Source organism: Streptomyces sp. 3214.6 (genome assembly GCF_900129855.1).
GTDB lineage: Bacteria > Actinomycetota > Actinomycetes > Streptomycetales > Streptomycetaceae > Streptomyces > Streptomyces soliscabiei.
On record NZ_LT670819.1, the window covers coordinates 7,596,646 to 8,058,018 of the forward strand.

A 461,373-nucleotide genomic window follows, 5' to 3' on the forward strand; every position below is an offset into this window, starting at 1 on the left:
GCCGAGTCGGCGACCCGCGAGGCCTACCTCGGCGACTGGGAGCCCTGGAAGGGGGAGTGCTGACATGCTGCGCAGACGCACCCTTCTCGCGGGCCTCACCGGCGCCGCCCTCATGGCCACGACTCCTGCCTTCGCCCACACCCGCCGTGTCCTGCAGGTCCGCCCAGGCGACTCGCTGCAGGCGGCCGTGGACGCGGTCGACGGACCCGGCTGGACGATCGTCGTGCAGCCGGGCACTTACCGTCAGGTCGTCAACATCCCAGCCGAAAAGGGGGAGCTGACCCTACGAGGTGCGAGCCGGGATCCACGCGCCGTCGTGATCGTCTACAACAACGCCAACGGCACACCGAAGCCCGACGGCTCGGGCACCTACGGCACCGCGGGCTCCGCCACCTTCACCTCCGCCGCCCCCGGCCTCACCGTCCGCGACCTCACCCTCGCCAACGACTGGCTGCGCGCCGACCACCCGGAGATCACCGGAACCCAGGCGGTGGCCGCCTACGTCGCCGGCGACCGCACGCACTTCGAGAACGTCCGGCTCCTCGCCCACCAGGACACCCTGTTCGCGGACACCACCGCGCTGGACGCCTTCGACCTGCAGTACTTCCACCGCTGCTACATCGAGGGCGACGTCGACTTCGTCTTCGGGCGGGGCCGGGCCGTCTTCGACGCCTGCCACTTCCACACCCTCCAACGGGACGTGAGCTTCACCCCCAAGGGCATGGTCTTCGCCCCCGCCACCGCCCGCGCCAACCCCTACGGCTTCCTCGCCCTCCGGGGCCGGATCACCTCAGACGCCGAGGACGCGGCGTACAAGATCGCGCGGCCCTGGGTGCCGTCGTACGAGACGACCGCCTGGCCCTCGCTGGTCGTGCGGGACACGTGGATCGGCCCCGGGATCGACGCCGTCACCCCCTACACCAACATGCGGGACGCCTACCCCTGGCAGACCATGCGCTTCCGCGAGTACGCCAACTCAGGCCCCGGTGCCGCGATCTCCGTACCGGAGAACCGTCCGCAACTGACCGCCGAGGAGGCGGCGACGCACACCCGGCGGACCTATCTCGGGGACTGGAGGCCGTATGAGCGGCGTCCATGACCCGGTGGGTCGGCGGGCGTTCGTGGTCGGGACAGGGGCCGCGCTGCTGACCGGGGGAGTGGCCACCGGCGCGGCCGAGGCGGCCGTCGTGCACGGACCGCTCCCCGACTTCCACCCCGCCCTCAAGGCCGCGCTGACCTTCCCGCTCGCCTGGGGACGGTCCCCGGTCCGGGACTTTTGGGAGTTGGTCACCCTCTCCCTCACCCGGTACGAACACGTCCGCGCGGCCCTGCTCACCCCGCACGGCAAGGGCCCCTTCCCGGCCGTGCTGCTGCTGCACGACCACGGGGCGAAGTTCGACATCGGCAAGGAGAAGCTGGTCCGGCCCTGGTACGACGACGTCCGGCTGGCCTCCGCGCAGGGCTGGGCCCAGAAGTACTTCAGCGGGCGGTTCGTCGGCGACGAACTGGCCCGCCGCGGGTATGTGGTCCTCGCCGTGGACGTCCTGGGCTGGGGCGACCGGGGGCCGCTCGGCTACGACCAACAGCAGGCCCTGGCCGGTAACTTCTTCAACCTCGGGTCCTCCCTGGATGATGGTGCCCGGCAACAACACCCTGCGCGGGCAGTCCTCCTACTACATGCTCCACCCGGGCCTTCCCCGGTTCCTCGACTTCCCCGACGTGGCGAGCATCGCCGCACCCAGGCCGATGCTGTTCCTCGGCGGCGAGCAGGATCCGCTGTTCCCCGTCGACGGCGTCCGGGTGGCCTACGCCAGGATGCGCGCCGTCTGGCGCTCCCGCCACGCCGAGGAGCGGCTCCGTACCGAGATCTGGCCGGGGCTCGGCCATGTCTTCACGGACCGTATGCAGGACGAGGTCTTCGCCTGGCTCGACGCCGTCCTGTGATCCGTTCCCACCCGAATGACGAGAGGATCCCCACCTCATGAGCCGCATCAGGAGTTCCCTCACCGCTCTCGCCGTCGTCACCGCCGGCGCGGGTCTCGCCGTCCTCCCCACCCACGCACAGGCCGCGACCGTGGTCGTCAGCAACTCCACGGACCTGTCCAACGCCATCAAGACCGCCACGGCCGGCACGGTCATCCAGGTGCGCGGTGGCACTTATCACCCGACGGCCACCCTCCAGTCCACGGCCAACGGCACCTCCTCCTCACCGGTCACCCTCACGGCGTACGGCTCGGAGACCGTGAAGATCGACGGCTCCTCGCTCCCCGACGGCGACTGGATCTTCAAACTGACCGCCGACTACTGGAACGTCTCCAACATCACCTTCCAGAACTCCCCGGACAGTGCCGTCGTCTGCCAGTCCTGCACCGGCACCAACTGGAACAACATCAAGACCATCAACGGCGGCGACTCCGGCTTCACCCTCACCGGAGACGGGACGGTCAACAACACGGTCAAGAACATCGACTCCTACGGCAACTACGACGCCGCGAACCACGGGGAGAACGCCGACGGGATCGCCGTGAAGTTCGGCTCCGGCACCGGGAACCTCATCACCGGCGCCCGCCTCTACAACAACTCGGACGACGGGATCGACTTCTGGTCCTTCTCCTCGCCCGTCACCGTCGAGCACACCTGGTCCATGGGCAACGGCGTCAACCGCTGGTCCGACTCGGCCTTCGCGGGCGACGGCAACGGCTACAAGCTGGGCGGCGACGACGAGGTCGTCGCGCATGTCATCAACAACTCGGCCGCCTGGGGAAACGCCGGAAACGGTTTCACCGAGAACTCCAACACCGGGGCGATCGTCATCAACCGCACCACGGCCTACGCCAACAGCAAGTGGGGCTACTACTTCGCCACCAGCTCCGCCAAGCTCGGCAAGAACCTCGCGGTCGGCAACGGCGGCGGCGCGGTCAACAAGGGCTCGAAGGTCACCTCGGCGGGCAACAACTGGGACTCCGGCGTCTCCACCCCCGCCTTCAGGTCGACGGACGCGAGCAGCACGTACAACGCACGCAGCTCCAGCGGCACCCTGCCCGCCACCACGTTCCTGACGACCGGCTCGACGACCATCGGAGCGACGATGAACTGACCGGCCCTTGGGCCGGCTGGGCGCCGGACCCGACCGCTTGACCCGTTTTTTGCCCGGCGAACGGGTATCGATCGGGCAACGGCTCTCGCGCCCAGCCGCGTGACGCGCGTAGAAAACGTGTCATGCATAAGTCACTACGTATCGCGGCCCTCGCCGCGGCCTGCGCCGTCGCCGGCGCCGCCCTGTACGGCGCCGGCGCGGCGACGGCCGGCCAGTCCACGGCCAACTCCACCCACGAGCCCTACAACATCGGGCTCCTGGTGAAGGACATCGACACCTACTACGGCACCGCGCCGGACGCGAACGGCGTGTACCAGGCGTCGCCGGCCAGTCCCTACGCCAAGGACCTCGCGAGCATCGACAAGGCCGCCAGGAAGTACATCGACAAGGCCGCCCGCAAGGCGCTCAAGAAGGGCGAGAAGCCCGCGGTCGTCTTCGACATCGACGACACGCTGCTGCTCAGCCTCGACTACGAGAAGAAGACCAACTACACGTACAACTCGACCACTTGGGCCGAGTACGTGGCGCAGGCCAACCGTCCGGCCGTCTTCGGCAGCCCCGAGCTGGTGCGGTACGCCAAGGCCAAGGGCGTCGAGGTCTTCTACAACTCGGGCCTGAAGGAGTCGCAGCGCGCCTCGGCCGTCGAGAACCTGAAGAAGGTCGGCGCCGACGTGAACCTCGACGCCGCCCACATCTTCCTCAAGGACGCGGCCAACCCGCCGTCCTACCTCAGTGCCTGCGCGACGCCGGGCACCTGGAACTGCACGACCGTGCAGTACAAATCCGGCACGCGCAAGCACATCGAGGACGACCTCGGGTACGAGATCATCGCCAACTTCGGCGACCAGTACTCGGACCTCGACGGCGGCTACGCCGACAGGAAGTACAAGCTCCCGAACCCGACGTACTTCGTCGGCTGACGCACCGTCACCGGCGGTCGGCCTCCACGGTCCAGATGCGGCGCGTTCCGTCGGGGGCCGTGACGGTGTACGTCTGCGGCGTGCGGAAGTCGCGACGCGTGCCGGAGCGCGGGGTGACCGAGGCGCCCTCGGTCACCCACAGCTTCGGGGCGAGGCCGCGCAGATCAGCCCCCGCCTCCATCGGCAGGACGACCTTCGAGGCCGACTCGGTGACGACGGCGTACCCCTTCTGGTGCTTCGCCGTCGCGTCCACGATCGAGGTGGGGGTGCTCGGGTACGCGGTCAGCAGCCGGTCGTACTCCTGCTGCGTCACCGGCAGGACCGTGCCGTGCCGGGGGCTCGCCGGGAGCTGGTAGTCCTTCGACATGGTCCAGCGGCCCGAGTCGAGGTCGGTCGTCTCGAAGGGGACATAGCCGCGGGCGCCGTACTCGTCGATGAACAGGTACCACTTGTTCTCGGTGTTGGACTTGAAGACCGTCGGCCCCTCGCCCCGGCTGATCGAGCCGCTGCCGATGCAGTCGGCGACGAAGTCGTACCTGGTCGAGGTGAGACTCGTCGACTTCTCGCCGGTGATGAACTTCGAGCAGGGCGAGCTGGAGGACGGGTCGCGCTCATCCTTCGTGTAGCGGTAGTAGGTGTCCTTGTGCTTCACGACCGTGGAGTCGATGACCGAGTAACCCGGGTCGTCCCACACCTTCGGCGCGCTGAAGGCACGGAAGTCCTTCGTCGTCGCGTACAGCATCTTGTTGTACGTCGATCCGGTGTGCTGGGGGTCGTCGTCGGCGTACAGCTTGGACGCCCAGAAGACGACGTACTCGCCGAGGCTGTCGTCCCAGTAGGCCTCCGGTGCCCAGGTGTTGCCCGCGTTGTCGGGGGCCACCTTCACCAGCCGCTGGTCGGTCCAGTGAACCAGGTCGGTCGAGTCCCAGATCATGATCGACTTGCTGCCGTGGCGCTGGACGTCGTCCCAACTGCCGCTGCTGTTCTGGTACATGCGCAGGTCGGTGGCGATGAGGAAGAACCTGTCACCCTTGGGGGAGCGGATCACGAACGGGTCGCGCAGGCCCTTCTCCCCGATGGTCGAGGTGAGGACCGGGCTTGCGCCGTTCAACTCCCGCCAGTGCAACGGGTCGTTGCCCCGGCTGAGGGCGTAGCGGATCTGTTCGCCGTCGGCCGTTCCCTCGCCGGTGAAGTAGGCGAAGAGGTAGCCGGCGTACTTCGGGTGGTGCACGGGTGGGGCTCCGGGAGTGGTGGCCGCCGCCGTGCCGGGCGGGGCGGTCAGCAAGGTGAGGAAGAGGGCCAGCAGCAGTGTGCGGACGATACCCAGGCGGCGCATGACACTTCCTGTGTGAGTGTGGGGGTTTCCTTTGGGCGTTTCTGTGGGGTGCGGTGCCTTCGGAGTGTCACCAGCGGGGATCGGGCCGTCAATCGGTGAGGCCGGGGTGGGAGCGAGCGAAAGTTTCGATCCTTTTCGCGGGCGAGTGGCAACCCTTTCCGGCCGTGGCGGCGACTGGTGGGCAGAAACGGGCCGGGGCGGCCCCTCCGGCCCCTTTCGTCCCATCGGCCTCAGCGAAAGGAACGCCCCGTGCGTTTGAGCACCGGACGTCACCGCAGGACGCGCACCCTCTCGATCGCCGCCGCGGTGGCCGTTTCCGCCGGGGCGGGCGGCGTGTACCTCGGTCTGTCGAAAGGCGGCGCCGAGGCCGCCTCGTCGACGGTCACCGTGTCCACCACCGCACAGCTCGAGTCGGCGGTGAGGAACGCGGTCGCCGGCGCCGTCATCCAGGTCCGGGCCGGTGCGTACTATCCGACGGCCACGCTCAAGTCGACGGCCAACGGCACGAGTTCGGCCCGCATCACGTTGCGCGCGTACGGCAGCGAGAAGGTGAGGATCGACGGCTCGAAGCTGCCCGCGGGGTCCTGGCTCGCCGGGATCTACGGCAGCTACTGGACCGTGCAGGACCTCACCTTCCAGTCCTCGCCCGCCCAGGGCTTCGTCGTCACCTCGTCGACCGGCGGCATCTTCAAGAACCTGGTCACCGCGAACAACGGCGACTCCGGATTCACCCTGCGCGGCGACGGCACGGTGAACAACCTCGTGCAGAACCTGGACAGTTACGGCAACTACGATGCCGCGGGGCACGGGCAGAACGCGGACGGCATCGCCATCAAGTTCGGCTCGGGAACGGGCAACAGGATCACCGGGGCGCGGTTGTACAACAACTCGGACGACGGCGTCGACCTGTGGCAGTTCTCCACCCCGGTCACCATCGAGCACTCGTGGGCCTTCGGCAACGGCAGGAACCGCTGGGGCGACTCCGCCTTCGAGGGCAACGGAAACGGTTTCAAGCTGGGTGGCGGGGGCGTCGCGGTGGCGCACCTCGTCGACAACAACGCCGCCTGGGACAACACGCTGAACGGTTTCACCGAGAACTCCAACACCGGCGCGATCGTGCTGAACCGCAACACCGCCTACGCCAACGCGAAAACGGGTTTCTACTTCGCCACCGGCAAGGCCCGGCTCGCCCGCAACCTCGCAGTGAGCGACAGGGGCGGGCCGGACAAGCTGGGGTCTTCGGCCGTCTCCGCGGCCAACAACTGGGACGCCGGCGTTGCCACACCGGCCTTCGGGTCGACGGACGCGACGACGGCGTACGGCCCCCGAAGGCCGGACGGCGCCCTGCCGACGACGACGTTCCTGACCACGGGGTCGACGACCATCGGCACGACGATGAACTAGTGCCTGTCCCGTCCCGCGGGGACGGCGAGGAGACGCCCCCCACCGGGTTCCAGCGGTGGGGGGCGTCCCTGTTGCCGTCCCGAGAGGGGCTCGGGCCGGCAAGTTCTCAGGCGAGCAGGTCGATGCAGTCGAACGATGTGCCCGGGCTCAGGAACCTCGTGCCGCTCGAACCGCTCACGATGCCGAGCTTCAGCACGTTGTACTGCGTCACGTCCTTCTTCCAGGCGCTCGCCGGGACGTGGTACGTGAACGTGTGGTTGTTGCCCCGGTAGGACCCTGTCGTCAGGGAGCGGGTCGAGGGCTGGGCGACGGCCGCCGGAACGGGCGACTCCCAGTCGTTCACCGACACCCGCGGGCGGCCGTTCGCGAACGCGTCCGTGACGCCGATCCGGAGGGTGTGCGCGGCCGCCGCCTGCTCCCCGGTCAGCTTGAAGTAGACAAGGACGCCGTCGTTGACGTCCTTCCACACGTACGCAGGGAAGGACACGGCCGCGTCGGCGCCGCCGATCGTGACGTTCCCCGTCCACTTCGCGGCGCGGGCGTCGGACGGGTGGGCGTACGTCATGAGCTTGGCGTTCTTGAACTCGCCGGGGGTGCCGTCCCAGTCGCCGAGCCGCCAGAGCGTCTTCGCGGCGGACGGGTCGCCGGTGATCGAGAGAGTGTGCAAGGTCGTCGTCGCGCCCGCCGTCACCTTCACCGTCTCGGTGTGGACGGCCAGTTCGCCCTTGTGCACGGTCAGGGTGTAGGTGCCCGGGAGTATGCCCGTGCAGGAGAACGCGCCCGTTCCGGCGGTGGCCTTCGCCCAGTACTGCGCGGCCGGGTTGGCGAAGCCGACCGTGTAGGGGTGGCTCGCGTCCATGCCCTTCAGGCCCACGCCCGCGACCTTGCCACGGCCCGCCCTGCCGACCCAGCCGGTGATGCCGAGGCCGTCCACCCAGGAGGTGTCCAGCTTGTCCTGGAACAACGACGGGGACGGCGCGGCGCCGTCGGTGAAGGCCAGGACGTACGGACCCTGTAGGCCGAAACGTTCCGCCTCGGTCTGGGCCTCGTTGTAGTGCAGGATCTCGTAGAGGCCCGCGCCCTTGTCGTTGGAGTGGCGCAGCAGGGACCGGTAGAAGGGCCCGCCGGAGGCCTTCTCGTGGTTGGAGCGGACCAGGTACAGGCCGACCGAACCCGTCGTGAAGCCGACGTGGTCGTAGTCGATGGTGCGTCTGCCCGAGTAGTGCTTGGAGTGGGTGGTGCCGTCCGCGCGCCTCCACACGTCACCGGCCTCGATGATCGTGTCGGAGGCCTCGATCCAGGAGTCGGAGCCGGTGTTGGGGAACATTCCGGGCTTGAGCCGGACGATGTACCGGGTCGCGGTGAAGGAGGCGTCGGCCTTGTTCGTCCAGAGGTAGATGTTGTTCTGGCCGCTGCGGGCCGCGTACCACTGGGTGATCGGGCCGTGTACGACCTTGATCAGGATCGTCGGGCCGGAGTGCTCGACGGTGACGGCGGAGGCGCCGAGGCCGGACTCGACGTGGGAGTGCTTGCCGCCGTAGCCCTCGTACTCCTTGCCCTTGTAGAGAAGCGAGGTGAGGTCGCCGGTGGTCTTCGACACCTTGAAGACCAGCGAGGATCCCGTGTCGACGACGTAGTTCCTGCCGTCGTCCCGATAGCCGAAGGCGGCGGCGGACGCGGACGACAGGAGGCCGGCGCCGCCCGCGACGGCCGCGCCGGTGGCGGCGACACCGATCGCGGAGGCCCCGAGCACCCGTCGGCGCGTGAGGGGTCGTCTCTTGTGCGTGCTCATGGACCGAGTCCTCGAGTGTGTGGTGACTCTTGCGCCTGGTGGTCGTCACCGGTGAGGAAAGGGTTGCCGCTGTTTCAGAAGTTTTTTTACGAGTCCTGCTCGACCCGTCCTACGAGTCGCCCTCGCCGTCCACGTGGGAGGCGAAGTCGCCGCCCACGGAACCCTGCTGCTTGTCCGACTTGCCCTTGATCGCATAGGTGTCGCCCTTGGCGTCCCGGCCGCCGCGGTCGTGGTTGTACTGCCCGGCGAACACCCAGTTGCCCTTGGCGACCGTACGGCCCTCCTTGAGCACCCAGGTGTAGACCAGGAAGCCGTTCTGCTCGGCGACCGTGAAGGTGAAGTCGTCCTCGGGCAGGGAGCGCCAGGCGCCCGTCGAGGAGACCCCGCCGGTCTGCGCGACCTTCAGCTGCACGGTGAGCTCGGTGAGCACCTCGGACGTCTTCAGGGTGACGTCGCTCTGTGCCCAGAAGTCGTTGCTGTGCGGGTCGATCGAGCCGTCCGACCACAGCGGGCCGTCCTGCTCGTCGTTCTTCGCCGGCAGTTCGGCCGCGGGCGGGGTGGGCGTCGCCCGCGAGGTCTGTGTCGGGGAGGGGCTCGGCTTCGCCGGGCCCTTCGCGCCGCCGCCGGAACCCGGCGTGGCCTTCGGCGAGGCCGGCGGGCGGCTCGTCGCGTCCGGGGACTCGATCGGGGGCGGTGACACGGAGACCGTCTGCTGGGGCGGGGTGTCGTCCTTCACCGCGGACGCGACCGCGTAGCCGCCGACCGCGAGCATGCTCGCGACCGCGGCCGTGGCCCCCACGATCCGCACCCAGCCCCACAGGGGCGGGCGGGTCGCCCGATGGCCGGACCGGTCCGGCGACTGCCCCGCCATACCGCGCTCGACCCGGGCCAGGATGCGCGCCCGGTCGGGCTCATGTGCCTCGGCCGCCCCGTGCAGCCGGGCGCGCAGCTCGTCGTGCACGTCCCGCTGCATCGTCATCGGTCCCTTCCCGAGGCCGTGGCCTCACCGGTGCGCACCATCGCGGGCACCTTGAGCGGAGTTCCCCTGGCGCCGAGCAGCTTCTGCAGCTCGGCCATTCCCTTGGAGGTCTGGCTCTTCACCGTACCCACCGAGACCCCGAGGGCGAGCGCGGTGTCCTTCTCCGAGAGGTCGAAGGCGTGCCGCAGCACCACACAGGCCCGTTTGCGGAACGGCAGTCTACGCAACGCCGACTGGACGTCCACCACGCCCGCGATGTCGGGGTTCTCCGTCTTCTCCTCGCGCTGCGACCAGAACAGGGCGATCCGGCGGCGCTCACGGACGGCGCTGCGGATACGGGTGCGGGCCAGGTTGGCGACGACGCCACGGGCGTACGCCACCGGATGGTCGGCCGCGCGCACCCGGTCCCAGCGGTTCCACAGCGCGAGGAGCGCGTCCGCCGCCAGGTCGTCGGCGGCGTCCGCCTCACCGGTCAACAGATGGGCGAGGCGGGACAGTTCCGCGTAGTGACGGTCGAAGAAGGCATGGAATTCCACGGAGGCGGCGTCGTCGACGACTGTGCCCACGGGTGACCTCTTCTCGATGCGACTTCTGGCACCCGTCGGGGTGCGGCCTGTGCGTGTCAGGTGAATGACATGGGGATCCCGAGGAGGTTGTCGGGACGAGATCGGGAAGCGTAGCAGTGATCGACCACTTGGTTTGGTACGGGGGTTCGAACATCATGTGGCAGGCCGAACAAGAGCGGAACCCGATTCCGTAACACGGCGAAAACCTGAAGAGGGTTCAACGACGGAACAATCCAGCCAGCATCCGCACCCAGATCGTTCAGGCACCTAGGAGTACCAGTCATGTCCGAGACGAAGAAGGCGGCCGACCGGCCAACTGCCCCGCCGACTGCGGCGAGCAGCGTCGACCGGTTCTTCAAGATCTCCGAACGGGGATCCACCTTCGGCCGGGAGATACGCGGCGGCTTCGCCACGTTCTTCACCATGGCCTACATCCTTGTCCTGAATCCGATCATTCTGGGCAGCGCCAAGGACAAGTTCGGGCACCAGCTCGACACTGTCCAACTCACCACCGCGACCGCCCTGGTGGCGGCCGTCATGACGATCGTGATGGGCGTCGGCGGCAACCTGCCCCTGGCGCTCGCCGCGGGCCTCGGCCTGAACGCGGTCGTCGCCTTCCAGATCGCCCCGCTGATGAGCTGGGACGACGCGATGGGCCTCATCGTCCTGGAAGGCCTGCTGATCTGCGTCCTGGTGGTGACCGGTCTGCGCGAGGCCGTCATGCACGCCATCCCGCAGCCGCTCAAGCAGGCGATCAGCGTCGGCATCGGTCTGTTCATCGCCTTCATCGGCTTCGTCGACGCCGGTTTCGTCAGCCGGATCCCCGACGCCGCGAACACCACCGTCCCCGTGCAGCTCGGCGGCACCGGCACGCTCAGCGGCTGGCCCATCCTCGTCTTCTGCCTCGGCGTGCTGCTGACGATCGGGCTGCTCGCACGCAAGGTCAAGGGAGCGATCCTGATCAGCATCGTGACCATGACGGTGCTCGCGATCGTCATCAACTCGATCGCCGACATCAAGTCCTGGGGCCTGACCACGCCCTCATGGCCCGACAAGCTGGTCGGCACCCCCGACTTCGGGCTGATCGGCCACTTCAGCCTGTTCGGCGCGTTCGGCGAGACCGGCGCCATCACGGTCGTCCTGCTGGTCTTCACGCTCATCCTGTCCGACTTCTTCGACACCATGGGCACGGTCGTCGGCATCAGCGCGGAGGCGGGACTGCTGAACGAGAAGGGCGAGGTGCCCAACCTGGGCCGCGTGCTGCTCATCGACGGCGCGGCGGCGGTCGCGGGCGGCGCGGCTTCGTCGTCCTCCGCGACCTCCTACATCGAGTCGGCGGCCGGCGTCGGCGAGGGTTCGCGCACCGGCTTCTCCAACCTGGTCACCGGCGGCCTCTTCGCCCTCGCCCTGTTCCTGACGCCGGTCCTCACCATCGTCCCCCTCCAGGCAGCGGCCCCCGCCCTGGTCGCCGTCGGCTTCCTGATGATGACGCAGGTCAAGAGCATCGACTGGGACAAGTACGAGATCGCCATCCCGGCGTTCCTCACCATCGCCGTGATGCCGTTCACGTACTCGATCACCAACGGGATCGGCGCGGGCTTCCTGGCGTACGTCCTCATCAAGACGGTCCTCGGCAAGGCGAAGGACGTGCACTGGCTGCTGTGGGGGGCGTCGGCGCTGTTCGTGGTGTACTTCGCGATCGACCCGATCGAGCAGATCCTGGGCGTGAAGTGACCTGTCCGACGGCCTAGTTCTTCAGTGCCGCCTCCATCATCGCCTTCGCGACGGGGGCGGCCAGCCCGTTGCCGCTGACCTCGGAACGCGCCGCGTCCGACTGCTCGACCACGACCGCCACGGCGACCTCCTTGCCCGACGAGTCGGACTTGCCGTACGACGTGAACCAGGCGTACGGCGCCTTGCTGTTGTTCTCGCCGTTCTGTGCGGTGCCCGTCTTGCCGCCGACGGTGACGCCGTCGATGAGCGCGTTCGTGCCCGTGCCCTTCTCGACGACCGTCTGCATCGCCGACTGCAACTGCTCGGCGGTGTCGGAGCTGACGATCTCCTTCGTCGACGCCTTGTCGTCGTAGTCCTCCAGGACGTCGCCGCCGCCGTTGGTGATCTGCGAGACCATGTGCGGCGAGACCAGCTTGCCGCCGTTGGCGATGGCGGCCGACACCATGGCCATCTGCAACGGGGTCGCGGTCACGTCGAACTGGCCGATGCCGGTCAGCGCCGTGGACGACTCGTCCATGTCGGACGGATACACGCTCGGGTACGCCCGAACCGGCACGTCCTGGCTGTCGTCGTCGAAGCCGAACTTCTCCGCCATCGCCCTCAGCTTGTCCTGCCCGAGCTGCACGGCCATGTGCGCGAACACGTTGTTGCAGGAGTACTGCAGCGCGACCCGGATCGTGGCGTTCTCACAGGGCGCGGAGGGGTTCTCGTTGCTCAGGTCAGTCCGCGTGCCCGGCAGCCTGTACGGGTCCACGCTGTCGGTCTTCTCGTCCACCGACGAGTACAGCCCGTCCTCCAGCGCGGCCGCCGCAACTACCAGCTTGAACGTGGAGCCCGGCGCGAGCGGCTGGCGCAGCGCCCGGTTGGTGAGCGGCTTGTCGGGGTCCGCGTTCAGCTGCTTCCAGGCGGCCTGGGCGGTGTTGGCGTCGGTCAGCGACGACGGGTCGTACGACGGGGTCGACACGACCGCGAGGATCTGGCCGGTCTTCGGGTCGATCGCGACGGCGGCGCCCTTCTTGTCGCCGAGCGCGTCGTACGCCGCCTTCTGCACGTCCGGGGCGATCGTGGTGATCACGTCGCCCGGGTCGGCCCGCTTGTTCGTGACCGTGTCCAGCGCCGTCTTCAGACGGGTGTCGGTGCCGTTGAGCAGGCTCGTGTAGATGCCTTCGAGCTGCGTCGGGGCGTAACTCTGCGAGGCGTAGCCCGTCACCGCCGCGTACAGCTTGCCGTTCGTGTACGTGCGCTTGAATCTGAGATCGCCGCCCGAGGTGACGGCCGAGCCGGTGATCGCCTTTCCGGCCACGATGATGTTCCCGAGCGGCTCCGCATACGTCTCGATCGCGTTGCGCCGGTTGTACTTGTCGTCCGCGAGTGCCTGGCCCTCGTAGAACTGCACCCAGGTCGCCCGGATCAGTAGGGCCAACACCAGCAGCAGCGCGAAGACCGAGGCGCGCCTGATCGTCTTGTTCATTGCGATGAGAAAGACGAACGGGAAGAGATCGATCGTTCCCGTCCGCCTGGATTCTCATCGTCCGTTCATGTAGTCGGCCGGCCTCAGAGGCGACGGGTCGCCAGCGTGAGGCGGTCGCGCGCGTCGAACAGGGCGTCCTTCACCAACTGCTCGTGCGCGGGCGTGAGTCTCGCCACCGGCACCGAGCAGCTGATCGCGTCCCGGGCCGGCGTGCGGTACGGGATCGCCACGCCGAAGCAGCGCAGGCCCAGCGTGTTCTCCTCGCGGTCCACCGCGATGCCCTGCTCGCGGACCTGGTGCAGCTCCTCGATGAGCTTCTCGCGGTCGGTGATGGTGTGCTCGGTCAGCGCCGGGAGCGTCTCCGGCAGCATCTTGCGGACCTGCTCGTCGGTGTAGGTGCTCAGCAGCGCCTTGCCGAGGGACGTGGAGTGGGCGGGCAGCCGGCGGCCGACGCGGGTGAAGGGGCGCAGGTAGTGCTGGGACTGGCGGGTCGCGAGGTAGACGACGTTCGTGCCGTCGAGGCGGGCGAGGTGGATGGTCTCGGTGGTGTCGTCGGAGAGCCGGTCCAGGGTCGGCCGGGCCGCCGCGACGACCTCGTCGCCGTCGATGTAGGAGGTGCCGACGAGCAGCGCCCGCACGCCGATGCCGTACCGTGTGCCCGTCGCGTCGGTCTCCACCCAGCCCAGCTCCACCAGGGTGCGCAGCAACATGTAGAGACTGGACTTGGGATATCCGACGGCTTCCTGGACCGATGCCAGGGAGTGCATTCCTGGGCGGCCGGCGAAGTATTCCAGCAGCTCAACCGTCCGCACCGCGGACTTGACCTGCGCCCCGCCCCCCGTCTCGCCAGCCGACATCGCCTTGACCCCTTCGTTCGACGACAAGCTGAAGATATAGTCTCGAACAGCATATTCACCATCAGAGACGGCGTTCAGCATATCGAACATCCCTGGTGGGTGAGCCAGTACCAGAGCCTGTACCGAACATGGTCAGTACCAAGCGTGGAGGGACCCGCGGTGGCAGCAGCACCAGTCTGGAGTGTCGACCCCCGAACCGGGAAGCAGCGTGAACAGGTTGCGGTGGAGGCCACGGCCCAGGAGGTCGACACCGTCGTCCGCGCCGCCCACGACGCGCGCGGCTCACTCGCCGACCGCACCGTCCGCGCCGCCTTCCTGCGCTCCGCCGCCGACCGGCTCCAGGCGGCCAAGGACACGCTCGTCGAGGTGGCCGACGCCGAGACCGCGCTCGGCCCGGTCCGGCTGAACGGCGAGCTCGCCCGCACCTGCTACCAGCTGCGGGCCTTCGCCGACATCGTCGACGAGGGCGCCTTCCTGGACGTCGTCATCAACCACCCCGACGACACCGCCACCCCGCCCATCCCCGACCTGCGCCGCTACAAGGTGCCGCTCGGTGTGGTCGCCGTGTACTCGGCGTCCAACTTCCCGTTCGCCTTCTCCGTCGCGGGCGGCGACACCGCGAGCGCGCTCGCGGCCGGCAACCCGGTCGTCGTCAAGTCCCACCCCGACCACCCGGCGCTGTCCGAACTGGTCGCCAAGGTGCTGCGGCACGCCGCCGCCGAGCACAAGATCCCGGAGGGCGTGCTCGGTCTCGTGCACGGCTTCGAGGCCGGCGTCGAGCTGATCAAGCACCCGCTGGTCACCGCCGCGGGCTTCACGGGCTCCATCCGGGGCGGGCGGGCGCTGTTCGACGCGGCCGCCGCGCGGCCGGCGCCGATCCCGTTCCACGGTGAGCTGGGCTCGCTCAACCCCGTCGTGGTGACGGAGGAGGCCGCCGCCGAGCGCGCCGAGACCATCGGCGCCGGGCTCGCCGGGTCCATGACGCTGGGCGTCGGGCAGTTCTGCGTCAAGCCCGGGCTGGTGCTGGTGCCGTCCGGCGCGGCCGGCGACGGCCTGGTCAAGTCGCTGACGGACGCGGTGAGCGACACCGACGCGGGCGTCCTGCTCGACCACCGGATGCGGGACAACTTCATCGCCGGGGTCGCCGAGCGCGCGGAGCTGGCCGACGTGGAGTCGCCGGTGACGCCCGGCGCGGGCGGGGAGCACACCGTCAGCGCGGGCTTCCTGACCGTGCCCGCTGCTCGGCTCGCCGCCGAGGGGGAGCACGATCTGCTGCTGGAGGAGTGCTTCGGGCCGGTCACCGTCGTGGCCCGCTACGACGACGAGGGCGAGGTCAAGGCGGTTCTGTCGCGGCTGCCGGGGAACCTGACGGCGACGGTTCAGCTGTCCGAGGCGGAGGCCGCCGGCCAGGGGCGTGGGGCGGAGATGCTCGCCGAGCTGACGCCGCTCGCCGGACGCGTGCTGGTGAACGGGTGGCCTACGGGCGTTGCCGTCGCGCCCGCTCAGCATCACGGGGGGCCGTACCCGGCCACCACGTCCACGTCCACGTCTGTCGGCGGGACCGCCATCGAGCGGTGGCTGCGGCCCGTCGCCTATCAGAACGCTCCGGCCGCGCTGCTGCCGGTGGAGCTGCGGGACGAGAACGAGCTGGGGCTGCCCCGGCGGTTCAACGGCCACTTGGAGCGATAGCGCTCCGCGCGGGTGCCGTGGGGGTGCGGTCGATCGTCGACCGCGGGTTCGGTCATGGTGACCGCTCGCGCCCCCGCGGCGGAGCCGCGTGCCGACAGGCCCCGCGCCCCCGGACAGCTCCACCCACCCTGGATAATCGGGCCATGGATGTCTCCCTTCCCGAACTGCCCTTCCCCCTTCGTACTTACGGCCCCGACGGGCACTGGTTGTATGAGGACGGGGTGTTGATCGGGTGGGCCGGGGCTCGGCAGGACCGCTTCGTGCCGCCCACCGGGGAGGCGCTGGACCCCGCTGCCGACGCGCCCCGGCTGCTCGGGGCGCCCGAAGGGGACTTCCAGCTCATCGCCCGCGTCACCGTCGGGTTCAACTGGGCCTTCGACGCGGGGGCGTTGTACGTCCATGTCGGTGAACGGGCCTGGGCCAAGCTCTGTCTGGAGTACTCTCCGGATGTGGCGACCGTCTGCACGGTGGTCACCCGGGGGCACTCCGACGACGCCAACTCCTTCACCGTGGAGGGGAGTTCGGTCTGGCTGCGGGTGAGCAGGACCGGTCGTGCCTTCGCCTTCCACGCCTCCCGGGACGGCAAGCGCTGGACCTTCGTCCGGCTGTTCACGCTGGGCGAGGAGAAGGAGACCGGCGCGGCCCTCATCGGGTTCATGACGCAGTCGCCGATGGGCGACGGGTGCGTCGTGACGTACGACCACCTCGAGTTCAGGACCGAGTGGCCGGACGACCTGAGAGACGGCAGCTGAGCGCACCCGTCACCGCGCACAGCGCCCCCCCGCCCCCGGTTCGGCCGGGGCCGGAACCGGGGAACGGGCCGGCACGTCCTCGGTTGCATGATCGAAGAACGCGTCACGGGAGGCCGGGTGATCCGCACCGCCGTGCCCGCCGAGGCGGAGACCGTCGCCGCCCTGCACGCCCGAGCCCGGGCGACCTACTACCCCGACGGGATCCCGCAGGACGGCACCGACTGGCTCGCGAACTGGCGCACCGCCATCGAGCGGCCCGACGGCCAGGTGCTCTGCGTCGTCGAGCGGGGGCGGATCGTCGGCCTCGCCTCGTTCCGTACGCCGCAGGGGGCGGGGGCGGACACCGTCAAGCTGTTCCAGTTCCATGTCGACCCCGACCACTGGCGCGGCGGTATCGGCACGGCTCTGCACACGGCCTGCGCGGAGCAGTGGCGGGCGGACGGCCGACGCACGGCGGTGCTCGACGTGCATGTCGACAACCGGCGGGCCCAGGCGTTCTACGCACGTCAGGGCTGGTTCCCGGACCCGCAGAACCCGCCCGCCCAGGGCGATCACCATCTCTTTCTGCGCTACTGCGTGCCCGGGAATGATCCACGCTGATTGAACGTTCACGTACCCGGCGGGGGGAGCCTCCGTACCCGTACGAGCTGGAGAGAACATGAAGGTCGAGATCTGGTCGGACATCGCGTGCCCCTGGTGCTACGTGGGCAAGGCCCGCTTCGAGAAGGCGCTCGAGGCCTTCCCGCACCGCGACCAGGTCGAGGTGGTGCACCGTTCCTTCGAGCTGGACCCCGGCCGCGCCAAGGGCGACGTCCAGCCCGTGCTGGCCATGCTCACCAAGAAGTACGGCATGAGCGAGGCGCAGGCGCAGGCCGGCGAGGAGAACCTGGGCGCCCAGGCCGCCGCCGAGGGCCTCGACTACCGCACCCGCGACCGCGACCACGGCAACACCTTCGACATGCACCGCCTGCTGCACTTCGCCAAGGAGCACGGCCGGCAGGACGAGCTGATCCAGATCCTCTACCGGGCCAACTTCGCCGAGGAGCGGTCGCTGTTCACCGAGGGCGAGGAGCGGCTCGTGGAACTGGCCGTCGAGGCCGGTCTCGACGCCGACGCCGCCCGCACGGTCCTCGCCGACCCGGCCCGCTACGCCGACGAGGTCCGCGCCGACGAGCGCGAGGCCGCCCAGCTCGGCGCGAACGGCGTGCCCTTCTTCGTCCTCGACCGCGCCTACGGCGTCTCCGGCGCCCAGCCCGCCGAGGTGTTCGCCCAGGCCCTCACCCAGGCCTGGGGCGACCGCTCTCCGCTGAAGCTGATCGACGACGGCGGCGCGCAGGCCTGCGGTCCGGACGGGTGCGCGGTGCCGCAGCACTGAAAAACCGCAGGTGAGAGGCGATCCATAAGCCGTCCTAAGCGGAATCACATAAAAATCGGCAATGGACGAGGCGTTCTGGGGGTCCCACAGTGGACCCATGGAGACCTTCGAGAGCCTCGTCCGCACCGAGTTCACCCCGAAGACCACATACCTGAACACGGCGAGCAACGGCCTGCTGCCCGCCCGCACCGTCGCCGCCCTGCACGAGGCGGCGCTGCTGCGGGCCGAGGGCAGGCCGCTGACTCCGCTGCACGAGGACGTGGAGGCCTGCCGGGCCGCGTACGCCCGGCTGGCCGGCGTACCGGTCACCCGGGTGGCGCTGGGCGCATCGGTCGCCGCGCACACCGGCGTGATCGCCGCCTCGCTTCCCGCGGGCGCCGAAGTGCTCACCGCCGAGGACGACTTCACCTCCGTGCTCAACCCGTTCCACGTCCGCGGCGACCTCAAGGTGCGCGCCGTGCCGCTGGAGCGGATCGCCGAGTCCGTCCGCCCCGGCACGGCGCTGGTCGCGGTCAGCGCCGCGCAGTCCGCCGACGGCCGGATCGCCGACCTGCCCGCCCTGCGCGAGGCCGCCCGCGCGCACGGGGCGCGCACCTACGTCGACTTCTCGCAGGCCGCCGGCTGGCTGCCGGCCGACGCCGACGCCCACGACTTCTCGGCCGCCGTCTCCTTCAAGTGGTTGCTCGGCCCGCACGGCGCGGCCTTCCTCGTGGTCCCGGAGGACTTCGGCGGGCTGTCGCCGATCCTCGCGGGCTGGGTCGCGGGCGAGGCACCCTGGGACAGCTGTTACGGCCCGGTGGCCGAACCCGCCCACTCGGCACGGCGGTTCGACCTGACGCACGCCCTGTTCACCTACGCAGGACTGCGCCGCTCCCTCGAACTGGTCGAGGAACTCGGCGTGACGGCGATCGGCGCCCACGACCGCGCCCTCGCCGACCGCTTCCGCACGGGACTCGCCGCCCTCGGTCACGAGCCGCTTCCCGCGCCCGGCTCCGCGATCGTCTCCGTGCCCGAACTGGGCTATCGGCAGCCCGAGTTGGACGCCGCCGGTATCCAGGTCTCCGACCGCTCCGGCAACCTGCGCGCCTCCTTCCACCTCTACAACACACCCGCCGACGTCGACCGCCTGCTGGACGCGCTGTCGCGCTGACACCCCGGCCTGCACTGCCGGCCCGCAACTGCCCGGGTCGGCAGCCGCCGGGGTGTCGGCGGGTCGTCAGCGGACCGGAGTGAAATCCCTTGCTCCGATGAACTCCGGCCGCCGTATCGGAGCCGCGAACGGCTCCACGGCCGTGTTCTCCACGCTGTTGAACACGACGAACACGTTGCTGCGCGGGAACGGCGTGATGTTGTCGCCGGACCCGTGCATGGCGTTGCAGTCGAACCAGGTCGCCGAACCGGCCTTCCCGGTGAACAGCTTGATGCCGTAGTCGCTCGCCATCGCGGTCAGCGCCTCGTCGGACGGCGTGCCCGCGTCCTGCATCTGCAGCGACTTCTTGTAGTTGTCCTCGGGCGTGGCCCCGGCACAGCCGAGGAACGTCCGGTGCGAGCCCGGCATGATCATGAGCCCGCCGTTGGTGGCGTAGTTCTCGGTCAGCGCGATCGAGACGGACACCGTCCGCATGTTCGGCAGACCGTCCTCGGCGTGCCAGGTCTCGAAGTCCGAGTGCCAGTAGAAGCCCCCGGCCCCGAAGCCCGGCTTGACGTTGATCCGCGACTGGTGGACGTACACGTCCGAGCCGAGGATCTGCCGCGCCCGCCCGACGACCCGCTCGTCGCGCACCAGGGCGGCGAACACCGGGCTCAGCCTGTGCACCTCGAAGACGGACCGGATCTCCTTGGACCGCGGCTCGACGATCGAGCGCTCGTCGGCGCGGATCTCCGGGTCGGCGACGAGCCGCTCCAGCTCCCGCCGGCAGACGGCCGCCTCGTCGTCGCTGATCAGCTGGTCGACGGAGAGGAAGCCGTCGCGCTCGTACGCCTGGAGGTCGGCCGTCGCGATCGGGCCGGGGGCGTCGGGGGAGCCCCAGACGACGGGGTCCTGGCGGGGCACGGACACCTCGGTGGTGCCACGGGTGGGATACAGATCGGTGAGCGTGGTCACGGTGCTCACACCTCCTCGGGCTCGGTCAGCAGGGGGTAGACGCCGTTCTCGTCGTGGTCCTCCCGTCCGGTCACGGGCGGGTTGAACACGCAGAGGCAGCGGAAGTCCTCCTTGACGCGCAGCGTGTGCCGCTCATGTCCGTCGAGGAGGTACATGGTTCCGGGCGTGATGCTGTGCGTCCGCCCGGTCTCGTGGTCGGTCAGCTCGGCCTCGCCCTCGACGCAGACGACGGCCTCGATGTGGTTCGCGTACCACATCGACGTCTCGGTGCCCGCGTACAGAATCGTTTCGTGCAGCGAGAACCCGACTCGTTCCCGGGCGAGGACGATGCGTTTGCTCTCCCAGGTGCCGGACGCCGCCCGTACATGCCGGTCGGTGCCTTCGATGTCCTTGAACGAACGGACGATCACGGTGGTGCGATGCCTCCTAGGTAGGGGGGAACGGGGAGATCGTGGGTGTGCGGGGTTGGTGGGTTTCCGCGGGTGTCAGACGGTTTCCCGGACGGCGCGGGCGACGACGCTCATGCCCTCGTCCAGCTCCTCGGGGGTGATGGTCAGGGCCGGCAGCAGCTTGACGACCTCGCTCTCCGGGCCCGACGTCTCGATCAGCAGCCCGAGCTCGAAGGCGCGTCGCGCGACCCGCCCGGCCCTCGCCTTCTCGTGGAACTCCAGGCCCCACACGAGTCCACGACCCCGGTACTCCCTGACGTCGGCGAGGTTCTCCTCGGTGATCGAGATGAGTGCCTGCTCGATCTGCTCGCCCCGCGCCCGGGTCTGCTTCTCCATCGCGGACCCGTCGGCCCAGTACGTCTCCAGGGCGGCCGTGGCGGTGACGAACGCCGGGTTGTTGCCGCGGAAGGTGCCGTTGTGCTCGCCCGGCTCCCAGATGTCCAGTTCGGGCCTGAACAGGCACAGCGACATCGGCAGCCCGTATCCGCTGATGGACTTGGACAGGGTGACGATGTCGGGGGTGACCCCGGCCTCCTCGAAGGAGAAGAAGGCCCCGGTGCGCCCGCATCCCATCTGGATGTCGTCGACGATCAGCAGCATGTCCTGCCGTTCGCACAGTTCCTTGAGCGCCCGCAGCCACTCCGGACGTGCGACGTTGATGCCGCCCTCGCCCTGCACGGTCTCGACGATCACGGCGGCGGGCTTGTTCAGCCCGGACCCCTGGTCCTCCAGGAGCCGCTCGAACCAGAGGAAGTCCGGGACGGTCCCCTCGAAGTAGTTGTCGAACGGCATGGGCGTGCCGTGCACCAGCGGGATCCCGGCCCCGGCCCGCTTGAAGGCGTTGCCGGTGACGGCGAGCGAGCCGAGCGACATTCCGTGGAAGGCGTTGGTGAACGACACGATGGCCTCGCGCCCCTTCACCTTCCGCGCCAGTTTCAGCGCGGACTCCACGGCGTTGGTGCCGGTCGGGCCCGGGAACATCACCTTGTAGTGCAGGTCGCGCGGGCGCAGCACCAGATCCTGGAAGGTCTGCAGGAAGGTCCGCTTGGCGACGGTGGACATGTCGAGCCCGTGCGTGACGCCGTCCCGCATCAGATAGTCGACCAACGCCCGTTTCAGTACGGGGTTGTTATGGCCGTAGTTCAGTGACCCGGCGCCGGCGAAGAAGTCCAGGTACCGGTGGCCGTCCTCGTCGTACATGCAGCTGCCCTGCGCACGGTCGAAGACGGCGGGCCAGCCGCGGCAGTAGCTGCGTACCTCGGACTCGAGGGTCTCGAAGACACTGAGGTCGGGCTGGGTGATGGTCACGACGAAACACTCCTTGGTGTGGGGGTGGGAAGGAGAGAGGGCGTGGGGGGAAAGCGGTGGGGGAAGGCCGTGAGGGGAGTGGGGAGGGGGCCGGTCACAGGGTGCTGGGGGAGAGGGGCCCGATGCGGTAGAGCACTTCGGGGTCGTGCGGGCCGTCGGGGAACAGCCCGGCGCCGAACAGCACCTCGCGGGTGACGGCCGCACCGTGCCGGTCGGCGAACGAGGTGAACAGCCGCTCGGACGCGGTGTTGCCGGGCGTGATCGTGGTCTCGACGGTGGTGAGCGGCCGTTCGGCCGCGACCCGCGCGGTCAGTCCGTCCAGCAGCGCGGCGGCGAGGCCGTGACCGCGGTACGCGGCGTCGACCGCAACCTGCCAGACCAGCAGGGTCCCCGGGTTCTCGGGCCGTACGTACCCGGTGACGAACCCGACCGGTTCGCCGCCGTTCCCGCCCTCCGCCCGCACCACCGCCGAGGTGGCGGCGAAGTCGCGGCACCACAGCAGATAGCTGTAGGAGGAGTTCAGATCGAGCGTTCCGGATTCCTTTGCGATACGCCAGAGCGCGGCCCCGTCCGCCACCGACGGACGGTCGATACGTAGGTCTGCTTGTGCGGCAGTCATGCGGATTGAACTTACCCAGGGAAATTCAATAACGCATGGAGGGGCCGTGGTGATTCCGTGATGCTGCATGGGCGGTTGACCGATATGCCCCTTATCCACCCACGCAAACTGCGCATATCACCCCTGTTGTGCAATGCGTCACGCGATCGTAACCGGCCGGAAATTCCCTGCGTTTAGCCGCATGGAATCCGGGCAGAAGACTCAGGCAAGCTATCCTCGCAAAGAAACTCCGGCAAAATTCGGGGAGAATTCCCGAATCGCCGCTTCGCCGCTGTTGGATTCAGGCTCCGGTAACCCCGTCGATACGCTCCCGGAGAATGTCCGCGTGCCCGTTGTGCCGGGCGTACTCCTCGATCATGTGGATGATCGCCCAGCGCAGGCTGATCTCGAGGCCGGCCATCGGGCCGTCGGGGATCCGCCCGGTGTCCTCCAGCGACCGTCCGGCGATCAGCTCGCGCCCCCGCGCGATCTCCCGCCGCCAGACCGCCAGCGCCTCGTCGAGCCCCCGCGAGGCATCCAGGGCGTACCCGCTCTCCTCCTCGAAGACCGGCGGCACGTCCAGCCCGGCGAACGCCCGCTGGAACCAGTTGCGTTCGACTTCGGCGAGATGCTGAACCAGTCCGAGCAAGGTCAACTCGGACGGTGCGGCGGCCTGCTGCCGCACCTGCGCGTCGTCCAGCCCCGCGCACTTCAACTCGAGCGTGGCCCGGTGAAACGCCAGCCAGCTCTCCAGCATGGGGAGTTCATCACCGGTCAGGAGCGGGACGGGGCGGCCGTCGGGGAGGGTCCGGGGCGTGTCGGCAGTCATGCGGCGAGTCTGCCAGGGGCCACTGACAACGCCCGGCCGACGAACGGGGCGTTGGGCCGGCCCGCGCGGGCCGGAACCCGCGCCTACCGCCAGGCGGCCTCGACGCCCCGCCGGGCCGCTTCCGGATCCACGGTCAGCCCCTTCTCCGCCAGCGCGGTGCCCAGTGCCGTCAGGCACGCCCGCACCACGTCCACGGTCGCGTCGCCCCCGTAGTGGTTGACCCGGATCATCTCCTTGGCCAGGGCGCCGCCGCCCGCGGCCAGCGGGAGCGCCGGGTCGCTCTCCAGGGCCCGGGTCACCAGCTCCGACGCCACCACGCCCGGCGGGACGCGCAGCGTCGTGGCGACCGGGGCCGCCTCCGTCGCGTCGTACACGTACGGCTCAAGGCCGCCGCCCAGTGCCAGCACGCCCGCGCGGGTGGCCGACGCGGCGAAGGCGTGGCGGGCCATCACCGTCGTCAGGCCCTCCGTCTCGATCCGTTCGACGCAGGCCTCCAGGGCCAGCATCTCCAGCTGGGCCGGGGCGTGCAGCAGGGTCTTGCGGCCGCCGTCGATCCAGCGCTGCTTCCAGTCCAACAGGGACAGATAGGAGCGGCGCGGGGCCTTCGGGTTCGCGGACATCCGGGCCCACGCCCGCTCGCTCACCGACACCGCCGACACGCCCGCCGGGCCGCCCATCGCCTTCTGCGCGCCGATCACGCACAGGTCCACGCCCCACGCGTCCGGCAGCACCGGCTCCGCGCCGATCGAGGCAACCGCGTCCAGGTAGAACAGCGCGCCGTGCTCCCGCACCACCTCGCCGATCTCCGCGACCGGGTTGGTGTTGCCGGTCGCCGCCTCCGCGTGCACCAGGGAGACGAAGTCGATCTCCGGGTGCTCGGCGAACGCCTCCCGGATCTGCGCGGCCGTCACCGCCGTGTGGAAGGGCACCGCCAGGTCGATCACCCTCGCGCCGCAGTCCCGCAGCCAGTCGCCGAAGGTCTGCCCGTACGGGCCGGTGATCACGTTGAGGGCCGTGGTGCCCGGTCCGGCCGTGGCGCGGATCGCGCCCTCCAACGGCAGCAGCGCCTCGCCCTGCATGATCACGACGTCCTGCCGGGTGTCCAGCAGCCGGGCCACCCGGTCCTCGATCGAGGCGAAGTGCGCGGCGCTCAGCGGGGCGAGATCCAGGAACGGGTGGGTCACGGGGGTGCTCTCTTCACTCACGGGGTAGAGGTGACGAGGGTAACCGGCGCCCGCCTTGCCCTCTCTACTGCCGAGTTCTTAGGTCGGGCGGCCCTGTAGCCATCGGTTTGGTTTGAGATACCCAAACTTCTCCTTATAATCGGAACCCATAGTTCTCTTACAGGAAGGCCCGCCGTGATCACCCTCCCCCGGCGCCGGATCCGTCTCCAGGCCGCCGTCACCGCGACGGCCGGGCTGATGCTCGTGGCTGCCTGCACCTCCACGGACGACGGTGGCAGCGGCTCCAAGACCGCCGCCGGCGGGGTCGAGCTCGTCAAGGCGGGCCAGCTCACCACCTGCACCCACCTGCCCTACCCGCCCTTCCAGTCGGAGATCGACGGCAAGGTGCAGGGCTTCGACGTGTCCCTGATCGACCTGGTCGCCAAGGACCTGGGCGTGAAGCAGGAGATCGTCGACACGCCGTTCGAGAACTTCAAGACCGGCGCCTTCCTGAACTCCGGCCAGTGCGACCTGGCCGCGGCCGGCATGACCATCACCGAGGAGCGCAAGAAGAACGTCGACTTCTCCGACCCCTACTTCGACGCCACCCAGGCCGTCCTGGTCGACAAGGGCGTGGGCGTCACCTCGCTCGCCGACGTCAAGTCCAAGGGCCTCAAGCTCGGCGCCCAGGCGCAGACCACCGGCGAGGACTACGCCCAGAAGCAGGGCTTCGACCCGGTCTCCTTCGAGTCCTCCGACGCCGTCCTCAACGGTCTGCGCACCGGCCAGGTGAAGGCCGTCATCATCGACTACCCGGTCGTCCAGGGCTGGCTGAAGGACAAGGCCAACGCCGACGCCTTCAAGGTCGTCGACAACCTCAACACCGGTGAGCAGTACGGCTTCACGGTGAAGAAGGGCAACGCCAAGCTGCTGGCCGCCGTCAACAAGGCGCTGGCGGACGCGAAGGCCGACGGGACCTACAAGAAGCTGTACGAGCAGTGGATCGGCCCCTACGACGCGTCGGCCGCGTCCCCCGCCGCTTCGGCCTCCCCTTCGGCCTCCCCTTCGGCCTCGGCCTCCTGACCCATGGCTGATACGGACGTACGACTCCAGCCGAGGAAAAAGGGCCTGACCCGGCGCCAGAAGCGCAGCCTGTCGCGTGGCGTGCAGTACGCGGTGTTCGTCGCGGCGGTGATCGTCTTCGCGGTCACCGCCGACTGGGGCCGGCTGAAGAACCAGTTCGCCCAGTGGGACATCGCCAAGGAGATGTTCCCCGACGTCATCACGCTCGCGCTGAAGAACACCGTGCTGTACACGCTGTCCGGGTTCGCGCTCGGGCTGGTGCTCGGTCTCGTCATCGCGCTGATGCGGCTGTCGTCGGTCGGCCCGTACCGCTGGGTCGCCGCCGTCTACATCGAGATCTTCCGGGGTCTGCCCGCCCTGCTGATCTTCGTCTTCATCGGCGTGGCCGTCCCGCTGGCCTTCCCCGGCACGGAGATCATCGGCGGCACCTACGGCAAGGCGGCCCTCGGGCTCGGCGTGATCGGCGCCGCCTACATGGCGGAGACGTTCCGGGCCGGCATCCAGGCCGTGCCCAAGGGGCAGATGGAGGCCGCCCGCTCGCTGGGCTTCTCGCCCGCGCGCGCGATGGTCTCGATCATCATCCCGCAGGCGTTCCGGATCATCCTTCCGCCGCTCACCAACGAGCTGATCATGCTCTTCAAGGACTCCTCCCTGGTCCTGATCCTCGGCGTGACGCTGGAGGAGCGCGAACTGTCCAAGTTCGGCCGCGACCTGGCCAGCACGACCGCCAACTCCACGCCGATCCTGGTCGCCGGCCTCTGCTATCTGCTGGTGACCATCCCGCTCGGCTTCGTCGTGCGCCGTATGGAGGCGAAGGCCCAGGAGGCCGTGAAATGAGCCGACCCGAGATCGACGTACGCGGGCTGCACAAGTCCTTCGGCGACAACGAGGTGCTGCGCGGCATCGACCTGGAGATCGGCCAGGGCGAGGTCGTCTGCGTGATCGGCCCGTCCGGCTCGGGCAAGTCGACGCTGCTGCGCTGCGTGAACCTGCTGGAGGAGCCGACCAAGGGCCAGGTCTTCGTCGGCGGCACCGAGCTCACCGACCCCGATGTCGACATCGACGCCGTACGCCGTCGTATCGGCATGGTCTTCCAGCAGTTCAACCTCTTCCCGCACCTGTCGGTGACCGAGAACCTCACGCTGCCGCAGCGCCGCGTGCTCGGGCGCGGCAAGGCGGAGGCGGCGAAGGTGGCCGCCGAGAACCTGGAGCGGGTGGGGCTGTCGGAGAAGGCGACGGCCTACCCCGCCTCCCTCTCCGGCGGCCAGCAGCAGCGCGTCGCGATCGCCCGCGCCCTCGCCATGGGGCCCGAGGTGATGCTCTTCGACGAGCCGACGTCGGCGCTCGACCCGGAGCTCGTGGGGGACGTCCTCGCCGTCATGCGCATGCTCGCGAACGAGGGCATGACGATGATGGTGGTGACCCACGAGATGACCTTCGCCCGGGAGGTCGCCGACCGGGTCGTCTTCATGGACGGCGGTGTGATCGTCGAGGACGGCGCCCCGGCCGATGTCATCGGCAACCCGAGCCACGAGCGCACCCGCCACTTCCTCTCCCGCCTCCTCGACCCGGCGATGGCGCAGGTGGAGGAGGAGACCTCGGACCAGGTGGGCGGCCCGGAGAAGTAGTTCACCTGGTTCTTGCGAGGAGGCCCAGGCGTTCACGCCGGGGAGGAATCGCATCCGGGTATTGCGACGCGGAGCGTCGCCGCATCCGGTTCAGGGCGCGGAGCGCCCGTGCCGCTGTCGGTGTCGCCGGGGTGATGCGAACGCGTGTGCCGGTGATCGCTGGTCGGGGTGGTGGCTGCGGGATCGAGGGACGTGTGTGCGGCGGTCGTACGTATGGTCCTTCGAAGGGTTCGGGACGGCACAGTGTCCTGGCCGGGCTGTGAGGGGGCGAGATGGCACGCGTGGGGGTGGCTGCGGAAGGCGGGCATGCCCGGTACACGTACCGGCTGCGCGTGTCGTCCACCGCTTGCTCTGTCCTGGCGGCGGAGTGGGACCGGTGCCGCTGGGTGTGGAACGAATGTGTCGCGAAGTCCAGGGCCGTGCATCTGCACAACCAGGCGACCGGCGGGCAGGCCACGTGCGGGCCGGCGCAGCTCGACAGGATGCTGACCGAAGCCCGGAAGATGACGCCGTGGCTTCGTGAGGGCTCGTCGGTTGTCCAACAGCAGGTCATCCGTGACTTCGGCCGCTCCCGTGCCAAGGCGCGCAAGGACGTCCGCGAACGCCTGCCCATGACGCGCCGGGCGGGGATGCCGAAGTGGAAGACCAAACGGGAGGCACTGCCGTCCCTCGACTACACCCGGCGCGGGTTTGTCTGAAGGAGGGCCGTCTGCACCTGGCCGGGGGCGTCGTGGTGAGGGTGGTGTGGTCGCGGGAGCTGGCGGCTGAGCCGTCCTCGGTGAGTGTCTACCAGGACAGCCTGGGGCACTGGTACTGCTCCTTCGTCGTGCCCGCCCAGCTCCGGCCCCTGCCGGGGACCGGCCGGGTACTGGGTGTCGACTGGGGTGTGAAGGAGACCGCGACCACCACATCCGACGCGCACGACCTGCCGCACAGCGGGCACGGCAGGAAGGCTGAGGCGAAGCTGGCCCGGTACGACCGGATGATGGCCCGCCGCAAGCCGAAGAAGGGACAGCCCGGATCGAAGGGCTATCGCGAGGCGAAGAAACTGCGGGCGAAGGTGTACAAAAAGATTGCGAGGCAGCGTGCGGACACCGGCCGCAAGTGGGCCAAGAAGGTGGTCCGCGACCACGACGCCATCGCGGTGGAGGACTTCCGCCCGAAGTTCCTCGCCAAGACCACCATGGCCCGCAAGGCCGCTGACGCCGCCATCGGCGCCACCAAAGCAGCCCTGATCGAGATGGGCCGCAAGCGCGGGCGGGACATCCGCCTCGTCCATCCCGCGCACACCACGATGGACTGCGCGCACTGCGATGCGAGAGCCAAGCATCGCCTGCCGCTCGGTGAGCGCACCTACATCTGCACCGCGTGCGGAAACGTGTCCCCACGGGACAAGAACTCCGCATGCGTGATGCTCGTCCGGGCTGGTCTCAACCCGGCTGGTGCCGATGGCGGAAGACCTCCTGGAGCGCTGCTCCAGGAGGCAGCCTGAGCCAGGAATCCCCTCCCTTCAGGGAGGGGAGGATTCAATAGGGTGCTGTACATGAGCGATCGCGCGGTGCTGCACGTGAAGGGCCGAGTCCTCGTCGGCCGGGACGAGGACCAGGTCCGGGACGAGGTGTGGGTGGTCGGCGGCCGGATCTCATACGACCGTCCCGCCGGCGCCCGCGACATCCGCACCGTCGAGGGCTGGGCGCTGCCCGGTCTCGTCGACGCGCACTGCCATGTGGGCCTGGGCTCGCACGGGCCGGTCGAGCCGGACGTCGCCGAGAAGCAGGCGCTGACCGACCGCGAGGCGGGCACCCTGCTGATCCGTGACGCCGGCTCGCCCTCCGACACCCGCTGGGTCGACGACCGCGAGGACCTCCCGAAGATCGTCCGGGCGGGCCGGCACATCGCCCGCACCCGCCGCTACATCCGCGGCTACGCCCACGAGATCGAGCCCGACGACCTGGTCGCGTACGTCGCCCAGGAGGCCCGGCGCGGCGACGGCTGGGTCAAACTGGTCGGCGACTGGATCGACCGTGAGGTGGGCGACCTCGCCCCCAGCTGGCCCCGGGACGCGGTCGGGGCGGCCATCGCCGAGGCCCATCGGCTGGGCGCGCGGGTCACGGCGCACTGCTTCGCCGAGAGCTCGCTGCGCGACCTGGTCGAGTCGGGCATCGACTGCATCGAGCACGCGACGGGCCTCACACAGGAGCTGATCCCGCTGTTCGTGGAGCGCGGCGTGGCGATCGTCCCCACGCTCGTGAACATCGCGACGTTCCCGCAGCTCGCGGCCGGCGGCGAGGCCAAGTTCCCGCGTTGGGCGGCCCATCTGCGCGGCCTCCACGAACGCCGCTACGACACCGTGCGCGACGCCTACGACGCCGGCATCCCGGTCTTCGTCGGCACGGACGCCGGCGGCACCCTGCCGCACGGTCTGGTGGCCGCGGAGGTCGCCGAACTGGTCACGGCGGGCATCCCGCCGATCCAGGCGCTCTCGGCGACGACCTGGGGCGCACGCGCGTGGCTCGGACGCCCCGGCCTGGACGAGGGCGCCCCCGCGGACCTCGTCGTCTACGACACGGACCCGCGCGCGGACGTACGGGTGCTGGCGGCGCCGCGCCGGGTGGTGCTGAACGGGACGGTGGTGAGCTGAGCGCGGCGCGTGGCACGACAGGGACGTGAGGGGGAGTGCGCGGGGCGAGGGGAGTGAGGGGGGCGTCGCGCGAGGGGTTGTGGAGAACGTACGTGCCGATGGATTCGAAGATGTGCACGGAAAACTCACGTTGGAGTGAACTCGCGTCAGCCCGCTGACCGTTCACCCTTCGTACGTAATTCTTGCGGGGTCCCGAAGCGTCTCTTCTGGGGGTCCCACCCTTGAACGGCAACACCTTCCGCATGCCCGCACGCGCCCGTCGCGTCGCCACCGTCGTGGCGGCCACGGCCCTGGCCGCAGGTCCCGCGGCCCTGACCGGCGCGGGCCCCGCCCACGCGAGGGGCGACCAGGGCCGGGCGAGCGCGACCGTCCTGCGCACCGGCCTCGACGTGGCCCTGCTCGACAAGACCGTCGACGTCCCCCTCGCCGTCTCCCTCAACGAGGTGCGGGCCCCGCAGAGCGCCGAGAAGACCGCGCTCACCGCCGAGTTGAACGGCGTCGACGGCGGAAAGCCCTTCAGCGTCCTGCGCGCGGACGTCGCCGAGGCCAAGGCGACGGTCGACGGCGCGTCGGCCGAGGCCTCCACCCGCCTCGCGCACGCCAAGCTGCACATCCCCGGGCTCCCGCTGCTCTCCCTCATCGAGGTCGGCGCGGTCACCTCGAAGGCGACCTGCGAGGCCGGCAAGGCCCCGGTCGCCGCCGCCAACCTGCTCGGCTCGGTGACGGTCCTGGGCAAGAAGGTGTCGGTGAGCACGGGCGGCACGACGGACGTGAAGGTGCCGGGCGTGGGCGAGGTCCGCCTGGACCTGTCCAAGCGCGAGACGACGTCCCGCACGGCAGCCGCCACCGCCCTCGAACTCACCGTCTCCATCAACCCGTTGAACCTCAACGTCGCCCACGTCACCGGCACCCTGAGCCTCGCCGAGGCCACCTGCGAGACACCCGCCGCGCCGCAACAGGAAGAGGGGCAGGAGCAGGGACAGGGTCAGCAAGAGGGACAGGGACAGGGACAGGGACAGGGACAGGGACAGGAGCAGGGGCAGGGACAGGACCGGTCCGCCGAGTCGAGCCGTGCCCCGGCCGGTGACGTGAAGGCGCAGAGCGCGCCCGCACAGGCGGACCTTGCGCAGACCGGGGGCAGTTCGACGACCCCGTACCTCGCGGGCGGCGCTGTGGCGCTGCTGCTCGCGGGCGGGGGAGCGGTGGCGCTGGCCCGCCGCCGCGGCTGACCGGACGGGCGGGGGCACGGACACGGACGTCCCCCCGGTGCCCGCGCCCCGCCCTCATTCCCGGGTCAGTGCCAGCGCCTGGTCCAGTGCCTGGAGGAAACGGTTCACCGTCGCCCGGTCCCGTACCGCGAGACGCAGCCACCGCGCGTCCAGCCCCGGGAAGGTGTCCCCGCGCCGGACCGCGAACCCCAGGGTGCGCAGCCGCCCGCGGACGGCGGCGGCCCGGGGCAGTCGTACGAGGACGAAGGGACCGTCTGCGGGCCCCACGACGCTCACCCCGTCGGCGGCGAACTCCTCCAGTCCGGCGACGAGATGGGCGCGGTCCGCGGCGATGCGATGCGCGGCGTGCGCGGCCTCCGCGAGTGCCTGGGCGCCCATGCACGCCTGCGCCGCCGCCAGCGCCGGCGTGGACACCGGCCACAGCGGCTGCGCCCGCTCCAGGTCGGCGATCGTCTCGGGGGCGGCGAGGACGTAGCCGATCCGGAGTCCGGCCAGCCCCCACGTCTTCGTCAGGCTGCGCAGCACCACCAGGCCGGGCACGTCCGTGCGCCCGGCGAGCGCCTCCCGCTCGCCGGGCACCGCGTCCATGAACGCCTCGTCGACCACCAGCGTCCGTCCGGCCCGCGCCAGCCCGGCGAGCGTCTTTGCCGGGTGCAGCACCGACGTCGGGTTCGTCGGATTGCCGATCACCACCAGGTCGGCGTCCTCGGGGACGGCCGCCGGATCCAGCCGGAAGCCGTCCCGCTCGCGCAGCACCACCCGGTGCACGCCGTGCCCGGCGTCCCGCAGCGCCGCCTCCGGCTCCGTGAACTGCGGGTGCACGACGACGGCGTGACGGACCTTCAGGGCCCGTGCGAGGAGGACGAACGCCTCCGCAGCGCCCGCCGTCAGCAGCACCCGCTCCACCGGCAGCTCGTGCCGGGCCGCCACCGCCGCCCGGGCGGCCCGCCCGTCCGGGTAGGCCGCGAGGCCCGTCAAAGACGCGGCGATGCGCTCCCGCAGCCAGCGCGGCGGCGTGTCCGCGCGGACGTTCACGGCGAGGTCGACGAGCGCCGAGCCGTCGTCGCGTACTTCCGCGTCCCCGTGGTGGCGCAGATCGTGCCCGTGCCCGTCAGTGTGCATGGGAGTGCGTGTGCCCTCCGTGATGAGGGTGCCCGTGCCCGTCGTGGTGGTGGTCGTCGTCGTCCGGGTGGAAGTGCGGCTGCTGCGGCAGCCCCACCTTGTCCTCGAACCCCGGCAGCGCGATCCGGTACACGCACGAGTCGCAGTTCATCCGCAGATCGCCCTTGACGGCCTCCTCGTACCGCTCCATCACCAGGTCGAGCAGCTCCGGCTCGGGACCGATGACGTCCGCCGCGCGCACGTCGACCTCGGGGTGCGCGGCCGCCCAGCCCTCGCTCTGGTGCCGCACCCGGTCCGGCAGGATCCCGGTGAACAGGAAGTACGGCAGGACGACGATCCGCTTGGCGCCGAGCTTCACGCACCGGTCGAGGCCGCTGGGCACGTCCGGCGCGGCCAGCGACACGAACGCCGTCTCCACGCCCGCGTACCCGCGGCCCTCCCACAGCAGCCGGGCCGCCTTGTACACCTCGGCGTTGGCGTCCGGGTCCGTCGAGCCGCGGCCGACCAGCAGCACGGTGACGTCGGCCAGGTCCTCGGGGGTACGCCCCGTGGTGCCGAGGGCCTCGTCCAGTCGCCGCTCCAGCACGTTCAGCAGCGCCGGGTGCGGGCCCAGCGGCCGCCCGTACGTGTAGGAGATCCCCGGGTGGCGTTCCTTCTCGCGGGACAGGGCCGCCGGGATGTCGCCCTTGGCGTGCCCGGCGGACACCAGCATCAGCGGCACGGCGGCGAACCGGCGTACGCCGCGCTCCACCAGTTCCGTGACCGCGTCGCCCAACGGCGGCGGGGACAGCTCGATGAAGCCGCCCGCGACGGGCAGTTCGGCGTGGCGGCGCCCCAACTCCCGTACGAAGTCGCGGAACGCCTCGGCCCCGGCATCGTCCCGGGTGCCATGGCCGGCGATGAGCAGGGCGGGCGGCGCGGTGGTCACGATGTCTCCTCGGACTGCGGAACGGACGGTGAAACGTGGTGTGCAAGGGGCTGCGAAACAGATTGTGGAAGCGGTTGTGAGGCAGGGTGGTACAGCAGGGCGTTGAGCGCGGCCGAGGCGACCGCCGACCCGCCCTTCTCGGACACATTGCTGACCGCGGGCAGCCCGCTCTCGCGGAGCGCGGCCTTGGACTCGACCGCGCCGACGAAGCCCACGGGCAGGCCGATGACGAGCACCGGGTCGGCGTCCAGGGTCAGCAGCTCCTCCAGCGCGGTCGGCGCGTTGCCGATCACCCAGAGGGCGCCCGGGCCGACCTGCTCGTACGCGAGCCGTATCGCGTGCGCCGAACGGGTCAGCCCCGGCCCGGACTCGGCGTCCCCGAGCCGGCAGACGGTGTCGCGGCGGGTGATCCCGGCCGCGACCATCGCCACGTCCACGACGACGGGCGCCCCGGCGTGCAGCGCTGCGTGCGCCGTCGCCAACTCGCCCTCGTCCATGACGAGATCGCTCGCGTAGTCGAGATCGGCGGCGGAGTGGATGACCCGCTCCACCACCGCCCGCGTCAGCGGCGGGAAGTGCGAGGTGTCCAGGCGGGCGCGCAGCCGCCGGTAGGACTCCTGCTCGATGGGGTGGACCACACGGGCCGCGGGGTTCACCGCGCCACCCCCTGCTCCTGCTGCTCCTGCTGCTCCTGCGTGTTTCGCGGGCTCTCCTGCCAGCGATAGCCGCGCGGCGTCACCATGCGTCCCGCGATGTCCCGGGTCGCCGTGTTGCCGACGGTCACGACCGTCATCATGTCGACCCACGCCGGGTCGAGCTCCGCGAGCGTGGTCAGCCGGCTGCTGCCGTCCGGCCGCGAGGCGTTGCGGACGACGCCCACCGGCGTCGTCGGCTCCCGGTGCCCGGCGAGGATCGACAGCGCCTTGGGCAGCTGCCAGTCGCGGCCCCGGGAACGCGGGTTGTAGAACGTGACGACGAGGTCCGCCTCGGCCGCCGCCCGTACCCGCCGCTCGATGACCTCCCACGGAGTGTGCAGGTCGGACAGGCTGATCGACACGTGGTCGTGGCCGAGCGGCGCACCGAGGATCGCTCCGGCCGCGAGCGCGGCGGTCACACCGGGCACCCCGACCACGTCGATGTCGTCGGACGCCTCGGCGAGCGCGGGGGAGGCCATGGCGTACACGCCCGCGTCCCCGCTGCCGATCAGCGCGACGGCCTGCCCGCGCCGGGCCTCGGCGACGGCCGTGCGGGCCCGCTCCTCCTCGGCCCCGAGCCCCGACGCGAGGATCCGGGTGCCGGGCAGCAGCAGGTCGCGGATCTGGTCGACGTACTGGTCGAGCCCCACGAGCACGGCGGCCCGCCGCAGCTCCGCCTTCGCGCGCGGGGTGAGCAGGTCCCGCGCACCGGGCCCGAGCCCCACCACCGCGAGCCGCCCGCGTCCCGGCCGCCGTACGACGGCGCAGGTCGCCATCGCGGGCTGCCCGTCCGGACGCTCCGACTTCCGCTTGGGCACGAGGAGTTCACCCCCGTCGGCCAGCGCGGCCGCCTCCGCGACGGAGGGCGTGCCGACGGCGGCGAGCGGCGCGTCGGAGGGGTTCGGGACCTCGACGGCGGCCAACTCCTCGGCGGAGTACGTCACCACGGGCACCCCGAGCCGCGCGGCGGCCTCGACGATGCCGGGTTCCTCGCGCTTGGCGTCCACCGTGGCGAGCGCGACGACGCTACGAGGGGACAGCCCGGCGTCCCGCAACGCGCCCTCGACCAGAGCGAGCACCTCCTCGACCGGGGCGCCCTTGGAGGCGCCGACGCCGACGACGAGGGACGGCGGCCGCAACAGCACCTCGCCGTCGGCGGGTTCGAGCGCACGGTCCGTCAGCCGGACGGTGCGCGTGCCCCGCTCGGCGAACGGCAGCGGCGGCAGCGGCCACGCCACCTCGGCGTCCAGCGCGACCGGCTCCCCGTCGAGCAGGGCCCGTGTCACGCCGGCCACATCGCCCTCCACGGGCAGGCCGAGGGTGTCCAGACCCGGGATGCCGACGGCGTCCGTGGCCGTGGTCACCACTGGCTCGGCACCCAGCAACTCACCCACCTCGCGGGCGAGTTCGTTGGCGCCGCCGCCGTGCCCGCCGACCAGCGACACGGCGAACCGCGCGGCCTCGTCGACGCACACCACACCCGGGTCGGAGGCCTTGTCGCCGAGCAGCGGCGCGACGAGCCGGACGACGGCTCCCGTCGCCAGGAAGCACACGAGCTGCTCGCACTCCGCGAACGCCCGCCGTACGGCGTCCCCGACGGGTCCGTCGTAGGCGCGCGTGCGCTCCGGCCATGCCGCGGCCAGCCGGTCGCGTGCCGTCGCCCCCGCCGCGGTGGCGGAAATGAGGCCGATCACAGAGCAACTCCTTCTCGATCAAGGGGGTTTGAGCCGACGGGGGTTCGGGTCCCCCACAGCAGGAAGACGGGGTTGGTCGCCGCGAGCCGGGTGACGTCCCCCGGCAGCGGCGCCAGCCGCGAGGACTGCAGCAGCACCCCGTCGACGTCGAACCCGGCGTCCGTCAGCGCGCTCCGCACCGCCGGCACCCGGTCCAGGGCGGCCATCGCGACGACCACGGCCCGCCGGGCCCGCCGCGCGCACACGCCGACGATGTCCGGCAGCTCGCGCCCGCCCCCGCCGACGAACACGGCGTCGGGGGTGTCGAGTCCGGCCAGCGCGTCGGGCGCGCTGCCGTGCACGACGTGCACGTCGACGCCGTGCGCACCGGCGTTGGCGCGGATGCGTTCCACCCCGTCCGCCGCCTTCTCGACCGCGCTGACGGCGGCCCCGAGCCGCGCGCACTCCACGGCCACGGACCCCGACCCGGAGCCCACGTCCCAGACCAGGTCGCCGGGGCGCGGACCGAGCCGGGCCAGGGCCAGCGCCCGCACCTCGAACTTGGTGATCATCGAGTCGCGGTGCGTGAAATCGCCCTCGGCCAGCGCCCATCCCACCGGACGCCCGCCGCCCGCGAGCGTCCGCACGGGACCGAGGACCCGGGTCTCGTCCAGACACAGGACGACGCTCACCGCCGTCCCCCAGTCCCGTCGCGCGGCCTCGGCGGGGGAGACCCGCTCCACGCGCTCGCGCCCGGGGTCGCCGAGCGCGGAGGCGACGACGAGCACGCGGCCGGGCGCGCTGCGCGCGAGCGCGGCCCCCAGCTCGGCGGGCCCGGCGCCGGGCCCGGTCAGGACCGCGGCCTTCGGATGCGCCCGGCAGACGTTGACGGCCGTCCGCGGATCCCGCCCGTGGGCGCTGACGACGACGGCGTCGTCCCAGGTCAGCCCGAGGCGGGCGAAGGCTGCGGCGACCGAGGACACCCCGGGCCGCACGTCCAGCCGGGCCGGCCCGAACCGCTCGGCCAGCGCCCGCACGATCCCGAAGAACCCCGGATCGCCGGAGGCCAGCACGACCACCCGCCGGCCCTTTCCGACGTACTCCTCGATGGCGTCCAGGGCCGGCGCGAGCGGTCCGAGGACGATCCGGTCGGCGGTCGCGGGCAGCGGCACGGCGTCGAGGTGCCGCCGCCCGCCGACGACGAGCTCGGCGCCGGACACCACGTCGGAGGCGACCGGCGCACCCGTCCCCGTCCCCTGGCCCGTCCCGGTACCGACCACCGTGATCAGGCGACCCGAGGGACTCATGTACGGGCACCCCGCTCGCGCAGGGCCCGGCGGGCCTCCGGGTCGGCCTTGCGGTGACCGTGGAAGTGACCCGGGTGGTACAGGTGCGAGCGGGTGCCGTGCGCGTCGAGGGCCGGGCCGACCAGGAACAGGGTGTGCTTCCAGAGCTTGTGCTCCTTGACCGTCTCCTCCAGCGTCTCGATCGTGCACTTCACGACGAGCTCCTCCGGCCAGGTCGCCTGGTGGGCGATGACGACCGGGGTGCCCGTCGGATAGCCGCCCTCCAGCAGCTCCCGCACCAGCTGCCCGCTGCGGGCCGCCGACAGGAAGATCGCCATCGTGGTGCCGTGCTTGGCGAACTCGCGCACCTCCTCGCCGGGCGGCATCGGCGTCTTGCCGCCGCCGAGCCGGGTCAGCACCACGGACTGCGCGACCTCGGGGATCGTCAGCTCACGCCGGGCGAGCGCGGCGACGGCGGAGAAGGAGGAGACGCCGGGCACGATCTCGGTGTCGATGCCGATCTCGTCGCACCGGTCGAGCTGCTCCTGCGTACCGCCCCACAGGGCGGGATCGCCGGAGTGGATACGGGCCACGCGCAGACCCTCGGCCCGGGCCCGCTCGTAGACGGCGACCACGTCCTCCAGGGACATCGTCGCCGAGTCGAGGATCTCCGCACCCTCGCGCGCGTGCTCGAGAACCTCCGCCTGGACCAGGCTCGCGGCCCAGATCACGACGTCGGCCTCGGCGATGGCGCGTGCGGCACGGAACGTCAGCAGATCGGCGGCGCCGGGGCCGGCACCGACGAAGGTCACCTTGCCGGTGGGGGCATCGGCCATGGGTTCGATTCCTCTCAAAGCGGGTCGTAACGGGGCGTGACGGAGGTCAGGGCAGTGGCCGGATGTGCGCGGCCGGGGGTCGATCGGATACCAAGGGCCTATGGCGGTCTTCGTCGCGCTCGGCGCGTTCCTCATGACGCTGGCCGGCGGCTGGACGGCGCAACGCGTGACCGACCGCCGTCACCTGGTGCTGGGCCTGGCCGGCGGCCTGATGCTGGGCGTGGTCGGTCTGGACCTGCTGCCGGAGGCCCTTCAGGCGGCCGGCACGGAGGTCTTCGGCGTCCCCGCCGCACTCCTGCTGTTCGTGGCGGGCTTCCTGCTGGCCCATCTGGTGGAACGCCTGCTCGCGGTGCGCCAGGCCGCGCACGGCGCCGAGGAACACAACGGCAGAGCCCCCGAGGTCGGTCTGACGGCGGCCGCGGCGATGGTCGGCCACAGCGCCATGGACGGCGTGGCGATCGGCGCGGCCTTCCAGGTCGGCGGCGGCATGGGCGTCGCCGTGGCGCTGGCGGTGATCGCCCACGACTTCGCGGACGGCTTCAACACGTACACGATCACCAGCCTGTACGGGAACGCCCGCCGCAGGGCCCTGTTCATGCTGTTCGCGGACGCGGCGGCACCGATGGCGGGCGCGGCCTCGACGTCCTTCGTCACCATCCCGGAGCAAGCGCTCGGCGGCTATCTCGGCTTCTTCGGCGGCGCGCTGCTCTACCTGGCGGCCGCCGAGATCCTGCCCGAGGCCCACCACGAACACCCCGCCCGCTCGACCGTGCTGTGCACGATCGCCGGCGCGGCCTTCATCTGGCTGGTCGTGGGCCTCGCGAGCTGACCCGGGGCCCGTCCCGGCGGGTCTCACAGCTTGCCGCCCCGGCCGTTCTCGCGTCGCGCGGGAGCGATGAGCGTCGACAGGTAGGGCAGCGGCTCGCCGTCCAGCTCGGCGGCGGGCCGGATGGACTCCTCCGCCAGCCCGAGCGCCGACCCCCACACGGCGTCCCCGATCCGCCCGGTCTCCCTGAGCGCCTCGGCGACCTCGGCGGCCTGCCGCCCGAACTTGTATGCGACGACCGTCCCGGGCCCGGCGAGCGCGTCCTTCAGCACGGCGGAACCGGCGGTCACCGGCACCAGGGTCAGGGGTTCGGTGCCCTCGGTCAGCACCGCCCCCGACCGGGCGGCGAGATCCTGCATCGCGGTGATGCCCGGCACGGTCTCGACCCGGGTCCCCGGCACCAGCTCCGCGACGGTCTGCGCGAGGTAGGTGAAGGTGGAGTACACGTTGGGATCGCCGATGGTCGCGAAGGCGACCCCGCCGTGCTCCCGCAGCAGCGCGGCGACCCGCTCCCCGGCGGCATCCCAGGCGGCCTCCCGCCGCGCCCGGTCGGTCCGCTCGTTCAACGCGAACACGACCCGTACCACCTTGTCCTCGGGCACGTAGTGCAGCACGGTGGCTTCGGCCCGCCCCCGCTCACCGCTGTCCATCACGGGCACGACGACGACGTCGGCGGCCCGGAGCGCGTTGACGCCCTTGACGGTCACCAGCTCCGGATCCCCGGGCCCCACCCCGACTCCGACCAGCTTGCTGCTCATGACGTCCGGCACCTCTCCACGAACCGACGGGCCACACCGGGCTCGGACGCCCAGTGCGTGTGCAGATAACTCGCGTGCACACCTTGTTGTACGAAGCCTTCGACGCGCCGCTCGGGGGTCCGCACACCCCACGCGGGGACCGCCCCCGACCCCGGCTCCACGACCGTGCGATGGAACTCGTGCCCCCGCATCCGCGTCCCGGCCGGCGCCAGCACACTGTCGCTCACCGCGACGGCGTCCCGGTAGCCGAGGGTGAGCCGGTCGGACATCCGGGCGGTGGCGTCGAGCACGCCGCACATGGGCTGCCCGTCCAGCTCCCGGCACAGGTACAGCAGCCCGGCGCACTCGGCGGCGACCGGCGCACCTCGCTCCGCGAGGGCGGCGACCTCCTTGCGCAGCCGCTCGTTGGCGGACAGCTCGGCGGCGTACACCTCGGGGAAACCGCCCCCGATGACCAGCCCGGCGGTCCCCTCCGGGAGGGACTCGTCCCGCAACGGGTCGAAGGCGACCACGTCGGCCCCGGCGGCGGCGAGCAGTTCGGTGTGCTCGGCATAGGAGAAGGTGAAAGCGGACCCACCGGCAACGGCGATCACGGGCGTCGGCTTCTTGCCCCGAGTCGGGTGGTCGTGGGTGGGCGAGACGGGGGTCCAGGGGGCGGAGCCCCCCGGGACGGCACCGGCGGTACGGGCCAGCGCTTCCAGAGCGGCGAGGTCACATCCGTCGGAGACCTGCGCCGCCATCGCCCTGACGGAGTCGACCGCGGCGGCCTGCCGTTCGGCGACAGGAACCAGCCCGAGATGCCGGGAAGGCGTGTCCACCTGCGGCGCCCGCCGCAAGACGCCCAGCACGGGCACCCCGGCCGACTCCAACGCCTCCCGCAACAACTCCTCGTGCCGATCCGAGGCGACCTTGTTGAGGATCACGCCCCCGACCCGCACCTGCGGATCCCAGGAGGCGAACCCGTGCACCAACGCCGCCACCGACCGTGACTGCGACGAGGCGTCCACCACCAGCACCACCGGCGCCCTCAGCAACTTCGCCACCTGCGCGGTGGACGCCAGTTCGCCCTCCCCCGCGGCCCCGTCGTACAACCCCATCACGCCCTCGACGATCGCCAGATCGCACCCGCGCGCACCGTGCGCGAACAGCGGCCCGACCAACTCCGGCCCGCACAGATACGCGTCGAGGTTGCGCCCCACCCGCCCGGTGGCGAGTGAGTGGTACCCGGGATCGATGTAGTCCGGCCCGACCTTGTGCGCGGACACGGCGAGCCCCCGCGCGGCGAACGCGGCCATCAGCCCCGTGGCAACGGTGGTCTTGCCGCTGCCCGAGGAGGGCGCGGCGATGACCAACCGGGGAACAGCACTCACCACTCGATGCCCTTCTGCCCCTTCTGCCCCGCGTCCATCGGGTGCTTGACCTTGGACATGTCGGTGACGAGATCGGCGAAGCCGACCAGCTTCTCGGGCGCGTTCCGCCCGGTGATCACGACATGCTGGGTCCCGGGCCGGTCGCGCAGCACCTCGATCACCTCATCGGTGTCGACCCACCCCCAGTGCATGGGGTACGCGAACTCGTCGAGCACGTACAGCCGGTACGTCTCGGCGGCGAGGTCCCGCTTGACCTGCTCCCAGCCCTCGCGCGCCTTCTCCTCGTTGCTGAGGTTGTCCCCCTGAAGATCCCGCTGGACCCAGGACCATCCCTCGCCCATCTTGTGCCAGTCGACGGTCCCGCCCTCACCACTGGCGCCCAGCACCCGCAGTGCGTTCTCCTCGCCGACCTTCCACTTCGCGGACTTGACGAACTGGAACACCCCGATCGGCCACCCCTGGTTCCAGGCGCGCAGCGCGAGCCCGAACGCGGCGGTCGACTTCCCCTTCCCGATCCCCGTGTGCACGACGACCAGCGGCCGGTTCCGTCGCTGACGAGTCGTCAGACCGTCGTCCGGCACCACACTCGGCTGTCCCTGCGGCATTACGCGGCCCTCCTGGAAGTCCCCTGCACGTTCCTCACCAGCCCTGCGATGGAGTCCGCCCGCAACGCGTCCAGCGTCACTGCGGTACCTGCCAGCTCACCCGCGAGCTGCCCCGCGAGCCCCAGCCGCACCGGCCCGGACTCGCAGTCCACGACCACCGACGCGACCTGCTCGGCGGCGAACAGCCGGGCCGCCCGCCCCGCGAGCGCGACAGGCTCCGGCCCACCGGTGGCCCGTCCGTCCGTCACCACGACGACCAGGGCGCGCCGCGCCGGATCCCGCAGCCGCTCCACCCGCAGCACGTCGTGCGCCTTGAGCAGCCCGGCGGCGAGCGGTGTCCGCCCACCCGTGGGCAGCGACTCCAGCCGGACCGCCGCCGCGTCCACCGAGGACGTCGGCGGCAACGCCACCTCGGCCGCCGCCCCCCGGAACGTCACGAGCCCCACCTTGTCCCGCCGCTGGTAGGCGTCCAGCAGCAGCGACAGCACGGCGCCCTTCACCGCGCTCATCCGCTGCCGGGCGGCCATGGACCCCGAGGCGTCGACCACGAACAGCACGAGGTTGCCCTCACGCCCCTCCCGGGTCGCCTGCCGCAGATCGTCACGCCGCACCACGAGCCCCCGCCCGGAGCGCCCCCGCGCCCGCTGGTGCGGCGCGGCGGCCTGCACGGTAGCCGCCAGGTGCAGCTTGGTCAGGGCGCCTCGAGGCCGTCGCGCACCCGTGGTTCGTCCCTGCTCGGTCCGCGCCCGCGAACGCCGCCCGGCTGCGCCCTCACCGATCCCGGGCACGCTCAGCACCTTCGTCCGGAACGGCTCGGAGGAGCGTACGGCGGACTGCTCCGAGGCCCCCGACGCCCGCGGCTCGCCGTCCTCCCCGGCCTCGGGCCGCGCACCGGAGCCGCCGTCGGCCTGCGGCCCGTCGGACGGCGGCTGCCCGCCACCCCCGCCGGGCCCGTCCGGATCAGGATCCTCGTCGCCCTCGCTCTCGCCCTCGCCCTCGCTCTCGCCGGAGAACTCCTCCAGCGTCTCGTCGAGCTTGTCCTCGTCGAGTCCGGGCGCGTCAAAGGGATTACGGCGCCGGCGGTGCGGCAGCGCGAGCAGCGCCGCCTGGCGTACGTCCTCCGCGAGCACGTCCGTCCGCCCGGCCCAGGCGGCCAGCGCCGTGGCGGTGCGCGCCATGACGATGTCGGCCCGCATGCCGTCCACCTCGAAGGCGGCGCAGGTGGCCGCGATCTGCCGCAGCGCCCCGTCGCCCAGCCGCACCGACGGCAACAGCGCACGCGCCGCCGCGATCCGGCCGCGTACGGCGGCCTCCTCGTCCGCCCACCGCGCGGCGAACCCCTGCGGATCGTCGTCGTAGGCGAGCCGCCGCCGTACGACCTCCACCCGCTGGTCGGGCTCGCGCGAGGCGGCCACCTCCACGGTCAGCCCGAACCGGTCGAGCAACTGCGGCCGCAGTTCGCCCTCTTCGGGGTTCATCGTCCCGACGAGCAGGAACTTCGAGGCGTGCCGCACGGAGACGCCCTCGCGCTCGACGTACGAGGCGCCCATCGCCGCCGCGTCCAGCAGCAGGTCGACGAGGTGGTCGTGGAGGAGGTTGACCTCGTCGACGTAGAGGATGCCGCGGTGCGCGTCGGCGAGGAGCCCCGGCTCGAAGGCCTTGACGCCCTCGGCGAGCGCCCGCTCGATGTCCAGCGCGCCGACGAGCCGGTCCTCGGAGGCGCCCACCGGCAGCTCGACCATCCGCGCGGGCCGGGTCGCGAACGCCCCCGGCTCGTGCGGACCGTCCGGGCAGGCCGGGTCGGGGGAGCCGGGGTCGCAGGAGAACCGGCAGCCGGAGACGACGTCCAGCTCGGGCAGCAGCGCCGAAAGCGCCCGCACCGCCGTCGACTTGGCGGTGCCCTTCTCACCCCGGACCAGCACACCGCCCACCGCCGGCGACACGGCGTTCAGCAGCAGCGCGAGCCGCAGGTCGTCCTGGCCGACGACGGCCGTGAACGGGAAAGGAGTACTCACTTCTCGTCGCCCTCCAAGTCGCCTTCGAGCTCCAGATAGGTGGCGCGCAGCCGCTCGATCGTGTCGGCGTCCGGCTCGGCCCACAGCCCGCGGTCGGCGGCCTCCAGGAGCCGCTCGGTGATCCCGCGCAGCGCCCAGGGGTTGGACTTCTTCATGAAGTCCCGGTTCTCCGCGTCGAAGACGTACTCCGCGCTGAGCTTCTCGTACATCCAGTCGTCGACGACGCCCGCCGTGGCGTCGTAGCCGAAGAGGTAGTCGACCGTCGCCGCCATCTCGAAGGCGCCCTTGTAGCCGTGCCGCCGCATGGCCGCCATCCAGCGCGGGTTGACCACCCGGGCGCGGAACACCCGGTGCGTCTCCTCGCCCAGCGTGCGCGTCCTCACCTGGTCCGGGACGGCCGAATCGCCCACGTACGCCTCGGGGTTGGCGCCGGTCAGGTGCCGCACCATGGCGACCATGCCGCCGTGGTACTGGAAGTAGTCGTCGGCGTCGACGAGGTCGTGCTCGCGGGTGTCGACGTTCTTCGCGGCGACGGCGATCCGCTTGAACGCCGTCTCCATGTCGCCGCGCGCCGCCCGCCCGTCGAGTCCGCGCCCGTAGGCGTAGCCGCCCCAGACGGCGTACACCTCGGCGAGGTCCGCGTCGGAGCGCCAGTTGCGGGCGTCGATCAGCGGCAGCAGCCCCGCCCCGTACGCCCCCGGCTTGGAGCCGAAGACCCGGGCGCTCGCCCGCCGTCGGTCGCCGTGCTCGGCGGCGTCCTCGTCGACGTGGGCGCGCACGAAGTTGGACTCGGCGGGCTCCGCCAGCTCCGCCACCGCCCGCACCGCGTCGTCGATCAGCCCGATCACGTGCGGGAACGCGTCCCGGAAGAACCCGGAGATGCGGACGGTCACGTCGATGCGCGGCCGGCCCAGTTCCTCCAGCGGGACCACCTCGAACCCGGTCACGCGGCGCGAGGCGTCGTCCCACACCGGACGGCAGCCCAGCAGCGCCAGGATCTCGGCGATGTCGTCGCCCTGGGTGCGCATCGCGGACGTGCCCCAGACCGTCAGGCCGACGGACTTCGGGTATTCACCGGTGTCCTGGAGGTAGCGCTGCACGAGCGAGTCCGCGAGGGCCTGCCCGACCTCCCAACTCAGCCGGGACGGAATGGCCTTGGGGTCGACCGAGTAGAAGTTGCGGCCGGTCGGCAGGACGTTGACCAGTCCGCGCGTCGGCGAACCGGACGGACCGGCGGGGACGTAACCGCCGTCGAGCGCCTTGAGGATGTGGTCGATCTCGTCGGTGGTCTTCTCCAGCCGGGGCACGACCTCGGTGCACGCGAACTCCAACACCGCGACGGCGTCCGGGAGTTCGGTGCCCAGCACCGCACGCACCAGGGCACGGCTCTCGGCGACCGCCCATCCGCGCTCCTCCATGCCCTCCGCGACCCGCCGGCACAGCTGCTCCAGCAGGTCGATGGCGTCGGCGGCCGAACGCGACGGACCCTCGACCAGGTCCGTCAGCTCGACCGGCGCCTTCACGGGTGCGCCCGGCTCGGCCAGCAAGTCCTTCTCGCTGAGCCCGAAATGGGCCGCGAACGACGCCCTCAGGCCGGGCAGCGCGTTGGCCTGTCCGCCCCACACCTGCGAGGCGCGCAGCACGGCGAGCACGAGGTTCACACGCGCCTCGCCGACCGGCCCGCCGCCGAGGATGTGCAGACCGTCGCGGATCTGCACATCCTTGATCTCGCACAGATAGCCGTCGATGTGCATGACGAACTCGTCGAACGCGTCGTCGTCCGGCTGGTCGTCGACGTGCAGGTCGTGGTGCAGCTCGGCCGCCTTCACCAGCGTCCAGATCTGCGCGCGCACCGCCGGCGCCTTCGTCGGGTCCAGGTCGGAGACGAGCGCGTACTCGTCGAGGAGCTGCTCCAGCTTGGCCAGGTCGCCGTAGGTGTCGGCGCGGGCCATCGGCGGGACGAGATGGTCGACGACGGTGGCGTGCCCGCGCCGCTTGGCCTGCGTGCCCTCGCCGGGGTCGTTGACGATGAAGGGGTAGATCAGCGGCAGTTCGCCGAGGACGGCGTCCGGCGCACAGCCTCCGCTCAGCCCGAGCCCCTTGCCCGGCAGCCACTCCATCGTGCCGTGCTTGCCCATGTGCACGACTGCGTCGGCGCCGAAGCCTCCCTCCGATGCCGCGGCCTCCAGCCACCTGTACGCGGCCATGTAGTGGTGGGAGGGCGGCATGTCGGGGTCGTGGTAGATCGCGATCGGGTTCTCGCCGAAGCCGCGCGGCGGCTGGATCATCACGACGACGTTCCCGAACTGCAGGGAGGCGAGCACGACGTCGTCGCCGTCGACGTACAGCGAGCCCGGCGGCTCGCCCCACGCCTCAACCATGGCGTCCCGAAGCTTCGGGTCGAGCTTGTCGAACCAGGCCCGGTAGTCGGCCAGCGGTACCCGGGCGGGTGCGGCGGCCAGCTGCTCCTCGGTGAGCCATTCGACGTCGTGGCCGCCGGCGTTGATGAGCCGGTGGATCAACTCGTCGCCGTTGTCGGGGTGTTCGGTGACGCCGTACCCGGCGTCCCGCAGCGCGTCCAGCACCTTCACCGCCGAGGCGGGGGTGTCCAGGCCGACCGCGTTGCCGACCCGGGAGTGCTTCGTCGGGTAGGCGGTGAAGACGAGCGCGAGCTTTTTGTCGGCGTTCGCCTTGTGCTTCAACCGGGCGTGCCGGACGGCGATTCCGGCGACGCGTGCGGCCCGCTCGGGGTCGGCGACGTACACCGGGACGTCGTCGGGGCCCTGCTCCTTGAAGGAGAAGGGGACGGTGATGATCCGCCCGTCGAACTCCGGGATGGCGACCTGCATCGCCGCGTCCATGGGGGACAGGGCGGCGTCGGACGCGTCCCACGTGCTCTTCGACGACGTCAGGCAAAGCCCTTGCAGGACCGGCACGTCGAGGTCGGCGAGCGCCCCGATGTCCCAGGCCTCCTCGTCCCCGCCCGCCGAGGCCTGCGAGGCGTGCGTGCCGCCGGCGGCGAGGACGGTGGCGACAAGCGTGTCGGTCCGCCCCAGGATCTCGTACAGCCCGGCGTCCGCCCCGCGCAGCGAACCGCAGTACACGGCAAGGGCGTTGGCGCCGCGGGCCTCGATCGCGTCGCACAGGGTGTCCACGAACGCGGTGTTGCCGCTCAGCTCGTGGGCCCGGTAGAAGAGCACGCCGACGGTCGGCCGCCCCTCGACGAACGCCCGCTCGCCGTGGACGCCGTACTCGGGCATCTTCCGCGGCTCGAGGAACCCCTCGCCGGTCAACAGCACGGTGTCGGAGAGGAACCGGGCGAGTTCGGTGAGGTTGGCGGGCCCGCCCTCGACGAGGTACTTGAGGGCCTCGGCCACCACACCGGCCGGCACCGACGACTCGGCCATCAGCTCGGCGTCCGGCACGGTCTCGCCGCCCAGCAGCACGGTCGGCACACCGGACGCCTTCAGCGCGGCGAGCCCGTCCTCCCAGGCCCGCTTCCCGCCGAGCAGCCGGACGACGGCGAGGTCGGCGCCGTCCAGCAGAGCGGGCAGCTCCCGCGCCACGTCCACGCGGGTCGGGTTGCCGATCCGGTAGTCGGCGCCGGAAGCGGCCCGGGCCGCCAGCAGATCGGTGTCGGCGGTCGACAACAACAACACTGTGCTCATGCGGGCGCTCCCGGTGGAATGAAAGGCAGTCCTTGCGGCGCGCCCGACTCGATGAGCCGCCAGAGCGCGTCGGTGTCCGCGTGCTGTTCGATCAGGTCGCCGAGCCGGTCGAGCTGCTCCTCGCGCAGCCCGGCGAACGAGGTGTCGGCGGCGGGCACGAAACGCCGGCCCGTGGCGGCCGCCACCTCGCGCAGGAACGCCCGCCGGAACCCGTCCGACTCCAGCGAGCCGTGCCAGTGCGTGCCCCAGGTCTGGCCGACCCGGCAGCCGTCGAGGCTGTGTCCTTCGCCATCGGAGATGAACGGCTCACCGCCCGTGACGTCGGCGACCCCGTGATGGATCTCGTACCCCTCGACCGGCTCGCCGAGGGCTTGACCGGCGGGCCGGGTGAGGGTCTTCTCGCGGGCGAACCGCACCCGCACCGGCAGGACGCCGAGCCCGTCGACCTGCCCGCGCCGGCTCTCGACGTCGTCCTCGATGCGCTCGCCGAGGATCTGGAAGCCCCCGCAGATGCCGAGGACGGGCCGCTGCTCGGCGGCCCGCCGCCGCAGGGCGTCGGCGAGGCCGCGCTCGCGCAGCCACTCAAGGGCGCGCACGGTCCCCCGCGTCCCCGGGACGACGACCAGGTCGGCGTCGGCCAGCTCCTCGGGCCGGTCCACGAACCGCACGACGACGCCCGGTTCGGCGGCCAGCGCGTCCACGTCCGTGAAGTTCGACATCAGCGGGATCGCGCAGACGGCGACCCGCAGCACGTCCTGTCCGACGGGCGGGGCGGTGTTCGACTCCCGGATCGTCCCGCGCAGGGAGACCCGGAGCCCGTCCTCCTCGTCGATCCCGAGCCCGTGCCGGAACGGCAGCACGCCGTACGTCCGCCGCCCGGTGAGCCCGTGCAGCATGTCGAGGCCCGGCTCCAGCAGGGAGACGTCCCCGCGGAACTTGTTGACGACAAACCCGGAAACGAGTTTCTGGTCCTCGGGGGAGAGCAGCGCGACGGTCCCGAAGAAGGAGGCGAAGACCCCGCCCCGGTCGATGTCGCCGACGACGAGGACCGGGAGCCCGGCGTTGCGGGCGATCCCCATGTTCACGATGTCGGTCCGCCGAAGATTGATCTCGGCAGGAGAGCCGGCCCCCTCACAGATCACCGCGTCATACGTGCCCCGCAACTCGGCGAGACAGTCGAGAACGGTTCCCAGGAGTTCCTGCTGCCGCCCCCCGTGATAGCCACGCGCGCTGAGCTCCCCGACGGGCTTCCCGAGCAGCACGACCTGACTGCTCTGCTCGCCGCCGGGCTTGAGCAGCACGGGATTCATCAGGGCGGTCGGCTCGACCCGGCACGCCTGCGCCTGCATGGCCTGCGCCCGCCCGATCTCGGCGCCCTCACGCGTCACGAACGAGTTGAGGGACATGTTCTGCGCCTTGAACGGCGCGACCTTGACGCCCTGCCGCACCAGCCACCGGCAGATCCCGGCCGTGACGACGCTCTTGCCGGCGTCGGAGGTGGTGCCCGCGACGAGGAGTCCCCCGCTCATTTCGTCCGCCCCTTCCCTGTCGTGACGATGGCGCGCGCGGCGACGGTGACGCCGAGCGCCAGCAGGCCGACGCGGCGCGAGAGCCGTGCGGCGCGTTCGATGTCGTGGGCGACGACGGGCCGCCCGGCCGCCCCGTTCAGGACCGGCCGGTGCTCGACCCGGCCGCCGTACGACAGCGTCCCGCCCAGCCGCACGCCGAGCGCGCCCGCGAAGGAGGCCTCGACGGGCCCGGCGTTGGGGCTGGGATGCCGGCCGGCGTCCGCCCGCCAGGCCCGCAGCGCGGCCCGCGGATCATCCCCCGCGACGGCGGCCAGTACGGCGGTCAGCCGCGCCCCCGGCCACCCGGCGAGGTCGTCGAGCCGCGCGGAGGCCCACCCGAACCGCCGGTACCGGGCCGACCTGTGCCCGACCATGGCGTCGAGTGTGTTGACGGCCCGGAACCCGAGCAGCCCCGGCACCCCGCCGACGGCCCCCCACACGAGCGCCCCCACGACGGCGTCGGAGGTGTTCTCGGCGACGGACTCCACGACGGCCCGGGCCAACCCGTCCGCGTCCAGCGCCTGCGGATCCCGCCCGCACAGATGCGGCAGCCGTTCCCGGGCGGCCTCGACGTCCCCCGCTTCGAGGGCCCGACCGATGGCGCGGGCCTCCCGGACGAGAGAGGTCCCGCCGACCACCGCCCAGGTGGCGGCGGCGGTGAGGCCGAGAGAAGCGGCCGAAGAGGGACGTACGGCCTTGCGGGCGACGGCTCCCAGGGTCACGGCCCCACCGGCGCAGACGACGGTGTGGACGGCCCCCCAGCCGCGGTGGTCGCGCCAGAGCACCCGCTCCACGGCTGCGGCCGCCCGCCCGAACACGGCGACCGGATGCCCCCGGCGGGGATCGCCGAGGAGCAGGTCACCGAGGAGGCCGGCGGCGGCGCCGTACGCGTGAACGCGATCGGCCTGCACGGGCTCAGCCGGCCGTGGGGTCGGGCAGCGACCTGGTGCTGTGCCTCAACGGCCAAGCGGGCATGGCGATATGTCCTCACTCAGGGTGTCCACGCCCTGGTTCGACGAGACCGGCGGCGAGAGTTCCTGGCTCCCGGGGCTTACTACCCCGGTGACAGTGGCGGGACCGCGCCGGATTCGCACCGGCTTCCTCTTCTGCCGCCGTACATGGCTCGGGCAGTCCACCACGGGCCCGGAAGGGCCGTCAACTTGCTGTTGACCTGCGCGGGGAGAGTGTGCAGAACCCCACATCGGCCTGGTCCCACGGCGCGCGGAGCATGACTCGGCCCTGCCTGCGGCCGCCCGAGAGGGCGACCGCAGGCAGGGCCGGGTGAGAAACCTGTACGGCTCAGGCCACGATCAGGGAGATCCCGTAGGCCACCGCCGCCGCGCACGCCGCGAAGCAGGCGTACGCGCCCGTCACCGCGAGAGTGGCCGACCCGCCCTCTGCCGTGGCGCGTTCCTGGCGGGACAGGCCCATGATGCCCAGGGTGAACAGGGTGACGAGGCCCACGGTGACCGCGAGGCTGACACCGAAGACGGAGCCCAGGGCTGTCCAGTCGATCTTCATGCTGGTTCTCTTCCTTCGTACCGGGTGCGCGGGCTCAGACGGCCGCGGCCGGGGGAGCGGCGGGCTCGGTGGGCGCGATCGCGGTCGCCGGGGACGGGATCGTGGCCGTCAGGTCCTCGGTCACCGTGCCCGTCGGGGGCGGGGTCACCGCCGCGATCGCCGTGGTGATCACGCCCGGGGATTCCTCGGGCTCGTTGACGTTGGACGCGTCGACGACCTCACGTCGCGAGATCTTCCAGATCGCCGCGCTGGAGGCCACCAGGAAGACGGCCACGACCGCCGTGCCCCAGTCGCCGAGGTCCGTGACCGACTCGGCCAGCGCGCCCACCAGCGCCGCCGCCGGCAGCGTCAGGCCCCACGCCACGAACATGCGGGTCGCCGTCGACCAGCGGACCACGCCGCCCTTGCGGCCCAGGCCCGCGCCCATCACCGCGCCGGAGACCGAGTGGGTGGTGGAGAGGGAGAAGCCGAGGTGGGAGGAGGCCAGGATGACCGTGGCCGCGCTGGTCTGGGCGGCGAAGCCCTGCTGCGGCTGAAGGTCGGTCAGGCCCTTGCCCATGGTGCGGATGATGCGCCAGCCGCCGAGGTAGGTGCCGAGCGCGATGGCCAGGCCGGCGGAGAGGATGACCCAGACCGGCGGGTCGGAGTCGGGGGCCACGGCGCCGCCGGCGACCAGGGCGAGGGTGATGATGCCCATCGTCTTCTGCGCGTCGTTGGTGCCGTGGGCGAGGGAGACCAGGCCGGCCGAGGCGATCTGGCCGGCCCGGTAGCCCTTCTCGGCGGCCTTGCCGTCGGCCTTCTTGCCGAGGGTGTAGGAGAGGCGGGTCGCGAGCATCGCGGCGACGCCCGCGACGATGGGCGCCGCGATCGCCGGGATGAGGACCTTGGTGACCAGCGCGTCGCCGTGCACCGCGTCGAAGCCGGCCGAGGCGATGGTGGCGCCGATCAGACCGCCCATGAGGGCGTGGGAGGAGCTGGAGGGCAGGCCCACCAGCCAGGTCAGCAGGTTCCAGAGGATCGCGCCGACCAACGCGGCGAAGATGACCTCGGGACGGATGCCGGTCTCGTCGACGAGACCCTTGGAGATCGTGTTGGCGACCTCCACGGAGAGGAAAGCGCCCACCAGGTTGAGCGCGGCGGACATGGCCACCGCGACCTTGGGCTTGAGTGCACCGGTCGAGATGGTCGTGGCCATCGCGTTGGCGGTGTCATGAAAACCGTTCGTGAAATCAAACGCGAGTGCGGTTACCACCACAATCGCGAGGATCAGCGAGAAGTTTTCCATTTACCCAGGCAATCGTTCGAAGTCATCGGTCGGTTGACCGTAGGAAACCTGAGTGAACGGAAGATGAACTGAGGGGGGCTTCAGGGTGTCCGATGTCGGGGTGACTGTGCGGTCCGTACGGCTGCTCGCCGCCCGCGAGCCGCTCCGGCCGGGTCGCGCAGCCGTTGAAGAGATTCTGGTCACCCGGCAGGATCGGGGCATGGCTGAGCAGCGGCGCGACGGGCGGGGGTCCCGGGACGCGCGGGGCGGCATGTGGAGTGCGGCCCAGGCGCGGGCCTGGGAGGCGCTCGTGACGACGGCCCGCCGCACGGTGAGCGACGGCCTGGTCGTCGGCACCTCCGGCAACGTCTCCGTGCGCGTCGGCGACACCGTGCTGGTCACCCCGTCGGGCGTGCCCTACGACCGGCTCACCCCGGACGACGTCACGGGCGTCGACCTCACCGGCCGGCAGGTGCTCGGCGCCCTGGTCCCGACGAGCGAGCTGCCCATGCACCTCGCCGTCTACCGGGCCACCGACGCCGGTGCGGTCGTCCACACCCACGCCGTGCACGCCACGGCCGTCTCCACCCTCGTCGGCGAGCTTCCCCTCGTCCACTACATGGCGGGCGCGCTCGGCGGCGCCGTCCGGGTCGCCCCCTATGCGACCTACGGCACCGAGGCGTTGGCCGCCAACATGCTCGCGGCCCTCGCCGACCGCACCGGCTGCCTCCTGCAGAACCACGGCACCCTCACCTACGGCAGCACCCTCGACCAGGCCTACGACCGCACGGCCCAGCTGGAGTGGATGTGCCGGCTGTGGCTGACGGCCTCGTCGCTGCCCGGCCGCAGTCCCACCCTCCTGACGGAGGAACAGGTCGCGGAGGCGGGGGAGCGGCTGCGGGCGTACGGGCAGCGGCCTCCGTCCCGTCGGTGATGAGCTCCACTGGCCGGTCGCGACGATGGCCAGGACACTGGACGGGTGCGCACTGTCAAAGCGACGGCCGCCGCCGTCACCGCAGCCCTGGCCGCCGGCGCCGCCAGTGTCGCCGTCGGCCGGTTCGCCAGCGACGCCGCGCTGAAGGCGCCGCCCGGCCGGCCCCTGCCCACCGAACCCCGGCTCACGGTGCACCGCACGGCCGCCGGCCAGATCACCCTCACCCGCGACCTGGCCGCCCTGCGCCCCGGCACCCACGGCCTCTCCGGCAACGGCTCCCACGCGGTCGTCGGCGCCGTCCTGCCCACCGCCGCGCACTCCGCCGACACCGTCGTACGCCGCCTGGAACGCGTCACCCACGGCACGCTGAACCCCGGCGACGCGGTCTGGCTCACCCCGAATCTGTACGTCGGCGACCCCGGCAGCGCCCTCGGCCTCGACCACGCCGACATCGACGTCCCCGGCGAACTGGGAAGCCTGCCCGCCTGGTTCGTCCCCGGCGCCCGGCGCACCTGGGTGATCGCCGTGCACGGCCTGGGCACCACCCGGGAACACGCCCTGAACATCATGGGTTTCCTGCACCGCCGCCGCTTCCCCGTGCTCGCCCTCGCCTACCGCGGCGACCTCGGGGCACCCCGCTCCCCGGACAGGCTGAACCACCTCGGCGCGACCGAGTGGCGCGACCTGGACGCGGCGATGCGGTACGCCGTGCGCTACGGCGCCGAACGCGTCGTCCTGCTCGGCTGGTCCACCGGCGCCACCATGGCCCTGCGCGCCGCCGCCGACTCGGGGCTGCGCGACCTCGTCTCGGGGCTCGTGCTGGACTCCCCGGTCCTGGACTGGCGGACGACCCTGCGCGCCCTCGCCGCTGCCCGGCACACCCCCGGCCCGCTGCTGCCGCTCGCCGTCCGCGCCGCCGAGGGCCGCACCGGTCCGCACGGCGGTCCCGGCGACGGCGACGCGGCCGCCGACCCGGCCCGGCTGACGGTCCCGACCCTGATCCTGCACGGTCCCGACGACACCGTCGCGCCCTGGGGAGCCTCTCGCCGCCTCGCCGCGCGCCGGCCCGACCTCGTGGCCCTGCACACCGTCCCGCAGGCCCCGCACGGCGCCATGTGGAATGTCGACCCCGCGGCCTACGAGGAGGCCCTGCGCCGCTTCCTCACCCCCCTCATGTGAGCCTGTGGCAGAGCCGCCCGTACCGGTCGCGACCGTTCCGTTTAAGCCCGTACCACTGGCCTGAACACGTCTTCCCACCCTTCGCGGAACCCCGTGCGTTGGCCAGTCCCGTAGCCCGCCGTGACATTCCGTTTGGGTTTTCGGACCGTCAACCGGAAGACTGCACCCGTGACGTCCCGTATCCCGCGCGACTCCAGGCTTCGACTCGTCCGCCCGCGACCCCTGGCCGCCGCCCCCTCAGCTGTGAACGAGCGGCGCCCGCGCCGCCCCGCACCCCGCCCGCCGGAGGGCACCCCGGCCCCCGCGGAACTGGCCAGAATGGCGCGCTCCGGACTGGCCGCCGCGGCCCGCGTCGCCCGCTGGGCCGACAACGCCCTCGGACCCGGCCGAGACGCCGCGACCACCGACGGCAAGGCCACCCTCTCCGCCGCGACCGCCGAACGGGCGGCCAGTGATCTGGGCCTGACCACGGACCGGATCCGCGCCGACTGGGACACCGCCCGCCTCGCCGGCCTCGTCGAGGTGCATGGCGACAGCGCCCGCCCCGGCTGGCGGCTGCGCGCCTGGGACCGCGACGACAGCGCCGTCCTGCGCGGCTGGGTCGCCCTGTTCGACGCCTGGTCGCTCGCCTCCCCGGAACCCGGGGAGCAGGAGGCCGCCGCCGTCGCCGAGGTCGTCTCGGCCATGCCGCAGGTGCTCTCCTTCCTCCAGCTGTCCGCCGGGCCCGTCCCCGTGGAACAGCTCCTGGACCTGCTGCGCCAGCGCGTCACCGAACTGCGCACCGAGCGCTGCGAGGTCCCCTACGGCGCCGGCTCCGAACCCGCCACGCCCCTCGCCCCGGTCCCCTCCGCCGAGGCCGACCCGGCGGAGCCCGCGCAGGACGCCGAACTCGCCCCCCTCCTCGACTGGGCCCTGCACGCCCTCGCCTCCGTCGGCGCCCTCACCTACGGCGCCGGACAGGCCACGCTCACCCCGCTGGGCAGCTGGGCGGTCTGGGTCAAGCTGGAGCAGATCTGCGTCGCCGCGCAGAGCCCCGCCGGGAACATCGAGCAGTCGGCCGAGGGCATGCTCCGCGGCTGCGCCCAGCTCCGCCCGAACGCGGCCCGCGCCGAGTACCGAGCCTGGCTCGCCGCCCGGACCGTCAGCAGCGCCGTCACCGAGCTGCTGCTCGCCGCCCGCGGGGACGACGCCCTGCTGCGCGGCCTCGCCTTCGAGGCGCTGCGCGTCGTCGGCGCCCCCGCCGAGCCCGACGTCCGCGCGGTCGTCGACGAGCCGGCCCTGCGGCCGTACGCGCTGCTGTGGCTCGCCGAGCACGACGGCATCGACCCGGAGGACGCCCACGAGGTGCTCACCCGCGAGGAGGCCACCTGGCTGTGGGTCGACACCGCCGCCGCCGTCGCCGACCACGGCGAGGCGCCGATGCTCGTACGCCACCTGGAGTCCGCGCTGCAGCCGACCGTGCCCGCCCTGCTGACCGAGGTGCGGGCCGTGGGACACCCGCGCACCGTGCAGGTACTGGTCGCGCTCGCCGCCGCGCACCCCGACCCGGCGCTGGCCAAGGCCGTCCGCCGGGCCGCCTTCCAGGTGCACACCGGGGGCAGTTGAGCCCCCGGCCCCGGCCCCGAAGCGCCTCTCAGCCCTGTATGTCGGGCGCGTACGTGCCGAAGCTCCAGAGGTTGCCCTCGATGTCCCGGGCCAGGTAGTCCCGGGAGCCGTAGTCCTGGTCCGTCGGGGGCATCAGGATCTCCGCACCGTGCTCCACGGCCCGCCGGTGGTGTGCGTCCACGTCGTCCACCACGACGTACACCCCGGCCGGGCCCGCGCCCTTCATCGCCGTGTCGAAGACGCCGCCGCGGCCCTTCGAGCCGAGCATCACCGCGCCGTTGCCCTGCACCAGCTCGGCGTGCATCACCGTGCCGTCCTCCCCCTCGTACACGGACAGTTCGGTGAACCCCAGGGCCTCCGTGAGCTGGCGGATCGCCGCCTTCGCGTCGGCGTACAACACCGTCGGGCAGATGCTCGGACGCCCGCTGTTCGTGCCTGCCATACCGATCACTCCCTTGCGATCACTGCCGGAGATGCCATGCGCGGTCAAGTCTCGCAGCGACCACTGACAACGGCCCTCGGCAAGGGTCCGGGCACGGATCGAACACCCGAACACAGAAAAAGTGCTTGCCCCATCCCGTTAGACTGGCCCCATGGCCATTCTCCTCGCGCATTAGACGGCGGGAACGTCCTCAGCCGCCCATCCCGCCAACGACCCCGCACTGGAGTCTGTCCGTGATCTCCGCCTCCGGCATCGAGCTGCGCGCCGGTGCCCGCATCCTCATCGAGAACGCCTCCTTCCGCGTAGCCAAGGGCGACCGCATCGGCCTGGTCGGGCGCAACGGCGCCGGCAAGACCACGCTGACCAAGGTCCTGGCCGGTGAGGGCATCCCGGCCGGCGGCCAGGTCACCCGCTCCGGCGAGGTCGGCTACCTCCCGCAGGACCCCCGCACCGGCGACCTCGACGTCCTCGCCCGCGACCGCATCCTCTCCGCGCGCGGCCTGGACACGCTGATCCGCAAGATGCGCGAGAACGAACAGCGGATCGCCAATGGCTCCGGCGCCACCCGCGACAAGGCGATGCGCCAGTACGAGCGCCAGGAGACGGAGTTCCTCACCAAGGGCGGGTACGCCGCCGAGGCCGAGGCCGCCACCATCGCCGCCGCGCTCAACCTGCCCGACCGGGTGCTCGGCCAGCCCCTGCACACGCTCTCCGGCGGTCAGCGCCGCCGTGTCGAACTGGCCCGCATCCTGTTCTCCGACGCGGACACCCTGCTGCTCGACGAGCCGACGAACCACCTCGACGCCGACTCGATCGTCTGGCTGCGGGACTACCTCAAGACCTACCGCGGCGGCTTCATCGTCATCAGCCACGACGTCGACCTGGTCGAGACGGTCGTCAACAAGGTGTTCTACCTGGACGCCAACCGCTCCCAGATCGACGTCTACAACATGGGCTGGAAGCTGTACCAGCAGCAGCGCGAGGCCGATGAGAAGCGCCGCAAGCGCGAGCGGCAGAACGCCGAGAAGAAGGCCCAGGCGCTGCACTCGCAGGCCGACAAGATGCGCGCCAAGGCCACCAAGACGGTCGCCGCGCAGAACATGGCCAAGCGCGCCGACCGGCTGCTCGCCGGCCTGGAGGCGGTCCGGGTCTCCGACAAGGTCGCCAAGCTCCGTTTCCCGGAGCCGGCGCCCTGCGGCAAGACCCCGCTGATGGCCGAGGGCCTGTCGAAGTCGTACGGCTCGCTGGAGATCTTCACCGACGTCGACCTGGCCATCGACAAGGGCTCCCGGGTCGTCATCCTGGGCCTCAACGGCGCCGGCAAGACGACCCTGCTGCGGCTGCTGGGCGGGGTGGAGACGCCCGACACCGGCGAGGTCGTCCCCGGGCACGGACTCAAGCTCGGCTACTACGCCCAGGAGCACGAGACCCTCGACCCCGAGCGTTCGGTCCTGGAGAACATGCGCTCCGCGGCCCCCGACCTGGACCTCGTCGAGGTCCGCAAGGTGCTGGGCTCGTTCCTGTTCTCCGGTGACGACGTCGACAAGCCGGCCGGTGTCCTGTCCGGCGGCGAGAAGACCCGGCTGGCCCTGGCCACCCTCGTGGTCTCCTCGGCCAACGTGCTGCTGCTCGACGAGCCCACCAACAACCTCGACCCGGCCAGCCGCGAGGAGATCCTCGGCGCGCTGCGTACCTACAAGGGCGCGGTCGTCCTCGTCACGCACGACGAGGGCGCAGTGGAGGCGCTGCAGCCCGAGCGGATCATCCTGCTGCCCGACGGCGTCGAGGACCTGTGGGGCTCCGACTACGCGGATCTGGTCGCTCTGGCCTGATCGAGAGCGTGATCCACGCAACCGGACGGTGCCTCTGGATCATTCTTCTGGATCATTCGGCCTACCGGTGATCCATCATCTGTGTGAGATCTCCTCGTATCGAGGTGTGTCCTACACGGATTTCGCGGCCGATCCCTTTGTCGACAAGGGGTCGGCCGTCGCGCGTCCCTGACCTGCTGCTTCGCACGACAACTCGTTCGGCCCCACGAACATCATCGGGTGGAATCACAGATTCCACTTGTGGGGACGCGCTCCTGTCGTCAAAACCCTCATCCACGGACCTTGCCGAATGGGTGGCCATCGCGCCTCGGAGGGGTGATCATGAGGAGACCAGAGCGCACTTCCCATGAGGAGGCACGGGTGGCCGAGACTCTGAAGAAGGGCAGCCGGGTGACCGGCGCCGCGCGCGACAAGCTCGCGGCAGACCTGAAGAAGAAGTACGACTCCGGTGCGAGCATCCGGGCGCTGGCCGAGGAGACCGGCCGCTCGTATGGCTTCGTGCACCGGATGCTCAGCGAGTCGGGCGTCACGCTGCGTGGGCGTGGCGGGGCGACACGAGGCAAGAAGGCCGCCTCGTCCTGACCCCGGGCGGCCCACCGGCTTCGATGGTGGCCACCCGGTCGGTCCTTCGATCGGCCGGGTGGTTACTGTGCAGTCACTTAGCTGACCGCTAGCTGACCGCACTCATCGGAGGCGCCCCATGGCCACGCCCGACCAGGAACTCGTTCCCCTGCTCGACAAGGACGGCGTACGGCTCACCGTCGACGACGCGCTCGCCACGGTGACGCTGGTCAATCCGGCCAAGCGCAATGCGCAGAGCCCCGCGATGTGGCGGGCGCTCGCCGAGGCCGGGCGACTGGTGCCGGGCTCCGTCCGCGTGGTCGTGCTGCGCGGCGAGGGCAAGTCCTTCTCCGCGGGGCTCGACCGGCAGATGTTCACGCCCGAGGGGATCGAGGGCGAGCGGTCCTTCATCGATCTCGCGCGCAGTGGCGACGCCGAACTCGACGCCGCCATCGCCGGGTTCCAGGAGGGCTTCACCTGGTGGCGACGCAACGACCTCGTGTCCATCGCCGCCGTCCAGGGCCACGCCATCGGCGCGGGCTTCCAGCTGGCCCTCGCCTGTGACCTGCGCGTCGTCGCCGACGACGTGCAGTTCGCCATGCGGGAGACCAGCCTGGGCCTGGTACCTGACCTGACGGGCACGCATCCCCTCGTCTCGCTGGTCGGCTACGGCCGCGCGGCCGAGATCTGCCTGACGGGCCGGTTCGTGCACGCCGACGAAGCGGTGAGCTCCGGGCTCGCCAACCTCGCCGTGCCCGCCGGGGAACTCGACACGGCGACCCGTGAGCTGGCCGCGGCGATCCTGGCCGCCCCCCGCGAGGCCGTCATCGAGACCAAGGCGCTGCTGCGCGGCGCCGGCGAACGCACCTACGACGAACAACGCGCCGCCGAGCGCGCAGCCCAGTCCCGCCGTCTGCGGGACATGGCCGGCCTGGGTGAATGAGCCGCGCCGCGGCAGGCGTCCGTCACTCCACCGCCGTGACCACGACGGTCACCGTCGGGTGATCCCGTAGGGCCCGCGCCACCGCCCCGCGCACCTCCCGGGCCACTTCCAGGACCTGGTGGTTCGCGCTCACCGCGATCTCCACGCGCGCGTGGCGGTGCGGCAGGGCGGTGGCGTGCGGCAGTTCCTCGACGCGTACCGCCCGGCCGAGGACGTCGGTCATCCGGGTCACCCCTGCCACGGCCAGGGCGGCGACGGTCGCGCGTGCCTCGTCGCCGTGCTGGGTCCTCCCGACGGGCGGCGGCTCGGGAGCGGGCCGTACCGCCTCCGGACCCGGGGCCTCGTCCAGCAGGGCCGTCACCCGCAGGTCCACCTCCGCCACCACCAGGCCGAGACGATCCGTCGCGGCCGCCGCCAGGGCCGTGCGCAGGCGGGTTGCCTGTGCCGGCAGCGGCTCGGTCGAGGAGGCGGCGAACTCCGCCGTCACCCGCAGCGGTCCGGGCGGCAGCGCGCTCGGCGGTGGCGGTACGGCGGGCTCGTACAACCCCGCCGGGTCCACCGCCGCGATCCGCAGCGCGCCCAACCGCACCCCCGCCACGCCCCCCACCGCCCGGCGCAGCACCGTGCGGGCCGCGTCCTCCGCGATCCACGCCCCGTCGCGCGGCCCACCCAGGGGGAGCAGTCTTCCGAGGCCCAGCTGGTGCCGCACGGCACTCGTCCACCCGTCCGTCATTCCTCCAGCCTGCCGCATTCCCGGCGCGCTGTCGGGCAACCGCGCTTACGGTGGTCGAGGGGACGACAGAACCGGACGTAAGGACGTACGGCGATGACCGAGACAACGGAGCAGAACCGGACGCAGACCCCTGACAGCGGCGCCGACCCGCTGCAGACCCGCAAGGCCTCCGCCAGGCGTGGCGGCGGGGACCCGGCGACCCGCGGGCGGACCACCATCGCCGACGGAGTCGTGGAGAAGATCGCAGGCCTGGCGACACGGGACGTCGTCGGCGTGCACGCGATGGGCAGCGGCCTGAGCCGCACCTTCGGCGCCGTACGGGACCGCGTGCCCGGCGGGGCGAAGTCCGTGACGCGCGGCGTCAAGGCCGAGGTCGGCGAGGTGCAGACCGCTCTCGACCTGGAGATCGTCGTCGACTACGGCGTGTCGATCACCGAGGTCTCGCGGGACGTGCGCGAGAACGTGATCGCGGCCGTGGAGCGGATGACAGGACTGGAGGTCGTCGAGGTCAACATCGCGGTGAGCGATGTCAAACTGCCCGAAGAAGAGGAAGAGGAGCCGGAGCCCCGGATCCAGTGAGGTGGCAGTGAGGACTGCCGAGGGGAGCGCACCTTGAGCATGGCCGTGGTTGGCATGATCGCCGGCATGGCGCTGGGCTTCGCCGGATACTTCGGCGGGTTCGGAGCCTTCCTGCTGGTGGCGGCACTGGGCGCCATCGGCTTCGTCGTCGGCCGGTTCCTGGAAGGGGACCTGGAACTCGGCGACTTCTTCCGCACCCGCACCCGTGACGACCGACGCCGGTGACGGCGGCGATGGCGACGGCGGCGGCGAAGGCGAACGAGGGGAGCGACGCCCCGGACAGACGCTCGGCGGCCGTTCCCCCCGGCCGACGCGGCGCGACCCGGATCGCCGACCGGGTCGTGGCGAAGATCGCCGCCCAGGCCGCCCGCGAGGCGCTGGGCCCCCTGCCCGCGGACGCCGGTCGCCCGCACGCCACCGTCCTCGTCCGCCATGACGCCGCGCACGTCAGAGTCCACCTGGAGCTCGACTACCCGACCGACATCGGGGCCCGCTGTCATGAGGTGCGTCGTCATGTCACCGAGCGGGTAGGCGCGTTGGTGGGAATGGAGGTTCCGGAGGTCGCCGTCCAGGTGGAACGGCTGCACCTGACATCGGCCCCCGGCGTGGCACACGGGAGGACGCGATGAGCGAGCCCGCAGGCTTGCAGGGCACTGCGCCCGTTCTGGAGAAGCCCCCGCAGGACACCGACTCGGGACAGGGAGGTGACACAGGCCCCGCCAACCACCGGTTCTGGTCGGCGCGCCGCGTCCCCGCCGCCGTGGTCGCGGTGCTGCTGCTGGTCGTCTCGGGCGCCTTCCTCTACGACGTCGCCGCCGTCCGCGCCCACCGGCCCGTCATGGCCTGGCGGCGCGAGCTCGCCCGGCAGCTCGCCGAACGCCCCCTCGACGACGTCTGGGTGCTGATCGGCGCCGGGGTCGCGGCGGCCCTCGGCCTGTGGCTGGTCGTCCTGGCCGTCACCCCGGGCCTGAGGGACGTCCTGCCGATGACCCGCCCCCACGCCGACGTCCGCGCCGGCCTCCACCGGGGCGCGGCCGCCCTGGTGCTGCGCGACCGGGCCATGGAGATCGCCGGCGTGCAGTCGGCCCGGGTGCGCGTCGGCCGCCGCAGGGCCGACGTCCGCGTGGTCTCCCACTTCCGCGACCTGGACGATGTGCACGCCGACCTGGAGGCCGTCCTCACCGACGCGGTCCGTGGACTGGGCCTGACCCGGCCGCCCGCGCTCTCGGTCCATGCACGGCGGCCCGGGAAGAAGGGGTGAAGGCGATGCTCGGCACCGTCAACCGGGTGCTCCTCGGCGTCGTCGGGCTGGTGCTGCTTGCCGTCGGCGGCGCGGTCCTGGCCGTCGGCCTGGGCGCCCCGTCGCCGTCCTGGTGGCTGCACCAAGGCCCCCACGACAGCCTCCTCACCACTACCGAACGCACCCGCTGGCGCGACGAGACCTGGTGGTGGCCGACGGTCATCGCGAGCCTCGCCCTCCTCGTGCTGCTCGCCCTGTGGTGGCTGACCGCGGTCCTGCGCCGGCGCCGGCTCGGCGAGCTCCTCGTCGACACGGGCGACGGCGCGGGCGCCCTGTTGCGGGGCCGCGCCCTGGAGGGCGTACTCGCGGGCGAGGCGGGCCGGATGGACGGCGTCGCCCACGCCCACGTCCAGCTCACGGGCCGGAGGGAGGCTCCCGAGGCACATGTACGGCTGCTCCTGGAGCCGCATGTCGACCCGGCGACGACCCTGGACCGTCTGACGACTCAGGCCCTCACCCACGCCAAGGATTCCGCGGCCCTGAAGGCGCTGCCGGCCGAGGTGCGGATGAAGGCGGCCAAGCACAAGGCGGAAAGGGTGAGTTGAGGCTGTGCGACGAGACTCTCAGAACCCGTGCCGCATTCCGCCGTCGACCGGCAGCATGATTCCCGTCAGATAGGAAGCCGCCGGCGAGAGCAGGAACGCGGCCGCGCGGCCGAACTCCTCCGGCCTCCCGTACCGCCGCAACGGGATCCGGGACTCGTTGGCGGCCCGAGTGGCCTCGGGGTCGGCCGACAGGCCGTCCAGCTCGCGCACGCGATCCGTGTCGATCCGCGCCGGCAGCAGCCCGACCACGCGGATCCCCCGAGGCCCCAGCTCGTCGGCGAGCGACTTCGCGAACCCGGCCAGCCCCGGCCGCAGCCCGTTGGAGATCGTCAGCCCGGGAATCGGCTCGTGCACCGACCCCGACAGCACGAACCCGATGACACCGCCCGCCTCCAGCTCGGCGGCAGCCGTCCGCGCGAGCCGGACCGCCCCCAGGAACACCGACTCGAACGCGGCCTGCCACTGCTCGTCGGTGTTGTCCGCGACGAACCCGGGCGGCGGACCGCCCACGCTCACCAGCACCCCGTCGAACCCGCCGAAGGCCTCCCGCGCCGCGGCGATCAGCCGGGCCGCCGCCCCGGCGTCGGCGTTGTCCACGGCGACACCGACGGCGTTCGCCCCCAGCTCGGCCGCGGCGTCGGCGACACGCTTGTCGTCCCGCCCGGTCAGCACGACCTTCGCGCCGTCCGCGACGAGCTCACGCGCGGCGGCGTTGCCCAGGCCCCGCGTGGCCCCGGTGACGACGTACACCCGGTCCTTCAGTCCAAGATCCATGGCCCCTATCCTGCCCCCTCGCCGTCGTACAGGGCGAGGGCGGTGTTCACCAGGCCGATGTGACTGAACGCCTGCGGGAAGTTGCCCAGGTGCCGGCCGGCCACCGGGTCGTACTCCTCCGCCAGCAGCCCCACGTCGTTGGTCAGGCCGACGAGCCGTTCGAACAGCTCCCGCGCCTCCTGCGTACGGCCCGTCATGTGCAGGGCGTCCGCGAGCCAGAACGAGCAGGCCAGGAAGGTGCCCTCGTCACCCGGCAGACCGTCGACGGGCGCGCCGTCGGTGCTGTAGCGGCGCACCAGGCCGCCGTGCCCGAGTTCGTCGCGGATCGCGTCGACGGTGCCGACCACCCGCGGGTCGTCCGGCGGCAGGAAGCCGACGCGCGGGATGAGCAGCAGCGAGGCGTCCAGGTCTGCCGAGCCGTAGAACTGGGTGAAGGTGTTGCGCCGCGGGTCGTAGCCCTTCTCGCACACCTCGCGGTGCACTTCGTCGCGCAGGGCCCGCCAGCCCTCCAGGTCGCCGCGCAGCTTCGGGTACTCCTCCAGCGTGCGGACGGCGCGGTCGGCGGCCACCCACACCATCACCTTGGAGTGCACGAACTGGCGTCGGCCGCCGCGCACCTCCCACAGGCCCTCGTCCGGCTGCCGCCAGTTCTCGGCCAGCCACTTCATCAGCGCGCTCTGCAACGACCACATGTGCGGCTTGGGTGACATGCCGGAGGTGCGGGCCAGCGACAGCGAGTCCATCACCTCGCCGTAGACGTCCAGTTGCAGCTGGTCGACGGCTCCGTTGCCGATGCGTACGGGCGTGGAGCCGCCGTAGCCGGACAGCCACGGCAGCTCGCACTCGGGCAGCCGGCGCTCGCCCGCGAGCCCGTACATGATCTGCAGGTCCGCCGGGTCGCCCGCGACGGCGCGCAGCAGCCAGTTGCGCCAGTTCTCGGCCTCCTCCTGGTAGCCGGCCGCCAGCAGGGCGCCGAGGGTGAGGGTGGAGTCGCGCAGCCAGCAGTAGCGGTAGTCCCAGTTGCGCACCCCGCCCAACTCCTCCGGCAGGGAGGTGGTGAGCGCGGCGACGATGCCGCCGGTGGGGGCGTAGGTGAGGGCCTTCAGGGTGATCAGGGAGCGGACGACGGCGTCCCGGTGGGGTCCCTCGTAGCGGCAGCGGGCGGCCCACTCCTGCCAGTCCTCGACGCTGGTGCGCAGCGCCTCCCACGGGTCGACGAGCGACGGCCGGGACTCGTGCGAGGGGTGCCAGGTCAGCACGAACGCCACCGACTCGCCCTCGGCGACGGTGAACTCCGAATACGTGCGGAAGTCCTCGCCCCAGGTGCGCACGGCCGGCTCGCTGCGGAACCAGACCGCGTCGGGACCGGCGATCGCCACCCGGTGCCCGTCGACCCGGCGCATCCAGGGCACGACCCAGCCGTAGTCGAAACGCAGCCGCAGCGTGCTGCGGACGGTGACCCGGCCGCGCAGTCCCTCGACGATGCGGACGACGTCGGGGGCCCGGTCGCGTTGGGGCATCAGGTCGGTGACCCGGATCGCGCCCTCGGCGGTCTCCCACTCGGTGTCCAGGACGAGGGTGTCGGGCCGGTAGGCGCGCCGGGTGCAGGCACCCTTCACTCCCTTGGGGGCGATGCGCCAGTGGCCGTTCTCGTCGCCTCCGAGGAGGCGGGCGAAGCAGGCGCCGGAGTCGAACCGGGGCAGGCAGAGCCAGTCGACGGAACCGTCGACGCCGACCAGAGCCGCGGTCTGTTCGTCGCCGATGAGCGCGTAGTCCTCGATACGGGGGTGCACGGGGTGCGGGTTCCCAGCAGACCCGGGGGGCAATCAGGGGTGCGGCCGGGAGGGTGACCCCAGGCTCACCGCGGCGCGCTCCCTTCCACCGCTACACCGCTGCCGGTTCGGCCTGTTCTTCCGTTTCCTTCGCCGCCGCCTGGGCGCGGTCGCGGGCCTCGCGGCGGGCCTGGACCACCCAGCCGAAGGGGACGCCCGCCGCGAACAGCCACCACTGAATGGCGTACGCGTAGTTCAGGGCCGCGTCCTCCTTGCCGGGCGCCCCGACCAGTTCGGGGCTGTCGCCCTTCGGCTCGGGTGCGGTCTGCGCGATATAGCCGCCGAGTACCTGGGCGCCGAGCCGCTGGGCCTGCTGCGCGCTGTTGATCAGCATGATCTGCCGGTCCGGCAGCCCCTTGAGGTTCTTGATGCCGCTCGCCGCGGTCGTCTCGTCGGGCATCAGCCGCCCGGTGACGGTGGTCCGGCCGCTCGGCGGCGCGGGGACCTTGGGGAACACGGTCTGGCTCGGACCGTCCGCGGGGATCCAGCCCCGGTTGACCAGCAGCACCTTGCCGTCCGTCAGGACGAGCGGCGTGAGGACGTGGAAGCCGACCGTCTCGTCGGCGTTGACCCGGCGCCTGACGACGACCTCGTGCGCGGTGTCGAAGGTGCCGGTGGCGGTCACGCTCCGATACCGCTCGCCGCGGGTGACGGTGTGCCCCGGGGTGGTCAGCCGCTCCACGGGCACCGGATCGGCGCCCAGCGCGTCGGAGACCAACTGGTTGCGCGCGGTGCGCTCGTCGTAGCGGTGCATCTGCCAGAAGCCCAGCCTGATCATCGTGGGGATGAGGAGGAGAGCGACCAGCGTGAGGATCACCCACTGCCGGGACAACAGGAAGCGGTACACCCCACGACCGTACAACTCGGTCGTGGGGCGCATTCGGGCGGGTACCGGAAGGGAGGCCTCCGGGGTCGGCTCACACCTTGTCGACGATCCCCACCCTGCCCTCCGCGCGGGCGCAGTGCGCGCCGCAGAACCAGTGCCCCTCGACCTCGACGCCCTGGCCGATGATCTGGACCCGGCAGTGCTCGCAGATGGGGGCCATGCGGTGGATCGCACAGGAGAAGCAGTCGAAGACGTGCACCGCGCCCTGGGCATGGACCTCGAAGGTCATTCCGTAGTCATTGCCGCAAACTTCGCATCTCGCCATGCGCCACAGGGTGGGCGCTCGCCCCCGGGCGGGCGAGCGGACGGCGGGCGAGTCGCGCGTCAATCACCCGTACGTACGGTCACCCGTCGGCCGGCTCCACGTCCCGCAGGAGTTGCCCGAAGGCGGCCTCGTCCACGACGGGCGTCCCGAACTGCCGGGCCTTGACCACCTTCGACGTGCCGGATTCGGGGTCGTTGGTGACCAGCAGGCTGGTCACCCGGGACAGACTCGTGGCGACGTGCAGCCCCGCCTCCGTGGCGCGGTCCTCCAGCAGCTCACGCTCGACCGACGTGTCCCCCGAGAAGGCGACCCGCATGCCCTGCTTGAGCCTTTTGCCGTCCTCGTACCGCCCGGGGTTGGGGTACGGACAGGCGGGCCTCTTGCGGGACGGCCGCCAACTGCCGGGCCGGTAACCGCCGTAGCCGCCGCCATAGCCGCCGCCCGGGCCGCTCGCCTGCTGTCCGATCCGGGGCGCGGGCCGGTCGGACCACTCCGTCAGCGGCCGGCACTCCAGCAGCGGCAGCCGGACTCCGCCCGCCGCCGCGGCCCGCAGACTCGGCCGGAACGCCTCCGCGAGCACACGCGCGTCGTCGAGCGCATGATGTGCCCGCTGCTGGACGACGCCGAAGTGGGCCGCCAGCGACTCCAGCTTGTGGTTGGGCAGCGGCAGCCCCAGCTCCTTGGAGAGCGCGATGGTGCACAGCCGCTGCCGCACCGGCGCCTCGCGCTCCGCGCGCGCGTACTCCCGCGCGATCATCTGCCAGTCGAAGACCGCGTTGTGGGCGACGAGCACCCGCCCGTCGAGCCGGGCCGCGAACTCCTCGGCGACGTCCTGGAAAAGAGGCGCGCCCTGAAGTACCTCGCTCGTCAGACCGTGTATCCACACCGGCCCCGGATCGCGCTCCGGGTTGACCAGCGTGTACCAGTGGTCCTCGACCTCACCGCGCGCGTCCAGCCGGTAGACGGCGGCGGAGATGATCCGGTCGTCCCGGGCCAGGCCCGTGGTCTCCACGTCAACGACCGCATACCCCTGGGGATACGCGGTCGGCCACTCCGTGGGGGACGGCGCTGTTGTCGTGTGGTCTTCGAGCATGGTCACTGAGGATACGGGCCACCACTGACACCTCGTCGCACCTGCCCCGGGACCAGGGCGCGGGAAGCCCTTCGGCTCGTACGGAAGTTCGCCCCCCACGCGCGCGTGCGTGCGACCGCCGGCTGACGGGCGCACAAGTGTGGGGCGCCGGAGCGCGGTTGACCGGCGACGGCGGGCGGTCGACCGGTCGAGGCGCACGAGCGTCGGTACGAGGCCCATGACGCCCGGGGTGCCATCCTCCCTCCTGTGACGGAACCCACCCACGCCGAGGCCCACGACGCCTCCCTCGGATCCCGGTTGAACTGGCTGCGCGCCGCCGTCCTCGGCGCCAACGACGGCATCGTCTCCACCGCGGGCCTCGTCGTCGGCGTGGCCGGCGCGACGGACGACCGCTCGGCGCTGTTGACGGCCGGCCTCGCCGGTCTGCTCGCCGGGTCGATGTCCATGGCGGCGGGGGAATACGTCTCCGTGTCCACGCAACGGGACTCCGAGAAGGCCGCCCTCGCACTGGAGCGGCGGGAACTGCGCGAGCAGCCAGAGGCCGAACTGGAGGAGCTGACCGAGCTGCTGGAGGAACGCGGTCTGTCCCGGGAGGTGGCCCGGGAGGCCGCCGTCCAGCTCACGGAACGGGACGCCCTGAAGGCCCACGCGCGCGTGGAGCTCGGCATCGACCCCGACGACCTCACCAACCCCTGGCACGCGGCCTGGGCGAGTTTCCTCTCCTTCACCGCCGGCGCCCTGCTTCCCCTCCTGGCCATCGTCCTGCCCCCGCCGGTCTGGCGCCTCCCGGTGACGGTCGTGTCGGTCCTGGTGGCGCTCACCGTCACGGGCTGGGCCAGCGCCCGCCTGGGCTCGGCTCCGCCGGGGCGCGCGGTGCTGCGCAACGTGGGGGGCGGGGCACTGGCGATGGGGGTGACGTACGCGGTGGGGGCCCTGCTGGGGGCGGCGGGGGTGTGAGGTGCTGTTGGCGGAGATCGCCAAGAAGCAAGCGCGTACCGTGGGCAATACTTGTGGGTAACAACGTCTAGCCGGGGCCCACCAGTGGTTCTACGGTCCTTGCATGCCGAACCTGCCCGATGTCGTGCTGTGGTCGATCCCCGCCTTCGTGCTGCTCACCGTGGCCGAGATGATCAGCGTCCGCATCCATCCCGACGAGGCCGCGGCCGGGTACGAGGCGAAGGACGCCGTGACGAGCGTCGGCATGGGGCTGGGAAGTTTCCTCTTCGACTTCCTCTGGAAGATCCCGATCGTCGCCATCTACACCGCGATCCACGAACTCACACCCCTGCGTGTCCCCGTCCTGTGGTGGACGCTCCCGCTGATGCTGCTCGCGCAGGACTTCTTCTACTACTGGTCCCACCGCGGCCACCACGTCATCCGCGTCCTGTGGGCCTGTCACGTCGTCCACCACTCCAGCGAGAAGTTCAACCTCACCACCGCGCTGCGCCAGCCCTGGACCACGCTGACCGTCTGGCCGTTCTACGTCCCCCTGATCGCCCTCGGCGTCCACCCGGCCGCGCTCGCGTTCTGCTCCTCGGCCAACCTCGTCTACCAGTTCTGGATCCACACCGAGCGGATCGGCAAGCTGCCCCGATGGTTCGAGTTCGTGTTCAACACGCCCTCCCACCACCGCGTCCACCACGCCTCCCAGGGCGGCTACCTGGACCGCAACTTCGGCGGCATCCTCATCGTCTGGGACCGGCTCTTCGGCTCCTTCGTGCCCGAGGTGGACCGGCCCGTCTACGGGTTGACCAAGAACATCGGCACGTTCAACCCGGTGAGGGTGGCCACGCACGAGTACGTCGCGATCGCCGGGGATCTGAAGGCGGCGAGCGGCTGGCGCGAGCGGGCGGGGCGGGTGTTCCGCGGGCCCGGCTGGCAGCCGTCGTCGACCGCCGCCCCAGCCCCAGCCCCAGCCCCCGCCCCCGCCCCCGCCCCCGCCTCAGTCTCCGCTTCCGCCCCGTCATCGGTCGAGGAGAACGCGGCCGCGTGAACCCCCGCCTCCCGCTCGCCGCGTTCGGCCTCGCCACGGCCGTCGACCTGATCTCCCTCGCGGCCGGCTTCGATACGGGGCACGTCCTCGCCAAGCCGCTGCTCATGCCCCTCCTCGCCGCCTGGGCCGCCCTGCGCGGCGCACCCCGGCCGCTGATCGCCGCCCTCCTGTGCGGCTGGGGCGGCGACGTCCTGCTGCTTACCGACGCCGACCCCGCCTTCCTCGCCGGCATGGCCTCCTTCGCCGCCGGGCACGTCTGCTACCTGACGCTCTTCCTGCGCGGCGGCCGCCCACGCGCGCGCGGCACCCTCCTCGCCTGCTGCTACGCCGTCGTCCTGATCGCCACCGTCGCCCTGCTGTGGCCCGGCCTCCCCGCGGACCTGCGCCTCCCCGTCGCCGTCTACAGCACGCTGCTCACGGCCATGGCCTGCGTCGCCGCCACCCGGCTCGGCCCGGTCGCCGGCGCGGGCGGCGTGCTGTTCCTGCTCTCCGACACCCTCATCGCGACCGGCGTCGCCGACCGGCCGCAGCCCCCGCGCCCCGACCTGTGGATCATGCTCACCTACGTCGCCGCACAGTTCCTGCTGGTCCGCGGCGCCCTCGGCGCCCTCGGCGGGCGACGCTCGGCGGCGTCGTCGTACGGCGAAGTGCGCTCGACCACCCCCTGAGCGCAGAGGCGGCCCGCGACGACCGCCTGCCGGCCGCGCCGCTCACCCTGACCGTCATCCCTTGATCGGCAGCGGCAACGCCGTCAGCAACCCCGACACCGCGACCACCACACCCAGCGTGACGATCTCCACGCGCGCGGGGGAGCAGGCGGTCAGCGGGTCGGCGGCCCGGCGCAGCCGGGTCCGCGCCCACAGGGCGAGCAGGGCGACCGCGCCGACGAGGAGCACCTTGGCGAGCAGCACGCGCCCGTACGCCGTCGTCGTGAGCTGGTCGAGCACGCTCTGCGACGGCATCCGGCGCAGCGAACTGCACAGCCCGGTCGCGGTCACCCCGGCGAACAGGACGGCCGCCACACGCGCGTAGAGCCCGAGCAGCGCTGTCCCCGCCTCGCCGCCGCCCCATCGGCGCAGTGTACGGAGCACGTTCAGCAGTCCGCCCGCCCACAGGGCCGAGCACGTCAGGTGCACGACCGTCAGCCCGGAGCCGATCAGCGGCGTGTGCTCGGTCGGCGGGTGTGCGCGCAGCGCCTCCGCCAGGACGACCGCCGCGAGCGGCCACAGCTGACGGTCCGGCCGGCGCGAGAGCGCGCACAGCCCGGCCACCGCGAACGCGATCGCCTCCAGCAGCGCGAGGACCCCGCTCCGCGAGCCGTGCCCGTGCGGCGCCAGCTCTCCGGCCGTCGCGGCGGCGGCGAACCCCACGACGGCCGCGTACGGCGCCCACTCGCCGGGCCGCCCGGCCGGGGCGTCGGGCAGCCGCCGGGCCAGTCCGCTCCCGAACACCTCGCCCAGCTGCACGGACAGCGCCGCGAACAGCGCCGCCCGCAGCAGCGCGACCACGCCGGAGTCGGGGGTCGTGGCCTCCCCGGTGCTGTGCGCGGCGACCGACGGCCCGAGCAGGGGGACCAGCGCCCCGAGCCCCACCAGGACGAGCAGCGCAACGGCCCGGCCGGGGCCGAGGCCGGTACGGCGCGCGGTGTCGATTGCTTCGGTCGGTCGTATGAGGGCCATGGCAGGATCTTCACCATGTACGACAAAACCGGGCAAGTCGGCCTGAAACGACCGGGGGGCATGGCGCCCACCCTCGGGTGAATCGTCGGCGGCTCAGGGCCAGCGCGCCGGATCGGCCCCCCAGACGCCGGGCGGCCGCGTCCAGTCGCCCGGGCCGCCGTCGAACGACACCGCCGGAAGGGCGTACCGCAGCCGCCCGATACGGCTGTCGGTCTCCGCGAGCCAGGGCCCCGGGCCCCCGTACGCCTCGCCGCTCACCTCGCCGTTCGCTTCCCGCCGCTCCTCCTTGGCCATCCCTTTGCCCTCGGCTTCGCCCATCCGGACGCCGTCCGCTCCGTCCGCCCCGATGCCGCCGTCCCGGCCGACACCCTCGGTCAGCCATGCCGCCGTCCGCGCCAGCGCCAGCCGCACGAACCGACTGCCGCCGTCGTACGACTGTTCGGTCAGCGCCCGCAGTACGGCCGCCGCCAGCAGATAGCCGGTGCCGTGGTCGAGGGCCTGCGCGGGCAGCGCGCCGGGCCGCTCGGCCGAGCCCTCGACGGTCGCGATGCCGGTGGCCGTCTGCACCAGGCTGTCGAAGCCGCGCCGCCCGCTCCACGGCCCGTACGCGCCCCACGCCGACACCTGCGCCACGACCAGCCCGGGCCGGCGCTCGGCCAGCGCCTCGGGGGAGAGCCCGAACCGGTCCAGGGCACCCGGCCGGTACCCCGTGACCACGACGTCCGCCGCCGCGAGCAACTCCTCGAAGGCGCGCCGGTCCGCGGTCAGGTCCAGCAGCGCGGAGCGCTTGCCGAAGTCCGTGTCGGCGTGCTGGTCGGCAAGCTCGGGCAGGTGGGGCGCGTCGAGACGCAGGACGTCCGCGCCCAGCAGGGCGAGGGTGCGGGTGGCGACCGGCCCGGCGAGCACCCGGGTCAGGTCCAGGACGCGCAGCCCGGCGGCGGGCAGCAGCGGGGCGCCCTCCAGCGGAGCGAACGCACGCGCGCGTGCCCCGTCCAGTCGGCCCCGCTCGACCAGGGGGCGGGCGGCGACGGCGGCCGCCTGCTCGTGCGCGGCCCACTGTCCGGGCGTGCGCAACGCGACGGCCAGACCCCCGGCCGCGTACACCGTGTTCTCCACGTCCAGGGCGCAACGCTCGGCGAGCGCCGCTTCCACGGCGGCCGGGGCGGTGTCCTCGGGGTGCGCGGTGAGGTCGAGCGCCTTCAGCAACCGCGCGCGGTGGTGGGGGTAGTTGGCGTGGGTGCGCACCCATCCGTCGGCCGTGCGCCAGAACCGCGACAGCGGGGCGAACAGGACCGGCGGCCGCCCGTCGAGAAGCACCTGGCGCTCGCTGGTGAACGCGGTGGCCACCGCCCCGTCGTCCACCCGGACCTGGGGCGCCTTCGCGAGGCCGGCCCGCCGCGCCCCCAGTTCGGCGGCGGCCAGCGCGCACGCGCCCGTACAGGCCCGCGCCAGCTCCCGGACGGGAAGGCGCCCCTGGAGAGCACCTTCCCGCACCACGGTCGACACCCGCGGCAGCAGAGCGGGGTCGCCGCCCACCGCGGACCAGGCAATCTCGATACCAGTCATGACCGCACTATGCAGCAGTGACCGATCACCGTGAGGAATCCACATGGGTCCTACACGGACCTACTTCTTCACGGCCTTCAGCGCGTTGACGACACCGAAGCCGAAGAAGCCGTTGACGCGCTTGCCGCCGACGCACGTGGCGTCCACGACGCCGTCACCGTTGCCGTCGTACGGCCCGACCGGGCACGCCGTGCTGTCGGCCTGCACCTTGAGCAGCGCCTGCAGCTGGGCCGGCGTCGCCCACGGGTGTGTCGACTTCAGCAGCGCGGCCACACCGGACACGTGCGGGGACGCCATCGAGGTGCCCTGCAGGAACCCGTAGGCGTTGTTCGGCATGGTCGACAGGACGCGCCCGTTGGCCGACGGGGTGTCCGGGATCTGGTACTTGTCGCCGCCCGGAGCCGCCACGTCGACGACGCCCAGACCGTAGCTGGAGTAGTACGACTTGGTGCCCTTGACGCCCGTCGCGCTCACCGTGACGACGCCCGGCAGCTGGGTCGGGACGTCGAAGCACTCGTGCGGGTCGACCGTCCGCGTCACCGGCGTGGAGTCGTCGGGGCTGGAGGAGTCGACGAGAGCGTCGGAGTCCAGGTCGTGGTTGGAGTTGCCCGCCGAGGCGACGTTGAGCGTGCCCTTCTTCTGGGCGTACAGCTGGGCCCGGTTGACTGCGTCGACGATGGCCTTCTGGTCGGGGTCGTCCATGCAGTTGTACAGCCACGGGTCGACGTAGTAGCTGTTGTTCGTGACCTCGACGCCGTGGTCGGCGGCGAACACGAAGGCGCAGACGACGTTCTCCGGGTAGAAGAGGCCGTCCTTGGGGTCGCTCACCTTGATGCCGGCGACCTTCACGCCGGGCGCGACCCCCGCCACGCCGATGCCGTTGCGGGCCGCCGCGATCTCACCGGCGACATGCGTGCCGTGGTAATCCTCGGCCGGGTTGTACGGGCGCCAGGCGCCGGGGGTGGTGTCCGCGACGCCGCCGACGCAGTTCGCCGACTGGGACGCGGAGAAGTTCGGCGCGAGATCGGGGTGGGTGTCGTCGACACCGGTGTCGATCACGGCGACCGTCACCTTCTTGCTGCCCGGGTTGATCTCGGCGGCCTTGTCGGCGCCGATCGCCCGCAGGTCCCACTGGTCGGCCTCGAGCGGCTCGCTCTGACCCGCCGCGTCGGACGCCTTCTCGATCTTCGCGGCCTCCGCCTTCGACAGGACCTGCGCCGCGCCCTCGTCGGTGGTCCCGGCGGCGCTCAGCGGCGCGGTACGGGTCGCGCCCGCCGACTGCACACCGCGCACCGCGCGTATCTGCGCGCCGAAGTCGGGGTTCGCCGAGTGCACGACGAGCACGCCGATCTTGTCGTACGCCGCGACGACGGTGCCGCCGGCCGCGGCGATCGCCTTCTTCACCGACGCGATCGTGCGGTGGTCCACCTTCGTGTTGACGACGTACGCCAGGGTGCCGGCGTCCGCGGTCTGGGTGGTGGAGGTCGTGACCGGGGCCGCGGAGGCCGCCGTCGGCAGGAAGCCGAGGGAGGCGGTCAGCGACAGCACGACGGGCACCGCGAGCGCGAGGCGGCGTCTGGAAGGCAGATGAGCCATGGGGTCTCCACATCATCCGGAAACGGGACCTGCCCAAGCACAGGTGCTGCCTGGACAGGTACATGACGGGTGGTGCTCGCTCGAAGCTATCTCCCTGACTCACCGGCCAGCAATGATTTCCAGGCGCCGAGTTTGCCGACCCATGACCTGACGCGGCCCACGCTCGTTGGTCATGACCTGCCGAAGGCCACTTCGACAAAGCCGCCCGATGCGTTGAACCCGCCCCCGTGCGGCGCCGTGACCTTGGGCAGGGAGCGAGAGGAAACTCGTCTCCTTTCGCCGTCCGACCCGCATCCGCAACGAGGAGACTCCGTGGCCACCGAGACACCGCCCCCCTCGAAAACCCCAGCCCGACTCCCCTCCGCCGAGGAGTTCGTCGCGGTGCAGGAGAGCGCGGAGTTCGGTGAACTGCGCAGCTCCTACCGCGGCTTCGCCTTCCCGCTGACCGTCGCCTTCATCGCCTGGTACCTGCTGTACGTCCTGCTGTCCAACTACGCGGGCGACTTCATGGGCACCAAGCTCTTCGGCAACATCAACGTCGCCCTCGCCCTGGGCCTCGCCCAGTTCCTCACCACGTTCCTCATCGCCTGGTGGTACGCGCGCACCGCCGCCGCCCGGTTCGACCCCAAGGCCGAGGCCATCAAGTCCCGGATGGAGGGCGGAGAGTGATCCCCGCACAGCACACCACCCTGCTCGCCGCAGGCGAGGCCAGCGAGCACCGCACGCTGATCATCACCCTGTTCGCGGTGTTCGTCGTCGCGACCCTTGTCATCACCGTCTGGGCCGGCCGCCAGACCAAGGACGCCGCCGACTTCTACGCCGGCGGCCGCCAGTTCACCGGCTTCCAGAACGGCCTCGCCGTCTCCGGCGACTACATGTCCGCCGCGTCCTTCCTCGGCATCGCGGGCGCCATCGCCCTCTTCGGCTACGACGGCTTCCTGTACTCCATCGGCTTCCTGGTCGCCTGGCTGGTCGCCCTGCTCCTGGTCGCCGAGCCGCTGCGCAACTCCGGCCGCTACACGATGGGCGACGTCCTGGCGTACCGCATGCGCCAGCGCCCCGTCCGCACAGCCGCCGGCACCTCCACCATCGTCGTCTCGATCTTCTACCTGCTGGCCCAGATGGCGGGCGCGGGCGTCCTGGTCTCGCTGCTCCTCGGCATCACCAGCGACGGCGGCAAGATCGGCATCGTCGCCCTGGTCGGCGTCCTGATGATCGTCTACGTGACGATCGGCGGTATGAAAGGCACCACCTGGGTCCAGATGGTCAAGGCGGTCCTGCTGATCGCGGGCGCCCTCCTGCTCACCTTCCTGGTGCTGCTGAAGTTCGACTTCAACGTCTCGGACCTGCTGGGCTCGGCTGCCGACAACAGCGGCAAGGGCACGGCCTTCCTGGAACCCGGCCTGAAGTACGGCGCCACCGGCACCACCAAGCTGGACTTCATCTCCCTCGGCATCGCCCTGGTCCTGGGCACCGCGGGCCTGCCGCACATCCTGATCCGCTTCTACACGGTGCCCACCGCCAAGGCCGCCCGTAAGTCGGTCATCTGGGCCATCGGCCTGATCGGCGCCTTCTACCTGATGACCCTCGCCCTCGGCTTCGGCGCCGCCGCGCTGATCAAACCGGACGAGATCATCGCGTCCAACAAGGCCGGCAACACGGCCGCCCCGCTGCTCGCCCTGCATCTCGGCGGCGTCGACTCCAACTGGGGCGCGATCCTGCTGGCCACCATCTCGGCGGTCGCCTTCGCCACCATCCTCGCGGTCGTCGCCGGTCTCACCCTCGCCTCGTCCTCGTCGTTCGCGCACGACATCTACGCGAACGTCATCAAGCGAGGTCAGGCCACTGAGAAGCAGGAGATGAGCGCGGCCCGCTACGCCACGGTCGGCATCGGCGCCGTCTCCATCCTGCTGGGCGCCCTCGCCCGCGATCTGAACGTGGCCGGCCTGGTCGCGCTCGCCTTCGCGGTCGCCGCCTCCGCCAACCTCCCGACGATCCTCTACAGCCTCTTCTGGAAGCGGTTCACCACCTCCGGAGCCCTGTGGTCGATCTACGGCGGCCTGGTCACCGCGGTCGGCCTGGTGCTGTTCTCACCGGTCGTCTCCGGCAAGCCCAGCTCGATGTTCCCCGGCGTCGACTTCCACTGGTTCCCGCTGGAGAACCCCGGCCTCATCTCGATCCCGGTCGGCTTCCTGCTGGGCGTCGTCGGCACCCTCCTGTCGAAGGAGGAGCCCGACAGCGAGAAGTACGCCGAACTGGAGGTCCGCTCCCTGACCGGCACCGGAGCCCACTGAGCACCCACCGCCCACACCCCCTGCGCGGCCGCGTCGTAGCTCTCGACGACGCGGCCGCGTCCCGTCTCGTGGGAACGGGCTCTGTCGTTGTCAGTGGCGTCACGTAGGCTCGCAGGTGACGGGAGCGAACCGCGATCCGCTACGAGGGAGGGGGCCCACGTGCTCATCGACACCTACGGCCGGGTGGCCACCGACCTGAGAGTCTCGCTGACCGACCGGTGCAACCTGCGCTGTACGTACTGCATGCCCGAGGAGGGCCTGCAGTGGCTGGCCAAGCCCGACCTCCTCACGGACGACGAGATCGTCCGCCTGATCGGCATAGCGGTCTCCACGCTCGGCATCGAGGAGGTCCGCTTCACCGGCGGCGAGCCCCTGCTGCGCCCGGGCCTGGTCGGCATCGTCGAGCGGGTCGCGGCCCTGACCCCCCGCCCCCAGATGTCCCTGACGACGAACGGCATCGGCCTGCGCCGCACCGCGACCGCCCTGAAGGCGGCCGGTCTGGACCGGGTCAACGTCTCCCTCGACACCCTGCGCCCCGACGTCTTCAAAACCCTCACCCGCCGCGACCGCCACAAGGACGTCCTCGAAGGCCTCGAAGCCGCCCGCGAGGCAGGCCTGACGCCGGTGAAGGTCAACGCGGTCCTGATGCCGGGCCTGAACGCGGACGAAGCCCCGGACCTGCTGACCTGGGCCGTGGAGCACGCCTACGAGCTGCGTTTCATCGAGCAGATGCCGCTGGACGCACAACACGGCTGGAAGCGCGAGGGCATGGTCACCGCGGGCGACATCCTCGCCTCCCTGCGCACCCGCTTCGACCTCACCCCCGAGGGTCAGGACGAACGCGGCTCGGCCCCGGCCGAACGCTGGCTGGTGGACGGCGGCCCGCACCGCGTCGGCGTCATCGCCTCCGTCACCCGCCCGTTCTGCGCGGCCTGCGACCGCACCCGCCTCACCGCCGACGGCCAGGTCCGCACCTGCCTCTTCGCCCGCGAGGAGACCGACCTGCGCGCGGCCCTGCGCTCCGGCGCGCCCGACGAGGAGATAGCCCGCGTCTGGCGCCTGGCGATGTGGGGCAAGAAGGCGGGAGCGGGCCTGGACGACCCGTCGTTCGTACAGCCGGACCGGCCCATGTCCGCAATCGGGGGCTAGGAGAGCGCCCCGAGGGGCGGGGGGCTCTATCGATATGCGGCTCCGCCGCGTGGGCGCGACCAGCCCCCACGCACCCGCACCCGACGGCTTCAGACGTCCTGCGCTTCCCAGTCCTTCAGAAGAACCACGTCCTTCAAAAACCCCCGCACCCCGAGAAACTCCGCCAAGTGCGCGCGATGCGCTTCGCACGCGAGCCACGTCTTGCGCCGCTCCGGCGTATGGATCTTCGGGTTGTTCCACGCCAACACCCACACCGCGTCGACACGGCAGCCCTTGGCGGAACAGATCGGAGTCTCGTCACTCACAGCTTCGTCTCGCAAAAACCCCGCACACAAAGGCGACGCCGAGCAGCCACGGGGGGAGCTGCCCGGCGTCGGTCCGTCGCTCCGACGGGGGATGCGGAGCGCGTACGAAGTATGTCACGGCCGACCGCTCCCACGGCACTGGAACAACATGATTGATCTGAGCTTTTCCTGAGCTTGCCACACAGCCCGCTCACCGCGGACCCATGGCCGGCTCATGCCCGGCTCATGGCCGCCGCTCAGCGGGACCGGGCGCCGACTCCTCCCGAAGGGATTCCGCGAAGCCTTCCCTTTCCGGCTCCTCCGGGACGAATTCCGCGGAGTCTTCCGGGCGCGGCGGGGCCACCATCGGCCTCACCGGCACGGTCACGAAAGTGGAGGGCAGCGAGGGCACGTTCTCCCGTCCGGCGTTGGCGATCACTACCGCGACATAGGGGAGCACCACCCCCAGGACCAGCGCCACGATCGCCACATGCCGTTCCACGTTCCACAACGTCGCCGCGAGGATCACCGACACCGTACGGACCGACATCGAGATGACGTACCGCCGCTGACGGCCCCGCACGTCGTCCTGGAGACCCTGCCGGGCGCCGGTGATCCGGAACACCTGGACGTTCCCGCCGCCACCCTGCTTCCGCATCACATTCCACCGTCCGCCCACATCGGCATCTCCCCGGCTGTCCACGTTACGCCGCGGCTGCGCCCCCTTCGAGACCGGGTCGCCTCCCGCCCGGGGAGACGTACTGCGTCGTCCCGCGTACGGCCGTACCCGACATGCGCCGTACGGCGAGCGGATCGAGACTTGGGGGCAATGCTCACGTAGAGCCGTACGAGGAGGCAGCCATGGGCTGGTTGTGGGCGATCATCGTGGGATTCGTGCTGGGCCTGATCGCGAAGGCGATCATCCCGGGCAAGCAGCACAGCCCGCTCTGGCTGACGACCATTTTCGGCATGCTGGGCGCGATCGTGGGCAACTCGATCGCCCGGGCGGTGGGGGTCGAGTCCACGCCGGGCATCGACTGGAGCCGCCACGCGTTCCAGCTGGTCGCCGCGATCATCATCGTCGCCGTGGGCGACATGCTCTACATGGCGACGCTGGGCAAGAGAAAACACCGGGTCTGACCGACCGGCGCACGGCGAAGGGGGCCGCTTCCCGAGGGAAGCCGCCCCCTTGCTCACGCGCTACGGCCGACCGGTCAGCCGGTGACCTCGACGGCGGCCAGGTTCTTCTTCCCCCGCCGCAGCACCAGCCACCGCCCGTGCAGGAGGTCCTCCTTCACGGGGACCGCGTCCTCGGCCGTGACCTTGACGTTGTTCACGTAGGCCCCGCCCTCCTTCACGGTCCGCCGCGCGGCCGACTTGCTGGCCACCAGGCCGACCTCGGCGAACAGGTCCACGACCGGCCCGAGCTCGGCGACCCTGGCGTGCGGCACCTCGGACAGGGCCGCGGCCAGCGTCCGCTCGTCGAGGTCGCCCAGCTCGCCCTGACCGAAGAGGGCCTTGGACGCGGCGATCACCGCGGCCGTCTGGTCGGCGCCGTGCACCAGCGTCGTCAGTTCCTCGGCCAGCGCCCGCTGCGCGGCCCGGGCCTGCGGACGCTCCTGCGTCTGCCGCTCCAGCTCCTCCAGCTCCTCACGGGACTGGAAGGACAGGATCCGCATGTACGTCGAGATGTCCCGGTCGTCCACGTTCAGCCAGAACTGGTAGAACGCGTACGGCGTCGTCATCTCCGGGTCGAGCCAGACGGCGCCGCCCTCGGTCTTGCCGAACTTGGTGCCGTCCGCCTTGACCATCAGCGGCGTCGCCAGACAGTGCGCCTCGGCCTCCGGCTCCAGCCGGTGGATCAGGTCCAGGCCCGCCGTGAGGTTGCCCCACTGGTCGCTGCCGCCCTGCTGGAGTGTGCAGCCGTACCGCCGGTACAGCTCCAGGAAGTCCATGCCCTGCAGCAGCTGGTAGCTGAACTCCGTGTAACTGATGCCCTCCTGGGACTCCAGCCGCCGGGCGACCGAGTCCTTGGTCAGCATCTTGTTGACGCGGAAGTGCTTGCCGATGTCACGCAGGAACTCGATGGCCGACAGTCCGGCCGTCCAGTCCAGGTTGTTGACCATCACCGCGGCGTTCTCGCCCTCGAAGGACAGGAACGGCTCGATCTGCCCGCGCAGCCGGGTCACCCAGTTCGCGACCGTCTCCGGGTCGTTCAGCGTGCGCTCCGCCGTGGGGCGCGGGTCACCGATCTGACCGGTTGCCCCGCCCACCAGGGCCAGCGGACGCAGCCCCGCCCGCTGGAGCCGGCGCATCGTGAGGACCTGCACCAGGTGGCCGACGTGCAGCGAGGCCGCGGTGGGGTCGAAACCGCAATAGAACGTGACGGGACCGTCCGCGAGCGCCTTGCGCAAAGCGTCCTCGTCAGTGGACAGGGCCCACAGGCCACGCCACTTCAGCTCGTCGACGATGTCCGTCACGGTTCTCGTATCTCCTTGATGATCTTCTTGATGTTCTTGACGCTCTTCGGGCAGCCCAGCCGGTACGTGGAGCCGGTATGTCGAGCCGGTCCGTCGAGCGATCCCCGGCTACGAGGTTATACGCCCTGACTGACAGAGCTCATATTGAAGTCCGGCACCCGCAGCGCGGGCATCGCGGCCCTGGTGAACCAGTCGCTCCACTCCCGGGGCAGCGTCTTCTCCGTGCGCCCGGCCTCCGTCGCCCGCCCCAGCAGGCCCACCGGCGACTCGTTGAACCGGAAGTTGTTCACCTCGCCGACGACCTCACCGTCCTCGACGAGGTAGACGCCGTCCCGGGTCAGACCCGTGAGCAGCAGCGTCGCCGGATCCACCTCGCGGATGTACCACAGGCAGGTCAGCAGCAGCCCGCGCGCGGTGTTCGCGACCATCTCCTCCAGGGAGCGGTCCGCGCCGCCGTCCAGGATCAGGTTGTCGGCGCCCGGAGCCACCGGCAGCCCGGTCAGGCCCGCGCTGTGCCGGGTGGTCGTCAGATGCTTCAGCTCGCCCCCGCCGATCCACTCGGTGGGCCGCACGGGCAGCCCGTTGTCGAAGACCGACTGGTCGCCGCCCGAGGAGTGCGCGATGACGAACGGCGCCGACTCCAGGCCCGGCTCGGCCGGGTCGCTGCGCAGCGTCAGCGGCAGGTCGGTCAGCTTCTCGCCGAGCCGGGTGCCGCCGCCGGGCTGTGAGAACACCGTCCGGCCCTCGGTCGCGTCCCGGCCGGACGCCGACCACAGCTGGTAGATCATCAGGTCGGCCACCGCGGTCGGCGGCAGCAGCGTCTCGTACCGCCCGGCGGGCAGCTCGATCCGCCGCTCGGCCCAGCCCAGCCGTACGGCCAGCTCGGCGTCGAGCGCCGCCGGGTCGACGTCCTTGAAGTCCCGGGTCGAGCGCCCCGCCCACGCCGAACGCGTACGGTCCGGGGACTTGGCGTTCAGCTCCAGCGTCCCGTTCGGCTGGTCGTGCCGCAGCCGCAGCCCGGTCGACGTGCCCAGGTACGTCGAGACCAGCTCGTGGTTGGCGAACCCGTACAGCTCGCGGCCGCCCGCACGCGCGCGTGCGAACGCCTCGCCCAGCGCGGGCGCGAAGTCCGCGAACACCGCCGACGAGGTCTCCACGGGCGCCTCCGTGAACTCCGGGGACGGCGCCACGCCCGTGACCAGCGGCTGCGCGTCCTCGGCGGGCGCCGCACCGCGCGCGGCGGCCTCGGCGGCCCGGACCAGTGGCTCCAGCTCGTCCGCGGTGACGGCGGCCCGCGAGACGACACCGGAGGCGGTGCCCTCCTTGCCGTCGACCGTGGCGATCACGGTGAGCGTGCGCCCGCGCGTGACGCCGTTGGTGGTGAGCGCGTTGCCGGCCCAGCGCAGGTTCGCCGTCGACTGCTCGTCGGCGATGACGACACAGCCGTCCGCCCGCGACAGCTCGAGGGCCCGCTCGACGACCTCGTGCGGCTTGTTGCTACGGGCGCTCATCGACCGGCCTCCTGCGTGGTGTTGAGGATGTTGACGCCCTTGAACAGGGCCGACGGGCAGCCGTGCGACACCGCCGCGACCTGGCCCGGCTGGGCCTTGCCGCAGTTGAAGGCGCCGCCGAGGACGTACGTCTGCGGACCGCCCACCGCCGCCATCGAACCCCAGAAGTCGGTCGTCGTCGCCTGGTAGGCCACGTCCCGCAGCTGCCCGGTGATCCGCCCGTTCTCGATCCTGAAGAACCGCTGGCCGGTGAACTGGAAGTTGTAGCGCTGCATGTCGATGGACCACGAGCGGTCGCCCACGACGTAGATGCCCCGGTCGACGCTGCCGATGAGATCCTCCGTCGACATCCCGGCCGGATCGGGCCGCAGCGACACGTTGGCCATGCGCTGCACGGGCACATGCCCCGGCGAGTCGGCGTAGGCGCACCCGTTGGAGCGCTCGAACCCGGTGAGCTTCGCGATCCGCCGGTCCAGCTGGTAGCCGACCAGCGTGCCGTCCTTCACCAGGTCCCAGGACTGGCCCGCGACGCCCTCGTCGTCGTAGCCGATGGTCGCGAGGCCGTGCTCGGCGGTGCGGTCACCGGTGACGTTCATCAGCTCCGAGCCGTACCTCAACTTGCCGAGCTGGTCGAAGGTGGCGAAGGAGGTGCCGGCGTAGGCGGCCTCGTAGCCGAGCGCGCGGTCCAGCTCGGTGGCGTGCCCGATGGACTCGTGGATGGTCAGCCACAGGTTGGACGGGTCGACGACCAGGTCGTACAGCCCCGGGTCCACACTCGGCGCGCGCATCTTCTCGGCGAGCAGCTCCGGGATCCGGGCGAGCTCGTCGTCCCAGTCCCAGCCGGTCCCCGTGAGGTACTCCCAGCCGCGCCCGACGGGCGGCGCGATCGTACGCATCGAGTCGAACTCGCCGCTGGACTCGTCGACCGACACCGCGGTCAGCGCCGGGTGCAGCCGCACCCGCTGCTGCGTGGTCACCGTGCCCGCCGTGTCGGCGTAGAACTTGTTCTCGTGGACGGTGAGCAGCGAGGCGTCGACATGGTTGACCCCGTTCGCCGCCAGCAGCCGTGCGCTCCAGTCCGCGAGCAGCGCCGCCTTCTCCTCGTCGGGCACGGTGAACGGGTCGATCTCGTACGACGACACCCACGTCTGCTCGGCGTGCACCGGCTCGTCGGCGAGCTCGACCCTTTCGTCCGACCCCGCCGCCTTGATCACCTGCGCGGAGAGCTTGGCCATCGCCACGGCCTGCGAGGCGACCTTGGCCGCGGCGTCCATCGTCAGATCCACGCCGGAGGCGAACCCCCACGTCCCGCCGTGCACGACGCGCACCGCGTACCCGAGGTCGGTCGTGTCGGACGACCCGGCCGGCTTGGCGTCCCGCAGCCGCCAGGACGCGTTGCGCACCCGCTCGAACCGGAAGTCCGCATGGTCCGCCCCGAGCGCACGCGCGCGTGCGAGAGCGGCGTCGGCGAGGGCGCGTAGGGGTAGGGCCGTGAAACTTTCATCGATGCTATGGGGCACCTACGTCTCTCCCTGGTGTCGTCGCGGTGTGAAGGCCTCGATCATGTCGCGCCTGGCGGCCCCCGGACCACACCTTTCCGCCCTGCGCCCGCAAACTTTCTGTAGGGACCCCACAGACTGTCCCGTGCGCCACTGTCGGTGCCCGAATGTCCTCGGCCGGACGCCGACCGATAGGTTTCGAGGGAAGCCGCCTGCCGTCCAGATCCCTGGCAGGTGCGTCAGACCCCTATCGAAAGGGTGATCCGTTGAGCCGCTCGGTTCTCGTCACCGGAGGAAACCGGGGCATCGGCCTCGCCATCGCCCGCGCGTTCGCCGACGCCGGCGACAAGGTCGCGATCACGTACCGCTCGGGGGAGCCGCCGGCAGGCTTCCTCGCGGTCAAGTGCGACATCACCGACTCCGAGCAGGTGGAGCAGGCCTACAAGGAGATCGAGGCCGAGCACGGTCCCGTCGAGGTCCTGATCGCCAACGCGGGCGTCACCAAGGACCAGCTTCTGATGCGCATGTCCGAGGAGGACTTCACCTCGGTCATCGACACCAACCTCACCGGCACCTTCCGTGTGGTCAAGCGCGCCAACCGCGGCATGCTGCGCGCCAAGAAGGGCCGTGTCGTCCTGATCTCGTCGGTCGTGGGGCTCTACGGCTCGCCCGGGCAGGCGAACTACGCCGCCTCCAAGGCCGCCCTGGTCGGCTTCGCGCGCTCCCTCGCCCGTGAGCTGGGATCGCGCAACATCACCTTCAACGTCGTCGCGCCCGGCTTCGTCGACACCGACATGACCAAGGTGCTCACCGATGAGCAGCGCGCGGGCATCGTCTCGCAGGTCCCGCTCGGCCGGTACGCGCAGCCGGAGGAGATCGCCGCGACGGTGCGGTTCCTCGCCTCGGACGACGCCTCGTACATCACTGGAGCCGTCATCCCCGTTGACGGCGGACTGGGAATGGGTCACTGATCACCATGAGCGGAATTCTCGACGGCAAGCGCGTCCTGATCACCGGCGTGCTGATGGAGTCCTCCATCGCCTTCCACGCGGCCAAGCTGGCCCAGGAGCAGGGCGCCGAGATCATCCTGACCGCGTTTCCGCGGCCCACGCTGACCGAGCGCATCGCCAAGAAGCTCCCCAAGCCCACCAAGGTCATCGAGCTCGACGTCACCAACGACGAGCACATGGGCCGGCTGGCCGACGTGGTCGGCGAGGAGCTCGGCGGCCTCGATGGCGTCGTCCACTCCATCGGCTTCGCCCCGCAGGACGCGCTCGGCGGCAACTTCCTCAACACGCCGTTCGAGTCCGTCGCCACCGCCATGCACGTCTCGGCGTACTCCCTGAAGTCGCTGACGATGGCCTGTCTGCCGCTGATGCAGAACGGCGGCTCGGTCGTCGGGCTGACCTTCGACGCGCAGTTCGCGTGGCCGCAGTACGACTGGATGGGCCCGGCCAAGGCCGCCCTGGAGGCCACCAGCCGCTACGTCGCCCGCGACCTGGGCAAGCAGAACATCCGCTGCAACCTCATCTCCGCGGGCCCGCTCGCCTCCATGGCCGCCAAGTCCATCCCGGGCTTCAGCGACCTGGCCTCCGTGTGGGACCACCGCTCCCCGCTGGAGTGGGACCTCAAGGACCCGGAGCCGGCCGGCAAGGGCATCGTCGCGCTGCTGAGCGACTGGTTCCCCAAGACCACCGGCGAGATCATCCACGTGGACGGCGGTCTGCACGCCATCGGCGCCTGACCACCGCTCACCGGCACCCGGCACACCTGTCACCCGTCCGGCCTATCTGGCCGGGCGGGTGAGGTCCCCGACCAGGCACGATGAAGTGCGCGTTCACCCACGCGCTGCCCTCCCCAGCTCTGCCGAGGAGGTTCCCTTGTGCGCCTGTTCCGTTTCCTCGCCCCAGTGACCGCGGTCGTCGTGATCGCGCTCTGCGCGCCTCATGAGGCGTCGTCCCACGCGCGCGTGCAGGCCAAGCCCGAACCGTTCGGTGCGGAGTGCCGCACCGGCATCGACGGCTCGCACGTCGTCGCCTACTGCCACAACCCCTACGCCGACACCGATCGCGTGAGTCTCCACATCGAGTGCGACCGCTGGTGGGACCTCGACACCGACGGCGCCCCCGTCGACGCCGAACCGGCCATGACCGTACGACTGACCGGCCGCTGCTGGAAGGAAGTCCGCTCGGCCTGGATCAGTCACCAGAAGGGCTGAGCCGTCCGGGCCGGCACAGCAGCGGATAGCTCGCCGCCTCGACCGCGGCCGTCTCCGCGTCGCCCGCGCGGATCGCGTCCACCAGCCGCGTGTGGTCCATGTACGTCTCCGGCGTGAGCTCCTCGCCGACGTCCTCGCGCAGCCAATCCCGCAGCACCTCGCCGAGGTCCGCGTGCATCGCCGTCATGACGTCGTTGTGGGAAGCCGCCACCACCGCCAGGTGGAAGGTCGCGTCGGCCGTCACGAACGCCTCCGCGTCGCCCGACTCCCACGCCTCCTCGCGCCGCAGCAGCAGCGCGTCGAGCTGCTTGAGGTCCTTCTCCGTGCGCCGCTCCGCCGCCAGCCTCGCCGCGCCCGACTCCAGATTGGAGCGCAGCTCGGCGATGTGCCGGGGATCGGCGTCGGCGAAGCGGCGGTGCATCACGCCCGCCAGCTCGCTGGTCGCCACGACGTAGGTGCCCGAGCCCTGCCGGATGTCCAGCAGTCCGTTGTGCGCGAGCGCGCGGACGGCCTCGCGCACGGTGTTGCGGGCGACACCCAACTGCTCGACCAGCTCGGGCTCCGTGGGGATGCGCGAGCCGACCGGCCACTCACCCGACGTGATCTGGGTGCGCAGCGCGGCGATGACCTGCTCGGAGAGCGCAGAGCGACGGGGATGGCTCAGAGGCATGGCACACCTTCGCACGGGTGGGGCGGGCGCGGACAACCCGGGATGGACAAACAATCATCCTATGATTCTATGATAGGCGACATGGCGAACGAGCGGACACGGACGAGGACGACCACGCCCCTGCCCACCCCGGCGGCGGGCGAGCCCCCACGAGCGGCCACGCGCGCGTGGACGACACGGCTGCTCATGGTCGGCATCGTGCTGGCCGCCCTCAACCTCCGCCCCGCCATCACCAGCCTCGGCGCCCTCCTCGAAGAGGTCCGCGACGGACTGGGCATGAGCGGCGGCGTGGCCGGACTCCTCACCTCCGTGCCGCCGCTCTGCTTCGCCGTCTTCGGTGTGACGGCGCCCCGCCTCGCCCGCCGCTTCGGGCCCGGAGCGGTGGTGTGCGCGGGCATGGCCGCCATCACGGCGGGGCTGCTCGTCCGCCCCTACGCGGGCGGCACGGCCGGCTTCCTCGCCGCCAGCGCCCTCGCCCTCATGGGCATCGCCGTCAGCAACGTCCTGATGCCGGTCATCGTCAAGCGCCACTTCCCCGACCGGGTCGGCTCCATGACCGGCCTGTACTCGATGGCTCTGGCCCTCGGCACGTCGACCGCCGCCGCGGTCACCGTGCCCATGACCGAGGCGCTGGGCGGCAGTTGGCGCACCGGGCTCACCGTGTGGGCGGGCCTGGCGGCGGCGGCCGTCCTGCCGTGGCTGCTGCTCGTCCGCCACCGCGCGACGGCACCCGGCGAGGCGGGGACGGCAGGGGAACGGCACGAGCCCGGACAGCGGCGGGAGCCGGGACGGCGACAGGAGCCCGAACGGCAGGTGCCGGCGGAGCCGCGGGAGCCGGGGGAGCGGCAGGAGCGGGCGGGGCGCCCCGAACCGCAGGCGCACGCGCACGCGGGGCAGCCGTCGGCCCCGCTGCGCATCACCCGCAGTCGTACCGCCTGGGCGCTCGCCGTCTTCTTCGGCCTTCAGGCCACCGCCGCCTACGTCACCATGGGCTGGCTGCCACAGATCTTCCGGGACGCGGGCGTGCCCGCGTCCACCGCAGGAGTGCTCCTCGCGGTGACGATGGCGATGGGCGTGCCCCTGGCCTTCGTCATCCCGCGCGTCGCCACCCGGCTGCCACAGCAGGGCCCGATCGTGGTCGCCCTCGGCGCCTGCGGACTCGTGGGATACGCGGGCCTGTATTTCGCGCCCACCGCGGGCACCTGGGCCTGGGCCCTGCTGCTCGGCGTCGCCAACTGTGCCTTCCCGCTCGCCCTGACGATGGTGGGGATGCGCGCCAGGACCGGTGCGGGCGTGGCCCAGCTGTCGGCCTTCGCGCAGAGCACCGGCTATCTGATCTCCATCCCCGGCCCGCTCCTGGTGGGGGTGCTCTACCAGCACAGCGGCGGCTGGGGCCTGCCCCTCGCCCTCATGGCGGCCCTGATGGTCCCGCAGACGGTCGTGGGCGTCCTGGCCGGCCGTGACCGCACCGTGGAGGCGGAAGCCGCACGCTGACCCCGGAGGGAGCCTCGTGGGCGCGGGGTGCGAGACTTGCCGTATGCCCTTGCTCGACCCGAATCCGCAGAACGGCCAGAAGAAGATGCTGATCGTCTTCGGCTCGTTCCTCGCCATCTTCGTGATCATCGCCGTCATCGCGACCCTCGCCTCCCCCTGACGGACCGACCCCGAGCCAGAGCCTGAGCCCGAGCCCCGGCCCGAAGCCGACCCCGCCACCGTCCCGACCCGGTCGCGGACCGGTGGGGGAGCGGGGTGGTGGGGTTAACCCCCTGTCCCCTAGGGGGTGGAGGTCAGGGTCAAGTGGGTGGATCTCCGGATGGGTTGAGGGCCGCCGATTCCGTAACTTCGAGGTTGTGACCGCGACGCGGATCACCGCCACGGACCACGGTCCGGGGACCACGGACCACTCGAAGACAGCGGAGGCACCCATGTCGGCCCCAACGCACACCCGGCCCCGGGCGGCCACCTCGGGCGGCGTCGACACCCGGCTGCCCTGGTGGGCACTCGCCCTCCCGATGCTCGCCTTCATACCCCTCTTCGTGCTGATACTGAACCCCGCCGACGCCCACGCGGCCACCGGCGACCCGGCGATCCCCCACCTCGTCGAGCGCGTGCAGCAGCTGATCGCCCGCTAGGACGGTGCCCGTCGCGCCCGCACGGGGCGGCCCTGGCGACCTCGGGGCCGCTGGTGAAGCCGCATGTCAACTCCCTGCGCCCCATGGCCTGTTTCATGCGAAGCTGGGACGTATGAGCGTCGCAGAACCCCGCAGGATCGTCCTCTTCCGCCATGCGAAAGCCGACTGGCCACAGGTGACCGACCACGAGCGTCCGCTCGCTGAGCGGGGCCGGAAGGACGCCGCCGTCGCCGGACGCAGGCTGACCGACACCGGCATCCCCTTCGACCTGGCCCTGTGCTCCACCGCGGTCCGCACCAGGGAGACGTGGAAGCTCGCCGTCCAGGAGTTCCCACAACGGCCGAAAACCGTCTACGAGGAGCGGATCTACGAGGCGTCCCCGGGCGAGCTCATCGCCCTGCTCAACGAGACACCCGACGACGTGCACAACCTCGTCCTGATCGGCCACAACCCGGGCGTCCAGGGCCTCGCCGACGTCCTGTCCGGCCAGGCCGACGGCGACGCGGGCGAGCGGATGCACCGCCGCGGATTCCCGGCCGCCGCCTTCGCCGTCATCTCCTTCGACGGCTCCTGGAAGTCCCTGGAACCGGGCGTGGCCACGCTCCTCGACTACTGGACGCCCTCCGAGTAACCCACCCTCGCACGCGCGAGGGCCCGGCACCGTCGAAGCGTCGACGGTGCCGGGCCCTCCCCGTTGCGTCCGGGTCCCCGCCCGGGGGGCTACCGCTCGTCGTGCGTCTCCGCGGCCTCGACCTCTTCGCGGGTGATGCCCAGCAGATACAGGACGGTGTCCAGGAACGGCACGTTCACCGCCGTGTGCGCCGCCTGACGCACCACCGGCTTGGCGTTGAAGGCGACCCCGAGACCGGCGGCGTTCAGCATGTCCAGGTCGTTGGCGCCGTCACCGATCGCCACGGTCTGCGACAGCGGTACGCCCGCCTCGGCGGCGAACCTGCGCAGCAGCCGCGCCTTGCCCGCACGGTCCACGATCTCACCGGTGACCCTGCCGGTCAGCCGGCCGTCGACGATCTCCAGCGTGTTCGCCTGGGCGAAGTCCAGCCCGAGCCGCTCCTGCAGATCGTCGGTGACCTGCGTGAAACCGCCGGAGACGACGCCCACCTGGTAGCCGAGCCGCTTCAGCGTCCGGATCAGCGTGCGCGCACCCGGCGTCAGCCGCACCTCGGCGCGCACCTTCTCCACGACCGAGGCGTCCAGGCCCTCCAGCAACGCGACCCGCGCGTGCAGCGACTGCTCGAAGTCGAGCTCACCGCGCATCGCGGCCGCCGTCACCTCGGCGACCTCGGCCTCGCAGCCCGCGTGCGCGGCGAAGAGCTCGATCACCTCGTCCTGGATGAGGGTGGAGTCGACGTCCATGACGACGAGCCGCTGGGCCCGCCGGTACAGGCCGGCGTCCACCACGGCGACGTCCACCCCGAGCGCCGCCGCGTCCATGACGAGGGCGGTGCGCAGCGGCTCGGTCTCCACACCGGAAACGGCGAACTCGACGGCGGTGACGGGGTACTTGGCGAGCCGGAAGATACGGTCGATGTTGCCGCCGACCTTCGTGATCTTCGAGGCGATCGCCGCCGTGGCCTGCGCGGTGAGCGGATGCCCGAGCACGGTGACCAGCGACCGGCCGAGGCCGCGCGGCCGGTTGTCGCCGAGGCCGGAGATGATCTCCGCCTGCATCTTCATCGACTCGGCCCAGCTGTGGACCGTCGACCGCAGCTCCCCCTCCAGGCCGGCCGGCGGCTCGGTCACGAGCGCGCACAGCACCATCCGGCCCCGGGTGACGACCTGCTCGATGTCGACCACGTCGACGGAGTAGGCGGCGAGGGTGTCGAAGAGGCCGGCCGTGATGCCCGGCCTGTCCTTGCCGAAGATCTTGACAAGGAGCGTGGGGACGTCGGAGGACGAAGTCTGCAAAGCGCTCATGGTGACTCCACCGTATCCGGCACCCAGTGCCCTTCGCCGCCGAGGTCCGCCTGACGGACAGGGAACAGTGGATGTCGGTGAGATGGCGCGGACCTCAACAGTGTCCCGCACCAGTCTCCCGCGAGCATCACCGCGACCCTCTCGGCCTCCTCGGCGGGGGAGGCGACGGAGGGGGAGGAGGTGGCGGAGGGGGAGGAGGTGGCGGAGGCGGCCTCTCGTCCGGCCCGGACGACGGCCGCGAGCCGGGCCGCGGGCCGGGAGGCCGACGCGGTGAGCGGGGAGGCGGCCCGATCGGCCGGACCACGGTCGGTGCGCCGTAGACGTCGTCCGGTCCCGGCGGGACCTCGGGCGGACGCCCGCCCGTCGCCGGCGGCTCGCCCCGCCGGGAGCTCTCGTACGGCCTCGACCGCTCGGCCCTGTCACCCGCGCCCGCGCCCGCGTCCTCGCGGCGCGCCGCCTCCGGCCGCGCGTCCCGCACCTCCAGCAGCTCCTGCGGAAGGCGCAGGTAGGGGTTGGTCGCCGGATTCGGCGGCCGGTACGAAGCACTCGGCGCGTACGGCCCCGTCCGCTCACCGGCGACCCCCGTCGGCCCGCGATGCTCGCCCGGACCCTCCGCCGCAGCACTCCCCACGACACCCCGTGCCAGCGGCGCGGCCCGCCACCCCGCCGCCCCCGAGGCACACGCCAGCAGCGCACCGACGCCCCCGGCTCCCGCGCCCCACGCGGCCCCCAGGAGCAGCGCCGTTGCGAGATGCCCGCGCAGTTCGAGCCCGGCTCCGAACGCATCGAACCCCAGCACCGACAGCGAGGCGTTCACGGACACCTCCGTCAGCCACCCGACCAACGTCAACGCCAGGGCACTCGCCACCCCCAACCGCACAGCACACCGTCCCGCGAACCGGACGACACCGCCCCCTCGCGAGCCCGCCCCGCTCCCGGCGACCTCTGCGGCCGATCCTCGCCGAGCCCCGCCCGACCCCTGCCCTGCCCACTCGCCGGGCCTCTCCCCACCGCGCGCACGGTCCTCGGTCCGGTCCGCCGCGCCCACATCCCGCCCGTACCCCGCCCTCCCTCCGCCTGCGGCACTCCCGGCCGTCCCCGCATCGGCGCCGGCCCGCGGCCCGACCCCTGTTCCCGCCTCCGCAGCCGCACTCGCCCCCGCATCGAGCACCGCCGGCCCCGTCCCGCCCGTAGCCCCCCCGCCGAACCCCGTCCCGCCCAAGGGTGTTCGTACCGCCGTCAGTACTCCCGCCAGCAGCATCATCAGGGCCGTCGCCACTCCCAGCAGCCATACGCGGCTGTCCAGTTCGGCCAGGCGGGACAGGGTCACCCGCTGGTCGGTGCCGACCCTGAGGAGCTCGTCGAGGGGGTGTGGGAGGACGTTCGTCAGGGCTCCCGTCGCGTGTCCGTCCCAGGGCACGAACAGGCCGATCGGGATGCCCAGCCAGACCCCGTTCGGCGCGCCGAGCAGCGCCGCTCCCGCGATCCGCCTGGGATGGTCGTCGCCGATCGCCGCGTAGGCCGCCGCGGCGAACCCGGCCGTCACGGCCACCAGCAGCACGGTGACGACGGCGGACACCGCCGGCCGCACCACGCGGTGCACCGCCTCCCAGCCAGGCGGCAGCGGCGTACGGCGCGAGGCCAGCAGGGCGATCAGCAGGATGCCGACGCACCAGCCGAGGCCGCCGAGCACCGTCGGCGCCAGGTCGACGGTGAAGCCGACCGCGGCCTTCGCGTCGACCAGGCCACCGAGCCGGTCGGGCAGCAGCCCCCCGATGTCCCCGACATCCCCGAGCCCGGGAATGTCCAGGCCTCCTCCTGCTCCACCGCGCCCGCCGCCACCGCCGGGCAGGTCGTCCAGGCCCAGCGAGCCCCCGTCGAACGTGATGACGTCGTGCCCTGCCCAGACCAGCCCGCCGAGCATCGCCACGAACAGCGCGACCATCGTGCCGACGCGCGCGAGGAGTTCGGCCGGGGCGATCACGACTCCGGCCGCGCGCAGGGACCGCAGGAAGAACCAGGACAGCAGCAGCGCACCCACCAGGCTCACCCCCAATGGCGTGATCTCGATGGCCGTGTCCGCCTCCGCGCCCGTGAGTCCGAAGGCGGACACATCGCCGGACGGAGTCACCGAGCCCCCGGCCCCCAGGGCCACCACCGCGGCCGTCATCGGGCCCAACGAGCCTGCGGAGTCCGCCTTCAGCAGATGCAGCCCGAGCGCCGCCGTCCCCGCCATCCCGATCAATGCCCAGCTCACCGCGGTAACAGCGGCCAGCAGCACGTCCGTCCACGGCACGCCCCCGCCGCGCGCCGCGCTCCCCCTGCCTTCGACACCCGTGCCGGCACTCATGCAGACCCCCCGATCCGCGGCGCGCAGCGGCGAAGATCGCCGCTTCCGTCCCCCCTCGCGTGCTTTTACCACTCTCCGGGCAGGTTTCAACCCCGTCAACGGGAACGGCCGATACGCTTGCGCACGCTCTTCACAAGGCCCGACTTTCGGTCAGGGGGCCGCTACTGAAATAGTTCCCCCCGATGTTCGACATCCCTAGACTCCCTGCCAATGGGGGTAACTCGGGGGACAACTCAGTGGGGCTGGAGTGCCGGAACTCGTACTGGAATTGAACGGACGCACCTGGACGCTCGATCCGTCCAGGACATACGCCCTCGGACGTGATCCGCAGGGAGATATCGTCCTCGACGACGCCAGGGTCTCCTGGCGTCACGCCACGGTCAGCTTCAACGGCCGCAGTTGGGTCGTCGAGGACCACGGCAGCACCAACGGCACGTTCGCGCAGGGCCAACGGGTCCACCAACTGGAGCTCGGCCCCGGCTCGGTGCTGCACCTGGGCAACGCGACGGACGGGCCGCGGGTGGATCTGACGGGGGCACAGGCGCCCGTCGCGCAGCCGCAGCAGCAGCCCTTCGCCGCGCAGGCCGCGAACCCGGGCTGGGCCCAGCAGGCCCCGCAACCGCAGGCCGCCCAGGCCGGCTGGCAGCAGCCGCAGCAGGCCGCACCGCAGGTCCCGCAGCAGGGACCGGCCGCGGGCTACGCGCAGAACGTTCCCGGTGGTGGCGCGGGGGCGCCGCCGGTCTACGGCGACCGCAGCCCCACCACGTTCCACCATTTCTCCCTCGGCCGCGTGATGCGCATCGGCCGGGCCCTGGAGAACGAGCTGGTCGTCTCCGACCTGCAGGTCTCCCGTCACCACGCCGAGTTCCACTCGACGCCCGACGGCCGCATGGAGATCCGCGACCTCGGCTCGCACAACGGCACCTACGTCAACGGCCAGCCGATCCCCAAGGGCGGCTCGGTCCAGCTGGGCCCCGCCGACATCGTCGGCGTCGGCCACTCGACGTTCCGGATCGTCGGCGACCGGCTCGAGGAGTTCGTCGACACCGGTGAGGTCTCCTTCTCCGCCCGTCACCTGACCGTCACGGTCGACGGCGGCAAGCAGATCCTCAAGGACGTCTCGTTCGGCGTCCCGGAGAAGTCACTGATCGCGGTCATCGGACCGTCGGGTTCCGGCAAGTCCACCCTGCTCAAGGCGCTCACCGGCTACCGGCCCGCCAACCAGGGCGACGTCCTCTACGACAACCGCAACCTCTACAAGCAGTTCGCCGAGCTGCGCCAGCGCATCGGTCTGGTCCCGCAGGACGACATCCTGCACAAGGAACTGACCGTCAAGAAGGCCCTCAAGTACGCGGCCAAGCTCCGCTTCCCCGCCGACACCACCCCGGCGGAGCGCGACACCCGCATCGACGAGGTGCTGCGCGAGCTGAAGCTGGACATCCACAAGGAGAAGAAGGTCACCTCCCTCTCCGGCGGCCAGCGCAAGCGTGTCTCGGTGGCCCTGGAGCTGCTCACCAAACCGTCGCTGATCTTCCTCGACGAGCCCACCTCGGGCCTCGACCCCGGCATGGACCGCGACGTCATGCAGCTGCTGCGCGGCCTTGCCGACGACGGCCGCACGGTCCTCGTCGTCACGCACTCCGTGGCCGAACTCGCGATCTGCGACAAGCTGCTCGTGATGGCCCCCGGTGGCGCCGTCGCCTACTTCGGGCCGCCCGAGGAGGCGCTGAACTTCTTCGGCTACGACACCTGGGCCGACGTCTTCTCCGCCTTCGAGAACTACCGCGACTACGACTGGGCGGGCCGCTGGAAGGGCTCGCAGCACTACCAGATGTACGCCGCCGACATCGACGCCATCGCACCGCAGTCCGTACAGATGCCGCCGATGCAGGCGATGAAGCCGCCGAAGCCGCAGGGCTGGATGTCGCAGTTCGTCACACTGGTGCGCCGCTATGTCTCGGTGATCGCCTCCGACAAGGGCTTCCTGGCCCTGACGGTGATCCTGCCGGCCGTCCTCGGCGCGGTGAGCCTGCTCATCGACTCCGGGAACAGCCTGCTGCCCAACCCGGTCAACCCGAAGTCCGGCCGGATCATCCCCAACGGCACGGCCACCACCGTCCTGCTCATCCTCGCGGTCGGCGCCTGTTTCGCGGGCGCGGCGAACTCCGTCCGTGAGCTGATCAAGGAACGGGTCATCTACGAGCGGGAGCGCGCCACCGGCCTGTCCCGCTCCGCGTACCTGATGTCGAAGGTGTTCGTGCTCGGCGTCGTCACCGTGCTGCAGGGCCTGATGGTCGGCGTGATCGGCTTCGCCAGCCGGGAGATCCCCAAGGAGGGCCTCGTCCTCGGCAGCGCCACCATGTTCGAGCTCTCCATCCCGATCATGGCGCTGGGCTTCACCTCGATGATGTTCGGCCTGGTCATCTCGTCGCTGGTGAAGACGGCCGAGAAGACCATGCCGCTACTGGTCATGTTCGCGATCATCCAGGTCGTCTTCACCGGTTGCCTGTTCACCCTGAACGGTGCCGTCGGCGTCAACCAGTTCTCGTATCTGATGCCCTCGCGCTGGGCCGTCGCGGCCGCAGGCGCCACGCTGGACTTCAACAAGATCAGCCCGCCCAAGGACGGCGGCGAGACGGACCCCCTGTGGGAGCACACCGTCGGCGCCTGGGGCATGGACATGGCCGCGCTGATCGTCCTCGGTGTGATCTGCGGCTTCTTCGTGGCCCGCTTCCTGCGCCGCCACGAGCCCGAGGTCATGCGCAAGTAGACGCTCACGCAGTACGCCGATGGGCGGCGCCCCGTAGCAGGGGTGCCGCCCATCGGCGTATGGAAGGGGGTGCTCAGTACGCGCTGTTGACGTTGTCGATCGAGCCGTACTTGTCGGCCGCGTAGTTCGCGGCGGCGGTGATGTTGGCGACCGGGTCGTAGATGTTCCAGGACGTGCCGGAGACGTGGTACGAGGCGAACGTGGGCGGGATCACCTGCAGCAGACCCTTGGACGGGATGCCGTTGATGGCGTTGATGTCCCAGTCGTTGATCGCGTTCGGGTTGCCCGAGGACTCCCGCATGATGTTCTTGTGCAGGCCGTGGTAGCTGCCCGGGATGCCCTTGGACTTCATGATGTCCAGGGAGTGCTTGATCCAGCCGTCGAGGTTGTCGGCGTACTTCTTGACGCTGGCCTTCTTGAACACGACGCGCTCGGCGGACCGGCTCGCGGCCTCCTGCGCCTTGCGCGCGGCAGCGGCCTTCTTGACGGCGGCTGCGGCGGCGGCCTTCTTCTGTGCGGCGGCTGCGGCGGCGGCCTTCTTCTCGGCTACGGCGTCAGCGGCGGCCTTCTTCTTCGCCTGGATGGCGTCGACCTTCACGCTCGCCTGGGCCAGCTGGTCGGTCACGCTGGCCTTGACGGCCTGCACCGGCACGGTGCTGTAGGCGACCCGGGCCGAGGAGACGGCGTCCGTAGTGGTCGTCTGCGCGTCGGCCGGCACCACGGAGAAGGCGAGGGCGGCGGCGCCGAGGGTGGCGGCACCCGCGATCGCGATCTTGTGAGTGTTCTTGGGCATGCGGAAGGACCTCTTCGAATAGCGCGGAGGTCGCTCTCTTCGTCCGACGTCGGACAGCGGGTGCTTTCGGCACGAGCGCCGCGGGGGAGACCCACGGCGCTGAGCGACGAGAGCAATTCTTAGCTGCCGCAAAATGGACAGGCAAAGGTGTGACGTACGATCCCCGGTAGTGGATCGGGGAAGGGCAAATCGGGACAGATAGAACTATCTGCCCCGCTCATCAGGGCCCGCTTTATCTCCTATTGACCCTCGTAGGTGATCTGCGCCCTATGTGCGGGCTCACACGGCCCCCGCCCCGTTCTCACTGCTGGTTGCCAAAGCAATGCTCTGCGTCAGGGTCCTCCGCCGGGAGGATGAGGTGCAGGTCCCCGAACTCGTGCCACAGGTAGCGCCCGCGCAGCGCCTCGTCGTAGCCCTTGTCGATCGCCGCCCGCCCCGCCACCGCCTCCAGCATCAGCAGATGCGAGGCCTCCGGCTCATGCAGCCCGGTCAGCAGCCCGTCCACCACCCGCACCCCGCGCGCGGGAGTGACGACGAGATCCGTCCACCCCGCACGCGCGCGTACGACCCCGTCCACCCCGGCCGCCGACTCCACGGCCCGCACGGCCGTCGTACCGACCGCGATCACCCGCCCCTCCCCGGCCTTCACCGCGTTGATCAGCCGGGCCGACGCCTGCGGCACCGCGAACCGCTCCGGATACGGCGGCTCGTGCGCCTCCGCCGAGGCCACCCCGGTGTGCAGCGTGATCGGCGCGAACTGCACCCCCCGGCTCACCAGCTCCGCCACCAGCCCCGGCGTGAAGGGCCGCGCCGCACTCGGCATCTCCGCGCTGCCCGCCCCGTCGGCCGACGGCAGCGCGAACACCGTCTGATAGACGGACAGGGGCTGATCCCGCTCCGTATAGGAGTACCGGATGGGACGCCCGTGCTCCCGCAGCAGCCCCGGCACCGCCCCGCCGGGGGACACCCGCGCCCACCACAACCGCCCGCTCCCCGGACTCAGCGGCTCCTCCAGCACCAGCTGCACACCCCCGGGCAGCCGCACCCGTGTCCCCGCCGGCCCTCCCGCACGCGCACGCGTGGTGCCCTTCCCGTCCGGATCCCGCAGCTCGACCGCCCACCGGCCGTCGTCCCCGCGCGTCGAGAAGTGCACCACCACGCGCGCGTGCCCGACCCGCCCGTCCGCGGCCGCCGCCAGCGTCGGCGAGGTGTTCACCACGAGCAGGTCCCCGGCCCGCAGCAGGCACGGCAGCTCCCGGAAGGCGTGCCGCGCCACCTCCGTCCCCCGCGACACCAGCAGCCGTACGTCACCACGGTCCCGCCCCGGCCCGCGCTGCTCGGCCGGCACCCGCGCCGACAACTCCTGCGGCACCGTGCGCAACTCTCGACCGGGCTCGAGCGGACGGACCCCCACGGCCGGCGTCATCGCCGTCCCTCCAGCAGCGCCGGAGCCGCGTACCGCCCGCTCGCGGGGCGCTCGTCCAGCAGCCGCAGAAAGGCCGGCGCCACCTCGGCCGGATCCGGCCGCGGATCGTCGTCGTCCGGTACGGCCGCCGTGTACAGGTCCGTGGCCATGTCCCCGGGATCCACCGCCCACACCCGCAGCCCCGGCTCCTCCTCCCCGAGCACCGCCGCCAACTGGTCCAGGGCCGCTTTCGACGCCCCATAGCCGCCCCACGTCTCGTACGCCTCGGCGGCCGCGTCCGAACTGACGGTGATCACCGCACCCGCCCGCGCCCCGTGCAGCAGCGGCAGCGCCTCCTGGACCAGCCCCAGCGCCGCCACGACGTTCACTTCCAGTGCCCGCCGCAGCCCGTCCAGCGACAGCTTCTCCAGCCGTACCAGCGGCTCGGCGCCCAGCGCACTGGCGTTGTTCACCAGCAGGTCGCACCCGCCCAGCCGCCCGGCCGCCGCCACCAGCTCGGCCCGGTGCCCCGCATCCGTGACATCCCCCGCGCGGGCCTCGACCCGGATCCCGTACGACGCCACCGCCGCCGCCGTCTCCTTCAGCACCTCCGCCGTCCTGGCGTCCAGCACCAGATCCCAGCCCCGCGCGGCCAGCGCCCGCGCCAACGCCCGCCCCAGCCCCTTCGAGGCACCCGTGATGATCGCTACCGGCATGACAACCGTCCCCTCGTCCGATCCGCCTCCGTTCGGCGATGCCCCCAACCTAGGAACCGGCCCCCGCCCCCGCCTCGGACGCAGGACCCAGGCGAAAGGGTCCCTTGGCCGTACGCCCCCACACCCCCTCCCCGCGCCCTAAGCCGCCGTACCGGGGACCTCCGACCTAGGTCTCCCGCCGCAGCCCGCGGCCGTCACAGGTCCGATCCGCGCTGTCACACCCCGCCGGTACCGTGAGGGCATGAGTCAAGGCCCCCGGTCCGGCCTCGCCGCGGTGAGCACCGCGCTGCTGGCCATGAGCAGGCACCTGGAGGTGCGCGACGTCCTCAAGACGATCGTCGCCTCCGCCCGTGAGCTGCTCGACGCGCAATACGCCGCTCTGGGCGTGCCGGACGACCACGGCGGGTTCGCCCAGTTCGTCGTCGACGGCGTCAGCGACAAGCAGTGGAAGGCCATCGGCCCGCTCCCGCGTCAGCACGGCATCCTCGCCGCGATGCTCCAGGAGGCCAAGGTCGAGCGCCTCGCCGACGTCCGCGAGGACCCCCGGTTCGAGGGCTGGCCGTCGGCGCACCCGGACATGTCCGACTTCCTGGGCCTGCCCATCCGCGACGGCGACGAGGTCATCGGCGCACTGTTCCTCGCGAACAAGAACTGCGCCAAGCCCGACGGCGGCTGCGGCTTCACCGAGGAAGACGAGGAACTGCTCTCGATCCTCGCCCAGCACGCCGCCATAGCCCTCACCAACGCCCGCCTGTACGAGCGCAGCCGCGAGCTCACCATCGCCGAGGAACGCTCCCGGCTGGCCCACGAGCTGCACGACGCGGTCAGCCAGAAGCTGTTCTCCCTGCGCCTCACGGCCCAGGCGGCCGCGGCCCTCGTCGACCGCGACCCCTCGCGCGCGAAGGGCGAGTTGCAGCAGGTCGCCGCGTTGGCCGCCGAAGCGGCCGACGAACTGCGCGCCGCGGTGGTGGAGCTCCGGCCCGCCGCCCTCGACGAGGACGGCCTCGTCGCGACCCTCCGCACCCAGATCCAGGTCCTGGACCGTGCCCACAGCGCGCGCGTGACCTTCACCAGCCACGGCGTGCGCGCCCTGCCCGGCGCCCAGGAGGAGGCCCTGCTGCGGGTCGCCCAGGAGGCCCTGCACAACGCGCTGCGCCACTCCGGAGCGCGGCGGGTCGAGGTCACCCTCCACAAGCGCGGCCAGGACACGATCCTGCGCGTCACGGACGACGGCACCGGCTTCGACCCGACGACGACCCGCAGGGCCGGCCGCCACCTGGGTCTGGTGTCGATGCGGGACCGGGCGAGCGGGATCGGCGGCACGCTCACGGTGGAATCGGGGCCCGGTAAGGGAACCACGATCGAGATGGAGGCTCCCGGTGGCTGACGCAATCAAGGTGCTGCTCGTCGACGACCACCAGGTCGTCCGCCGGGGCCTGCGCACCTTCCTCGAAGTGCAGGACGACATCGAGGTCGTCGGCGAGGCCGCCGACGGCGCCGAAGGAGTCGCCCTCGCCGAGGACCTGAAACCGGACGTCGTCCTGATGGACGTCAAGATGCCGGGCATGGACGGCGTCGAGGCCCTCCGTAGACTCCGCGAACTCGCCAACCCCGCGCGCGTCCTCATCGTCACCAGCTTCACCGAACAGCGCACGGTGGTCCCGGCCCTGCGCGCGGGCGCCGCCGGGTACGTCTACAAGGACGTGGACCCCGACGCGCTCGCCGGCGCCATCCGCTCGGTGCACGCCGGCCACATCCTGCTCCAGCCGGAGGTCGCCGGCGCGCTCATCTCCCAGGACGAGGCCAACTCGGGCCAGGGGAGAGGCGGTTCGCTCACCGAACGGGAGCGCGAGGTGCTCGGACTGATAGCGGACGGCCGCTCCAACCGCGAGATCGCCCGCGCCCTGGTCCTCTCCGAGAAGACGGTCAAGACGCATGTCTCGAACATCCTGATGAAGCTCGACCTCGCCGACCGCACCCAGGCCGCGCTGTGGGCCGTACGCCATGGCGTGGCCGGCTGAGACAGACCGGGGTCGGCAACAGGAAAGGTTAACTTCCGATCCGAGATTCATACCGTCGTGGGAATGTCCCCCGGATGGCGCATCCTTCGCGGGCCCCCGCCGTTCTCCAGTGCGTGCCGCGGCGACTGCCGCGGTCATCGCTAGGAGGGGTCAGAAGTGAAGAACCTGAAGAAGGCAGCGGCTGTGACGATGGTGGCCGGCGGGCTGATCGCCGCGGGCGCCGGCATGGCCTCCGCCACCGAGGGCGCCACGGCCCTCGGCGAGGCCAAGAGCTCGCCGGGCGTCGTCTCGGGCAACCTCGTCCAGGCCCCGGTAGCCGTCCCGGTCAACGTCGTCGGCAACAGCGTGAACGTCATCGGCGTGCTGAACCCGGCCTTCGGCAACCAGGGCCTCAACCACTGAGGCCCCGCCCGAACCCGCAGTGACCTCCGGCCTCCCCCGGCCCCCACCGGGGGAGGCCGGCCTGCTTGTCCCTTGCCCTGCCGGGACCTTTTCACCGCAGACCCGCCAACCAGCCCGTTGGGGGTGCCCCCTCTGGGGGAGTTTGAGGGCGAGGCCCCTTCAGGGCCGAAGGGGGGTCTGGGGGCACAGCCCCCAGGGACGCCCACAGCAGACGCCGACCAAGAAACAAACCCTCACCGCACCCCCCGCTCCCGCCCCTCCACAACGGAGTTGTACGCGGCGACCTGCGCCCGCCGAGCCGTCCGCTCAACAGGCCGCAACGCCTCCGACCGCGCGGCCATCTCCGCGGAGCTCACCGCACCGCCCGGCCCGTTCTCGAACGCCAGCGACACCAGCAGCCCCACCCGCTGCGCCATCTCCAGCACCCGCACCGCCCGAGGCGGATACCCCGGCGCCAACACCTCCCGCCCCCTCCCGCCCGTCGCCCGACCGCCACCCCTCAACGAAGCGCTTCGCGCCGACCCGTCGACTCGAGCCCGGTAGGCGTCGATCGCCGCCTCCGCCACCGGCCCCGACCCGGCCAGGTCCAGCCGCGACAGCACCGCCGTCGCGTCCCGCAGCGCCTCCGCCAGCTCCCGCTCGGCCTCGCCCAGCGACGGCACATCGGCCGGCGGAGCCTCCCGCACCGGCAGGCAGTGCCACCTGACCTCGACGTGCACATCACCCTCGGGCCCGGCCTCGTACACCTCGGGCACGAGCCCGTACCCGGCGCCGTGACAGACCACCGCCTCCTCCGCCTCCAGCGCCCGCGCGTTGAACTCGGGCGGCCCGCTGAGACCCAGCGGATGCCCCGGCGCGGGCATCGCCACCCGCAGCCCGCTCACGCCGAGCGTCCGCAGCCGCCCCAGCGCGAGCGTGAGCCCGACGGGCCCGGACTCGCCGGGCAGCCCCTCCACCCGGTGCACGGCATCCTCACCGACGATGGCGACGACGGCATCATCCGGCGAGACAAATCCGGCCAACAGTGCATTTCCCCAAGCGGCAAGGCGACCAGAGCGCGGTTCCGAGAGCATGCCCCCACCCTAAGGACCGGACCGATGGAACGGGTCGCCCAACCGGTGGCGTAGATTTTCCCGAAGGGGCCGCGCCCACCCACGCGCGGCGGTCCGAGCCACAAGGCGCCCGCGACAACCGACCGGCCACACTGCAAGGGGAGACAACGCGCTCATGAGCGATGTTCTGGAGCTTCAGGACGTATCCGTGGTCCGTGAGGGCCGGGCTCTCGTGGACCAGGTCTCCTGGTCGGTCAAGGAGGGCGAGCGCTGGGTCATCCTCGGTCCCAACGGGGCCGGCAAGACGACCCTCCTGAACATCGCCTCCACCTACCTCTTCCCCAGCGCCGGCACCGTCTCCGTCCTCGGCGAGACCCTCGGCAAGCCCGGCACCGACGTCTTCGAGCTGCGCCCGCGCGTCGGCATGGCCGGCATCGCCCTCGCCGACAAGCTCCCCAAGCGCCAGACCGTCCTGCAGACCGTGCTGACCGCCGCCTACGGCATGACCGCCGGCTGGCAGGAGGAGTACGAGGACGTCGACGAGCAGCGCGCCCGCGCCTTCCTCGACCGCCTCGGCATGAGCGAGTACCTCGACCGGAAGTTCGGCACCCTCTCCGAGGGCGAGCGCAAGCGCACCCTCATCGCCCGCGCCCTGATGACCGACCCCGAGCTGCTCCTCCTCGACGAGCCGGCCGCCGGCCTCGACCTCGGTGGCCGCGAGGACCTCGTACGCCGTCTCGGCCGGCTCGCCCGTGACCCTGTCGCCCCCTCGATGATCATGGTCACGCACCACGTCGAGGAGATCGCCCCCGGCTTCACCCACGTCCTCATGATCCGCCAGGGCAAGGTCCTCGCAGCGGGCCCGGTCGAGCTCGAACTCAGCTCCCGCAACCTCTCCCTCTGCTTCGGCCTCCCGCTCGTCGTGGAACAGGTCGGCGACCGCTGGACGGCCCAGGGCCTGCCGCTGTCCTGACCCGGTGCCGCCCCCTGTGCGCCCTGTCCGTGACGGGACCCGCGGCCCTACCATGGCCGTGTGAACGACATCGACGCATGGGTGTGGTGGCTCGTCGGCGCGGCGGCGCTCGGAATCCCGCTCGTCGTGACCGCGATGCCCGAGTTCGGCATGCTCGCGGTCGGCGCCGTCGCCGCCGCGATCGCCGCGGGCCTCGGCCTCGGAGCCGTCGCCCAGGTGCTCGTCTTCATCGTCGTCTCCGTCGCCCTCATCGCCGTCGTACGCCCCATCGCGATCCGCCACAGCAAACAGCGCCCCCGACTCGCCACCGGTGTCGACGCGTTGAAGGGCAAGCAGGCCGTCGTACTGGAGCGCGTCGACGGCTCGGGTGGTCGTATCAAGCTCGCCGGGGAGGTCTGGTCGGCGCGCGCACTCGACACCGAACGCGCCTACGACGTGGGGCAGGAAGTCGATGTCGTGGACATCGAAGGGGCCACGGCGATCGTCATCTGACCTTGCACAACTCCCGCACGACGCAAGTGAACAGAACACCTCCCGAGCCGCACGACGGTCTGACAGACTCGACCAGCAAGATCTTCAACAGACATAAGATCTTCCGAAAGCGCCGAGGCGAAGAAAGGTACGGGGAGCCGCGATGGAACCGGTCATCATCGTCCTGGTCATTCTGGTGGTGTTGGTCTTCATCGCCCTGATCAAGACGATCCAGGTCATCCCGCAGGCGAGCGCCGCCATCGTGGAGCGCTTCGGCCGCTACACGCGCACGCTCAACGCAGGCCTCAACATCGTCGTCCCGTTCATCGACACCATCCGCAACCGCATCGACCTGCGCGAACAGGTCGTGCCGTTCCCGCCGCAGCCGGTGATCACCCAGGACAACCTGGTGGTCAACATCGACACGGTCATCTATTACCAGGTCACCGACGCCCGGGCCGCGACCTACGAAGTCGCCAGCTACATCCAGGCGATCGAGCAGCTCACCGTCACCACCCTCCGCAACATCATCGGCGGCATGGACCTGGAGCGGACGCTGACCTCCCGTGAGGAGATCAACGCGGCCCTGCGCGGCGTCCTCGACGAGGCCACCGGCAAGTGGGGCATCCGCGTCAACCGCGTAGAGCTCAAGGCGATCGAACCGCCCACCTCCATCCAGGACTCGATGGAGAAGCAGATGCGCGCCGACCGTGACAAGCGCGCCGCGATCCTCACCGCCGAAGGCACCCGCCAGGCCGCCATCCTCACCGCCGAGGGCGAGAAGCAGTCCCAGATCCTGCGCGCCGAAGGTGAGGCCAAGGCCGCCGCCCTGCGCGCCGAGGGTGAAGCCCAGGCGGTCCGCACGGTCTTCGAGGCGATCCACGCCGGCGACCCGGACCAGAAGCTCCTCTCCTACCAGTACCTCCAGATGCTCCCGAAGATCGCCGAGGGCGACGCCAACAAGCTCTGGATCGTTCCCAGCGAAATCGGGGACGCCCTCAAGGGCCTGTCCGGCGCCATGGGTAACTTCGGCAACTTCGGCGGCGGTTCGGGCGGCAACAACTCCGGCAACGGCGGCACGGAACGCCGCGAGAAGCCGTCCATCGACTGACGCTGCCTTTTGCTTACGACAATGGGGCCGCCCTTCTTGAGAAGGGCGGCCCCAGACGTACCTCAGGGGCGCGCGGAACTGCGCGACAAGCCACAACGAACCCGCACCCGCCAACGCACCGATCCCGGCAGACGCTCAGGCGGCGTCCCGAGCCAACCACTCCGGCAGCGCCTGAAGGTCATCGGCCCCCAGCGACAGCAACATCGCGTCCGCCGGCGTCGGCTCGAACGGCTGCCGCAGCAACGGCATCTCCGCCTGCTCCGGAGTCCGGTCCGCCTTACGGTGGTTGTCCTCCGCGCACGAGGCGACCGTGTTCAACCACGAGTCCTGACCCCCCTGCGCCCGCGGCACCACGTGGTCCACGGTCGTCGCCCGGCGACCGCAGTACGCGCACCGGTGCCGGTCCCTGACCAGCACACCCCGCCTCGACCACGGAGCTTGTCTTCGGAACGGCACCCGCACGTACCTGCACAGCCTGATCACCCGCGGCGCCGGTATGTCGACCTCGGCTCCGCGCATCCGCAGTTCGGGGTGGGCCTGCTCGACGACGGCCTTGTCCTGAAGCACCAGAACGACGGCACGGTTCAACGTCACCGTCGACAGCGGCTCGAAGCTCGCGTTCAGTACCAGCGTGTCCCGCATACCAGCCCACCTCCTGTGTGCACCGGCCCACCCCGTGGCGGGCTGGGATCAACTCTGGCCGGGCACGCCGAGATGGACAACGCAATATCTGCTGCTCCACGGGAGGTGACCCCCGCGACCCCCGGCAACAAAATGCCCGCCTCTGATCACTTCCAAGACCAGAGGCGGGCAAACGTTCAATGAACGATGAGCTGACTCATCCCTCCGTGGGATGTGCGTACTCACCGATCAGCTGGGCGCGGGCGATCGCGTGGAACCGCAGGTTGAAGCCCACGACGGCAGGCGAGGCGTCCGCGTCCGGACCGAGCTTCTCCTGATCCACCGCGTACACCGTGAAGACGTACCGGTGCGGCCCGTCCCCCGGCGGCGGAGCGGCGCCGCCGAATTCCTTGCTGCCGTAGTCGTTGCGCGCCTGCACGGCACCCGCCGGCAGCCCCTTGAACGAGCCGCTGCCCGCACCGGCCGGCAGCTCGGTCACCGAGGCCGGGATGTCGAAGACCACCCAGTGCCAGAACCCGCTGCCCGTCGGAGCATCGGGGTCGTAGCAGGTCACGGCGAAGCTCTCGGTCCCGGCCGGGAAACCCTCCCACCGCAGCTGCGGCGAGGTGTTGTCCGCCGCAAACACCTGCGCGTCCTTGAGCGTCGCCCCCTCCTGCACGTCCTCGCTCGTGACCGTGAACGACGGCACCGGCGGATGGAAATCGTGGGGCAGCGGCCGCCTCTTCGGTTCGGTCACCTCGACACACCTCCTGGTAGATCGAAAAGCACTCCCTCCGGAGCCTACGACCTACACGCCGTCACATACCGTTCCCCGATGCCGGATCAGCGATCATTCACCAGCCGCAGGCGCCGCCGAAGAACCCTGGCCGTCGCCCTGCTGTCCATGACCACCACCCTCACCCGGCTCAGCGGCAAGACCAGCGGCTGGTTCGCCACCGGCCCCGCGCACGGCATCCAGCTCCACAACGGCCCCTACGCCGGCCGCCTCGTCGTCGGCGCCTACGAGAGCCCGAACGCCACCACCCCACTCTTCGGCGTCCTCTACAGCTCGGACCACGGCGTGACCTGGCAATCGAGCACCACCGAGAACTCCTACGTCGCCGGCGAACTCAAACCCACCGAGACCGCGGTCGCCGAACTCGACAACGGAGACGTCTACCTCGCCGCCCGCAACGAGGTGGACGACACCAAGCCCCACCGCACCCACGCGATCAGCACCGACGGCGGCGCCACCTGGACCGACGCACCCGACGGGCAGCTCAACGCCGACCATGCCGGCTACTCCGACCTCGCCGAACTCACGGGCGGCGAAGTCGGCCTGGTCTATGAGGGCGGCACCGACTTCTCCGCCGCGACCATCTACTTCAACCGCTTCACCCCGACGGCCATCGGGCTCCCGGGCACCTTCGACGGAACGATCCTCCCGCAGCCCACCCCCGACGCCGGCCCCACCACCCCCGACAGCACACCGGACGCCAACGACGCCCACCTCACCGGCACCACGGCGGCCGTCAGCGGCAGATTCCGGCAGGCCCTGAACTTCCCCGCCCCCGGCGGCCACGCCGACATCCCCTACAGCCCCACCATCGACCCCGGCTCCGGCGACGTCACGCGTAGAGGGCCCGGAACGCACACGGCGTTCCGAGCCCTCTACGCGTAACCGCCTCAGAACCAGTTGCGCTTGCTGCCGACCTCGGACAGCCACTGGTTGAGGTACGCCGCCCAGTCGGTCCCCTGGTAGTCGTGCAGACCCACCTGGAACGAACGGAACGTGTCACTGCCCTCGCTGAACAGGCCGGGCTTCTTGTCCATCTCCAGCACGACGTCCATCGCGTGCTCGTCGGCCACGAAGCTCAACTCGACCTGGTTCAGCCCCCGGTACTGCGACGGCGGGAAGAACTCGATCTCCTGGTAGAACGGCAGCTTCTGCCGCGTCCCCCGGATGTGACCGCGCTCCATGTCCGCGTTCTTGAAGCGGAAGCCCAGCTGGATGAAGGCGTCCAGGAGCGCCTTCTGCGCCGGCAGCGGATGGACGTTGATGGGGTCCAGGTCGCCGGAGTCCACGGCGCGGGCGATCTCCAGCTCGGTGGTCACCCCGATGTGCATGCCGCGCAGCGTCTGCCCGTCGATCGTCGTGACCGGCGTCTCCCAGGGGATCTCGAGCCCGAACGGCACCGCGTGCACGGCACCCGCCTGCAGCTCGAAGGCCCCCCCGAGCCGCAGCTTCGTGAACTCGATGTCCTGCTTGTACTCCTGGTCGCCGCTCTCGACCTCGACCTTGGCCTGCAGCCCGACCGACAGCCCCTCGATCTGCTGGTTGACGGACCCGCCCTGGATCCGCACCTCACCCTGGACGACACCGCCCGGAACGACGTTGACCTCGGTCAGCACCGTCTCGACCGAAGCCCCGCCGGCCCCCAGACTCGCGAGCAGCTTCTTGAACGCCATGTCTCTCCCTCGTGACCTTCTACGACCTCAACTACGGGATCCCTTGATCCCTACAAACGCGATCCGGACGTGGCCGGTTCCGCGCTCCACACCCTGGCAAGCCGAGCGGCGGCTGGCCACCCCGACGCACCCACTGCTCTGCACTACGCTCGGAGGGCATGATCGCGACCCCCGACCGTACGCCTCTCCCCAGGACCTTCTTCGACCGCCCTGTCCTGCAGGTCGCCCAGGATCTCCTCGGCCGCCTCCTCGTCCGTACGACCCCAGACGGTCCGATCACCCTGCGCCTCACGGAGGTAGAGGCCTACGACGGCCCCAACGACCCCGGCTCGCACGCCTTCCGGGGCCCCACGGCCCGCAACAGCGTGATGTTCGGCCCGCCCGGACATGTGTACGTCTACTTCACCTACGGCATGTGGCACTGCATGAACCTCGTCTGCGGTCCGGAGGGCAGGGCGAGCGCCGTCCTGCTCCGCGCCGGCGAGATCATCGAAGGCGCCGAGTCGGCCCGCAAACGTCGACTCTCGGCCCGAAACGACAAGGAACTGGCCAAAGGACCTGCCCGCCTGGCCACCGCCCTGGACGTGGACCGTGCCCTCGACGGTACGGACGCCTGCGCCACCGGGGACACCCCCTTGAGGGTCCTGACCGGTACTCCGGTCCCCTCCGACCAGGTACGCAGCGGTCCGCGCACCGGAGTCTCCGGTGACGGTGCCGTCCACCCCTGGCGGTACTGGGTCGCCAACGACCCTACGGTGAGCCCCTATCGGGCCCACGCCCCCAGGCAACGCCGAAGTTGACTCGCTGTTGGCCGGGGCGTAACGTAGCCCGAGCCGCTTGACCCGGGTACGGCATTCGCCAGCAGCCGGAAGCGGCCAACCCACTACCTGCAACGCCCCTCAACGGGAGCGAATTCGGCATGTCCGCATGCCCGAATTCAACTCGGCGGAACTCGATTATGAGTTGCGGAGGGAATCGGCTAACGTAGTGAATGTCGAAAGGCCGACGGAGCGAAAGCCCAAAGCCCAAGACAATCCCCTCGACAGGGAATCGGATCGGAAAAAGATCTGATAGAGTCGGAAACGCAAGACCGAAGGGAAGCGCCCGGAGGAAAGCCTGAGAGAGTCTCTCGGGTGAGTACAAAGGAAGCGTCCGTTCCTTGAGAACTCAACAGCGTGCCAAAAATCAACGCCAGATATGTTGATACCCCGTCCCCGGCAGTGATAGCCGAGGATGAGGTTCCTTTGAAAAAACACAGCGAGGACGCTGTGAACGGCCGGGCTTATTCCGCCTGGCTGTTCCGCTCTCGTGTGTGTGCACCGGATTACCGGTAAACATTCACGGAGAGTTTGATCCTGGCTCAGGACGAACGCTGGCGGCGTGCTTAACACATGCAAGTCGAACGATGAACCACTTCGGTGGGGATTAGTGGCGAACGGGTGAGTAACACGTGGGCAATCTGCCCTTCACTCTGGGACAAGCCCTGGAAACGGGGTCTAATACCGGATACCACTTCCACTCGCATGGGTGGGGGTTGAAAGCTCCGGCGGTGAAGGATGAGCCCGCGGCCTATCAGCTTGTTGGTGAGGTAATGGCTCACCAAGGCGACGACGGGTAGCCGGCCTGAGAGGGCGACCGGCCACACTGGGACTGAGACACGGCCCAGACTCCTACGGGAGGCAGCAGTGGGGAATATTGCACAATGGGCGAAAGCCTGATGCAGCGACGCCGCGTGAGGGATGACGGCCTTCGGGTTGTAAACCTCTTTCAGCAGGGAAGAAGCGAAAGTGACGGTACCTGCAGAAGAAGCGCCGGCTAACTACGTGCCAGCAGCCGCGGTAATACGTAGGGCGCAAGCGTTGTCCGGAATTATTGGGCGTAAAGAGCTCGTAGGCGGTCTGTCGCGTCGGATGTGAAAGCCCGGGGCTTAACCCCGGGTCTGCATTCGATACGGGCAGACTAGAGTGTGGTAGGGGAGATCGGAATTCCTGGTGTAGCGGTGAAATGCGCAGATATCAGGAGGAACACCGGTGGCGAAGGCGGATCTCTGGGCCATTACTGACGCTGAGGAGCGAAAGCGTGGGGAGCGAACAGGATTAGATACCCTGGTAGTCCACGCCGTAAACGGTGGGAACTAGGTGTTGGCGACATTCCACGTCGTCGGTGCCGCAGCTAACGCATTAAGTTCCCCGCCTGGGGAGTACGGCCGCAAGGCTAAAACTCAAAGGAATTGACGGGGGCCCGCACAAGCAGCGGAGCATGTGGCTTAATTCGACGCAACGCGAAGAACCTTACCAAGGCTTGACATACACCGGAAACGGCCAGAGATGGTCGCCCCCTTGTGGTCGGTGTACAGGTGGTGCATGGCTGTCGTCAGCTCGTGTCGTGAGATGTTGGGTTAAGTCCCGCAACGAGCGCAACCCTTGTTCTGTGTTGCCAGCATGCCCTTCGGGGTGATGGGGACTCACAGGAGACTGCCGGGGTCAACTCGGAGGAAGGTGGGGACGACGTCAAGTCATCATGCCCCTTATGTCTTGGGCTGCACACGTGCTACAATGGCCGGTACAAAGAGCTGCGAAACCGTGAGGTGGAGCGAATCTCAAAAAGCCGGTCTCAGTTCGGATTGGGGTCTGCAACTCGACCCCATGAAGTCGGAGTTGCTAGTAATCGCAGATCAGCATTGCTGCGGTGAATACGTTCCCGGGCCTTGTACACACCGCCCGTCACGTCACGAAAGTCGGTAACACCCGAAGCCGGTGGCCCAACCCCTTGTGGGAGGGAGCTGTCGAAGGTGGGACTGGCGATTGGGACGAAGTCGTAACAAGGTAGCCGTACCGGAAGGTGCGGCTGGATCACCTCCTTTCTAAGGAGCACTTCTAGGCAGCCGTGAGGTTGTCCAGAGGCCAGTACATCGGCGTACGTCCGATGCTGGTTGCTCATGGGTGGAACGTTGATTATTCGGCACTCTTGATCGTCTTCTCCTTCTAGTACTGCTCTTCGGAGCGTGGAATGAATGAGGGAAGCGGCGGGGGTGCCGGGCACGCTGTTGGGTGTCTGAGGGCACGGCCGTGTGGTCGTCCTTCTGATGCCGGCCCCAGTGAACTCCAGCCTGTTGGTTGGGGGTGATGGGTGGCTGGTCGTTGTTTGAGAACTGCACAGTGGACGCGAGCATCTGTGGCCAAGTTTTTAAGGGCGCACGGTGGATGCCTTGGCACCAGGAACCGATGAAGGACGTGGGAGGCCACGATAGTCCCCGGGGAGTCGTCAACCAGGCTTTGATCCGGGGGTTTCCGAATGGGGAAACCCGGCAGTCGTCATGGGCTGTCACCCATACCTGAACACATAGGGTATGTGGAGGGAACGCGGGGAAGTGAAACATCTCAGTACCCGCAGGAAGAGAAAACAACCGTGATTCCGGGAGTAGTGGCGAGCGAAACCGGATGAGGCCAAACCGTATGCGTGTGAGACCCGGCAGGGGTTGCGCATACGGGGTTGTGGGATCTCTCTTCTGTCGTCTGCCGGCGACAGGACGAGTCAGAAACCGTTGATGTAGGCGAAGGACATGCGAAAGGTCCGGCGTAGAGGGTAAGACCCCCGTAGTCGAAACGTCAGCGGCTCGTTTGAGAGACACCCAAGTAGCACGGGGCCCGAGAAATCCCGTGTGAATCTGGCGGGACCACCCGCTAAGCCTAAATATTCCCTGGTGACCGATAGCGGATAGTACCGTGAGGGAATGGTGAAAAGTACCGCGGGAGCGGAGTGAAATAGTACCTGAAACCGTGTGCCTACAAGCCGTGGGAGCGTCGGATATGTGCTTGCATATATCTCGTGACTGCGTGCCTTTTGAAGAATGAGCCTGCGAGTTTGCGGTGTGTTGCGAGGTTAACCCGGGTGGGGTAGCCGTAGCGAAAGCGAGTCCGAACAGGGCGTTTCAGTAGCACGCTCAAGACCCGAAGCGGAGTGATCTAGCCATGGGCAGGTTGAAGCGGAGGTAAGACTTCGTGGAGGACCGAACCCACCAGGGTTGAAAACCTGGGGGATGACCTGTGGTTAGGGGTGAAAGGCCAATCAAACTCCGTGATAGCTGGTTCTCCCCGAAATGCATTTAGGTGCAGCGTCGTGTGTTTCTTGCCGGAGGTAGAGCACTGGATAGGCGATGGGCCCTACCGGGTTACTGACCTTAGCCAAACTCCGAATGCCGGTAAGTGAGAGCGCGGCAGTGAGACTGTGGGGGATAAGCTCCATGGTCGAGAGGGAAACAGCCCAGAGCATCGACTAAGGCCCCTAAGCGTACGCTAAGTGGGAAAGGATGTGGAGTCGCAGAGACAACCAGGAGGTTGGCTTAGAAGCAGCCACCCTTGAAAGAGTGCGTAATAGCTCACTGGTCTAGTGATTCCGCGCCGACAATGTAGCGGGGCTCAAGCGTACCGCCGAAGTCGTGTCATTGCAGCAATACGCCCAACGGCGGCTGTGATGGGTAGGGGAGCGTCGTGTGCCGGGTGAAGCAGCACCGGAAGGTAGTTGTGGACGGTTCACGAGTGAGAATGCAGGCATGAGTAGCGATTCACACGTGAGAAACGTGTGCGCCGATTGACTAAGGGTTCCTGGGTCAAGCTGATCTGCCCAGGGTAAGTCGGGACCTAAGGCGAGGCCGACAGGCGTAGTCGATGGATAACCGGTTGATATTCCGGTACCCGCTGTGAAGCGTCAAACATTGAATCAGGCGATGCTAAGTCCGTGAAGCCGTTCCGGACCCTTCGGGGAATGGAAAGTGGTGGAGCCGACGGACCAGACTTGTAGTAGGTGAGTGATGGGGTGACGCAGGAAGGTAGTCCATCCCGGGCGGTGGTTGTCCCGGGGTAAGGGTGTAGGGCGAATGGTAGGCAAATCCGCCGTTCATATAGTCTGAGACCTGATGCCGAGCCGATTGTGGCGAAGTGGATGATCCTATGCTGTCGAGAAAAGCCTCTAGCGAGTTTCATGGCGGCCCGTACCCTAAACCGACTCAGGTGGTCAGGTAGAGAATACCGAGGCGTTCGGGTGAACTATGGTTAAGGAACTCGGCAAAATGCCCCCGTAACTTCGGGAGAAGGGGGGCCACGCTTGGTGAGAGCACTTGCTGCTCGAGCTGGGGGTGGCCGCAGAGACCAGCGAGAAGCGACTGTTTACTAAAAACACAGGTCCGTGCGAAGCCGTAAGGCGATGTATACGGACTGACGCCTGCCCGGTGCTGGAACGTTAAGGGGACCGGTTAGTCACATTTCGGTGTGGCGAAGCTGAGAACTTAAGCGCCAGTAAACGGCGGTGGTAACTATAACCATCCTAAGGTAGCGAAATTCCTTGTCGGGTAAGTTCCGACCTGCACGAATGGCGTAACGACTTCTCGACTGTCTCAACCATAGGCCCGGTGAAATTGCACTACGAGTAAAGATGCTCGTTTCGCGCAGCAGGACGGAAAGACCCCGGGACCTTTACTACAGTTTGATATTGGTGTTCGGTTCGGCTTGTGTAGGATAGGTGGGAGACTGTGAAGCTTGGACGCCAGTTCAGGTGGAGTCGTCGTTGAAATACCACTCTGGTCGTGCTGGATGTCTAACCTGGGTCCGTGATCCGGATCAGGGACAGTGTCTGATGGGTAGTTTAACTGGGGCGGTTGCCTCCTAAAGAGTAACGGAGGCGCCCAAAGGTTCCCTCAGCCTGGTTGGCAATCAGGTGTTGAGTGTAAGTGCACAAGGGAGCTTGACTGTGAGACCGACGGGTCGAGCAGGGACGAAAGTCGGGACTAGTGATCCGGCGGTGGCTTGTGGAAGCGCCGTCGCTCAACGGATAAAAGGTACCCCGGGGATAACAGGCTGATCTTCCCCAAGAGTCCATATCGACGGGATGGTTTGGCACCTCGATGTCGGCTCGTCGCATCCTGGGGCTGGAGTCGGTCCCAAGGGTTGGGCTGTTCGCCCATTAAAGCGGTACGCGAGCTGGGTTTAGAACGTCGTGAGACAGTTCGGTCCCTATCCGCTGCGCGCGCAGGAACATTGAGAAGGGCTGTCCCTAGTACGAGAGGACCGGGACGGACGAACCTCTGGTGTGCCAGTTGTTCTGCCAAGGGCATGGCTGGTTGGCTACGTTCGGGAGGGATAACCGCTGAAAGCATCTAAGCGGGAAGCCTGCTTCGAGATGAGTGTTCCCACCTCCTTGAGAGGGTAAGGCTCCCAGTAGACGACTGGGTTGATAGGCCGGATGTGGAAGCCCAGTAATGGGTGAAGCTGACTGGTACTAATAGGCCGAGGGCTTGTCCTCAGTTGCTCGCGTCCACTGTGTTAGTTCTGAGGCAACGACTGTTGCCGGCTAGAGCTGAAAACAAGTAAAAAGTGTGCTTGTTCGCTCGAAACCATTAGGGTTTCGGTGGTCATAGCGTGAGGGAAACGCCCGGTTACATTTCGAACCCGGAAGCTAAGCCTTACAGCGCCGATGGTACTGCAGGGGGGACCCTGTGGGAGAGTAGGACGCCGCCGAACAATCTTTGGAAGGACCCTTGGTCCCAGCGTTCAGCTGGGACCAAGGGTCCTTTTGTTTTTCTGGAGCGCGCCGGGTACCCGGGTGCGCGAGAATATATGCGGTACCGAAGACAGGAGTCACGATGTCCACCAACTCTCCCGACGACCGACCGGAGCGCGACCAGCGGCGACGGGACAGTGGGGACCGCGGCGATCGCGGCGGCAACCGCGGCGACCGTGGCGGCGATCGGCCCGCCTTCCGCCGCGACAACGACCGTGCTGGTCACGTCCGTCGAGACGACCGCCGTGATGACCGCGGTCGTGACGACCGGAGCCGCGGTGAGCGTGGTGACCGTGGTGGCTTCCGTCGGGATGACCGTGGTGGTGACCGGCCGGCGTTCCGCCGTGATGACCGGCGTGACGACAACCGTGGTGGGTTCCGTCGCGATGACAGTCGTGGTGGCGGCTTCGGTGACCGTGACCGGGACCGTGGCGGTTACGGCCGTCGTGACGATCGTCGTGATGACCGGCGTGAGGGTGATCGTGGGTCTCGTCCGGCGTTCCAGCGTGACGACCGTGAGCGTGGGCCCCGTCGCGACGACCGTGGGGACCGGCCCGCCTTCCGGCGCGACGACCGCGGCGAGCGTCCCCCCTTCCGCCGGGACGACGACCGTGGTGGATACCCCCGGCGTGACGACAACCGTGGCGGCGGTGGCTACGCCCGTCGCGACGACCGCCGGGACGATCGTGACCGTGGTGACCGTGGTGGCTTCCGTCGGGATGACCGTGGTGGTGACCGGCCGGCGTTCCGCCGTGATGAGCGCCGTGATGACCGGCGTGACGACAACCGTGGTGGGTTCCGTCGCGATGACAGTCGTGGTGGCGGCTTCGGTGACCGTGACCGGGACCGCGGCGGTTACGGCCGTCGTGACGATCGTCGTGATGACCGGCGTGAGGGTGATCGTGGGTCTCGTCCGGCGTTCCAGCGTGACGACCGTGAGCGTGGGCCCCGTCGCGACGACCGTGGGGACCGGCCCGCCTTCCGGCGCGACGACCGCGGCGATCGTCCCCCCTTCCGCCGGGACGATCGGCATGACGAGCGCAGGGATGACCGCCGGGGCGACGACCGTGGTGGCTTCCGTGGGCGGGACGACCGGGGTGCCCGTGGCCCCCGTCGGGACGACCGCGGTGGGCGGCCCGGGGGCTTCCGCGGCCGTGACGGGCGCGACGACCGTCGGGACGACAGGCGTGGCGGCGGCAGCCGATTCCGCGACGAGCGGGACCGGGACCGTGAGCCGATCAAGCGGCTGCCGATCCCGGAGGACGTCACTGGCGACGAGATCGACAAGGACGTACGGCAGGAGTTGCACAGCCTGCCCAAGACGCTTGCCGATGACGTGGCCAAGAACCTGGTGATGGTCGCCCGGCTGATCGACGAGGACCCCGAGAGGGCGTACGCCTACTCCAAGGTGGCCCTGCGGCTGGCCTCGCGCGTCGCCGCCGTGCGGGAGGCGGGCGGATTCGCCGCGTACGCCAACCAGAAGTACAGCGAGGCGCTCGCCGAGTTCCGGGCCGCGCGGCGTATGACCGGCAGCGTCGAGCTGTGGCCCGTCATGGCCGACTGCGAGCGTGGGCTCGGGCGGCCGGAGAAGGCGCTGGACATGGCCGGCGCTCCCGAGGTGAACAAGCTCGACAAGGCCGGCCAGGTGGAGATGCGGCTCGTCGCGGCCGGCGCCCGGCGGGACATGGGGCAGCTGGACGCGGCGATCGTGACCTTGCAGAGCCCCGAGCTGGCCTCCAACTCCGTCCAGCCGTGGACCGCGCGACTGCGGTACGCGTATGCCGACGCACTGCTTGCCGCCGGGCGAGAGGGTGAGGCCCGGGAGTGGTTCGCGAAGGCCGTCGAGGCCGACCGGGACGGCAGCACGGACGCCTCCGACCGGCTCGCCGAGCTGGACGGCGTCGACTTCGTCGACGCCCTCGACGACAGCGAGACCGAGGGCGAGGGCGAGAGCGACAGCGAGCCCAGGAGTGAGGCTGAGGGAGTTGTCGTGGAGAAGGCCGAGGACGAGGCCGACCGTGACGCGGACTGAGGCACTGAATGCAGTGAAGTGAGAAGTGAAGGGGCGGGATCCGGTGCACGGCACCGGATCCCGCCCCTTCGTGCGTTCAGGGCCTGCCGCCTGCTGCCTGCCGCCTGCTCAGAGGTCCAGTGCGCGCAGGACCAGGCCCGAGGCCGGCTTCGGGCCGAACGACGTCGACTTGCGGGGCATCGTGATGCCCTGGCGGGCGAGGTCGCGGACGACCTCCTCGCGGACGGGGTGGAGCAGGACCGCGGTACCGCCGTCGCGTTCCGCCTTCCTCACCGTCGCGGCGGTGTCGTGGATGTAGGCGATGCGGGTCGGGTCGTCCTCGGGGATGTGCCATATGTGGTCGAGGAGCGTGGCGTGCAGGACCGTCGCGTCCAGGGTGCGCCAGGCCGTCGGACGGTCGGCGGGGATCGTGCGGTCGAGGAACGCCGGGTCCGGGCGGTCGAGGAGGTGGAAGGCGCCGTCGCCCGCCAGGAGGAAGGCGTTGCCGGAACCGGCCGCGTCCGCCAGGGCGTCCAGGCCCTCCGAGAGGGGGACCGGCAGGCGTCGGACGCGGAACCGGCCGTCGAGCGCGGCCAGGGCCCGCGCGACCGGCAGACCGTGCAGGAGGCGGTGGATGGCGCGGACGCGCAGGGGGTAGCGGGCGGTGTCGACCAGGAGGACCAGACCGTGGTCCCAGGGGCTGGGGGAGGGATGCTCGGCACGGAGCCGGAGGTAGGTGGCCCAGCGATGATGGCCGTCGGCGATGAGAGCCTGGTGGCGGGCGAGGTCCGCTTGGACGAGGGCCGTCTCGGCGGGGTCGGTGAGCGCCCACAGGCGATGGCTGTAGCCGTCCTCCGTGGTGGTGGACAGAAGCGGGGGGCGCTCCGCCGCGCGATCCACGATCTCGGCCGCCGTGCCGTTGCCGCGGTAGGTGAGCAGCAGGGGTTCGAGGTTCGCGTGCGTGGCGCGCATCAGCGCCGCGCGGTCGGCGACGATGTGCGGCATGACGTCCTCGTGCGGAAGGACGATCCCCTCCGACGGCTCCGAGACGCGCAGGGCCCCGATGAGGCCGCGCTGCAGCATGCCGTCCGCGTGGCGTTGCTCGTAGACGTACAGGGCGGGCTCGGGGTCGGCCGTCAGGATGCCCTCGGACAGCCAGCGGCGCAGGGCGTCGGCGGCCAGTTCGGTGCGGGCCGTGGGGGTGGTGGCCTGAGGGAGGATCAGCCGGACGATGTTGTACGGGTCCGCGTCCTGGAGGTGGTGCAGGCCGTCGGGGCGGACGACGACGTCGTACGGCGGGGAGGTGACGGCGGCGAGACTGCCGACCCGGTCGGGGTCGTAGCGCAGGCCTCGGAACGGGGTGAGTTCCAGGCCTCGGGGCGCCGTTGCCTCAGGGTGACCTGCTGTGTTCATCCCGGCATCGTACGTGTGTCAGTGGCATGCGGGATGATCGGGGGAAAGCGGACCGAACGAGGAGCGATGTGGAATGAGCCGGAGCGTCAGGACGAGGCCCGAGGGCAGTGGGCAGGCCCTGAGCGAGGCGTACGACACGGCGCTGCTCGACCTGGACGGGGTGGTGTACGCGGGTGGGAACGCGATCGCGTACGCCGTCGAGTCGCTGGCCGTCGCGCGGGCGGGCGGGATGCATCTCGCGTACGTCACGAACAACGCGCTGCGGACGCCGGACACGGTCGCCGGGCATCTCACCGAGCTGGGGATACCGACGGGCGCCGAGGACGTCATCACCTCGGCGCAGGCGGTCGCGCGGCTGATCAGCGAGCAGGTGCCGGCGGGGTCGCGGGTGCTGGTGATCGGCGGGGAGGGACTGCGGGTCGCGCTGCGCGAGCGCGGGCTGGTCCCGGTGGAGTCGGCGGACGACGATCCGGCGGCCGTGGTGCAGGGGTTCGGCGGTCCGGACCTGCCGTGGGGGCGGTTCGCGGAGGCCTCCTACGCCGTCGCGCGCGGAGTGCCGTGGTTCGCGTCCAACACCGACCTGACGATTCCGAGCGGGCGGGGGATCGCGCCGGGCAACGGGGCGGCGGTGGAGGTCGTGCGGATCGCGACCGGCGCCGAGCCGCAGGTCGCGGGCAAGCCGCTGCCCCCCATGCACCGGGAGACGATCCTGCGCACGGGCGCCGAGCGGCCGTTGGTCGTCGGGGACCGGCTGGACACGGACATCGAGGGGGCGTTCAACGGGAACGTCGACTCGCTGCTCGTCCTGACCGGTGTCACCGACGGGGTGCAGCTGCTGGCCGCGCCGCCGCAGCACCGGCCGACGTATGTCGACAACGATCTGCGCGGGCTGCTCACCGGGCAGCCGGAGGTCGGCGTGGCGGGCGAGGGCTTCCGGTGCGGTGGCTGGACGGCGACCGCGCGGGCGGACCGCCTGGAGCTGGAGGGGGAGGGCGACGCCCTGGACGGGCTGCGGGCGCTGTGCGCGGCGGCCTGGACGGCGGCGGGGGACGGGAGTTGCGGGTCGGACGGGGGGAAGGCGCTGGCGCGGCTGGGGTTGTGAGTTGGTGTGAGTCTGCTTGAGACGCCTGGTTCGGGGGGTGGTTGAGAGGTCCGAAGCTGTGAACCCGGCAACGGTCATGGCCAGAGGATCGAAGCGCAAGGGGAGGGTAGGCTAACCTAACTGGGTGTTGGTCGACAGTGTTCCCGAACAGCGCGTGGCGACGGCTCCCGCGCCCCCGAATCACCGGGCGATACGGTCCGTCGGGCTGCTTGCCGCCGTGGCGGTCCTGGTGCTGGTGGCGGTGGCGAGCATCGCCGTCGGGGCCAAGGAGCTGTCCGTCGCGCAGGTCTGGCACGGCGTATTCGAGGATTCGGGGACGTACGCGGACGTCGTCGTCGACGAGCGGCTGGCGCGGACCGTGCTCGGGCTGCTCGTGGGGGCCGCGCTCGGGCTGTCCGGGGCGGTGCTCCAGGCGCTGACGCGCAATCCGCTGGCCGACCCGGGGCTGCTCGGCATCAACGCGGGAGCGTCGGCCGCCGTCGTCACCGCCATCACCTACTTCGGTGTCACGAGCCTGAGCGGCTATGTGTGGTTCGCCTTCTTCGGGGCGGCCGCGGTCGGTGCGCTGGTCTGGTTCCTCGGTGGCAGCCGGGGGGCCACGCCGGTGCGGCTCGCGCTCGCCGGCACCGCGATCAGCGCCGCGCTCTACGGCTATCTCCAGGCCGTGATGATCATGGATGACGCGGCGCTGGCCCGGATGCGTTTCTGGACGGTCGGGTCGCTGTCCTCGGCGACCGACGAGACCATCTGGCAGGTGTTGCCCTTCCTGGCCGTCGGCACGCTTCTCGCGTTCGCTCTCGCCAGGCCGCTGAACGCCGTGGCCATGGGCGACGACACGGCCAAGGCGCTCGGCGCCCAGCTGAACCGGACCCGGGCGCTGTCGATGCTCGCGGCGACGGTGCTGTGCGGCGCCGCGACGGCTGCCTGCGGGCCGATCGTGTTCGTCGGGCTGATGGTCCCGCACGCCGTGCGCTCGTTCACCGGCCCCGACCTGCGCTGGATCATGCCGTACGCGGCGATCCTGTCGCCGGTGCTGCTGCTCGGCTCCGACGTCATCGGCCGGGTCGTCGCACGGCCGTCCGAGGTGCAGGTCGGCATCATCACCGCGATCATCGGCGGCCCGGTCTTCATCTTTCTCGTACGACGGCGGAGGACGGCCCAGCTGTGAAGACCGCGCAGAAGACCGCGCAGAAGACCGCGCGGAAGGCCCCTCATGGTCCGCGGGCGGTACGCACGCCCGGCGGGCTGTCCGTCCGGCTGGACCCGCGGGCGCTGATCGTCGTCGTGCTGCTGGTGGTCGCCGCGCTCGCCGCGAGCGTGGCGCTGATCGGCACCGGCGACTTCCCGATCTCGTCCGGTGACGTCGTCAGGACGCTGCTCGGCGACGGCGACGCCGGGCAGGAGTTCATCGTCAACGAGCTGCGGCTGCCGCGGGTCCTGGTGGGGCTGCTCGTCGGCGCCTCGCTCGGGCTCGGCGGTGCGCTGTTCCAGGCCGTGTCACGCAACCCACTGGGCAGCCCGGACGTGCTGGGCCTCGGGCAGGGGGCGACGGCCGGGGCGCTCGTGATGATCGTGCTGTTCTCCGGGAGCACCACCCAGGTGACCGTCGGCGCGCTGATCGGCGGGCTGGTGACCGGGGCCCTGATCTACCTGCTGGCGTGGAAGCGGGGCGTCCACGGGTACCGGCTGGTGCTCGTCGGCATCGGCGTCTCGGCCGTCGCGACGGCGGTCAACGGATACCTGCTCACCAAGGCCGACTTCGTCGACGCGGCGCGCGCGGTCGTCTGGATGACCGGCACCCTCGACGGCCGGGACTGGAAGCAGGTCTGGCCGCTGCTCGCCCTGGCCTGCGTGCTCGTGCCGCTCGTCCTCGCCAACGCGCGGGGGCTGCGGATGATGGAGATGGGCGACGACGTCTCCCACGCGCTGGGCGTGCGCGTGGAGCGGGTGCGGCTGCTGCTGATGGTGGCCGCCGTGCTGCTCACCGCGGCCGCCACCGCCGCCGCGGGCCCGGTCGGCTTCGTGGCGCTCACCGCGCCGCAGCTCGCCCGACGGTTGACCCGCTCGCCCGGGCCGAACCTCGTGCCGTCCCTGTGCATGGGCGCCGCCCTGCTGGTTACCGCCGACTGGGCGGCACAGCGGCTGTTCGGCGACGGGCAGTTGCCCGTGGGCGTGGTCACCGGCGTGCTGGGCGGGCTCTACCTGCTGTGGCTGCTGGTCACCGAGCGCAAGGCCGGCCGGATATGAGCACCCCCGCCCTCGAGAACCGAGGGACGAACCACCGAAGGAGCCCCGTGAACCGCCTCTCCGCCGAGAACGTGACCCTCGCCTACGACCAGCGGGTCATCGCCGAACGGCTGTCGGTGGAGATTCCCGACAACTCCTTCACCGTGATCGTCGGCCCGAACGCCTGCGGCAAGTCGACGCTGCTGCGGGCGCTGTCGCGGATGCTGAAGCCGTCCACGGGCCGGGTGCTGCTCGACGGGCAGACCATCCAGTCGATGCCGGCGAAGAAGGTCGCACGGACGCTGGGGCTGCTGCCCCAGTCGTCGATCGCGCCCGACGGGATCACCGTCGCCGACCTCGTCGGCCGCGGTCGCTACCCGCACCAGGGCATCCTGCGGCAGTGGTCGGCCGAGGACGAGCGGGTCGTGCAGGAGTCCATGGCGCAGACCGGGGTCACCGAGCTCGCCGGCCGGTACGTCGACGAGCTGTCCGGCGGTCAGCGCCAGCGCGTGTGGATCGCGATGGCCCTCGCCCAGCAGACCCCGCTGCTGCTGCTCGACGAGCCGACGACCTACCTCGACATCCAGCACCAGATCGACGTCCTGGACCTGTGCGCGGAGCTGCACGAGGAGCAGGGGCGCACCCTCGTCGCCGTCCTGCACGACCTCAACCACGCGGCCCGCTACGCCACGCACCTGATCGCGCTCAGGGGCGGCGAGGTCATCGCCCAGGGCGCGCCGGAGGACGTCGTCACGGCCCGTCTGGTGCAGGAGGTCTTCGGGCTGCGCTGTCAGGTCATCGAGGACCCGGAGACGGGCACGCCGCTGGTGGTGCCGGCGGCCCGGAAGACACGCGCACGCGAATCCGTCACAGCAGTTTCCTGAGCTGGAACAGGTCCCGCAGACCCGCCTCCAGCTTCACCCGGCCCGAGCCCCACGCCTTCGCGAAGTTCAGCTCGCCGGCGACCAGCGCGACCAGGTCGTCGCCGGTCATGGTCAGCCTGATCTCGGCCTTCTCCCGAGGAGGACCCTGCAGGGTGTCCTGCACCACGATCCGGCCGCCCGTCATGCGGCCGACGAACGTGACGTCCAGGTCGGTGATCCGGCAGCTCACCGAACGGTCCAGGGCCGCGGCCGCCCGGACGTCCCCTTCGGTGCTGCCCATGCTGTCGGAGAGCTTTTCGAGTGCGGCGCGGCACTCCTCGATCGTGGCCATCGCGATCGACGGTACCGCAGCGGTTCGAGGTAGCGTCTGGGCATGAGCGACACAGTGCCGGAGGCGGAGCCGCAGGCGAGCGCGGAAACGTTGCCGGAAGAGCTGCCGGAGACGCTGGCGGCGGAGGCCGCGCCGGAGGACGACCCCGCCGCCCCAGCCCCGCTGAACGTGCCCCGCACCCCCACCGGTGACGCCGACGTCGACGCCCGTCTGGACCGCCTCGCCGACGCCGACCACCTCGCCACCGACGGCCACGTCGAGGTGTACGAGGATGTACACCGGGGGCTGCGCGACGCGCTCACCGCGCTCGACGCCCGCCCGGGACCTCCGGCGCCCCTCTCGTCGTACGGCAGTAGGAGCTGAACCGAACGTGGCAGGAGTCGCACGTCGCCGTCTGGACGCGGAGTTGGTCCGCCGCAAGCTCGCACGTTCGCGTGAGCATGCCGGGCAGCTGATCGCCGCCGGGCGGGTCACCGTCGGCAAGAGTGTCGCGACCAAGCCCGCCACGCAGGTGGAGACCGCCGCCGCGATCGTCGTCGCCGTCGACGAGGACAACCCCGACTACGTGTCCCGGGGCGGGCACAAGCTCGCCGGCGCGCTGGCCGCGTTCGTGCCGCAGGGGCTCGTGGTGCAGGGGCGGCGGGCGCTGGACGCCGGGGCGTCCACCGGCGGGTTCACCGATGTGCTGCTGCGGGCGGGGGCCACGCAGGTCGTGGCCGTGGACGTCGGATACGGACAACTCGCGTGGTCTCTCCAGAGCGATGAACGCGTCACCGTCAAGGACCGTACGAACGTACGCGAGTTGACGCTTGAAGCGATCGATGGGGAGCCTGTGGATCTTGTCGTGGGGGACTTGTCCTTCATCCCGCTCGGGTTGGTCCTGCCCGCCCTGGCGCGGTGCACCAAGCCGGACGCGGACCTGGTGATGATGGTCAAGCCGCAGTTCGAGGTGGGGAAGGAACGGCTCGGCAGCGGAGGCGTCGTCCGCAGTCCGCAGTTGCGGGCGGAAGCCGTGCGGGGCGTGGCCGGGAAAGCGTGGGACCTGGGGCTCGGGGTGAAGGGTGTCACCGCCAGTCCGCTGCCCGGGCCTTCGGGCAATGTCGAGTACTTTCTGTGGCTCCGGGCCGGGGCGCCTGCCCTCGACCCGGCCGATGTTGACCGTGCAGTTGCGGAGGGGCCGCGTTGACTCAGAACCGAGCTCGTACTGTTTTCCTGCTCGCCCACACCGGGCGGCCCGCGGCCATTCGCAGCGCCGAGCTGGTGGTCAAGGGGCTGCTGCGCGAGGGCATCGGGGTGCGCGTCCTGGAGTACGAGGCCGCCGACCTGCCGCTGCCCGACGAGGTGGAGCTGGTCTCCGAGGCCACCCCGCAGTGCCTGGAGGGATGCGAGCTGCTCATCGTCCTCGGCGGTGACGGCACGCTGCTGCGCGGCGCGGAGTTCGCGCGGGCGTCGGGGGTGCCGATGCTCGGCGTCAACCTCGGCAGCGTCGGCTTCCTCGCCGAGGCCGAACGCGACGACCTCGACAAGGTCGTCGACCGGGTGGTGACGAAGGCGTACGAGGTCGAGGAGCGGATGACCGTCGACGTCGTCGTGCACCGCAACGGGGACATCGTGCACACCGACTGGGCGCTGAACGAGGCGGCCGTGCAGAAGGCCGGCGCGGAGAAGCTGCTCGAGGTCGTGCTGGAGATCGACGGGCGGCCGGTCACCGGGTTCGGGTGCGACGGGATCGTCCTGTCGACGCCGACCGGGTCCACCGCGTACGCGTTCTCCGCCGGGGGGCCTGTGGTGTGGCCCGAGGTCGAGGCGCTGCTGATGGTGCCGATCAGCGCCCATGCGCTGTTCGCGAAGCCGTTGGTGACCTCGCCGGATTCGGTGCTCGCCGTGGAGGTGCTGCCCCATATTCCGCCGGGCGTCCTGTGGTGTGACGGACGGCGGACCGTCGAGTTGCCCGCGGGGGCCCGGGTGGAGGTGCGGCGGGGCGCCGTGCCGGTGCGGCTGGCCCGGCTGCACCACGCCTCGTTCACCGACCGACTGGTGGCGAAGTTCGCGCTGCCCGTTTCGGGGTGGCGGGGCGCCCGGCACTAGGGCGGCTCACCGCGTCCCCGGGGGAGGTCCACTCGCCCGGGTGACGGGGTGCCTCGCACTTCGCGCCCCCGACCTCGTAAGGTCTTCCCCGTGTTGGAGGAGATGCGGATACGGTCGCTCGGAGTCATCGACGACGCGGTCGTCGAGCTGTCGCCAGGCTTCACCGCCGTCACGGGTGAGACGGGCGCGGGCAAGACCATGGTGGTCACCAGCCTCGGGCTGCTGCTCGGCGGACGTGCCGACCCGGCGCTCGTGCGGATCGGCGCCGAGAAGGCGGTCGTGGAGGGGCGGATCGCCCTGCCCGCGGGCGCCGCGGTGGTCCTGCGGGCCGAGGAGGCCGGGGCCGAGCTCGACGACGGGGCGCTGCTCATCAGCCGTACCGTTTCGGCCGAGGGGCGCTCGCGGGCGCACGTCGGCGGGCGGAGCGTGCCCATGGGGGTGCTCGCCGAGCTCGCGGACGAACTGGTGGCCGTGCACGGGCAGACCGACCAGCAGGGGCTGCTGAAGCTGTCCCGGCAGCGGCAGGCCCTCGACCGGTACGCGGGGGACGCGGTGACCGTGCCGCTCGCCAAATACACCGAGGCCTACCGGCGGCTGCGGGCCGTGGCCGTCGAGCTGGAGGAGATCGTCACGCGCGCGCGTGAACGGGCTCAGGAAGCCGACATGCTGCGCTTCGGGCTCGACGAGATCGCCGGCGTCGAACCGCGCGCCGGGGAGGACGTGGAGCTGGCGGAGGAGGCCGAGCGGCTCGGGCACGCGGAGGCGCTGTCGTCCGCCGCGACGGCCGCTCACGCCGCCCTCGCGGGCAACCCGGAGGATCCGGAGGGCATCGACGCCGCCACGCTCGTCGCGGGCGCACAGCGGGCCCTGGAGGCCGTCAGGTCGCACGATCCGGCGCTGTCCGCGCTCGCCGACCGGCTCGGCGAGATCGGGATCCTGCTGGGTGATGTGGCGGGCGAGCTCGCGGGATACGCCGACGACCTCGACGCCGATCCGCTGCGGCTGTCGGCCGTCGAGGAGCGGCGGGCCTCGCTCACCGCGCTCACCCGCAAGTACGGGCAGGACGTAAACTCCGTGCTCGCCTGGGCCGAGCAGAGCGCAGCCCGGCTCACCGAGCTGGACGGCGACGACGAGCGCATCGAGGAGCTGACCGCCGAACGCGACGCGCTGCGGGCCGAACTCGGCGGGCTGGCGCAGGCGCTGACGGACGCGCGCACGGAAGCCGCCGAGCGGTTCGCCGCCGCCGTGACCGCCGAGCTGGCGTCCCTGGCGATGCCGCACGCGCGCGTGTCGTTCGACATCCGGCAGACCGAGGACCCCGAGGGCGTCGACGTCGGCGGGCGTGCCGTGGCCTACGGGCCGGCCGGTGTGGACGAGGTCGAGCTGCTGCTCGCCCCGCACCCGGGTGCGCCGCCGCGGCCCATCGCCAAGGGCGCCTCCGGCGGTGAGCTCTCGCGGGTGATGCTCGCCGTCGAGGTCGTCTTCGCGGGGACGGACCCCGTGCCGACGTACCTCTTCGACGAGGTCGACGCCGGCGTCGGCGGCAAGGCGGCGGTGGAGATCGGGCGGCGCCTCGCGCGGCTCGCGAAGACCGCGCAGGTCGTGGTCGTCACCCACCTTCCGCAGGTCGCCGCCTTCGCCGACCGGCAGTTGCTGGTGGAGAAGACCAACGACGGGTCGGTGACCCGGTCCGGCGTGAAGGTCCTGGAGGGCGAGGAGCGGATTCGGGAGCTGTCGCGGATGCTCGCCGGGCAGGAGGACTCCGAGACGGCCCGGGCGCACGCGGAGGAGCTGCTGGCCACCGCTCGCGCGGACACGTAGCGGTGGCCCAGGGAGACCGGGGGACTCAGCTCAGGGCGAGCGGGGTCTCGGCGGCGACGCGGGACAGCTTGGCCGGGTTGCGGACGTAGTAGAGGCCGGTGATGCGGGCGTCCTCGACCCGGATCGCGATGACGCCGTCGAGCTCGCCGCCCAGGTGGGCGACGAGGGCCGGGCTGCCGTTGACCACGGTGGGGACGACGGTGAGCGGGCCGCCGTTCTTGGCGAGAACGCCGATGACGAAGCGGGCCACCTTGTCGGCGCCGGTGATCGGCCGCGGGGCGGCCTTCTTGACGCCGCCGCCGTCGCTCACCAGGACGACCTCCGGGGCGAGCACGTCGAGGAGGCCCTGCGGGTCCCCGGTCTCGAGTGCGCGCACGAACGACTCCAGGGCCGCCCGGGTCTCGTCGGCGGAGACCACCTGGCGGGGGCGGCGGGCGTCGACGTGCCGGCGGGCGCGGTGGGCGATCTGGCGGACGGCCGCGGGGCTCTTGCCGACGGCGGCCGCGATCTCGTCGTAGTCGACGTCGAAGACCTCGCGCAGCACGAAGACGGCGCGTTCGGTCGGCGCCAGCGTTTCGAGGACGAGCATCAGCGCCATCGACACGCTCTCGGCGAGCTCGACGTTCTCGGCTACGTCCGGGGCGGTGAGCAGCGGCTCGGGCAGCCAGGGGCCGACGTAGGCCTCCTTGCGGCGGCTCATCGTGCGCAGCCGGTTGAGGGACTGCCGGGTCGTGATCCGGACCAGGTAGGCGCGCTGGTCGCGCACCTGCCCGAGGTCGACCTCGACCCACCGCAGCCAGGTCTCCTGGAGGACGTCCTCGGCGTCGGCCGCCGAGCCGAGCATCTCGTAGGCGACGGTGAAGAGCAGGTTGCGGTGGGCGACGAAGGACTCGGTCGCCGGGTCGGTGGCATGCTCGCTCATGTCTGGATCTCTCCCCTGTCGGTGCGCGGACTAGGCGCTCTGATCGGCGGTGGCCCGGGTCTCGCCGCGCCGGCCCTCCAGCAGCAGCCGGCGCCGGGCGCCTCCTGAGACGCGGTGCAGGCGGTAGGAACCGGGCTCGCGTGCCTCGCCGGCCAGATGCCCGACGATGCCGTTGCAGATGAACTCCTTCAGCCTCGCGCCGGGGCGACCGGCGATGTGGAACCACACCGCGACGTCGTACCGGTGGGCGAACTGGAAGATGCCGGCGCGTCGGCCCAGGCTGATGCACTGGCCGGCGAACACCTGGTTGAGGGGCGAGGGCCGCTCCCCCGCGATCCGGCTGAGCACCGTGTCGGCGGCCCGCGCGCCCAGCGGCATCGCGGCCTGGCAGCTCATCCGCAGCGGCAGGTCCGACGGCGCCGCCGAGTCCCCGGCCGCGACGATGCGCGGGTCGTCCACGCTGGTCAGCGTCTCGTCCGTGAGCAGGCGGCCCAGCGCGTCGGTGCTCAGCCCGCTACGGGCGGCGAGGTCCGGCACGCCGAAACCGGCGGTCCAGATGGTCACCCCGCTCGGCAGCTCGCGGCCGTCACCGAGCCGCACGGCGTCGCGCATCACAGCCGTCACCCTCGCGTCGGGGCCTTCCAGCACGCTCACCCCGAGTACGGCCAGCCGCCCGGCGACCGAGCGCCGGCCCCGCGGGTGCAGGTACGGGCCGAGTGTCCCGCCGCACACCAGGGTCACGGCGCGGCCCGTCTCCGCCAGTTCGGCGGCGGTCTCGATGCCGGTGGGACCGGCGCCGACGACGGTCACCGGGGCCGTCGAGGGCGCCGCGTCGAGGAGCGGCCGCAGCCGCTGAGCGTCCTCCAGGGTGGCGATCGGGTGGGCGAACTCGGCGGCTCCGGGCACGCGCGGGTCGGCGCTGCCACTGCCGACCGCGTAGACCAGGTAGTCGTAGCGCAGCGTGCCGCCGCTCGCCAGGGTCACGCCGCGCTCGGCCGCGTCGATCCCGGTCACGCTGTCGACCACCCGGCGGACGCCCGCGGCCAGGACCGTGTCGTAGGCGACGACCGCGTCATGGGTCCCGCCCACCAACTGGTGCAGGCGGATCCGCTCGACGAACGCCGGGCGCGGGTTGATCAGGGTCACGGTCACGTCGGCGCGCCGCGTCAGACGGTTGGCGGCCATGACGCCGGCGTATCCGCCGCCGATCACGATCACCTCGGTGTTCTCGCTCATGGTGTCTCCTCCGTGTCCAGGGGTTCGGCCTCAAGACACCGCAGGGTCCGCTGTTGTGACAGCGCGCTCGATCTTTTTTCTTCGTCCTGGTCGCCCAGGGCCCTTTCCCTAGGGTGAGGGCATGGTCATACAGAGGGGACGGGGCGCGGCCTTCGCGGCGGCGGCCGCGCTGACGCGGGCTACGACGGCGGTGCTGCGCGCGGCGGCGCCGGGCGGGCGGGCGCTGTGGGAGCGCGAGAACCACGCGGGGCGGACGGTCGGGCTGTACTCCGGCCCCGCCGCCACCCTGGCCACCGTGGTCGCGGCCGCCCGGGTGACTCCGGCCGCTGCGCTCGCCGTGGCCGCCGCCGGGGCCTGCGGGGCGTACGACGACGTCGCCGGCGTCGGCGATCCACGGCGCGGCTTCCGGGCGCATCTGGGTGCGCTGCGGCAGGGCGAGGTCACCAGCGGAGCCGTGAAACTGGTCGGGATCTCGGCGGCCGGGCTGGTCGCGGGGGCGGTGCTGAAGGCACGGCCCCTGGACAAGGTGCTCGCGGGCGTGGTGATCGCCGGCGCCGCGCACTTCGTCAACCTCGTGGACGTACGCCCCGGAAGGGCCGCCGGCGTCGTGCTCGCCCTGGGCGCGCCGGGGGCGCTGCGCACGGGGGCGGCCGGGGAGCTGTCGGCCGTGGCGGTCGGGGCCGCGGCGGCGGTGCTGCCCGAGGATCTGCGCGGGCGGGAGATGCTCGGCGACAGCGGGGCGCACGCGCTGGGCGCGCTGCTCGGGGTGGCGGCGGCGGCCGGCAACGGGCGAGCGGGCCTGCTCGCGCACGCCGCCGCCGTCGCGGCCGCAGCGGTCTACGGGGAGCAGGTGAGCCAGGCGGCGAGGTCCACACTGAGGTAATCGAACGGAACCCCGGTTTCTCTCACTCGTGTGGGTGATGAAGGGGGTCCTGTGGCCGGGTGCCGGGGGGCTTGACGGCACGGAACACCCGTACGTGCTGGCATCCTTGGGCGTAGTACGTGGAGGAACGTCAGCGGTCCACCCCTCCGCCGGTCCTTCAGTACGTTTCTTCGTGACCGTCCGACGCCGAATCAGGAGCCCCGGCCACGTGAGCAGCCACTCACCGCACGGCCAGTCGCCGCTGCGTACCGTGCAGGTGCTGGGCGGCGGCAACGCCGGCAGCAGCGCGCACGTGCGCTCCCTGGCCGCGGGGCTTGTCGCGCGGGGCGTGCGAGTGACCGTGTGCGCCCCGGCCGAGGCGGATCGCGCCCATGACTTCACGGGTGCCGGAGCCGAACACGTGCACGTGCCACGCAGCAGCGACCCGGGGTCCGTGGCGGCGCTCCGGGCGGCCTGCACCGACGCCGATCTCGTCCACGCGCACGGCCTGCACGCCTCGTTCCGGGCCGTCCTCGCGCTGAGCGGCCGGCGCACCCCGCTCGTCGTCACCTGGCACAACCGGGCGCACGCCGAGGGGGCCCGCGCCCACCTGCTGCGGCTGCTGGAACGGCGGGTCGCGAGGACGGCCGCCGTGGTCCTCGGCACCACCTCCGACCTCGTGGACCGGGCCCGCCGGACGGGCGCCCGCGACGCGCGGCTCGCCGCCGTCGCGCTGCCCCGGCCCCGCCGGGTCGAGGGCCCCGAGGAGCCCGAGCTGCCGGCCTCCAAGCTGCGCGCCGAACTCGGCGCCGTCGGACGCCCGCTGCTCATGGCGGTCGGCTCCCTGGAGCGCCACCGTGGGCACGACCTCCTGCTGGACGCCTCCCGCACCTGGCGCCGACTGGACGCCGGACCGCTGGTGGTGATCGCGGGGGAGGGGCCGCAACGCGCCGAGCTCCAGAGCCGTATCGAGGACGAGGACCTGCCGGTCCGGCTGCTCGGGCGGCGCGATGACGTGAGCGAGCTGCTCGCCGCCGCCGACCTCGCGCTGCTGCCGGGCGGCGGGGAGTCACGGTCGGTCCTGGCACAGGAGGCCCTGCACGCGCGCGTGCCGCTCGTCGCGGCTCTGACCGGCGGCATCCGCGAACTCGTCGGCGACGCGGCCGAACTGGTACCGCCGGGCGACGCCGAGGCCTTCGCCTCCGCCGTGGCACGACTCCTCGGCGACCCCGAACGCTGCGCACTCCTGCGGGACATGGGCGCCCGGCAGGCGGCCACCTGGCCCACGGAGGACGAGACCGTCGCCCAAGTGCTCAGCGTCTACGACGAGTTGACACAGCCCCGGCCGATGATCTGAGGCGACGGCCGCCCGCCTCGCACCTCACGCCTGCCTCACGCCCCGTGCCTCCCTGCCGCACACCCCCCTGCCTCCATGCCTTACGGCACGTGCCGCCGGGCCCGGAGTGCCAGGCTCAACGCCAGAACCGTCTGCGGGTCGTCCAGGTCGGTGCCGAGCAACTCGCCGATACGGGCCAGGCGGTTGTACAGCGTCTGGCGGTTCAGGTGCAGCTCGCGGGCCGTCTCCGCCTTGCGGCCCGCGTGCGCCAAGTACGTCTCCAGGGTGGGCAGCAGGGGCGGCTTGGAGCGGTGGTCGTGGTCGCGGACCGGGCCGATCGCGCGGTCCACGAAGGCCGCCAGGTCGGGGTGGTCGCGCAGCCGCCACAGCAGCAGGTCGATGTCGAGGCGACGGGCGTCGTACCAGGGGCGATCCGGCAGGCCCTGCGCGGCGGTCGCCGTCTCCGCCGCGTGTCTGAGGCCCGCCGACGCTGCCGCCCAGCCGCCCGCGACCCCGACCACCACCACCGGCGGCTGGGCCCCGGGCCGCTGCATCCCGGCCCGTTCCACCCCGGCCCGCAGCGCCGCCGCCACCCGGTCCGCGACCGCGGACCGCTCCGACTCCGACCGCAGACCCAGCAGCACCGGCACCCGGCCCTCCACCGGACGCACCCCCAGCAGCACCGGCACGCCCACCGACGCGAGCTCCTCCGCGACCGCCCGGGCCAGCACCGCCCAGCCCCCGCCGGGGGAGATGCCGTCGCCCAGCCGCATCACGACCGGGAGCAACGGACCGGCGCCCGGCCGGAAGCCGAGGACGCGCGCCTGCGCCGGAGCGTCCTCCGCGGCGATCCGGCCCTCGGCGAGGTCGGTCAGGAAGTCGCCCCGACCGCGCGCCGCGAGTTCCTCCTCCTGGCGGGCCTGCATCAGCACCACGGCCAGGATCCCGGCCGCCCGCTCGGCGGCGATCCGGTGCACGGGAGCGAGCGGGGCGCGCACGGGCAGCAGTACGAGCCGGGCGCGCACCGAACCCACCCCCGGCCCGCCGCCGGGCACGTCCACCAGCACCGAACCGGCGGGCGGCGACGCGTCCTTGTGCGGGTCGCGCAACCCCTCCCACACCTGGAGCGGATCCGCGCCCTGTGGTCCCTCGCCGGCCGCGTACAGGAGTTGCACGTCGGTCGTCTCCAGGAACACCGGGTTGCCGCTGAAGTCCGCCAGGATGCCCAGCACCTGAGGGATCCCGCCCCCGCCGAGCAGGGCCTGCGTGCAGCGGCGGTGCACCTCCTCGGCCCGCTGGAGCAGCGCGTAGTGGCCGTTGACGATCTCGGTGTGGATCTCCTCGGTGACCGTCACGAACGGCACCTCGCGGTGCAGTTGGACCAGGGGCAGACCCATCGTGCGGGCCGTCTCGACCAGGGCGGCGGGCAGCCGGGTGAAGCGCGGGCCCAGCTCGATCACCAGGGCCGCGATGCCCCGCTCGGCCAGCGTGCGCACGAACGCCCGCTGGTCGGCCGGACGGGTGCCGAGGCCGTAGCCCGTGGTCAGCAGCAGTTCGCCACCCTTGAGCAGCGAGGCGATGTTCGGGACCTCGCCCGCGTGCACCCAGCGCACCGTGCGCTCCAGCCGGTCGGCGCCCGCGAGGATCTCGGGCAGGCCGCTGCGCAGGCCGGGCAGCTCCAGCGCGCGCTGCACGGTGATGCCGGCGCCCCGGCTGTCGTAACGGTGGTCCGTGCGGCTGTCCATGCAGCGGACGCTACCTGGGCAGACGTCGCGGCAACATCTGCGGACAGGGTTGGACGGCGCGCGGCGGGGCAGCGGCGGCCCATGGACTTCAGTGTGGTTGCCGTGGCCCGTGAGGACGACAGCCCGGTCGAGGAGCCGCTGCGGGTCGCGGCGCTCGCCGACCGGCTCGGCTACCGGGAGGTGTGGGCGGGCGAGGGGCCGACCTGGGACGCGTTCGTGCTGGCCGCCGCCCTCGGCCGGGTCACCGAGCGGGCGGTGCTGACGGCGGGACCGGTGCCGGTGTCCGTGCGCGACCCGTACACCCTCGCCCGGGGCGCCGCGTCGGTCGCCGCCGTCACCGGCGGACGGGCCGTCGGCGTGGCGCTGGGCACGTCCAGCAAGCGGGTGGTGGAGGGCGTGCACGGGCGGCCCCGGACGCGCCCCGCCGCCGTCCTCGACGAGACCGCGGCAGCCCTGCGGGCGCTGCTGCACGCCCTGCCCGGTGAGCCGGTGGTGCCCCGTAGCGCCTTCCGGCGCCGGCTCCCGCCGCCGGGCGGGCCGCTCACCGTGGCCGCGTTCGGGGACCGTGCGATCGCCGCGGCCGCCGCGCACGCCGACCGGATGCTGCTGGACGTCGTCTCCCCGCAGCAGGTGCGCGAGCTGCGCGGCAAGCTGGACGCGGCGGCCCGCGAGGCGGGCCGTACGCCGCCCGTGCTCGCCGCCTGGCTGCCCGCGGCCGTCGACCCGGAACCCGCCTCGCTCACCCAGGTACTGGGCAGCATCGCCGGATACCTGACCGTGCCCGGATACCGCGAGGTGTTCGTCGAGGCCGGTTTCGCCGAGGCCGTCGAACTCGCCGCGGCCGGCGCCGACCGCGCCGTCCTGGTCCGCGCTCTGCCCTCGGCGGCCGCGGCCACCGTCGGCCTGGTGGGCGACCTGGCCGCCGTGCGCGCCCGGATCGACGCCTATGCCGAGGCGGGGCTCGACGAGATCGCGCTGGTCCCGGCGACGGCCGGTGATCCGGCGGGGGAACGGACGCTGACAGCGCTCAGGCCGGCCTGACGTTGTGGTTGAAGCGGAACACGTTGTCGGGGTCGTAGCGCCGCTTCAGGTCCGCGAGGCGCCGGGTGTTCTCGGCGCCCAGGCCCGCCACGACCCGGTCGGCGCCCTCGTCGCCGATGAAGTTCAGATACACGTCCCCGGTGCTCCACGGGCGGACGTCGGCGCGGACGTCGCGCACCCAGCGGACGCACGCCTCGTCGTCCGCAGGGTCCTCCCAGATGCCGAACGGGTGGACCGCCCACGGGGCGCTGCGGAAGGGCACCGGGTACTCGGCCGGGCCGGCGGCGATCGCGCCGCCCTGCGGCCACAGCACGTGCTGGGTGCCCGTCCCCACGGGCAGGGTGTCCGCGCGGGCGCAGAAGACGTCCACAAGGCCGTCGGGCACGCCCGTCAGATACTCGGCCGACCAGTAGTTCCGCATCCCCGGCGGATCGTCGAGCATGCACTGCACATCGGCGTACGGCATCGCCCCGACGATCTCCGTCTCGTGCGGCAGCGCCAGCAGCGGTTCGGCCAGCTTGCGCATGTCCTCCTCGGCGCCCGCGTACGTCAGCAGCGCGCCGCACACCAGCGTGCCGACCAGGTGCGGCGGCACGAACTCCTCGGGCGGCCCGGTGAAGAACAGGACGCCCCCGGCCGCCTCGTCGGGGCCCGACTCGATGACGTCGCGGTAGGTGCGGACGACCTCGCGGCCGTGCTCGGGCCGGTACAGGACCAACGCGATGGAGAACTCGGGCAGCTCGTACAGCTTCAGGGTGAGGGAGGTGGCGACACCGAAGTTTCCGCCGCCGCCGTGCAGGGCCCAGAACAGGTCGGGGTTCTCGTCGGCGCTGGCGTGCACCCGGCGGGCGTCGGCGGTGACGAGTTCGACGCCGAGGAGGTTGTCGGCGGCCAGCCCGCAGCACCGGTCCAGCCAGCCGGTGCCGCCGCCCAGGACGAAGCCGCCGACGCCGGTGGTGGAGGCCCGGCCGCCGGTCGTGGCCAGGCCGTGGGGCTGGCAGGCACGGTCCAGGTCGCTCATCAGGGCGCCGCCCGCGACCCGTACCGCCTCGTCCGCGGGATCGACCATGACCGCGCGCATGTGCCGCAGGTCGACCACCACGGCCCCGTCGCCCAGCGCCTGACCGGCGACGCTGTGCCCGCCGCCGCGCACCGCGATGTGCAGGTCCAGGTCACGGGCGAAACGGACGGCCCGCACCACGTCGGACTCGTCGACGCACTGGGCGATCACGGCCGGACGGCGGTCGATCATCGCGTTGAACACCGCGCGGGCCTCGTCGTAGCCCACGTCCCCCGGGGCGAACACGTCGCCGACCAGATCCTCGCGCAGCGCGGCGAGGGCCGCGCCCGCCTTCGATGGGGAGGCCATGGGGCGCCCCCTTCCGTGCAGGGGCTGGTCCCCCCAGCGTAGGCGGGCGCGGGTCGTGGGTCCTGTTCAGCCGCCGTAGGCGCCCGAGGCCGTCAGCCGCAGGGCCGTGTCGATCAGGGGGACGTGGCTGAAGGCCTGCGGGAAGTTGCCGACCTGGCGCTTCAGACGCGGGTCCCACTCCTCGGCGAGCAGCCCGAGGTCGTTGCGCAGGGACAGCAGCTTCTCGAACAGCTTGCGGGCCTCGTCCACCCGGCCGATCATCGCGAGGTCGTCCGCCATCCAGAACGAGCAGGCGAGGAAGGCCCCCTCGTCGCCGGGCAGGCCGTCGACGCCCTCGTCGCCGCCCGAGGTCGGGTAGCGCAGGATGAAGCCGTCCGGGGTGGACAGCTCGCGCTGGATCGCCTCGATGGTGCCGATCACCCGCTTGTCGTCCGGCGGCAGGAAGCCCATCTGCGGGATGAGCAGCAGCGACGCGTCCAGCTCCTTCGAGCCGTAGGACTGCGTGAACGTGTTGCGTTCCTTGTCGTAGCCCTTCTCGCACACGTCCCGGTGGATGTCGTCGCGCAGCTCGAGCCAGCGCTCCAGCGGGCCGTCCGCGTCACCGGACTCGATGAGCTTGATCGTGCGGTCGACGGCGACCCAGGCCATGACCTTGGAGTGCACGAAGTGGCGGCGCGGGCCGCGCACCTCCCAGATGCCCTCGTCCGGCTCGTCCCAGTGCTGCTCCAGGTAGCGGATCAGCTTGAGCTGGAGCAGCGAGGCGTAGTCGCTGCGGGCCAGGCCGGTCATGTGCCCCAGGTGCAGGGCCTCGGTGACCTCGCCGTACACGTCGAGCTGGAGCTGGTGCGCGGCGCCGTTGCCGACCCGCACGGGCGCCGAGTTCTCGTAGCCGGGCAGCCAGTCCAGCTCGGCCTCGCCCAGCTCGCGCTCGCCCGCGATGCCGTACATGATCTGCAGGTTCTCGGGGTCGCCTGCGACGGCGCGCAGCAGCCACTCGCGCCAGGCGCGGGCCTCCTCGCGGTAGCCGGTGCGCAGCAGCGAGGACAGGGTGATCGCCGCGTCGCGCAGCCAGGTGTAGCGGTAGTCCCAGTTGCGGACGCCGCCGATGTCCTCCGGCAGCGAGGTGGTCGGCGCGGCGACGATGCCGCCGGTCGGCGCGTAGGTCAGGGCCTTCAGCGTGATCAGCGAGCGGATCACGGCCTCGCGGTAGGGGCCGTGGTACGTGCAGTGCTCGACCCACTCGCGCCAGAAGTCCTCCGTTGCCTGCAGCGACTGCTCCGGCTCCGGAAGCGCGGGCGGCTGCTTGTGCGAGGGCTCCCACGAGATGGTGAACGCGACCCGGTCGCCGGGGGCGACCGTGAAGTCGGCGTACGTCGTCAGCGACTTGCCGTAGGTCTCGCAGTCGGTGTCGAACCACACCGAGTCCGGGCCCGCGACGGCCACCGTACGGCCCTCGTGCTTGTGCACCCACGGGACGACCCGGCCGTAGGAGAACCGCATCCGCAGGGTCGAGCGCATGGGGACGCGGCCCGAGACGCCCTCGACGATGCGGATCAGCTGGGGCGCGCCGTCACGTGGGGGCATGAAGTCGGTCACCCGGACCGTGCCGCGCGGGGTGTCCCACTCGGACTCCAGGATCAGCGAGTCGCCCCGGTAGGTGCGCCGGGCCGCGCGCGGCGGCTGCGCGTCGGAGGCGTGCGCGGGGCCGAGCCGCCAGAATCCGTGTTCCTCCGTGCCGAGCAGACCGGCGAAGATCGCGTGCGAGTCGAAGCGGGGCAGGCACAGCCAGTCCACTGTCCCGTCACGGCAGACCAGGGCAGCGGTCTGCATGTCTCCGATGAGTGCGTAGTCTTCGATGCGCCCGGCCACGTGCAACTCCAGTCGAACGGCCACGTCACCCCCCACGAACACGAGGGGCTGTCGCTTATTGCGGTCAAGGGGTCGTTGTAATGCGTCGTTGAGCGTTGAAGCAAAGCAGTCGCTCACCCGTACAGGCAACACGCCAATTACTGCTCAACGAACTGACGAGCTCTCGTTGTTCCGGGGGATACGGGCGGGGGTGTGCCGTCTTGTCCGGCCCGGCTCGTCAGCGAGTGTCCGAGCAGGATACGACGCACGTAGATGATCTGCGTGCCGCTCCGGACAACGCGGGTGGGCCGAACGGGTGAGCAGCGGGTGAGGAACCGGTGCGGAAACGTCCAGGCGTGTCGGTGCGTGCGCGGAGCGTGGCCGGAAGCCAGGTCTCCGAGGCGCTGATACCCTGGTAGCCCGTGGACCGGTGGTCTCGAAGCCCCCGAACCGCACCCCCAAATCGCGACCACGGGAGCCCCCTCTTGGCCATGCAGCCCGCTGCTTTTCGAAACAGCACAGCCACGACGACCAAGCACATCTTCGTCACCGGGGGTGTCGCCTCCTCTCTCGGCAAGGGCCTGACGGCCTCCAGCCTCGGCATGCTGCTCAAGGCCCGGGGTCTGCGCGTCGTGATGCAGAAGCTCGACCCGTATCTGAACGTCGACCCGGGCACGATGAACCCCTTCCAGCACGGTGAGGTGTTCGTCACGAACGACGGCGCCGAGACCGACCTGGACATCGGCCACTACGAGCGCTTCCTCGACCGCGATCTCGACGGCTCGGCCAACGTCACGACCGGCCAGGTCTACAACACGGTGATCGCCAAGGAGCGGCGCGGCGAGTACCTGGGCGACACCGTGCAGGTCATCCCGCACATCACCAACGAGATCAAGCACCGCATCCGCCGGATGGCGACGGACGAGGTGGACGTCGTCATCACCGAGGTCGGTGGCACGGTCGGCGACATCGAGTCGCTGCCGTTCCTGGAGACCGTCCGCCAGGTCCGGCACGAGGTCGGCCGGGACAACGTGTTCGTGGTCCATATCTCTCTCCTTCCCTACATCGGCCCGTCCGGTGAGCTGAAGACGAAGCCGACCCAGCACTCGGTCGCGGCCCTCAGGAACATCGGTATCCAGCCGGACGCGATCGTGCTGCGCTGCGACCGGGAGGTGCCGACCGCGATCAAGCGCAAGATCTCGCTGATGTGCGACGTCGACGAGGCCGCCGTGGTCGCCTGCCCCGACGCCCGCTCGATCTACGACATCCCCAAGACTGTGCACGGCGAGGGCCTGGACGCCTATGTCGTCCGCAAGCTGGACCTGCCGTTCCGCGATGTGGACTGGACGACCTGGGACGACCTGCTCGACCGCGTCCACAACCCGGACCACGAGATCACCCTCGCGCTGGTCGGCAAGTACATCGACCTGCCCGACGCCTACCTCTCGGTCACCGAGGCGCTGCGCGCCGGCGGCTTCGCCAACAAGGCCCGCGTGAAGATCAAGTGGGTCACGTCGGACGACTGCAAGACCCCGGCGGGCGCCAAGGCACAGCTCGAGGACGTCGACGGGATCTGCATCCCGGGCGGCTTCGGCGACCGCGGTGTGCTCGGCAAGGTCGGCGCGATCAGGTACGCCCGCGAGAACAAGATCCCGCTGCTCGGCCTCTGCCTGGGTCTGCAGTGCATCGTGATCGAGGCCGCGCGCAACCTGGCCGACATCCCCGACGCCAACTCCACCGAGTTCGACTCGGCCACCGGCCACCCGGTCATCTCCACCATGGCCGAACAGCTCGACATCGTCGCCGGCGAGGGCGACATGGGCGGAACGATGCGCCTGGGCATGTATCCGGCCAAGCTGGCCGAGGGTTCCATCGTGCGTGAGGTGTACGACGGCAAGGAGTACGTCGAGGAGCGGCACCGGCACCGTTACGAGGTGAACAACGCCTACCGCGGCGAGCTCGAGAAGAAGGCGGGCATCCTGTTCTCCGGCACCTCGCCGGACGGCAAGCTCGTCGAGTACGTCGAGTACCCGCGTGACGTCCACCCCTACCTGGTCGCCACGCAGGCGCACCCCGAGCTGCGCTCGCGGCCCACGCGTCCGCACCCGCTGTTCGCCGGCCTGGTGAAGGCGGCGGTCCAGCGGACGGCCGAGGCGGGGAAGGCTTCGAAGTAACACACCGGTTGTACGGTGGCCGGGGTGCAAACCTTCAAGGGTTGGCGCCCCGGTTTTCGTTTGCGCAGGTGGCACGTGGAAGGACGCACGGCATGACGATCAAGGACACCCCCGAGGCGTGGGAGATCCGGGCCACCCAGACCCCCTTCGTGGGCAACAAGACCTCCGTCCGCACCGACGAGGTGGTCATGCCCGACGGCTCGGTGGTCCGCCGGGACTACCAGGTACACCCCGGCTCGGTGGCCGTCCTCGCCCTCGACGCCGAGGACCGGGTGCTGCTCATCAAGCAGTACCGCCACCCCGTGCGGCAGAAGCTGTGGGAGATCCCGGCGGGTCTGCTCGACGTCCCCGGCGAGAACCCGCTGCACGCTGCCCAGCGCGAGCTGTACGAGGAGGCGCACGTCAAGGCCGAGGACTGGCGGGTGCTCACCGACGTGTACACGACTCCCGGCGGCTGTGACGAGTCCGTGCGGATCTTTCTCGCCCGGGGCCTGTCCGAGGCGGACGGGGAGCGTTTCGCAGTGGAGGACGAGGAGGCCGACATGGAGCACGCGCGGGTGCCGGTCGGCGAACTCGTCAGGGCGGTCCTCGCGGGCGACGTGCACAACAACTGCCTCGTGGTGGGCGTGCTGTCGCTGGCGGCCGTCCGCGCCGGGGACGGCGTCGAGGCGCTGCGCCCGGCGGAGGCGCCCTGGCCGGCGCGTCCGTTCGAGGCCTGAACGCACCGAGGCCGGAAACCCGCCCCCATCGTCGACAGTGTGACGATCGGCTGATCCGATCGGGGGACGTCCCCGCCGTGCCCGCCGTGCTCCTCCCGGAACGTCGCAGAGCGTGAACTAGGCTCTGGAATCGCCCGATCCGGAGTCCCGGCGGGCTTGCGTGTGCGGTGGGACGGGAGTGTGGCCCGTGACGGATCAGGCAGTGGACACAGGCGGCGTGCAGCTGTCGGGACACGCTGCGCCAGAGGGCCATTTCCTGGGCCGCACCCGGGAGTTGAAGGAACTGCGCGCCGACATCGAACGCGCAGGGCTGGACACCATCTCCGGCAAGAAGGCTCCGCGCGCGCGGGTCCTGCTCATCGCCGGCCGGCCCGGCTCGGGGCGTACGGCACTCGCCGAGGAGCTCGTCCGGCAGGTCGCCGGCCGCTACCGGGACGGCGTGCTGCGCGCCCGCCTCGCCGAGCCCGACGGCACGCCCGTGCCCGTCGAGCGCGCCGCCCGTGAACTGCTCGCCGCGCTGGACGTGCCGGCCCCGCCCGGCGCCGACGAGGACGACCTCGCGGCCCTGCTGCGCGAAGCCCTCGCCGAGCGGCGCGCGCTGCTCCTGCTCGACGACGCGACCGGCGCCGAACAGGTCGACGCACTGCTTCCGGACACTCCTCAGTGCCTGCTGGTCGCCGTCTCCGCCGGACCGCTCACCGGCATCGCGGACGTCCGCCCCTGCACCCTGGGCGGCCTGGACACCAAGTCAGCCCTCGACCTGCTGACCGGATACACCGGCTCCGTGCGCATCACCGTCGACCCGCGCTCCGCCGAGCACCTCGTGGAGGCCTGCCAGGGCCAGCCCGCCGCGCTGATCCTGGCGGGCGGCTGGCTCGCCGCCCGCCCGCAGGCCGCTGTCGCCGACCTCGCCAAGCAGCTCAACGCCGAGGGCGACGAGGGCACCCCGCTCAGCCGGGTCTTCCGGCTCGTGCACGCCGCGCTGCCCGCCCCCGCCGCCCGGATACTGCGCCTGCTCTGCCTCGCCCCGGCCGGCCTGGTCGACCCGCACACCGCCTCCGCGCTCGCCGGCTGCTCGGTGGGCGCCGCCCACACCGCCCTCGACGACCTCACCGCGCTCGGCCTGCTGCGGGCCGTGGACTCCCCACTGCCCCAGTACGAGGTCCCCGGCTGCCTGTACCCCCTGCTGCGCGCCGCCGCCGAGACCCATGACCGCCCTGCCGAGCTCCAGCTGGCCCGCGCCCGCATGCTGGAGCGGACGGTGCGGCTGCTGCAGTCCTGCCGGGCCGTCACCGAGACCGACAACCCCCAGGCCCGCGAGAAGCTCCAGGGCATGCCCCGCGCCCTGCGCTTCCCCACCCCGCGCGCGGCCGCCGACTGGCTGCGGGCCCGCCGCCCGGCCCTGCTCGCCTCGGCCCGTCTGGCGGTCGCCGACGGGGAGCTGGACACCCTTGCCCGCCGCCTGATGTCCCAGCTGGTCAGGGCGATGGTCGCGCACTTCGGCACCCAGGGCGCCGCACCCGACCTGTACGGCGTCCACCAGCTCGTCCTGGACGTCGCCGAGCGGCGCGGCCTGCCCCGCGAGCGGGCGGCCGCCCTGCTGAACCTGGCCGACGTGGACGCCAGGACCGGCCGCACCGCGGAGGCGCTGGTGCGCTACCGGGCCGCGCTGGACGCCGGACGCGAGGCGAACGACCCGTACGCGATCGGGCGCGCGATGGAATCCGTAGGCGGCGCGCATCTGGAGCTCGGGGACTACGACCGGGCCGCCGACTGGTTCGGCCGGGCCCTCGCCCAGCGCCTGGCGCGCGACGAGCGCGCGGACGCCGCCCGCCTCTACGGCCGTATCGCCACCGCGCACACCTACGCGGGCCGCTACGGCGAGGCGCAGCGGGCCTGGCGGGCCGCGGCGGCCGGGCACCGCAAGAACGGCGACGTCGGCGCGCACGCCCGGGCGTTGAGCGAGCTGGCGAGGGTCCAGGAGTACGCCGGCCGCCCCGAGGAGTCGCTGCGGACCTGCCAGGAGGCCGTGGAGTGGGCCCGGCGGGCCGAGGACACGCGGCTGCAGGCCGCCGTGCAGCTGAGGCTGGCCGACACCCTGGAGCGTCTCGGCGACCCGGTGGCGGCCCGCCTGCACCGGGGCGCGGCCGAGCGCATCCTGGGAGAGGAGCTCCCGGACCGCGAGCCGGAGCCGGAGCCGCAGGAGCGGCCAGGACAGCCGGAACGGCTGGAACACGGCGCTAACACCTGCGAAATCCGCAGTACACCCGCTGGAGATTGATGCAATGAAAGGCTAGACAGCGGGAACGCCTTCATTAAACTGGCTCTGCCGCACGTTCTCCTGCGGTGCATCCCGGTGTGCCCTATACCTCCGGGTATGTCTTTGCTGTACCCCCACACCCTCTGAGCCAAGGACCGTGATCGACGTGAAGGTCGGCATCCCCCGCGAGGTCAAGAACAACGAGTTCCGGGTGGCCATCACCCCCGCCGGTGTGCACGAGCTCGTGCGCCACGGCCACCAGGTCGTCATCGAGCGGGGCGCCGGCCTCGGCTCGTCGATCCCGGACGAGGAGTACATCGCCGAGGGCGCCCGGATCCTGGACACCGCCGACGAGGTCTGGGCCGACGCCGACCTGCTGCTCAAGGTCAAGGAGCCGATCGCCGAGGAGTACCACCGCCTCCGCAAGGACCAGACGCTCTTCACGTACCTGCACCTGGCCGCCTCCAAGGAGTGCACCGACGCGCTCATCCAGTCCGGCACCACGGCGATCGCCTACGAGACCGTCGAGCTCCCCAGCCGCGCCCTGCCGCTGCTCGCGCCGATGTCCGAGGTCGCGGGCCGGCTCGCCCCGCAGGTCGGCGCCTACCACCTGATGCGCTCGGTCGGCGGCCGCGGTGTGCTCCCCGGCGGCGTCCCCGGCACCCAGCCGGCGCGGGCCGTCGTCATCGGCGGCGGTGTCTCCGGCTGGAACGCCACGCAGATCGCCGTCGGCATGGGCTTCCATGTCACGCTGCTCGACCGCGACATCAACAAGCTGCGCGAGGCCGACAAGGTCTTCGGCACCAAGGTCCGGGCGATCATGTCCAACGCCTTCGAGCTCGAGAAGGCGGTCCTGGACGCCGACCTCGTCATCGGCGCCGTCCTCATCCCGGGCGCCAAGGCCCCGAAGCTGGTCACCAACGAGCTCGTGTCCCGGATGAAGCCGGGAAGTGTCCTTGTCGACATCGCGATCGATCAGGGCGGTTGCTTCGAGGACTCCCGTCCGACCACTCACGCCGAGCCGACCTTCCCGGTCCACAACTCGGTCTTCTACTGCGTCGCCAACATGCCCGGCGCGGTCCCCAACACCTCCACCTACGCCCTCACCAACGCCACGCTGCCCTACATCGTCGAACTCGCCGACCGGGGCTGGGTGGAGGCGCTGCGCCGCGATCCCGCGCTGGCCAAGGGCCTCAACACCCATGACGGCAAGGTCGTTTACCGCGAGGTCGCAGAGGCGCACGGACTGGAGCACGTGGAGCTGGAGACCCTGCTCGGCTGAGCCGCCCACGCCCTCGAACGGCCAAGTCGGCGCTGGAAAAAAGCGATACGTCAACAGAGTCCGTCAACCTCGCGCACCCGGCCGGACCTTGCCCGACAAGGTCCGGCCGGATGTGTGTATGGTCACTTTGCGGCTCTCGGTCAACTCGCCTCGAACGTAACCCTTCGACCGATTCGCACACCGGTGAAACCTGCCGTGCGACGGCCGTACGCCCTTGACAGCGGGATGTTTCATTGCCGACACATCGGGCCGGGTCCGGCGGATTGTGTTGCTGCGGACGCCCGACACGCCATAGAGTCGCCAACCGTCGGCATGGTGCCACGCTGACCTTGTCTAGAAGTTTCCTGGTCACCAAGGAGGTAAGACGACTTGTGAATGAGTCGACATTTTCTCCCGGGGGTGGTCATCCAGGAATGCCTACGCGGGGCCCGGGTTCCGCGGGGCTCGAGGCTGTCGGCTCCGTCGCTGTCCGAACCTTCGCAGCCCATCAGAGCCAGACCAGCCCCCTATTGGCTCAGCCAGCACTTTCCCAGAGCATGGATGGCCATCACGTGAACGCCATGGCCGGCGACGGAAGTGGCGCGCCCCACAACCACTTCGCCGACTACGACGAACTGCCCGACGGGCACTTCTACGATCCCGATGCCGAGTACGAGCCGGACCCGGAGTACGCGGCCACGCTCGCGCCCGACGCGGCCCGACAGCGCCGTGAGCGCGTCGGTCCGACCGGACGCCCGCTGCCGTACTTCCCGATCCCGGGCCCGCTGACCCAGCACGGTCCCGCGACGATCATCGCGATGTGCAACCAGAAGGGCGGCGTGGGCAAGACGACGTCGACCATCAACCTGGGTGCCGCGCTCGCCGAGTACGGCCGTCGTGTGCTGCTCGTGGACTTCGACCCGCAGGGCGCGCTGTCGGTCGGTCTCGGCGTCAATCCGATGGAGCTCGACCTCACCGTCTACAACCTGCTCATGGAGCGGGGCATGGCGGCGGACGAGGTGCTCCTGAAGACGGCGGTCCCCAACATGGACCTGCTGCCCAGCAACATCGACCTGTCGGCCGCCGAGGTCCAGCTGGTCTCCGAGGTCGCGCGCGAGTCCACGCTCCAGCGTGCGCTCAAGCCGCTGATGGACGACTACGACTACATCGTCATCGACTGTCAGCCCTCGCTCGGCCTGCTCACCGTCAACGCTCTCACGGCGGCGCACAAGGTGATCGTGCCGCTGGAGTGCGAGTTCTTCGCCCTCCGAGGTGTGGCGCTGCTCACCGAGACCATCGAGAAGGTCCAGGAGCGGCTCAACCCGGAGCTGGAACTCGACGGGATCCTCGCCACGATGTACGACTCGCGCACCGTGCACAGCCGTGAGGTGCTCGCACGGGTCGTCGAGGCGTTCGACGACCACGTCTACCACACGGTCATCGGGCGCACGGTCCGCTTCCCGGAGACCACGGTCGCCGGTGAGCCGATCACCACGTACGCCTCCAACTCCGTCGGCGCCGCCGCCTACCGTCAGCTCGCCAGGGAGGTGCTCGCCCGGTGTCACGCCGAGTGAGTCTGCCGGGGGCCGACGAACTCTTCCGTACGACAGGGGGAATGGCGCTCCAGCCGTCCGCGCCCCGGCGCTCCGCCAACGGTGAGGCGCGGGTGCCCGCGCCGGCCGGCGAGAGCGACGGGGTGGCGGCCGGCGGTGCGCAGGACGCGCCGCAGGCCGTGCCCGCGCAGGGCGGTGACGGCGAGGGCGCCGAGCACGCGGCGGCCGAGGCGGGCCAGAGCGACGCCGGGGAGTCCCGTACCCGGGGCGCCGCCGGGGAGCGCTCGGAACGCCGTCAGGGCGCGCAGGAAGGTTCTGCCGCGGACGCCTCCGGCGATGGGCAGCCGCGCAAGCGCGGGGGCCGGGCGGCCGCCCGACGGCCCAGCGGCCGGGAGCGGCACGACGAGAAGATCACCGTCTATGTCTCCGCCGAGGAGCTCATGGACCTGGAGCACGCCCGGCTGGTGCTCCGCGGCGAGCACGGGCTGGCCGTGGACCGGGGCCGCATCGTCCGCGAGGCGGTCGCCGTGGTCCTCGCCGACCTGGAGAGCCGCGGGGACGCGAGCATCCTCGTACGACGACTGCGCGGGCGCTAGCGGTAGCCTGCGGGGGCCATGACCTCGAACGACGTCCCAGCCCCCGGCCCCGGCGCAGCAGCCGGCCGTCGGCGTGCGCTGGGGCGGGGACCGGGGACGGCGCCTGATCCGACTCCGGTTCCGGTTCCGGCCCCGACTCCGGTTCCGGTGCCGGTTCCGGTTCCGGTGGAGGAGCCGGTACCCGATGCTGCGGAAACGGTTGCTCCGCCACCCGCTTCCGAGCCCCGGGAAGCTTCCGAGCCCAGGGAAGCCCCCGACGGTGTCTTCAAGGTCCGGCTCGCCAACTTCGAGGGGCCTTTCGACCTGCTCCTCCAGCTGATCTCCAAGCACAAGCTGGACGTCACCGAGGTCGCGCTGTCCAAGGTCACCGACGAGTTCATGGCGCACATCCGGGCCATGGGGCCGGACTGGGACCTCGACCAGACGACCGAGTTCCTGGTCGTGGCCGCCACCCTGCTCGATCTGAAGGCGGCCCGGCTGCTGCCCGCCGCGGAGGTCGAGGACGAGGCCGACCTGGCGCTGCTGGAGGCCAGGGACCTGCTGTTCGCCCGCCTGCTGCAGTACCGGGCCTACAAGCAGGTCGCCGACATCTTCACGCACCGGCTGGAGCACGAGGCCCGCCGCTACCCCCGTACCGTCGGCCTCGAACCGCACCACGCCGAGCTGCTGCCCGAGGTGGTCATCAGCATCGGGGCGGAGCGGTTCGCCAAGCTCGCGGTCAAGGCGATGCAGCCCAGGGCCAAGCCGCAGGTGTACGTCGACCACATCCACGCGCCGCTGGTGAGCGTGCAGGAGCAGGCCCAGATCGTCGTCGCCCGGCTGCGGGAGCTCGGCGAGGCCAGCTTCCGGGTGCTCGTTCAGGACACCGACGACACCCTCACCGTCGTGGCGCGCTTCCTGGCGCTGCTGGAGCTGTACCGGGAGAAGGCCGTCGCCCTGGACCAGGAGACCGCGCTCGGGGAGCTGCTGGTGCGCTGGACCGGTGGGGACGACGACGTGCAGCCGAGGGTCACGGACGAGTTCGACCGGCCGCCCGAGGAGCCCGAGAAGGAGACGAAGACGTGAGCGAGGAGACCGTCGCAGCACTGGACCTCAAGCCGGCCCTGGAGGCCGTCCTGATGGTCGTCGACGAGCCCGCGACCGAGGAGCACCTCGCGAAGATCCTCCAGCGGCCCCGGCGGCAGATCGCCGACGCGCTGCGTGAGCTGGCCGACGAGTACACCGTGCAGGGGCGTGGCTTCGAGCTCAGGCTCATCGCGGGCGGCTGGCGGTTCTACACCCGGCCCGAGTACGCGGCGGCCGTCGAGGGCTTCGTCCTGGACGGGCAGCAGGCCCGGCTCACGCAGGCCGCGTTGGAGACCCTGGCGGTCGTCGCGTACCGCCAGCCGGTCAGCCGCAGCAGGGTCTCCGCGGTGCGCGGAGTCAACTGCGACGGCGTCATGCGCACGCTGCTCCAGCGCGGTCTCGTCGAGGAGGCGGGCGCGGAACCCGAAACAGGTGCGATCCTGTACGTGACGACGAACTACTTCCTGGAGCGGATGGGCCTGCGCGGTCTGGACGAGCTCCCGGAGCTCGCGCCCTTCCTCCCGGAGGCGGAGGCGATCGAGGCCGAGACCCAGGAAGGCGTGCCGTCGTTCGATCCGGACGCTCCGGATTCCGAGGACGCAGACGACAAGACGGAACTTTGATGCGAAGCAGCAGCGGCAGGAACAGCAGCGGAAACAACGGCGGGAGCCGTGGTGGCAACAGCGGCGGCCGCGGCGGCAGCAGCGGTGGCCGTGGTGGCAGCAGCGGTGGCCGCGGTAATTACCGCGGCGCCGGGAACGGCCGCGACGACCAGCAGGGCGGCCGGCCGAAGAAGCCCCGCCCCGAAGAGCGGCGCTACGACGTCGGCCCGGGTGGCACCCACGAGGGGCCGAAGTCCGGGCGCGGCGCCTCCGCGCGCGGCGGCGCCAAGGGCGGGCCCAAGCAGGGCCAGGGCACCGGGCGCGGCCGTTCGGTCCCGGCGACTTCGCGCGAGTACGAGGCGCGGGCCGAGGAGCGCAACCGCGAGCGGTACGCGAACAAGAAGGACGTCAAGCTGCCCAAGACCTTCCCGGGCGCCGAGCAGGAGGGCGAGCGGCTGCAGAAGATCCTCGCGCGCGCGGGCTACGGCTCCCGGCGGGCCTGCGAGGAGCTGATCGAGCAGGCGCGCGTCGAGGTCAACGGCGAGATCGTGCTCGAGCAGGGCAAGCGGGTCGACCCGGAGAACGACGAGGTCAAGGTCGACGGCCTGACGGTAGCGACGCAGTCGTACCAGTTCTTCTCGCTGAACAAGCCGGCCGGCGTCGTCTCCACGATGGAGGACAACGAGGGCCGTCAGTGCCTCGGCGACTACGTGACCAACCGCGAGACGCGGCTGTTCCACGTGGGCCGGCTCGACACCGAGACCGAGGGCGTCATCCTGCTCACCAACCACGGCGAGCTGGCGCACCGGCTGACCCACCCCAAGTACGGCGTGAAGAAGGTCTACCTCGCGCACATCGTGGGCCCGATCCCGCGCGACCTCGGCAAGAAGCTCAAGGACGGCATCCAGCTGGACGACGGGTACGCCAAGGCGGACCACTTCCGGGTCGTCGAGCAGACCGGCAAGAACTACCTGGTCGAGGTGACCCTGCACGAGGGCCGCAAGCACATCGTGCGCCGGATGCTGGCGGAGGCCGGCTTCCCGGTCGACAAGCTGGTGCGCGTCGCCTTCGGCCCGATCACCCTGGGCGACCAGAAGTCGGGCTGGCTGCGCCGGCTGTCCAACACCGAGGTCGGCATGCTCATGAAGGAAGTCGACCTCTAAGCCGACCTCTGAGCCGACCTCTGAGACGGCCTTTAGGGACTCCTGAAGCTTCAAGGGCTTGTGTGTGACCGCACCCCCTTTTTATAGTCGTGGTGACTATAAAAAGGGGGTGTTCGTCATGCCGGGCTACGACAAGCACGCCCACGAGCCCTTCGCCGTCACCGTCGACCTCGCCGTCCTGACCCTGCGCGCGGGCCTTCTGCACGTCCTGCTCGTCGAGCGCGGACAGGAGCCCTACGCCGGCCGGTGGGCACTGCCCGGGGGCTTCGTGCTGCCCGACGAGTCCGCGGAGACGGCCGCCCGGCGCGAGCTCGCCGAGGAGACCGGCCTGAAGGACGTCTCCGGACTCCACCTGGAGCAGTTGCGCACCTACAGCGAACCCGACCGCGACCCTCGGATGCGGGTCGTCTCCGTCGCCTTCGCGGCCCTGCTGCCCGACGCCCCCGAGCCGACCGGCGGCGGCGACGCGGCCCAGGCGCGCTGGCTGCCGTACGACGCTGTCGAACCGCTCGCCTTCGACCACGACCGGATCCTCGCCGACGCCCACGACCGCGTCGGCGCCAAGTTCGAGTACACCTGCCTCGCGACCGCCTTCTGCCCGCCCGAGTTCACCCTCGGCGAGCTCCAGCAGGTCTACGAGACGGTGTGGGGGACCGGGCTCGACCGGCCCAACTTCCGGCGCAAGGTGCTCGCCACCCCGGGCTTCGTCGAAGCCGTGCCCGGCGCCGCACGTCTGACCGGCGGACGCGGCAAGCCCGCCGCCCTCTACCGCGCGGGCACCGCCACCGCGCTCCATCCGCCCCTGCTGCGACCGCCCCGGGAAGGACGTTCCGCATGACCACCTCCACCACCGTCAGGAAGCGTGCCACGGGGTCCCTGCTGGGGCTCGCCCTGGGGGACGCGCTCGGGTTTCCGACCGAGTTCAACGACGTCCCGTCGATCCTCGCCAAGTGCGGGCCGTGGCGGGACATGGAACTGCCCACGCGTGCCTTGGTGTCCGACGACACCCAGATGACGCTGGCGGTGGGGCGCGGACTGCGTGCGGCCATGGACCGCGGGCTGCTCACCCCCGAGGGCCTGGCACAGCCGCTGCGGAAGGAGTTCGTCGACTGGTACCGATCGCCCGACAACAACCGCGCGCCCGGACGCACCTGCCTGGAGGCGTGCGGTCTCCTGGAGCGCGGCATGCCCTGGCAGGACGCCAGCCAGATCGGCTCCAAGGGCTGCGGCGCCAACATGCGCGTCGCGCCCCTCGGGCTCGCCCCCGGGCTCAGCGACGAGCAGCGGGCCGGGGCCGCCCAGCTCCAGTCCGCCCTCACCCACGGGCACCCCACCGCGCTCGCCGCCTCCGACCTCACCGCACACGCCGTGCGGCTGCTCGCACACGGCGCCGACCCCGGCGCACTGCTCGGACTGCTGCGCACCTACGCCCTCGACAACCGCACCCACTACCACCACCGCTGGCTCGGCGACCTGTGGACCCGCAGTCAGGACCCGAGCCCGGAGCACTTCATCGAGCGCGGCTGGGACGACTGCCTGGGTGTGCTGGAGCGCCTCGAGCAGACGCTGCGCGATCCGTCGCCCGAGACCGATCCGTGCCTGGTCGCGGGGGAGGGATGGATCGCCGAGGAGGCGATGGCCGCCGGCCTGCTGTGCTTCCTGCTCTTCCCCGACGAACCGGTGACCGCGCTGCGCCGGGCCGCCTGCTCGTCCGGGGACTCCGACTCCATCGCCTGTCTGGCGGGCGCGTTCGCGGGCGCCTACGCCGGGGCCGACGCCTGGCCGACGGCGTGGGCGGACCGGATCGAGTACCACGGGGAGCTGATGACGCTCGGGGCGCTCTGGGACCAGTGATCACGCCAGCTTGATCGTGCCGCCCGTGACCGTGATCTGCTCCGTGGGCAGCGGCTTCGGCGCCGGACCGCCGGCCACCGAACCGTCGGCGATGTGATATTTGCTGCCGTGGCACGGGCAGTCGATGGTCCCGTCCGCGACCGTGGTCACCGTGCAGCCCATGTGGGTGCAGATCGCGGAGAAGGCCTTGAAGTCGCCCTTCGTCGGCTGGGTGACGACGACCTTCTCGTCCGTGAAGATCTTGCCGCCGCCCACGGGGATGTCGGTCGTCTTCGCCAGTTCCTGGCCGGCGGTGGCCGACGGCCTCCCCGACGAGGACGACGAGCCGCTGCCGCCGCAGCCCGCCGTGAGCGCTGCTGCCGCTGTCGCGCCTCCCGTCGCCAGAAGGACCGTGCGCCGTGTCGCGGGGAGAGTCATGTCGTCACTCCGAAGGTGCGGAAGAGCCAGCGGGTTGAGGCCGGCGGGAGTCGCTCCGAACGGAGCAGCAGCATCCTGGCACCGAAGACGCCGAAGATGAAGCAACCCGGGAAGGAGCGCCATATAACGCGCGTTTCACTCCGGAGCGTCTCAGCGGTCGGGCGACGCGCACCGGTCCCGCGTGGGCTGACTAGGCTGGACGTGCCAACAGCCGTACATCAGCACTTCAGCGAGGAGCAGCGCCGTGGCGGTACGAGCGGTCCGGGGAGCCGTCCAACTTCAGCGCGACGAGGCCGGGCACATGGACGAGCAGGTCGCGGCCCTGCTGACCGCCGTCCTGGAGCGGAACTCCCTCAGCGCCGACGACCTGATCAGCATCTGGTTCACGGCCACGCCCGACCTGCACAGCGACTTCCCGGCGGCCGCGGCCCGGGGGCTCGGCATCGTCGACGTGCCGCTGATCTGCGCCCAGGAACTCGACATCGAGGGCGCCATGCCACGGGTCGTCCGCATCCTCGCGCACATCGAGTCCGACCGGCCGCGCGCCGACATCCACCACGTCTACCTCGGTGCCGCGGGCGCCCTGCGCAAGGACATCGCCCAGTGAGGACCGCGCTCGTCCTCGGTACGGGGCTGATCGGCACGTCCGCCGCGCTGGCTCTCGCCCAGCGGGGCGTCGTCGTCCACCTCGCCGACCACGACCCCGAGCAGGCCCGTACGGCCGCCGCGCTCGGCGCCGGCACCGACGAGCAGCCCGAGGGCCCGGTCGACCTCGCGATCGTCGCCGCCCCGCCCGCCCATGTCGCCGGGGTCCTCGCCGACGCGATGCGCCGCGGGGTGGCCCGCGGCTACCTGGACGTGGCCAGCGTCAAGGGCGGGCCGCGCCGTGAGCTGGAGTCGCTCGGCCTCGACCTGTCGGCGTACATCGGCACGCACCCCATGTCGGGGCGGGAGAAGTCCGGACCGCTGGCCGCGACCGGCGACCTCTTCGAGGGCCGGCCCTGGGTGCTGACCCCGACCCGGGACACCGACACCGAGGTGCTGAACCTCGCCCTGGAGCTCGTCTCGCACTGCCGGGCCGTGCCGGTCGTCATGGACGCGGACGCCCACGACCGCGCGGTGGCGCTCGTCTCCCACATGCCCCACCTGGTCTCCAGCATGGTCGCCGCGCGCCTGGAGCACGCCGAGGAGGCCGCCGTACGGCTGTGCGGGCAGGGCATCAGGGACGTCACCCGGATCGCCGCCTCCGAACCCGGGATGTGGATCGACATCCTGTCCGCGAACCCCGGGCCGGTCGCCGACCTGCTCACCGACGTCGCCGCCGACCTGGAGGAGACGGTGCAGGCCCTGCGCGCCCTGCAGTCCTCCGACGACGCCAAGCGCCGCGAGGGCGTCGGCGGCATCGAGGACGTCCTGCGCCGCGGCAACGCGGGCCAGGTCCGGGTCCCCGGCAAGCACGGGGCCGCCCCGCGGGTGTACGAGGTGGTCGCGGTGCTGATCGACGACCAGCCGGGTCAGCTGGCCCGTATCTTCGCGGACGCGGGGCAGGCGGGCGTCAACATCGAGGACGTACGTATCGAGCACGCGACCGGACAGCAGGCGGGCCTGGTGCAGCTGATGGTCGAGCCGAGATCGGCGCCGGTTCTCACGGCGGCGTTGCGGGAGAGGGGCTGGGCGATCCGGCAGTAGGCGCCCGGTGGTGCCGGACCGGCGTCGAGAAGCAGCAGACGGGTCGGCGGCGTCGGGCGGCGTCGGGCGGTGTAAAGAAGCCGCGGCCGGACGAGTGACCCGTGGCCGGTAACCTTGTGCGGGGCACAGTCGCGCCCCGTACCTCCACCGCCTCGCACCAGGAAGGTGTCCCCCCGTGGAAAACGGCGCCGCCCAGCCCGTGATTGTCGCCATCGACGGCCCCTCCGGCACGGGCAAGTCGAGCACGTCCAAGGCCGTGGCCGCCCGGCTCGGGCTGAGCTACCTGGACACCGGCGCTCAGTACCGGGCGATCACGTGGTGGATGGTGACCAACGGGATCGACATCGAGGACCCCACGGCGATCGCCGCCGTCGCCGGCAAGCCCGAGATCGTCTCCGGGACCGACCCGGCCGCCCCGACCATCACGGTCGACGGCACGGACGTGGCCGCGCCCATCCGCACCCAGGAGGTCACCGCCAAGGTCAGCGCGGTGAGCGCCGTACCGGAGGTGCGGGCCCGGATCACCGAGCTGCAGCGCTCGCTGGCGGCCTCCGCCGAGCGCGGGATAGTCGTCGAGGGCCGGGACATCGGTACGACCGTGCTGCCCGACGCCGACCTGAAGATCTTCCTCACCGCCTCGCCGGAGGCCCGCGCCGCCCGCCGCAGCGGCGAGCTGAAGGGCGCGGACGTCCACAGCACCCGTGAGGCGCTGATCCGGCGGGACGCGGCCGACTCCTCCCGCAAGACCTCCCCGCTCGCCAAGGCGGACGACGCCGTCGAGGTGGACACCACCGAGCTGACGCTGACCCAGGTCATCGAGTGCGTGGTCACCCTCGTCGAGGAGAAGCGGGCCGCGAAGTGAGTGAACTGCCCACCGAGAGGGGCGCCGAGATCGGGCGGCGGATCGGCGTCGGCCTGATGTACGGGCTGTGGAAGCCGCGCGTGCTGGGCGCCTGGAAGGTGCCCGCGAGCGGCCCGGTGATCTTCGCGGTCAACCATTCCCATGTCGTCGACGGCCCGATGGTCATCGGCGTGGCGCCCCGGGCGTCGCACTTCCTGGTCAAGAAGGAAGCGTTCGTCGGCCCGCTCGGCCCGTTCATGACCCGCGTCGGCCAGATCAAGGTCGACCGCGACACCACCGACCGCACGGCGATCACCCACGCGCTCGGTGTGCTGGAGAACGGCGGGGTCCTCGGGATCTTCCCCGAGGGCACCCGGGGCGAGGGCGACTTCGCCGCCCTGCGCGCCGGGCTCGCCTACTTCGCCGTCCGCAGCGGCGCGCCGATCGTGCCCGTCGCCGTGCTGGGAAGTTCCGAGCGACGCGGACGGTTGATAAAGGCGCTGCCCCCGCTGCGCTCCCGCGTCGACGTCGTCTTCGGCGACCCGTTCGACGCGGGCGACGGCAGCGGACGGCGTACCCGCAAGGCGCTGGACGAGGCGACCGAACGCATTCAGAAGCAACTGGCCGCCCACCTGGAAAACGCCAGGCGCCTCACCGGGCGCTGAGCGACACTGAATACCGAGTAGTGGATCAACCCGAACGAAACGGGTGCTCCACCGATCACCACGAATGAACGACGAGGTACGGACTTCATGAACGACCACACCCAGCCCGACGGCTCGGACGGCTTCGAGCACGATCACGGGGCGCTCGGCGACGCCGAGTACGCGGAGTTCATGGAGCTCGCCGCGATCGAGGGCTTCGACCTGGAGGACGTCGAGGGGGCGATCGAGGCCGCCGGCCACGGCCCGCTGCCGGTCCTCGCCGTCGTCGGCCGCCCGAATGTCGGCAAGTCGACCCTCGTCAACCGGATCATCGGGCGGCGCGAGGCGGTCGTCGAGGACAAGCCGGGCGTCACCCGCGACCGGGTCACGTACGAGGCCGAGTGGGCGGGCCGTCGCTTCAAGGTCGTCGACACCGGCGGCTGGGAGCAGGACGTCCTCGGCATCGACGCCTCCGTGGCCGCGCAGGCCGAGTACGCGATCGAGGCGGCCGACGCCGTCGTCTTCGTCGTGGACGCCAAGGTCGGCGCCACCGACACCGACGAGGCGGTGGTCCGGCTGCTGCGCAAGGCCGGCAAGCCCGTCGTGCTCGCCGCCAACAAGGTCGACGGTCCGAGCGGCGAGGCCGACGCGGCCTACCTGTGGTCGCTGGGTCTCGGCGAGCCGCACCCCGTCTCCGCGCTGCACGGCCGTGGCACCGGCGACATGCTGGACGCCGTCCTGGAGGCGCTGCCCGAGGCGCCCGAGCAGAGCTTCGGCGCCGCGGTCGGCGGGCCGCGCCGCATCGCGCTCATCGGCCGTCCGAACGTCGGCAAGTCCTCGCTGTTGAACAAGGTGGCGGGCGAGGAGCGGGTCGTCGTCAACGAGATGGCGGGCACCACCCGGGATCCGGTCGACGAGCTGATCGAACTCGGCGGCATCACCTGGAAGTTCGTCGACACGGCGGGCATCCGCAAGCGCGTCCACCTCCAGCAGGGCGCCGACTACTACGCCTCGCTGCGTACCGCGGCCGCCGTCGAGAAGGCCGAGGTGGCGGTCATTCTGATCGACGGCTCCGAGTCCATCTCGGTCCAGGACCAGCGGATCGTCACCATGGCCGTCGACGCGGGCCGCGCGATCGTCATCGCCTACAACAAGTGGGACACCCTCGACGAGGAGCGCCGCTACTACCTGGAGCGCGAGATCGAGACCGAGCTCGGCCAGGTGGCGTGGGCGCCCCGGGTGAACGTCTCGGCGCGCACCGGGCGGCACATGGAGAAGCTGGTCCCGGCGATCGAGACCGCTCTGGCCGGCTGGGAGACCCGCGTCCCGACGGGCCGGCTCAACGCCTTCCTCGGCGAGCTGGTCGCCGCCCACCCGCACCCGATCCGGGGCGGCAAGCAGCCACGCATCCTCTTCGGCACCCAGGCAGGCACCAAGCCGCCGCGGTTCGTGTTCTTCGCCTCCGGCTTCATCGAGGCGGGCTACCGGCGCTTCATCGAGCGCCGGCTGCGTGAGGAGTTCGGCTTCGAGGGGACGCCGATCCATATCTCGGTGCGGGTGCGCGAGAAGCGCGGCGGCAACAAGAAGAAGTAGCGGTGACATGACTGGAGGGCGGCACCCGTGACGGGTGCCGCCCTCCAGCCACGTTCGGACCGCACGGACCCGCAACGGCCCCGAACGGCTCTGGCCGACCCTGGTAGGGCCTGGTCAGAAGGTCCTTCTCGGGGCCGGCGGGAGTGCCGCCGGGACGTGGTGCATCGCGGTGGGCGTGGGCTGCTGGCCGAGCTGCCCGACCCGCTGCCACTGGGACTGCTGCCCGATCCCGTGCCGGGCGCTCTGCGCCCCCGCGCTGTAGGCGCTGTACGAGCTGCTGAACGATCCCGGGCGGGGCGGCGCGTACGAGCCCGTGCTGTGCGGGATGTTCCCGAAGGCGGTGAACCCCAGGTCGTCCTCGCCGCTGCGGTCACCCGGCAGCGAGCGGAACGTCTTGACGTACTCGGAGTAGAGAGCGTCGTAGATCGGCGTGGCCGATGGGCCGCCCTGGGAGTCCTGAGCCGGTCGCGCGGACGGGATCGACTGGTAGGACGGGCGGCGGGGAACGTCGTAGGTGTGCACGTATGTCCAAACGACGCGTGACGTGAAGAGATGCGGTTGTGCGGTGCACCCGAAGGGGTGCGGGGCTGCGGTTCGGACGGCCTCTCAGCCGCCGTGCGTCCGCAGTCCCCGCCCGGTCCCCGCCCCGTGGGCGGACTCAGGTACCGGCGAGAGGAAGAGCCGCTCCCACCAACTGCCCGTTCGCCGCGGCCTTGTCGAGCGCGTCCCGCAGCAGGTCCTCCCTGGGCTGGCGCCCGATCGAGCCGACCGGCGCCGCGAACATCAGCACCTGCTGGTGCTTGTTGGCGGCGGCCCGCCACCCCTCCGTCACCTGCAGCGGCTGGTGCGCCTGCCACCAGGCGACCGGCTGCCCGCCGGTCGCCGAGGGCTGGAGGACGGCGTGCAGCTGCCCCATCGCCAGCAGCACGGACCAGCCGTGCTGCACCGGCGGCACCTCGGTCAGCTCGCTCAGCGGCATGAAACCCTGCTCGATGAGGAGGGGCAGGAAGTCGTCGCCGGCGCCGGTCGTGCCGGGCCGCACGATGGGCGCGGTCGGCTCGACGACCAGGGCGGGGTGCAACTCCCCGGCGATCAGGACGAGTCCGCTGGTCACGCCGAGCACGGCCTGCTCGGGTACGACCTTGTCCGGGTCCAGGTCGACGGTGTCGCCGCTGATGGAGCGGACCGCGCCCTGGAGCTGCTCCTCGGTGACCTGGACGACCTGCGAGGGCAGGCAGGTCGCGTGGGCGAAGGCGAGGACGGCGGTCTCGTCCCCGATGAACAGGACGGTGCTGGTGCGCTCGTTCTCGGAGTCGCCCGGGGTGCGGCAGGACGTGCAGTCGTAACTGCCCGGGGCGTTGTCTCCGGCGAGCAGCCGGTCGGCTTCTTCGTCGCCGATCTCGGCGCGTACCTCGTCGCTGACGTCGAGCATGCGCGGCACGGGTGGCTCCCTCGGATGCGGTGCGTGGGCGAGGCCGGGTGGCTCCGGCTCGTGGTCCGGGTCGATCCCCGGCTCATGAAGAAGACAACGGGAGATCTGTGGCGGGAGTCACGCTGCACGGCGAACGGAATCGAACCATCTTGCACGAGTGGTCACACTGCGTGCGGAATCCATTACTCCATGTCAAGTAACGGAGAGGTTACGGAAGTTGACCCGGTGAACTGACTCACAGTTTGTTCGAGTGTCTGGTCGACAAATCGCGAAATGAGCGAATGAAGTAGGTGGCCTGAATGAGACGCTACCGGCGGTAACTGCCAACTGGCCTGGGAAAACAGGGAGTTGGTTGATAACGGGTCGTCAGGGTCCCTAGATTGCTCCGCCGTGTGCAACGAGCACCGCTCGGGTACGTCCGCCGGCCGCGCAGAGCCAGACAACGCGCAGCGACCGTCGGCGGACGGGACGGAGCGCGACGACCGCGTCCCTGCGCGGCCGATGCGCCCCGGTCAGGGGGAAGCCCGGGTCCGTAGAGAGGGATCTACATGTCCGAATGTGCCGATAACCACTCCCGCAAGTCGTCGCTCAAGACGGCGGTCCTCGCCGGGGCGGTCCTGCTCGCCCCCCTCGGACTGCTGTCCGCGACCGGCAACGCCGCGGCGGCCGACAGCGGGGTGTGGGACCGCATCGCCCAGTGCGAGAGTGGCGGCAACTGGCACATCAACACCGGCAACGGGTACTACGGCGGGCTGCAGTTCTCCGCCTCCACCTGGGCCGCGTACGGCGGAACCGCCTACGCGTCCACCGCCGACAAGGCCGGCAAGGCACAGCAGATCTCCGTCGCGGCCAAGGTGCAGAAGGCACAGGGCTGGGGCGCATGGCCGACGTGTTCGGCGCGCGCCGGAGCGTCCGGCGGCGCTCCGTCCAACGGTTCGTCCTCCGGTACGTCGAGTTCCGCCGAGTCGAGCTCCTCCAGGTCCGGTTCCTCGAAGTCGTCGGGTTCCTCGAAGTCCCACTCCGGCTCCTCGAAGTCAGGTTCGTCGGAGTCGTCGGGTTCCTCGACGGTGGCGGAGCGCTCGACGGGCCAGACCTCGCGCGGTACGTCCCGCGGCGGCTACACCGTCCGCCAGGGCGACACCCTCAGCACCATCGCGGCCCGGCACGGGCTCACCTGGCAGCGGGTCTACGCCGCCAACAAGGCCGTCGTCGGCGGCGACCCCGACCTGATCGTGCCCGGACAGCGCCTCGTGCTCTGACCCTCCCCCCATCGGGATCAGGTGGCCCCATCCGGTTCGACGACCGGATGGGGCCACTACGGCTGTACGGCCGTGCCGCGCGCTGGTCCGGCGCGGCGGCGTCGGGGTACGGAGGCTGTGTGGGGAGGCCGTGTATTTCCTATGAGCGGTCAGCTCCGGGGCCCCGCCCGGAATCGAAATGCGACGGGGTCCGCAGACAGTTCTCCGCGCGCTTTCCACCGGGTTATTCGCGGCGGCAGCACGACACGCGGGAATTGCGTTCGAATACACGCGGAAGGCCTACGGAACCGCCCGTACGTGTGATGGACCGCCGCGCAGGAACTCATGTTCCGTCGGTCGAAACGCGTGTCGTGATCCTGTGACAGAAGTGTGACCGGAGTGATCCACGGCGCCGGTCCGGGGTTCCCGGAGCGCGGCTCGCGGCCTAGCGTGGCGGTATGGCACCGAATCCCACTCCGCCAGCGGAGCCCCAGGACAATCCGGACGGGTACGTCGGCCTCGAGGCCGCACGCGCCGAGCGGCTCGCGCGTGAACGGGGGTGGTCGACGGTGCGTTCGCTGGTGCCCGGCACGATCGTCACCATGGAGTACCGCTTCGGGCGGCTGAACTTCGAGGTGAGCGACGGCCATGTGACCCGCGCCTGGAAGGGCTGAGAGAGGTACGGCGAAGCGCTGGGAGAGGTACGGCGAAGGCCCCGGTTCCTGGCTTGGGAACCGGGGCCTTCGTGCGCGGGACCGGGTTGTGCGTACCGGGGTCCCGCCGTCGTGGGGTGGTGTGGGGTGGTGTTCGCGGAGGTCAGCCGCCCGTCAGGGGGCGGGCGGCCGTCGCCGAGGCCGCCGTGCCGCGCGGGAGGCGGTCGGCGTGCGGGGGGCGGCGGCTGCCGGCCGGGGTGACCGGGGTGCGTTCCGAGCGGGTCGTGTGCGGGCCGGGGGCCAGGTAGACCGGTGCGCGCGGCGAACGCGCCGGAGCGACCGGCTCGTGCGCCGCGGGCGGCTCGTCCGGGACCGTGGTGCGCGGCTTGAGCGGCACGGAGACGGCGACGGGGGCAGCGGCGGGGGTGGGGGCCGCCGGAACCGGCAGGGGAGTCGGGAGCGTGCCCGCGCGGCGCGCACGCCGGCGGTCGCGCAGGGCGAAGATCGAGACCTCGGCGCGGGCGATCAGCGGCTCGCACCAGGGCAGCGCCAGCAGGACCAGCAGGCCCGCGGCCCAGCCCAGCACCACGTCGCTCAGCCAGTGCGTACCGAGGTAGACGGTGGTGAGGCCGACGCCGAGCGAGACCACCGCGGACACGGCGGACAGCCAGCGGCGAGCCCTCGGCGTGGAGGCCAGATACGCCAGGATTCCCCAGGTCACCACGGCGTTGGCGGTGTGGCCGCTGGGGAATATATCGCCGCCCAGGCCCATCTCGTTCGAGCCGATGGTGGTCGCGTAGTGCGGTCCGAGCCGCCCCATGCCGAGCTTCGCGGCGCCGACGGTGATGTTCAGCAGCAGCAGCGAGGCGCCCAGCGTGAGCATCGGGCGCAGGGTGTGCTGACGCCAGGATCTCCAGCCGAGCCAGGCGGCGACCATCACGGCGGTCGGGCCGCGCTGGCCCAGGACCACGTAGTAGTCGAGGAACGCGTGGATCTCCGGCCACTGCTGGTACGGCCGGAAGAACATGACCTGCCAGTCGAGGCGAACCAGCCACGAGGTGATCACCACGAGCCACACGATCGCCAGATAGAACGCCAGGGTCGCGACGAGCAGGGCGACCCGGTGCCTGCTCATCTTCGGCACATCGATGTGGGCCGGTCGTTCCGGCTCACGGTCGAGCCTCGCGAACACCCGGTCCAGACGGGTGAGGTTTTGTTCGGTACGCACCTAAACGACGTTACAGCGAGTGAGCTCGAGACCCGGCCGATTCCGTCGGTTTGTGATGACGATGTGATGTGGGATTGCTCTCAAAGGGGTGTTAATTCCGCTGGAATCACTAATCGCCCGGTCATCGTCCCCGTAATTCCTTTGATCATTCCACGAGAGGGCTTTAGGGAACTCATGAAAGGATTCACCGAAAAGCAGGAGTCCTCTTACTTCTCTTACGGAGGACCCGAGCCGTTCAGCCACCACGCGCCGTACACGGCCGAAGCCGCCGCGACGCACCCCACCACCAGCGCCGACCTGGACGTCCGCAGCCGGGCGAGGGTCAGGGCGAGCGGCAACAGCAGCGGGAAGGCGGGCAGCAGCAGGCGCGGCTTGGAGCCGAAGTAGCTCGACGCGCACAGGGCGAGCGCGAGGACGACACCCGTGTACACCAGCAGCGGGAGCGGCTGACGCTGTCGTACACAGACGACGTACAGCCACAGCAGCAGGGCGACGCCGACGATCAGTCCGAGACCGGCGAGGGCCGACGGGAACGACGTGAACTTGTCGGCGACGAAGCGGGTGAAGGCGTACCCGCCGTCGAAGCCGTTGCGCCAGCCCGCCTGGACGTCGAGGTAGCCGAGCGGGCCCTTTCCGGTGCGGTGGCCGACCCACAGGACGTACCCGGCGGCACCGAGGGGGGCGAGCAGCATGCCGAGGGCGCGGCGGGCGGCGTGCGCGCCCGGTTCGAGCGCCGTGCTGCGGGTTCGCGCGAACGAGACCGCGGCTGAGACCCACACCGCCGCGACCACCGCGAGCCCCACCGGGCGGGTCAGTCCGGACAACGACGCGAGCGCGCCCGCGGTCACCCAGCGGCCGATGAGTACCGCGTACAGCGACCAGGCGGCCAGCGCGGTGAAGAGCGACTCGCTGTACGCCATCGACTGCACGATCCCGACGGGCAGGACGGCCCACACCAGCACCGCGCACACCCCGGCCCGGCGGCCGTACACGTGATCGGCGACCGCGAAGATCCCGGCGGCCGCGGCGAGCGAGGCGAGCAGGGACACGACGAAACCGGCGTCGGCGTACGACAACGGGGTCACCGCGTGCAGAAGACTTTCCAGCCAGGGCAGCAGCGGGAAGAACGCGAGGTTGGAGTGGACGTCGCCGTTCGGGAGGCGGACCTCGTAGCCGTATCCCAGCTCGGCGACCCTCGTGTACCAGAGGGCGTCCCAGCGGGCGGTCAGCAGCGTGTACGCGTTCTTGTCGCGGGCGGCGCTCCACAGGGCGAGGGCCAGCAGACCCAGGGCGCGTACGGCCACGTACCCCAGGAGGGCGGGGGCCGCCCGGCGCAGGGTCGCGGAGCCGGGGGGCGTCACGCGCGTCGCAAGATCGGTCACGGGCTCGATTATCGACGGCGTGCTCGGTGTCGGGGACCGTCGGCGGCCGCCGGGGCGCGCGGGCCGGCGCGAAAAGCGGCGTGGGAAGCGGTGCGGGAAGCGGCGCGAGGAGTGGACCGGAGAGAGGGCGGAGAGGGGACGGAGAGTGGCGTACGCCACATGGTTGGCCATGGAGGGTGAGAGGTCCGCCACGTGGCCGTGGCGCGAACTCGCGTACGCTGCGTTCCACTCGTGTTCGTTTGCGCGGGCCGGAGACCACCGCTCCTCTCCGGCCGAGTCGCGGGGAGTCCCCACCCCGTGAGCCCGCCGGACCGAGGGATCACCTGGGAGGTACGTACATGTCCGGGACGACCACGGCCGCTGCTGCGCTGCGCCGGCGGGCGGCCGGGGCCGGTGCCAACCGCTGGGTCGTCCTGGTGGTGCTGTGCGTCAGCCTGCTCCTGGTCGCCGTCGACGCGACCGTGCTGCACGTGGCGGTGCCCGCCGTCACCGAGGACCTGCGTCCCGACGGCATCGAACTGCTCTGGATCGTCGACACGTATCCGCTGGTCTGCGCCTCGCTGCTGATCCTCTTCGGCACGCTCGGCGACAAGGTCGGCCGCAGACGGATCCTGCTGCTCGGGTACGCCCTGTTCGGCGTCGCCTCCGCGCTGGCGGCGTTCGCCGGGAGTGCGCAGGTGCTGATCCTGGCGCGGGCGCTGCTGGGCGTGGGCGGCGCGATGATCATGCCGGCGACGCTGTCGATCCTGCGGCAGGTGTTCCCGGACCGGCGTGAGCGCGCGCTCGCGATAGGCATCTGGAGCGCGGTGGCGGCGGTGGGCGCGGCGGTGGGTCCGCTGCTCGGCGGCTTCCTGCTCGAACACTTCTGGTGGGGCTCGGTCTTCCTCGTCAATATCCCGTTGATGCTGGTCAGCCTGCCGGTGGGGAGGCTGCTGCTGCCCGAGTCGCGGGGCGCGGGGGACGGCCCGTGGGACGTCGTCGGCGCGCTGACGGCGGCTGCCGGGCTGTTCGCCGTCGTCCTGGGCGTGAAGCGGCTGGGTGCCGGCGAAGTGGGCCCGTTCACCGTGCTGCCGCTGGCGGTGGGCACGATGCTGCTCGTGTGGTTCGTACGACGTCAGCGGCGTCGCGTCCATCCGCTGGTGGACCTGCGGATGTTCGGGCGGCCGGCGTTCAGTACGTCGGTGGGGTGCATCGTGCTGGCGATGCTGGCGCTGGTGGGGCTGGAGCTGATCGCGGCGCAGTACCTGCAGCTGGTGCTGGGACTGTCCCCGCTGGAGACGGGGCTACGGCTGCTGCCGCTGACCTTCGCCGCGATGGCGGCGGGGCTGGCCGGGGCGCGGCTGCTGCGGCAGTTCGGGCCACGGCGGATGGTGTGCGGGGGGTTCGTGCTCACCGCGGTCGCGGTGCTGACGCTCACCGCGATGGGCGGGTCGGACAACGCGGGGCTGCTGCTGGCCGGGTTCGTGCTGCTGGGCTTCGGGCTGGAGACGACGCTGTTCGCGGCGTACGAGTCGATGCTGAGCGAGGCTCCGTCGGAGCAGGCGGGCGGCGCGGCGGCGATCGGGGAGACGTCGTACCAGTTGGGGGCGGGGATCGGGATCGCGCTGCTCGGAAGCGTGATGAACGCGGCGTATTCGCCCGGGTTGGCGTCGGTGCCCGGGGTGCCGGCTTCCGCGTCGGCTGCGGCCGGGCATTCGCTGGGCGAGGCGTATGAGGTCGCCGCGCAGTTGGGCGGGCCGGCCGGGGGTGCGCTGCGGCGGGTCGCGAGGGACAGCTTTGTGCACGGGCTGCATGTCACGTTGTGGGTGAGCGCGGGGTTGTTGTTGCTGGGGGCTGTGATGGCGTTGCGGTTGCCGCGGGTCATGCAGTGCGAGGTCCCCGCGGTGGAGCTGCCCAAGCCCAGGGAAGTCGCGGAGTCCCGCGTCTCGGTGTAGCAGGTCCGTGGGTGGTTCCCGCTGGTGGGTGCGGGGTGGGGTGGACTTGTGGGGGGCTGGGTCGTAACGTCTCGGGGGATGGTGTGACTAGCGGTGCTAGTTTTTCGGAGGCTTTCTCATGTCCGCGTCCTCGACGTTGCCGCCCTTCGACCCCGCCGACCCGCTCGGGATCGACGATCTGCTGGAGCCGGAGGATCTCGCGGTCCGTGACACCGTGCGGCGCTGGGCGGCGGACCGGGTGCTGCCCCATGTCGCCGAGTGGTACGAGCACGGGGAGCTGCCGGTCATCCGGGAGCTCGCACGCGAGCTCGGCGGGATCGGGGCGCTCGGGATGTCGCTCAGCGGGTACGGATGCGCGGGCGCCAGCGCCGTGCAGTACGGCCTCGCCTGTCTCGAACTCGAAGCCGCCGACTCCGGCATCCGGTCCCTTGTGTCCGTGCAGGGGTCCCTCGCCATGTACGCCGTCCACCGGTTCGGCTCCGAGGCGCAGAAGCAGCAGTGGCTGCCCCGTATGGCCGCCGGCGAGGTCATCGGGTGCTTCGGGCTCACCGAACCCGATCACGGATCCGACCCCGCCGGCATGCGGACGTACGCCAAGCGCGACGGTGGGGACTGGGTGCTCAGCGGGCGCAAGATGTGGATCACCAACGGGTCCGTCGCCGGCGTCGCCGTCGTGTGGGCGCAGACCGAGGAAGGGATCCGCGGGTTCGTCGTGCCCACCGACGCCCCCGGGTTCGCCGCCCCCGAGATCAAGCACAAGTGGTCCCTGCGGGCCAGTGTGACCAGCGAACTCGTCCTCGACGACGTACGGCTGCCCGCCGACGCCGTCCTGCCGGAGGTCACCGGGCTGCGCGGCCCGCTCAGCTGTCTGTCCCACGCGCGCTACGGGATCGTCTGGGGCGCGATGGGTGCGGCGCGGTCGTGTTTCGAGACCGCCGTCGAGTACGCGCGGACCCGGGAGCAGTTCGGGCGGCCCATCGGGGGGTTCCAGCTCACCCAGGCCAAGCTCGCCGACATGGCGGTCGAGCTGCACAAGGGGATTCTGCTCGCCCATCATCTGGGGCGGCGTATGGACGCCGGCCGCCTGCGTCCCGAGCAGGTCAGCTTCGGCAAGCTCAACAACGTACGGGAGGCGATCGAGATCTGCCGGACCGCCCGTACCATCCTCGGCGCCAACGGGATCTCGCTCGAATACCCCGTCATGCGGCACGCCACCAACCTCGAGTCGGTGCTCACCTACGAGGGCACCGTCGAGATGCACCAGCTCGTGCTGGGCAAGGCGCTCACCGGACTCGACGCCTTCCGCTGACCCGACCCCAGGGGCCGGGGCAGGGCCGGTGAGCGGCCCTGCCTCAGCTCTGGTTGAAGAAGCCGTCCGTCCGGCGCCCGGCCGGATCGCCGTTCACGATCTCCGTGTTGGACGGGGTCAGCAGGAACACCCGGGTGGAGACCCGCTCGATCGAACCCCGCAGGCCGAAGATCAGCCCGGCCGCGAAGTCGACGACACGCTTGGCGTCGCCGGGCTCCATGGCCGTGAGGTTCATGATGACCGGCACACCCTCGCGGAACAGCTCACCGATCGCCCGCGCGTCCCGGAAACTGTCCGGGGTGACGGTGCCGATCCGGCGGCCCTTCTCCTCGGCCGTGTCCGTGGCCACCTTCACACGGGGGTCGGTGACCCAGGCGTCCCCGGAGTCGGTCCCCTCGGAATAGTCGTCGTCGTAGTAACGCTCGTCATCGTTGTCGTCGACGAGGCCAAGCCAGGCACTCGCCTTGCGCACCGATCCCATGGACGCCTCCTCTCACAGCGGTCTTTCTGCTTTCCGCATTCCCCATGGTCGTCCATGATGCGGATGTCGCGCCAAGTGGATAGACGCCGCGCGGGGGGTTTGTGACGGTACTGGTGCACAGCGAATCCGTCGAGAGCCCGCGTCTCCCAAGGGTCGTACCGCATACGGCTGCTGACTGTGAGTGAAATATGATTCTTCGTGGCGGATGGGTGACGCACGGTGCGTCCGGGTGAACCGAGTGCCCCCGATCCGACATGACAATCGGTCGATGGCATGCCGATAGCATGCGGCAGCTCAATGTCTCAAAGACGACGGGGGTTGTCGTGTTCGGAATTGTGAGGCCGTGCAGTCACCGGCTCGGAGAGAGCCTCAAGGCCCAGTGGATGGCGCACCTGTGCGGGCTCTGTCTCGCACTGCGCGGCGATCACGGACAGTTCGCGCGGGTGGTCACCAACTACGACGGTCTGCTCATATCGGTCCTGACGGAGGCTCAGGCCGAGCGGGTCACCAGCGGTGGGTGGCGGCGGACGGCGGGACCGTGTCCGCTGCGCGGGATGCGCACCGCGTCCGTCGCGCAGGGTGAGGGCGCCCGGCTCGCGGCCGCCGTCTCGCTGGTGCTCGCCTCGGCCAAGGTGCGCGACCATGTCGCCGACGGGGACGGGCTGCTGGCGCGGCGGCCGGTCGCCGTCGCCGCGCGCCGGGTCGCCGCGAGCTGGGGGCGGGCCGGGGAACGCGGCGGGGCCGCCGTAGGGTTCGACACTGCCGTCCTCGTCGACGCGGTGGACCGGCAGGTCGGCATCGAGGCGCTCGCCGGGCCGGGCACCTCGCTGCTGGCCGTCACCGAGCCCACCGAGACCGCCACCGCCGCCGCGTTCGCGCACACCGCGGTCCTGGCGGGCCGGCCGGGCAACGCCGCGCCGCTCGCCGAGGCCGGCCGTCTCTTCGGACGGCTGGCGCATCTGCTGGACGCCGTCGAGGACCGGACGGCGGATGCGGCGGCCGGCGCCTGGAACCCGCTGACGGCCACGGCCACCCCGCTCCCCGAGGCCCGCCGGCTCGCCGACGACGCCCTGCACGGCATCCGGCTCGCCCTGCGCGACGTGGAGTTCACCGACGGCAGGCTGGCGCATCTGCTGCTCGCGCACGAGCTGGGACGGTCGGTGGACCGGGCGTTCGGCACCTCCTCCTGCGGGCATGCGCACGGCCCGCAGGGAGCCTTCGGGCCGCCCACCGGCCCGTACGCCCCCCAGGGGCCGGTGGATCCGAACGCCCCCGGCAACCCCTACGGCCCTTCCCACGGCAACCCCTTCGGCGGTGAGCCGCCGCGCCCCGACAAGCGGGGCTTCTGGGCCGGATGCGCGGTCGCGCTAGGCCTGTGCTGCACCTGCAAGGTGTGCTGCGCCGACGAGTTCGAGGGACCGTGGTCGCGGAAGAAGCACGACGGATGGTGCCGCGACGGCTGCGACTGCGACTGCGGCTGCTGTGAGGCGTGCGAATGCTGTGAGTGCTGTGCCTGCGACTGCTCGTGCTGACGTGGCGTCACGTCTCGTGTGCGGGTGCTCATCGTCCGTCGCGTACGCCGTCACGGTGAGCGGTGAGCACCCCCGGGACGTATCTCCCGCCAAGGACGCGGACGCTCGAAAGGACCAGGGACCATGCCCGGGCGCTCTGACAAGACCGTTCCGCTCGCCGTGAAGATCGTGGTGAGCGGCGGCCTCGGGGTCGGCAAGACCACCTTCATCGGGGCCGTCTCCGAGATCGAGCCGCTCGACACCGAAGCGGCGATGACCCAGGTGTCGGTGGGTGTCGACTCGCTCGAGGGCGTGGAGTCCAAGACGACGACCACCGTCGCGCTGGACTTCGGGCGGATCAGACTCGATCCGACCATCGCGCTGTATCTGTTCGGGACGCCCGGACAGGACCGCTTCTCGTTCCTGTGGGACGACCTGGTGGAGGGCGCGCTGGGAACGGTCGTCCTCGCGGACACCCGGCGCATCGAGGAGTGTTTCCCCGCGCTCGACTACTTCGAGGCCCACGGCGCGCCGTTCGTCCTCGCGGTGAACCGCTTCGACGGGGCCGAACGGTTCGAACTGGAGGAGGTGCGGGAGGCGTTGGAGCTCGGTGCGGACGTTCCCGTGCTGGAGTGCGACGCGCGGGAGCGGGGGTCCGTGCGGGATGTGCTGGGCGCGTTGATGGATCGGGTGATCGGGTCGCGGGCCGCGCCCCGGTGTCGGGCTGTGGTGACGCGAGGATGAGGGGAGGGTGAGGCGGGAGTGGCGCGTGGGTGAAGGCGGAACTGGCGAGGCGGGAACGCGAAGAGGCGCCCGGAAACCGGGCGCGCAGTGGGTCAGCTCAACAGGAACAGGACCACACGCGACCGAAGTCGATGTGGGAGCGGGTGACCAGCCACTGCTGCGGATGCATGGGCCAAGTGGAACAGGTCTCCGGTTACCCGTCAACTGAGCTGAGACGTATGGCTCACAGTTCGGACAGCCTTGACAGTGAGGGGAAACACCCCCGTACTCTCGCTGTACGGCCCTGCTGAGGGGCTCGGCCGTATCTCCTGCCGTGTGGTGAAGGCACCCACCCGTGTCACGGAGCCTTCGCATGCCTTCCGAGCCCCCTGCCATACCTCCGACCCGACCCCCGGCGACTCACCCGACCGACCCGACTCATCCGTCTCACCCGAGTCACCCGACTCGCTCGAATCCCCCGACGCGGCGGTCTCTCGTGATCGTCGGGGCCGGGCCGCGGGGGACCGGTCTCATCGAGCGGATCGCCGCCAACGCGCCCGAGCTGTACGCCGGTCACGCCGGGTCGGGCCTCGACATCCATCTCGTCGACCCGCATCCGCCGGGCGCCGGACGGATCTGGCGGGCGGCCCAGTCGCCGCTGCTGTGGATGAACTCGCACGCCGAGGACGTCACCATGTTCACCGACGAGACGGTGGAGATGGCCGGGCCCGTGCGGCCCGGACCCACGCTGCACGAGTGGGCCGGCCTCGACGGGCGCACCTTCGCCGACCGGCAGATCCAGGGTTCCTATCTGCGCTGGGTGCACGAACAGGCCGTCGCCGCCCTGCCCCCGTCCGTCGCCGTCCATCACCACCCACGGCGCGCCCTGCGGGTGAGCGGGTCCCGCGAGGGGGGCCAGCAGGTGTGGCTGGAAGGCCGCCCCAGACCCCTGCTCGCCGACCTCGTCGTCCTCACCCTCGGCCATCTCGACGCCGAACTCGACGAGGAACAGCGCGCGTTGGCGGCATACGCGCGCGAGCACGATCTCGTCCATCTCCCGCCCGACTTCACCGCCGACAGCGACCTGTCCGCACTCCGGCCGGGCGAACCCGTCCTGGTGCGCGGCTTCGGGCTCGCCTTCGTCGACCTGATGGTGCTGCTCACCGAGGGACGCGGCGGACGCTACGAGGGGGACACATACGTGCCGTCGGGTCGGGAGCCGGTGCTGTACGCCGGCTCGCGGCGCGGAGTGCCGTACCACTCGAAGATCGGCTACGACTGGACGGGGGAGCGGCCGCCGCTGCCCCGGTTCCTGGGGCCCGCCGAGATCGACGGGCTGCTCGCGCGGCCCGGCGGGTTCGACTTCCGGCGGGACGTGTGGCCGCTGGTGGAGAAGGAGCTGGGCTTCGCCCACTACCACCGGCTGTTCACCATGCACATCGAACGGACCGCGATGGCCTGGACCGACTTCGAGGAGAAGTACGCGGCCGCGTCCGAGGGGGCCGAGCGCCAGGCGCTGGTGGCGTCCGCCGTGCCCGACCCGCGGGACCGCCTCGACCTGGCCGCGCTCGACCGGCCGTTGGAGGCGGTGACGTACGGGACCTTCGAGGAATTCCAGGAGGGGCTGCGCGGATACGTCGAGGATGACCTCGCTCGCCGTCACGATGCCGCGTACAGCCCCGACCTGGCCGTGTTCCTCGGGTTGTTGTCCGTCTACGGGCAACTGGTCCGGCTCGGCGACATCGGGTCCTGGTGGCACGGGTTCTTCAGCTACCTCGCCTCCGGGCCGCCCGGACCCCGGCTGCGGCAGCTGCTCGCGCTGTCCCGGGCGGGGGTGCTGAAGTTCGTCGGCGCCGACATGGCCGTACGCGCCGAGGACGGGGTGTTCAGGGCGTCCGGGGCGACCGTGCCCGGTTTCTCGGTCGAGGCGCGGGCGCTGGTGGAGGCCCGGCTGCCCGAGCCGACGCTCCGGCGCGCCCTCGACCCGCTGCTGCGCGCCCTGCACACCGACGGCGCCGCCGAGACCGCGGACGGGCTGCTGCGGGTGGACCGTGCCGACGGGCGGGTCCTGGACCGGGCGGGCCGGCCGCACCCACGGCGTTTCGCGCTCGGGCCGCACACCGACGGTCGTACGCCGGGAGCCTTCACCCGGCCGCGCACGGGCGGTCCCGCGTTCCGGCAGAACGACGCCACCGCGCGGGCCGTCCTGGTGTTCCTGCGGGACCTGGGCGCCGACGCCGTCGGGTGAACCGGTCCCGTTCGGTCGACTCAGGTTCGTTTCGAAGCGCCCCACCCAAGCGTCACAGAAAGGGTTCTCCCATGACCTCATCGTCGACCTCATCGCGCGGCCGGGGCCTGCTGCACCTGGCCGCCGCGGTCGACCTGCCCGGGGTGCACGACATCGGCCCCCACGTCGAGCTGGCGCGGCTCGCCGAGCGCGGCGGGCTCGACTTCGTGACGCTGGACGACAGTTTCGCCCGGCCCGGCCCGGACGCGTCGGCCGTCCTCGCCCAGGCGGCGCCCGCCACGCACCGGGTCGGACTGGTGCCCACGCTGACCACCACCCACACCGAGCCCTTCGACATCCAGGCGACCATCGCCACCCTCGACCGGGTCAGCCGGGGCCGGGCCGGCTGGCGGATCGACGTGTCGACGACCCAGGCCGGTGAAGTCGCCGACGCGGTCGCGAAGTCGTGGGGCAGCTGGGAGGACGACGCCGAGACAGGGGAGGTGCCGAACCCGGTGCGCGTCGTCGACGCCACCGAGGGACACGCGCGGTCCACCGCCGCCCGCCACGCCGACGTGGCCCTCGTGCGCGCGACGAGCTCCGCGCAGGCCCGGGCGGTCCGCGACCAACTGCGGTCCGACGCGGCCGGGTTCGGGCGTGACCCGGACTCCCTGCGGGTCCTGGCGAGCCTGCTGATCGACCTCGGCGACGGCGAGCACGCCGCCGAACCCGGTCACGGCGGAGGCGGCCCCCGGCCGACCGCGCGGGGCCCGCTCTACCGCGGCGGCCCGGTCGACCTCGCCGACCTGATCGCCTCCTGGCACCAGGACGGCACCGTCGACGGCTTCCACCTCACCCCCGTCGAACCGCGCCGCGACCTGGAGCGCCTGGTCAACGGCACGGTGGGGCTGCTGCAACACCGTGGCCTGTTCCGCACCTTCTACCCGGGCAGCACGCTCCGCGAGCACCTGGGGCTGACCCGGCCCGCCCACCAGTACGTGGGAGGAGCGCCATGAGGTCGGGCCGCCGCCCGAGATCGTCCCGGCGCCGGTCCCGCCCGGAGAGCTATCCGGACGGTCGACTTCCGGACATCCGGCGCCGTGCGCCCCGGCGCACCCGACGCGGACGGATGCACGAGGGTGGGCGTCCACCTTCTGTACTGCCTCCGTGCGCCTTGCCGTCGCATTGGGCTGTGCCGCCCCGTCGTCGGGGAACACCTGTGACGTGGTGGTCGAGGCAGGAGAGCGCAACCACGGTCTGAGCTGGGGCAAGAGGGGCTGTAAGAGGCCTGCGGGAGGGCGGCGAGTGGACTCAACTCACGTGGCTCGTTCAAGGGCTGACGGCCGAAAGGCGCCCTTGCGCCGACCGGCCGTTCGGCCGAATACTCCCCCTCAGCGCTTGTCAGGGTCACGGCGTGTCCGGAATCCGGACGAATGTCGGTCCTGGCTGCGCCTCACGGGCCCCGACCCCACACGACGGGCCCCCGACTTCCCCTGGGAGGGAACGAAACGTGAGGATCAAGCGCACCACCCCCACCACCCCCACGAGCGGCATCTCGAGACGGATCCGGCTGACCGCCGTAGCGACCGGACTCGTGGCCGCGGCCGCCATCGCGATCCCCAACGCGAACGCGGCCGACACCGCCACCTTCAGCACCGCGCAGCTCAAGAGCGCCGGCACCTCGGTGCTCAACGCGGACGTCCCCGGCACCGCCTGGGCCGTCGACAGCAAGACCAACCGGCTCGTGGTCACCGTCGACAGCACGGTGTCGCAGGCCGAGATCGCGAAGATCAAGGAGCGGGCGGGCAGCAACGCCGGCGCGCTCACGATCAAGCACACCCCGGGCCAGTTCAAGAAGCTGATCACCGGCGGCGACGCCATCTACGGCGGCGGCTACCGCTGCTCGCTCGGCTTCAACGTGCACAGCGGGAGCACCTACTACTTCCTGACCGCCGGCCACTGCGGTGAGGTCGCCTCCACCTGGTACTCCAACTCGGGCCAGAGCTCGACGCTGGGCACGAACGTCAGCTACAGCTTCCCGACCAACGACTTCGCCCTGGTGCGGTACACCAACTCGTCGGTGGCCCACCCGAGCTCGGTCGGCAGCCAGACGATCTCCAGCGCGGCCACCCCGAGCGTCGGCACCACGGTCTACCGCCGCGGTTCCACGACGGGCACCCACAGCGGCCGGGTCACCGCCCTGAACGCCACCGTCAACTACGGCGGCGGCGACGTCGTCTACGGCATGATCCAGACCACGGTCTGCGCCGAGGGCGGCGACAGCGGCGGCCCGCTGTACGCGGGCAGCGTGGCCTACGGTCTGACCTCCGGCGGCAGCGGCAACTGCAGCTCCGGCGGCACGACCTTCTTCCAGCCGGTCACCGAGGCGCTGAGCTACTACGGCGTGAGCGTCGGCTGACGGTCCCGGCCGGCGCGTCTGCCGAGTTCCACTCGTTCCATGAGCTTCGCGATTGAGGGGCGAGCCCTCGTACGCAACCGGCGTGCGGGGGCTCGCTCTTGTCCGTGGGGCGGAGTTACCGTCGGAGTACAGGCAGTGATGCGGAGTGCTGCGCGGAGTGCTGCACCGAGTGCTGCGGACCCTTGGGGGCCGGCATGGTCGAGGAACTGGTGGCGGCGGGAGTCGCGCTCGTGTCCGCCGGAGCGGTGTACGTGATGGCGGCGGCGCGGGTCGTCAAGCAGTACGAGCGGGGCGTGGTCTTCCGGCTCGGGAAGCTGCGGCCCGAGGTGCGCGGACCCGGGCTCACCCTGATCGTTCCGGGCGTCGACCGGCTCCGGAAGGTCAACATGCAGATCATCACGATGCCGGTGCCGGGGCAGGAGGGCATCACCCGGGACAACGTCACCGTGCGGGTGGACGCCGTCGTCTACTTCAAGGTGACCTCGCCGGCCGAGGCGGTCGTACGGGTGGAGGACTACCGCTTCGCGGTCTCCCAGATGGCCCAGACCTCCCTTCGGTCCATCATCGGCAAGAGCGAGCTGGACGATCTGCTCGCCGACCGCGAAAAGCTCAACCAGGGACTGGAGTTGATGATCGACAGCCCGGCGGTGGAGTGGGGCGTGACCATCGACCGGGTCGAGATCAAGGACGTCTCCCTGCCCGAGACGATGAAGCGGTCCATGGCCCGGCAGGCCGAGGCCGACCGTGAGCGGCGGGCCCGGGTCATCAACGCCGACGCCGAACTCCAGGCGTCGAAGAAGCTCGCCGAGGCCGCCAAGGAGATGTCCGAGCAGCCGGCCGCCCTCCAGCTGAGGCTGTTGCAGACGGTGGTGGCGGTGGCCGCCGAGAAGAACTCGACGCTGGTACTGCCGTTCCCGGTGGAGTTGCTGCGGTTCCTGGAACGGGCCCAACAGCCGCTGCCCGCGCCGCCCGCACCGGGGACGCCCGCGACGGAGAGGCCCGCATCCGGGTCGGCCGCACCGGAGATGAAATCCGGTCAGGACTAGACCTCGGCCATCCGCGCATGATTACTCGCACGTAGCATTTGCAGTGCGAATCCTCAACCCTCCTGTTGGCCCTTCTGTGGCACCGGGGTGGTGAAGGCGCGAAGGGCGCGCGGTGCTCACCCTGTGCGCGTCCCGAAGGCGACCTTGTGTGCTCCCTGTGCCGTTCGGAAGAGTGGGCGCCCGCCAACCAGCCTTCCGGCCCGGCGTGGTCCCCACAACCGTCCGGGCCGACCCCCACAGGAGGACGCGAGTTGAAGCACCGACGTATACCCAGGCGGCGGGCGGTCATGGCGGGAGCGGGTGTCGCCGCGCTCGTCGTGGCGGGAGTCAGCTTCCAGACTGCGAACGCCGGCGAACCTGCGAAGACACCGCAGCCCGCCACCCTCTCGGTCCTCGCGGCCGGAAAGCTCGCCTCGACGCTCGGCGAGGCCCTCGGCGTCGACGCGGCGGGCGCGTACTACGACGACCAGAGCAAGAGCCTCGTGGTGAACGTCCTCGACGAGAGCGCCGCGAAGACCGTCGAGGCGGCCGGCGCCGAGGCCAGACTCGTCGAGAACTCACTCGCCGAACTGACCGGAGCCCGTACGACGCTCAAGGCGGACGCGACCGTCCCGGGCACCGCCGTGGTGACCGACCCGACCGCCAACAAGGTCGTCGTGACAGCCGACCGCACCGTCTCCGACGCCGCGTGGGCCAAGCTCACCAAGGTCGTCGACGGGCTCGGCAAGGTGGCCGAACTCCAGCGCACCAAGGGGGAGTTCAAACCCTTCATCGCCGGCGGCGACGCCATCACCGGCGGCAGCGGGCGCTGCTCGCTCGGCTTCAACGTGGTCAAGGGAGGCGAGCCGTACTTCCTGACCGCAGGGCACTGCACCGCCGCCATCTCCACCTGGTCGGACTCCTCCGGCGCGCAGCTCGGCGCCAACGAGGTCTCCAGCTTCCCGGGCAACGACTACGGCCTGGTCAAGTACACCGCCGACGTCGACCACCCGAGCGAGGTCGACCTCTACAACGGCTCGGCCCAGCGGATCACCGGCGCCGCCGGGGCCACCGTCGGCATGAAGGTCACCCGCAGCGGTTCGACCACCCACGTCCACTCGGGCACGGTCACCGGACTGGACGCCACGGTGAACTACGGCAACGGCGACATCGTCAACGGTCTGATCCAGACCGACGTCTGTGCCGAGCCCGGCGACAGCGGTGGCTCGCTCTTCTCGGGCAGCAGCGCCATCGGTCTGACCTCGGGCGGCAGCGGCGACTGCGCCTCCGGCGGAGAGACGTTCTTCCAACCGGTGACCGAGGCTCTGTCGGCGACCGGCACACAGATCGGCTGACGCCCCACTCACCCCGTTCGGCGATCGCTGCGCCCCGGTGGAGGCGGTCGGCGTTTGCGCAGGTGAGAGGGGTTCGAACGGTTGTCGTACAGATGTTCGAGAATTGGTCTATGGTGGGGGTGAGGGATTTAAGGAACTGATGTTCGAGAGCGGGATCGCGGGAGGTGCGTGTGCCAGGGTTCACGCATCTGCACACCGTCTCCGGGTTCTCCCTGCGCTACGGCGCCTCGCACCCGGACCGGCTGGCCGAGCGCGCCTTCGAGCGGGGCATGGACGCCCTCGCCCTCACCGACCGCGACACCCTCGCCGGCACGGTCCGCTTCGCCAAGGCCTGCGCGAAGGCGGGCGTGCGTCCGCTGTTCGGGGTGGACCTGGCGGCCGCCGACGGGTCCGCGCGGCAGGACAGCGACGTACGCCGGGACCGGCGCCGCACGCCCGTGCGCGGCGGCGCCTTCGTCGACGAGTCGACACCCCGTGTCACCTTCCTCGCCCGTGACGGCGCCCGAGGCTGGGCCGACCTGTGCCGGATCGTGACCGCCGCCCAGCGGACCGAGGACATCCCGGTGCTGCCCTGGGCCGACAACCGTGGCGACGGCCTGACCGTCCTGCTCGGCCCCGCCTCCGACGTCGGCCGCGCGCTCGCCGCGGGCCGTCCGGACCGGGCCGCGAAGCTCCTCGCCCCCTGGCGGGAGGTGTACGGCGACGCCCTGCGCCTGGAGGCCGTCTGGCACGGGCGCACCGGCACCGGGCCCGGCTCCCTGCGCCTCGCCGCCCGTACCGTCGGCTTCGCCGCCGAACAGCGGATCCGGCCCGTCCTCAGCAACGCCGTCCGGTACGCCGACCCCGGCCAGGGCCCGGTCGCGGACGTCCTGGACGCCGCCCGCCGGCTGGTCCCCATCGACCCGACCAAGGAGCTCGACTCGGGCGAGGCCTGGCTCAAGGGCGCGGACGCCATGCTCGGGGCGGCGGAGCGGATCGTGGAGGCCGCGGGCTTCCGGCGGGACATCGCCCACCGCCTGCTGGAGCAGACCCGGGCGACGGCCGCCGAGTGCCTGGTCGACCCCGAGGACGACCTCGGCATGGGCGCCGTCCACTTCCCCGAGCCGCACCTCGTCGGCGCCGGCCGCCGCACCGCCCAGCGGGCGCTGGCCTCGCGGGCGGCGGCGGGGATGATCCTGCGGGGCTACGCCGACCGGCGCACGTACTGGGAGCGGATGCATCACGAGCTGGACATCATCGCCCACCACGGCTTCGCCTCCTACTTCCTGACGGTCGCTCAAGTCGTCGACGACGTACGGGACATGGGCATCCGGGTCGCCGCGCGCGGCTCCGGCGCCGGCTCCCTCGTCAACCATCTCCTCGGCATCGCCCACGCCGACCCGGTCGAGCACGGCCTGCTGATGGAGCGCTTCCTGTCCAAGGAACGGGTCGTGCTGCCCGACATCGACATCGACGTGGAGTCCGCGCGCCGCCTGGAGGTCTACCGCGCGATCATCGGCCGCTTCGGCACCGAGCGGGTCGCGACGGTGGCGATGCCGGAGACGTACCGGGTCCGCCATGCGATCCGGGACGTGGGCGCGGCCCTGTCCATGGATCCCGCCGAGATCGACCGCGTCGCCAAGTCCTTCCCGCACATCCGGGCGCGGGACGCCCGCGCGGCCCTGGAGGAGCTGCCCGAACTCAAGGCGCTGGCGGAGGAGAAGGAGAAGTACGGACGGCTCTGGGAACTGGTCGAGTCCCTGGACGCCCTGCCTCGCGGAGTCGCCATGCACCCGTGCGGGGTGCTCCTCTCCGACGCGTCGCTCCTGACCCGTACGCCGGTCATGCCGACCAGCGGTGAGGGGTTCCCCATGGCGCAGTTCGACAAGGACGACGTCGAGGACCTCGGGCTGCTCAAGCTGGACGTGCTGGGCGTGCGGATGCAGTCGGCGATGGCGCACGCGGTGGCGGAGGTGGAGCGGACGACGGGGGAGCGGATCGACCTGGACGCGGTCGAGGGCGGCGACGCGGCGACCTACCGGCTCATCCGGTCCACCGAGACGTTGGGCTGCTTCCAGATCGAGTCGCCGGGTCAGCGGGACCTGGTGGGGCGGTTGCAGCCGGCCACCTTCCACGACCTGGTCGTCGACATTTCGCTGTTCCGGCCCGGGCCGGTCGCCGCCGACATGGTGCGGCCGTTCATCGAGGCGCGGCACGGGCGGGCGCCGATCCGGTATCCGCACCCCGACCTGGAGGGACCGCTGCGGGACACCTACGGGGTCGTCGTCTTCCACGAGCAGATCATCGACATCGTCGCGATCATGACCGGCTGTGGGCGCGGCGAGGCGGACCGGGTGCGGCGCGGGCTGTCCGACCCGGAGTCGCAGGGCCGGATCAAGGTGTGGTTCGCACAGCACGCGGCGGCGAACGGGTACGACGCGGAAACGATTCGGCGGACCTGGGAGATCATCGAGGCCTTCGGCTCCTACGGCTTCTGCAAGGCGCACGCGGTCGCCTTCGCCGTCCCGACGTACCAGTCGGCGTGGCTGAAGGCGCACCACCCGGCCGCCTTCTATGCCGGGCTGCTCACACACGACCCCGGGATGTACCCGAAGCGACTGCTGCTGGCGGACGCGCGGCGGCGCGGGGTGCCGATCCTGCCGTTGGACGTGAACCGGTCGGGAGTCGCCCACCGCATCGAACTGGTGTCTGAATCTGGGGTCTGGGGGCTGCGGTTGGCCCTCTCCGACGTGTACGGCATCAGCGAGGCCGAGGCGGCGCGGGTCGCCGACGGACAGCCGTACGCCTCGCTGCTCGACTTCTGGGAGCGGGCCCGGCCCAGTCGCCCGCTGGCCGGGCGGCTCGCCCAGGTGGGCGCGTTGGACGCTTTCGGCGCCAACCGCCGTGATCTGCAACTGCACTTGACCGAACTGCACCGGGGGGCCCGGGGCGCGGGCGGCGGTCAACTCCCCCTGGCCGGTGGGCGGAAGACGGCCCCCGCCGGACTGCCCGACCTGTCCTCCGCCGAGCGGCTCAGCGCCGAGCTGGGCGTGCTGTCCATGGACGCCTCGCGCAACCTGATGGACGACCACCGCGCCTTCCTCGACGAACTGGGCGTGGTCTCGGCGCGCCGACTGCGGGAGGCCCGGCACGGGGAGACCGTGCTGGTCGCGGGCGCCAAGGCGGCCACCCAGACCCCGCCGATCCGGTCCGGCAAACGGGTCATCTTCAGCACCCTGGACGACGGCACCGGCCTGGTCGACCTCGCCTTCTTCGACGACTCCCACGACGCCTGCGCCCACACCGTCTTCCACTCCTGGCTGCTGCTGGTGCGCGGGGTGGTGCAGCGGCGCGGTCCGCGCAGCCTCAGCGTGGTGGGCGCCGCCGCCTGGAACCTCGCCGAACTCGTCGAACTGCGCGCCGAGGGCGGGCTGGACGAGGTGGCGGCACGGCTGGCGGAGCCGGCACAGGCGTCCACGCCGGATCGGGCACCGGCACCGGATCGGGCACCGGACCGGGCACCGGCAGCGGAGCCGGAAGAGGCCGGTGATCCCACGGGAGGCAGGCGGATCCGTCTGCCCACCGGATACGAACTCCACCCGTGGGCCGATCTGCGGCCCGCGGGACAGGAGGCCTCGCAAGGGCCTTCGACCGTACGGAAGTTGTGGCACCAGAGTCCGGGGAGTGCGGGATGACCATCCTCTGTGTACGTTTCCGGCTGCCTCCGCTGCGCGAGGTGGCGTTTGAGGAACTGCTCGGCCTCCTGGAGGAGTTCACGCCGGTCGTCGAGGCGTTGCCGCCGGACGGGGCGCTGGCCGATCTGCGGGGCGCCGAACGGTACTTCGGGCGCAGCGCGGTGGAGCTGGCGTCGGTGATCCGGGTGCGGGCGCTCGCGCGGTACGGCGTCGACTGCGTGATCGGCGCCGGCCCCGGCCCGCTGACGGCCCGTATGGCGCTGCGGGCCGCCCGGCCCGGGGTGACCTGCGCGGTCCCGGAGGGCGAGGTGAGGGAGTTCCTCGCCGAGAAGCCCGTCACCGCGCTGCCCGGCGTCGGTACGGCGACCGCCCGCACCCTGTGCGAGTACGGCCTCGACACCCTCGGCCGGGTCGCCGCCGCCCCCCTGTCCACGCTTCAACGCCTGGTCGGCGCGAAGACGGGCCGGGACCTGTACGAGAAGGTGAACGGCATCGACCGCGGCCGGGTCGTCCCGAACGCCGTCTCCCACTCCCTTGCCACCGAACGCCCCTTCCTCCTGGACGAGTTGGACCCCGACCGGCACCGCCGCGCCCTCCTCTCGGCCGCCGAGGAACTCGGCGCCCGGCTGCGCGCCCTGGAGAAGGTCTGCCGCACCCTGACCCTCACCGTGCGCTATGCCGACCTCTCCCGCTCCTCCACGACCCGCAGCCGCACCCTCAAGGAGCCGACCGCGCACTCCGCAGCCCTGACGAGGACGGCGTACGGCCTGTACGAGGCGCTCGGTCTGCAGCGCGCGCGGGTCCGTGCGATCGCCCTGCGCGCGGAGGCCCTCGGGCCCGCCGAACAGGCCTCCTACCAGCTTACCTTCGACCCTGCCGACGAGAAGGTCCGCCGGGTCGAGGAGGTGGCCGATCAGGTGCGGGCGAAGTTCGGCCCGGACGCGGTGAAGCCGGGAACGCTGGCGGCGTGACGATCGGTCACCCCGAACACCGCTTACTACCACTGGAAGTTTTTACTGACGCGTAACTTCACACTTCTGCTACTCGCTCGTAACTTGACGAATGAACAGCATCCTCGTGATCCGGATCACAGGGTAAGGCCATCGCACCTCCCTTGAGCCGCAAGGAGATCACCCGATGCTGCCCTGGAAGCGCGTGCTCAGACCGCTTGCCGCACTGCTGCTGGCCGCCGCGGCCGCCACCGTCCCCGCCACCGCCGCCCACGCCGACTCCGCCGCGACCGCCCCGTCGAGCGGTTGGAACGACTACCGCTGCAAGCCCTCCGCCGCCCACCCCCGGCCCGTCGTCCTCGTGCCCGGCACCTTCGGGAACTCCGTCGACAACTGGCTGGCCCTCGCCCCCTACCTGACGGTCCGCGGATACTGCGTCTTCTCCATGGACTACGGCCGCCTCCCGGGTGTCCCGCTCTTCGACGGACTCGGCCCCATCGACACCTCGGCCCGCGAGCTCTCCGTCTTCGTCGACAAGGTGCTCACCGCGACCGGCGCCGCCAAGGCCGACCTCGTCGGCCACTCGCAGGGCGGCATGATGCCCCGTCACTACCTGAAGTTCCTCGGCGGAGCCGCCAAGGTGAACGCGCTCGTCGGCCTCGCCCCCAGCAACCACGGCACCACCCTCGACGGACTCACCAACCTGCTGCCCTACTTCCCGGGCGCCGAGGACCTGCTCTCGGCCGCCACCCCCGGCCTCGCCGACCAGATCGTCGGGTCGGACTTCCTCACCAGGCTCAACGCGGGCGGCGACACCGTCGCCGGCGTCCACTACACGGTCATCGCCACCCGGCACGACGAGGTCGTCACGCCGTGGCGCACCCAGTACCTCAGCGGTTCCGACGTGCACAACGTCCTGCTCCAGGACCTGTGCCCGCTGGACCTCTCCGAGCATGTGGCGATCGGGCTGTTCGACCGGATCGCCTTCCACGAGGTGGCCAACGCGCTCGACCCGGCCCACGCCACCCGCACCACCTGCGCGTCCGCCCTGAGCTGACCCGCGGATCGTCCCGCCGGGGCCTGTCCGACCTGAGCCGCCGGTCAGGCCCCGGAGTCCTCAAGACCAAGAAACCGTGAAAACGCCTGCTGGGGGCGGCCGACGGCGATCTTTAGGGTCGCCTTAAGGACATGCTGAGCCTGAGCTCAGGTAGGTGGCTCGGGTAGGTAGCGTGCGCGGTATGACGAGCGAGGAGATCCGGCCCGCGACGGCGGCCGACGTACCGGCGGTGAAAGCCGTCACGGACGCCGCGTACACGCACTACATCGAGCGCATCGGGCAGGTGCCGCTGCCCATGGAGGCGGACCACGCGGCGAACGTGGCCGCGGGGAAGGTGTACGTCACCGGCGATCCGGTCGGCGGCGCCGTGGTCGGTCTGGTGGTGGTCGAGGCGTTCGCGGACCATCTGTTCCTCGACAGCATCGCCGTCCACCCCGACGCCCACGGCAAGGGCGTCGGGCGGCGGCTGCTGCACTTCGTGGACGCACACGCGCGTGCGCTCGGCCTGTCCGAGGTCAGGCTCTACACGAACGCGATGATGTGGGAGAACCAGAAGATCTACCCGAGGTACGGCTACCAGCTCGTGGAGCGTCGCACGGACGGACCGTACGACCGCCTCCACTACCGCAAGCGGCTGGACTGACCGCGCCCGGCGGCGGGCGTCAGCCGTCCGGCCACCAGGTGCGTGCGATGTCCTTGCGCACCTCGGGGCGCCCGGCGGGCCGTTCCTCGGCCTCGTCGCGGAGCCGGCGGGAGTCCGTCTTCTTCAGGGGCTTCTGCACGGTGGTACGGCGCATGGCTGCCTCCTTCAGGGCCACCGGGTTCCGCGTTCTCACGGAGGTAGACCCTTTCGGGGAGAGTTCCTCATCGCCCCCGATCTGTCAGTGGCGGCTGTCACGATTCGAGTGTCAGTGGTGGGTGTCACTCTTGGGCACATGACGAAAAAGAGTGACGAAGCGACTTCGGCCGGCGTCGACTGGGACGCGGCGGCGCCCGCCTTCGACGAGGAGCCGGACCACGGCCTGCGCGACCCCGAGGTGCGCGCCGCCTGGGCCCGGCGGCTGCGCACCTGGCTGCCCGAGCGCGGCGGTGACGTTCTCGATCTCGGCTGCGGCACCGGCAGCCTGTCGCTCCTCGCCGCCGAACAGGGCCACCGGGTGACGGGGGTCGACCTGGCCCGGCCCATGATCGACCTGGCCCGCGCCAAACTCGCCGGGCGTGACGCGGTGTTCCTCCTCGGTGACGCGGCGGCGCCCCCGGTCGGCGAGCAGCGCTTCGACACCGTGCTCGTACGGCATGTGCTGTGGGCCCTGCCCGACCCCGCACGGGCCCTGCGGCACTGGCGCGACCTGCTGCGGCCGGGAGGCCGGCTCGTGCTGGTCGAGGGCGTCTGGGGGAGCGTCGCCCCGGTCGGCATACCGGCGGACCGGCTCACCGCCCTGCTGGCCCCGCTGACCGAGCACGCGCGCGTGGAACGGCTGTCGCAGGACGCGGGACTGTGGGGCCAGGCCGTGGACGACGAGCGGTACGCGGTGGTGGCGACGGTGTGAAGCGGCCGCCCGCCCCGCAGCCGGACCCGCAGGCCCTCACGTCAGTAGGCGCTCACGTCAGCAGGGCCTCGAAGTCGCCGCCGTGCGCCAGTGCCTCCAGCTCGTTCAGAGCGGCCACGGCGGCCGCCGCTGCCGTCGGGTCGGTCCGCGCCAGCCCGCTCTCCTCGAACTCGTCCTCGTCCAGCCGCCGGACGTCCGTCCCGTCGGCGGAGCGCCACAGGTCCAGGTCGAGGTCCTCGACGGTCAGTTCGGTGCCGGAGAGCGTGGCCGGGCGGGTGATGTCGCAGTACCAGCCCTTCAGGGCGCCCGCCCGGTCGCGGACCTCCTTCACCGCGTACCAGCGGTCCCGCCAGTAGTACTCGGTGAACACGTCACCCGCCTCGAACCGTACGAACCCGAAGTCGCGTACGCCGTCACCGGCCCAGGGGGCGCGCACGGCGATCCTGGTGCCGTCGTCCGAGAGCAGCTCGGCCGCGTAACGGATCTTCGTCCGGCCGCCCTTGACCAGGACGACGTCCACCTGACCCGCCGGGGAGGCCGGCTCAGCCGAGTTCGCGGACATACCGCACCTCCGTCGCGCAGATCTCGTACCCGAACCACTTGTTGATCGCGAGCATGGGCCCGTTGTCCGCGTCGTTGCCCGTGTAGGCCTCCCGGCACCCCGCGGCGCGGGCGCGGTGCAGCGAGTCGTTCTTGACGAGCTTGGCCAGGCCGCGGCCGCGGTGGGTGCGGGCGGTGCCGGTCATGCCCGTGCTGTAGCGGCCGCCCTCGGTGTGGGCCACGCTGAAGGCGACCGGCCGGCCGTCGGCCACGGCGACCGAGGTCAGGTCCAGGTTCAGGTGGGGGTACTTCCAGTACTCCTCGATCCAGGCCTCGTAGTCCGTGAACTCGGTGTCGATGTCGCCCGGTTCGTCCGACGCCGCGTCCGCGTCCAGGGCGAACAGCGGGCGCGGGTCGTCGGCGAAGTCGGCGGCCGTGCGCAGCTCGACGCCGGGCGGGGGTGCCTGGAGCGGCGGCAGCGTGGCGTGGGCCAGGTCCAGGCGCAGGAAGTGCGAGGAGCGGCTCGCCCGGTAGCCGTGGCGCTCGGCGAAGGCACGGTTGCCCGGCTCGTCCAGGACCCAGCTGAACAGCTTCGTCGCCCCGTGCGCCGACAGATGCTCCTCGGCCGTGCGGACCAGCAGCTCGCCCGCGCCGCCTCCGGTGCGCGCCGGGTCCACGTACACGTTGAGCGAGCCCTGCCCGGGTTCGGGGCTCTCATGGGCGAGCCCCACCTGGGCCGTTCCGATGACCTGGCCGTCCTGCACCGCGACCAGCTTGCGGGCGTGGGCGTCGGGATGGGACAGGGCGAGGCCGTGCAGCACGGAGGCCGGGCTGAAGAACACGTAGGGCAGAGCGAGGTGCCGGACCCGGATGAAGCCCTCGATGTCTGCGCGTGCGTCGGGGCGCAGATCGCGCACGATGACGGTCATGTGAACGGACGCTACGGGGGAGCGGCGTCCCCATGCCTCTGAATTTTTTCCGGTGGGTACGGGACAATCGGCCCGTGACCTTGAAGATCCACATCGATGAGAGCGCCGCGCCGTACGAGCAGGTGCGGGCGCAGATCTCCGGGCAGGCGCGGTCGGGAGCCCTGCCGGTCGGCTACCGGCTGCCGACGGTGCGGGGACTGGCCGAGTCGCTCGGCCTCGCCGCGAACACCGTCGCCAAGGCGTACCGGGCGCTGGAGGCGGACGGGGTGATCGAGACCCGGGGGCGGGGCGGCACGTTCGTGGCCGCGGCGGGGTCGGCGGCGGAGCGTGAGGCGGCGACCGCGGCGCAGGCCTACGCCGAGCGGGTGCGGCGGCTCGGGCTCACCCAGGAGCAGGCGTCGGTGGCCGTACGGGACGCCCTGCGGGCGGCCTACCAGGATCGATCGGCCTGAGGTGATCGAGCAGGCGTGATCGGCCGGGCCTGATCGGCCGGGCCTGATCGGCCGGGCCTGATCGGCCGGGCGTGATCGGCCGGGCCTGATCGGCCGGGCGTGATCGGCCGGGCCTGATCGGCCGGGCGTGATCGGCCGGGCCTGATCGGCCGGGCCTGATCGGCCGGGCCTGATCGGCCAGGCCTGATCGGCCGGGCGTGGCCGAGCGGGCGTGATCAGCCGCGGGCCGCGAGTGCGCGAGGGGTGCGGGTCACCGTCAGGCCGGCCCGCTCCGCCGTCCTGCCGAACAGCGCCGCGTCCCCGACCGCCGCGCCGCCGGGGTCGTTGTTGAAGTACGCGTACACGTCGTCCCCGTCCTGCCAGGTCGTCGCGACGCGGTCGATCCAGCTCTCCAGGGCGCGCTGCCCGTAGCGCGGCCACGGCTGGGCGCGGCCCTGGTGGAAGCGGACGTAGCCCCAGTCGGCGGTCCGCCACAGCGGGGTGACCGGGCGGGAGAGGACGTCGGCCCAGCACAGGGCCGCGCCCCGGGACCGCAGGACCTCCCGCACCTCGGGGGCCCACCACGAGTCGTGACGCGGCTCCACCGCGACCCGCGTGCCCGAGGGGAAGCAGGACAGACAGGCGTCCAGCAGCTCGGAGTCGGCCCGCAGGGTCGGCGGCAGCTGGAGCAGGACCGGGCCGAGCCGGGCGCCGAGGCCGGCCGCGTGGCTCATCAGCCGGTGCACCGGCTCCTCGGGGTCCTTCAGCCGCTTGATGTGGGTCAGATAGCGGCTCGCCTTCACCGCGACCGTGAAGTCCGCCGGTACCCGCTCGGCCCAGGACGCGAACGTCTCCCGCGACGGCAGCCGGTAGAAGGCGTTGTTGATCTCGACGGTGGCGAAATGCTCCGTGTACTCCTCCAGCCACCGCCGCAGGGGCACGTCGGCCGGGTACAGGACGCCCTTCCAGTCCTTGTACTGCCAGCCCGACGTGCCGACGTACAGCGTCATACCTCCATCAAAACACCTACAGGTACAGTCCCGCGTCCGACCGCCCCCGGGGCTCGGGCAGCGAGGTCGGGGACGTGCCCCGGCGCAGTGCGTACAACTCCGCCAGCGTGGCGCCCTCGCGACCGATGTCCTCCTCCCGGGCGGCGGCCTCCCTGCCCAGCCAGTCCACGGCCTCCCGCTGGGTCAGCGGGCCGACCTCGATCCGGGCCAGACAGCGGCCGGGGCGGACGACGGCGGGGTGCAGGCGCTCCAGGTCCTCGTTGGTCGTCACGCCCACCAGGACGTTGCGGCCCTGGCCGAGCAGGCCGTCGGTGAGGTTCAGCAGCCGCGACAACGCCTGGCCCGCCGTGTGCTTGGCCTCGCCGCGGATCAGCTCGTCGCAGTCCTCCAGGAGCAGCAGCCGCCAGCGACCCTTGCCCGTGCCGTCCTCCTCGCCGATCGCGATGTCCATCAGATAGCCGACGTCGGAGAACAGCCGTTCGGGGTCCAGGACGCAGTCCACCTGGCACCAGTCCCGCCAGGACCGGGCCAGGGTGCGCAGCGCCGAGGTCTTGCCGGTGCCGGGCGGGCCGTGCAGCAGGAGCAGCCGGCCCGCGATGTCCTCGGGAGTCGTCCCCATCAGAGCGTCCAACGCCTCGGCGACGGGGGCCGTGTAGTTGGGGCGCACCTCGTCCCAGGTGCCCGCGGAGATCTGCCGGGTGGTGCGGTGCGGGCCGCGTCGCGGGGAGACGTACCAGAACCCCATGGTCACGTTCTCCGGCTGGGGTTCGGGCTCGTCCGCCGCGCCCTCGGTGGCCTCGTCGAGCACCTTCGCGGCCAGTTCGGCGGTGGTCGCGGTGACCGTGACGTCGGCGCCGCGGTTCCAGCGGGACACCAGCAGCGTCCAGCCGTCCCCCTCGGCCAGGGTGGCGCTGCGGTCCTCGTCGCGGGCGACGCGCAGCACGCGGGCCTGCGGCGGCAGCAGCGTCGCGCCGGAGCGTACGCGGTCGATGTTCGCGGCGTGCGAGTACGGCTGCTCGCCCGTCGCGAAGCGGCCGAGGAACAGCGCGTCGACGACATCGGACGGGGAGTCGGAGTCGTCGACGGTGAGCCGGATCGGCAGAGCGTCCTGTGGCTGGGCAGACATGCGGCCATGATCCGGCACCCGGGCCCCGTCTGCACCCGGTTTCCGCAGTGCGCGTGGTGTGCCCGGTGTGTCGGATGTGCCCGGTGCACCCCGTTTCCCGGTTACGGGCGGCGGGTCCGGGCTGTGGTGGGTGGCCCCGACGGGCTCCGCCGGGGCCACCGCCCTCACACCAGTCGCTGGAGTCGCCGGGTCCGCCGGACCATCGCGTACCCCTTGGTCAGCGCCCGGTCCCGGGCGAACGTACGGCCGATCGCCCGACCGTCGAGCAGCCGTTCGAACTCCGTGGTGTCCGTGGCCCGCCGTACCGTCACCCGGCGCAGGGCGTACGGTCCTTGCGCGCGGCGGGCGAGGGAGTTGCCCACGGCGAGCGCCTGGGCGAAGCCGTGGCCGCGCACCGCCGCCCGCACCCGGCGACTGGAGTAGCCGTACGGGTAGGCGAACGACACGGGCGGGGCGCCCAGTTCGTCGGCGACGATGTCCCGGCAGCGGGTCAGCTCGGCGCGCAGCGCCGCGTCGTCGAGCTGGTCGAGCTGCGGGTGGGTGTGGCTGTGGCCGCCGATCTCGACGCCCGCGTCCGCCAGTCGGCGTATCTGACGCCAGTCCAGCATGGTGTCCAGGCCGCCGCCGGTGTCGTGGGCGCCCCGGATCCAGCCGGTGGAGACGAACAGGGTGGCCGGGAAGCCGTGCCCGGCCAGGGCCGGGAGGGCGTGCCGGTGCACGCCCTCGTAGCCGTCGTCGAAGGTGATCAGCACCGGGCGGTCCGGCAGCGGCCGGCCCGCCCGCCAGCGGGCCGCCAGGTCCGCCGTGGTGAGCGGGGTCAGACCCCGGTCCGCGATCACCGCGAGCTGCTCGGCGAACGCCTCGGGGGTGACCGAGAGCGTGCGGGTGGCGTCGCTGGGGTCGGCGGCGACCGCGTGGTACATGAGGATCGGCACGCCCCCCGGCGTCATGCGGCCCGCTCCACGTCGTCCAGGGAGATCGGCACCACGGCGAACGTCGTCCCCGCCCGCCGCGCCCGCATGCTGCCGACCACGTACCCGCCGGCGGCGTGCAGCACCCCGGCGACGATCGCGCCCGCCCGCCGGGCCCCGCCGGGGCGGGCCAGCAGCAGGTCGCGCAGCCCGCGGACCACACCGGCCGGCAACACCCGGGTGGTGTAACGGCGTTCGGTCTCCAGCCCCTTGTCGACGCCGACGCTGCGGGCGACGAGCGCCTTGGACAGGCCTTCGGCGTAGGTGCGTGTGCGGAAGTACCCGAAGCGCTCGCGTCCCTCGGGCACCCTGTGGTGGATCACCGCGCGGTCGTCCATCAGCAGGATCGCGTCGGGTCTCGCGCGGCTGAGCCGGATGCACAGATCCGTCTCCTCGCCGCCCATCGGCCGTTTGCTGCCGTCGCGTCCGATGCCGGTGGCGAAGCCGCCCACGCACTCGAACGCGCTGCGCCGGAAGGAGGCGTTCCCGCCGAGGATGTTGCGCACGCGGACCCGGCCGGGCGGCAGGCCCAGGTAGGAGCAGCCCACCACCCAGTCGAACTCCTCGGGAAACCAGTCGGGCCGCCGCCCCGACGACCACACGGGCACCGCCCGGCCGCCCACGGCGAGCACCCGGGGGTCGGAGTAGGGGTCGGCGAACCGGCGCAGCCAGTCCCGTTCGGCGACGGCGTCGTCGTCGAGGAAGGCGACGACCTCGCCGCGGGAGGCGGCGATGCCGGTGTTGCGGCCGGCCGACAGGCCGCGCGGGCCCGCGTTGGGCAGCACCCGTACCTCGTCGGTCTCCTTGTACTCGCTTCTCAGCCGGTCCAGGAGTGTCGGGTTGTGGTCGACGACGAGCAGGGTCTCCACCGCCGGGTGGGTCTGCGCGCGCACCGAGGCGATCGCCGCGAGGATGTCCTCCCAGCGGTCCTCGGTGTACACGCAGATGACGACGGAGACGTCGATCGTGCTCAAGACGCCTCTCCCCGGACCGAGTCGAGCATCGGCGAGCGGCGCACCAGGCGGCGCAGCGCCCGCCGGTTGGACCGCTCCCGGAGGATCACCCGCAGGACGCGCAGCCCGTCGCGGACGGCGCGCAGGTTGCTGACGCCGTGGATGCGCAGGTACTCGTGGCTGGGGATCTCCTGGACCTTCAGCCCGGCCTTGACGACCCGGATGTTGATCAGGGTCTCGATCTCGAAGCCGGTGCAGTCGAGCTCGACCTTGTCCAGGCAGTGCCGCCAGAACGCGTTGTACCCGTAACACAGGTCGGTGTAGCGGGCGCCGAACTTGCGGTTGACGATGGCGCACAGGACCCGGTTGCCCAGCCATCGGATGAAGGTCATGTCGTCGGTGCCGCCGCCGTTGGCGAAGCGGGAGCCCTTGGCGAAGTCCGCGCCGGAGACGAGGGCGGAGACGTACGACACGATCTCGTTGCCGTCGGCGGAGCCGTCGGCGTCGACCATCACGATGATGTCGCCGGTGCACGCCTCGAAGCCGGTGATCAGGGCGTCGCCCTTGCCCCGGCCCTGCTGGCCGACGACCTTGACGCCGGGCCACAGGTCACGCGCGACCTGGACGGTGGCGTCGGTGGAGTTGCCGTCGACCAGGACCACTTCGTGGATCCAGTCCGGCAGGGTCTTGAAGACGTACGGAAGGTTCTCGGCCTCGTTCATCGCGGGGATGACCACGCTCACCGGCGGCGCGATGGCCAGGTGAGAGGAGATGGGCCGGTACTTGTCGACGGCGTGCGGGCTTTGGAGATCCTCGCCCGAGGTCGCCGGCTGCAGAACGGAACTCATGACTTCGGTCCCTCTCGTCCGGTGGGCCGCCCGCCCCTGGGCGGCCCGGAATCCACGTCCGGTTCGAAAGGGGGGTTTGGTGTCTCACCCACGAACGGCACGGCCACGGCCGTGCGGCACGACATGGCGGCACGCTCTGCGCGCACGCCGGGTGAGTTGGCAAAGCTGACCGGCCACCGGCGAAACGACGGCGGCCGACTGCGCGGCACGGCCCGGTCACCACTGCGGTCACCGAGCTCGGCACCCCCCTACCGCGCTCTCGCCCCGGATGCCGCCGCGGTCCCTGAGCCCTCCCCTGGAGCCGATGCCGACGGTCCGATGCGAGTGAGAAGTATGACGGTATTGATGATAAAGCCCGGATGGCAAGCCCTTGGCGGCCCTCTTACCTTTTTGTTCGTTTGACCGTTACACAATGATGCGTCCCGACCGAAACGGATGTACGGCTATGGGAGAAAAGGGAATTGAGGGGCTGTCAACAAGCCTGATGTGTGCACGCAATAGCGCGAGCGAAAAGAGGCCGTGAACGATCACGTCAGGGCGCAGAAAGTCTTGGCATGGACACTTCCCGTCAACACGCGTAGTTGCTACGGCGGTTGTGGCAGAGATCCTGCTAAAGGGAGGTTCCATGAGACGTTCCCGACTTGTCGTATTCGTCAGCTCACTCCTCCTCGCCGTCGGCGCCGCCCTCACCGGGGCGGCCGCGGCGCACGCGTCCCCAGCAGCCGCGACCGGCGGCTATGTGGCGCTCGGCGACTCCTACTCCTCCGGCGTCGGCGCGGGCAGCTACCTCAGCTCCAGCGGCGACTGCAAGCGCAGCACCAAGGCGTACCCGTACCTCTGGAACGCCGCCCACACCCCCGCCTCGTTCACCTTCGCGGCCTGTTCAGGCGCTCGTACGGGTGATGTCCTGGCGAGCCAGCTCGGCGGCCTGAACTCCTCCACCGGCCTGGTCTCCCTCACCGCCGGCGGCAACGACGCGGGCTTCGCCGACGTCATGACGACCTGTGTCACCGGCTCCGACAGCACCTGCCTCAACCGCATCAACACCGCCAAGGCCTACGTCGACTCGACGCTCCCCGGCAAACTCGACACCCTCTACTCGACGATCAGCGCCAAGGCGCCCAACGCGCACGTGGTCGTCATCGGCTACCCCCGCTTCTACGAAGTCGGCACGCTCTGCCTGGGCCTGTCCGACACCAAGCGCTCCGCCATCAACAACGCGGCCGACTACCTCGACGCCGCGACCGCCAAGCGCGCCGCGGCCCACGGCTTCGCCTTCGGCGACGTCCGCACCACTTTCACCGGCCACGAGATCTGCTCCGGCAGCTCCTGGCTGCACAGCCTCAACCTGCTCGACATCGGCGAGTCCTACCACCCGACCGCATCCGGTCAGTCGGGTGGCTACCTGCCGGTCCTGAACAGCGCGGCCTGAGCCGTCACTCGGACGGCGAGGGCGAAGGGGAGGCCCCGGCCGACGGGGTCTCCTCCTCGCAGCTGACCGAGAACGGCACCGAGTCGGACGTCGTCTTCACCGGCTCCCGCACCTCGACGCCGATCGCGTTCTCATACGTCCCGCTCTGCTCGTACGTCGACACGATCACCTTGTCCTGCTTGGACCTGCCCCCGCCCGACGGGAACTCGAGCGTCTTCCAGGTCTGGCCGGAGAGCTCGCCGTCCTTCGTCACCCAGCGGTAGGACACCGTCGCGGGCAGCCGCCCCACGGTGATCGTCGCAGTGAAGGCGGGCGCGTCGGCGTTCCCCGGCGGACACGAACCGGAGTACTCGGTGTGCGCCCCGCTCACGGTGACCGCCACGGTCTGCGCCGGCGCCTCGGAGGAGGCGCTCTCACTCGGACTCGGGCTCGGCGACTCGCTGGTCTCCTCGCTCGACTCCGGCCGCGTCGCAGGCGAACTCACGATCCCCGTACCGCTGTTGGTGACGCCGCCGGTGCCGCCTCCGCCGCCGCCGTCGTCACGGTTCAGCAGCCCGTACGTCAGCCCGGCGACGGCCAGCGCCAGCACCGCCACCCCGGCCACCAGGACCACCCCCGCGCGCCGGTTGCGCTCCGGCCGGGCCGAGTCGGTCGTCGCAGGGGCGGCCGTCCAGGGCTGGGGCGGCGTCGGCGGCCCCTGGCGGAGAGGCTCGGCGGGGGTCGCGGCCGTCGGCGGATACGGCGTGTACGGCACCTGCGCCGTCGCACCGGTCCCGTCCGCGAGCGGGTCGCCGCCCGCCGCGACGATCCGCAGGTCACGCTCGGCCATGTCGGCCGGCAGCCGCTGGGCCGGATCCTTGCGCAGCAGCCCCTCGATCACCGGCGCCAGCGGCCCGGCCCGGTACGGCGGCGGCAGCTCCTCGTCGACGATCGCACGCAGGGTGCTCAGCGGGGTGTCGTGCCGGAACGGGGAGTTGCCCTCGACCGCCGCGTACAGCAGCACGCCCAGCGACCACAGGTCCGACTCGGGCCCCGGCGTACGTCCCAGCGCGCGCTCCGGCGCGAGGAACTCGGGAGAGCCGATGACCTCGCCGGTCATGGTCAGCGCGGAGGTGCCCTCGACGGTCGCGATGCCGAAGTCGGTGAGCACCACCCGGCCGTCGTTCGACAGCAGCACGTTCGCCGGCTTCACGTCCCGGTGCAGCACCCCGGCCTCGTGCGCGGCCCGCAGCGCGGACAGCACCTCGGCCCCGATGTGCGCGGCCCGCGCCGGTTCCAGCGGCCCCTCCGCGTCCAGCAGTTCGGCGAGGGAGATCCCGCGCACGATCTCCATGACGATCCAGGGCCGCCCGTCCTGCGTGGCCACGTCGTACACCGTCACGACGTTCCGGTTCGCGACCCGGGCCGCGGCCCAGGCCTCGCGCTCCAGCCGGGCGTACATCCGCTCGACGTCCGAGGCCGACAGTCCGTGCGGGGCGCGCACCTCCTTGACGGCGACCTCGCGGTGCAGCACCTCGTCATGGGCCCGCCACACCGTTCCCATGCCGCCCTCGCCGAGCGGGGTCAGCAGACGGTAGCGGCCCGCGATCAGACGTTCACTGCCCGGTTCTTCGGACACCGCGCCCCCATTCCGCTCTTCGTATCCGGGCGAAAACCTCCGCAACTCCCCCAACGTAGCTCAGCCGAGTACGGATGCGGCCCCCTTGAGCACCAGCCCGGCGCCGAGGGCGACGACGAGGAACGCCGACCACAGGGGCATGTTGCGGCGGACGAGCGTCACGGCCGGGTGGGTCGTCCAGCGCGGCTGCCGGTCCAGGAGCCGGGTCGCCCCCGCACCCAGCCTGACGACGGCGAACCCGGCGGCGGTGAGGGTCAGCGCCAGCCCGACGCCGTACGCGACGACGAGCAGCAGCCCGAACCAGGCCTGCCCGAGCGCCGCCGCGCCGACCAGTACGACCACGGCGGACGGGCTGGGGACCATGCCTCCGGCGAACCCGAGCAGGATCGTGCCGCGCAGGGTGGGGGCGACGGCGTGGGTGTGGGTGTGGCCGCCGTGGGTGTGCGTGTGGGTGCGGCCGTGCTGGTGGTCGTGCTCGTGGTCGTGGTGATCGTGGCTGTGGTCATGGTCGTGACCGTGGTCCGGGGCGGGCTCGGAGGCCTGATGGGTATGCGTGTGCGGGGTGGGGGCGCCCACGAGGGCCAGTTGACGGGCGGGGGGCTTGGCAGGCGCGTGACTGTGGTCGTGCCCGTGTCCGTCCGCGTGGCCGTGCCCGTCCCCGTGGTCATGTTCGTGGTCAGGGCCGTGATCGTGCCCGTGTCCGTCCCCGTGATCGTGGCCGTGCTCATGCCCATGCCCATGCCCATGCCCATGTCCGTGGCCGTGCCCCAGTCCGTGTCCGCGGTTGCGCCAGGCCCGGCGGGCGAGGCTCGTGCCCGCGAAGAGCACCAGTGCGCCGCTCGCCAGGCCCAGCCAGGCGATCACCGAGGGCGCCGCGGCCGAACCGGCGGTGACGAGGAGGCCGAGGGCGACGACGCCCAGGGTGTGGGTGATGGTGACGGAGGCGGCGAGCGGCAGGACGTCCTTCATCCGGGCCTTGCCGCCGCGTGCGGCCGCCGTCGCCGCCATGATGGTCTTGCCGTGTCCCGGCGCGACGGCGTGCATCGCGCCGAGCCCGACGGCGATCACCAGGGCCAGCGCGGCGAAGCCGACGGTGAAGTGCTGCCGTGCGACCAGGTCGTCCAGGGCCTGCGTCCAGCGGTCGGCGCCGCGCGGCAGCACGGACGCGGCCGGAGCGTCCCGCTTGTCCTCGACGAGGGCCGCGCCACCGGGCCGCACCTTCACGGACGCGGTCGAGGTGTCGGCCGGGGAGGAGAGCAACTCCTTGGGATAGCTGGTGAGTTCACCCGATGTCGACTTCTCGGGCACGTCGGAGTCGGTGAGCGTCATACGGTCGCCGCGGGCGGTGATCTCACGCCAGCCGGGGCCGCTGGAGGCCCCCTCGCTGTGGAAGCCGAGGGTGACGGTGTCCTCGTCGGGCAGCGGGGCCGTCAGCCGGCACTCGACGCGCAGGGTGTTGAGCCCCGCCTGACCGGGCCGTACGACCGCCTTGCTGCTGCCCGCCGTGAGGGTGACGGCACGGCCGTCGACGGTGAGTCTGCTGCCGCTCGCGGCCGTCGCGCACCGCTGCCGGGCCCACTCGGTCATCCCGAGCCGCTCGATGTCCGGCTTCGCCTGGGTCGCCGGGATCTCGGCGAGGTCCTCGACGTGGTCGACGCGCAGTTGTCCGGGGGCGGCTACGAGTCCGTCGTAGCGGTTGACGGTGAAGTTGCCGAGGGGGTGCGCGCTCGCGCCGGCGGAAGGAACCAGCGCGAGCGCGCAGCCGGCCGTGAACACGGCCGCGCAGGAGGCGAACAGACGACGACGCGACCTCACTTGCTCGCCTCCAGCGTCTTGAGTGCCGTACGGGCCTCGCGGGCGCCCAGCGGGGAGAAGCCGGGGTTCAGCTTCAGGGCGGCGGAGAGGTGGGTACGGGCGTCGGCGGGGTGCGAGGTGGCTTTCTCGATCACACCGCGGTGGTAGAGGAAGGCCGCGTTGCGGTAGCCGGTGGCGGTGGCCTGCCGGGCGTAGGGGAGCGCCTCGGCGTCCTTGCCGTTGACGTGCAGGGCCCAGGCGAGGGCGTCCGCCGTGTGCACGGTGTGCCGGCGGGACCAGTCGTCGCGGGCCGCGCGCAGGGCCGTCGCCTTGTCACCGTGGTCGGCGGCGGCGAGCGCGGTGTCGAGGTCGGCGTTGACGCCGTTGGCGCGGGCGATCGCCGTCCACGCGTCGACGAGCGCGTACTGGTCCTGGGCCTTCGCCCGGTCGCCCTCGCCGCCCCGGGCCTCGTACAGCTCACCGAGCTCGACCAGCGGGCCGGGGAGCGGATAGCGGGCGACGATGAGCTCCAACCCCTTGATGGCCTCGGCCTGTTGGCCGCTCGCCGCCTGAGCGCGGGCGCGGCCCTCCAGCGCCGGAAGGTAGTTCTCGTCGGCGGCGAGGGCGCGGGCGTAGTGGGTGAGCGCGGTGGGGTAGTCGCCCTGGTTCCAGGCGAGTTGGCCGAGCTGGGAGGCGACGTAGGCGATGTCGCCGGGAGAGGTCGACGCGGCGAGCGCCCGGTCCAGGACCCGGCGGGCGGTGGTGACGTCGCCGCGCAGCTCGTGGACGTAGGCGTAGCGGGTGAACACCGGTACGCCGGGCCGCCGTTCGTCGGCCGTCCGCACGGCCTGCTCGGCGTCGTCGTAGCGGCCGAGTTCGACGAGGGCGTCGATACGGGAGCACAGGGCGCGTTCGCTGTACGGGTTCTGCTTCAACGCCTGGTCGGCGTAGGTCAGGGCGTTCGCGAAGTCGTGCCGGGCGGCGGCGAGGGCGGCCCGGCCGGCGAGGGCCTGGTCGTTGTCGGGGCGCAGGGCGAGGGACCGCTTCAGGGCCTGCTCGGCCTGCGGGTAGCGGGAGGGGTCGCCCTTGGTGCGGGCCTGCTCGACGTAGGCGAGGCCGAGGGTGGCCCAGCCGCCGAAGTCCTTGGTCTGGGCGCGGAGATGGGTCTGGAGCGCGGTGATGCCCGAGTCGAGATCGCCACTGGCGAGGAGCCCGGGGGAGACCGCTGCGGCGGTCGCGACAGGCACGTCCTGCCCGTCCCGCGCCGCCCCGAGCGCGATCGCCCCGGCGGTGAGCGCAACGGCCAACATCGCGGCACAGGCCCCGAGTTGAACCCCGCGCCACCGGCGCCCAGCGGCGCCCACACGACGAACGGCAGCGACACGATCAGCGCCACCGCCGGCAGCGTCGGGCGAATTCGGCTCGGTGGCCCCTGCGGTCGTGTGCTCGGGGTTCGCCTCGACGACGTCGCCCGCGGCCGCGCCGGTCACGACGGAGGCGTCCTCGGGGGCCCGCCCGGAGTTCGGGGCGGGTTGATCTGAAGCCGCTGCCGGCCGGCCGGAGGCCGCCTGCTCCGGTTCGCCGTCGTTCGTCCGCGGGGACATGCCCTCTCCTAGGTCGCCTGGGGTGGATCAGCCTGCTCGCGTGGGGGTGGCGCGGCCCGCGTCGTGGGGGATGAGTACGCGGGCCGCGCCGGTCGGTGGGATGGGCCGGGGAGCGCAGGTTTCTCCCCGGCCCGTCTCGCGGGAGGGCCTAGTAGGCTCGCCGCCGCCCGCGCCACCACATCAGCCCACCGCCGATGAGGAGGATGCCCGCCGCGCCGGCGCCCGCGGAGGACGCGATCAGCGTGGTGTTGTCGTCGGAGCCCGTGAGGGCGTCACCGAGCTGGCTCTTGACGTCGGCGCCGCCCTTGGCGGTCGCGCCGCGCGAACCCTCGGTCGGCAGGGCGATGTAGGGGAAGTACTTCTCGAAGTACTTGTCGTTCTTGTCGACCGCGTCGCCCAGGTCGTTCTTGGAACCGACCAGCTCGCCCTCGACGACCTGCAGCGAGGCGTCGATCACGTCGTCGGTGAGGCGGCGGCCGTTCGGGAAGCCGGCGTTGTCACCGTCGAGGACACCGAGCCGCTTGGGGCTTGCGGTGGGCTTGATGGAGGTGTTGAGGCGCAGTTCCTCCGAAGGCGTCACGTACGGCGGCTGGTTGAGGCCCTTGACACCCTTCAGGAACACGTCGACGAGGTCGTTGCGCGGCTCCTTCGGCGCCTTGATCTTGTAGATCGCCTCGATGAGCTTCGGCAGCTCGGGGTTGGTGACGTTCTTCAGGAACTGGCCGTCGTCCTTGGGCTTGGACGCGTTGAACTTGTCCTTGTCCTTGATCGGGTTGACGACCTCGTTGACCAGCGGGTTGCCCAGCCGCGAGACCTGCGTGTAGTAGCCCTCGGCGTTCTGGCGCTGGGTGGTCGACCAGATGCCGACGATCGGCTGGTGCTTCGACTCGGTGATCAGGTCGTTCGGCACCTGAAGGGCGATCGTGTTGACGTTGTAGCCCTTGAGCGTGTCGTTGCCGACCTCGGAGAGGTCACCGCCGTACAGCAGGTCGAAGACGCGCAGGTCGGCGAAGAACGGGTCGTCGGCCTGGCCGGCGAACGTCTTGGCGCCGTTGGACAGCTTGTAGATCGCCTGGTCGCGCAGCTTCGAGTACTTCGGCATCGAGGCCTTGCCCACGTTGGACGGGGCCACCGGCACGTCGTCCGCGAGCTTGGTCTCGTGCTCGACCTTGCCCTTCTTGAGCTTGATCAGCTCCAGGTCGTAGGACTGCGTGACGTTCAGGTCGGGGTCGTACAGGCTGTCGACCACGCCGGTGTTGTAGAGGAACGACTTCCGGTTCTTGACGTTCGTCTTGAAGGTGTAGCGGAAGATCAGGTCTTCCTTGGCGTCGCCGTTGCTGTCGATGCGGACGTCGTACTGGGCGTCCTCGGCGAACTGGTAGAAGTTCGGGCCTCCACCGGGCTCCTCGAAGGGGATGACGTTCGCGATGATGGTCGTCGTGTCCGGGTGGTCCGGGCTGACGAACGCGTAGAGGTCCGAGTTGTCGTACTGCGGGGTCCCCGAGATGAGAGGGGCCTCACGATGGCTGGAGGCGTATGCCGCCCCCGGAGCCAGCGTGGCGGCGCCGGCGGCTGCGAGCCCCCCGGCGGCCAACGCACCGCATATGAGGGTCGCGACGCTCCTGCGTCCGTTGCCGCTCCGCGAGATAGCTGTCATGCCGTCCGTCCTCTGTGCCAACTTGCCTGACGGACAGAGATACGGAGCGGAGGGCGGTTTCGGATTGGTCGAATCCAAAAAACTTTTTCTTTCCTGCTCACCCGCGTTTCGGGCCCGCTGATCCGTACCACCCACCGGAGGTGTGTTCGTTGCGAATGCCTGGTGTGACGGGGCGGCCCGGGTGCGGCGGCCGTAGAGAGGGGGACCGGATGGAGGCGGACGAGCTTCTGGTGCTCGTGGCGCGAGGCGACCAGCATGCGTTCGAACAGCTCTACGCGCTGGTGTCCGGGCCGGTGTTCGGGCTCGTGCGCCGGGTCGTCAGGGATCCCGCGCAGTCGGAGGAGGTCGCCCAGGAGGTGCTCCTGGAGGCCTGGCGCTCCGCCGGCCGCTTCGACCCGAACCGCGGCAGCGCCCTCTCCTGGATCCTCACCCTCGCCCACCGCCGTGCCGTCGACCGGGTACGCAGCGCCCGCGCGGCCGTCGACCGCGAGCAGCGCGAAGGCCGGCGCTACCACGACCCCGCCTTCGACCAGGTGGCCGAGGAGGTCGAGGCCGGCCTGGAGCGCCAGTTGGTTCGCCGCTGCCTGGGCCGGCTGACGGCGCTTCAGCGTCAGTCCGTCACGCTGGCCTACTACGACGGCTACACGTACCGTGAAGTGGCCGACCAGCTCTCGCTGCCGCTCGGCACGGTGAAGACACGGATGCGTGACGGGCTCACGCGACTGCGCGAGTGCCTGGGAGGGGCCGCATGAGTGTGCTCGGCCTGTTTCGCCGCGAGGATGTGCACTCGCTGGCCGCTCCCTACGCGCTCGACGCCCTCGACGCCGACGAGCGCCGCCGGTTCGAGAAGCACCTGAAGGGCTGCGACCGTTGCTCCGACGAGGTGCGGACACTGGCCGAGGACGCCGTCCGGCTCGCCTGGTCCCAGGCGGCGCCGCCGCCGGCCGCGATGCGTGACCGGGTGCTGGCCGCCGTCCAGAGAACCCCTCAGGAGACCTCGCGGGCGCCGGTGCGGGAGCACTCGCCCCAACTGCCCCCGCACGTCTGGGGCACGCAGCCGCCGCCCAAACGCTCCGGGGGTTCCTCCCACGCGTTCAGCCGTGGGGGAGCGCCTCGTGCGCGCCGTCGGCTCTTCGCGCCGCTCGCCACCGCCACCGCCGCCGCGGCCCTCGTCGTCGCCTCCCTTTTCGCCGTCCAGGTCGGCCGGACTCAGGACCAGTTGGACGCCGAGCGCGCCCAGTCACGTGAGATCGCCCACGTTCTCGCGGCTCCGGACGCGCGGGCGAGTACCGGCAAGGACACCCGGGGCCGCAGTATCGGAGTGATCGCCTCCGCTTCGGAGGCGCAGGCGGTCGTCACCTTGAGCGGATACGAGGGCCTGCCTGCCGGGCAGGTGCATCAGCTGTGGCTCATGCGCCCTGGCGCGCAACCGCGCTCCCTCGGGCTCTTCGACGGCGACACGCCCTTGGTCGCCACCGGTCTCGACAAGGCGGCGACGTCACTCGCTGTCACCGTCGAGCCCGACGGGGGATCGCCGCAGCCCACCACGAAGCCGGTTGTCCAACTCACCCTGAAATCGGTTGGATTCGGAGAGTGATCGGAGAGGAGTCGTCAACCCCCTTATGGGGAAGGTGAATCCTGTGAGCTCGATACACGTGTGCCTCGACGGGGCGATAGGGTTACCCTGCCCGGGCCGGGTGGACTCGTACGGGTGGGGAGTGACATGGAACAGATAACGATGCGCAGCAGGGCGAGGGTCCCTGCGATCACCTGCGGGAGCAGCGCGACCAGTTCGCGCCTGGACCGCCATCTCTCGGTGCTGGCGGGCCCCGCCATACCACAGCGGGAGACGGTCGAGGCGACCTCGCTCATGCGGGAGCTGACCGCACGTGAGCCCGTGCGCGACCGTGGCCCCAAGGCGACGCGGGCACGGGTGAGCCGCGTCTCGCTCTTCGCGCCCCTGCGCCGACTGCGCCGCTCACTGTTCGGCGGCAACAAGCACTGACCGGCCGGCACGTCCTCGTGTACTGAACGTGCACGGAACGCGCCGAACGTACTGAGTCCCGCGCTCAGGCGGCCACACCGTCCCGGCGCAGCGCTGCGATCTCCTCGTCCGTCATCCCCACGGCACGCAGCACTGCATCGGTGTGCTCCCCGAGCGCGGGCACGTCCCCCATGCGCGCCTCCTCCCCGCCCGGCAGCGTGATCGGGGGCAGCAGCGCCCGCAACGGCCCGACCGGCGTCCCCACCTCCCGCCACCGGTCACGGGCCGCCAGCTGCGGATGCTCCGCCAGCTCGGGCAGATCCCTCAGGCGTGCGCATGCGATCCCCGCGCCCTCCAGCCGCGCCAGCGCCTCGTCCGTGCCCAGCGCGGCCAGCGCCGACGCCACCAGCGCGTCCGTGCGATCTCGGTGCGCCACCCGTGCCGCGTTCGTCGCATATGCCGGGTCCGTTCCCAACTCGGGCCGTCCGACGACCTGTTCCGCCAGCCGCCGCCACTCCCGGTCGTTCTGCACGGACAGCAGCACCCGCCCGCCGTCGGCGGTGAAGTAGGCGTCGTAGGGCGCGATCACGGCATGTGCGAGACCGGTGCGGGCCGGGGGAGTGCCCCCGTGCATGGCGTGGTGCAGCGGATGCCCCATCCACTCGGCCAACGCATCCAGCATCGACACCTGCACCGGGCCGCCCCGCCCGGTCGTGCCCCGCCGCAGCAGCGCCGCCAGGACGCCCGAGAAGGCGTACATGGCCGCCGCGATGTCCGCCGCCGGGATCCCCGCCTTCACCGGCTGCTCGGGCGTCCCGGTCACCGACACCAGCCCCGCCTCGCACTGCACGAGCATGTCGTAGGCCCGCTTGTCCGCGTACGGCCCGCTCGCCCCGTACCCGGAGATGTCCACGGCGACCAGCCGCGGGTGCGCCGCGCACAGGGTGGCCGCGTCCAGACCGAGGCGGGCCGCCGCCCCCTGCGCGAGGTTCTGCACGAACACGTCCGCGTCCGCGACCAGCCGCCGTACGACGTCCAGGCCCCGTGGGTCCTTGAGATCCAGGGCGAGGGACTCCTTGCCGCGGTTGCACCACACGAAGTGCGAGGCGAGACCGCCCGCGGCGGTGTCGTAGCCACGGGCGAAGTCACCGCCGTCGATCCGCTCGACCTTGATCACCCGCGCCCCGAGATCGGCGAGCTGCCGGGTGGCGAACGGCGCCGCGACGGCCTGCTCGACGGCGACGACGGTGAGGCCCTCCAGGGGCAGCGGCAGGGGAGACGGCTGAGGAGACGGCTGAGGAGACGGCTGGGGAGACGGCTGGGGAGCGGACGCGGGTGGCGGGAGCTGGTCCATGGGGTCCATGGGGTGGATGCTAGATCAGCGCGAACTGGCCCTCCGGGCCCTCCTCGTGGTGGTCCAGGACCGTCGCCGGGCGGCGTGCCGAGTCCGCGACCGGCAGCACGCCCGCCGCGCGCAGCTCCGCCGCCGTGACCGCGTCCGGCTCCGCCGTCTCCAACTCCTCGCGTCGCGCGCCGACGTCCGCCAGCAGCGCCAACACCGTGATGAGCTCCAGGAGTTCGGAGGTCCACGACTGCTGCCAGGTCGCCGGGCGGATCGCGGCCAGCGTGCCCGGCCCGGCCTCCTGCGCGGTCCGCGCCGTGAACCACCGCTCCAGGACCCGCTCGCCCGTGTCCGTCTCGAAGTCCCAGGCCTCGGGCGGGACCGGGGAGACCCGGCCCTCGTCCAGGTGGAGGGCCTCCTCGTCGCGGTCGTAGTGCAGGGTGAGAGGGCGGGCCGGGAGCGGGGCGCGGACGTAGGGGCGGCGGCCGCCGGGCAGCTTGGGGCGCTCGCCGTCCCGGCGCAGCAGCCACAGCGCGCGGTGGCCCGACTCGACGCCACGTGCCCAGAGTTCGCGGTCCCCGGTGAGCGGGACGGTGAGATCGGGGCGGACGGCGCTCAGGGTCCACGCCAGGAAGTCCACCGGATCGGGGGAGTGGCCGAGCCGCCGCCCGAGCCGGTCCAGCAGGCCCGGCGCCAGGTTCGGCTCCCTGCCGCCCGGCCGCCGGTACAGCGGGCGGATGCGGCCCGGGCGCAGAAGGGGAAGCAGGGAGGTCGCGAGCAGCGGCCACCCGGGGCTCTGGGGCGTCTCGACCACGAACACCTGTGCGTCGTCCGCCACCCGCCAGAGCTCCGGGCGGGCCGCGTCGATCAGCCGGTGGTCGGGGATGAGCCACTGCTCGTCGAAGGGCGCCGCCAGCACCCGCACGGGCTCCGGGCAGGGGCCGAAGGCGCGGACGAGCCGCTCCGTGCCGCCGCCGGCCCGGCCCGGGAGCTGCCCGACCGCGGTGTGCAGGGTGCGGGCGCGGGTCGGCTCGAACAGGGTCTCGCGCTCGTCGCCCTCGGCCTTCACCAGGGTGTCCCAGCGGGCTTTCAGGGACGTCGGATCGGGCGCCGTCGGCCACCCCCGGCCGAGCCGCGGCGGTGCGACGGACCACGGCATGAGGTCCGCCAGCGGCGGAGCGTCGTCGTGCGTCACGCGTGGCATGGTACGACGGCTCCCCGGAGGGCGGGTCACGTCGCGTCGAGGGTGACCGTGAAGGAGAAACGGTCGCCGCGGTAGTGGATGACGGCCGCGTCCAGGACCCGCCCCGCCGCGTCGTAAGTGACGCCCGTGTAGTGCAGGATCGGGCTCAGCAGCGGGACCCGCAGCAGCCGGGCGGTCTCCGGGTCCGCGAGCCGGGCCTCGACCGTGTCCGTGATCCGGCTGATGTCCGCGCCCACGACGTCCCGCAGCACCTTCGTCATGGGCCAGCGGACCAGGTCGTCGGGGTCGATGCGGTCGGCGAGTTCGGGACGGACGTAGTTGCGGGCGTGGTTGGTGGGCTCGCCGGTCTCCTCGTCGCTTCTGAGGCGGTGATAGGTCGCCACCTCGGCGAGGTCCGGGAAATGCTCGGCGACCTCGGCGGGGACGGCCGCGCGGCCGTGCGCGAGGAGCTGCGTGGCCATGCCGGACTGCTGGGCCACGATCGCGTCGACCGAGCCGAGCAGCCGGACCGGGGCGCCGCGCTGCGCGGTCGGCTCGATGAACGTGCCGCGCCGCCGGTGCCGGGTGATCAGTCCTTCGGCCTCCAGTTCCTTCAGCGCCTGCCGCATGGTCAGCACGCTCACCCCGTAGTGCCCCGCCAACTGCTCCTCGGTGGGCAGCCGGAGCGGATCCCGGGGCGAGCGGCCGAGTATCGAGGCGCGCAGCGACTGCGACACCTGGTACCAGAGCGGCAGCTTGCGGGTGAGGACGATCGAGTCCGGGGCGAAGGAGGTCACGGGCTATCCGTACCGGTCGGCACCGTTCAGTGCAATGTGCTGTCGGACGGACGGAAGTGGCGTTCGAGGCCCTGCCAGACGTCGTCGTAGCACGGTTGCAGATGGTCCGCACGGGCCGCCTGCGGGGTGAGGGTGAGCGGCCAGCGCGTCTCGAACATGAACGCCAGCCCGTCGTCGATCTTCTGCGGCTTCAGCTCGGCGGTGCTCGCCCGGTCGAACGTCTCCCGGTCCGGGCCGTGCGCCGACATCATGTTGTGCAGCGAGCCGCCGCCCGGCACGAAGCCTCCCTTTCCGGCCGTCTTGGCGTCGTACGCGCCCTCGATCAGGCCCATGTACTCGCTCATCACGTTCCGGTGGAAGTACGGCGGCCGGAAGGTGTCCTCGCCGACCAGCCAGCGGGGGGCGAAGACCACGAAGTCCACGCCGGCGAGGCCGGGGGTGTCGGACGGGGACGTCAGCACCGTGAAGATCGACGGGTCGGGGTGGTCGTGCGAGATGGACCCGATGACGTTGAAGCGGCGCAGGTCGTACACGTACGGCACATGGGTGCCGTGCCAGGCGACGACATCGAGCGGGGAGTGGCCGTAGGTCGCGCCCCAGAGGTGGCCGCAGAACTTGTTGACGACCTCCACCGGGCCCTCGACGTCCTCGTACGCGGCGACGGGCGCCCGGAAGTCGCGAGCGTTCGCGAGGCCGTTGGCGCCGATCGGGCCGAGGTCGGGGAGGCGGAACGGGGCGCCGTAGTTCTCGCAGACGTAACCGCGCGCCGAGGCGTCCAGGAGGTCGACGCGGAAGCGGACCCCGCGCGGGATCAGCGCCACCTCGCCGGGCTCGGCGTGCAGCAGCCCGAACTCCGTGCGCAGCAGCAGCCCGCCCCGCTCGGGGACGATCAGCAGCTCGCCGTCGGCGTCGCTGAAGACGCGGTCCATCGAGGCGTTCGCGTGGTACAGGTGCACGGCCATGCCGGTGCGCTGGGCGGCGTCGCCGTTGCCGCCGAGGGTCCACATTCCGGCCAGGAAGTCCGTGCCGGCGGACGGCTCGGGCAGGGGATCCCAGCGCAGCCGGTTCGGGTCGGGGACCGTCTGCGTGAACGGCCCGGTGCGCAGCGCGCCGTCGCCGAGCTGGGCGAACGCCGGGTGCGCGGCCGACGGGCGGATCCGGTAGAGCCAGGACCGGCGGTTGTGGGCGCGCGGCTCGGTGAACGCGGTGCCGCTGAGCTGCTCCGCGTACAGGCCGAGGGGGGCGCGCTGCGGCGAGTTGCGGCCCTCGGGCAGGGCGCCGGGGGCGGCCTCGGAGACGTGCTCGTTGCCGAACCCGCAGAGGTAGGTCAGCCCCTCGGCCGTCTTGCGTGCGTCCCCGCTGCTCATCGTCGCTCCCTTGCGCGCTGATTCCTATGCATCACCGTAGGATTGCGTTTTCAGGGATGCAAGGGGGCCGCCGGTCATCCTCCGATCCTCCTCGGGTCCTCCTCTTGGAGGACGATCACGGCACGGCCAGAACCAGACTCCAGGGGGATCCGCGTGTCGGACCGGTGCTCTAGTGTCCCGAGCATGTCGTGGACGCGTGCCCTCCCCGCCGCGCTCGCGGTCTGTGTCCTGCTGCTGACCGGATCCGTGGGCTGCGGCTCCAGTGGTACCCACGGGCAGGGGACCGTGGCGTCGCCCTCGCCCGTGGGCAAGGTGCTGGACCACACGGACGACGACGGGCGCCACTACCGCGAGGTCGCGAAGAAGGGGGCGCCCGAGGTCGGCGTGGAGGTCCAACCGGACGCCGACGGCGGCTGGGACGTGCGCCTGAAACTGGCCCATTTCCGCTTCTCGCCCGCAGGGGCGCCGCAGAAGGCGGCCACCGGCCGCGGCATCGCCCGGCTCTACGTCGACGACCGGCAGATCGCCGACCTGCGGGGCCCGGCGTACCGCATCCCGGCCGGCTTCCTCCCGCACGGCACGCACGAGGTCACCGCCCGCCTCTACGCGGACGACGGCACGGTGTGGGCGGTGGACGGCAAGCCGGTGCAGGCCACGGCGGACGTCACGGAGTCGCAGCCGTCGCCCGCCGGGTCCCCGAGCGGATCGCCGACCGGATCGGCGACCGGGTCCCGGACCGGATCGCCGTCGCCGTGAGTGCATCAGGCATCTTTCTCCGTACCCGGGGGCGAGGTTCACCAGGCAGCGGCGGAAAGGCATCATGAAGTCCGTGCCCCAAGCGACATCGCTTCGTCGTGCGCCCGTGCAGCGGCGCAGCGCCGAACGGCTGACCAGAATCCTCGACGCCTGCGCCGACCTGCTGGACGAGGTCGGCTACGACGCCCTGAGCACCCGCGCCGTCGCCGAGCGCGCCGGTGTCCCCATCGGCTCCGTCTACCGCTTCTTCGGCAACAAGCGGCAGATGGCCGACGCGCTCGCGCAGCGCAACCTGGAGCGCTACTCCGAGCGCGTCACCGACCGCCTGAAGGGGGCCGGGAGCGGGGCGGACTGGCGGGCCGCGATGGACGCCGTGCTGGACGAGTACCTGGCCATGAAGCGCACCGCGCCCGGCTTCTCCCTCGTCGACTTCGGCAACCAGATCCCGGTCGGCGCCCGGCACGCCGAACCCAACCACCGGGTCGCCGACCGCCTCACCGAGCTGCTCTCCGGCTACCTCGGCCGCGAGGTGGACGACGATCTGCGCCGCACCTTCCTGATCGCCGTGGAGGCCGCGGACACCCTCGTCCACCTGGCCTTCCGGGTGGATCCGGAGGGTGACACGAAGGTGATCGACGAGACGCGGGAGCTGCTGCGGGCGTATCTGGCGCGGACGCTGGACTGACGGACGCGGCCGACCCCCTCCCCCTCGTTCATACCGGTCGGTATGCTCACCGGGAGAAGGCAACGCCGCCCCCAGGAGGACCCGTGTCCCGCACCGCCCTGCGAATCTGTCCCCTGTGCGAGGCCACCTGCGGGCTGACCCTCACCATCGAGGGGACGACGGTCACCGGCGCCCGCGGCGACCGGGAGGACGTCTTCAGCAAGGGTTTCATCTGCCCCAAGGGCGCCTCCTTCGGCGCCGTCGACAGCGACCCCGACCGGCTGCGGACACCCCTCGTACGCCGGGACGGGGAGCTGCGCGAGGCCACCTGGGAGGAGGCCTTCGACGCGGTCGCCGCCGGGATCCGCCCGGTGGTCGAACGCTACGGGCCGAACTCCGTCGGCATCGTTCTCGGCAACCCCAACGTGCACACCATGGCCGGCGCGCTCTACCCGCCCGTCCTGATCGCGGGCCTCGGCACCCGCAGCCTCTTCACCGCCTCCACCGTCGACCAGATGCCCAAGCACGTCTCCAGCGGCCTGCTCTTCGGCGACGCGAACGCGATCCCGGTGCCGGACCTCGACCACACCGACCACCTCCTGCTCATCGGCGCCAACCCCCTGGAATCCAACGGGAGTCTGTGCACCGCCCCCGACTTCCCCGGCAAACTCAAGGCGCTCAAGGCCCGCGGCGGCACCCTCACCGTCATCGACCCGCGCCGCACCCGCACCGCGAAGCTCGCCGACCGCCACATCGAGATCCGGCCGGGCACGGACGCACTGCTCCTCGCCGCCATGGCACAGGTGCTGTTCGAGGAACTCCTCGTCGCCCCCGGCGAGTTGACCCCGCACCTCGAAGGCCTCGACGAACTCGCCGAATCCGTACGGGAGTTCACTCCCGAAGCGGTCGCGGGCGCCTGCGACGTGGAGGCCCCGCTCATCCGCGCCCTCGCCCGCGAACTCGCCGCCGCACCCACCGCCGCCGTCTACGGCCGCATCGGCAGCTGCACGGTCCCGTACGGCACCCTCGCCAGCTGGCTCGTCGACGTCCTCAACATCCTCACCGGCAACCTGGACCGGCCCGGCGGCGCGCTCTTCCCGCAGGCCGCCACCGACCGCACCCCCCGCCCGGCCGGGCCCGGCCACGGCTTCCAGCTCGCGCGCTGGCACTCCCGGGTCAGCCGGCACCCCGAGGCGAAGGGCGAGTTGCCGCTGTCCGCGCTCGCCGAGGAGATCGACACTGCGACCGAGGAGGGCGAGCCGATCCGAGCGCTCGTCGCGGTCGCCGCCAACCCCGTGCTGTCCGCCCCGGACGGCGACCGGCTCGACAAGGCGCTCGACTCCCTCGACTTCATGGTCAGCGTCGACCCGTACCTGAACGAGACCTCGCGCCACGCCGACGTCGTGCTGCCCCCGCCGCCGCCCTCGCAGAGCCCGCACCACGACTTCGCCTTCAACACCCTCGCCGTACGCAACCAGGTCCGCTACAACCGCCCGGCCGTCCCGCTGGAGCCCGGCCGGATGGCCGAGACCGAGATCCTCGCCCGGCTGACCCTGGCCGCCACCGGCATGCACGGCGCCGACCCGGCCGCCGTCGACGACCTGGTCATCGGCCAGACCCTCGGCAAGGCCGTCAAGGAAGCACACTCACCCGTGCACGGCCGCGACCCACGGGAACTCGCCGCCCTGCTCACCGGCGTCAGCGGCCCCGAGCGCCGCCTCGACATGATGCTGCGCCTCGGCCCCTACGGCGACGGCTTCGGCGCCCGCCCCGACGGCCTGAGCCTCGCCGAACTGCTGGAGCACCCGCACGGCATCGACCTCGGACCGCTTCAGCCCCGGCTGCCGCAGCCGCTGAAGACGCCCAGCGGACGCATCGAGCTGCTCCCGCAGCCGATCGTCGACGATCTCCCGCGCCTGCGCGAGGGTCTGCGGTGGCGGCCGGACGGGCTCGTCCTCGTCGGGCGGCGCCATCTGCGGTCCAACAACAGCTGGATGCACAACGTCCCCGCCCTCACCGGCGGCACCAACCGCTGCACCCTGCACATCCATCCCGAGGACGCCGAGCGGCTGGGCGTCGAGAACGGCTCCCGGGTGCGGGTGAAGGGCGCCGGGGGCGAGGTGGTCGCGCCCGCCGAGGTCACCGACGGCGTGCGGCGGGGTGTGGTGAGCCTCCCGCACGGCTGGGGCCACGACCGGCCCGGCACCCGGCTGAGCCATGCCGCCGCCGACCCCGGAGTCAACGTCAACCAGCTCCTCGACGGCACTCTCCTGGACCCGCTGTCGGGCAACGCGGTCCTCAACGGTGTGCCCATCGAGGTCTCGGCGATCATCACAAAGCCGTGACCTGGAGTTTTGCGCTTATTGCTCGCGCATCAACGTCTTGTTAACACCGTTTGAACAGACCTAACGTCAACGCACCGCCGACCCCCAGGTGGGATGTTCAAGGGCGAACGTTAGGTATCCACTCATGTTGACCATCCTCGGCTTCGCCATGATCGCGACCTTCCTGGTCCTGATCATGCTGAAGAAGATGTCGCCGATCGCGGCGCTCGTGTTGATCCCGGCACTGTTCTGCGTCTTCGTCGGGAAGGGCGCCAAGCTCGGTGACTACGTCATCGACGGCGTCACCAGCCTCGCCCCGACGGCGGCGATGCTCATGTTCGCGATCGTCTACTTCGGTGTGATGATCGATGTCGGCCTCTTCGACCCGATCGTTCGGGGCATTCTGAAGTTCTGCAAGGCCGACCCGCTCCGCATCGTCGTCGGCACGGCGCTGCTCGCCGCGATCGTCTCCCTCGACGGCGACGGCTCCACCACCTTCATGATCACCGTCTCGGCGATGTACCCGCTGTACAAGCGCCTGAAGATGAGCCTGGTCGTGATGACCGGTGTGGCCGCCATGGCCAACGGCGTGATGAACACGCTGCCCTGGGGCGGCCCGACCGCCCGCGCCGCCACCGCGCTGAAGCTGGACGCCAGCGACATCTTCGTGCCGATGATCCCGGCCCTGGCCGTGGGCCTGCTCTTCGTGTTCGCCCTGTCCTACGTCCTCGGCCGCCGCGAGCGCACCCGGCTCGGCGTGCTCACGCTGGACGAGGTCCTCGTCGAGGAGAAGATCGAGGAGAAGGCCGAGGAGAAGGTCGAGCGGACGGAGACCGTCCTCGTGGGCGCCGGTGGGTCCGGCGGTTCCGGCGCCGCCAAGGGCGCCGCCCCGGCCGCCGGTTCCGGCGCCGCCGCCCTCGGTGACGACGACGAGCCCGACGACGGCTTCCAGGGCCTCGACCCGCACCGCGCCACCCTGCGTCCCAAGCTGTACTGGTTCAACGCCCTGCTCACGGTGGCGCTGCTGACTGCCATGATCATGGAGTGGCTGCCGATCCCGGTGCTGTTCCTGCTCGGCGCCGCGCTCGCCCTCACCGTCAACTTCCCGCACATCCCGGACCAGAAGGCCCGGCTCGCCGCCCACGCCGAGAACGTCCTGAACGTCTCCGGCATGGTCTTCGCCGCCGCCGTCTTCACCGGTGTGCTCAAGGGCACCGGCATGGTCGACCACATGGCCAAGTGGATGGTGGACAACATCCCGGACGGCATGGGCCCGCACATGGCGATCGTCACCGGCGTCCTGAGCCTTCCGCTCACCTACTTCATGTCGAACGACGGCTTCTACTTCGGTGTCCTGCCGGTCCTCGCCGAGGCCGGCGCCGCCCACGGAGTCACGCCGCTGGAGATGGCCCGCGCCTCGCTCGTCGGCCAGCCCCTGCACATGTCGAGCCCGCTGGTCCCGGCCGTCTACGTCCTCGTCGGCATGGCGAAGGTCGAGTTCGGCGACCACACGCGGTTCGTGGTGAAGTGGGCGGCGCTGACCTGCCTGGTGATCCTCGGCGCAGGCCTGCTGTTCGGGATCATCTGACCCGTCCGCCGAGCAACTGGAGGAACTTGTGAGGCCCGGCAGGAACCGCGGCTGGCTGCTCCGTCTCGTCATCGCCTTCGGCTTCGCGCAGGGGGCGGTGTCGATGGCCAGGCCCGCCGTCTCCTACCGGGCCCTCGCCCTCGGCGCGGACGAGCGGGCGATCGGCGTCATCGCGGGCGTGTACGCGCTGCTTCCGCTCTTCGCCGCCGTCCCGCTCGGCCGCCGCACCGACCACGGCCGCTGCGCACCCCTGCTGCCCGTCGGCGTGGTGCTCATCTCCGGCGGCTGTGTGCTGAGCGGTCTCGCGGACTCCCTGTGGGCGATGGCGCTGTGGAGCGGGGTGATGGGACTCGGCCACCTCTGCTTCGTCATCGGCTCCCAGTCGCTCGTCGCCCGCCAGTCCGCGCCGCACGAACAGGACCGCAACTTCGGCCACTTCACCATCGGCGCGTCCCTCGGCCAACTGGTCGGTCCCATCGCGGCCGGAGCGCTCATCGGGGGCGACGACATGGCGGGCAGCAGCGCGCTCGCCCTGCTCGTCGCGGGGGCGGGCTGCGCGGCCGCGTTCACCTCGCTGTGGCGCATCGAGCACCGCGACAGCACCCCCAAGTCCCGTACGGCGCAAGGCGATCGCATCCCCGTCGGACGCATCCTGCACACCCGGGGCGTCCCCGCCGGCATCCTGATCAGCCTCTCCGTGCTGTCCGCGACCGACATCCTCACCGCCTATCTGCCGGTGGTCGGCGAACACCGGGGCATCGCGCCGTCGGTCGTCGGCGTCCTGCTCAGCGTCCGCGCGGCCGCCTCCATAGCCTGCCGGCTGGTCCTCACCCCACTGCTGCGGCTGCTGGGCCGGACGCTGCTGCTCACCGTGACCTGTCTGCTGGCGGCCCTGCTCTGCGCGGGGATCGCGCTGCCGGTGCCGGTCTGGGCGCTCGGGGTGATCCTCGCGGTGCTCGGGTTCTGCCTCGGCGTCGGGCAGCCGCTGTCCATGACGACGGTCGTCCAGGCGGCCCCGGACGGCGCCCGGTCCACCGCCCTCGCGCTGCGGCTCACCGGCAACCGGCTCGGCCAGGTCGCCGCGCCCGCTGCCGCCGGGCTGGTGGCCGGGGTCGCGGGCGTGGCCGCGCCGTTCGTGATGCTGGGGGCGCTGTTGCTGCTGTCGTCGGGGGTGGCGCTGCGCTCGCCGGGGGATCCGGGAGGGGAGGGCGGAGGGGACGGCGACCGGCGGCCCGGGCGGCGGCCGCGGTCGGGGTTGCGCCGGTCGAGCGATGTCTGACGGCGCGTCGGGCGGCGCTCCCACAGTCGGGGGCGTCGATGTGAAAGAGAGTCAGGTGCAAAGAACGATTTGTATGAAAATCGTCCTGACTCGGAGGAATGCGCATGTCCAGCTCGACGCTCCCGCCCGCCCTCGGCTCCCGCCTCGGCGTCACGGCTCTCACGGTGCTCGCCGCGGCCGGATTCACCTGCCTCTCGGCACCCACCGCCGTGGCCGTGGGGGAGGCAGGCGACATCAGGATCCACCGTGAGCAGGTACCGCCCGGCGTCTCCAAGGACGACCCGGTGGCCTGCCGGTTCTACCTCGACGCCGCCAACTTCGGCGAGCTGACCACCGTCGCCTACACCATCAAGGCGCGGCCCCCGGCGCCCGACACCGCCACGGTGACCGGCAACATCGCCCTGACCGACGGCGCCGGGCACACCGACACGTTGGGGCTGGCCGAAGGGTCGTACACGCTCGAATGGAGCATCGCCGCCGTCCCGGGCACGCCCGCGGTGCCCTCGCCCAAGGTGAAGGTCTTCAAGATCAACTGCAAGGAGAACCAGGCCGACGGGATCAAGCACGACGCGAACCAGGGTCCGAACCGTCCGATCACGGACGACGGCCGTGAGGCCGTGGGCCCGAACAGCCAGGGCGGCGGCCAGAGCGGCGGCGGCCAGAGCGGCAGCGGCCAGAGCGGCCGGGGCCAGGACGACCGTCAGCAGGGCGGCGGCACCTGGAGCGGTGAGAAGGGCGGCCCCGAGGGCGGCGTCCACGCCGGCGGCGGCGGCCTCGCCGACACCTCCGCCTCCTTCACCCCGCTGGCCGGCGCCGCGGCCGTCGGGCTGGCGGCCGTGGGCTCGGTCGCGTACTTCCGACTGATCCGTCGGCGCAACCATGGCGCCGCGTAGGCGCGCACGCAGGCCCTGGCACCGGACCCGCGCCTTTCGCCTCACCAGGACGGCCGTGCTCGCGGTCGTCCTGGTGACGGTCGGGGTCCGGTGCGGTGGGCCCGACGCACCGGTCGCACCGGCGCGGGCCGGCGCGGCGGCGTCCGACGGGACGCCCGGCGACCCGGCCCCCGGGGGCGGCGCGGACGAAGAGGGCCGCGACGCGGGCGAGAAGCCGGCCGAGCGCCCCAAGTCGCCTCCGCGCCCGCTGCCCCGGTCCCCGGCGACCACCCTGCGCGTGCCGTCCCTGGGCATCGACGCGCCGATCGTGCCCCTGCGGCTCGGCCCCGACCGGCACCTCGGCACCCCGCCGCTCGACAAGCCCAAGCTCGTCGGCTGGTACGCGGGCGGCCCGACCCCGGGGGAGCGGGGTACCGCCGTCGTCGTCGGGCATCGCGACACCAAGACCGGCCCTGCGGTTTTCGCCGGCCTCGCGCGCGTGCCCCGGGGCGCCCGGATCGAGGCCCGGCGGGCCGACGGCCGCACCGCCGTCTACACCGTCGACCGGGTGCGGGTCTTCGACAAGGACACCTTCCCCGACAAGGAGGTGTACGGCCCGAGCAAGCGCCCCGAGCTGCGCGTACTCACCTGCGGCGGCCTCTTCCGACGGGCCACGGGATACACCAGCAACGTCGTCGTCTTCGCCCATCTGACGGCGACCCGCTGACCCGGTGCCGGACCGTCCCGCCCGCGGCGTCCGGGTCGTGGAACGGCTGTCGCTGGACATATCCACTGAAAGAAATGGGAACGTTGTTCACCCCCCTGCCCCGTTCGCGCAGTCGGGCGTGGGCCGGGAGCTCGGACCGTCAGTCCGTCCTGCGGGCCGGGCCCGTTCACGCCGGGTCCGACGCGCTTTCCGGTCGCGGCTGCGGAATCTCCTTCGCCTCCTCTGCCGCCGGCGGCGTACGCGGCTTCGACCGCGACACCGCCACCCCCGCCAGACACAGCGCCCCGCCCGCCAGGGTCAGTGGCCCCGGCACCTCGCCCAGTACCAGCCACGACATCAGGACGACCAGCGCGGGCACCGCGTACGTGGTCGCTCCCATACGGCTCGCGGTCGTTCGGGCCAGTGCGTACGCCCACGTGGTGAAGGCCAGCGCGGTCGGGAAGACGCCGAGGTAGACCATGTCGAGCGTCGCGGAGAGCGGCGCGTCGGCCGCCTCGCGCACCAGCTGCCCCGCGAACGGCAGACACATCACCGCCCCGACCAGACACCCGAACGTCGTCACCTGCAGCACGCTCGCCCGGCCCAGGGCGGGCTTCTGCGCGACGACCCCGCAGGCGTAGCCGACCGCGGCGAGCAGGCACAGCACCACCCCGAGCACCGACGACCCGCCCCCGCCCGACATCGACAGCCCCACCGCGACCGCGCCGGCGAACGACACCGCCATCCCCGCCAGCAGCCGGGGCGGCATCACATCACCGAGCAGCCGCGCGCCGAGCAACGCGACGAGGATCGGGCCGATGTTGACCACCAGGGCCGCCGTCCCCGCGTCCACCCGCTGCTCGCCCCAGTTGAGCGCGACCATGTAGAACCCGAACCACAGCACGCCCGACACGGCGATCCCGCGCCACGCGGACCTCGGCGGCCACCCCTCCCGCCGTACCGCCCAGATGACGCCCAGCACCACCCCGCCGCAGACCAGCCGCCCGAGCGCCAGCGCCCCCGGCGAGTACGCGTCGCCCGCGCTGCGGATCGCCACGAACGCGGAGGCCCACAGCACGACGGTGACCGCGGCGGCCCCGGCGGCGAGCAACTCCGTACGACGGACGGTACGACGGGCAGGGCGGGTGGTCGTCGAGACGTGCATCATGCTCCAGAGGCTAAGAGGGAAAGGGGTGCCGGGCTCGCGGATTTCGGACCGGCATTGTGGGCACGTCACCTGCTGCTGCCCGGTGACCCGGCACAGTTCACCGCAGGGCGACCGCGTCGATGCCCAGCAGCTCTCCCAGCGCCCGCTCCCCCGACGGAGTCACCTTCACGGCCCGCTCCGAGCCGATGCGCACGCACCATCCCGTGTCGAGGGCGTGCCGGCACAGGGCCGCGCCGGCGGTGCCCGCCAGGTGGGGGCGGCGCTCGGTCCAGTCGAGGCAGGCCCGGGCGAGCGGCCGGCGGCTCCCGCGGTCGAGGGCGATACCGGCCGCGTCGAACCAGCCGAGCCTTCGTCCGTGAGCGCGAACCCGGTGTCCTGGCGCAGCAGCCCGCGCGCGGTCAGCGCGTCGGTGACCGCGATGCCGAGCCGCCCGGCCAGATGGTCGTAGCAGGTGCGGCCGCGGGCCATCGCCGAACCGGCGCTCGACTCCCGCAGACCGCGCGGCCGTACGACGTCCCCCGGGGCCACCTGCGCGGCCAGGTCCTCCACCAGCTGTGCGGCCCGGGCGTCGGCGAGGCGCACGTACCGGTGCCGGCCCTGCCGCTCCTCGACGAGCAGTCCGCCCGCGACGAGCTTGCCCAGGTGCTCGCTCAGCGTCGACGCGGCGACCCCCGCGTGCCGCGCCAGCTCACTCGCGGTCCAGGCCCGCCCGTCGAGCAGCGCCAACAGACACGCGGCCCGCGTCTCGTCGGCGATCAGCCCGGCGAGCCGCGCAAGCCGGGTGGCCCGAGGGTCTCTGGAGGTCATGCGTCCCAGCATGGGGCACGGACAGTTCGGCGTCGGCCGAAGTGTCTCAGGTGGTCCGACGCGCCTGCTCGTACTGCTGTGCGAGCCCGTCGAGAAGCGCCGTGAGGCCTGTCTCGAACGCCCGCTCGTCGATCTTCTCCTGCTGTTCGGCGAGCAGATGGGCCTGTCCCAGGTGCGGGTAGTCGGTGGGGTCGTAGGCGGTCCTGTCGTCGACGAAGCCCCCGGCGAACGAGCCGAGCGCCGAGCCCATGACGAAGTAGCGCATCAGTGCCCCGATGGACGTGGCCTGCGCGGGCGGCCACCCGGCGCGGACCATCGCGCCGTACACCGCGTCGGCGAGGCGCAGTCCGGCGGGACGGCGGCCGGGCCCCTGGGCGAGCACCGGGACGATGTTCGGATGGTCGCGCAGGGCCGCCCGGTAGGAGACGGCCCAGTCGTGCAGCGCGGTCCGCCATGCTCGGTCGTCCTCGAACATCGACAGGTCGACCTGGGCGCTCACCGAGTCGGCGACGGCCTCCAGGATCTCGTCCTTCGTGCGGAAGTGGTTGTACAACGAGGGCCCGCTCACCCCCAGTTCGGCGGCCAGTCGGCGTGTGGAGACGGCGGCCAGGCCCTCCGCGTCCACGAGCGTCCGTGCGGTCTCGATGATCCGGTCGGTGCTGAGGAGGGGCTTGCGCGGTCGGGCCATGGCGCTCATAGTAGGGCTGCGCAACAGAAACTAGCAGTGCTAATTTAATGGACGACTTTCCGGTGTGGGGTGATCTCGTGGTGAACCTGGGGCTCAGCGAGGAGCAGGCCGCCGTCCGGCGGCTCGCCAGGGAATTCGTGGACCGCGAGATCGCCCCGCATGTCGTCGCCTGGGACCGTGCGGAGGACGTCGACCGGTCCATCGTGAAGAAGCTCGGCGAGGTCGGCTTCCTCGGTCTGACCATCGACGAGGAGTACGGCGGCTCCGGCGGCGACCATCTCGCGTACTGCCTGGTCACCGAGGAGCTGGGGCGCGGGGACTCCTCCGTGCGCGGAATCGTCTCCGTCTCGCTGGGGCTCGTCGCCAAGAGCGTCGCCGCGTGGGGGAACGAGGAGCAGAAACGGCGCTGGCTGCCGGGGCTGACGTCCGGCGCGTACGTCGGCTGCTTCGGGCTGACCGAGCCCGGCACCGGCTCGGACGCCGGGAACCTCTCGACGCGGGCGGTACGGGAGGGCGACGAGTACGTCATCAACGGCACGAAGATGTTCATCACGAACGGCACCTGGGCGGACGTCGTGCTGCTGTTCGCCCGGTCGACCGACGCGCCGGGGCACAAGGGGGTCTCCGCCTTCCTCGTGCCGACCGACACACCGGGGCTGGGCCGCCGCACCCTGCACGGCAAGCTCGGTCTGCGGGGCCAGGCGACCGCCGAACTGGTGCTCGACGACGTCCGGGTGCCCACCTCCGCGATGCTGGCGCCCGAGGGGAAGGGATTCTCCGTCGCGATGTCGGCGCTGGCCAAGGGGCGGATGTCGGTCGCGGCGGGCTGCGTCGGCATCGCACAGGCCGCCCTGGACGCGGCGGTGCGGTACGCGGGGGAGCGGGAGCAGTTCGGGAAGCCCATCGCCCGGCATCAGCTGGTGCAGGAGCTGATCAGCGACATCGCGGTCGACGTCGACGCGGCTCGGCTGCTGACCTGGCGGGTCGCCGATCTCGTCGACCGGGGGCTGCCGTTCGCGGTGGAGTCCTCCAAGGCCAAGCTCTTCGCCTCCGAGGCCGCCGTCCGCGCCGCCAACAACGCCCTCCAGGTCTTCGGCGGTTACGGCTACATCGACGAGTACCCGGCGGGCAAGCTCCTGCGTGACGCCCGGGTGATGACCCTCTACGAGGGCACCAGTCAGATCCAGAAGCTGCTCATCGGGCGGGCGTTGACGGGGGTCTCGGCGTTCTGAGTACCTTCTGAGTAGGCGGACGGATGGTGGGGGCGGCCTTGTCCGGCGAGGCTTCCCCCATGAGTGAGACACCCGTCAAGCAGAGCACCGCCGCCTTCTACGGCCAGGCGGTCGCGTCCTTCGCCGTCGCCATGGCGGCCACCGCCATCGGCATCTTCAAGCTGAACGCCGACGCCTGGGTGCGGGGCTTTCTCGCGATCGCCGTCCTGTACCTCGTCACGTCCGCGTTCACGCTGGCCAAGGTGATCAGGGACAAGCAGGACGCGGCGGGCCGGGTGTACAGCCCCTTCGAGAAGCTCTGACCCTTCGAGACGCTCTGACCTTTCGCGATGCTCTGAGCGGGCGTGCTGAGCGGCCGCGCTAAGCGAGCGCTCAGCTTCGGCGGTATGGTGGAGCTCCTGTAGCGAGAGGGGCGGGTCAGCGATGAGTACGGCGGAGGAGACGACCGGCGGCGAGGTCGAGCCGTGGGAAGAGGTCACCCCTGACGCGGCCCGGCGGCTGCTCGTCGCCGCCGTGGAGGCCTTCGCCGAGCGCGGCTACCACGCGACGACGACCCGTGACATCGCGGGCCGCGCGGGGATGAGCCCGGCCGCCCTCTACATCCACTACAAGACCAAGGAAGAGCTGCTGCACCGCATCAGCCGGATCGGTCACGACCGGGCGTTGGACATCCTGCGCACGGCGGCCGCCGGCGAGGGCGATGCCACCCGGCGGCTCGCGGACGCCGTGAGCTCCTTCGTCCGCTGGCACGCCGGGCGGCGCACCACGGCGCGGGTCGTCCAGTACGAACTGGACGCGCTCGGTGCTGAGGCCCGCGCGGAGATCCTCGACCTGCGCCGCCAGGTCGACGCCGAGGTGCGCGGGATCATCGAGGACGGCGTGGCGAGCGGCGAGTTCGACGTGCCGGACGTGCGGGGGACGACGCTGGCGGTGCTGTCCCTGTGCATTGATGTGGCCCGTTGGTTCAACGTCAACGGATCCCGTACGCCTGACGAGGTCGGCGCGTTGTACGCCGACCTCGTGCTGCGGATGGTGGGTGCGGCGAAGTGAGCGTGTCCGCGCCGGAGGCTTATTACAGGTAGTGGCGGGGGCCTGCTACAGGTAGTAGCGGGACACGGACTCCGCCACGCATGCCGGCTTGTCCCCGCCCTCGCGTTCCACCGTGAAGGCGACGGTGACCTGGACGCCGCCCGGTACGTCGTCCGCGCCGGTGATCGTCGCGGTGGCGCGCAGGCGCGAGCCCACGGGGACGGGGGACGGGAAGCGCACCTTGTTCGTCCCGTAGTTGACGCCCATCTTCACGCCCTCGACCTTGATCAGCTGGGGGCCGAAGAGCGGCAGCAGGGAGAGGGTGAGGTAGCCGTGCGCGATGGTCGTCCCGAAAGGGCCGGCGGCGGCCTTCTCCGGGTCGACGTGGATCCACTGGTGGTCGCCGGTGGCCTCCGCGAACAGGTCGATCCGCTTCTGGTCGACCTCCAGCCAGTCGGTGTGTCCCAGCTGCTCGCCCACCGCCGCCTTCAGTTCCTCGGCGGATGTGAAGATCCTCGGCTCTGCCATGTGTCTCGGCCCTCTCGCGTGACGTCATGCTCCGTGCTAAGCGACTGCTTAGCATGCTAGCCGACGTGGCCGGTAGGGTTCGAGGGGTGCCGCAGATTCCCGAGAAGATCCATGAGCTCACGGTCGGCCAGCTCGCCGCGCGCAGCGGCGCCGCCGTTTCCGCCCTGCACTTCTATGAGTCCAAAGGCCTGATCAGCAGTCGGCGCACGGCCGGCAACCAACGGCGATACCACCGGGACACGCTGCGGCGGGTTGCCTTCGTGCGGGCGGCGCAACGGGTCGGGATTCCCCTGGCCACCATTCGTGCGGCGCTCGCCGAACTTCCCGAGGAGCGCACGCCGACCCGGGAGGACTGGGCCCGTCTGTCGCAGGCTTGGCGTGCGGAACTGGACGAGCGCATCAAGCAGCTCAACCGGCTTCGCGATCACCTCACGGACTGCATCGGCTGCGGGTGTCTGTCCCTCGCCACGTGTGTGCTGTCCAACCCGGACGACGTGTTCGGCGAACGGGCCTCCGGGTCACGGCTGTTGGTGGAGCGGAAGCCTGAGAGTGAGCGCGCCTGTCGGGAGTGCTGAGAGCGCCTCGGGGCGCGTGGGTGGGTCGGGGTCGCGGTGGTGCGGCGAGCCCGTCGCGTGTTGGGCATACGGCTTCCTGTTTCACAGGGGGAGTCGGCTGTGACGGGCTAAGCGACGGGCTGCGCCGCACCACCGCGACCCGCTCCCGGGCGTCGGCGGCCGCGGGTGCGTCGTGGTGCTTTCTTACTCGTACTCGGTGTCGCCGTGGAGCGGCCCGATGTGCCGCCGGTGGTGTTTCCGGCTCGACTTCCCGGCGAAACAGGGGGTGCGGCATCCCCGGCGCACCCCCGCCGTACTCTCAGGGCGGCCGTGCCGGCCGTCCTTGGGCAGAGCTCAGGCCGGTGTCAGGCCGACACCAGCAGGCGTCCACGCCTGGCGTACGCCAGGGCCTCGGCCGTGAGTACGGGGCGCGGGACGAGAATTCCGCAGTCCGCGCAGACCGGACCCGCCGACGGTTCGTGATCCAGGTCGTACTTCCACGGCAGGCGCTCGCCGCCGCACACCGGGCAGCCCGAGCCCGGGGCCCGCTCCAGTGCGGCGATCAGCCTGCGCAGTACCTCGGCCAGCGGCTCACGGGGGTGCAGCCGCGGGTCGTCGCACCAGGCGACACCGAAACCGCCCCAGGTCAGCCGGTGCCAGTCGTCCACACTGCCGGGCCTGCGCAGCCCGTCGTGCTTTTCCTTCTTGCGGCGCTCGGCGAACTCGACCTCGTAGGCCAGCCATACGGCCCGCGCCTCCTCCAACTCGTCCAACGCGGCCACGAGCCGCGCCGGGTCGGGGGAGCGGTCCTCGGGTCCGAACCCGGCCCGCGAGGACAGGTGGTCCCAGGTCGCCCGGTGCCCGTAGGGGGCGAACCGCTCAAGGCACTTGCGCAGGGAGTACCGCCGCAGCGCCAGATCGCAGCGGGGGTCTCGCACCTGTCTCGCCAGACTCCGGAAACCGGCCATCGCCTTGCACCTCCGTCACATCTGCACCTGTACTTCGGTCACTTCGGCGTCGTCGTACGGACGTCGTCGAATAGACGTATCGACACGCGATTCGGCTCCATCCGATTTCCGGCGACCTCCCGGTCCGCGGTGGCGACTCTGAAAAGTGACGCATGTTCATCTTCAATCCCGGGGATACCGGCGGTAACCTTCCGCCCACCCCCGTCGCTAGGAGCAGCCGATGCCACGGCGAACCCCCCGTACCACTCTCGACAGACTGAGAACTCCCGGCAGATTCCCCGGGTTCCTGAAGACCGCTTCCGTATGCGCGCTGATTGCCGGTCTTTTGTCCCCGCTTTCCCAAGTCGCGGTCGCCGCCGAGGCCACGGCCGCGGGCGACTACTGCGGCGGACAGTGTTCCGACATCCTGCCGCCCGGCGAGAACGGCAACGCCACCCTCGCCCAGGTCCTGCTCAACCAGGCCTTCGGAACCCAGCCCGACCACGCCGAGGACCAACTCGGCCCGTACGCCAACCTGGCCAAGGGCTACCCGACGCTCACCAACGCCACGATCAACACGTTCTTCAACGACGCGTCGTTCGGCGTCCCTTCCGATCAAGTCGCCTCCACCCTGAGCCCCGCCGGCCGCAGTGACGTGACGATCGTCCGCGACAAGAAGACGGGCGTACCGCACATCACCGGTACCACCAGATACGGCACCGAGTTCGGCGCCGGGTATGCGGCGGCCCAGGACCGGCTGTGGCTCATGGACGTCTTCCGGCACGTCGGCCGCGGACAGGTCACCAACTTCGCGGGCGGAGCCCCCTCCAACCAGGGTCTGGAACAGCAGTTCTGGCGCGACGCTCCGTACACCGAGGCAGACCTCCAGGCCCAGATAGACAACGCCATCGCCACCAACGGCGCCCGCGGCCGACAGGCTCTCGACGACGCCAACGCGTACCTGGCCGGCGTCAACGCCTATATCGACGCCTCCGACAGCGGCCGCTACTTCCCCGGTGAATACGTTCTGACCGGCCACAAGGACTCAATCACCAACGCCGGCACCATAGATCACTTCAAGATCACCGATCTGGTGGCGCTGGCCTCGGTCATCGGCTCGCTCTTCGGCTCCGGCGGCGGTGGCGAGGTCAACAACGCGATCTCGCTGCTCGCCGCGCAGGACAAGTACGGCGTGGCGCAGGGCACCCAGGTCTGGGAGGCGTTCCGCGAGCGCAACGACCCCGAGGCCGTCCTCACCGTCCACAACGGCGAGAGCTTCCCGTACGCCGGCAAGCCCGCGAGCCCGCAGGGCGAGGCGCTGCCCGACGCCGGGTCGGTGACCGCGGAACCGCTGATCTACGACGCGACGGGGACGGGGGCCGCCGCGAGCGCCACCGCCGCCTCCGCCAAGGCGACCGCGACCGCCCTCAGCTCGGCCCGGCGGGGCATGTCCAACGCCCTCGTGGTGAGCGGGAAGGCCACGGCCAGTGGTCACCCCATCGCCGTCTTCGGGCCGCAGACCGGCTACTTCGCCCCGCAGCTGCTCATGCTGCAGGAGATCCAGGGGCCCGGCATCAGCGCTCGCGGCGCCTCGTTCGCGGGTCTGAGCATGTACGTCGAACTCGGCCGCGGCCAGGACTACGCGTGGAGCGCCACGACCTCCGGCCAGGACATCATCGACACCTACGCGGTCGAACTGTGCCAGGACGACTACCACTACCTGTACCACGGCGTCTGCACGGCCATGGACGTCGTCGAACAGAAGAACGCCTGGAAGCCGACCACCGCCGACGGCACCGCCGCCGGTTCGTACACGATGCGCGTCTACCGCACCAAGTACGGGCCCGTGCAGTACCGGGCCACCGTGGGCGGCAAGAAGGTCGCCTACACCACCCTGCGCTCGTCGTATCTGCACGAGGCCGACTCGATCATCGGCTTCCAGATGCTGAACGACCCGGACTACGTCAAGAGCCCGCAGGACTTCCAGAGCGCGGTGCAGCACATCAACTACACCTTCAACTGGTTCTACGCCGACTCCACGCACACCGCCTACTACAACAGCGGCAACAACCCGGTGCGCGCGAGCGGCGTCGACGCCGAGTTCCCGGTGTGGGCGCAGGCGGCCTACGAGTGGAAGAACTGGGTGCCGGCCACCAACACGGCCGAGTACACCCCGGCCTCGGCACACCCCAACTCCATCGACCAGGACTACTACATCTCCTGGAACAACAAGCAGGCCAAGGACTACGCGACGGCCTCCTGGGGCGACGGGTCCGTGCACCGCGGCAACCTGCTGGAGGACCGGGTGAAGAAGCTGGTCGCGGCCGGCGGCGTCACGCGTGCCTCGCTGACGAAGGCGATGGCGGACGCGGCGCTCGCCGATCTGCGCGCCGAGGACGTCCTGCCCGACCTGCTGAAGGTGATCAACAGCTCCACGGTCACCGACACCACGGCCGCGGCCGCGGTGACCAAGCTGCAGACCTGGCTGAGGGCGGGCGGCAAGCGCACGGAGACCGCGGCCGGTTCGAAGACGTACGCCGACGCCGACGCGATCCGCATCCTGGACGCCTGGTGGCCGCTGCTGGTCAAGGCCGAGTTCGAACCCGGTCTCGGCACCGGCCTGTACACGGCGTTCACGGCCAACCTGCCCGTCGACGAGGCCCCGTCGGCCGCCCACGGCCCGACCGGGGCGCACGCCGGAAGCTCCTTCCAGTACGGCTGGTGGAGCTATGTCGACAAGGACATCCGGGCCGTGCTCGGGGAGAGCGTGCAGGGCGGGCTGACGCAGAAGTACTGCGGCGGCGGCACCCTCAGCGGCTGCCGGGACGTCCTGATCAGCACCCTGAAGACGGCGGCCGGCAAGACCACGGCCCAGGTCTACCCCGGCGACACCCTGTGCGCGGCGGGCAACCAGTGGTGCGCCGACTCGATCGTCCAGCGCACCCTGGGAGGCATCAAGCACGGCAACATCAGCTGGCAGAACCGGCCCACCTTCCAGCAGGTGGTGGAGTTCACCTCACACCGGTAGGCCATGAGCGGCGGCGGGGCGCGTCCTAACGGATCCGGCCCGCCGCCAGCACCAACCGCGCCAGTTCGGGGTGCACGATGTCGCTGTGCGCCCCGGACGGCGCTCCGCCGCGCCGGACCACGGCCGCCGCGTCCACGTTCACGCAGCCCGACGCCGGCAGGGAAGCGGCCAGCGCCTCGGCGAGTGTGCACGCGCGGGTGCCCGGCACCGCCTGCACCCCGTCGTGTCCCATCGCGCCCCATTTGGCGCCGAGCGCCGCCCCGATGCCGAACTCCTCGACTGCCCCTCGCTCGTCGCCCGCCATCCGGGAGGCCAGCGGGTACATCGTGCCCAGCGCCGTGTCGAAGGAGGAGTAGCAGCACACCAGAGGGCCGTCGATGCGGTCCTGCCGGCCCTGGAGCACCCCTCCCGCGCGCGCGTCGTGCGGCAGCCTGGTCGCGAAGGCGTAGTGCGAGAAGGCACCCTGGAGCAGCGTCACCGACTTCACCGTGCGCACCCCCTCGGGCAGTCCACGCAGCGCGAACGACACCAGCCGCCCGCCGAAGCTGTGTCCCACCAGGTGCACACGGACGCCGGGCGCCACGCTCGCCAGTCGGCCGACGAGCGGCCCGAGTCCCCGTTCGCCCACCGTCCCCGCGCGCCGCTTCATCGCGTAGTACGTCGCCTGACGCAGCAGCTCGTGCGCCCCGTCCCACGGGTTGGGCAGGCTGAACTCCTCGGCACCACACGGGGATTCGAGCCCGGCCAGGGCCCGCGCGAACTCCTCGCAGGCCGCCGCCGTGGAGCCGGTGAACATCTCCGGCTCGTCCTGCGGCACCCCCTCCGCCAGGGTGTCCGCCGCGCACAGTGCCTGCGGTCCCGGCGGCATCACGTCCACCAGCAGTCGCACCAGCCGCCCGAACTCCTCCAGCTCGGCCTCCTCGGGCGGCCGCTGCTCCAGCATCCGCGCGATCCGGTCGACCACCGTGGCCCGGCCCGGGAAGGTCTCCAGGAGGGCGTGGCGGGTGTCCTCGTCCAGCGCCGGGCAGTGCGCCGGGCCGGCCGCCACGGACCGCGGGAAGTCGGGGATCGGCTCGTCCGAGAACCGCATCGACGGCCATACGACGCCCACGTAACCGATCTTCGCGGCCGGGGCGAGCGCGGGGATCGGGGCGAAGAAGCTGCTGTAGAGCCGACGCGCGCCGGAACGGTCGCTGTTCCAGCCGTGCGAGAAGACGATCAGGTCATGGACGCCGCGCCGGTTCACCTCGCTCAGCAGCCGGTCCCGCCGGCCGCCGTCGACGTCCCCGTCGGCGTCGAAGGTCAGCTCCCAGTATGGAGTCACGCTCATCGCAGGATCCGCCATGACAGGCCCCCTCGTCCCCCGAAGCGGTGCGCCGAGTGCGCGCATCGTCCTGCTAAGAGGCGCGATTGGCCATACGTCACGCAGCCGACCCTTTCCCGACACATACCGACCGGTTAGTCTGGCGCTTGAGCCGATTCGCTTCGTGTCGAAGGAGACCGATGGTGGAAGCCGTGCAGGATGCCGGGGTCGTCGTGACCGGAGCGGGGGGCGGGATCGGGGCCGCGCTGGCCCGCCGCTTCGCCGCCGAGGGGGCCCGGGTCGTCGTCAACGACCTGGACGCCGGGCGGGCGCAGGCCGTCGCCGACGAGATCGGCGGGATCGCGGTCCCCGGTGACGCCGCCGGCATCGTGGAGCAGGCCCGGGAGGCGCTCGGCGGCACCGTCGACGTGTACTGCGCCAACGCCGGGGTCGCCTCGGGCGGCTCGGAGGCGGCCGACGCGGCCGTGTGGGCGCTGGCCTGGGACGTCAACGTCATGGCTCATGTCCGGGCGGCCCACGCGCTGCTGCCCGAGTGGCTGGAGCGCGGCCGGGGCCGGTTCGTCTCCACCGTCTCGGCGGCCGGGCTGCTCACCATGATCGGCGCGGCCCCCTACAGCGTCACCAAGCACGGCGCGTACGCGTTCGCCGAGTGGCTGTCGCTGACCTACCGGCACCGGGGGATCAGCGTCCACGCGATCTGTCCCCAGGGTGTGCGCACCGACATGCTGGACGCCACCGGCAGCGCGGGCGACCTGGTGCTCAAGCCGACCGCGATCGAGCCGGAGGACGTCGCGGACGCCCTGTTCAAGGGGATCGCCGAGGACCGTTTCCTGATCCTGCCGCACCCGGAGGTCGCCGGGTACTACCAGGTGCGGGCCGGCGACCCCGACCGCTGGCTGACCAACATGAACCACCTCCAGCAGAAGTGGGAGGCCGCCGAGTGACCACGCCCGCCTCCCGTTACGCGGCCAAGCCCTGGCTGGCCCTCCTCGACGACGCCCAGCGCGCCCCGATCGACCCGGCCGACTCCCTCGTGCACGCCTTCGGCAGGTCCGTCGCCGAGGCCCCCGACCGCACCTGCCTCGCCTACTTCGACGGCCGGCTCAGCTACCGCGAGGTGGACGAGCTCAGTGACTCCGTCGCCGGTCACCTCGCCGCCCGCGGGCTGCGGCGCGGCGACCGGGTCGCCGTCCTGCTGCAGAACTCCCCGCACTTCGTCCTCGCCCTGCTGGGCGCCTGGAAGGCGGGCGCGACGGTGGTGCCCGTCAATCCGATGTACAAGTCGGGCGAGGTCGCGCACGTGCTGCGGGACGGCGAGGTGGCCGCGCTGATCTGCTCCGACCGGGCCTGGGAGTCGTATCTGCGGGAGACGGTCGCCGGCTCGCCGGTGCGGATCGTGCTCACCGGCTGCGAGCTGGACTTCCAGACGCGGGGCGACGCGCGCGTGCTGACGTTCGAGCGGCTGCCGCAGGCCGCCGACGCCGACGATCTGACGGCCGTCGCCCGCGCGGGGCACAAGGCCCCCGAGTCCCGTGCGGCCGCCCCCGCCGACATCGCCCTGATCAGCTACACCTCGGGCACCAGCGGGACGCCCAAGGGCGCCACCAACACGCACGGCAACATCATGTTCAACGCCGAGCGGCAGCGCACCGGGCTGCCCCTGCCCGAGGCGCCCGTGTACTACGCGCTCGCACCGCTGTTCCACATCACGGGCATGGTGTGTCAGCTCGGCGCCTGTCTGAACAGCGCGGGCACGCTCGTGCTGACGTACCGCTTCGAGGCGGGCGTGGTGCTGGAGGCGTTCACCGAGCACCGGCCGCACTACACGGTCGGCCCGTCCACCGCCTTTATGGCGCTGGCCGCCCATCCGGCCGCCACCCGGGAGCACTTCTCCTCGTTCGTGAACATCTCCTCGGGCGGCGCGCCGGTGCCGCCGGCCCTGGTGGAGAAGTTCCGGGCCGGCTTCGGGCCGTACATCCGCAACGGCTACGGGCTCACCGAGTGCACGGCACCCTGCGCCACCGTCCCGCCGCAGCTGGAGGCACCGGTCGATCCGGCGTCGGGGACCCTCGCCGTCGGTCTTCCCGGGCCCGACACCGTCGTACGCATCGTGGACGAGCAGGGCGCGGAGGCGCCCTTCGGCGAGCAGGGGGAGATCGTCGTGCGGGGGCCGCAGGTGGTGCCCGGGTACTGGCGGCGGCCCGAGGCCACCGCCGAGACCTTTCCCGACGGTGAGCTGCGCACCGGTGACATCGGGTTCATGGACGAGCAGGGCTGGCTGTACGTCGTCGACCGCAAGAAGGACATGATCAACGCGTCCGGCTTCAAGGTGTGGCCGCGCGAGGTCGAGGACGTGCTGTACACCCATCCGGCGGTGCGCGAGGCGGCCGTCGTCGGGGTGCCGGACGGGTACCGCGGGGAGACCGTGAAGGCGTACATCAGCCTGCGTCCGGGGGCCGACGCGGATGCCGGTACGCTCGCCGCCTACTGCAAGGACAGACTGGCGGCCTACAAGTATCCGCGCCAGGTCGAGATCCTGCCCGACCTGCCCAAGACGGCGAGTGGGAAGATCCTCCGTCGGGAACTGCGTTCCCGTGCGCAGGACGGTCAGTAGCGCGAAGTCAGTGATGCATCGAGGAAGGCAGGTGGCGGCAGTGCCCAGGACGACGGACGGTGCGGAGGCTCCTGTTCCGCAACGGCTCCTTGCCGCCGCCACCCGGCTCTTCGCCGAGCAGGGCTACGACCGCACCTCGGTGCAGGAGATCGTGGAGGCGGCCGGCGTCACCAAGGGGGCGCTGTACCACTACTTCGGCTCCAAGGACGACCTGCTGCAGGAGGTGTACGCGCGCGTGCTGCGCGTCCAGCAGGAGCGCCTCGACGCCTTCGCGAACGCCGACGAGCCGATCGAGAAGCGGCTGCGGGGGGCGGCGGCGGACGTCGTCGTCACGACGATCGAGAACCTCGACGACGCGATGATCTTCTTCCGCTCGATGCATCACCTGAGCCCCGAGAAGAACAAGCAGGTCCGTGCCGAGCGCCGGCGGTATCACGAACGCTTCCGCGCGCTCGTCGAGGAGGGGCAGCGGGCCGGTGTCTTCTCCACCGCGACCCCGGCCGACCTGGTCGTGGACTACCACTTCGGGTCGGTGCATCACCTGTCGACCTGGTATCGCCCGGACGGTCCGATGAGCCCCCAGGAAGTCGCCGATCACCTGGCCGACCTGCTGCTGCGGGCACTGCGTCCCTGACGCCCGCCCTTACTCGGAATTAACCATTCCGCTGTTGACGCTTCACCCCCGGGCCATGATCCGATCGTACGTTGGCGCGCGCTATGAGCTGATCATGCCAAAGCGGGGGAGTGTGAACGGATGTCGAGTGGTGGCAGAAAAAAGCCGAGAGCCGGCCGTGGGGCGGTACTCGGCCTAGGGGTCGCCCTGGTGGCCGGGCTGTTGCAGCTGGGAGCGGTCCCCACGGCGGCCGCCCGGCCGCAGACCGGCGCGCCGGCCGCGAAGGCGGGTGCCTCGCAGGGCGGTACGACAAGCGGTACGACAAGCGGTACGACGAGTGGCGTCGGCGTCGCTTCCGCGGCCTCCGAGGAGGAGGCCATCGCGGCAGCGAAACGATCCGGCAAGAGCGTCGAGGTGGCCTCGCTGCGCGGGGAGAGCAGTGATGTGTACGCCGCCGCGGACGGCCATCTGGAGGCGCGGGAGTACCTGCGCCCGGTGCGGACCCGGATCAACGGCAGCTGGCAGTCGATCGACACCGCGCTGGCCAAGGCCGACGGCGGCATGATCGCGCCCAAGGCGGCCACCGTCGGCCTGGAGTTCTCCGGCGGCGGCACCGGACACCCGCTGGTGCGCCTGGAGCGGGCGGGCCGCACGCTCGAACTCTCCTGGCCCGGCGCGGTGCCCGCACCGCGACTGGACGGCGACACGGCCGTCTACCCCGACATCCTGCCGGACGTGGACCTGCGCCTCGGGGCCCGCCCCGACGGCTTCACCCAGCTCCTCGTCGTGAAGTCGGCCGAGGCCGCGCACAGCAGCGCGCTCGCCGAGCTGCGGCTGAAGCTGAACGCCGACGGCATGGCTGTGTCCGAGACGCCGACCGGCGGCCTCAGGGCCGTCGACAAGGGCGCGGGCGGAGTCGTCTTCGAGGCGCCCACCCCGGTGATGTGGGACTCCAGCCCCGTCGCCGAGGGCGCACCGGCCACCGCCTCCGCCGACCCCGCGAGCGTCCGGACGACGACCCGGACGACGACCCGGCCGGGGGCCGCATCCTCCGTGACGGCGGCCGTCGCCCGCACCGCCGCCCGGACGGTGAGCGCCGCCACGGACGAGTCGACCGCCCCGGCGGCCGGTCCCGAGGACGAGCCCACCGCCGCCGAGTCCGGCCGGGTCGAGCGCGTCGGCGTCGACGTCGCCGTCGGCGGGGACGCCCTCGTCCTCACCCCCGACAAGGCGCTGCTGACCGGCTCCGACACCGTCTATCCCGTCTACATCGACCCGCAGTGGTACTCGCCCAAGGCCACCTCCTGGACCATGGTGTCCCGGTACTGGGCGGGCTCCCCGCAGTGGAAGTTCAACGGCGACCCCGACGCGGGCCTCGGCTACTGCGGCTGGGACTACTGCGCCCCCTACGACGTGAAGCGGCTCTTCTACCAGATCCCGACCACGAAGTTCGCCGGCCGGTCCATCCTGTCCGCGGAGTTCGTCGTCCGGGAGACCCACGCGGCCTCCTGCCAGAAGCGCGAGGTCCAGCTCTGGCGGACGAAGGGCATCTCCTCGTCCACGACCTGGAACAGCCAGGACAACTCCGACTTCTGGATCGACCGGCTCAAGACCGTCAGCTTCGCCTACGGCGCCGACGGCTGCGCCGCCGCCGACGCGGAGTTCGACGTGAAGGACGCCATCGCCGACGCCGCCGCCAAGAAGTGGTCCAGCATCACGCTCGGCATGCGCGCCAGCGACGAGGGCGACCGCTACACCTGGAAGCGGTTCTCCGACGACGCCTACCTGCGCGTGCGCTACAACCGCGCACCGAACAAGATCACCCTCTCCCAGCTCACCATGAGCCCGGGCGGCCCCTGCGTGGCCTCCGACAAGATGGTGCGCATCCGCTCCGCCGCGACGATCCGCGCCAACGACGTCACGGACCCCGACGGGGACGCCGTCTCCGTGCAGTTCCAGGCGTCCTGGGACGCGGGTGACGGCGCCGGCTGGAAGGCCCGCTGGACCTCGGCCAGGACCACCAGCAAGAAGAGCGGCTCCGACTTCTCGCTCCCGCTGCCCAGCAGCATCCCCAAGAACAAGCACGTCGAGTGGCACGTCCACTCCTACGACGGCGCCCAGTGGTCCGCCTGGAGCTACACCGGCTCCCACGGCTGCCACTTCATGTACGACACCTCCGTGCCGGTCGGACCCACCATCAGCTCCGCACAGTACGGCGCGTCCGACCCCGAGAACCCGGACGACCCCTGGTGGGACGGCGTCGGACGGTACGGCACCTTCTCCGTCGACACCACCTCCACCGACGTCACCAAGTACTGGTTCGGCGTCAACGCGGCGCCCAGCAGTGCCAACGTGCTGACCACCTCGGGCGGCGGCGTCAAGACGATCTCGTTCATGCCGACGAAGCCGGGCGTCAACTTCATCACTGCGCAGGCCTTCGACGCGGCCGGCAACGGTTCCGAACCGACCACCTACACCTTCCGGGTCCGCTCCGGCCAACCCGAGCGGCTGGCCTGGCAGATGGACGAGAACGCCGGGGCGAGCGCCGCGGCCGGGGCGGGCGGCGACTGGCCGGCCACCCTGCACGGGGCCACACCCGGCGGGCCGGGCGTCTCGGGAGCCGGCCTGTCGTTCAACGGGACCGACGACTACGCCGCCACCGACTCCCCGGTCCTCAACACCGGCAAGAGCTTCTCGGTGTCGCTGTGGGCCAAGCTGCCCGGCGCCGACCCCGGCCACCCCAGCGTCGCGCTGTCCCAGCCCGGCCAGAACCACAGCGGCTTCGAGATCTACTACTCCTCGGCACTGGGCGGCTGGGTCTTCCTGCGGCACGCCGACGACGCCTCCTCCGGCGGCACGGCCTCCCGGGCCGTCCAGCCCGCCTGCGCCACCGGCGACACCGCGTGCACCACGGCCCGCCTGAGCGAGTGGACCAACCTGGTCGGCGTCTTCGACAACCCCAACCACCAGATCAGGCTGTACGTCGGCGGCAAGCTCGTCGGCAGCGCCGCGTTCACCACCCCCTGGGACGCCCGGGGCGGCACCATCCTGGGCGCCGGCAAGCACTACGGCACGCTCGCCGACTTCTTCCCCGGCTCGCTCGACGAGGTCCAGCTCTTCGACTACCAGCTCAACGACGCCCAGGTCACCAAGCTCGCCGCGAAGCAGCCCGTCGACACCGGCCGTCCCGCCAAGCTGGTCTGGCCGCTGGACGAGACCGACCCCGCCGCCACCGCCGTGACCGGCCGCGGCCAGGCCACCGACGCCGTGCTCAAGGGCGGCGCCACCGCCGGCACCACCGGGGTCAACGGACACGCCCTGACGTTCGACGGCGTGGACGACTACGCCACCACCGGCCGCCCGGTCCTGGACACCTTCCAGAGCTTCGCGGTCTCGGCCTGGGTACGGCTGCCCAAGGACAAAGAAGCCCGATCCATGATCGCGGTCTCTCAACTCGGCTCCGTGCGAAGGAGCTTCGAGCTCTACCACTCCTCGGCACTGGGCGGCTGGGTCTTCACCCGGCCGGAGGCCGACACCGCGGACGCGGCCCTGGTCCGCGCCACCCAGACCGTCTGCGCGGCCAACACCAACTGCGCGGCGGGCCGGTTCGGCGAATGGAACCAGGTGGTGGGCGTCTACGACGCCGACGCCGGCAAGCTCCTGCTGTACGTCAACGGCGTCTTGCAGGCCAGCACCGCCTACACCGCCCGCTGGTCCTCCGAGGGGCCGCTCACCATCGGCAGCGGGCTCACCACGGCCGGCGCCGTGAGCAGCCCCCTCAAGGGCGACACGGACGACGTCCGGCTGTTCGACCGGGCGGTGTCCGCCGACGAGGTGCGCCAGCTGTTCAAGCAGCGTCCGCTGGTCGGCTCCCGCTGGAAGTTCGAGTCGGCCACCGGCAGCCCGCAGGTCACCCCGGACGCCTCCGCCACCGGCGCGGGCATGACCCTGTACAACGGGGCCGCGACCGGCTCCGGCTGGGTGGACGGCGGTCTCACGCTGGACGGCATCGACGACTACGCGGCCACCGCGACCGGCGTCCCGACCGTCGACACCAGCGCCAGCTTCACCGTCAGCGGCTTCGTCCAGGCCGCGGCCCAGCCCACCGGGAACGTCACCCTGCTCAGCGCGCCCGGCACCACCAAGAGCGCCTTCGCGGTCCGGTACGTGCCCGGCTCCGGGGGCGCCGACCCCGGACGCTGGCGCATCGAGACCGCCGACGCCGACAGCTCCACCGCCACCGCCACCCAGGTGGAGAACGGACAGTTCTACAACGTCCGGGACTGGACCCATCTGGCGGTCGTCTACGACGGGTTCGCCCGCGACCTGCGGCTCTACGTCAACGGCGAGCTCCAGGACGTCGCCTGCGCCGACGCCGACGAGAACGGCGAACCCGATGTGACGGGCTGCACGGACATCGACTCGTCCGCCGAGAACGTCGTGACGTTCAAGGCCGCGCAGAACCTCCAGCTCGGCCGCGTCAAGACCGGTGCCACCACCTGGGGCGAGTACTTCCCGGGCACCGTGTCGGACCTGTGGACCTTCCAGGGTGCGCTGAGCGACGCGCAGATCAGCCGGCTCGCCGTCGGCATGCCGGGCGTGGCGACCGTCGTACCCGGCGACGACTGATCCCGTCCGTCCACCATCCCCCCGCGACGCCCGGCCCGGAACGAACGGGCCGGGCGTCGCGGGGGCGACCCCGCTCCACCCATCCGGCCGTGGACCACGAGGGATGACCATGAGACCCGAACCACGCGTACTTCTCCGCCTTCTGCGACCTTCGCGCACCCCGCGAGGGTCGTTGCGCACCCCGCGAGGACCGCTGCGCAGCCCGCGACGCAAGCTCGCCCTGGCCACCGCCACCGTGATGACGGCGACCCTGCTCCAGGGCGTCGCCGCCCCGGCCCTCGCCGACGGCTGGCACAAGCCGGCACTGCCCGCCGCCGAGAAGTCGCTCGCCGGCGGCCCGGCGGGCAAAGCCGTGCCCCGCAAGGCCATGAAGACCCCCCGCACCCCGCGGGAAGCCCCGGCCACCGCCTGGCCCAAGCCCGGCGCGGCGACGGTCGACCTGTCGAAAACGCCGGCCACCGCGACGACGAAGCCCGCGCCCCGGGTCAAGGGCCTGGCGCTGACGCTGGACGCCCGGGCCGACGGCACCGCCAAGAACACCAAGAAGGCGGCCACCGGCACGGTCGCCGCCCGCGTCCTGGACCGCGCGTTCGCGAAGAGGGCCGGCGTCGACGGCCCCGTCTTCACCTTGCACGCCGGCAGCGCGCAGGGCGCCGGTCAGGTCCGCGCGGGCCTGGACTACTCCTCCTTCGCCGGGGCGTACGGCGGCGGTTACGCCGACCGGCTGCGGCTCGTCGAACTGCCCGCCTGTGTGCTGAGCACCCCGCGGCAGGCGCGCTGCCGCACCGCCAAGCCGGTCGACACGGTCAACGACCCCGAGACGAAGACCCTGACCGCGAAGGCGGTCACCCTCAGCGCCTCCTCGACCACCGTCCTCGCGGCGGTCGCCGGCTCCGGCAGCGGACTTGGCGACTTCAAGGCCACCTCCCTGTCCGCGTCCGCGAACTGGAGCACCGACCTCAACAGCGGCTTCTTCGCCTGGTCGTACCCGATGGCGGTGCCCCAGGTCCCCGGCGGGCTCGCCCCGAAACTCTCGCTGTCGTACTCCTCCGGTGGGGTCGACGGCCGCACCGGCAACACCAACAACCAGTCCTCCTGGGTCGGCGACGGCTTCGACCTGTCGCCCGGGTACATCGAGCGCCGCTACAAGGGCTGCTCCGACGACGACGTCAAGAACGCCGACGGCAACGAGCCCGGCGACCTGTGCTGGGGCTACGACAACGCCGTGCTGCAACTCAACGGCGCGGGCGGCGAGTTGGTGCCGAGCGGCACCAACTCCTTCAAGCTGAAGGACGACGACGGCACCAAGGTCGACCGGATCTACGGTTCGACGTCCGACGTGCGCTCCAACGGCGCCCGTAACGACGAGTACTGGCGGGTGACGACGCCCGACGGCACGCAGTACTACTTCGGCTACAACCGGCTGCCCGGCTGGGCGAGCGGCAGCGAGACCACCGACTCCGCCTGGACCGTCCCCGTCTACGGCGACGACTCCGGCGAGCCCTGCCACGCCGCCGCCTTCGCGGACTCCTGGTGCCAGCAGGGCTGGCGCTGGAACCTCGACTACGTCGTGGACACGCATGGCAACGCCGTCGCCTACTACTACGACAAGGAGAGCAATTCCTACGGCCGCAACCTCAAGGCGGCCGACGACACCCCCTATGTCCGCGGCGGCACCCTGGACCGCATCGAGTACGGCCTGAAGTCCACGGCCGTGTACTCGGCGAAGCCGCTCGCCAAGGTCGACTTCACCAGCTCCGAGCGCTGCATCCCGGACAGCAACACCGACTGCTCCTCGATCTCCAAGGACGCGTTCTACTGGTACGACACCCCGTGGGACCTGAACTGCGAGGCGGGCACCGACTGTGACAACGGCCGCTCTTCGCCCGCCTTCTTCACCCGCAAGCGGCTGACCGACGTCACGACCGAGGTCCTGGTGTCCGGCGCCTACAGCAAGGTCGACGGCTACAAGCTCGCCCACCGCTGGGGTCAGGCCGACATCGACTACCAGCTGCTGCTGGACTCCGTGCAGCGCACCGGCTACGACGGCACGGCCTCGATCACCCTGCCGAAGGTCACCTTCGCCTACACGCAGCTCGCCAACCGGCTGGACAAGACCGGCGACGGCTGGGCCCCCTTCATCAAGGCCCGGCTGTCCTCCGTCGCCGACGAGTCGGGCGGCCAGATCGACGTCGGCTACTCGGCCCCGGTGTGCGACGCGAACGCGCTGCCCACCCCGGAGACCAACACCACCCGATGCTTCCCGCAGTACATCGGCGGCAGCTCCACCACCGACCCCGAGCGGCAGTGGTTCAACAAGTACGTGGTGGACACGGTCACCGCGACCGACCGCACCGGCGGCGCCCCCGACCAGGTCACCATGTACGACTACCTGGACGGCGCGGCCTGGCACTACGACGACGCCGACGGCATGACCAAGGACAAGTTCAAGACCTGGTCCGACTGGCGCGGTTACGGTCACGTCCGGGTGCGCACCGGTGGTCAGGGCGGCGCGTCGGCGATGAAGACGCAGACCGACTCCTACTTCCTGCGCGGCATGGACGGCGACCGCAAGACGACCTCCGGCGGCACCAAGGACGTCAGTGTCACCCTGGGCTCCGGCGAGGGCGACCCGATCACCGACCACTCCTCGACGGCCGGGTTCGCCTACAGATCCGTCAACTACTCCGGTCCCGGCGGCAAGGTGCTCTCCAAGACGGTGAGCCGCCCGTGGCACAAGGAGACCGCGAAGAAGGTCCGTGACTGGGGCACCGTCACCGCCGACTTCAGCGGCACCGAGAACGCCAGGACCTGGACCTCCCTGGACGACGGGGCGGGCGCCGCCTGGCGGACCACCTCCACCACCGACACCTTCGACCCGGCGACCGGCCAGGTCACCCAGACAGACGACGCGGGCGACACCGGCACCACTGCCGACGACCAGTGCACCCGCACCACCTACGTCGCCGGCAGCGCCGTCCTCAACACCCCGGTGCGCGTCGAGACGGTGGCCAAGGCGTGCGCCGCCGCCACCAGCCGCCCGGCCGACGTCCTCACCGACACCCGCACCGCCTACGACGGCGGCGCCTACGGCGCGGCGGCCACGAAGGGCGACGCCACCCGCGTCGCCAAGCTCAAGAAGTACGACGGCAGCACGGCCGTCTACCTGGAGTCGAGCTCCACGTTCGACTCCTACGGCCGCATGCTCACCTCCACCGACCTGGCCGCCGACGTCACGGTCACCTCGGCGGGCGCGCTCACCCGGACCGCCCGCACCGACGGCCGTACGACCACCACGGCGTTCACTCCCACCTCGGGCTTCGCCACCGGCACCACGGTCACCATGCCGCCCGTCACCCCGGGCGACAGCAGCACCGCCACGACCACCTCGCAGACCTTCGAGGCACTGCGCGGACAGCCGCTGACCGAGACCGACACCAACGGCAAGGTCACCACGTACGCGTACGATCCGCTGGGCCGCAACACCAAGGTGTGGCTCCCGGACCGCACCACCGGCCAGACCCCGAGCTACGAGTTCACGTACACCATCGCCGACGGCAAGCCGGTCGCGATCGGCACGAGGACCATCGGCAACAACGGCGCCCAGAACACCTCGTACGTCCTCTACGACGGCTTCCTGCGCCCCCGGCAGACCCAGGCGCCGGGGCCGAACGGCGGCACCCTCCTGACGGACACCTTCTACGACGAACGCGGCCTGACCGCCAAGGAGTTCGCCTCCTACTACACCGACACCACCGCCCCCTCCACGACCCTCTTCAAGGTCGACGACGCGCTGAGCGTGGAGACGCAGACCTGGCACGCCCACGACGGTCTCGGCCGCGAGACCGAGCTGAAGAAGGTCGCGGGCAACGGCGACGGCGGCACGGTCCTCGGCGTCACGAAGACGATCTACGGCGGTGACCGCACCACGGTCATCCCGCCGGCCGGCGGCACCGCCACCACCACGCTGACCGACTCGCGCGGCCAGAACACCGAGGTCCGCGAACTCCACGCGCGCGCCGCCGACGCCGCCTACGACACCACGTCGTACGGCTACTCGCCGCGCGGTGAGCTGACCAGGGTCACCGACCCGGCCGGCAACGCCTGGACGTGGACGTACGACCTGCTGGGCCGGCTCACCGACACCACCGACCCCGACAAGGGCGCCGGCCACACCGACTACGACGACCGCGGGCTCGCGACCACCACCAGGGACGCCCGCGGCAGCGTCCTCGCCCATGTCTACGACGGCCAGGGCCGCCCGACCGAACTGCGCGAGAACAGCGCCACCGGCACCCTGCGCGCCAAGTGGATCTACGACACCGTCAGCGGCGCCAAGGGCCATCTCGCGGAGTCCGTCCGCTACAGCGGCGGACAGGCGTACAGCACCAAGGTCCTCGCCTACGACCGGCTCTACCGGCCGCTGCGCACCCAGGTGACCATCCCCTCCACCGAGGGAGCGCTGGCCGGCACCTACCTGTCGGCGACCACGTACAACGCCTCCGGCACGGTGGAGGGCGTCGGCTACCCCAAGGCGGGCGCGCTGGCGGCGAACACCGTGGCCTACACCTACGAGGACGGCACGCTGCGGCCCGTCGGCGTCAGCGGCCCGCTGAACCTGACCGGCTCGACGTCCTACAGCTTCACGGGCAAGCCGCTGCAGTACTCGCTGGCCGCGAACGGCGGCAAGACGACGTACGAGACCAACACCTACCAGTGGGGCACCCAGCGGCTGGCGACCTCGCGGGTGGACCGTCAGGACGTCGCGGGCGTCGACCAGTACAACACCTACAAGTACGACGAGGCGGGCAACGTCCTGTCCGTCTCGGACACCTCCCGCTCCGGCACCGACAACCAGTGCTTCGTCTACGACTACCTGGGCCGCACGACCGAGGCGTGGACGCAGTCCACCACGGCCTGCGCGAGCGCCCCCGCCACCGGCGTGCTGGGCGGCCCGGCCCCCTACTGGGACTCCTACACCTACGACATGGTCGGCAACCGGCTCACCGAGACCGGACATGGCACCACCACGGGCGGGTCGGACACGAAGCGTGTCTACAACTACCCGAAGCCGGGCTCGCACAGGCTGAGCTCGGTCGACACCACCACCGGCACGGTCAAGTCCACCGACAGCTACACCTATGACGCCATCGGCGACACCCAGACCCGGCAGCTCGGCAACGGAACCTCCCAGACGCTTCTCTGGGACGCCGAGGGTCACCTGGCGAAGGTCACCGAGCCGGTGGAGGGCGGCAGCGACAAGGTCACCGAGTACCTGTACGACGCCGACGGCAACCGGCTGATCGGCCGCACCCCGACCGGGACGACGCTCTACCTCGGCACCACCGAGATCACCCTCGCCAAGGGCGCCACGACCGCCAAGGCCACCCGCTACTTCGACCTCGGCGGCGGCCACCAGGCGGTACAGAGCGACGACGGCAGGATCTCCTTCATCCTGGCCGACCATCACGGCACCGGCCAGCTGTCCGTCGATGCCACCAGCCAGGCCCTCGCCCAGCGCCGCACCAAGCCCTTCGGCGGCCTGCGCGGCACCGAGCCCGCAGGCTGGCCCGGCACCAGGGGCTTCGTCGGAGGCACCGTCGACGCCTCGACGGGCCTGACCCACCTGGGCGCCCGCGAGTACGACCCGGCGACGGGACGGTTCCAGTCGGTCGACCCGCTCTTCACGGCCACCGACCCGCAGCAGATGCACGGCTACACCTACGCCGACAACAACCCGCTGACCCACTCCGACCCGGCGGGCACGGAGATCGGCTCCCGGCCCAACTCCTGCCAGTACGACATCAAGTACTGCAGCAAGCACCAGCAGCAGGAAGTCGGCTACGACCCGAAGACGGGCACGTCCGACTACCACCGCGGCAACATCTACAAGCGGCAGCAGGCCCGCAAGCGGGCGTGGGTGGCGTCGAACACGCCGGTCACGAACGACATGGCCAAGCTGTCCGACTACTTCTCCCGCAGCATGATCGGGGAGTTCTCGGACGACTTCTGGGACAACCCGGTCTACGAGGGCGCCGAGAAGGGCAGCGCGTGCTACGGACGTGAAGGCTGCCGGCAGGCGTACAAGTACATCCTCGACAAGGGGGACGACGCCGATCCGGCGGTGGCCAAGGAGATCGCCGCCACCTACTGCGCCTACCACGCCGACCAGTGCGACGACGAGGCCAAGGAGGTGGCCCGGGGCAAGGTCATCGAGGGCATCGTCGGCGACGTCCTGCTGGCGTACCTGGGCGGAGCGGCGGGCGCGGAACGCCCACGGCCGTGCAACAGCTTCCTCCCCGGCACCGAAGTCCTCATGGCGGACGGCACGGCCAAGCCCATCGAGGACGTCAGGACCGGTGACAAGGTCCTGACCACCGACCCGAAGACCGGTCGCACCACGGTCAGGACGGTCACCGCCGAGATCACCGGCACGGGTCTGAAGCACCTGGTCGGGATCACCCTGGCCCTCGAGGTCGACGGCAAGAGGGTGACGGCCTCGGTCACCGCGACCGACGGCCACCCGTTCTGGGTGCCGGCGCTCGGCAAGTGGATCAAGGCCACCGACCTCACCGCGGGTGAACTGCTCCGCACCTCCCGAGGGACCGAGGTACGCATCACCGCGGTCCGGCGGTGGACCGAGCAGGCCACGGTGCACAACGTCACCGTCGCCGACCTGCACACGTACTATGTGCTGGCCGGGAAGACGCCGGTGCTCGTGCACAACGCCACTCCGTGCGATCCGCCGCTGAAGTCGCTGCACCCGGACAGCTCCCTCGACAGGAGCTCGCTGGACTTCTGGCACAAGCAGGACACCAAGGACATCGTCCACTCGCTCAGGCCGGGAGCGCACGAGCCGCTGATCGCGAAGCCGGACGGAACGATCATGAACGGAAACACCAGAATCGCGGTGCTGCGTTCGCGTGGGTACGACGTCGACTCACTGCCGCGCGAAACCTACGGCAGTTCTCGGCCCATGTCGGACGAGGACTTCTGGGACATGGACCAATGACCATCCGGGAGAGGTTTCTCGACGTCCTGAACTCGGCGTCGAAGGAGACGTTCCTGCTGGTCATGGGTCACCGGCTGGGGATCTCGGCACGTGCGGCGTTCGTCGGGGACCGGCCGGAGGGGATGCGGCAGGCCCAGGCCTGCAACGAGATGATGATCGCCCTGTGGTCGCAGGTGCGGGCGATGAAGGACGACGGGGTGCAGGGATACCCCGACGCGGACTTCCTGTCGGTGCTGCTGGAGAAGGCCGACGCGGGCGACGCGCGGCCGCACCTTCGGCACGCGATCGAGAGCGCCCTGCTCGCGGTCTGAGAAAGCGGCAGGAGCCCCGCCGGAACCCGAGAGGTTCCGGCGGGGCTCCTCCCGCTCACGGGTACCTGGTTCTTGCAGGTACCTCCGTTCACAGGTACTTCTTCAGCTCCCGTCGCGCCAGCGACCGCTGGTGCACCTCGTCCGGGCCGTCGGCGATCATCAGCGTGCGGGCCCCGGCGTACAGCTCGGCCAGCGGGAAGTCCTGGCTGACGCCGCCCGCGCCGTGCAACTGGATGGCCCGGTCGATGATGTCGACGACCGCGCGGGGCGTCGCGATCTTGATGGCCTGGATCTCCGTGTGGGCGCCGCGGTTGCCGACGGTGTCCATCATCCAGGCGGTCTTCAGCACCAGCAGCCGCAGCTGCTCGACCGTCACGCGCGCGTCCGCGATCCAGTTGTGGACCACACCCTGCTGGGCCAGCGCCTTGCCGAAGGCGTCCCGGGAGACGGCCCGGCGGCACATCAGCTCGATCGCCCGCTCCGCCATGCCGATCAGCCGCATGCAGTGGTGGATGCGGCCGGGGCCGAGCCGGGCCTGGGCGATGGCGAAGCCGCCGCCCTCCTCGCCGATCAGGTTCGTCACGGGCACGCGCGCGTGGTCGAGGACCACCTCGGCGTGGCCGCCGTGGTAGTGGTCCTCGTAGCCGAACACCTTCATCGCCCGCTTCACGGTGACGCCGGGCGTGTCGCGCGGCACCAGCACCATGGACTGCTGACGGCGGATGTCGGCGCCCTCGGGGTCCGTCTTGCCCATTACGATGAAGATCCTGCAGTCCGGGTTCATCGCCCCGGAGATGTACCACTTGCGGCCGGTGACGATGTACTCGTCACCGTCCCGCTCGATGAGCGTGGTGATGTTGGTGGCGTCGGAGGAGGCGACCTCCGGCTCGGTCATCGCGAACGCCGAGCGGATCTCCCCGGCGAGCAGCGGCTCCAGCCACTGCTTCTTGTGCTGCTCGTCGCCGAACTGCGCGAGCACCTCCATGTTGCCGGTGTCCGGCGCGGCGCAGTTCAGGGCCGTCGGCGCCAGCTGCGGGGAGCGGCCGGTGATCTCGGCCAGCGGCGCGTACTGGAGGTTCGTCAGACCAGCGCCGTGCTCGGCGTCGGGCAGGAACAGGTTCCACAGGCCCTGCCTGCGCGCCTCGGCCTTCAGCTCCTCCACCACGGCCGGGGTGTCCCACGGCGAGGCCAGCAGCGCGCGCTGCTCCTCGGCGACGGCCTCGGCCGGGTAGACGTACTCGTCCATGAAGGCGAGCAGCCTGGCGCGGAGTTCCTCGGTGCGGGCGTCGAACGCGAAGTCCATGCCGGTCAGCCTTCCTTCAGAGTGGTCGTGCCGTGCTCGATGAAGACGGGGACGAGCTCCCCGATGCGGTCGAAGCCGCGCCCGACGGTCTGGCCGAGGGTGTAGCGGTAGTGGATGCCCTCCAGGATCACGGCGAGCTTGAACCAGGCGAACGCCGTGTACCAGGAGACCGCCGAGACGTCCCGCCCGGAGCGCGCCGCGTACCGTTCGACCAGCTCGGCCGGCGACGGGTGCCCGGGGGCGGAGGCGGTTGTGGAGATCGGGGAGTTCGGCAGCTCCAGCGGGACGCTGTACATCACCAGCAGCCCCAGGTCGGTCAGCGGGTCGCCGAGCGTCGACATCTCCCAGTCGAGGATGGCCTTGATGCGGTCGTCGGAACCGATCAGGACGTTGTCGAGCCGGTAGTCGCCGTGCACGACCGCCGGGGCGGGGGAGGAGGGCAGCGCGCGGCCGAGTGCCGCGTGCAGCTCGTCGATCCCGGCCAGGTCGCGGCTGCGGGAGGCGTCCAGCTGCTTGCCCCAGCGGCGCAGCTGCCGGTCCAGGAAGCCCTCCGGCCGGCCGAAGTCGGCCAGGCCCACCGCGGCGGGGTCCACCGCGTGCAGTTCGACCAGCGTGTCCACCAGCGACAGCACCGCGTCCCGGGTCCGCTGCTCGCCGAGCGGGACGAGTTCGTCGGCGGTGCGGTACGGGGTGCCGTCGACGAACTCCATGACGTAGAAGGGCGCTCCGGGCGCCGCCTCGTTCTCGGGGTCCTCGCACAGCAGCACCGGACGCGGCACCGGCACGCTCGTCGGATGCAGGGCGCTGATCACCCGGTGCTCGCGCTTCATGTCGTGCGCGGTGGCCAGGACGTGCCCGAGCGGAGGCCGCCGTACGACCCACTTCGCCTCGCCGTCGGAGACCGCGTAGGTGAGGTTCGACCGTCCGCCCTCGATCAGCCGGCCGGTGAGAGGGCCGTGGACCAGACCGGGACGCTCGCGCTCCAGGAGGGCGCGCAGCCGGTCGAGGTCGAGTCCGGGTGGGTGGTCGGGGCTCATGCGTCGCTCCTACGGACGGGTGAACGGGATCAGCCCATCATGCCGACCGGTCGGTATGGAGTCCAGTGGTGGCACCCAACATATCGGGTGATCCGGCTTGCGCGGCGCGTCGGTACCCCGGAGGGTCGGACCCATGAAGGCCATCAGCTACGCCCGCTACGGCGGCCCCGAGACGCTTGAGTACGGGGACGTCCCCGACCCCAGGGTCGGCCCCGACGCGGTGCTGGTGAAGGTCCGGGCGGCGGCCGTGAACCCCGTCGACTGGAAGTGCCGCGAGGGGTATCTGGACCCGATCCTGGACGCCGTGTTCCCGGTGGTGCCCGGCTGGGACGTTTCCGGGGTCGTCGTCCAGCCCGGGGTGTCCGTCACGGAGTACGCGGTCGGTGACGAGGTCATCGGCTACGTCCGTGAGGACTTCCTCTCCCGGGGCACCTTCGCTGAGTACGTCGCCGCCCCCGTGCGCACCCTCGCCCGCAAGCCGCGCAACCTCACCTGGGAGGAGGCCGCGGGCCTGCCGCTGGCCGGGCTCACCGCCTACCAGGCGCTGACCCGGGCCCTGCAGGTGAAACGGGGCGAGACCGTGCTCGTGCACGCGGCCGCGGGCGGCGTCGGCTCCATCGCCGTGCAGCTCGCGCGGCATCTGGGCGCCCGGGTGATCGGCACGGCGAGCGAGGCCAACCACGCCTTCGTGCGCTCGCTGGGCGGCGAGCCCGTGACCTACGGCGCGGGACTGTCCGAACGGGTGCGCGGGCTGGCCCCCGAGGGCGTGGACGCGGCCTTCGACACTGTCGGCGGCGACACCCTGAAGGTCTCCGCCAACCTGCTGGCCCCGGAAGGGCGCCTGGTGTCGATCGTCGACGGGGAGGTCCTCGCCTACGGTGGCCGGTACTACTGGGGGCGGCCCGACGCCGAGGACCTCACCCGGCTGGCGGAACTGGCCGAACAGGGCGTGGTGTCCGTGCACGTCCGCGAGACCTTCCCGCTGGAGCGCGCGGCCGACGCCCACCGGCTGAGCCAGGAGGGCCACACCCGGGGCAAGATCGTGGTCACTGTGGACTGGGACGCGGAAGACGCCGGCGCAGGTGCCGAGGCAGGCGCAGGTGCCGAGGCAGGGGCAGGCGCCGGGTAGTGGGCAGACGCCGGGTAGTGACGAGCGCCAGGCAGGGGACGGGGTTCAGAGCACCAGCGCCACGGCGCACACCGCCGTGGCCACCGCGCACAGCGCCGCCGCCGTGGCGTGCCGAGGGGTGAGGGCCGCCGGGCTCGACGTGGCGGCCAGGGCGTGGATCCTGCGGTGGGCGAGCAGCAGGAAGGCCAGCCACAGACCGCAGGCCAGCGCTCCGGCGAGGATCCCGGGCACCGACGCGCCGTCGTGCAGCGCGGCCTTCAGCGCGAGCACGGCGGCCACGGTGCTCGCGAGCGTCGTCCGCCGCCAGGCGAGCCGGGTTCGCTCGGGCTGCAGCCCGGGGTCGCGCACCGCAGGCAGGACCTCGCCGCTCACCCCTCCCACCCCACCAACACCACCACGACCATCGCCACGGCCACCACCGCGACCAGCACGCCCAGCAGCGCCGGGAAGCGGGAGGCGGGCAGGTCCTCGCCCCGGCGCATCGCCCGCTCGCAGCGCATCCAGTGGTTCACCGCACGCAGGGAGCACGCCACGCCCGCCGCCAACAGCGCGAGCGCCAGCCCGACCCGCCAGCCCCAGCGCAGGTCCGGCAGGAACTGGTCCACCGCGAAGCCCCCGCCGATCAGCGCGAGCGCGGTGCGCAGCCAGGCCAGGAACGTGCGCTCGTTCGCCAGCGAGAACCGGTAGTCGGGCGTGCTGCCCTCCTCCCGGATCTGCTCGGGCGCGAACCACAACCGGACGTTCTGTACGAACTCGATCACCCGCAGGACCCTACCCGGCGCCCGCCCGGCTCAGCGCCCCGCACGAGACTCCCGGAGCCGCCGGTACGCCGCGAGCCCGTCCGGCACCCACTCCCACCCGGACAGACGCCGTTCGACCTCCTCCTCGGGCAGGAAGTCGTGCCAGGCCACCTCATCCGCCTGCGGGTTCACCGGCAGGTCGCAGCGGACCTGGTACACGGCCGACCACCAGCTCCCGGCGGCGCCGTCCTCGTAGAGGAACGTGAAGAGGAACTCCGGGCGCGGCAGGCCGGTGACGCCCAGCTCCTCCTCGGCCTCCCGCAGGGCGGCGTCGTCGTAGCTCTCGCCCGCGCCGACCACCCCGCCGACGAACATGTCGTACAGGGAGGGGAAGACCAGCTTCGTCGGGGTGCGGCGGTGCACGAAGATCCGGCCCTCGGCGTCCCTGGCCTGGATGAACACACAGCGGTGGCGCAGCCCCTCGGCGTACGCCTGCCCGCGCGGGGCCTGTCCGACGACGCGGTCGTGTTCGTCGACGATGTCGAGGATCTCGTCAGCAGCGCTCATGGACCCATCCAAGCAGCCGCCCCAGGGTCACGGGGGCCGGGCTACTGCGCCTGGAAGTCGGGCACCTGCTCGCGCGGCGCCGTGCCGCGCGGCATCGCCGGGTGCAGCCCGAGGAGCACGATGCCCGCGACGATCGCCGCCAGGCCCGCCGCCTCCCAGGCCAGCGCGCCGGTGTCGGTGTGCAGCCGGTCGCCGAGGAAGCCGACCCCGCAGACGATCCCGGCGAGCGGCTGGGCCGCGGTCAGCGCGGGCAGCGACATCCGCAGGGGCGCCGTCTCGAAGGCGCTCTGCACCAGCACCAGCCCGGTCACGCCGAGGGCGAGCACCGCGTACGGCTGCCAGCTCGTCAGCAGCTCGGCGAGGCCGTCGGCGGAGAAACGCTGGCCGCTGACCCGGGTCAGCGCGTCCTGGACGCCGTACAGCAGGCCGGCCGCGAGGGACAGCAGCACCGGGCCCGCGCTCAGCCGGGAGCGCTTGGCGTACGTGGTCAGCAGCAGGGCCGTTCCGATCATCACGCCGATGATCAGCCAGTGCCGCAGCGGATCCGTGACGGCGTTGCCGCCGCGCGGTTCGCCCGCCACGATGAAGGTGGTCACCCCGCCCGCGAGCAGGGCGAGGCCCGCCCAGCCCTGACGGCCCAGCGACTGCTTCGTCTGGTGGCGGGAGAGCGCGAGGGCGAAGAGCAGGTTCGTCGCGAGCAGCGGTTCCACCAGGGAGATCTCGCCCTGGCCGAGCGCGATCGCGCCCAGCACCATGCCGGCCACCATCAGGCCGATGCCGCCCAGCCAGCGCGGCACCTTCATGAGGTCGAGCAGCAGCCGCGGTGAGAGGAAGTCGCCGAGCGGCGCCTTCTGTGCGGCGTTCTGCTGGAGCACGAACCCGAAGCCCAGGCAGCAGGCGGCGCTCACGGCGAGTACCAGAACCAGAACCGACACGCTGCGTACCTCGATCATCCGGTCGGACCACGGACGGGGTGCGTAGGGGCCGACTGTAGCGTCCCGGCGCCCTCGGTGCCCCTGGGAGTGCCCAGAACTCTGCTCCGGGGGATCCGGAAGCCTGGTTCCGGGAGTACCCGGAACCGGGCGGTTGACTCGGCCGCGGGCACTCGGGGACAGGGCCGGGGGTGCGCGGCGGCCGTACGACCATGGTGTGCGCTACGGCCGTGCCACGCCATGGCGTACGCCACACCGCAACCGTCGCCCCTCGGCCGCGGCGGGTCCCACCCTGGGCCGTGGGCGGGTCCCACCTGGCGCGGAGAATCCTCAAGTTCCCTGCATTCACCGGCAGTTGACACCTGTCACAGATCTCCGGCGCTTGACGGTAAGCGCTGGCTATGGATTGGCTGTGAGTGATCGGCCGCTCGTGGGCCGACGCCAGAGCCGCCGCCGAGGAAACACGAGGAAGTCCCGCGGTGCCCCTACCGACCTCCGACCCGGCCCTCGACGACACCCGACTCGGCGCCGCCCGCACCGCGTTGGCCCAGGGCCGCAGACAGCCCGCCCGCTCCCTGCTCGCCCGCACCGGCGACGACTGGGACCGCCGCGCCCATCGGGTCGTCGTCCTCGCCCTCGAACCGTATGCGGCCGCCTGGGCCCAGGAGTGGATGCTCGACGAACCCGAATGCGCCGACGCCGCCGTCCTGCTCGCCCTGGCCCGGGTCACCCGGGCGCTGCGCGGCAAGGAGGACGCAGCCGCCGCCCGGGTGGCCTGCCACCAGGCCGCCGCGCTCGCGCCCGCCGACCCCACCCCCTGGCTCGGCCTGCTCCGTCTGGAGCGCGACGCCGGGCCGCGGGCCGTCCGGATCTTCGAGGAGGTCCGCTCCCGGCACCGCGACCACCACCACGCCCATCACCTGATGGTCGCCCGGTTCGCCGAGCGCCGCGCGGACGGCGGCCCGGACCCGCTGCACGAGGTCTACGACTTCGCCGCCTGGGCAGCCGAGCAGGCGCCCGCCGACTCCCCGCTGGCCATCCTCCCGGTCGTCGCCCACGCCGAGCGCTACCGCGTCCTGGCCGCGCACGGCTTCGCGCCCGCCGACCCCGCCGCCTCGGGGCACTGGCGGGACGGCTGGGCCCGGGACGTGATGAAGGCCGCCTTCGACTGGTGGCTGGAGTGGGAGCACGACGGCCGGGAGCACGACGGCCACCCCCGCCATCTGATCGACCTGAACTTCCTCGCCCACGCCAAGGTCTGCGAGGGCAGCGGCGCCGAGGCCGCCGCCCTCTTCCACCGCATCGGACGGCACGCCACCCCCGAGCCCTGGTCCTACCCGCAGCGCGACCCGTACGCGGCCTTCCACGCGGCCCGCGCCGCCGCCGTCCGGGGCATCTGAGAGCCCGGTAAGAAGTGATGACGGAATTCTGACGGCCACCCTGGATCCCTGGCCCCGCGGGGCCCCCGAGTGCTCGAATGGAAAGGTGAACCCCGAACCATCCGGACCGGCCGAGCGCGCCGTACCGCCCGAGCCGTCCGGAGCCCCCGACACGCCCCGCGAGCGAGGCGCCCCCGTCGGCCGCCGCGTCTTCCTCGGCACCCTCGCCCTCGGCGCCGTGGGGGTCATCGCCGCGCCCCCGCTCCAGCGCGGCCTGGAGGCCTTCCTCGGCAGCGCCGCAGACAAGGACCCCACCGGTCTCACCGGCCTCCTCCCCAACGGCGGCGGCTTCCGCTACTACTCGGTGACCTCCTCCGTCCCGCACAAGAACGCCACCGACTACCGGCTCACCGTCGACGGCCTGGTCGACCGCCCCACCTCCTACACCCTGGCCGACCTCAAGGCCCTGCCGCAGACCCGGATGGTCAAGGACGTCCAGTGCGTCACCGGCTGGCGGGTCCCCGGCACCCCCTTCGAGGGCGTCCGGCTCTCCACCCTCCTCGACGCGGCCGGTGTGCAGGCCACCGCCGGCGCGATCCGCTTCACCTGCTTCGACGGCGCCTACACCGAGAGCCTCACCCTGGCCCAGGCCCGCCGAGCCGACGTCCTCGTCGCGCTGCGCATGCAGGACAAGGACCTCGGCCACGACCACGGCGGCCCCGTCCGTCTCTACGTCGCACCCATGTACTTCTACAAGTCCGCCAAATGGCTCTCCGGCATCACCGTCACCGAGAAGGTGAAGCCCGGCTACTGGGAGAACCGCGGCTACGACGTCGACGCCTGGGTCGGCCGGTCGAACGGACGGGACGATGAGCCTACGAGCTGAGGCGCCGCCCGCCGCCCCGAACGTCCGCCGCTTCACCCGCGCCGAGCGATGGGTGCACCGCACCACGGCCCTGCTGATGGGCGTGTGCGTGGTGACGGCCGCCTTCCTGTACATCCCCGAGTTCGCCCAGCTCGTGGGCCGCCGCGAGCTGGTGGTCCGCGTCCACGAGTGGGCGGGCCTCGCCCTGCCCGTGCCCGTCCTGGCGGGCCTCGCCTCCCGCGCCTTCCGCGCCGACCTCGGACACCTCAACCGCTTCGGCCCGCACGACCGCCGCTGGCTGAGCGCGGTCCTGCGCAGGGACAAACGGCGTGAGTCACGTCCGGCGGCCAAGTTCAACGCCGGGCAGAAGATCTACGCGGCCTGGATCGCCGGGGCGACCCTCGTGATGCTCGGCACGGGCCTGCTCATGTGGTTCACCCATCTCACCCCGATCATGTGGCGCACCAGCGCGACCTTCGTTCACGACTGGCTGGCCCTGACCATCGGCGTCGTCCTGGGCGGCCACATCGGCATGGCCCTGGGCGACCCGGAGGCCCGCCGTGGCATGCGCACCGGCTCGGTGAGCCGCACCTGGGCCGAACGGGAGCACCGCCTGTGGCGCCCGTAGGGCGAACCACGCCCTGGCCGACACTCCTCACGAGGAAGACATTCTCGACTCCCTCGTGGGTCGGCCCCGCACGCGAGGTGACACTCAGCCGCCGAAGTCCAGCAGCACCTTGCAGGAGCGGCCCCGGTCGGCGGCCAGCGCGAACGCCGACTCCGCCTGCCATACCGGTACGACCGCGCTGACCAACCCGTCGAAGGCGGGCTCCGCCGCCAGCAGGGCCAGCGCGTCGTCGAACTCGGTGTCGAAGCGGAACGCCCCACGCAGCTCGATCTCCCGGCTGACCACCAGGTTCCCCGCGAACGGGCTCTGTCCCGGCGGCAGCATGCCCAGCTGCACCACGACCCCGCCGCGCCGCACCAGCCGCAGGCAGGTGTCGAGCCCGGCGGCCACCCCGGACGCCTCGACGGCCACCGCCACCTCCGCCGGCCACCCGGGATCCCCCGGATCGTCGGCCCGTACGACGGTGTCGGCGCCGGCGGTCCGCGCGTACCCGAGGGCGGCGGGCAGCAGGTCGGTCACGGTCACCCGGGCCGCGCCGGCCGCCTTCGCCGCCGCGACCACCAGACAGCCGATGGGGCCCGCGCCGGTGACCAGGACGTGCCGGCCGGCCACCGGCCCGGCCCGCCGCACCGCGTGCAGTGCCACCGAAAGCGGCTCGGCGAGCGCGGCCCGCCGCGCATCCAGCCCCGGCGGCAGGGCTCGCACCTGTTCGGCGGGGACGACGATCTCCGCCGCGAAACCGCCCTGGACGTGCGGCGTCCGGGCCGCACTGCCGAGATAGCGGGTGTCGCGGCAGACGTTGCGCCGCCCGTCCGCACACTCCGGGCACACCCCGCACGGAGTGGCGGGGTGCACGGCGACGGCCGTACCGGGAGGGGGACCTGACGGCCCCTTAGAGGTGAGGACCGTGCCCACCACCTCGTGCCCCAGCACCATCGGCTCCTTCAGCCGGAAGTCGCCGACCCCGCCGTGCCGCCAGTAGTGCAGGTCGGAGCCGCAGACCCCGCCGTAGCGGACGGCGACGAGCACCTCGCCCGGGCCGGGCACCGGTGACGCCAACTCCTCGACGCGCAGGTCGCCCTGACCGTGGATCACACAACCCAGCATCCGTCTCACGCCCCTTCAGAGCACACTCGTCATACCGCCGTCCACGTACAGCACCTGCCCGCTGACGAAGTCCGCCGCGGGGGAGACGAGGAACAGCACCCCGCCCACCAGGTCCTCGGTGCGGCCCCACCGTCCGGCCGGGGTGCGGCGCCGCACCCAGGCGCTGAACTCCTCGTCCTGGACGAGGGGTTGGGTCAGCTCCGTCTCGATGTAGCCGGGGCCGAGACCGTTGACCTGGACGCCGTGCGGCCCCCAGTCGGCGCACATGCCCTTGGTGAGCATCTTCAGCGCGCCCTTGGTGGCCGCGTAGGGCGCGATGCCGGGGCGGGCCACCTCGCTCTGCAGCGAGCAGATGTTGACGATCTTGCCGTGGCCGCGCTCCGTCATCCGGCGGGCCGCTTCCCGGCCGACCAGGAACGCGCTGGTGAGGTTGGTGTTCAGGATCCGGTGCCAGTCGGAGTCGGTGAACTCCAGGAGCGGGGCGCGCAGTTGCATGCCCGCGTTGTTGACCAGGATGTCGAGCGGGCCGACCCGGTCCTCGACGTCCGCCATTCCGGCGGCCACCGACGGCCCGTCGGTGACGTCGAAGGCGGCCACGTGGACCCGGTCGCCGGGCAGCTCGGCGGCGGCCCGCTCCAGGCGTCCGGCGTCGCGTCCGTTGAGGACCACCGTGCAGCCGGCCTCCGCCAGGCCCCGGGCCAGCGCGAGGCCGATGCCCCGGCTGGACCCGGTGACCAGGGCGGTCCGGCCGCTGATGTCGAACAGCGGGTGACTCATCACCGTCCCCCTAGACGACGAGGGAGAGGAGCAGGACCAGGCCGCCCGCGACCACGGAGATGATGGTCTCCATGACCGACCAGGTCTTGATGTTCTGGCCGACGCTGAGCCCGAAGTACTCCTTCACCAGCCAGAACCCGGCGTCGTTGACATGGCTGAAGAACAGCGAGCCGGCGCCGATGGCGAGGACGAGCAGGGCCGCGTGCGTCGTCGACATGTCGGCGGCGAGCGGCGCGACCAGGCCGGCCGCGGAGATCGTCGCCACCGTCGCCGAGCCGGTCGCCAGCCGGATCGCCACCGCGATCAGCCAGGCCAGCAGCAGGGCCGGGATCGACCAGTCCTTGGAGATGTCCAGGACCATCTGGCCCACACCGGAGTCGATCAGCGTCTGCTTGAAGCCGCCGCCCGCGCCGACGATCAGCAGAATGCCCGCGATCGGCGCGAGGCCCTTCTCGACGAGCTGCGAGATCCGCTCCTTGCTGAAGCCCGCGGGCCGGCCCAGCGTGAAGATGCCGACCAGGACGGCAGCCAGCAGCGCGATCAGCGGCGAGCCGACGACGTCGAAGACGCGCTGCACGGTGTCCTCTTTGTCGTCCACGACGATGTCGACCAGCGCCTTGGACAGCATCAGCACGACGGGCAGGAGGATCGTGGCGAGCGTGGCTCCGAAGCCGGGCCGCTTCTGAAGGTCCTCCGACGGGCGCTGCGGGAGCATGCGCTCGGGGGCGGGGACGTCCACCCAGCGGGCGGCGACCCGGGAGAACAGCGGACCGGCGATGACGACCGTCGGGATGGCGACGAGCACACCGAGCGCCAGGGTGACGCCCAGGTTGGCGCCGACCGCGTCGATCGCGACCAGCGGGCCGGGGTGCGGCGGCACGAGACCGTGCATCACCGACAGACCGGCCAGCGCCGGGATGCCGATCCGCATCAGCGAGTAGTTGCCGCGCTTGGCGACCATCAGCACGACCGGGATCAGCAGCACCACGCCGACCTCGAAGAACAGCGGCAGACCGATCACCGAGGCGATCAGCACCATCGCCCACGGCATCGAACGCCCGCCGGCCTTGGCGAGGATGGTGTCGACGATCTGGTCGGCGCCGCCGGAGTCCGCGAGCAGCTTGCCGAGGATCGCGCCCAGCGCGATCAGCACGCCCACACCGGCGACCGTGGAGCCGAGCCCGGTGGTGAAGGAGGCGATGGCCTTGTCGAGCGGCGCCCCGGCGAACGCGCCCAGCGCGAGCGAGCCGATGGTCAGCGCCAGGAAGGCGTGAAGCTTGAACTTGGTGATGAGCAGGACGATCACGGCTATGCCCGCCAGGACGGCGATGCCCAGCTGCGCGTGGCCGGCCGAGGTGATGGGCTCGGCGGTGTCCGCTGCCAGCATCTCGACGCTGAGTCTGGTCACGGGGGTTCCCTTGCAGGTACGGGGATGAGGGAGGGGTGTTGCCTGGGGGGTGCGGGGTGGTGCGGGGTGGTGAGGGGGTTGGTTACCGGGGCCGGGCGTCGGGCAGCTCGTCGAGCGCCCTCGCGGCCCGGTCGGTGATCTCCTCGGGCGTGCCGCGGACGTCGACCGCGACGCCGTCCTCGTCCGCCTGGAGGGGCTGGAGCGTGGCGAACTGCGAATCCAGCAGCGCGGTCGGCATGAAGTGACCCTGCCGGTGCGCCATGCGGTCCTCGATCAGCGCGCGGCCGCCCGCCAGGTGCACGAAGACGACCCCGGGGGCGGCGGCCCTGAGCCGGTCGCGGTACGACCGCTTCAGCGCCGAGCAGCTGACCACCCCACCGAGCCCGGCCCGCCCGTCCGCCCAGGCGCCGATGGCGTCGAGCCACGGCCACCGGTCGTCGTCGTCGAGCGGGGTGCCGGCCGACATCTTGGCGATGTTGGCCGGTGGGTGGAAGTCGTCGCCCTCGGCATACGGAACGCCGAGCCGGGCGGCGAGCAGGGGACCGATGGTGGTCTTGCCCGTGCCGGCGACGCCCATCACCACGACGACGTGGGGGGTACGCATCTGTTGCCTCGCTGTCTTCCTCGACACCTGACGTCGTTGGACGCCGACGACACTGAAACCGATTAGGTACGACGAATTCAAGAGGCCGTGACAAATAAGTCTGACTTTTTGGCTCCGTGATCTACCCCGTACTCTGAGTGCATGACCACTCCGGGCCGGGGTCTGCACGGCCAAGTACTCGACGCCCTGGGTCCCGCGATCACCGCGGGCGAATACCCGCCGGGCAGCGTCCTGCGCACCGACGAGCTGGCCCAGCGCTTCGACGTCTCCCGCTCGGTGATGCGCGAGGCGGTCCGCGTCCTGGAGTCCATGCACCTGGTCGAGTCCCGCCGCCGGGTGGGCGTGACGGTGCGGCCCAAGGTCGAGTGGAACGTCTACGACCCGCAGGTCATCCGCTGGCGCCTGGCCGGCGCCGACCGCCCGCACCAGCTGCGCTCGCTCACCGTCCTGCGCTCGGCGATCGAGCCGGTCGCGGCGGGGCTGGCGGCGAAGCACGCCACGGCGGAGCAGTGCGCCGAGCTGACCGAGTGCGCGCTCGGCATGGTGGCGAACTCACGCGGCCACAAGCTGGAGGGCTACCTGGTCCACGACATGGCCTTCCACCGAGTGATCCTGGCCGCCTCCGGCAACGAGATGTTCGCCCGCCTGGGCGACGTCGTCGCGGAGGTCCTGGCCGGCCGCACCCACCACGAGGTCATGTTCGAGGACCCCGACCCGGCCGCCGTCACCCTTCACGTCCAGGTCGCGGAGGCGGTCCGCGAGGGCGACGCGGCCCGCGCGGAGCACCTCACCCGCGAGATCACGGTCGGCGCCCTCCAGGAACTGGACATCCTGGCGCCGTGACACCGCCGTGACAGGGCGCCGTCAGGGCTGTTCGGGGAACTCCCCGTCCACGTACACCCACGCCCCGGCCACCCGCTCGAACCGGCTGCGCTCGTGCAGCGCACCGCCCCGGTAGGACGCCCGGAACTCCACCGTCCCGGTGGTGTGGAACGCGCTCCCGTCGGCCGTGGCGAGGATCTCCAGCCCCGTCCACCGCATCCCCGGATCGAGCTCGAGCCGCTCCGGCCGCGTCCGGGGATGCCAGGTCCGCAGCAGATACCCCGCGTCCCCCTTCACGAACGCGCTGTACCGCGACCGCATGAGGGCCTCGGCGGTCGGCGCGGCTTCGGCGCCCGAGTGGTAGCGGCGGCAGCAGGCCTCGTACGGTCCGCCCAGGCCACAGGGGCAGGCGGTGGGTGCGGCGGAGGCCCGCTGTCGCGGCCGGGCGGTGCGTCGGGACATGGTCGCCATTGTGCCGGTCGAGGCACACCCCGGACCGGGCGGGGGACGGCGGGGCCTGCTGGACCTCGGCTAGGGGCCGGCGCCGGCGCAGGAGGGGGGCGACCTCCTCCAGGCCAGGGCCGGGTGATGATCTCCATGTTGTGGCCGTCCGGGTCGTCGAAGTACGCGCCGCGACCGCCGAACAGGCGGTTGATCTGCCCGGGTTCGGTGTGCCTGGGGTCGGCGTAGTAGGTGACGCCGACCGCTTCCAGCCGGGCGATCATGGTGTCGAACTGCTCGTCGGGCACGAGGAACGCGTAGTGCTGCGACTGGATCGGCTCGTCACGCTTGTCGCAGTAGTCGAGCGTCACGCCGTTGCCGAGGTCGACGGGGAGGAACGGCCCGGTGATCCGCTGGGACGGGTCGCCGCGACGGGCGCCAGGCAGAAGGACTCGGAAACGGGGGCGGGGCTCTTGCCCGCCTCGCGCTCACGCCGAGGCCGGGAACCCCACTCGTGCATGGCCCATGGCCGACCCGGCAGTCACCCGGCCGACTCCAGTGATCACCACGGGCCGCGGCAATGCTGTTCCAGGCCTGGAACAGGCCCGTTCTAGGCCGACTCCGCGCCCCGTGGCGCCGACGGGACCGGCAGCGGCGGCAGCGGCGCCCCGTACACCCACGCGTCGAACAGGTCGTCCAGCGGCTCCGGTGCGAAGCGTGCCGCATGGGCGGTGAACGTCGAGGTCGTCACCGACCCGCCGCGGTGCAGGCCGAGCCAGGCACGCAGCATCCGGAAGAACGCGTCGTCGCCCATCGCGCAGCGCAGCGCGTGCACGGTGAGGCCGCCGCGCTCGTAGAGCCGGTCGTCGAACATCGACTTGCGGCCGGGGTCGGCCAGGCGCAGGTCCTGCGGCAGCGAGGACAGCAACCGGTGGGCGGCGGCGGCGAGTTGCTGCGCGCTGCGCCCGCCCGACCGCTCCGACCACAGCCACTCCGCGTACTTCGCGAACCCCTCGTTCAGCCAGATGTGCCGCCAGTCGGCGATGGACACGCTGTTGCCGAACCACTGGTGTGCCAGCTCGTGCGCCACCAGCCGCTCCGAACCCCGCGCCCCGTCCACGTGGTTGGCGCCGAACAGCGACAACCCCTGTGCTTCGACGGGGACATCGAGTTCCTCCTCCGTCACCACCACCGCGTACTCGTCGAACGGGTAGGGGCCGAAGAGCTGTTGGAAGAGATGCATCATCCCGGGCTGGCGCGCGAAGTCCCGCGAGAACTCCGCCAGCAGGTGCGCCGGAATGTGCCCGTGCTGCGGGACGCCGCCGAGACCCGGATCGCCCAGCAGCACCGTCTGGTACTTGCCGATCGACAGCCCGACGAGATAGCTGGACGTCGGCGCCGCCTGCTCGTACACCCAGGTGGTCGTCGAGGCCTTCGTGGTCCGCGTCAGCAGCCGGCCGCCCGCCACCACCGAGTACGACGACGGCGTCGTGATCGAGATCAGATACGACGCCTTGTCCGCCGGCCGGTCGTTGCACGGGTACCAGGACGGCGCCCCGACGGGCTGGCTAGCCACCAGCGCCCCGTCGCCCAGCTCCTCCCAGCCGATCCCGCCCCAGGGGCTGCTCACTGGCTTCGGGTTGCCCGACCAGTGCACCTCCACCGTGAAGGCCGCCCCGGCGCGGATCGGCTTGGCGGGCCGCACGCGCAGTCTGCCGCCCCGATGCGTGTAGTGCGGCTGCCGCCCGTCCACCCGGACCCGGCCGATCTTGAAGTCGGCCAGATTCAGCTGGAATTCGGCGAGCGGCGACCGCCCGGCTATCGCGTTGATCCGCGCCGTGCCCGACAGCCGGTTCGGCCCGGGCCGGTAGTCCAGCGCGAGCTCGTAGCGGTGCACCCGATACCGGGAGTCACCGTTGTCCGGAAAGTACGGGTCCGGACCAACCGCCTGCTGCACTGCCACTTCCCCGTCCGCTCCCTGACCTGTGCTCGAACCACCCCGTGCCGGCGCACCGCCCGCCGACTCCGGGTGGCCCGTCCTCAGGGACGCCATGCCTCGATCGGATTGCCGAGCCAGCGGGTGTCGTCCGGGACGGACTCCGCGGCCATGACGAGCGACGCGGGACCCAGGGTCGTACGGGCCCCGATCGTGCTGCCGGGCAGCACGATCCCGCCCGGGCCCAGCGTGGCGCCCTCACGGAGAACAACAGTATCCGTCCGCAAGATCCGGTCGTGGAAGAGGTGAGTCTGCAGGACGCACCCGCGGTTGACCGTCGCCCCGTCCTCCAGGGTCACCAGATCCGACTCGGGCAGCCAGTAGCTCTCCACCCACGTGCCGCGGCCGATCCGCGCGCCGAGCCCGCGCAGCCACGCCGTCAGCACCGGCGTGCCCGGCACCGCGCCCGCCAGCCACGGCACGGCCACCACCTCGACGAACGTGTCCGCCAGCTCGTTGCGCCACACGAAGGAGCTCCACAGGGGATGCTCCCCGCTGCGGTGCCGTCCGACGAGCAGCCACTTGGCGACGACCGAGAGCAGCGCGCCCGCCGCCCCCGCCCCGAGCAGCACCAGCCCGGCCAGCAGTGGCGCCCAGACTCCCAGCGCGCACAGCGCCGCCACCGTCAGCACGGCCAGCCCCGCCGAGCAGAACACCGGCACGATCCGGCACAGCTCCACCAGCGCGCGCGCCCACAGCAGCCGCGCGGGCGGCTCGTAGGTCCGGCTCTGGTCGCCGTCGGTCGTGTTCCGCGGCAGCTTCACCGGCGGCAGCCCCAGGTAGGAGCTGCCCTTCTTCGCCTTCTTCGGCGTCGCCGACAGCACCCCCACCAGACCGCCGTCCGGCACGCTGCGCCCCGGCGCGGTCATCCCCGAGTTGCCGAGGAACGCCCGCCGCCCGATCTCCGCGCGCCCGATCCGCAACCAGCCGCCGCCGAGCTCGTACGGCGCGGTCAGCGTGTCGTCGGCCAGGAACGCGCCCTCGCCGACCGTGGTCAGGCTGGGCAGCGCCAGCACGGTCGACACCTCGGCGCCCTTGCCGATCCGCATCCCGAGCAGCCGCAGCCACACCGGCGTGACCAGCCCCGCGTACAGCGGGAAGAGGGTCTCCCGCGAGCGGTCCATGAGCTGCGTGACCGTCCAGGCCTGCCAGCCGACCCTGCTGTGCGTGGGATGCGTGCCCTCGCGCAGACCGAGGCTCAGCAGCCGTACGGCGATCAGCAGCATCACCGAGTACGCCAGCCCGAAGGCGAGCGTGGCCGGCACCAGGGCCAGAGCGGCGCCCCGCAGCGCCTCGCCCAGCCCGTCGCCCGGCGCCACGAACACGCCCGTCACCAGCAGGGCCGCACCCGCCGCCAGCACCGGCAGCGAGGTCAGCGCGAAACCCGTCAGGCCGTACATCACCCGCCAGTACGTGCCCCGCGCGGGCCGCTCCTTGGGCCAGTTGCGCTTGGCCTTGCCGAGCTTCACGGCCGGGGCGCCCGCCCAGCGCTGGCCGGTCGGGATCTGGCCGGTGACCGCCGAACCGGGGGCCACCTCCGCGCGCTTGCCGACACGGGCGCCCGGGAACAGCATGCTGCGCGTGCCGACCACGGCGTGCGCACCCACCTTGACCTGGCCGATCTCCAGCCGGTCACCGTCCAGCCAGTGGCCGGACAGGTCCACCTCGGACTCCACGGCCGCGCCCCGGCCCAGCTTCAGCAGGCCGGTGACCGGCGGCAGCGAGTGCAGGTCCACGTCCGGACCGACCTTGGCGCCCAGCGCCCGCGCGTACCGCTCCAGCCAGGACCCGGTCAGCGAGGTCGCCCCGCTGAACTCGGCCAGCCGCTCCGCCGTCCACAGCCGCAGATGCACACTGCCGCCGCGCGGATAGCGGCCCGGCTGCACACCGCGCAGCAGCAGCCGCGCACCGCCCGCGGCGATCGCGAGCCGTCCGGGCGGGCTGAACAGCAGCAGGGCAGCCGACAGGACCAGCCACCAGGGGGCGGTCGGCAGCCAGCCGTACGCGGGCAGCAGATTCCCGACGATCGTCAGCGGCACCGTCCAGCGCAGCCCCAGCAGCGCGAACAGCGGAACGAGCAGCAGGAGCTGCAGGAGCTTGGCGCGCACCGGCACCGGAGCGATGACCCGGGCCGCCCCGTCCTCCTGCGCGGACTCCTCCAGATGCCGGGCCAGCTTGCGCAGCGTGGGCTGCTGGTAGATGTCGAGGACGGCCGCGCTCGGGTAGCGGGTGCGCAGCCGCGTCGTCAGCTGGGCGGCGGCCAGGCTGCTGCCGCCGATCGCGAAGAAGTCGTCCCGGGCGCTGGAGACGGGGATGCCGAGGACTTCCGTCCACTGCTCCGCCAGCCACGCCTCGGTGCCGTAGAGCTGCTCGGCCGGACCGCCCGTCTCCAGGCCCTCCAGGGGCCACGGCAGGGCGTTGCGGTCGACCTTGCCCGAGGTGCGGGTCGGCAGGTCCTGCACGGGCGCGAGGAGCGGCACCAGAGCCGCCGGCAGCTCGGCCCGCAGCCGCTCCACGGCCGCCGCCTGGTCCCAGCCGTCCTGCGTGACGACATAGCCGACGAGGAGCTGGTTGCCGCTGCGCGCGGTCCGCACGGCGGCAGCGGCGCCCGCAACGCCCGGCAGCGCCTGCAGCGCCGCGTCCACCTCGCCCAGCTCGATGCGCCGCCCGCCGAGCTTGATCTGCTCGTCGGCCCGCCCGAGGAAGACGAGCCCCTCGGCGTCGGCGCGCACCAGGTCACCGCTGCGGTACGCCCGCTCCCAGCCCAGCGACCGCAGCGGGGCGTACTTCTCCGCGTCCTTCTCGGCGTCGAGATACCGGGCGAGCCCGACCCCGCCGATCACCAGCTGACCGCTGCCGCCCATCGGCACGGGCTCCCCGGCCTCGTCCACGACGGCCAGCTCCCAGCCCTTCAGCGGCAGCCCGATCCGGATCGGCTCCTCGCCGGACATCAGGGAGGCGCAGGCGACGACGGTCGCCTCGGTCGGGCCGTAGGTGTTCCAGACCTCCCGCCCCTCCGTCACCAGCCGCTGCACCAGCTCGGGCGGGCAGGCCTCGCCGCCGAAGATCAGCAGCCGTACGTCGTTGAGGGTCTCCGGCTCCCAGAGCGCGGCCAGCGTCGGCACGGTGGAGACGACGGTGATCTCCTGCTCGACGAGCCAGGGCCCCAGGTCGGCGCCGCTGCGGACCTGCGAGCGGGGCACGGGCACCAGACAGGCCCCGTACCGCCAGGCCAGCCACATCTCCTCGCAGGAGGCGTCGAAGGCCACCGACAGCCCGGCCATGACCCGGTCGCCGGGGCCGATCGGCTCCTCGGTGAGGAACAGCGCGGCCTCGGCGTCCACGAAAGCGGCGGCGCTGCGGTGACTGACCGCGACGCCCTTCGGCTTCCCCGTGGAGCCCGAGGTGAAGATGATCCACGCGTCGTGCTCGGTGCCCGGCCGGCCGGCGGCCGCGTCAGACGCGCCGTGGACGGCGATCGCGTGCTCCGCCCCGATGACGGCCCGCACGTCCGCCTCGCCGAACACCAGCTCGGCCCGCTCGTCGGGGTCCTCGGCGTCCACCGGGACGTAGGCCGCGCCGACGGCGAGGACGGCCAGGATGGCCACATAGAGGTCGTTGGTGCCCGAGGGGACACGGACGCCCACCCGGTCGCCGAGGCCGACCCCGGCGGCGGCGAGCCGGCGCCGGAGGTTCTCCACCTCGACGGCGAGGGCGCGGTAGGTGAGGGGCGTGGTGCCGTCGTCCAGGGCGAGCTCGTCCGGGTACGAGCGCACGGACGCGTCGAAGATGTCGACAAGTGTGCGCGGAGAGGCGGCGGGGCCGCCCGAGAAACGTGCCCTGTCACCGAGTTGTGCGCGGATTTCGTCGTCGAGCAGGCCGAGAGCACTGCCCTCGTGAATCGCTGCCATCGGGTCCTCGCGTCTCGTTCCCGGAAGCCTCCGGGGCGCCGGCGGGCCCGCAGGTCTGCCTGGGGTTGTCCGGTCCAGCTCCGTAACAAGCCGGAAATTTTAGTACGACGCTAGTGTCAGCGGTTTGCTCCGGCCACTCGAGGAGCCCGTTCGGGGATCGGGGAAAGGTCGGCCGCAACGCTCTGACCTGCGCGATCCATGCGACGGCGAGACTTGCCCCACATGGGCGGGAGGGTGCCCGTTTCGGTCGGAGATCACCGGTTTGGCCGACGGCCGGAAGCACGGCGCGACGCACAGTTTGACGCTCCGTCATCGACAGTGCGTGCGCCCGCTTTTCCGGGGGCGTGAGGTGGTGCGGACGGGGACGGTCCGTGCGCCTGGGGCGCGCGCTCTCCGGAATGCTCCCGCGCGAGCATCGCATTGTGTGAACGGCCGCATCCAGCCCCTCCGGATTCCGGAATGCTGATGTCCATTCACGCAGGACGGGGGCGATGCGGGTGGCGGGCGGGGCTGTCTACCAGTTCTTGACGGGCGCGGACGTGCGCGGCCGAGGCCCAGGGGGCCTGCCCGATGGCGCGAAACCGCGCATGCGCCGAGGGGCGTGGGGCGTGGGTGCTGACGGCGCGTCGGCCAGAACCCGCGACGGAGCGTCCGCGTGAGCGCGGACGGCCACGGCGGGGCGGCGCAGGCGGGCCCGGTGCACGCGGGCGCCATGCACGCGGGCGCCGCGCAGGTCCCACAGCACCAGCCGGCCGAACGGGACCGACTCGGGCCGCCCGGCGCAGAGCGGTACGCCGACCGTGACCGGGCCGACGAGCGTGCCGACGGCGAGAGTGCGCGCGGCGACCGGGACGGCAGCCGCGACGGCCACGACAGCGCACCTGGCGGCCGGGACACCGGGCGGGACGGACGAGGCGACCGGCCCGGCGGGCGTGATGGCCACGACGGGCGCGAGGGGCAGGGGAGCCGTGCTACCGGGCGCGGTGACCGGGGAGAGGGAGCCGGGGGCGTCGAGGGCAGGGACGAGGCCGCCGAGCGGGCGCGGGCCGAGTGGGAGGAGAGGCAGCGGCGGGAGGGGGAGCGCTTCAGGGAGGCCATGCGGGACCCCGTCGCGGCCGACGGCGCGGCCGGTGGGGCCGGTGGCGCCCGGGCCGCCAACCGGTCCCGCTCCGAAGGACGCGCCCGGTTCACCGTCCGGGGCAACGGCAGCGTCTTCGACCGCTCCCGCTTCGGCCACGCGCACTTCGGCGATGTCCATGTGGGCGCGGGCGACCGGGGCTCCGCCGTGCTCGGCGAGGTGCCGGAGGAGGAACTCGCACGGCTCGGCCGGGCCTTTCGCGCCCCCGCGGGCTATCGGGTCCTGAAGGAGGCGCTGCGCGAGCGCAGGGTGCTCGTCGTCGTTGGAGCGCCCGGCACCGGACGCCGGACCACCGCACTGTGCCTGCTGGAGCAGCTGACCGGCGCCGTCCGCAAGGCCGCCCGACCCACCGCCGGAACCAGGCTCACCGTCCCCGCCGAGCCGGACGGCAACACGCGCCCGGACGAGGGCGACGAGGGCGCCGGGGACGCCGTCCTTGCCGGGGCCACCCTTCCCGGCAAGGACACGGACACCGACCTCACCCCCGGCCAGGTGACCCGCCTGGACGTCTCCTCGCTCGGCCACATCCTCCGCGACCCCGCCACCGTCGCCCGAAGCGTGGCGCCCGGCGGCGGCTTCGTCCTGCACCTGCCCGACGCGCCCGGCGACTGGACCCCGCCGAGCGAGGCGCACCTGGACGCCCTGGCCGCGGCCCTGGCCCGGCGGGACGCGTACGCGGTCCTGGTCGCCTCCCCGTCCACCCCCGCCGGCGCCCTGCTGACGGGCCGGCACGCCCTGCGCTGCCCCTCAGTGCCCGCACCGGAGCTGCTGTCCTGGCATCTGGCGCGACGCCTCGCCGACGCCCCGGGGAAACAGGGGAAACAGGGGAAAGAGGGGAAGGAGGGGAAGGAGGCGGACCCGGAGACGCTGGACAGGGGCGAGCGGATCCTGCGCCATCCCCTCCTGCGCCAGGCGCTGGGCATCCCGCTCGACCGCCTCCGTCCCGCCGAGACGGACGCGCTGGCGGCGCTCGTCGTACGGCACCTTCGCGGCGAGCTCACCAGGGCCGAACTCCTGGACCGTTGCGGCGACCTGGCGCGCGCCCAGGTCCAGGCCTGGTTCGCCGACGCCCGCCACCGCCCGACCGTGACGGACGGCGCCGACGAGGGGGCCCGCACCCTGCTGCGGCAGGCCGCCTTCCGGGTGGCCCTGGCGGTCCTGGACGGCGAGGCGTTCAGCGCGGTCGCCGACGCCGCCGACCTGCTGGCCCGAGAGCTGCTGACCGCCCGGACCCCCGGGCAGGAACCCGGACGCCCGGTCTTCGCCGAGGACTGGGACGGCCTTCTCGCCGCCACCCGCGCCGAGTTCGGCGAGAGCGAGGACGAGAGCCTGGCCGGAGTGCCGCTGCCGGTGCGCACCGTCCGCTACCAGGGGGAGGCCTTCGCCGGCGCGGTGCTCGCCGAGGTGTGGCAGAGCCACCATGCGGCCCGCGCGCCGATCGTCCGCTGGCTGCGCGCCCTCGCCGACGACCCCCGGCCCCAGGTCTGGGTCCGCGCCGCCGTCGCGGCCGGTGAACTGAGCACCGCCGACCCCGGATACGGCTTCGTCGAGCTCGTCTCCCCACTCGCCCGCGCGCGCTCCGCCCGCAGGCGGTACGCCGCCGCCACCGCCCTGGACCAGGCCGGACGCCGTGAGCCGTACCGGACGGCGGTCCGAGCCGTCGTGGACGAGTGGGCGCACGCGGACGAGACCGGTCTGCGCTGGACGGCCGCCCTGGCCCTCGGCCACGGCAGGCTCGAGCCCGACACCCGCACCGCGGTGGAACTGCTCGGTCGCCTCGGCGTCAGGGACGAGGGCCGGCACCTCCAGGTCGCCTCCTACGCCCTGGCCCGGCTGGCCGCGGGCAGCCGGGCCGCCGAGACGCTGACGCTGCTGGGCGAATGGGCCGTCGAGGCGGCCGGAGACCGCCGCGAGCTGTCCCTCCTGACCGGCGTACGGCTGTGCATCGCGCCCTGCGACGACTACTGGGAGCCCGAGGGGCCCGGCCCGGATCCCGACCCGCAGGGCGATCGGCGCGACGGAGACCGCGGCGGCGATGTCCAGGGCGACGGCGACGGGCACGGGCACGGCGACCGGGGCGGTGAGCCGGGCGAGGGCGCAACGGCGCCGGTCGACCCGTCCGGGCCGGCCCGCAAGCCCCGCCGGCCGGGCCGGGTGGGAATGGGACCGCCGACGGGCAGGACCGCCGGCGTCCGGTTCCCCGGGCTGCGGCGGACGGTCGCGGGCCGCCCGGCCGTGCCGCGCGCCGACGTCGCGGCCGTGGACGCGGAGCTGGGCCGGCTGCGCGACTGGCCCCTGGCCCTCGCGATCGCCGTCACGGTGCCGGAGGCGGCCGGTCCGCTGGCCGCACTGCTCTGGCGGGTCTTCGACAGCCATCTGTCCGGCGAGCGTGCCCTGGACGGACTGTCGTCCTGGCTGCGCGCGGCGGAGCAGGACGCGGCGACGGCGGCGGGCGGCGAACTGCTGCGTGCGCTCGTGTGGTTCCTCCCGCTCCTCGTCCGCGAGGAGCGGGACTGGCAACGGCTCACCTGGGTCCTGGAGGCGCTGGCCGCCGACCCGGCAGAGCCGATGGACGAACGCTTCGTCGGCCATGTGCTCGACGCGGTGGGGGCAGGCCTGCGTGGCCGAGGAGGGGAGCAGCCGTGACCGACAACGGGCAGCCGGGGACCGACGGTCTGCCGGACATCATCGCCGGGCCCTATCTGCGCGCCCGGGTGTTGCAGGGGAGCGGCAGGTTCCAGCAGACGAGCGCCGAGATCGCCTCGGTCGTCTACTACGACGGCGGCGGGTGCAGCCTGATGACCTCACAGGGCACGCAGATACTCGCGCCCCGGCGCTACTGGGCGCGGCCCGTCAGCGTCTGCGAGATAGCCCGCGGGCGGCACACCACGGTCTTCACCGTCGATCTGCCGGCAGCCGACGGGGCCACCTTCTTCCGCACGAAGGTGACGCTGCGCTGGGAGGTGACGGACTACCAGCGCGTCGCGGAGGTGCGTCTGGCCAGCGTCGAGCGCGACCTGGGACCGGAGATCGTCTCCCGGCTGCGGCAGGTCTCCGGCCGGTTCGCGGTGGAGGACGCGCAGCGGGCCAACCAGGCCATCCTGGCGGAGACCGAGACCGAACGCTGGGCCGGTCTCGGGGCCGATGTGGGCCTGCGCACCCAGCTGTTCGTCGAGGTGGACACCGACGACATGCGCAAGACCCAGGTCGCCGAGGCCCGCAGACAGGCCGCGCAGCACCAGGCGGTGACCGAACGCCTGGCGGACTTCTACCAGGTGACGACCAGTTCGGCGGAGGGCCGCCTCGCCTACCTGATGGCCATGGGCAACAGGGAGGAGGTGGCCGACGTCATCGCCATGATGCGCGAGGACGAGGCCCAGGGGCGCCGCGAGACACAGGAGTTCTTCCTCCGCATGCTCGACCAGGGCCGGATCACCAGCCCCGAGCTGGAGGGGTTCCTGCGGACCAGGGTCCTCGCCTCACTGACCCCGGGCGGTCACCCGCCCCCGGCCGTGCCCGGCCCCTTCGTGCCGCCGCCGAGGGAACTCACGGCGCCGCCGCCGGTACCGCGCGCCCGCCCGGAGCCGCAGGACACCCCGCCGTGGCCGGACCCCGACCGCGAGGCGGACCACCGGCCCGCCCCTGACGGCGGAACGCGGCGCAGGCGGCGTGACGACGACTACTGGAACACGACGCCGGGGTCGCCGGGGGCTCCGGGTTCGCCGGGTTCGCCGGGCCCGCAGGGGTGAGCAACCCGTCCGCGGCACCCTGCGGACGGGGCCGGGATCGGGGTCGAAGTCGGGGTCGAAGTCGGGGTCGAAGTCGGGGTCGAGGTACGGCGGGACACAGTCGAAAGGCGAAGTGGGGAACGTGGGGAACCTGTCCAGCGGTGATGTCCGAAATCTGAGCAAATGTTCGAGAAGTTTTCGTGCCCGTCCCGAGCGTCCTGCGCGCCGCTCCGCCCGCGCCGCGGCCGCGCTGCTGGCCGCGGTGCTGTTGATCGGCGCCGGCGTCCCGGCGTCCGGCGCACCTGGCGCGGCCGGGGCTGCCGGAGCGGCAGGACGGGCCGCCGGGGACGCGTCGGACGCGATCAACCTGGCCGTCGCGGTCGACGAGTCGAACAGCCTGAGCGCCGACGACGTGGACCGCGAGCGGGACGCCGCACAGCGCATCGCGCTCGCCGAGATATCCCCGCGCTCGCGGCTGACGGTGCTCGGCTTCGCCAGCGCCGACAACGACGAGCAGCAGGCCGTCGACGAGGTGTGCCCGCCCACGGCCCTGAACGCGGTGGCCCGCGAGAAGATCGGCGACTGCGTCGGAAAGCTCGACCGGCGTGGCAAGGGCGCGGGCACCGGCACCGACTTCCCGGCCGCGATCCGGCAGGGCATCGCCCGTCTCTCCGAGGAGTCGGTCGCCGGCCCGCGGATCCTCTTCCTGCTCACCGACGGCGTCCTGGACGTCTCGGACAGTCCCGCCTACGGCGCGGACGCCGCCAGCCGCAAGGCCAACGGCGGCCGGGAACTGCGGGCGGCCCTCGCCGAGGCGCGAGCGGCCAAGGTGCAGATCTGGCCGCTCGGCTTCGGCTCGCCCGACCCGGACGCGCTGCGCGCCATGGCCGCCGGCGGCTACCAGGGCGCCTGCGTCGACCTGGCGCAGGCCAGGCCCACGTCCCAGGTCGTCAAGGACTCCACGGCGCTGGGCGAGGCGGTCCAGAAGGCGTTCGCGAGCGCCCGCTGCATGATCTACGAGGCCACCGCCCAGGACACCCCGCCCGCCACCATCAAACTGCGGATCTCGCCACTGGCGACGCTGGCCACCATCGTGGTCTCCAAGGGCGACCCGGCGGTCAGGGTGCGCATCCGCGCCCCCGGCGGCCAGGAGATCGACGGCACCCGCGACGACGGCGTGTCCTCCTACGACCTCACCGGCGCCGAGCAGGAGGTGGAGTCGCTGCGCATGGTCGCCCCGCGCCCCGGCACCTGGACGGTCGACCTGAGCGCGCCCGAGGGACACCGCGACCGGCTCGCCAGCGTGGGCGTGCAGTGGCGCGGCGCGCTGCGCTCGTCGATCGTCATGACGCCCGCGACCCCGCACCCCGGCGAGCAGGCCACCGTCGGCCTCCAGCTCCAGACCTGGAACGGCGAGCCGGTCGCCGACCCTGCCGACCTCGACGTACTGAAGGTCTCGGCCACGCTCGACGGCGCCGGCTTCACCCCCCGGCCCGTCCGGCTCGCCGACGACGGGCGCGGCGAGGACGAGCACGCGGGCGACGGCCGGTTCACCGGCACCGTCACGATCCCGCGGACGGCGACCGACCGCCTCAAGGTGACCGGGGTCCTCACCGCCATCGGGCTCACCGCCGACCACCGGCCCTTCGTGACCGGCGTGGCCGCGGAGAACGCGCAGGTGCAGGCCCATGTCGGTGTCTTCGACGCCACCGTGCACGCGGGCGAGAGCGTGCCGGTGACCCTGAAGGCGTCCGACGACTCCACGAGCGCGCGGATCCTGCACCTCATCCTGGAGGACAGCTCGCGGGGCGACCTCACCGTGACCCCGGCCCGGGTGCGCCTGGACCCGGGGCAGACCCGGACCGTGCGCGCCGAGGTGCGCGTCGGATCCGGCGTACGCCCCGGCCCGGTCTCGGCCAAGATCGTGGTGTACGACACCGGGCAGCCCGCGCGGGTGCTGGACGCCCGGCTGCTGACGCTGCGCGTGACACCGATGCCGAGCTGGCCGGAACAGCACTGGAAACTGCTGCTGACCCTGGGCCTGCTGCTGGTCGCCGCGGCCGCCTGGACCGGCTGGCGGCTGCTGGAGCGCAAGCGCGTCCACAACGTGCGCGGACTGGTCCTCACCCTGCTCGTCCCGGACGAGGACGGCCAGGGCGAACGGCCCGTCAGCACCATCCAGGTGCGCACGGACGGCCCCGAGTACCGCTTCGGCGTGGTCGCGGGCGGCGGCTCCGACCCCCGGCTGGTGCCGGACCGGCAGGGCCGCTTCGCCGTCCGCCGGGACGCCCAGCGCATGGCACGGCTGCGGACCCCCGAGACCACCGGGACCGCGATCGCGTACGGCAGGACGGCGCCGCTCACCGGCGAGCTGCGGCTGAAGGTCGACTCGACCCGCAGCCGCGTCCGGCGCCCCTCGGCCGGCCTGGGCCTGCGCCTGCCGTTCCCCCGGCCCGTCCGTTCCGAACCCGCCGACCGGCCCGCCCGCCCGGCCCGTCCCGCCCGCACGGCCCCCAAGCCGCGCCGGGACGCGCACGGCCAGACCCCCGCACGCGCCGTCCACGACGACACCCCCCGGGTGCCCGCCGCCGGAGCCGACGCCTACGACCCCGATCTGTGACCGGACGGCGGGTCACCCGCTCTTGAGGCCCTTGAGGCCCTTGAGGCCCCGAGGTCCTTGAAGGCCCCGAGGCCGTTGAGGCTTTTCGGGCCTTGGGGTCCTGGGGGCCCTGGCAGCCCCGCCTTCCCGCGCACACCACACCACCGGCCCCGCCCAGGCGGCCGGGAACACAGACACACTGCCGGGCCGTCAACCGCCGCCCGGGCGGAGGGGATCGCACCGATGAAGATATTCCAGCCGATGCTGTTCGTCGGCCTGGGCGGCACGGGCGGCCTGGTAGGGGCCGAACTCGAACGCCGTCTGCGCGCCGAACTCTGCGGGCCCGACGGCACCGCCCTCACCGGCGACGGCCGCCGGCTCCCGCACCAACTGCCCGACTGCGTCCAGTTCGTGTACGCCGACTACAGCGAGGCCGAACTCGCCAAGCTGCCCCACCTCAGCGCCGACCCGGCACTGCGGCAGGCGTATTCCCGCACCGCGCGCGCCACCCACGACCTGCTGCCCGCCGAGTTCGACAGCTCGCCCGAGGTCACCCAGATGCTGCGGGCCGTACTCCGCACGGAGGTGGCCGGCTGGCTGCCCCCGGTGGACGACGAACCGAAGGTCACCCCGCTGCGCAGCGGCGCCGGACAGCTGCCGACCGTAGGCCGTGCCGCGCTGTTCGCCACCCTGCGCGACGGCCCGGCCCCCGTGCTCGACCCGCTGCGCCGGGCCATCGACGCGATCGGCCTGTCCGGCGGCGAACTCAGCGAACTGGGCGGCGGACCGCTCAACGGCTGTGACGTCTTCGTGGCGTTCTCGGTGGCGGGCGGCACCGGTGCCGGGATCTTCCTGGACTACCTGTACCTGATCGGGCAGGTCTTCAAGGAGAAGCGGCTGTCCGCCCGCGTCTACCCGCTGGTCGTCATGCCGAAGGCCTTCCCGCCGGGCAAGGGCGGCGGACGCCGGGCCGAACTCAACGCCGCCCGGGCCGTGGTGGACCTGTCCCGGCTGGTGGACGAGCAGAACGTGCCGGACCCCAAGGCCAACCTGGGGGACACCGGCCGGCCCGACCCGACCGCCATGCGCTACCCGCAGATGCACCCGGTCCGGCTGCGCACCGGCACCGTCCCGACGGCCTTCCTGTTCAGCCCCACCGCGGGCATCCGCCCCGACGACCTGCGCCGCTCCATGGTCTCCCTGGTGATGTCGCTGATCGGCACCGACCTCGGCGACACCGCCAGAGGCACCGACCACGACGACCAGACGTTCTCCTCCAACTTCATCAACGCCGAGGTCGACCGCCGCACCCGCTCCGCCACCGGCATCGGCCACCGGGGCATCTCCACCAGCCTGGTCGCCGCCATGACCTCCCCGCTCGACGAACTCGCCGAACTGGTCGCGGCCCGGATGCTCGCCCTCGCCGTCCGGCGGCTCACCGACGCGAGCGCCCACACCGCCCTGGACGTCCGCTCCCTGGTGCACGAGATGTTCACCGCCGCCGGCATCGCGCCCCTCTGGCGGCGCGAGGCGCTGCCCGTGCCCGACCCGGACCCGGTGCCCAAGGGGACCTCGGAGATCCAACAGGCGCTGCGCGACCGGCTGGAGGAGATGCAGCGCCTGCTCGGCGACCTCGAAACCCGCCTCAAGCGGCAGGTGCCCGCGCTGGCCGACGCGTTCGTACCGCGGGTGGCCGCCGAGCAACTGCTGCGCAAGGTCGACCTGTTGAGCCTGGAGGCGGTCGTCAAGGGCGTGCCCGGACAGCCCGGCGCCGCCGGACTCGGCTTCCTCGGCATGCTGGAGAACCGCCGTCAGGAACCGTCCCGCCCGGCCGGCGTCGACGTACAGCCCCCGTCCGTGCCCCGCATCCGCCGCCGGGCCGGCGGACTGTCCCGGGCCCGCTGGGGCGACGAGGAGGTCCGCGCCGCCCTCGACGAGCAGGACCGCTGGTACGCGTGGCGGGCCAAGGACATCTGGCACCGCGCCTGGGACGAACAGGAACCCCGCTGGCGCCGCTCCGCGGAGGACCTCCGGCACGACATCGGCCAGCTCGCCGACGCCTTCGACAAACACCTGGAGGAGGAACCCCGGGCCTGGGCGGCCGGGCTGAAGGAGCTCTACGACGACCGGGCCGGCGTCTCCTACCTGCTGCCCCCGCAGAACAGCCTGCGCGACTTCTACGAGGACCTCATCGACCGGCTCGTGGAGAGCGCCCAGCTCGGCCGCGGCGGCGACGAGGCCGACCTGCTGACCCATCTGGTCTCGGCCGACCGCTGGGAGGCGGCCTTCACCGCGGGGCGCCGCAACCCGGCCGCCGCCGTCTCGGAGGTCAAGACCGTCCTGCAGAAGCGGGTCGAGCAGCTCTTCGCCGAGCCCGGCACCCAGCAGCGGGCCCAACCGCTGCTGCCCAGCATGGGCACGCTCCTGTCCGCGGCCGTCGGCGAGGGCCAGGCCGCCCGCAACGTCAGCAAGCCCGCGCTGGAGCAGTTCACCTACAAGCTGGCCGGCCTCCTCCCGGCCGGCTTCACCCCCGAGGGCAACGGCCCCCTGAAGGTCCTCATCACCTACCCCAGCACCCACGGCCGTCGCACCGTCCTGGAGGACTACCTGGAGAAGGCCCTCCACCTGCCCAAGGGCCGCCGCAGCATCGTCTTCCGGCCCGTCGACACCGACTCCATCACCGTCGTGCTGTTCCGCAGCGAGATGAGCCTGACCGAGGTGCCCGGCGCCCGCGAGGTCATGCGCCAGTGGGCCCGCGCCCAGGAGGACCGCCGGGACGACGACGTCCTGCGCTGGCGGCAGCGGCTCGGCCACCAGGACGACTGGCTGGCCTGCACCCCCGACGACCGCAGGCACATCCTCCAGCGCCTGCTGTGCGTCATCTGGAACGGGCGGGTCGACGTCCAGGGCGACCCCGCGTCCCCGCAGCGCGTGACGCTGCGCCTGCACGACGAGATGGGCCCCGAGGCCCCCGGCCTCACCCTCCGGCTGGACGACCACCGCGACGGCGTCTCCAGCTGGGCGAGCCTGCTGCGCGCCTACGAGCGCTGGGCGCTGCTGGAGGAGGACGCCATCGTCGAGGACTACTGCCGGGTCCTGATGAACACCCTCCCCAACGGCCTGGGCACCTCCGGCAGCCGCCCCTCGCCGCTCTACCTCAAGCTCGTCCACGAGGTGGCGCCGCGCCAACTCGACCTGCTGGCCGAACGGGAGCGAATGTACGGCGGCCGGATCGCCGAATGGCTGCGCCCGCTGCGGGAGTTCTGGTCCGTGTCGCTGCCCGGCGCCCTCGACCTGGCGTTCCCCAACGAGGCCCACGCCGTCCAGTCGACGCTGCGCGCCCTGGAGGAGTGGACCCGCATGGGCCGCCTCACCGGCGGCGCCACCCCCGTCCGCGACCACCCCGCCGAGACCCCACCCGACCTCGCCCCCCAGCCCGGGCCCGGCCCGGCGCCCACGCCCCCCGACCCCTGGCACCGTCCTGCCCCCGCCGAGGCGGCGACCGGCACACCCCACTGGCCGGGCCCGGCGACCGGCAACCCGGCGAGCGGCCCGCCGGACCACGCGCCCCAGCCAGGCCCGGCGCCCACGCCCCCCGACCCCTGGCACCGTCCTGCCCCCGCCGAGGCGGCGAGCGGCACACCCCACTGGCCGGGCCCGGCGACCGGCAACCCGGCGGCCGGCCCGGAGAGCGGCCCCTCCCACCGGCCCGGTGCGACCGCCGACGGTCCGCCGTACCAGCGCCCGGGCGCCGCGCCCGACGGCTCGCCGCCTCCCTGGCCCGGCGCCCCCCTCGGGCCGACGCAGGTGCCCACCGCGGGCCGTACCGTCCCCGCCGCCGAGCAGCCCGTGGGCTACCCGCCCTACCCGGACCGGCCCCCCACGGACGCGCCCTGGCCCGGCGCCGACACCTCGGTGCCCTGGGGGATCGCCGACAGCGACGGCCAGGACGAATGGAACGAGGCGGGCGAGCACGATCCCTGGAAGGGAGACCCGCGGTGAACGACGTGACGCCGGACGACGGCGTGCTCGTCCTCGATCTGAGGCCGCCGCCGGGCCATCCCACCGACCCCGCCGCGACCCAGCGGACCGTGCAGGAACACCTCGGCCACGCCCGACTCGGCGGCTACGGACCGCTGCGGCTGCTGATCCTGGACACCGCCGTCGGCCTCACCACCCACACGGCGGCCTACGAACGCGTGATGGGCTACCCCGCCCAGTCCGCACCGCAGGTGCTGTGCGTCGCGGTCGGCGATGTGCCCCCCGCCGAACCGCCGCCCGGCGAGCCGGCAGGCGCGCTGACCGGCGAGCTGACCGGCGCGCCCCGGGCCGGCCGCCGGCTGCGCCTGCCCACCGTGCTGCGCACGGCCGGGGCCGCGGTGCTCTGGGTCTCCGACCCTGAGTGCGGAGCACAGGACCCCGACCCGCGGCCCGAACCGCACCCGTACGTCCACCCCGGCCTGCACCCGGACCGGCCGGCGGACCGGGTCACCGCCGGACGCCGCTCCGCCGCCGGCGAGGCCGCCGTCGCCCTGCTGGTCGAACTGCTGCGCCCGCCCGAGCTGTTCGACGAGGTGCTGGAGAAGGCCCTGCGCTGTCCGTCCGCCACCGTCGCGCTCTCCGCCCACGTCCTCGCCTACGACCTGCCCGCCGAGGCCCGCGACCGGGCCTGGCGCGCGGCACTCGCCCGGTTCGCCGGCGACCCCGCCGCACAACTCACCGCCGACGCCGCCGCCCCCGCACCCGCGGACCTGCCCAGGGCCCTCGCCGAACTGCTGCCGGGCGGCTCGGTCCGCTCCCCGGAGCGCCTGCTGCGCCCGGGCGGGCCGGTCGCCGCGGAACGCGACGCCTGCGCCCGGGCCCTGGACGCCGCCGACACGGCCTGGTCCGACCTCGCCCGGCCGCTCGCCCTGCTGACCGGCAAGGACGCCGCGCAGGCCCTGCCCCTGTCCGTCGAGGACGCCTCCCGCGGCCTGCGGCGCTACCGCGAGGTCGTCGCCCGCGTCCTGCGCGAGAGCGGGGCGCCCGGCGTCCCGCCCGCCGAGTCCGCCGCCCTACTGGACCGGCTGGGGGTCACCCCGCCCACCGCGCCCCGCTCCGCCGGACGGCCCGACCGGGCCACCGAGGAGGAACTCGGCGCCTTCACCCTCGGCCTGCTCTCCCGGGGCCTGACCCTGCACACGGTGGCCGGCCGGCTCACCTCACTGTCCGAACAGGTCGCCACGGTCCCGGCCGCCGGACTGGCCACCCGCCTCGACCAGCGCTGTCCGACGGACCTGCCCGGCCGGGTCGGCGTCTCCCACCCCTTCGGCTTCGCCTCCGCAGGGCTCGGCCGGCTCGCCGGCCTCGGCGCGCTCATCGCCCTGGCCGGCCTCGGCCGGTGGCCGGGCACCGTCCTGGCCGTGGTGCCGGTCCTGGTGCTGCTGCTCGGCGGGGCCCTCGCCGCCGGCCGCCGGCCCAACCCGGCCGTGCGCGGGCCGATCCGCCAGGCCGCGGGCCCCCGCACGGTCGCCGTCGTCCTCGGCGCCACCGGCGCGTTCCTGCTCGGGCACCTGCTGAACCCGCCCCCGTGGATCGGCGTGATCGGCGCGGCCGTCGCCGCCTCCGCCTGTCTGCTGATGGTCTGCTCCGACTGGGTGCGGGCCGTGGACGAATGGTGCGAGGGCACCGGCCTCGCCGTGCTGCGCCAGGGACTCGACGGCATCGACTCCGTCCTGGCGGAGGCGATGCGCCAGCAGTGGTGGGCCGCCGACGAACGCACCCGGTGCGCCGACTCCGCCCGCGCTCTGGCGGTGGTGCTGCGCCGCAGCGCCACCGAAGCCCACGGCAGCCGGACCTCGCACGACCCCACCGTCCCCGGCCGGCCCGACCCCGACGCCTTCCTGCCCCGGGACGACCCCGGCCGCGCCGGCCGGACCGGCCGGAACGTCGACGGCTGGCCCGCCGACACCTGGTCGGACGAGGACTGGCCCGAGGATGCCTGGAGCGAGGCCCCTACAGGTGACGGCCCCTGGGACGAGGAGCCCTGGCGCAAGCCCCGCAACGGTGAGCAGCCACCCCCCACACCGGCCCCGCTCCCGCCCGAGCCGTCGTCGGCGGGCCCCGCCGACGACCGGCCCGCGTCCTGCGACGCACCGCACTGGCTGGTGCACACCGCCGCCGACGGCGGCCCCGAACTCCTGCCCACGCTGGTCGCCGACCTCGCGGACGCCACCGTCGACGCGCTACGCCGTTTCTGGGGTGCCACCGCCCCCGCCTCGACCGCGCACCGGGCCGCCGACACCCTCGCGGACGCCGTCCGTGACGGATTCGGCACCGCCCGCCGCCACCTCGAACGCTGCGGGGTGATTGCGGTGCCTCCCTTCGCCCGGCACGACCGCCACCGCGGCGACGCCATGGCCCTGCTCGGCAGCGGCCTGCGGCCCCTGCAGGACGCGCTGACGCCCGAGGTCGCCGACCGGCTGCGGCCGCTGTGCTCGGCGGCCCAGCTGCCGCTGCTCAGCCGGGACCCGACGGCCATGCACGTCATCCGCTTCGCACCGCGGGCGGTACGCACCGCGCTGGGCACGGCCCCGGCGCCCGCGCCCGACGACGCCGTATGGATGTCGTCGGGTCGTTTCGTCGGCGCGATCAAACTCACCGCCCTGCGCCCGGGGGCGGTCGAGACGGTACGGATCCGCGTCCGGGCCGCGGACGACGACAAGGCCGACAGCGGCCTGTCGCACGGTGACAGTGGGGGAGCCACATGGTGAACGACCGACACCCGGGACCGCACGGCGGCACCCCCGGAGAACGCGGAGACCGCGGAGACCGCCCAGAGCCCGGAGAACACCGAGAACCCGGTGAACCCGACGGCCCCTCGCGCGCCGACGGCGAGTTCGACGAACTGAGCATGATCTCCCCGCAGGGCACCCTCCGCCGGGTCGAGGCCCGCTTCGGCCCCGACCTGCCGCGCATGGTCCGCCCGCCCGCCGTCGGCCGACGCGTGCAGTTCGGCGACGACTGGTCCGGCCTCCAGGTCCGGCTGCCCGAGGCCGAACTCGCCAACGAGACGGCCCAGAGCACCATCGAGGCCGAGACCGCCGCCGTCCTGACCGTGCACCGCGCCTACTCCGGGACCCGCTACAGCGGCCTCTTCCCGGTACCGATCGGCTACGACATCAACGCCACCGAGCCCTTCATCGTCTACGCGGCGCCCCGCGGACGCTCGGTGGCCGCCCTCGCCCAGGGCGTGTCCACCAGCCAGCAGCGCGTCATCGAACGCGATCTCGTCCTCGCCGTACGGCTCATGGAGGCCGTCGGACTGGTCCACCAGGGCCTCGTCCCGGCCGCCGTCCGCTGGGACGACCACGGCATCCAGCTCTGGGACTTCGGCTCCGTCACCCACCTGGGCCGCCCGCGCCGGCCCTTCGGCATCCCGCCCTACGCCTCCCCGGAACAACGGCACGGCGAGGGACTCACGGACGCCCGCGACGCCCTGTGGAGCGTGGGCCAGGTCATGCACCAGCTGGTCACCGGACGCCCCGGACACCCCGACGGCCCGTCCTCCGACCTCCCGGCGCACCCCTCCCTCGCCCAGACCCTCGCCCCGGTCTTCGCGCCCCGCGCCGCCGACCGCCCCCAACCGGGAGCACTGCTGCAACTCCTCATGCCCGGTGCCGGATCCGACTTCCCCGCCGCAGCCCAGCCCGACCCCCTCGACCCCCACCGGCGCGACTTCGACGCCGCGATGCGCCGCAAACGCGCCTCCCTGCGCCGTATCCCGCCCCCGTCCACCCCCCCGCCGCCCCCGACGACACCCCCCTGGCGGGCCGGCCCGCTCCCCGCCGACACCCCGCCGGGCCGCCCGCCCGCCGACACCGGCGAGGAGAGCACCTGGCTCTACGGCGGCACCACCGCCCAGGACCCCGAGACCGCCGGCACCGAGAGGGGCCGCTACCGATGAGCCTCTTCACCACGGCCGGCACCGGCCCCGACATGCTCTGCCCCTACTGCCTGGAGGTCGTCTCCTACGACGAACGCCACCTCTACGTCCGCGACGAGCGGCAGCAGTACCAGACCCTGGACCTCAGCGGCCAGACCAGCCCGCTGCGCCGCGCCGACACCCTGCGCTCGGCCTACCAGCGCTGCCGCAACACCGACGGCGTGACCCCGCACTACATCCCCGTCCCCTACCTCACCCACGGCAGCCCGCTCACCGTGGCCATGGTCGGCGACTCCGCGACCGGCAAGACCCACCTGCTCACGCAGATGATCGGCGAGATCACCGACGGCGGTCTGGAGCCATACGGCATCACCTGGCAGTCCGTGAACCCGCAGGACCACCGCGAGTTCATGGAGGAGCAGGTCGACGTGCTGCGCTCCGGCCGAATGCTGGAGCACACCCGCTCGCTGGAGACCTCCGCCACCTTCGAGGAGGCCCTGCTGCTCACCGGCACCGACGGCAGAACCCGCCCGCTCGCCTTCTTCGACCTCGCCGGCGAGGACCTGCGGCGCACCGACGCCCTGCTGCGCTTCATGCTCGGCGTGGATGCGCTGATCTTTGTCGTGGATCCGTTGCGCGCCCTGCCGCACGCCCAGCTCGACCCCCTGCGCGGCGCGTTCCACTACACCCGCGGCGGCGACCCGGCCTTCCAGACCGTCCTGGACCGGCTGCCTCGCAGTGGGGCGTATCTCGGGGTCGCCGCGGCCGTCGTCATCAACAAGTGCGATCTCCTGCGCTTCGAGCCGCCGGTCGACCGCTGGCTGTCGCAGCCGCCGATGCCGCAGGTCTCCGCCGCCCGGTTCCGTGCCGAGAGCTGCGACGCCTACGCCTTCCTGCGCCACTACGCGGGACCGGCCTGGGTACGGCCCTTCGACAGCGTGCTGCGCTGCACCCTGCACTTCGCGTCCGCGACCGGCAGCCAGTACCGCGACGACCGTTTCGTGCACGGCGTACGGCCGCGCCGCGTCCTCGAACCGCTGATCTCCGTGCTGTCCATGTGCGGAATGATCGGCGACACGGGCGCCGACGGCCCCGCCGAGGTGGGGATGTGAGCGACGCGAGCGGCGTGGTCGACCAGATGGTGTTCCGGTGGGCGGGCAGCCGGGGCGCCGCCCGGGGCGCCGGCATCACCGCGGTGGCCTACTCCTGCGACGAACGCACCGCACGCGACCTCGCCGAGCAACGCGGCTCGGTGCTGCGGGTGACGGGCGGCGGAGGGCGCACCAGCGTGGTGCGCCTCATCCACGGCGACCGGGCGGTCCTGCTGCGCAGGATGCCGGACACGGACGGCAGCAGCCGGGAGAGCAACGTGTGCCACGCCCTCATGGCCCCGGCCGGCACCCTCACGGCCCGCCGCTGTCTGGCCCTGGGCTCCGGTCCCTGGGCCGAGACGGGCTGGCTGGACGACGCCCGGGGAGAGATCCCGGCCTTCGGACTCAAGACCATCCAGGACTGGGCGGACGAACGACAGGGCCCCTTGAAGGAGGGCGTCCCCCTGGTCCGGGAGCCGCTGGTCCGGCTGGTCGCCGAGCTCCTGCGCGCCCCGGACGGCAGGGTGTCGGCCCGCATCGGCGAACTGGAGTCGGCGGCGCTCGCCGCCCACGGCGACGCCGGGGGACCCTTCCCGGACCCGGCGCTGTCGGCCCTGTGGGCCCTGTGCGACATCTTCGGCGAGTGGCTCGGCAACGACGGCTGGACCTACGCCACCTACGACACCTCGGACGCCCATCCGCACCGCGTGGTCTTCGTCCCCGACTGGCGCCGCTCCCATGTCCAGGACAACGACCTGCGCCGAATCAAGCTCACCGACCCCGGCCGCGACCGCGCGGCCGACCTCGCGGAGATGCTGGTCACCCACTACCGCAACTGGCTCGCCACGGCCTCCCAGGACGAGTATCCGCGCCCCCTCAAGCGCGTCCCCGACGCCGTGTCCCTGCCGGAGGAGGACCGCTACGACGTCATCGAAGGCGCACTGACGGGACGACTGCGCCGCCCCCGCCTCCAGCCCCCCGCCCCGATCCGCCCGCGCACGCCGACCACCTCGAGCCCGCCCGACCACCACCAGCGGACCCGCAACCACATCCCCGCCCCACAGCCCGCTCCCGTCCCACAGCCCGCCCCCGTGCGGCAACGGACGCGCCGGCCGGACGACCCGTGCCCGTCCGCCCGTCCGGCCCCGAACCCCTGGGAGGACGAGCCGGACCCCTGGGCCGACCAGCACCCCTGGATCGACCCGGAGGCCTGGCTCACGCTGGAGCGCCCAACGGCGTCCACGGAGCCGCTCCCGCCCGTGCCCGCCCCGCCGACGAACGGGCCGCACCCCCCGCCGGTCCCGCCCAGGCCCGACCGCCCGCCCGCCGTCGGCACACAGACCGCTCCCGACCCGTACCGGCAGGAAGCCCCGCGGCGGTCGGTACGGGAGCACGAGGCCGCCCTGAGGGAGGCGCACGACACCCCCTTCCTGCACGAGCTCCCCACTCCGAGGATCAGGAAGCGCCCCAGGGCGAGACAGCCGATGGAGCAGCGGGTCCGCGACGAGCTGGTCCGGCAGCTGTGCGATCCGCACGGCCCGCACGCCCACGACCTGCGCCTGACCCTGCGCCATCGGCTTCTGACCGAGGCGTCGGTGGCCGACCTCGTCGACATCCTGGGCCGGCCGCTGAACTGCCAGGCGCAGAACCTCGTCCTCGGCACGCTGGGGGAGCGCGAGTACACGGACGCGGAGCTGGGCGAGCTGTGTCGGGCGCTGCTGTACGAGCGGCTGCTGCTGCGTTCCCGGCCGACGGACGCAGACCCCGACGTCGAGGTCCATCTGGAGGCCCGGGCCCTGCATGTGGCCGCCTGGCTGCTGCACTGGCTGGTCGCGCCCCGGGCCCTGCGGTATCTGACGTCGGTGGAGAACTTCCTCGCGCACCTGGCGGTGTCGGACGAGTTCGTGCACCGTCAGCTCGTGGAGGAGATCCTCACCCGTGAGTGGCCTCGCGGAGTGCCCGACCTGCCCGCCTCCGCCCTGCGCGTCGCCGCACGGCACCTGTACGAGCGGCACCAGCTGTGGGTCCTCGGCCCCGAGCGGCTCGTCTGACCTGCCTGGAAGGTGTGACACGCCGAAGAGGGCGGCCCGGCCGACTGGCCGGAACCGCCCTCTTCTGTTCTGTGTCCGAGGGGGGACTTGAACCCCCACGCCCGATAAAGGGCACTAGCACCTCAAGCTAGCGCGTCTGCCATTCCGCCACCCGGACAAGGTGTCTGTCGTGCGGGGTTTCCCTCGCGGCGACGACGTAAACATTACCAGGCTTTCCGGGGTGCCCCGATCACGGCCGGCCCGCCGGCCCCCGGCCGCGTCCGGCGTGAACGGCGTGTGACGGGCCGGGACCGGTCTTGGGCGGGGGCGTGGGGAGAGGGAGGATGAGGGGGACCAGCAGCAGTGACAGCGGGAGGAAGCAGCGTGAACGCGACGGACGACACGGCCAGGAGCGTCACCGGCGAGGACGAGGTCGTGGACCTCTGCCGCGAGCTGATCCGGATCGACACCAGCAACTACGGCGACCACTCGGGTCCCGGCGAGCGCAAGGCGGCCGAGTGGGTCGCCGAGAAGCTCGCCGAGGTGGGCCTCGAACCGAAGATCTTCGAGTCGCACCCGGGCCGGGCCTCCACCGTGGCCCGCATCGAGGGCGAGGACCCGTCCCGGCCCGCGCTGCTCATCCACGGCCACCTCGACGTCGTCCCGGCCAACGCGGTCGACTGGACCCACCACCCGTTCTCCGGCGAGGTCGCCGACGGGTGCGTGTGGGGCCGGGGCGCGGTCGACATGAAGGACATGGACGCGATGACCCTGGCGGTCGTCCGCGACCGGCTGCGCTCCGGCCGCAGGCCGCCCCGTGACATCGTCCTCGCCTTCCTCGCCGACGAGGAGGCCGGCGGGCTGTACGGCGCCCGCCACCTCGTCGACCACCACCCCGACCTCTTCGAGGGCGTCACCGAGGCGATCAGCGAGGTCGGCGGGTTCTCGTTCACCGTGAGCGAGGAGCGTCGGCTCTATCTGATCCAGACGGCCGAGAAGGGCATGCACTGGATGAAGCTCACCGTCGCAGGGACCGCCGGACACGGCTCGATGATCCACCGGGACAACGCGATCACCGAGCTGTCCGAGGCGGTCGCCCGGCTCGGCCGGCACACCTTCCCGGTGCGGGTCACCAAGACGACCCGGGCCTTCCTCGACGAGCTCGGCGACGCCCTCGGGACCGAGCTGGACCCCGAGGACATGCAGTCGACGCTCGCCCGGCTCGGCGGCATCGCCAAGCTGATCGGCGCGACCCTCAGCAACACGGCCAACCCGACCCAGCTCGGCGCCGGCTACAAGGTCAACGTCATTCCGGGCGAGGCCACCGCGCATGTCGACGGACGGTTCCTGCCCGGCCACGAGGAGGAGTTCCTCGCCGACCTCGACCGGCTCCTCGGCCCGAAGGTGCGCCGCGAGGACGTGCACTCGGACAAGGCCCTGGAGACCTCCTTCGACGGGCCGCTCGTCGAGGCCATGCAGTCCGCGCTGCTCGCCGAGGACCCGACCGCGAAGGCCATCCCCTACATGCTCTCCGGCGGGACCGACGCCAAGTCCTTCGACGACCTCGGCATCCGCGGCTTCGGCTTCGCCCCCCTCAAGCTGCCCCCGGAGCTCGACTTCGCCGGGATGTTCCACGGCGTCGACGAGCGGGTGCCGGTGGACGGGCTGCAGTTCGGGGTGCGCGTGCTCGACCGCTTCATCGACGCGTCCTGAATTGTCCCGGTGACATGAGATTTCACCGGTCGAGGTAAATCGGCCGCTTGTGCGGACGCGACTGGGAAGAGTGAATGCGACGATAAGCTCGTAGCCTCATTAATTCCCCCTCGTTACAGGTGATGCGATCCGATGCTTGGGGTCGCTTTGCCAACAAGGAGGAATAATGATCAAGAAGGTCGTCGCTGCTGCGGCTGCCACTGGTGGTCTGGTTCTCGCGGGTGCGGGCCTGGCCGTCGCCGACGCCGGCGCGCAGGGTGCCGCGGTGCACTCCCCGGGTGTCGTGTCCGGCAACGTGGTCCAGGTGCCCGTGCACATCCCGGTGAACGTCTGCGGCAACACGATCTCGGTGATCGGGCTGCTGAACCCCGCCTTCGGCAACGTCTGCATCAACAAGTGACGTCGACCCGCTGAGGGGTCGTCTGTCGCCGTCGGCCCCGGAGCGCGTGCCCTGCGCTCCGGGGCCGACCGGTCGTTTTCCGAAGGAAAAGCCGAAGAACTTCGAAGTGCCCGAAGAATTCGAACAGCTGCAATGATGCGAGGAATTCGGGACGAGCATGAGATCGAAAGCAGGGATTCAGCAATGCGACAGGTCACCCGCAAAAGCCTCATGACCGTGGCGGCGGCAACGGGGGTGATCGCCGCCGCCGGCGGCTACGCCCACGCCGACTCCGCCGCGAACGGCGTCGCCATGGAGTCGCCCGGCGTCCTGTCGGGCAACTCGGTGCAGGCGCCGATCAACATCCCCGTGAACGTCTGCGGTAACACCGTCGACGTCGTCGGGGCACTCAACCCGTCCTTCGGCAACTCCTGTGCCAACAAGAGCGGCGGTGCGTCGTCGGGCGGCGGGTACGGCGACCACCGGGGAGGCGGCGGCAGCCAGGCCGGTAACCACGGTGGGAACCACCAGGGCGGAAACCACAACGGCGGTAGCCACAACGGTGGAGGCCGTGACGGCTCCGACGCGCAGAGCGGCTCCGGGGGCGCGCACGCGGGCGGTTACACCGGCGGATCGGCCGGTGTCGGCTCCGGCAACCACGTCCAGGCGCCGATCGACGTGCCGGTGAACGTGTGCGGCAACAGCGTCGACGTCGTCGGGCTCCTCAACCCGTCGATGGGCAACGACTGTGCCAACGGCGGCGGTGCCGACGTCCACACGCCTCCGTCCCGTGGCCACGAGACGCCGGGCAAGCCCGGTGACCAGGGCCCCGGCAAGCCGGGCGAGCACGGCCAGTCCAACCCGTCCGGACCCGGGGCCGTGCCGTCCACCTCGGACCACGTGACGCCGGCCGGCGCCGCCTCCGCCCACCGGCCCGCCGCCCAGCCCGCCGCCGCGCAACTCGCGCACACCGGCAGCGACCTGCCGATGGGCCTCGTCCTGCCGGCCGGCGCGGGCGCACTGCTCGCGGGCGCGGTGCTCTACCGCAAGGCGCGCGCCACCGTGTGACCCTCCCGGGCGCAGCACGCGACGGAGCGGGCCCCGCCTCGGCGGGGCCCGCTCCGTTTCCGTCGTCTCACCTCACCACGTGGCCCGCACCTGGCGGATGATGCGCCTGCGCAACCGCACCCTGCGGCTGCCGTCACGCAGCAGGCTCAGGCGGTCCAACTCCCAGTGTCCGTACTCGGCATGGTCGGTCAGCAGTCGTGTCGCCTCCTTGCGGGAGACCCCGCGCGGTACGTACACGTCGACAAATTCGTATTCCGGCATCGCATCTATTGTGCGGGCTGGGGCCCGGTACGGATAGCGTCTGCACTATGTCTGATGCTGCGCAGCCCACCGCTGCCGAGGTACGTGCCGCCGCCGAGGCGGTCAAGACCGCGCTCGACCGCCACCTGGCGGCGGTCGAGCGCAGGTCGGGTGAGGACGACCCGGCCGTCTACGAGGCGTTCAACGAGTTGGCCGCGGCCGCCGAGGTCTATGACGAGCTGCTCTACGACCGCTATGACGAGGTCACGCCCTTCGAGATCCCCGGCGCGGAGGACTCCCTGCCGCCGTACGAGGGCCCCGAGGAGCCGAACGCGCTGAGCGTGCTGATCCGCCGCGACTACGCCGTCGCGGAGCCACAGCGGCTGCTGGCGCAGGCCCAGCGGGTCGAGGCGGCGGACGACGAGGGAGTGGGCGCGGAGGTCGCGGGCACCGTGCACGGGGCGCTGGGCATCCTGTTCGGCGAGTTCGAACCGGACGAGATCGCCTCCCGCCACAAGGAGTTCGGCCTGGAGGAGGGCGACTCCACCCTGTGGGTGCTGGCCACCGAGGAACCGGCCGAGCCGGGCGAGTGGCTGGAGACACCGTTCGACCAGGCCGATCCCGGCCGGGTGGTCTGCCGTTTCGACGTGAGCGCGGTGTTCGACGAACTCGAGGACGCCGACGACGGCGAGGATCTCGTGGACATCGAGGACGAGGATCTGGAGCCACTGGACGCGGACCGCTAGCGGTCAGCGGGAAGCCGGCAGGTTCCGAGAGGTCATGACGGCGGCGGCCGCGAGGGGAAGACCCTTCGCGGCCGCCGCCGTTCGTCCCAGGACTGTCCTGGGAACGTGCTGGGAACGTGCTGGGCCCGCCTAGGCGGGGCCCGCCGCCGGGACCTGGGTGCGCAGCAGTACCGGCAGGCGGGTCGTGCGAGGCTTCGCCGGAACCTCGGCGACGGCTCTCGGGAGGGCCTGTTCCACGCCGTGCACCACGGACAGATGGCGCTCCGCCCGGCCGAAGGCCGTGTACACCCAGGGGCGGGAGAGGGCCTGCGCCGCGTTCCCGGGCAGCACCGCGACCGCCGCGGGCCACCGGCTGCCCACCGCCTGGTGCGCGGTCAGCGCCCACCCGTGCCGCACGGCCTGTTCCACCCGCTCCCTCGGTACGACGACGGGGGCGCCCGCGCACGTCAGGTGCAGCCCCTCCGCGTCGGCCGTCACCACCCGGCCCGGCACCGTACGGCCCGGCGCGGGGGAGTAGGCGATCCGGTCGCCGGGGTCGAAGCCGCCGAAGCGGCCGGGGCCCGGATTGAGCCGTTCCTTGAGGGCGGCGTTCAGCGCGCGTGTGCCGGCCGCGCCGCCGTGCCCCGGGGTGATCACCACCGTCTCCTCGGGCGCGATCCCGAAGGCGCGCGGCACCGAGTCGGCGACCAGCTGCACGGTGCGGTGCACGGCCTCGCCCGCGTCCCGCACCGGCACGATCACGATCTCCTTGCCGGGCGCGTCGACCTGGTTCAGCTCACCGATGCCGACGCCGGAGACCAGCTCGCCGAGCGGCCCCGGATCGGGCGTGCGCGAGGCGACCTGGGGGCACACGCGGGCCGCGAGCAGGTCGGCGAAGACCCGGCCGGGACCGGCCGACCACAGCACCGCCGGATCCCCGCTCAGCACCAGCCGCGCGCCGTCCGGCAGCGACTCCGCCAGCATCGCGGCGCTCTCCACGTCCAGCTGCGGCGCGTCCAGCACGACCAGCAGATCGAGGGCGAAGGCCCCGTCGGCGTCCCGCCCGGGCCCTTCGGCGCCGGCGAGTAGACCGGGGACGGTCACGACGGTGCCGTCCGCCTCGCCCAGCAGGGCCGCGAACCGGCGCCGTCCGTCCGGTGTGTGGCAGGCCGCTACGGTGCGCAGGCCCAGCGCCCGGGCCGCGGTGAGCAGGGCCGCCGGTTCGGCACGGGCGGCCTCGCCGCCGGTGTGCAGCACCAGAGGGTGCCCGGCGACGGCGCGGATCAGTTCGGCCGCGCTGCCGGACGCGTCGGCCGTCGCCGAGTCCCACGCCGCCGAGGCCTCCTTGGCCAGGGAGTTGACCACGCGGGCCAGCGCGTCGGCGAGGCTCTCCTCCGCGAGCGCGTACCGCTCCAGACCCACCAGGACCCGGACCGGCCGAGCCTCCTCGCCCTCGTCGCCGCCCTCCTCGGTGTCCGCCGTCGGCTGCCCGGCTCCGGGCGCGTCCAGGGCGTCCTGGAAGACGAGGGCCTCGCCCTCGGCCAGCGTGCTTTGCACGGCCGCGTCCGCGTCCGGCACGGCCTGGCGGCCGAGGGCCGCGGTGAGCGTCGGCAGCTCCAGGGCGGTGTGCCCGGCCAGGGCGGCCTGCTCCAGCAGCCAGACCGTCACCGCGCGGCCGCGTCGTTCGTCGTCGGGCGCGCTCTGCGGGCCGAGCAGTGCCCGGGCGAAACCGTCGGCCTGCTCGGGCCGCACACCGGGGACGCGCAACAGCTGCCACGGGTCCTCGCGCAGCACGTCGCCGGCGCCCTCGCCGAGCGTGGCGGCGGCCTGCGGCGCGAGCGCCTCGGGCGCGCCGCCCTCGGCCAGCACGCGCCGTACGCCCTCGACGCTGTCCGCCGTCACGGGCGCCGGCCCGGCGTCGGGCTCGGCGGTCACCGGCTGCGGACGGCGTACCGGCTCCGGGGCCGGGCGGCGCGGGGCGGGTTGCGATGCGTCGAAGACGGTGGCCGCAGGCTTCGCGCCCCCCTCCACGGCCCGGACGGCGGCCAGCAGGTCGGCGGCCTTCCCGGTGAGCCCCGCCCCGGCGGCGATGGGCGCCGCCTTCTCGGCCTTGCGCCGCTCGATCCGCTCCCGCTCCAGCTTCTGCGCGGCGAGCTCGGCCTGTGCCTCGGAGAGTTGCGCGGCGGCTTCCCCGTCACCGCCCTCGCCGTTCGCCGAAGCCGTTTCGTCGCCACCGCCCTCGCCACCGCTGTCGCCGCTGTCGCCGCTGTCGGCGGCGTCGCCGTCGGTCCGGGCGGTGCTCTCCGGCTCTGCCTCTGTGGCAGGCGGCTCGCCGGCCGCGCCGCTCTCGGCGGGCGCCCCCGGCGTCGCCGGCCCGGCGTTCTCCGTGTTCTCCGGGGGAACCGGCTCCGTGCTCACAGCGTGCTCCAGTCGTGATCGGGATAGCGGTGCAGGGGCGCCGACACATCGTCGAGCGCCCGGCAGATCTCGTCAGGAAGACTAAGGGCCTCCACTGACAATGCCGCCGTGAGCTGCTGCGCGTTGCGTGCGCCGACGATCGGTGCGGCCACCCCGGGCCGGTCGCGGACCCAGGCGAGGGCGACCTGGAGCGGGGTCACCGCGAGCCCGTCCGCGGCGGTCGCCACGGCATCCACGATGCGGCTCGCGGTGTCGTCGAGGTAGGGCTCGACGAAGAGCCCGAAGTGGTCCGAGGCGCCGCGCGAGTCGGGCGGCAGGGCGTCGCCCCGGTACTTGCCGGTGAGGACGCCGCGGCCCAGCGGCGAGGAGGGCAGCAGGCCGATGCCCAGATCCAGCGCGGCCGGCAGCACCTCGCGCTCGATGCCGCGTTGCAGCAGCGAGTACTCCATCTGCGTCGCCGCCAGCCGCGTCCGGGCGGCGGGGGCGGCGAGCTGCCAGGTGGCCGCCTTGGCGAGCTGCCAGCCGCAGAAGTTGGAGACCCCGGCATAGCGGGCGCGGCCGCTGCCGACAGCGATGTCGAGGGCCTGCAGGGTCTCCTCCAGCGGGGTGTCCGGGTCGAAGGCGTGCACCTGCCACACATCGACGTAGTCCGTGCCGAGCCGGGCCAGCGAGGCGTCGAGGGCGGCGAGGAGATGGCCCCGCGAGCCGTCGAAGCGGCGGTCCGGGTCGGGCACGCTGCCCGCCTTCGTCGAGATGATCAGGTCCCGGCGCGGCACCAGGCCGTCTATGAGCCGCCCGAGCAGGTATTCGGCGTCGCCGTCGCCGTACACGTCGGCCGTGTCGACGAGGGTCCCGCCCGCCTCCCAGAACGTCTTCATGACGTCCGCGGCGTCGTGCTCGTCGGTGTCACGGCCCCAGGTCAGGGTGCCGAGCCCGATGCGGGACACACGCAGGCCGGTGCGGCCGAGATGCCTCTGCTCCATGAACGCCGAGATTACTGGCCAGAACTGGGCAGTGGGTTGCCTGTGGATAACCGAATCCTCGGGTGCGGGCCCCGCGCGGCGGGACCGCGGCCTGACCCGGCGGCCGCCCGCGCGCTACTGTCTTCGCAACAGCGTCGTTACTGATCAGTAAGGGGAATCGGCCATGCAGCTCGGGATCAACCTCGGCTACTGGGGTGCCGGAATGGACGGCGACAACCTCGCCGTGGCCCAGGAGGCCGACCGCCTCGGATACGCCGTCTGCTGGGCCGCCGAGGCCTACGGGTCCGACGCGGCCACCGTCCTCACCTGGGTCGCCGCGCAGACCGAGCGGATCGACGTCGGCTCGGCCATCTTCCAGATCCCCGCGCGCCAGCCCGCGATGACCGCGATGACCGCGGCCACCCTCGACTCCCTTTCCGGCGGCCGTTTCCGCCTCGGCCTCGGCGTCTCCGGCCCACAGGTCTCCGAGGGCTGGTACGGCGTCAAGTTCGACAAGCCGCTCTCCCGCACGCGCGAGTACGTCGAGATCGTCCGCAAGGCGATGACGCGGGAGCGTCTGTCGTACGACGGCGAGCACTGGACGCTGCCGCTGCCGGGCGGCCCGGGCAAGCCGATCAAGCTGACCGTGCACCCTGAGCGCGAGCACATCCCGCTGTACATCGCCGCGATCGGGCCGAAGAACCTGGAGCAGACCGGCGAGATCGCCGACGGCGCGCTGCTCATCTTTTCGTCCGCCGACCACCTGGAGGACACCGCGGTCAAGCACCTGCGGGCCGGGCGCGAGAAGGCCGGCAAGACGCTGGAGGGCTTCGACATCTGCCCGACGCTGCCGCTGGCCGTCGGCGACGACAAGGACGTCGAGCGGCTCGCCGACACCTTCCGCCCCTACACCGCGCTGTACGTCGGCGGCATGGGCAGCCGTAAGCAGAACTTCTACAACCAGCTCGCGCAGCGGATGGGGTACGAGGCGGCGGCCGCCGAGATCCAGGACAAGTACCTGTCCGGCGACAAGCAGGGCGCCGCGGCCGCGATCCCGCACGAGCTGATCGACCGGACGACGCTGCTGGGTTCGGTGGAGCGGATCGCCGACCGGATCAAGGCCTACGCGGCGGCCGGCGTCACCACCCTCACGCTCGCCCCGGCGGGCTTCACCCTCGACGAGCGTCTCGCCTCGCTGCGGGCGGGCGCGCAGGCCCTGGAGCTCGCCGGCCTGGCGTAGGAGGGGGAGTTCAGCGGCCGTGGTGGGGGCTCGGGGGTCTTCCCCGCCACGGCCGTCACGGGGAACAACGCGCCGGGACGCGCGCGGTTACGCCCTCGTCGTGCTTCGGGACGTCCGCCTTTTGGCGGAGTCGTCGGACACAGGTGTTGCGGCGTCTGTCGTGCCGCATTTGACTCATTTGCATGCTTTCGGCGAAGAGTCTGTTCCAGGAGATCATCGACAACGACGAGTCCTTCGCGCTCTTCTGCTCCATCGCCGCCGGCGGTGAGTCGCAGGGCGGCTGGGAGAACGCCCGGATCGCCGCGCTCGTCCCGCACAGCGAACGCGACCTCGCCCCCAAGATCGCCCGCCACGGCGCCGACGAGGACAAACACGGGCGGATCTTCCACGCGCTGATGAGGAAGCGCGGCCTCGAACCCGTGCCCGTTCCGCCGGACACCGACTACACGATGCTCCTGGAGCGGGACGGCATCGGCCTCGCCCACGACCGGCTCAGGACCGACCGGCCGCTGAGCGTGCAGGACGTCGTCGTCTACCTCGCCCACAGCAGGGTCACCGAACAGCGCGCCTCGGAACAGATGGAGCTGCTGCGCAGGCACTTCGCCGACCACCCCGACATCGGGCGCGCCGTGAAGATGATCTCCCACGACGAGGACAACCACCTCGCCTACTGCCACGAGGAACTGCTGCGCTTCGCGCGCGTGGGACACGGCCGCGTCATCCAGCGGACGCTGCGCGCGTGCGCGCTCGCCGAGATCAGGATCCACCGGGACGTCAGCCTGGCCGTCATGGCCCGCATGGGCCGTATCCTCGGCTGGCCCAGGGCCAGGTCGGCCGTCCTCGCGGCCGGCATCCACGCCCGGTACGCGTGGGAGCGGTTCGCCGGTTGGCGGCGGATGGTCTCCCTGACGATGCCCGAGCACCGCGACGCGCTCGGCGGCCCGGCCACCAAGGCACCCGGGTTCGCCTGAACCGGCCGAGCGCCCCCGGCCTTCCTGCCGCTGAAGCCGGCCGCGCTCCTGAAGCCCGTCACGCCGCTGAAGCCCGTCACGCTGCTAGAGCCAGCCGCGCCGCTTGAACAGCCGGTACAGCGCCATCTCGAGGCCGGTCATCAGCAGGATCACCGCCGGATACGACCACCCCCAGTGCAGCTCGGGCATGTGCCTGAAGTTCATGCCGTAGATCCCCGCGATCATCGTGGGGACCGCTGCCATGGCCGCCCACGCGGAGATCTTCCGCATGTCGTCGTTCTGCCGGACGCTCATCTGCGCCAGATGCGCCGAGAGGACGTCCGACACCAGCCGGTCCAGTCCCTCGACGGCCTCGTTCACGCGCGTGAGGTGGTCGCTGACGTCGCGGAAGAACGGCTGCGCCTTCTCGTGTACGAACGGCACGCGCACGCCGAACAGGCCCCCGCCCGCGAGCCGGTCCAGGGGCTGCGCCAGCGGGCCCGTCGCCCGGCGGAACTCCAGGACCTGCCGCTTGAAGGAGTAGATCCGCGACGCCGTGTGCCGCGAGCCCCCGCCGGTCGGAGAGAACACCTCCGCCTCCAGCTCCTCCAGGTCGGTCCCCAACTCGCCCGCCACGTCGACGTAGTGGTCGACCACGGCGTCGGCGATCGAGTAGAGCACCGCCGTAGGGCCGTGCCGGAGCATCTCGGGCTCCTCCTCCAGACGGTGTCGTACGGCCCCCAGGGGCGCCTCCTCGCCGTGCCGCACGGTCACCACGAACGAGTCGCCCACGAAGACCATGACCTCGCCGGAGGAGACGATGTCGCTCTTCGGCTCGTACCCCACGGGCTTGAGGACCACGAACAGCGAGTCGTCGTACACCTCCAGCTTGGGGCGCTGATGGGCGTTGAGGGCGTCCTCGACGGCCAGCGGGTGCAGCCCGAACTCCTCCGCGACCTGGTCGAACTCCGGCTCCGTGGGCTCGTACAGCCCGATCCAGACGAACGCGTCGCCGCCGCCCCGGCACTGCGCCAGGGCGTGGGAGAAGTCCGCGGGTCCCTCCGTGCGGCGCCCGTCGCGGTAGATGGCACAGTCGACGATCACGGAGCGCATTCTCCCGCCGTACAACGGCAGCCGCACCCCGTGGTGCGCCTACGCTGGGCCGCATGCCCACGTTGATCCTCGTCCGGCACGGCCGGTCCACCGCCAACACCTCCGGAGTGCTCGCCGGCTGGACGCCCGGCGTCGCCCTCGACGAGCGCGGGGCCGCGCAGGCCGCCGCGCTGCCCGGCAGGCTGGAGGGGCTGCCGATCGCCGAGGTCGTCGCCAGCCCCCTGCAACGCTGCCAGGAGACGATTCAGCCCCTCCTCGACGCCCGTCCCGGCCTGCGCGCGCACAGCGACGAGCGGATCGGGGAGTGCCACTACGGCGACTGGTCCGGCCGCAAGCTCGCCGAGCTGATGGACGAGCCGCTGATGGAGGTCGTGCAGGCGCACCCCTCCGCGGCGGCCTTCCCCGGCGGCGAGTCCATGAGGGCCATGCAGACCCGTGCCGCCGAGGCGGTACGCGAGTGGAACGCGCGCGTGGAGCGCGACCACGGCGCCGACGCCGTCTACGTGATGTGCTCGCACGGCGACATCATCAAGTCGCTCGTTGCGGACGCGCTCGGACTTCATCTCGACCTCTTCCAGCGGATCTCTGTCGAACCGTGTTCCATCACCGCGATCCGTTACACCCGGCTGCGCCCCTTTCTCGTGCGCCTCGGCGACACCGGCGACTTCGCCTCGCTCGCGCCGCGCGAGGAACCCCCCGCGGGGGAGGCCGAGGTCGGGGGCGGTGCGGGCGCACCGTGATCGTCGGCCGCAGTAGGGTGAAGCGGTCCATGTACGCGCGCGTACAGGCACGGACGTTCCCCCACCGCTTTCCCGACCCACGATGACCCACGATTCCCATGGAGACAGGACGTGTCCCGTCAGGTGTTCCTCTACGACCCCCCGGACCGCTTCGTGGCCGGTACGGTCGGACTGCCCGGGCGCCGTACCTTCTTCCTCCAGGCCACCGCCGGCGCCCGCGTGACCAGCGTGGCCCTGGAGAAGACCCAGGTCGCCGCGCTCGCCGAGCGCATGGACGAGCTGCTGGACGAGGTCGTACGCCGTAGCGGCGGCAGCGCCCCGGTGCCCGCCGTGTCGCCCGCCGAGAACACCGACACGGCGCCCCTCGACACCCCGATCGAGGAGGAGTTCCGGGTCGGCACCATGGCCCTCGCCTGGGACGGCGAGGAGCAGCGCATGATCGTCGAGGCGCAGGCCCTCGTGGAGCTCGACGCGGACTCCGAGGAGGATCTCGCCGAGGCCGAGGAAAGGCTCCTCCAGGACGAGGAGAACGGGCCCCCGATGCTGCGGGTCCGGCTCACCGGCGCGCAGGCGAGAGCCTTCGCCAAGCGAGCCCTCGACGTCGTCAACGCCGGCCGGCCGCCGTGCCCGCTGTGCAGCCTCCCGCTCGACCCGGAAGGACACGTATGTCCGCGCCAGAACGGATACCGCCGGGGGGCGTGACGGCCACCGACCCCGCCTCCGCCGCATCGTACGAACTCCTCGCGCACGGCGAGCTCACCGTCCGCGGACGCATCCGCGACGCCTCCAACGCGGCCCTGTACTGCACCGTCACGCACGAGGGCCGCGAGGCCGCCTGCGTCTACAAGCCGGTCGCCGGGGAGAGACCCCTGTGGGACTTCCCCGACGGCACCCTCGCCCAGCGCGAGGTCGCCGCCTACGAGGTCTCCGAGGCGACCGGCTGGGGCCTCGTCCCGCCCACCGTGCTGCGCGAGGGGCCGTACGGCGAGGGCATGTGCCAGTTGTGGATCGAGACGGCACCCGAAGCGGAACTGCTCGCCCTCGTGGACGGGGAGGAGCCCGATCCCGGCTGGAAGGCGATCGGCTTCGCCGAGGTCGGCGAGGGCCGTACCGCGCTGCTGGTGCACGCCGACGACGAACGGCTGCGCCGGCTCGCCGTCCTCGACGCGGTGATCAACAACGCCGACCGCAAGGGCGGCCACCTGCTGCCCACCGCCGACGGCCGGCTCTACGGCATCGACCACGGAGTCACCTTCAACGCCGAGAACAAGCTGCGCACGCTCCTGTGGGGCTGGGCGGGGGAGCCCCTGACCGCTGAGGCCGTCACGGCCCTCAAGGCCCTCACCGGCGCCCTGGAGCCCGGCGGGCGGCTGGCCGTCACCCTGGCCGCGCTCATCACCCCCGCCGAACTCGACGCCACGCGCGCGCGTGCCGGGGCGCTGCTCGACTCCGGGAAGCATCCGGAGCCGAGCGGAGAGTGGCCGGCGATCCCCTGGCCCCCGGTGTAGCCCCGGGTGCAGCCGCCGGTGCAGAGACATCGCTCACATCGGCCGGAACCGCGCAAGAGCGCCTTCCCGGCCATCCGGCCTGCTCCGGTTCGTATACGCAACTTCCGTCCGGTTAGGCTCATGACATGCATGCCTGGCCCGCTTCCGAGGTCCCCGCCCTGCCTGGTCAGGGCCGCGACCTGAGGATCCACGACACCGCGACCGGCGGTCTGGTCTCCCTCGACCCCGGTCCCGTCGCCCGTATCTACGTCTGCGGCATCACGCCGTACGACGCGACCCACATGGGTCACGCGGCGACCTACAACGCGTTCGACCTCGTTCAGCGCGTGTGGCTCGACACCAAGCGGCAGGTCCACTACGTCCAGAACGTCACCGACGTCGACGACCCGCTGCTGGAGCGGGCCGAACGCGACGGCGTCGACTGGGTCGCCCTCGCCGAGAAGGAGACCACCCTCTTCTGCGAGGACATGACGGCCCTGCGGATGCTCCCGCCGCAGCACTACATAGGCGCCGTCGAGGCGATACCCGGAATCGTCCCGCTCGTCGAGCGGCTGCGGGACGCGGGCGCCGCCTACGACCTCGAAGGCGACATCTACTTCTCCGTCGAGTCCGACCCGAACTTCGGCAAGGTCTCGAACCTCGACGCCGCGGCCATGCGGCTGCTGTCCGCCGAGCGCGGCGGCGACCCGGACCGCCCGGGCAAGAAGAACCCGCTCGACCCGATGCTGTGGATGGCCGCCCGCGAGGGCGAGCCCAGCTGGGACGGCGGCTCGCTCGGCCGTGGCCGGCCCGGCTGGCACATCGAGTGCGTGGCCATCGCCCTCGACCACCTCGGGATGGGCTTCGACGTCCAGGGCGGCGGCTCCGACCTCGCCTTCCCGCACCACGAGATGGGCGCCTCCCACGCCCAGGTGCTGACCGGCGAGTTCCCCATGGCCAAGGCGTACGTCCACGCCGGCATGGTCGCCCTCGACGGCGAGAAGATGTCCAAGTCCAAGGGCAACCTCGTCTTCGTCTCGCAGCTGCGCCGGGACGGCGTCGACCCCGCCGCCATCCGCCTCACCCTCCTCGCCCACCACTACCGGGCCGACTGGGAGTGGACCGACCAGGTCCTCGTCGACGCCGAGGCCCGCCTCGAGCGCTGGCGGGCCGCCGTCTCCCGGCCCGACGGGCCGCCCGCCGAGGCGCTCGTCGACGAGATCCGCGAGGCCCTCGCCCACGACCTCGACGCCCCGGCCGCGCTGGCCGCCGTCGACCGCTGGGCCGCGCTCCAGCAGGAGCAGGGCGGCACGGACATCGGCGCCCCCGGCGTCGTGTCCCGGGCCGTGGACGCGCTGCTCGGCGTGGCGCTCTGACACGGCAGGGGCGGTGCGCCGACGCGCACCGCCCCTGCCAGGTCTGCCAGGCATTTCGGCCCGTTCAGTCCTCCGACGAATCGTCCTCGTCGGAGGTGTCGGAGGTGTCGGAGGAGTTGCTGATCTCCCCGATCTCCCCGACTTCACCGATCGGCTTCGGCGGCTTCGGGGGCCGGGTGCGCTCACCCGGGTCGGGCGGTCCGCCGCCGTCCCGCCGCCGCAGATACCGCTCGAACTCGCGGGCGATCGCCTCGCCCGACGCCTCCGGCAGCTCCGCGGTGTCCCGGGCCTCCTCCAGCGTCTGAACGTACTCGGCGACCTCGGTGTCCTCGGCGGCCAGCTGGTCCACGCCCACCTGCCAGGCGCGCGCGTCCTCGGGCAGCTCGCCCAGCGGGATGCGCACGTCGATCAGGTCCTCCAGACGGTTGAGGAGGGCCAGCGTCGCCTTCGGGTTCGGTGGCTGCGAGACGTAGTGCGGCACGGCCGCCCAGAGGCTGACCGCGGGCACCCCCGCGTGTGTGCACGCCTCCTGCAGGACGCCGACGATGCCCGTGGGGCCCTCGTACTTGGTCTCCTCCAGGTCCATCCGCTGCGCCAGGTCCGCGTCCGACGTCGTCCCGCTGATCGGCACCGGACGCGTGTGCGGGGTGTCACCGAGCAGGGCGCCCAGGATGACGACCAGCTCCACGCCCAACTCGTGCGCAAAACCCAGCAGCTCGTTGCAGAACGAACGCCAGCGCATGGACGGCTCGATACCGCGCACCAGCACCAGGTCGCGGGGTTTCTCCCCGCCGACCCGGACGACCGACAACCTCGTGGTCGGCCACGTGATCTTGCGCACGCCGGCGTCCATCCACACCGTGGGACGGTTCACCTGGAAGTCGTAGTAGTCCTCGGCGTCCAGTGCCGCGAACACCTCGCCCTTCCACTCCCGCTCCAGGTGCCCGACCGCGGTGGAGGCGGCGTCGCCGGCATCGTTCCAGCCCTCGAACGCGGCCACCATGACCGGGTCGATCAGCTCGGGAACCCCCTCGAGCTCGATCACCCAGTGCCTCCTTCCGACGTGCCCTCGCTTGACCACCCAACCTTACGGCGTTCTGCGGGGGCGCCCGCAGCCCCCTTGCACGGGGGAGTGAACGGATCACTGCCCCGTTCGCCACCCCCGAACACCCCCACCGGGCGCCTGTCAGAGCGAGGACCGCAACCACTGCTCCACGCTCGCGATGTGCACCGTCGCCCACGAGCGTGCCGCCTCCGCGTCCCGGTCGCGCAGGGCCGCCAGGATCGCCCGGTGCTCGCGCAGCGTGCCGGAGACGGCGTCCTCCTGCGTCAGGCCGCGCCAGATCCGGGCCCGGGTGGTGGGCCCGGACAGCCCGTCGAGCAGCGAACACAGCACCGAGTTGCCGGCGCTCTGCACGATGCCCCGGTGGAACTCCAGGTCGCAGGCGACCAGTTCCTCCACCGACGGGTTCGCTCCGAGCTTGTCCAACTGGGAGTCCAGTGCGTCCAGTTGCTGCTCGCTGATGCGCAGCGAGGCCATCGCCGTCGCGGCCGGTTCCAGGATGCGGCGCACCGCCAGGAACTCCAGGACTGTGTCGTCGCGGTGGAAGTCGACGACGAAACTCAGCGCCTCCAGGAGCAGTTGCGGGTCCAGGCTGGTGACATACGTGCCGTCGCCCTGGCGCACGTCCAGGATCCGGATCAGCGACAGGGCGCGCACCGCCTCGCGCAGGGAGTTGCGGGACAGGCCCAGCTCGGCGGCCAGCTCACTCTCCTTGGGCAGCCGCTCCCCGGGGCGCAGCGCGCCCGAGACGATCATGCCCTTGATCTTCTCGATCGCCTCGTCGGTGACTGCCATGACCGGCCTCCCTGTCGCTCATCGCCCAGAATCGGGTCCAGACATCGCGTCCAGACATCGGATCCAGACACCGGATTCAGACATCGGATGTCTCAGCGCCATTATGAGGGCAGATCAGAGCAGTGCCTCCAGATCGGCGATCACGGCCGGCTCGTCGAGCGTCGTGAGCGTACGGCCGCGCATCAGCACCCGCCCGTCGACGACCGTGTCCCGCACGTCCGCCGAGTGCGCCGCGTACGCGAGCGTCGACCAGGGGTCGTGGCGCGGCCGCAGATGCGGTGCGTCCAGGTCGAGCACGATCAGGTCGGCCCGCTTGCCCGCCTCCAGCGAACCGAGCCGCTCCCCGAGCCCCAGCGCCCGCGCGCCCTCGATCGTCGCCATCCGTACCGCCTGCTCGGCGCCGACCGCCGTCGGGTCGCCGCCCGCCTTGTGCACCAGCGCCGCCTGCCGCACCGCCCCCAGCACGTCCAGCGAGTTGGAGCTGACGGCCCCGTCGGTGCCCAGCCCCACCGTCACGCCCGCGCGTCGCAGCCGCGGCACGGGCGCGATCCCGCAGCCCAGCTTCAGGTTGGACACCGGACAGTGGGCGACGGCCGTGCCCGTGCGGGCCAGCGCCGCGATCTCCGGGCCGGTCAGGTCGACGGCGTGCGCGAGCAGCACATCGGGGCCGAGCAGCCCGAGGGAGTCCAGCAGCTCCACCGGCCGCTTGCCGTACTTCACCTCGACCGTGGCGACCTCGGTGGCGTTCTCGGCCGCGTGGATGTGCACCAGTGCCCCGAACTCCCGGGCCAGCGCGAAGACTTCGGTGAGCTGCCCGGGGGAGAGGGTGTAGGCGGAGTGCGCGAAGACGACCGGCCGGTACCCGTTCCCCGCCGCCCCGCGCGCCGCCAGGTCCCGCCGCGCCCACGCGAGCCGGTCCTCGTAGGCGATGCCGTCCGGCGGCTCGGGCACGTCCATGAAGGTGGGCCCGGTGTGCAGCCGCCAGCCCGCCTCGCGGGCCGCCTGCTCGGCCGCCTCGTGGAACCAGTACATGTCCAGCGCCGACGTCACCCCGGCCCGGACGCTCTCCGCGACCGCCAGCCGCACCGCCGCCGCCACGTTCTTCGGCGCCAGCAGCTCCGCCTCCCACGTCAGCACCCGCTCCAGGAAACCCTGGAGGGTGACGTCGTCGGCCCGACCGCGCAGCAGCGTCATCGCGAGGTGGGTGTGCGTGTTGACCAGCCCGGGCAGGACGAGACAGCCGTCGGCGTCGATCTCCTCGACGGCGGTGTGGCGCTCGCGCAGCTCGTCGGCCGGGCCCACGGCGAGGATCTCGCCCTCGTGGACGGCGACCGCTCCGTCCCGTACGACGGTTCCCGCGTCGTCCATCGTCAGGACGTCACCGCCGTGCACCAGCAGGTCGATGCTCACGCCTGCTCCCCTTCCGCCAGCAGCCGCAGCGCCTCCAGCGACACCACCGCGCAGCGCTCGACGCCGGCCGCGACGACCTCCCGGTGCGGGTCGTAGCCGCCGGTGGCCTCCTCGTCGACCAGCTCGTCGGCGTTCGCCCCGTCGATCACCAGCACCCCGCCCGCGACCAGGCCGCGCAGCGAGGCCGTGACCAGCAGCGCGGACAGCTCCATCTCGATCGCGGCGAGGCCGGCGCCGGCGTAGGAGAAGAGCGGGAGCAGGCCCGGCTGGAAGGCCGCCCGGGTCCAGACGACGCCCCGGTGGTGCGGGGCGCCGGCCTCGCGGGCCGCGCGCTGCAGGGCGAGGACCGCCTCCGGCGCGGCCACCGCCGGGTACTCCGGGGGCAGCAGCTGGTGGGTGACGCCGTCGTCGCGGACGGCTGCCTCGGCGATGACCAGGTCGCCGTCCCCGATGCCCGGCTTCATCGCGCCCGCCGTGCCGAACCGCAGGAAGGTGCGCACGCCCGCGTCCGCCAGCTCCTGGAACAGCAGGATCGCGCCCGGCCCGCCCACCCCGTGCGAGGCGACGACGACCGGCACGCCCTTCCAGCTCCCGCTGAACACCCGGTACTCGCGGTGGTACGACACCTCCTCGGCGCCGTCGAGCAGCGCGGCGACGGCCGCCGCGCGCGCCGGGTCGCCGACGACCACGGCGTGCGCGGGCAGACCGGTGCGGGGTATGCGGGTGATGGGCAGGAGGTCCTGCGTCATGAGCGCGCTCCAGAGGGACGGCGACGGCGACGGCGGCGGGCCGTCGTGAGGAACAGGGCGCCGAGCGTGACGACGTACGGGGCGGCGTCGGTCGCCTGCTGCGGCAGGCCGAGACCCTGGAGACGGAAGCCCGCCGCCTCGGCGAGCCCGAACAGCAGCGCGGCGAGCAGGACGCCCAGGGGCGCGGCGCGGCCCAGCATGACGGCCACGACAGCGATCCAACCACGGCCCGCCGTCATGTTCTCGGTGAACAACGTGACGTTGCCCAGGGAGAGTTGGGCGCCCGCGAGCCCGCACAGCACACCCGACAGCAGGATCACGCCGTACTGGTACTGCGCCGGGCTCACCCCGAGCGTGGCCGCCGCGTCGGGTGCCTCGCCGACCCCGCGCAGCCGCAGCCCCCACACATGCCGCGACAGCAGCAGTGCGGCGACCGCGACCGCCGCCCACGAGAGGTACGCCAGCGGCGTGAAGCCGCCGATCAGCGGCAGCCCGGCGAGGGACGGGTCGTCGAAGGTGCCCTGCACGCCGAAGACCGTCCGCAGCAGGAAGCTGGTCAGGCCGACGGCCAGGAGGTTCATGGCGATGCCGAGGACCACCGCGTCGCCGCGCAGGGTGACGGCTCCCACGGCCAGGATCAGCGAGTACGCGGCCGCCGCGAGGGTAGCCGCCAGGACGCCGAGCCAGGGGCTGCCGGTGAACCAGCTCGTCGCCACGGCGGTGAAGCAGCCCATCAGCATCATGCCTTCGAGGCCGATGTTGAAGACCCCGGCCCGCTCGCACAGCGCGCCGCCGAGGGCCGCCAGCAGGATCGGAGTGAGGGCGCGCAGCGCCGACATGAGGAGATCGGAGTCGAGGAACATCACACCGCCTCCTTCCCACGGTTGAACCACCGGCTGGGGAAGCGCAGCCGGGCCGCCAGGAACACGATGACGACGGCCTGGAGTATCTGTGTCAGCTCGCGCGGCACCTCCGTCGTCCGCTCCATCGCCAGGCCGCCGACCTGGAGGACGGCGAAGAAGAACGAGGCGATCACCGTGCCGAGCGGGGCGGCCGTCGCGAGCAGCGCGGCGGTCAGACCGGTCCAGGTGTAGCCGGGGGCAGTGAGCGAGCCGTCCACGAAGCGGTACGGGAAGCTCAGCACGCCGATGGCGCCCACGAGTCCGGCGAGGGCGCCGGAGACCGACATCAGCTTCAGTGTCAGGCCCCGGCGTTCGACGCCCGCGTAGGCGGCGAAGCGGGAGTTGAGGCCCGTCATGCGGATCTCGTAGCCGACGGCGGTGCGCCGGTCGGTGAACCAGTACGCGGCGGCGGCGATCGCCACCAGGACGAGCCCGAGGGTGACCGTCGAGTCGCCGAACGCGGGCAGCGCCACCCCGTCCGGCAGCGCCCGTGTCTGCGGCAGGCTGGAGCCGGGCTCCTTGAGCGGGTAGCGCGCCAGGTAGGAGGCGAGCGAGACCGCCGGGTAGCTGAGCAGCAGGCTGCTGACCAGCAGCGGGACGCCGAGGTGGTTCTCGCACAGCGCGGCCAGCGCGGCGTACGCGGCGCCCGCCGCCATCCCCGCGAACAGGACGAGTACGACGGTGAGGGGCGCGGGCAGCGGCGAGTACAGGCCGGTCACGGCCGCGGTGATGCCGCCGAGCACCATCTGCCCGTCGCCGCCGAGGTTGATGAGCCCGGCGCGCAGCGGGATGGCCAGCGCGAGCGCCAGGCCGAGCACGCTGGTGCCGGTGGTCAGGGTGGAGCCGATGCCGTCGGCACCGAGCGAGCCGGTCAGCACGGCCTCGTACGCGGCGACCGGGTCGGCGCCCGTGCCGACCAGGAACAGCGCGCCGATGACGACACCCGCGAGCACGGAGAAGGTGATGGGGGAGCGCAGGGCCCCGGATATCCGCTTGTTCATGTCAGTCGACGGCCTCCACCGCGATGCCGGCGCCGCCCGCCATGGCGAGTCCCAGCGTCCGCTCGTCCGCCTCGTCCTTGGTGTACGCGGCCGTGACCCGGCCCTCGTACATCACCAGCACCCGGTCCGCGAGCCCCCGGATCTCGCTCAGCTCGGCCGAGACGAGGAGGACGGCGTGACCGGCGTCGCGGTAGGCGACGAGCTGGTCGTGGATGTTCTGGATGGCGCCGATGTCGACACCGCGGGTCGGCTGCTCGACGAGCAACAGCGGTGCGTCATGGGCGAGTTCGCGGCCGATCAGCAGCTTCTGCAGGTTGCCGCCGGACAGCGCGGAGGCGGGCACCTCGGTGGTCGCCGCCTTGATGCCGAAGCGCTCGACCAGCCGCCGGGCGTGCGCGCGCACAGCCGTCGGGGGCAGCAGGCCGCGGGAGGAGAGGGACGTGCGGTGGTGGCCCATCGCCAGGTTGTCCGCGACCGAGGCGGCGGGAGCGGTACCGACCGCGTGCCGGTCCTCGGGGACGTAGGCGAGGCCCTTCGCACGGCGCTCGGTGGCCGAGGCGTGGGTGATGTCGTCGCCGGCGAGGGTGACCCGGCCGGCCGTGACCGGCCGCAGCCCGGCCAGTGCCTCGACCAGCTCGCTCTGTCCGTTCCCGGCGACGCCCGCGATGCCGACGATCTCACCGGAGTGGACGGTGAGGTCCACATCGTGGACGGAATCCGTGCCGAAACCGGTTACGCACAACACCGCCCCACCATGCGTGCCCGGTGCGTGGACGCGGTCCAGTCCCACCGCGCGGCCGGTCATCGCAGCGGCGATCTCCCCGGCCGTCGTGTCGGCGGTGACCAGCCGGGCGACCACCCGGCCGTCCCGCAGCACGGTCACGCGGTCGCTGCCCTCCAGCACCTCGCGCAGCTTGTGGGTGACGAGGATCACCGTACGGCCCTGCGCGGCCAGCGACTTGAGCACGGCGAACAGGGCGTCCGCCTCGGCCGGGGTGAGCACGGCCGTCGGCTCGTCGAGGATGAGCGTACGAGCGCCCCGGTGCAGCAGCTTGAGGATCTCCACGCGCTGGCGCAGACCCACCGGCAGGTCACCGACCCGGGCGTCCGGGTCCACGGCCAGCCCGTGCTCCTCGGCGAGTTCACGCACCCGGCGGCGGGCCGCGGCGCGGTCCACCAGACCGTAGCGGCGCGGCTCGGCGGCGTAGACGACGTTCTCGGCGACCGCCAGCGAGTCGAACAGCTTGAAGCTCTGGTGGACCATGCCGAGCCCGGCGGCCATCGCGGCGGAGGGGCTCGCGAAGCGCACCTCCCGCCCGTCGATGCGGACCGAGCCGGCGTCGGCGCGCTCCATGCCGTACAGGACCGACATGAGCGTGGACTTGCCCGCGCCGTTCTCGCCCATCAGGGCGTGGATCTCGCCGCAGCGGACGGTCAGGTCGACGGCGTCGTTGGCGAGCGTGCCGGGGAACCGCTTGGTGATTCCCCGGAGCTCGACGGCGACGTCGGGCACGTCGGTCACGCCCTCGGTGTCAGCTTGCGGCCGGGTCATCGACCTTCAGCTCTCCGGAGACGATCTGGTCACGCAGCGCCTCGACCTTCGTCAGCACGTCCTTGTGGTCGGCGATCACGCACTTCGACGCGTCCACGCCGTCCTCCAGACCGGTCAGGCTGATGCCGCCCTCCTTCAGGCCGTACGAGACGGTCGTGCCGGTCGTGCCGCCCAGCACCGACTCGATGCCCTTCTCGACGGCGACGTCCGTGCGCTTGATCACGTTGTCGACGACCGTGCCGGGCGCCGAGGTGCACTGGTTGACGTCCACGCCGTACGCGAACGCGCCCTTGGCCTTGGCCGCCTCGAACACGCCGTAGTTGCCGGCCGCGGCCGCCGCCATGATCTGGTCGTAGCCCTTGGAGAGCAGGGTGTTCGCCTGCTCCTTGGCGCGGGCCGAGTCGTCGAACGGGGACTGGCCGCCGACGAAGCGGGTGGAGGTCTCCGTCTTGGCGGCGACCTTCTTGGCGCCGGCCGCGAACGGGTCGCTGTAGCGGCGGAACTGGGGCGTGTCGAGCACGTCCACCGCGCCGACCTTGCCGGACTTGCTCAGCAGACCGGCCTCGGCGCCCGCGAGGTAGACGCCCTCGTGCTCCCGGAAGACCGCGCAACTGACGTTCTGATAGGTCTTGGTGGTGCACGCGTCGACGATCAGGAACTGCTGCTTCGGGTTCTTCTGGGCCTGCTGCGCGACGAGGTCGGCGAACTCGAAGCCGACCAGCACGATCACGTCCGGCTTGGCGTCCACCGCGGCCTGCACGTTCTGCTGCTGGGAGGCGGTGTCGGTGGACTCGTAGACCTTCTCGGTCCCGTCGTGCGCCTTCGCCGCGGCCTTGACGCCGGTGACGGCGAGCTTCAGGAACTCGTTCTGGCCGACGGCGTCGGGGGTGACGAGGGTGAACGACTTGCCGCTGCCACCGCTCGCGCCCGCGGCGGAGTCGTCCTTCTTCGCGGCGGCGTTGCAGGCGGTGGCGAGAAGCGCGGTACCGGCCGCGAGCGCGGCGAACTGCAGGGAGCGGCGGTGTCTGCGGGGCATCGGGGGACCTTCCGGGTATGCCAAGGGGCGCGCTCGACGGTGAGCACGGGGGAGTGAGGTGAGGCTGAGGGGGCTGTGGTGGTGCGGGCCGAGGGAACGGGCTCAGCTGCGACAGCCGTCGCCGGCACACCGGCCGAAGTCGAGGAAACGGCGCTTGGTCAGCAGCACGGATCTTCCTCCTTCGTCTCGGTCTGCGGACTGGGTGCTGGACTGTAACACCCGTTTCCGGACACCTGCCCGGTTGTCTCGAACTATGGTTCTCCCAGGTCATGTACGGTGGCCGACACCACCGGAACATCAGGAGTGTCCCGATATGTCCCAGGAATTGCGCGCCGTCCAGTGGACCGGAACCGGCCTCGCGCTGATCGACCAGACCGTCCTCCCGCACCGCACCGAGACGGTCGATGTCCACGATGTGGACTCCTTGGTCGACGCGATCCAGCGGCTGGTCGTGCGCGGCGCCCCCGCGATCGGTGCGGCGGGCGCGTACGGTGTCGCGATCGCGCTGCTCCAGGGCGGGCGCGAGGGCTGGACCGAGGCCGAGACGCGCAAGGCCGTCGCCCGCGTCCGCGAGGCACGCCCGACCGCCGTGAACCTCATGGTGTGCGTGGACCGGGTCATGACCCGCTTCGACGAGGGCATCGACGCGGTCCTCGCGGAGGCGGCCGCCGTCCAGCGCGAGGACGTCGAGGCGAACCGCGCGATGGGCGCGTTCGGCGCGGACTGGCTGCTGGCGAAGGCCGGCGAGGACCGCCCGCTGCGGATCCTGACGCACTGCAACACCGGCGCGCTGGCCACCGCCGGCTGGGGCACCGCCCTCGGTGTCATCCGTGAACTGCACGCGCGCGGACGCCTCGAGGTCGTCTACGCCGATGAGACCCGCCCGCTGCTCCAGGGATCGCGCCTGACCGCCTGGGAGCTGGTCCAGGAGGGCATCCCGCACTACGTCCAGGCCGACGGGGCCGCGGCCGGCACGATCCTGCGCGGCGAGGTCGACGCGGCGATCGTCGGCGCCGACCGCATCGCCGCCAACGGCGACACCGCCAACAAGGTCGGCACCGTGGGCGTGGCCCTCGCCTGCGCCGACGCGGGCATCCCGTTCCTGGTGGCGGCTCCCACCACCACCGTCGACCTCTCGACGCCGACCGGCGACGCCATCCACATAGAACTCCGCGGCGAGGACGAGGTGTTGGAGTGGGGCGGGGTCCGGACGGCGCCCGCCGAGTCGCGCGGCCACAACCCGGCGTTCGACGTCACGCCGGGACGGCTGGTGACCGGACTGGTCACCGAGCGGGGCGTGTTGGAAGTGGCGTCCGGTCAACTCCCCGGTGAGTACCTGAAGTAGCGGGCCCGAGGCAGCGAGAAGGGATCCCCGACACCCGGGGATCCCTTCTTTGTGATCAGCCGCTGTCTTTGTGATCAGCCTCTGTGATCAGCGCCGGGTGAGCTCCAACTCCAGGAGCCACTCCACCACTTCGGTGTGGTGACGGGCCTGACGCGGGTTGTCGCCCCACACGTACAGACCGTGTCCGGCCACGACAACGGCCGGCATGCGGGGCTCGCGCGCCGCCTCCAGCCGGTCGCCGAGGACCTTCATGTCCTGGCTGTTGGCGATGACCGGCAGCGTCACCTCGACGTCGTGCGCGGGCTGGCCCACGCCCTTGAGCATCTCCAGGTCCTTGAAGACGATCCCGCCCGGGTGCCGGTGCCCCAGCGCCACGGACGCCACCGTGTGGACGTGCACGACCGCGCCCGCCCCGGTCAGCGCGGCCACCCGCGCGTGCAGCTCGGCCTCGGCGGACGGCTTGCCGCCGTCCACGGCCGCGCCCTGGCCGTCCACCAACACCACGTCGGAGGGCGTCAGTTCACCCTTGTCGTGGCCGCTCGCGGTGACCGCGAGGCGTAGCGGGTCGCGGGTGAGCACCACCGACAGGTTGCCGGAGGTGCCGCGCATCCAGCCGAAGGAGGCGAAGCGTGCGGACTCGGCGGCGAGGACCGCCCCCGCCTCCTCCAGGTCGAGGGCGGTGAGGTCGGCGGTCATGAAGTGCTCCTGGAATTGCGGATGGTGATCTCGTCGAACGTCCCCGCCTGCGCGTGGTCGCCGACGCCCTGTACGTAGTACGGCTCCCCGGGCCGCCGGATCCCGACGGCTTGCCAGCCGGCCTCGCGGGCCGCGTCCAGCTCGCCCGGCCGGTCGGAGAGGAAGAGGAGACGGTGCCCGGCGATGCCCGTGGCCTCCGCGATCCGGCGGTACGAGGCCGGCTCCTGCTTGGGTCCGGCGTTCTCGGTGTCGTACAGCCCCGACACGAGCGACGTCAGGTCGCCCGCCGGGCTGTTGGTGAACCACGCCCGCTGGGCGGCCACCGAACCGGACGAGTAGACGTACAGCCGCACGCCCGCCGCGTGCCAGGCACGCAGCCGCGGCACGACGTCGTCGTAGAAGTGCGAGACGAGGTCGCCGCGGGCGAAGCCCTCGGACCAGACGATGCCCTGCAGGGTCTTCAGCGGGGTCGCCTTGCGGTCGTCGTCGAGCCAGGCGTTCAGCGTCTTCTCGACGGCCGCCGCGTCGGCGTCCGGCTCGCCCGTCAGCTCCCGGACCTGCGCGATCGCCCGGGCCACCGCCGGCTCCTCGGCGCGCTCGGTGAGCAGTTCGGCGAAACGGGCGCGCGAGTACGGGTACAGCACGTCGACGACGAACCCCGTGGCGCTCGTGGTGCCCTCGATGTCGAGCACCACGGCGTCCACGTCGTGGCTCAGGCCCTGCAGCGTCACGCGGTTGCCCTGTCGGCCTCGTAGCCCGCCGCGATCGTGTCGTAGTCCGGGAAGCGGGATGCGATCGTCGAGCCGGTGAAGTTGCCGATCCAGCCGTCCTCCTCGTGGAAGAAGCGGATCGCCGTGAACGAGGGCTCGGTGCCCATGTCGAACCAGTGGGTGGTGCCGCGCGGCACGCCCAGCAGGTCGCCCTTCTCGCAGAAGACCGCGTGCACCTCGCCGTTCACGTGGAGGTAGAAGATGCCGGAGCCGGAGACGAAGAAGCGGACCTCGTCATCGTCGTCGTGGGTGTGCTCCTGCAGGAACTTCGCGCGGGCGGCCTTCGCCTTCGCCGGGAACTCGGGGTCGTCGCTCGGGTGCAGACCGAGGACGTCGACGGTGGTGAAGCCCTCCTCGGCGTTCAGCTTCTCGATCTCCGGGCCGTACGCCGCGAACACCGTCTCGCTGTCCGCGTCGAACGGCACGTCCGCACGGATCGGCCACTGCTCGTAGCGCACGCCCAGCGGCTTGAGGGCCTCGGCGATCTCGGCCGGGTCAAAGGTGCGGCGGACCAGGGTCTCCGGGCCGGACTCGGACCAGGTCGTCAGCAGCGTCATGGAAGCAACTCCAGGAGTCTGGAAAGAGAGCGGGGGTTGGCCGAAGGCTAACCCCCGATGGCGTGTACACCGACTGTGACATTGTTGTTGTCTCGCATACCGAGATTTGATGTCCATTCCTTTGACGGCTGGCTGAAAACGTTCTCATGATCTGCGTATGAAGACGCTGCTGCTCGTACGGCGGCTGTACGTGGACCTGCTCCGGTCGACCACGGCCAGCTGTCGCTGACCTCTCCCGGAGCTCCGACGCGCCCCCGTTCCCGGGGCGTTCTCCCGCCGCCCTCTCCCGGTGGCTCATTCCCGTCCCCCGGCTCCGGGCGCGCACCTCCTGTCTCCCTCTCCCACCTCTGTGCACCACCCCGCACCTGGAGCCCCTCATGTCCCGTGCTCGTCTGCCTCTTGCCGCGCTCTCGCTGGCCTCCGTCTCCGCCCTCGTCCTCGCCGGCTGCGCGCAGTCCACGGACGCCTCGAAGGACACCGGCGACACGGCCGCCTCGGCCTCGGCGGCCACCGGCAAGAAGCCCGCCCCGTTCAGCGCGGGCGCGGTCAAGGTGGCCCTGGTCCGGCAGAGCGGCGCCGGCGACTACTTCGAGCAGTGGGGCAACGGCGCGAAGGCCCAGGCCAAGGCCCTCGGCATCGACCTGACCGTGTACGACGCCCAGGCCGACAACGCCAAGCAGGCCACCGACCTGTCCTCGGCGATCAACTCCGGCGCGAAGGCGATCATCATCGACCACGGCTTCCCGGCGACGATCCAGCCGGAGATCGACAAGGCCGTGCAGAAGGGCATCAAGGTCGTCGTCTACGACGTGGAGACCGCCACCAAGGGCGTCGTCTCCACCAAGCAGGACGACGCGAGCATGGCGCAGGCCGTCCTCGACGTGATGGCCAAGGAGGTCGGCAAGAACGCCGAGGTCGGCTACGTCAACGTGGCCGGCTACGCGGCCCTCGACAAGCGCGACACCGTCTGGAAGTCCACGGTGACCTCCGAGGCCTGGAAGCAGCAGTTCAAGGTCGGCAAGGTCACCGACTCCACGGCCACCGACAACGTTCCCCTGGTCTCCGCCGCGCTGACCCAGCACTCCGACGTGGCCGGTGTGTTCGCGCCCTACGACGAGCTCGCCAAGGGCACCGTCCTCGCCGTGCAGAACAAGAAGCTCCAGGACAAGGTGAAGGTCTTCGGCGCGGACGTCTCCAACGCCGACATCCAGCAGATGACCGCCGCCGACAGCCCCTGGGTAGCCACGGCGGGCACCGACCCGTCCGCCGTCGGCGCGGCCGTCGTCCGCACCACCGCCCTGGAGCTGGCCGGCCAGTTGAACAAGACCTCCGTCGAGTTCCCGGCCGTCGCCATCACCCAGGACTTCCTGCGCGAGAAGAAGATCGCGAACATGGACCAGCTGCGCGAGGCGCTGCCCGCGCTGAACCTGTCGCAGGTCTCCACCGCCGACTGGATCTCGAATGTCGCCCACTGACACCGGGGCTCCGGCCGTCGGCCTGACCGACGTCAGCATGGCCTTCGGCGGCAAGACGGTCCTCGCCTCCATCTCGCTGGGCATCGCCCCGGGCAGCGTGGTCGCGCTGCTCGGCGCCAACGGCGCCGGCAAGTCCACCCTGATCAAGATCCTGTCCGGGGTGCACACCGACCACGGGGGAGAGGTGCGGGTCGACGGCTCCCGGGCCGCCCTCGACTCTCCCCTCGCCGCCCGCCGGTTGGGCATCCAGACGGTGCACCAGCGGATCGGCGAGGGCATCGTGCCCGGCCTCACGGTCGCCGAGAACCTGGTCTTCGAGGAGCTTGCGCAGAAACGCGGAAACCCGTTTCTCAACGGCCGCAGGACGCTGGCCCGCGCCCGCGAGATCCAGGCCGGTCTCGGACTGGACTGGAGTGACGCGGTGTTGAAGCAGGACGTCGCCGAACTCGGCATCTCCGACCGGCAGTTGCTGATCCTCGCCCGCGCCCTGGCGACCCGCCCCCGCCTGCTCATCCTCGACGAGCCGACCTCCGCGCTCTCCGCCACCGAGGCGCAGCGGCTGTTCGCGCTCGTCGAGCGGATGCGCGAGGACGGCATCGCCGTGCTGTACGTCTCCCATCGGCTCGGCGAGATCGACGCGCTCGCCGACCGGCTGGTCGTCCTGCGCGACGGTCTCCTCACCGAGGACCAGGCCAAGCCCTTCGACTGGGACGCGGCGCTGCGCGCGATGCTGGCCCAGGCCCAGGAGACGACGACGGCGCGCCCGGTGCGGGAAGGGGCCGCGGGCGAGGTGGCGCTGTCGTTGCGTGGTGTCCGCCTCTTCGAAGGCCGGGCACCTCTCGACCTCGACATCCGCACCGGCGAAGTCACCGGTGTGGTCGGCCTGTTGGGAGCGGGCAAGACCGAGCTGGCCCGCGGCCTGTTCGGCGCCGAGCCCTTCGCCACGGGCGCGGTCGAGCTGGACGGCAAGGCGTTCGCGCCCCGCCGGCCCTCCGATGCCATCCGCGCCGGCGTCCACCTGGTCCCCGAGGACCGGCACGCCGACGCCCTCGTCCCCGGCTGGTCGCTGGCGCAGAACATATCGCTTCCGTTCCTGAAGTCCCTCTCCCGGGCCGGTCTCGTCAACCGGTCGAAGGAGGACGCCCTCGGCCGCGACACGATCGACGCCCTCGGTGTCGTCACCCGCGACGAGCACAGCACCGTCGAGGAGCTGTCCGGCGGCAACCAGCAGAAGGTCGTCGTCGGCCGCTGGCTCGCCGAGACCCCCCGTGTCCTCATCCTGGACGAGCCGTTCCGAGGCGTGGACATCGGCGCGCGGCGCGACATCGGCCGCCGGGCGCGCGCCCTGGCCGCCGAGGGCTCGGCCGTCCTCGTCCTGTCCGCCGACGTCGACGAGGTCCTGGAGGTCGCCGACCGGGTCGTCGTCCTCGCCGCCGGTGAGGTCCACCTCGACGCGTACGGCGAAGACGCGGAGCGCGACCGCGTGATCCAGACCATCTCGGCGTCCGTCTGACGCCGGCCCGCCCCCACGAAGGCCCAGGAAAGCACCCCATGACCACCACCCAGAGCACCGAGGTCCCCACCAAGGCGGCGATCCCGCCGGCGACCTCCACCGCGGTGCGCGTCCAGAACGCCGTCATCAAGTACGGCTTCATCTTCGTGACGGTCGCGCTGTTCCTGTACTTCGCGCTGAGCGAGGGCTCCTTCCGCGAGTCGGCGACCCTCCTCGACACCCTGCGGTACGTCTCCGTCGCCGCGATCCTCGGCCTCGGCGTCACCCTCACCATGGCCGTCGGCGGAATGGACATGTCGGTCGGCGCGGTCGCCGGCCTCGGCGTGTCCGTCGCCGCCCAGACGATGGTCGTCTTCAACCAGGTCGGCACCGTCGCGATCCTCGCCGTCCTGGTGGCGGGCGCGCTCGCGGGCCTGCTCAACGCGCTGCTGATCGTCGTCCTGAAGATCCCCGACATGCTCGCCACGCTCGGCACCATGTTCGTGATCCAGGGCAGCAAACTGATCCTCGTGGACGGCCAGTCGATCACCCCGGGCATGACCATGTCCGACGGCTCGACGGCCCCCGGCAGGTTCACCGCCGGCTTCCTGAAGATCGACCGCGGCACGGTCGCCGGCATCCCGATCTCCGTGCTGATCTTCGGCGGCCTGACGATCGCCGCCTGGGTCTTCCTCGCCCGCACCCGCTGGGGCCGCGTCCTGTACGCCATCGGCGCCAACCCCGAGGCCGCCCGCCTGGCCGGCATCCGCGTCGGCGCCTACCGCGCGCTGGCGTACGTCATCTCCGGTGTCCTGGCCTCGGTGGGCGGCCTGATCCTGGCGTCCAGGATCGGCCAGGGCGATGTGTCGGCCGGTACCTCCCAGCTGCTGGAGGCGGTGGCGGTGGCGCTCGTCGGCACGTCCGTCCTGGGGCGCGGCCGTCCGAACGTCTGGGGTACGGCCCTTGGCGCGGTGCTCATCGGCATCATCACCACCGGCCTCACCATCAAGGGCCTGCCGTACTACACCCAGGACGTCGTCGAGGGCGCGGTGCTGATCCTCGCCCTGGTCTTCAGCTTCACCCTGTCCAAGCGCCGCACCGCATAAGGGAGTTCACCGACCATGGGCTACCGCATCCTGGAGACCGACGACATCCCCGCGTACCTGCGCGAGCGGGGCCATTGGGAGGACGTGACCGACATCCACGTCCGCGAGGTCTCGGACGGCAACATGAACCGCGTGTTCCTGGCCTCCTCCGCCGACGGCACCCGCAGCCTCGCCGTCAAGCAGGCGCTGCCCTGGGTCCGCGTCGCCGGCCCCTCCTGGCCGATGAACCCCGACCGCGCCGACGCCGAGGCCCGCGCCTACGAACAGGTCGCCAAGGTCGCCCCCGACAAGATCCCGGCGATCCACGGCTACGACCCCGAGAACTACGCCCTCGTCATGGAGGACATGTCCGACCTGGAGGTCCTGCGCACGCTCCTGAACGAGGGTGCGTCGTACGGCCCGCACACCTCGGCCCGGATCGGTGAGTTCGTCGCCCAGTTCTCCTTCGCCACCAGCGACTTCGGCATGGAGTCGGCAGACCGCAAAGCGCTGATCGCGGCCTCCGTCAGCCCCGAACTCTGCAAGATCACCGAGGACGTCGTCCTGTCCGAGCCGTACATCGAGCACGAACACAACCACTGGCACGAGGGACTGGACGACCTGGCGGCGGAGTTCCGCGCGGACGCGACGCTCCGCACGGAGGTGGCCGACCTCCGCCACACCTTCATGACCAGCGCCCAGGCCCTCCTCCACGGCGACCTGCACACCGGCAGCGTGATGGTCGGCACCCGCGAAGGCGCCCCCGTCGTCCGGGTCTTCGACCCCGAGTTCTCCTTCGTCGGCCCGATCGGCTACGACCTCGGCCTGTACTGGGCCAACGTCCTGGTCTCGGAGGAACGGGCGCGGGCGCTGGGCTCCTTGAGTGACCACGCCGACCAACTCGGCTTGTCCTGGACGGCGTTCGAGACAGAGTTCCGCCGCCTCTGGCCGACGAGGGTCGACACCTTCTTCGACGACGCGTACCTGGACCGCTTCCTGCGCAGGGTTTGGACAGAGTCGATCGGCTACGCAGGCACGGAAATCATCCGCAGAATCATCGGCTTCGCCCACCTGACCGACCTCACGACCCTCCCGGACCCGGTCCCGGCGTCCCGCAGAGCACTGCTGCTGGGGCGCGAACTGATCGTGCGCCGCGAGGAGTTGAGTAACGCGAACGATGTAAGGGCGCTGGGGGAACCGACCTAGGGGCGCGGGGCTGAAGCGATGTGCGGCTCCGCCGCGTGGGCGCGCCCAGCCTCAACGCACCCGCAGACGGCATGAAGGGGCGGCCCCCCCCAACGAGGAGCCGCCCCTTCACGCCGTACCGCCTACTTCTTGTCGAGCAGATCCTGCACCTTCGCGCGGACATCGTCCGTGGCCAGACCGCGGATCGTCAGCGTCGTACGACGACGCAGGACGTCGTCCGCCGTCTCCGCCCACTCGTTGTCCCGCGCGTACACGACCTGCGCCCAGATCTCGGGCGCATCCGGATGCACTCGCTCACCCAGCTCAGGGTTCTCGTTCGCCAGCCGGGCGATGTCGAACGCCAGCGACCCGTAGTGCGTAGCAAGGTGCTTCGCCGTGTCGGCGGCCATCCGCGGACCGGGCGCCGGGTTGTCGACCAGCAGCCGGTGCGCGACCGCACGCGGGTTCGCGACCCCCGGCAGCGGCAGCTTCTTCGGCAGCGAGGAGATCGGCTCGAAGTCGTCACCCAGCGGAGCGCCCGGCAGCGCCTCCAGCTTCTTCATGACGGTACGGCCGATGTGCCGGAACGTCGTCCACTTGCCGCCGGCGACGGACAGCATGCCGCCCCTGCCCTCGGTCACGACCGTCTCGCGCTTGGCCTTCGCCGTGTCGCCGGGGCCACCCGGCAGCACGCGCAGGCCCGCGAACGAGTACGTGATCAGGTCCCGGGACAGCTGCTGGTCGCGGATGGAGAACGCGGCCTCGTCGAGTATCTGGGCCGTGTCCTTCTCGGTGACCGCGACGTCCGCCGGGTCGCCCTCGAACTCCTCGTCGGTGGTGCCGAGCAGCAGCATGTCCTCCCAGGGGAGGGCGAAGGTGATGCGGTACTTGTCGATGGGGGTCGCGAGCGCGGCCTTCCACGGAGCCGTCCGCTTCAGGACCAGGTGCGCGCCCTTCGACAGACGGATGGACGGCGCCGCGTTCGGGTCCTCCATCCTGCGCAGGTGATCGACCCACGGGCCGGTCGCGTTGAGCACCAGACGCGCGCTCACACCGAACTCGTCGCCGGACTGCCGGTCGCGCAGCTCCGCGCCCGTCACCCGCCCCTTGGTGAACCGCAGACCGGTCACCTCGGCGTGGTTGAGGACCACCGCGCCCGCCTCGACGGCCGCACGGACCGTCATCAGCGCCATGCGCGCGTCGTTCATCTGGTCGTCGCCGTAGACGGCGACGGCCTTGAGGTTGTCGGTGCGCAACTCGGGCACGTCCTGCGCGGCCTTGGCCGGGGACAGCAGGTGGCCGACGCCGTCACCGAACGCCGACAGCGCGGAGTAGGCGAAGACGCCCGCCCCGAGCTTCGCCGCGCCGTGCGGCCCGCCCTTGTACACGGGGAGGTAGAACGTGAGCGGGTTCGCCAGGTGGGGGGCCACCTGGCGGGAGACCGCACGGCGCTCGAAGTGGTTCTCCGCCACCAGCTTCACCGCGCCGGTCTGCAGGTAGCGCAGACCGCCGTGGAGCAGCTTGGAGGAGGCGGAGGAGGTGGCGCCGGCGAAGTCGCCGGCGTCGACCAGGGCCACCCTGAGGCCGGACTGCGCGGCGTGCCAGGCGGTGGAGATGCCCAGGATGCCGCCGCCGATCACGAGGAGGTCGTACGACGCCTTGGAGAGCTGCTCCCGGGTCTCGGCGCGGCTCGGGTTGGAGCCGGAGGCCGGGCGCGTACCGAGGGCAGGCACGGACTGCAGGGTGGTCTGACTGGTCATTTCGGGTTCTTACTCCTCATCAGAGCGTGCTGAGCCTACGAGTGGCTCTCGTCAGCTCTCTTCGTCCTCGAGCCAGCCCATCGTCCGCTCCACGGCCTTGAGCCAGCTCTTGTACTCACGGTCGCGGGCGTCCGCGTCCATGCGGGGGGTCCACTCGGCGGCCCGACGCCAGTTGGCGCGCAGGTCGTCGGTGCTGGTCCAGAAGCCGACGGCGAGACCGGCGGCGTAGGCGGCGCCGAGGCAGGTGGTCTCGGCGACCATCGGGCGCACCACGGGGGCGTCCAGGAAGTCCGAGAGGGTCTGCATCAGCAGGTTGTTGGAGGTCATGCCGCCGTCGACCTTGAGGGCCGCGAGCTCGACGCCCGAGTCCTTCGTCATGGCGTCGGTGATCTCACGGGTCTGCCAGGCGGTGGCCTCCAGGACGGCGCGCGCGAGGTGCGCCTTGGTGACGTACCGGGTCAGGCCGGCGATCACACCGCGGGCGTCGGAGCGCCAGTACGGGGCGAACAGACCGGAGAAGGCCGGCACGAAGTAGGCGCCGCCGTTGTCCTCGACGGAGAGCGCGAGCGTCTCGATCTCGGCGGCGGTGGAGATCAGGCCCATCTGGTCGCGCATCCACTGCACCAGCGAACCGGTGACGGCGATCGAGCCCTCGAGGGCGTAGACCGGGGCGTCCTCGCCGATGCGGTAGCCGACGGTGGTGAGCAGGCCGGAGTAGGAGTTGATGATCTTCTCACCGGTGTTCATGAGCATGAACGTGCCGGTGCCGTACGTCGACTTGGCCTCGCCCTCGGCGAAACAGGTCTGGCCGAACAGGGCCGCCTGCTGGTCGCCGAGCGCGGACGCGACCGGGATGCCGCCGAGCAGGTCGCCCAGCTTGCCGCCGGTGACCTCGCCGTAGACCTCGGCGGAGGAGCGGATCTCGGGGAGCATCGACAGCGGGACGCCTATGGACTCGGCGATCTTCTCGTCCCACTCCAGCGTGTGGAGGTTCATGAGCAGGGTGCGGGAGGCGTTGGTGACGTCGGTGACGTGGCGGCCGCCGTTGACACCGCCGGTCAGGTTCCAGATGACCCAGCTGTCCATGGTGCCGAAGAGGATGTCGCCGGCCTCGGCGCGCTCGCGCAGGCCCTCGACGTTGTCCAGCAGCCAGCGGGCCTTGGGCCCGGCGAAGTAGGAGGCCAGCGGCAGGCCGGTCTCGCGGCGGAAGCGGTCCTGGCCGACGTTGCGGCCGAGCTCCTTGCAGAGTGCGTCGGTGCGGGTGTCCTGCCAGACGATGGCGTTGTGGACGGGCTCACCGGTGTTCTTGTCCCACAGCAGCGTGGTCTCACGCTGGTTGGTGATGCCGATGGCCTTGATGTCGTCACGGGTGATGCCGGCCTTCTCGATGGCTCCGGCGACGACTTCCTGGACGTTGGTCCAGATCTCGTTGGCGTTGTGCTCGACCCAGCCCGGCTTCGGGAAGATCTGCTCGTGCTCCTTCTGGTCGACGGAGACGATCCGGCCGTCCCGGTCGAAGACGATGCAGCGGGAGGAGGTGGTGCCCTGGTCGATGGCGGCGATGAACGGGCCGGCGGTGTGCGCGTCGGTCACTGTGTGCTCCTGGGGTTCCGTGGTTGAGGGGCTGTCTTTACGGCGCTGCTGACTACAGGGTGTGGCTGGTGCTCTTAAGCAAAAGCGACGTTGTAGATGCCTGCAGCGATCGCGCCGCCGATCAGCGGGCCGACCACCGGGATCCAGGCGTAGCTCCAGTCGGAGCCGCCCTTGTTGGGCAGGGGCAGGAGGGCGTGCACGATGCGCGGACCGAGGTCACGGGCCGGGTTGATCGCGTAGCCGGTCGGGCCGCCGAGGGACAGACCGATCGAGACGACGACGAGCGCGGTGATCAGGGCGCCCAGGTTGCCGAGGCCGTTGCCCTTGTCGTTGAGGCCCTGGGTGAGGACGGCCAGCACCAGCACGATGGTGCCGATGATCTCCGTGGCCAGGTTCTGCCAGACGACGCGGATCTCCGGGCCGGTGGAGAAGATGCCGAGGACCGGGCCGGCGCCCTGTTCCTGCGCTTCGACGGCCTTGACCTTCGTGGACTGCGCGCCCGGACCGCCGACGATCTCCTTGTCGGTGAGGTGCGCGTGGAACTGGCCGTAGTAGGCGACCCAGACCAGGGTGGCGCCGATGGCGGCGCCGAGCAGCTGTCCGCCCCAGTAGACCGGAACGTTGCTCCAGTCGTCGTCCTTGATCGCGAGTGCGAGGGTGACCGCCGGGTTGAGGTGGGCGCCGGAGAGGGGCGCCGAGGTGTAGACGGCCGTCAGAACGGCGAAACCCCACCCGAAGGTGATGGCGAGCCAGCCGGCGTTGCGGGCCTTGGAGGCCTTCAGCGTCACGGCGGCGCAGACGCCGCCGCCGAGCAGGATGAGTATGGCGGTACCGATGGTCTCGCCGATGAAGATGTCGGAGCTGGACACCCGCGACTCCTTTGTCCTTCGTCCAGGGAAGCCGAACCCCGGGTCCCGCCGGGGGTTCGAGCGCCCTCGGGGGTGAGAGCGATGCCGGCCTTTGGCGTTGTCACACTCTAGCGTGTATTGCCGTTAGGTGTTCGACAATGCCGACCGATGGACGGGAGTCTTGCTGCGGCGTTACGTGTGCGTCAAGAGTGCTGTTGTCGAAAACTCGATCGTTATTGATCGATGCGAGTTATCGATCTTCGGGATGGTGCGCACACTCTCGCCCTTTTTGTTCGTATACGAGGACGTTTCAGCGTATGCCACGGGCCCGAGCGGCGTCCTGCCGTCCGGGCCTGCTCTCACGGACTTCTCAGGTGCCTGATCAGGTGCCTGCTCAGGCGCTTTCCGGGTGCTGCGGGTCGCTCAGAAGCGCCCGGCGCCCAGGTCCCGCGAGACCGCGCGGGCGCAGTCGCGCACCGCCGCGATCAGCTCGGGGCGCAGCTCGCCGTCCCGGCCCAGGCGTTCCACGGCGCCCGTGATGCCGACCGCGCCGACGGGCATGCGCCGCCGGTCGTGGATCGGCGCCGCGATGGAGGCCACGCCCTCCCAGGTCTCCTCCACGTCGGCCGCGTACCCGCGCGCGCGGGTGAGGTCGAGGATGTGCTCGAAGGCCTCCGGCTCGCACACCGTACGGTCCGTGAACGGCTTGCGCTCGGCCTCCAGGGCCTCGCTGTGCGCGACGGGATCGTAGGCCGACAGCACCTTGCCGAGGGCCGTGGAGTGCAACGGCTGCATGGCGCCGATCTCCAGCACCTGCCGGCTGTCGTCGGGCCGGAAGACGTGGTGCACGATCAGCACGCCATGCTGGTGCAGCACTCCCAGGTGCACGCTCTCGCCGCTGGAACGGGCCAGGTCGTCCGTCCATACCAGGGCGCGCGCGCGTAGCTCGTGCACGTCCAGGTAGGTGGTGCCCAGGCGCAGCAGCTCCGCGCCCAGCTGATAGCGCCCGGAGACGTCGTCCTGCTCCACGAAGCCCTCCTGCTGGAGGGTGCGCAGGATGCCGTGGGCGGTGCCCTTGGCCAGGCCCGTGGACGAGGCGATGTCCGACAGGCCCAGGCGCCGCTCGCCGCCCGCGAGCAGCCGCAGCATCGCGGCCGCACGTTCGACCGACTGGATGTTCCGTGCCATCGCCGTCCTGCCTCCGTCCCCTCAACCGACCACGCGCGGTAGCTGCTACCGCCGTTCGGCAATGTCGAACACTACCGGTCCATGCCGACCTCCCGCTAATGGTCGGTCGATACGTGTTACGTCATTCGTCTCCCCGGAGTGGCGTGCCCGTCGCACGCCCGTGCCCCGGTGGTGGGACGGTCGTGCCCCGCTCGTGCGAGGGTCGTGCCCCGCTCGTGATCGGGTCGCGGCCCGGCAGTCCCGCTCGTCCGCCCCGTGGACGCCCCTGACCATAAGGCCTCCGTCCCGGCTACCCTGACGGCGTGCGCTCTCCTCGGGAAGTCGTTCGGCACGCATCCTGAGGTGACGCAAAGCCGACAGCCGTCGCATCTGAGGGAGCCCTTCCATGGCCTCTGTGCCGCCGACCCCTTCCGCCGACAGCCGGACCCGTGTGTCCGCGCTCCGAGAGGCCCTGGCCACCCGAGTGGTGGTGGCCGACGGAGCCATGGGCACCATGCTCCAGGCCCAGGAGCCCACCCTTGAGGACTTCGAGAACCTCGAGGGCTGCAACGAGATCCTCAACCTCACCCGGCCGGACATCGTCCGCTCCGTGCACGAGGAGTACTTCGCCGCGGGTGTGGACTGCGTCGAGACCAACACGTTCGGCGCAAACCACTCCGCCATGGCCGAGTACGACATCCCCGAACGGGTGTACGAGCTGTCCGAGGCGGGCGCCCGCATCGCCCGCGAGACGGCCGACGCCTTCGCCGCCCGCGACGGGCGCCAGCGCTGGGTGCTCGGGTCGATCGGCCCCGGTACCAAGCTGCCGACCCTCGGCCACATCGGCTTCACCACGTTGCGCGACGCCTACCAGCAGAACGCCGAGGGCCTCATCACCGGTGGGGCCGACGCGCTCGTCGTCGAGACCACCCAGGACCTGCTGCAGACCAAGGCCGCCGTCCTGGGCGCCCACCGCGCCCGGGAGCTGGCCGGCCTGGATGTGCCGCTGATCGTCTCGGTGACCGTCGAGACGACCGGCACGATGCTGCTCGGCTCGGAGATCGGCGCCGCCCTGACAGCGCTGGAGCCGCTCGGCATCGACATGATCGGCATGAACTGCGCCACCGGCCCGGCCGAGATGAGCGAGCACCTGCGCTACCTGGCCCGCAACGCGCGCATCCCACTGGCCTGTATGCCGAACGCGGGCCTGCCCGTGCTGGGCAAGAACGGGGCGTCCTACCCGCTGAGCGCCCCGGAGCTCGCCGACGCCCAGGAGAACTTCGTCCGCGACTACGGCCTGTCCCTGGTCGGCGGCTGCTGCGGCACCACCCCCGAGCACCTGCGCCAGGTCGTCGAACGCGTACGCGACCTGACTCCCGCCCCGCGCACCCCGCGCCCCGAGGCCGGCGCCGCCTCCCTCTACCAGAGCGTCCCCTTCCGCCAGGACACCTCCTACCTCGCCATCGGCGAGCGCACCAACGCCAACGGCTCCAAGAAGTTCCGTGAGGCCATGCTCGCCGGCCGCTGGGACGACTGCGTCGAGATGGCCCGCGAGCAGATCCGCGAGGGCGCGCACCTGCTCGACCTGTGCGTGGACTACGTCGGCCGCGACGGCGTCGCCGACATGGAGGAACTCGCCGGCCGCTTCGCCACCGCCTCCACCCTGCCGATCGTCCTGGACTCCACCGAGGTCGACGTCATCCGGGCGGGCCTGGAGAAGCTCGGCGGCCGCGCGGTCATCAACTCCGTCAACTACGAGGACGGCGACGGCCCCGAGTCCCGCTTCGCGAAGGTCACCAAGCTGGCCCAGGAGCACGGCGCCGCGCTGATCGCGCTGACCATCGACGAGGAGGGCCAGGCGCGTACCCCCGAGAAGAAGGTCGAGATCGCCGAACGGCTCATCGACGACCTCACCGGGAACTGGGGCATCCGCGAGGAGGACATCCTCATCGACACCCTGACCTTCACCATCTGCACCGGTCAGGAGGAGTCCCGCGGCGACGGCGTCGCCACGATCGAGGCGATCCGCGAGCTCAAGCGCCGCCACCCCGACGTCCAGACCACCCTGGGCCTGTCGAACATCTCCTTCGGCCTCAACCCGGCCGCCCGCATCCTGCTCAACTCCGTCTTCCTCGACGAATGCGTGAAGGCGGGCCTGGACTCGGCGATCGTGCACGCCTCGAAGATCCTGCCCATCGCCCGCTTCACCGAGGAAGAGGTGCAGACGGCCCTCGACCTCATCCACGACCGCCGCGCCGAGGGATACGACCCGCTCCAGAAGCTCATGCAGCTCTTCGAGGGCGCCACGGCGAAGTCCCTGAAGGCGGGCAAGGCCGAGGAACTGGCCGCGCTGCCCCTGGAGGAGCGCCTCAAGCGCCGCATCATCGACGGCGAGCGCAACGGCCTGGAGAGGGACCTCGACGAGGCCCTGCAGAGCCGCCCGGCGCTGGACATCGTCAACGAGACCCTCCTGGACGGCATGAAGGTCGTCGGCGAGCTCTTCGGCTCCGGCCAGATGCAGTTGCCGTTCGTGCTCCAGTCCGCCGAGGTGATGAAGGCCGCCGTCGCCCACCTCGAACCGCACATGGAGAAGACCGACGACGACGGCAAGGGCACGATCGTGCTGGCCACCGTCCGCGGCGACGTCCACGACATCGGCAAGAACCTCGTCGACATCATCCTGTCCAACAACGGCTACAACGTCGTCAACCTCGGCATCAAGCAGCCCGTCTCCGCGATCCTGGACGCCGCCGCCGAGCACCGCGCCGACGTCATCGGCATGTCCGGCCTCCTGGTCAAATCCACCGTGATCATGAAGGAGAACCTGGAGGAGCTCAACCAGCGCGGCCTCGCGGCGAACTACCCCGTCATCCTCGGCGGCGCCGCCCTGACCAGGGCCTACGTCGAGCAGGACCTGCACGGGATCTACGAGGGCGAGGTCCGCTACGCCCGCGACGCCTTCGAGGGCCTGCGCCTGATGGACGCCCTCATCGGCGTCAAGCGGGGCGTGCCCGGCGCGAAGCTGCCCGACCTGAAGCAGCGCCGGGTCCGCGCGAGCACGACCGCCGTCGAGGTCGAGGAACGCCCGGAGGAAGGCCATGTCCGCTCCGACGTGGCCACCGACAACCCCGTCCCCAAGGCGCCCTTCGACGGCACCCGCGTCATCAAGGGCATCCAGCTCAAGGAGTACGCCTCCTGGCTCGACGAGGGCGCCCTGTTCAAGGGCCAGTGGGGCCTGAAGCAGGCCCGCGCCGGCGACGGACCCACCTACGAGGAACTCGTCGAGACCGAGGGCCGGCCCCGGCTGCGCGGCCTCCTGGACAGGCTCCAGACCGACAACCTCCTCGAAGCCGCCGTCGTCTACGGCTACTTCCCCTGCGTGTCCAAGGACGACGACCTGATCATCCTGGACGACCAGGGCAACGAACGCACCCGCTTCACCTTCCCCCGTCAGCGCCGCGGCCGCCGCCTGTGCCTGGCCGACTTCTTCCGCCCGGAGGAGTCGGGCGAGACGGACGTCGTCGGCCTCCAGGTCGTCACCGTCGGCTCCCGCATCGGCGAGGAGACCGCCAAGCTCTTCGAGTCCAACTCCTACCGCGACTACCTCGAACTGCACGGCCTGTCCGTGCAGTTGGCGGAGGCCCTCGCCGAGTACTGGCACGCGCGCGTGCGTTTTGAACTCGGCTTCGCCGGCGAGGACCCGGCCGACATCGAGGACATGTTCGCCCTGAAGTACCGCGGCGCCCGCTTCTCCCTCGGCTACGGCGCCTGCCCCGACCTGGAGGACCGCGCCAAGATCGCCGAACTGCTGCGGCCCGAGCGGATCGGCGTCCACCTGTCCGAGGAGTTCCAACTCCACCCCGAGCAGTCCACGGACGCCATCGTGATCCACCACCCCGAGGCGAAGTACTTCAACGCACGGTGACCCCAGGCGTGCCACCGAGCACACTGATCGGATAAGTCGTACACTGGTCGGTCCACTGCAGGCCGGTTCCCCAGCGGGAACCGGCCTGCTCGTCCCTCAAGGAGGTACGTGGATGACCAGCACGGTTCCCGCGCCAGTAACCCGCACGGCCGAGGGCTCAGCCCTGCAGGCCGTGCTGCTCGACATGGACGGCACTCTGGTGGACACCGAGGGCTTCTGGTGGGACGTCGAGGTCGAGATCTTCGCCGGACTCGGCCACAGCCTCGACGACTCCTGGCGCCATGTGGTGGTCGGCGGCCCGATGAGCCGCAGTGCCGGGTTCCTGATCGAGGCGACCGGGGCCGACATCACCATCGCCGACCTGACCGTCCTGCTCAACGAGGGGTTCGAGGACCGCATCACCCGCGCCCTGCCCCTGATGCCGGGAGCCGCCCGGCTGCTCGCCGAGCTGGCCCAGCACGAGGTCCCCACGGCCCTCGTCTCCGCCTCCCACCGGCGCATCATCGACCGTGTCCTCATCTCACTCGGCGCAGAGAACTTCCGGCTGAGCGTCGCCGGTGACGAGGTCCCGCGCACCAAGCCGTACCCCGACCCCTACCTGTTCGCCGCCGCCGGCCTCGGCGTGGACCCGACCAGATGCGCCGTCGTCGAGGACACCGCGACCGGCGTCGCCTCGGCGGAGGCGGCGGGCTGTCACGTCGTCGCGGTGCCCTCCGTGGCCCCCATCGCACCGTCGGAGCGCCGCACCGTCGTGCCCTCCCTGGAACAGGTCGACCTGCCTTTTCTGCGTGGCCTGATGCCGCTCCGATGATCGCCACCACGATCATTGGAGAGCGACCGGCAACGGAAATGCGAGAGAGCGTTCACCCAGCGTGCACCGTCGATAACCAGGAATTCGGCGGGCGTGCGCGCGGGGGAATTCGGATCTTCCTCGACGCCTTCTGGGCGGCCGAATTCCGCCCCACTCGAACCCTTTTGGGCATGTGACGTTCCCCACCCGACCGAGGGTCGACAGATGACTCTCCGTGTGCTGTACGCCCTCGTCGGAGGGGCTCGGGCGCGTCTTTGTGTCCCGATTGGTGATTCGCTGTACGAATCCTTCCACTGACGGTTGTTCAGTGCGTCCACAGCCGGTTTCACAGCGTGATGGGCTTTCAACTCCGGTGGCCGCGAACCGTCGTGCTGGTGCGGACTAATCTCGTCGCGAGAACATCGCCGTAACCCCGTGTTCCGCCGCGACACCCCTGCATGCCGGATACACGGACCGACAGCTCTGGAGAAACTCGAGCATGAACCGCAAGACTTTGGTGCTGCCGGCCGTGGTCGGTCTGCTCGCGCCCGTTCTCGCCGCCTGCGGCGGGTCCGACAGCGGCAGCGGCAGCGGCGACGCCATCGTCGTCGGCACCACCGACCGGTTCACCGCCACCAAGGACGCCCCGGCGCCGCTCGACCCGGCGTACTCCTACGACGTCGGCACCTGGAACATCCTGCGCCAGACCGTGCAGACCCTGATGATCCAGCCCAAGGGCGAGGGCGAACCCGTCCCGGAGGCGGCCGAAAGCTGCAGCTTCACCGACAGCGGCAACGAGCGCTACGCCTGCAAGCTGCGCAGCGGCCTGAAGTTCGCCAATGGCGACGCCATCACCGCCAAGGACGTCAAGTTCTCCATCGAGCGCGCCCGCACCATCAAGGCCGACTCCGGCGTCTTCGCCCTGCTGTCCACCATCGACACCATCGAAACGCAGGGCGACAACGAAGTCATCTTCCACCTCAAGACCGCCGACGCCACTTTCCCCTTCAAGCTGTCGACCCCGGTCGCCGGCATCGTCAACCCCGCCGACTACGACAAGGGCAAGCTGCGCGACGGCTTCGCGGTCGACGGCTCCGGCCCCTACACCCTCAAGGCCGAGACCGACGGCGACGAGATGACCAAGGCCGTGTTCACGAAGAACCCCAACTACAAGGGGACGCTCGACGTGAACAACAACGAGGTCGACATGGTCTCCTACAAGGACGCCGACGCCATGGGCACCGCCCTCCAAAAGGGCGACATCGACCTCATGACCCGCACCATGTCGCCGGAGCAGATCAAGAAGCTCTCCGAGGGCTCCGCCAGCGGCGACATCGACATGGTCGAACTCAACGGCCTCGAGATCCGCTACCTCGCCTTCAACACCACCGCCCCCACCGTCAAGTCCAAGGCCGTGCGCCAGGCGATGGCCCAGGTCGTCAACCGCGCCGAGCTGGTCTCCAAGGTGTACGGCTCCCAGGCCGAGCCGCTCTACTCGCTCGTCCCGGCCACTCTCACCGGCCACTCCAACTCGTTCTTCAACGCCTACGGCGACCCGAGCGTCTCCAAGGCCAAGACCATGCTGAGCGATGCGAACGTCACCACCCCGGTGAAGCTGACGCTGAACTACACGACCGACCACTACGGCCCGGCCACCAAGCAGGAGTTCGAGACGCTGCAGAAGCAGCTCAACGACAGCGGCCTGTTCGACGTCACCATCCAGGGCACCGCCTGGGACTCGTTCGTCCCGGCCGAGCGCAAGGGCGAGTACGCCGTCTGGGGCATGGGCTGGTTCCCCGACTTCCCCGACGCCGACAACTTCGTCGCCCCGTTCCTCGACAAGGACAACTTCCTCAAGTCCCCGTACGCCAACAGCGACATCATCAACAACCTGATCCCGGCCTCCCGCCGCGAGGCCGACCGCCTCAGCGCCGCGGCGAGCCTGAAGGAGATCCAGGACACCGTCGCCAAGGACGTACCGATCCTCCCGCTATGGCAGGGCAAGCAGTACGTCGCCGCCAACAACGACGTCACGGGCACGGCCTACGCGCTCAACTCCTCCGCCACCCTCCAGCTGTGGGAACTCGGCCGAGGCACCAGCAACTGACGCGGGCCCCTGACGGTCCGGGGCCCGGGACGGGCGGCCCCGGTGTGACGAAAACCGACGACAAAGGCACTTCGTGAACATGCGCAACCAGTGGCCGGTCCTGCCCATCGTGGCGGGGCTGGCCTCCAGCCTGTTGACCGGCTGCGGCACCCAGAGCGGGGGCACCGGAGGCGACACCTCCGCCGTGGTCCTGGGGATGTCCGACGACGTCCTCGCCACCGACCCCGCCTCCGGCTACGACCCCGGCTCCTGGCTGTTATTCAACAACGTCTTCCAGTCGCTGCTGAGCTTCCCCAAGGGCGGCACCGAACCCGAACCGGACGCGGCCGAGGAGTGCTCCTTCAGCGACACCAAGACCCAGGTCTACACGTGCACCCTGAAGGACGGCCTGAAGTTCAGCAACGGCGACGCCCTCACCTCCGAGGACGTCAAGTTCTCCTTCGACCGCATGCTGAAGATCAACGACGACGCCGGCCCGGCCATCATGTTCCCCATGCTCGACACGATCGAGACGCCCGACGCCAAGACCGTCGTCTTCACACTGAAGGTCCCCGACGCCACCTTCCCCAGCAAGATCGCCTCAGGCGCCGGCTCCATCGTCGACCACAAGGAATACGACGCCGACAGCCTGCGCAAGGACGGCGGCGCCGTCGGCTCCGGCCCCTACAAACTGGACTCCTTCGGCGAGGACCAAGCCGTCTTCTCCGTCAACGAGAACTACCGGGGCACCGCCGACGACGCCCAGAACACCGGCGTCACCCTGAAGTTCTTCAGCGGCGACCAGAAGGCCCTCAAAAAGGCCCTGCTCGCCGGCGACGTCGACATCGCCTACCGCGGCCTCACCGCCGCCGACATCTCCGACATCGAGCAGAGCACCGACAACGCCGGCGCCGAGGTCGTCGAGGGCAGCAGCGCCGAGGTCCAGCACCTCGTCTTCAACACGGCCGACCCCGTCGCCGGGAAGCTCGGCGTCCGCCGCGCCATCGCCCACCTGATCGACCGCGAAGCCCTCATCAAGGACGTCTACCAGGGGACCGCCGACCCCCTCTACTCGATCGTCCCGGCCGGCATCACGGGCCACAACACCGCCTTCTTCGACCGCTACGGCGCCCGCCCCTCCCCGGCCAAGGCCGCCGCCGCACTCGCCGACGAGGGCATCACCGGCAAGGTGAAACTCACCCTCTGGTCCACCCCGTCCCGCTACGGCCCCGCCACCGACCAGGAGCTCAAGGCCATCGCCGGCCAGCTCAACGCCAGCGGCCTGTTCGACGCCGACGTCAAGTCCGTCGCCTACGACCAGTACGAGAAGGACATCGCCGCCGGCAAGTACGGCGTCTACGTCAAGGGCTGGGTCCCCGACTACCCCGACGCCGACAACTTCACCTCGCCCTTCTTCGGCAAGGGCAACGTGCTCGGCAACAACTACACCAACGAAGCCATCACCGGCACCCTCATCCCGCGCACCGCCGCCCAGAGCGACCGCACCGCCACCGGCACCGACTTCGCCGACATCCAGAACCTCGTCGCCGAACAACTGCCCGTCCTGCCCATCTGGCAGGCCAAGCAGTACGCCGTCGTCGGCGACCACGTCTACGGCCTCGAGAACTGCCTCGACGCCTCGACGGTGTTCCGCTTCTGGGAACTCAGCAAGGGCTGACAGCCCCTCAGCAAGAGCTGCCGGCCCAACGCGAAAGGGCGCCCCTCCTGCCCGGAGTGGCGCCCTGCGTTCGAACCGGCTCGAACCCGCGGCCTCCTACTGCGCGCCGGGACGCACCAGACCGCTCTCGTACGCGTACACCGCGGCCTGCACCCGGTCGCGCAGCCCCAGCTTCGTCAGCACATGACCCACATGCGTCTTCACCGTCGTCTCACTGACGAACAGATCGGCCGCGATCTCCGCGTTCGACAGCCCCCGCGCCACCAGCTTCAGCACCTCCACCTCACGATCGGTGAGCGTGTGCAGCGTGTCCGGCACCGGCTCCTCGCCCGACGGCAGATGCGTGGCGTACTTGTCCAGCAGCCGACGCGTGATACTCGGCGCCAGCATCGCCTCACCGGCCGCCACCACCCGGATCGCCTGCACCAGTTCGATGGCGGGCGCGTCCTTCAGCAGAAACCCGCTCGCCCCGGCCCGCAGCGCCTCCACCACGTACTCATCGAGATCGAACGTGGTCAGCACCAGCACCTTCGCCGGACCGTCCCGCCCCGGGCCGGTGATCTGCCGGGTCGCCTCCACCCCGTCCATCCGCGGCATCCGGATGTCCATCAGCACCACATCGGGCTGCAACGCCCGCACCTGGTCGAGAGCCTGCAGGCCGTCTCCGGCCTCGCCGACGACCGCGATGTCCTGCTCGGCCTCCAGAATCATCCGGAAGCCCGTGCGCAGCAGCGGCTGGTCATCGACCAGTAGGACGCGGATGGCCACGTAAGTCTCCTTCTCTAGCCCGGCCCCATTCTGCCCTGCGCCCCTGACTCGGACTCTGCCGCCCTCACCGGCAGCGTCACCGGCAGCGGATACGGCGGGGGAGTCCCACCGAACTCCGGACAGTGCGCCTGGTGATCGCACCAGCCGCACAACTTCGTCGGCCGCGGACGCCACTCACCCGTCTGCGTCGCCAGCCGGATCGCCTCCCACAGCGCGAGCAACTTGCGCTCGACCCGCTCCAGATCGGCCAGGACGGGATCGTAGGTCAGCACGTCCCCACTGCCGAGATACACCAGCTGCAACCGCCGCGGAATCACGTTCTTCAGCCGCCACACCACCAGGGCGTAGAACTTCATCTGGAACAGCGCACCGTCGGCGTACTCCGCGCGCGGCGCCTTGCCCGTCTTGTAGTCGACGATCCGCACCTCACCCGTCGCCGCCACATCGACGCGGTCGATGATCCCGCGCAACCGCAGCCCCGACTCCAGCTCCGCCTCGACGAACAGCTCCCGCTCGGCCGGCTCCAACCGCGTCGGATCCTCCAGCGTGAACCAGCGCTCGACCAGCCCCTCCGCCTCCGCCAGCCAGCCCGCCAGCCGCTCACCCTCCGGATCGTCGGCGAACAGCTCCCCGACCTCCGGCCGCGTCTCCCGCAGCCGGTCCCACTGACCCGGAATCAGCGACTTGGCCCGCGGCGCGGTCCGCTCCGCCGCCGGAGCGTCGAACAACCGCTCAAGCACCGCATGCACCAACGTCCCCTTCGTCGCCGCAGGGCTCGGCTTCTCCGGAAGCCGGTCGATCACCCGGAACCGGTACAACAGCGGACACTGCATGAAATCACCGGCCCGCGAGGGCGACAGCGAGGCAGGCGCCGTCGCGACGACCGCCGCCCCCACCTCGGGCGCGACAGTCCCCACCTCGGGCGCGACAGTCCCGACCTCGGGCACGGCCGCCCCCGCCGACTCCGCCACCACATCACCGTCACCCGCCGGGACGACGCCCTCGCCACTGCTCTCCATGCCCCAGACCATACGGCCCACCACTGACAGTCACCCAGCCCGCGCACCCACCGCGCCCCCAACAGCGGCGACGAGCGGGGAAACACGGGGGGTGCCGGGGCGGAACGCGTCCCGACCGCCGCATACCATCGGTCCCAGACCCTTCCGCCCGGCACGAGCGGGAGACGCTTCGATCGAGGGGAAACCGTGGTGGAAAGCGGCGGGAGCGGGCGGCCGCGGCCGGACAACGAACAGTCGGCCGAGCACCCCGCCACACCTGCGTCTCCGGCCACCGACCTCGCCCAGAACCCGGCCGCACCGCAGCCCGCGGCCACGGCGAAGCCGAGCGAGCCCGCCGCCGACGACGCGGACACCCCACAAGGAACCCCTCCCCCCGACGCCGAAAGCGGCAACGGCGGCACCGGTGACACCAGCGACACGAGTGACACCAGCGGCACCGGTGACACCAGCGGCACGCGAGGCACGGGTGGGAACAGAAACCCGGCCGAAGGCAAAGCCGACGAAGCCGAAGCCGAGACCGGACGGCCGACGCCCCCGACCCTCCCCAAAGGCCCCCCACCCCCACGCCCCCCGGAGCAGCCCCGCGGCGGCCTCCTCATGGGCCGCCCCTTCGGCGTCCCCGTCTACGTCGCCCCCAGCTGGTTCCTCGTAGCCGCCCTCATCACCTGGGTCTTCGGCGGCCAGCTCGACCGCGTCCTGCCCGAACTCGGCGCCGCCCGCTACCTCGTCTCCCTCTTCTTCGCCGTCGCCTTCTACGCCTCCGTACTCATCCACGAACTCGCCCACACCGTCGCGGCGCTCCGCTTCAAACTCCCCGTCCGCCGCATCCAGCTCCAGTTCTTCGGCGGCGTCTCCGAGATCGAGAAGGAAGCCGAGACCCCCGGCCGCGAGTTCTGGCTGGCCTTCGTCGGCCCGCTCCTCTCCCTCGTCCTGTCCGGCCTCTTCTACCTCGCCATGCAGCCCGTCGAGCCCGGCACCGTCCCCGGCGTCCTCCTGGCCGGCCTGATGATCTCCAACCTCATCGTGGCGATCTTCAACCTCCTGCCCGGCCTCCCCCTCGACGGCGGCCGAATGCTCCGCGCCGTCGTCTGGAAGATCACCGGCAAGCCCATGAGCGGCACCATCGCCGCCGCCTGGGTCGGCCGCGCCCTCGCCGTCTCCGTCCTCATCGGCCTGCCACTCCTCACCCAGTCCGGCGCCCTCGGCTCAAGCGCCGAGGACAGCGTCGGCATGGACACCGTCACCGACGCCCTCCTCGCCGCCATCCTCGCCGCCATCATCTGGACCGGCGCCGGCAACAGCCTGCGCATGGCCCGCCTGCGCGAACACCTCCCCGAACTGCGCGCCCGCACCCTCACCCGCCGCGCCGTCCCCGTCGAAACCAACACCCCCCTCTCCGAAGCCCTCCGCCGCGCCAACGACGCCGGCGCCCGCGCCCTCGTCGTCGTCGACGCCCACGGCGAACCCCTCTCCCTCGTCCGCGAGGCCGCCATCGTCGGCGTACCCGAACACCGACGCCCCTGGGTCGCCGTCAGCGGCCTCGCCCAGGACCTCACCGACGGCATGCGCGTCTCCGCCGAACTCGCCGGCGAAGACCTCCTCGACGTCCTGCGCGCCACCCCCGCCACCGAATACCTCGTCGTCGAGGAGACCGGCGAGATCTTCGGCGTCCTGTCCGCCGCCGACGTCGAGCGCGCCTTCGTCAAAGCCATGGCCAGACCGTCCTGACCGGACCCCCACCGTGGTCGGCGGCCCCGGCAAACCCCGGTAGGCTGTTCACATGTCCGAACCGACCGGTGCCGCCCGCAGGCGCGGGCCCTTCAAGGTCGGGGACCAGGTTCAGCTGACCGACCCCAAGGGCCGCCACTACACGTTCACGCTCGAAGCCGGGAAGAACTTCCACACCCACAAGGGTTCCTTCCCGCACGACGAACTGATCGGCGCACCCGAGGGCAGCGTTGTCCGCACCACCGGGAACGTCGCCTACCTCGCGCTGCGCCCCCTGCTCCCCGACTACGTCCTGTCCATGCCCCGCGGCGCCGCCGTGGTCTACCCCAAGGACGCGGGGCAGATCCTCGCCTTCGCCGACATCTTCCCCGGCGCCCGCGTCGTCGAAGCCGGCGTCGGCTCCGGCTCGCTCAGCAGCTTCCTGCTGCGCGCCATCGGCGACCAGGGCATGCTGCACAGCTACGAGCGCCGCGAGGACTTCGCCGAGATCGCCCAGCAGAACGTCGAGCGGTACTTCGGCGGCCCCCACCCCGCCTGGCAGCTCACCGTCGGCGATCTCCAGGACAACCTGAGCGACACCGACGTCGACCGCGTCATCCTCGACATGCTCGCCCCCTGGGAATGCCTCGAAGCCGTCTCCAAGGCACTCGTCCCCGGTGGCATCCTCTGCTGCTACGTCGCCACCACCACCCAGCTCGCCCGGACCGTCGAGTCCATCCGCGAGATCGGCTCCTTCAACGAGCCGACCGCCTGGGAGACGATGATCCGCAACTGGCACATCGAAGGCCTCGCCGTCCGCCCCGACCACCGCATGATCGGCCACACCGGCTTCCTCCTCACCGCCCGTCGCCTCGCCGACGGCGTCGAGCCCCCCATGCGCCGCCGCCGCCCCGCCAAGGGCGCCTACGGCGAGGACTACGCTGGCCCCAACGCCGACGGAGGCACCGGCCGCTGACCGGCCCCCGCACCACAGCCAAGGACAAGGCGCCGTGACCGAGTTCCCGCACCACACCCGGAACTCGACCACGGCGCCTTCCCGTTGACACCCGCCCCCGTCACCCCACCCCACGTCCGAAATCCCGCACCCCGCCGTTCCCCCACCCTGTGACGTGTGGCACGATGCTGGCCAATCCCCCACCCCCACCGGCACAGCCATCGCAGGAGACACTCCTAGTGCAGCACTCCGCCGTCCCGGAACTGGCACACACCCACACCCGGCCCATCCACTGGGTCGCGACCGCCACCGCCCTCGCCGGCGTCATCGCGCTCTCCTCACTCCTGCAACCCAAACCCGCGACCGCCGCCCAGGCCACCGCCCCCGACGCCAGACCCGCCACCACCACGGCCCCCGCCACCACCGGCGTCGACTTCCCCCTCGAATGCGGCCCCGTACAAGCCCTGGTGGTCAAGAAGGCCACCGGCGACCTCGACGGCGACGGCACCCCCGAAACCGTCGCAGTCGTCCACTGCGACGCCGCCATGGGCACCCCGCCCGACGGCGTCTACGTCCTCACCCACAGCACCGACCCCACCCACGCGCGCGTGGTCGCCACCCTCGTCGACCCCAAGGACCGCACCACCGTCACCAGCATCGCCATCACCGACGGAGCCGTCCTCGCCACCCTCCTCGGCTACTCCACGCCCGACGTACCCAGTTGCTGCCCCGACCTGAAGGACAGCGCCAAGTGGCAGTGGAAGGACAACACGTTCATCCGCTCGACACCCGCCGGTGCCCACAGCGTCTGAAACCGGCCACCGGCTCTGTGAGAAATCAGACAGACGTCACCCAACGCACCCGGCCACTTACTCCGCGTCCGGACCGTAGACCTCGACCCTGTCCGAAACTCGCCGCACATGAATACAGTCACCCGGACACTCCCGCGCCGAGTCCACCACGTCCGTCAACAGCGGCAACGGCACCGGCGCCGCCGCCCCCTTGGCCTGCAGAAGCTCCTCGTCCGCGCCCTTGACATACGCCAGACCATCGATGTCCAGCTCGAACACCTCAGGCGCATATTGAGCGCAGATCCCGTCACCGGTACAGAGATCCTGATCGATCCAAACCTCCAGTACCTCGCCGCCGACACCGGCCTCCTGCTGCACGCCCATGACTCCTGCCGTTTACTGTCGAGCCGCAAGGGAACGATGCAGGCTCTGACGGGTGTTGAACACTTCGACCCTACCCTCGGCCGCTTTCCAATCATGTTCGGTGGGTATTCCCCTGGCGTGAGGGAGAGCGCAAGGGTGAAGATCGGACACACCCCGACAGTCTTTGTGATCTAGGGGTTTCAATCGACACCCACCCAGGTAGGGTCTGGAAGCGTCCAGCTCCCCTTGGAGGAGGTGAGGACCGTGGCAGCCCACGACGACGACATGAACCGCGGCATCCGCCCGGGACGAGGGTCCGACGACCCGTCCGGGCAGATTGCCTACCTTGAGCAGGAGATCGCCGTCCTGCGACGCAAGCTCGCCGACTCTCCGCGACACACGAGGATTCTCGAAGAGCGGATCGTCGAGCTACAGACCAATCTGGCCGGCGTGTCCGCCCAGAACGAGCGACTCGCGAGCACACTCCGTGAGGCCCGCGACCAGATCGTGGCCCTCAAGGAAGAAGTCGACCGGCTCGCCCAGCCGCCCGCCGGCTTCGGCGTCTTCCTCACGGCGAACGAGGACGGCACGGCCGACATCTTCACCGGAGGCCGCAAACTCCGCGTGAACGTCAGTCCCAGCGTCGAGCTCGACGAGCTCCGACGCGGCCAGGAAGTCATGCTCAACGAAGCGCTCAACGTGGTCGAAGCCATGGAGTACGAGCGCGTCGGGGACATCGTCACCCTCAAGGAGATCCTCGAGGACGGCGAACGAGCCCTGGTGCTCGGGCACACCGACGAGGAACGGGTGGTCAGGCTCGCCGAGCCGCTGCTGGACGTCACCATCCGCCCCGGCGACGCCCTCCTGCTCGAACCCCGCTCCGGCTACGTCTACGAGATCGTCCCCAAGAGCGAGGTCGAAGAACTCGTCCTCGAAGAGGTCCCCGACATCGGCTACGAGCAGATCGGCGGCCTCGGCGGACAGATCGAGATGATCAGGGACGCCGTCGAGCTCCCCTACCTCTACCCCGACCTCTTCAAAGAGCACGAGCTGCGCCCACCCAAGGGCGTCCTGCTCTACGGACCCCCCGGATGCGGCAAGACACTCATCGCCAAGGCCGTCGCGAACTCGCTGGCCAAAAAGGTCGCCGAAGTCACCGGACAGGCCACCGGCAAGAGCTTCTTCCTCAACATCAAGGGCCCCGAGCTCCTCAACAAGTACGTCGGCGAAACCGAACGCCAGATCCGCCTCGTCTTCCAGCGCGCCAGGGAAAAGGCCTCCGAGGGCACCCCCGTCATCGTCTTCTTCGACGAAATGGAATCCCTCTTCCGCACCCGCGGCTCCGGCGTCAGCTCGGACGTGGAGAACACCATCGTCCCGCAGCTCCTCGCCGAGATCGACGGCGTCGAAGGCCTGCAGAACGTGGTCGTCATCGGCGCCTCCAACCGCGAGGACATGATCGACCCCGCCATCCTGCGCCCCGGCCGCCTCGACGTGAAGATCAAGATCGAGCGCCCGGACGCCGAAGCCGCCAAGGACATCTTCCAGAAGTACCTCACCGAACGCCTCCCCCTGCACTCCGAGGACGTCGGCGAACACGGCGGCGACAAGACCACCACCGTCCAGAGCATGATCCAGACGGCAGTGGAACACATGTACGCCGAATCCGAGGAAAACCGCTTCCTGGAAGTCACCTACGCCAACGGCGACAAGGAAGTCCTCTACTTCAAGGACTTCAACTCCGGCGCAATGATCGAAAACATCGTCGGCCGCGCCAAGAAAATGGCCATCAAGGACTTCCTCGACCACAACCAGAAGGGCCTGCGCGTCTCCCACCTCCTCCAGGCATGCGTGGACGAGTTCAAGGAGAACGAGGACCTCCCCAACACCACCAACCCCGACGACTGGGCCCGCATCTCCGGAAAGAAGGGCGAACGGATCGTCTACATCCGCACCCTCATCACCGGAAAGCAAGGCGCAGACACCGGACGCTCCATCGACACGGTGGCAAACACCGGGCAGTACCTGTAAAAACAGGGCGGCTGCGGGTGCCCACCACGGGTACCCGCAGCCGACTGTTTTTCAGGCCACGGCTGGAGCAAGGCAATGACGCAAATGATCTCCCCACCAGCGCAGAGGCGTTCTAGGCTCTTCCCTACCGACGAGTCGCGCAGTGCGGGGACGGGCACCGCACACGCACCGGAGCACCACCGGTATCTGAGCGGCGCCCACGACCGAGGGTGCCGCCGGGCAAGGAGGGCCGCATGACCGTACGGCGAGTAATGGGCATCGAGACGGAGTACGGCATCTCCGTCCCCGGCCACCCCAACGCCAATGCCATGCTCACCTCGTCCCAGATCGTCAACGCCTACGCGGCGGCGATGCACCGGGCCCGCCGGGCCCGCTGGGACTTCGAGGAGGAGAACCCGCTGCGCGACGCACGAGGCTTCGACCTCGCCCGCGAGGCCGCCGACGCCACCCAGCTCACCGACGAGGACATCGGCCTGGCCAACGTCATCCTCACCAACGGCGCCCGCCTCTACGTCGACCACGCACACCCCGAATACAGCGCCCCCGAGGTCACCAACCCCCGCGACGCCGTCCTCTGGGACAAGGCCGGCGAACGCATCATGGCCGAAGCCGCCGAACGCGCCGCAGCACTCCCCGGCGCCCAGCCCATCCACCTCTACAAGAACAACACCGACAACAAGGGCGCCTCCTACGGCACACACGAGAACTACCTGATGAAGCGGGAAACCGCCTTCTCCGACATCGTGCGCCACCTCACGCCCTTCTTCGTCTCCCGCCAGGTCATCACCGGCGCCGGCCGCGTCGGCATCGGCCAGGACGGCCACGAACACGGCTTCCAGCTCAGCCAGCGCGCCGACTACTTCGAAGTCGAGGTCGGCCTCGAAACCACCCTCAAACGCCCGATCATCAACACCCGCGACGAGCCGCACGCCGACGCCGAGAAATACCGCCGCCTCCACGTGATCATCGGCGACGCGAACCTCTCCGAGATCTCGACCTACCTGAAACTGGGCACGACCGCGCTCGTCCTGTCCATGATCGAAGACGGCTTCATCGCGGTGGACCTGGCGGTCGACCAGCCCGTCCGCACCCTCCACCAGGTCTCCCACGACCCCACCCTCCAGCGCCTCGTCACCCTCCGCAGCGGCCGCACACTCACCGCTGTCCAACTCCAGATGGAGTACTACGAGCTCTCCCGCAAATACGTGGAGGAGCGGTACGGCGCGGACGCCGACGACCAGACCAAGGACGTCCTCACCCGCTGGGAGGACACCCTGAACCGCCTGGAGAACAACCCCATGAGCCTCGCCGGCGAACTCGACTGGGTCGCCAAACGAGAACTCATGGAGGGCTACCGCCGCCGTGACAACCTCGACTGGGACGCGGCCAAGCTCCACCTCCTCGACCTCCAGTACGCCGACGTACGGGCCGAGAAGGGCCTCTACAACCGTCTCGCGGCCCGCGGCCGCATGAAGCGCCTCCTGGACGAGAGCGAGGTCGAGAGGGCCATCACCAAGCCTCCGGAGGACACACGCGCGTACTTCCGCGGCCGCTGCCTGGAGCAGTACGCCGACGACGTCGCCGCCGCCTCCTGGGACTCGGTGATCTTCGACCTGCCGGGCCGGGACTCGCTCCAGCGCGTCCCAACCCTCGAACCGCTTCGCGGAACGCGAAATCACGTCAAGGAGCTCCTGGACCGCTGCCGCACGGCAGAAGACCTGGTCAGGGTCCTCTCGGGTGGCTGAACGGTTATCCGGACGGAACCTCCCGGACGGGGTGGAAACCCCCTCGTCCGGGAATCATCGAGGTGGCCCCCGTACGTTGTAGCAACTGCGGGGCCGATGTCGGACCCGGCTTGTAGGGTCTGATCATCACCGATCGGCAGGAATGCCGACCTGTCGACCATGTCGGGCGAAAGAGCGGGGTGAGGGTTATGGCGACCAAGGACACCGGCGGCGGCCAGCAGAAGGCGACACGCTCCACGGAAGAGGTCGAGGAGGCGCCCGAGGCGCAGGCCTCGGAAGACCTCAAGGAGCGCCACGAGAAGCTGAGCGACGACGTGGACTCGGTTCTTGACGAAATTGACGATGTCCTCGAGGAGAACGCCGAGGACTTCGTTCGAAGTTTCGTTCAGAAGGGTGGCCAGTAGCCTTTGAATCGAAGGCTTCGGGGGGACTGGAGTTGGCAAGTGAAGAGGGCGTGAAGCGTTGCTCGCGGTGTGAGGAGTCCAGGCCGCGGGCAGCCTTCGCCAGTAACAAGGCGGCCCGGGACGGGTTGCAGGCCTACTGCCGGGAGTGCTGGGCGGCTTATCACCAGGTCCGGCAACTGGCGAAGGGCAAGAACGTGCGGCCGCGGGTGGAGACGCCCGAGGGCCACAAGTTCTGCCGCAGCTGTGAGGAGATCAAGCCGCACAGTGAGTGGCACCGCAACGCCACAGCGTCCGACGGCCTTGCGACCTGTTGCAAGGCGTGCAAAGCCGTCAAGGGGCGGCGTGGGCACCTGAAGCGCCATTACGGCATGACGGAAGCCGAGCGTGACGCGATGGTCGCCTCTCAAAAGGGGCTCTGCGTGATCTGCCTGAAAGCTCCTGCCGTACATGTGGATCACTGCCACAAGACGGGTAGGGTCCGTGGCGTACTGTGCTTCAACTGCAATTCGGCCATCGGCAAGTTGGGAGATGACCCCGACATCGGTCGTCGTGCCGTTGCCTACCTGGAGGGAAACGCGTGGAAGCCAACACTCGTAGCACCGGGCGTCTACCAGCTGCCTTCCTGACGCCTGGGTCCTCGTCCTTCATGGACTTTCTCTCCGACCACCAGCCGGAGCTGCTGCCCGGCAAGCGGCAGCTGCCCCCGACGCAGGGTGTGATCGAGGCGCCGCACGGGACGACGATCGTGGCCGTCACGTTCCCTGGTGGCGTCGTGCTCGCCGGTGACCGTCGCGCGACCATGGGCAACGTCATCGCGCAGCGGGACATCGAGAAGGTGTTCCCGGCGGACGAGTACTCGGCCGTCGGTATCGCCGGCACCGCAGGTCTGGCCGTCGAGATGGTGAAGCTGTTCCAGTTGGAGCTGGAGCACTTCGAGAAGGTCGAGGGGGCCCAGCTCTCGTTGGAGGGCAAGGCGAACCGGTTGTCGACCATGATCCGTTCCAATCTGGGCATGGCCATGCAGGGTCTGGCGGTGGTGCCGTTGTTCGCGGGGTTCGACGTGGACCGGGACAGGGGCCGGATCTTCTCGTACGACGTCACGGGTGGTCGTTCCGAGGAGCACAACTTCGCTGCCACCGGCTCGGGCTCGATCTTCGCGCGTGGGGCGATGAAGAAGCTCTTCCGCAGTGACCTGTCGGAGGAGGAGGCCACGACGCTCGTGGTGCAGGCCCTCTATGACGCGGCTGACGACGACTCGGCGACCGGTGGTCCCGATGTCGCGCGCCGGATCTACCCGATCGTCACCGTGATCACCGAGGACGGTTTCCGTCGGCTGACCGACACGGAGTCGTCGGCGATCGCCGCCTCGATCCTGGAGCGTCGTCTGGAGCAGCCGGACGGCCCGCGCGCCGCTCTGCTGTAGTCGGCGGCTTCGTGCTTGTCCCAGGTGGTCCAGTGACTTCGACAGAAAGGGATGGATAACCGGTGTCGACGCCGTTCTATGTCTCACCCCAGCAGGCGATGGCCGACCGCGCGGAGTACGCCCGCAAGGGCATCGCGCGTGGGCGTAGCCTCGTTGTGATCCAGTATGCCGACGGCATTGTGTTCGTCGGTGAGAATCCGTCCCGTGCGCTGCACAAGTTCAGCGAGATCTATGACCGGATCGGTTTCGCGGCCGCCGGCAAGTACAACGAGTACGAGAATCTGCGGATCGGTGGTGTGCGGTATGCCGATCTTCGTGGTTACACCTATGACCGTGATGACGTGACCGCGCGTGGTCTGGCGAATGTGTACGCGCAGACGTTGGGCACGATCTTCTCTTCGGCCGGTGAGAAGCCGTACGAGGTGGAGCTTGTGGTCGCGGAGGTCGGTGAGACGCCGGACGGTGACCAGATCTATCGGTTGCCGCATGACGGGTCGATCGTGGACGAGCACGGTTCGGTGGCGGTCGGTGGTAATGCGGAGCAGATCAGCAGTTATCTGGATCAGCGTCATCAGGACGGGATGAGCCTGGCCGAGGCGCTGAAGTTGGCTGTTCAGGCGCTGTCGCGTGACACCAATGGCACGCAGCGGGAGATTCCCGCGGAGCGGCTGGAGGTGGCGGTGCTGGATCGTACGCGGCCGCAGAAGCGTAAGTTCAAGCGGATCGTCGGTCGGCAGCTGGGTCGGTTGCTGGAGACGGACGGTGCGTCGACGGAGGCGGAGAGCTCCGATGAGGAGGAGAAGTAGGTCCCTCTCGGTGTGAGCCTGCTTCTCGCCCCACCCTTTGTGCGCCCCGGCCGGTTGTCCCGGCCGGGGCGCAGGGCGTTTCAGGAGGGGCTTGGCGGGGCTGTGGAGGCTCGTACGACGAGGTGGACGGGGATGTCTCCGGCGTCGGGTGTGCGGCCGTCCAGGACGGCGAGGAGGGCTTTCATGCCGCGTTCACCGAAGAGTTCGGCGTCGAGGCGGACGGTGGTGAGTTCGGGGTCGAGGGCGGTGGCGAGGGCGAGGTCGTCGAGGCCGGTGACGGACATGTCGTCGGGTACGCGCAGGCCGAGGCGGCGTAGGGCCTTGTAGACGCCGGCGGCGAGTTTGTCGTCGTCGCAGATGATGGCGGTGGGGCGGGGTCCGGGGGTGGTGAGTGCTGTTTCGGCGGCGGTGCGGGCCGCGTCGATGGTGATGGGGGCGGGTGCGGTGCGCAGTGTTGTTCCGGTGACGGCGCCGATGCGTGCGGTGAGTTCGCGGGCGCGTATGTCGAAGGTCCAGGAGGGTACGTCGGCGGCGAGGTGGAGGAAGTGGCGGTGGCCGAGGTCGAGGAGGTGGTCGGCGACCTGGCGTACGCCGTCGGCGATGTCGAGGTTGACGGTGGCGGCGCCGAGGCTGCCGGTGGGGTCGCTGTCGAGCATGACGAGGGGGAGTTGGTCGCCTCGGATGGCGGTGAGGGCGTCGGCGGCCATGGAGGAGGCGAGGACGCCGTCGAGGGCGGCCTGGGCGGAGGCGAAGGGGTCGCGGGCGGGGCCGACGCCTTCGGGGGAGGGGTAGAGGACGACGCCGAAGCCGTGTTCGGCGGCTACGCGTGCTGCGCCGGTGTAGACGCCTGCGAAGAATTCGGTGGTGAGGGCCGGGACCACGAGGAGGACGGTGCGGGTGTGGCCGAGGCGGAGGTTGCGGGCGGCGAGGTTGGGGCGGTAGCCGAGTTCGCGGGCGGCGTGGCGTACGCGTTCGGCGGTGGTTTCGGAGACGCGGCCGCGCCATTTGTCGCCGAGTACGAGGGAGACGGCGGCTTGGGAGACTCCTGCGGCTTGGGCGACGTCGCGGCTCGTGGGGCGCGTGCTACCTCGTGCCACTGTGGGCCTGCTCCTTCGTCTGGACTGGTGAACAGCGCACATGGTACGTATGACAAGAGGCGTTATACGTAAAACTTCGAGGTGGCTCACCGCCTCGGGCGAGCCGACGGAGGCGGGACATTGGCCGCGGGATACCTGGAGATCCTCAGGGCGAAGCACGCCGCCCGGCTGCTGACGGGCACGCTGGTGGGCCGGCTGCCCAACGCCACCGCCGCGATCGCGATCGTGCTGTTCGTGCGCGCGCAGGGCGGTACGTACAGCCTGGCGGGGGCGCTGGCGGCGGTGTACGGCGTGGCGAACGCGGTCGGGCAGCCGTTGTTGGGGCGGCTGGTGGATCTGCACGGTCAGCCGCGGGTGCAGTTGCCGGCGGCGCTGGCTTCGGCGCTGGCGATGGCGGTCTTCGCGTTCGCCGGTACGGACCCGTTGCCGCTGGCGTACGGGGCGGTGGCGGCCGCGGGGCTGTTCACGCCGCCTCTGGAGGGCGGTCTGCGGGCACTGTGGCCGGCGGTGCTGCGGCGTGAGGACCAGGTGCACACGGCGTATGCGATGGACGCGGTGGCGCAGGAGGTGATGTTCACGGTCGGCCCGCTGCTGGTGACGCTGTGCGTGTCGCTGTGGTCGGAGCAGGCGGCGCTGCTGGTGCTGAACGTGGCGGGGGTGCTGGGGGCGCTGTGGGTGGTGGTGTCGCCGCCGTCGCGTGCGTGGCGGTCGGGGCCGCGTGAGGCGCACTGGCTGGGTGCGCTGCGCTCGCCCGGTCTGCTGGCGCTGCTGGCGGCGTTCCTGTTCGTCGGTTTGGCGCTCGGTTCCATCACGGTGGCGTCGGTGCCGTATGCGGACGACCACGGCGGTGACGCGGTGTACGGCTGGTTGATGGCGGCGCTGGGTCTGGGGGCTCTCGTCGGCGGTATGGCGTACGGGGCGCGGCAGTGGGCGGGGGCGCCGGAGCGGCGACTGAGGGTGCTGGTGGCGTTTCTGGCGGTGTGTTATCTGCCGTTGATGTTGATGCCTGGTGCGGTGGCCATGGTGGGGTTGACGGCGTTGGCGGGGGTGTTCCTGGCGCCCGCGCTGGCGTGTGCGTTCGTCATCGTGGACCGGCATGCGCCGCGGGGGACGGTGACGGAGGCGTTCTCGTGGTTGGTGACGACGTTCACGGTGGGGGCGTCGGTGGGTACGGGTGTGGCGGGTCCGGTGGTGGAGGCGGGGGGCGCGTTGTGGGGGTTCGCGGTGCCGGGTGTCGCGGGGGCCGTGTCGTTGTCGGTTTTGCTGGCGACGGGGCGGGTACTCGCAGCTCCCGCCGGAAGTGGGGTTGTTGCGGCTTCGTCGGAAAATGATCCAAACCGTGCTGCCGAACCCCGTTTCAGTTCAGGGGATCGGGCGTAATGTTCAGTCATGGACCGCCGCATTTTCGGGCTGGAGAACGAGTACGGCGTCACATGTACGTTCAGGGGACAGCGTCGGCTGTCTCCCGACGAGGTGGCGCGGTACCTCTTCCGCCGTGTCGTGTCATGGGGCCGAAGCAGCAATGTCTTTCTGCGGAACGGCGCCCGCCTCTATCTCGACGTGGGTTCGCATCCGGAATACGCGACACCGGAATGTGACAACGTGACCGAGTTGGTCACCCACGACAAAGCGGGCGAGCGCATTCTCGAAGGACTCCTGGTGGACGCGGAGCGACGCCTGCACGAGGAAGGAATCGCGGGCGACGTCTACCTCTTCAAGAACAACACGGACTCGGCGGGCAACTCTTATGGTTGCCACGAGAACTACCTGGTGGCCCGGCACGGGGAGTTCTCCCGGCTCGCGGACATCCTGATCCCGTTCCTGGTGACCCGGCAGCTGCTGTGCGGCGCGGGCAAGGTGCTGCAGACGCCCCGTGGGGCGGTCTACTGCGTCAGCCAGCGGGCCGAGCACATCTGGGAGGGCGTCTCCTCGGCGACGACGCGCTCGCGGCCCATCATCAACACGCGTGACGAGCCGCACGCGGACGCCGAGCGGTATCGCCGGCTGCATGTGATCGTGGGCGACTCGAACATGTCCGAGACGACCATGCTGCTGAAGGTCGGTGCGACCGATCTGGTGCTGCGCATGATCGAGGCGGGCACGGTGATGCGGGATCTGACGCTGGAGAACCCGATCCGGGCGATCCGTGAGGTCAGTCACGACATCACGGGCCGGCGCAAGGTGCGGCTGGCCAGCGGGCGTGAGGCCTCCGCGCTGGAGGTGCAGCGCGAGTACTACGAGAAGGCCGTGGACTTCGTCGAGCGTCGCGGTATCCGTACCGGCACCGTCGACCAGGTCCTGGAGCTGTGGGGCCGCACGCTGGACTCGATCGAGGCGGAGGACCTGGACCGGATCGGCACCGAGATCGACTGGGTGATGAAGTACCAGCTCATCGAGCGGTACCGGGCCAAGCACAATATGACGATGTCGCATCCGCGGGTGGCGCAGATAGACCTCGCCTACCACGACATCCACCGTCGTCGTGGTCTGTATTACCTGTTGGAGCGCAAGGGGCAAGCGGCTCGGATCTGCAACGACTTGAAGATCTTCGAGGGCAAGTCGGTGCCGCCGCAGACCACTCGGGCGCGGTTGCGCGGCGATTTCATCCGTCGTGCGCAGGAGCAGCGGCGGGACTTCACGGTGGACTGGGTGCACCTGAAGCTCAACGACCAGGCACAGCGCACCGTGTTGTGCAAGGACCCGTTCCGGTCGGTGGACGACCGGGTGGAGAAGCTGATCGCCGGCATGTGAGCGAGGTGTTCCGCATGTGGTGCGGAACGCAACACGGGCGCCGTACGTTTCCCGTACGGCGCCCTTCGCACGTCGTAGAGTTGCGCGCACGCCATCAGAAGATCGACCGATTACGAGGCTTCATCGTGCGCCGACGCTCACTCATCCTTGCCGCCGTACCCGCGGGACTGGTCACTCTCTCCGCGTGCGGTGACGACAAGTCCGACTCGAGCAAGGCGAGCGACGGCAAGTCGCCCTCGGCCTCGGGCACGTCGGCCCCGCCGCCTCCGAAGATCGTCGACGGTCCGTTGCCGGCCATCACGGCGGGGGTGAAGTTCGGTGAGAAACCGACGATCGCCAAGGGCAGCGGTGAGCCTTCGGACCAGCTTGCGGTGAAGACGGTGATCGCGGGCAGCGGGAAGGCGGTCGCGGAGGGTGACTACATCCAGGCCAACTGCGTCGGTCAGATCTGGGACACCGCGAAGATTCTCGTCAACACCTACGAAACCAAGAAGCCGCTGCTCACCCGGCTTGCGCCGGGTGCCACCATCGACGGCTGGCGGTATGCCCTGACGGGTAGGAAGACGGGCAGCCGGGTGCAGTTCTCCGTGCCGCCGACCTGGGGTTTCGGTAAGGACGGCGATGCGCAGGCGGGCATCAAGGGCACCGACACGCTGGTGTTCGTGTTCGACATCCAGGACGCGTTCGGTGCGAAGAGCTCGGCCAAGGGCAAGGTGGTGGCTCAGGACGGCGCCGGTGTGCCGAAGGTCGGCACGAACACCGACGGCAAGGCTCCCTCGGTGGAGGTTCCCAAGTCGAAGGCGCCGACCAAGCTGGTGGCGGAGTACGTGATCGAGGGCGACGGCGCCGTGCTCGCGGCGGACGACACCGTGTTGGTGCAGTACAAGGGCGTCATCTGGAACACGGGCAAGGAGTTCGACTCGACGTACAGCCGCAAGGAGCTGACGTCGTTCTCGTTGCAGCAGGTGGTCAAGGGCTGGGCGCAGGGGCTGATCGGGCGGAAGGTGGGCAGCCGGGTCGTCATCGTGGTTCCGCCGGCGCTGGGTTACGGCGACAACCCGCCGCAGGGCAGCGGCATCGGGAAGGACGACACGATGGTGTTCACGGTGGACATCCTCGCCAAGGCGTGAGCCGGCGAAGGTGTAAGACTGTGCGTGTTGCCTTTCCGTGAGACATGCAGGAGCAGTGACGTGAGCATTGACAAGCCCGAGATCGACTTCCCCGAAGGCGCGCCCCCGGCGGACCTCGAGATCAAGGACATCTGGGAGGGCGACGGCGAGGTCGCGCAGGCCGGTCAGACCGTCACCGTCCACTATGTGGGTGTCTCTTTCAGCACGGGTGAGGAGTTCGACGCCAGCTGGAACCGTGGGGCGCCGTTCCGCTTCCCGCTCGGTGGCGGCCGGGTCATCAAGGGCTGGGACCAGGGTGTGCAGGGCATGAAGGTCGGCGGTCGTCGTCAGCTGACCATTCCCGCGCACCTCGCCTACGGCAACCAGAGCCCGACGCCGGCGATCAAGCCCGGGGAGACGCTGATCTTCGTGGTGGACCTGCTCGGGGTCTGATCGTCGTAGGAGAAGTGTTGATCGGCTGGGGTCCATGCCTGCCCGGGTGTGGGCCCTCGGCTTTTGTCCCGACGCCGCTGAGCGGTACGGTCGTCGATCGTAAGCACCATAGGGGAGGCGAAGGGCGTCGATGGCCATTGCCAAGGCCGAGCGGCTGATGAACCTGGCGCTGTGTCTGCTCGGGACGCGGCGGCCGCTCAGCAAGCGTGAGCTGCGCGACTCCATCGAGGCTTACGTCGAGGCGTTCGGGCCGGGGCGGGGTGCGGCGGGGTCGGACGACTCCTTCAACCGGATGTTCGAGCGGGACAAGGACGATCTGCGGGAGCTGGGCCTGGTCATCGAGACCGTGGAAAGCCTGGACGGCGAGATCGGCTACCTCGCGCGCCGTGACAGCAACCGGCTGCCGGCCATCACGCTCGACGCCGAGGAGGCCGCGGCGCTGGGCCTGGCGGCCAAGGTGTGGCAGCAGGCCCGGCTGGCGGGTGCCGCGAGCGGTGCTCTGCAGAAGCTGCGCGCAGCGGGGCTGCCCGAGGACGTCGACCCCTACGAGGCGCATGGCGCGCTGGAGCCCCGGATTCCGGTGCACGAGGCCGCGTTCGAGCCGTTGATGCTGGCCTGCCGGGACCGTCGGCCGGTCGTGTTCGACTACCGCAAGGCGACCGCCGCGCATCCGGAGCCGCGGCATGTCGAGCCGTGGGCGCTGGAGTGCTGGCGCGGTCACTGGTATCTGGCGGGGTTCGACCGTGACCGGGGCGCCGAGCGGGTGTTCCGGCTGTCGCGGATCACCGGGCGGGTGCGTTCGCGCGGGGCGGGTTTCACCGTTCCGGTCCCGGATGTCGTCACGGTGCGGGAGACGGTCGCGAGCTGGGCGGGGGAGACCGCCGACCGCAGTGCGCTGATCCGGCTGCGCGCGGGCGCCGGGTACCCGTTGCGGGCGAAGGCCAGTGCGGTGCGGGAACTCGGGGACGGCTGGGACGAGTTGGAGATTCCGTACGGACACGGTCTGGACGCCTGGCTGGTGGAGTTCGGGCCGGACGTGGTGGTCCTGGACCCGGCCGAGCTGCGGGCGGACGTCGTGGACCGGCTGCGGGCCGTGGCCAAGGGCTGAGGGGGAGCGAGCAACACAGTGGCAGGCAAACCGGTCAGGCCGGCGAACGCGATCGACCAGACCCGGCGGATGCTCTCCCTGGTGACGTATCTCAGGGAGCGCCCCGGCGCGCGGATCGAGGACGTGGCGCGCGCGTTCGGGATCACGGAGGACGAGCTGGTCTCGGACCTCGATGTGCTGCCCATGTGCGGCACCAGTTTCCGGGGCGGCGATCTCCTGGACATCGACACCGACGGTGAGCGCATCTGGTGGCACAACCCGGCCGCGCTCGGCGCGGAGGCCGCGGAGCCGCTGCGGCTGGCCGCGGACGAGGCGACGGCGTTGCTGGTGGCGGCCCGGGCGGTGTCCACGCTGCCGGGGCTGCGCGAGGGCGACCGGCAGGCGCTGCTGCGGGCGACGGCGAAGGTGGAGGCCGCGGCCGGTGAGGCGGCGGGCGCGAGCGCGCGTCTGTCGGTGACGTTCGAGTCGGAGGGCGGGGTCTTCGCGGACGTCGACCGGGCGATCTCGGAGCGGCGCCGGTTGTGGATCCGCTACTACTCGCCCGCGCGTGACGAGGTCACCGAGCGTGAGATCGACCCGATCCGGCTGGTCAGCGTCGGGCACACGTATGTGGAGGCCTGGTGCCGCCGTTCGGAGGCCCGGCGCACGTTCCGGCTGGACCGGGTCGCGGAGATCAGGATCCTCGACGAGCCGTCCGCGCCGCCCGAGATCGAGCTGCGGGACCTGTCGGAGGGGCTGGTGCAGCCGGCCGCGGAGGATCCGGAGGTCGTCGTCGAGGTCGGGCCGGGCGGCCGCTGGGTCGCCGAGTACTACCCGCACGACAGCGCCGATGAGCTTTCCGACGGCGGGCTGCGTATCACTTTGCGCACGCCCGAACCGGCCTCGCTCAGGAGGCTGGCCCTGCGGCTGGGCCGGGACGGCCGGATCGTCTCGCCGCCGGACCTCGCCGACAGCGCCCGCCGGGCCGCCCGCGAGGCGCTGGCGGCCTACGACGGGATCGAGGCACAGGGGGCGGCGGGCGGGTCGCCCGCGGTGCAGGGCGAGCGGCCACGGGGTGACAGTCGGTTCGACGGGCGGGAGCAGGGGCTGTGAGCGAGTCGGTGACGTCCGATGTGCGGGGCATCTCGGTGGCGTCCGCGTTCGCGGGGATGCGCAGTGTGACCCCGGTGCGGTTCAGGGCGGGCTGTCCCGACTGCCGAAGCCATTTCGAGCTCGCCGCGAGCGCTCTGCTCCTGGCGATCGGCGGCTCCAGCCGCACCACGTTCTACTCCTTCACCTGCCCGGACTGCGGGGCGGCCGTGCGCAAGCCGGCCGGGGAGCGGATCGTCGAACTGCTCACGGGTGGCGGGGTGCGGACCCTGCGGCTGCACACCCCGTAGCGGGGTCTAGGCTCGGCCTCATGTTCTGGCCGATGTTCGCGGTTGCCGTGGGTTTTGTGGGTCTCGCCGTTCTCGCGGTGTTCGCCGTGCGGGTCTTCCTGGAGGCGCAGCGGCTGGGCCGGCAGGTCGCGGAGTCCGCGCGGCGTATCGATCGGGCGGCACAGGACCTGGAACGGGCGGCCGTGAGCGCGGCCCGCGCCGTCGACACTCTGTGACGGCCGCGATGGGGTGCCGCGTGGAGCGCTGTCGCCGTCCTGTGAGTCCCGCGGCGAATGCGTTTTGGGCCACTTCGCCCTCCCGCGCCGGTGGTGGGGGCAGGTACGCTGCTGGTCGCGGCTCGGAGAACGAGGCCCGGACCGCTGACCGGGAGTACGCACGGGGATTGCCTCGCGTTTACCCCTGAGCGTTACGATCGCTGTCAACACGATCGTTCGGACAGGTGTCCGGCCGGTCGGACGGCATCCCGCCCCCGCAGCCTCGGTGAGAAGGTAAAGACTTATGTTCGGAAGGCTCGGCGCCCCCGAGATCATTCTCATCCTCGTCGTCGTCATCCTGCTGTTCGGCGCCAAGAAGCTTCCCGACATGGCGCGCTCGCTCGGCAAGTCCGCTCGCATCCTCAAGAGCGAGGCCAAGGCGATGAAGGAAGAGGGCAGCAGCACGGCCACCCCGGCCGGCCCGCCCCACAACGACGAGCAGCCCCCGGCGCAGCGCACCATCCAGGCCGCCCCCGGCGACGTGACCAGCTCCCGTCCGGTCACCGAGCCGACGGACACGACCAAGCGCTGACGCAGGGCCGGTGACCTCCGGCCCGCCGTACGAGATGGGAACGTGGGTTGCTGAAGTCTGCCCGCAAACAGGAGAAGGACCCCGAGGGGCGGATGCCCCTCGCGGATCATCTTCGTGAGCTGCGCAACCGGCTCGCGAAGGGCATGCTGGCGATCACGGTCGTGTCACTCGTGGTCGCGTTCTACAGCCAAGAGCTGATGAACTTCCTGATGGACCCCGTTCCGAAGTGCACCACGGGGCTGGGCGAGTCCACAGGAGGCAAGTGCGCTGTCATCGCCTACACCGACCTCCTGTCGCCTTTCACGACCACGGTGAAGGTCTGCTTCATGGCGGGCGTGATCCTCTCGAGCCCGGTCTGGCTGTACCAGTTGTGGGCGTTCATCGCGCCCGGCTTGCACAAGCACGAGCGGAAGTACACGTACTGGTTCGTGTCGGGAGCCGTGCCGCTCTTCCTGGGTGGTGCTGCGCTCGCCTACACGGTGCTGCCCATCAGCATGCGCGTGCTCCTCGGCATCACGCCCGAGGGCTCGGCGAACATCCTGCCGATGGACAAGATCCTGGACTTCATCGTCCGGATGATCCTGGTCTTCGGCGCCGCCTTCGAGTTGCCGCTCCTGCTCGTCATGCTCAACTTCAGCGGCATGGTCACCGGGCGCAGGATGGCCGGCTGGTGGCGCGGTGTCGTCATGGGCGTCTTCATCTTCGGGGCCGTGGCCACTCCCACCACCGACCCCTTCGGCATGATCGCCCTCGCCGGACCCATCGTGGTTCTGTACTTCATCGCGGTCGGCATCTCCCTTCTGAACGACAAGCGTCGCCGCCGCAACAACCCGGACGCCGACCTCGACGACGACGAGGCTTCGGACCTGGATCTCACCCCCGAGGACATCGGTGAGATCGAGACGGTCTCCGCGAGCCGGTCGCTGCCGGAGCAGTCGACCACAGACCGCGTCAACGGTTATGACGACGTGACCTGAGGCCGTCTGCACCGAGGCGCAGACGGTGGGGGCGTCGCAAGGACACGACAAGGGGCCGGACGGTTTTCCGTCCGGCCCCTTGTCGTGTCAGTAGTGCCTCAGCACTCCTTGATGCCCTGGATCGTGCCCGTGGCCTCGTAGTGCTTGGTCTTCCCCGGCTTGATGGCGAAGCAGTCGCTGTCCGGCCAGAAGCGCTCGGCGACCTTGTAGTGCTTGGTCGTCGAGCACCCGTTGTGGATGTCGACCGCGTTGTCGTTGAGGTAGTAGGTCGCCGTCACGCAGTTGGCGGCCGCGGCGGCGGACGCCGAGGTCGCGGCGACGAGCGGGAGCGCCGTCACGCTGATGGCTATGGAACAGGCTGCCGCGACAGAGCGGAATTTCATCAGTGTTCTCCTGGTCAGGGAGGTCCCCGTGGGACTGCCGGTAATGCCGGTGAAACGTTACAGCCCGAAGATCGCGTGAGCAGCCGGGTGCGTACGGTAGTGGCCCATCTCACAAGGAGCGCACAGAATCGATCTCCGCAGTTTCCGAAGCCCTGGATCCGGATATTGATCGTCCCGCTGTCAGTGGCGCCCGGTACGCTCGAAAGCACGATGACAGAGGATCTCTCACCGGCCGAGCGGTACACGGCAGCACGTAAGCGCGCTGTCGAGCAGGCCACCGCGCTCGCGTCCTTCCGCGAGATGTACGACTTCGGTCTCGACCCCTTCCAGATCGAGGCCTGCCAGGCACTCGAATCGGGCAAGGGCGTCCTGGTGGCCGCCCCCACCGGCTCGGGCAAGACGATCGTGGGCGAGTTCGCCGTCCATCTCGCCCTCCAGCAGGGCAAGAAGTGCTTCTACACGACGCCCATCAAGGCGCTGTCGAACCAGAAGTACTCCGACCTGTGCCGCCGCTACGGCAGCGACAAGGTCGGCCTGCTCACCGGCGACAACAGCGTCAACTCCGATGCCCCGGTGGTCGTGATGACCACCGAGGTGCTGCGGAACATGCTGTACGCGGGCTCGCAGACCCTCCTCGGCCTGGGGCACGTGGTGATGGACGAGGTGCACTACCTCTCCGACCGCTTCCGGGGCGCCGTCTGGGAAGAGGTGATCATCCACCTTCCCGAGTCGGTCACCCTGGTCTCCCTCTCCGCGACCGTGTCCAACGCCGAGGAGTTCGGCGACTGGCTCGACACCGTCCGCGGCGACACCGAGGTGATCGTCTCCGAGCACCGGCCCGTCCCGCTGTTCCAGCACGTCCTCGCCGGGCGGCGCATGTACGACCTGTTCGAGGAGGGCGAGGGCCACCGCAGGGCCGTCAACCCCGACCTCGCGCGGCTGGCCCGCATGGAGGCGAGCAAGCCGTCCTACCAGGACCGCAGACGCGGCCGCAACCTGCGCGAGGCCGACCGTGAGCGCGAGCGCAGGCAGCGCTCGCGGGTGTGGACGCCGGGCCGGCCGGAGGTCATCGAGCGGCTCGACGCCGAGGGACTGCTGCCCGCCATCACCTTCATCTTCAGCCGCGCCGCCTGCGAGGCCGCCGTCCAGCAGTGCCTGTACGCCGGGCTGCGGCTGAACGACGAGGATTCGCGTGCCGAGGTCCGTGCGCTGGTGGAGGAGCGCACGGCCGCGATCCCGCACGAGGATCTGCACGTCCTCGGCTACTACGAGTGGCTGGAGGGCCTGGAGCGCGGCATCGCCGCCCACCACGCGGGCATGCTGCCGACGTTCAAGGAGGTCGTCGAGGAGCTGTTCGTGCGCGGCCTGGTCAAGGCCGTGTTCGCCACCGAGACACTGGCGCTGGGCATCAACATGCCCGCGCGGTCCGTAGTCCTGGAGAAGCTCGTCAAGTGGAACGGCGAGCAGCACGCCGACATCACCCCCGGCGAGTACACCCAGCTCACCGGGCGCGCCGGCCGGCGTGGCATCGACGTCGAGGGGCATGCCGTCGTGCTGTGGCAGCGCGCGATGAACCCCGATCACCTCGCCGGGCTCGCCGGCACGCGCACCTACCCGCTGCGCTCCAGCTTCAAGCCGTCGTACAACATGGCGGTCAACCTGGTCGAGCAGTTCGGGCGGCACCGCTCGCGCGAGCTGCTGGAGACGTCGTTCGCGCAGTTCCAGGCCGACCGGTCGGTGGTCGGGATCTCCCGGCAGGTGCAGCGCAATGAGGAGGGGCTGGAGGGCTACAAGGCCTCCATGACCTGCCACCTCGGCGACTTCGAGGAGTATGCGCGGCTGCGCCGCGACCTCAAGGACCGCGAGACCGAACTGGCCAAGCAGGGCGCGGCCCAGCGGCGCGCCGAGGCCGCCGTGGCGCTGGAGAAGCTGAAGCCGGGGGACGTCATCCACGTGCCCACCGGCAAGTACGCGGGGCTGGCGCTGGTGCTCGACCCGGGCCTGCCCGCCGGGCGCGCCAACGGCCACCGCGGCTTCGACCATCACGACGGGCCGCGCCCGCTGGTCCTCACCGCCGAGCGGCAGGTCAAGCGGCTGGCCTCGATGGACTTCCCGGTGCCGGTCGAGGCACTGGAGCGGATGCGGATCCCGAAGACGTTCAACCCGCGCTCGCCGCAGTCCCGCCGCGATCTCGCCTCCGCGCTGCGCACCAAGGCCGGGCACATCCCGCCGGAGCGGGCCCGCAAGCAGCGTTCCCAGGCGGCCGACGACCGGGAGATCGCCCGGCTGCGGACCGCCATTCGCGCGCACCCCTGTCACGGCTGCTCCGACCGGGAGGACCACGCCCGCTGGGCCGAGCGCTATCACCGGCTGCTGCGGGACACCTCCCAGCTGGAGCGCCGCATCGAAGGGCGCACCAACACGATCGCCCGTACGTTCGACCGGATCGTGGCGCTGCTGACCGAGCTCGACTATCTGCGCGGCAACGAGGTCACCGAGCACGGCAAGCGGCTCGCCCGGCTCTACGGCGAGCTCGACCTGCTCGCGAGCGAATGCCTGCGCGCGGGCGTCTGGGAGGGGCTGGCCCCCGCAGAACTCGCCGCGTGTGTCTCGGCGCTCGTGTACGAGGCGCGGGTCGGCGACGACGCGATGGCGCCGAAGCTGCCCTCGGGCAGGGCGAAGGTCGCGCTCGGCGAGATGGTGCGGATCTGGGGCCGGCTGGACGCGCTGGAGGAGGACTTCCGGATCAGTCAGACGGAGGGCGTGGGGCAGCGGGAGCCCGATCTCGGCTTCGCGTGGTCGGCCTATATGTGGGCCTCGGGGAAGGGGCTCGACGAGGTGCTCCGGGAGGCGGAGATGCCGGCCGGTGACTTCGTGCGGTGGTGCAAGCAGGTGATCGATGTGCTGGGGCAGATCTCGGCGGCTTCCGCCGCGGAGGGCTCGACGGTGGCGAAGGCTGCCCGCAAGGCGGTCGATCAGCTGCTGCGGGGGGTCGTCGCCTACTCGTCGGTGGGGTGACGCGCCTCAGCGCCCGTCCAGATAGGAGCGCCAGCCGCCGTACTCCGTGATGTCCTGCGCCTCCTTCAGCGCGCTCGGCTCGCACAGGAAGCCGGGGACGCGGCTGCCGTCCGACAACTCCACGCTGCCCAGCGTCATGGGGCGGGGAAGCGCCGTCAGCAGGCGGCCCAGGCCCTCCGCCGGGAGACGCCAGACCTCGGCCTCGATCTGCGCGCCGCCCTCGCCCACGTGCACGAGGCCCGGCTTCGCCGGGGTCGTGCGCAGGGCGTGGAGGCGGTAGAGCGGGGCCGTCGTCGTCGTGCGGTCGAACACCGCGCCCAGGGAGAGGAGTTGGAGGTTCAGGGGCTGGCCCGTGAGGTGGGCGCCGACCACGGCGACGCGGGCCTGCGGTTGCAGCAGGGACGCGATGGTCGCCAGGCGTTCGTCCGTGAAGGCCGGGCCGATCAGCATGACCCCGAAGGGGAGGCCGTTCACCTCGCCGGCCGGGACGGCGGCCGCCGCCAGGTCGAACAGGTTCGTGGAGTTGGTGAAGCGGCCCAGGCGGGCGTTGGCGCCCAGCGGGTCGGCGGCGACCTCGGCGAGGGTGGGATGGCCGGGGGCGGTGGGCAGGAGCAGGGCGTCGGCGTCGGCGAGTTCGGCCAGGGCGCGGGTGCGCAGGGCCGTCAGGCGCTCGGTGTCCGTGTAGAGCCGATGGGCCGGGATGTCGCGGGCGCGGGTGATGATGCCGGCGACGGTCGGGTCCAGGCCCTCGCCGCCCCCGGCGAGCAACTTGTCGACAAAGGCGCCCACGGCGGTGTAGCGCTCGGCGACGAACGCGCCCTCGTAGAGCATCGCGGCGGCCTCGGTGAACGGGGCGAGGTCAAGGGTGCGGATCTCCGCTCCGGCCGTTCTGACCTGGGACACCGCGGCTTCGTAGGCCTCGGCCCAGCCCTCGTCCAGCTCGCCCAGCTGGGCCAGGGGCGGCACCGCGATGCGCCACGGGCCGGGGGCTCGGGCGGGTAGTGCGGGGAGGGGGCGGGCGGACGGCGACGCCATGTGGGCCAGGGCCCGCTCGGCCTCGGGGAGCGTGCGGGCGAACACCGTGACGCAGTCGATCGAGGCGCAGGCCGGGACGACTCCCTCCGTGGGGACCAGGCCGCGGGTGGGCTTGAGGCCGACGATGCCGTTGAAGGCGGCCGGGACCCGGCCCGAGCCGGCGGTGTCGGTGCCGAGGGCGAGGTCGACGATGCCGAGGGCCACCGCGACGGCCGAGCCGGAACTCGAACCGCCGCTCACCCGCGCGGGGTCGTGGGCGTTGCGGACCGCGCCGTGCGGGGAGCGGGTGCCCACCAGGCCGGTCGCGAACTGGTCCAGGTTCGTCGTGCCGAGCACCAGTGCGCCGGCCGCACGCAGGCGGGCCACGACGGGGGCGTCGGCGGCGGGCTCGTAGGCGTAGGCCGGGCAGCCCGCCGTGGTGGGCAGGCCGGCCACGTCGATGTTGCCCTTGACGGCGAGCAGCCGGCCGGCGAGCGGGAGGCGCTCGCCCCGCGTCAGCCGCTCGTCGAGCGTGCGGGCCTCCGCCTCGACCTCCTCCCGCGGCCGCAGGCCGATCCAGATCTCCGGGCGGTCGACGGCCTCGATGCGGGCGTAGGCGGCGTGGACGCGGGACAGAATGCGCGACATGCTCGTGCTCCTCGGGGTTCAGCTCGCGGCCGGGGCCAGGACGAGCAGTGCCGTCCCCGCCTCGACCTGGTCGCCGGGTCGGGCCAGGATCTGCGTCACCACGCCGTCGACCGGCGCGTGCACCCTGGACTCCATCTTCATCGCCTCCAGGGCGAGCAGCGGCTGTCCCGCCGTCACCTCGTCTCCGGGGGATACGTTCAACTGCCAGACGGACGCGGCGAATTCGGCCTCGATCAGGCGGCCGCCCGGCGGGAGGGCCACCTCGGCCGGGGCAGCGGGCGGCGCTGCCGCGGCCTCCGCCCGGGTGAACTCGCCCGCCGCCTCCCACGCGTCCCGCTCCGCCGCGAACGCGGTCCGCTGACGGGCCCTGAACTCCGTGATGGAGTCGGCGTGTTCGGCGAGGAAGGTCCGGTACTCGGCGAGCGAGAAGGTGCCCTCCTCGATGCGTGGCACGAAGCGGCCCGAGAGGATGTCGGCCCGCAGCGCGAGGAGTTCGTCCGCATCGACCGGATACCAGCGGATCCGGTCGAAGAAGCGCAGCAGCCAGGGCGAGCCCGGCTCGAACGCGCCGCGCTGCTGCCAGGGTGACCACACCTGGGTCGTCCGGCCCACGAACTGGTAGCCGCCGGGGCCTTCCATGCCGTAGACGCACAGGTAGGCTCCGCCGATGCCCACCGAGTTCTCGGCCGTCCAGGTGCGCGCGGGGTTGTACTTCGTCGTCACCAGGCGGTGGCGCGGGTCGAGGGGGGTGGCGACCGGCGCGCCCAGGTAGACGTCCCCGAGGCCCAGGACCAGGTACTCCGCGTCGAAGACCGTGTCGTAGACGTCGGCCACCGACTCCAGGCCGTTGACCCGGCGGATGAACTCGATGTTCCACGGGCACCAGGGGGCGTCGTCGCGGACGCCCGCCATATAGCGGGCGATGGCCTCGCGGGTCGCCGGGTCGTCCCAGGAGAGCGGCAGGTGCACGGTGCGGGAGGGCACGACCAGCTCGTCGGAGGGCGGCAGGGTCGCCGTCAACTCCCGGACGAGCGCGAGGAGTTCGCGCTGGGGGAGACGGCGGGGGTCCGTGCGGATCTGCAGGGAGCGGATGCCGGGGGTCAGGTCGGTGACCCCCGCCAGGTCGGCCTGCGACACCGCCTCCATCAGCGCGTGGACCCGCATCCGCAGGGCCAGGTCCAGCTGCATCGGCCCGAACTCGACCAGCAGGTTGTCGTCGCCGCTGCGCCGGTACGTCACGTCGCCGTCGCATGCCAGTACGCCCCCGTCGACGATCTCGGGGCGGGGCGCGCCGGTCACGTCCACCGGCCGGAAGCGGACCGTGTCGCCCGGGCGCAGCTGGCCGAGCTTCCAGCGCTCGGAGCTGAGCACGGTCGCCGGGCACACGAACCCGCCGAGCGAGGGGCCGTCCGGGCCGAGCAGCACCGGCATGTCACCCGTGTAGTCGACGGCGCCGACGGAGTAGGGGGTGTCATGGATGTTGGACGGGTGCAGGCCCGCCTCGCCGCCGTCGGTGCGCGCCCAGCGCGGCTTCGGACCCACCAGGCGCACACCGGTGCGGGCCGAGTTGAAGTGGACCTTCCAGTCGGCGGCGTAGAAGTCGCGGATGTCGTCCTCGGTGAAGAACTCCGGGGCCGCGTGCGGGCCTTCGACGGCGCCGAGGTGCCAGACGGAGGTGAAGGCCGGGCGGTCCTGCGCCCAGGCGTCCTCGGCGGGCCGCCCGGAGATCGTTCCGCCGTGCAGCACGTCCCCCGTCCGCAGCGCCCGGCCGCCGTGCCCGCCGAACCGGCCCAGCGTGAACGTGCTCGCGCTGCCCAGGAAGGCGGGGACGTCGAGGCCGCCCGCGCACAGGACGTAGGTGCGCAGGCCGTGCTCGCCGGGGGCGCCGATCTCCAGCAGGGCGCCGGCCGGCACGGTCACCGGCTCCCACTGCGCCACCGCCGTGCCGTCCACGGTGACCGGCGCCGGCGCGCCCGTCACACAGACCGTGGTGGCGTGGGTGAAGCGCAGGGCCGGGCCCTGCAGGGTGCACTCCAGACCCGGGGCGCCCTCGGGGTTGCCCAGCACGCGGTTGCCGAGGCGGAAGGAACGGTCGTCCATCGGGCCGGACGGCGGCACGCCGACCTGCCAGTGGCCGGTGCGGCCGGGCCAGTCCTGCACGGTGGTGAGGGTGCCGCCGGAGACGACCTCGATGCGCGGGGTCGGGTCGCGCACCTCGGCGAGGGTCGCCGTCGAGTGGGCCGCCGTCACGAAACGGGGGTCCGCGAGCGCCGCGCGCACCAGCCCCAGGTTCGTCTCGACGCCGTCGACCCGGGTGCGGGCCAGCGCCTCGTCGAGGCGGCGCAGGGCGTGCTCCCGGTCGGCGCCGTGGGCGATCACCTTCGCGAGCATCGGATCGTAGGAGGCGGTCACCTCGGTGCCCGTCTCCACCCAGCCGTCGACGCGCACCCCGGCCGGGAACTCGACCCGCGTCAACAGGCCCGCGCCGGGCCGGTGTTCGCGGCTCGGGTCCTCCGCGTAGAGGCGTGCCTCGACGGCGTGGCCGCGGGGCGGGCCGGGGTCGGCCACGACGTCCCGTTCGCCGCGCGCCAGCCGCAGCATCCAGGCGACCAGGTCGACGCCGTAGATCTCCTCGGTGACCGGATGCTCAACCTGCAGCCGGGTGTTGACCTCCAGGAAGTAGGCCTCCTCGCGGGCCGCGTCGTAGACGAACTCGACGGTCCCGGCGGAGCGGTAGTCGACCGAGGCGCACAAGTCGCGGGCGGCGGTGGCCAGTTGTTGTCGGAGGTGGTCCGGGAGTCCGGGAGCCGGGGCCTCCTCCAGGACCTTCTGGTGGCGGCGCTGGAGCGAGCAGTCGCGGTCGCCGAAGGTGACGACCCTGCCGTCGCCGTCGCCGAAGACCTGGACCTCGATGTGGCGGGCGCGCTCGACGAGCCGTTCCAGGAAGACGCCGGCGGAGGAGAAGGAGGCGGCGGCGACGCGCTGGACACGTTCCCAGGCGTCGGCGAGTTCGCCGGGGGAGCGGCAGGCGGACATGCCGATGCCGCCGCCCCCGCCCGTCGCCTTGAGCATCACCGGATAGCCGATGAGCCGCGCTTTCTCCAGTGCCTCGGTGAGGGTCGACAGCAGGCCGGTGCCCGGCGCCAGCGGCACCCCGGCCGCTTCGGCCGCCGCCCGCGCCGTGTGCTTGGCGCCGAACAGCTCCAGCTGAGCGGGGGTCGGTCCGACGAACACGATCCCGGCGTCGGCGCAGCGGCGCGCGAAGGCAGCGTCCTCGGAGAGGAAGCCGTAGCCCGGGTGGATCGCGCCCGCGCCGGAGTCCTTGGCCGCCTTCAGGACCAGGTCGGCGTCGAGGTAGGACTCCTTCACGGGGGCCGGGCCGAGCCGTACCGCCTCGTCGGCGAGCCGGACGTGGGGCGCGGAGCGGTCGGCGTCGGAGTACACGGCGACCGTGCGCAGGCCGAGCTCGCGGGCGGTACGGATGATCCGGACGGCTATCTCGCCCCGGTTGGCGATCAGCAGCGTGTCGAAGGTCATGCGCGCGCCGCCTCGGTGATCGTCATCTCCACCGCCGTCGGCTCGAAGCCGTTGCACGGGTTGTTGATCTGGGGGCAGTTGGAGACCAGCACGAGGACGTCCCGTTCGGCGCGGAGCGTGAGGGCGAGGCCCGGTGCGGACAGGCCGTCGACGATGCCGAGGGTGCCGTCCTGCTCGACGGGCACGTTCATGTACCAGTTGACGTTGGAGACCAGGTCCCGCTTGCCGAGGCCGTACTTCGCGCCCTCGGCGAGGAAGTTGTCCACGCACGCGTGCTGCGCGAACGTGTGGTGGCCGTAGCGCAGGGTGTTGGACTCCTTGGAGCAGGCGCCGCCGACGGTGTCGTGGCGGCCCACGGCGTCGGCGGTCACCGTCATCAGCGGGGTGTGCTCGTTCGACATCAGCACACTGCCCGTGGTGAGGAAGATGCCGCCCTGCGCGTGGATCGTGTCCGGCGCGCTGTAGCGCACGGCGGTGTCCTGGGCGTCGTACACGAGGAAGTCGACGGCCTGGTTGCCGTGCAGGTCGGTGATGGTCAGCGTCTCGCCGGCCCGGATGACGCGGGACCAGGCGGCGCGGGCCGGGACGACGGTCTTCATGCGAGCCCCCTCGCGGTGAGGAATTCGGCGGTGTTGAGGAAGGCGCGGCGGCCCTCGGGGGTGGCGTCCCACAGCGGGTCGCCCGGCCGGGTGGGCTCCGCACGCCAGGCGAGGACCTCCAGCGGGGTGCTGACGTACCGCGGGCGGGGGTCGGCCGGGTGCGGCACGTTGGCGATCAGGACCGTCACGTCCTGCTCGGCGCGCAGGGTGACGCTGCCGCCGGGACCCGCCGAACCGGTGAAGTCGAGGGTGCCGTCTCCGCGGACCGCCACGCCCTGGAAGAAGGAGAGGGAGGGCGGCAGGTCGCGCGGTCCGAGGCCGTTCTTCGCGGCGGCCAGCTTGAACAGCTCCCGGCCGGCCGGGGAGGGGGAGTGCGGGGCGCCGTCACCGTAGCGCTCGGTGTTGCGTACGAGGGTGGAGGCGCCGCACAGCGCGTCGTGCCGGCCGGAGGTGTCGGCGACCACCGACGCGAGGACCCGCCCCTGGTCGGACAGGAGCAGCACGCCCTCGCCGAGGTAGGCGTTCCACTGGACCTTGACCGTGTCGGCGACGTTCAGCCGCTCCCAGGGACGGCCGTCCACGTACAGCAGGAGGTGGGCGCAGGCGTCGCCGCGCAGGTCGGTCAGGCGCAGCTCGGTGCCGCGGGCGAGGACCCGGTGGGTGTAGTTGCCGCCCGCGACCGTCTCGGCCCACACCAGGCGGTCCGCCGCACAGGGCGGGTCCGGCCAGTCGGTCGCCGGGACGACGGGCATGGCGTCGGCGTGGGCGCCCTCCTGGGCCCGGGCATGCGCGCGGGCTCCGTAGGTCGTCTCTGTCGCCATCGGGGACCTCCGACTGAGGGACTGAGGGATGATTTCTGTCGCCCGACAGAAATTAGGGGCGGGTCGGGTCGCCGCGATTGCTGCCGCGTTGCCTGCGCGTTACCGGCCGCTCACGAAGATCGCTGTCCGGGGTCGTGTGCGAGGATCGAACGCATGGAGACGAGCGGCGGACGTCGAGTGGGCCGGCCCCGGGCCGCGCAGCGCCCGGACAGCGGGCTCTCGCCCCGCGCCGAACTGCTCGCGGCCGCCGCGGAGCTGTTCGTCACGCGCGGCTATGCCGCCACCACCACCCGGGCCGTCGCCGAGCGCGCGGGCATGCGCCAGGCGTCCATGTACCACTACGTCTCCGGCAAGGAGGAACTGCTCGCCGAGCTGCTGGAGTCGACGGTCACACCCTCGCTGGCGTACGCCCGTGAGCTGCTCGCGGACGATGTGCGGGCGGCCGAGGACCGACTGTGGGAGCTGTGCCGCGCCGACGTGGAGGTGCTGTGCGGCGGCTCGCACAACCTCGGCGGCCTCTATCTGCTGCCCGAGGTGCGCACCGAGCGGTTCGCCGGGTTCCATGCCGTGCGCGGCGAACTCAAGGACGCCTACCGCCAGTTGATCGCGGCGACGGCCGTGGGCGGCGCGCTCGCGAAGAGCGACCTGGATCTGCGCACCGACCTCGTCTTCGGACTCATCGAGGGCGTCATCCTCGTCCACCGCTCGGAACCCGACCGACCCGTCTCGGAGTTCGCCCGGGCCACCGCCGACGCGGCCCTGCGCATCGCGGGCAACTGACCACTCTCGGACGGAACTTGAGGGCACCTGGGGGTGCCTGAGGGTGCTCAAGGATGGTGGCCTCATCCGTCCCGGTGAACTGTTTCGCACACCCATGCACCGTCACGCACAGTGTTCGAACAAATCCCCAGCGTATAAATGGGTTTGAGGCTACTCCATGTGCGGAGCCGGTTTCAGAGGGTTGCTGAATATGACGCAGCGATGATCCGGTGAGACTAAGCTCGCCCGCGGCGCACCGAGTTGAGGTGTATTCGTGCGCCTGTTCCCAAATGTTCCGAAGATGCCGACAGATCCCTACAGAGGGTGCCCACATGGTGAGTGTTCAGTCCCCACCCGGTCGCCGAGAACTTCCCTACGCGCGCGTGCTGTTGCTGCCGGCGATACTGATGGCCGCGGCGACCGGAGCCGCCGTCGCCCTGGTGGCGACGCCGGCCCGGCTCGCCGTCGGCGTCTGCGGAACCGTCGCCACCCTCCTGGTGATCGCGGCGGGAGCCGAGTCGGTGCGTCGCGGCCGGCTGCTGCGCGAGTTGCGCGCGGACAAGGACCGGCGCATCGCGTACCTGGACGACTGCGTCGCCGGTCACGCGGAGGAGAACCGCCTCCTCGCCGAGGTGTTCGTGCCCAACGCGGTGGAGTGGCTGCGGGCCGGAAATTCCCCCAGGGAGGTGATGCGCGACCTCAGCGAGGACGACCCCTCGTTCCGTGCGCTCGACGACGCACAGCGCGCGGTGATCCGGAAGATCCTCGACATCGTCGACCACGAGGAGTCCCTGCGCGACTCCGCCCAGCGCTCCTTCGTCAGCATCGCCCGCCGCATGCAGGCCATCGTCCACCAACAGGCCGCGGAACTGCGGGAGATGGAGGAGGACCACGGCCGCAACCCCGAGGTCTTCGACGACCTGCTGCGCATCGACCACGGCACCTCGCTGATCGGCCGGCTCGCCGACTCCATCGGTGTGCTCGGCGGCGGCCGCCCCAGCCGCAACTGGCCCCAGCCCGTCCCGCTGTACAGCGTGCTGCGCGGCGCCATGTCCCGGATCCTGGAGTACCGGCGCATCCAGCTGGACTCCATCGCCAAGGTCAACATCCGCGGCCTCTCCGTCGAACCGCTCATCCACGCGCTCGCGGAACTCCTCGACAACGCCACCCGTTACTCGCCCCCGCAGGCGAAGGTGCACGTCAACGCCACCGAGGTGCAGACCGGCATCGCCATCGAGATCGAGGACGCCGGCGTCAGCCTCAGCGAGGAGTCGCGCGCCAAGGCCGAACGCATGCTGGAAATGGCCAAGAGAGGCGTCGACATCCAGGACGTCGGCGGCACCCCGCGCCTCGGTCTCGCGGTCGTCGGCCGACTGTGCACCTCCTTCAACCTGGAGGTCTCGCTGCGCAAGTCGGCCTACGGCGGCGTCCGGGTCGTCCTCATCGTGCCCAGCGAGATGCAGACCCTCGACCCCGCGCCCGGCTTCGCGCACGGCATCGGCGCCACCGCCGTACCGCAGATCGACCTGAGCCAGGTCGGCGAGGGCCCCAAGCGCCCGCCCAAGAGGCGCCGTCCCACCAACCCGCGCATCCCGGCCGGGGTCTCCCTGACCGACGACGAGGTGCCCGAGGTCACCGAGTGGACCGAGCAGGGCCTGCCGCAGCGGCGCAGCAAGACCACGATCTCCATCGTGCAGCGCTACCAGGAGGCGTACGCCGCCCAGGAAGCCGCGCGCCAGGGCAAGCCGGACCTGTTCGCGCAGCCCCGCCCGGAGGCCCTGCCCGCGAAGAAGAAGCATGAGCCCGGAGTGGCGTTCGAGGCCTTCTGGGACGGCCTGAAGAAGGTGGCTCCGCCCGGCCACCACCCCACCGACTTCACCCGTAATCCCACCGCATACCTGCACCTGATCGAAGACAAGGCCAAGCCCGAGGCCGACGACGAAGGGGACCTCACGTGATCCAGCAGCGCCAAAACTTCGACTGGCTGCTCAAGGAGCTCTACGACGGCGTTCCGGGCATCGAGATGATCGTGGTGCTCTCGGCCGACGGTCTGCGCATCGCCCGCTACGCCGGTGACCCAGACGCCGCCGACCGGGTCGCCGCCGCCTGCGCGGGCGTGCAGAGCCTGGCCGCCGCCGTCGCCCAGGAGATCCAGGCCAGCGACGGCGAGATGAACATGGTCGTCATCGACCTGAGCGGCGGCTACTTCTACCTGATGTCGGCCGGCGACAACGCCTACCTCGCGGTCCTCGCCGACGTGCGCTGCGAGGCCGGCCGGATGAGCGCCAGCATGCGCGACCTCGTCGTCCGCATCGGCGCCCACCTCACCAGTCCGCCCCGGCGCAACGGGCAGAGCGTATGACGCCTCCGCAACGCCAACGGCGACAACCCCTGCCGGAACTGCTCCCGCCGCCCCCGCCGCCCGCACCGGCCGTGCAGCCTCCCCAGGAGGGGGAGGGCGAAGGCAAGAACCCCGAACGGCTGTACATCATCACGGGCCCCGACGGCGAGCGCGCTCCCGTCGACCTGGTCACGTTAATCGTGGCGTGTGCCGAACCGCCCTCCTCGGCCACGCCGGAGCAGACGGCGGTGCTGCGGATGTGCGGCGCCCCGCTGTCGGTGGCCGAGGTGTCGGCGTATCTCGGTCTCCCGTTCAGCGTGGTGACCGTGCTGCTGACCGAGATGCTGGCGGCCGAACTCGTGCAGGCGCGCGCCCCGATCGTCCGGCAGCAGCTCCCTGACCGTTCCCTTCTCGAAACGGTGATGAATGGACTTCAACGGCTCTGACACCCTTCCCGGCCCACGGGCCGAGGACTATCTCCCGCACACCACCACGGCCGCGGCGAAGATCGTCATCGTGGGCGGCTTCGGCGTCGGCAAGACCACCATGGTCGGCTCCGTCAGCGAGATCAGGCCGCTGACCACCGAGGAGACCATGACGCAGGCGGGCATCGGCGTCGACGACAACTACGGCTCCGAGACCAAGACCGCCACCACCGTGGCCATGGACTTCGGCCGGATCCGCATCACGGAACAGGTCGTGCTCTACCTCTTCGGCACGCCCGGCCAGGAGCGCTTCTGGTTCCTGTGGAACGGGCTGTTCGAGGGCGCGCTCGGCGCGGTCGTCCTCGTCGACACCCGCCGCCTCGAGGTCAGCTTCGAGGTCATGGGCCGGCTGGAGGAGGGCGGCGTGCCCTTCGTCGTCGCCGTCAACACCTTCCCCGACGGGCCCCGCTACCCCATCGAGGAACTGCGCGGGGCCCTCGACCTGCCGCCCGAGATCCCGATCGTGGAGTGCGACGTCCGCCGCCGCGCCTCGAGCCGCGACGTCCTGATGACCCTCATGCGCTTCCTGCACAACCTGGCCCTGAGCCGCAGCCTCACCTGACATCCCACCGCACCACTTCCCCCCGACACCGGATCCATCACAGTTTCGGAGCGACCCTGTGACTCCCGAACACCCTGTCCCCACCGGTCCGCGCGATCTCGCGCTGGACCCGCCGCCCGGCTGCCCCGCGCACAACCGGGGCCCCGGCGGGCTGGCCCGCCTCTACGGCGCCGGCGCGGAGGACCTCAACGAACTGTACGAGCGCCTGCGCGACGAGCACGGTCCCGTGGCGCCGGTCCTCATCCACGACGACCTGCCGATGTGGATGGTCCTCGGCCACGCCGAGAACCTGCACATGGTGCGCTCGCCCTCGCAGTTCTCCAAGGACAGCCGCATCTGGTCGCCGCTGGTGCAGGGCAAGGTCAGGCCCGACCACCCGCTCATGCCGCACATCGCCTGGCAGCCCATGGCCGCCCACGCCGAGGGCGACGAGCACAAGCGGCTGCGGGGCGCGGTCACCGCGGCCATGGCGACCATCGACGACCGCAGCGTGCGCCGCTATATCAACCGCTCCAGCCAGCGCCTGGTCAACCGCTTCTGCGAGGAGGGCCGGGCCGAACTGGTGGGCCAGTTCGTCGAGCACCTGCCGATGGCCGTCATGTGCCATGTCCTCGGCATGCCCGACGAGTACAACGACCGAATGGTCCAGTGCGCCCGCGACGCGCTCAAGGGCTCCGAGACCGCCATCGCCAGCCACGAGTACGTCATGGGGGCGCTGACCCGGCTCACCGCGCGCCGCCGCGCCCGGCCCGAGGAGGACTTCACCAGCCACCTCATCAGCGACCCGGCGAACCTCACCGACGAGGAGGTCCGCGAGCACCTGCGCCTGGTCCTCTTCGCCGCCTACGAGGCCACCGTCAACCTGCTCTCCAACGTGCTGCGCATGGTCCTCACCGACCCCCGGTTCCTCGCCCGGCTCAACGGCGGCCAGATGACGGTGGCGGAGGCGGTGGAGCAGTCCCTGTGGGACGAGCCCCCGTTCAGCACCGTCTTCGCCTACTTCGCCAAGCAGGACACGGAGTTGGGCGGTCAGCGCATCCGGCGGGGCGACGGCCTGTTCTTCGCGCCCGCCCCCGGCAACGTGGACCCCCGGGTGCGCCCCGACCTGTCCGCCAACATGCAGGGCAACCGCTCCCACCTCGCCTTCGGCAGCGGCCCGCACGAATGCCCCGGCCAGGACATCGGCCGCGCCATCGCCGACGTCGGCGTGGACGCGCTGCTGATGCGGCTGCCGGACCTGCAACTCGACTGCGCCGAGGACGAGTTGCGGTGGACGATGTCCATCGCCTCACGGCACCTGGTGGAACTGCCGGTCCGGTTCGGCCCGAAGGACCAGCAGGACGTCAAGCACAAGCCGAGCCACGCCCCGAGCCACGCCCCGATCCCGCCGCAGCGCATGACGCGACCGGTGAGCACGGAACCGCAACCCGCCCCGACGCCCACCCCGGCGCAGGCGGCCGCGCCGCAGCCCGAGCCGACCGCCCCGACGCCGACGAGCCCGGCCCGCAGGGCGAACGCCTGGCGGCGCTTCCTGTCCTGGTGGCGCGGCTACTGAGCGACGCCCGGTGACGTGGTGGCGGCCGGGCCGTCGAGCCAACTGCCGTACGACGCCCAGGCCTCGAGCACCCGGCCACTGCGCAGCCGGTGTTCCGTCCCGGTGACCGGATCGGTGAACTCCAGCTCCCGCGCCAGCAGTTGCAGCGGGCGCCGGAAGTCGCCGGCCGGCACCGGGGCGGCCACCTCCGGATAGAGCGGATCGCCGAGGATCGGCACGCCCAACGCGGCCATGTGCACCCGGAGTTGGTGGGTCTGCCCGGTGTCGGGCACCAGCCGGTAGCGGGCGAGACCGTCCGCACGGTGCTCGACCGGCTCGACTTGACTGACGGCGTTCGGCTCGCCCGGCACCTCCCGGGCGGCCAGGACGCCGCGCTCCTTCACGATCCGGCTGCGCACCGTCACCGGCCACTCGCGCGAGGCGTCGTGGGGCGCCACGGCCTCGTACACCTTGCGCACCCGGCGGTCGCGGAACAGCGTCTGGTAGGCGCCGCGTTCCTCGGGGCGCACGGTGAACAGCACAAGCCCTGCGGTGAGCCGGTCGAGGCGGTGCGCGGCGCCCAGCGCGGGGACGCCCAGCTCCCGCCGCAGCCGGGCCAGCGCGGTCTGGGTGACATGGCTGCCGCGCGGAGTGGTGGCCAGGAAGTGCGGCTTGTCGACGACCACGATGTGCTCGTCCCGGTACACGATCTCCAGCGGGAACGGCACCGGCGCCTCGGCGGGCAGCTCACGGTGGAACCACACGAACATCCCCGGCACGTACGCTGCGTCCGGCGCCACCGCCGCACCGTCGGCGCCGACGACGAGCCCGGCCGCCAGCATCCCGTCCACCACCCCGGGGCCGGCCCCGCCGAGCCGCTCCACCAGGTGCTCCCGGACGGTGGCCCAGGCGCCCTCGCCCGGCAGCCGCACCCGCACCGCGTCGATCCCGTCGCGCTGGGGCAGCGGGGAGGGCGGGGGAGGGGTGCGGCGTCTCATCGAGGTCAAGCCTAGGACGACGGAAACCCGGTTGACTCCTCGCGGCCCGTTGGCAGGATGCGGCTCATGCCCTACACCGCTGACTTCGTTCTGCCCGTCGGAACCCTCTCCGGCACCCCTCAGCCCGTCCTGCGCGCCGACGACGGGCTCCTTCTGCGCCCGTGGCGGGCCGCGGACGCGTCCGCCGTGTACGCGACCTTCCAGGACCCGGTGATGCACCAGTGGCACATGAGGGCCGCCGACTCCGAGGAGGAGGTCGCCGGCTGGATCGAGGAGTGGCAGACGAGCTGGGCGGCGGAGCAGAACGTCCAGTGGGCCGTCGTCGACGCCGACTCGGACGAGGTGCTGGGGCGGGTGGCGCTGCGCGACATCCGGCTCGGCGACGGCATCGCCCAGGTCGCGTACTGGACGACCCGGGCGGCCCGTGGCCGGGGAGTCGCCCCCCGGGCCACGACCGCCCTGGCGAGCTGGGCGCTCGACGAGATCGGCTTCCACCGGCTGGAGCTGGCGCACGCCACCGCCAACGAGGCCTCCTGCCGGGTCGCCGCCAAGGCCGGCTTCACGCTGGAGGGCACCAGGCGCAGCGCCGCCCTCCACCAGGACGGCTGGCACGACATGCACCTCCACGCGCGCGTGCAGGGCGACTGAGCCCGCGCCGCACGCGCCCGCCGGCCGCGCATACCTGCGTCAGGCCGTCGTCCGCCGCCGGTACGCACGGAAGGTCACGCCCACGGCGACCGTCGCACCGAGGAACAGCACCGTGAACCACTGGAAGTACCAGTGCCCGCCCGCCGGGTCGTACACCGCGGCGCGCGGCCAGGCCAGGTTGACGGTCATCAGCAGGCCGTAGAGGAGGGCGAGGGCGTTCACCGGGACGCCCCAGCGGCCCAGGGAGAACAGACGGGCGCCCGTCTCGTCCGTGCCCGTCGAGGAGAACCGTCCGCGCAGCCGGCACACCAGCAGCGGTCCGGTGACCATCGCGTAGGCCAGGTACAGCATCACGATGCACGTGGTGCCGATGGCCAGGAAGGCGTCGGGGGAGGCGAAGTTCAGCAGCAGCAGGGCCGCCGCGAGGACGCCGACGACCAGCGCCGGGGCGCTCGGCATGCCGGTGCGGGGGTTCACGCGCGCGAGGCGGGCGGAGAACGGGAGCTGTCCGTCGCGGGCCATGGAGAACAGCATCCGGCAGGCCGCGGTCTGGATGGCGAGCGTCGCCACCGCGATCGCGACGACCACGTCCGCCAGCAGCGCCTTGCCGACGCCGTCGCCGAGGCTGCTGGTGAGGACGTAGCTGAGCCCGTCGACCCCGAGCCGCCCGTCGGTGAGGCTGGGCGCGGCCAGCAGCCCGGCCAGCACGATCAGCCCGCCGAGCAGGCCGGCCGCGCTGAGCGCCGTCAGGATGGTGCGGGGCGCGGTGCGGCGCGGATCGCGCGTCTCCTCGCTCATCTCGCCCGCGCTGTCGAAGCCGATCATCACGTAGGCGGCCGTGAACGAGCCGACGAGCAGCGCCCCGAACAGGCCGTCCTGCGCGGCCCCTTCGGTGTGGAAGGTGATGCCGGGGCTGCGCTCGGAATGGGTGAGCAGCAGTACGGCGATGAGCACAGCGCCGATGATCTCGGCGGTGACGCCGACCCGGTTGATCACGGACAGCACGCGGTTGTCGACGACGTTCACGAGCGTCGTCAGCACCAGCAGTGCCACGCCGAGCAGCGCCGCGTTCGCGGCGCCGTCCGGTGAGGTGGGCGCCGGGTCGGTGCCGATCAGCTGGAAGCCCGACCAGATCGCGGGCAGCACCATCTGCAGGGCCAGCGCGGCCGCGGCGACCACGACGACCTGGCCGATCACCATGATCCAGCCGGCGAACCAGCCGAAGGAGGGCGTCGACAGCCGCGTCGACCACTGGTAGATCGCGCCCGAGATCGGGTAGCGCGCCGCCAACTCCGCGAAGCACGCGGCCACCAGCAACTGCCCGGCCAGCACCGCCGGCCAGGCCCAGAAGAAGACCGGGCCGCCGAAGGCGTACCCGAAGGCGAAGAACTGGAAGACGGTCGTCAGGACGGAGATGAAGGAGAACCCGGCGGCGAACGAGGCGTACCGGCCCAGGCTGCGGTGCAGCTCCTGGCGGTAGCCGAACTCGGCGAGGGAGCCGTCGTCGGCGCCGGGGGAGTGCGGCGGGTCGGGGCGTACGTCGGAGGGTGTCGTTGTCGTCACGGCGGAACCTGCCTTGGCGCCAGAGGGGACGGGAATTCCTGTCGGGCGACAGAAATTAGGGACGGGCTGTTTCCTCCGCGTCACGCCGCCATGTCGGGGGCGGGCCCAACTCCTCACGGCCCAGAACGTCACTCGAACGCGTTACATCGCGTCTATTGCTCCGGTCCGCAACTCGCGATATGTTCGGCTACGGATATTCGAAAGCGAGGTGGTCATCGTGGCGAGGAAGCGCCGCAAGCTCAGCAATCCGTTGGCGCTCGCCGTGATGACGACGCTCTGGCAGAAGCCGATGCATCCGTACGAGATCGCCCAGACCCTGCGCAGCCAGGGCAAGGACACGAGCACGAAGACGAACTACGGCTCGCTCTACACGGTCGTGCAGAACCTCGAGAAGTACGGCTTCGTCGAGGTGACCGGTGTGGAACGCCAGGGCAACCGCCCCGAGCGCACGGTCTACGGGCTCACCGAGGCCGGGCGCGAGGAGACGGCCGAGTGGCTCTCGGACCTGATCGCCATCCCCGCGAAGGAGTACCCGATCTTCGAGACGGCGCTCTCACTGATGGCGGCGCTGCCGCCGGACGAGGTGGTGCGCCTGCTTCAGACGCGGCTGAGCTCGCTGGAGGTGCAGCTGGCCAGCGGCCGGGGAGCGCTCGACAAGCTCTACGAGACGCTGCCGAGGCTGTTCCTCGTCGAGGTCGAGTACCAGCTGCACATGGTCGAGGCGCAGGTGGAGTGGGTCGGCGGTTTCCTCGACGAGATCAGGAAGGGATCGCTGTCCGGCGTCGAGCAGTGGCGGCACTTCCACGAGACGGGGGAGCTGCCGCAAGAACTCAGATCATGAAAAGGACCCCGGCAGGTCTGTTGCAGCAGTCCCGCCGGGGTCTCGAACCCCGAAACGGATCCGCCGTGCGGCAGAACCGGGCCATCGAGGTGCGGCACACCCAGGATAGCCCGGCGCTCTTCACGCGGATCGATCACCAGTCCGCTCACTCAGGAGAGCTGTCGTCATGAGCAGTAAGAGCAGTCCGGGCGATATGAGCAGTCCGGGCCGTGCGAGCAGCATGAGCAGTGCCGGCGTCACTCGCGGGCCCGCGGTCGAGGCGCGTGACCTCGTCAAGACCTATCCCGGCGGTGTCACCGCCCTGAACGGACTCGACGTCACCGTCGAGCCCGGCACCGTCTTCGGGCTCCTCGGCCCCAACGGCGCCGGCAAGTCCACCACCGTCAAGATCCTCACCACCCTCGCCCGTCCCGACTCCGGGACGGCCTCCGTCGCCGGGCACGACGTGCTGCGCCACCCGGACCGGGTGCGCCGCGCGATCGGCGTGGTCGCGCAGAACTCCGGGGCGGACCCGGTCGCCACCGGCCGGGACAACCTCCGCCTCCAGGGCCGTCTTTACGGGGTGAAGGGCGCCGCCCTCGAGCGCCGGGTCGACGAGCTGCTCGAGCGCTTCACGCTCACCGAGGCCGCCCGGCGCCCGGTCAAGGGCTACTCCGGCGGTATGCGGCGCCGCCTCGACGTCGCCCTGGGGCTGGTGCACCGGCCCGAGGTGCTCTTCCTCGACGAGCCCACCACCGGCCTGGACCCCGAGGCCCGCACCGCGATGTGGGACGAGATCGGTCGCCTGGCCGGCGAGGAGGGCCTCACCATCCTCCTCACCACGCACTACCTGGAGGAGGCCGACCGGCTCGCCGAGCGCGTCGCCATCGTCGACCGCGGCCGGATCGTCGTCACGGGCGCCCCCGACTCCCTCAAGGGCGAACTCCGCGGCGACGCCGTGCACGTGGAGGTGCGCACGCCCCTCGGAGAGGCGGGGCGCACCCTGCTGGACAGCGCCCTCGGTGGGCTGCCGGGCGTGCACGAGGTGCTGTGCGAAGGCCGCCGGATCAGCGTCCGCGCCGACGACGGAGCAGCCGCCGTGCCCGTGCTGTTGGGCGCGTTGGAGCGGGCCGGGGTCGGGGTGGCCACCGCGACCGTGGCCCGGCCCTCCCTCGACGACGTCTATCTCAGGTACGCGGGCCGCCGGTACGCGGACGCGGACGCCGCCGCCGTCACCGCTCCCGTCCTCGCCGGAGGTGTGCGATGAGTACAGCCGTCGCCCAGACCTGGTACATGACGCAGCGTCAGCTCATGGTGTTCGCCCGGCAGCCCGCCTACGCGGTGATCACCCTGATCCAGCCGGTGATCTGGCTGTTCCTCTTCGGCAGCCTGTTCAAGGACGTCGTCGAGCTGGGCGGCTTCGGCACCGCCTCCTACCTCGACTACCTGGTGCCGGGCGTGGTCGTGATGAGTGCGCTGAGCGCCAACCTGTGGGCGGGCATGGGCACGTTGGAGGAGATCCAGCGCGGCACCCTCAACCGCTTCCTGACCACGCCGGCCAGCCGGGCCGCGCTGATGAACGGCAACGTCGTGCACAACGGCATCGTCACCGCCCTGCAGTCCGGCGTCATCGTGCTGCTGGGTCTGGCGGGCGGCGCGGACTACCCGGGCGGGATCACCGGAGTCGCGGTCCTGATCGTGGCGGCCGTGCTGCTGGGCACCGTGTTCGGGGCGCTGTCCAACGCCCTGGGCATGCTGGTGCGCGAGCGGGAGTCGATCATCGGCATCAACACCTTCCTGCTGCTGCCGCTGACGTTTCTGTCCTCCGCCTTCATGGCGCCGGCCCGGATGCCCTCCTGGATGCGGCACATAGCCGACTTCAACCCGGTCAACTGGGCGATGGTCGCGGGCCGTTCGGCGCTGTCCGCCGACCCCGACCGGGCGGACGTGCTCAGCCGCGGCGGGGCGCTGCTCGCGCTGGCGGTGGCGGCGGTGTGGCTGTCGATCCGGACCTTCCGGTCCTACCAGCGGTCGGTGTAGCGGACGTGGGGCGGCGCCGAAGGGCCGGGGCGGCCCGCCCCACGAGTACGGGCCGGTTCCGCCGCGCCTCGGTGCCGGGCGTCAGGTCAGGCGGCCGGGGTCTCGCCCTCCTGCTCCGCCTCCACGCGCGCGTTCCACTCCCGCTTCGAGGCCTGCCAGCCGTCCTCGTCGTGGCCGAGCCGCCAGTAGCCGGAGATCGACAGGTCCTCGCGCGGGATCTGCAGCTCCACACGCAGCAGTTTGCGCAGGTCCTTCACGAAGGCGGCCTCGCCGTGCACGAACGCGTGCATACGGCCCTCGGGGAACTTCAGCGCCCGTACGGCCTCGACGAGCCGCTCGCCGACCGGCCGGTCGCCGCGGTGCAGCCAGACGACCTCCACGTCGGAGTCGATCTTCTGCTCCTCCTCGGGCCCGGCCACCTCGATGAAGGCGTGGGCGAGGGCCCCGGCCGGCAGCGACTCCAGGGCGGCCGCGACGGCGGGCAGGGCGCTCTCGTCGCCGGCCAGCAGATGCCAGTCGGCGGCCGCGTCCGGCGCGTAGGCGCCGCCGGGGCCCATGAAGCGGACCGTCTCGCCCGGCTGGACGCGGGCCGCCCAGGGTCCGGCCAGACCCTCGTCGCCGTGCAGCACGAAGTCGAGCGTCAGCTCGCGGTGTTCGGCGTCCCAGCCGCGCACCGTGTACGTCCGGGTCACAGGCCACTGCTCACGGGGGAACTCGGCCCGGATGTGTTCAAGGTCGAAGGGCTCCGGGTAGGTCACGCCGTCGGGGCCGAAGAGCAGTTTGACGTAGTGATCGGTGCAGTCGCCCGCTGCGAACCCGGCCAGACCCGCCCCGCCGAGCACGACGCGCTGCATGTGCGGTGTGAGCCGTTCGGTGCGGACGACCTGCGCGGAGTGGGGCTTCCGCGGCTTGCGTGCCGGACGTTCTGCCATGACGGCCTCCCATGCCTCTGCCCATGACACCATGGTTAGGTTTACCTAAGTTAGCATCTCTTCCCGGGCGATGCCCCCAGAATGCCTATGCCTGCCGGGTGTTCAATGTCGTCAACAGCCGCTGCAGTGACCCCCCGAGCCCCCAGCGCCCTGCCAGTGCCTCCAGTGTCGCCCCGTCCCGAGGCGTATGCGGCAGCGCCGTGTCCAGGTCCGGAAGCGGCACGTCGTCGGCCACCTTGACGACCTTCGGCGCGACGGCGACGTACGGCCGCGCCTCGTCCAGCCGCTTGCGCTGCGAGGGCGTCAGCTTCGCCCTCGGATCGTCCACCGCAGCCATGATCCCCGCCAGGTCGCCGAACTCGGCCAGCAGCTTGGCCGCCGTCTTCTCCCCGATGCCCGCCACCCCCGGCAGACCGTCGCTCGGGTCGCCGCGCAGCAGCGCCAGATCCGCGTACCCGCGCCCGTCGACGCCGTACTTCTCGCGCAGCCACGCCTCGTCCGTCAGCTGCAGCGTGCCGACGCCCTTCAGCGGGTACAGCACGCGCACCCCGCGCGCGTCGTCCACCAACTGGTACAGGTCGCGGTCGCCGGTGACGATGTCGACCGGGCCCTTCGCTCGGCCGGTGAACGTGCCGATTACGTCGTCCGCCTCGTAGCCCGCGACGCCCACGCGCGCGATGCCCAGCGCGTCCAGGACCGCCTCGATGATCGGCACCTGCGGCGAGAGCGTGTCCGGCACCTCCTCCTCGTCCGGTCCGACCTCGTGCTCCTCGGCGACGCGGTGCGCCTTGTAGGTGGGGATCAGCTCGACCCGCCACTGAGGGCGCCAGTCGGCGTCCATGCAGGCCACCAGTTCGTCCGGCCGGTGGTCCTTCACCAGCCGGTCGATGAAGTCCAGCAGTCCCCGCACGGCGTTCACCGGGGTGCCGTCCGGCGCCCTCACGGAGTCGGGGACGCCGAAGTAGGCGCGGAAGTAGAGCGAGGCGGTGTCGAGGAGCATCAGTCGTCCGGTCACGCCTCGCATCATGCCGCACGGGTGCCCTGGCGACCGGCGGGTATTCGCTCCCGTGGCAGGCGCGAACCTCCCGCCGGACCCGGCCGTGACCCCGGCCGCGCCGCCTGTGAACTGAACCACTCGCACGTTTGCGCATGTCGGGCCCGGGCAGGCGCGGCCTCGGAGCGGTGTCGGTTGCGCCTTCAACGGTTTGCTGTTGCCGAGTACTCCCGTTTCTGTCCCCCATCGAGAGGTACGCGTGTCATCCAGGCTTGAGGCCGAGCATCTGTACAAGGTGTTCGGCAGGCGACCGGAACAGGCAGTGAGACGGCTGCGCGCCGGAACCGACCGGGAGGAGCTGCGCGCCGACGGCACCACGGCCGCCGTCGTCGACGCCTCCTTCACCGTGGAACCCGGCCAGATCTTCGTCGTCATGGGCCTGTCCGGCTCCGGGAAGTCCACCCTGCTGCGCATGCTCAACGGACTGCTGGAACCGACCGCCGGACGCGTCCTCTTCGACGGCCAGGACCTCACCGCGCTCACCGACCGCGACCTGCGCGCGGTGCGGGCGAAGAAGATCAGCATGGTCTTCCAGCACTTCGCGCTCTTCCCGCACCGCAGCGTCCTCGACAACGCCGCCTACGGCCTCGCCGTCCAGGGCGTCCCCCGCCGCGAGCGCGAGCAGCGGGCCGCCGAGGCGTTGCGGCTGTGCGGCCTGGAGGGCTGGGAGAAGTCCTGGCCGGACGAGCTGTCCGGCGGCATGCAGCAGCGCGTGGGCCTGGCCCGCGCCCTCGCCACCGACGCCGACCTGCTCCTTATGGACGAGTCCTTCAGCGCGCTGGACCCGCTGATCCGCCGCGACATGCAGGACCAGCTCCTCACGCTCCAGCAGACCCTGAAGAAGACGATCGTCTTCATCACCCACGACCTCAACGAGGCCATGCGCCTGGGCGACCGCATCGCCGTCATGCGCGACGGCCGCATCGTGCAGACCGGCACGGCGGAGGACATCCTGATCCGACCCGCGGGCGACTACGTCGCCTCCTTCATCCAGGACGTAGACCGCTCCCGCGTGCTGACCGCCTCCGCCGTCATGGACACCGCCGTGCGCGGCGACGAGGCCGACTGCCGCTGCGAGACCGCCACCCCCGACACCCCGTTCACCGCGCTCTGCGCGCTCAGCGCCCGGCTGACCCACCCGGTCGCCGTCCTCGACGGACACCGCACACTCGTGGGTGTCGTACCGAGACAACGCCTCGTGCGCTTCCTCGGCGACGAGCAGGGCGCGCCGATCGTCTGTGACAGCCCGGGCGACGGCCGGAAGCAGGTGACCGCCCGTGCCTAGGCTGCACCTCGGCGACTGGGTCGACTCCGGCGTCGACTGGCTCGTCACCCACATGTCCTGGCTCTTCGACGCGATCAAGGCCGTCGTCGAAGGCATGTACGACGGCCTCGACGCCGTCCTCACCGCCCCCGCGCCGCTGCTCCTCGCGGGCATCCTCGCGGTGCTCGCCTGGTGGCTGCGGGGCCTCGTCGCGGGCGTCCTCGCCTTCGCCGGGTTCGCGCTCATCGACTCCCTCGCCCTGTGGGAAGAGGCGATGTCGACGCTGTCCCTGGTGCTCGTGGCCACGGTGATCGCCCTGGTGATCTCCGTCCCGCTGGGTATCTGGGCCGCCCGCTCCAAGGCGGTCAGCGCCACCCTGCGGCCCGTCCTGGACCTGCTCCAGACGATGCCGTCGATGGTTCTGCTCATCCCCGCGATCCTGTTCTTCGGCATGGGCGTCCCCGCGGGCGTCATCGCCACCCTGATCTTCGCGCTCGCCCCGGGCGTGCGCATGACCGAGCTCGGCATCCGCCAGGTCGACGCCGAACTCGTCGAGGCCGCCGAGGCGTTCGGCACGCCCCCTCGTGACACGCTGCTGCGCGTCCAGCTGCCGCTCGCGTTGCCGACGATCATGGCGGGCGTCAACCAGGTCATCATGCTGGGCCTGTCGATGGTCGTCATCGCCGGCATGGTCGGCACCGGCGGCCTCGGCGGCGCCGTCAACGAGGCCATCGGCCAGCTCGACATCGGGCTCGGCTTCGAGGCGGGCCTCGGCATCGTCGTCCTCGCCATCTATCTGGACCGGATGACCGGCGCCCTCGGCACCCGGATCTCCCCGCTCGGCCGCCGCGCCGCCGCCAAGGCGCGCAGCACGGTGTGGACGTACCGTCCGCGCCCGGCCGTGGCCGTGGTCGGCGTGGTCGTCCTCGCCCTGGTCGCCGGCGGCATGGGCGTCTTCGGCTCCTCCTCCGGCACCGCCGAGGCCTCCGCCTCGGACGTCGGCAAGGGCAAGGAGATCAAGATCGGCTACATCCCGTGGGACGAGGGCATCGCCTCCACCTACCTCTGGAAGGAACTCCTGGAGGAACGCGGCTTCAAGGTGGACACCACCCAGTACGCGGCCGGTCCCCTCTACACCGGCGTCGCCACCGGCCAGATCGACTTCCAGACCGACGCCTGGCTGCCCACCACCCACGCCGAGTACTGGAAGAAGTACGGCGACCGCCTCGACGACCTCGGCTCCTGGTACGGCCCCACCTCGCTGGAGCTCTCCGTCCCCTCGTACATGAAGGACGTGAACTCCCTGGCGGACCTGAAGGCCCACGCCTCCGAGTTCGGCGGCAAAATCACCGGTATCGAGCCCAGCGCCGGAATGATGGGCCTGCTCAAGGACAAGGTCCTCGGCGAGTACGGCCTCGGCGGCGCCTACACGGTCGTCGACGGCTCCACCCCGGCGATGCTCGCCGAACTCAAGCGCGCCTACGCCGCGAAGAAGCCGATCGTCGTCACGCTCTGGTCGCCGCACTGGGCGTACAGCGACTACGACCTCAAGAAACTCGACGACCCCAAGGGCGCCTGGGGCAAGGGGGACGGCGTGCACACGATCGCCCGCCAGGGCTTCGCCGACGACAACCCCGAGGTCGGCACGTGGCTGAAGAACTTCAAGATGACCGAGGCGCAGCTCACCGGTCTGGAGGCGCGGATCCAGAAGGCCGGCAAGGGCAAGGAGCAGGACGCGGTCCGGACCTGGCTGAAGGAGAATCCGACTCTGGTCGAGAAGTGGGTACCGGTCGCCGATTCGGGGCAGAAGAGCCGGGCGGCCCGGTGACCTGACAGCACCGCGGCCGTCCGACCAGGGGCGGGCACCGACGCACGGCTTCCACGGCCTGCGACGGGGCCCGCCCCTCGTCCCGTTCCCCTCTCCCGTCCCGTTCCCCTCGCCCACCCACGGCAAGGATCCGGCCAACCACAGAGAGCTATGCCCATCCTGGGGCCGAGGTCCCGGGGGAGCCGGGACGAGCGGGAACACGCGAGGCCGCTCGCGCATTGAACCGGAAAGCCGGAGGACGGGCCGTCGCCCCGCGGGTCGGGGGCCTGATCATCTGGCGCGAACTGTGAGGTCGAGTGTCACCCCACGTGTCCTCGATGTGACGGGCGCATGAAACGGTTTGGCGAACATGCGTAGGGTGCAGACAACTCAGCAGAGGACGTGTCGGCGGACAGCACGGCAGCGACGAGCGAAGGAGGGAGCCGGAGCGATGGGCGACCACAAAGAACAGCCCCTGCGGGTGGGCGCGGCCGTGCGGCGTCGGCGCCGCTCCCTGGAGCTCACCCTCGCCGTCGTGGCCGAGCGCAGCGGCCTGTCGGTCCCGTTCCTGAGCCAGATCGAGAACGACCGCGCGCGGCCCAGCACCGGCTCCCTGGAGAAGGTCGCCGACGCCCTGCGCACCACGGCCGTCGAACTCCTCGCCGCCGCCGACCCGGCGTGCAGCGTGGACGTCGTCCGCGCCGAGGACACCGACCCGGGCCAGGGCGGGGGACAGGGCCGGGGCGCGGGACAGGGGCAGGACTCGGTGCCGCGCCAGGACCCGGAGCCGCGTTCTCGTTCCCTGGTGCGCGGGCACCACCAGATGCACGCCTCCGAGTTCACCGGCGACCACGACGCAGGCCGTGAATTCCAGTACCGCAACGACCAGTTGATGTATGTCGCCGACGGCGCCGTGGAGATCGAGGCGGAGGGTCGCGCCTACCGGCTGGGCCGCGGCGACACCCTGTACCTCACTGGCGGGGTCCGCCACCGCTGGCGGGCGACCGTGCCGGACACCCGGGTGATCGTCGTCGCCGTGGCCGAGCACATCGAGGCGGTACGCGACCGGGACCACCGGGGCCGGAAGCGGTAGTGCGGGTCGTCTCCCTCGTCCCCTCGCTCACGGAGGCGGTCGCCTCGTCCGCGCCCGGCGCTCTCGTCGGCGCCACCGACTGGTGCGCCCACCCGGCGGACCTCGACGTCACCCGGATCGGCGGAACCAAGAACCCCGACGTCGACCGGATCGTCGCCCTCGCCCCCGACCTGGTGATCGCCAACGAGGAGGAGAACCGGGAACCGGACCTGGCCGCCCTGCGCGCGGCCGGAGTCGAGGTGCTGGTGACGGAAATCCGGGACGTCCCGCAGGCCTTCCGGGAGCTGGCGCGGGTGCTGGCGGCCTGCGGAGCGCCGCAGCGGCCGGCCTGGCTGGTGGCGGCGGAGCAGGCGTGGGCGGCGGCGCCGCCGGCCGTCGGGGCGCGCCGGACCGCTGTCGTGCCGATCTGGCGCCGCCCGTGGATGGTGCTGGGCCGCGACACCTTCGCCGGGGACGTGCTGGCCCGGCTGGGCGTCGATCACCTGTACGCCGAGCACCCCGAGCGCTATCCGCGGATCCCGCTCGACGCGCTGCGGGCGGCCGGCCCGGACCTGGTCGTCCTCCCGGACGAGCCCTACCGCTTCACCGCCGACGACGGCCCGGAGGCCTTCCCCGGCCTGCCCTGCGCGCTCGTCAGCGGACGGCACCTGACGTGGTACGGGCCGTCGCTCGCCGAGGCTCCGAAGGTGCTGGGCGAGGCGCTGCGAGCAGCTCGCCGCTGAGCAGCCCGCGGCCGGTGTGCGTCGCGACGACCGCCCAGGCGGCGACGAGAACGGCGTACAGCGCGCAGCCGAGCACCGCGTAGACAGCCGGCCCGGCGTGCCGGGCCAGGGCCCCCGCGCCGGTCACACAGGTGCCGACCGGGAAGGTGAACGCCCACCACGTCATCGCGAAGCCCATCCCGTGCCGCCGGGCGCGCAGCACGTGCGCCGTGGCCAGGCACAGCCAGAGCAGCGCGAACCCCATGACGGGCACCCCGTACAGGACGGCGAGGACGGCGAGGGCGCGACCGTACGGGCCCGGCAGGACCCCGGGAGCGACCTCCGCGAACTTCCCGACGGCGGTGGTGGACTGCCCGAGCGGGCCCAGGACGAGGAACAGGGTCGGGGTGAGGGCGAGGGGCAGCGGCCCGCCGGTCACCAGCCGTCCGAACACCACCGGCAGCATGGCGAACGTGGCGAGCAGACTCAGCCCGAACAGTGCGAAGCACGCCAGGAGCAGGGTCTGCCGCGGCTGCCCGGCCGGCAGATGCGGCACCAGCAGCGGCCCGAGCGCGGCGGACACCATGGGCGCCACGAGCGGCAGCAGCCACACCGGAGTGGCCTGCGAGGGCTCCACCCGGTGGCGTACGGCCATCAGATACGGGACGGCGACGGCGGCCGTGAGTCCCACGAGCGTCCCGGCGCCGAACAGCACGGCGTCGAGCGCGACCGCGGGACGGGTGCCGATCCAGTCCCGGCCGACGGTCAGGGCGCCGCCCCCGACGGCGAGCAGCGCCATCGCCAGGCAGCCGTAGAAGGGGGCCGTCGCCGGGTCGAGGAGGTGAGCGCGGGCCTGGTCGCGGTGGTGGCGCCAGTGCAGGGCGCGGGCGGCGAGCAGGGCCAGGAGGAGGACCAGGGAGAGCATCCAGAACGCGGCGCACAGCGGTCGCAGCCCAGGTACTCGCACCGGGAGTGTCGCTCCGGCCGTGGCGACGATCGCGGTGCCCATGACCGTCGCGTACCAGTTCGGTCCGAGGTGACGGACGTGGCGGACGTGACGGACGGCGCGGGCGTGCGGGCGGGGAGGGGCGTAGCGGGGCTGGGCGGCGGTGACCATGGTGTCCACGGTCGACCGGGTGTCCGCCCGCGACCAGGGAGTATGCCTCTATGGGGACATAAACTGGGCTTATGGGGAGTGTGGAGGAACAGCCAGCGGACACCGCGACCGGTTCGATCGCGCACCGCGTCCCGGACCTGGGCGCGCTGGAGCTGCTGCTGGGTGTGGCCCGGCTGGGCAGCCTGGGCGCGGCCGCGCGCGAGCTCGGTATCACGCAGCCGGCCGCGAGCAGCCGGATCCGGTCCATGGAACGCCAGCTGGGCGTGGCGCTGGTGGACCGTTCACCGCGCGGCTCGCGGCTCACGGACGCCGGTGCGCTGGTGACGGACTGGGCGCGGCGGATCGTCGAGGCGGCGCAGGCGTTCGACGCGGGGGCGCAGGCGCTGCGGGACCGGCGGGACTCGCGGCTGCGGGTGGCGGCCAGCATGACGATCGCCGAGTACCTCCTGCCGGGCTGGCTGCTCGCGCTGCGCGCCGGGCGGCCGGACACGGCGGTGTCGCTGCTCGCCGGTAACTCGGCGGCGGTCGCGGAGCGGGTGCTGGCGGGGGAGGCGGACCTCGGCTTCGTGGAGGGGCTCACGATGCCGGCCGGCCTCGACTCCGCCGTGATAGCCCACGATCACCTCATTGTCGTCGTCGCGCCCGGTCATCCCTGGGCCCGTCGCCGGCGTCCGTTGCCCGCGGCCGAGCTGGCGTCGACGCCGTTGATCCTGCGGGAGAAGGGCTCGGGGACCCGTCAGGTACTCGACACGGCCGTGGGTGGACTGGCCCGCCCCCTGATCGAACTGTCCTCGACGACGGCGGTGAAGGCGGCGGCGGTCAGCGGGGCGGGGCCGGCGGTGCTGAGCGAGCTTGCGGTGGGGGAGGAGCTGGCGCTGCGGCGGTTGGTCTCGATACCCGTCGAGGGGGTCGCGCTGGCCCGCGACCTGCGAGCGGTGTGGCCGACGGGCCATCGCCCTGCCGGGCCGGCGCGGGAGCTGCTGTCACTGACGCGGGGGTAGGTCCTTCGCCCCCGCCGCGCCTTCCCGTCCCGACCCTGGGGGCTGCCGCCCGCAGACCCCCGCCGGACAGGCCCTAAGGGCCTCGTCCTCAAGCTCCCCCAGAGGGGGGACCCCCGGACGGGCTGAAGGACCGCGCCGCGTTCACCAGGGCCCGCATGACCCGTACGTCCTCGGCCATCTCCGGGTGCCACTGCACGCCGAGCACCCAGCCGCCGGCCGACGGGAGTTCGACGGCCTCCACGGTGCCGTCCGACGCGTACGCCGACGGGATCAGACCCGCGCCGAGGCGGTCCACCGCCTGGTGGTGATAGGTCGGCACCGACGTCTCCTCCTCGACGATCCCGGCGTACAGCGTGCCCGGGACCGGCTTCACAGGGTGGTGTCCGAAGACGCCGACGACCTCGGCGTGCCCGTCGATGTGCTGCGTCATGGTGCCGCCGAGCGCGATGTTCAGCAGCTGCATGCCCCGGCAGACGCCCAGCAGTGGAACGCCGGCCGCCAGCGCCGCCTCGATCAGCGCCAGCTCCCACGCGTCGCGCTCCCGGGCCGGCGGCCCGGTGCGCGGGTCGGGCTCGGCGCCGTAGCGGACCGGCTCGACGTCGGGGCCGCCCGCGATCACCAGGCCGTCCAGGCGGGCCACGGTCGCCGCCGCCTGCTCGGGCGCGTCCGGCGGGAGCATCGCGGCCAGCCCGCCGGCCCGCTGCACGAGCCGCGGGTACCCGGCGGGCAACAGTGCGGCCTCCAGCTCCCACACGTGCCAGCGCGTCCCGGCTTCCAGATACGTGCTGATCCCGATCAGTGGCCTGCCCGTCATGGTCCCTCCCCGGCGCTGCAATGGACTTCGTGCATACCTTTACCTGTTTTCTGTCCTCTTCATGCCAGGAAGCCCCTGAGCAGGGCCGCTGTCCCCGCGCAGTGTTCCCGCATCATCTCCCGCGCGCCGTCCGCGTCGCCGTCCAGCACCGCCTCGACCAGCGCGGTGTGCTGCCGCTGCGAGTGCTCCAGGTTGCGCACCAGCAGCGGGATGCAGTCGAGCAGGTCGTTCACCGTGGCCCGCACCGCCGCGTACCGCGCGGTCAGCGACGGTGAGCCGCACAGCTCGGCCAGGGTGAGATGGAGCATGGTGTCCAGGCGGCGGTAGTCGGCCAGCGGCGCGTCCGCCGTGCGGGCCAGGGCGTCGCGCAGGCGCTCCGCCTGCTCGTCCGTCAGCCCGTGCGACGCGCACAGGCCCGCCGCGCCCACCTCCAGCACCTCGCGGAAACGCAGGATGTCCTCGATGTCGACCTCGGCGACCCGCCGCCGCAGCTCGTCCTCGCCGCCGGCGTCCGCGCGCGGCAGCACGAACGTTCCGCCGTACCGACCCCGGCGGGACTCGACCAGCCCCTGGTCCTGGAGGACCTTCAGCACCTCGCGCAGCGTCACCCGGCTGATCCCCAGCCGCTCCGCCAGATCCCGCTCGGCCGGCAGCCGTTCGCCCCCCGGCACGAGGCCCAGCCGCACGACCTGGAGGATCTGCTCCAGCGCCTCCTCGAAACCGTTCCCGGCCCGCACCGGCCGCAGGATCGGCGTCAGCCGGTCGTCCGGTCCGCCGTCAGCGTTCACCGACATCTGGCCGTGCCCCCTTCCCAAGCAATGGTTCTCCGCAATACCTTATGGTCCCCGGAAGCCTGAGGAGGCCCTCCAGTGGCAGACCGCACACCCCCGCTCAGTGTCGAGGAGCTGCATGCTCTCGTCGCGAGCGGTGAGATCGACACTGTTGTCCTGGCCTTCCCCGACATGCAAGGGCGGCTCCAGGGCAAACGGTTCGCCGCCGGATTCTTCCTCGACGAGGTCCTCCGGCACGGCACCGAGGGATGCAACTACCTCCTCGCCGTCGACACGGAGATGAACACCGTCGACGGGTACGCCATGTCCTCCTGGGAGCGCGGCTACGGCGACTTCGCCATGCACCCCGACCTGTCCACCCTGCGCCGCGTGCCCTGGAACGCCGGCACGGCCATGCTGATCGCCGACCTGGCCTGGAACGACGGCTCGCCCGTGGTCGCCGCCCCGCGCCAGATCCTGCGCCGCCAGCTGGAGCGCCTCGCCGAGCACGGATTCACCGCCCAGGTCGGCACCGAGCTGGAGTTCATCGTCTTCAAGGACAGCTACGAGGCCGCCTGGGACGCGAACTACCGCGGACTCACCCCCGTCAACCAGTACAACGTCGACTACTCCGTCCTCGGGACCGGACGGGTCGAACCGCTGCTGCGCCGCATCCGCAACGAGATGGCCGGCGCCGGCCTCACCGTCGAGTCCGCCAAGGGCGAGTGCAACCCCGGCCAGCACGAGATCGCCTTCCGCTACGACGAGGCCCTGGTCACCTGTGACCAGCACGCGATCTACAAGACCGGCGCCAAGGAGATCGCCGCCCAGGAAGGGGTTTCGCTGACCTTCATGGCGAAGTACAACGAGCGCGAGGGCAACTCCTGCCACATCCACCTGTCGCTGACGGACGCGGACGGCCGTAACGTCATGGCCGGCACGGCCGACGACCCGGGCGGCATGTCCGACGTCATGCGGCACTTCCTCGCCGGACAGCTCGCCGCCCTGCGCGACTTCTCCCTCCTCTACGCCCCCAACATCAACTCCTACAAGCGGTTCCAGCCCGGCTCCTTCGCCCCGACGGCCGTCGCCTGGGGACACGACAACCGCACCTGCGCGCTGCGGATCGTCGGCCACGGCCGCTCGATGCGCTTCGAGAACCGACTGCCCGGCGGCGACGTCAACCCGCACCTCGCGGTCGCCGGCCTGGTGGCGGCGGGGCTGTACGGCATCGAGCAGAAACTCCAGCTGCCCGAGGCCTGCCCCGGCAACGCCTACGCCGCCGACTACGCGCACGTCCCCACCACGCTCCGCGAGGCCGCCGAGCTCTGGGCGAACAGCCCCATAGCGCTGGCCGCCTTCGGCGAGGAGGTCGTCGCGCACTACAGCAACATGGCCCGCGTCGAGCTGGAAGCCTTCGACGCCGCGGTCACCGACTGGGAGCTGCGCCGCTCCTTCGAACGCCTCTGAAAGGTCACAGGTCCCTGTCGTGTCCGACCAGCACCCGCACGAGCTGATCGTCATCAACCCCGCCACCGAGGAGGTTCTCGCCACCGTCCCCGCCGCCGACGCGGCCGACGTGGCCCGCGCGGTCGCCCGCGCGAGCGCCGCCCAGACCGGGTGGGCGGCCGCCGCCCCGGCCGACCGCGCCCGCCTCCTGCGCCGCTTCGCCGACGTCGTCGACGCCCATCTGGACGAACTGGCCCAGCTGGAGGTCCGCGGCGCCGGCCACCTCCTCGGCAACGCCCGCTGGGAGGCCGGAAACGCCCGCGACCTGCTGCTCTACGCGGCCGGCGGGGTCGAACGGCTCCTCGGCAGGCAGATCCCCGCCCCCGGCGGCTGGGACGTCACCTTCCACGAACCCCTCGGCGTGGTCGGCGTGATCGCCCCCTGGAACTTCCCCATGCCCATCGCGGCCTGGGGCTCCTTCCCGGCCCTCGCCGCAGGCAACGCGGTCGTCCTCAAGCCCGCCGAGACCACCCCCCTCACCGCCCTGCGCCTGGCCGAACTCGCCCTGGAGGCAGGTCTGCCGGAGGGGTTGTTCCAAGTCCTTCCCGGCTACGGCGCGGTCGCGGGCCGCGCTCTGGTCGACCACCCGGGCGTCGCGAAGATCGTGTTCACCGGCTCCACCCGCACCGGCCGCGAGGTCATGGAGCGCTGCGCCCGGCACGTCAAGCCGGTCACCCTGGAACTCGGCGGCAAGAGCCCCAACGTCGTCTTCGCGGACGCCGACCTGAAGCGGGCCGTCGACCCGTTCTCCTTCCTCGACAACTCCGGCCAGGACTGCTGCGCCCGCACCCGCATCCTCGTCCAGGAGTCGGTCTACGACGAGGTGGCCGACCACCTCGCCCGGGAACTGTCGGCGGTGGTCGTGGGCGATCCCGCCGACGAGGCGACCCAGATGGGTCCGCTGATCTCCCGTCAACAGGTGGACCGCGTACGGTCGTTCGTGCCGGACGACGCCCAGGCGCTGCGCGGCACCGCCCCCGAAGGGCCCGGCTTCTGGTTCCCGCCGACGGTCCTCACCGGGGCCGCGCCCGACTCCGCCGCGGCCCGCGAGGAGATCTTCGGACCCGTGGCCGTCCTGCTCCCCTTCACCGACGAGGCGGACGCGATCCGGCTCGCCAACGACACCCCCTACGGCCTCTCCGGCTCCATCTGGACCCGGGACGTCGGCCGCGCCCTGCGCGTCTCACAGGCCGTGCGCGCCGGAAACCTGTCCGTCAACTCCCACTCCAGCGTTCGCTACTGGACGCCCTTCGGCGGCTTCAAGCAGTCCGGCGTCGGCCGTGAGCTGGGCCCGGACGCCCTGACCGCCTTCACCGAAACCAAGAACGTCTTCATCAGCACGGAGGGCTCCGCACAGTGACCGCTCAGAACCCTGACATCGTCTGCCGCCGTCTCGTCGGCCGGACGGCCGTCATCACCGGCGCCGGCAGCGGCATCGGCCTCGCCACCGCGCGCCGGCTCGCCTCCGAGGGCGCACACGTCGTCTGCGGCGACGTCGACGAGGCCCGCGGCAAGGCGGTCGCCGAGGAGATCGGCGGGATTTTCGTGAAGGTCGACGTCACCGACCCCGAGCAGGTCGAGGCGCTGTTCAAGAGCGCCTACGACACCTACGGCAGCGTCGACATCGCCTTCAACAACGCGGGCATCTCACCGCCCGACGACGACTCCATCCTGGAGACCGGCCTGGAGGCCTGGAAGCGCGTCCAGGAGGTCAACCTCACCTCCGTGTACCTGTGCTGCAAGGCCGCCATCCCCTACATGAGGCGCCAAGGCAAGGGCTCCATCATCAACACGGCGTCGTTCGTGGCACGGATGGGCGCGGCGACGTCCCAGATCTCGTACACGGCCTCCAAGGGCGGTGTGCTCGCCATGTCCCGTGAACTGGGCGTGCAGTTCGCGCGGGAGGGCATCCGCGTGAACGCGCTCTGCCCCGGCCCGGTGAACACGCCGCTCCTTCAGGAGCTGTTCGCCACGGACCCGGAGCGGGCCGCCCGCCGCCTGGTGCACATCCCGGTGGGTCGGTTCGCCGAGGCCGAGGAGATCGCCGCCGCCGTCGCCTTCCTGGCCAGCGACGACTCCTCCTTCGTCAACGCCACCGACTTCCTGGTGGACGGCGGGATCTCCGGCGCGTACGTCACCCCGCTGTAGCCGTTCCAGGACTCGGAGGCACAGGACTCAGAAGAACCCGAAGAACAGGACTCAGAGGAACGTGTGCCCCTCGCCCCGGTAGGTGGGCACGGTCGCCGCGACCGTGTCCCCCTCCACCAGGTGCAGCACATCGAACCGCTCGCACAGCTCACCGGCCTTCGCATGCCGGAACCACACCTTGTCGCCGATCAGCAGATCGTCGGCGGGGGAGCCGATGAGCGGCGTCTGCACCTCGCCGGGGCCCTCCTGGGGGTCGTACCGCAGCCCCTCCGGGAGGTACGGCACGGGCAGCCGGTCGGGCCCGGCGGCGCCGGAGGCGGGGTAACCGCCGCCGAGGACGGTCACGATCCCGACGCCCGGCCTGCGCACGACGGGCTGGGCGAACAGGGCGGCCGGACGCCCGCTGAAGGACGTGTAGTTGTCGAACAGACGCGGCACGTACAGCCCTGACCCGGCCGCGATCTCCGTGACCGCGTCCTCGGCGGCGGTGTGCTGCACACTGCCGGTGCCGCCGCCGTTGACGTACTCCAGATCCGGTACGACGGCCCGCACCGCGCGCACCACGGCGGCGCGCCGCTCGGCGAGTTCACGGCGGGCGGTGGCCTGCATCAGCCGGATCGCCCGGGACCGGAAGGGCCGCCCGGCGACCGCGTCGCCGACCCCGGCGATATGACCCTCGTAGGCCATGATCCCCACCAGCTTGAAACCGGGGCGCCGGGCCACCGCCCGCGCCACCTCGGCGACCTGGGCGGGGGAGTGGAGGGGGGAGCGCAGGGCGCCGACCCGGAACCGTCCGCCGAGCATCTTCAGCGAGGTGTCCAACTCCAGGCAGACCCGGACGACTTCACTGCCGCCGGCGCGCGCCGAGTCGATGAGGTCGAGCTGGGCGACGTCGTCGACCATGACGGTGACGGCGGCGGCGAGCTTGGGGTCGGCGGCGAGCTCCGCGAAGGCGGTGCGGTCGGCCGACGGGTACGCCAGGAGGATGTCCTCGAATCCCGACCGGGCCAGCCACAGCGACTCGGCGAGGGTGAACGACATGATGCCGGCGAAGCCGTCCTTCGCCAGGACGCGCTCCAGCAGCGTCCGGCAGCGCACGGACTTGCTGGCCACCCGGATCGGCTTCCCGCCGGCCCGGCGGACGAGATCCTCCGCGTTGGCGTCGAAGGCCTCCAGGTCGACGATCGCGAGAGGGGCGTCGAGATGCTCGGTGGCCCGGTCGTATCGGGCCCGGTCGGCGGCGCGCGCAGTCATGAACGAAGCCTGCCAGACTGGATTACCGCAGGGTAGGGGGACGTTCCGGGCAGATGCCCCGGGGGGCGTGGACTGGTTCCCGTTTGCCCAGCAACAAGCCGTAGAGTGACGCGCACGTACGGCGGAACGGCGCCGGCCGGGCACCCGCGTCGGGATGCCGGTCCGCTCGTGCGGGTATGCGAGCCCTGGAGGGACCACCGTGTCCGCGCCGGGCCGCCGGGCAAGTGCACGTCGGCCCGCGTACGAGAACGACGGCCCGGGCACGAGGAAACGGGGGGTGCATGAGCACGGAAGCACGCCGCGCCTCGGTCCCCCCGCGCCCGGACGTACCGCCCCACCCCACCGTCCCCCCGCGCCCGACGACGCCGCCCCGCCCCGCCCATCCCCCCACGACGGGCCAGGACGACCAGCCGGAGCGGGAGCGGGAGCCCGCGCGCCGGGCCGACACGGCCCCCGCCGAGCAGCAGGACACGCGTCCGGCGAACGCACCGGCCGCCGGGGGCACGAACCCGGCCCGGGACGGCTCGCCCCTCTCCTCCGCCGCGCCCCCCATTCCCCGCACCGCCCCCCGCTTCACCGACCTGCGGGCCCAGCACACGGACGCCATGACCCCGCCCCCGCCGCCCGCGTCGGCCCGCTTCCCCGACACCCCGCCGCAGCCGGCCCGAAGCGACGACACGGGGACTCCCGCGCCAGCAGAAGAGCGCCCGCCCGCCCCCCGCCCCGCCCCGCCCCACGACTTCCGCCGCGCCCCCCGCCGCACCCCCGCCCAGCCCCCAACTTCACGCCCGGCGTCCGCGGCGGGCGCGGCCCCCACTGGTCCGGCTTCGTCGCGCCCGGCGTCCGGGGCGGGTCAGGGCCCCGCCGCTCCGGCTTCGTCGCGTCCAGCCGCCGCGGCCGGCCCGGCTACCCCGACGGGTTCCGGGTTCTTCGACGTGCCGCGCTCCCGCAGCGCCGCTTCGGCCCCGGCCGCTTCCCGCCCCACCGCTTCGAACGGCCCCCTCAAGCACACCGCTTGGGACACCGCGAGCGCCGAGAGCGACACCCCACGCGCCGACGCGTCCACGCCCGCCCTCGCCAACCGCGAGGACTCGCGCCCTGCGGGTCCGGATGACTCGCGTCCTGGGGGCGGGAGCGACGGCGTCTCCCGTGCGGGGGCGTCTGCGCCTCGTCCCGGCGACCGGGACGGCTCACGCCCCGCCGACGCGGACGACGTCCCCGCCGGCGGTACCGCAAACCCCGCCCGCCCGCAGAGCGCCCCTGCCGCCGCTCCCGACCGTGGCTGGTCGCCCCTGCCGCGCAGTTGGGTGCCCGCGCCCGGCCGGACTCGGCAGGAGACCGAGGCGGCCGGCGACCGTGGCGACTTCCAGGTGGCCCCGAGGCTGGACGACCCGCCGGCCTGGAGTCCTGGGGCTTCCCTGCGGCAGCCCGACTTCCTCATGCCGACCATGCCGACCATGCCGACCGCGCCGACCCCCCCGGCCATGCCGACGGAGTCACCCGTGCCGGCGGCTCCGCCACGGCCCGACGGTGCCCCGGACGTGCCGAGCGGCCCCGATCCGGCCCTCTCCTGGAGCGCCCCCATGACCCCGGGCGCCACCCCCGGCGCCACGCGCCCCGTCGTGACGTTCGCGCGGCCCGAGGGGTACGGCGACACGCCCCGGATCCTCGGCCGACGAGGACGCACCGCCGCGGCCGCCGCCTGTGTCGTCCTCGGACTGGGACTCATCGGCGGTGCCGTCACCGGCAGTTGGCTCGTCGGGGACTCGGAGGACGGCGCCGACCACAGCACCTACGTCACCGCCGGCGGCCTGTGGCACAACGTGCCCGTCGACCAGCTGTTCCCGCCCACGGTCGACGGACAGGGAGCCGGCCCGGGCGGCGCCGACCGCACCTGGACGCGGATCGCCGTCGCCCCGGACAGCACCTGCGCCGACGCCTTCGACCCGCTGCTGCAGCAGGTCCTCGCGCCCGTCGGCTGCGCCCGCCTCCTGCGCGCCACCTACACCGACGCCACCCAGAGCTACGTGACCACCGTCGGCCTGCTGTTCACCAAGGCCGACGCCGCCGCCATGCGCTCGCTCGGCAGCCGCTTCGCGAAGGAAGGCCTGACACGGCGGACGGACCTGATGCCCCGCCCGTACGCCGCGAAGGGCACCGCCGCCGCCGCGTTCGGCGACAAACAGCGCGCCGCGTGGACGGTCTCCGTCCTGACCGACGCACCCGTCGTCGTCTACGCCGTCTCCGGCTGGGCCGACGGCCGTACCGTCGACACCCCCCAACCCGCCCCGGAGGCCACCGCGACCGGTGCCACCACGGCCCCCGCCCAGGCCGGCCTCGGCAACGAGGCCCAAGGCCTCGCCGACCGCATCGAGCGAGGCCTGCGCAAGACCGCCGTCACGCCCACGGAGCAGCCCTCATGAGCCGTCGCACGACCACCCGCAGGGCCGGGATCCTGTGCGGTCTCCTCGCCGCCGCGGTTGCTCTCGTGCCGCCCGCCACCGCCTACGCCGACAGCATCCGCGGCCAGCAGTGGGCCCTGGACGCCCTGCACACGCAGCAGGCCTGGCGGACAACCAAGGGCAAGGGCATCACCGTCGCCGTCCTGGACACCGGCGTCGAGGCCGACCATCCCGACCTCGCCGGGAACGTACTCGCCGGCAAGGACATGGTCGGCTTCGGAGCGGTCGAGGGCCAGCCTGCCTGGGCCGTCCACGGCACCGCGATGGCCGGCATCATCGCCGGTCACGGACACGGCGCCGGAAACGCCGACGGCGTCCTCGGGATCGCCCCGGAGGCGAAGATCCTCCCCGTCCGCGTGATCCTGGAGGACGACGACCCGCAGCGCACCAAGGCCCGCAACACCCGCGGCAACGCCCTCGCCGAAGGCATCCGCTGGGCGGCCGATCAGGGCGCCGACGTCATCAACCTCTCCCTCGGCGACGACTCCGCCTCCGCCCACCCCGAGCCCGCCGAGGACGAGGCCGTCCAGTACGCGCTGAAGAAGGGCTCGGTCGTCGTCGCCTCGGCCGGCAACGGCGGCGACAAGGGCGACCACATCTCCTACCCGGCCGCCTACCCGGGCGTCATCGCCGCGACCGCCGTCGACCGCTACGGCATCCGCGCCTCGTTCTCCACCCGCCGCTGGTACGCCACGGTCAGCGCGCCCGGCGTCGACGTCGTCATCGCCGAGCCGGACCACAGGTACTACCAGGGCTGGGGGACGTCCGCCGCCTCCGCGTTCGTTTCGGGGGCCGTGGCGCTCGTCAAGGCCGCCCACCCGGGCCTGACGCCCGCGCAGATCAAGAAGCTCCTGGAGGACACCGCCCGCAACGCCCCCTCCGGCGGCCGCGACGACTCCCGCGGCTACGGCTTCGTCGACCCGGCCGCCGCGATCAAGGCCGCCGCAGCCCTCAAGCCGGAGGGCCTGCAGTCCGCGGCCTCCGGCGAGCGGTACTTCGGCCCCGGCCCGGACCAGGAGAAGACGGACGACGACACGTCGAGCTGGGCGGGCCTGCTCGCGGGCGGCGCCGGGGGAGTGCTGCTGGTGACGGCGGTCTTCCTGTGGCGCGGCCGCCGCGAACGCGACCCGCACGACTCCCGCGAGGCGTACGAGGCCTTCTAGGGCGCCGCGCCGCTAGTCGGCGGTGAACGCTGACACCGCTGCCTCGGCCGCCGCCTCGACCAGCGCGATCCCCGCCGACTGCGACGCGTTGCCGTTCGACAGCACGGCCACCAGGTAGTCGTGGCCGCCGACAGTGACCCGCCCGATGCTGTTGACGTCCCACAACCCGGTCGTGCTGCGCGGCAGCCAGCCGTTCTTCAACGCCCACGAGGACCCCTCGGCCGCGGCAGAGACACCCCAGCGCTGACCGACGGCTATCTGCCCCATCAGCCCCTGGAGGTACGTCCGCGAGGCCTCGCTCAGCTCCGAGTCCTCCCCGAACACCTGCTGGAGCAGGGCGAGTTGGTCGGCGGCCGTGGTCTGGGTCAGCCCCCACAGCAGGTCGTCGCCGCCCTCGGTTTCCGTCAGCCCGAACCGCTCGTTCGCGGCGTCCAGACCCGCCGCCTTCCCGATGGTCCGCCACAGCGTCGACGCCGAGTCGTTGTCACTGTTCTCGATCATCGCGGTGGCGTACGACTTCTCGGCCGCCGTGAGACCCCGGTCCGCGTCCTGGGCCTGGAGCAGCAGTGTCGCCAGAATGTCCACCTTGACGATGCTCGCCGTGTCGAAGAGGCCCTCGCCGTACGCGGCGCCGGCCCCGGAGTCCATGTCCAGCACCGCCACCGACACGGCCGCCGCACCCGGCACGGTCACCGACCTCATCGCCGACGCCAGCAGCGCGTCGCGGTCCGTCCCGGACGCTGCCACGGTCTCCACGGACACCTCCCCGTCCTGTGACCCGGACGCCGGGGCCGAGGCCGACGGCGCGGGAGAGGACGACGATACGGCCCCCGCGCCCGAGCGCGCCTGTGCCTTCACATAAACGGTGCCGCCCGCCGTCGCCCCCAGGACGGCGACCGCGGCGAGTGCGAGGTGGAGGAGCGGACGCCGTCGCGAGGGGCGAGCGCGGCGGCTGCGACGTGCTCTGGAAGACTCCATGCCCGAGATGCTCGGGGCGGCGACTGTGCACAGTGTGAGACGGCCGTTAAAGGTGTGTCAGCGGAGCCTGAGGATCCCGTGAAAGCCGTCACCAGCGCGTTTCGGGCCCCGCACAAGGCCAGCAGCATCCCCCCGATAAGGTCGACGACCGTGGCGAACAAGAACATTCCCGACTCCGGCTTCTCCGACGACGACGGCAGTGCCGACCCCCTGCTGAGCGCGGCGCTCGCCGCCTGGGCCGAGGACCGCACCGCCGTCGGCCCGGTCCTGGCGGCCCTCAAGGGCGCCCGGCTCCTGGTCCCCGTGGTGGCGGTGCTGGGTGAGGTGGAGGAGGGCGAGAACGGATTGCGGCGTGAGAAGACCAGCGACATGGCCGTCCCGACCCTGAAGGCCGGCGGCCGCACCGCGCTGCCCGCCTTCACGTCCACCGACACCCTCGCCCGCTGGGACCCCGAGGCCCGCCCGGTCGCCGTCCCCCTGCATCAGGCGCTGCAGGCCGCCGCGCACGAGAAGGCGGACACGGTCGTCCTCGACCTGGCCGGACCGGTCGCCTTCGAACTGACGGGGCCGGCGCTGCTGGCGCTCGCCGAGGGCCGTACGACGACCGACCCGCTCGCGGACCCGGCGGTGATCGCGGCGGTCCGGGCCGCCGTGGCCGCCGAACCGGAGGTCCTCCGTGCCCACCTCGGACCCGGGCAGGCCGACGGCACCCTCGCCCTCGTCCTCGACCCGGCCGCCGCCCCCGCCGAGGCCGCCCGCGCGGTGGCCCGGCGTCTCGCCGCCGACGAAACACTGAGGGCCCGCCTGGTACGCGGTCTCGACCTGGCACTGCTGCCGGCCGGGACGACGCCTCCGGGCGAGCCCCTGTACGTAAAAAGCTGAAAAGCCGAAAAGCCTATGTGCTGACGGGAGCTGACGGGAGCTGACGGGCTCGAGAGCCGGGTCAGCCGTAGATCGGGCCCGTGTACTTCTCGCCCGGACCCTGGCCCGGCTCGTCCGGGACGAGCGAGGCCTCGCGGAACGCGAGCTGGAGCGACTTCAGGCCGTCGCGCAGGGGGGCCGCGTGGAAGGAGCTGATCTCGGTCGCGCTCGCGTCCAGCAGCCCGGCCAGGGCGGTCACCAGCTTGCGGGCCTCGTCCAGGTCCTTGTACTTGTCGCCCTCCTCGGTCAGTCCGAGCTTCACCGCGGCGGCGCTCATCAGGTTCACGGCGACCGTCACGATCACCTCGACGGCGGGGACCTCGGCGATGTCGCGGGTCATCTCGTCGAAGTCGGGGGAGCCGGCTGAGCCGGGGGTCTCGGCGGAGCCGGCGGGGGAGGTCTCACTCATGCAGGACACGATAGGCGCAGGGCAGGACGGCTCCCGTATCGAGGCTCGATTCGCCGTTCCTGGCGCGGGCTGCTAATCTCGTGTAACGACCGGTCGGACACGCGTGCGTCCCAGCAGGCGGGCCCGGCCCACAAGTGGAGACTCCGAGCTCCCACCCGACTGTCCTCCAGGACGGCGGGTCACCCCGGTCAGGCGGCCACCATCGTTCCGTACGGACGATGGAGTCGCCCGGTAGTGCGCCCCGCGATCCTTGCGGCGGTGCTCCGGTAGTGCTTGGAGCCCCGCATGTGATCGTTCGGGGCATTTTTTGTGCTTCGGCGTGGTTATAGGTCTAACGAACACAGACGTTACGCGGCCGTCCGCCAGACCGCCGCGTGGTGCTACCGAGGAGGATCCATCAGCGCCGAGCCCCGCATCAACGACCGGATTCGCGTTCCCGAGGTGCGACTTGTCGGTCCCAGTGGCGAGCAGGTGGGCATCGTCCCCCTGGCCAAGGCACTGGAGCTTGCGCAGGAGTACGACCTGGACCTGGTCGAGGTCGCGGCGAACGCCCGCCCGCCGGTCTGCAAGCTCATGGACTACGGGAAGTTCAAGTACGAGTCGGCCATGAAGGCCCGTGAGGCGCGCAAGAACCAGGCGCACACGGTCATCAAGGAGATGAAGCTCCGGCCGAAGATCGACCCGCACGACTATGACACCAAGAAGGGTCACGTCGTTCGGTTCCTCAAGCAGGGCGACAAGGTCAAGATCACGATCATGTTCCGCGGTCGTGAGCAGTCCCGGCCCGAGCTGGGCTACCGACTGCTGCAGCGTCTCGCGGAGGACGTCCAGGACCTCGGGTTCATCGAGTCGAACCCGAAGCAGGACGGCCGAAACATGATCATGGTTCTCGGTCCGCACAAGAAGAAGACCGAGGCGATGGCCGAGGCCCGTCAGGCGCAGGAGGCCCGCAAGGCCGAGGCGAAGGCCAACCCGGGCCGTTCGCAGAACGCCGCGGACCCCGACGCCGTGCACTCCGAGGCCGAGGCCGACGTCGAGGCTCCTGCCGAGGCTTCCGCCGACGCGTGACCCGAGGGACGTCAGTCCCACGGACCCAACCGATACAAGCGACGTTCCACCGTGCCCGGTTTCACGACCGGGCACCGGAACGCCACCGACGAGGAGAGAACGGCGCTATGCCGAAGAACAAGTCGCACAGCGGTGCCAGCAAGCGCTTCAAGATCACCGGCTCCGGCAAGGTGCTCCGCGAGCGCGCCGGCAAGCGCCACCTGCTCGAGCACAAGTCGTCCCGCGTGACGCGTCGCCTCACCGGCAACGCCGAGATGGCCCCGGGCGACGCCGCGAAGATCAAGAAGCTTCTCGGCAAGTGACGCGGCGGCGCCTGATCCCTTGATCACCGCGCGCCCTACGTCTGGACCGGGACCCAATCGATTCCGGGCCGTGTGACCACGAACCACGGCCCCGCTACAAGGAGTTAAACAAGTGGCACGCGTCAAGCGGGCAGTCAACGCCCACAAGAAGCGCCGGGCGATCCTCGAGGCGGCCTCCGGCTACCGCGGTCAGCGTTCGCGCCTGTACCGCAAGGCCAAGGAGCAGGTCACCCACTCGCTGGTCTACAACTACAACGACCGCAAGAAGCGCAAGGGCGACTTCCGTCAGCTGTGGATCCAGCGCATCAACGCTGCGGCCCGTCAGAACGGCATGACGTACAACCGCCTCATCCAGGGTCTGAAGGCCGCGAACATCGAGGTCGACCGCAAGATCCTGGCCGAGCTGGCCGTGAACGACGCCACCGCGTTCGCCGCGCTGGTCGAGGTCGCGCAGAAGGCCCTCCCGGCGGACGTGAACGCGCCCAAGGCCGCGTGACGCTGCGCTGGCTTTAGGCCGACGTGATTGAAGGACCCGCAGGCTGCAGACGGCCTGCGGGTCCGCGCGTTGTGCCGTCGGCTGCGGGCCGCCCGTCGCTGGTCGCGCAGTTCCCCGCGCACCTGGGCGTCGCAGTCGCCCGCACTGCGCAGGCGCCAACGGCACCCCGCCGGCGTCGGTAAGCGTCCCCCGGCAGCACAGACACCGAAGGTGAACGAGAACATGTCCTCCGCCAGCCCCGAGCTGATCTCCCCCCGCTCACCCCGGGTGTCCGCCGCGCGGCGGCTCGCCCGGCGGAACTTCCGGGGGAAGGAGCGGCTGTTTCTCGCGGAGGGGCCGCAGGCCGTGCGGGAGGCGGCCGCGCACCGGGCCGACGGCGACGCGACGCTCGTGGAACTGTTCGCCACGGTCGAGGCCGCGGAGCGGTACGCGGACATCATCGGGGAGGCGCGAGGCGCCGGCGCCCGGGTGCACCTCGCCGACGAGCAGGTCATCGAGGACATCTCCACCACCGTCACCCCGCAGGGTCTCGTCGGAATCTGCCGGTTCCTGGACACGCCCTTCGACGAGATCGTCGCCGCCCGGCCGAAGCTGGTCGCCGTGCTGGCCCATGTGCGCGACCCCGGCAACGCCGGCACCGTCCTGCGCTGCGCCGACGCCGCCGGGGCGGACGCCGTGGTCCTCACCGACGCCTCCGTCGACCTGTACAACCCCAAGGCAGTCCGCGCCTCCGTCGGGTCGCTGTTCCATCTGCCCGTCGCCGTCGGGGTGCCCGTCGAGCGGGCCGTGGCCGGGCTGAAGGAGGCCGGGGTGCGGATCCTCGCCGCCGACGGTGCGGGGGACGACGACCTCGACGACGAACTCGACAAGGGCACCATGGGCGGGCCCACCGCCTGGGTGTTCGGCAACGAGGCCTGGGGGCTCCCCGAGGAGACCCGCGACCTCGCCGACGCCGTCGTACGGGTTCCGATCCACGGGAAGGCCGAAAGCCTGAACCTGGCGACCGCCGCCGCCGTATGTCTGTATGCATCGGCCCGTGCACAGCGCGCCTCCGGAGGGTGCCGTTCCGTCACCGAGAGCTAGTAGGGTGACCAGCTCGGGGGCCCCTCAGTCGTCTGAGAGGTGGGGTACGGGGAATGAGCGTCGGCATGAGCAGTACACGGGATGCACAGGCCGTGCCGCCCACGCCACGGTCGGCCGGTGACCTCGCCGGACTCGGCATCGACCCCGACGACCTGCCCGACGGACTCGTCGTCGCCGACGAGCACGGGCACGTGATCTGCTTCAACGCCGCCGCCCAGCGCATCACCGCGGTCCCCGCCGCGGACGCCCTCGGACAGCGCCTCGACAAGGCCCTGCCGTTAGAGGACCTCGAAGGCCGCCGCTGGTGGCAGCTGACCGACCCCTACGGCGGCCTCGCCATCCGCGTCGGCCAGCCCGAGCGCAACCTGCTGCTGCCGGGCGGCCGCGAGGTACTGGTCACCGCCCGGTACCTCCGGACCGAACCCACCGGCCCCGTCCACCGGGTCGTCGTCTCGATCCGCGACACCGAGGCCCGCCGCCGCACCGAGCGCAGCCACGCCGAGCTGATCGCCACCGTCGCCCACGAGCTGCGCTCGCCCCTCACCTCCGTCAAGGGCTTCACCGCCACCCTGCTCGCCAAGTGGTCGCGGTTCACCGACGACCAGAAACGGCTGATGCTGGAGACCGTCGACGCCGACGCCGACCGGGTCACCCGGCTCATCGCCGAACTGCTCGACATCTCGCGCATCGACTCCGGAAGACTGGAGGTGCGCCGCCAGCCCGTCGACATAGGCGCGGCCGTAGGACGGCACATCCAGGCCTACGTCGCCGCCGGACAGCCCGCCGACCGGTTCCTGCTGCGCCTCGTACAGCCGCTGCCCGACCTGTGGGCCGACCCCGACAAGGTCGACCAGGTGCTGAGCAACCTCATCGAAAATGCGGTGCGCCACGGCGAGGGAACCGTCACGATCGACATCACGCCCACCGCGTCCCCCCGGGAAGGGGAGGACACCGGTACGTCGGTCACCGTGAGCGACGAGGGCGCAGGCATCCCGGAGGAGTCCATGAACCGCGTCTTCACCCGCTTCTGGCGGGGCAGCAAGCGCGGCGGCACGGGCCTCGGGCTGTACATCGTCAAGGGCATCGTCGAAGCCCACGGCGGCACCATCACGGTCGGCCGCGCCCCCGGCGGCGGCGCCGAGTTCCGATTTACGTTGCCCGTGGGCGCCCCCGCGTATCTCACCTGAGAACCGGCCCGGCCGCCCGCGGGCGCATGCGCGTACCTCCACCCCGTTAGACTCGGCCTTTGGCACCTTTGTGTCCCATGGACGGCCCTCTGACCTCTGCGTGAGTCGGTGACGGGGACCTTCAGCCAGCCAATCGGAAGCACGGGAAGAGATGTCGGCACCGAATAAGTCGTACGACCCTGTAGAGGTCGAGGCCTTGAAACCGGAAGAGATCGAGCGCATGCGGGACGAGGCGCTCGCCGCCTTCGCCGCCGCGGACTCCCTCGAAGCGCTCCAGGAGGCGAAGGTCGCCCACACCGGCGGCTCCTCCCCACTGGCCCTCGCCAACCGCGAGATCGGCGCCCTGCCCCCGCACGCCAAGGCCGCCGCCGGCAAGCTCGTCGGCCAGGCCCGCGGCGCCGTGAACAACGGTCTCGCCGCGCGCCAGGAGGAGCTGGAGGCCGAGCGGGACCAGCGGGTGCTGGTCGAGGAGGCGGTGGACGTCACGCTGCCCCACGACCGGGTGCCCGCCGGTGCCCGCCACCCGCTCACCACGCTGTCGGAGCGCATCGAGGACGTCTTCGTGGCCATGGGCTACGAGGTCGCCGAGGGCCCCCAGGTCGAGGCCGAGTGGTTCAACTTCGACGCCCTGAACATCGGCCCGGACCACCCGGCCCGCGGTGAGGCCGACACCTTCTTCGTGCAGGGCCCCCAGGGCGGCACCGAGTCCGGCGTCGTGCTGCGCACCCACACCTCGCCCGTCCAGATCCGCTCGCTGATGCAGCGCGAGCTGCCGGTGTACGTGATCTGCCCCGGCCGCGTCTACCGCACCGACGAGCTGGACGCCACGCACACTCCGGTCTTCCACCAGGTCGAGCTGCTCGCCGTCGACGAGGGCCTGACCATGGCCGACCTCAAGGGCACCCTGGACCACATGGTCCAGTCGCTGTTCGGCGAGGGCATGAAGACGCGGCTGCGGCCGAACTTCTTCCCCTTCACCGAGCCGTCCGCCGAGATGGACATGGTGTGCTACGTCTGCCGCGGCGAGTCCGTCGGCAACCCCGACCGCCCCTGCCGCACCTGCTCCAGCGAGGGCTGGATCGAGCTGGGCGGCTGCGGCATGGTCAACCCCAAGGTGCTGACCGCCTGCGGCGTCGACCCGGAGAAGTACAGCGGGTTCGCCTTCGGGTTCGGCATCGAGCGGATGCTGATGTTCCGCCACAACGTCGAAGACATGCGAGACATGGTCGAGGGTGACATCCGGTTCACTCGGCCGTTCGGGATGGAGATCTGATGCGGGTCCCGCTTTCCTGGCTGCGGGAGTACGTCGACCTGCCGGCCACCGAGACCGGCCGTGACGTGCAGGCCAAGCTCGTTTCCGCGGGCCTCGAGGTCGAGACCGTCGAGCAGCTCGGCGCCGACCTCAAGGGCCCGCTCGTCGTGGGGCAGGTGCTCACCATCGAGGAGCTGGAGGGCTTCAAGAAGCCCATCCGCTTCTGCACGGTGAACGTGGGCACGGCCAACGGCACCGGTGAGCCGCAGGAGATCGTCTGCGGCGCCCGCAACTTCGCCGTCGGCGACAAGGTCGTCGTCGTCCTCCCGGGCGCCGTCCTCCCCGGCAACTTCGCCATCGCCGCGCGCAAGACGTACGGCAGGACGTCCCACGGCATGATCTGCTCCGGCGACGAGCTGGGCATGGGCGACGACGGCAGCCACGGCATCGTCGTGCTGCCGCCGGAGACCGAGGTCGGCAAGGACGCCATCGAGCTCCTGGAGCTGGTCGACGAGGTCCTGGACATCGCCGTCACCGCCAACCGCGGCGACTGCCTGTCCATCCGCGGCGTCGCCCGCGAGACCGCCATCGCCTACGGTCTGCCGCTGCGCGACCCCGCCCTGCTCGACGTACCGGCGCCGAACGCCTTCGGCTACCCGGTGCAGGTCTCCGAGCCGATGGGCTGCGACCGCTTCACCGCCCGCACCGTCACCGGTCTGAGCCCCGAGGCGCGCTCCCCGATCTGGCTGCAGCGCCGGCTGCAGAAGGTCGGCATGCGCCCGATCTCGCTCGCCGTCGACATCACCAACTACGTGATGATGGAGCTCGGCCAGCCGCTGCACGCCTACGACCGTTCGCTGGTCCAGGGCGCCATCGGCGTCCGCCGGGCCGGTGAGGGCGAGCAGATCGTCACCCTCGACGGAGTGACCCGCAAGCTGCACGCCGAGGACCTCGTCATCACCGACGACCGCGGTCCCATCGGCCTCGCCGGGGTCATGGGCGGCGCCGACACCGAGATCGCAGACCACGATGCCGCCGATAACGGGGGGAGCGCCACGACCGACGTCGTCATCGAGGCCGCCCACTTCAACGCGGTGTCGATCGCGCGCACGGCCCGCCGCCACAAGCTGTCCTCCGAGGCGTCGCGCCGCTTCGAGCGCGGCGTCGATCCGGCCGCCGCCGCGGCCGCCGCCCAGCGCACGGTCGACCTGCTGGTGCTCCTCGCCGGCGGTACGGCCGACGCGGGCGTCACGGAGATCATCGCCCCGTCCGCCCCGCACACGATCAGCGTTCCGGCGGACCACCCGGACAAGGTCGCGGGCGTCGGCTACGGCCGGGAGACCGTCGTGCGCCGCCTCCAGGAGATCGGCTGCGACGTCTACGGGCAGGACGAGCTCATCGTCACCGTCCCGTCCTGGCGGCCCGACCTCGTCGAGGCCAACGACCTCGCCGAGGAGGTCATCCGGCTGGAGGGCTACGAGAACCTGCCCTCCACGCTGCCCAACCTCCCCTCCGGCCGCGGCCTCACCCACCGCCAGCGGCTGCACCGTCGCGTCGGCCGCGCCCTGGCCGGGGCCGGCTACGTCGAGGCGCCGAACTACCCGTTCATCGGCGAGCAGGTCTTCGACCAGCTCGGACTGGACGCCGACGACCCGGCCCGCCGCGTCGTCAAGCTCACCAACCCGCTGAGCGACGAGGAGCCCGCGCTGCGCACGTCGCTGCTGCCGGGTCTGCTCGGCGCCCTGCGGCGCAACGACGGGCGGGGCAGCCACGACCTGGCCCTGTTCGAGACCGGTCTGGTCTTCCTCCCGCGCGAGGACGCCGGCGTCGCCGGTCACCTCCCGGTCGACCGCCGGCCCACCGACGAGGAGCTGGCCTCGCTCGACGTCGTGCTGCCCGAGCAGCCGCGCCATGTCAGCGCCGTCCTCGCGGGCGCCCGCGAGCAGGCCGGCTGGTGGGGCAAGGGCCGTCCGTCGGACTGGGCCGACGCGATCGAGTCGGCGCGGATCGTCGCCCGAGAGGCCGGGGCCGAGCTGATCGTCCGCAGCGGTCAGTACGGGCCGTGGCACCCCGGTCGCTGCGCCGAGCTCGTCGTGGTCGTCGACGGCTCCGAGCGGGTCGTCGGTCACGCCGGTGAGCTGCATCCGCGGGTGCTGAAGGCACTGGGGCTGCCCGCCCGGACCTGCGCGATGGAGCTGAACCTCGACGTCCTGGAGCAGGTCGGCGACGACACGCCCCAGGCGCCGAGCATCTCCACGTTCCCGGTGGCCACGCAGGACGTCGCCCTCGTCGTGGACAGGTTCGTGCCGCACGCCGAGGTCGAGGCCGCGCTGCGGGAGGGCGCGGGTGAACTGCTGGAGGGGATCCGGCTGTTCGACGTCTACGAGAACGCGGATCAGCTCGGTGAGGGGCGCAAGTCGCTGGCGTACGCGCTGCGTTTCCGCGCGGGCGATCGGACCCTGACCGTCGACGAGGCCTCGGCCGCCCGGGATGCCGCTGTCGCTCTTGCGGGCGAGCGCACGGGAGCGGTACTGCGCGGCTGACGCCGGTCGCACAGCCCCCGCACCCCCAGGGTGCGGGGGCTGTGTCGACCCTGGATCCGTGGTGGCCTCGACCAGCCGCTCCGCAGTTGCGCCGGACCCGCGGAGCGCATCGCCGGGCCGTCGTTCTTGAGGGGGAGCCGACGGCCCGGCGGACCTCTTGCGAGGCATTCCAGTCAAACGGCCCGGAAACGCTGCGCGACAGCGCGCGCACCCTGCGAATGCGCGCACTCCGTTCACACCCCGTGTGAGGGCGGACCCACTACGCTGACGGCATCGAGGTACCGGGGGGCCATCCATGCAGCCCAACACTCTGCTCGACGCGATCCTGGACGAGGCGGGCGTCTCGCACGCGGGCCTCGCCGCCCACGTCAACCAGGCCGGACGGGCCCGCGGACTCGTCCTGCGGTACGAGCACACGGCGGTGGCCCGGTGGCTGAAGGGCCAGCGGCCGCGGGGCCAGGTGCCCGACCTGATCTGCGAAGTGCTCGCCACCCGCCTGCACCGGCCGGTCACTCTCGACGACATCGGTCTCGGCGTGCCGGGGGAGCCGTCCAGCCCGCACGGCACCTCGCTCTCCGGGTTCGTCGAGCGGGCCACCGCCCTGTGGCGCTCCGACGAGCAGCAGCGCCCGCACCTCCTGGGCGCGCCCGCCGTCACCGGCACGCCGGCCGTGATGCCGGTGTGGGAGTGGGAGAACCCGCCGGAGGACGTGGACGTCTCCCGCGGCGGCCGGCATCGCGTCACCTCCGCCGACATCGAGATGCTGCGCGCCGCCCGTGCCCACTACGAGCAGATGTACCGCAAGGCCGGCGGCATCGCGACCCGCAGCCGGATCGTCGGCTTCCTGAACGCGGAGGCCGCACCGTTACTGAGGGGCAGCTACACCGACGAGACGGGCCGTCAACTGCACCGGGCCACCGGCGGGTTGGTCGCCGTCGCCGGAATCTGTGCGTACGACTCCGACGCGCACGGCCTCGCCCAGCGCTACTTCCATCAGGCGCTGCGGCTGGCAAAGGCCAGCGGCGACCGGGGACTTGGGGCGTATGTCATAGCTCTCCTCGTCAACCAGTCGCTGTTCATGCGGGAGTACCGGCAGGCCGTCGCCTTCGCGGAGGCCGCGCTGCGGGCGGCGGGCCGGCACATCACGCCCGCGCTGGCCTCCGACCTGTACGCGATGCAGGCCAAGGCGTACGCCCACCTCGGCGACGGCACGAGCGCCCTGTCGTGCATCCGGCGCGCGGAGACGGCCGCCGAACGGATCCGGCCAGGACACGAGCCCGACGAGACCGGCTATGTCCAGCCGGGCCTGGTCAACGTCCAGGTGGCGGAGGCGCTGCTCAGCCTCGGCGACCTCACGGCCGCCGCCGAGCATGCCGTGGCGGCCGTCGACAACCCGTCGCACGACCGGGGGCGGGTGCATCGGCTCGCCATGCTCAGCACGATCGAACTGCGGCAGGGCAACACCGACAAGGCGGTGGTCACCGCCGTGCGGATGGCCGAGCAGGCGCGGGGAATGGAGTCCCAGCGTGTGCGCGACAGACTTCGGGCGGTGCGCGAACACCTGGTCCGCAGCGACTGCGCGGGCACGGCCGAGGCCGCCGAACTCATCGACGGGGCGCTGCGCGTGCCGCTGTAGGCGGGGTGTCACGGGGGTGTCCGACGACAGACATCAACACCGGTAGCGACGCCGACGCTGCGTAGTTCCTGCTGCGATATTGCCACTTACTCGACGGAAGGTGGCAGAACCGTGCAGTGGACAAAACAGAACGAACAAACTGTGTATGAAAACCGCTGGTTCAGCGTCAACCTGGCGGATGTGGAGTTGCCGGACGGCCGGCATCTCGATCATTTCCTCATACGGCTGAGGCCCGTCGCGGTGGCGACGGTCGTGAACGAGGCCAACGAGGTCCTGCTGTTGTGGCGCCACCGTTTCATCACCGACAGCTGGGGGTGGGAACTCGCGGCGGGCGTGGTCGAGGACGGCGAGGACGTCGCCCGCGCGGCCGCCAGGGAACTCGAGGAGGAGACCGGCTGGCGACCGGGGCCGCTGCACCACCTGATGAGCGTGGAGCCGTCCAACGGGCTCACCGACGCCGTCCACCACATCTACTGGTCGGACAGGGGCGAGTACGTGGGACACCCGGTCGACGACTTCGAGTCGGACCGCCGGGAGTGGGTCCCCCTCAAGCTGGTTCCCGACCTGGTCGCCCGAGGGGAGGTCCCGGCCGCCAACATGGCGGCCGCGCTGATGCTGCTGCACCACCTGAGGCCCGCTGTCGGGCCCTAGTGGGCCAGTGCCTGCCAGACCGTCACGACCAGTGCGCCGACGGAGGTGAGCGCGGCCACGGCCGGCAGCGGCCAGCGTGCGTGTTCCAATGTCACGATGCGGGTGCTCAGTTCGTCGATCTCCTTGGCGGACTCCTCGGTGCGGTGCGTCAGCAGAGCCAGCCCGCCCTCGACGCGGGCGTACGCCACGTCGAGCCGGCGCCGTAACTCTGCGAGTTCTCCATGGACGACGGGATGCTCGGGATCGGCGGTCACGTGTCCGCTCCTTTCCGTAGTCGTCTCACACCCCTTGCATGGGCATGATGAGTCAACTCGCCTGGTGGGCCCACGGGGAGCGTGTGCGCGGGGCATATGCGGGCCCGGTGCGCACACGGTGTGTGAAGCGAACGGGCCCGGCACTCCGAGGAGCGCCGGGCCCGTGGCGAACACGGTGGGTCATCAGTACGTGTAGAAGCCCGAGCCGGTCTTGCGGCCCAGCCGGCCCGCGTCCACCATGCGCTGGAGCAGCGGGGGAGCGGCGTACAGCGGCTCCTTGTACTCGTCGTACATCGACTGCGCGACCGAGGCGACGGTGTCCAGGCCGATCAGGTCGGACAGCTTCAGCGGGCCCATCGGGTGGGCGCAGCCCATCTCCATGCCGTTGTCGATGTCCTCGCGGCTGGCGATGCCCGTCTCGAACATCCGGATCGCGGAGAGCAGGTAGGGGATCAGCAGCGCGTTGACGACGAAGCCGGAGCGGTCCTGGGCGCGGATCGCGTGCTTGCCGAGCAGCTTCTCGGCGAACAGCTGCGCCCGGCCGAGCGTGCCCTCGGAGGTGGTCAGCGCCGGGATCAGCTCGACGAGCTTCTGCACGGGGGCCGGGTTGAAGAAGTGGATGCCGACGACCTGGTCGGGCCGCGAGGTGGCGACCGCCAGCTTCACCAGCGGGATGGAGGAGGTGTTGGAGGCGAGGATGGCGTCCGGGCGGGTCACGACCTGGTCGAGGACCTGGAAGATCTCGGTCTTGACCTGCTCGTTCTCGACCACGGCCTCGATGACCAGGTCGCGGTCGGCGAACTCGCCGAGGTCCGTGGTGAAGGTCAGGCGCGCCAGCGTCTCGTCCCGCTCCTCCTCGGAGATCTTGCCGCGTTCGGCGGCCTTGGCCAGGGAGTTGAACAACCGGGTACGGCCGATCTCCAGGGCTTCGCCGGTGGTCTCGGCGACCTTGACGTCGAGTCCGGCGCGGGCGCAGACCTCTGCGATGCCCGCCCCCATCTGGCCGCAGCCGACCACGCCGACCCGTGAGATGTCTCCCGCTGGGGTGCCCGTCACATCGTCCCTTTCGCCGCGCTGACTCTGATGGCTGTGACAGGTCCGCCGGATTCCGGCCGGCCTGCTCCGATCGTGCACGTTACTAGCAAGTATCGATGATCGATCGCCGGGGTGGGGGCATGCTGGGCCCCGATACGATCCGTGACCGAGCGGATCCGCGGAGTATGTGGGGATGTGTGCGATGGGGCGACTGACCCGGCGGGCGTTCGCGCTGGCAGCGCTGTCGGCGTTCACCACGACGGGTGCGGCGGCCGCTCCCGTGGGGGAGCGACGGGCGACAGGGGAGCGGCGGGCGACGACCGAGATGCGGGGGATGTGGCTGGCGACGGTCGCCAACCGCGACTGGCCGTCCCGCACCGGACTGACCGCCGCCGCGCAACGCAGCGAGCTGATCACCTGGCTCGACCTGGCGGTCCGCAGACGCCTCAACACCGTCGTCCTGCAGGTGCGGCCGACGGCCGACGCCCTGTGGCCCTCGCCGTACGAGCCGTGGTCGCAGGTCCTCACCGGCACCCAGGGCAAGGCGCCGGGCTGGGACCCGTTGGGCACGGCCGTCACGGAGGCCCATGCGCGGGGTCTGCAGCTGCACGCCTGGTTCAACCCGTACCGGGTCGCGACCCACGACGACCCCACGAAGCTCGTCGCCTCCCACCCGGCCCGCAGGCATCCGGACTGGGTGGTGCCGTTCGGCGGGAAGCTCTACTACAACCCGGGGCTGCCCGAGGTCCGCGCGTTCGTCGAGGACGCGATCCTCGACGCGGTGGAGAAGTACCCCCTGGACGCCGTGCACTTCGACGACTACTTCTACCCGTACCCGGTGGCCGGCCAGAGCTTCGACGACGACGCCGCGTACGACGCCCACGGCGGCGCCTTCCCGAGCCGGGCCGCCTGGCGGCGCGACAACATCGACAAGCTGGTGCTGGAGACGGCCGCCCGGATCAAGGCCGTACGGCCCGGCACCCAGTTCGGCATCAGCCCGTTCGGCGTGTGGCGCAACGCCTCCACCGACTCGCGCGGCTCCGACACACGGGCGCTGCAGTCGTACGACGACATCCACGCCGACACCCGCAAGTGGGTGCGGGAGGGCTGGATCGACTACGTCGTCCCGCAGCTGTACTGGAACATCGGCCAGTCGGCCGCCGACTACGCCAAACTCGTGCCCTGGTGGGCGGAGGTGGCGAAGGGCAGCCGCACGCGGCTCTACATCGGCGAGGCCCTGTACCGGGCGGGCGACCCGACGCAGCCCGCCGCCTGGCAGGACCCGGCCGAACTGTCCGACCACCTCGACCTGGCCGCCGCGCACCCGCAGGTGCGCGGGCATGTCTTCTTCGCCGCCAAGGACGTCAGGACGGACCCGATCGGGGCGATGGCGCGGGTGGTCGCCGACCACTACCAGCAGTCGGCGCAGCCCCCGCGCTGATCCGCGGTCGAGCTACCGACGGCGGTCTACCGCCGTCGTTCCTCGGCCGCCCTGTGCCGGATCTCCGTGTCGGGGCCGGGTGAGCACAGGCCCACGTGGCCGTCCTCGAAGCGAACGCGGTACGGCGGGTTGCCTCCCTGGCCCAGTACTTCGACGATCTCGCCGACCTTGTCGTGTTGGCCGACCACCCTGCCGTGCTGGACAAGCTGGTCGCCCTTGGTTGCGCGCATCTGTGGGGCCTCCTCACCGGATGCGGAAGCGGTGGCATGTTCTGCCGAGGCCAGTGCCGTGAACCGGCAAGGCACTAGCCGCGCGCCCGCTGCGTGACCGCGATGCAGACGAGCACGGCCGCGGCCGTCAGCGGAGCGGCGGGCGTGAGGTGCTCGCCCAGCAGCAGCACCGACCACACCAGTGTGAGCAGGGGTTGGGCCAACTGCAACTGGCTGGCCTTGGGGATGCCGATGGCCGCCATGCCCCGGTACCAGACGACCAGGCCGAGGAACTGCGAGCCGGCCGCGACCCACAGCAGCCCGGCCACGCTGTGCGCGGTCAGCCGGACGGGCTCGTGGGCCAGGGCGAGCGCGGCGGCGGGCACGCTCAGCGGCAGACAGCACACCAGGGCCCAGCCGATGACCTGCCAGCCCGGCATGATCCGCGCCAGTCGGCCGCCCTCGGTGTAGCCGGCCGCGCACACCAGCAGCGCCCCGAACAGATACAGGTCGGCGGTGGTCAGCGCGCCGCCGCTCTGCTGCACGGTGAACCCCGCCACGGCGCCCGCGCCGGCCAGGGCCGCCGCCCAGAAGGTGCGGGAGGGGCGGGTACCCATGCGCAGGGCGGACAGCAGCGCGGTCGTCAGCGGCAGCAGGCCGACCACGACGGCGGCGTGCGAGGTGGTGGACGTCCGCAGCGCGAGCGTGGTGAGCAGTGGGAAGCCGACGACGACCCCGGCGGCCACGACCGCGAGCCCCGCCCAGTGCCGCCGGGCGGGCGGCGGGACCCTGAGCGCGAGCAGACATGTGCCCGCGATCAACGCGGCCAGGACGCTGCGCGCGGCCACCAGCGACCAGGGGCCGAAGCCCTCAAGCCCCCAGGCGGTGGCGGGGAAGGTGAGGGAGAACGCGACGACACCGAGGACGGCGAGCAGGGTGCCGAGGCCGCTGGACCGGGGCGGGGCGTCCGCCGTGCCTGGTCCGGCGTCCGGGGTGCTGACCGCTATCGCGGGCCGGGCAGTAGCGCTACTCTGTGTCTCCATGCAAGAGCGTAGCAGTGTGGGTGAGCTGGCGGATCGGCTGCGTCGGGAGTTCGACCGCTACTCTCCCGGTGGAAAGCTCCCGTCGAGCCGGGCCCTTGTCGAACGGTTCCGGGTGAGCCCCGTGACGGTCTCGCGGGCGCTGGCGCAGCTCGCCGCCGAGGGGCTGGTGGTCACCCGGCCCGGCGCGGGCGCCTTCCGGGCGCGGCCGACGGGGACGACCGGCACGCCGGCCGGCGACACGTCCTGGCAGGAGGTCGCGCTCAGCGCGGACGGCGCCGCCGACCTCGTGCCGCGCTCCGTGGACGCCTCCGGGGTCACGGTGTCGCTGGCCGCCCCGCCGCCCGGCGTCGTCGAGTTCAACGGCGGCTATCTGCACCCCTCGCTGCAGCCGGAGCGGGCGATGGCCGCGGCGCTGGCGCGCGCCGGACGGCGGCCTGGAGCGTGGGGGCGGCCGCCCATGGAAGGGCTGCCCGAGCTGCGCGAGTGGTTCGCGCGGACCATCGGCGGCTCCGTCACCGCGGCCGAGGTACTGGTCAGCGCCGGCGGCCAGGCGGCCCTCACCACCGCCCTGCGCGCCCTCGCCCCGCCCGGCGCGCCGGTGCTCGTCGAGTCGCCCACCTACCCCGGCATGCTCGCGATCGCCCGCTCGGCGGGACTGCGCCCGGTACCGGTCCCGGTCGACCCGGACGGTGTGAAGCCGGAGCTGCTCGCCGACGCGTTCCGGGCCACCGGCGCCCGGGTCTTCGTCTGCCAGCCGCTGTTCCAGAACCCGACCGGAGCCGTCCTCGCGGCCGACCGGCGCGCGCAGGTGCTGCGCATCGCTCGCGAGGCGGGCGCGTTCGTCGTCGAGGACGACTTCGTGCGGCGGCTCGCGCACGAGGACGCCGGACCGCTGCCGCGTCCGCTCGCCGCCGACGACCCCGACGGCGTCGTCGTCCACGTCGGCTCGCTCACCAAGGCGACCTCGCCGAGCTTCCGGGTCTGCGCGCTGGCCGCCCGCGGTCCGGTCCTTCAGCGCCTGCGCGCCATCCAGGTCGTCGACACCTTCTTCGTGCCCCGCCCGCTCCAGGAGGCGGCCCTCGAACTCGTCGGCTCGCCCGCCTGGCCACGTCATCTGCGGGCCGTCGCCGCCGAGTTGCGGGCCCGGCGGGACGCGATGACCTCCGCGCTGCGGCTGCGGCTGCCCGAACTCGCCCTCCCGCACGTCCCGTCCGGCGGCTACCACCTGTGGCTGCGGCTGCCCGAGGGCACGGACGAGGGCGCGTTCACGTCCGCCGCCCTGCGCGCGGGCGTCGCCCTCACCCCAGGCCGCCCCTACTTCAGCGCCGAACCCCCGGCCGCCCACGCGCGGGTGAGCTTCGCGGCCGTCGCCGGGACCGAGGAGATCGCGGAGGGGGTACGGCGGCTGCGGGCGGCGGCCGACGAGGCGCTCCCCGGAAACGGTTCGACACGGCGCCCGTGATGCGGTGAGGATCCCCGCATGAACGACACCCTGCCCCTCGCCGAGGGCTACGAGATGTCCACCGACCCCGCCCGCATCGACGCCGGACGCGTGCACCGCTGGCTGTCCACGGACGCGTACTGGGCGATCGGACGCGAGCGGGCGAAGCAGGACCGGGCGATCGCCGGTTCGCTGAACTTCGGCGTCTACGACACCTCGTCGGGGGAGCAGGTCGCCTATGCGCGGGTCGTCACGGACCTCACGACCTTCGCATGGCTGTGCGACGTGTACGTGGACCCGGCGGCCCGCGGCAAGGGCCTCGGCACCGCCCTCGTCGCCGCCGTACGCGACCACCTGCGGCCGCACGGGCTGCGCCGCATACTGCTGGCCACGCACGACGCGCACGGGGTGTACGAACAGGTCGGCTTCGCGGCGCTGGAGAAGCCCGACCAATGGATGGCGCTCGTTTTCCAGTGACTTGTCCGACCCGGCCTGACTCACCGGTAAGAATTCCCGAACCCATCGGCCGACACCCCTTGACCTGCGCACTTGTGCGGCTCACCATCACCGCATGCCACTTCGGGTCACGTTCGTCGCCGCCGCTCGCAGCTCCTCGCTGCTCGCGGAACGCTTCGAGGACGACCAGCCGCTGGACCAGGCGGGCTGGGACGAGGTCCAGCGGGTGGTCCCCGACCTCCTGCCCCTCGCCGCCGCCGAGCTGCGCTACTGCTCGCCCACCCCGCGCAGCCGCACCACCGGCGACGCCCTCGGCTACGCCCCACTCGTGCAACTCGCCCTGCGGGACTGCGCCATGGGCCGCTGGCGGGGGCTCACCCTGGGCGAGGCGATGGCCCGTGAGCCGGCGGCCGTGGACGCCTGGCTGGCCGACCCGCTGGCCACCCCGCACGGCGGCGAGTCCCTGCTGGACTTCATCACCCGGGTGGGCGACTGGCTCGACACCCGCCCGCTCGGGGACGGCGACCGGATCGTGGCGGTCGCCGAGCCCGGCGTGATCCGGGCCGCGGTGGTGTACGCGCTCAAGGCGCCTCCGTCGACGTACTGGAACATCGACGTGCGCCCCCTGTCGACGACCACGGTCACCGGCCGGGGCGGTCGCTGGAACCTGCGGCTCGAAGGGGCCTCGGTTCAGCCCACCCGCATGTAGTCGGTGATGAGCAGCAGGTCCTTGGCCGGTCCGGTCACCCGCCAGAGCGTCCGCCAGTGGTCCAGGCCCAGGACAGTGAACTCGCCCCGGTAGAGGTCCGCGGAGCAGGGGTGGTCGGCGAGGTGCCGGCCGCTGGTCAGGTCCAGGCCGTGGAAGGGACGGCCGTCGGCGAACCGCACGTCGGCCGTGCCGGGCGTCGGCCCCGGCAGGAAGCGCAGGGTGCGCTGCGCGGGCCGGGCGACGCCGAGCCACACGAACGTGCCGGACTCCTCGTGCAGCAGAGCGTCGTGCCCCGGGCCGCCCTCCTCCAGCGCGCTGAACACGGTGATCCCGTCGAAGCGGCCCTCGTCGCCGCTCGCCCGGTCTCGTGCCGACCGCCGCACCCGCCAGCTCCCCGCGAGGTACGCCAGTACGTCCGGAACCGGCCGGAACTCGCTCATCTCCCGTCGTCCTCCGTCACATCCGTTGCTGCACGCCCCATTGACGCGTCTCGGACCCCTCCCTATCTTGCCGTTCGAAGTGCTGATCATCGTCCGACATCTCGAACAACTGACATACAACGCGCACCACTGAGCCGCGGAGTCATCCATGTCACGCAGCACCACCCGCACCCGCTGGAGAATCGGTCTCACCTCGACCGCGCTTCTGACGGCCACCGCCCTCGTCCCCGCCCCCGCGCACGCCGAGGCCGTGACCGACTACGCCATCACCGTCGACCCCACCGCCAAGGGCGCGAAGATCGACGACACGATGTACGGCGTCTTCTTCGAGGACATCAACCGGGCGGCCGACGGCGGCCTCTACGCCGAGCTCGTGCAGAACCGATCCTTCGAGTACTCCACCGTCGACAACCGGTCATACACCCCGCTGACCTCCTGGACGGTCGACGGCACCGCACAGGTCCTGAACGACTCGGGCCGCCTCAACGAGCGCAACCGCAACTACCTCTCCCTGGGCGCCGGTTCATCCGTGACCAACGCCGGCTACAACACCGGTGTCCGGGTCGAGCAGGGCAAGACGTACGACTTCTCGGTGTGGGCCCGCGCCGAGAGCGGCACCACCCTGACGGTGTCGTTGCAGGACGCCGACGGCACCCTGGCCACCGCCCGCAAGGTGGCCGTGAAGGCCGGCGGCTGGGCGCGGTACAAGGCCGTCTTCACCGCTACCCGGACCAGCAGCAACGGCCGGCTGGGCGTGGCCTCCTCGGCGGCGACTGCCCTGGACATGGTGTCCCTGTTCCCCCGTGACACCTACCGGGGCGAGCCCAACGGCCTGCGCAAGGACCTCGCCCAGAAGGTCGCCGCCCTGCACCCGGGCTTCGTGCGCTTCCCCGGCGGCTGCCTGGTCAACACCGGCTCCATGCAGGACTACAGCGAGGCCTCCGGCTACCAGCGCGCCCGCTCCTACCAGTGGAAGGACACCATCGGACCCGTAGAGCAGCGCGCCACCAACTCCAACTTCTGGGGCTACAACCAGAGTTACGGCCTCGGCTACTACGAGTACTTCCGCTTCGCCGAGGACATCGGCGCGATGCCACTGCCCGTGGTCCCCGCCCTGGTGACCGGCTGCGGCCAGAACAAGGCCGTGGTCGACGACGCGCTGCTCCAGCGCCACATCCAGGACACCCTCGATCTCATCGAGTTCGCCAACGGCCCGGTCACCTCGACCTGGGGCAAGAAGCGCGCGCAGATGGGTCACCCCAAGCCCTTCCACCTCACCCACCTCGAGGTCGGCAACGAGGAGAACCTCCCGACCGAGTTCTTCGCCCGCTTCAAGCAGTTCCGCGCCGCCATCGCGGCCAAGTACCCGAACGTCACCGTCATCTCCAACTCCGGCCCGGACGACTCCGGTTCGACCTTCGACACGGCCTGGCAGCTCAACAGGGACGCCAAGGTCGACATGGTCGACGAGCACTACTACAACAGCCCGCAGTGGTTCCTGCAGAACAACGACCGCTACGACTCCTACGACCGCGGCGGCCCCAAGGTCTTCCTCGGCGAGTACGCCTCCCAGGGCAACGCCTTCAAGAACGGCCTCTCCGAAGCCGCCTTCATGACCGGCCTCGAACGCAACGCGGACGTCGTCAAACTGGCCTCCTACGCCCCCCTGTTCGCCAACGAGGACTACGTCCAGTGGCGCCCTGACCTGGTGTGGTTCAACAACCACGCCTCCTGGAACTCGGCCAACTACGAGGTCCAGAAGCTGTTCATGACCAACGTCGGCGACCGCGTCGTGCCGTCGACGGCCACCGGAACCCCGTCCCTGCAGGGCCCGATCACCGGCGCCGTCGGCCTGTCGACCTGGGCGACCAGCGCGGCCTACGACGACGTCAAGGTGACCGACGCGGACGGCACCCCGCTGCTGAGCGACGACTTCTCCGGCGACGCCTCGAAGTGGACGCACACCGGCGGCGGCAGCTGGTCGCTCCAGGACGGCCAGTACGTGCAGACCGACACCGCCGCCGAGAACACCATGGTCTCCGCCGGTGACCCGAGCTGGCACGACTACGACCTGCATGTGAAGGCCACCAAGAAGTCCGGCAAGGAGGGCTTCCTCGTCGCCTTCGGCGTCAAGGACACCGGCAACTACTACTGGTGGAACCTGGGCGGCTGGAACAACACCCAGTCCGCCGTCGAACAGGCCGTGGACGGCGGCAAGTCGACGCTGATCTCCAAGGCGGGAAGTGTGGAGACGGGCCGCGCCTACGACGTCGACGTGAAGGTGCGCGGCCGCCAGGTCACCCTCTACCTCGACGGCCAGGAGTGGGGCAGCTTCACCGACGACAAGCCGGCCGAGCCCTTCCGCCAGGTCGTCACGAAGGACAAGAAGACCGGTGACCTGATCGTCAAGGTCGTCAACGCCCAGTCCACGGACGCCCGTACGGCGATCGACCTCGGTGGCGCCAAGGTCGCCGCCAAGGCCAGGGTGACCACGCTGGCCGCCGCACCGGACGCGGTCAACACCGAGACCGCGACCCCGGTCGCACCGGTGACCTCCACCTTCACCGGAGTCTCCGGCAGGTTCACCTACACCTTCCCGGCGAACTCGATCACCTTCCTGCGGATCAAGCAGCGGTAGCCGGTCCACCTGCCCGACCACAGCTGTTCTCCCGGGGACACCCGACCCACCGCGAGCGCCGGCCGTCCAAGGCGGCGCATCAACGCCGGTGCGGGGAGGCGCCCCGGGAGAACGCCGGCGGTCGCTCCGCCTCAGGACGGGGCGAGGACGCAGAACTCGTGGCCCTCCGGGTCGGCCAGGCACGTCCACGGGACGTCGCCCTGGCCGACGTCGAGGTCGGTGGCGCCGAGGGCCCGCAGCCGGGCCACCTCCGCCGCCTTGTCGTCGCCGGGGCGGGGAAGCAGGTCGAGATGGACGCGGTCCGGCACGGTCTTCACGCCGGGCGTGCGGAGAAACTCGAGATACGGGCCCACACCCTTCGCGTTGCGCAACACCGCTTGATCGTCGGTCACCTCGTGCAGCGTCCAGTCCGTCGCCCCGCCCCAGAACCGGGCCATGGCCCGCGGATCCACGCAGTCGACGACCACCGCGGCGATCGGCCCGGTGTCCCGGTAGACCTCCCGAGGCTCCAGCACGCAGAACTCGTTGCCCTCGGGGTCGGCGAGGACCGTCCACGGCACGTCGCCCTGACCCACGTCGACGGGCGTCGCACCGAGCGCCTTCAGACGCGCGACCAGCTCCGCCTGATGGGCCGCGGAGGCGGTGGCGAGATCGAGGTGCACACGGTTCTTCGTCGCGGCCTTGGCTTCCGGCACGGGAACGAAGTCGATGCCGAGAACCACCGGGTCCGGCCAGACGAGGCCGCCGGCGGGTCCGACGTAGGTGGTCACGCCGGGACTGTAGGCACTCCAGCCGAGCGCCTGCGCCCAGAACCGGCCCACCGCCGCATGATCAAGAGCCTTGATGTTCACCATGACGGGTCTCAGTGCCATGCACGTGATCTTATGCGCCGCACCAGATTGTATAAACGTGCATAGCGACGTATAGTCATGCCATCCAAGAGGAGGGTGGACATGGCGGTACGTGCGGCGGTGGCCGGAGCGAGCGGGTACGCGGGCGGAGAGGTGCTGCGTCTGCTCCTCGCGCACCCCGAGATCGAGATCGGCGCCCTGACCGGCAATTCCAACGCGGGCCAGAAACTGGGCACGCTCCAGCCGCACCTGCTGCCGCTGGCCGGCCGGGTGCTCGACGAGACCACCCCCGAGGTCCTCGCCGGACACGACGTCGTCTTCCTCGCCCTCCCGCACGGCCAGTCCGCCGCGGTCGCCGAGCAGCTCGGCCCGGACGTGCTCGTCGTCGACATGGGCGCCGACTTCCGGCTGAAGAACCCGGCCGACTGGGAGCGGTTCTACGGCTCCGCGCACGCCGGGACCTGGCCCTACGGCCTCCCCGAACTGCCGGGCGGCCGCGCAGCGCTGGAGGGGTCCAAGCGCATCGCGGTCCCCGGTTGCTACCCCACGGCCGTCTCGCTGGCCCTGTTCCCCGCGTACGCGGCGGGGCTGGCCGAGCAGGAGGCCGTGATCGTCGCCGCCTCCGGCACCTCCGGCGCCGGCAAGGCGCCCAAGCCGCACCTGCTGGGCTCCGAGGTCATGGGCTCCATGTCCCCGTACGGCGTCGGCGGCGGCCACCGGCACACCCCCGAGATGATCCAGAACCTCAGCGCGGCGGCCGGGGAGCCGGTCACGGTCTCCTTCACCCCGACCCTCGCGCCGATGTCCCGCGGGATCCTCGCCACATGCACCGCCAAGGCGAAGCCCGGCGTCACCGCCGAGTCCGTCCGCGCCGCCTACGAGAAGGCCTTCGCCGACGAGCCCTTCGTCCACCTGCTTCCCGAGGGCCAGTGGCCGGCCACGGCGTCCGTCCACGGTTCCAACGCCGTTCAGGTACAGGTCGCCCACGACGAGGCGGCGGGCCGCATCATCGCGATCAGCGCCATCGACAACCTGACCAAGGGCACCGCGGGTGGCGCCCTGCAGAGCATGAACATCGCCCTCGGACTCGACGAGACCACCGGGCTTTCCACGATCGGAGTCGCACCGTGAGCGTCACGGCAGCCAAGGGATTCCAGGCTGCGGGCATCGCCGCCGGAATCAAGGAGAACGGCAACCCGGACCTGGCCCTCGTGGTCAACACCGGGCCCCGTCTGTCCGCCGCGGGCGTCTTCACCTCCAACCGTGTGAAGGCCGCGCCGGTCCTGTGGTCCGAGCAGGTCCTCAAGGGCGGTCAGGTGTCCGCGGTGATCCTCAACTCCGGCGGCGCCAACGCCTGCACGGGGTCGAAGGGCTTCCAGGACACCCACGCGACCGCCGAGAAGGTCGCCGAGGTGCTGGGGCACAACGCGGCCGAGGTCGCCGTCGCGTCCACCGGCCTCATCGGCGTCCTGCTCCCGATGGACAAGCTGCTCCCGGGAGTCGGGACCGCCGCGGCCCAGCTCTCCGAGCACGGCGGCGAGAAGGCCGCCATCGCCATCAAGACCACCGACACCGTCCACAAGACGTCCGTCGTCACCAAGGACGGCTGGACCGTCGGCGGCATGGCCAAGGGCGCGGGCATGCTCGCCCCCGGCCTCGCCACCATGCTGGTCGTCCTCACCACCGACGCCGACCTCGACAGCGCGACCCTGGACCGGGCGCTGCGCGCCGCCACCAGGGTCACCTTCGACCGGGTCGACTCCGACGGCTGCATGTCCACCAACGACACCGTGCTGCTGCTCGCCTCCGGCGCCTGTGAAATCACCCCGGAGTACGAGGAGTTCGCCGCGGCCGTCCGGACCGTCTGCGACGATCTCGGCCGGCAGCTGATCCGGGACGCCGAGGGCGCCGGCAAGGACATCAAGATCGAGGTCGTGGGCGCGGCGAGCGAGGACGACGCCGTGGAGGTGGGCCGCTCCATCGCCCGCAACAACCTCCTCAAGTGCGCCATCCACGGCGAGGACCCCAACTGGGGCCGCGTGCTCTCCGCGATCGGCACCACGAAGGCCGCCTTCGAGCCGGACCGGCTCAACGTCGCCATCAACGGCGTCTGGGTGTGCAAGAACGGCAGCGTCGGCGAGGACCGCGAGAAGGTCGACATGCGCTACCGCGAGGTGCACATCGTCGCCGACCTCGCCGCCGGCTCCGAGACCGCCACCATCTGGACCAACGACCTCACCGCCGAATACGTCCACGAGAACAGCGCGTACGCCTCATGAGCAACGTCACGCGGAAGCACACCGCGCTCCCCAAGGCCCAGATCCTCATCGAGGCGCTGCCCTGGCTGACCCGCCACAACGGCAAGACCGTCGTCATCAAGTTCGGCGGCAACGCCATGATCGACGAGGAGCTGAAGGCCGCCTTCGCGCAGGACGTCGTCTTCCTGCGGCACGCCGGCCTCAACGTCGTCGTCGTGCACGGCGGCGGCCCGCAGATCAGCGCCGCCCTCGACAAGCACGGCATCGTCAGCGAGTTCAAGGCCGGCCTGCGCGTCACCACCGAGGACGCCATGGACGTCGTACGGATGGTGCTGGCCGGGCAGGTCCAGCGCGAGCTGGTCGGCCTGCTCAACCAGCACGGACCCCTCGCCGTGGGTCTCACCGGCGAGGACGCGCACACCATCACCGCCACCAAGCACCGGCCCGAGATCGACGGCGAGTTGGTCGACATCGGGCGGGTGGGCGAGATCACCGCGATCGACACGGGCGCCATCGAGGCACTGCTCGCCGACGGCCGCATCCCGGTCGTCTCCTCGATCGCCCGTAGCCAGGACGACGGACATGTCTACAACGTCAATGCTGATACGGCGGCTGCGGCACTCGCTGCTGCGCTGGGCGCCGAAACCCTCATGGTCCTCACGGACGTCGAGGGCCTCTACGAGGACTGGCCCAACTCCGACGAGGTGATCAGCCGGCTCACCGCCTCCCAACTGGAGAAGCTGCTGCCGGAGTTGAGCTCCGGCATGGTCCCGAAGATGGAGGGCTGCCTGCACGCCGTGCGTGGCGGCGTGAACACGGCCCGGGTCATCGACGGGCGGGTCCAGCACTCGATCCTGCTGGAGATCTTCACCGACGAGGGCATCGGCACGATGGTCGTGGCCGACGAGAAGCCGGACGCACAGCCGCAGGCACAGCCGCACGCACAGGGGGAGCCGTCATGAGCAACGAGGAACTGACCGCGCGGTGGCAGACCGCGCTCATGAACAACTACGGCACGCCGCTGCTGCCCCTGGTGCGCGGCGCGGGCGCAAAGGTGTGGGACGCCGACGGCAAGGAGTACCTCGACTTCGTCGGAGGCATCGCCGTCAACGCGCTCGGGCACGCCCACCCGGCCGTCGTCGACGCCGTGAGCCGGCAGATCGGCTCCCTCGGCCACATCTCCAACTTCTTCATGGCCGAGCCGACCGTCACGCTCGCCGAACGGCTCCTGACGCACTTCGGCCGGGACGGCCGGGTCTTCTTCTGCAACTCGGGTGCCGAGGCCAACGAAACCGCCTTCAAGATCGGCCGGCTGACCGGGCGCACCCACGTCGTCGCCACCGAGGGCGCCTTCCACGGCCGCACCATGGGCGCCCTCGCGCTCACCGGCCAACCCGGCAAGCGGGACCCGTTCCTGCCGCTGCCCGGCGACGTCACCCATGTGCCGTTCGGCGACGCGCAGGCGCTGGCCGCCGCGGTCACCGAAGACACGGCGCTCGTCGTCCTCGAACCCATCCAGGGCGAACTGGGCGTCGTCGTGCCGCCCGTCGGCTACCTCAAGGCTGCCCGCGCGATCACCGCCGCGACCGGCGCGCTGCTGGTCCTGGACGAGGTACAGACCGGCATCGGCCGGACCGGGCACTGGTTCGAGTACCAGGCCCACGAAGGTGTGCTGCCCGACGTCGTGACGCTGGCGAAGGGCCTCGGCGGAGGGCTGCCGCTGGGCGCGACCGTCGCCTTCGGGCGGGCCGCCGAACTGCTGCAACCCGGGCACCACGGCACGACCTTCGGCGGCAACCCGGTCGCCTGCGCCGCCGGACTCGCCGTCCTCGACACCATCGAGAACGAGGGGTTGCTGGAGAACGTCAAGCAGCAGAGCGAGAGGTTGCGGGACGGAATCGAGGGTACGGGCCACCCGTTGATCGATTATGTCCGGGGCGCGGGCCTCCTGCTGGGTATCGTGCTCACCGAGCCCCTCGCGCCCCAGGTGCGCGCGGCGGCTCAGGAGGCCGGCTTCCTGGTGAACGCGCCCGCTCCCGACGTCGTCCGGCTGATGCCGCCGCTGAACCTCGGCGACGACGAGGCGGAGGCGTTCCTCGGGGCCCTGCCCGGCATCCTCGACGCAGTGAACGGGGACCGATCCGGAGAATGAGACGACGATGAGTCAGGCGCAGGACCATGAGCAGGCCGGGGTCAATGGGCCCGCCGTGCCGCAGACCCGCACCGCGCGTCACCGCCGGATCGTGGACATCCTCAACCGGCAACCGGTGCGGTCGCAGAGCCAGTTGGCGAAGCTGCTGGCCGACGACGGGTTGAGCGTCACCCAGGCGACGTTGTCGCGGGACCTGGACGAGCTGAACGCGGTGAAGATCCGCAACACCGACGGCGACCTCATCTACGCGGTGCCCAGTGAGGGGGGTTTCCGGACTCCCCGGGCACCGCTGGGGGAGTCGGCGAAGGAGGAGCGGATGCGGCGGCTGTCGCAGGAGCTGCTGATCTCCGCGGAGGCCTCCGCCAACCTCGTGGTCCTGCGTACCCCGCCTGGGGCGGCCCAGTTCCTCGCCTCGGCGATCGACCAGGCCGAGCTGCAGGACATCCTCGGCACGATCGCGGGCGACGACACGTTGCTGCTGATCAGCCGGGAGCCGACCGGCGGCCAGGCGCTGGCGGATCACTTGCTGCGGCTGGCTCAGAACGGCCACTGAGCGCTGCGCCGGCTGGGCAGTCTCGAGCGTGCGGGTAGTGGGAGCTGGTTGCGCGGTTCCCCGCGCCCCCAAGGAGGTGCGGCCCGGCGCGCTGCCCAGCCACCGCTCGTATCCTGCGGGCGTGCGTGCGCGACTCACCCCCGGTCAGCCTCAGCTCACCCGAGCCTTCCCGCCAACCCTCCGGTGCAGCGCACCTCGTCGCCCGCGGTGATGAGCAGCGCCTCCACGTCGGGCAGCGACTCGAGCCACCCCAACGCCTCCCGCGACCCCATCGCAAAGGCCGCCGTGGCCCAGCAGTCCGCCCAGGTCAGCTTGGGCGCCACCACCGTGACGGCCACAAGATCCGTCACCGCGGAGCGCCCCGTGCGCGGATCGACGATATGCGCGCCCCGCTCCGCCGTACCCGACGTGGCCACCGCCAGTTCGTCCGCACCGGCCGCCGAGACGACCGCGGCCAGTCCGCCCGGCCGCAGCGGATCGGACACCCCGACCCGCCACGGCCGCTCGGGCCCGGGAACGCCCAGCAGCTGCACATCGCCGCCGCCGTTGACGCTCACCCCGCTCACCCCCGCCGCCGCGACCAGCCGGGCCGCACGCTCGGCGGCCCAGCCCTTCACGATGCCGGTCGGGTCGAGCCGGCCCTCGTAACGCATGCTGAACCAGCCGTCGCTGATCCGCTCCGCCTCGGCGCCCAGCTCCAGCACCTCGGCCACCTCGGGATCGCACTGCTCGACGGTCAGCTCACCGCGCACCAGCCGGGAGACCTGGCTGTCCTCGCGGTAGGTGCTGAACACCTCGTTCACCCGGTGCAGCGAGGCGATCGCCTCCTCCAGCGCCGCCCGCACCGCCCCGGGCTCCCCGCCGCGGACGTCGAAGGAGAAGACGGTCCCCATGACCTCTTCCGCGTGACGGACCACGGCGGGAGCCTGCGCCGACTCGGCCACGGTGTCCGTCACCGGGCCTGGTCCAGCGCCGACTGCAGGGACTTCTTGTAGCCCTCGCTGGTGTAGGTGGCGCCGGACACCGAGTCGATGTCCGCGCTGCCCGCGGCCACGGCCTCCTGGTTGAGCTTGGGGATGGAGAGTGCGGTCTTCTGGTCGCTGGTGCCGCCCTTGGGCGCCTGGACGGCGTCCGCCTTGGTGATCTTCCCGCCGGCGACGGTGATCCGCACCTGGACGGGACCGTACTGCGTCTGCTGGACGCTGCCGGTGACGGTCTTGGCCTGCGCGGCACCCGAAGCGGATCCCGAGCCGGACGACCCCGAGCCCGAGCCGGACGCCGAACCCGAACCCGACGCCGAGCCCGCGCTCGCCTTCGCCTTGTCCAGCGCCGACTGCAGGGACTTCTTGTAGCCCTCGCTGGTGTAGGTCGCGCTGGACACCGAGTCGATGTCCGCGCTGCCCGCGGCCACGGCCTCCTGGTTGAGCTTGGGGATGGAGAGTGCGGTCTTCTGGTCGCTGGTGCCGCCCTTGGGCGCCTGGACGGCGTCCGCCTTGGTGATCTTCCCGCCGGCGACGGTGATCCGCACCTGCACGTTGCCGTACTGCGTCTGGACCGCGTCCCCGGTGAAGGTGCCGGCGGCCTGCGCGCTGCCGGAACCGGAACCGGAACCCTGGGAGGAGCCCGCGCTCGCGTTCGCCTTGTCGATCGCCGACTGCAGGGACTTCTTGTAGCCCTCGCTGGTGTAGGTCGCGCCCGACACCGTGTCGATGTTCGGGCTCTGCTTGGCGACCACGGCCGCGTTCAGCTGGGGGATCGCCAGCTTGGTCTTCTCGTCGCTGGTGCCGCCCTTGGGCGCCTGGACGGCCTCCGCCTTCATGATCTTGTTGTTGACGACGGTGATGCGGACCTGCACGTTCCCGTACTGCGTCTTGACGGCGTCCCCGGTCATCGTCCCCGTAACGGGCGCCCCGGCCCCGCCCTGGGCCGCCTCCTGCGCCGTGCCCGAGCCCGAGCCCGCCGCCTGCGCGGAGGCCGGGTCGGAGGACGGCTTCAGCGACAGCAGCAGCACGATCCCGGACACGGTGGCGGCGGTGGCCAGCACGACGCGTCGAAGAGGGTGGCTCTTCCTCATCTCTTCCTGAGCTCCTGATTCCCGTTGGTGGCGAGGTTCCCGTAAGTGCGGGTCGCTCACATCTCGAACGACTCGTGATGGATACGGCGGGCGGGGACCCCGGCGCCGCGCAGTGCCTCGAACACCCCTTGGGCGAAGCCGTTCGGTCCGCACATGAAGACGTCGTGGCTGTCGATGTCGGGGATCTTCCGCTGCAGGGACTCCGCCGAGATGTCGGGGCGCTCCCCGTCGGGGCTGTTGACGGCGTACATCAGCCGTGCCCCGCGCTCGTCGGCGATCTTCGCCAGCTCGTCCCACAGGGCCAGGTCCTGGGTGCTGTTGGCCCGGTAGAGAAGGGTGATGTCACCGGGCGCGCCCGGCAGCGTCTCGAACAGCGTCCGCATCGGGGTGATGCCCACACCGCCGGCGACCAGTAGCACCTTGCCCTGGCTGCGCCGGGAGGCGGTCATCGCGCCGTACGGGCCCTCGGCCCACACCTTCGTGCCGGGCCGCAGCTCGCGCAGCGCCGCGGTGTGGTCGCCGATCGCCTTGACCGTGATCCGCAGCAGCTCGGGGCGGGGGTTCGCCGACAGCGAGTACGGGTGGGAGCTGAACCGCATCCCCGGCGCGAGGAACCGCCAGCGGAAGAACTGCCCGGCCTCCGCGCCGATGCGGTGCAGCTTGCGGCCGCCGATCAGCACGGACACGATGCCGGGCGTCTCCTCGATGACCGCCTCGACGTACATGCGGTGACGCAGGTTCAGCCGGAGCGGGGTGACGACGCGGTACCAGACGACCAGCGCGGTGACCGACCCGTACAGCGCGTACCAGACGGTCTTCGCGGTCGGCTCGATCGCGAAGTCGTTGCCGGTGGTGATCTGGTGCCAGAACGTCAGGAACACGGCCCCGTACGTCAACAGGTGGATGTGGTACCAGGTGTCGTACGGCATCCTGCGCCGCACCGGGCCGATCGACACCAGGCCGATGAGCAGGAACAAGCCGGTCCCGATGGCGGCCTTGCCCATGTCCGGCAGCTGGTTCACGGAGTCGATCGTCTGCTGGACGATGTCGCCGAGCGACTTGCCGGCCTGCAGCGCGTACCCCCACATGATGAGGAACACGTGCGCGAAGACCAGGCAGAGCGTGTACCGGCCGCTCATCGCGTGCCAGCGAGCGACCCGGTCCGAGCCCACCCGCCGCTCCAGCGCAGGCACCCGCGCCATCTGCAGCACGACAAGCGCCATCAGGTACCCGGCGAGCAGACCGGTGATCCGTCCCGCGTTGAGGATCTTGCTGTTGGTGTCCGCGATGTTCGGCGTGTTGGCCCACCACAGCCACAGCACGCCTGCCGCGCCCGCCCATACGGCGAGCAACAGCGGGACGGCCGGGGATCGGCGCGGGCGGATGCGGCGCATCGTCTGGCGGCGGGCGGCGCGTCCGCCTGCGATCGTGGTGGTCACGGTTCCTCCGTGGGACTTGACCCTTGGCCCACAGATACGGGCGCAAGCCACGGAGTGTTCAGCCGATCATCCGGAGGACGTGCACGCGGACACCGGGACCACCGACGCCACCGTACGGCCGGGTACAACCGTCCGCTTCTCGCCCTCCACGCGCAGCACCACACCGTCCGGTCCCGAGCCCAGCAACTCCCCGCAGCGTTCCGCGCCCGTCGTCGTCACGACCCGCACCAGGTGGTCCGGCCGCGTACCCGTCGTGGTCCAGACGACGACCACGGCGGCGGTCACCAGCGCCACCCCGCACACACAGCACACGGCGGCCCACCGCAGCGAACGCGTCACCCGCGCGATCTCCCGCCGGGTCCACGCGCGGAGCGCCTGCCCGGCCAGCAGCACCTGCTCGCCGGGACTGCCGTGGGCGGCCCGCACCGCCAGGATCGAACCGGCCACCAGCAGCAGGAACGCGAGCCCCACCAGGGCGCCGGCGGTCTCCCGCGCCGCGTCAGGAACCTGGTTGAGGTCGTCCCGCCCCTTGAGCGTCACAAGGACGGCCACCAGCGCCGCCAGCCCGGTGAGGCCCGCCCGCCACCCTTCGGCCTGCCGCCTCAGCTCCGGCAGCTGGTGGAACTCCAGCTCCCGGGCGAGCTGCGCCCAGCGCCGGTCCGACTGTGCGCTCATCCGCCGTCCGCCACGCTCAGCGCCGCCACCCGCCAACTCGCCCCGCAGCCCACGAACGGGGCCTCGGCGGGCAGGCCGGGATGCGGGTGGCCGCACTCGCAATAGTGCACCTCACGGAGCAGCGCGGCCTCGTCGCTCCGCGCCTGCGCCTGCGCCGGCGTCGGGTCCGTCTCCCGTCGCCAGGAGAGGCGGCCCTTGGAGCCGGTCCCGGCGAGCCCGTACGGGTACTCGGAGACGGTGCCTCCCTGGCAGCGCGGGCAGGTGCCCTCGATCCGCAGCCCCGGCCCGCTCTCGGCGGCCCGCCGGACGAAAACGCCCGGGGCCACGCCCACGTAGGTCTCCCGATACGCCGTGCCGTGGTCGTGGCCATGGTTCACGCGCGGTGCCTCACTCATCGCCGTCCTCGTCCCGCTCGCCGTCTTTCTCGTCCTTCTCGTCGACGACCAGATCGAACATCGTCGCGTACAACCGCAGCCGCTCCGCGATCCACTGCTCGCTCTCACCGGTGGCCGCGGCGGCCCGCCGGACGTGACTTGGGCTCACCCGCCCGTGGACCGCGGGCAGCATGCCGTCCAGGTCCTCGGTGAGCAGGGTCAGATCCTGCCAGCGCGGGAGGACGTCGGGCACGGGCGGCAGGACGCGCGGCTCCGGGCACAGGGGAAGGTACGGGGTGATGCGCTCGACGGTCCGGGGCAGCGGCTCGCCCAGCCGACCGGCGATGCTCACCAGGTCGAGCGCACAGTAGGGGTCGTCCTCGCCGGTCACCCGGTGGTCGTTCCCCAGCGCGACGACGTCGTGATCGTCCGGCATGAGGCCCTGGAGTGCGGCTAGCGCGTCGACGGGGAGTTCGGTGACGAGCGCCCCGATCGAGCGCAGCGGCAGCAGGCGCTCGTAGGCCGCGGCCCCGTCGGACGCGAGTTGGCGGGCGTAGGTGGCCAGCCCCATGGGAGTGAGACGACGCCATCGCGCGGTGGCGGAGGAGCCGGTGCGATCGTCGATGGGGTGGCTGAGGACAGCGATGGCCATGCCTCGGGTAGGGCGCAGGTCGGCGAGGGCTTCGGGCAGCGACGGCATGGTCAGTCCGTAGAGCTCCGCGTACTTGTCCGCCGTCTTCCAGACCTCGCGGAGTGTCTCGTTGAGGCGTTCCGCCGAGTAGAAGAGGGCCCCCGAAGTGATGTCCGCGGCGGGGGTGTCCTCTTCCATCAGGGAGGGCTCCTTGCCCGAGAGGATGTAGCGGTCCCGCAGCGGCAGGCGATTCCAGTCGACGGCGAGGGTGATGTCGTCCGGGACGCGGACTCCCGCCTCCCGCAGGTCCTCGACCGCGACGGAAGGCTCCCACTCCTGGCCGCGGAGGTTGCGGGCTATGGACAGCGATTCCAGGTCCACACCCCGCTCCAGGGCGCAGTTGATGGTCTGGAGGCGCCGGACCAGCACCGCCGCGTCCAAGGACGGCTCGACCCGGGCCGCCGCGGTGTCCTGCGCGTAGCGCCGCTCGTACCGCAAGCCGAGCTTGTCCGCTTCCCGCGCGAGTCGCCGCTCGGCGTCCGCGAGATCGGTGTCCATGCTCTCGGCGAAGTCCACGGTCGCCGCCCAGCGCAGTTCGCGGTCACCCTCGGGGAGCCTGACGCTGAAGAGACGGACGACATCGTCGAGAATCTCGTCGTCGGCGAGGAGGGTCCACGGAGCCACCGCCTCGCTCGTCGGAGCGGTCCAGCCCAGCCAGGCGAAGTCGGCCAGCCGCCGCAGCACCTCGTCCACCGGCCGGCCGGCCTGCTTGGCGACGTCGCAGACGAGCAACGGTTCGTCGGCCAGCTGCCAGACAGGTTCGGCGTGCGGCTGGGAGGAGCGATGGAAGACGCTCTGGAGGTCCTCCTGAGTGCAGACATGGTCCTGGAAGGCCGGTGGGACCTCCGGGACCGGGGACGGCAACAGCGGAGCGAAGCGGCCGAGCCGTTCCACCAACTCGCCCAGCGGCGCCGAGAGCTGGAGCGACGCCAGGATCAGACCACCCCAGTGACGGGAGCCGTCGCCGTCCGACACCTGCGCCCCGATGTCCCCCGCCAGGGAGTCCATCAGGATGCGGTCGCTGCTGCCGGGTATCCAGTCCAACGACTCGACTCCACGGGGGAGCGGCGCGAAGTCACGGTGTACGACACGCAAGGCCCTGCGTCGGCGCTGGATCTCTTCAACGCTCGTTCGCTTCGTCGCCGCGTGCGCCACCACCTCGTACCAGGAGGCCAGTGACGACCTCACCAGTTCGGCGTCACCGGCGGCGGGGACCGGGTACCCGGTGAGATCCACGGGCCCCGCGGCGTGGCGGTTGTCGTGCGGCAGCCCGAGGGCCATGGCCCGCCAGGGCACGCACAGGGCCTGACGGCCCACCAGACCTCTGTCGCCGACGATGAGCTGGTCCAGGTGGAACCAGCCCACCTGGTCGAAGTCCACGGGTTCGCCGTCCCAGTCCTGCACGTGAACGCCCTTACCGCGCCACTCCGCGTCGAGAACCCGCGCCGTGGCCTGGCTCAGGTCGTCGAGCTGACCCAGCCAGGCCAGGGACAGCGCCCGCCACGTGGCGAGCTCCGCCGCGCCCTGCTGCCACAGCGACTCCACCCACTCCGCGTCGAAGTCCTGCAACTCCTTGCGGCTCACACTGAGTCTGCCCGCATGAGGTCCCGTCAGGTTGACCACATGGCCGAACGGCGTCTGGTCGGTCACGATGCCGTCGCACAGGATCGCTCCCGGCCCGTTCACCCACCACAATGCGCCCGGTACGGCCTCCAGGGCGTCGGCGGGGTCGGTCCCGAGGGCGGGCTGCAGAACCCCCGGTTCCCACGCGTGCTCGTGCCCCGTACCCTCGGTCGCCTCCAAGGCGAACTCGGCAACCCGGACCAGCTCCCGGAGCACCGTCACGCACGACAGCCGCCGATTCCTGCTGTCGTCGTCGCGCAGATACAGCCGCACGCGGGTGCCGCCCTCGGCGACGCCGTCGTCCGAGCCGTCGTGCTGCTGGATGCGGAAGAGGCTTCCGCTGCTGGGGATCTCGACCCGGAAGGCGCGCTCCGCCGGGATGCCCTCCGGGCTGACCTGCCGGGTCACGATGGTCATCTCGTCGGCCAGCATGAAGTAGCTGAACACGCCGATGCCGAAACGGCTGTTGGGGTACAGCCGCAGGGCCGGGTCGTGACGCAGCCACCGGGACTGCTCCTTGCGGAACGACGCGGACCGCTCGAAGCGACTGCCGGCCCGCGTGAAGGTCTGCTTGAGCTGTTCGGCGCTCATGCCCACGCCGTTGTCCCGGCACTCCACGTACCGGCCGCGCTCGTCCCTGCCCTGGGTGAAGACGATCCGCCCGGTCCAGTCGGCCGGCCGGCGGCCGGTGCTCCCCAGGTACGCCCAGCGCATCGCCCGGTAGCGGCAGGCGTCCATGGCGTTCTGGTACAGCTCCCGCAGCGCCAACTGCGGTTCGCCGCCGTAGAGCTGCTCGCCCATCAGCAGGTCCCGCACTTCGGTCTGCGCGAGATGGAAGCGCAACAGGGGTACTTCGTACGCCGGTTGCCCGCCGCTGCGCTGCGGCTGCAGATCGCGGTCGGTGATCCGGCCGGGCACGGCGGTCAGCAGCCCGGCCTCGGATTCCGGCATCCGGTCGGCCATCTCCCCGATGCGGGCGGCCAGTTGGTCGGCCGCGTCGACGGTCTCCAGGAGCGCGGCGTGCACAGCCTGATGCGGACAGGGCGCGTCCAGGTGCAGGGCGCTGCCCTCGCGGTGCCAGCTCAGCTCGTGTGCGATCGCCACCGTCTGCTGCGGCAACACCGGGTCGGAGACCGCCAGATGCTCGGCCACGATGTCCGCCAGGGCGCGCACGTCCAGGGCCAGGGTCGCGGCGAGGCGCAGCAGCGCGGCCAGCGGGCGGATGCGCAGATGCTGGTGTCCACCGGGCAGCAGCACCTTGCGCGGCGTCCAGTCGGCCAGTTCGTCGAGAGGTTCGTCCGGGCCGACCGCGGAGGCCGCCGCCCGCAGCAGCAACGCGAGATCCCCCACCCTGCCGTCGGCGACGCCCAGCCGTGCGGCCAGGGCCTCGGCCGGCGGTGCGGGCACGACCTCGTCGTCGGTCTGGAAGCGGTCCGCGATCCAGCGGTGCACCAGCCACATGGTGAGGGCCGCGGTGTCCTGCGGGCGGTCGCGGGCCTGGCAGTCGGCGATTTTGCGCGCCACGCGGCCGTACTGTTCGACGATCTGCTCGTAGTGCCGTCGATGGGCGTCGGCCGGCGTGCGCCGCCCGAGCGTGTCCGGGCCGAGCTCCGCCGCCTGGCTGAGCCGCTCGGCCCAGGCCACCTCGTGCAGGAACGGCGCGGCGACGAGGGTGACCACCTCGACGGGGGACAGCGTGGCCCCCTCGGGCAGCAGCAGGGGCAGCCGGTCGCACAGCAGCCTGACCGGGAAGGCGTCGTCGGCCCACGGGTCCGGGCAGGGCATGCGGCGCTGGGCCAGATGGACCGTGCGCGCGCAGCTCTCCACGAACCCGCTCAGCGCGTCCTGCAGAGCATCCACGTGGACGGTGGCCTCGGGCGCCAGGTGTCGCCACAGCGGGGTGGTGCGGGCGGCGTCCAGCCATGCCTCGAGGAGGGGCCGGCCCTCGCAGATCTCCGTCTTCTTCGTCTGCTCCTCGGCATGGCTGCCGTAGTGGAACCAGGGGACCTGCGTCACCCGGTGGCGCCATGCCGCCTCGGTGGTTCTCGCGCGGGCGGCGGCGAGCACGTCCTCGACCGTGCGGGCGGGCGTGAGCGGGCCCAGGGCGTCGGCCAGTCCGCGGGCGAAGAAGCTTCCCTCGCCGGTGTAGCCGCTGCGCTGGCCCGCCGAGCAGCCGGCCATCACCGCGAACCCGCCGTTCGGCGGGCCGGTGTCGGCCCGGTTGGCGAACGCCTCCCCGTCGCTCGCGGTGTCCGTCCGGCAGGCGTCGATGAACCACAGCACGGTCCCGGCGGCGCAGTCGCCGAGGAGCGGGTTGATGTTGACGGGCAGCAGCGACTCCAGGTACGGCTCACGCCAGTTGCCGTCGGTCGGGGGAACGGCGTCGGCGGGGACGAGGTAGTCGGTGCGGTTGACGCGCAGGCCGTGCCCGGTGAAGTAGAGCAGGAGGGTCCCGCCCGGCGGGCACTCCCGGCCCGCCTCGTAGATCGTCGACCTGATCTGGCTGCGGCCGGCGTCGTGGAGGGTCTTCACCTCGTAGCCCGAGGCCTTCAGCGCGGTGCTCAGCAGCCGCAGGTCGGCCTCGACCGGTTCGGCCAGTGACTCCAGGTCGGTGACCGAGGGCGCGTCCCCGATGCCGATCAACAGAGCCCTGCGTGCCGCTGCCATGTCCCCGTTCCCCTCCCCGAGCAGGAGAACATGATGGCACCGCGCACCGACAACCACCCCGCGGTGGCTCAATACCGGCTGATCGCCGTTCGGCCGCCGGTCGTGCCGATCGCGATGTGCGGCCGCTCCCACGGCTTGGCCCAGGCCAGTATCCGCCGCATCGCCCCCACCGGCACCGACACACAACCGGCTGTCGCGCCACGGCCGTTGACATGCAGGAAGATTCCGGCGCCGCGGCCCCGCACCGGCGCACGGTAGTTGAACCCGATGACCAGCGCGTACGCGTACTGAGTGCGGTATGTGACGAGGTGTTCGGACTCGGTGGCACGGCAGTCGGTCGGCCGGGGCTCGGTCCACCGGTTGTAGGCACGGGAGTCGTTGTCCTGACACCACCAGGAGCCCTGCCGCACGGGACGGTACGGATACGACGTCCCGCGCGGCGCCCCACGGATGCCGAAGGCGAACGGGAGGCCGTACAGGCCGGTGGGTGTGGTGTTCGTGCCCTGCCTGCGCGAGGCTCCCTCGACCAGGCCGTTCGCGCCGAACCGGGCCGGCGTGGAACCGGCCGGCACCCATCGCCCGTGCCGCAGGTCCCACCAGGTGAGCGTGCCCGCCGTGGCGCCCGCCTCCGGGGCCACGGCGGTGATCAACTGGGTGCCGCCCCCGGTATCCGCCATCCGCGCGGGCAGCGGCGGGTGAGCGCCGGTGCCCGGAGCCGCACCGAGCAGCAGGAGCGACGCACAGACGACAGCGGCGGCGACGACACGAGGGCGCATGATCAAGACGCTAGAGGAGGGCGGCGACGCCGGCAGGCCGGAGTGGGCCGACCGTGCGTGGCGCCGCCTCCCCGGGACCTGTCCTCGCCGGCCGGTCAGGTCACCGGACCCAGCGGGTTGTGCTGGTCCGCCCGGCCCTCGAAGGCGTACAGCAGCAGATCGGTCATCCTGATTCTGGCGAGGAGGCCCCGGCGTTCACGCCGGGGAGGAATCGCCTCCCGCGACCGGGACGCGGAGCGTCGCCGCTTCGATTCCCTGTGGGCGCGGAGCGCCCGTACCGCTGCCCGACGGAGTCGGGTTATGTGAACAGTCGTTCCTCATGTCGCCGAGATCGGTGATGTTCGCAGAAGTGTCGCCTGTGTGTGGGGTGGTCGTACTACGGTCCGATGTCATGAAGCTGGTGGTGCAGGTGAAGCTGCTGCCGACGCCCGAGCAGGCGTCGGTACTTGAGGCGACCCTGCACGCCTGCAACCGCGCGGCGGACCATGTGTCCCGTACCGCCTTTGAGCTCCATCAGCTGGGCGAGCACCTGAGGTACAAGGCCCGTCAAGCCGGGGTGCCGTTTATGGAGGTGGATCCGCGCCATACCTCGCAGCGCTGCCCGCGCTGCGGCCACACCGAGAAGGCCAATCGGTCGACCCGGGAACATTTTTGCTGTCGCCGGTGTGGCCTCGCTGGGCCCGCCGACCACGTCGCCGGGGTCAACGTGCGCAACCGCGCCCGCTCGGCGTGGGTGCTTGTCACCGCACCCGCACCCTCCCCCTGAGCTCACTTGGGGAGAGGGTGGATGCGACCCGTGACCGTCCTGTCGTAGGGGACAGTCGGGAGCGCGACGAAGCGTGAACGACCGAGCGCACAAGCTCGGCCGTTCACGGCCGAGAAGGTGACACCTGCGCACGTGCGCGCACGTGTGAGGCCACGCTAGGGGACGAGAGCGGCGGAAGGGGGAATTCCGTCAAATCGGACGCAGGGGCAACGGTAGTCCGGGCAGTCCGTCCAGGCTCGTGGCGATGTGCTCCTTGCTCTCGAAGTACGCGTTGAGCGACGCGTCGTCCTCCCGCGCGAACCGCTTCGCGTGCAGCTCGCGGTCCTCGTCGTAGGTCATGAAGGGCACCGCGAACCCGCACGTGTCCCGGACCAGTTCGGCGTGCACGACGATGATCGCGCGCAGCCCGTGCGGGGTCGGGTCGATGCCGGCGAAATGGGCGAGGAGCTCCCGGAAGCGGGGGTCGTCGCGGAAGACGGGTTCGCCGCGGCCGTGCACCCGCACGATGTTCGGCGGCCCCTGGAAGGCGCACCACATCAGCGTGATCCGGCCGTTCTCCCTCAGGTGCGCGACGGTCTCCGCGTTGGAGCCGGCGAAGTCGAGGTAGGCCACGGTGTGTTCGTCGAGTACGGCGAACGAGCCCTTGAGGCCCTTGGGGGAGAGGTTGACCGTGCCGTCGCCGGACAGGGGCGCGGTCGCGGTGAAGAAGAGGGGCTGCTCCTCGATGAACGTACGGAGCCGCCCGTCGATGCGCTCATAGGTCTTTCCCATGTCTAACGATTATCCGGGAAATCCTTTTGGCTGTCTAAGGAGATCTGCGATTCCCTCGGTGGAACACCGCAGCGGCCGCCCCGGCCGGCGCTTCTCGGGGCGGCCGCTGGGCCTGTCACGTCACTTGTTCAACGTGCAGGCGGCCAGCGCGTTGAGACCCTGCGGCTTGGTGCCCTTGCGGCCGATCGAGATGGCGATGCGGTCGATCGTGGACGCGCGCTTGTCCTTCAGCGGGCCGAGAATCGCGTTCTGCACGAAGTTGGCGCCACCCTGGCCGACCGTGTTCTGGAGGCGGGTGTTGGCCTCGTTGATCTGCGTCTGCAGCAGTGCCAGGTTGCGGTCCACCTCGGCCTGCGCGGTGGCGGGGATCGCGGGCAGCTGCGAGGCGACGTCGGGGCAGCTGATGGTGCCGACGCCGGCCGCGCCGCCCGCGGCGTTGCCACCCGCGTTGTTGCCGGCGGCCGCGCCACCCGCGGCGTTGCCACCCGCGTTGTTCCCGGCGGCCGCGCCACCCGCGCCCGCCTGCCCGCCGGCATTGGCGCCTGCGCCTGCTCCCGCGCCGGCCCCTGCTCCCGCCCCGGCGCCGCCGCCGGCGTTGAGGGCGCACGGGGTGAGCGCCTCGAGGCCCTGCGGCTTCTGGGCGGTGCGGCCGATGGCCGTGGCGATGCGGTTGACGGTCGAGATCCGCTTGTCCTTCAGCGGGCCGAGGATCGCGTTCTGCACGAAGTTGGCGCCGCCCTGGCCCACAGTGTCGACGAGCCGCTTGTTGGCCTCGTTGATCTGCGTCTGGAGCAGTGCCAGGTTGCGGTCCACCTCCGCCTTCGCGGTGGCGGGGATCGCGGGCAGCTGGGAGGCCACGTCCGGGCATGTGATGGTGCCGGGGCTGGCGAGGGTCTTGGCGTTGGTCGTGCCGCCGCCATTGGACGACTCCCCGGCGAGGGCCTGGTTCACGACCACCGCACCGGTCAGGGCCAGAGCGGCGGCGCCGCCGATGATCGCCACGCGACGCTTGTTGTACTTCGGAAGAGCCCTGGACATGGGGATGCCTCACTTGGGTCAGGAGTGGGTTTACAAACGCGGCGCCAGCGTCGGTGTGAAGTACGGGTAAGCGGTTGTCGTTGTTCAAGGTGGCTTCGAATTCTCTTACCGAACTTCGCCGAAACCCCAGGATTGACGAATCATGCAGAGGACTGCATAATCATGCAGGACGTTCAGTGCGGCGATGAGGAGCAACGCAAGTGAGCAGCAACAGCGGTGACGTACGGCTCTGGGGCGGCCGTTTCGCCGACGGTCCCGCCGAGGCCCTGGCGAAGCTGTCCGCGTCCGTCCACTTCGACTGGCGGCTCGCGCCCTACGACATCGCCGGTTCGCGCGCCCACGCGCGCGTGCTGCACAAGGCGGGCCTGCTCACCGAGGACGAACTGACCCGGATGATCGCCGGGCTCGACCGGCTGGAGGCGGACGTCGCCGACGGCTCCTTCGTGGGCACCATCGCCGACGAGGACGTCCACACCGCCCTGGAGCGTGGCCTCCTGGAGCGCCTCGGCCCCGACCTCGGCGGCAAGCTGCGCGCCGGCCGCTCCCGCAACGACCAGGTCGCCACCCTCTTCCGGATGTACCTGCGTGACCACGCCCGGATCATCGGCGGCCTCGTGGCCGAGCTCCAGGACGCCCTGATCGGCCTGGCGGAGGCCCATCCGGACGTGGCGATGCCCGGCCGCACCCATCTGCAGCACGCCCAGCCGGTGCTCTTCGCCCACCATGTCCTCGCGCACGTGCAGTCCCTGTCCCGGGACGCCGAGCGGCTGCGCCAGTGGGACGAGCGCACGGCGGTCTCGCCGTACGGCTCGGGCGCCCTCGCGGGCAGCAGCCTCGGCCTGGACCCGGAGGCGGTCGCGAAGGACCTCGGCTTCGAGCACGGCAGCGTCGGCAACTCCATCGACGGCACGGCCTCCCGTGACTTCGTCGCCGAGTTCGCCTTCATCACCGCGATGATCGGGGTCAACCTCTCCCGGATCTCCGAGGAGATCATCATCTGGAACACGAAGGAGTTCTCCTTCGTGACGCTGCACGACGCGTTCTCCACGGGCTCGTCGATCATGCCGCAGAAGAAGAACCCCGACATCGCGGAGCTGGCGCGCGGCAAGTCGGGCCGCCTGATCGGCAACCTGACCGGCCTCATGGCCACCCTCAAGGCCCTCCCGCTCGCCTACAACCGCGACCTCCAGGAGGACAAGGAGCCGGTCTTCGACTCCTGCGACCAGCTGGAGGTCCTGCTCCCTGCCTTCACCGGCATGGTCGCCACCCTCACCGTCCACCGCGAGCGCATGGAGGAGCTGGCCCCGGCCGGGTTCTCCCTCGCCACCGACATCGCCGAGTGGCTGGTCAAGCAGGGCGTGCCGTTCCGCGTGGCGCACGAGGTGGCCGGCGAGTGCGTCAAGGCCGCCGAGGCCGAGGGCAAGGAACTGGACGAGCTGACGGACGAACAGTTCGCGAAGATCTCCTCCCACCTGACCCCCGAGGTCCGCACCGTCCTCAACGTCCCGGGCGCCCTCGCCTCCCGCGACGGCCGCGGCGGTACGGCGCCCAGCGCGGTCGCCGTCCAGCTCGCCGAGGTCAAGGCCGACGTGGCGGCGCAGCACAGCTGGGCGGACGCAAAGAAGTGACAGGGAGGCGGGGGGAGTCGGTGGCGGACACCGCACCGGCGAGCCGCCCGCCTGCTCGGGGTCGCTCGTCGAGCCCGGGGGGAAACGGACCCTTGCCGCACCTCGCGGGTGGGCTCACGTTTTGTCAGCGGCGTGCGGGTTAGGTTGGTGGCAGCCGCAAGGAGCCACCGAACGGAGCCCGCGATGCCCTTCGCCCGCCTCGCCTCAGCGACGACCCCCACCTGTCACATCGGCCTGGGTCTCGCCGCCGTCGGCCGCCCCGGCTACATCAACGTCGGACGCGACCGGGACCTCGGCGCCGACCGCAGTGTCAACGCCCTGCGCACCCGCACCCACGAACTCCTGGACGCCGCCTACGCCCAGGGCGTCCGCTACTTCGACGCGGCCCGCTCCTACGGCCGCGCCGAGGAGTTCCTGGCCGACTGGCTGAAGGTCAGGCCCGACGTCGACGACATCGTCGTAGGCAGCAAGTGGGGGTACACCTACACCGCCGAGTGGACGACGGACGCGGAGCGGCACGAGGTCAAGGACCACAGCCTCGCGGCCTACGAACGTCAGCGCGCCGAGACGGACGAAGTCCTCGGCGACCGGCTCGACCTCTACCAGATCCACTCGGTGACCCCGGACAGCCCGGCCCTCACCGACAAGGAGCTCCACGCCAGGCTCGCCGAAGCCGCCGCCCAGGGCCTCACCGTGGGTTTCTCCACCAGCGGTCCCGCCCAGGCCGACGCCATCCGCGCCGCCCTCGCCGTGACGGTCGACGGTGAGCCCCTCTTCCGTACGGTCCAGTCGACGTACAACGCCCTGGAGACCTCGGCCGGCCCCGCCCTCGCCGAGGCCCACGACGCCGGACTCACGGTGATCGTGAAGGAGGGCATGGCCAACGGCCGCCTCGCGGAGCCGTACGCGCCGGACGCCCTGAAGACCGTCGCGGGTCAGACGTCTCTCGGCTGCGACGCGGTCGCCCTCGCGCTGATCCTGCGCCGACCCTGGGTGGGGGTCGTCCTCTCCGGCGCCGCGACGGCCACCCAGCTCGCCTCCAACCTGCACGCGGCGGTCGTGGACCTCGACGACGACCAGCTCGACCGGCTGGCCACACTGGCGGAGACCCCGCAGACGTACTGGGAGCGGCGCCGCGGCCTGCCCTGGCACTGACAACCCGCTCGACCGACGCCGTTGAGGCACACATGCCCGCAGTGAGACATGAATGTCTCATGTGGGCTATGGTTGTCTCATGGCCGTCGATCGTGACCACGTCCTCCGCAGCGCCGCCGCCCTGCTGACCCGCAAATCCACCGCGACGATGGACGAGGTCGCCAAGGCGGCCGGGATCAGCCGCGCCACGCTGCACCGGCACTTCGCCGGGCGCGACGCCCTCGTCCGCGCCCTGGAGGCCCTCGGCATCACGGAGTGCGACCACGCCCTGGACGCGGCCCGGCTGGACGAGGGCCCGGCCGGCGACGCCGTACGCCGTCTGGTGGCCGAGATCGAGTCGGCCGCCGGCCTGCTCGCCTTCCTCTACACAGAGAACCAGCTGTTCGAGGGCGAGGAACAGAACCCGGGCTGGACCCGGATCGACGACCGTATCTCCGCCCTGTTCCGGCGCGGCCAGCTGAACGGCGAGTTCCGCATCGACCTCACGCCCGCCTGGCTCACCGAGGCGCTGTTCGGCCTGCTGGCCTCCGGCACATGGCTGGTGCAGAGCGGCAAGGGCGCGCCCAAGGACTTCCAGCACATGATCGCCGAGCTGCTCCTCGGCGGCGCACTACGGCATCCCGCACCACAGGACCCCGCACAACAGAGAGAGGAATCATGACCAGCACCCTGCGGCCGGCGAGCACGACCGAGGCGGTGAAGCGTCCGGACCGTTGGCTGGCGCTCTGTGTCCTCGTGCTCGCCGTGCTGCTGGTGGCCGTCGACGCGACCGTCCTCGGTCTCGCGACCCCCTTCATCAGCGAGGATCTCAAGCCCTCGGGCACCCAGCTCCTCTGGATCGGCGACGTCTACTCCTTCGTCATCGCCGGTCTGCTCGTCTCGATGGGCAGCCTCGGCGACCGCATCGGCCGCAAGCGCATCCTGCTCGCCGGCGCGACGGCCTTCGGCCTGATATCGGTCCTCAACGCCTACGCGACGACCCCGGAGACGATGATCGCGGCCCGCGCCCTGCTCGGCGTGGCCGGCGCGACCCTCATGCCCGCCACCCTCGCCCTGATCCGCAACCTCTTCCACGACCCGCGCGAACGCAGCCTGGCCGTGGGCATCTGGGGCGCGACGGCCTCCGCCGGCACCGCGGTCGGCCCCATCGTGGGCGGCTTCCTCCTCCAGCACTTCTGGTGGGGCTCGGTCTTCCTCATCAACCTGCCCGTCATGGTCGTCCTGGTCCTCGTCGGCATCAGGACGCTCCCCGAGTCCCGCACCCCGAACCCGGGCCCGTGGGACCTGGCGAGCGTGGTCCTGTCCCTGGTCGGCATGATCGGCATCGTCTACGCCGTCAAGGAGGCCGCGACACACGGCCTCACCTGGGCCTCGGTGGGCACGGGCCTGCTGGGCGCGGCGGCGCTCCATGGCTTCGTCCGCCGCCAGCTGACCCTGGAGGCCCCCCTGCTGGACATGCGTCTGTTCCGCAACCGCGGCTTCAGCGGCGCGGTCCTGGCCGACCTGCTGACCATCCTGGGCCTGTCCGGCCTGGTGTTCTTCCTCTCCCAGTATCTGCAACTCGTCCAGGGCAGGCGCCCCTTCGAGGCCGGTCTGGCCGAACTGCCCGCCGCGATCGGCGCGGTGGCGGCCGGCCTGATCGCCGGTCGCGCCGCCCGCCGCTTCTCGGTACGGGCCGTGGTTTCCGGCGGCCTCGCGGCGATCGGTCTGGCGCTGGCCGCCCTGACGACGATCACCCAGTCCACCGGCTACCCCCTGCTGGGATCCGCCCTGCTGGTGGTCGGCGTGGGCGCCGGCTTCTCCTTCACGGTGACGGCCGACGTCGTCCTGAGCTCGGTACCGAAGGACCAGGCGGGCGCGGCCTCCGCGGTCTCCGAAACGGCGTACGAACTCGGCGCGGCCCTGGGCATCGCGGTCCTGGGATCGATCGTCACGGGCGTGTACCGGGGCTTCGCAGCTCCGGCCGGAACACCGCAGGGCGCGCACGAGTCACTCGGCGGCGCGGTGGAGGCGGCACGCGGGATGCCGGCGGAGAGTGCGCAGGAACTCCTGTCGTCGGCGCGAGGGGCGTTCGTCGACGGCCTCTCGATCGCAGTGGGCGCCGGTGCGGCCGTACTGCTGGCGACCGCGGTCGCGGCATGGTTCATGCTTCGAAACGAACGGCTGGACAGCGCCCCGTAAGGGGCGCGGGGCTGTATCGATGTGCGGCTCCGCCGGGGGTGGGCGCGACCAACCCCCGCAAAACCGCACCCGGCAACACAACCGCTACGCCGCTTCCTTCGCCTTGGTCGCGTACATGTCCACGTACTCCTGCCCGGACAACCGCATGACCTCCGTCATCACGGAGTCCGTCACGGCGCGCAGTACATACCGGTCGCGGTCCATCCCGTCGTACCGCGAGAACTCCATCGCCTCGCCGAACCGAACGGTGACCCGGCCGGGCCGGGGCATCCCCGCCCCGCCCGGCTGCAGCTTGTCCGTGCCGATCATCGCGAAGGGAACGACGGGCGCACCCGTCATCAACGTCAGACGGGCGATACCGGTACGCCCCCGGTACAGGCGGCCGTCGGGCGACCGCGTGCCCTCGGGGTAGATCCCGAAGACCTTCCCCTCCTCCAGCACCCGCCGCCCGGTCATCAGCGCGGCCACGCCCCCGCGGCCGCCGTCCCGGTCGACCGGGATCATGCCGACGCCGGTGAAGAACCAGGCCATGAGCCGGCCCTTGAAGGACTTGCCGGTGACGTACTCGTCCTTGCCGATGAAGAAGACCTGCCGGTCGCACACGAGCGGCAGGATCATCGAGTCGATGAACGTGAGGTGATTGCCCGCCAGGATGACGGGGCCGTCGCCGGGAATGTGCTCCGCGCCCTCGACCCGTGGGCGGAACATCAGGCGCATGACCGGTCCGAGCACTGCCTTGATGAGCGCGAAGCGGGACAACGAGCCCTCCGATGTCAAGGGAAAACGGTATGAGTCTGTGCAGGTGAGGACGATACTCGCGGCCCGGGCCCCGGCGCACATCGGGTCACCCAGGTCTTACGCACTGTTGACGTACGTTTACCTGGACGGCGCAATCCGCGCCCGCCCTTCACCTGGGCGGAATGACGGGAACAAGGCCGTGAAACCAGCAAGGCCGTGAAACCGTACTGACCGCCTTCCCCGGCGGCCCCCGCCCATTCCGCCCGTCCGACGGCCCGTCAGGCCGTCGGACGGCACACGCCATCCACCGTCACCCGCGTGTTAGGACCGAGGTCTCCCGACGGTCATGTCCACGCCCCTACGATCGGCCCGCACGAACGAGGCGACGGTCAGGAGGCCCTCATGGGAACGCAGGACACGCAGGAGTCGAACCAGCAGGCGAGCGGGAGCGGAACCGGACGGCGGGCGCTTCTCGGCGCGGCCGTGCTCGGCGCCACCGGAGGCGTCCTCGGCCTGTCGGGCACCGCGAGAGCCACCGAGGCGGGGACCGGCGGCGGTCATGGCGGGGGTCATGGCGGGGGTCTGAAGAGCCTGCCCGTGCCGACGATCATCGGTCACCGCGGAGCCAGCGGCTATCGCCCCGAGCACACCTTCGGCTCCTACCAGCTGGCCCTCGACCTGGGCGCCGACATCGTCGAGGCCGGCGACCTCGTCCCCACCAAGGACGGCCACCTGGTCTGCCGGCACGAGCCGGAGATCGGCGGCACGACGGACGTCGCCGACCACCCCGAGTTCGCCGGCCGCAAGACCACCAAGGTCCTCGACGGCGTCTCCACGACCGGCTGGTTCACCGAGGACTTCACCCTTGCGGAGCTGAAGACCCTGCGCGCGATCGAGCGCATCCCGGCCAACCGCCCGCACAACACGCTCTACAACGGCCGCTGGGAGATCCCCACCTTCGAGGAGGTCCTGAAGTGGCAGGACGAGCAGACCCGTAAGCGCGGCAAGCAGGTCTGGATCTACCCCGAGACCAAGCACCCCACCTACTTCCGCAAGCTGGGCCTGGGCCTGGAGGAGCGGGTCGCCAAGCTGCTGCACAAGTACGGCAAGGACAGGAAGAACTCGCCGGTCATCCTGCAGTCCTTCGAGCCGACCAGCATCCAGCGCCTGAACAAGCTGGTCGACAACCCCCTCGTGGTCCTGCTGTCGGCGGCGAACACCCGCCCCTGGGACTTCGTCGAGACGGGCGACCCGCGCACCGTCGCCGACCTGATCACCCGGGCCGGCCTCAGGGAGATCGCCGGCTACGCCCAGGGCATCGGCCCCACCCTCGACCTCGTCATCCCGAAGGACGCGGCCGGCAACCTCACCACCCCGACCTCCCTGGTGAAGGACGCCCACGCGGTCGGCCTGATCCTGCACCCCTACACCATGCGCAACGAGAACCCCTTCCTGCCCACGAACTTCCGCAAGGGCACGGACGCGGACGGGTACGGCGACCCCTTCGGCGCGTTCCGCACCTACTTCGCGACCGGCATCGACGGCGTCTTCACCGACAACGCCGACACGGGCGTCCTCGCCCGCGCGGACTTCGTCAACGGCTGAGTCCCCGTTGGAGTGACAGTCGGCCGCCCCGGCAACCAGCCGCCCGGGCGGCCGCATCGTTTGGCATATGACTCACGACTTGCTCATCGCCCTGCGCCCCCTCCTCACCGCGGAGGCCTCCGCCGAGGCCCACGCCACCGGCACGGAGCCCGGCGACCTGGAACAGGCGGTCTGGCTACGGCTCCTGGAGCACCTCGCCTCCGACGGCCCGCCCCCCGACCCGCAGGGCTGGCTGCGCAGGGCCGTCCGCGCCGAGGTCCGCCGCACCCGCCGTACGACCCGCCGTGAGCAGCCGTACGAGAGCGACCCCGCCGACGACGCCTCCCGCGGTCCCGAGCAGCTCGCCCTCACCGCCGCCCGCCATCGCGCCCTGCGCGAGGCCGTGCACCGGCTGCCCGGCCGCTGCTCCCGTCTCCTCCAGGCGCTTCTCTCGCCAGAGGACCTCACCTACCGCGAGATCGCGGGGGAGTTGGGTATCTCACAGGGCAGTCTCGGACCGGAACGTTCCAGATGTCTGGGATGTCTGCGGCGTTTGCTGACGCCGGAGGTTGCGGCTCACGAAGTGCGGGGATAGGAGTGAAGGACCATAGGTGATCAGGTGAGCGGGAGGCGTGCGCACATGGGCATGAGCGTGACCATCTCGGTGGCGACCGAGCAGGATGTCGAGCAGATCTTCAGGCTGCAGTACCTGTGCTTCCAGAGTGAAGCCGCGCTGTACGGCAACTACCGCATCGACCCGCTCGTGCAGAGCCTCGACTCCGTCCGGCAGGAACTCGCCACCGACTGCGTCTTCGTGGCCCGCCTGGGCGACGAGGTGGTCGGCTCCGTACGCGGCAGCCTCACCGAGGACGGCGCCGCCGCCATCGGCAAGCTCTGCGTCCACCCCCGCCTCCAGGGGCACGGCATCGGCGCGAGACTGCTGCGCGCGGCGGAGTCGGCGCTCGCCGAGGAGCGCGGCGCCAAGAAGTTCCGCCTCTTCACCGGCCACCGCAGCGAGGGCAACCTCCGCCTCTACCGCCGCGTCGGCTACGAGACGGTCGGCACCTCCGAGGGCACGGACGGCGTACTCATGATCGTCCTGGAGAAGCAGGCGGGGGAGTACGCGGCTACGGCGTAGCGGCAGCGGCGGTGGCGGCGGTCCGGGACTTCCGCAGCCAGTACAGGGCGGACAACGGCAGCAGCACCGGGATGAACACGTAGCCCATGCCGTAGTCCGACCACACGGTCGCGTCGTGGAAGGCCGACGGCTCGATCACGGTCCAGGTACCGACGATCAGCACGCCCGCGAGTTCGGCGGCGCAGCACACCTGCGCCGCCCTGCGCGCGGTCTCCCCGCCGCGCACCAGCGAGTACGTGATGAACCCGTACACGAGACCCGCCAGCGCGGACAGCGTGTACGACAGCGGCGCCCGGTCGAACTCCGTCGCGATCTGGTACACCGACCGCGACACGGCCCCGACCACCATCACGCCGTAGAACCACACCAACAGCATCCCGGGCCCGCCGATGAGCCGGGCCGGCTTCTTCTCCCGTACCGCCGCCATCTCAGCCTCCCCAGATGTCATAGAGCCGCACCTCCAGCACGGCGAGCACCACACCGCCCGCGGCGACCGTCACCGACCCCCAGCGGGTCCGCTCGGCCAACGACATGAACCCCGCGGTCGGCACACACGCGAACGCGCCCAGCAGATACGCCACGAAGATCGTCGTGCCCTGCTCCGGCTTCTCGCCCCGCGCCAACTGCACGATCCCGACCACCAGCTGGACGGTGGCCAGAGCCGAGACCACGGCCATCCCGATGAAGTGCCAGTCCTTCGTCGGCTGGTCACGGTAGGCGGCCCAGCCGCACCAGGCGGCGAGCAGCAACGCGGCGACGCCGGTCACCAGCGTCAGGGCATCAAGCATGCAGTGACCTTATTACGGCGTAATCGACACCCCGCTGTCGGCCCCGAGGCCCGCCGGACGACGGTGGCGTCGACCACAGTCCGCCCGGCCCACCAGGCGCTCACATGCGGACCGTCCACGGCTGTCCAGCATCCGGACAGCGGGGTCTCGGTCAGGACCGTACGTCTGGTTTACTGATGCTCATGACCACGACGAGCAGCCGCACCCTTGCGACCGAGGCGACCATGACGCCCGGTGCTCGCTGTATGTGTCGAATGTGCGCCTTCTAGAGGGCCCCCGCACCACCCCCCGAGCTCGCGCCCCGAAGCGAGCCGCCGTGGCACGTCCGTACGCCGCATGTCCGCCGTACAGGACACCAGCCGCGCCCCGCGCACATGTTTCTCCCCGGTTCCCCGCCACAGCGAGAACCGTGTCGCGTCCCTGACAGCCTGCATCCGTGCGCTCTGGCACACCCATGCCCGCGCACTCGACAGTGACGGAAATCCACGTGATCACCACCACGGACCTCACCAAGGTCTACCGCTCGCGCGGCCGTGAGGTCACCGCCCTCGACGGCGTCGACCTGCACGTCCGTGAAGGCGAGGTGTACGGCGTCATCGGCCAGTCCGGCGCCGGCAAGTCCTCGCTGATCCGCTGCATCAACCTCCTGGAGCGCCCCACCGCCGGCACGGTCACCGTCGCCGGACAGGACCTCACCGCGCTCGCCGGGCGCGGACCCCGCGCCGGCAAGGAGCTGCGGCAGGCGCGCAGCCGGATCGGCATGGTCTTCCAGCACTTCAACCTGCTGTCCTCGCGCACCGTGCAGGACAACGTCGAACTCCCCCTGGAGATCCTCGGCATCTCAGGGAAGGAACGTTCCCGCAAGGCGCTGGAGCTGCTCGACCTGGTCGGTCTCGCCGACAAGGCCAAGTCCTACCCCGCCCAGCTCTCCGGCGGCCAGAAGCAGCGCGTCGGCATCGCCCGCGCCCTCGCCGGCGACCCGAAGGTGCTGCTCTCCGACGAGGCCACCAGCGCCCTCGACCCGGAGACCACCCGCTCCATCCTCCAACTGCTGCGCGACCTGAACCGCCGGCTGGGCCTGACCGTCCTGCTCATCACCCACGAGATGGACGTGGTGAAGTCGATCTGCGACTCCGCCGCGCTCATGGAGAACGGCCGAGTCGTCGAGTCCGGCACGGTCAGCGAACTGCTCGCCACCCCCGGCTCCGAACTGGCCGCCGCGCTCTTCCCGGTGGGCGGCGAAGCCACCGGCGAGGACCGCACCGTCGTCGATGTCACCTTCCACGGCGAGAGCGCCACCCAGCCCGTCGTCTCCCAGCTGTCACGCACCTACAACATCGACATATCGATCCTCGGCGCGGCCATCGACACCGTCGGCGGCCTCCAGGTCGGCCGCATGCGCATCGAACTCCCCGGCCGCTACGAGGACAACGTCGTGCCGATCGGCTTCCTGCGCGAACAGGGCCTCCAGATCGACGTCGTGGGCCAGGAGCCCGCCTCCGTGCTGGTGAAGGAAGGTGTCAAGTGACCTGGTCGGAGATGCAGCCCCTGCTGTCCCAGGCGTGTTGGGACACCCTCTACATGGTCGGCTGGTCCACGCTCATCGCCGTCGTCGGCGGCCTCCCGCTCGGCGTCCTGCTGGTCCTGACCGACCGGGGCGGCCTGCTGCAGAACGTCCTCGCCAACAGGGTGCTCGGGCAGGTCGTGAACGTCGCCCGCTCGCTGCCGTTCATCATCCTGATGGTCGCGCTGATGAACTTCACCCGCACGATCACCGGGACGACCATCGGCCGGGAGGCCGCGATCGTGCCGCTCGCCGTCGGCGCCATCCCGTTCTTCGCGCGCCTCGTCGAGACGGCTGTCCGCGAAGTGGACGGCGGGCTGGTCGAGGCCGTGCAGGCGATGGGCGGCAACACCTGGACGATCGTGCGCAAGGTCCTCGTCCCGGAGTCCCTGCCCTCCCTCATCGCCGGCACCACCACCACGATCGTCGCCCTCATCGGCTACTCCGCCATGGCCGGCACGGTCGGCGCCGGCGGCCTCGGCGACATCGCCATCCGCTACGGCTACCAGCGCTTCGAGACCGAGCTGATGTGGATCACGGTGGCGATCCTCGCCGTCGTCATCTCCCTCATCCAGTTCGCCGGCGACTACGCGGCCCGCTCCCTGCACCGCCGCGGCGGCCGCTCGGGCCCCGCGCCCAAGCTCCGCCTGCTGAAGGCGAAGGAGCCCGCGGCCGCGGACGTCGGCAAGGCGGCCACGGACGCAGCCACGGACGTCGGCAAGGTCGCATAAGCGCCCAAGAGGCGCCCCACCCCACAGACTCCCCGCTCACCCCACGCGGGGCCGCACCACCTCAGGAAAGGCACTTTTCGTGCGTAACACCGCCAAGATCACCACCGCCGTCCTCGCCGCCGGAGCCCTCACCCTCGGACTCAGCGCCTGCGGCTCGGACAAGGGCTCCGACTCCTCCTCCTCTTCCTCCGCCGCCGGCAGCCCGCTGGTCGTCGCCGCCAGCCCCACCCCGCATGCCGAGATCCTGAACTTCGTCAAGGACAACCTGGCGAAGAAAGCGGGCCTCGACCTGGAGGTCAAGGAGTTCACCGACTACGTCACGCCCAACACGGCGACGGAGGACGGCTCGGTCGACGCCAACTACTTCCAGAACCAGCCGTACCTCGACGACTTCAACAAGAAGAACGGCACCCACATCGTGCCCGTCGTCACGGTCCACCTGGAGCCGCTCGGCCTCTACTCGCACAAGGTCAAGAGCGCCGACGCCCTCAAGAGCGGTGCGGCGATCGCCGTCCCGAACGACAGCGTCAACGAGGCCCGCGCCCTGAAGCTGCTCGCCGCGAACAAGCTCATCACCCTCAAGGACGGGGTGGGCAACGACGCGACGCCCGCGGACATCACCGCGAACCCGAAGAAGCTCAAGTTCAAGGAGCTGGAGGCGGCCCAGACCCCGCGCTCCCTGGACGACGTGGACGCGGCCGTCATCAACGGCAACTACGCCATCGAGGCCGACCTCAAGCCCGCCTCGGACGCCCTCGTCCTGGAGTCCGCCAAGGACAACCCGTACGGCAACTTCCTCGCCGTGAAGGAGGGCGACGAGAGCGACCCGCGCGTCAAGAAGCTCGCCGCGCTCCTCACGTCCCCCGAGGTCAAGAAGTTCATCGCGGACAAGTACGCCGGCTCGGTCATCGCGTCCTTCTGAGGCGTCCACGCACGCGGCCTTCCGGTCACCTCCGGCTGACCCGCGCACCCACGGGGTCCACTCCATCACTCGGGGTGGACCCCGTGGTGCGGTGCGGTGCTCACATGCTGCATGCTGGGCAGTTCAGCAGGCCCTGACGGCCCAGCAGGTCGGGCCCTGACGGTTTCGAAGGCTACGGAGCGGCTTCATGACGAGCACCTTCCCCACCATCTCCATCAGCACGGAGCGGTTGGTGCTGCGTCCCCTCGACGAGGACGACGCGCCCGCCCTGGCCGACATGATGAACGACGAACAGGTAGGGGCGTGGACCGCCGTGCCCCAGCCCTACAGCGAGGCCGCGGCCCGCCGTTGGATCACCGAGTACGCGCCCACCGAACGCAGCGCGGGCCGCGGCCTCGACCTCGCCGTCACCGAGTTCCTCACCCAGCGCCTGGTCGGCATAGTCCAACTCGCCAAGACCAACTGGCATGTCCGCTCCACCGAGCTGTCGTACATCATCGCCCCCTGGGCGCGTGGCGAGGGCTACGCCTCCGAGGCGGCGCTGGCCACCGCGCAATGGCTGCTCACCGACCAGAAGTTCGAGCGCATCGAGCTGCGCACCGCCGCCGACAACACCGCCTCCCAGCAGGTCGCCCAGAAGATCGGCTGCATCAGCGAGGGCGTGCTGCGCGGCGCCTGTATAGCCCGCGCCCGCGCCGAGGACGGCACCTGGACCGAGGTGCGCACCGACTACATCGTGTGGAGCCTGCTCCCGGAGGACCTGGAGGGACCCGGCGACCACTTCGCGGAGAGCGGCGGCTACCCCTCCTACAGCGACTGGAACTGAACCCGGGGCCCGTGCGGGCGCCCCCGTCCGGCCCTGCCGACCAGGTACCCTCACGGAGCCCGCTACCAGCGTGAACCCCCGGGGAGACTGACGACGATGGCCGACCGCGTCACGGTGATCGGCTGGGACGGCTCGCCACTGACCGCCGCGGCCCGCTCGGCCCTGGGCGCCGCCACACTGGTGGCCGGCGCCGCCCACCATCTGGCACTGCCCGAGGTGCCGCCCGCGGCGGAACGCGTCCGGCTCGGCAGCGTCGCCCTCGCCGCCCGCCGCATCGCCGGCCACCGCGGCACCGCGGTCGTCCTCGCCGACGGCGACCCGGGCTTCTTCGGCGTCGTACGCACCCTGCGCGCACCCGAGTTCGGCCTGGAGGTGGAGGTAGTCCCGGCCGTCTCCGCCGTCGCCGCCGCCTTCGCCCGGGCCGGCATGCCCTGGGACGACGCCCAGGTCGTCGTCGCCCACCGGCGCACCCTGCGCCGCGCGGTGAACGTGTGCCGCGCCCACACCAAGGTCGCCGTTCTCACCTCCCCGGGCGCCGGCCCCGCCGAGCTCGGCCTGCTCATGGAGGGCGTGCTCCGCACCTTCGTGGTCTGCGAGGAACTCGGCACCACCCGCGAACAGGTCAGCGTCGTCACCTCCGACAAGGCCGCCGACCACACCTGGCGCGACCCCAACGTCGTCATCGTGATCGGCGGCCCGACCGGACCGGTCGTCTCCGGCGACAGCGGCTGGATCGCCGGCCGCGACCCGGGCGCCGGCCCGCGCGGCTGGGCTCTGCCGGGCGAGGCGTACGGCGGCGGACTCGGCGAGGGGGAGGCGGAGCTGCTGCGCGCGGGCCAACTCGCCCGGCTCGGCCCGCGGGTCGGCGACCTCGTATGGGACATCGGCTGCGGCAGCGGCGCCTTCGCGACCGAGGCGGCGCGGGCGGGCGCCGCCGTCATCGCCGTCGACCGTGCCCTGGACGCGTGCGGCCGCACCGACGCCTCCGCGCGCCGCCACGGCGTCCAACTGCAGATCGTCCACGGCACCGCCCCGCACGTCCTGGAGAACCTGCCCGAGCCGGACGTCGTCCGGGTCGGCGGCGGGGGAGCGGCCGTGGTCTCCGCGGTCGCCGACCGCCGCCCGCAGCGCATCGTCACCCATGCGGCGACCCGCGACGCGGCCGAACGCGTGGGCCGCGACCTGTCCGAGCACGGCTACCGCGTCGAATGCGCCCTCGTCCAGTCCGTCGAACTCGACACACGGGCCTGGACGGAAACAGAACGGAGCGTCGCGTTCCTGCTCACCGGAGAAATTCTGCGGCGTGAAGCGCCTCGCTGAGGGGTGGTCCGTGATCCTGTTGTCGTACCGCGCGCGGTAGGCTGGCCGATCGTCGTACCGCTTCCGTTCACCCGGCGCTTCGTCGGTCAATGTCCGGAAAACACATCCCTTTTGGGGGGTGTGTGGTACGGCAGCACCGGAGGGCGCGCAACGTGGCGCAGTCCACAGCGGAGCGTCGCGGATCAAACTGTCGCGACGCGTCGACGGCCGGGACAATGCCACTGAATGGCTTTGTCGCTTTTTCGGGCGGGTCGTACGTGCCGCTGGGCACGGACGCTCGTTCTTCACTACGGGGCGGTCGGTGCGCCGCTCCGGGTGAGCCGGCCGCAGAAGCACTAACCGATGGGCGAGGGGTACGCATGACCGACACCGGCCAGGTCCCGGGCGAGGGGCTGCCGGAGAACGCAGGCATGGTGGAGCAGCCGGGCGCCTCCGCGCATGGTGCGTACACCTACCTCTCCGAGAGCACCGCCGAGGACGAAGACCTGTTGCTGCTGCCGGGTGCCCAGAGCGCGTGGGGCAACGAGGTGGCGCCGCCCGCCCCTGAGCCGGTGGTCGAGGCGGTGCACGAGCCGGGTCCGCACGAGACCTCCGGCCGCGACAGCGGGTCGGTCGACCTCAGCGCCGTCCGCCTCCCCGGCCCGTCGACGCCCCAGTCGGCCCCGCGCCGCCCCCTGCACCTCGGCCCGCCGATCCCCGACGCCTCGGCCAGCCCGGTCCGCTCCCTCGCCGATCGCGGCCCCGCGGGCGCGCCGGTGCGACAGCCCGGCCCGGCCGCTTCCGGTCCCGAGTACCTCGACGTCCCGCCCGTGCGGGAGATGCCGCAGGGCGCGGCCCCTTGGGGCGCCGCCCAGGCCACGGCCCAGGCGCCCGCCCAGGCCCAGGTCGCTCCCGGCGTGAGGACTGCGGAAACGGTTGCTCCGACAGTGGCGGTCACGGAACCGCAGCAGGTCGAGCCGATGGGCGTGGCCCAGGCGGTCGTGGCCCGCGTGGCGACCGAGGCGATCGCCGCGACCGCCCCGGAGGGGAGCGACGCCGACGCCCACGGCGCCCAGGCCGCGCCCGCCGCCGAGACGTACGGAGTCGTCGACCCCGGTCAGGTGTTCGGGGCCGCGATGATGGCGGAGACCGAGCAGGTTCCCGTCGGTGCGGTCGTGGAGGCCGGGCAGGACGCTGCCGACGTCCCCGTCTCGGGCGACGACCGAACGCCGGACGCCCCCGTCGCGCCGGCGGACGAGCCCGCCGTCGCCGCCGTCGCCGAACAGCCGGTGGAGGCGGCACAGGCGGCACAGGCGGTACCGGAGGCGCCGGAGGCAGTGGAGGCCCCGGCCGTCGCCCCCGAAACCGAGCAGACGGCTGAGCCGGTCGCGGCCGAGCCGGTCGAGCCGGTCGCGGTCGAGGCGGCCGCGGTCGAGCCGGCGGTGACCCAGTCGGCCGAGGCGGCAGAAACGGCCGAAGCGGCGGAGTCGACCGAAGCGGTGGAGCCGGGCGAAGCGGTGGGGGCGGCCGAGCCGGTGGCGGTTGCCGGGACGAACCCCGTGGAGGCGCCCGTCTCCGAGGCGACCGAGGCCGAGGCGGCTCAGCCACAGCCGCAGGAGCCCGACACGAGCGTCGATGCGAGCGCCGGCGCCGCGCCGGCCCCGGAGACGCCCATGGCAGAGCCGGTTTCGGTTCCGGCGTCGGCGTCGGTGCCGGATCCGGCCGTTGACGCCGTCGTCACACCGCAGGCCGTTTCCGAGGCCCCCGTTCCCGAACCGGTCGTGGCCCCCGAGACCGACCCCGCCCCCGAGCCCACGCCCGAAGCCGTTCAGGCTTCCGAGGCCGTGGCGATCGTGACGCCTGAGACGACGGAACCGGCGGCCCCCGTGGCGGAAGCGCCCGCCGCCGAGGCCGAGGCCCAGGCCCCCGCGCCCGGACCGGAGGTCTCCGCCGCCCCCGAGGGCATGCAGTTCATCGACGCGCCCGTCGCCCCCGCCGAGTCGGCCGCCCAACAGGCGGAGCCCGAGCCGACACCGCAGCCGGAGCCGGAGCCGGAACCGCAGCCCGGACCGGAGCCGGAAGTGGAGGCCGTCAGCGAGCCTCCCGCCGAGCCCGTCCAAGCCACGGACACCGTGTCTCACACCCCGGATGCCGTCGCCCCGGGAACGGCCCCGCCGCCGGAGCCCGCACCCGAGACCGCGCCCCCCGTTGCCCAGCCCCAGCCCGAGCCCGCCCTCGCCGCAACCGATGCGAAGCCGGAACCACAGCCGCAAGCACAGCCGGAGCAGCAGGCCGTGACGGAGACGGCGGCGCCGCCCGTCGAGGCACTCCCCGTGGAGGCCACTCCCGCCCCGCCGGTTGCCGCTCCCCAGGACGTCCAGCCGGAGAACCAGCCCCCGGCCGACCAGCCGGCCCAACCGGACCAGTCCTTGGGCCAGTTCGTGCCGGTCGAGGGCGCGCAGCTCCCCACGCAGGAACAGCCGGCCCCCGAGATGTCGCCGGTCCCCGAGGCGGTCGCGGAACAGCAACAGGCCGCCGAACCGGCCGCCGTGCCCTCCACCGTCACGGGCCCCACCGTCACTGGACCCACCGTCACGGGCCCCACCGTCACTGGACCCACCGTCATGGTCCCCGCCCCGCGCGGCGCCGACCAGGCTTCCGCCCCGGTGACCCCGGACACGGAGCGCGCGACCGACATCATCGACCCCGATGTCGCACAGAGCCCGGAGGACCTGGACACCAGGGCCGCCGACCAGGAAGAGAGCCCGGCCGCTGCAGTGGAAGAAGCTCGAGAGTCCACCGGCCCCGCCGCGCCCGCGTACGACGACGCCGAGCGCGAGGCCGTCCTGAAGGTCATGCGGGAGCGCCGGGACATCCGCAACGGCTTCCGCAGTGACCCGATCCCGCACGAGGTGCTGTTGCGCGTCCTGGAGGCCGCCCACACCGCGCCCTCGGTCGGCCACTCGCAGCCCTGGGACTTCGTCGTGATCCGCTCGGCCGACACCCGGCGCGCCATGCACGAACTGGCGACGCGTCAGCGCGACGCGTACGCGCTGTCCCTGCCCAAGGGCCGGGCCAAGCAGTTCAAGGAACTCAAGATCGAGGCCATCCTCGAGACGCCGGTGAACATCGTCGTCACCGCCGACCCGACCCGTGGCGGCCGCCACACCCTGGGCCGGCACACGCAGCCGCAGATGGCGCCGTACTCCTCCGCGCTCGCGGTCGAGAACCTGTGGCTCGCCGCCCGCGCCGAGGGCCTGGGCGTCGGCTGGGTCAGCTTCTTCGACGAGCGCGAGATGGTCCGTGCGCTGGGCCTGCCCGAGCACCTCGAAGTGGTCGCCTACCTGTGCGTCGGCTACGTCGACGAGTTCCCGGACGAGCCCGAGCTGATGCAGGCGGGCTGGGCGAAGCGGCGCCCGCTGTCGTGGGTGGTCCACGAGGAGACGTACGGCCGTCGCGCGCTGCCCGGCGAGGACCCGCACGACCTGCTCGCCGAGACCGTCGCCAGTGTCCGCCCGCTGGACGCCAAGGCGCTCGGCGAGGCCTGGGAGCGGCAGAAGCGCATGACGAAGCCGGCCGGGGCGCTCGGCATGCTGGAGATCATCTCCGCGCAGCTGTCCGGCCTGTCCCGGCAGTGCCCGCCACCGATCCCGGAGCCCGCGGCCGTCGCGATCTTCGCCGGCGACCACGGGGTGCACGCCCAGGGCGTCACCCCCTGGCCGCAGGAGGTGACGGCCCAGATGGTCGCCAACTTCCTCGGCGGCGGCGCGGTCTGCAACGCGTTCGCCTCCCAGGTGGGCGCCGAGGTCTGCGTCGTGGACGTGGGCGTGGCCGCCGACCTCCCGGCGACCCCCGGCCTGCTGCCCCGCAAGGTCCGCGCGGGCACGTCCGACATGACCACCGGCCCCGCGATGACCCGCGAGGAGGCCAAGCAGGCCATCGAGGTCGGCATCGAGACGGCCCGTGACCTGGTGGCGGCCGGCAACAAGGCGCTCCTCACGGGCGAGATGGGCATCGCGAACACGACCGCGTCCGCGGCCCTCATCTCGGTCTTCACGGGTGCCGACCCGGCCGAGGTCACCGGCCGCGGCACCGGAATCAACGACGAGACCCTCGCCCGCAAGACCGAGGTCGTCCGCCGCGCCCTGGACTTCCACCAGCCGGACCCGGCCGACCCGATCGGCGTCCTGGCCGCGATCGGCGGCTTCGAACACGCGGCGATGGTCGGCCTCCTCCTCGGCGGCGCGTCCCTGCGTACGCCGGTGATCCTGGACGGCGTCAGCGCCGGCGCCGCCGCGCTGGTCGCGCGCGCCATCGCCCCCGAGGTGCTGGCGGCCTGCATCGCCGGCCACCGCAGCGCCGAGCCCGGCCATGTGGCCGCCCTGAACAAGCTCGGCCTGCGCCCCCTGGTCGACCTCGACCTCCGCCTCGGTGAGGGCACCGGCGCCCTGCTGGCCCTGCCCCTGGTCCAGAGCACGGCCCGCGCCATGCACGAGGTGGCGACGTTCGACTCGGCGGGGGTGACCGAGAAGTAGGACCCGCCGGGCCCCGGCCCTGGACGCGGAGGTCGGCGGGCCCGCGCCCCTGCGCGGCCCCCGGCCCCGCCGTACCCTGAGCCCACCTCTAAAATCCGCACGTCAGGGCCGCTCCAGAGCCGCAGCGCCCCCCGCCCTTGCTCGTACGAGGAGCCGCACCTCATGGCCGAACACCCCGCCTACCCCGTAGGCCTCCGCCTCACCGGCCGCAGGGTCGTCGTCCTCGGCGGCGGCCAGGTGGCCCAGCGCCGCCTCCCCGCACTGATCGCGGCAGGCGCCGACATCCACCTCGTATCCCCGCAGGCGACCCCCTCCGTCGAGGCGATGGCCGACGCGGCGGAGATCACCTGGCACAAGCGCCCCTACGCCGAAGGCGACTTGGCGGACGCCTGGTACGCCCTCATCGCCACCAGCGACCAGGAGGCGAACACCCGGGCCTCGGCCGAAGCGGAGCGAAGCCGCGTCTGGTGTGTCCGCTCGGACGACGCCGACCGGGCCACCGCGTGGACCCCGGCCACCGGACACAGCGAGGGCGTCACGGTCGCCGTCCTGACCACCGACGCCCGTGGCCGCGACCCCCGCCACACCGCGGCCATCCGCGACGCGGTCGTCGAGGGCCTGCGCGACGGCACCCTCGTCGCCCCCCACCACCGCACCCGCACCCCCGGCGTCGCCCTGGTCGGCGGCGGCCCGGGCGACCCGGACCTGATCACGGTCCGCGGCCGCCGACTGCTCGCCGAGGCGGACGTCGTCATCGCCGACCGGCTCGGCCCGCGCGACCTGCTCGCCGAACTCCCGCCGCACGTCCAGGTGATCGACGCGGCGAAGATCCCCTACGGCCGCTACATGGCCCAGGAGGCCATCAACAACGCGCTGATCGAGCACGCCAAGCAGGGCAAGTCGGTCGTCCGGCTCAAGGGCGGCGACCCGTATGTCTTCGGCCGTGGCATGGAGGAGCTCCAGGCCCTCGCCGAGGCCGGGATCGCCTGCACGGTCGTCCCCGGCATCTCCAGTTCGATCTCCGTGCCGGGCGCGGCCGGCATCCCCGTCACCCACCGGGGCGTCGCCCATGAGTTCACCGTGGTCAGCGGGCATGTCGCCCCCGACGACGAGCGTTCCCTGGTCGACTGGCCGTCCCTGGCGAAGCTCACGGGCACCCTGGTGATCCTCATGGGAGTCGACAAGATCGGGAAGATCGCCGAGACGCTCGTCGCGCACGGCAAGTCGCCCGACACCCCGGTAGCCCTTGTCCAGGAGGGCACGACGGCAGCCCAGCGCCGCGTCGACGCGACGCTCGCGACGGTCGCGGAGACGGTCCGCGCCCAGGAGGTCAAGCCGCCGGCGGTCATCGTCATCGGCGCGGTCGTGACCGTCGGCCCCCGGACATTCGAGTAACCGCGGGTAACACAACCGTTCCGAGCCGTTGGCACCACACCCAGGACAAGGCAGTATCACCCTGTGGCCGATCTCATCACCGTTGAGGACCCCGACGACCCGCGCCTGCGCGACTACACCGGCCTGACCGATGTCGAGCTGCGCCGCAAGCGCGAGCCCGCCGAGGGCCTGTTCATCGCCGAGGGCGAGAAAGTCATCCGCCGGGCCAAGGACGCCGGGTACGAGATGCGCTCGATGCTGCTCTCCGCGAAGTGGGTCGATGTCATGCGTGACGTCATCGACGAGCTCCCGGCGCCGGTGTACGCCGTCAGCCCGGAGCTCGCCGAACGCGTCACCGGCTATCACGTCCACCGCGGCGCGCTGGCCTCCATGCAGCGCAAACCGCTGCCCACCGCCGCCGAACTCCTGCAGAGCGCCCGCCGGGTAGTCGTCATGGAGTCGGTCAACGACCACACCAACATCGGCGCGATCTTCCGCTCGGCCGCCGCCCTCGGCATGGACGCCGTCCTGCTCTCACCGGACTGCGCCGACCCCCTGTACCGCCGCAGCGTGAAGGTCTCGATGGGCGCGGTCTTCTCCGTCCCGTACGCCCGCCTGGACACCTGGCCCAAGGGGCTGGACTCGGTCCGCGAGGCCGGCTTCGCGCTTCTCGCCCTCACCCCGGACGAGAAGGCCCGCAGCCTCGACGAGGCCGCCCCGCACACGATGGACAGGGTCGCCCTCATGCTGGGCGCGGAGGGCGACGGTCTCTCCACCCAGGCCCTGGTCGCCGCCGACGAATGGGTCCGCATCCCGATGTCCCACGGCGTGGACTCCCTCAACGTGGGCGCGGCGGCAGCGGTCGCCTTCTACGCGGTGGCGACGGGCCGCCCGCAGACATAGCCCACAGGCCCTCAGTCCCCCAGCGGACCGCCGACCCCCGAGCCCGGACGGACATGCTGCTGCTCGTGCCCCAGTCCCTGGCCCTGTCCCTGCCGTACGACGTCGTTGTCCCCGCCGAGCCCGCGCGCCGGTCCCTCGCAGCCCTGGACGAGGGCGATCCCGAGCGCGACGAGCAGGGTCACCACGACGAAGACGAACAGCCGCTGACGCAGCAGACGCGGGTTGGCGGGCCGTCGTCCGGTGCCCGTGGTCCTCGGCCCCTGCCGTCCGGCCCCGCCACGGGGCGCCGGCCGGCTGCCGCTGCCGGGACGGGTGGGCCGGGAGCCGGGAGCCGGCCGCGCGCCGGACCGTGACGACGAGCCGCGCTCACCGCCGCCACCGCGCGGGCCGCCGGTCCCGCGAGCGGGAGCCCCGCCCCGGGAAGGGACCGCACCGCGCGAGGACGGCACTCCGTTTCGCGGCGGGGGAGTGCGCGGCCCGCTCGGCTGGCGCAGCGTGCGCTCCGGGTGACCGGGGTCGGAGAGCCGTCCGGTGGGACGGTCCGCCTCGGCCGCCCGCGGCACCGCCGGCCGCGCTTCCGACAAACCCTGCGACTCCCGGGTAGCGATCTCCTTGAGCCGCAGGGAGAGATCGAGGGTGCTGGGCCGCTCCTCGGGATCCTTCGCCAGACAGGCCCGCACCAGCGGGGCCAGCGCGTCCGGAACGCCGTGCAGCTGCGGCTCCTCGTGCACCACGCGGTACAGCATGACCTCGGAACTGCCGTGCCCGAAGGGCGAGTCGGCCGTCGAGGCGTACGCGAGCGTCGCGCCGAGCGAGAACACGTCGGTGGCCGGGGTGACCAGAGCCCCGCGCACCTGCTCCGGCGCGAGGAACCCGGGGGAGCCGACCGCCGTGCCGACGTGCGTCAGCGTGGAGGCGCCCGTCGCCCAGGCGATGCCGAAGTCGATGATCCGCGGGCCCTTGGGGGAGAGCAGGATGTTGGAGGGCTTCAGGTCGCGGTGCACGACCCCGGCCTCGTGCACGGCGACGAGGCCCTCCGACAGCGCGGCCCCGATGGAGGCGAGCTCGGCGGCCCCGAGCGGCCCCTCGTCGTTGACCTTGTCGTGGAGCGAGGGCCCGGGCACGTACTGCGTGGCGAACCACGGCCGGTCGGCGTCCAGGTCCGCCGCGACCAGCCGTGCCGTGCACCCGCCCCGGATCCGCCGCGCCGCCGAGACCTCGCGCGCGAACCGCGACCGGAACTCCTGGTCCTCCGCCAGATCGGGCCGGATCACCTTCAGCGCGACCCGCTGCCCCTTCTTGTCGGAGCCCAGGTAGACGACGCCCATCCCGCCCGCTCCGAGCCGCCGGTGAAGCCTGAACGAGCCGACGACGCGCGGGTCCTCGCGCCTCAGGCGCATCATCGCCATGTTCATCCCCGCTGCCCGGTCCGTTTGACGTGGCACAGCTTACGTTTCCACGGCCGTCGGCGCGCAGAGGCCGCGCCCTCTCGTCCCGACCGATTGTCCGTGCCCGGCGGGGGACGTGAAAGGCGGTCAGGAGGCCTGCCGACAGGCCCACTTCGGCTCTTCGTGGACGTCAACCACGTGTGACAGAAGGGTGGTTGAACCGATGAAGGGTGACCGTGCCGAGAGGGCCGCCGACGCCGGTGACGTGATGCGGACCTACGGAGGGACGGCCGGCGGAGCGGGCCGCCGGGGGGCCATGGCGGCACGGCGAAGGGCGGTGGAAGTGAGCGAAGTCACTCCCTGATCGGGCACCCTTCCGGGAAGACCCCGAGACCTAGGACCTGGTCTCCACCCAGGGGAGTACTCCGCAGGTCACGGCTCATCCTCCGGGAGGCCCGGCAATCGATACGAAGGCATGACGACCAGCTGCCGCCACCCGCCTAGATTTGAGGTCAAGCGGCGGGTGCAGCACTCGTCCCCCGAGGTCAGACACCCGCCGCTGCCAACGACAACTGATCAGGTCAGGAGAGGGACCATGGCCCACACGGCACCGCGGACGATGATCCGCACGCAGGGACGCACCACGCGCCCCCGCCGCACGGGTCGCCGCCACCCCCTGGTGGCGACGCTGATGGCCCTTCCCCTGGCGGTCCTGCTCCTCGTCGTCTTCGACGGCTGGGAGACAGTGGCCACACAGGCGTCGTCCGTGGGAGTGATGCTGGGGCGCTGAGCGGCGACCCCAGGCCCGGAAGAGCGGTCCGGGCGGGGACATCCACCCATGAAACCCCGTGGGGACGGGGGTGCGGCGGACGGCAAATAATGCAGGCGCAGCTGGGGAGCTGCGCCTGCATTGCTTTTCCCGGACGCGCGATCGCCGACGGTCCCGCCTGCGTACCCTCGCGAGGAGACCGCACGCCGTCGTCCAGGGAGCCCCGTGACCGCCCACCCCCTGCTCACCGAGCTCACGTTCCGAGCCGGAGCGCAGGCTCACGAAACCGACGCGGCCTGCCCGTGCGGCGCGGCCACCCTCGCCGACCGCCCCGACGCCACCGTCGTCCGGCACGCCGGCACGGTCGCGAAGGCGCACGCCCCCGGCACCGAGCCGGCCGACCTCGCCCCCCGCCTCGCCATGGCCGCCCGCCTTCCCGACGTCCTTCTCCCTCCGCTGGCGCCGACCCCGGCCCTACTCCACGGCAGACTCGTCACGTTCTGGCCGTACGGCGCCCCGGTGGACCCGGACGACCCGGACGCGGCGCCCTGGGAAGCCGCGGGCGCCCTGCTCGCCCGCCTCCATCGCACACCGGCCCCCGTCGCCCTCCCTCCGATGCGCGGCCCCGCCAAGGCCGCGCATGCCGTGGCCCGGCTGCGCGCGGCCGGACCCCATCCCGCCGTCGCCCCCGTCCTGAACGCCTGGCGTGCGCTGCCCGCCTGGGCCCGCGCCGAGGCCCCCATGCCCGACGCGACCACGCTCTGCCACGGCGATCTCCACCTCGGCCAGCTCGTCCGCCATCCCGCTCCCGACGGCCCCTGGCGCCTGATCGACGTCGACGACCTGGGCGTCGGCGCCCCGGCCTGGGACCTCGCCCGCCCCGCCGCCTGGTACGCCTGCGGGCTGCTGCCGCCCGACGAGTGGACCCGCTTCCTGACCGCGTACCGCGACGGGTCCGGGCCCGCGGTCCCCGGGACCGGCGACCCCTGGCCCGCCCTCGACGTCCCGGCCCGCGCACTCACTGTCCAGACCGCCGCACGCGCTGTCACCAAGTCGGTGGCGCGGGGGCGGCCGCTGGACGAGGTGGAGCGGTGTCTGATCGACGCCTGTGCCCGAATGGACTGCGAACCCCCGCAGTTGGAGACAGGCTTCGCGAAGTAGGGTGCAACCGACCGCGGCCGGACAGTGTCTGTCCTGGCGATACGCGAAACAGGACCGACCGGCGAGGAGTTGAGCCGAACCATGCAGTGCCCGAAGTGTCACGCTCAGATGCACACGTACAACCGCAACGGCGTCCAGATCGAACAGTGCAGCAACTGCCGCGGGATCTTCCTCGACTACGGTGAGCTGGAGGCCCTGACCCGGGTGGAGGCCCAGTGGTCCCAGCCGGCGCCGCCGCCCCCGGCCGCCCCGCAGGCGTACCCGTCGGCCCCGGTCGCGCCCGCCTGGGGCGCCCCGCACGGCGGCGGTCATGGCGGTGGGCACTACGGCGGTCACCACGGCGGCCACAACCGGCACAAGAGCTTCGGCCACATGCTGTTCTCCAGCTGACCCGGCACACGGAAGAGCCCCCGACCGCGAAGGCGGCCGGGGGCTCTCGGCGTGTGGACGATACTGGGATTGAACCAGTGACCTCTTCCGTGTCAGGGAAGCGCTCTCCCGCTGAGCTAATCGTCCGGGAGGGGGTGGTGCTGCGTGCGCGATACTGGGATTGAACCAGTGACCTCTTCCGTGTCAGGGAAGCGCTCTCCCGCTGAGCTAATCGCGCGGGACAGATCTCAGACCTTCCGGCCAAGATCCAGTGGACGATACTGGGATTGAACCAGTGACCTCTTCCGTGTCAGGGAAGCGCTCTCCCGCTGAGCTAATCGTCCTTGGAGGTGGAGACGGGATTTGAACCCGTGTAGACGGCTTTGCAGGCCGTTGCCTCGCCTCTCGGCCACTCCACCAGGAGTGTAGGGGACCTGGAAGACCCCTTCTTCCTTCGAGCGGACGACGAGGCTCGAACTCGCGACCTCAACCTTGGCAAGGTTGCGCTCTACCAACTGAGCTACGTCCGCTTGTCGTTTCGGTCGGCTCTCGCGTCCCGGCGACGTGTTGAACTCTAGCGGATTCCCGGGCCAGTACAAAAACGCGTTTGTGCAGCGTGCTGCGCTGCGCCCACTCGCGGACCTGGTCAGGCCGCCCGGGCGGGACAAGCGGGACATGCCCGACCCGGCCCCGACGGACTCGCCATAGACTCGACAACGTGCTCGACCTCCCTCCGCTCGCCCGTTTCGGTGGCCGCGTGGCCACCGGCCTTCTCGACGTCACCAGCGATCCCGCGGCCCTCGACTCCGCCGGTTTCTGGGCCGTTTGCGCCGACTTCGAGGGCCGTTTGACCTGCGCACGCTTCGCCGATGTACGCGAGGAGCCGGTGCCCGCTCCGGTGCCGGGGGCGTGGCGGGGGCCCGCGGCCGGTGACTGGACGTCCTCCCTCGACCGCGCCGGGTACACGGCCGGGGTGCGCCGCATCCGCGAGCACATCGCCGCCGGTGAGGTGTACCAGGCCAACCTCTGCCGCGTCCTGACCGCTCCCGTGGCGGCCGACGCCGACGTGGACGCGCTCACCGCCCTGCTGGCCCGGGGCAACCCGGCACCGTATGCAGGAACGATTCGGCTGCCTGCCCACGGCATAGAGACGGCCACCGCCTCCCCCGAGCTCTTCCTGCGCCGTGCCGGGCGGGTCGTCGAGTCCGGGCCCATCAAGGGCACCGGGCGCACCGAGGCGGACCTCCTCGACAAGGACTACGCCGAGAACGTGATGATCGTGGACCTCGTCCGCAACGACATCGGGCGGGTCTGCGCCACCGGCAGCGTGAGCGTTCCCGAGCTGTGCACCGTCGAGAAGCATCCGGGCCTGGTCCACCTCGTGTCCACGGTCCGCGGTGAGCTGCGCGACGGCGCCGGCTGGCCGCACCTGCTCGACGCCGCCTTCCCGCCCGGCTCGGTCACCGGCGCCCCCAAGTCCAGCGCCCTCGGCATCATCGACGCCCTGGAGACGGCGCCCCGCGGCCCCTACTGCGGCGGCATCGGCTGGGTCGACGCCGACCGAGGGACGGGCGAGCTGGCCGTCGGCATCCGCACCTTCTGGATCGACCGCGCCGCCGACGGCGCGGCCGTGCTGCGCTTCGGCACCGGCGCCGGCATCACCTGGGGTTCCGACCCCGAGGCCGAGTGGGAGGAGACCGAGCTGAAGGCGTCCCGGCTGCTCGCGGTAGCGTCGGGAGCGTACGAGGTGAGTGAAGGGACGCTTACGTGAAGATCTGGCTCGACGGCGGGCTGCAGGACATCGAGTCCGCCCGTGTCTCCGTCTTCGACCACGGGCTGACCGTGGGCGACGGCATCTTCGAGACGGTCAAGGCGGTGGACGGCACGACGTTCGCGCTCACCCGCCACCTCGACCGGCTGACCCGCTCCGCACGCGGCCTCGGCCTGCCCGACCCCGACCACGACGAGGTCCGTCGCGCCTGCGCCGCCGTCCTGGCGGCCAACCCGATGCCGCTGGGTCGGCTGCGCATCACCTACACCGGAGGCCACGGCCCCCTAGGCTCCGACCGCGGCGACCAGGGGCCCACCCTCGTCGTCGCCCTCGGCGAGACCGTCCGGCGCGCCGACTCCACGGCCGTGGTCACGGTGCCCTGGACCCGCAACGAACGCGGTGCGCTCACCGGCCTGAAGACGACCTCGTACGCCGAGAACGTCGTCGCCCTGGCCCGTGCCCACCAGCACGGCGCCACCGAGGCGCTGTTCGCCAACACGGTCGGACGGCTCTGCGAGGGCACCGGGTCCAATGTCTTCGTCGTCCTGGACGGCGAGATCCACACCCCGCCGCTCGCCTCCGGCTGCCTCGCGGGCATTACCCGTGAGCTGACCGTCGAGTGGACCGGCGCCAAGGAGACCGACCTTCCGCTGGACGTCCTGGAGCGGGCGGACGAGGTGTTCCTCACCTCCACCCTGCGCGACGTCCAGGCCGTCCACCGCGTCGACGACCGCGAACTGCCGGGCACGCCGGGGCCGGTGACCGCCAAGGCGATGCGGATCTTCGCCGAGCGGACCGGGGACGACCTCGACCCGTAGAGGCCGGGAGGTCCACGGCGTCGAAACAGCAAGACCCCGGAAAACAGGCTGACGTTTGGCTCCACGGCGGGTAGAAAGCCCCTGATGACCACGACTCTGCGGCCGACCGAGCCGCTTCAGCGCGACGCCGACGGGGCCCTGTCACGCCACTATCGAGTGTGTGTGAACAGCCGTCCCGTCGGAGCGGTCCACCTCTTGACGTCCCAGGCCTTCGGGCCCGGCGTCGCCGGGATCGAAGACCTCCGCATCGAGGAACCGGACCGCGGGCGCGGCCGGGGCACGGTGGCCGCGCTGGCCGCCGAGGAGGTGGCCCGCGGCTGGGGCTGCAAGCGGATCGACGTCAGGGTGCCCGCCGACGCGCAGGCCGCGCTGCGCCTGGCGACGGCACTCGGCTACGTTCATCGCAACCGCGGCATGGAGAAGCCCCTCGGCGCCACCGCCCCCGGGCTGCCCGAGGGCAGCCGGGCGAGGCCGATGACGGAATCCGAGTACGGCGCCTGGTTCGAGCGCGGCCTCGCGGAGTACGCCCGGGTCTGGCAGGAGCGCGGGGTGCCCGAGGACGAGGCGTGGGCCAAGTCGCGACGGGATCATGAACTACTGCTGCCGCAGGGTCTGGCAACGGAGAACATGCTGTTCAGCGTCCTGGAGCACGAGGGCACCCGGGTCGGCACCCTCTGGGTGTCGCTCGTCGGCGACAGGGCGTTCGTGTTCAACGTCGAGGCCGACGCGGCCTTCCGGGGCCGGGGCCACGGGCGTTCCTTGATGATGCTGGCCGAGGCCCAGGCGATAGCGGCCGGCAAGCGGCTCCTGGGTCTCAACGTCTTCGCCGACAACACCCCGGCCGAGCGGCTGTACGAGTCGCTCGGGTATGTGCCGGTGAGCTACTCGATGTACAAGAACCTGCTCTGAACCGATCTGTTCTGAACCGGTCTGGTTCTGAACCGGTCTGCGCGGAGCCGGCCTTACGCCTGTTCGGCCAGCAGCCGGTCGGCGATCTCCTCGATCCGCTCCCGCAGTCCCTCCTGGCTCTTGCCGCCGTCGAGACGCTCACCGCCGATGACGTACGTCGGGGTCCCGGTGACGCCGATCGCCTTGCCTTCGGCCTGGTCGGCGTCCACGATCAGGATGTGCCGGCCGTCGATGAGCGCGGTGTCGAACTCCTCGGCGTCGAGCCCGAGTTCACCGGCGACCTCGACCAGGAAGGGCTCCCCCGCACGGTCCAGGTCCGCCACCCGGCCCAGCACGGCCTCGACGTACGGCCACCCCTGCCCCTGCTCCAAAGCCTCCTCGGCGGCCTGCGCGGCGGCGAAGGCGTGCTGGTGCTTCTCCAGCGGGAAGTGCCGCAACCGCAGCTCCAGCCGGTCGCCGTACCGCTCGCGCAGGGCGCGCAGATCGTCGAGGGCGCCACGGCAGTCCGGGCACTGCAGCTCGCACCAGACGTCGAGGACGACGGCACGGGTGGGGGAGGAGGTCGGGGACGAGTCGCTCATGACGCCAGTCTCCCAGCCCCGGCTCGACCGCCCCAATCCGGATCACCGCCCGCACTTCACGCGGACCCGACCGCCCCGTGAAGCGCCCCTGAGGGAACCCCGACGGAGGAGGATGCGCGGCACCTACGGAGGAGCCGACCCGGAGATGTCCCTGATGTCCGGCCGGAGCGTGGCCCACGAGCGGTGCGCAGGTGCAGGATGGAAGGGACGAAGCGCCGGCCTGCCGGCGTGGCGCCGAGTCGCTCTGAACCTTGCCCGAGTGAGCCACGCCTGGAGGACCGGATGATCGCCGAGACAGTCTGTTCCGCCGTCGCCGCGGCCGGCCTGGGCATCGCGGTGGTCACGGCCTACCGCAAGCGCTTCCTGTCGGCCGCCCGCATCGCGGCCTACTCCCTGGTGCCGCTCGGCCTGGTGATGACCGGCGTCGTCGGATGGGTCGCCGACACCGCCTTCAGCCCCACGGCCTGGGCGGGCTTCGCCGTGCTCGGCGGCGCCTGGGCCCTGTTCGCCACCACCCGTGCCGTGGAGCGCCGCCGCGGCGGCACCCGCAAGGAGCGCAAGGCGGCGGCCCGCTCCGCACAGTCCGGGGCAGTGGCCCCCACCGCCTCGGCGCCCTCGCTGGGCCAGGCCTCCCGCCCGGCGTCCCGTCCCGCAGCCGCACCCCGGGCGACCGGCGGCTCCGACGACTTCAGCGACATCGAGGCCATTCTCAAGAAGCACGGCATATGAGGCACGCGTAGAAGCCGGGGCCGCACCCGTGGCGGCCCCGCATGGGACCCCGGCCAGGGCTGCGGCCGTGAGGCGGGCTCGCGTTGAAACGACACACTCGGCCTGACCGCGCGCGGAAATGATCACGGCCTGAAACCGACGTCACGGAATCCGGCGAACTCCCGCTCAATCCGTGCGTGTTGATCGCACAGGGGGTGTCACCTGCGTCATCATCGCCCGCGAGATGCTGGACACGACACAGAGCGACGCCGCGCCGCCCAAGGACGAGCCGCGCGGGTGCCTCTTCGCCCTTTCCCAGCCACCGCTGATGATCTTCCTAGCGGTGATCGGGTGTCTGCTGCTCATGGCTTCGCTGCACGACCTGCTGCTGCTCTGAGCCGTACCCGCGGTCCCCGGCGTCACCCGCCGGGGCCGCGTCGGCATCGACCGACCCGGAGGACCCCCAGGAGCCTCGACGGCCTGCGCCTGGGGCCCCTCAGCCCGCGGCCTCCTTGCGGCGCGCCCGGTAGGCGGCCACATGGAGGCGGTTGCCGCAGGTGCGACTGTCGCAGTACCGGCGGGACCGGTTGCGGGAGAGGTCGACGAACGCGCGTCGACAGTCCGGGGCCTCGCAGCGCCGCAGCCGCTCCTGCTCCCCGGCCACCACGAAGAACGCCAGCGCCATCCCGCAGTCGGCCGCCAGATGGTCGGCGACCGAGGCACCCGGTGCGAAGTAGTGCACATGCCAGTCATAGCCGTCGTGATCGGTGAGGCGCGGCGTGGTGCCCGCGGCAGCGACCAGCTCGTTGATCAGACCGGCGGCGGTGCGGGGATCCGAGGCCGAGAAGATCGCGGCGAACCGCCCGCGGACCCTGCGCACCGCCGACAGGTCGAACTCGGAGAGCACGCCGACGTCACTGAAATCGTGCGTTCGTACGAAATTCTCGAGGGCGGCGACATCCGGTAGCGCGTCCGGGGCCGTGTCGTCCTCCGGTGCGGTGTTCACCAGATCCACCACGGCATCGAGCGCACACCGGGTGTCGTGGGTGATCAGCACATTTCGCTCCCTGGCCTGAAGAGTCGGGCGGGCGCCCGCCGATGCTGGCCGATGGTAGCCGCACCGGGCCGCCGAACCACGGCCGATCGCGGCCCGGATCCCGTGGGCGTCCGGTGCCGGAGGGGTGGGGCACCGCCTGACGGAAGGCCGGAGCACCGGGTTTCGGCAGCCCCCACGATTGCGTTGAGCGCCGTCCGGGCGTGCCGCACGCACGCCGACGCCGCCCCACGGGAAGCCCGTGGCGCGGCGTCGGCGCATGCCCTATGCGGTTGTATGGGCCCGAGCCGTCTCCCCGAGTGGACGGCGCCGGGCGGCATGGTGTGAGCCTCGCCCTAGCTTTCCGCCAGGATGTGCGAGAGCTCCTGATCGAGATCGAAGTGCCGGTGTTCCGTGCCCGGGGGCACGGCCGCGTCCGTCCGCTTCAGGAAGGACTCCAGGGCCCGCGCCGGGGCTTCGAGCAGGGCCTCGCCCTCAGGAGAGCTCAGGGCGATGCAGACGACGCCCTGACCGTGGCTGCGCGACGGCCAGACACGGACGTCGCCGGTTCCCGTGGGCCGGTGCAGGCCCTCGGCGAGGAGGTCGCGGGCGAACACCCACTCGACGGTCTCCTCGGCTCCGGTGTGGAAGGTGGCGTGCACGGCGTAGGGGTCGGCCGTGTCGTACCGCAGGCCTGCGGGGACAGGCAGGGAGGACTCGCTCGACACAACGAGGCGCAGGTGCAGCTCGCAGCTGACCGTGGTGTTCATAAGCGCCAGGGCCTTTCGCTCAGTGTGCGCTCGGGGATTCGCACGTCGGCGAAATCGACATGCCACCTACGGTGCCGTTGTAAACCCCTCTGCGTGTTTTGCGTGCCTTTACGTAACTCTTCCGGCCGAGGGCTCGTTCGCGAAGTACCACCATTCCGGTGACCGGAATCTCTCGGGTAGGGTCTGGCTGTATGAATACGGGGAGTAACGAGCCGGGTGAGGCGGTCGTGGCACTGGACGGGGCGCAGCCGGACGGGACGGCGGAGGAGCCGCACGCTCAGGGGCTCGGCTCCCGGGCGCCCGAGTTCGTCAAGGCGCGCCGCATGCTGCATCTGAGCTGGCAGGTCGGCGTCTTCGTGATCGGCCTCGCCGTGGTGGCCGCCGGCATCGTCATGCTGCCGCTGCCCGGTCCCGGCTGGGTCGTGATCTTCGGCGGCATGGCGATCTGGGCGACCGAGTTCGTCTGGGCCCAGCTGGTACTGCGCTGGACCAAGCGCAAAGTCACCGAGGCGGCACAGCGAGCCCTCGACCCGAAGGTGCGGCGCCGCAACATCATCCTGACCGTCGTCGGCTTGGTGATCATCGGCGTGCTCGTGGGTGTCTACCTGTGGAAGTTCGGCCTGGAGATGCCCTGGAAGATCAAGGACCAGTGATCTTCGGAAGATCGGGGATCAGTGATCTTCGGTTGGCCTTCGGTCGGGCTTCCGTCGATCTTCGGCGCGAGCCTGGAGGCCGGTCGGTCGTGGTCACGGCCACCCCCTGACATGGGGTAATGTTCTTCCTGCGTCCGGGCGATTAGCTCAGTGGGAGAGCGCTTCGTTCACACCGAAGAGGTCACTGGTTCGAACCCAGTATCGCCCACTCGGACCGGCGGCCCGTCTGCGAGAGTGCAGACGGGCCGCCGTCGTTCACGCCACCAGCACCCTCCGGCGTCCGCCGGTGCCACCGACGCCGACGCCGGTGGCCGACGTCGCTGCACGTACCGGCTCTGATGCCAGGTTCCGATGCCGGTGCCAGCACTGATACCGGTGCCATCACCAATACCGGCGCTGATGCAGCTTCCGACCCGGCTGCCGACCCGGTCAGCGCGCCTCCTCGCCGGCGACTGCGAGGGCGGGGGCGATGTCGCGGCCAACGCCGGGCGACGGCGGGCGGCGGCGGGCGACGGCGGGCGGCGGCGGGCGACGGCGGGGGCAACGGTACGCAGTCATTGCACCCCCGACCGCCACCCCTTCGCGCCCCTTACGAGCCCTCATCGTGGCCTTGATGGGGTCGGGCTGTCCGTGGATGGCGGGGTACCTCGTCGCGCACCTCTTCCTCACTCGCCGCGGGGCATTCCCGCCTCGTCCCACCGTTCCCCACCACCCACCGCCTTCACGCCGTCAACTTCTTTCCTGACTCACAACTTCCACCTCACCGCCTCCGCAACTCCCAACCCGCCAGGCGGATTTCGGCCTCCCACTTCACCCCCTGACGGGCGATCACTGGTTCGGGCCCCCGAACAGAGTTCCCTCACCTGCGAGTTCGTCCCTCCGGGAGACCCGCAGCCTCAGGTCGCCCCCCGCCCCCCGCAGGGCCCGCGCGCAAGAAATTCCTGTCCGAATCATTGACGCTCTCTCAACCCCCTCGTACCTTGTGCCAGCAAGCGCTTTCTTGAAACGATTCATGCAAGCGGCAACGACGCTGCGGGGAGGGCCCGACTGTGGGAACCAGCAGGAATGTTGAGAGGCGAACGATCCTGAAGGCTGCGGGGGCGACGGCGGCCACTCTGGGCCTGGCCGCGACCACGGGGTGCGGGGGAGACAGCGGGACTTCCGCGGACGGGACGGTGACGATCCGTTACGCGTGGTGGGGTGGCGAGCCGCGCACCATCGCCATCAAGAAGACGATCGCGCTCTTCGAGAAGAAGTACCCGAAGATCAAGATCAAGCCCGAATTCACCGACTACGAGGCGTTCTGGGAGAAGTTCCAGACCCAGGCCTCCGGCGGGAATCCGCCGGATGTTTTCCAGAATGCGGTCGGCTTTCTGCGCAAGTACGACAAGCGTGGCGTTCTGATGGATCTCAAGTCGCAGGCGGACGCGGGGAATCTGAGCCTGGAGAACTTCCGCAACGGCGTTCTGGCGAACGGTCAGGTCGACGGCAAGCAGATCGGCATACCCGTCGGCGCCAACACCATGTCGCTCGTCATCGACCTCAAGGCCTTCAAGAAGGCCGGCGTGGAGGCGAAGTTCGGCTGGACCTGGGACGAGTACTTCGCCGCGCTGCAGACGATCCAGGACAAGGCGAAGATCGCCGGTGACACCGGCTACTGCGCCATCATGTACCTCTACGACCTGTATCTGCGGCAGAACGGCAAGGCCTTCTTCACCGAGACCGATCTCGGCTTCACCGAGGCCGATCTGACGCAGTGGTGGGAGGACGGCTACAAGCGCGTGAAGTCCGGGCTGGTCGCCGACCCGAAGAAGATCGAGCAGGTCAAGCCGAAGTCCGGTCTCTCGGCGGGCCTCGCGGCGTCCGAGTTCACCTGGGACAACTTCTCCATCCGCTACCAGGGTGAGGGCGATTCGGACTACGGCCTCGCGCCGATCCCCACCATGGACGGCAAGCAGACCGGCCAGTACCTCGGCTCGCTGATGCTCAGTGCCTTCTCCGGGACCAAGCACCCCAAGGAAGTCGCCCAGTTCATCGACTTCATGGTCCACGACCCCGAGGTCGGCAAGATCATGGGCTACGACCGCGGCATCCTCGCCACCACCGAGCAGTACGACGCCTTCAAGCCGACCGACCCGAACAACAAGGGCGTCGCGGCCTACGAGGACGAGGTCGCCAAGGCCGGCGTCCTCGGGAAGATCACCCCGCATCCGTCCGGCGCGGACGTCATCGAGGCGGCCTTCCTGCGGATCGGCGGTGAGGTCACCCAGGGCAAGACCAAGCCGGCCGACGCCGCGAAGGCGCTGTTCAGCGAGGCCAAGGCCGCGTTCGCGGGCTGAGGGGACGTACCACCATGACGCTCGTCAAGGAAGCGCCCGCGCGCCCGGCGAAGAAGCGGTCCGCCGCTCCTGCCGCCGGGCGGCGCGGGCGGCGCCGCGAGAACCTCGCCGGCTACCTGTTCATGTCGCCGTGGATCGCGGGGTTCCTGCTGCTCACGGCGGGACCGATGATCGCGTCGCTCTACTACGCGTTCACCAGCTACAACCTGTTCACGCCGCCCAAGTGGGTGGGGCTCGACAACTTCACGACGATGTTCCAGGACCCGCGCTGGCAGAAGTCGGTCGAGGTCACCCTGAAGTACGTCGTCGTGGCCACCCCGCTGAAGCTGCTCCTCGCGCTCGGAGTGGCGCTGCTGCTGGCGCAGAAGCGGCGTGGACAGGCCCTGTACCGGGCCGCGTTCTACATGCCGTCGCTCATCGGCGCCAGCGTCTCCGTGGGCTTCGTGTGGCGGGCGCTGTTCTCCGACGACGCCGTCGTGGACCGTACGCAGAAGATCTTCGGGCTCGACGTCGGCGGCTGGATCGGCAACCCGGACTACGTCCTGTACGCCCTGGTGGCGCTGAGCATCTGGCAGTTCGGCGCGCCCATGGTCATCTTCCTGGCCGGCCTCAAGCAGGTCCCGCAGGAACTGTACGAGGCCGCCGAGATGGACGGGGCCGGTCCGTTCCGGCGGTTCTGGAACATCACGCTGCCGATGATTTCCCCAGTCCTCTTCTTCAATGTGCTGCTGGAGTCCATCCACGCGTTCCAGGTGTTCGGCTCGGCGTATGTCGTCTCCGACACCCGGTGCGGGCCCGCCGACGCCACGCTCGTCTACACCTGTTACCTCTACCAGAAGGGCTTCAAGGAGGCCCAGATGGGCTTCGCCTCCGCGATGGCCTGGACGTTGGTGGTCGCGGTGGCGCTCGTCACGGCGGTCCTGTTCTGGTCGCAGAAGAAGTGGGTGCACTACGAGGAGGCCGCCAAGTGAGCAGTGCCACCAGCCCCGTCACGCGCCCCGCGCACGAGCGGCGGCGCATCGGATCCCTCGCCTGGCACGTGGGCGCGCTCCTTGTGCTCGCGGTCGTCCTCTATCCGGTGATCTGGGTGCTCGGCGCCTCGTTCAAGCCGAGCAAGGACATCATCGCCAGCCTCGACCTGCTGCCCACCAAACCGGTCTGGGCGAACTTCTCCGGGCTCGCCGACGGCATCTCCGGCCTCTCCATCACCAGCTTCTTCACCAACTCGCTGATGTACGCGGTCCTGGCCGTGATCGGTGTGGTGCTCTCCAGCTCGCTGACGGCGTACGCCTTCGCCAAGATCCGCTTCGCCGGGCGGAACCTGCTGTTCACGCTGATGATCGGCACACTGCTGCTGCCGTACCACGTGCTGCTCATCCCGCAGTACGTGCTGTTCCGTAACCTCGGCTACATCGACACGCTCGTGCCGCTCGTCGCGGGGAAGTTCCTGGCCACGGAGGCGTTCTTCGTCTTCCTGATGGTGCAGTTCATGCGCGGGCTGCCGCGGGAGCTGGACGAGGCCGCCAAGCTCGACGGCTGCGGGCATCTGAGGACCTACTGGTCCATCGTGCTTCCGCTGTCCCGCCCCGCCATCATCACCAGCGCCATCTTCACCTTCATCAACGCGTGGAACGACTTCATGGGGCCGTTGATCTACCTCAACACCCCGTCCAAGTACACCGTGTCGCTCGGCCTGATGATGTTCCGCGACCAGGAGGGCATCTCCAACTACGGCAGCATGATCGCGATGTCGCTGGTGGCGCTGGTGCCGGTCATCGCCTTCTTCATGGCCTTCCAGCGCTATCTCATCGACGGTATGGCGACCTCCGGATTGAAGGGCTGAGGCGGTCACCATGGCGCAAGCACGTGTGAAGGCACGCTCAGCGCGCAGGGAGTCCGTGTTCGGCGAGCGTTTCGCGCTCTTCGCCGAGTGCCTGCTCACCGGAGTGTGGATCGCCGTGGCCTGCCTCGGGGTCGTCACCTACCCCGCGGCCTTCGCCGCCGGCGCACGGCATCTGCGGCGTCGTACGACCCATGAGGACGGCGGCTGGCGGGAGTTCGTCGCCGACCTCCGGGCCGCCGTGCGCGGTGGCTGGGTGGCCGGGATCGTCGGGTGGGCGGCGCTGGCCGCGGTCTGGGTGGACGTCCGGGCCGCGCGGGCCGGGCTTCCCGGCGGGCCGTTCGTCGGGGCCGTCGGGGTGTTCGCGCTGATCGGCCTCATGGTGGCCGGGCTGCGCGCGGCGGCGGTCTGGACGCCGGGGGACTCCTGGCGCGCCCTGCTCGGGCAGGCCGGCCACCGTACCGTGCTCGACCCCGCAGGGTCCTTCCTGCTCGTCGGCGGACTGGCGGTGGTGGCGTGTTCCGCCTGGTTCGTCGCGCCGCTGGCGGTCCCGGTCCTCGGTGCCGTCGCCGCTGCGGCCGTCGCCGTGGAGGAGCGCCACCGGCGCCGCTGACGGGCGGCGCCCGCACACCAGGTCGGCGCCCCGAGCGCCGTACCTCGCTCTGTCATGCCCCTGACCACCCCCCTGCATCCCGCACGGAAGGAAAGGCTGCATCCCATGTCTCCCATCCCCCGCAGGTCCCTCCTCAAGGCGGCGGCCGCCGCCGGCACCGCCGCACAGTTCAGCTGGGCGCTAGGGGCGAAGGACGCCGAGGCCGCGCCGAGAGACGCGGCGGCGGACGCCGATCCGGTGACCCTGGACTGGCTGGAGGACGGCGGCCTCGGCGCCGCCCCCGGCTCCACGCTCGGCGTGCCCTGGCCCATGGGCGCCTACCAGGAGGATCAGACCTTCGCGCTGACCGACGCCGACGGCCGTGACGTTCCCGTACAGTCCTGGCCGCTCGCGTACTGGCCGGACGGCTCCCTCAAGTGGACGGCCCACGCGGTCGGTTCGGGCTCCGGCAAGCTCACCCTGGCCGCCGGCGCGCCGGCCGCGCCCGCCAAGAAGGTCACCGTCGACAGGAGCGGCGGCACCATCGACGTGTCGACGGGGGTCATCACCGCGAAGATCGGCAAGTCCGGGGCGACCCTCATCAAGTCCGTCACCCGTGGCTCCACCGAGATCGCCAAGAACGGCCGTCTGGTCCTGATCCGCCAGCCCGAGATCGAGGACGAGGACCAGGGCACCGTCAGGACCGAGCGCTTCGAGGGCGCCATCGACGGGGTGAGCGTCGAGCAGTCGGGCCCGGTCCGCGCGGTCGTCCGCATCGACGGCAAGCACCGCAAGGGCAGCCGCAGCTGGCTCCCGTTCTCCATCCGCCTGTACTTCTACGCGGGCGCCGACTCCTTCCGCATGGTGCACACCATCACCTACGACGGGAAGCAGGAGCCCGGCAAGGCGAGCGGCGAC

At 71.5% G+C, this 461,373-nt stretch carries 397 protein-coding genes, 7 tRNA genes, 3 rRNA genes, 8 pseudogenes and 1 riboswitch (2 of these 416 cut by a window edge); of the genes and pseudogenes, 247 read left to right on the forward strand and 168 right to left on the reverse strand.

All coding sequences use genetic code 11. From position 1 onward, the window contains the following. From B5557_RS34365 to B5557_RS34385, 5 genes and pseudogenes are all read left to right on the forward strand, one after another. On the forward strand, positions 1-63 hold the 3' end of the coding sequence (locus B5557_RS34365; RefSeq protein ID WP_079663121.1) for a pectinesterase family protein. 1,071 nt of this gene lie to the left of the window's left edge; the window shows 63 of its 1,134 coding nt (coding positions 1,072-1,134); the start codon falls outside the window, past its left edge; it ends in the stop codon at positions 61-63. A gap of 4 nt (positions 64-67) precedes the next feature. Continuing rightward, complete coding sequence (locus tag B5557_RS34370; RefSeq protein ID WP_079665160.1) at positions 68-1,099, forward strand: pectinesterase family protein; 1,032 nt, start codon at positions 68-70, stop codon at positions 1,097-1,099. Beyond that, positions 1,083-1,944, forward strand: a pseudogene (locus B5557_RS34375) (dienelactone hydrolase family protein). Before B5557_RS34370 ends, B5557_RS34375 begins: the two are co-directional and overlap by 17 nt. A gap of 37 nt (positions 1,945-1,981) precedes the next feature. Further along, the gene (locus tag B5557_RS34380; RefSeq protein ID WP_079663122.1) at positions 1,982-3,097 is read left to right on the forward strand and encodes a right-handed parallel beta-helix repeat-containing protein; all 1,116 of its coding nucleotides are present in this window, start codon (positions 1,982-1,984) and stop codon (positions 3,095-3,097) included. Positions 3,098-3,219: 122 nt separating this feature from the next. Then, entirely contained in the window at positions 3,220-4,017 is a 798-nt protein-coding gene (locus tag B5557_RS34385) for an HAD family acid phosphatase (RefSeq protein ID WP_079663123.1), read from the forward strand. A 19-nt stretch (positions 4,018-4,036) separates the two neighbouring features. Here the strand turns inward: B5557_RS34385 and B5557_RS34390 are convergent. Continuing rightward, positions 4,037-5,353 (reverse strand): annotated as a pseudogene (locus B5557_RS34390) (glycoside hydrolase family 43 protein); the annotation flags it as partial. A gap of 249 nt (positions 5,354-5,602) precedes the next feature. Between B5557_RS34390 and B5557_RS34395 the strand changes: the two are divergent. After that, positions 5,603-6,757, forward strand: a complete 1,155-nt coding sequence (locus B5557_RS34395; RefSeq protein ID WP_079663124.1) for a right-handed parallel beta-helix repeat-containing protein — start codon at positions 5,603-5,605, stop codon at positions 6,755-6,757. A gap of 106 nt (positions 6,758-6,863) precedes the next feature. Here B5557_RS34395 and B5557_RS34400 read toward each other — a convergent pair whose 3' ends face one another. The 3 genes from B5557_RS34400 to B5557_RS34410 form a co-directional block, all read right to left on the reverse strand. Continuing rightward, complete coding sequence (locus B5557_RS34400; protein ID WP_079663125.1) at positions 6,864-8,549, reverse strand: rhamnogalacturonan lyase B N-terminal domain-containing protein; 1,686 nt, start codon at positions 8,547-8,549, stop codon at positions 6,864-6,866. A 109-nt stretch (positions 8,550-8,658) separates the two neighbouring features. Continuing rightward, positions 8,659-9,528 carry a hypothetical protein gene (locus B5557_RS34405; protein WP_079663126.1) on the reverse strand — a complete coding sequence of 290 codons (870 nt, stop codon included), beginning with the start codon at positions 9,526-9,528 and terminating at the stop codon, positions 8,659-8,661. Then, the gene (locus tag B5557_RS34410) at positions 9,525-10,094 is read right to left on the reverse strand and encodes a SigE family RNA polymerase sigma factor (protein ID WP_079663127.1); all 570 of its coding nucleotides are present in this window, start codon (positions 10,092-10,094) and stop codon (positions 9,525-9,527) included. The genes B5557_RS34405 and B5557_RS34410 overlap by 4 nt, the downstream gene beginning before the upstream one ends. Before the next feature lie 282 nt (positions 10,095-10,376). Between B5557_RS34410 and B5557_RS34415 the strand changes: the two genes are divergently transcribed. Continuing rightward, on the forward strand, positions 10,377-11,828 hold the full coding sequence (locus tag B5557_RS34415; RefSeq protein WP_079663128.1) for an NCS2 family permease: 1,452 nt from the start codon (positions 10,377-10,379) through the stop codon (positions 11,826-11,828). 13 nt (positions 11,829-11,841) lie between these two features. On the opposite strand, the gene B5557_RS34420 is transcribed toward B5557_RS34415, so the two are convergent. After that, positions 11,842-13,299, reverse strand: a complete 1,458-nt coding sequence (locus B5557_RS34420) for a peptidoglycan D,D-transpeptidase FtsI family protein (RefSeq protein ID WP_079663129.1) — start codon at positions 13,297-13,299, stop codon at positions 11,842-11,844. Positions 13,300-13,382: 83 nt separating this feature from the next. Beyond that, positions 13,383-14,156 (reverse strand): IclR family transcriptional regulator, encoded by a 774-nt coding sequence (locus tag B5557_RS34425; RefSeq protein WP_079663130.1) that lies wholly within the window; start codon positions 14,154-14,156, stop codon positions 13,383-13,385. A 159-nt stretch (positions 14,157-14,315) separates the two neighbouring features. On the opposite strand from B5557_RS34425, the gene B5557_RS34430 reads away from it, so the two are divergent. The 5 genes from B5557_RS34430 to B5557_RS34450 all read left to right on the forward strand — a co-directional run bounded on the left by B5557_RS34430 (position 14,316) and on the right by B5557_RS34450 (position 19,122). Beyond that, positions 14,316-15,845 (forward strand): aldehyde dehydrogenase (NADP(+)), encoded by a 1,530-nt coding sequence (locus tag B5557_RS34430; protein ID WP_079663131.1) that lies wholly within the window; start codon positions 14,316-14,318, stop codon positions 15,843-15,845. 143 nt (positions 15,846-15,988) lie between these two features. After that, positions 15,989-16,597, forward strand: coding sequence for a DUF1349 domain-containing protein (locus B5557_RS34435; RefSeq protein WP_079663132.1), 609 nt, complete (start codon positions 15,989-15,991; stop codon positions 16,595-16,597). Between the two features lie 87 nt (positions 16,598-16,684). After that, complete coding sequence (locus B5557_RS34440) at positions 16,685-17,197, forward strand: GNAT family N-acetyltransferase (protein ID WP_173877766.1); 513 nt, start codon at positions 16,685-16,687, stop codon at positions 17,195-17,197. 58 nt (positions 17,198-17,255) lie between these two features. Beyond that, positions 17,256-17,972 carry a DsbA family oxidoreductase gene (locus tag B5557_RS34445; protein ID WP_079663133.1) on the forward strand — a complete coding sequence of 239 codons (717 nt, stop codon included), beginning with the start codon at positions 17,256-17,258 and terminating at the stop codon, positions 17,970-17,972. Positions 17,973-18,069: 97 nt separating this feature from the next. Next, positions 18,070-19,122, forward strand: coding sequence for an aminotransferase class V-fold PLP-dependent enzyme (locus B5557_RS34450; protein WP_079663134.1), 1,053 nt, complete (start codon positions 18,070-18,072; stop codon positions 19,120-19,122). Positions 19,123-19,188: 66 nt separating this feature from the next. On the opposite strand, the gene thpD is transcribed toward B5557_RS34450, so the two are convergent. The 6 genes from thpD to B5557_RS34480 all read right to left on the reverse strand — a co-directional run bounded on the left by thpD (position 19,189) and on the right by B5557_RS34480 (position 24,444). Then, positions 19,189-20,085: an ectoine hydroxylase gene (gene thpD / locus B5557_RS34455; RefSeq protein WP_079663135.1), complete on the reverse strand. Its 897-nt coding sequence runs from the start codon at positions 20,083-20,085 to the stop codon at positions 19,189-19,191. Beyond that, complete coding sequence (locus tag B5557_RS34460; RefSeq protein ID WP_079663136.1) at positions 20,082-20,486, reverse strand: ectoine synthase; 405 nt, start codon at positions 20,484-20,486, stop codon at positions 20,082-20,084. Before B5557_RS34460 ends, thpD begins: the two co-directional genes overlap by 4 nt. 75 nt (positions 20,487-20,561) lie before the next feature. Beyond that, positions 20,562-21,833: a diaminobutyrate--2-oxoglutarate transaminase gene (gene ectB / locus B5557_RS34465; protein ID WP_079663137.1), complete on the reverse strand. Its 1,272-nt coding sequence runs from the start codon at positions 21,831-21,833 to the stop codon at positions 20,562-20,564. Positions 21,834-21,927: 94 nt separating this feature from the next. Continuing rightward, a complete protein-coding gene (gene ectA / locus B5557_RS34470; RefSeq protein ID WP_079663138.1) occupies positions 21,928-22,452 on the reverse strand; it encodes a diaminobutyrate acetyltransferase in 525 nt (174 codons plus the stop codon). Between the two features lie 280 nt (positions 22,453-22,732). Next, positions 22,733-23,260 carry a DinB family protein gene (locus B5557_RS34475; RefSeq protein ID WP_079663139.1) on the reverse strand — a complete coding sequence of 176 codons (528 nt, stop codon included), beginning with the start codon at positions 23,258-23,260 and terminating at the stop codon, positions 22,733-22,735. A gap of 83 nt (positions 23,261-23,343) precedes the next feature. Beyond that, a complete protein-coding gene (locus B5557_RS34480; RefSeq protein ID WP_079663140.1) occupies positions 23,344-24,444 on the reverse strand; it encodes a pyridoxal-phosphate-dependent aminotransferase family protein in 1,101 nt (366 codons plus the stop codon). A gap of 174 nt (positions 24,445-24,618) precedes the next feature. Between B5557_RS34480 and B5557_RS34485 the strand changes: the two genes are divergently transcribed. The 6 genes and pseudogenes from B5557_RS34485 to B5557_RS34510 all read left to right on the forward strand — a co-directional run bounded on the left by B5557_RS34485 (position 24,619) and on the right by B5557_RS34510 (position 31,004). Further along, positions 24,619-25,506 (forward strand): transporter substrate-binding domain-containing protein, encoded by an 888-nt coding sequence (locus B5557_RS34485; RefSeq protein WP_079663141.1) that lies wholly within the window; start codon positions 24,619-24,621, stop codon positions 25,504-25,506. A gap of 3 nt (positions 25,507-25,509) precedes the next feature. Then, positions 25,510-26,343 carry an amino acid ABC transporter permease gene (locus B5557_RS34490; protein ID WP_079663142.1) on the forward strand — a complete coding sequence of 278 codons (834 nt, stop codon included), beginning with the start codon at positions 25,510-25,512 and terminating at the stop codon, positions 26,341-26,343. Then, positions 26,340-27,134, forward strand: a complete 795-nt coding sequence (locus tag B5557_RS34495) for an amino acid ABC transporter ATP-binding protein (RefSeq protein ID WP_079663143.1) — start codon at positions 26,340-26,342, stop codon at positions 27,132-27,134. The genes B5557_RS34490 and B5557_RS34495 overlap by 4 nt, the downstream gene beginning before the upstream one ends. 272 nt (positions 27,135-27,406) lie before the next feature. Further along, positions 27,407-28,626, forward strand: a pseudogene (locus B5557_RS34500) (RNA-guided endonuclease InsQ/TnpB family protein). Positions 28,627-28,677: 51 nt separating this feature from the next. Next, positions 28,678-29,775: an amidohydrolase family protein gene (locus tag B5557_RS34505; protein WP_079665162.1), complete on the forward strand. Its 1,098-nt coding sequence runs from the start codon at positions 28,678-28,680 to the stop codon at positions 29,773-29,775. 221 nt (positions 29,776-29,996) lie between these two features. After that, positions 29,997-31,004 (forward strand): SCO1860 family LAETG-anchored protein, encoded by a 1,008-nt coding sequence (locus B5557_RS34510; protein WP_079663144.1) that lies wholly within the window; start codon positions 29,997-29,999, stop codon positions 31,002-31,004. A gap of 54 nt (positions 31,005-31,058) precedes the next feature. Here B5557_RS34510 and cobC read toward each other — a convergent pair whose 3' ends face one another. From cobC to cobM, 6 genes are read right to left on the reverse strand one after another with little or no spacing between them, the layout of a single operon-like run. After that, entirely contained in the window at positions 31,059-32,126 is a 1,068-nt protein-coding gene (gene cobC / locus B5557_RS34515) for an Rv2231c family pyridoxal phosphate-dependent protein CobC (RefSeq protein ID WP_079663145.1), read from the reverse strand. Then, positions 32,116-33,054: a sirohydrochlorin chelatase gene (locus B5557_RS34520; protein WP_079663146.1), complete on the reverse strand. Its 939-nt coding sequence runs from the start codon at positions 33,052-33,054 to the stop codon at positions 32,116-32,118. Before B5557_RS34520 ends, cobC begins: the two co-directional genes overlap by 11 nt. Continuing rightward, entirely contained in the window at positions 33,051-33,710 is a 660-nt protein-coding gene (locus B5557_RS34525; RefSeq protein ID WP_231976122.1) for a precorrin-8X methylmutase, read from the reverse strand. The genes B5557_RS34520 and B5557_RS34525 overlap by 4 nt, the downstream gene beginning before the upstream one ends. After that, positions 33,707-35,443 carry a precorrin-3B C(17)-methyltransferase gene (cobJ, locus tag B5557_RS34530; protein WP_079663147.1) on the reverse strand — a complete coding sequence of 579 codons (1,737 nt, stop codon included), beginning with the start codon at positions 35,441-35,443 and terminating at the stop codon, positions 33,707-33,709. Before cobJ ends, B5557_RS34525 begins: the two co-directional genes overlap by 4 nt. Continuing rightward, positions 35,440-36,711, reverse strand: a complete 1,272-nt coding sequence (gene cbiE / locus B5557_RS34535) for a precorrin-6y C5,15-methyltransferase (decarboxylating) subunit CbiE (protein WP_079665163.1) — start codon at positions 36,709-36,711, stop codon at positions 35,440-35,442. The genes cobJ and cbiE (B5557_RS34535) overlap by 4 nt, the downstream gene beginning before the upstream one ends. A 14-nt stretch (positions 36,712-36,725) precedes the next feature. Further along, the gene (gene cobM / locus B5557_RS34540) at positions 36,726-37,544 is read right to left on the reverse strand and encodes a precorrin-4 C(11)-methyltransferase (protein ID WP_079663148.1); all 819 of its coding nucleotides are present in this window, start codon (positions 37,542-37,544) and stop codon (positions 36,726-36,728) included. 100 nt (positions 37,545-37,644) lie between these two features. Between cobM and B5557_RS34545 the strand changes: the two genes are divergently transcribed. Then, the gene (locus B5557_RS34545; RefSeq protein ID WP_079663149.1) at positions 37,645-38,373 is read left to right on the forward strand and encodes a ZIP family metal transporter; all 729 of its coding nucleotides are present in this window, start codon (positions 37,645-37,647) and stop codon (positions 38,371-38,373) included. Positions 38,374-38,396: 23 nt separating this feature from the next. On the opposite strand, the gene cobI is transcribed toward B5557_RS34545, so the two are convergent. The 9 genes from cobI to B5557_RS34590 form a co-directional block, all read right to left on the reverse strand. Beyond that, positions 38,397-39,128 carry a precorrin-2 C(20)-methyltransferase gene (gene cobI / locus B5557_RS34550; RefSeq protein ID WP_099938242.1) on the reverse strand — a complete coding sequence of 244 codons (732 nt, stop codon included), beginning with the start codon at positions 39,126-39,128 and terminating at the stop codon, positions 38,397-38,399. Next, positions 39,125-40,501 carry a cobyrinate a,c-diamide synthase gene (locus tag B5557_RS34555; protein ID WP_079663151.1) on the reverse strand — a complete coding sequence of 459 codons (1,377 nt, stop codon included), beginning with the start codon at positions 40,499-40,501 and terminating at the stop codon, positions 39,125-39,127. Before B5557_RS34555 ends, cobI begins: the two co-directional genes overlap by 4 nt. After that, a complete protein-coding gene (cobO, locus tag B5557_RS34560; RefSeq protein WP_079663152.1) occupies positions 40,495-41,103 on the reverse strand; it encodes a cob(I)yrinic acid a,c-diamide adenosyltransferase in 609 nt (202 codons plus the stop codon). Before cobO ends, B5557_RS34555 begins: the two co-directional genes overlap by 7 nt. Then, positions 41,103-43,118 (reverse strand): putative cobaltochelatase, encoded by a 2,016-nt coding sequence (locus B5557_RS34565; RefSeq protein WP_079663153.1) that lies wholly within the window; start codon positions 43,116-43,118, stop codon positions 41,103-41,105. Before B5557_RS34565 ends, cobO begins: the two co-directional genes overlap by 1 nt. Beyond that, complete coding sequence (cobN, locus tag B5557_RS34570) at positions 43,115-46,786, reverse strand: cobaltochelatase subunit CobN (RefSeq protein ID WP_079663154.1); 3,672 nt, start codon at positions 46,784-46,786, stop codon at positions 43,115-43,117. Before cobN ends, B5557_RS34565 begins: the two co-directional genes overlap by 4 nt. Beyond that, positions 46,783-48,315 (reverse strand): cobyric acid synthase, encoded by a 1,533-nt coding sequence (locus tag B5557_RS34575; RefSeq protein ID WP_079663155.1) that lies wholly within the window; start codon positions 48,313-48,315, stop codon positions 46,783-46,785. The genes cobN and B5557_RS34575 overlap by 4 nt, the downstream gene beginning before the upstream one ends. Continuing rightward, entirely contained in the window at positions 48,312-49,265 is a 954-nt protein-coding gene (locus B5557_RS34580; RefSeq protein WP_079663156.1) for a cobalamin biosynthesis protein, read from the reverse strand. Before B5557_RS34580 ends, B5557_RS34575 begins: the two co-directional genes overlap by 4 nt. Before the next feature lie 101 nt (positions 49,266-49,366). Beyond that, positions 49,367-49,506: riboswitch (cobalamin riboswitch) on the reverse strand. A gap of 147 nt (positions 49,507-49,653) precedes the next feature. Next, the gene (locus B5557_RS34585) at positions 49,654-49,875 is read right to left on the reverse strand and encodes a hypothetical protein (protein WP_079663157.1); all 222 of its coding nucleotides are present in this window, start codon (positions 49,873-49,875) and stop codon (positions 49,654-49,656) included. A gap of 34 nt (positions 49,876-49,909) precedes the next feature. Next, positions 49,910-51,160: an inorganic phosphate transporter gene (locus B5557_RS34590; protein WP_079663158.1), complete on the reverse strand. Its 1,251-nt coding sequence runs from the start codon at positions 51,158-51,160 to the stop codon at positions 49,910-49,912. Positions 51,161-51,359: 199 nt separating this feature from the next. Between B5557_RS34590 and B5557_RS34595 the strand changes: the two genes are divergently transcribed. The 3 genes from B5557_RS34595 (at position 51,360) to B5557_RS34605 (ending at position 54,857) form a co-directional block, all read left to right on the forward strand. Continuing rightward, complete coding sequence (locus tag B5557_RS34595; RefSeq protein ID WP_079663159.1) at positions 51,360-52,073, forward strand: class II aldolase/adducin family protein; 714 nt, start codon at positions 51,360-51,362, stop codon at positions 52,071-52,073. Between the two features lie 45 nt (positions 52,074-52,118). Beyond that, complete coding sequence (locus tag B5557_RS34600; protein ID WP_079663160.1) at positions 52,119-53,252, forward strand: alpha/beta hydrolase; 1,134 nt, start codon at positions 52,119-52,121, stop codon at positions 53,250-53,252. A gap of 168 nt (positions 53,253-53,420) precedes the next feature. Further along, positions 53,421-54,857, forward strand: coding sequence for a hypothetical protein (locus tag B5557_RS34605; protein ID WP_173877767.1), 1,437 nt, complete (start codon positions 53,421-53,423; stop codon positions 54,855-54,857). Between the two features lie 28 nt (positions 54,858-54,885). Here the strand turns inward: B5557_RS34605 and B5557_RS34610 are convergent, their stop codons facing one another. Beyond that, positions 54,886-55,299 carry a VOC family protein gene (locus tag B5557_RS34610; RefSeq protein WP_079663162.1) on the reverse strand — a complete coding sequence of 138 codons (414 nt, stop codon included), beginning with the start codon at positions 55,297-55,299 and terminating at the stop codon, positions 54,886-54,888. Positions 55,300-55,532: 233 nt separating this feature from the next. Between B5557_RS34610 and B5557_RS34615 the strand changes: the two genes are divergently transcribed. The 3 genes from B5557_RS34615 (at position 55,533) to B5557_RS34625 (ending at position 58,635) form a co-directional block, all read left to right on the forward strand. After that, positions 55,533-57,131, forward strand: a complete 1,599-nt coding sequence (locus B5557_RS34615; RefSeq protein WP_079663163.1) for an ABC-F family ATP-binding cassette domain-containing protein — start codon at positions 55,533-55,535, stop codon at positions 57,129-57,131. 360 nt (positions 57,132-57,491) lie between these two features. After that, a complete protein-coding gene (locus tag B5557_RS34620) occupies positions 57,492-57,713 on the forward strand; it encodes a helix-turn-helix domain-containing protein (RefSeq protein WP_004002281.1) in 222 nt (73 codons plus the stop codon). A 118-nt stretch (positions 57,714-57,831) separates the two neighbouring features. After that, positions 57,832-58,635 carry an enoyl-CoA hydratase/isomerase family protein gene (locus tag B5557_RS34625; RefSeq protein WP_079663164.1) on the forward strand — a complete coding sequence of 268 codons (804 nt, stop codon included), beginning with the start codon at positions 57,832-57,834 and terminating at the stop codon, positions 58,633-58,635. A gap of 22 nt (positions 58,636-58,657) precedes the next feature. Here the strand turns inward: B5557_RS34625 and B5557_RS34630 are convergent, their stop codons facing one another. Then, a complete protein-coding gene (locus tag B5557_RS34630; protein WP_079663165.1) occupies positions 58,658-59,368 on the reverse strand; it encodes a nucleopolyhedrovirus P10 family protein in 711 nt (236 codons plus the stop codon). A 93-nt stretch (positions 59,369-59,461) separates the two neighbouring features. Here B5557_RS34630 and B5557_RS34635 point away from each other — a divergent pair, with 93 nt between their 5' ends. Genes B5557_RS34635 through amaP form a run of 5 tightly spaced genes read left to right on the forward strand, consistent with a single transcriptional unit; the run spans position 59,462 to position 61,792 of the window. Then, on the forward strand, positions 59,462-59,947 hold the full coding sequence (locus tag B5557_RS34635; protein WP_079663166.1) for an Asp23/Gls24 family envelope stress response protein: 486 nt from the start codon (positions 59,462-59,464) through the stop codon (positions 59,945-59,947). A 33-nt stretch (positions 59,948-59,980) separates the two neighbouring features. After that, complete coding sequence (locus B5557_RS34640; RefSeq protein WP_079663167.1) at positions 59,981-60,172, forward strand: hypothetical protein; 192 nt, start codon at positions 59,981-59,983, stop codon at positions 60,170-60,172. 8 nt (positions 60,173-60,180) lie between these two features. Then, a complete protein-coding gene (locus B5557_RS34645; RefSeq protein ID WP_079665164.1) occupies positions 60,181-60,576 on the forward strand; it encodes an Asp23/Gls24 family envelope stress response protein in 396 nt (131 codons plus the stop codon). Continuing rightward, complete coding sequence (locus B5557_RS34650; RefSeq protein ID WP_079663168.1) at positions 60,573-61,208, forward strand: DUF6286 domain-containing protein; 636 nt, start codon at positions 60,573-60,575, stop codon at positions 61,206-61,208. The genes B5557_RS34645 and B5557_RS34650 overlap by 4 nt, the downstream gene beginning before the upstream one ends. Positions 61,209-61,213: 5 nt before the next feature. Beyond that, positions 61,214-61,792, forward strand: a complete 579-nt coding sequence (amaP, locus tag B5557_RS34655; protein WP_443031302.1) for an alkaline shock response membrane anchor protein AmaP — start codon at positions 61,214-61,216, stop codon at positions 61,790-61,792. Positions 61,793-61,810: 18 nt separating this feature from the next. Here the strand turns inward: amaP and B5557_RS34660 are convergent, their stop codons facing one another. The 5 genes from B5557_RS34660 to B5557_RS34680 all read right to left on the reverse strand — a co-directional run bounded on the left by B5557_RS34660 (position 61,811) and on the right by B5557_RS34680 (position 66,642). Further along, positions 61,811-62,566, reverse strand: a complete 756-nt coding sequence (locus B5557_RS34660; protein WP_079663170.1) for an SDR family oxidoreductase — start codon at positions 62,564-62,566, stop codon at positions 61,811-61,813. Positions 62,567-62,571: 5 nt separating this feature from the next. Continuing rightward, the gene (locus tag B5557_RS34665; protein WP_079663171.1) at positions 62,572-64,359 is read right to left on the reverse strand and encodes a glycoside hydrolase family 15 protein; all 1,788 of its coding nucleotides are present in this window, start codon (positions 64,357-64,359) and stop codon (positions 62,572-62,574) included. 91 nt (positions 64,360-64,450) lie between these two features. Then, positions 64,451-65,245 carry an SURF1 family cytochrome oxidase biogenesis protein gene (locus B5557_RS34670; protein ID WP_231976123.1) on the reverse strand — a complete coding sequence of 265 codons (795 nt, stop codon included), beginning with the start codon at positions 65,243-65,245 and terminating at the stop codon, positions 64,451-64,453. A gap of 70 nt (positions 65,246-65,315) precedes the next feature. Beyond that, positions 65,316-65,549, reverse strand: coding sequence for a hypothetical protein (locus tag B5557_RS34675; protein WP_079665165.1), 234 nt, complete (start codon positions 65,547-65,549; stop codon positions 65,316-65,318). Between the two features lie 79 nt (positions 65,550-65,628). Further along, the gene (locus B5557_RS34680; protein ID WP_079663173.1) at positions 65,629-66,642 is read right to left on the reverse strand and encodes a DEDDh family exonuclease; all 1,014 of its coding nucleotides are present in this window, start codon (positions 66,640-66,642) and stop codon (positions 65,629-65,631) included. A gap of 246 nt (positions 66,643-66,888) precedes the next feature. On the opposite strand from B5557_RS34680, the gene B5557_RS34685 reads away from it, so the two are divergent. From B5557_RS34685 to B5557_RS34695, 3 genes are all read left to right on the forward strand, one after another. Further along, a complete protein-coding gene (locus tag B5557_RS34685) occupies positions 66,889-67,599 on the forward strand; it encodes a VIT1/CCC1 transporter family protein (protein WP_079663174.1) in 711 nt (236 codons plus the stop codon). 103 nt (positions 67,600-67,702) lie between these two features. Further along, positions 67,703-68,635, forward strand: coding sequence for a sterol desaturase family protein (locus B5557_RS34690; protein ID WP_079663175.1), 933 nt, complete (start codon positions 67,703-67,705; stop codon positions 68,633-68,635). Beyond that, positions 68,632-69,303 (forward strand): lysoplasmalogenase, encoded by a 672-nt coding sequence (locus B5557_RS34695; protein ID WP_099937615.1) that lies wholly within the window; start codon positions 68,632-68,634, stop codon positions 69,301-69,303. Before B5557_RS34690 ends, B5557_RS34695 begins: the two co-directional genes overlap by 4 nt. Positions 69,304-69,357: 54 nt before the next feature. Here the strand turns inward: B5557_RS34695 and B5557_RS34700 are convergent, their stop codons facing one another. The 3 genes from B5557_RS34700 to B5557_RS34710 form a co-directional block, all read right to left on the reverse strand. Further along, positions 69,358-70,314 (reverse strand): copper resistance D family protein, encoded by a 957-nt coding sequence (locus B5557_RS34700; RefSeq protein WP_079663176.1) that lies wholly within the window; start codon positions 70,312-70,314, stop codon positions 69,358-69,360. 93 nt (positions 70,315-70,407) lie between these two features. Continuing rightward, the gene (locus tag B5557_RS34705; protein WP_079663177.1) at positions 70,408-71,880 is read right to left on the reverse strand and encodes a CoA transferase; all 1,473 of its coding nucleotides are present in this window, start codon (positions 71,878-71,880) and stop codon (positions 70,408-70,410) included. 60 nt (positions 71,881-71,940) lie between these two features. Further along, positions 71,941-73,476, reverse strand: a complete 1,536-nt coding sequence (locus tag B5557_RS34710; protein ID WP_079663178.1) for a S8 family serine peptidase — start codon at positions 73,474-73,476, stop codon at positions 71,941-71,943. A 312-nt stretch (positions 73,477-73,788) separates the two neighbouring features. On the opposite strand from B5557_RS34710, the gene B5557_RS34715 reads away from it, so the two are divergent. From B5557_RS34715 to moaA, 3 genes are all read left to right on the forward strand, one after another. Continuing rightward, positions 73,789-74,145, forward strand: coding sequence for a DUF485 domain-containing protein (locus tag B5557_RS34715; RefSeq protein WP_079663179.1), 357 nt, complete (start codon positions 73,789-73,791; stop codon positions 74,143-74,145). After that, complete coding sequence (locus tag B5557_RS34720) at positions 74,142-75,770, forward strand: solute symporter family protein (protein ID WP_079663180.1); 1,629 nt, start codon at positions 74,142-74,144, stop codon at positions 75,768-75,770. Before B5557_RS34715 ends, B5557_RS34720 begins: the two co-directional genes overlap by 4 nt. Positions 75,771-75,929: 159 nt before the next feature. After that, the gene (gene moaA, locus B5557_RS34725; RefSeq protein WP_218968011.1) at positions 75,930-76,919 is read left to right on the forward strand and encodes a GTP 3',8-cyclase MoaA; all 990 of its coding nucleotides are present in this window, start codon (positions 75,930-75,932) and stop codon (positions 76,917-76,919) included. Between the two features lie 89 nt (positions 76,920-77,008). Here moaA and B5557_RS34730 read toward each other — a convergent pair whose 3' ends face one another. Both B5557_RS34730 and B5557_RS34735 read right to left on the reverse strand, forming a co-directional pair. Continuing rightward, on the reverse strand, positions 77,009-77,224 hold the full coding sequence (locus tag B5557_RS34730; protein WP_079663182.1) for a hypothetical protein: 216 nt from the start codon (positions 77,222-77,224) through the stop codon (positions 77,009-77,011). Between the two features lie 223 nt (positions 77,225-77,447). Then, positions 77,448-77,861: a DUF3099 domain-containing protein gene (locus B5557_RS34735; protein WP_079663183.1), complete on the reverse strand. Its 414-nt coding sequence runs from the start codon at positions 77,859-77,861 to the stop codon at positions 77,448-77,450. 203 nt (positions 77,862-78,064) lie between these two features. Here B5557_RS34735 and B5557_RS34740 point away from each other — a divergent pair, with 203 nt between their 5' ends. Further along, positions 78,065-78,343: a GlsB/YeaQ/YmgE family stress response membrane protein gene (locus B5557_RS34740; RefSeq protein WP_079663184.1), complete on the forward strand. Its 279-nt coding sequence runs from the start codon at positions 78,065-78,067 to the stop codon at positions 78,341-78,343. 74 nt (positions 78,344-78,417) lie between these two features. Here B5557_RS34740 and tyrS read toward each other — a convergent pair whose 3' ends face one another. From tyrS to B5557_RS34755, 3 genes are all read right to left on the reverse strand, one after another. Then, the gene (gene tyrS / locus B5557_RS34745) at positions 78,418-79,683 is read right to left on the reverse strand and encodes a tyrosine--tRNA ligase (protein ID WP_079663185.1); all 1,266 of its coding nucleotides are present in this window, start codon (positions 79,681-79,683) and stop codon (positions 78,418-78,420) included. Between the two features lie 116 nt (positions 79,684-79,799). After that, complete coding sequence (locus B5557_RS34750) at positions 79,800-81,194, reverse strand: metallopeptidase TldD-related protein (protein WP_079663186.1); 1,395 nt, start codon at positions 81,192-81,194, stop codon at positions 79,800-79,802. Continuing rightward, positions 81,191-82,714: a TldD/PmbA family protein gene (locus B5557_RS34755; RefSeq protein ID WP_079663187.1), complete on the reverse strand. Its 1,524-nt coding sequence runs from the start codon at positions 82,712-82,714 to the stop codon at positions 81,191-81,193. Before B5557_RS34755 ends, B5557_RS34750 begins: the two co-directional genes overlap by 4 nt. A 245-nt stretch (positions 82,715-82,959) precedes the next feature. Between B5557_RS34755 and fabG the strand changes: the two genes are divergently transcribed. From fabG to B5557_RS34770, 3 genes are all read left to right on the forward strand, one after another. Next, a complete protein-coding gene (fabG, locus tag B5557_RS34760; RefSeq protein WP_079663188.1) occupies positions 82,960-83,664 on the forward strand; it encodes a 3-oxoacyl-[acyl-carrier-protein] reductase in 705 nt (234 codons plus the stop codon). A 5-nt stretch (positions 83,665-83,669) separates the two neighbouring features. Beyond that, on the forward strand, positions 83,670-84,437 hold the full coding sequence (gene fabI / locus B5557_RS34765; RefSeq protein ID WP_079663189.1) for an enoyl-ACP reductase FabI: 768 nt from the start codon (positions 83,670-83,672) through the stop codon (positions 84,435-84,437). Between the two features lie 138 nt (positions 84,438-84,575). Then, positions 84,576-84,911, forward strand: a complete 336-nt coding sequence (locus B5557_RS34770; RefSeq protein WP_079663190.1) for a hypothetical protein — start codon at positions 84,576-84,578, stop codon at positions 84,909-84,911. Here B5557_RS34770 and B5557_RS34775 read toward each other — a convergent pair. After that, positions 84,892-85,581, reverse strand: coding sequence for a FadR/GntR family transcriptional regulator (locus B5557_RS34775; RefSeq protein WP_079663191.1), 690 nt, complete (start codon positions 85,579-85,581; stop codon positions 84,892-84,894). The genes B5557_RS34770 and B5557_RS34775 overlap by 20 nt on opposite strands. A gap of 69 nt (positions 85,582-85,650) precedes the next feature. On the opposite strand from B5557_RS34775, the gene B5557_RS34780 reads away from it, so the two are divergent. The 4 genes from B5557_RS34780 (at position 85,651) to B5557_RS34790 (ending at position 88,344) form a co-directional block, all read left to right on the forward strand. Continuing rightward, positions 85,651-87,075 carry a CynX/NimT family MFS transporter gene (locus B5557_RS34780; RefSeq protein ID WP_099937616.1) on the forward strand — a complete coding sequence of 475 codons (1,425 nt, stop codon included), beginning with the start codon at positions 85,651-85,653 and terminating at the stop codon, positions 87,073-87,075. A 43-nt stretch (positions 87,076-87,118) separates the two neighbouring features. Beyond that, on the forward strand, positions 87,119-87,235 hold the full coding sequence (locus B5557_RS45780; protein WP_099937617.1) for an SGM_5486 family transporter-associated protein: 117 nt from the start codon (positions 87,119-87,121) through the stop codon (positions 87,233-87,235). Between the two features lie 271 nt (positions 87,236-87,506). Further along, positions 87,507-87,713 carry a hypothetical protein gene (locus tag B5557_RS34785; RefSeq protein ID WP_079665167.1) on the forward strand — a complete coding sequence of 69 codons (207 nt, stop codon included), beginning with the start codon at positions 87,507-87,509 and terminating at the stop codon, positions 87,711-87,713. A 112-nt stretch (positions 87,714-87,825) separates the two neighbouring features. Then, positions 87,826-88,344 carry a SixA phosphatase family protein gene (locus B5557_RS34790; RefSeq protein WP_079663193.1) on the forward strand — a complete coding sequence of 173 codons (519 nt, stop codon included), beginning with the start codon at positions 87,826-87,828 and terminating at the stop codon, positions 88,342-88,344. Between the two features lie 89 nt (positions 88,345-88,433). Here the strand turns inward: B5557_RS34790 and serB are convergent, their stop codons facing one another. After that, complete coding sequence (serB, locus tag B5557_RS34795) at positions 88,434-89,648, reverse strand: phosphoserine phosphatase SerB (RefSeq protein ID WP_079663194.1); 1,215 nt, start codon at positions 89,646-89,648, stop codon at positions 88,434-88,436. A 127-nt stretch (positions 89,649-89,775) separates the two neighbouring features. Further along, entirely contained in the window at positions 89,776-91,998 is a 2,223-nt protein-coding gene (locus B5557_RS44550) for a streptophobe family protein (protein ID WP_231976124.1), read from the reverse strand. Positions 91,999-92,245: 247 nt separating this feature from the next. On the opposite strand from B5557_RS44550, the gene B5557_RS34810 reads away from it, so the two are divergent. Beyond that, positions 92,246-94,768 (forward strand): ABC transporter ATP-binding protein/permease, encoded by a 2,523-nt coding sequence (locus tag B5557_RS34810; RefSeq protein ID WP_079663196.1) that lies wholly within the window; start codon positions 92,246-92,248, stop codon positions 94,766-94,768. 73 nt (positions 94,769-94,841) lie between these two features. Here the strand turns inward: B5557_RS34810 and B5557_RS34815 are convergent, their stop codons facing one another. From B5557_RS34815 to B5557_RS34825, 3 genes are all read right to left on the reverse strand, one after another. After that, positions 94,842-95,561 (reverse strand): transglycosylase SLT domain-containing protein, encoded by a 720-nt coding sequence (locus B5557_RS34815; protein WP_079663197.1) that lies wholly within the window; start codon positions 95,559-95,561, stop codon positions 94,842-94,844. A gap of 301 nt (positions 95,562-95,862) precedes the next feature. Beyond that, positions 95,863-96,987, reverse strand: coding sequence for an S-adenosylmethionine:tRNA ribosyltransferase-isomerase (locus B5557_RS34820; protein WP_079663198.1), 1,125 nt, complete (start codon positions 96,985-96,987; stop codon positions 95,863-95,865). Then, entirely contained in the window at positions 96,984-97,682 is a 699-nt protein-coding gene (locus B5557_RS34825) for an SDR family NAD(P)-dependent oxidoreductase (RefSeq protein WP_079663199.1), read from the reverse strand. Before B5557_RS34825 ends, B5557_RS34820 begins: the two co-directional genes overlap by 4 nt. A gap of 241 nt (positions 97,683-97,923) precedes the next feature. Between B5557_RS34825 and B5557_RS34830 the strand changes: the two genes are divergently transcribed. The 3 genes from B5557_RS34830 (at position 97,924) to B5557_RS34840 (ending at position 100,105) form a co-directional block, all read left to right on the forward strand. Further along, on the forward strand, positions 97,924-99,069 hold the full coding sequence (locus B5557_RS34830) for a GAF domain-containing sensor histidine kinase (RefSeq protein WP_079663200.1): 1,146 nt from the start codon (positions 97,924-97,926) through the stop codon (positions 99,067-99,069). Then, positions 99,062-99,703 carry a response regulator gene (locus B5557_RS34835; RefSeq protein WP_079663201.1) on the forward strand — a complete coding sequence of 214 codons (642 nt, stop codon included), beginning with the start codon at positions 99,062-99,064 and terminating at the stop codon, positions 99,701-99,703. Before B5557_RS34830 ends, B5557_RS34835 begins: the two co-directional genes overlap by 8 nt. A gap of 156 nt (positions 99,704-99,859) precedes the next feature. Continuing rightward, the gene (locus B5557_RS34840; RefSeq protein WP_079663202.1) at positions 99,860-100,105 is read left to right on the forward strand and encodes a chaplin; all 246 of its coding nucleotides are present in this window, start codon (positions 99,860-99,862) and stop codon (positions 100,103-100,105) included. Between the two features lie 233 nt (positions 100,106-100,338). Here the strand turns inward: B5557_RS34840 and B5557_RS34845 are convergent, their stop codons facing one another. After that, the gene (locus B5557_RS34845) at positions 100,339-101,178 is read right to left on the reverse strand and encodes a hypothetical protein (RefSeq protein WP_079663203.1); all 840 of its coding nucleotides are present in this window, start codon (positions 101,176-101,178) and stop codon (positions 100,339-100,341) included. 154 nt (positions 101,179-101,332) lie between these two features. Here B5557_RS34845 and B5557_RS34850 point away from each other — a divergent pair. The 3 genes and pseudogenes from B5557_RS34850 to B5557_RS34860 form a co-directional block, all read left to right on the forward strand. Next, a pseudogene (locus tag B5557_RS34850) lies at positions 101,333-101,863 on the forward strand (ABC transporter ATP-binding protein); the annotation flags it as partial. Positions 101,864-102,190: 327 nt separating this feature from the next. Further along, positions 102,191-102,622: an NfeD family protein gene (locus tag B5557_RS34855; protein ID WP_079663205.1), complete on the forward strand. Its 432-nt coding sequence runs from the start codon at positions 102,191-102,193 to the stop codon at positions 102,620-102,622. Positions 102,623-102,764: 142 nt separating this feature from the next. Then, entirely contained in the window at positions 102,765-103,712 is a 948-nt protein-coding gene (locus B5557_RS34860; protein WP_079663206.1) for an SPFH domain-containing protein, read from the forward strand. 135 nt (positions 103,713-103,847) lie between these two features. On the opposite strand, the gene B5557_RS34865 is transcribed toward B5557_RS34860, so the two are convergent. Then, positions 103,848-104,354 (reverse strand): HNH endonuclease, encoded by a 507-nt coding sequence (locus B5557_RS34865; RefSeq protein ID WP_079663207.1) that lies wholly within the window; start codon positions 104,352-104,354, stop codon positions 103,848-103,850. Between the two features lie 196 nt (positions 104,355-104,550). After that, entirely contained in the window at positions 104,551-105,090 is a 540-nt protein-coding gene (locus B5557_RS34870; RefSeq protein WP_079663208.1) for a YbhB/YbcL family Raf kinase inhibitor-like protein, read from the reverse strand. A 78-nt stretch (positions 105,091-105,168) separates the two neighbouring features. Here B5557_RS34870 and B5557_RS34875 point away from each other — a divergent pair, with 78 nt between their 5' ends. Then, positions 105,169-106,014, forward strand: coding sequence for an exo-alpha-sialidase (locus B5557_RS34875; RefSeq protein ID WP_231976125.1), 846 nt, complete (start codon positions 105,169-105,171; stop codon positions 106,012-106,014). Positions 106,015-106,019: 5 nt separating this feature from the next. On the opposite strand, the gene B5557_RS34880 is transcribed toward B5557_RS34875, so the two are convergent. After that, positions 106,020-106,802, reverse strand: a complete 783-nt coding sequence (locus B5557_RS34880) for a sporulation protein (protein WP_079663210.1) — start codon at positions 106,800-106,802, stop codon at positions 106,020-106,022. A gap of 158 nt (positions 106,803-106,960) precedes the next feature. On the opposite strand from B5557_RS34880, the gene B5557_RS34885 reads away from it, so the two are divergent. From B5557_RS34885 to B5557_RS44560, 6 genes and pseudogenes are all read left to right on the forward strand, one after another. Continuing rightward, complete coding sequence (locus B5557_RS34885) at positions 106,961-107,602, forward strand: DNA-3-methyladenine glycosylase (RefSeq protein WP_079663211.1); 642 nt, start codon at positions 106,961-106,963, stop codon at positions 107,600-107,602. 537 nt (positions 107,603-108,139) lie between these two features. Beyond that, positions 108,140-109,665: ribosomal RNA gene (locus B5557_RS34895) — 16S ribosomal RNA — on the forward strand. A gap of 313 nt (positions 109,666-109,978) precedes the next feature. After that, positions 109,979-113,099 (forward strand): 23S ribosomal RNA (locus B5557_RS34900). A 101-nt stretch (positions 113,100-113,200) separates the two neighbouring features. Continuing rightward, positions 113,201-113,317: ribosomal RNA gene (rrf, locus tag B5557_RS34905) — 5S ribosomal RNA — on the forward strand. Together the 16S, 23S and 5S rRNA genes form the textbook arrangement of a ribosomal RNA operon. Before the next feature lie 152 nt (positions 113,318-113,469). Next, a pseudogene (locus tag B5557_RS45460) lies at positions 113,470-114,180 on the forward strand (tetratricopeptide repeat protein); the annotation flags it as partial. A 423-nt stretch (positions 114,181-114,603) separates the two neighbouring features. After that, positions 114,604-115,389 (forward strand): tetratricopeptide repeat protein, encoded by a 786-nt coding sequence (locus tag B5557_RS44560; protein ID WP_197697332.1) that lies wholly within the window; start codon positions 114,604-114,606, stop codon positions 115,387-115,389. 108 nt (positions 115,390-115,497) lie between these two features. Here B5557_RS44560 and B5557_RS34915 read toward each other — a convergent pair whose 3' ends face one another. Continuing rightward, positions 115,498-116,781 (reverse strand): DUF1015 domain-containing protein, encoded by a 1,284-nt coding sequence (locus B5557_RS34915; RefSeq protein WP_079663213.1) that lies wholly within the window; start codon positions 116,779-116,781, stop codon positions 115,498-115,500. Positions 116,782-116,854: 73 nt separating this feature from the next. On the opposite strand from B5557_RS34915, the gene B5557_RS34920 reads away from it, so the two are divergent. The 4 genes from B5557_RS34920 (at position 116,855) to B5557_RS34935 (ending at position 120,993) form a co-directional block, all read left to right on the forward strand. Next, positions 116,855-117,883, forward strand: coding sequence for an HAD hydrolase-like protein (locus B5557_RS34920; RefSeq protein ID WP_079663214.1), 1,029 nt, complete (start codon positions 116,855-116,857; stop codon positions 117,881-117,883). A 124-nt stretch (positions 117,884-118,007) separates the two neighbouring features. After that, entirely contained in the window at positions 118,008-119,051 is a 1,044-nt protein-coding gene (locus B5557_RS34925) for a FecCD family ABC transporter permease (RefSeq protein ID WP_079663215.1), read from the forward strand. After that, the gene (locus B5557_RS34930) at positions 119,048-120,130 is read left to right on the forward strand and encodes a FecCD family ABC transporter permease (protein ID WP_079663216.1); all 1,083 of its coding nucleotides are present in this window, start codon (positions 119,048-119,050) and stop codon (positions 120,128-120,130) included. The genes B5557_RS34925 and B5557_RS34930 overlap by 4 nt, the downstream gene beginning before the upstream one ends. Continuing rightward, positions 120,127-120,993: an ABC transporter ATP-binding protein gene (locus B5557_RS34935; protein ID WP_173877768.1), complete on the forward strand. Its 867-nt coding sequence runs from the start codon at positions 120,127-120,129 to the stop codon at positions 120,991-120,993. Before B5557_RS34930 ends, B5557_RS34935 begins: the two co-directional genes overlap by 4 nt. Here B5557_RS34935 and B5557_RS34940 read toward each other — a convergent pair. Beyond that, complete coding sequence (locus B5557_RS34940) at positions 120,977-121,324, reverse strand: alkyl sulfatase C-terminal domain-containing protein (protein WP_079663218.1); 348 nt, start codon at positions 121,322-121,324, stop codon at positions 120,977-120,979. The genes B5557_RS34935 and B5557_RS34940 overlap by 17 nt on opposite strands. Before the next feature lie 42 nt (positions 121,325-121,366). On the opposite strand from B5557_RS34940, the gene B5557_RS34945 reads away from it, so the two are divergent. The 4 genes from B5557_RS34945 to recN all read left to right on the forward strand — a co-directional run bounded on the left by B5557_RS34945 (position 121,367) and on the right by recN (position 125,233). Next, positions 121,367-121,687, forward strand: a complete 321-nt coding sequence (locus B5557_RS34945; protein ID WP_079663219.1) for a hypothetical protein — start codon at positions 121,367-121,369, stop codon at positions 121,685-121,687. Positions 121,688-121,694: 7 nt separating this feature from the next. After that, on the forward strand, positions 121,695-122,510 hold the full coding sequence (locus B5557_RS34950; RefSeq protein ID WP_079663220.1) for a TlyA family RNA methyltransferase: 816 nt from the start codon (positions 121,695-121,697) through the stop codon (positions 122,508-122,510). After that, the gene (locus tag B5557_RS34955) at positions 122,507-123,412 is read left to right on the forward strand and encodes an NAD kinase (protein WP_079663221.1); all 906 of its coding nucleotides are present in this window, start codon (positions 122,507-122,509) and stop codon (positions 123,410-123,412) included. The genes B5557_RS34950 and B5557_RS34955 overlap by 4 nt, the downstream gene beginning before the upstream one ends. Positions 123,413-123,514: 102 nt before the next feature. Beyond that, positions 123,515-125,233, forward strand: a complete 1,719-nt coding sequence (gene recN / locus B5557_RS34960) for a DNA repair protein RecN (protein WP_079663222.1) — start codon at positions 123,515-123,517, stop codon at positions 125,231-125,233. Positions 125,234-125,258: 25 nt separating this feature from the next. On the opposite strand, the gene B5557_RS34965 is transcribed toward recN, so the two are convergent. Both B5557_RS34965 and B5557_RS34970 read right to left on the reverse strand, forming a co-directional pair. Then, on the reverse strand, positions 125,259-126,155 hold the full coding sequence (locus tag B5557_RS34965) for an RNA polymerase sigma-70 factor (protein ID WP_079663223.1): 897 nt from the start codon (positions 126,153-126,155) through the stop codon (positions 125,259-125,261). Between the two features lie 30 nt (positions 126,156-126,185). Continuing rightward, a complete protein-coding gene (locus tag B5557_RS34970) occupies positions 126,186-127,391 on the reverse strand; it encodes an NAD(P)/FAD-dependent oxidoreductase (RefSeq protein ID WP_079663224.1) in 1,206 nt (401 codons plus the stop codon). A gap of 121 nt (positions 127,392-127,512) precedes the next feature. Here B5557_RS34970 and B5557_RS34975 point away from each other — a divergent pair, with 121 nt between their 5' ends. Both B5557_RS34975 and B5557_RS34980 read left to right on the forward strand, forming a co-directional pair. Further along, a complete protein-coding gene (locus B5557_RS34975; RefSeq protein WP_079663225.1) occupies positions 127,513-128,274 on the forward strand; it encodes a hypothetical protein in 762 nt (253 codons plus the stop codon). A gap of 208 nt (positions 128,275-128,482) precedes the next feature. Then, on the forward strand, positions 128,483-129,610 hold the full coding sequence (locus B5557_RS34980) for a glycosyltransferase family 4 protein (protein WP_231976126.1): 1,128 nt from the start codon (positions 128,483-128,485) through the stop codon (positions 129,608-129,610). Positions 129,611-129,690: 80 nt separating this feature from the next. Here the strand turns inward: B5557_RS34980 and B5557_RS34985 are convergent, their stop codons facing one another. After that, positions 129,691-131,334 (reverse strand): PucR family transcriptional regulator, encoded by a 1,644-nt coding sequence (locus tag B5557_RS34985; protein ID WP_079663226.1) that lies wholly within the window; start codon positions 131,332-131,334, stop codon positions 129,691-129,693. An 81-nt stretch (positions 131,335-131,415) separates the two neighbouring features. Here B5557_RS34985 and B5557_RS34990 point away from each other — a divergent pair, with 81 nt between their 5' ends. Next, on the forward strand, positions 131,416-132,375 hold the full coding sequence (locus tag B5557_RS34990; protein ID WP_079663227.1) for an LLM class F420-dependent oxidoreductase: 960 nt from the start codon (positions 131,416-131,418) through the stop codon (positions 132,373-132,375). Here the strand turns inward: B5557_RS34990 and B5557_RS34995 are convergent. Next, a complete protein-coding gene (locus tag B5557_RS34995; protein ID WP_079663228.1) occupies positions 132,362-133,744 on the reverse strand; it encodes an FAD-binding oxidoreductase in 1,383 nt (460 codons plus the stop codon). The two genes, B5557_RS34990 and B5557_RS34995, sit on opposite strands and share 14 nt — an antisense overlap. Positions 133,745-133,810: 66 nt before the next feature. Further along, the gene (locus B5557_RS35000; RefSeq protein ID WP_079663229.1) at positions 133,811-135,613 is read right to left on the reverse strand and encodes a glycoside hydrolase family 15 protein; all 1,803 of its coding nucleotides are present in this window, start codon (positions 135,611-135,613) and stop codon (positions 133,811-133,813) included. Positions 135,614-136,083: 470 nt separating this feature from the next. Here B5557_RS35000 and B5557_RS35005 point away from each other — a divergent pair, with 470 nt between their 5' ends. The 11 genes from B5557_RS35005 to B5557_RS35055 all read left to right on the forward strand — a co-directional run bounded on the left by B5557_RS35005 (position 136,084) and on the right by B5557_RS35055 (position 148,839). Next, positions 136,084-137,766 carry a CTP synthase gene (locus B5557_RS35005; RefSeq protein WP_079663230.1) on the forward strand — a complete coding sequence of 561 codons (1,683 nt, stop codon included), beginning with the start codon at positions 136,084-136,086 and terminating at the stop codon, positions 137,764-137,766. A gap of 92 nt (positions 137,767-137,858) precedes the next feature. After that, positions 137,859-138,485, forward strand: coding sequence for an NUDIX domain-containing protein (locus tag B5557_RS35010; protein WP_079663231.1), 627 nt, complete (start codon positions 137,859-137,861; stop codon positions 138,483-138,485). A 187-nt stretch (positions 138,486-138,672) separates the two neighbouring features. Beyond that, positions 138,673-140,766 (forward strand): tetratricopeptide repeat protein, encoded by a 2,094-nt coding sequence (locus B5557_RS35015; protein WP_079663232.1) that lies wholly within the window; start codon positions 138,673-138,675, stop codon positions 140,764-140,766. Positions 140,767-140,911: 145 nt separating this feature from the next. Then, positions 140,912-142,027, forward strand: coding sequence for an alanine dehydrogenase (ald, locus tag B5557_RS35020; protein WP_099938245.1), 1,116 nt, complete (start codon positions 140,912-140,914; stop codon positions 142,025-142,027). Positions 142,028-142,440: 413 nt separating this feature from the next. Beyond that, positions 142,441-143,580 carry a ParA family protein gene (locus B5557_RS35025; RefSeq protein ID WP_079663234.1) on the forward strand — a complete coding sequence of 380 codons (1,140 nt, stop codon included), beginning with the start codon at positions 142,441-142,443 and terminating at the stop codon, positions 143,578-143,580. Beyond that, positions 143,565-144,155: a hypothetical protein gene (locus tag B5557_RS35030; protein ID WP_079663235.1), complete on the forward strand. Its 591-nt coding sequence runs from the start codon at positions 143,565-143,567 to the stop codon at positions 144,153-144,155. Before B5557_RS35025 ends, B5557_RS35030 begins: the two co-directional genes overlap by 16 nt. A gap of 18 nt (positions 144,156-144,173) precedes the next feature. Further along, the gene (locus B5557_RS35035; protein ID WP_079663236.1) at positions 144,174-145,220 is read left to right on the forward strand and encodes a segregation and condensation protein A; all 1,047 of its coding nucleotides are present in this window, start codon (positions 144,174-144,176) and stop codon (positions 145,218-145,220) included. Further along, positions 145,217-145,843, forward strand: a complete 627-nt coding sequence (gene scpB, locus B5557_RS35040; protein ID WP_079663237.1) for an SMC-Scp complex subunit ScpB — start codon at positions 145,217-145,219, stop codon at positions 145,841-145,843. The genes B5557_RS35035 and scpB overlap by 4 nt, the downstream gene beginning before the upstream one ends. After that, positions 145,843-146,985 (forward strand): pseudouridine synthase, encoded by a 1,143-nt coding sequence (locus B5557_RS35045; protein ID WP_079663238.1) that lies wholly within the window; start codon positions 145,843-145,845, stop codon positions 146,983-146,985. The genes scpB and B5557_RS35045 overlap by 1 nt, the downstream gene beginning before the upstream one ends. A 118-nt stretch (positions 146,986-147,103) precedes the next feature. Beyond that, a complete protein-coding gene (locus tag B5557_RS35050; RefSeq protein ID WP_079665169.1) occupies positions 147,104-147,823 on the forward strand; it encodes an NUDIX hydrolase in 720 nt (239 codons plus the stop codon). After that, positions 147,820-148,839, forward strand: a complete 1,020-nt coding sequence (locus B5557_RS35055; RefSeq protein WP_079663239.1) for an ADP-ribosylglycohydrolase family protein — start codon at positions 147,820-147,822, stop codon at positions 148,837-148,839. Before B5557_RS35050 ends, B5557_RS35055 begins: the two co-directional genes overlap by 4 nt. On the opposite strand, the gene B5557_RS35060 is transcribed toward B5557_RS35055, so the two are convergent. Together B5557_RS35060 and B5557_RS45465 are read right to left on the reverse strand one after the other, a co-directional pair. Then, positions 148,840-149,256: a Rieske (2Fe-2S) protein gene (locus tag B5557_RS35060; RefSeq protein ID WP_079663240.1), complete on the reverse strand. Its 417-nt coding sequence runs from the start codon at positions 149,254-149,256 to the stop codon at positions 148,840-148,842. Further along, a pseudogene (locus B5557_RS45465) lies at positions 149,253-149,393 on the reverse strand (DUF6529 family protein); the annotation flags it as partial. The pseudogene B5557_RS45465 and the gene B5557_RS35060, both read right to left, overlap by 4 nt. Before the next feature lie 107 nt (positions 149,394-149,500). On the opposite strand from B5557_RS45465, the gene aroH reads away from it, so the two are divergent. The 5 genes from aroH to der all read left to right on the forward strand — a co-directional run bounded on the left by aroH (position 149,501) and on the right by der (position 154,023). Next, complete coding sequence (gene aroH, locus B5557_RS35065; RefSeq protein WP_079663241.1) at positions 149,501-149,863, forward strand: chorismate mutase; 363 nt, start codon at positions 149,501-149,503, stop codon at positions 149,861-149,863. Continuing rightward, a complete protein-coding gene (locus B5557_RS35070; RefSeq protein WP_079663242.1) occupies positions 149,860-150,945 on the forward strand; it encodes a prephenate dehydrogenase in 1,086 nt (361 codons plus the stop codon). Before aroH ends, B5557_RS35070 begins: the two co-directional genes overlap by 4 nt. A gap of 175 nt (positions 150,946-151,120) precedes the next feature. Beyond that, complete coding sequence (gene cmk / locus B5557_RS35075) at positions 151,121-151,807, forward strand: (d)CMP kinase (protein ID WP_079663243.1); 687 nt, start codon at positions 151,121-151,123, stop codon at positions 151,805-151,807. A 56-nt stretch (positions 151,808-151,863) separates the two neighbouring features. Then, the gene (locus B5557_RS35080; RefSeq protein ID WP_443031372.1) at positions 151,864-152,451 is read left to right on the forward strand and encodes a lysophospholipid acyltransferase family protein; all 588 of its coding nucleotides are present in this window, start codon (positions 151,864-151,866) and stop codon (positions 152,449-152,451) included. 87 nt (positions 152,452-152,538) lie between these two features. Next, a complete protein-coding gene (gene der / locus B5557_RS35085) occupies positions 152,539-154,023 on the forward strand; it encodes a ribosome biogenesis GTPase Der (protein WP_079663245.1) in 1,485 nt (494 codons plus the stop codon). Between the two features lie 114 nt (positions 154,024-154,137). Here the strand turns inward: der and B5557_RS35090 are convergent, their stop codons facing one another. Continuing rightward, complete coding sequence (locus B5557_RS35090; protein WP_079663246.1) at positions 154,138-154,545, reverse strand: hypothetical protein; 408 nt, start codon at positions 154,543-154,545, stop codon at positions 154,138-154,140. A gap of 136 nt (positions 154,546-154,681) precedes the next feature. Beyond that, on the reverse strand, positions 154,682-155,464 hold the full coding sequence (locus B5557_RS35095; protein ID WP_079663247.1) for a hypothetical protein: 783 nt from the start codon (positions 155,462-155,464) through the stop codon (positions 154,682-154,684). A gap of 539 nt (positions 155,465-156,003) precedes the next feature. Between B5557_RS35095 and B5557_RS35100 the strand changes: the two genes are divergently transcribed. Together B5557_RS35100 and B5557_RS35105 are read left to right on the forward strand one after the other, a co-directional pair. Beyond that, on the forward strand, positions 156,004-156,714 hold the full coding sequence (locus tag B5557_RS35100; protein ID WP_079663248.1) for a LysM peptidoglycan-binding domain-containing protein: 711 nt from the start codon (positions 156,004-156,006) through the stop codon (positions 156,712-156,714). Positions 156,715-157,151: 437 nt separating this feature from the next. Further along, on the forward strand, positions 157,152-157,367 hold the full coding sequence (locus tag B5557_RS35105) for an I78 family peptidase inhibitor (protein ID WP_079663249.1): 216 nt from the start codon (positions 157,152-157,154) through the stop codon (positions 157,365-157,367). A 142-nt stretch (positions 157,368-157,509) separates the two neighbouring features. Here the strand turns inward: B5557_RS35105 and B5557_RS35110 are convergent, their stop codons facing one another. Beyond that, positions 157,510-158,574 (reverse strand): phosphatase PAP2 family protein, encoded by a 1,065-nt coding sequence (locus tag B5557_RS35110; RefSeq protein ID WP_079663250.1) that lies wholly within the window; start codon positions 158,572-158,574, stop codon positions 157,510-157,512. Between the two features lie 215 nt (positions 158,575-158,789). Then, positions 158,790-159,956, reverse strand: coding sequence for a mannosyltransferase family protein (locus tag B5557_RS35115; protein WP_079663251.1), 1,167 nt, complete (start codon positions 159,954-159,956; stop codon positions 158,790-158,792). Between the two features lie 338 nt (positions 159,957-160,294). Between B5557_RS35115 and B5557_RS35120 the strand changes: the two genes are divergently transcribed. Together B5557_RS35120 and B5557_RS35125 are read left to right on the forward strand one after the other, a co-directional pair. Next, a complete protein-coding gene (locus tag B5557_RS35120) occupies positions 160,295-161,890 on the forward strand; it encodes an MFS transporter (RefSeq protein ID WP_079663252.1) in 1,596 nt (531 codons plus the stop codon). 118 nt (positions 161,891-162,008) lie between these two features. Further along, a complete protein-coding gene (locus tag B5557_RS35125; protein ID WP_079663253.1) occupies positions 162,009-163,199 on the forward strand; it encodes an acyl-CoA dehydrogenase family protein in 1,191 nt (396 codons plus the stop codon). Positions 163,200-163,242: 43 nt separating this feature from the next. Here the strand turns inward: B5557_RS35125 and B5557_RS35130 are convergent, their stop codons facing one another. Beyond that, positions 163,243-163,680, reverse strand: a complete 438-nt coding sequence (locus tag B5557_RS35130) for a cell division protein SepF (protein WP_079663254.1) — start codon at positions 163,678-163,680, stop codon at positions 163,243-163,245. A gap of 323 nt (positions 163,681-164,003) precedes the next feature. Here B5557_RS35130 and B5557_RS35135 point away from each other — a divergent pair, with 323 nt between their 5' ends. The 11 genes from B5557_RS35135 to B5557_RS35185 all read left to right on the forward strand — a co-directional run bounded on the left by B5557_RS35135 (position 164,004) and on the right by B5557_RS35185 (position 179,264). Then, positions 164,004-165,212, forward strand: a complete 1,209-nt coding sequence (locus B5557_RS35135) for a DUF5685 family protein (protein ID WP_079663255.1) — start codon at positions 164,004-164,006, stop codon at positions 165,210-165,212. Between the two features lie 123 nt (positions 165,213-165,335). After that, the gene (locus B5557_RS35140; protein ID WP_079663256.1) at positions 165,336-165,935 is read left to right on the forward strand and encodes a GTP-binding protein; all 600 of its coding nucleotides are present in this window, start codon (positions 165,336-165,338) and stop codon (positions 165,933-165,935) included. 475 nt (positions 165,936-166,410) lie between these two features. After that, positions 166,411-168,162 (forward strand): FAD/NAD(P)-binding protein, encoded by a 1,752-nt coding sequence (locus tag B5557_RS35145; protein WP_079663257.1) that lies wholly within the window; start codon positions 166,411-166,413, stop codon positions 168,160-168,162. A gap of 71 nt (positions 168,163-168,233) precedes the next feature. Continuing rightward, a complete protein-coding gene (locus tag B5557_RS35150; protein WP_079663258.1) occupies positions 168,234-169,157 on the forward strand; it encodes an LLM class flavin-dependent oxidoreductase in 924 nt (307 codons plus the stop codon). A 494-nt stretch (positions 169,158-169,651) separates the two neighbouring features. Then, positions 169,652-170,560 (forward strand): S1 family peptidase, encoded by a 909-nt coding sequence (locus tag B5557_RS35155; protein ID WP_079663259.1) that lies wholly within the window; start codon positions 169,652-169,654, stop codon positions 170,558-170,560. Positions 170,561-170,754: 194 nt separating this feature from the next. Then, positions 170,755-171,606, forward strand: a complete 852-nt coding sequence (locus B5557_RS35160) for a slipin family protein (RefSeq protein WP_079663260.1) — start codon at positions 170,755-170,757, stop codon at positions 171,604-171,606. A 251-nt stretch (positions 171,607-171,857) separates the two neighbouring features. Continuing rightward, complete coding sequence (locus B5557_RS35165; protein WP_079663261.1) at positions 171,858-172,940, forward strand: S1 family peptidase; 1,083 nt, start codon at positions 171,858-171,860, stop codon at positions 172,938-172,940. Between the two features lie 170 nt (positions 172,941-173,110). Next, positions 173,111-176,614 carry a DNA polymerase III subunit alpha gene (locus B5557_RS35170; protein ID WP_079663262.1) on the forward strand — a complete coding sequence of 1,168 codons (3,504 nt, stop codon included), beginning with the start codon at positions 173,111-173,113 and terminating at the stop codon, positions 176,612-176,614. Continuing rightward, positions 176,611-177,585, forward strand: a complete 975-nt coding sequence (locus tag B5557_RS35175; RefSeq protein ID WP_079663263.1) for a DNA polymerase Y family protein — start codon at positions 176,611-176,613, stop codon at positions 177,583-177,585. Before B5557_RS35170 ends, B5557_RS35175 begins: the two co-directional genes overlap by 4 nt. A 166-nt stretch (positions 177,586-177,751) precedes the next feature. Further along, complete coding sequence (locus B5557_RS35180) at positions 177,752-178,621, forward strand: alpha/beta fold hydrolase (RefSeq protein ID WP_079663264.1); 870 nt, start codon at positions 177,752-177,754, stop codon at positions 178,619-178,621. A 181-nt stretch (positions 178,622-178,802) separates the two neighbouring features. After that, the gene (locus B5557_RS35185; RefSeq protein WP_079663265.1) at positions 178,803-179,264 is read left to right on the forward strand and encodes a GNAT family N-acetyltransferase; all 462 of its coding nucleotides are present in this window, start codon (positions 178,803-178,805) and stop codon (positions 179,262-179,264) included. Between the two features lie 19 nt (positions 179,265-179,283). On the opposite strand, the gene B5557_RS45785 is transcribed toward B5557_RS35185, so the two are convergent. Further along, positions 179,284-179,418 (reverse strand): hypothetical protein, encoded by a 135-nt coding sequence (locus B5557_RS45785; protein WP_099937639.1) that lies wholly within the window; start codon positions 179,416-179,418, stop codon positions 179,284-179,286. 138 nt (positions 179,419-179,556) lie between these two features. Here B5557_RS45785 and B5557_RS35190 point away from each other — a divergent pair, with 138 nt between their 5' ends. Next, complete coding sequence (locus tag B5557_RS35190) at positions 179,557-180,171, forward strand: class I SAM-dependent methyltransferase (protein WP_079663266.1); 615 nt, start codon at positions 179,557-179,559, stop codon at positions 180,169-180,171. A gap of 52 nt (positions 180,172-180,223) precedes the next feature. Here B5557_RS35190 and B5557_RS35195 read toward each other — a convergent pair whose 3' ends face one another. Together B5557_RS35195 and B5557_RS35200 are read right to left on the reverse strand one after the other, a co-directional pair. Further along, entirely contained in the window at positions 180,224-180,733 is a 510-nt protein-coding gene (locus B5557_RS35195; RefSeq protein WP_079663267.1) for a DUF402 domain-containing protein, read from the reverse strand. Next, a complete protein-coding gene (locus B5557_RS35200) occupies positions 180,714-181,640 on the reverse strand; it encodes a GNAT family N-acetyltransferase (protein WP_079663268.1) in 927 nt (308 codons plus the stop codon). Before B5557_RS35200 ends, B5557_RS35195 begins: the two co-directional genes overlap by 20 nt. A gap of 74 nt (positions 181,641-181,714) precedes the next feature. Here B5557_RS35200 and B5557_RS35205 point away from each other — a divergent pair, with 74 nt between their 5' ends. Further along, a complete protein-coding gene (locus tag B5557_RS35205; RefSeq protein WP_180291684.1) occupies positions 181,715-182,092 on the forward strand; it encodes a GntR family transcriptional regulator in 378 nt (125 codons plus the stop codon). 215 nt (positions 182,093-182,307) lie between these two features. On the opposite strand, the gene B5557_RS35210 is transcribed toward B5557_RS35205, so the two are convergent. From B5557_RS35210 to B5557_RS35230, 5 genes are all read right to left on the reverse strand, one after another. Then, entirely contained in the window at positions 182,308-183,081 is a 774-nt protein-coding gene (locus B5557_RS35210) for a DUF72 domain-containing protein (RefSeq protein WP_079663270.1), read from the reverse strand. Positions 183,082-183,097: 16 nt separating this feature from the next. Beyond that, entirely contained in the window at positions 183,098-184,207 is a 1,110-nt protein-coding gene (locus B5557_RS35215; RefSeq protein WP_079663271.1) for a DUF5925 domain-containing protein, read from the reverse strand. 164 nt (positions 184,208-184,371) lie between these two features. Then, positions 184,372-185,157, reverse strand: a complete 786-nt coding sequence (locus B5557_RS35220; RefSeq protein WP_173877769.1) for a polysaccharide deacetylase family protein — start codon at positions 185,155-185,157, stop codon at positions 184,372-184,374. Then, the gene (locus B5557_RS35225; RefSeq protein ID WP_079663272.1) at positions 185,154-186,152 is read right to left on the reverse strand and encodes a glycosyltransferase family 2 protein; all 999 of its coding nucleotides are present in this window, start codon (positions 186,150-186,152) and stop codon (positions 185,154-185,156) included. Before B5557_RS35225 ends, B5557_RS35220 begins: the two co-directional genes overlap by 4 nt. Beyond that, the gene (locus B5557_RS35230; RefSeq protein ID WP_079663273.1) at positions 186,149-186,979 is read right to left on the reverse strand and encodes a glycosyltransferase family 2 protein; all 831 of its coding nucleotides are present in this window, start codon (positions 186,977-186,979) and stop codon (positions 186,149-186,151) included. The genes B5557_RS35225 and B5557_RS35230 overlap by 4 nt, the downstream gene beginning before the upstream one ends. Positions 186,980-187,604: 625 nt before the next feature. Between B5557_RS35230 and B5557_RS35235 the strand changes: the two genes are divergently transcribed. After that, positions 187,605-188,411: an SGNH/GDSL hydrolase family protein gene (locus tag B5557_RS35235; RefSeq protein WP_079663274.1), complete on the forward strand. Its 807-nt coding sequence runs from the start codon at positions 187,605-187,607 to the stop codon at positions 188,409-188,411. Between the two features lie 4 nt (positions 188,412-188,415). Here the strand turns inward: B5557_RS35235 and B5557_RS35240 are convergent, their stop codons facing one another. From B5557_RS35240 to B5557_RS35255, 4 genes are all read right to left on the reverse strand, one after another. After that, positions 188,416-190,029 carry a serine/threonine-protein kinase gene (locus tag B5557_RS35240; RefSeq protein WP_079663275.1) on the reverse strand — a complete coding sequence of 538 codons (1,614 nt, stop codon included), beginning with the start codon at positions 190,027-190,029 and terminating at the stop codon, positions 188,416-188,418. Positions 190,030-190,089: 60 nt separating this feature from the next. Beyond that, the gene (locus tag B5557_RS35245; RefSeq protein ID WP_079663276.1) at positions 190,090-191,844 is read right to left on the reverse strand and encodes a nickel transporter; all 1,755 of its coding nucleotides are present in this window, start codon (positions 191,842-191,844) and stop codon (positions 190,090-190,092) included. Further along, positions 191,841-193,427, reverse strand: a complete 1,587-nt coding sequence (locus B5557_RS35250) for a tetratricopeptide repeat protein (protein WP_099937644.1) — start codon at positions 193,425-193,427, stop codon at positions 191,841-191,843. The genes B5557_RS35245 and B5557_RS35250 overlap by 4 nt, the downstream gene beginning before the upstream one ends. 148 nt (positions 193,428-193,575) lie before the next feature. Next, positions 193,576-195,084: a DUF4331 domain-containing protein gene (locus B5557_RS35255; RefSeq protein WP_079663277.1), complete on the reverse strand. Its 1,509-nt coding sequence runs from the start codon at positions 195,082-195,084 to the stop codon at positions 193,576-193,578. Positions 195,085-195,293: 209 nt separating this feature from the next. On the opposite strand from B5557_RS35255, the gene B5557_RS35260 reads away from it, so the two are divergent. From B5557_RS35260 to B5557_RS35270, 3 genes are all read left to right on the forward strand, one after another. Next, positions 195,294-195,836 (forward strand): sigma-70 family RNA polymerase sigma factor, encoded by a 543-nt coding sequence (locus B5557_RS35260; protein ID WP_079663278.1) that lies wholly within the window; start codon positions 195,294-195,296, stop codon positions 195,834-195,836. Further along, positions 195,833-196,681, forward strand: a complete 849-nt coding sequence (locus B5557_RS35265; RefSeq protein WP_079663279.1) for an anti-sigma factor — start codon at positions 195,833-195,835, stop codon at positions 196,679-196,681. The genes B5557_RS35260 and B5557_RS35265 overlap by 4 nt, the downstream gene beginning before the upstream one ends. Before the next feature lie 126 nt (positions 196,682-196,807). Further along, complete coding sequence (locus B5557_RS35270) at positions 196,808-197,089, forward strand: hypothetical protein (RefSeq protein ID WP_079663280.1); 282 nt, start codon at positions 196,808-196,810, stop codon at positions 197,087-197,089. Positions 197,090-197,153: 64 nt separating this feature from the next. Here the strand turns inward: B5557_RS35270 and B5557_RS35275 are convergent, their stop codons facing one another. From B5557_RS35275 to hmgA, 4 genes are read right to left on the reverse strand one after another with little or no spacing between them, the layout of a single operon-like run. Next, positions 197,154-198,431: a CaiB/BaiF CoA transferase family protein gene (locus tag B5557_RS35275; RefSeq protein WP_231976127.1), complete on the reverse strand. Its 1,278-nt coding sequence runs from the start codon at positions 198,429-198,431 to the stop codon at positions 197,154-197,156. A 10-nt stretch (positions 198,432-198,441) separates the two neighbouring features. Next, positions 198,442-199,614 (reverse strand): type ISP restriction/modification enzyme, encoded by a 1,173-nt coding sequence (locus tag B5557_RS35280; RefSeq protein WP_079663281.1) that lies wholly within the window; start codon positions 199,612-199,614, stop codon positions 198,442-198,444. A gap of 26 nt (positions 199,615-199,640) precedes the next feature. Further along, positions 199,641-200,390: a GntR family transcriptional regulator gene (locus B5557_RS35285; protein ID WP_079663282.1), complete on the reverse strand. Its 750-nt coding sequence runs from the start codon at positions 200,388-200,390 to the stop codon at positions 199,641-199,643. A 26-nt stretch (positions 200,391-200,416) separates the two neighbouring features. Next, positions 200,417-201,757, reverse strand: coding sequence for a homogentisate 1,2-dioxygenase (gene hmgA, locus B5557_RS35290; RefSeq protein ID WP_079663283.1), 1,341 nt, complete (start codon positions 201,755-201,757; stop codon positions 200,417-200,419). 183 nt (positions 201,758-201,940) lie between these two features. On the opposite strand from hmgA, the gene B5557_RS35295 reads away from it, so the two are divergent. The 7 genes from B5557_RS35295 (at position 201,941) to B5557_RS35325 (ending at position 209,967) form a co-directional block, all read left to right on the forward strand. Then, positions 201,941-202,513, forward strand: coding sequence for a hypothetical protein (locus tag B5557_RS35295; RefSeq protein WP_079663284.1), 573 nt, complete (start codon positions 201,941-201,943; stop codon positions 202,511-202,513). 64 nt (positions 202,514-202,577) lie between these two features. Next, positions 202,578-203,198, forward strand: coding sequence for a TetR/AcrR family transcriptional regulator (locus B5557_RS35300; protein WP_079663285.1), 621 nt, complete (start codon positions 202,578-202,580; stop codon positions 203,196-203,198). Between the two features lie 83 nt (positions 203,199-203,281). Continuing rightward, positions 203,282-205,522: a molybdopterin oxidoreductase family protein gene (locus B5557_RS35305; protein WP_079663286.1), complete on the forward strand. Its 2,241-nt coding sequence runs from the start codon at positions 203,282-203,284 to the stop codon at positions 205,520-205,522. 124 nt (positions 205,523-205,646) lie between these two features. Further along, complete coding sequence (locus tag B5557_RS35310; RefSeq protein ID WP_079663287.1) at positions 205,647-207,089, forward strand: CitMHS family transporter; 1,443 nt, start codon at positions 205,647-205,649, stop codon at positions 207,087-207,089. A 28-nt stretch (positions 207,090-207,117) separates the two neighbouring features. Next, positions 207,118-208,368, forward strand: a complete 1,251-nt coding sequence (locus B5557_RS35315) for an MFS transporter (RefSeq protein WP_079663288.1) — start codon at positions 207,118-207,120, stop codon at positions 208,366-208,368. Positions 208,369-208,472: 104 nt separating this feature from the next. Continuing rightward, complete coding sequence (locus tag B5557_RS35320; protein ID WP_079663289.1) at positions 208,473-209,261, forward strand: hypothetical protein; 789 nt, start codon at positions 208,473-208,475, stop codon at positions 209,259-209,261. Continuing rightward, positions 209,248-209,967 (forward strand): class F sortase, encoded by a 720-nt coding sequence (locus B5557_RS35325; protein ID WP_079663290.1) that lies wholly within the window; start codon positions 209,248-209,250, stop codon positions 209,965-209,967. The genes B5557_RS35320 and B5557_RS35325 overlap by 14 nt, the downstream gene beginning before the upstream one ends. Positions 209,968-210,133: 166 nt before the next feature. On the opposite strand, the gene B5557_RS35330 is transcribed toward B5557_RS35325, so the two are convergent. The 3 genes and pseudogenes from B5557_RS35330 to B5557_RS35340 form a co-directional block, all read right to left on the reverse strand. Continuing rightward, positions 210,134-211,111, reverse strand: coding sequence for a DMT family transporter (locus tag B5557_RS35330; RefSeq protein WP_079665173.1), 978 nt, complete (start codon positions 211,109-211,111; stop codon positions 210,134-210,136). Positions 211,112-211,211: 100 nt separating this feature from the next. Next, a pseudogene (locus B5557_RS35335) lies at positions 211,212-211,933 on the reverse strand (ArsR/SmtB family transcription factor). A gap of 34 nt (positions 211,934-211,967) precedes the next feature. Beyond that, the gene (locus tag B5557_RS35340; RefSeq protein WP_079663291.1) at positions 211,968-212,609 is read right to left on the reverse strand and encodes a TetR/AcrR family transcriptional regulator; all 642 of its coding nucleotides are present in this window, start codon (positions 212,607-212,609) and stop codon (positions 211,968-211,970) included. 80 nt (positions 212,610-212,689) lie between these two features. Between B5557_RS35340 and B5557_RS35345 the strand changes: the two genes are divergently transcribed. The 3 genes from B5557_RS35345 (at position 212,690) to B5557_RS35355 (ending at position 214,891) form a co-directional block, all read left to right on the forward strand. After that, a complete protein-coding gene (locus B5557_RS35345) occupies positions 212,690-213,841 on the forward strand; it encodes an acyl-CoA dehydrogenase family protein (RefSeq protein ID WP_079665174.1) in 1,152 nt (383 codons plus the stop codon). A gap of 59 nt (positions 213,842-213,900) precedes the next feature. Next, positions 213,901-214,143 carry a YiaA/YiaB family inner membrane protein gene (locus tag B5557_RS35350; RefSeq protein WP_079663292.1) on the forward strand — a complete coding sequence of 81 codons (243 nt, stop codon included), beginning with the start codon at positions 213,901-213,903 and terminating at the stop codon, positions 214,141-214,143. Positions 214,144-214,264: 121 nt separating this feature from the next. Next, the gene (locus B5557_RS35355) at positions 214,265-214,891 is read left to right on the forward strand and encodes a TetR/AcrR family transcriptional regulator (RefSeq protein WP_079663293.1); all 627 of its coding nucleotides are present in this window, start codon (positions 214,265-214,267) and stop codon (positions 214,889-214,891) included. 45 nt (positions 214,892-214,936) lie between these two features. Here B5557_RS35355 and B5557_RS35360 read toward each other — a convergent pair whose 3' ends face one another. Then, positions 214,937-215,398, reverse strand: coding sequence for a MaoC family dehydratase (locus B5557_RS35360; RefSeq protein ID WP_079663294.1), 462 nt, complete (start codon positions 215,396-215,398; stop codon positions 214,937-214,939). 86 nt (positions 215,399-215,484) lie between these two features. Here B5557_RS35360 and soxR point away from each other — a divergent pair, with 86 nt between their 5' ends. After that, the gene (gene soxR / locus B5557_RS35365) at positions 215,485-215,973 is read left to right on the forward strand and encodes a redox-sensitive transcriptional activator SoxR (RefSeq protein WP_079663295.1); all 489 of its coding nucleotides are present in this window, start codon (positions 215,485-215,487) and stop codon (positions 215,971-215,973) included. A gap of 344 nt (positions 215,974-216,317) precedes the next feature. On the opposite strand, the gene B5557_RS35370 is transcribed toward soxR, so the two are convergent. Continuing rightward, on the reverse strand, positions 216,318-216,920 hold the full coding sequence (locus tag B5557_RS35370; protein WP_079663296.1) for a hypothetical protein: 603 nt from the start codon (positions 216,918-216,920) through the stop codon (positions 216,318-216,320). 220 nt (positions 216,921-217,140) lie between these two features. On the opposite strand from B5557_RS35370, the gene B5557_RS35375 reads away from it, so the two are divergent. Next, a complete protein-coding gene (locus B5557_RS35375; RefSeq protein ID WP_079663297.1) occupies positions 217,141-219,927 on the forward strand; it encodes a penicillin acylase family protein in 2,787 nt (928 codons plus the stop codon). A 25-nt stretch (positions 219,928-219,952) separates the two neighbouring features. Here the strand turns inward: B5557_RS35375 and B5557_RS35380 are convergent, their stop codons facing one another. After that, positions 219,953-221,272, reverse strand: a complete 1,320-nt coding sequence (locus B5557_RS35380) for a serine-threonine protein kinase (RefSeq protein ID WP_079663298.1) — start codon at positions 221,270-221,272, stop codon at positions 219,953-219,955. Between the two features lie 158 nt (positions 221,273-221,430). Between B5557_RS35380 and B5557_RS35385 the strand changes: the two genes are divergently transcribed. The 6 genes from B5557_RS35385 (at position 221,431) to B5557_RS35410 (ending at position 236,430) form a co-directional block, all read left to right on the forward strand. After that, positions 221,431-222,195, forward strand: coding sequence for an SDR family oxidoreductase (locus tag B5557_RS35385; protein WP_079663299.1), 765 nt, complete (start codon positions 221,431-221,433; stop codon positions 222,193-222,195). After that, positions 222,192-223,865, forward strand: coding sequence for a class I adenylate-forming enzyme family protein (locus tag B5557_RS35390; protein WP_079663300.1), 1,674 nt, complete (start codon positions 222,192-222,194; stop codon positions 223,863-223,865). The genes B5557_RS35385 and B5557_RS35390 overlap by 4 nt, the downstream gene beginning before the upstream one ends. Positions 223,866-223,905: 40 nt before the next feature. Beyond that, complete coding sequence (locus B5557_RS35395) at positions 223,906-224,499, forward strand: TetR/AcrR family transcriptional regulator (RefSeq protein WP_079665175.1); 594 nt, start codon at positions 223,906-223,908, stop codon at positions 224,497-224,499. Between the two features lie 198 nt (positions 224,500-224,697). After that, positions 224,698-229,107 (forward strand): LamG domain-containing protein, encoded by a 4,410-nt coding sequence (locus tag B5557_RS35400; RefSeq protein WP_079665176.1) that lies wholly within the window; start codon positions 224,698-224,700, stop codon positions 229,105-229,107. Positions 229,108-229,345: 238 nt separating this feature from the next. After that, a complete protein-coding gene (locus tag B5557_RS35405) occupies positions 229,346-236,119 on the forward strand; it encodes a polymorphic toxin-type HINT domain-containing protein (RefSeq protein ID WP_231976496.1) in 6,774 nt (2,257 codons plus the stop codon). After that, positions 236,116-236,430, forward strand: coding sequence for a hypothetical protein (locus B5557_RS35410; RefSeq protein WP_079663301.1), 315 nt, complete (start codon positions 236,116-236,118; stop codon positions 236,428-236,430). The genes B5557_RS35405 and B5557_RS35410 overlap by 4 nt, the downstream gene beginning before the upstream one ends. 88 nt (positions 236,431-236,518) lie before the next feature. Here the strand turns inward: B5557_RS35410 and B5557_RS35415 are convergent, their stop codons facing one another. Continuing rightward, positions 236,519-237,733 carry an acyl-CoA dehydrogenase family protein gene (locus B5557_RS35415; protein WP_079663302.1) on the reverse strand — a complete coding sequence of 405 codons (1,215 nt, stop codon included), beginning with the start codon at positions 237,731-237,733 and terminating at the stop codon, positions 236,519-236,521. A 5-nt stretch (positions 237,734-237,738) separates the two neighbouring features. Continuing rightward, positions 237,739-238,770: a phosphotransferase family protein gene (locus B5557_RS35420; RefSeq protein WP_079663303.1), complete on the reverse strand. Its 1,032-nt coding sequence runs from the start codon at positions 238,768-238,770 to the stop codon at positions 237,739-237,741. Between the two features lie 133 nt (positions 238,771-238,903). Here B5557_RS35420 and B5557_RS35425 point away from each other — a divergent pair, with 133 nt between their 5' ends. Then, entirely contained in the window at positions 238,904-239,899 is a 996-nt protein-coding gene (locus B5557_RS35425; protein ID WP_079663304.1) for an NADP-dependent oxidoreductase, read from the forward strand. 45 nt (positions 239,900-239,944) lie between these two features. Here the strand turns inward: B5557_RS35425 and B5557_RS35430 are convergent, their stop codons facing one another. Genes B5557_RS35430 through B5557_RS35445 form a run of 4 tightly spaced genes read right to left on the reverse strand, consistent with a single transcriptional unit; the run spans position 239,945 to position 242,141 of the window. Then, on the reverse strand, positions 239,945-240,280 hold the full coding sequence (locus B5557_RS35430) for a DUF202 domain-containing protein (RefSeq protein WP_443031305.1): 336 nt from the start codon (positions 240,278-240,280) through the stop codon (positions 239,945-239,947). Further along, positions 240,268-240,660, reverse strand: a complete 393-nt coding sequence (locus B5557_RS35435) for a YidH family protein (protein WP_079663306.1) — start codon at positions 240,658-240,660, stop codon at positions 240,268-240,270. The genes B5557_RS35430 and B5557_RS35435 overlap by 13 nt, the downstream gene beginning before the upstream one ends. Before the next feature lie 30 nt (positions 240,661-240,690). Continuing rightward, positions 240,691-241,206: an NUDIX hydrolase gene (locus B5557_RS35440; RefSeq protein ID WP_079663307.1), complete on the reverse strand. Its 516-nt coding sequence runs from the start codon at positions 241,204-241,206 to the stop codon at positions 240,691-240,693. Positions 241,207-241,247: 41 nt separating this feature from the next. Continuing rightward, a complete protein-coding gene (locus B5557_RS35445; RefSeq protein ID WP_079665177.1) occupies positions 241,248-242,141 on the reverse strand; it encodes a DMT family transporter in 894 nt (297 codons plus the stop codon). Positions 242,142-242,617: 476 nt separating this feature from the next. Here B5557_RS35445 and B5557_RS35450 point away from each other — a divergent pair, with 476 nt between their 5' ends. From B5557_RS35450 to B5557_RS35460, 3 genes are all read left to right on the forward strand, one after another. After that, the gene (locus B5557_RS35450) at positions 242,618-243,538 is read left to right on the forward strand and encodes a hypothetical protein (protein ID WP_079663308.1); all 921 of its coding nucleotides are present in this window, start codon (positions 242,618-242,620) and stop codon (positions 243,536-243,538) included. An 85-nt stretch (positions 243,539-243,623) separates the two neighbouring features. Next, positions 243,624-244,403, forward strand: a complete 780-nt coding sequence (locus B5557_RS35455; protein ID WP_079663309.1) for a molybdopterin-dependent oxidoreductase — start codon at positions 243,624-243,626, stop codon at positions 244,401-244,403. Then, the gene (locus B5557_RS35460; protein ID WP_079663310.1) at positions 244,387-245,010 is read left to right on the forward strand and encodes a cytochrome b/b6 domain-containing protein; all 624 of its coding nucleotides are present in this window, start codon (positions 244,387-244,389) and stop codon (positions 245,008-245,010) included. Before B5557_RS35455 ends, B5557_RS35460 begins: the two co-directional genes overlap by 17 nt. 84 nt (positions 245,011-245,094) lie before the next feature. Here the strand turns inward: B5557_RS35460 and B5557_RS35465 are convergent, their stop codons facing one another. The 4 genes from B5557_RS35465 to B5557_RS35480 all read right to left on the reverse strand — a co-directional run bounded on the left by B5557_RS35465 (position 245,095) and on the right by B5557_RS35480 (position 248,906). Beyond that, entirely contained in the window at positions 245,095-246,117 is a 1,023-nt protein-coding gene (locus B5557_RS35465; RefSeq protein WP_079663311.1) for an L-idonate 5-dehydrogenase, read from the reverse strand. A gap of 15 nt (positions 246,118-246,132) precedes the next feature. Continuing rightward, a complete protein-coding gene (locus B5557_RS35470) occupies positions 246,133-246,897 on the reverse strand; it encodes a glucose 1-dehydrogenase (protein WP_099937656.1) in 765 nt (254 codons plus the stop codon). A 7-nt stretch (positions 246,898-246,904) separates the two neighbouring features. Continuing rightward, positions 246,905-248,302 (reverse strand): GntP family permease, encoded by a 1,398-nt coding sequence (locus tag B5557_RS35475; protein ID WP_079663313.1) that lies wholly within the window; start codon positions 248,300-248,302, stop codon positions 246,905-246,907. A gap of 82 nt (positions 248,303-248,384) precedes the next feature. Beyond that, positions 248,385-248,906, reverse strand: coding sequence for a gluconokinase (locus tag B5557_RS35480; RefSeq protein WP_079663314.1), 522 nt, complete (start codon positions 248,904-248,906; stop codon positions 248,385-248,387). Between the two features lie 141 nt (positions 248,907-249,047). Here B5557_RS35480 and B5557_RS35485 point away from each other — a divergent pair, with 141 nt between their 5' ends. Next, the gene (locus tag B5557_RS35485) at positions 249,048-249,749 is read left to right on the forward strand and encodes a FadR/GntR family transcriptional regulator (RefSeq protein WP_079663315.1); all 702 of its coding nucleotides are present in this window, start codon (positions 249,048-249,050) and stop codon (positions 249,747-249,749) included. A gap of 21 nt (positions 249,750-249,770) precedes the next feature. Here B5557_RS35485 and B5557_RS35490 read toward each other — a convergent pair whose 3' ends face one another. The 4 genes and pseudogenes from B5557_RS35490 to B5557_RS35505 form a co-directional block, all read right to left on the reverse strand. Then, positions 249,771-250,199, reverse strand: coding sequence for a YchJ family protein (locus tag B5557_RS35490; protein ID WP_443031306.1), 429 nt, complete (start codon positions 250,197-250,199; stop codon positions 249,771-249,773). 104 nt (positions 250,200-250,303) lie between these two features. Beyond that, a pseudogene (locus tag B5557_RS45470) lies at positions 250,304-250,573 on the reverse strand (VOC family protein); the annotation flags it as partial. 206 nt (positions 250,574-250,779) lie between these two features. Further along, positions 250,780-252,132 carry a M1 family metallopeptidase gene (locus B5557_RS35500; protein WP_079663317.1) on the reverse strand — a complete coding sequence of 451 codons (1,353 nt, stop codon included), beginning with the start codon at positions 252,130-252,132 and terminating at the stop codon, positions 250,780-250,782. A 77-nt stretch (positions 252,133-252,209) separates the two neighbouring features. Then, entirely contained in the window at positions 252,210-256,076 is a 3,867-nt protein-coding gene (locus B5557_RS35505; RefSeq protein ID WP_079663318.1) for a Pls/PosA family non-ribosomal peptide synthetase, read from the reverse strand. 655 nt (positions 256,077-256,731) lie between these two features. Between B5557_RS35505 and B5557_RS35510 the strand changes: the two genes are divergently transcribed. The 8 genes from B5557_RS35510 (at position 256,732) to B5557_RS35545 (ending at position 274,607) form a co-directional block, all read left to right on the forward strand. Continuing rightward, on the forward strand, positions 256,732-259,860 hold the full coding sequence (locus B5557_RS35510; protein WP_079663319.1) for a hypothetical protein: 3,129 nt from the start codon (positions 256,732-256,734) through the stop codon (positions 259,858-259,860). Beyond that, positions 259,857-260,963, forward strand: a complete 1,107-nt coding sequence (locus B5557_RS35515; protein ID WP_079663320.1) for a hypothetical protein — start codon at positions 259,857-259,859, stop codon at positions 260,961-260,963. Before B5557_RS35510 ends, B5557_RS35515 begins: the two co-directional genes overlap by 4 nt. A gap of 241 nt (positions 260,964-261,204) precedes the next feature. After that, complete coding sequence (locus tag B5557_RS35520; RefSeq protein ID WP_143688267.1) at positions 261,205-263,562, forward strand: vWA domain-containing protein; 2,358 nt, start codon at positions 261,205-261,207, stop codon at positions 263,560-263,562. 222 nt (positions 263,563-263,784) lie between these two features. Further along, on the forward strand, positions 263,785-267,543 hold the full coding sequence (locus B5557_RS35525) for a tubulin-like doman-containing protein (protein ID WP_079663322.1): 3,759 nt from the start codon (positions 263,785-263,787) through the stop codon (positions 267,541-267,543). Continuing rightward, the gene (locus tag B5557_RS35530) at positions 267,540-270,293 is read left to right on the forward strand and encodes a hypothetical protein (RefSeq protein WP_079663323.1); all 2,754 of its coding nucleotides are present in this window, start codon (positions 267,540-267,542) and stop codon (positions 270,291-270,293) included. Before B5557_RS35525 ends, B5557_RS35530 begins: the two co-directional genes overlap by 4 nt. Then, complete coding sequence (locus tag B5557_RS35535) at positions 270,287-271,486, forward strand: hypothetical protein (RefSeq protein WP_079663324.1); 1,200 nt, start codon at positions 270,287-270,289, stop codon at positions 271,484-271,486. The genes B5557_RS35530 and B5557_RS35535 overlap by 7 nt, the downstream gene beginning before the upstream one ends. Continuing rightward, complete coding sequence (locus tag B5557_RS35540) at positions 271,483-272,577, forward strand: hypothetical protein (protein ID WP_079663325.1); 1,095 nt, start codon at positions 271,483-271,485, stop codon at positions 272,575-272,577. Before B5557_RS35535 ends, B5557_RS35540 begins: the two co-directional genes overlap by 4 nt. Further along, positions 272,574-274,607, forward strand: coding sequence for a hypothetical protein (locus B5557_RS35545; protein WP_079663326.1), 2,034 nt, complete (start codon positions 272,574-272,576; stop codon positions 274,605-274,607). The genes B5557_RS35540 and B5557_RS35545 overlap by 4 nt, the downstream gene beginning before the upstream one ends. A gap of 72 nt (positions 274,608-274,679) precedes the next feature. On the opposite strand, the gene B5557_RS35550 is transcribed toward B5557_RS35545, so the two are convergent. Further along, a tRNA-Leu gene (locus tag B5557_RS35550) sits at positions 274,680-274,764 on the reverse strand. A 206-nt stretch (positions 274,765-274,970) separates the two neighbouring features. On the opposite strand from B5557_RS35550, the gene B5557_RS35555 reads away from it, so the two are divergent. The 3 genes from B5557_RS35555 to B5557_RS35565 all read left to right on the forward strand — a co-directional run bounded on the left by B5557_RS35555 (position 274,971) and on the right by B5557_RS35565 (position 277,746). Next, positions 274,971-276,299: a M20/M25/M40 family metallo-hydrolase gene (locus tag B5557_RS35555; protein ID WP_079663327.1), complete on the forward strand. Its 1,329-nt coding sequence runs from the start codon at positions 274,971-274,973 to the stop codon at positions 276,297-276,299. Between the two features lie 166 nt (positions 276,300-276,465). Next, entirely contained in the window at positions 276,466-276,699 is a 234-nt protein-coding gene (chpH, locus tag B5557_RS35560; protein ID WP_079663328.1) for a chaplin ChpH, read from the forward strand. 183 nt (positions 276,700-276,882) lie between these two features. Continuing rightward, positions 276,883-277,746 carry a chaplin gene (locus tag B5557_RS35565; RefSeq protein ID WP_079663329.1) on the forward strand — a complete coding sequence of 288 codons (864 nt, stop codon included), beginning with the start codon at positions 276,883-276,885 and terminating at the stop codon, positions 277,744-277,746. Positions 277,747-277,818: 72 nt separating this feature from the next. Here B5557_RS35565 and B5557_RS35570 read toward each other — a convergent pair whose 3' ends face one another. Continuing rightward, positions 277,819-278,007 (reverse strand): DUF5703 family protein, encoded by a 189-nt coding sequence (locus B5557_RS35570; RefSeq protein ID WP_014671721.1) that lies wholly within the window; start codon positions 278,005-278,007, stop codon positions 277,819-277,821. Between the two features lie 47 nt (positions 278,008-278,054). On the opposite strand from B5557_RS35570, the gene B5557_RS35575 reads away from it, so the two are divergent. Further along, positions 278,055-278,732 (forward strand): hypothetical protein, encoded by a 678-nt coding sequence (locus B5557_RS35575; protein ID WP_079663330.1) that lies wholly within the window; start codon positions 278,055-278,057, stop codon positions 278,730-278,732. 129 nt (positions 278,733-278,861) lie between these two features. On the opposite strand, the gene B5557_RS35580 is transcribed toward B5557_RS35575, so the two are convergent. Together B5557_RS35580 and B5557_RS35585 are read right to left on the reverse strand one after the other, a co-directional pair. Then, positions 278,862-281,129, reverse strand: coding sequence for a helix-hairpin-helix domain-containing protein (locus B5557_RS35580; RefSeq protein WP_107472666.1), 2,268 nt, complete (start codon positions 281,127-281,129; stop codon positions 278,862-278,864). After that, a complete protein-coding gene (locus B5557_RS35585) occupies positions 281,126-282,112 on the reverse strand; it encodes an aldo/keto reductase (protein WP_079663331.1) in 987 nt (328 codons plus the stop codon). The genes B5557_RS35580 and B5557_RS35585 overlap by 4 nt, the downstream gene beginning before the upstream one ends. A gap of 163 nt (positions 282,113-282,275) precedes the next feature. On the opposite strand from B5557_RS35585, the gene B5557_RS35590 reads away from it, so the two are divergent. Together B5557_RS35590 and B5557_RS35595 are read left to right on the forward strand one after the other, a co-directional pair. Beyond that, a complete protein-coding gene (locus tag B5557_RS35590; protein ID WP_079663332.1) occupies positions 282,276-283,331 on the forward strand; it encodes an LLM class F420-dependent oxidoreductase in 1,056 nt (351 codons plus the stop codon). 182 nt (positions 283,332-283,513) lie between these two features. Beyond that, a complete protein-coding gene (locus B5557_RS35595; RefSeq protein ID WP_079663333.1) occupies positions 283,514-284,302 on the forward strand; it encodes a hypothetical protein in 789 nt (262 codons plus the stop codon). An 84-nt stretch (positions 284,303-284,386) separates the two neighbouring features. On the opposite strand, the gene corA is transcribed toward B5557_RS35595, so the two are convergent. Next, entirely contained in the window at positions 284,387-285,385 is a 999-nt protein-coding gene (gene corA, locus B5557_RS35600) for a magnesium/cobalt transporter CorA (protein ID WP_079665178.1), read from the reverse strand. 62 nt (positions 285,386-285,447) lie between these two features. Between corA and B5557_RS35605 the strand changes: the two genes are divergently transcribed. The 4 genes from B5557_RS35605 (at position 285,448) to mshC (ending at position 288,997) form a co-directional block, all read left to right on the forward strand. Continuing rightward, positions 285,448-286,134: a histidine phosphatase family protein gene (locus tag B5557_RS35605; RefSeq protein ID WP_079663334.1), complete on the forward strand. Its 687-nt coding sequence runs from the start codon at positions 285,448-285,450 to the stop codon at positions 286,132-286,134. A 111-nt stretch (positions 286,135-286,245) separates the two neighbouring features. Continuing rightward, positions 286,246-286,836, forward strand: a complete 591-nt coding sequence (locus B5557_RS35610) for a DUF3090 domain-containing protein (protein WP_079663335.1) — start codon at positions 286,246-286,248, stop codon at positions 286,834-286,836. Continuing rightward, entirely contained in the window at positions 286,800-287,642 is an 843-nt protein-coding gene (locus B5557_RS35615; protein WP_079663336.1) for an SCO1664 family protein, read from the forward strand. Before B5557_RS35610 ends, B5557_RS35615 begins: the two co-directional genes overlap by 37 nt. 125 nt (positions 287,643-287,767) lie before the next feature. Further along, on the forward strand, positions 287,768-288,997 hold the full coding sequence (gene mshC, locus B5557_RS35620) for a cysteine--1-D-myo-inosityl 2-amino-2-deoxy-alpha-D-glucopyranoside ligase (protein ID WP_079663337.1): 1,230 nt from the start codon (positions 287,768-287,770) through the stop codon (positions 288,995-288,997). Positions 288,998-289,061: 64 nt separating this feature from the next. On the opposite strand, the gene B5557_RS35625 is transcribed toward mshC, so the two are convergent. The 8 genes from B5557_RS35625 to B5557_RS35660 form a co-directional block, all read right to left on the reverse strand. Further along, positions 289,062-290,042: a PAC2 family protein gene (locus tag B5557_RS35625; protein WP_079663338.1), complete on the reverse strand. Its 981-nt coding sequence runs from the start codon at positions 290,040-290,042 to the stop codon at positions 289,062-289,064. Positions 290,043-290,183: 141 nt separating this feature from the next. Further along, positions 290,184-290,855 (reverse strand): FadR/GntR family transcriptional regulator, encoded by a 672-nt coding sequence (locus B5557_RS35630; protein ID WP_079663339.1) that lies wholly within the window; start codon positions 290,853-290,855, stop codon positions 290,184-290,186. A 114-nt stretch (positions 290,856-290,969) separates the two neighbouring features. Beyond that, a complete protein-coding gene (locus B5557_RS35635) occupies positions 290,970-292,265 on the reverse strand; it encodes an amidohydrolase (protein ID WP_079663340.1) in 1,296 nt (431 codons plus the stop codon). Next, positions 292,262-293,014, reverse strand: coding sequence for a nucleoside phosphorylase (locus B5557_RS35640; RefSeq protein ID WP_079663341.1), 753 nt, complete (start codon positions 293,012-293,014; stop codon positions 292,262-292,264). Before B5557_RS35640 ends, B5557_RS35635 begins: the two co-directional genes overlap by 4 nt. Further along, on the reverse strand, positions 293,011-293,877 hold the full coding sequence (locus tag B5557_RS35645) for an ABC transporter permease (protein ID WP_079663342.1): 867 nt from the start codon (positions 293,875-293,877) through the stop codon (positions 293,011-293,013). The genes B5557_RS35640 and B5557_RS35645 overlap by 4 nt, the downstream gene beginning before the upstream one ends. Further along, positions 293,877-294,917 carry an ABC transporter permease gene (locus B5557_RS35650; protein ID WP_079663343.1) on the reverse strand — a complete coding sequence of 347 codons (1,041 nt, stop codon included), beginning with the start codon at positions 294,915-294,917 and terminating at the stop codon, positions 293,877-293,879. The genes B5557_RS35645 and B5557_RS35650 overlap by 1 nt, the downstream gene beginning before the upstream one ends. A 1-nt stretch (position 294,918) precedes the next feature. Then, positions 294,919-296,469 (reverse strand): ABC transporter ATP-binding protein, encoded by a 1,551-nt coding sequence (locus B5557_RS35655; protein ID WP_079663344.1) that lies wholly within the window; start codon positions 296,467-296,469, stop codon positions 294,919-294,921. Further along, positions 296,450-297,505: a BMP family ABC transporter substrate-binding protein gene (locus tag B5557_RS35660; protein WP_079663345.1), complete on the reverse strand. Its 1,056-nt coding sequence runs from the start codon at positions 297,503-297,505 to the stop codon at positions 296,450-296,452. The genes B5557_RS35655 and B5557_RS35660 overlap by 20 nt, the downstream gene beginning before the upstream one ends. Before the next feature lie 313 nt (positions 297,506-297,818). Here B5557_RS35660 and mtnA point away from each other — a divergent pair, with 313 nt between their 5' ends. Then, a complete protein-coding gene (gene mtnA / locus B5557_RS35665; RefSeq protein WP_079663346.1) occupies positions 297,819-298,850 on the forward strand; it encodes an S-methyl-5-thioribose-1-phosphate isomerase in 1,032 nt (343 codons plus the stop codon). An 87-nt stretch (positions 298,851-298,937) separates the two neighbouring features. Here the strand turns inward: mtnA and mtnB are convergent, their stop codons facing one another. Genes mtnB through B5557_RS35680 form a run of 3 tightly spaced genes read right to left on the reverse strand, consistent with a single transcriptional unit; the run spans position 298,938 to position 300,873 of the window. Next, entirely contained in the window at positions 298,938-299,546 is a 609-nt protein-coding gene (gene mtnB, locus B5557_RS35670; protein ID WP_079663347.1) for a methylthioribulose 1-phosphate dehydratase, read from the reverse strand. Continuing rightward, a complete protein-coding gene (gene mtnC, locus B5557_RS35675) occupies positions 299,543-300,277 on the reverse strand; it encodes an acireductone synthase (protein ID WP_079663348.1) in 735 nt (244 codons plus the stop codon). The genes mtnB and mtnC overlap by 4 nt, the downstream gene beginning before the upstream one ends. Continuing rightward, the gene (locus tag B5557_RS35680; protein ID WP_079663349.1) at positions 300,274-300,873 is read right to left on the reverse strand and encodes a 1,2-dihydroxy-3-keto-5-methylthiopentene dioxygenase; all 600 of its coding nucleotides are present in this window, start codon (positions 300,871-300,873) and stop codon (positions 300,274-300,276) included. Before B5557_RS35680 ends, mtnC begins: the two co-directional genes overlap by 4 nt. A gap of 377 nt (positions 300,874-301,250) precedes the next feature. Here B5557_RS35680 and B5557_RS35685 point away from each other — a divergent pair, with 377 nt between their 5' ends. Genes B5557_RS35685 through mtnK form a run of 4 tightly spaced genes read left to right on the forward strand, consistent with a single transcriptional unit; the run spans position 301,251 to position 306,131 of the window. Then, positions 301,251-302,348 (forward strand): substrate-binding domain-containing protein, encoded by a 1,098-nt coding sequence (locus tag B5557_RS35685; RefSeq protein WP_079663350.1) that lies wholly within the window; start codon positions 301,251-301,253, stop codon positions 302,346-302,348. Then, on the forward strand, positions 302,335-303,861 hold the full coding sequence (locus B5557_RS35690; RefSeq protein ID WP_079663351.1) for a sugar ABC transporter ATP-binding protein: 1,527 nt from the start codon (positions 302,335-302,337) through the stop codon (positions 303,859-303,861). Before B5557_RS35685 ends, B5557_RS35690 begins: the two co-directional genes overlap by 14 nt. A 38-nt stretch (positions 303,862-303,899) precedes the next feature. Then, entirely contained in the window at positions 303,900-304,946 is a 1,047-nt protein-coding gene (locus B5557_RS35695; protein WP_079663352.1) for an ABC transporter permease, read from the forward strand. Positions 304,947-304,961: 15 nt separating this feature from the next. After that, complete coding sequence (gene mtnK, locus B5557_RS35700) at positions 304,962-306,131, forward strand: S-methyl-5-thioribose kinase (protein WP_079663353.1); 1,170 nt, start codon at positions 304,962-304,964, stop codon at positions 306,129-306,131. 122 nt (positions 306,132-306,253) lie between these two features. Here mtnK and B5557_RS35705 read toward each other — a convergent pair whose 3' ends face one another. From B5557_RS35705 to B5557_RS35720, 4 genes are all read right to left on the reverse strand, one after another. Further along, positions 306,254-307,870: a glycerol-3-phosphate dehydrogenase/oxidase gene (locus tag B5557_RS35705; RefSeq protein ID WP_079663354.1), complete on the reverse strand. Its 1,617-nt coding sequence runs from the start codon at positions 307,868-307,870 to the stop codon at positions 306,254-306,256. A 51-nt stretch (positions 307,871-307,921) separates the two neighbouring features. Then, positions 307,922-309,463: a glycerol kinase GlpK gene (glpK, locus tag B5557_RS35710; protein ID WP_079663355.1), complete on the reverse strand. Its 1,542-nt coding sequence runs from the start codon at positions 309,461-309,463 to the stop codon at positions 307,922-307,924. A 74-nt stretch (positions 309,464-309,537) separates the two neighbouring features. Next, positions 309,538-310,332, reverse strand: a complete 795-nt coding sequence (locus B5557_RS35715) for an MIP/aquaporin family protein (RefSeq protein ID WP_079663356.1) — start codon at positions 310,330-310,332, stop codon at positions 309,538-309,540. A gap of 402 nt (positions 310,333-310,734) precedes the next feature. Further along, entirely contained in the window at positions 310,735-311,499 is a 765-nt protein-coding gene (locus tag B5557_RS35720) for an IclR family transcriptional regulator (protein ID WP_079663357.1), read from the reverse strand. Positions 311,500-311,884: 385 nt separating this feature from the next. On the opposite strand from B5557_RS35720, the gene metH reads away from it, so the two are divergent. From metH to B5557_RS35740, 4 genes are all read left to right on the forward strand, one after another. Next, positions 311,885-315,403, forward strand: coding sequence for a methionine synthase (gene metH / locus B5557_RS35725; RefSeq protein WP_079663358.1), 3,519 nt, complete (start codon positions 311,885-311,887; stop codon positions 315,401-315,403). A 112-nt stretch (positions 315,404-315,515) separates the two neighbouring features. Next, positions 315,516-316,214: an HAD family hydrolase gene (locus B5557_RS35730; protein WP_079663359.1), complete on the forward strand. Its 699-nt coding sequence runs from the start codon at positions 315,516-315,518 to the stop codon at positions 316,212-316,214. A 478-nt stretch (positions 316,215-316,692) separates the two neighbouring features. Further along, positions 316,693-318,300, forward strand: coding sequence for an ABC transporter substrate-binding protein (locus B5557_RS35735; protein WP_079663360.1), 1,608 nt, complete (start codon positions 316,693-316,695; stop codon positions 318,298-318,300). A 73-nt stretch (positions 318,301-318,373) separates the two neighbouring features. Further along, a complete protein-coding gene (locus B5557_RS35740; protein ID WP_079663361.1) occupies positions 318,374-319,957 on the forward strand; it encodes an ABC transporter substrate-binding protein in 1,584 nt (527 codons plus the stop codon). Positions 319,958-320,053: 96 nt separating this feature from the next. On the opposite strand, the gene B5557_RS35745 is transcribed toward B5557_RS35740, so the two are convergent. Both B5557_RS35745 and B5557_RS35750 read right to left on the reverse strand, forming a co-directional pair. Next, the gene (locus B5557_RS35745) at positions 320,054-320,725 is read right to left on the reverse strand and encodes a response regulator (RefSeq protein WP_079663362.1); all 672 of its coding nucleotides are present in this window, start codon (positions 320,723-320,725) and stop codon (positions 320,054-320,056) included. A 14-nt stretch (positions 320,726-320,739) separates the two neighbouring features. Beyond that, the gene (locus B5557_RS35750; RefSeq protein ID WP_079665179.1) at positions 320,740-321,744 is read right to left on the reverse strand and encodes a RecB family exonuclease; all 1,005 of its coding nucleotides are present in this window, start codon (positions 321,742-321,744) and stop codon (positions 320,740-320,742) included. A 186-nt stretch (positions 321,745-321,930) separates the two neighbouring features. Between B5557_RS35750 and B5557_RS35755 the strand changes: the two genes are divergently transcribed. The 3 genes from B5557_RS35755 (at position 321,931) to B5557_RS35765 (ending at position 325,218) form a co-directional block, all read left to right on the forward strand. After that, positions 321,931-323,472: a site-2 protease family protein gene (locus B5557_RS35755; RefSeq protein WP_079663363.1), complete on the forward strand. Its 1,542-nt coding sequence runs from the start codon at positions 321,931-321,933 to the stop codon at positions 323,470-323,472. A gap of 52 nt (positions 323,473-323,524) precedes the next feature. Then, positions 323,525-324,427: a tRNA (adenine-N1)-methyltransferase gene (locus B5557_RS35760; RefSeq protein WP_079663364.1), complete on the forward strand. Its 903-nt coding sequence runs from the start codon at positions 323,525-323,527 to the stop codon at positions 324,425-324,427. A 218-nt stretch (positions 324,428-324,645) separates the two neighbouring features. Further along, the gene (locus B5557_RS35765) at positions 324,646-325,218 is read left to right on the forward strand and encodes a hypothetical protein (protein ID WP_079663365.1); all 573 of its coding nucleotides are present in this window, start codon (positions 324,646-324,648) and stop codon (positions 325,216-325,218) included. Positions 325,219-325,275: 57 nt separating this feature from the next. Here B5557_RS35765 and B5557_RS35770 read toward each other — a convergent pair whose 3' ends face one another. Further along, positions 325,276-325,581 (reverse strand): ferredoxin, encoded by a 306-nt coding sequence (locus B5557_RS35770; protein ID WP_079663366.1) that lies wholly within the window; start codon positions 325,579-325,581, stop codon positions 325,276-325,278. Between the two features lie 243 nt (positions 325,582-325,824). On the opposite strand from B5557_RS35770, the gene arc reads away from it, so the two are divergent. From arc to prcA, 6 genes are all read left to right on the forward strand, one after another. Then, positions 325,825-327,591: a proteasome ATPase gene (gene arc, locus B5557_RS35780; RefSeq protein WP_079663368.1), complete on the forward strand. Its 1,767-nt coding sequence runs from the start codon at positions 325,825-325,827 to the stop codon at positions 327,589-327,591. 233 nt (positions 327,592-327,824) lie between these two features. Beyond that, positions 327,825-329,336, forward strand: coding sequence for a depupylase/deamidase Dop (dop, locus tag B5557_RS35785; RefSeq protein ID WP_173877770.1), 1,512 nt, complete (start codon positions 327,825-327,827; stop codon positions 329,334-329,336). A 188-nt stretch (positions 329,337-329,524) separates the two neighbouring features. Beyond that, positions 329,525-329,740, forward strand: a complete 216-nt coding sequence (locus B5557_RS35790) for a ubiquitin-like protein Pup (RefSeq protein WP_079663370.1) — start codon at positions 329,525-329,527, stop codon at positions 329,738-329,740. A 32-nt stretch (positions 329,741-329,772) separates the two neighbouring features. Beyond that, positions 329,773-330,366 (forward strand): endonuclease VII domain-containing protein, encoded by a 594-nt coding sequence (locus B5557_RS35795; protein WP_107472745.1) that lies wholly within the window; start codon positions 329,773-329,775, stop codon positions 330,364-330,366. Then, positions 330,318-331,163 carry a proteasome subunit beta gene (gene prcB, locus B5557_RS35800; RefSeq protein ID WP_079663371.1) on the forward strand — a complete coding sequence of 282 codons (846 nt, stop codon included), beginning with the start codon at positions 330,318-330,320 and terminating at the stop codon, positions 331,161-331,163. The genes B5557_RS35795 and prcB overlap by 49 nt, the downstream gene beginning before the upstream one ends. A gap of 62 nt (positions 331,164-331,225) precedes the next feature. After that, positions 331,226-331,969 carry a proteasome subunit alpha gene (prcA, locus tag B5557_RS35805; protein WP_079663372.1) on the forward strand — a complete coding sequence of 248 codons (744 nt, stop codon included), beginning with the start codon at positions 331,226-331,228 and terminating at the stop codon, positions 331,967-331,969. Positions 331,970-332,049: 80 nt separating this feature from the next. Here prcA and B5557_RS35810 read toward each other — a convergent pair whose 3' ends face one another. Next, positions 332,050-333,066 (reverse strand): LacI family DNA-binding transcriptional regulator, encoded by a 1,017-nt coding sequence (locus tag B5557_RS35810; RefSeq protein ID WP_079663373.1) that lies wholly within the window; start codon positions 333,064-333,066, stop codon positions 332,050-332,052. A 120-nt stretch (positions 333,067-333,186) separates the two neighbouring features. Between B5557_RS35810 and B5557_RS35815 the strand changes: the two genes are divergently transcribed. The 10 genes from B5557_RS35815 (at position 333,187) to tatC (ending at position 341,629) form a co-directional block, all read left to right on the forward strand. Continuing rightward, positions 333,187-334,446 (forward strand): MFS transporter, encoded by a 1,260-nt coding sequence (locus B5557_RS35815; RefSeq protein ID WP_079663374.1) that lies wholly within the window; start codon positions 333,187-333,189, stop codon positions 334,444-334,446. A gap of 9 nt (positions 334,447-334,455) precedes the next feature. Further along, a complete protein-coding gene (gene pafA, locus B5557_RS35820) occupies positions 334,456-335,817 on the forward strand; it encodes a Pup--protein ligase (protein WP_079663375.1) in 1,362 nt (453 codons plus the stop codon). 125 nt (positions 335,818-335,942) lie between these two features. Continuing rightward, positions 335,943-336,947 carry an FKBP-type peptidyl-prolyl cis-trans isomerase gene (locus B5557_RS35825; protein ID WP_079663376.1) on the forward strand — a complete coding sequence of 335 codons (1,005 nt, stop codon included), beginning with the start codon at positions 335,943-335,945 and terminating at the stop codon, positions 336,945-336,947. Between the two features lie 60 nt (positions 336,948-337,007). Continuing rightward, entirely contained in the window at positions 337,008-337,379 is a 372-nt protein-coding gene (locus B5557_RS35830; protein WP_079663377.1) for an FKBP-type peptidyl-prolyl cis-trans isomerase, read from the forward strand. A 130-nt stretch (positions 337,380-337,509) separates the two neighbouring features. Continuing rightward, positions 337,510-338,487: a helix-turn-helix transcriptional regulator gene (locus B5557_RS35835; protein ID WP_079663378.1), complete on the forward strand. Its 978-nt coding sequence runs from the start codon at positions 337,510-337,512 to the stop codon at positions 338,485-338,487. A gap of 18 nt (positions 338,488-338,505) precedes the next feature. Then, positions 338,506-339,579, forward strand: a complete 1,074-nt coding sequence (locus B5557_RS35840; RefSeq protein WP_079663379.1) for a helix-turn-helix transcriptional regulator — start codon at positions 338,506-338,508, stop codon at positions 339,577-339,579. Next, positions 339,576-339,866, forward strand: a complete 291-nt coding sequence (locus B5557_RS35845; RefSeq protein ID WP_079663380.1) for a hypothetical protein — start codon at positions 339,576-339,578, stop codon at positions 339,864-339,866. Before B5557_RS35840 ends, B5557_RS35845 begins: the two co-directional genes overlap by 4 nt. Before the next feature lie 20 nt (positions 339,867-339,886). Then, positions 339,887-340,081 (forward strand): hypothetical protein, encoded by a 195-nt coding sequence (locus B5557_RS35850; RefSeq protein ID WP_079663381.1) that lies wholly within the window; start codon positions 339,887-339,889, stop codon positions 340,079-340,081. Between the two features lie 283 nt (positions 340,082-340,364). After that, the gene (tatA, locus tag B5557_RS35855) at positions 340,365-340,652 is read left to right on the forward strand and encodes a Sec-independent protein translocase subunit TatA (RefSeq protein ID WP_079663382.1); all 288 of its coding nucleotides are present in this window, start codon (positions 340,365-340,367) and stop codon (positions 340,650-340,652) included. Positions 340,653-340,744: 92 nt separating this feature from the next. Continuing rightward, complete coding sequence (tatC, locus tag B5557_RS35860) at positions 340,745-341,629, forward strand: twin-arginine translocase subunit TatC (RefSeq protein WP_079663383.1); 885 nt, start codon at positions 340,745-340,747, stop codon at positions 341,627-341,629. Positions 341,630-341,727: 98 nt separating this feature from the next. Here tatC and B5557_RS35865 read toward each other — a convergent pair whose 3' ends face one another. Then, positions 341,728-342,012 (reverse strand): hypothetical protein, encoded by a 285-nt coding sequence (locus B5557_RS35865; protein WP_079663384.1) that lies wholly within the window; start codon positions 342,010-342,012, stop codon positions 341,728-341,730. A gap of 165 nt (positions 342,013-342,177) precedes the next feature. Between B5557_RS35865 and B5557_RS35870 the strand changes: the two genes are divergently transcribed. Further along, the gene (locus B5557_RS35870; protein WP_079663385.1) at positions 342,178-345,030 is read left to right on the forward strand and encodes a DEAD/DEAH box helicase; all 2,853 of its coding nucleotides are present in this window, start codon (positions 342,178-342,180) and stop codon (positions 345,028-345,030) included. Between the two features lie 6 nt (positions 345,031-345,036). Here the strand turns inward: B5557_RS35870 and atzF are convergent, their stop codons facing one another. From atzF to B5557_RS35890, 4 genes are read right to left on the reverse strand one after another with little or no spacing between them, the layout of a single operon-like run. Then, positions 345,037-346,692 (reverse strand): allophanate hydrolase, encoded by a 1,656-nt coding sequence (gene atzF / locus B5557_RS35875; RefSeq protein ID WP_079663386.1) that lies wholly within the window; start codon positions 346,690-346,692, stop codon positions 345,037-345,039. Positions 346,693-346,710: 18 nt separating this feature from the next. Next, a complete protein-coding gene (locus B5557_RS35880; RefSeq protein WP_079663387.1) occupies positions 346,711-350,229 on the reverse strand; it encodes a 5-oxoprolinase/urea amidolyase family protein in 3,519 nt (1,172 codons plus the stop codon). After that, positions 350,226-350,828 carry an urea amidolyase associated protein UAAP2 gene (locus tag B5557_RS35885; RefSeq protein ID WP_079663388.1) on the reverse strand — a complete coding sequence of 201 codons (603 nt, stop codon included), beginning with the start codon at positions 350,826-350,828 and terminating at the stop codon, positions 350,226-350,228. The genes B5557_RS35880 and B5557_RS35885 overlap by 4 nt, the downstream gene beginning before the upstream one ends. After that, entirely contained in the window at positions 350,825-351,649 is an 825-nt protein-coding gene (locus B5557_RS35890) for an urea amidolyase associated protein UAAP1 (RefSeq protein ID WP_079663389.1), read from the reverse strand. The genes B5557_RS35885 and B5557_RS35890 overlap by 4 nt, the downstream gene beginning before the upstream one ends. A 153-nt stretch (positions 351,650-351,802) precedes the next feature. Between B5557_RS35890 and B5557_RS35895 the strand changes: the two genes are divergently transcribed. The 6 genes from B5557_RS35895 to B5557_RS35920 all read left to right on the forward strand — a co-directional run bounded on the left by B5557_RS35895 (position 351,803) and on the right by B5557_RS35920 (position 357,351). Further along, complete coding sequence (locus B5557_RS35895) at positions 351,803-352,429, forward strand: TetR/AcrR family transcriptional regulator (RefSeq protein ID WP_079663390.1); 627 nt, start codon at positions 351,803-351,805, stop codon at positions 352,427-352,429. A gap of 362 nt (positions 352,430-352,791) precedes the next feature. After that, complete coding sequence (locus tag B5557_RS35900) at positions 352,792-354,366, forward strand: sensor histidine kinase (protein ID WP_079663391.1); 1,575 nt, start codon at positions 352,792-352,794, stop codon at positions 354,364-354,366. Next, a complete protein-coding gene (locus B5557_RS35905) occupies positions 354,363-354,770 on the forward strand; it encodes a roadblock/LC7 domain-containing protein (protein ID WP_079663392.1) in 408 nt (135 codons plus the stop codon). Before B5557_RS35900 ends, B5557_RS35905 begins: the two co-directional genes overlap by 4 nt. Next, entirely contained in the window at positions 354,767-355,195 is a 429-nt protein-coding gene (locus tag B5557_RS35910; protein WP_079663393.1) for a DUF742 domain-containing protein, read from the forward strand. The genes B5557_RS35905 and B5557_RS35910 overlap by 4 nt, the downstream gene beginning before the upstream one ends. After that, positions 355,176-355,796: a GTP-binding protein gene (locus tag B5557_RS35915; protein ID WP_079663394.1), complete on the forward strand. Its 621-nt coding sequence runs from the start codon at positions 355,176-355,178 to the stop codon at positions 355,794-355,796. Before B5557_RS35910 ends, B5557_RS35915 begins: the two co-directional genes overlap by 20 nt. 58 nt (positions 355,797-355,854) lie before the next feature. Continuing rightward, entirely contained in the window at positions 355,855-357,351 is a 1,497-nt protein-coding gene (locus B5557_RS35920) for a cytochrome P450 (protein WP_079663395.1), read from the forward strand. Here B5557_RS35920 and B5557_RS35925 read toward each other — a convergent pair. Further along, positions 357,345-358,328 carry an RluA family pseudouridine synthase gene (locus B5557_RS35925; RefSeq protein ID WP_079665181.1) on the reverse strand — a complete coding sequence of 328 codons (984 nt, stop codon included), beginning with the start codon at positions 358,326-358,328 and terminating at the stop codon, positions 357,345-357,347. The two genes, B5557_RS35920 and B5557_RS35925, sit on opposite strands and share 7 nt — an antisense overlap. Before the next feature lie 66 nt (positions 358,329-358,394). On the opposite strand from B5557_RS35925, the gene B5557_RS35930 reads away from it, so the two are divergent. After that, entirely contained in the window at positions 358,395-358,976 is a 582-nt protein-coding gene (locus B5557_RS35930; protein ID WP_079665182.1) for a GNAT family N-acetyltransferase, read from the forward strand. A gap of 39 nt (positions 358,977-359,015) precedes the next feature. Here the strand turns inward: B5557_RS35930 and B5557_RS35935 are convergent, their stop codons facing one another. Next, positions 359,016-360,539, reverse strand: a complete 1,524-nt coding sequence (locus B5557_RS35935) for an amino acid permease (RefSeq protein WP_079663396.1) — start codon at positions 360,537-360,539, stop codon at positions 359,016-359,018. Between the two features lie 217 nt (positions 360,540-360,756). On the opposite strand from B5557_RS35935, the gene B5557_RS35940 reads away from it, so the two are divergent. The 3 genes from B5557_RS35940 to B5557_RS35950 all read left to right on the forward strand — a co-directional run bounded on the left by B5557_RS35940 (position 360,757) and on the right by B5557_RS35950 (position 363,399). Next, a complete protein-coding gene (locus B5557_RS35940) occupies positions 360,757-361,380 on the forward strand; it encodes a PadR family transcriptional regulator (protein ID WP_231976129.1) in 624 nt (207 codons plus the stop codon). Between the two features lie 220 nt (positions 361,381-361,600). Next, complete coding sequence (locus tag B5557_RS35945) at positions 361,601-362,626, forward strand: ATP-binding cassette domain-containing protein (protein ID WP_079663397.1); 1,026 nt, start codon at positions 361,601-361,603, stop codon at positions 362,624-362,626. Further along, the gene (locus B5557_RS35950) at positions 362,623-363,399 is read left to right on the forward strand and encodes an ABC transporter permease (RefSeq protein ID WP_079663398.1); all 777 of its coding nucleotides are present in this window, start codon (positions 362,623-362,625) and stop codon (positions 363,397-363,399) included. Before B5557_RS35945 ends, B5557_RS35950 begins: the two co-directional genes overlap by 4 nt. 86 nt (positions 363,400-363,485) lie before the next feature. On the opposite strand, the gene B5557_RS35955 is transcribed toward B5557_RS35950, so the two are convergent. Beyond that, complete coding sequence (locus tag B5557_RS35955) at positions 363,486-364,331, reverse strand: siderophore-interacting protein (protein WP_079663399.1); 846 nt, start codon at positions 364,329-364,331, stop codon at positions 363,486-363,488. A gap of 85 nt (positions 364,332-364,416) precedes the next feature. Beyond that, entirely contained in the window at positions 364,417-365,355 is a 939-nt protein-coding gene (locus tag B5557_RS35960) for a 5'-3' exonuclease (RefSeq protein ID WP_231976497.1), read from the reverse strand. A 229-nt stretch (positions 365,356-365,584) separates the two neighbouring features. On the opposite strand from B5557_RS35960, the gene B5557_RS35965 reads away from it, so the two are divergent. From B5557_RS35965 to B5557_RS35980, 4 genes are all read left to right on the forward strand, one after another. Next, positions 365,585-366,670 carry a quaternary amine ABC transporter ATP-binding protein gene (locus B5557_RS35965; RefSeq protein WP_079663401.1) on the forward strand — a complete coding sequence of 362 codons (1,086 nt, stop codon included), beginning with the start codon at positions 365,585-365,587 and terminating at the stop codon, positions 366,668-366,670. Further along, entirely contained in the window at positions 366,663-368,477 is a 1,815-nt protein-coding gene (locus B5557_RS35970; protein ID WP_079663402.1) for an ABC transporter permease/substrate binding protein, read from the forward strand. Before B5557_RS35965 ends, B5557_RS35970 begins: the two co-directional genes overlap by 8 nt. Before the next feature lie 430 nt (positions 368,478-368,907). After that, complete coding sequence (locus B5557_RS35975) at positions 368,908-369,549, forward strand: helix-turn-helix domain-containing protein (RefSeq protein ID WP_079663403.1); 642 nt, start codon at positions 368,908-368,910, stop codon at positions 369,547-369,549. Further along, a complete protein-coding gene (locus B5557_RS35980; protein WP_079663404.1) occupies positions 369,549-370,271 on the forward strand; it encodes a helical backbone metal receptor in 723 nt (240 codons plus the stop codon). The genes B5557_RS35975 and B5557_RS35980 overlap by 1 nt, the downstream gene beginning before the upstream one ends. Here the strand turns inward: B5557_RS35980 and B5557_RS35985 are convergent. Continuing rightward, positions 370,183-371,367, reverse strand: coding sequence for a TDT family transporter (locus tag B5557_RS35985; RefSeq protein WP_079665184.1), 1,185 nt, complete (start codon positions 371,365-371,367; stop codon positions 370,183-370,185). The genes B5557_RS35980 and B5557_RS35985 overlap by 89 nt on opposite strands. Before the next feature lie 71 nt (positions 371,368-371,438). On the opposite strand from B5557_RS35985, the gene B5557_RS35990 reads away from it, so the two are divergent. Then, the gene (locus B5557_RS35990) at positions 371,439-372,368 is read left to right on the forward strand and encodes a LysR family transcriptional regulator (RefSeq protein WP_079663405.1); all 930 of its coding nucleotides are present in this window, start codon (positions 371,439-371,441) and stop codon (positions 372,366-372,368) included. Positions 372,369-372,456: 88 nt separating this feature from the next. Here B5557_RS35990 and B5557_RS35995 read toward each other — a convergent pair whose 3' ends face one another. Together B5557_RS35995 and B5557_RS36000 are read right to left on the reverse strand one after the other, a co-directional pair. Continuing rightward, on the reverse strand, positions 372,457-373,182 hold the full coding sequence (locus B5557_RS35995; protein WP_079663406.1) for a gamma-glutamyl-gamma-aminobutyrate hydrolase family protein: 726 nt from the start codon (positions 373,180-373,182) through the stop codon (positions 372,457-372,459). Between the two features lie 59 nt (positions 373,183-373,241). Continuing rightward, on the reverse strand, positions 373,242-373,976 hold the full coding sequence (locus tag B5557_RS36000; RefSeq protein ID WP_079663407.1) for a FadR/GntR family transcriptional regulator: 735 nt from the start codon (positions 373,974-373,976) through the stop codon (positions 373,242-373,244). Positions 373,977-374,051: 75 nt separating this feature from the next. On the opposite strand from B5557_RS36000, the gene B5557_RS36005 reads away from it, so the two are divergent. From B5557_RS36005 to B5557_RS36015, 3 genes are read left to right on the forward strand one after another with little or no spacing between them, the layout of a single operon-like run. Beyond that, positions 374,052-375,422 carry a glutamine synthetase family protein gene (locus B5557_RS36005; protein WP_079663408.1) on the forward strand — a complete coding sequence of 457 codons (1,371 nt, stop codon included), beginning with the start codon at positions 374,052-374,054 and terminating at the stop codon, positions 375,420-375,422. Positions 375,423-375,441: 19 nt separating this feature from the next. Continuing rightward, positions 375,442-376,821 carry an aldehyde dehydrogenase family protein gene (locus B5557_RS36010; RefSeq protein WP_079663409.1) on the forward strand — a complete coding sequence of 460 codons (1,380 nt, stop codon included), beginning with the start codon at positions 375,442-375,444 and terminating at the stop codon, positions 376,819-376,821. Then, the gene (locus B5557_RS36015; RefSeq protein WP_079663410.1) at positions 376,818-377,609 is read left to right on the forward strand and encodes a 3-oxoacyl-ACP reductase; all 792 of its coding nucleotides are present in this window, start codon (positions 376,818-376,820) and stop codon (positions 377,607-377,609) included. The genes B5557_RS36010 and B5557_RS36015 overlap by 4 nt, the downstream gene beginning before the upstream one ends. 51 nt (positions 377,610-377,660) lie before the next feature. On the opposite strand, the gene B5557_RS36020 is transcribed toward B5557_RS36015, so the two are convergent. Beyond that, on the reverse strand, positions 377,661-378,863 hold the full coding sequence (locus tag B5557_RS36020; protein ID WP_079663411.1) for an amino acid deaminase/aldolase: 1,203 nt from the start codon (positions 378,861-378,863) through the stop codon (positions 377,661-377,663). 281 nt (positions 378,864-379,144) lie between these two features. On the opposite strand from B5557_RS36020, the gene B5557_RS46005 reads away from it, so the two are divergent. Further along, positions 379,145-381,286: a hypothetical protein gene (locus B5557_RS46005; protein ID WP_331716806.1), complete on the forward strand. Its 2,142-nt coding sequence runs from the start codon at positions 379,145-379,147 to the stop codon at positions 381,284-381,286. Beyond that, on the forward strand, positions 381,283-382,488 hold the full coding sequence (gene mycP / locus B5557_RS36030) for a type VII secretion-associated serine protease mycosin (protein WP_079663412.1): 1,206 nt from the start codon (positions 381,283-381,285) through the stop codon (positions 382,486-382,488). The genes B5557_RS46005 and mycP overlap by 4 nt, the downstream gene beginning before the upstream one ends. A gap of 12 nt (positions 382,489-382,500) precedes the next feature. Here the strand turns inward: mycP and B5557_RS36035 are convergent, their stop codons facing one another. Continuing rightward, on the reverse strand, positions 382,501-383,466 hold the full coding sequence (locus B5557_RS36035; protein ID WP_079663413.1) for a serine hydrolase: 966 nt from the start codon (positions 383,464-383,466) through the stop codon (positions 382,501-382,503). Between the two features lie 150 nt (positions 383,467-383,616). Here B5557_RS36035 and B5557_RS36040 point away from each other — a divergent pair, with 150 nt between their 5' ends. Continuing rightward, a complete protein-coding gene (locus tag B5557_RS36040; RefSeq protein WP_079663414.1) occupies positions 383,617-384,348 on the forward strand; it encodes an SseB family protein in 732 nt (243 codons plus the stop codon). A 61-nt stretch (positions 384,349-384,409) separates the two neighbouring features. Here B5557_RS36040 and B5557_RS36045 read toward each other — a convergent pair whose 3' ends face one another. Then, positions 384,410-384,796, reverse strand: a complete 387-nt coding sequence (locus tag B5557_RS36045) for a DUF1844 domain-containing protein (RefSeq protein ID WP_079663415.1) — start codon at positions 384,794-384,796, stop codon at positions 384,410-384,412. 396 nt (positions 384,797-385,192) lie between these two features. Between B5557_RS36045 and infC the strand changes: the two genes are divergently transcribed. From infC to B5557_RS36095, 9 genes are all read left to right on the forward strand, one after another. Then, on the forward strand, positions 385,193-385,864 hold the full coding sequence (gene infC, locus B5557_RS36055; protein ID WP_079665186.1) for a translation initiation factor IF-3: 672 nt from the start codon (positions 385,193-385,195) through the stop codon (positions 385,862-385,864). Between the two features lie 107 nt (positions 385,865-385,971). Continuing rightward, the gene (rpmI, locus tag B5557_RS36060; protein ID WP_003977225.1) at positions 385,972-386,166 is read left to right on the forward strand and encodes a 50S ribosomal protein L35; all 195 of its coding nucleotides are present in this window, start codon (positions 385,972-385,974) and stop codon (positions 386,164-386,166) included. Between the two features lie 112 nt (positions 386,167-386,278). Next, on the forward strand, positions 386,279-386,662 hold the full coding sequence (rplT, locus tag B5557_RS36065; RefSeq protein ID WP_057580434.1) for a 50S ribosomal protein L20: 384 nt from the start codon (positions 386,279-386,281) through the stop codon (positions 386,660-386,662). A gap of 222 nt (positions 386,663-386,884) precedes the next feature. Beyond that, positions 386,885-387,745, forward strand: coding sequence for a TrmH family RNA methyltransferase (locus B5557_RS36070; protein ID WP_079663416.1), 861 nt, complete (start codon positions 386,885-386,887; stop codon positions 387,743-387,745). 53 nt (positions 387,746-387,798) lie between these two features. Next, a complete protein-coding gene (locus B5557_RS36075) occupies positions 387,799-388,932 on the forward strand; it encodes a sensor histidine kinase (protein WP_079663417.1) in 1,134 nt (377 codons plus the stop codon). A 151-nt stretch (positions 388,933-389,083) separates the two neighbouring features. Beyond that, positions 389,084-390,205 carry a phenylalanine--tRNA ligase subunit alpha gene (gene pheS / locus B5557_RS36080; protein WP_079663418.1) on the forward strand — a complete coding sequence of 374 codons (1,122 nt, stop codon included), beginning with the start codon at positions 389,084-389,086 and terminating at the stop codon, positions 390,203-390,205. Further along, positions 390,205-392,727: a phenylalanine--tRNA ligase subunit beta gene (gene pheT, locus B5557_RS36085; protein WP_079663419.1), complete on the forward strand. Its 2,523-nt coding sequence runs from the start codon at positions 390,205-390,207 to the stop codon at positions 392,725-392,727. The genes pheS and pheT overlap by 1 nt, the downstream gene beginning before the upstream one ends. 295 nt (positions 392,728-393,022) lie before the next feature. Continuing rightward, complete coding sequence (locus B5557_RS36090) at positions 393,023-394,363, forward strand: transcriptional regulator (RefSeq protein WP_079663420.1); 1,341 nt, start codon at positions 393,023-393,025, stop codon at positions 394,361-394,363. 111 nt (positions 394,364-394,474) lie between these two features. Further along, positions 394,475-395,014 (forward strand): NUDIX hydrolase, encoded by a 540-nt coding sequence (locus B5557_RS36095; RefSeq protein ID WP_079663421.1) that lies wholly within the window; start codon positions 394,475-394,477, stop codon positions 395,012-395,014. Here the strand turns inward: B5557_RS36095 and B5557_RS36100 are convergent. Then, the gene (locus B5557_RS36100) at positions 395,011-395,268 is read right to left on the reverse strand and encodes a hypothetical protein (protein WP_079663422.1); all 258 of its coding nucleotides are present in this window, start codon (positions 395,266-395,268) and stop codon (positions 395,011-395,013) included. The two genes, B5557_RS36095 and B5557_RS36100, sit on opposite strands and share 4 nt — an antisense overlap. 183 nt (positions 395,269-395,451) lie before the next feature. Next, on the reverse strand, positions 395,452-396,324 hold the full coding sequence (locus tag B5557_RS36105; RefSeq protein WP_173877773.1) for a 3-hydroxybutyryl-CoA dehydrogenase: 873 nt from the start codon (positions 396,322-396,324) through the stop codon (positions 395,452-395,454). A gap of 181 nt (positions 396,325-396,505) precedes the next feature. On the opposite strand from B5557_RS36105, the gene B5557_RS36110 reads away from it, so the two are divergent. After that, positions 396,506-397,744, forward strand: coding sequence for a glycoside hydrolase family 10 protein (locus tag B5557_RS36110; protein ID WP_079663423.1), 1,239 nt, complete (start codon positions 396,506-396,508; stop codon positions 397,742-397,744). Between the two features lie 26 nt (positions 397,745-397,770). Here the strand turns inward: B5557_RS36110 and B5557_RS36115 are convergent, their stop codons facing one another. Continuing rightward, complete coding sequence (locus B5557_RS36115; RefSeq protein ID WP_079663424.1) at positions 397,771-397,974, reverse strand: DUF1918 domain-containing protein; 204 nt, start codon at positions 397,972-397,974, stop codon at positions 397,771-397,773. Positions 397,975-398,048: 74 nt separating this feature from the next. After that, positions 398,049-398,996, reverse strand: coding sequence for a DMT family transporter (locus B5557_RS36120; protein WP_079663425.1), 948 nt, complete (start codon positions 398,994-398,996; stop codon positions 398,049-398,051). On the opposite strand from B5557_RS36120, the gene B5557_RS36125 reads away from it, so the two are divergent. The 3 genes from B5557_RS36125 (at position 398,995) to B5557_RS36135 (ending at position 401,602) form a co-directional block, all read left to right on the forward strand. Then, positions 398,995-400,458, forward strand: a complete 1,464-nt coding sequence (locus B5557_RS36125) for an aminotransferase-like domain-containing protein (RefSeq protein ID WP_079663426.1) — start codon at positions 398,995-398,997, stop codon at positions 400,456-400,458. The two genes, B5557_RS36120 and B5557_RS36125, sit on opposite strands and share 2 nt — an antisense overlap. Before the next feature lie 18 nt (positions 400,459-400,476). Further along, positions 400,477-400,914 carry a GNAT family N-acetyltransferase gene (locus tag B5557_RS36130; protein ID WP_079663427.1) on the forward strand — a complete coding sequence of 146 codons (438 nt, stop codon included), beginning with the start codon at positions 400,477-400,479 and terminating at the stop codon, positions 400,912-400,914. Positions 400,915-401,008: 94 nt separating this feature from the next. Then, positions 401,009-401,602, forward strand: coding sequence for a histidine phosphatase family protein (locus tag B5557_RS36135; RefSeq protein ID WP_079663428.1), 594 nt, complete (start codon positions 401,009-401,011; stop codon positions 401,600-401,602). On the opposite strand, the gene B5557_RS36140 is transcribed toward B5557_RS36135, so the two are convergent. Continuing rightward, positions 401,584-402,042, reverse strand: a complete 459-nt coding sequence (locus tag B5557_RS36140) for a DUF6314 family protein (protein WP_079663429.1) — start codon at positions 402,040-402,042, stop codon at positions 401,584-401,586. The two genes, B5557_RS36135 and B5557_RS36140, sit on opposite strands and share 19 nt — an antisense overlap. Positions 402,043-402,190: 148 nt before the next feature. Between B5557_RS36140 and B5557_RS36145 the strand changes: the two genes are divergently transcribed. Next, positions 402,191-404,680: an alpha-L-arabinofuranosidase C-terminal domain-containing protein gene (locus B5557_RS36145; RefSeq protein ID WP_079663430.1), complete on the forward strand. Its 2,490-nt coding sequence runs from the start codon at positions 402,191-402,193 to the stop codon at positions 404,678-404,680. A gap of 131 nt (positions 404,681-404,811) precedes the next feature. Here the strand turns inward: B5557_RS36145 and B5557_RS36150 are convergent, their stop codons facing one another. Then, on the reverse strand, positions 404,812-405,552 hold the full coding sequence (locus B5557_RS36150; protein ID WP_079663431.1) for a VOC family protein: 741 nt from the start codon (positions 405,550-405,552) through the stop codon (positions 404,812-404,814). 81 nt (positions 405,553-405,633) lie between these two features. Here B5557_RS36150 and argC point away from each other — a divergent pair, with 81 nt between their 5' ends. From argC to B5557_RS36175, 5 genes are read left to right on the forward strand one after another with little or no spacing between them, the layout of a single operon-like run. Then, a complete protein-coding gene (argC, locus tag B5557_RS36155; RefSeq protein WP_079663432.1) occupies positions 405,634-406,662 on the forward strand; it encodes an N-acetyl-gamma-glutamyl-phosphate reductase in 1,029 nt (342 codons plus the stop codon). Next, the gene (gene argJ / locus B5557_RS36160) at positions 406,659-407,810 is read left to right on the forward strand and encodes a bifunctional glutamate N-acetyltransferase/amino-acid acetyltransferase ArgJ (RefSeq protein ID WP_079663433.1); all 1,152 of its coding nucleotides are present in this window, start codon (positions 406,659-406,661) and stop codon (positions 407,808-407,810) included. The genes argC and argJ overlap by 4 nt, the downstream gene beginning before the upstream one ends. Beyond that, complete coding sequence (argB, locus tag B5557_RS36165; protein ID WP_079663434.1) at positions 407,807-408,751, forward strand: acetylglutamate kinase; 945 nt, start codon at positions 407,807-407,809, stop codon at positions 408,749-408,751. Before argJ ends, argB begins: the two co-directional genes overlap by 4 nt. After that, positions 408,748-409,941 (forward strand): acetylornithine transaminase, encoded by a 1,194-nt coding sequence (locus B5557_RS36170; RefSeq protein ID WP_079663435.1) that lies wholly within the window; start codon positions 408,748-408,750, stop codon positions 409,939-409,941. Before argB ends, B5557_RS36170 begins: the two co-directional genes overlap by 4 nt. Before the next feature lie 7 nt (positions 409,942-409,948). Then, the gene (locus tag B5557_RS36175; RefSeq protein WP_079663436.1) at positions 409,949-410,494 is read left to right on the forward strand and encodes an arginine repressor; all 546 of its coding nucleotides are present in this window, start codon (positions 409,949-409,951) and stop codon (positions 410,492-410,494) included. A 155-nt stretch (positions 410,495-410,649) separates the two neighbouring features. Here the strand turns inward: B5557_RS36175 and B5557_RS36180 are convergent, their stop codons facing one another. The 7 genes from B5557_RS36180 to B5557_RS36210 form a co-directional block, all read right to left on the reverse strand. Further along, positions 410,650-411,450, reverse strand: coding sequence for an FAD:protein FMN transferase (locus B5557_RS36180; protein ID WP_231976130.1), 801 nt, complete (start codon positions 411,448-411,450; stop codon positions 410,650-410,652). Beyond that, on the reverse strand, positions 411,447-412,568 hold the full coding sequence (locus B5557_RS36185; RefSeq protein WP_173877774.1) for an FMN-binding protein: 1,122 nt from the start codon (positions 412,566-412,568) through the stop codon (positions 411,447-411,449). Before B5557_RS36185 ends, B5557_RS36180 begins: the two co-directional genes overlap by 4 nt. Positions 412,569-412,624: 56 nt before the next feature. Further along, complete coding sequence (locus tag B5557_RS36190) at positions 412,625-414,007, reverse strand: ferredoxin reductase family protein (RefSeq protein ID WP_079663438.1); 1,383 nt, start codon at positions 414,005-414,007, stop codon at positions 412,625-412,627. A 66-nt stretch (positions 414,008-414,073) separates the two neighbouring features. Then, positions 414,074-414,682, reverse strand: a complete 609-nt coding sequence (locus B5557_RS36195; protein WP_079663439.1) for a hypothetical protein — start codon at positions 414,680-414,682, stop codon at positions 414,074-414,076. Beyond that, positions 414,679-415,077 carry a hypothetical protein gene (locus tag B5557_RS36200; RefSeq protein ID WP_079663440.1) on the reverse strand — a complete coding sequence of 133 codons (399 nt, stop codon included), beginning with the start codon at positions 415,075-415,077 and terminating at the stop codon, positions 414,679-414,681. Before B5557_RS36200 ends, B5557_RS36195 begins: the two co-directional genes overlap by 4 nt. Continuing rightward, positions 415,070-420,037: an HD domain-containing protein gene (locus tag B5557_RS36205; RefSeq protein ID WP_079663441.1), complete on the reverse strand. Its 4,968-nt coding sequence runs from the start codon at positions 420,035-420,037 to the stop codon at positions 415,070-415,072. The genes B5557_RS36200 and B5557_RS36205 overlap by 8 nt, the downstream gene beginning before the upstream one ends. Positions 420,038-420,105: 68 nt before the next feature. Next, positions 420,106-420,813 (reverse strand): L,D-transpeptidase family protein, encoded by a 708-nt coding sequence (locus tag B5557_RS36210; RefSeq protein WP_079663442.1) that lies wholly within the window; start codon positions 420,811-420,813, stop codon positions 420,106-420,108. A gap of 391 nt (positions 420,814-421,204) precedes the next feature. Here B5557_RS36210 and B5557_RS36215 point away from each other — a divergent pair, with 391 nt between their 5' ends. Beyond that, the gene (locus B5557_RS36215; RefSeq protein WP_231976131.1) at positions 421,205-421,579 is read left to right on the forward strand and encodes a transposase; all 375 of its coding nucleotides are present in this window, start codon (positions 421,205-421,207) and stop codon (positions 421,577-421,579) included. Between the two features lie 189 nt (positions 421,580-421,768). Here the strand turns inward: B5557_RS36215 and B5557_RS36220 are convergent, their stop codons facing one another. Both B5557_RS36220 and B5557_RS43980 read right to left on the reverse strand, forming a co-directional pair. Beyond that, positions 421,769-422,350 (reverse strand): pyridoxamine 5'-phosphate oxidase family protein, encoded by a 582-nt coding sequence (locus B5557_RS36220; protein WP_079663443.1) that lies wholly within the window; start codon positions 422,348-422,350, stop codon positions 421,769-421,771. Positions 422,351-422,470: 120 nt separating this feature from the next. Then, positions 422,471-423,388, reverse strand: coding sequence for a hypothetical protein (locus B5557_RS43980; RefSeq protein ID WP_079663444.1), 918 nt, complete (start codon positions 423,386-423,388; stop codon positions 422,471-422,473). 200 nt (positions 423,389-423,588) lie between these two features. Here B5557_RS43980 and argH point away from each other — a divergent pair, with 200 nt between their 5' ends. The 4 genes from argH to B5557_RS36245 all read left to right on the forward strand — a co-directional run bounded on the left by argH (position 423,589) and on the right by B5557_RS36245 (position 428,352). Further along, complete coding sequence (argH, locus tag B5557_RS36230) at positions 423,589-425,016, forward strand: argininosuccinate lyase (RefSeq protein ID WP_079663445.1); 1,428 nt, start codon at positions 423,589-423,591, stop codon at positions 425,014-425,016. 183 nt (positions 425,017-425,199) lie between these two features. Then, a complete protein-coding gene (locus B5557_RS36235; protein ID WP_079663446.1) occupies positions 425,200-426,171 on the forward strand; it encodes an aldo/keto reductase in 972 nt (323 codons plus the stop codon). Between the two features lie 79 nt (positions 426,172-426,250). Then, positions 426,251-426,832, forward strand: coding sequence for a TetR/AcrR family transcriptional regulator (locus tag B5557_RS36240; RefSeq protein WP_079663447.1), 582 nt, complete (start codon positions 426,251-426,253; stop codon positions 426,830-426,832). Further along, positions 426,829-428,352, forward strand: a complete 1,524-nt coding sequence (locus B5557_RS36245; protein ID WP_079663448.1) for an MFS transporter — start codon at positions 426,829-426,831, stop codon at positions 428,350-428,352. Before B5557_RS36240 ends, B5557_RS36245 begins: the two co-directional genes overlap by 4 nt. Positions 428,353-428,436: 84 nt before the next feature. On the opposite strand, the gene B5557_RS36250 is transcribed toward B5557_RS36245, so the two are convergent. Next, positions 428,437-429,111, reverse strand: coding sequence for a lysophospholipid acyltransferase family protein (locus tag B5557_RS36250; RefSeq protein WP_079663449.1), 675 nt, complete (start codon positions 429,109-429,111; stop codon positions 428,437-428,439). Between the two features lie 381 nt (positions 429,112-429,492). Between B5557_RS36250 and B5557_RS36255 the strand changes: the two genes are divergently transcribed. The 3 genes from B5557_RS36255 to B5557_RS36265 all read left to right on the forward strand — a co-directional run bounded on the left by B5557_RS36255 (position 429,493) and on the right by B5557_RS36265 (position 431,812). Further along, positions 429,493-430,695 carry a glycerophosphodiester phosphodiesterase gene (locus B5557_RS36255; protein WP_079663450.1) on the forward strand — a complete coding sequence of 401 codons (1,203 nt, stop codon included), beginning with the start codon at positions 429,493-429,495 and terminating at the stop codon, positions 430,693-430,695. 67 nt (positions 430,696-430,762) lie between these two features. Continuing rightward, positions 430,763-431,269: an RNA polymerase sigma factor gene (locus tag B5557_RS36260; RefSeq protein ID WP_079663451.1), complete on the forward strand. Its 507-nt coding sequence runs from the start codon at positions 430,763-430,765 to the stop codon at positions 431,267-431,269. A gap of 45 nt (positions 431,270-431,314) precedes the next feature. Beyond that, the gene (locus B5557_RS36265; RefSeq protein WP_079663452.1) at positions 431,315-431,812 is read left to right on the forward strand and encodes a GNAT family N-acetyltransferase; all 498 of its coding nucleotides are present in this window, start codon (positions 431,315-431,317) and stop codon (positions 431,810-431,812) included. On the opposite strand, the gene B5557_RS36270 is transcribed toward B5557_RS36265, so the two are convergent. Next, the gene (locus tag B5557_RS36270) at positions 431,802-432,239 is read right to left on the reverse strand and encodes a hypothetical protein (RefSeq protein WP_079663453.1); all 438 of its coding nucleotides are present in this window, start codon (positions 432,237-432,239) and stop codon (positions 431,802-431,804) included. The genes B5557_RS36265 and B5557_RS36270 overlap by 11 nt on opposite strands. Position 432,240: 1 nt before the next feature. Then, positions 432,241-432,600, reverse strand: a complete 360-nt coding sequence (locus tag B5557_RS36275; protein ID WP_079663454.1) for a hypothetical protein — start codon at positions 432,598-432,600, stop codon at positions 432,241-432,243. Between the two features lie 487 nt (positions 432,601-433,087). Here B5557_RS36275 and B5557_RS36280 point away from each other — a divergent pair, with 487 nt between their 5' ends. The 8 genes from B5557_RS36280 (at position 433,088) to B5557_RS36315 (ending at position 444,754) form a co-directional block, all read left to right on the forward strand. Then, entirely contained in the window at positions 433,088-434,128 is a 1,041-nt protein-coding gene (locus B5557_RS36280) for a methionine ABC transporter ATP-binding protein (protein ID WP_079663455.1), read from the forward strand. Beyond that, positions 434,125-434,895, forward strand: coding sequence for a methionine ABC transporter permease (locus B5557_RS36285; RefSeq protein ID WP_079663456.1), 771 nt, complete (start codon positions 434,125-434,127; stop codon positions 434,893-434,895). Before B5557_RS36280 ends, B5557_RS36285 begins: the two co-directional genes overlap by 4 nt. A 79-nt stretch (positions 434,896-434,974) precedes the next feature. Further along, positions 434,975-435,817 (forward strand): MetQ/NlpA family ABC transporter substrate-binding protein, encoded by an 843-nt coding sequence (locus tag B5557_RS36290; RefSeq protein WP_079663457.1) that lies wholly within the window; start codon positions 434,975-434,977, stop codon positions 435,815-435,817. 187 nt (positions 435,818-436,004) lie between these two features. Next, positions 436,005-436,643, forward strand: coding sequence for a GNAT family N-acetyltransferase (locus tag B5557_RS36295; protein ID WP_079663458.1), 639 nt, complete (start codon positions 436,005-436,007; stop codon positions 436,641-436,643). 96 nt (positions 436,644-436,739) lie between these two features. After that, a complete protein-coding gene (gene cbiE, locus B5557_RS36300; protein ID WP_079663459.1) occupies positions 436,740-437,963 on the forward strand; it encodes a precorrin-6y C5,15-methyltransferase (decarboxylating) subunit CbiE in 1,224 nt (407 codons plus the stop codon). A gap of 359 nt (positions 437,964-438,322) precedes the next feature. Continuing rightward, positions 438,323-442,477, forward strand: a complete 4,155-nt coding sequence (cobT, locus tag B5557_RS36305; protein WP_079663460.1) for a nicotinate-nucleotide--dimethylbenzimidazole phosphoribosyltransferase — start codon at positions 438,323-438,325, stop codon at positions 442,475-442,477. Positions 442,478-442,639: 162 nt separating this feature from the next. After that, complete coding sequence (gene cobA, locus B5557_RS36310; RefSeq protein ID WP_079663461.1) at positions 442,640-443,872, forward strand: uroporphyrinogen-III C-methyltransferase; 1,233 nt, start codon at positions 442,640-442,642, stop codon at positions 443,870-443,872. A gap of 63 nt (positions 443,873-443,935) precedes the next feature. Further along, complete coding sequence (locus B5557_RS36315; protein ID WP_079663462.1) at positions 443,936-444,754, forward strand: TrmH family RNA methyltransferase; 819 nt, start codon at positions 443,936-443,938, stop codon at positions 444,752-444,754. An 11-nt stretch (positions 444,755-444,765) separates the two neighbouring features. On the opposite strand, the gene B5557_RS36320 is transcribed toward B5557_RS36315, so the two are convergent. Further along, entirely contained in the window at positions 444,766-446,169 is a 1,404-nt protein-coding gene (locus B5557_RS36320) for a serine/threonine-protein kinase (protein ID WP_079663463.1), read from the reverse strand. Between the two features lie 568 nt (positions 446,170-446,737). Between B5557_RS36320 and B5557_RS36325 the strand changes: the two genes are divergently transcribed. The 3 genes from B5557_RS36325 to B5557_RS36335 all read left to right on the forward strand — a co-directional run bounded on the left by B5557_RS36325 (position 446,738) and on the right by B5557_RS36335 (position 448,462). Then, on the forward strand, positions 446,738-446,932 hold the full coding sequence (locus B5557_RS36325; protein WP_079663464.1) for a hypothetical protein: 195 nt from the start codon (positions 446,738-446,740) through the stop codon (positions 446,930-446,932). 204 nt (positions 446,933-447,136) lie between these two features. Continuing rightward, on the forward strand, positions 447,137-448,072 hold the full coding sequence (locus tag B5557_RS36330; RefSeq protein WP_079663465.1) for a phosphotransferase family protein: 936 nt from the start codon (positions 447,137-447,139) through the stop codon (positions 448,070-448,072). Between the two features lie 81 nt (positions 448,073-448,153). After that, the gene (locus B5557_RS36335; protein WP_079663466.1) at positions 448,154-448,462 is read left to right on the forward strand and encodes a TFIIB-type zinc ribbon-containing protein; all 309 of its coding nucleotides are present in this window, start codon (positions 448,154-448,156) and stop codon (positions 448,460-448,462) included. A 54-nt stretch (positions 448,463-448,516) separates the two neighbouring features. Here the strand turns inward: B5557_RS36335 and B5557_RS36340 are convergent. From B5557_RS36340 to B5557_RS36360, 5 genes are all read right to left on the reverse strand, one after another. Further along, positions 448,517-448,588: transfer RNA gene (locus B5557_RS36340), tRNA-Val, on the reverse strand. A gap of 19 nt (positions 448,589-448,607) precedes the next feature. Continuing rightward, a tRNA-Val gene (locus tag B5557_RS36345) sits at positions 448,608-448,679 on the reverse strand. Between the two features lie 34 nt (positions 448,680-448,713). Then, positions 448,714-448,785 (reverse strand) — tRNA-Val (locus tag B5557_RS36350). A gap of 1 nt (position 448,786) precedes the next feature. After that, positions 448,787-448,860, reverse strand: a tRNA-Cys gene (locus B5557_RS36355). Positions 448,861-448,898: 38 nt separating this feature from the next. Further along, positions 448,899-448,971 (reverse strand) — tRNA-Gly (locus B5557_RS36360). A gap of 188 nt (positions 448,972-449,159) precedes the next feature. Between B5557_RS36360 and B5557_RS36365 the strand changes: the two genes are divergently transcribed. From B5557_RS36365 to B5557_RS36375, 3 genes are all read left to right on the forward strand, one after another. Continuing rightward, the gene (locus B5557_RS36365) at positions 449,160-450,212 is read left to right on the forward strand and encodes a chorismate-binding protein (protein ID WP_079663467.1); all 1,053 of its coding nucleotides are present in this window, start codon (positions 449,160-449,162) and stop codon (positions 450,210-450,212) included. Continuing rightward, positions 450,209-451,030 carry an aminotransferase class IV gene (locus B5557_RS36370; RefSeq protein WP_079663468.1) on the forward strand — a complete coding sequence of 274 codons (822 nt, stop codon included), beginning with the start codon at positions 450,209-450,211 and terminating at the stop codon, positions 451,028-451,030. The genes B5557_RS36365 and B5557_RS36370 overlap by 4 nt, the downstream gene beginning before the upstream one ends. Before the next feature lie 84 nt (positions 451,031-451,114). Then, a complete protein-coding gene (locus tag B5557_RS36375; protein ID WP_173877775.1) occupies positions 451,115-451,939 on the forward strand; it encodes a GNAT family N-acetyltransferase in 825 nt (274 codons plus the stop codon). A gap of 53 nt (positions 451,940-451,992) precedes the next feature. Here the strand turns inward: B5557_RS36375 and B5557_RS36380 are convergent, their stop codons facing one another. Beyond that, positions 451,993-452,520, reverse strand: a complete 528-nt coding sequence (locus B5557_RS36380; RefSeq protein WP_079663470.1) for a DsbA family protein — start codon at positions 452,518-452,520, stop codon at positions 451,993-451,995. A gap of 282 nt (positions 452,521-452,802) precedes the next feature. On the opposite strand from B5557_RS36380, the gene B5557_RS36385 reads away from it, so the two are divergent. Continuing rightward, positions 452,803-453,249: a hypothetical protein gene (locus tag B5557_RS36385; protein ID WP_079663471.1), complete on the forward strand. Its 447-nt coding sequence runs from the start codon at positions 452,803-452,805 to the stop codon at positions 453,247-453,249. Between the two features lie 223 nt (positions 453,250-453,472). Beyond that, the gene (locus B5557_RS44360; RefSeq protein ID WP_173877776.1) at positions 453,473-453,625 is read left to right on the forward strand and encodes a hypothetical protein; all 153 of its coding nucleotides are present in this window, start codon (positions 453,473-453,475) and stop codon (positions 453,623-453,625) included. A 99-nt stretch (positions 453,626-453,724) separates the two neighbouring features. On the opposite strand, the gene B5557_RS36395 is transcribed toward B5557_RS44360, so the two are convergent. After that, positions 453,725-454,285: a CGNR zinc finger domain-containing protein gene (locus B5557_RS36395; protein ID WP_079663473.1), complete on the reverse strand. Its 561-nt coding sequence runs from the start codon at positions 454,283-454,285 to the stop codon at positions 453,725-453,727. A gap of 332 nt (positions 454,286-454,617) precedes the next feature. Beyond that, positions 454,618-455,031 carry an SsgA family sporulation/cell division regulator gene (locus B5557_RS36400; RefSeq protein WP_004002642.1) on the reverse strand — a complete coding sequence of 138 codons (414 nt, stop codon included), beginning with the start codon at positions 455,029-455,031 and terminating at the stop codon, positions 454,618-454,620. A 191-nt stretch (positions 455,032-455,222) separates the two neighbouring features. Between B5557_RS36400 and B5557_RS36405 the strand changes: the two genes are divergently transcribed. The 7 genes from B5557_RS36405 to B5557_RS36435 form a co-directional block, all read left to right on the forward strand. Beyond that, positions 455,223-455,684, forward strand: a complete 462-nt coding sequence (locus tag B5557_RS36405; protein WP_079663474.1) for a TIGR02611 family protein — start codon at positions 455,223-455,225, stop codon at positions 455,682-455,684. Between the two features lie 136 nt (positions 455,685-455,820). Further along, positions 455,821-455,892: transfer RNA gene (locus B5557_RS36410), tRNA-Val, on the forward strand. Between the two features lie 841 nt (positions 455,893-456,733). Further along, on the forward strand, positions 456,734-458,023 hold the full coding sequence (locus B5557_RS36415) for an ABC transporter substrate-binding protein (protein WP_079663475.1): 1,290 nt from the start codon (positions 456,734-456,736) through the stop codon (positions 458,021-458,023). A 14-nt stretch (positions 458,024-458,037) separates the two neighbouring features. Then, positions 458,038-458,994 (forward strand): carbohydrate ABC transporter permease, encoded by a 957-nt coding sequence (locus B5557_RS36420; protein WP_079663476.1) that lies wholly within the window; start codon positions 458,038-458,040, stop codon positions 458,992-458,994. Further along, entirely contained in the window at positions 458,991-459,866 is an 876-nt protein-coding gene (locus tag B5557_RS36425) for a carbohydrate ABC transporter permease (protein WP_079663477.1), read from the forward strand. Before B5557_RS36420 ends, B5557_RS36425 begins: the two co-directional genes overlap by 4 nt. A gap of 10 nt (positions 459,867-459,876) precedes the next feature. Next, complete coding sequence (locus B5557_RS36430) at positions 459,877-460,476, forward strand: hypothetical protein (RefSeq protein ID WP_079663478.1); 600 nt, start codon at positions 459,877-459,879, stop codon at positions 460,474-460,476. A 105-nt stretch (positions 460,477-460,581) separates the two neighbouring features. Further along, on the forward strand, positions 460,582-461,373 hold the 5' end (the start) of the coding sequence (locus B5557_RS36435; protein WP_079663479.1) for an exo-rhamnogalacturonan lyase family protein. The gene runs 1,944 nt beyond the window's last position; only the first 792 of its 2,736 coding nucleotides appear in the window; its start codon is at positions 460,582-460,584; the stop codon falls past the right edge of the window.

Bases quoted from the DNA above. Each gene is read 5' to 3' on its own strand.
- B5557_RS34380 (WP_079663122.1), top strand. From the start codon at position 1,982: ATGAGCCGCATCAGGAGTTCCCTCACCGCTCTCGCCGTCGTCACCGCC.
- B5557_RS34385 (WP_079663123.1), top strand. From the start codon at position 3,220: ATGCATAAGTCACTACGTATCGCGGCCCTCGCCGCGGCCTGCGCCGTC.
- B5557_RS34400 (WP_079663125.1), bottom strand. From the start codon at position 8,549: ATGAGCACGCACAAGAGACGACCCCTCACGCGCCGACGGGTGCTCGGG.
- B5557_RS34405 (WP_079663126.1), bottom strand. From the start codon at position 9,528: ATGACGATGCAGCGGGACGTGCACGACGAGCTGCGCGCCCGGCTGCAC.
- B5557_RS34415 (WP_079663128.1), top strand. From the start codon at position 10,377: ATGTCCGAGACGAAGAAGGCGGCCGACCGGCCAACTGCCCCGCCGACT.
- B5557_RS34420 (WP_079663129.1), bottom strand. From the start codon at position 13,299: ATGAACAAGACGATCAGGCGCGCCTCGGTCTTCGCGCTGCTGCTGGTG.
- B5557_RS34425 (WP_079663130.1), bottom strand. From the start codon at position 14,156: ATGTCGGCTGGCGAGACGGGGGGCGGGGCGCAGGTCAAGTCCGCGGTG.
- B5557_RS34435 (WP_079663132.1), top strand. From the start codon at position 15,989: ATGGATGTCTCCCTTCCCGAACTGCCCTTCCCCCTTCGTACTTACGGC.
- B5557_RS34440 (WP_173877766.1), top strand. From the start codon at position 16,685: ATGATCGAAGAACGCGTCACGGGAGGCCGGGTGATCCGCACCGCCGTG.
- B5557_RS34445 (WP_079663133.1), top strand. From the start codon at position 17,256: ATGAAGGTCGAGATCTGGTCGGACATCGCGTGCCCCTGGTGCTACGTG.
- B5557_RS34450 (WP_079663134.1), top strand. From the start codon at position 18,070: ATGGAGACCTTCGAGAGCCTCGTCCGCACCGAGTTCACCCCGAAGACC.
- ectA (WP_079663138.1), bottom strand. From the start codon at position 22,452: ATGACTGCCGCACAAGCAGACCTACGTATCGACCGTCCGTCGGTGGCG.
- B5557_RS34475 (WP_079663139.1), bottom strand. From the start codon at position 23,260: ATGACTGCCGACACGCCCCGGACCCTCCCCGACGGCCGCCCCGTCCCG.
- B5557_RS34490 (WP_079663142.1), top strand. From the start codon at position 25,510: ATGGCTGATACGGACGTACGACTCCAGCCGAGGAAAAAGGGCCTGACC.
- B5557_RS34495 (WP_079663143.1), top strand. From the start codon at position 26,340: ATGAGCCGACCCGAGATCGACGTACGCGGGCTGCACAAGTCCTTCGGC.
- B5557_RS34505 (WP_079665162.1), top strand. From the start codon at position 28,678: ATGAGCGATCGCGCGGTGCTGCACGTGAAGGGCCGAGTCCTCGTCGGC.
- cobC (WP_079663145.1), bottom strand. From the start codon at position 32,126: ATGCACACTGACGGGCACGGGCACGATCTGCGCCACCACGGGGACGCG.
- cobM (WP_079663148.1), bottom strand. From the start codon at position 37,544: ATGGCCGATGCCCCCACCGGCAAGGTGACCTTCGTCGGTGCCGGCCCC.
- B5557_RS34545 (WP_079663149.1), top strand. From the start codon at position 37,645: ATGGCGGTCTTCGTCGCGCTCGGCGCGTTCCTCATGACGCTGGCCGGC.
- cobI (WP_099938242.1), bottom strand. From the start codon at position 39,128: ATGAGCAGCAAGCTGGTCGGAGTCGGGGTGGGGCCCGGGGATCCGGAG.
- cobO (WP_079663152.1), bottom strand. From the start codon at position 41,103: ATGCCGCAGGGACAGCCGAGTGTGGTGCCGGACGACGGTCTGACGACT.
- cobN (WP_079663154.1), bottom strand. From the start codon at position 46,786: ATGAGCACAGTGTTGTTGTTGTCGACCGCCGACACCGATCTGCTGGCG.
- B5557_RS34575 (WP_079663155.1), bottom strand. From the start codon at position 48,315: ATGAGCGGGGGACTCCTCGTCGCGGGCACCACCTCCGACGCCGGCAAG.
- B5557_RS34585 (WP_079663157.1), bottom strand. From the start codon at position 49,875: ATGAAGATCGACTGGACAGCCCTGGGCTCCGTCTTCGGTGTCAGCCTC.
- B5557_RS34590 (WP_079663158.1), bottom strand. From the start codon at position 51,160: ATGGAAAACTTCTCGCTGATCCTCGCGATTGTGGTGGTAACCGCACTC.
- B5557_RS34595 (WP_079663159.1), top strand. From the start codon at position 51,360: ATGGCTGAGCAGCGGCGCGACGGGCGGGGGTCCCGGGACGCGCGGGGC.
- B5557_RS34610 (WP_079663162.1), bottom strand. From the start codon at position 55,299: ATGGCAGGCACGAACAGCGGGCGTCCGAGCATCTGCCCGACGGTGTTG.
- B5557_RS34625 (WP_079663164.1), top strand. From the start codon at position 57,832: ATGGCCACGCCCGACCAGGAACTCGTTCCCCTGCTCGACAAGGACGGC.
- B5557_RS34630 (WP_079663165.1), bottom strand. From the start codon at position 59,368: ATGACGGACGGGTGGACGAGTGCCGTGCGGCACCAGCTGGGCCTCGGA.
- B5557_RS34635 (WP_079663166.1), top strand. From the start codon at position 59,462: ATGACCGAGACAACGGAGCAGAACCGGACGCAGACCCCTGACAGCGGC.
- B5557_RS34645 (WP_079665164.1), top strand. From the start codon at position 60,181: ATGGCGACGGCGGCGGCGAAGGCGAACGAGGGGAGCGACGCCCCGGAC.
- B5557_RS34650 (WP_079663168.1), top strand. From the start codon at position 60,573: ATGAGCGAGCCCGCAGGCTTGCAGGGCACTGCGCCCGTTCTGGAGAAG.
- amaP (WP_443031302.1), top strand. From the start codon at position 61,214: ATGCTCGGCACCGTCAACCGGGTGCTCCTCGGCGTCGTCGGGCTGGTG.
- B5557_RS34660 (WP_079663170.1), bottom strand. From the start codon at position 62,566: ATGGATCTTGGACTGAAGGACCGGGTGTACGTCGTCACCGGGGCCACG.
- B5557_RS34675 (WP_079665165.1), bottom strand. From the start codon at position 65,549: ATGGCGAGATGCGAAGTTTGCGGCAATGACTACGGAATGACCTTCGAG.
- B5557_RS34680 (WP_079663173.1), bottom strand. From the start codon at position 66,642: ATGCTCGAAGACCACACGACAACAGCGCCGTCCCCCACGGAGTGGCCG.
- B5557_RS34690 (WP_079663175.1), top strand. From the start codon at position 67,703: ATGCCGAACCTGCCCGATGTCGTGCTGTGGTCGATCCCCGCCTTCGTG.
- B5557_RS34700 (WP_079663176.1), bottom strand. From the start codon at position 70,314: ATGGCCCTCATACGACCGACCGAAGCAATCGACACCGCGCGCCGTACC.
- B5557_RS34705 (WP_079663177.1), bottom strand. From the start codon at position 71,880: ATGACTGGTATCGAGATTGCCTGGTCCGCGGTGGGCGGCGACCCCGCT.
- B5557_RS34710 (WP_079663178.1), bottom strand. From the start codon at position 73,476: ATGGCTCATCTGCCTTCCAGACGCCGCCTCGCGCTCGCGGTGCCCGTC.
- B5557_RS34735 (WP_079663183.1), bottom strand. From the start codon at position 77,861: ATGCGGAAGCAGGGTGGCGGCGGGAACGTCCAGGTGTTCCGGATCACC.
- B5557_RS34740 (WP_079663184.1), top strand. From the start codon at position 78,065: ATGGGCTGGTTGTGGGCGATCATCGTGGGATTCGTGCTGGGCCTGATC.
- B5557_RS34750 (WP_079663186.1), bottom strand. From the start codon at position 81,194: ATGAGCGCCCGTAGCAACAAGCCGCACGAGGTCGTCGAGCGGGCCCTC.
- fabI (WP_079663189.1), top strand. From the start codon at position 83,670: ATGAGCGGAATTCTCGACGGCAAGCGCGTCCTGATCACCGGCGTGCTG.
- B5557_RS34775 (WP_079663191.1), bottom strand. From the start codon at position 85,581: ATGCCTCTGAGCCATCCCCGTCGCTCTGCGCTCTCCGAGCAGGTCATC.
- B5557_RS34780 (WP_099937616.1), top strand. From the start codon at position 85,651: ATGATAGGCGACATGGCGAACGAGCGGACACGGACGAGGACGACCACG.
- B5557_RS45780 (WP_099937617.1), top strand. From the start codon at position 87,119: ATGCCCTTGCTCGACCCGAATCCGCAGAACGGCCAGAAGAAGATGCTG.
- B5557_RS34785 (WP_079665167.1), top strand. From the start codon at position 87,507: ATGTCGGCCCCAACGCACACCCGGCCCCGGGCGGCCACCTCGGGCGGC.
- B5557_RS34790 (WP_079663193.1), top strand. From the start codon at position 87,826: ATGAGCGTCGCAGAACCCCGCAGGATCGTCCTCTTCCGCCATGCGAAA.
- serB (WP_079663194.1), bottom strand. From the start codon at position 89,648: ATGAGCGCTTTGCAGACTTCGTCCTCCGACGTCCCCACGCTCCTTGTC.
- B5557_RS44550 (WP_231976124.1), bottom strand. From the start codon at position 91,998: ATGAGTGCCGGCACGGGTGTCGAAGGCAGGGGGAGCGCGGCGCGCGGC.
- B5557_RS34815 (WP_079663197.1), bottom strand. From the start codon at position 95,561: ATGCCCAAGAACACTCACAAGATCGCGATCGCGGGTGCCGCCACCCTC.
- B5557_RS34820 (WP_079663198.1), bottom strand. From the start codon at position 96,987: ATGACGCCGGCCGTGGGGGTCCGTCCGCTCGAGCCCGGTCGAGAGTTG.
- B5557_RS34825 (WP_079663199.1), bottom strand. From the start codon at position 97,682: ATGCCGGTAGCGATCATCACGGGTGCCTCGAAGGGGCTGGGGCGGGCG.
- B5557_RS34830 (WP_079663200.1), top strand. From the start codon at position 97,924: ATGAGTCAAGGCCCCCGGTCCGGCCTCGCCGCGGTGAGCACCGCGCTG.
- B5557_RS34845 (WP_079663203.1), bottom strand. From the start codon at position 101,178: ATGCTCTCGGAACCGCGCTCTGGTCGCCTTGCCGCTTGGGGAAATGCA.
- B5557_RS34860 (WP_079663206.1), top strand. From the start codon at position 102,765: ATGGAACCGGTCATCATCGTCCTGGTCATTCTGGTGGTGTTGGTCTTC.
- B5557_RS34865 (WP_079663207.1), bottom strand. From the start codon at position 104,354: ATGCGGGACACGCTGGTACTGAACGCGAGCTTCGAGCCGCTGTCGACG.
- B5557_RS34875 (WP_231976125.1), top strand. From the start codon at position 105,169: ATGCCGGATCAGCGATCATTCACCAGCCGCAGGCGCCGCCGAAGAACC.
- B5557_RS34880 (WP_079663210.1), bottom strand. From the start codon at position 106,802: ATGGCGTTCAAGAAGCTGCTCGCGAGTCTGGGGGCCGGCGGGGCTTCG.
- B5557_RS34885 (WP_079663211.1), top strand. From the start codon at position 106,961: ATGATCGCGACCCCCGACCGTACGCCTCTCCCCAGGACCTTCTTCGAC.
- B5557_RS34915 (WP_079663213.1), bottom strand. From the start codon at position 116,781: ATGAACACAGCAGGTCACCCTGAGGCAACGGCGCCCCGAGGCCTGGAA.
- B5557_RS34920 (WP_079663214.1), top strand. From the start codon at position 116,855: ATGAGCCGGAGCGTCAGGACGAGGCCCGAGGGCAGTGGGCAGGCCCTG.
- B5557_RS34935 (WP_173877768.1), top strand. From the start codon at position 120,127: ATGAGCACCCCCGCCCTCGAGAACCGAGGGACGAACCACCGAAGGAGC.
- B5557_RS34940 (WP_079663218.1), bottom strand. From the start codon at position 121,324: ATGGCCACGATCGAGGAGTGCCGCGCCGCACTCGAAAAGCTCTCCGAC.
- B5557_RS34945 (WP_079663219.1), top strand. From the start codon at position 121,367: ATGAGCGACACAGTGCCGGAGGCGGAGCCGCAGGCGAGCGCGGAAACG.
- recN (WP_079663222.1), top strand. From the start codon at position 123,515: ATGCGGATACGGTCGCTCGGAGTCATCGACGACGCGGTCGTCGAGCTG.
- B5557_RS34965 (WP_079663223.1), bottom strand. From the start codon at position 126,155: ATGAGCGAGCATGCCACCGACCCGGCGACCGAGTCCTTCGTCGCCCAC.
- B5557_RS34970 (WP_079663224.1), bottom strand. From the start codon at position 127,391: ATGAGCGAGAACACCGAGGTGATCGTGATCGGCGGCGGATACGCCGGC.
- B5557_RS34975 (WP_079663225.1), top strand. From the start codon at position 127,513: ATGGTCATACAGAGGGGACGGGGCGCGGCCTTCGCGGCGGCGGCCGCG.
- B5557_RS34985 (WP_079663226.1), bottom strand. From the start codon at position 131,334: ATGGACAGCCGCACGGACCACCGTTACGACAGCCGGGGCGCCGGCATC.
- B5557_RS34990 (WP_079663227.1), top strand. From the start codon at position 131,416: ATGGACTTCAGTGTGGTTGCCGTGGCCCGTGAGGACGACAGCCCGGTC.
- B5557_RS34995 (WP_079663228.1), bottom strand. From the start codon at position 133,744: ATGGCCTCCCCATCGAAGGCGGGCGCGGCCCTCGCCGCGCTGCGCGAG.
- B5557_RS35005 (WP_079663230.1), top strand. From the start codon at position 136,084: ATGCAGCCCGCTGCTTTTCGAAACAGCACAGCCACGACGACCAAGCAC.
- B5557_RS35010 (WP_079663231.1), top strand. From the start codon at position 137,859: ATGACGATCAAGGACACCCCCGAGGCGTGGGAGATCCGGGCCACCCAG.
- B5557_RS35025 (WP_079663234.1), top strand. From the start codon at position 142,441: ATGCCTACGCGGGGCCCGGGTTCCGCGGGGCTCGAGGCTGTCGGCTCC.
- B5557_RS35035 (WP_079663236.1), top strand. From the start codon at position 144,174: ATGACCTCGAACGACGTCCCAGCCCCCGGCCCCGGCGCAGCAGCCGGC.
- B5557_RS35045 (WP_079663238.1), top strand. From the start codon at position 145,843: ATGCGAAGCAGCAGCGGCAGGAACAGCAGCGGAAACAACGGCGGGAGC.
- B5557_RS35050 (WP_079665169.1), top strand. From the start codon at position 147,104: ATGCCGGGCTACGACAAGCACGCCCACGAGCCCTTCGCCGTCACCGTC.
- B5557_RS35055 (WP_079663239.1), top strand. From the start codon at position 147,820: ATGACCACCTCCACCACCGTCAGGAAGCGTGCCACGGGGTCCCTGCTG.
- B5557_RS35060 (WP_079663240.1), bottom strand. From the start codon at position 149,256: ATGACTCTCCCCGCGACACGGCGCACGGTCCTTCTGGCGACGGGAGGC.
- B5557_RS35080 (WP_443031372.1), top strand. From the start codon at position 151,864: ATGTACGGGCTGTGGAAGCCGCGCGTGCTGGGCGCCTGGAAGGTGCCC.
- der (WP_079663245.1), top strand. From the start codon at position 152,539: ATGAACGACCACACCCAGCCCGACGGCTCGGACGGCTTCGAGCACGAT.
- B5557_RS35100 (WP_079663248.1), top strand. From the start codon at position 156,004: ATGTCCGAATGTGCCGATAACCACTCCCGCAAGTCGTCGCTCAAGACG.
- B5557_RS35105 (WP_079663249.1), top strand. From the start codon at position 157,152: ATGGCACCGAATCCCACTCCGCCAGCGGAGCCCCAGGACAATCCGGAC.
- B5557_RS35120 (WP_079663252.1), top strand. From the start codon at position 160,295: ATGTCCGGGACGACCACGGCCGCTGCTGCGCTGCGCCGGCGGGCGGCC.
- B5557_RS35125 (WP_079663253.1), top strand. From the start codon at position 162,009: ATGTCCGCGTCCTCGACGTTGCCGCCCTTCGACCCCGCCGACCCGCTC.
- B5557_RS35130 (WP_079663254.1), bottom strand. From the start codon at position 163,680: ATGGGATCGGTGCGCAAGGCGAGTGCCTGGCTTGGCCTCGTCGACGAC.
- B5557_RS35140 (WP_079663256.1), top strand. From the start codon at position 165,336: ATGCCCGGGCGCTCTGACAAGACCGTTCCGCTCGCCGTGAAGATCGTG.
- B5557_RS35150 (WP_079663258.1), top strand. From the start codon at position 168,234: ATGACCTCATCGTCGACCTCATCGCGCGGCCGGGGCCTGCTGCACCTG.
- B5557_RS35160 (WP_079663260.1), top strand. From the start codon at position 170,755: ATGGTCGAGGAACTGGTGGCGGCGGGAGTCGCGCTCGTGTCCGCCGGA.
- B5557_RS35175 (WP_079663263.1), top strand. From the start codon at position 176,611: ATGACCATCCTCTGTGTACGTTTCCGGCTGCCTCCGCTGCGCGAGGTG.
- B5557_RS35180 (WP_079663264.1), top strand. From the start codon at position 177,752: ATGCTGCCCTGGAAGCGCGTGCTCAGACCGCTTGCCGCACTGCTGCTG.
- B5557_RS35185 (WP_079663265.1), top strand. From the start codon at position 178,803: ATGACGAGCGAGGAGATCCGGCCCGCGACGGCGGCCGACGTACCGGCG.
- B5557_RS45785 (WP_099937639.1), bottom strand. From the start codon at position 179,418: ATGCGCCGTACCACCGTGCAGAAGCCCCTGAAGAAGACGGACTCCCGC.
- B5557_RS35190 (WP_079663266.1), top strand. From the start codon at position 179,557: ATGACGAAAAAGAGTGACGAAGCGACTTCGGCCGGCGTCGACTGGGAC.
- B5557_RS35195 (WP_079663267.1), bottom strand. From the start codon at position 180,733: ATGTCCGCGAACTCGGCTGAGCCGGCCTCCCCGGCGGGTCAGGTGGAC.
- B5557_RS35200 (WP_079663268.1), bottom strand. From the start codon at position 181,640: ATGACCGTCATCGTGCGCGATCTGCGCCCCGACGCACGCGCAGACATC.
- B5557_RS35210 (WP_079663270.1), bottom strand. From the start codon at position 183,081: ATGACGCTGTACGTCGGCACGTCGGGCTGGCAGTACAAGGACTGGAAG.
- B5557_RS35215 (WP_079663271.1), bottom strand. From the start codon at position 184,207: ATGTCTGCCCAGCCACAGGACGCTCTGCCGATCCGGCTCACCGTCGAC.
- B5557_RS35220 (WP_173877769.1), bottom strand. From the start codon at position 185,157: ATGACGCCGGGGGGCGTGCCGATCCTCATGTACCACGCGGTCGCCGCC.
- B5557_RS35230 (WP_079663273.1), bottom strand. From the start codon at position 186,979: ATGAGTTCCGTTCTGCAGCCGGCGACCTCGGGCGAGGATCTCCAAAGC.
- B5557_RS35235 (WP_079663274.1), top strand. From the start codon at position 187,605: ATGAGACGTTCCCGACTTGTCGTATTCGTCAGCTCACTCCTCCTCGCC.
- B5557_RS35250 (WP_099937644.1), bottom strand. From the start codon at position 193,427: ATGTCCCCGCGGACGAACGACGGCGAACCGGAGCAGGCGGCCTCCGGC.
- B5557_RS35255 (WP_079663277.1), bottom strand. From the start codon at position 195,084: ATGACAGCTATCTCGCGGAGCGGCAACGGACGCAGGAGCGTCGCGACC.
- B5557_RS35260 (WP_079663278.1), top strand. From the start codon at position 195,294: ATGGAGGCGGACGAGCTTCTGGTGCTCGTGGCGCGAGGCGACCAGCAT.
- B5557_RS35265 (WP_079663279.1), top strand. From the start codon at position 195,833: ATGAGTGTGCTCGGCCTGTTTCGCCGCGAGGATGTGCACTCGCTGGCC.
- B5557_RS35270 (WP_079663280.1), top strand. From the start codon at position 196,808: ATGGAACAGATAACGATGCGCAGCAGGGCGAGGGTCCCTGCGATCACC.
- B5557_RS35275 (WP_231976127.1), bottom strand. From the start codon at position 198,431: ATGGACCCCATGGACCAGCTCCCGCCACCCGCGTCCGCTCCCCAGCCG.
- B5557_RS35280 (WP_079663281.1), bottom strand. From the start codon at position 199,614: ATGCCACGCGTGACGCACGACGACGCTCCGCCGCTGGCGGACCTCATG.
- hmgA (WP_079663283.1), bottom strand. From the start codon at position 201,757: ATGAGCAGCGGGGACGCACGCAAGACGGCCGAGGGGCTGACCTACCTC.
- B5557_RS35295 (WP_079663284.1), top strand. From the start codon at position 201,941: ATGTCGTGGACGCGTGCCCTCCCCGCCGCGCTCGCGGTCTGTGTCCTG.
- B5557_RS35300 (WP_079663285.1), top strand. From the start codon at position 202,578: ATGAAGTCCGTGCCCCAAGCGACATCGCTTCGTCGTGCGCCCGTGCAG.
- B5557_RS35310 (WP_079663287.1), top strand. From the start codon at position 205,647: ATGTTGACCATCCTCGGCTTCGCCATGATCGCGACCTTCCTGGTCCTG.
- B5557_RS35320 (WP_079663289.1), top strand. From the start codon at position 208,473: ATGTCCAGCTCGACGCTCCCGCCCGCCCTCGGCTCCCGCCTCGGCGTC.
- B5557_RS35325 (WP_079663290.1), top strand. From the start codon at position 209,248: ATGGCGCCGCGTAGGCGCGCACGCAGGCCCTGGCACCGGACCCGCGCC.
- B5557_RS35330 (WP_079665173.1), bottom strand. From the start codon at position 211,111: ATGCACGTCTCGACGACCACCCGCCCTGCCCGTCGTACCGTCCGTCGT.
- B5557_RS35340 (WP_079663291.1), bottom strand. From the start codon at position 212,609: ATGGCCCGACCGCGCAAGCCCCTCCTCAGCACCGACCGGATCATCGAG.
- B5557_RS35350 (WP_079663292.1), top strand. From the start codon at position 213,901: ATGAGTGAGACACCCGTCAAGCAGAGCACCGCCGCCTTCTACGGCCAG.
- B5557_RS35355 (WP_079663293.1), top strand. From the start codon at position 214,265: ATGAGTACGGCGGAGGAGACGACCGGCGGCGAGGTCGAGCCGTGGGAA.
- B5557_RS35360 (WP_079663294.1), bottom strand. From the start codon at position 215,398: ATGGCAGAGCCGAGGATCTTCACATCCGCCGAGGAACTGAAGGCGGCG.
- B5557_RS35370 (WP_079663296.1), bottom strand. From the start codon at position 216,920: ATGGCCGGTTTCCGGAGTCTGGCGAGACAGGTGCGAGACCCCCGCTGC.
- B5557_RS35375 (WP_079663297.1), top strand. From the start codon at position 217,141: ATGCCACGGCGAACCCCCCGTACCACTCTCGACAGACTGAGAACTCCC.
- B5557_RS35380 (WP_079663298.1), bottom strand. From the start codon at position 221,272: ATGGCGGATCCTGCGATGAGCGTGACTCCATACTGGGAGCTGACCTTC.
- B5557_RS35385 (WP_079663299.1), top strand. From the start codon at position 221,431: ATGGTGGAAGCCGTGCAGGATGCCGGGGTCGTCGTGACCGGAGCGGGG.
- B5557_RS35405 (WP_231976496.1), top strand. From the start codon at position 229,346: ATGACGGCGACCCTGCTCCAGGGCGTCGCCGCCCCGGCCCTCGCCGAC.
- B5557_RS35410 (WP_079663301.1), top strand. From the start codon at position 236,116: ATGACCATCCGGGAGAGGTTTCTCGACGTCCTGAACTCGGCGTCGAAG.
- B5557_RS35415 (WP_079663302.1), bottom strand. From the start codon at position 237,733: ATGGACTTCGCGTTCGACGCCCGCACCGAGGAACTCCGCGCCAGGCTG.
- B5557_RS35420 (WP_079663303.1), bottom strand. From the start codon at position 238,770: ATGAGCCCCGACCACCCACCCGGACTCGACCTCGACCGGCTGCGCGCC.
- B5557_RS35425 (WP_079663304.1), top strand. From the start codon at position 238,904: ATGAAGGCCATCAGCTACGCCCGCTACGGCGGCCCCGAGACGCTTGAG.
- B5557_RS35440 (WP_079663307.1), bottom strand. From the start codon at position 241,206: ATGAGCGCTGCTGACGAGATCCTCGACATCGTCGACGAACACGACCGC.
- B5557_RS35460 (WP_079663310.1), top strand. From the start codon at position 244,387: ATGAGCCTACGAGCTGAGGCGCCGCCCGCCGCCCCGAACGTCCGCCGC.
- B5557_RS35465 (WP_079663311.1), bottom strand. From the start codon at position 246,117: ATGCTGGGTTGTGTGATCCACGGTCAGGGCGACCTGCGCGTCGAGGAG.
- B5557_RS35480 (WP_079663314.1), bottom strand. From the start codon at position 248,906: ATGCGTACCCCCCACGTCGTCGTGGTGATGGGCGTCGCCGGCACGGGC.
- B5557_RS35485 (WP_079663315.1), top strand. From the start codon at position 249,048: ATGACCACTCCGGGCCGGGGTCTGCACGGCCAAGTACTCGACGCCCTG.
- B5557_RS35490 (WP_443031306.1), bottom strand. From the start codon at position 250,199: ATGGCGACCATGTCCCGACGCACCGCCCGGCCGCGACAGCGGGCCTCC.
- B5557_RS35505 (WP_079663318.1), bottom strand. From the start codon at position 256,076: ATGGCAGCGATTCACGAGGGCAGTGCTCTCGGCCTGCTCGACGACGAA.
- B5557_RS35525 (WP_079663322.1), top strand. From the start codon at position 263,785: ATGAAGATATTCCAGCCGATGCTGTTCGTCGGCCTGGGCGGCACGGGC.
- B5557_RS35535 (WP_079663324.1), top strand. From the start codon at position 270,287: ATGGTGAACGACCGACACCCGGGACCGCACGGCGGCACCCCCGGAGAA.
- B5557_RS35540 (WP_079663325.1), top strand. From the start codon at position 271,483: ATGAGCCTCTTCACCACGGCCGGCACCGGCCCCGACATGCTCTGCCCC.
- chpH (WP_079663328.1), top strand. From the start codon at position 276,466: ATGATCAAGAAGGTCGTCGCTGCTGCGGCTGCCACTGGTGGTCTGGTT.
- B5557_RS35565 (WP_079663329.1), top strand. From the start codon at position 276,883: ATGCGACAGGTCACCCGCAAAAGCCTCATGACCGTGGCGGCGGCAACG.
- B5557_RS35570 (WP_014671721.1), bottom strand. From the start codon at position 278,007: ATGCCGGAATACGAATTTGTCGACGTGTACGTACCGCGCGGGGTCTCC.
- B5557_RS35575 (WP_079663330.1), top strand. From the start codon at position 278,055: ATGTCTGATGCTGCGCAGCCCACCGCTGCCGAGGTACGTGCCGCCGCC.
- B5557_RS35585 (WP_079663331.1), bottom strand. From the start codon at position 282,112: ATGGAGCAGAGGCATCTCGGCCGCACCGGCCTGCGTGTGTCCCGCATC.
- B5557_RS35590 (WP_079663332.1), top strand. From the start codon at position 282,276: ATGCAGCTCGGGATCAACCTCGGCTACTGGGGTGCCGGAATGGACGGC.
- B5557_RS35595 (WP_079663333.1), top strand. From the start codon at position 283,514: ATGCTTTCGGCGAAGAGTCTGTTCCAGGAGATCATCGACAACGACGAG.
- B5557_RS35605 (WP_079663334.1), top strand. From the start codon at position 285,448: ATGCCCACGTTGATCCTCGTCCGGCACGGCCGGTCCACCGCCAACACC.
- B5557_RS35615 (WP_079663336.1), top strand. From the start codon at position 286,800: ATGTCCGCGCCAGAACGGATACCGCCGGGGGGCGTGACGGCCACCGAC.
- mshC (WP_079663337.1), top strand. From the start codon at position 287,768: ATGCATGCCTGGCCCGCTTCCGAGGTCCCCGCCCTGCCTGGTCAGGGC.
- B5557_RS35630 (WP_079663339.1), bottom strand. From the start codon at position 290,855: ATGGCAGTCACCGACGAGGCGATCGAGAAGATCAAGGGCATGATCGTC.
- B5557_RS35640 (WP_079663341.1), bottom strand. From the start codon at position 293,014: ATGACGCAGGACCTCCTGCCCATCACCCGCATACCCCGCACCGGTCTG.
- B5557_RS35645 (WP_079663342.1), bottom strand. From the start codon at position 293,877: ATGTTCCTCGACTCCGATCTCCTCATGTCGGCGCTGCGCGCCCTCACT.
- B5557_RS35650 (WP_079663343.1), bottom strand. From the start codon at position 294,917: ATGAACAAGCGGATATCCGGGGCCCTGCGCTCCCCCATCACCTTCTCC.
- B5557_RS35655 (WP_079663344.1), bottom strand. From the start codon at position 296,469: ATGACCCGGCCGCAAGCTGACACCGAGGGCGTGACCGACGTGCCCGAC.
- B5557_RS35660 (WP_079663345.1), bottom strand. From the start codon at position 297,505: ATGCCCCGCAGACACCGCCGCTCCCTGCAGTTCGCCGCGCTCGCGGCC.
- mtnA (WP_079663346.1), top strand. From the start codon at position 297,819: ATGTCCCAGGAATTGCGCGCCGTCCAGTGGACCGGAACCGGCCTCGCG.
- mtnB (WP_079663347.1), bottom strand. From the start codon at position 299,546: ATGACCGCCGACCTCACCGCCCTCGACCTGGAGGAGGCGGGGGCGGTC.
- B5557_RS35680 (WP_079663349.1), bottom strand. From the start codon at position 300,873: ATGACGCTGCTGACGACCTGGTCCGAGTCCGGCCCGGAGACCCTGGTC.
- B5557_RS35685 (WP_079663350.1), top strand. From the start codon at position 301,251: ATGTCCCGTGCTCGTCTGCCTCTTGCCGCGCTCTCGCTGGCCTCCGTC.
- B5557_RS35690 (WP_079663351.1), top strand. From the start codon at position 302,335: ATGTCGCCCACTGACACCGGGGCTCCGGCCGTCGGCCTGACCGACGTC.
- B5557_RS35695 (WP_079663352.1), top strand. From the start codon at position 303,900: ATGACCACCACCCAGAGCACCGAGGTCCCCACCAAGGCGGCGATCCCG.
- mtnK (WP_079663353.1), top strand. From the start codon at position 304,962: ATGGGCTACCGCATCCTGGAGACCGACGACATCCCCGCGTACCTGCGC.
- B5557_RS35705 (WP_079663354.1), bottom strand. From the start codon at position 307,870: ATGACCAGTCAGACCACCCTGCAGTCCGTGCCTGCCCTCGGTACGCGC.
- B5557_RS35720 (WP_079663357.1), bottom strand. From the start codon at position 311,499: ATGGCACGGAACATCCAGTCGGTCGAACGTGCGGCCGCGATGCTGCGG.
- metH (WP_079663358.1), top strand. From the start codon at position 311,885: ATGGCCTCTGTGCCGCCGACCCCTTCCGCCGACAGCCGGACCCGTGTG.
- B5557_RS35730 (WP_079663359.1), top strand. From the start codon at position 315,516: ATGACCAGCACGGTTCCCGCGCCAGTAACCCGCACGGCCGAGGGCTCA.
- B5557_RS35735 (WP_079663360.1), top strand. From the start codon at position 316,693: ATGAACCGCAAGACTTTGGTGCTGCCGGCCGTGGTCGGTCTGCTCGCG.
- B5557_RS35750 (WP_079665179.1), bottom strand. From the start codon at position 321,744: ATGGAGAGCAGTGGCGAGGGCGTCGTCCCGGCGGGTGACGGTGATGTG.
- B5557_RS35760 (WP_079663364.1), top strand. From the start codon at position 323,525: ATGTCCGAACCGACCGGTGCCGCCCGCAGGCGCGGGCCCTTCAAGGTC.
- B5557_RS35770 (WP_079663366.1), bottom strand. From the start codon at position 325,581: ATGGGCGTGCAGCAGGAGGCCGGTGTCGGCGGCGAGGTACTGGAGGTT.
- dop (WP_173877770.1), top strand. From the start codon at position 327,825: ATGACCGTACGGCGAGTAATGGGCATCGAGACGGAGTACGGCATCTCC.
- B5557_RS35790 (WP_079663370.1), top strand. From the start codon at position 329,525: ATGGCGACCAAGGACACCGGCGGCGGCCAGCAGAAGGCGACACGCTCC.
- pafA (WP_079663375.1), top strand. From the start codon at position 334,456: ATGGACCGCCGCATTTTCGGGCTGGAGAACGAGTACGGCGTCACATGT.
- B5557_RS35835 (WP_079663378.1), top strand. From the start codon at position 337,510: ATGGCCATTGCCAAGGCCGAGCGGCTGATGAACCTGGCGCTGTGTCTG.
- B5557_RS35850 (WP_079663381.1), top strand. From the start codon at position 339,887: ATGTTCTGGCCGATGTTCGCGGTTGCCGTGGGTTTTGTGGGTCTCGCC.
- tatA (WP_079663382.1), top strand. From the start codon at position 340,365: ATGTTCGGAAGGCTCGGCGCCCCCGAGATCATTCTCATCCTCGTCGTC.
- tatC (WP_079663383.1), top strand. From the start codon at position 340,745: ATGCCCCTCGCGGATCATCTTCGTGAGCTGCGCAACCGGCTCGCGAAG.
- B5557_RS35865 (WP_079663384.1), bottom strand. From the start codon at position 342,012: ATGAAATTCCGCTCTGTCGCGGCAGCCTGTTCCATAGCCATCAGCGTG.
- atzF (WP_079663386.1), bottom strand. From the start codon at position 346,692: ATGTCGCGCATTCTGTCCCGCGTCCACGCCGCCTACGCCCGCATCGAG.
- B5557_RS35880 (WP_079663387.1), bottom strand. From the start codon at position 350,229: ATGACCTTCGACACGCTGCTGATCGCCAACCGGGGCGAGATAGCCGTC.
- B5557_RS35885 (WP_079663388.1), bottom strand. From the start codon at position 350,828: ATGAAGACCGTCGTCCCGGCCCGCGCCGCCTGGTCCCGCGTCATCCGG.
- B5557_RS35890 (WP_079663389.1), bottom strand. From the start codon at position 351,649: ATGGCGACAGAGACGACCTACGGAGCCCGCGCGCATGCCCGGGCCCAG.
- B5557_RS35895 (WP_079663390.1), top strand. From the start codon at position 351,803: ATGGAGACGAGCGGCGGACGTCGAGTGGGCCGGCCCCGGGCCGCGCAG.
- B5557_RS35910 (WP_079663393.1), top strand. From the start codon at position 354,767: ATGACGCCTCCGCAACGCCAACGGCGACAACCCCTGCCGGAACTGCTC.
- B5557_RS35915 (WP_079663394.1), top strand. From the start codon at position 355,176: ATGGACTTCAACGGCTCTGACACCCTTCCCGGCCCACGGGCCGAGGAC.
- B5557_RS35925 (WP_079665181.1), bottom strand. From the start codon at position 358,328: ATGAGACGCCGCACCCCTCCCCCGCCCTCCCCGCTGCCCCAGCGCGAC.
- B5557_RS35930 (WP_079665182.1), top strand. From the start codon at position 358,395: ATGCCCTACACCGCTGACTTCGTTCTGCCCGTCGGAACCCTCTCCGGC.
- B5557_RS35945 (WP_079663397.1), top strand. From the start codon at position 361,601: ATGAGCAGTGCCGGCGTCACTCGCGGGCCCGCGGTCGAGGCGCGTGAC.
- B5557_RS35950 (WP_079663398.1), top strand. From the start codon at position 362,623: ATGAGTACAGCCGTCGCCCAGACCTGGTACATGACGCAGCGTCAGCTC.
- B5557_RS35955 (WP_079663399.1), bottom strand. From the start codon at position 364,331: ATGGCAGAACGTCCGGCACGCAAGCCGCGGAAGCCCCACTCCGCGCAG.
- B5557_RS35960 (WP_231976497.1), bottom strand. From the start codon at position 365,355: ATGCGAGGCGTGACCGGACGACTGATGCTCCTCGACACCGCCTCGCTC.
- B5557_RS35975 (WP_079663403.1), top strand. From the start codon at position 368,908: ATGGGCGACCACAAAGAACAGCCCCTGCGGGTGGGCGCGGCCGTGCGG.
- B5557_RS35985 (WP_079665184.1), bottom strand. From the start codon at position 371,367: ATGGTCACCGCCGCCCAGCCCCGCTACGCCCCTCCCCGCCCGCACGCC.
- B5557_RS35990 (WP_079663405.1), top strand. From the start codon at position 371,439: ATGGGGAGTGTGGAGGAACAGCCAGCGGACACCGCGACCGGTTCGATC.
- B5557_RS35995 (WP_079663406.1), bottom strand. From the start codon at position 373,182: ATGACGGGCAGGCCACTGATCGGGATCAGCACGTATCTGGAAGCCGGG.
- B5557_RS36000 (WP_079663407.1), bottom strand. From the start codon at position 373,976: ATGTCGGTGAACGCTGACGGCGGACCGGACGACCGGCTGACGCCGATC.
- B5557_RS36020 (WP_079663411.1), bottom strand. From the start codon at position 378,863: ATGACTGCGCGCGCCGCCGACCGGGCCCGATACGACCGGGCCACCGAG.
- B5557_RS46005 (WP_331716806.1), top strand. From the start codon at position 379,145: ATGAGCACGGAAGCACGCCGCGCCTCGGTCCCCCCGCGCCCGGACGTA.
- mycP (WP_079663412.1), top strand. From the start codon at position 381,283: ATGAGCCGTCGCACGACCACCCGCAGGGCCGGGATCCTGTGCGGTCTC.
- B5557_RS36035 (WP_079663413.1), bottom strand. From the start codon at position 383,466: ATGGAGTCTTCCAGAGCACGTCGCAGCCGCCGCGCTCGCCCCTCGCGA.
- B5557_RS36045 (WP_079663415.1), bottom strand. From the start codon at position 384,796: ATGAGTGAGACCTCCCCCGCCGGCTCCGCCGAGACCCCCGGCTCAGCC.
- rpmI (WP_003977225.1), top strand. From the start codon at position 385,972: ATGCCGAAGAACAAGTCGCACAGCGGTGCCAGCAAGCGCTTCAAGATC.
- B5557_RS36070 (WP_079663416.1), top strand. From the start codon at position 386,885: ATGTCCTCCGCCAGCCCCGAGCTGATCTCCCCCCGCTCACCCCGGGTG.
- B5557_RS36075 (WP_079663417.1), top strand. From the start codon at position 387,799: ATGAGCGTCGGCATGAGCAGTACACGGGATGCACAGGCCGTGCCGCCC.
- pheS (WP_079663418.1), top strand. From the start codon at position 389,084: ATGTCGGCACCGAATAAGTCGTACGACCCTGTAGAGGTCGAGGCCTTG.
- pheT (WP_079663419.1), top strand. From the start codon at position 390,205: ATGCGGGTCCCGCTTTCCTGGCTGCGGGAGTACGTCGACCTGCCGGCC.
- B5557_RS36090 (WP_079663420.1), top strand. From the start codon at position 393,023: ATGCAGCCCAACACTCTGCTCGACGCGATCCTGGACGAGGCGGGCGTC.
- B5557_RS36110 (WP_079663423.1), top strand. From the start codon at position 396,506: ATGGGGCGACTGACCCGGCGGGCGTTCGCGCTGGCAGCGCTGTCGGCG.
- B5557_RS36115 (WP_079663424.1), bottom strand. From the start codon at position 397,974: ATGCGCGCAACCAAGGGCGACCAGCTTGTCCAGCACGGCAGGGTGGTC.
- B5557_RS36125 (WP_079663426.1), top strand. From the start codon at position 398,995: ATGCAAGAGCGTAGCAGTGTGGGTGAGCTGGCGGATCGGCTGCGTCGG.
- B5557_RS36120 (WP_079663425.1), bottom strand. From the start codon at position 398,996: ATGGAGACACAGAGTAGCGCTACTGCCCGGCCCGCGATAGCGGTCAGC.
- B5557_RS36130 (WP_079663427.1), top strand. From the start codon at position 400,477: ATGAACGACACCCTGCCCCTCGCCGAGGGCTACGAGATGTCCACCGAC.
- B5557_RS36135 (WP_079663428.1), top strand. From the start codon at position 401,009: ATGCCACTTCGGGTCACGTTCGTCGCCGCCGCTCGCAGCTCCTCGCTG.
- B5557_RS36140 (WP_079663429.1), bottom strand. From the start codon at position 402,042: ATGAGCGAGTTCCGGCCGGTTCCGGACGTACTGGCGTACCTCGCGGGG.
- B5557_RS36145 (WP_079663430.1), top strand. From the start codon at position 402,191: ATGTCACGCAGCACCACCCGCACCCGCTGGAGAATCGGTCTCACCTCG.
- B5557_RS36150 (WP_079663431.1), bottom strand. From the start codon at position 405,552: ATGGCACTGAGACCCGTCATGGTGAACATCAAGGCTCTTGATCATGCG.
- argC (WP_079663432.1), top strand. From the start codon at position 405,634: ATGGCGGTACGTGCGGCGGTGGCCGGAGCGAGCGGGTACGCGGGCGGA.
- argB (WP_079663434.1), top strand. From the start codon at position 407,807: ATGAGCAACGTCACGCGGAAGCACACCGCGCTCCCCAAGGCCCAGATC.
- B5557_RS36170 (WP_079663435.1), top strand. From the start codon at position 408,748: ATGAGCAACGAGGAACTGACCGCGCGGTGGCAGACCGCGCTCATGAAC.
- B5557_RS36175 (WP_079663436.1), top strand. From the start codon at position 409,949: ATGAGTCAGGCGCAGGACCATGAGCAGGCCGGGGTCAATGGGCCCGCC.
- B5557_RS36185 (WP_173877774.1), bottom strand. From the start codon at position 412,568: ATGAGGAAGAGCCACCCTCTTCGACGCGTCGTGCTGGCCACCGCCGCC.
- B5557_RS36195 (WP_079663439.1), bottom strand. From the start codon at position 414,682: ATGAGCGCACAGTCGGACCGGCGCTGGGCGCAGCTCGCCCGGGAGCTG.
- B5557_RS36200 (WP_079663440.1), bottom strand. From the start codon at position 415,077: ATGAGTGAGGCACCGCGCGTGAACCATGGCCACGACCACGGCACGGCG.
- B5557_RS36205 (WP_079663441.1), bottom strand. From the start codon at position 420,037: ATGGCAGCGGCACGCAGGGCTCTGTTGATCGGCATCGGGGACGCGCCC.
- B5557_RS36210 (WP_079663442.1), bottom strand. From the start codon at position 420,813: ATGCGCCCTCGTGTCGTCGCCGCCGCTGTCGTCTGTGCGTCGCTCCTG.
- B5557_RS36215 (WP_231976131.1), top strand. From the start codon at position 421,205: ATGAAGCTGGTGGTGCAGGTGAAGCTGCTGCCGACGCCCGAGCAGGCG.
- B5557_RS36220 (WP_079663443.1), bottom strand. From the start codon at position 422,350: ATGGGAAAGACCTATGAGCGCATCGACGGGCGGCTCCGTACGTTCATC.
- B5557_RS43980 (WP_079663444.1), bottom strand. From the start codon at position 423,388: ATGTCCAGGGCTCTTCCGAAGTACAACAAGCGTCGCGTGGCGATCATC.
- B5557_RS36235 (WP_079663446.1), top strand. From the start codon at position 425,200: ATGCCCTTCGCCCGCCTCGCCTCAGCGACGACCCCCACCTGTCACATC.
- B5557_RS36240 (WP_079663447.1), top strand. From the start codon at position 426,251: ATGGCCGTCGATCGTGACCACGTCCTCCGCAGCGCCGCCGCCCTGCTG.
- B5557_RS36245 (WP_079663448.1), top strand. From the start codon at position 426,829: ATGACCAGCACCCTGCGGCCGGCGAGCACGACCGAGGCGGTGAAGCGT.
- B5557_RS36255 (WP_079663450.1), top strand. From the start codon at position 429,493: ATGGGAACGCAGGACACGCAGGAGTCGAACCAGCAGGCGAGCGGGAGC.
- B5557_RS36260 (WP_079663451.1), top strand. From the start codon at position 430,763: ATGACTCACGACTTGCTCATCGCCCTGCGCCCCCTCCTCACCGCGGAG.
- B5557_RS36265 (WP_079663452.1), top strand. From the start codon at position 431,315: ATGGGCATGAGCGTGACCATCTCGGTGGCGACCGAGCAGGATGTCGAG.
- B5557_RS36270 (WP_079663453.1), bottom strand. From the start codon at position 432,239: ATGGCGGCGGTACGGGAGAAGAAGCCGGCCCGGCTCATCGGCGGGCCC.
- B5557_RS36275 (WP_079663454.1), bottom strand. From the start codon at position 432,600: ATGCTTGATGCCCTGACGCTGGTGACCGGCGTCGCCGCGTTGCTGCTC.
- B5557_RS36295 (WP_079663458.1), top strand. From the start codon at position 436,005: ATGACGAGCACCTTCCCCACCATCTCCATCAGCACGGAGCGGTTGGTG.
- cbiE (WP_079663459.1), top strand. From the start codon at position 436,740: ATGGCCGACCGCGTCACGGTGATCGGCTGGGACGGCTCGCCACTGACC.
- cobT (WP_079663460.1), top strand. From the start codon at position 438,323: ATGACCGACACCGGCCAGGTCCCGGGCGAGGGGCTGCCGGAGAACGCA.
- cobA (WP_079663461.1), top strand. From the start codon at position 442,640: ATGGCCGAACACCCCGCCTACCCCGTAGGCCTCCGCCTCACCGGCCGC.
- B5557_RS36320 (WP_079663463.1), bottom strand. From the start codon at position 446,169: ATGAACATGGCGATGATGCGCCTGAGGCGCGAGGACCCGCGCGTCGTC.
- B5557_RS36325 (WP_079663464.1), top strand. From the start codon at position 446,738: ATGGCCCACACGGCACCGCGGACGATGATCCGCACGCAGGGACGCACC.
- B5557_RS36335 (WP_079663466.1), top strand. From the start codon at position 448,154: ATGCAGTGCCCGAAGTGTCACGCTCAGATGCACACGTACAACCGCAAC.
- B5557_RS36375 (WP_173877775.1), top strand. From the start codon at position 451,115: ATGACCACGACTCTGCGGCCGACCGAGCCGCTTCAGCGCGACGCCGAC.
- B5557_RS36380 (WP_079663470.1), bottom strand. From the start codon at position 452,520: ATGAGCGACTCGTCCCCGACCTCCTCCCCCACCCGTGCCGTCGTCCTC.
- B5557_RS36385 (WP_079663471.1), top strand. From the start codon at position 452,803: ATGATCGCCGAGACAGTCTGTTCCGCCGTCGCCGCGGCCGGCCTGGGC.
- B5557_RS44360 (WP_173877776.1), top strand. From the start codon at position 453,473: ATGCTGGACACGACACAGAGCGACGCCGCGCCGCCCAAGGACGAGCCG.
- B5557_RS36400 (WP_004002642.1), bottom strand. From the start codon at position 455,031: ATGAACACCACGGTCAGCTGCGAGCTGCACCTGCGCCTCGTTGTGTCG.
- B5557_RS36405 (WP_079663474.1), top strand. From the start codon at position 455,223: ATGAATACGGGGAGTAACGAGCCGGGTGAGGCGGTCGTGGCACTGGAC.
- B5557_RS36420 (WP_079663476.1), top strand. From the start codon at position 458,038: ATGACGCTCGTCAAGGAAGCGCCCGCGCGCCCGGCGAAGAAGCGGTCC.
- B5557_RS36430 (WP_079663478.1), top strand. From the start codon at position 459,877: ATGGCGCAAGCACGTGTGAAGGCACGCTCAGCGCGCAGGGAGTCCGTG.